Origin of the sequence: Bacillus sp. FSL K6-6038, assembly GCF_038050455.1 — a bacterium.
GTDB lineage: Bacteria > Bacillota > Bacilli > Bacillales > Bacillaceae_G > Bacillus_A > Bacillus_A pseudomycoides.
Genome location: NZ_JBBOUH010000001.1, coordinates 4,383,988 through 4,845,360 on the forward strand (window position 1 = coordinate 4,383,988; position 461,373 = coordinate 4,845,360).

The 461,373-nt window shown below is 37.1% G+C and carries 477 protein-coding genes, 22 tRNA genes, 3 rRNA genes, 17 pseudogenes, 3 riboswitches and 8 other annotated features (2 of these 530 cut by a window edge); of the genes and pseudogenes, 171 read left to right on the forward strand and 348 right to left on the reverse strand.

The annotated features are described in order from the left end of the window. The 4 genes in view from NSQ40_RS23055 to zapA are tightly spaced (at most 55 nt apart) and all read right to left on the reverse strand, a layout consistent with a single transcriptional unit that may run on beyond the window. Positions 1-1,276: the 5' portion of an endonuclease MutS2 gene (locus NSQ40_RS23055; RefSeq protein WP_341286150.1), read on the reverse strand. The gene continues 1,085 nt to the left of window position 1, outside the view; only the first 1,276 of its 2,361 coding nucleotides appear in the window; its start codon is at positions 1,274-1,276; its stop codon lies off the left edge, out of view. A gap of 21 nt (positions 1,277-1,297) precedes the next feature. Next, positions 1,298-3,016: a DNA polymerase/3'-5' exonuclease PolX gene (gene polX / locus NSQ40_RS23060; protein ID WP_098158900.1), complete on the reverse strand. Its 1,719-nt coding sequence runs from the start codon at positions 3,014-3,016 to the stop codon at positions 1,298-1,300. Between the two features lie 55 nt (positions 3,017-3,071). Continuing rightward, a complete protein-coding gene (locus tag NSQ40_RS23065; RefSeq protein WP_003200894.1) occupies positions 3,072-3,611 on the reverse strand; it encodes a CvpA family protein in 540 nt (179 codons plus the stop codon). 1 nt (position 3,612) lies between these two features. Continuing rightward, a complete protein-coding gene (gene zapA / locus NSQ40_RS23070; RefSeq protein ID WP_000082702.1) occupies positions 3,613-3,882 on the reverse strand; it encodes a cell division protein ZapA in 270 nt (89 codons plus the stop codon). Between the two features lie 124 nt (positions 3,883-4,006). Between zapA and rnhC the strand changes: the two genes are divergently transcribed. Next, entirely contained in the window at positions 4,007-4,945 is a 939-nt protein-coding gene (rnhC, locus tag NSQ40_RS23075; protein ID WP_018764440.1) for a ribonuclease HIII, read from the forward strand. A gap of 92 nt (positions 4,946-5,037) precedes the next feature. Here rnhC and NSQ40_RS23080 read toward each other — a convergent pair whose 3' ends face one another. From NSQ40_RS23080 to NSQ40_RS23100, 5 genes are all read right to left on the reverse strand, one after another. After that, complete coding sequence (locus NSQ40_RS23080) at positions 5,038-5,172, reverse strand: YuzL family protein (RefSeq protein WP_003200889.1); 135 nt, start codon at positions 5,170-5,172, stop codon at positions 5,038-5,040. 122 nt (positions 5,173-5,294) lie between these two features. Beyond that, complete coding sequence (locus tag NSQ40_RS23085) at positions 5,295-6,212, reverse strand: SDR family oxidoreductase (protein ID WP_341286151.1); 918 nt, start codon at positions 6,210-6,212, stop codon at positions 5,295-5,297. A 179-nt stretch (positions 6,213-6,391) separates the two neighbouring features. Further along, on the reverse strand, positions 6,392-7,783 hold the full coding sequence (asnS, locus tag NSQ40_RS23090; RefSeq protein WP_003200885.1) for an asparagine--tRNA ligase: 1,392 nt from the start codon (positions 7,781-7,783) through the stop codon (positions 6,392-6,394). Positions 7,784-7,835: 52 nt separating this feature from the next. Then, positions 7,836-8,088, reverse strand: a binding site (T-box leader). Between the two features lie 5 nt (positions 8,089-8,093). Beyond that, the gene (locus tag NSQ40_RS23095) at positions 8,094-9,179 is read right to left on the reverse strand and encodes a DUF4179 domain-containing protein (RefSeq protein WP_224795950.1); all 1,086 of its coding nucleotides are present in this window, start codon (positions 9,177-9,179) and stop codon (positions 8,094-8,096) included. After that, entirely contained in the window at positions 9,169-9,699 is a 531-nt protein-coding gene (locus NSQ40_RS23100; RefSeq protein ID WP_003200881.1) for a sigma-70 family RNA polymerase sigma factor, read from the reverse strand. Before NSQ40_RS23100 ends, NSQ40_RS23095 begins: the two co-directional genes overlap by 11 nt. Positions 9,700-10,009: 310 nt before the next feature. Between NSQ40_RS23100 and NSQ40_RS23105 the strand changes: the two genes are divergently transcribed. Further along, positions 10,010-10,573, forward strand: coding sequence for a hypothetical protein (locus NSQ40_RS23105; protein WP_033796450.1), 564 nt, complete (start codon positions 10,010-10,012; stop codon positions 10,571-10,573). A gap of 252 nt (positions 10,574-10,825) precedes the next feature. Further along, on the forward strand, positions 10,826-11,545 hold the full coding sequence (locus NSQ40_RS23110) for a hypothetical protein (RefSeq protein ID WP_341286152.1): 720 nt from the start codon (positions 10,826-10,828) through the stop codon (positions 11,543-11,545). An 86-nt stretch (positions 11,546-11,631) separates the two neighbouring features. Here NSQ40_RS23110 and pheT read toward each other — a convergent pair whose 3' ends face one another. The 3 genes from pheT to NSQ40_RS23125 all read right to left on the reverse strand — a co-directional run bounded on the left by pheT (position 11,632) and on the right by NSQ40_RS23125 (position 16,205). Then, positions 11,632-14,052, reverse strand: coding sequence for a phenylalanine--tRNA ligase subunit beta (gene pheT, locus NSQ40_RS23115; protein ID WP_097786647.1), 2,421 nt, complete (start codon positions 14,050-14,052; stop codon positions 11,632-11,634). 18 nt (positions 14,053-14,070) lie between these two features. Beyond that, positions 14,071-15,105 carry a phenylalanine--tRNA ligase subunit alpha gene (gene pheS / locus NSQ40_RS23120; protein WP_003200942.1) on the reverse strand — a complete coding sequence of 345 codons (1,035 nt, stop codon included), beginning with the start codon at positions 15,103-15,105 and terminating at the stop codon, positions 14,071-14,073. 43 nt (positions 15,106-15,148) lie between these two features. Beyond that, positions 15,149-15,377: a binding site (T-box leader), on the reverse strand. A 63-nt stretch (positions 15,378-15,440) separates the two neighbouring features. After that, the gene (locus NSQ40_RS23125; protein ID WP_341286153.1) at positions 15,441-16,205 is read right to left on the reverse strand and encodes a TrmH family RNA methyltransferase; all 765 of its coding nucleotides are present in this window, start codon (positions 16,203-16,205) and stop codon (positions 15,441-15,443) included. Between the two features lie 114 nt (positions 16,206-16,319). On the opposite strand from NSQ40_RS23125, the gene sspI reads away from it, so the two are divergent. Next, positions 16,320-16,529 carry a small acid-soluble spore protein SspI gene (sspI, locus tag NSQ40_RS23130; RefSeq protein ID WP_017153966.1) on the forward strand — a complete coding sequence of 70 codons (210 nt, stop codon included), beginning with the start codon at positions 16,320-16,322 and terminating at the stop codon, positions 16,527-16,529. A gap of 228 nt (positions 16,530-16,757) precedes the next feature. Beyond that, positions 16,758-17,342: an HD domain-containing protein gene (locus NSQ40_RS23135; RefSeq protein ID WP_003200938.1), complete on the forward strand. Its 585-nt coding sequence runs from the start codon at positions 16,758-16,760 to the stop codon at positions 17,340-17,342. Between the two features lie 122 nt (positions 17,343-17,464). Here NSQ40_RS23135 and NSQ40_RS29540 read toward each other — a convergent pair. Beyond that, a pseudogene (locus NSQ40_RS29540) lies at positions 17,465-17,569 on the reverse strand (sigma-70 family RNA polymerase sigma factor); the annotation flags it as partial. Positions 17,570-17,856: 287 nt separating this feature from the next. Here NSQ40_RS29540 and NSQ40_RS23140 point away from each other — a divergent pair. From NSQ40_RS23140 to NSQ40_RS23150, 3 genes and pseudogenes are all read left to right on the forward strand, one after another. Then, positions 17,857-18,570, forward strand: a complete 714-nt coding sequence (locus NSQ40_RS23140) for a CPBP family intramembrane glutamic endopeptidase (RefSeq protein ID WP_003200937.1) — start codon at positions 17,857-17,859, stop codon at positions 18,568-18,570. A 168-nt stretch (positions 18,571-18,738) separates the two neighbouring features. Continuing rightward, positions 18,739-18,993 (forward strand): annotated as a pseudogene (locus NSQ40_RS23145) (lysostaphin resistance A-like protein); the annotation flags it as partial. Between the two features lie 51 nt (positions 18,994-19,044). Further along, complete coding sequence (locus tag NSQ40_RS23150) at positions 19,045-19,410, forward strand: ammonia permease (RefSeq protein ID WP_033796473.1); 366 nt, start codon at positions 19,045-19,047, stop codon at positions 19,408-19,410. A 37-nt stretch (positions 19,411-19,447) separates the two neighbouring features. Here NSQ40_RS23150 and NSQ40_RS23155 read toward each other — a convergent pair whose 3' ends face one another. Together NSQ40_RS23155 and NSQ40_RS23160 are read right to left on the reverse strand one after the other, a co-directional pair. Next, positions 19,448-21,232 carry a DHA2 family efflux MFS transporter permease subunit gene (locus NSQ40_RS23155; RefSeq protein WP_003200932.1) on the reverse strand — a complete coding sequence of 595 codons (1,785 nt, stop codon included), beginning with the start codon at positions 21,230-21,232 and terminating at the stop codon, positions 19,448-19,450. A 14-nt stretch (positions 21,233-21,246) separates the two neighbouring features. After that, positions 21,247-21,900: an HlyD family secretion protein gene (locus NSQ40_RS23160; protein WP_018764448.1), complete on the reverse strand. Its 654-nt coding sequence runs from the start codon at positions 21,898-21,900 to the stop codon at positions 21,247-21,249. 295 nt (positions 21,901-22,195) lie between these two features. Here NSQ40_RS23160 and NSQ40_RS23165 point away from each other — a divergent pair, with 295 nt between their 5' ends. Both NSQ40_RS23165 and NSQ40_RS23170 read left to right on the forward strand, forming a co-directional pair. Further along, positions 22,196-22,813: a TetR/AcrR family transcriptional regulator gene (locus NSQ40_RS23165; protein WP_003200928.1), complete on the forward strand. Its 618-nt coding sequence runs from the start codon at positions 22,196-22,198 to the stop codon at positions 22,811-22,813. 82 nt (positions 22,814-22,895) lie between these two features. After that, positions 22,896-23,368: pseudogene (locus tag NSQ40_RS23170) on the forward strand (DUF2691 family protein). Between the two features lie 41 nt (positions 23,369-23,409). Here NSQ40_RS23170 and NSQ40_RS23175 read toward each other — a convergent pair. The 19 genes from NSQ40_RS23175 to NSQ40_RS23265 all read right to left on the reverse strand — a co-directional run bounded on the left by NSQ40_RS23175 (position 23,410) and on the right by NSQ40_RS23265 (position 44,828). Then, entirely contained in the window at positions 23,410-24,495 is a 1,086-nt protein-coding gene (locus NSQ40_RS23175) for a M42 family metallopeptidase (protein WP_341286154.1), read from the reverse strand. 69 nt (positions 24,496-24,564) lie between these two features. Next, positions 24,565-25,056: a dUTP diphosphatase gene (locus NSQ40_RS23180; protein WP_003200923.1), complete on the reverse strand. Its 492-nt coding sequence runs from the start codon at positions 25,054-25,056 to the stop codon at positions 24,565-24,567. A 300-nt stretch (positions 25,057-25,356) separates the two neighbouring features. Continuing rightward, positions 25,357-26,373, reverse strand: coding sequence for an alcohol dehydrogenase AdhP (gene adhP / locus NSQ40_RS23185; RefSeq protein WP_003201014.1), 1,017 nt, complete (start codon positions 26,371-26,373; stop codon positions 25,357-25,359). A 197-nt stretch (positions 26,374-26,570) separates the two neighbouring features. Beyond that, positions 26,571-26,927 (reverse strand): 50S ribosomal protein L20, encoded by a 357-nt coding sequence (gene rplT, locus NSQ40_RS23190; protein WP_003201011.1) that lies wholly within the window; start codon positions 26,925-26,927, stop codon positions 26,571-26,573. A 37-nt stretch (positions 26,928-26,964) separates the two neighbouring features. Further along, the gene (rpmI, locus tag NSQ40_RS23195; protein ID WP_001125945.1) at positions 26,965-27,165 is read right to left on the reverse strand and encodes a 50S ribosomal protein L35; all 201 of its coding nucleotides are present in this window, start codon (positions 27,163-27,165) and stop codon (positions 26,965-26,967) included. Positions 27,166-27,186: 21 nt separating this feature from the next. After that, positions 27,187-27,690: a translation initiation factor IF-3 gene (infC, locus tag NSQ40_RS23200; RefSeq protein ID WP_000973214.1), complete on the reverse strand. Its 504-nt coding sequence runs from the start codon at positions 27,688-27,690 to the stop codon at positions 27,187-27,189. Positions 27,691-27,751: 61 nt separating this feature from the next. Further along, positions 27,752-27,873 (reverse strand) — a sequence feature (ribosomal protein L20 leader region). 206 nt (positions 27,874-28,079) lie between these two features. After that, on the reverse strand, positions 28,080-30,011 hold the full coding sequence (gene thrS / locus NSQ40_RS23205; RefSeq protein ID WP_003201009.1) for a threonine--tRNA ligase: 1,932 nt from the start codon (positions 30,009-30,011) through the stop codon (positions 28,080-28,082). 47 nt (positions 30,012-30,058) lie between these two features. Continuing rightward, positions 30,059-30,287 (reverse strand) — a binding site (T-box leader). 31 nt (positions 30,288-30,318) lie between these two features. After that, entirely contained in the window at positions 30,319-31,200 is an 882-nt protein-coding gene (gene ytxC / locus NSQ40_RS23210) for a putative sporulation protein YtxC (protein WP_003201007.1), read from the reverse strand. Positions 31,201-31,433: 233 nt separating this feature from the next. Continuing rightward, positions 31,434-32,372 (reverse strand): primosomal protein DnaI, encoded by a 939-nt coding sequence (gene dnaI, locus NSQ40_RS23215; RefSeq protein ID WP_003201005.1) that lies wholly within the window; start codon positions 32,370-32,372, stop codon positions 31,434-31,436. A 33-nt stretch (positions 32,373-32,405) separates the two neighbouring features. Then, a complete protein-coding gene (locus tag NSQ40_RS23220) occupies positions 32,406-33,812 on the reverse strand; it encodes a replication initiation and membrane attachment family protein (RefSeq protein ID WP_003201003.1) in 1,407 nt (468 codons plus the stop codon). Positions 33,813-33,927: 115 nt separating this feature from the next. Continuing rightward, complete coding sequence (nrdR, locus tag NSQ40_RS23225) at positions 33,928-34,389, reverse strand: transcriptional regulator NrdR (RefSeq protein ID WP_016116577.1); 462 nt, start codon at positions 34,387-34,389, stop codon at positions 33,928-33,930. A 264-nt stretch (positions 34,390-34,653) separates the two neighbouring features. Further along, a complete protein-coding gene (gene speD, locus NSQ40_RS23230) occupies positions 34,654-35,037 on the reverse strand; it encodes an adenosylmethionine decarboxylase (protein WP_006096185.1) in 384 nt (127 codons plus the stop codon). Between the two features lie 388 nt (positions 35,038-35,425). Continuing rightward, positions 35,426-36,454, reverse strand: coding sequence for a glyceraldehyde-3-phosphate dehydrogenase (locus tag NSQ40_RS23235; RefSeq protein ID WP_018764454.1), 1,029 nt, complete (start codon positions 36,452-36,454; stop codon positions 35,426-35,428). A gap of 109 nt (positions 36,455-36,563) precedes the next feature. After that, positions 36,564-37,166: a dephospho-CoA kinase gene (gene coaE, locus NSQ40_RS23240; protein WP_003200993.1), complete on the reverse strand. Its 603-nt coding sequence runs from the start codon at positions 37,164-37,166 to the stop codon at positions 36,564-36,566. A 52-nt stretch (positions 37,167-37,218) separates the two neighbouring features. Beyond that, the gene (gene ytaF / locus NSQ40_RS23245) at positions 37,219-37,851 is read right to left on the reverse strand and encodes a sporulation membrane protein YtaF (protein ID WP_003200991.1); all 633 of its coding nucleotides are present in this window, start codon (positions 37,849-37,851) and stop codon (positions 37,219-37,221) included. Between the two features lie 83 nt (positions 37,852-37,934). Continuing rightward, the gene (mutM, locus tag NSQ40_RS23250; protein WP_003200990.1) at positions 37,935-38,765 is read right to left on the reverse strand and encodes a DNA-formamidopyrimidine glycosylase; all 831 of its coding nucleotides are present in this window, start codon (positions 38,763-38,765) and stop codon (positions 37,935-37,937) included. Between the two features lie 12 nt (positions 38,766-38,777). Continuing rightward, entirely contained in the window at positions 38,778-41,411 is a 2,634-nt protein-coding gene (polA, locus tag NSQ40_RS23255; protein ID WP_003208732.1) for a DNA polymerase I, read from the reverse strand. A 944-nt stretch (positions 41,412-42,355) separates the two neighbouring features. Then, the gene (pnpS, locus tag NSQ40_RS23260) at positions 42,356-44,119 is read right to left on the reverse strand and encodes a two-component system histidine kinase PnpS (RefSeq protein ID WP_033796471.1); all 1,764 of its coding nucleotides are present in this window, start codon (positions 44,117-44,119) and stop codon (positions 42,356-42,358) included. Beyond that, positions 44,112-44,828 (reverse strand): response regulator transcription factor, encoded by a 717-nt coding sequence (locus NSQ40_RS23265; protein WP_003200984.1) that lies wholly within the window; start codon positions 44,826-44,828, stop codon positions 44,112-44,114. Before NSQ40_RS23265 ends, pnpS begins: the two co-directional genes overlap by 8 nt. 171 nt (positions 44,829-44,999) lie before the next feature. Between NSQ40_RS23265 and NSQ40_RS23270 the strand changes: the two genes are divergently transcribed. Both NSQ40_RS23270 and NSQ40_RS23275 read left to right on the forward strand, forming a co-directional pair. After that, a complete protein-coding gene (locus NSQ40_RS23270) occupies positions 45,000-45,323 on the forward strand; it encodes a YnfA family protein (protein WP_003200983.1) in 324 nt (107 codons plus the stop codon). 97 nt (positions 45,324-45,420) lie between these two features. Further along, entirely contained in the window at positions 45,421-45,561 is a 141-nt protein-coding gene (locus tag NSQ40_RS23275) for a hypothetical protein (RefSeq protein WP_003200980.1), read from the forward strand. Between the two features lie 245 nt (positions 45,562-45,806). Here the strand turns inward: NSQ40_RS23275 and NSQ40_RS23280 are convergent, their stop codons facing one another. From NSQ40_RS23280 to NSQ40_RS23300, 5 genes are all read right to left on the reverse strand, one after another. Next, positions 45,807-46,280: a MaoC/PaaZ C-terminal domain-containing protein gene (locus NSQ40_RS23280; RefSeq protein ID WP_003200977.1), complete on the reverse strand. Its 474-nt coding sequence runs from the start codon at positions 46,278-46,280 to the stop codon at positions 45,807-45,809. A gap of 216 nt (positions 46,281-46,496) precedes the next feature. After that, a complete protein-coding gene (gene mdh / locus NSQ40_RS23285) occupies positions 46,497-47,435 on the reverse strand; it encodes a malate dehydrogenase (RefSeq protein WP_003200975.1) in 939 nt (312 codons plus the stop codon). Positions 47,436-47,455: 20 nt separating this feature from the next. After that, positions 47,456-48,748: an NADP-dependent isocitrate dehydrogenase gene (icd, locus tag NSQ40_RS23290; protein ID WP_018764461.1), complete on the reverse strand. Its 1,293-nt coding sequence runs from the start codon at positions 48,746-48,748 to the stop codon at positions 47,456-47,458. Positions 48,749-48,909: 161 nt separating this feature from the next. Next, on the reverse strand, positions 48,910-50,058 hold the full coding sequence (gene citZ / locus NSQ40_RS23295; RefSeq protein WP_003200970.1) for a citrate synthase: 1,149 nt from the start codon (positions 50,056-50,058) through the stop codon (positions 48,910-48,912). Positions 50,059-50,442: 384 nt separating this feature from the next. Continuing rightward, complete coding sequence (locus NSQ40_RS23300) at positions 50,443-50,904, reverse strand: DUF441 domain-containing protein (protein ID WP_003200968.1); 462 nt, start codon at positions 50,902-50,904, stop codon at positions 50,443-50,445. Between the two features lie 407 nt (positions 50,905-51,311). On the opposite strand from NSQ40_RS23300, the gene ytvI reads away from it, so the two are divergent. After that, a complete protein-coding gene (gene ytvI / locus NSQ40_RS23305; protein WP_018764463.1) occupies positions 51,312-52,430 on the forward strand; it encodes a sporulation integral membrane protein YtvI in 1,119 nt (372 codons plus the stop codon). Between the two features lie 231 nt (positions 52,431-52,661). Here the strand turns inward: ytvI and NSQ40_RS23310 are convergent, their stop codons facing one another. The 8 genes from NSQ40_RS23310 to dnaE form a co-directional block, all read right to left on the reverse strand. Then, complete coding sequence (locus NSQ40_RS23310) at positions 52,662-53,051, reverse strand: FxsA family protein (RefSeq protein ID WP_018764464.1); 390 nt, start codon at positions 53,049-53,051, stop codon at positions 52,662-52,664. Positions 53,052-53,280: 229 nt separating this feature from the next. Then, a complete protein-coding gene (gene pyk, locus NSQ40_RS23315; RefSeq protein WP_003200962.1) occupies positions 53,281-55,038 on the reverse strand; it encodes a pyruvate kinase in 1,758 nt (585 codons plus the stop codon). Between the two features lie 53 nt (positions 55,039-55,091). Beyond that, positions 55,092-56,051 (reverse strand): 6-phosphofructokinase, encoded by a 960-nt coding sequence (gene pfkA / locus NSQ40_RS23320; protein WP_003200961.1) that lies wholly within the window; start codon positions 56,049-56,051, stop codon positions 55,092-55,094. 128 nt (positions 56,052-56,179) lie between these two features. Then, complete coding sequence (accA, locus tag NSQ40_RS23325) at positions 56,180-57,154, reverse strand: acetyl-CoA carboxylase carboxyl transferase subunit alpha (RefSeq protein ID WP_018764465.1); 975 nt, start codon at positions 57,152-57,154, stop codon at positions 56,180-56,182. Continuing rightward, positions 57,142-58,011 (reverse strand): acetyl-CoA carboxylase, carboxyltransferase subunit beta, encoded by an 870-nt coding sequence (gene accD / locus NSQ40_RS23330; protein ID WP_003200958.1) that lies wholly within the window; start codon positions 58,009-58,011, stop codon positions 57,142-57,144. Before accD ends, accA begins: the two co-directional genes overlap by 13 nt. A 254-nt stretch (positions 58,012-58,265) precedes the next feature. After that, a complete protein-coding gene (locus NSQ40_RS23335; RefSeq protein WP_003200956.1) occupies positions 58,266-58,910 on the reverse strand; it encodes a FadR/GntR family transcriptional regulator in 645 nt (214 codons plus the stop codon). Positions 58,911-58,924: 14 nt separating this feature from the next. Continuing rightward, the gene (locus tag NSQ40_RS23340; RefSeq protein ID WP_162473037.1) at positions 58,925-60,133 is read right to left on the reverse strand and encodes an NAD(P)-dependent malic enzyme; all 1,209 of its coding nucleotides are present in this window, start codon (positions 60,131-60,133) and stop codon (positions 58,925-58,927) included. Between the two features lie 133 nt (positions 60,134-60,266). Next, on the reverse strand, positions 60,267-63,596 hold the full coding sequence (gene dnaE, locus NSQ40_RS23345) for a DNA polymerase III subunit alpha (RefSeq protein WP_098158896.1): 3,330 nt from the start codon (positions 63,594-63,596) through the stop codon (positions 60,267-60,269). Positions 63,597-63,713: 117 nt separating this feature from the next. On the opposite strand from dnaE, the gene NSQ40_RS23350 reads away from it, so the two are divergent. Together NSQ40_RS23350 and ytrI are read left to right on the forward strand one after the other, a co-directional pair. After that, complete coding sequence (locus NSQ40_RS23350; protein WP_026008455.1) at positions 63,714-64,049, forward strand: YtrH family sporulation protein; 336 nt, start codon at positions 63,714-63,716, stop codon at positions 64,047-64,049. Further along, positions 64,046-64,549 carry a sporulation membrane protein YtrI gene (ytrI, locus tag NSQ40_RS23355; RefSeq protein ID WP_018764469.1) on the forward strand — a complete coding sequence of 168 codons (504 nt, stop codon included), beginning with the start codon at positions 64,046-64,048 and terminating at the stop codon, positions 64,547-64,549. Before NSQ40_RS23350 ends, ytrI begins: the two co-directional genes overlap by 4 nt. A gap of 48 nt (positions 64,550-64,597) precedes the next feature. On the opposite strand, the gene NSQ40_RS23360 is transcribed toward ytrI, so the two are convergent. After that, a complete protein-coding gene (locus NSQ40_RS23360; protein ID WP_033796469.1) occupies positions 64,598-65,530 on the reverse strand; it encodes a DHH family phosphoesterase in 933 nt (310 codons plus the stop codon). A 439-nt stretch (positions 65,531-65,969) separates the two neighbouring features. Here NSQ40_RS23360 and NSQ40_RS23365 point away from each other — a divergent pair, with 439 nt between their 5' ends. After that, positions 65,970-66,275 (forward strand): YtpI family protein, encoded by a 306-nt coding sequence (locus NSQ40_RS23365; RefSeq protein WP_006096165.1) that lies wholly within the window; start codon positions 65,970-65,972, stop codon positions 66,273-66,275. 6 nt (positions 66,276-66,281) lie between these two features. On the opposite strand, the gene NSQ40_RS23370 is transcribed toward NSQ40_RS23365, so the two are convergent. Together NSQ40_RS23370 and NSQ40_RS23375 are read right to left on the reverse strand one after the other, a co-directional pair. Further along, positions 66,282-66,548 carry a DUF3949 domain-containing protein gene (locus NSQ40_RS23370; protein WP_258248311.1) on the reverse strand — a complete coding sequence of 89 codons (267 nt, stop codon included), beginning with the start codon at positions 66,546-66,548 and terminating at the stop codon, positions 66,282-66,284. Positions 66,549-66,953: 405 nt separating this feature from the next. After that, the gene (locus NSQ40_RS23375; protein WP_033796468.1) at positions 66,954-68,267 is read right to left on the reverse strand and encodes a DRTGG domain-containing protein; all 1,314 of its coding nucleotides are present in this window, start codon (positions 68,265-68,267) and stop codon (positions 66,954-66,956) included. Positions 68,268-68,514: 247 nt separating this feature from the next. Between NSQ40_RS23375 and NSQ40_RS23380 the strand changes: the two genes are divergently transcribed. Beyond that, positions 68,515-68,673, forward strand: a complete 159-nt coding sequence (locus NSQ40_RS23380; RefSeq protein WP_018764474.1) for a hypothetical protein — start codon at positions 68,515-68,517, stop codon at positions 68,671-68,673. 41 nt (positions 68,674-68,714) lie between these two features. Here the strand turns inward: NSQ40_RS23380 and NSQ40_RS23385 are convergent, their stop codons facing one another. Next, positions 68,715-69,398, reverse strand: a complete 684-nt coding sequence (locus tag NSQ40_RS23385; RefSeq protein WP_003201090.1) for a metal-dependent hydrolase — start codon at positions 69,396-69,398, stop codon at positions 68,715-68,717. Positions 69,399-69,545: 147 nt separating this feature from the next. On the opposite strand from NSQ40_RS23385, the gene pepQ reads away from it, so the two are divergent. Then, positions 69,546-70,643, forward strand: a complete 1,098-nt coding sequence (pepQ, locus tag NSQ40_RS23390) for a Xaa-Pro dipeptidase (RefSeq protein ID WP_003201087.1) — start codon at positions 69,546-69,548, stop codon at positions 70,641-70,643. A 29-nt stretch (positions 70,644-70,672) separates the two neighbouring features. Here pepQ and NSQ40_RS23395 read toward each other — a convergent pair whose 3' ends face one another. Beyond that, positions 70,673-71,077 carry a DUF3221 domain-containing protein gene (locus NSQ40_RS23395; protein WP_033796467.1) on the reverse strand — a complete coding sequence of 135 codons (405 nt, stop codon included), beginning with the start codon at positions 71,075-71,077 and terminating at the stop codon, positions 70,673-70,675. Between the two features lie 190 nt (positions 71,078-71,267). On the opposite strand from NSQ40_RS23395, the gene NSQ40_RS23400 reads away from it, so the two are divergent. After that, a complete protein-coding gene (locus tag NSQ40_RS23400; protein WP_003201085.1) occupies positions 71,268-72,101 on the forward strand; it encodes a DUF2785 domain-containing protein in 834 nt (277 codons plus the stop codon). 13 nt (positions 72,102-72,114) lie between these two features. Here NSQ40_RS23400 and NSQ40_RS23405 read toward each other — a convergent pair whose 3' ends face one another. The 10 genes and pseudogenes from NSQ40_RS23405 to NSQ40_RS23450 form a co-directional block, all read right to left on the reverse strand. Beyond that, positions 72,115-72,321 carry a hypothetical protein gene (locus tag NSQ40_RS23405; protein ID WP_033796466.1) on the reverse strand — a complete coding sequence of 69 codons (207 nt, stop codon included), beginning with the start codon at positions 72,319-72,321 and terminating at the stop codon, positions 72,115-72,117. Between the two features lie 63 nt (positions 72,322-72,384). Then, positions 72,385-72,528, reverse strand: a pseudogene (locus NSQ40_RS23410) (hypothetical protein); the annotation flags it as partial. A 176-nt stretch (positions 72,529-72,704) separates the two neighbouring features. Then, a complete protein-coding gene (locus NSQ40_RS23415; protein ID WP_033797308.1) occupies positions 72,705-73,049 on the reverse strand; it encodes a DUF6176 family protein in 345 nt (114 codons plus the stop codon). A 3-nt stretch (positions 73,050-73,052) separates the two neighbouring features. Continuing rightward, positions 73,053-73,847: a GNAT family N-acetyltransferase gene (locus NSQ40_RS23420; RefSeq protein WP_033796464.1), complete on the reverse strand. Its 795-nt coding sequence runs from the start codon at positions 73,845-73,847 to the stop codon at positions 73,053-73,055. Continuing rightward, on the reverse strand, positions 73,844-74,176 hold the full coding sequence (locus NSQ40_RS23425; protein ID WP_003201081.1) for a cupin domain-containing protein: 333 nt from the start codon (positions 74,174-74,176) through the stop codon (positions 73,844-73,846). The genes NSQ40_RS23420 and NSQ40_RS23425 overlap by 4 nt, the downstream gene beginning before the upstream one ends. A gap of 26 nt (positions 74,177-74,202) precedes the next feature. Next, positions 74,203-74,421 carry a hypothetical protein gene (locus tag NSQ40_RS23430; RefSeq protein ID WP_003201080.1) on the reverse strand — a complete coding sequence of 73 codons (219 nt, stop codon included), beginning with the start codon at positions 74,419-74,421 and terminating at the stop codon, positions 74,203-74,205. 119 nt (positions 74,422-74,540) lie between these two features. Continuing rightward, a complete protein-coding gene (locus tag NSQ40_RS23435; RefSeq protein WP_018764485.1) occupies positions 74,541-74,975 on the reverse strand; it encodes a hypothetical protein in 435 nt (144 codons plus the stop codon). A 384-nt stretch (positions 74,976-75,359) separates the two neighbouring features. Continuing rightward, positions 75,360-75,782, reverse strand: coding sequence for a hypothetical protein (locus NSQ40_RS23440; protein WP_018764486.1), 423 nt, complete (start codon positions 75,780-75,782; stop codon positions 75,360-75,362). 246 nt (positions 75,783-76,028) lie between these two features. Further along, the gene (gene ald, locus NSQ40_RS23445) at positions 76,029-77,162 is read right to left on the reverse strand and encodes an alanine dehydrogenase (protein ID WP_003201075.1); all 1,134 of its coding nucleotides are present in this window, start codon (positions 77,160-77,162) and stop codon (positions 76,029-76,031) included. Positions 77,163-77,438: 276 nt separating this feature from the next. Beyond that, on the reverse strand, positions 77,439-78,236 hold the full coding sequence (locus NSQ40_RS23450; protein WP_003208709.1) for an SDR family oxidoreductase: 798 nt from the start codon (positions 78,234-78,236) through the stop codon (positions 77,439-77,441). Positions 78,237-78,384: 148 nt separating this feature from the next. Between NSQ40_RS23450 and NSQ40_RS23455 the strand changes: the two genes are divergently transcribed. Continuing rightward, positions 78,385-78,843, forward strand: a complete 459-nt coding sequence (locus tag NSQ40_RS23455) for a universal stress protein (RefSeq protein WP_003201067.1) — start codon at positions 78,385-78,387, stop codon at positions 78,841-78,843. A 43-nt stretch (positions 78,844-78,886) separates the two neighbouring features. Here NSQ40_RS23455 and NSQ40_RS23460 read toward each other — a convergent pair whose 3' ends face one another. Next, on the reverse strand, positions 78,887-79,582 hold the full coding sequence (locus NSQ40_RS23460; RefSeq protein WP_003201066.1) for a hypothetical protein: 696 nt from the start codon (positions 79,580-79,582) through the stop codon (positions 78,887-78,889). Positions 79,583-79,697: 115 nt separating this feature from the next. On the opposite strand from NSQ40_RS23460, the gene NSQ40_RS23465 reads away from it, so the two are divergent. After that, the gene (locus tag NSQ40_RS23465) at positions 79,698-79,877 is read left to right on the forward strand and encodes a hypothetical protein (protein ID WP_000502255.1); all 180 of its coding nucleotides are present in this window, start codon (positions 79,698-79,700) and stop codon (positions 79,875-79,877) included. 135 nt (positions 79,878-80,012) lie between these two features. Here NSQ40_RS23465 and NSQ40_RS23470 read toward each other — a convergent pair whose 3' ends face one another. Further along, positions 80,013-80,354: a zinc ribbon domain-containing protein YjdM gene (locus NSQ40_RS23470; RefSeq protein ID WP_003201064.1), complete on the reverse strand. Its 342-nt coding sequence runs from the start codon at positions 80,352-80,354 to the stop codon at positions 80,013-80,015. A 432-nt stretch (positions 80,355-80,786) separates the two neighbouring features. Here NSQ40_RS23470 and NSQ40_RS23475 point away from each other — a divergent pair, with 432 nt between their 5' ends. Beyond that, positions 80,787-81,356 (forward strand): DinB family protein, encoded by a 570-nt coding sequence (locus NSQ40_RS23475; protein ID WP_003201062.1) that lies wholly within the window; start codon positions 80,787-80,789, stop codon positions 81,354-81,356. A gap of 50 nt (positions 81,357-81,406) precedes the next feature. Here the strand turns inward: NSQ40_RS23475 and NSQ40_RS23480 are convergent, their stop codons facing one another. From NSQ40_RS23480 to NSQ40_RS23490, 3 genes are all read right to left on the reverse strand, one after another. Next, on the reverse strand, positions 81,407-81,637 hold the full coding sequence (locus NSQ40_RS23480) for a hypothetical protein (RefSeq protein ID WP_003201060.1): 231 nt from the start codon (positions 81,635-81,637) through the stop codon (positions 81,407-81,409). 225 nt (positions 81,638-81,862) lie between these two features. Continuing rightward, a complete protein-coding gene (argH, locus tag NSQ40_RS23485) occupies positions 81,863-83,251 on the reverse strand; it encodes an argininosuccinate lyase (RefSeq protein ID WP_033796462.1) in 1,389 nt (462 codons plus the stop codon). Continuing rightward, positions 83,248-84,453 (reverse strand): argininosuccinate synthase, encoded by a 1,206-nt coding sequence (locus NSQ40_RS23490; RefSeq protein WP_033796461.1) that lies wholly within the window; start codon positions 84,451-84,453, stop codon positions 83,248-83,250. The genes argH and NSQ40_RS23490 overlap by 4 nt, the downstream gene beginning before the upstream one ends. A 167-nt stretch (positions 84,454-84,620) precedes the next feature. Here NSQ40_RS23490 and NSQ40_RS23495 point away from each other — a divergent pair, with 167 nt between their 5' ends. Further along, complete coding sequence (locus NSQ40_RS23495; RefSeq protein ID WP_033796460.1) at positions 84,621-84,938, forward strand: hypothetical protein; 318 nt, start codon at positions 84,621-84,623, stop codon at positions 84,936-84,938. Between the two features lie 38 nt (positions 84,939-84,976). Here NSQ40_RS23495 and NSQ40_RS23500 read toward each other — a convergent pair whose 3' ends face one another. The 4 genes from NSQ40_RS23500 to NSQ40_RS23515 form a co-directional block, all read right to left on the reverse strand. Further along, the gene (locus NSQ40_RS23500; RefSeq protein ID WP_003201050.1) at positions 84,977-86,524 is read right to left on the reverse strand and encodes a polyamine aminopropyltransferase; all 1,548 of its coding nucleotides are present in this window, start codon (positions 86,522-86,524) and stop codon (positions 84,977-84,979) included. Positions 86,525-86,759: 235 nt separating this feature from the next. Next, the gene (locus NSQ40_RS23505; RefSeq protein ID WP_003201048.1) at positions 86,760-87,173 is read right to left on the reverse strand and encodes a DUF350 domain-containing protein; all 414 of its coding nucleotides are present in this window, start codon (positions 87,171-87,173) and stop codon (positions 86,760-86,762) included. A 13-nt stretch (positions 87,174-87,186) separates the two neighbouring features. Further along, positions 87,187-87,813, reverse strand: coding sequence for a DUF4247 domain-containing protein (locus tag NSQ40_RS23510; RefSeq protein ID WP_003208702.1), 627 nt, complete (start codon positions 87,811-87,813; stop codon positions 87,187-87,189). A gap of 126 nt (positions 87,814-87,939) precedes the next feature. Further along, complete coding sequence (locus NSQ40_RS23515) at positions 87,940-88,128, reverse strand: hypothetical protein (protein WP_003201044.1); 189 nt, start codon at positions 88,126-88,128, stop codon at positions 87,940-87,942. A gap of 905 nt (positions 88,129-89,033) precedes the next feature. On the opposite strand from NSQ40_RS23515, the gene NSQ40_RS23520 reads away from it, so the two are divergent. Continuing rightward, on the forward strand, positions 89,034-89,684 hold the full coding sequence (locus NSQ40_RS23520) for a YitT family protein (protein WP_003201042.1): 651 nt from the start codon (positions 89,034-89,036) through the stop codon (positions 89,682-89,684). A gap of 29 nt (positions 89,685-89,713) precedes the next feature. Here NSQ40_RS23520 and NSQ40_RS23525 read toward each other — a convergent pair whose 3' ends face one another. Continuing rightward, positions 89,714-90,547 carry an EcsC family protein gene (locus NSQ40_RS23525; RefSeq protein ID WP_098158894.1) on the reverse strand — a complete coding sequence of 278 codons (834 nt, stop codon included), beginning with the start codon at positions 90,545-90,547 and terminating at the stop codon, positions 89,714-89,716. A gap of 109 nt (positions 90,548-90,656) precedes the next feature. Here NSQ40_RS23525 and NSQ40_RS23530 point away from each other — a divergent pair, with 109 nt between their 5' ends. Then, positions 90,657-91,094, forward strand: coding sequence for an NUDIX hydrolase (locus NSQ40_RS23530; protein ID WP_098158893.1), 438 nt, complete (start codon positions 90,657-90,659; stop codon positions 91,092-91,094). Between the two features lie 22 nt (positions 91,095-91,116). On the opposite strand, the gene NSQ40_RS23535 is transcribed toward NSQ40_RS23530, so the two are convergent. From NSQ40_RS23535 to NSQ40_RS23555, 5 genes are all read right to left on the reverse strand, one after another. Then, a complete protein-coding gene (locus tag NSQ40_RS23535; RefSeq protein ID WP_003201037.1) occupies positions 91,117-92,310 on the reverse strand; it encodes an acetate kinase in 1,194 nt (397 codons plus the stop codon). Between the two features lie 293 nt (positions 92,311-92,603). After that, positions 92,604-93,593 carry a class I SAM-dependent methyltransferase gene (locus tag NSQ40_RS23540; protein ID WP_018781599.1) on the reverse strand — a complete coding sequence of 330 codons (990 nt, stop codon included), beginning with the start codon at positions 93,591-93,593 and terminating at the stop codon, positions 92,604-92,606. 343 nt (positions 93,594-93,936) lie between these two features. Then, positions 93,937-94,437: a thiol peroxidase gene (gene tpx, locus NSQ40_RS23545; protein ID WP_003201032.1), complete on the reverse strand. Its 501-nt coding sequence runs from the start codon at positions 94,435-94,437 to the stop codon at positions 93,937-93,939. 135 nt (positions 94,438-94,572) lie between these two features. Further along, the gene (gene ytfJ / locus NSQ40_RS23550; protein WP_003201031.1) at positions 94,573-94,968 is read right to left on the reverse strand and encodes a GerW family sporulation protein; all 396 of its coding nucleotides are present in this window, start codon (positions 94,966-94,968) and stop codon (positions 94,573-94,575) included. 9 nt (positions 94,969-94,977) lie between these two features. Beyond that, positions 94,978-95,616, reverse strand: coding sequence for a DUF2953 domain-containing protein (locus NSQ40_RS23555; RefSeq protein ID WP_003201028.1), 639 nt, complete (start codon positions 95,614-95,616; stop codon positions 94,978-94,980). A gap of 194 nt (positions 95,617-95,810) precedes the next feature. Here NSQ40_RS23555 and NSQ40_RS23560 point away from each other — a divergent pair, with 194 nt between their 5' ends. Then, positions 95,811-96,614, forward strand: a complete 804-nt coding sequence (locus tag NSQ40_RS23560; RefSeq protein ID WP_018781597.1) for an NAD kinase — start codon at positions 95,811-95,813, stop codon at positions 96,612-96,614. A gap of 97 nt (positions 96,615-96,711) precedes the next feature. Here NSQ40_RS23560 and NSQ40_RS23565 read toward each other — a convergent pair whose 3' ends face one another. The 8 genes from NSQ40_RS23565 to NSQ40_RS23600 all read right to left on the reverse strand — a co-directional run bounded on the left by NSQ40_RS23565 (position 96,712) and on the right by NSQ40_RS23600 (position 106,279). Beyond that, entirely contained in the window at positions 96,712-98,274 is a 1,563-nt protein-coding gene (locus NSQ40_RS23565; RefSeq protein ID WP_003201024.1) for an amidohydrolase, read from the reverse strand. An 86-nt stretch (positions 98,275-98,360) separates the two neighbouring features. Then, positions 98,361-98,792 carry a VOC family protein gene (locus NSQ40_RS23570; protein ID WP_018781595.1) on the reverse strand — a complete coding sequence of 144 codons (432 nt, stop codon included), beginning with the start codon at positions 98,790-98,792 and terminating at the stop codon, positions 98,361-98,363. Positions 98,793-98,911: 119 nt separating this feature from the next. Continuing rightward, positions 98,912-100,498, reverse strand: coding sequence for an acyl-CoA synthetase MbcS (mbcS, locus tag NSQ40_RS23575; RefSeq protein WP_003201019.1), 1,587 nt, complete (start codon positions 100,496-100,498; stop codon positions 98,912-98,914). Positions 100,499-100,650: 152 nt separating this feature from the next. After that, positions 100,651-100,845 (reverse strand): small, acid-soluble spore protein, alpha/beta type, encoded by a 195-nt coding sequence (locus tag NSQ40_RS23580; RefSeq protein WP_000168892.1) that lies wholly within the window; start codon positions 100,843-100,845, stop codon positions 100,651-100,653. A gap of 79 nt (positions 100,846-100,924) precedes the next feature. Further along, the gene (gene thiI / locus NSQ40_RS23585) at positions 100,925-102,136 is read right to left on the reverse strand and encodes a tRNA uracil 4-sulfurtransferase ThiI (protein ID WP_003208697.1); all 1,212 of its coding nucleotides are present in this window, start codon (positions 102,134-102,136) and stop codon (positions 100,925-100,927) included. 6 nt (positions 102,137-102,142) lie between these two features. Then, complete coding sequence (locus NSQ40_RS23590) at positions 102,143-103,285, reverse strand: cysteine desulfurase family protein (protein ID WP_098158892.1); 1,143 nt, start codon at positions 103,283-103,285, stop codon at positions 102,143-102,145. A gap of 211 nt (positions 103,286-103,496) precedes the next feature. Then, positions 103,497-105,206, reverse strand: coding sequence for a septation ring formation regulator EzrA (gene ezrA / locus NSQ40_RS23595; RefSeq protein ID WP_018764505.1), 1,710 nt, complete (start codon positions 105,204-105,206; stop codon positions 103,497-103,499). A 242-nt stretch (positions 105,207-105,448) separates the two neighbouring features. Next, positions 105,449-106,279, reverse strand: coding sequence for a LysR family transcriptional regulator (locus tag NSQ40_RS23600; RefSeq protein ID WP_003201160.1), 831 nt, complete (start codon positions 106,277-106,279; stop codon positions 105,449-105,451). A gap of 141 nt (positions 106,280-106,420) precedes the next feature. Between NSQ40_RS23600 and NSQ40_RS23605 the strand changes: the two genes are divergently transcribed. After that, positions 106,421-107,365 carry a DMT family transporter gene (locus tag NSQ40_RS23605; protein ID WP_098158891.1) on the forward strand — a complete coding sequence of 315 codons (945 nt, stop codon included), beginning with the start codon at positions 106,421-106,423 and terminating at the stop codon, positions 107,363-107,365. Between the two features lie 46 nt (positions 107,366-107,411). Here the strand turns inward: NSQ40_RS23605 and refZ are convergent, their stop codons facing one another. Then, positions 107,412-108,050, reverse strand: coding sequence for a forespore capture DNA-binding protein RefZ (refZ, locus tag NSQ40_RS23610; protein WP_018764506.1), 639 nt, complete (start codon positions 108,048-108,050; stop codon positions 107,412-107,414). A 149-nt stretch (positions 108,051-108,199) separates the two neighbouring features. Between refZ and NSQ40_RS23615 the strand changes: the two genes are divergently transcribed. Next, positions 108,200-108,679 (forward strand): GAF domain-containing protein, encoded by a 480-nt coding sequence (locus NSQ40_RS23615; RefSeq protein WP_003208691.1) that lies wholly within the window; start codon positions 108,200-108,202, stop codon positions 108,677-108,679. Positions 108,680-108,721: 42 nt separating this feature from the next. On the opposite strand, the gene megL is transcribed toward NSQ40_RS23615, so the two are convergent. After that, positions 108,722-109,912, reverse strand: coding sequence for a methionine gamma-lyase (gene megL, locus NSQ40_RS23620; RefSeq protein WP_098158890.1), 1,191 nt, complete (start codon positions 109,910-109,912; stop codon positions 108,722-108,724). Between the two features lie 352 nt (positions 109,913-110,264). Here megL and rpsD point away from each other — a divergent pair, with 352 nt between their 5' ends. Next, the gene (gene rpsD / locus NSQ40_RS23625) at positions 110,265-110,867 is read left to right on the forward strand and encodes a 30S ribosomal protein S4 (protein ID WP_003201150.1); all 603 of its coding nucleotides are present in this window, start codon (positions 110,265-110,267) and stop codon (positions 110,865-110,867) included. 128 nt (positions 110,868-110,995) lie between these two features. Here the strand turns inward: rpsD and NSQ40_RS23630 are convergent, their stop codons facing one another. From NSQ40_RS23630 to acsA, 7 genes are all read right to left on the reverse strand, one after another. Then, positions 110,996-111,124 (reverse strand): hypothetical protein, encoded by a 129-nt coding sequence (locus tag NSQ40_RS23630; RefSeq protein ID WP_003201148.1) that lies wholly within the window; start codon positions 111,122-111,124, stop codon positions 110,996-110,998. A 144-nt stretch (positions 111,125-111,268) separates the two neighbouring features. Continuing rightward, positions 111,269-112,525, reverse strand: a complete 1,257-nt coding sequence (tyrS, locus tag NSQ40_RS23635) for a tyrosine--tRNA ligase (RefSeq protein ID WP_098158889.1) — start codon at positions 112,523-112,525, stop codon at positions 111,269-111,271. A gap of 67 nt (positions 112,526-112,592) precedes the next feature. Beyond that, positions 112,593-112,818: a binding site (T-box leader), on the reverse strand. A 77-nt stretch (positions 112,819-112,895) separates the two neighbouring features. Further along, a complete protein-coding gene (locus tag NSQ40_RS23640; protein WP_098158888.1) occupies positions 112,896-113,141 on the reverse strand; it encodes a hypothetical protein in 246 nt (81 codons plus the stop codon). Then, complete coding sequence (locus NSQ40_RS23645) at positions 113,122-113,667, reverse strand: RNA polymerase sigma factor (protein ID WP_098158887.1); 546 nt, start codon at positions 113,665-113,667, stop codon at positions 113,122-113,124. Before NSQ40_RS23645 ends, NSQ40_RS23640 begins: the two co-directional genes overlap by 20 nt. Further along, positions 113,648-114,103, reverse strand: a complete 456-nt coding sequence (locus tag NSQ40_RS23650) for a hypothetical protein (protein WP_098158886.1) — start codon at positions 114,101-114,103, stop codon at positions 113,648-113,650. The genes NSQ40_RS23645 and NSQ40_RS23650 overlap by 20 nt, the downstream gene beginning before the upstream one ends. A gap of 66 nt (positions 114,104-114,169) precedes the next feature. Then, positions 114,170-114,727 carry a maltose acetyltransferase domain-containing protein gene (locus tag NSQ40_RS23655; protein WP_098158885.1) on the reverse strand — a complete coding sequence of 186 codons (558 nt, stop codon included), beginning with the start codon at positions 114,725-114,727 and terminating at the stop codon, positions 114,170-114,172. Between the two features lie 100 nt (positions 114,728-114,827). Beyond that, the gene (gene acsA / locus NSQ40_RS23660) at positions 114,828-116,546 is read right to left on the reverse strand and encodes an acetate--CoA ligase (RefSeq protein ID WP_003201133.1); all 1,719 of its coding nucleotides are present in this window, start codon (positions 116,544-116,546) and stop codon (positions 114,828-114,830) included. A gap of 180 nt (positions 116,547-116,726) precedes the next feature. Between acsA and NSQ40_RS23665 the strand changes: the two genes are divergently transcribed. From NSQ40_RS23665 to NSQ40_RS23680, 4 genes are read left to right on the forward strand one after another with little or no spacing between them, the layout of a single operon-like run. Beyond that, positions 116,727-117,359, forward strand: a complete 633-nt coding sequence (locus NSQ40_RS23665; RefSeq protein WP_018764512.1) for a GNAT family N-acetyltransferase — start codon at positions 116,727-116,729, stop codon at positions 117,357-117,359. 17 nt (positions 117,360-117,376) lie between these two features. Next, entirely contained in the window at positions 117,377-118,021 is a 645-nt protein-coding gene (locus tag NSQ40_RS23670) for an acetoin utilization AcuB family protein (RefSeq protein WP_003201129.1), read from the forward strand. Further along, positions 118,018-119,184 carry an acetoin utilization protein AcuC gene (locus NSQ40_RS23675; protein WP_080547253.1) on the forward strand — a complete coding sequence of 389 codons (1,167 nt, stop codon included), beginning with the start codon at positions 118,018-118,020 and terminating at the stop codon, positions 119,182-119,184. Before NSQ40_RS23670 ends, NSQ40_RS23675 begins: the two co-directional genes overlap by 4 nt. 52 nt (positions 119,185-119,236) lie before the next feature. Next, positions 119,237-120,094 (forward strand): alpha/beta fold hydrolase, encoded by an 858-nt coding sequence (locus NSQ40_RS23680; protein ID WP_003201125.1) that lies wholly within the window; start codon positions 119,237-119,239, stop codon positions 120,092-120,094. A gap of 5 nt (positions 120,095-120,099) precedes the next feature. On the opposite strand, the pseudogene NSQ40_RS29545 reads toward NSQ40_RS23680, so the two are convergent. After that, positions 120,100-120,207: pseudogene (locus NSQ40_RS29545) on the reverse strand (DNA-binding response regulator); the annotation flags it as partial. A gap of 132 nt (positions 120,208-120,339) precedes the next feature. On the opposite strand from NSQ40_RS29545, the gene NSQ40_RS23685 reads away from it, so the two are divergent. Further along, complete coding sequence (locus NSQ40_RS23685; protein WP_018782789.1) at positions 120,340-121,266, forward strand: Gfo/Idh/MocA family protein; 927 nt, start codon at positions 120,340-120,342, stop codon at positions 121,264-121,266. Positions 121,267-121,422: 156 nt separating this feature from the next. Further along, positions 121,423-121,821 carry a large conductance mechanosensitive channel protein MscL gene (gene mscL, locus NSQ40_RS23690; protein WP_003201122.1) on the forward strand — a complete coding sequence of 133 codons (399 nt, stop codon included), beginning with the start codon at positions 121,423-121,425 and terminating at the stop codon, positions 121,819-121,821. Positions 121,822-121,868: 47 nt separating this feature from the next. Here the strand turns inward: mscL and NSQ40_RS23695 are convergent, their stop codons facing one another. The 5 genes from NSQ40_RS23695 to NSQ40_RS23715 form a co-directional block, all read right to left on the reverse strand. Further along, positions 121,869-122,141: a DUF3917 domain-containing protein gene (locus NSQ40_RS23695; RefSeq protein WP_016116657.1), complete on the reverse strand. Its 273-nt coding sequence runs from the start codon at positions 122,139-122,141 to the stop codon at positions 121,869-121,871. A 676-nt stretch (positions 122,142-122,817) separates the two neighbouring features. Further along, entirely contained in the window at positions 122,818-123,816 is a 999-nt protein-coding gene (gene ccpA / locus NSQ40_RS23700; RefSeq protein ID WP_003201117.1) for a catabolite control protein A, read from the reverse strand. Positions 123,817-124,089: 273 nt separating this feature from the next. Continuing rightward, positions 124,090-125,160, reverse strand: a complete 1,071-nt coding sequence (locus NSQ40_RS23705) for a bifunctional 3-deoxy-7-phosphoheptulonate synthase/chorismate mutase (RefSeq protein ID WP_003201115.1) — start codon at positions 125,158-125,160, stop codon at positions 124,090-124,092. Between the two features lie 355 nt (positions 125,161-125,515). Beyond that, positions 125,516-125,842, reverse strand: coding sequence for a bacillithiol system redox-active protein YtxJ (gene ytxJ / locus NSQ40_RS23710; protein WP_026008457.1), 327 nt, complete (start codon positions 125,840-125,842; stop codon positions 125,516-125,518). Between the two features lies 1 nt (position 125,843). Next, positions 125,844-126,401, reverse strand: coding sequence for a DUF948 domain-containing protein (locus NSQ40_RS23715; protein WP_003201109.1), 558 nt, complete (start codon positions 126,399-126,401; stop codon positions 125,844-125,846). 142 nt (positions 126,402-126,543) lie between these two features. Between NSQ40_RS23715 and NSQ40_RS23720 the strand changes: the two genes are divergently transcribed. After that, complete coding sequence (locus tag NSQ40_RS23720) at positions 126,544-127,659, forward strand: aminopeptidase (RefSeq protein WP_097786652.1); 1,116 nt, start codon at positions 126,544-126,546, stop codon at positions 127,657-127,659. 69 nt (positions 127,660-127,728) lie between these two features. Here NSQ40_RS23720 and NSQ40_RS23725 read toward each other — a convergent pair whose 3' ends face one another. From NSQ40_RS23725 to NSQ40_RS23795, 15 genes are all read right to left on the reverse strand, one after another. Beyond that, entirely contained in the window at positions 127,729-127,914 is a 186-nt protein-coding gene (locus tag NSQ40_RS23725; RefSeq protein ID WP_018764520.1) for a hypothetical protein, read from the reverse strand. Between the two features lie 13 nt (positions 127,915-127,927). Next, entirely contained in the window at positions 127,928-128,326 is a 399-nt protein-coding gene (locus NSQ40_RS23730) for a PH domain-containing protein (RefSeq protein WP_033796451.1), read from the reverse strand. 90 nt (positions 128,327-128,416) lie between these two features. Continuing rightward, the gene (locus NSQ40_RS23735; protein WP_097786653.1) at positions 128,417-128,908 is read right to left on the reverse strand and encodes a GNAT family N-acetyltransferase; all 492 of its coding nucleotides are present in this window, start codon (positions 128,906-128,908) and stop codon (positions 128,417-128,419) included. Then, on the reverse strand, positions 128,905-129,453 hold the full coding sequence (locus tag NSQ40_RS23740) for a GNAT family N-acetyltransferase (RefSeq protein WP_097786654.1): 549 nt from the start codon (positions 129,451-129,453) through the stop codon (positions 128,905-128,907). Before NSQ40_RS23740 ends, NSQ40_RS23735 begins: the two co-directional genes overlap by 4 nt. Before the next feature lie 63 nt (positions 129,454-129,516). Then, entirely contained in the window at positions 129,517-129,951 is a 435-nt protein-coding gene (locus NSQ40_RS23745; protein ID WP_097786655.1) for a DMT family transporter, read from the reverse strand. Between the two features lie 39 nt (positions 129,952-129,990). Next, positions 129,991-131,301 carry a UDP-N-acetylmuramate--L-alanine ligase gene (gene murC / locus NSQ40_RS23750; protein ID WP_003201097.1) on the reverse strand — a complete coding sequence of 437 codons (1,311 nt, stop codon included), beginning with the start codon at positions 131,299-131,301 and terminating at the stop codon, positions 129,991-129,993. Between the two features lie 251 nt (positions 131,302-131,552). Next, positions 131,553-132,671 carry a nicotinate phosphoribosyltransferase gene (locus NSQ40_RS23755; RefSeq protein ID WP_016116674.1) on the reverse strand — a complete coding sequence of 373 codons (1,119 nt, stop codon included), beginning with the start codon at positions 132,669-132,671 and terminating at the stop codon, positions 131,553-131,555. A 60-nt stretch (positions 132,672-132,731) separates the two neighbouring features. Continuing rightward, complete coding sequence (locus NSQ40_RS23760; protein WP_341286155.1) at positions 132,732-136,106, reverse strand: DNA translocase FtsK; 3,375 nt, start codon at positions 136,104-136,106, stop codon at positions 132,732-132,734. A gap of 322 nt (positions 136,107-136,428) precedes the next feature. Beyond that, the gene (locus NSQ40_RS23765; protein ID WP_098158882.1) at positions 136,429-137,403 is read right to left on the reverse strand and encodes an N-acetylmuramoyl-L-alanine amidase; all 975 of its coding nucleotides are present in this window, start codon (positions 137,401-137,403) and stop codon (positions 136,429-136,431) included. Positions 137,404-137,642: 239 nt separating this feature from the next. Continuing rightward, the gene (locus NSQ40_RS23770) at positions 137,643-137,999 is read right to left on the reverse strand and encodes a hypothetical protein (RefSeq protein WP_003201263.1); all 357 of its coding nucleotides are present in this window, start codon (positions 137,997-137,999) and stop codon (positions 137,643-137,645) included. A gap of 532 nt (positions 138,000-138,531) precedes the next feature. After that, positions 138,532-139,146 carry a YtpR family tRNA-binding protein gene (ytpR, locus tag NSQ40_RS23775; protein WP_018764527.1) on the reverse strand — a complete coding sequence of 205 codons (615 nt, stop codon included), beginning with the start codon at positions 139,144-139,146 and terminating at the stop codon, positions 138,532-138,534. After that, complete coding sequence (locus NSQ40_RS23780) at positions 139,143-139,955, reverse strand: DUF1444 domain-containing protein (RefSeq protein ID WP_018764528.1); 813 nt, start codon at positions 139,953-139,955, stop codon at positions 139,143-139,145. Before NSQ40_RS23780 ends, ytpR begins: the two co-directional genes overlap by 4 nt. An 80-nt stretch (positions 139,956-140,035) precedes the next feature. Further along, positions 140,036-140,350 carry a thioredoxin family protein gene (locus NSQ40_RS23785; protein ID WP_003201257.1) on the reverse strand — a complete coding sequence of 105 codons (315 nt, stop codon included), beginning with the start codon at positions 140,348-140,350 and terminating at the stop codon, positions 140,036-140,038. An 82-nt stretch (positions 140,351-140,432) separates the two neighbouring features. After that, complete coding sequence (locus tag NSQ40_RS23790; protein ID WP_098158881.1) at positions 140,433-140,942, reverse strand: DUF84 family protein; 510 nt, start codon at positions 140,940-140,942, stop codon at positions 140,433-140,435. Between the two features lie 380 nt (positions 140,943-141,322). Then, complete coding sequence (locus NSQ40_RS23795; protein WP_258248309.1) at positions 141,323-142,396, reverse strand: M42 family metallopeptidase; 1,074 nt, start codon at positions 142,394-142,396, stop codon at positions 141,323-141,325. 142 nt (positions 142,397-142,538) lie between these two features. Here NSQ40_RS23795 and NSQ40_RS23800 point away from each other — a divergent pair, with 142 nt between their 5' ends. Further along, a complete protein-coding gene (locus NSQ40_RS23800; RefSeq protein ID WP_003201250.1) occupies positions 142,539-142,850 on the forward strand; it encodes a PepSY domain-containing protein in 312 nt (103 codons plus the stop codon). A gap of 192 nt (positions 142,851-143,042) precedes the next feature. Here the strand turns inward: NSQ40_RS23800 and NSQ40_RS23805 are convergent, their stop codons facing one another. From NSQ40_RS23805 to trmB, 7 genes are all read right to left on the reverse strand, one after another. Then, on the reverse strand, positions 143,043-144,194 hold the full coding sequence (locus NSQ40_RS23805) for a thiolase family protein (protein ID WP_018764532.1): 1,152 nt from the start codon (positions 144,192-144,194) through the stop codon (positions 143,043-143,045). Then, positions 144,191-145,063: a 3-hydroxyacyl-CoA dehydrogenase family protein gene (locus NSQ40_RS23810; protein WP_097786682.1), complete on the reverse strand. Its 873-nt coding sequence runs from the start codon at positions 145,061-145,063 to the stop codon at positions 144,191-144,193. Before NSQ40_RS23810 ends, NSQ40_RS23805 begins: the two co-directional genes overlap by 4 nt. 135 nt (positions 145,064-145,198) lie before the next feature. Continuing rightward, positions 145,199-146,314, reverse strand: coding sequence for a CaiB/BaiF CoA transferase family protein (locus tag NSQ40_RS23815; protein WP_097786685.1), 1,116 nt, complete (start codon positions 146,312-146,314; stop codon positions 145,199-145,201). Then, entirely contained in the window at positions 146,314-147,459 is a 1,146-nt protein-coding gene (locus tag NSQ40_RS23820) for an acyl-CoA dehydrogenase family protein (RefSeq protein WP_098100806.1), read from the reverse strand. The genes NSQ40_RS23815 and NSQ40_RS23820 overlap by 1 nt, the downstream gene beginning before the upstream one ends. Further along, the gene (locus tag NSQ40_RS23825) at positions 147,459-149,021 is read right to left on the reverse strand and encodes a fatty acid--CoA ligase (protein WP_098100807.1); all 1,563 of its coding nucleotides are present in this window, start codon (positions 149,019-149,021) and stop codon (positions 147,459-147,461) included. Before NSQ40_RS23825 ends, NSQ40_RS23820 begins: the two co-directional genes overlap by 1 nt. A gap of 203 nt (positions 149,022-149,224) precedes the next feature. After that, positions 149,225-150,088 (reverse strand): YtnP family quorum-quenching lactonase, encoded by an 864-nt coding sequence (locus tag NSQ40_RS23830; protein ID WP_018782809.1) that lies wholly within the window; start codon positions 150,086-150,088, stop codon positions 149,225-149,227. Positions 150,089-150,316: 228 nt separating this feature from the next. Then, positions 150,317-150,970 (reverse strand): tRNA (guanosine(46)-N7)-methyltransferase TrmB, encoded by a 654-nt coding sequence (gene trmB / locus NSQ40_RS23835; RefSeq protein ID WP_003201235.1) that lies wholly within the window; start codon positions 150,968-150,970, stop codon positions 150,317-150,319. A 273-nt stretch (positions 150,971-151,243) separates the two neighbouring features. Between trmB and NSQ40_RS23840 the strand changes: the two genes are divergently transcribed. After that, positions 151,244-151,522 (forward strand): YtzH-like family protein, encoded by a 279-nt coding sequence (locus NSQ40_RS23840; protein WP_003201233.1) that lies wholly within the window; start codon positions 151,244-151,246, stop codon positions 151,520-151,522. An 8-nt stretch (positions 151,523-151,530) separates the two neighbouring features. Here the strand turns inward: NSQ40_RS23840 and NSQ40_RS23845 are convergent, their stop codons facing one another. From NSQ40_RS23845 to pepV, 4 genes are all read right to left on the reverse strand, one after another. Continuing rightward, complete coding sequence (locus NSQ40_RS23845; RefSeq protein WP_003201231.1) at positions 151,531-152,328, reverse strand: phosphotransferase family protein; 798 nt, start codon at positions 152,326-152,328, stop codon at positions 151,531-151,533. Positions 152,329-152,814: 486 nt separating this feature from the next. Next, positions 152,815-154,956, reverse strand: a complete 2,142-nt coding sequence (pulA, locus tag NSQ40_RS23850) for a type I pullulanase (RefSeq protein ID WP_098100808.1) — start codon at positions 154,954-154,956, stop codon at positions 152,815-152,817. Between the two features lie 428 nt (positions 154,957-155,384). Then, a complete protein-coding gene (gene thpR / locus NSQ40_RS23855; protein WP_033796476.1) occupies positions 155,385-155,939 on the reverse strand; it encodes an RNA 2',3'-cyclic phosphodiesterase in 555 nt (184 codons plus the stop codon). Between the two features lie 113 nt (positions 155,940-156,052). Next, positions 156,053-157,459 carry a dipeptidase PepV gene (gene pepV / locus NSQ40_RS23860; RefSeq protein ID WP_098100809.1) on the reverse strand — a complete coding sequence of 469 codons (1,407 nt, stop codon included), beginning with the start codon at positions 157,457-157,459 and terminating at the stop codon, positions 156,053-156,055. A 362-nt stretch (positions 157,460-157,821) separates the two neighbouring features. On the opposite strand from pepV, the gene NSQ40_RS23865 reads away from it, so the two are divergent. Further along, a complete protein-coding gene (locus NSQ40_RS23865) occupies positions 157,822-158,043 on the forward strand; it encodes a DeoR family transcriptional regulator (protein WP_000805512.1) in 222 nt (73 codons plus the stop codon). 82 nt (positions 158,044-158,125) lie between these two features. On the opposite strand, the gene NSQ40_RS23870 is transcribed toward NSQ40_RS23865, so the two are convergent. Together NSQ40_RS23870 and NSQ40_RS23875 are read right to left on the reverse strand one after the other, a co-directional pair. Beyond that, positions 158,126-158,860: a pseudouridine synthase gene (locus NSQ40_RS23870; protein WP_003201223.1), complete on the reverse strand. Its 735-nt coding sequence runs from the start codon at positions 158,858-158,860 to the stop codon at positions 158,126-158,128. A gap of 42 nt (positions 158,861-158,902) precedes the next feature. Next, positions 158,903-160,555, reverse strand: a complete 1,653-nt coding sequence (locus NSQ40_RS23875) for a putative polysaccharide biosynthesis protein (RefSeq protein ID WP_003201221.1) — start codon at positions 160,553-160,555, stop codon at positions 158,903-158,905. Positions 160,556-160,705: 150 nt separating this feature from the next. Between NSQ40_RS23875 and NSQ40_RS23880 the strand changes: the two genes are divergently transcribed. Then, the gene (locus NSQ40_RS23880; protein WP_003201220.1) at positions 160,706-161,977 is read left to right on the forward strand and encodes a BaiN/RdsA family NAD(P)/FAD-dependent oxidoreductase; all 1,272 of its coding nucleotides are present in this window, start codon (positions 160,706-160,708) and stop codon (positions 161,975-161,977) included. A gap of 107 nt (positions 161,978-162,084) precedes the next feature. Further along, the gene (locus NSQ40_RS23885) at positions 162,085-163,518 is read left to right on the forward strand and encodes an MDR family MFS transporter (protein WP_018782815.1); all 1,434 of its coding nucleotides are present in this window, start codon (positions 162,085-162,087) and stop codon (positions 163,516-163,518) included. 112 nt (positions 163,519-163,630) lie between these two features. Here NSQ40_RS23885 and NSQ40_RS23890 read toward each other — a convergent pair whose 3' ends face one another. Next, the gene (locus NSQ40_RS23890) at positions 163,631-163,954 is read right to left on the reverse strand and encodes an ArsR/SmtB family transcription factor (protein ID WP_003208744.1); all 324 of its coding nucleotides are present in this window, start codon (positions 163,952-163,954) and stop codon (positions 163,631-163,633) included. Next, positions 163,955-164,383: an SRPBCC family protein gene (locus NSQ40_RS23895; RefSeq protein WP_003201214.1), complete on the reverse strand. Its 429-nt coding sequence runs from the start codon at positions 164,381-164,383 to the stop codon at positions 163,955-163,957. A 359-nt stretch (positions 164,384-164,742) separates the two neighbouring features. Between NSQ40_RS23895 and NSQ40_RS23900 the strand changes: the two genes are divergently transcribed. After that, positions 164,743-164,961 (forward strand): DUF3973 domain-containing protein, encoded by a 219-nt coding sequence (locus NSQ40_RS23900; RefSeq protein ID WP_018764542.1) that lies wholly within the window; start codon positions 164,743-164,745, stop codon positions 164,959-164,961. A 34-nt stretch (positions 164,962-164,995) separates the two neighbouring features. On the opposite strand, the gene NSQ40_RS23905 is transcribed toward NSQ40_RS23900, so the two are convergent. Then, positions 164,996-165,178, reverse strand: coding sequence for a sporulation protein Cse60 (locus tag NSQ40_RS23905; RefSeq protein WP_003201211.1), 183 nt, complete (start codon positions 165,176-165,178; stop codon positions 164,996-164,998). A gap of 1 nt (position 165,179) precedes the next feature. Further along, the gene (locus tag NSQ40_RS23910) at positions 165,180-165,416 is read right to left on the reverse strand and encodes a DUF2553 family protein (RefSeq protein ID WP_029427646.1); all 237 of its coding nucleotides are present in this window, start codon (positions 165,414-165,416) and stop codon (positions 165,180-165,182) included. A gap of 285 nt (positions 165,417-165,701) precedes the next feature. On the opposite strand from NSQ40_RS23910, the gene NSQ40_RS23915 reads away from it, so the two are divergent. Then, entirely contained in the window at positions 165,702-166,196 is a 495-nt protein-coding gene (locus tag NSQ40_RS23915; protein ID WP_003201207.1) for a CarD family transcriptional regulator, read from the forward strand. A gap of 304 nt (positions 166,197-166,500) precedes the next feature. On the opposite strand, the gene NSQ40_RS23920 is transcribed toward NSQ40_RS23915, so the two are convergent. From NSQ40_RS23920 to NSQ40_RS23940, 5 genes are all read right to left on the reverse strand, one after another. Beyond that, positions 166,501-167,670, reverse strand: coding sequence for a nitrate/nitrite transporter (locus NSQ40_RS23920; protein WP_003201204.1), 1,170 nt, complete (start codon positions 167,668-167,670; stop codon positions 166,501-166,503). 91 nt (positions 167,671-167,761) lie between these two features. Beyond that, positions 167,762-167,995 carry a molybdopterin converting factor subunit 1 gene (moaD, locus tag NSQ40_RS23925; RefSeq protein ID WP_018782818.1) on the reverse strand — a complete coding sequence of 78 codons (234 nt, stop codon included), beginning with the start codon at positions 167,993-167,995 and terminating at the stop codon, positions 167,762-167,764. After that, on the reverse strand, positions 167,992-168,462 hold the full coding sequence (locus NSQ40_RS23930) for a molybdenum cofactor biosynthesis protein MoaE (RefSeq protein WP_033796478.1): 471 nt from the start codon (positions 168,460-168,462) through the stop codon (positions 167,992-167,994). Before NSQ40_RS23930 ends, moaD begins: the two co-directional genes overlap by 4 nt. Beyond that, entirely contained in the window at positions 168,459-168,980 is a 522-nt protein-coding gene (gene mobB, locus NSQ40_RS23935) for a molybdopterin-guanine dinucleotide biosynthesis protein B (protein ID WP_016116706.1), read from the reverse strand. Before mobB ends, NSQ40_RS23930 begins: the two co-directional genes overlap by 4 nt. Beyond that, the gene (locus NSQ40_RS23940) at positions 168,944-170,233 is read right to left on the reverse strand and encodes a molybdopterin molybdotransferase MoeA (protein WP_097786676.1); all 1,290 of its coding nucleotides are present in this window, start codon (positions 170,231-170,233) and stop codon (positions 168,944-168,946) included. The genes mobB and NSQ40_RS23940 overlap by 37 nt, the downstream gene beginning before the upstream one ends. A 95-nt stretch (positions 170,234-170,328) precedes the next feature. On the opposite strand from NSQ40_RS23940, the gene moaC reads away from it, so the two are divergent. Then, positions 170,329-170,820: a cyclic pyranopterin monophosphate synthase MoaC gene (gene moaC / locus NSQ40_RS23945; protein ID WP_098158880.1), complete on the forward strand. Its 492-nt coding sequence runs from the start codon at positions 170,329-170,331 to the stop codon at positions 170,818-170,820. A 35-nt stretch (positions 170,821-170,855) separates the two neighbouring features. Here the strand turns inward: moaC and NSQ40_RS23950 are convergent, their stop codons facing one another. The 3 genes from NSQ40_RS23950 to NSQ40_RS23960 all read right to left on the reverse strand — a co-directional run bounded on the left by NSQ40_RS23950 (position 170,856) and on the right by NSQ40_RS23960 (position 173,451). After that, complete coding sequence (locus NSQ40_RS23950; RefSeq protein WP_033796480.1) at positions 170,856-171,869, reverse strand: molybdopterin-synthase adenylyltransferase MoeB; 1,014 nt, start codon at positions 171,867-171,869, stop codon at positions 170,856-170,858. 16 nt (positions 171,870-171,885) lie between these two features. After that, positions 171,886-172,899, reverse strand: a complete 1,014-nt coding sequence (gene moaA, locus NSQ40_RS23955) for a GTP 3',8-cyclase MoaA (RefSeq protein ID WP_033796481.1) — start codon at positions 172,897-172,899, stop codon at positions 171,886-171,888. Between the two features lie 225 nt (positions 172,900-173,124). Continuing rightward, on the reverse strand, positions 173,125-173,451 hold the full coding sequence (locus tag NSQ40_RS23960; protein WP_018764554.1) for a winged helix-turn-helix transcriptional regulator: 327 nt from the start codon (positions 173,449-173,451) through the stop codon (positions 173,125-173,127). Positions 173,452-173,591: 140 nt separating this feature from the next. Here NSQ40_RS23960 and NSQ40_RS23965 point away from each other — a divergent pair, with 140 nt between their 5' ends. From NSQ40_RS23965 to narI, 6 genes are all read left to right on the forward strand, one after another. Continuing rightward, positions 173,592-174,263: an NAD(P)H-dependent oxidoreductase gene (locus tag NSQ40_RS23965; protein WP_003201188.1), complete on the forward strand. Its 672-nt coding sequence runs from the start codon at positions 173,592-173,594 to the stop codon at positions 174,261-174,263. A gap of 172 nt (positions 174,264-174,435) precedes the next feature. Then, positions 174,436-175,128, forward strand: coding sequence for a Crp/Fnr family transcriptional regulator (locus tag NSQ40_RS23970; protein ID WP_016116713.1), 693 nt, complete (start codon positions 174,436-174,438; stop codon positions 175,126-175,128). 217 nt (positions 175,129-175,345) lie between these two features. After that, entirely contained in the window at positions 175,346-179,029 is a 3,684-nt protein-coding gene (locus NSQ40_RS23975) for a nitrate reductase subunit alpha (RefSeq protein WP_097786675.1), read from the forward strand. Then, a complete protein-coding gene (gene narH, locus NSQ40_RS23980) occupies positions 179,019-180,494 on the forward strand; it encodes a nitrate reductase subunit beta (RefSeq protein WP_097786674.1) in 1,476 nt (491 codons plus the stop codon). Before NSQ40_RS23975 ends, narH begins: the two co-directional genes overlap by 11 nt. A gap of 18 nt (positions 180,495-180,512) precedes the next feature. Then, entirely contained in the window at positions 180,513-181,043 is a 531-nt protein-coding gene (gene narJ / locus NSQ40_RS23985; protein WP_003201180.1) for a nitrate reductase molybdenum cofactor assembly chaperone, read from the forward strand. Between the two features lie 17 nt (positions 181,044-181,060). After that, positions 181,061-181,762: a respiratory nitrate reductase subunit gamma gene (gene narI, locus NSQ40_RS23990; RefSeq protein WP_003201178.1), complete on the forward strand. Its 702-nt coding sequence runs from the start codon at positions 181,061-181,063 to the stop codon at positions 181,760-181,762. Positions 181,763-181,835: 73 nt separating this feature from the next. On the opposite strand, the gene NSQ40_RS23995 is transcribed toward narI, so the two are convergent. The 5 genes from NSQ40_RS23995 to NSQ40_RS24020 all read right to left on the reverse strand — a co-directional run bounded on the left by NSQ40_RS23995 (position 181,836) and on the right by NSQ40_RS24020 (position 185,665). Then, positions 181,836-182,432, reverse strand: coding sequence for a YHYH domain-containing protein (locus NSQ40_RS23995; protein ID WP_003201176.1), 597 nt, complete (start codon positions 182,430-182,432; stop codon positions 181,836-181,838). Between the two features lie 404 nt (positions 182,433-182,836). Next, positions 182,837-183,157, reverse strand: coding sequence for a hypothetical protein (locus NSQ40_RS24000; protein WP_003201175.1), 321 nt, complete (start codon positions 183,155-183,157; stop codon positions 182,837-182,839). Positions 183,158-183,175: 18 nt separating this feature from the next. Further along, positions 183,176-183,403, reverse strand: coding sequence for a spore germination protein (locus tag NSQ40_RS24005; RefSeq protein WP_003201173.1), 228 nt, complete (start codon positions 183,401-183,403; stop codon positions 183,176-183,178). Between the two features lie 135 nt (positions 183,404-183,538). Next, a complete protein-coding gene (locus tag NSQ40_RS24010; protein ID WP_003201171.1) occupies positions 183,539-183,844 on the reverse strand; it encodes a rhodanese-like domain-containing protein in 306 nt (101 codons plus the stop codon). A gap of 702 nt (positions 183,845-184,546) precedes the next feature. After that, positions 184,547-185,665, reverse strand: a complete 1,119-nt coding sequence (locus tag NSQ40_RS24020; RefSeq protein ID WP_097786672.1) for an alpha/beta fold hydrolase — start codon at positions 185,663-185,665, stop codon at positions 184,547-184,549. Positions 185,666-185,867: 202 nt separating this feature from the next. On the opposite strand from NSQ40_RS24020, the gene NSQ40_RS24025 reads away from it, so the two are divergent. The 5 genes from NSQ40_RS24025 (at position 185,868) to NSQ40_RS24045 (ending at position 190,729) form a co-directional block, all read left to right on the forward strand. Continuing rightward, the gene (locus NSQ40_RS24025) at positions 185,868-187,727 is read left to right on the forward strand and encodes a spore germination protein (RefSeq protein ID WP_341286156.1); all 1,860 of its coding nucleotides are present in this window, start codon (positions 185,868-185,870) and stop codon (positions 187,725-187,727) included. 16 nt (positions 187,728-187,743) lie between these two features. Beyond that, positions 187,744-188,838, forward strand: coding sequence for a spore germination protein (locus tag NSQ40_RS24030; RefSeq protein ID WP_003208763.1), 1,095 nt, complete (start codon positions 187,744-187,746; stop codon positions 188,836-188,838). Next, positions 188,814-189,893, forward strand: a complete 1,080-nt coding sequence (locus NSQ40_RS24035) for a Ger(x)C family spore germination protein (protein ID WP_018764564.1) — start codon at positions 188,814-188,816, stop codon at positions 189,891-189,893. The genes NSQ40_RS24030 and NSQ40_RS24035 overlap by 25 nt, the downstream gene beginning before the upstream one ends. A 125-nt stretch (positions 189,894-190,018) precedes the next feature. Further along, positions 190,019-190,204 (forward strand): hypothetical protein, encoded by a 186-nt coding sequence (locus NSQ40_RS24040; RefSeq protein WP_003201353.1) that lies wholly within the window; start codon positions 190,019-190,021, stop codon positions 190,202-190,204. A 96-nt stretch (positions 190,205-190,300) separates the two neighbouring features. After that, positions 190,301-190,729 (forward strand): haloacid dehalogenase, encoded by a 429-nt coding sequence (locus NSQ40_RS24045; protein ID WP_003208766.1) that lies wholly within the window; start codon positions 190,301-190,303, stop codon positions 190,727-190,729. A 483-nt stretch (positions 190,730-191,212) separates the two neighbouring features. Here NSQ40_RS24045 and NSQ40_RS24050 read toward each other — a convergent pair whose 3' ends face one another. From NSQ40_RS24050 to NSQ40_RS24090, 9 genes and pseudogenes are all read right to left on the reverse strand, one after another. Beyond that, on the reverse strand, positions 191,213-192,115 hold the full coding sequence (locus NSQ40_RS24050) for a hypothetical protein (RefSeq protein ID WP_258248306.1): 903 nt from the start codon (positions 192,113-192,115) through the stop codon (positions 191,213-191,215). 146 nt (positions 192,116-192,261) lie between these two features. Further along, positions 192,262-194,670: a leucine--tRNA ligase gene (gene leuS, locus NSQ40_RS24055; RefSeq protein WP_003208770.1), complete on the reverse strand. Its 2,409-nt coding sequence runs from the start codon at positions 194,668-194,670 to the stop codon at positions 192,262-192,264. 66 nt (positions 194,671-194,736) lie between these two features. After that, positions 194,737-195,024 (reverse strand) — a binding site (T-box leader). 52 nt (positions 195,025-195,076) lie between these two features. Continuing rightward, positions 195,077-196,270, reverse strand: coding sequence for an MDR family MFS transporter (locus NSQ40_RS24060; protein ID WP_003201342.1), 1,194 nt, complete (start codon positions 196,268-196,270; stop codon positions 195,077-195,079). A 164-nt stretch (positions 196,271-196,434) separates the two neighbouring features. Continuing rightward, positions 196,435-198,288, reverse strand: coding sequence for an ABC transporter permease (locus NSQ40_RS24065; RefSeq protein WP_258248305.1), 1,854 nt, complete (start codon positions 198,286-198,288; stop codon positions 196,435-196,437). Positions 198,289-198,304: 16 nt separating this feature from the next. Further along, on the reverse strand, positions 198,305-199,066 hold the full coding sequence (locus tag NSQ40_RS24070; protein ID WP_018782089.1) for an ABC transporter ATP-binding protein: 762 nt from the start codon (positions 199,064-199,066) through the stop codon (positions 198,305-198,307). Between the two features lie 449 nt (positions 199,067-199,515). Then, a complete protein-coding gene (locus NSQ40_RS24075; RefSeq protein ID WP_003201337.1) occupies positions 199,516-199,878 on the reverse strand; it encodes a VOC family protein in 363 nt (120 codons plus the stop codon). Positions 199,879-200,029: 151 nt separating this feature from the next. Next, positions 200,030-200,161: pseudogene (locus NSQ40_RS24080) on the reverse strand (DUF418 domain-containing protein); the annotation flags it as partial. A 4-nt stretch (positions 200,162-200,165) separates the two neighbouring features. Further along, a complete protein-coding gene (locus tag NSQ40_RS24085; RefSeq protein WP_003208774.1) occupies positions 200,166-200,315 on the reverse strand; it encodes a hypothetical protein in 150 nt (49 codons plus the stop codon). A 15-nt stretch (positions 200,316-200,330) separates the two neighbouring features. Further along, positions 200,331-200,594, reverse strand: coding sequence for a YtzC family protein (locus tag NSQ40_RS24090; RefSeq protein WP_003208776.1), 264 nt, complete (start codon positions 200,592-200,594; stop codon positions 200,331-200,333). A gap of 110 nt (positions 200,595-200,704) precedes the next feature. Here NSQ40_RS24090 and NSQ40_RS24095 point away from each other — a divergent pair, with 110 nt between their 5' ends. The 6 genes and pseudogenes from NSQ40_RS24095 (at position 200,705) to NSQ40_RS24125 (ending at position 205,476) form a co-directional block, all read left to right on the forward strand. Next, positions 200,705-201,664, forward strand: a complete 960-nt coding sequence (locus NSQ40_RS24095) for a TIGR01212 family radical SAM protein (protein ID WP_003201331.1) — start codon at positions 200,705-200,707, stop codon at positions 201,662-201,664. Next, positions 201,661-202,233: a class I SAM-dependent methyltransferase gene (locus NSQ40_RS24100; RefSeq protein WP_018782087.1), complete on the forward strand. Its 573-nt coding sequence runs from the start codon at positions 201,661-201,663 to the stop codon at positions 202,231-202,233. The genes NSQ40_RS24095 and NSQ40_RS24100 overlap by 4 nt, the downstream gene beginning before the upstream one ends. Positions 202,234-202,360: 127 nt before the next feature. Further along, positions 202,361-202,507: pseudogene (locus NSQ40_RS24105) on the forward strand (ATP-binding cassette domain-containing protein); the annotation flags it as partial. 245 nt (positions 202,508-202,752) lie between these two features. Further along, a complete protein-coding gene (locus tag NSQ40_RS24115) occupies positions 202,753-203,436 on the forward strand; it encodes an aspartate/glutamate racemase family protein (RefSeq protein WP_033796485.1) in 684 nt (227 codons plus the stop codon). Between the two features lie 12 nt (positions 203,437-203,448). Next, entirely contained in the window at positions 203,449-203,991 is a 543-nt protein-coding gene (locus tag NSQ40_RS24120) for a hypothetical protein (protein WP_003208780.1), read from the forward strand. Positions 203,992-204,165: 174 nt separating this feature from the next. Further along, positions 204,166-205,476 (forward strand): PepSY-associated TM helix domain-containing protein, encoded by a 1,311-nt coding sequence (locus NSQ40_RS24125; protein ID WP_003208782.1) that lies wholly within the window; start codon positions 204,166-204,168, stop codon positions 205,474-205,476. Positions 205,477-205,622: 146 nt separating this feature from the next. Here NSQ40_RS24125 and NSQ40_RS24130 read toward each other — a convergent pair whose 3' ends face one another. Beyond that, positions 205,623-206,684 carry a tetraprenyl-beta-curcumene synthase family protein gene (locus tag NSQ40_RS24130; RefSeq protein ID WP_018764576.1) on the reverse strand — a complete coding sequence of 354 codons (1,062 nt, stop codon included), beginning with the start codon at positions 206,682-206,684 and terminating at the stop codon, positions 205,623-205,625. 36 nt (positions 206,685-206,720) lie between these two features. Further along, positions 206,721-207,524 carry an alpha/beta hydrolase gene (locus NSQ40_RS24135; protein WP_018764577.1) on the reverse strand — a complete coding sequence of 268 codons (804 nt, stop codon included), beginning with the start codon at positions 207,522-207,524 and terminating at the stop codon, positions 206,721-206,723. A 74-nt stretch (positions 207,525-207,598) separates the two neighbouring features. On the opposite strand from NSQ40_RS24135, the gene NSQ40_RS24140 reads away from it, so the two are divergent. The 3 genes from NSQ40_RS24140 to NSQ40_RS24150 all read left to right on the forward strand — a co-directional run bounded on the left by NSQ40_RS24140 (position 207,599) and on the right by NSQ40_RS24150 (position 209,954). After that, the gene (locus NSQ40_RS24140; RefSeq protein WP_003201317.1) at positions 207,599-208,111 is read left to right on the forward strand and encodes a gamma carbonic anhydrase; all 513 of its coding nucleotides are present in this window, start codon (positions 207,599-207,601) and stop codon (positions 208,109-208,111) included. A gap of 145 nt (positions 208,112-208,256) precedes the next feature. Continuing rightward, a complete protein-coding gene (locus NSQ40_RS24145) occupies positions 208,257-208,799 on the forward strand; it encodes a phosphatase PAP2 family protein (RefSeq protein ID WP_258248304.1) in 543 nt (180 codons plus the stop codon). A gap of 12 nt (positions 208,800-208,811) precedes the next feature. Then, positions 208,812-209,954: a glycosyltransferase family 4 protein gene (locus NSQ40_RS24150; protein ID WP_003208784.1), complete on the forward strand. Its 1,143-nt coding sequence runs from the start codon at positions 208,812-208,814 to the stop codon at positions 209,952-209,954. An 81-nt stretch (positions 209,955-210,035) separates the two neighbouring features. Here NSQ40_RS24150 and NSQ40_RS24155 read toward each other — a convergent pair whose 3' ends face one another. Together NSQ40_RS24155 and NSQ40_RS24160 are read right to left on the reverse strand one after the other, a co-directional pair. Beyond that, positions 210,036-210,644 (reverse strand): molybdenum cofactor guanylyltransferase, encoded by a 609-nt coding sequence (locus tag NSQ40_RS24155; RefSeq protein WP_033796486.1) that lies wholly within the window; start codon positions 210,642-210,644, stop codon positions 210,036-210,038. Next, a complete protein-coding gene (locus NSQ40_RS24160; protein WP_003201309.1) occupies positions 210,641-211,150 on the reverse strand; it encodes a MogA/MoaB family molybdenum cofactor biosynthesis protein in 510 nt (169 codons plus the stop codon). The genes NSQ40_RS24155 and NSQ40_RS24160 overlap by 4 nt, the downstream gene beginning before the upstream one ends. Before the next feature lie 408 nt (positions 211,151-211,558). Between NSQ40_RS24160 and NSQ40_RS24165 the strand changes: the two genes are divergently transcribed. Genes NSQ40_RS24165 through NSQ40_RS24175 form a run of 3 tightly spaced genes read left to right on the forward strand, consistent with a single transcriptional unit; the run spans position 211,559 to position 212,474 of the window. Beyond that, entirely contained in the window at positions 211,559-211,738 is a 180-nt protein-coding gene (locus tag NSQ40_RS24165) for a hypothetical protein (protein ID WP_003208786.1), read from the forward strand. Between the two features lie 6 nt (positions 211,739-211,744). Beyond that, the gene (locus NSQ40_RS24170; protein WP_003208788.1) at positions 211,745-211,936 is read left to right on the forward strand and encodes a hypothetical protein; all 192 of its coding nucleotides are present in this window, start codon (positions 211,745-211,747) and stop codon (positions 211,934-211,936) included. Between the two features lie 13 nt (positions 211,937-211,949). After that, entirely contained in the window at positions 211,950-212,474 is a 525-nt protein-coding gene (locus tag NSQ40_RS24175) for a GNAT family N-acetyltransferase (protein ID WP_097786666.1), read from the forward strand. A 496-nt stretch (positions 212,475-212,970) separates the two neighbouring features. Here NSQ40_RS24175 and metK read toward each other — a convergent pair whose 3' ends face one another. Next, positions 212,971-214,170 (reverse strand): methionine adenosyltransferase, encoded by a 1,200-nt coding sequence (gene metK / locus NSQ40_RS24180; RefSeq protein ID WP_003208790.1) that lies wholly within the window; start codon positions 214,168-214,170, stop codon positions 212,971-212,973. 164 nt (positions 214,171-214,334) lie between these two features. Beyond that, positions 214,335-214,457: riboswitch (SAM riboswitch) on the reverse strand. Positions 214,458-214,686: 229 nt separating this feature from the next. Here metK and pckA point away from each other — a divergent pair. Further along, positions 214,687-216,273 (forward strand): phosphoenolpyruvate carboxykinase (ATP), encoded by a 1,587-nt coding sequence (gene pckA / locus NSQ40_RS24185; protein ID WP_003208793.1) that lies wholly within the window; start codon positions 214,687-214,689, stop codon positions 216,271-216,273. Positions 216,274-216,598: 325 nt separating this feature from the next. Here the strand turns inward: pckA and NSQ40_RS24190 are convergent, their stop codons facing one another. After that, positions 216,599-216,970 (reverse strand): ATP synthase subunit I, encoded by a 372-nt coding sequence (locus NSQ40_RS24190; RefSeq protein ID WP_017153754.1) that lies wholly within the window; start codon positions 216,968-216,970, stop codon positions 216,599-216,601. 502 nt (positions 216,971-217,472) lie between these two features. Here NSQ40_RS24190 and NSQ40_RS24195 point away from each other — a divergent pair. Then, the gene (locus NSQ40_RS24195; protein ID WP_033796487.1) at positions 217,473-217,694 is read left to right on the forward strand and encodes a hypothetical protein; all 222 of its coding nucleotides are present in this window, start codon (positions 217,473-217,475) and stop codon (positions 217,692-217,694) included. Between the two features lie 28 nt (positions 217,695-217,722). On the opposite strand, the gene NSQ40_RS24200 is transcribed toward NSQ40_RS24195, so the two are convergent. Continuing rightward, complete coding sequence (locus NSQ40_RS24200; protein ID WP_003208795.1) at positions 217,723-218,628, reverse strand: DMT family transporter; 906 nt, start codon at positions 218,626-218,628, stop codon at positions 217,723-217,725. 114 nt (positions 218,629-218,742) lie between these two features. Continuing rightward, the gene (locus NSQ40_RS24205; RefSeq protein WP_003208797.1) at positions 218,743-219,066 is read right to left on the reverse strand and encodes an iron-sulfur cluster biosynthesis family protein; all 324 of its coding nucleotides are present in this window, start codon (positions 219,064-219,066) and stop codon (positions 218,743-218,745) included. A 126-nt stretch (positions 219,067-219,192) separates the two neighbouring features. On the opposite strand from NSQ40_RS24205, the pseudogene NSQ40_RS24210 reads away from it, so the two are divergent. Together NSQ40_RS24210 and NSQ40_RS24215 are read left to right on the forward strand one after the other, a co-directional pair. Beyond that, positions 219,193-220,103: pseudogene (locus NSQ40_RS24210) on the forward strand (Nif3-like dinuclear metal center hexameric protein). Beyond that, complete coding sequence (locus NSQ40_RS24215) at positions 220,104-220,436, forward strand: hypothetical protein (protein WP_006096286.1); 333 nt, start codon at positions 220,104-220,106, stop codon at positions 220,434-220,436. It abuts the pseudogene before it with no gap. A gap of 122 nt (positions 220,437-220,558) precedes the next feature. Here NSQ40_RS24215 and NSQ40_RS24220 read toward each other — a convergent pair whose 3' ends face one another. From NSQ40_RS24220 to NSQ40_RS24240, 5 genes and pseudogenes are all read right to left on the reverse strand, one after another. After that, positions 220,559-221,779 (reverse strand): ATP-binding protein, encoded by a 1,221-nt coding sequence (locus tag NSQ40_RS24220; RefSeq protein WP_003201289.1) that lies wholly within the window; start codon positions 221,777-221,779, stop codon positions 220,559-220,561. 337 nt (positions 221,780-222,116) lie between these two features. After that, positions 222,117-223,316 carry an ATP-binding protein gene (locus NSQ40_RS24225; protein ID WP_003208804.1) on the reverse strand — a complete coding sequence of 400 codons (1,200 nt, stop codon included), beginning with the start codon at positions 223,314-223,316 and terminating at the stop codon, positions 222,117-222,119. Positions 223,317-223,679: 363 nt separating this feature from the next. Next, positions 223,680-225,497, reverse strand: coding sequence for an acyltransferase family protein (locus NSQ40_RS24230; RefSeq protein WP_003201285.1), 1,818 nt, complete (start codon positions 225,495-225,497; stop codon positions 223,680-223,682). A 266-nt stretch (positions 225,498-225,763) separates the two neighbouring features. Continuing rightward, a pseudogene (locus tag NSQ40_RS24235) lies at positions 225,764-225,850 on the reverse strand (DUF2196 domain-containing protein); the annotation flags it as partial. Positions 225,851-225,966: 116 nt separating this feature from the next. Then, the gene (locus tag NSQ40_RS24240; RefSeq protein ID WP_003208806.1) at positions 225,967-226,929 is read right to left on the reverse strand and encodes a metallophosphoesterase; all 963 of its coding nucleotides are present in this window, start codon (positions 226,927-226,929) and stop codon (positions 225,967-225,969) included. A gap of 100 nt (positions 226,930-227,029) precedes the next feature. On the opposite strand from NSQ40_RS24240, the gene NSQ40_RS24245 reads away from it, so the two are divergent. Next, complete coding sequence (locus NSQ40_RS24245) at positions 227,030-227,215, forward strand: hypothetical protein (RefSeq protein ID WP_157837853.1); 186 nt, start codon at positions 227,030-227,032, stop codon at positions 227,213-227,215. On the opposite strand, the gene NSQ40_RS24250 is transcribed toward NSQ40_RS24245, so the two are convergent. Beyond that, positions 227,152-227,385 carry a hypothetical protein gene (locus NSQ40_RS24250; RefSeq protein ID WP_003201281.1) on the reverse strand — a complete coding sequence of 78 codons (234 nt, stop codon included), beginning with the start codon at positions 227,383-227,385 and terminating at the stop codon, positions 227,152-227,154. The genes NSQ40_RS24245 and NSQ40_RS24250 overlap by 64 nt on opposite strands. A 1-nt stretch (position 227,386) precedes the next feature. Next, the gene (locus NSQ40_RS24255; protein WP_003201279.1) at positions 227,387-227,683 is read right to left on the reverse strand and encodes a DUF3986 family protein; all 297 of its coding nucleotides are present in this window, start codon (positions 227,681-227,683) and stop codon (positions 227,387-227,389) included. 120 nt (positions 227,684-227,803) lie between these two features. On the opposite strand from NSQ40_RS24255, the gene NSQ40_RS24260 reads away from it, so the two are divergent. Genes NSQ40_RS24260 through NSQ40_RS24270 form a run of 3 tightly spaced genes read left to right on the forward strand, consistent with a single transcriptional unit; the run spans position 227,804 to position 230,383 of the window. Further along, entirely contained in the window at positions 227,804-228,808 is a 1,005-nt protein-coding gene (locus NSQ40_RS24260) for an ABC transporter substrate-binding protein (protein ID WP_033796488.1), read from the forward strand. Positions 228,809-228,819: 11 nt separating this feature from the next. Continuing rightward, positions 228,820-229,584, forward strand: coding sequence for an ABC transporter ATP-binding protein (locus NSQ40_RS24265; RefSeq protein ID WP_003201276.1), 765 nt, complete (start codon positions 228,820-228,822; stop codon positions 229,582-229,584). Then, positions 229,577-230,383 carry an ABC transporter permease gene (locus tag NSQ40_RS24270; protein WP_033796489.1) on the forward strand — a complete coding sequence of 269 codons (807 nt, stop codon included), beginning with the start codon at positions 229,577-229,579 and terminating at the stop codon, positions 230,381-230,383. Before NSQ40_RS24265 ends, NSQ40_RS24270 begins: the two co-directional genes overlap by 8 nt. 68 nt (positions 230,384-230,451) lie before the next feature. Here the strand turns inward: NSQ40_RS24270 and NSQ40_RS24275 are convergent, their stop codons facing one another. Next, positions 230,452-230,679: a hypothetical protein gene (locus NSQ40_RS24275; protein WP_003201273.1), complete on the reverse strand. Its 228-nt coding sequence runs from the start codon at positions 230,677-230,679 to the stop codon at positions 230,452-230,454. Between the two features lie 207 nt (positions 230,680-230,886). Here NSQ40_RS24275 and NSQ40_RS24280 point away from each other — a divergent pair, with 207 nt between their 5' ends. Continuing rightward, on the forward strand, positions 230,887-231,546 hold the full coding sequence (locus NSQ40_RS24280) for an HAD family hydrolase (protein ID WP_003208807.1): 660 nt from the start codon (positions 230,887-230,889) through the stop codon (positions 231,544-231,546). A gap of 171 nt (positions 231,547-231,717) precedes the next feature. Here NSQ40_RS24280 and NSQ40_RS24285 read toward each other — a convergent pair whose 3' ends face one another. The 3 genes from NSQ40_RS24285 to NSQ40_RS24295 form a co-directional block, all read right to left on the reverse strand. Next, positions 231,718-233,763, reverse strand: coding sequence for an N-acetylmuramoyl-L-alanine amidase (locus NSQ40_RS24285; protein WP_309439986.1), 2,046 nt, complete (start codon positions 233,761-233,763; stop codon positions 231,718-231,720). A 749-nt stretch (positions 233,764-234,512) separates the two neighbouring features. After that, the gene (gene mutTA, locus NSQ40_RS24290; protein ID WP_003202680.1) at positions 234,513-234,992 is read right to left on the reverse strand and encodes an antimutator 8-oxo-(dGTP/GTP)ase; all 480 of its coding nucleotides are present in this window, start codon (positions 234,990-234,992) and stop codon (positions 234,513-234,515) included. An 85-nt stretch (positions 234,993-235,077) separates the two neighbouring features. Further along, entirely contained in the window at positions 235,078-235,395 is a 318-nt protein-coding gene (locus tag NSQ40_RS24295; protein WP_018764600.1) for a hypothetical protein, read from the reverse strand. A gap of 108 nt (positions 235,396-235,503) precedes the next feature. Between NSQ40_RS24295 and ytzI the strand changes: the two genes are divergently transcribed. From ytzI to NSQ40_RS24315, 4 genes are read left to right on the forward strand one after another with little or no spacing between them, the layout of a single operon-like run. Further along, positions 235,504-235,653: a YtzI protein gene (gene ytzI / locus NSQ40_RS24300; RefSeq protein WP_018782064.1), complete on the forward strand. Its 150-nt coding sequence runs from the start codon at positions 235,504-235,506 to the stop codon at positions 235,651-235,653. Position 235,654: 1 nt separating this feature from the next. Continuing rightward, on the forward strand, positions 235,655-235,885 hold the full coding sequence (locus NSQ40_RS24305; RefSeq protein WP_033796510.1) for a DUF3953 domain-containing protein: 231 nt from the start codon (positions 235,655-235,657) through the stop codon (positions 235,883-235,885). Positions 235,886-235,912: 27 nt separating this feature from the next. Next, positions 235,913-236,143, forward strand: a complete 231-nt coding sequence (locus tag NSQ40_RS24310; RefSeq protein ID WP_003203079.1) for a DUF3953 domain-containing protein — start codon at positions 235,913-235,915, stop codon at positions 236,141-236,143. Positions 236,144-236,169: 26 nt separating this feature from the next. After that, positions 236,170-236,397, forward strand: coding sequence for a DUF3953 domain-containing protein (locus tag NSQ40_RS24315; protein WP_033796509.1), 228 nt, complete (start codon positions 236,170-236,172; stop codon positions 236,395-236,397). 91 nt (positions 236,398-236,488) lie between these two features. On the opposite strand, the gene NSQ40_RS24320 is transcribed toward NSQ40_RS24315, so the two are convergent. From NSQ40_RS24320 to NSQ40_RS24340, 5 genes are all read right to left on the reverse strand, one after another. Continuing rightward, on the reverse strand, positions 236,489-236,911 hold the full coding sequence (locus tag NSQ40_RS24320) for a DUF5412 domain-containing protein (RefSeq protein WP_003208871.1): 423 nt from the start codon (positions 236,909-236,911) through the stop codon (positions 236,489-236,491). Positions 236,912-237,044: 133 nt separating this feature from the next. Next, on the reverse strand, positions 237,045-238,034 hold the full coding sequence (locus NSQ40_RS24325; RefSeq protein ID WP_003208869.1) for a LacI family DNA-binding transcriptional regulator: 990 nt from the start codon (positions 238,032-238,034) through the stop codon (positions 237,045-237,047). A 24-nt stretch (positions 238,035-238,058) separates the two neighbouring features. After that, a complete protein-coding gene (locus NSQ40_RS24330; protein ID WP_033796508.1) occupies positions 238,059-239,105 on the reverse strand; it encodes an aldose epimerase family protein in 1,047 nt (348 codons plus the stop codon). Beyond that, positions 239,102-240,607 (reverse strand): UDP-glucose--hexose-1-phosphate uridylyltransferase, encoded by a 1,506-nt coding sequence (gene galT / locus NSQ40_RS24335; RefSeq protein ID WP_170958712.1) that lies wholly within the window; start codon positions 240,605-240,607, stop codon positions 239,102-239,104. Before galT ends, NSQ40_RS24330 begins: the two co-directional genes overlap by 4 nt. 165 nt (positions 240,608-240,772) lie before the next feature. Next, entirely contained in the window at positions 240,773-241,954 is a 1,182-nt protein-coding gene (locus tag NSQ40_RS24340) for a galactokinase (RefSeq protein WP_033796506.1), read from the reverse strand. Positions 241,955-242,453: 499 nt separating this feature from the next. Between NSQ40_RS24340 and NSQ40_RS24345 the strand changes: the two genes are divergently transcribed. Next, positions 242,454-242,588: a hypothetical protein gene (locus NSQ40_RS24345; RefSeq protein WP_003201395.1), complete on the forward strand. Its 135-nt coding sequence runs from the start codon at positions 242,454-242,456 to the stop codon at positions 242,586-242,588. Positions 242,589-242,736: 148 nt separating this feature from the next. Here NSQ40_RS24345 and luxS read toward each other — a convergent pair whose 3' ends face one another. Further along, positions 242,737-243,210 carry an S-ribosylhomocysteine lyase LuxS gene (gene luxS, locus NSQ40_RS24350; RefSeq protein ID WP_003201393.1) on the reverse strand — a complete coding sequence of 158 codons (474 nt, stop codon included), beginning with the start codon at positions 243,208-243,210 and terminating at the stop codon, positions 242,737-242,739. A 129-nt stretch (positions 243,211-243,339) separates the two neighbouring features. Here luxS and yidD point away from each other — a divergent pair, with 129 nt between their 5' ends. Then, positions 243,340-243,570 (forward strand): membrane protein insertion efficiency factor YidD, encoded by a 231-nt coding sequence (yidD, locus tag NSQ40_RS24355; RefSeq protein ID WP_018764610.1) that lies wholly within the window; start codon positions 243,340-243,342, stop codon positions 243,568-243,570. On the opposite strand, the gene NSQ40_RS24360 is transcribed toward yidD, so the two are convergent. Then, the gene (locus NSQ40_RS24360; RefSeq protein WP_003201390.1) at positions 243,567-244,130 is read right to left on the reverse strand and encodes a beta-class carbonic anhydrase; all 564 of its coding nucleotides are present in this window, start codon (positions 244,128-244,130) and stop codon (positions 243,567-243,569) included. The two genes, yidD and NSQ40_RS24360, sit on opposite strands and share 4 nt — an antisense overlap. A gap of 224 nt (positions 244,131-244,354) precedes the next feature. Between NSQ40_RS24360 and cydA the strand changes: the two genes are divergently transcribed. Both cydA and cydB read left to right on the forward strand, forming a co-directional pair. After that, positions 244,355-245,701 carry a cytochrome ubiquinol oxidase subunit I gene (gene cydA, locus NSQ40_RS24365; RefSeq protein ID WP_033796505.1) on the forward strand — a complete coding sequence of 449 codons (1,347 nt, stop codon included), beginning with the start codon at positions 244,355-244,357 and terminating at the stop codon, positions 245,699-245,701. Next, positions 245,691-246,719, forward strand: a complete 1,029-nt coding sequence (cydB, locus tag NSQ40_RS24370) for a cytochrome d ubiquinol oxidase subunit II (RefSeq protein ID WP_018764612.1) — start codon at positions 245,691-245,693, stop codon at positions 246,717-246,719. Before cydA ends, cydB begins: the two co-directional genes overlap by 11 nt. Before the next feature lie 46 nt (positions 246,720-246,765). On the opposite strand, the gene NSQ40_RS24375 is transcribed toward cydB, so the two are convergent. Further along, a complete protein-coding gene (locus NSQ40_RS24375; RefSeq protein ID WP_003201384.1) occupies positions 246,766-246,999 on the reverse strand; it encodes a spore germination protein in 234 nt (77 codons plus the stop codon). 181 nt (positions 247,000-247,180) lie between these two features. On the opposite strand from NSQ40_RS24375, the gene NSQ40_RS24380 reads away from it, so the two are divergent. Next, on the forward strand, positions 247,181-248,209 hold the full coding sequence (locus NSQ40_RS24380; RefSeq protein ID WP_003201382.1) for a YdcF family protein: 1,029 nt from the start codon (positions 247,181-247,183) through the stop codon (positions 248,207-248,209). A 164-nt stretch (positions 248,210-248,373) separates the two neighbouring features. Here the strand turns inward: NSQ40_RS24380 and NSQ40_RS24385 are convergent, their stop codons facing one another. Further along, positions 248,374-249,237 (reverse strand): LysR family transcriptional regulator, encoded by an 864-nt coding sequence (locus NSQ40_RS24385; protein WP_003201380.1) that lies wholly within the window; start codon positions 249,235-249,237, stop codon positions 248,374-248,376. 99 nt (positions 249,238-249,336) lie between these two features. Between NSQ40_RS24385 and NSQ40_RS24390 the strand changes: the two genes are divergently transcribed. Beyond that, a complete protein-coding gene (locus NSQ40_RS24390; protein ID WP_033796504.1) occupies positions 249,337-250,491 on the forward strand; it encodes an MFS transporter in 1,155 nt (384 codons plus the stop codon). A gap of 210 nt (positions 250,492-250,701) precedes the next feature. Here the strand turns inward: NSQ40_RS24390 and NSQ40_RS24395 are convergent, their stop codons facing one another. The 4 genes from NSQ40_RS24395 to NSQ40_RS24410 all read right to left on the reverse strand — a co-directional run bounded on the left by NSQ40_RS24395 (position 250,702) and on the right by NSQ40_RS24410 (position 253,364). Further along, a complete protein-coding gene (locus NSQ40_RS24395; protein ID WP_018764615.1) occupies positions 250,702-251,511 on the reverse strand; it encodes a DUF4247 domain-containing protein in 810 nt (269 codons plus the stop codon). A gap of 13 nt (positions 251,512-251,524) precedes the next feature. Beyond that, positions 251,525-252,031 (reverse strand): DUF4178 domain-containing protein, encoded by a 507-nt coding sequence (locus NSQ40_RS24400; protein ID WP_003201369.1) that lies wholly within the window; start codon positions 252,029-252,031, stop codon positions 251,525-251,527. A 22-nt stretch (positions 252,032-252,053) separates the two neighbouring features. Beyond that, entirely contained in the window at positions 252,054-252,458 is a 405-nt protein-coding gene (locus tag NSQ40_RS24405) for a DUF350 domain-containing protein (RefSeq protein ID WP_003201367.1), read from the reverse strand. A gap of 240 nt (positions 252,459-252,698) precedes the next feature. Continuing rightward, complete coding sequence (locus tag NSQ40_RS24410) at positions 252,699-253,364, reverse strand: PspA/IM30 family protein (RefSeq protein WP_003201365.1); 666 nt, start codon at positions 253,362-253,364, stop codon at positions 252,699-252,701. Between the two features lie 367 nt (positions 253,365-253,731). Between NSQ40_RS24410 and NSQ40_RS24415 the strand changes: the two genes are divergently transcribed. Together NSQ40_RS24415 and NSQ40_RS24420 are read left to right on the forward strand one after the other, a co-directional pair. Next, positions 253,732-254,052: a hypothetical protein gene (locus NSQ40_RS24415; protein WP_003208856.1), complete on the forward strand. Its 321-nt coding sequence runs from the start codon at positions 253,732-253,734 to the stop codon at positions 254,050-254,052. Positions 254,053-254,307: 255 nt separating this feature from the next. Beyond that, positions 254,308-254,879 (forward strand): annotated as a pseudogene (locus NSQ40_RS24420) (lipoprotein BA_5634 family protein). A gap of 195 nt (positions 254,880-255,074) precedes the next feature. On the opposite strand, the gene NSQ40_RS24425 reads toward NSQ40_RS24420, so the two are convergent. From NSQ40_RS24425 to NSQ40_RS24435, 3 genes are read right to left on the reverse strand one after another with little or no spacing between them, the layout of a single operon-like run. Continuing rightward, positions 255,075-255,242: a FeoB-associated Cys-rich membrane protein gene (locus NSQ40_RS24425; RefSeq protein ID WP_003201403.1), complete on the reverse strand. Its 168-nt coding sequence runs from the start codon at positions 255,240-255,242 to the stop codon at positions 255,075-255,077. Positions 255,243-255,258: 16 nt separating this feature from the next. Next, on the reverse strand, positions 255,259-257,247 hold the full coding sequence (gene feoB / locus NSQ40_RS24430) for a ferrous iron transport protein B (protein ID WP_033796502.1): 1,989 nt from the start codon (positions 257,245-257,247) through the stop codon (positions 255,259-255,261). Next, positions 257,244-257,471, reverse strand: a complete 228-nt coding sequence (locus NSQ40_RS24435; protein WP_003208854.1) for a FeoA family protein — start codon at positions 257,469-257,471, stop codon at positions 257,244-257,246. The genes feoB and NSQ40_RS24435 overlap by 4 nt, the downstream gene beginning before the upstream one ends. Before the next feature lie 360 nt (positions 257,472-257,831). After that, a riboswitch (TPP riboswitch) is annotated at positions 257,832-257,933 on the forward strand. A gap of 94 nt (positions 257,934-258,027) precedes the next feature. Between NSQ40_RS24435 and thiT the strand changes: the two genes are divergently transcribed. Beyond that, entirely contained in the window at positions 258,028-258,696 is a 669-nt protein-coding gene (gene thiT / locus NSQ40_RS24440) for an energy-coupled thiamine transporter ThiT (protein WP_018764620.1), read from the forward strand. A 157-nt stretch (positions 258,697-258,853) separates the two neighbouring features. On the opposite strand, the gene NSQ40_RS24445 is transcribed toward thiT, so the two are convergent. From NSQ40_RS24445 to NSQ40_RS24485, 9 genes are all read right to left on the reverse strand, one after another. After that, positions 258,854-260,656: a sensor histidine kinase gene (locus NSQ40_RS24445; protein WP_033796501.1), complete on the reverse strand. Its 1,803-nt coding sequence runs from the start codon at positions 260,654-260,656 to the stop codon at positions 258,854-258,856. Next, positions 260,653-261,342: a response regulator transcription factor gene (locus tag NSQ40_RS24450; RefSeq protein ID WP_003201411.1), complete on the reverse strand. Its 690-nt coding sequence runs from the start codon at positions 261,340-261,342 to the stop codon at positions 260,653-260,655. The genes NSQ40_RS24445 and NSQ40_RS24450 overlap by 4 nt, the downstream gene beginning before the upstream one ends. A gap of 53 nt (positions 261,343-261,395) precedes the next feature. Then, positions 261,396-262,016, reverse strand: a complete 621-nt coding sequence (locus NSQ40_RS24455) for a class D sortase (RefSeq protein ID WP_018764622.1) — start codon at positions 262,014-262,016, stop codon at positions 261,396-261,398. 93 nt (positions 262,017-262,109) lie between these two features. Next, complete coding sequence (locus NSQ40_RS24460) at positions 262,110-262,514, reverse strand: LPXTG cell wall anchor domain-containing protein (protein WP_003201407.1); 405 nt, start codon at positions 262,512-262,514, stop codon at positions 262,110-262,112. A 224-nt stretch (positions 262,515-262,738) separates the two neighbouring features. After that, positions 262,739-263,344, reverse strand: a complete 606-nt coding sequence (locus tag NSQ40_RS24465; protein WP_033797774.1) for an N-acetylmuramoyl-L-alanine amidase family protein — start codon at positions 263,342-263,344, stop codon at positions 262,739-262,741. Between the two features lie 288 nt (positions 263,345-263,632). Further along, a complete protein-coding gene (locus NSQ40_RS24470) occupies positions 263,633-263,965 on the reverse strand; it encodes a hypothetical protein (protein WP_033796500.1) in 333 nt (110 codons plus the stop codon). Between the two features lie 187 nt (positions 263,966-264,152). After that, positions 264,153-264,365: a hypothetical protein gene (locus tag NSQ40_RS24475; RefSeq protein WP_003201418.1), complete on the reverse strand. Its 213-nt coding sequence runs from the start codon at positions 264,363-264,365 to the stop codon at positions 264,153-264,155. A 202-nt stretch (positions 264,366-264,567) separates the two neighbouring features. After that, positions 264,568-265,473 carry an ABC transporter permease subunit gene (locus tag NSQ40_RS24480; protein ID WP_018764626.1) on the reverse strand — a complete coding sequence of 302 codons (906 nt, stop codon included), beginning with the start codon at positions 265,471-265,473 and terminating at the stop codon, positions 264,568-264,570. Next, positions 265,466-266,371 carry an ABC transporter permease subunit gene (locus tag NSQ40_RS24485; RefSeq protein WP_098114067.1) on the reverse strand — a complete coding sequence of 302 codons (906 nt, stop codon included), beginning with the start codon at positions 266,369-266,371 and terminating at the stop codon, positions 265,466-265,468. The genes NSQ40_RS24480 and NSQ40_RS24485 overlap by 8 nt, the downstream gene beginning before the upstream one ends. Before the next feature lie 187 nt (positions 266,372-266,558). Here NSQ40_RS24485 and hpt point away from each other — a divergent pair, with 187 nt between their 5' ends. The 3 genes and pseudogenes from hpt to NSQ40_RS24500 all read left to right on the forward strand — a co-directional run bounded on the left by hpt (position 266,559) and on the right by NSQ40_RS24500 (position 267,778). Next, on the forward strand, positions 266,559-267,089 hold the full coding sequence (hpt, locus tag NSQ40_RS24490) for a hypoxanthine phosphoribosyltransferase (protein ID WP_003201413.1): 531 nt from the start codon (positions 266,559-266,561) through the stop codon (positions 267,087-267,089). Between the two features lie 83 nt (positions 267,090-267,172). Further along, positions 267,173-267,414: pseudogene (locus NSQ40_RS24495) on the forward strand (diacylglycerol kinase family protein); the annotation flags it as partial. A gap of 184 nt (positions 267,415-267,598) precedes the next feature. Next, a complete protein-coding gene (locus tag NSQ40_RS24500; RefSeq protein WP_003208850.1) occupies positions 267,599-267,778 on the forward strand; it encodes a cold-inducible protein YdjO-related protein in 180 nt (59 codons plus the stop codon). Positions 267,779-267,915: 137 nt separating this feature from the next. Here the strand turns inward: NSQ40_RS24500 and NSQ40_RS24505 are convergent, their stop codons facing one another. The 3 genes from NSQ40_RS24505 to NSQ40_RS24515 all read right to left on the reverse strand — a co-directional run bounded on the left by NSQ40_RS24505 (position 267,916) and on the right by NSQ40_RS24515 (position 271,337). Then, the gene (locus tag NSQ40_RS24505; RefSeq protein WP_003208849.1) at positions 267,916-268,485 is read right to left on the reverse strand and encodes a class I SAM-dependent methyltransferase; all 570 of its coding nucleotides are present in this window, start codon (positions 268,483-268,485) and stop codon (positions 267,916-267,918) included. Between the two features lie 145 nt (positions 268,486-268,630). Next, on the reverse strand, positions 268,631-270,580 hold the full coding sequence (locus NSQ40_RS24510; protein WP_098158874.1) for an ABC transporter permease: 1,950 nt from the start codon (positions 270,578-270,580) through the stop codon (positions 268,631-268,633). Further along, the gene (locus tag NSQ40_RS24515) at positions 270,567-271,337 is read right to left on the reverse strand and encodes an ABC transporter ATP-binding protein (protein WP_003201420.1); all 771 of its coding nucleotides are present in this window, start codon (positions 271,335-271,337) and stop codon (positions 270,567-270,569) included. The genes NSQ40_RS24510 and NSQ40_RS24515 overlap by 14 nt, the downstream gene beginning before the upstream one ends. Positions 271,338-271,633: 296 nt before the next feature. On the opposite strand from NSQ40_RS24515, the pseudogene NSQ40_RS24520 reads away from it, so the two are divergent. Next, a pseudogene (locus NSQ40_RS24520) lies at positions 271,634-272,526 on the forward strand (AraC family transcriptional regulator). Positions 272,527-272,616: 90 nt separating this feature from the next. Here NSQ40_RS24520 and NSQ40_RS24525 read toward each other — a convergent pair. The 4 genes from NSQ40_RS24525 to NSQ40_RS24540 form a co-directional block, all read right to left on the reverse strand. Next, positions 272,617-274,191 carry a putative ABC transporter permease subunit gene (locus NSQ40_RS24525; protein ID WP_033796497.1) on the reverse strand — a complete coding sequence of 525 codons (1,575 nt, stop codon included), beginning with the start codon at positions 274,189-274,191 and terminating at the stop codon, positions 272,617-272,619. Further along, positions 274,181-274,897, reverse strand: coding sequence for an ABC transporter ATP-binding protein (locus tag NSQ40_RS24530; protein ID WP_003204770.1), 717 nt, complete (start codon positions 274,895-274,897; stop codon positions 274,181-274,183). Before NSQ40_RS24530 ends, NSQ40_RS24525 begins: the two co-directional genes overlap by 11 nt. A 141-nt stretch (positions 274,898-275,038) precedes the next feature. Continuing rightward, positions 275,039-275,671, reverse strand: a complete 633-nt coding sequence (locus tag NSQ40_RS24535) for an SdpI family protein (RefSeq protein WP_033796496.1) — start codon at positions 275,669-275,671, stop codon at positions 275,039-275,041. After that, positions 275,668-275,940 carry an autorepressor SdpR family transcription factor gene (locus NSQ40_RS24540; RefSeq protein ID WP_018764634.1) on the reverse strand — a complete coding sequence of 91 codons (273 nt, stop codon included), beginning with the start codon at positions 275,938-275,940 and terminating at the stop codon, positions 275,668-275,670. Before NSQ40_RS24540 ends, NSQ40_RS24535 begins: the two co-directional genes overlap by 4 nt. Positions 275,941-276,145: 205 nt before the next feature. On the opposite strand from NSQ40_RS24540, the gene NSQ40_RS24545 reads away from it, so the two are divergent. From NSQ40_RS24545 to NSQ40_RS24565, 5 genes are all read left to right on the forward strand, one after another. Next, the gene (locus NSQ40_RS24545; protein WP_003201435.1) at positions 276,146-276,841 is read left to right on the forward strand and encodes a response regulator transcription factor; all 696 of its coding nucleotides are present in this window, start codon (positions 276,146-276,148) and stop codon (positions 276,839-276,841) included. Positions 276,842-276,843: 2 nt separating this feature from the next. Then, the gene (locus tag NSQ40_RS24550) at positions 276,844-277,866 is read left to right on the forward strand and encodes a sensor histidine kinase (RefSeq protein WP_003201433.1); all 1,023 of its coding nucleotides are present in this window, start codon (positions 276,844-276,846) and stop codon (positions 277,864-277,866) included. Positions 277,867-277,960: 94 nt separating this feature from the next. After that, positions 277,961-279,931: an FtsX-like permease family protein gene (locus tag NSQ40_RS24555; protein WP_003208842.1), complete on the forward strand. Its 1,971-nt coding sequence runs from the start codon at positions 277,961-277,963 to the stop codon at positions 279,929-279,931. A gap of 21 nt (positions 279,932-279,952) precedes the next feature. Continuing rightward, positions 279,953-280,705, forward strand: a complete 753-nt coding sequence (locus tag NSQ40_RS24560; RefSeq protein WP_003208840.1) for an ABC transporter ATP-binding protein — start codon at positions 279,953-279,955, stop codon at positions 280,703-280,705. Beyond that, positions 280,702-282,675, forward strand: coding sequence for an FtsX-like permease family protein (locus tag NSQ40_RS24565; protein ID WP_033796495.1), 1,974 nt, complete (start codon positions 280,702-280,704; stop codon positions 282,673-282,675). The genes NSQ40_RS24560 and NSQ40_RS24565 overlap by 4 nt, the downstream gene beginning before the upstream one ends. Before the next feature lie 48 nt (positions 282,676-282,723). Here the strand turns inward: NSQ40_RS24565 and NSQ40_RS24570 are convergent, their stop codons facing one another. From NSQ40_RS24570 to NSQ40_RS24605, 8 genes are all read right to left on the reverse strand, one after another. Continuing rightward, the gene (locus tag NSQ40_RS24570) at positions 282,724-282,936 is read right to left on the reverse strand and encodes a YjcZ family sporulation protein (RefSeq protein WP_018764638.1); all 213 of its coding nucleotides are present in this window, start codon (positions 282,934-282,936) and stop codon (positions 282,724-282,726) included. A 387-nt stretch (positions 282,937-283,323) separates the two neighbouring features. Continuing rightward, positions 283,324-283,626, reverse strand: coding sequence for a hypothetical protein (locus NSQ40_RS24575; protein WP_018764639.1), 303 nt, complete (start codon positions 283,624-283,626; stop codon positions 283,324-283,326). Between the two features lie 4 nt (positions 283,627-283,630). Next, a complete protein-coding gene (gene menC, locus NSQ40_RS24580; RefSeq protein WP_003201447.1) occupies positions 283,631-284,737 on the reverse strand; it encodes an o-succinylbenzoate synthase in 1,107 nt (368 codons plus the stop codon). Next, a complete protein-coding gene (locus tag NSQ40_RS24585; protein WP_033796494.1) occupies positions 284,738-286,183 on the reverse strand; it encodes an o-succinylbenzoate--CoA ligase in 1,446 nt (481 codons plus the stop codon). Between the two features lie 317 nt (positions 286,184-286,500). Continuing rightward, positions 286,501-287,319, reverse strand: a complete 819-nt coding sequence (gene menB / locus NSQ40_RS24590) for a 1,4-dihydroxy-2-naphthoyl-CoA synthase (RefSeq protein WP_003201443.1) — start codon at positions 287,317-287,319, stop codon at positions 286,501-286,503. Positions 287,320-287,398: 79 nt separating this feature from the next. Further along, on the reverse strand, positions 287,399-288,211 hold the full coding sequence (menH, locus tag NSQ40_RS24595; protein ID WP_033796493.1) for a 2-succinyl-6-hydroxy-2,4-cyclohexadiene-1-carboxylate synthase: 813 nt from the start codon (positions 288,209-288,211) through the stop codon (positions 287,399-287,401). Then, positions 288,208-289,962, reverse strand: coding sequence for a 2-succinyl-5-enolpyruvyl-6-hydroxy-3-cyclohexene-1-carboxylic-acid synthase (gene menD, locus NSQ40_RS24600; protein WP_033796492.1), 1,755 nt, complete (start codon positions 289,960-289,962; stop codon positions 288,208-288,210). Before menD ends, menH begins: the two co-directional genes overlap by 4 nt. After that, positions 289,959-291,353 (reverse strand): isochorismate synthase, encoded by a 1,395-nt coding sequence (locus NSQ40_RS24605; protein WP_003208827.1) that lies wholly within the window; start codon positions 291,351-291,353, stop codon positions 289,959-289,961. Before NSQ40_RS24605 ends, menD begins: the two co-directional genes overlap by 4 nt. A 191-nt stretch (positions 291,354-291,544) precedes the next feature. Between NSQ40_RS24605 and NSQ40_RS24610 the strand changes: the two genes are divergently transcribed. After that, on the forward strand, positions 291,545-292,498 hold the full coding sequence (locus tag NSQ40_RS24610; protein WP_003208825.1) for a 1,4-dihydroxy-2-naphthoate polyprenyltransferase: 954 nt from the start codon (positions 291,545-291,547) through the stop codon (positions 292,496-292,498). A gap of 216 nt (positions 292,499-292,714) precedes the next feature. Further along, the gene (locus tag NSQ40_RS24615; protein WP_003201460.1) at positions 292,715-293,446 is read left to right on the forward strand and encodes a yteA family sporulation protein; all 732 of its coding nucleotides are present in this window, start codon (positions 292,715-292,717) and stop codon (positions 293,444-293,446) included. Between the two features lie 43 nt (positions 293,447-293,489). Here NSQ40_RS24615 and cspD read toward each other — a convergent pair whose 3' ends face one another. Then, positions 293,490-293,690 (reverse strand): cold-shock protein CspD, encoded by a 201-nt coding sequence (gene cspD / locus NSQ40_RS24620; RefSeq protein ID WP_001193049.1) that lies wholly within the window; start codon positions 293,688-293,690, stop codon positions 293,490-293,492. A gap of 517 nt (positions 293,691-294,207) precedes the next feature. On the opposite strand from cspD, the gene NSQ40_RS24625 reads away from it, so the two are divergent. Further along, positions 294,208-294,990 carry a TIGR00266 family protein gene (locus tag NSQ40_RS24625; protein WP_003208823.1) on the forward strand — a complete coding sequence of 261 codons (783 nt, stop codon included), beginning with the start codon at positions 294,208-294,210 and terminating at the stop codon, positions 294,988-294,990. 38 nt (positions 294,991-295,028) lie between these two features. Here NSQ40_RS24625 and NSQ40_RS24630 read toward each other — a convergent pair whose 3' ends face one another. After that, positions 295,029-295,811 carry a MerR family transcriptional regulator gene (locus tag NSQ40_RS24630; RefSeq protein ID WP_033796491.1) on the reverse strand — a complete coding sequence of 261 codons (783 nt, stop codon included), beginning with the start codon at positions 295,809-295,811 and terminating at the stop codon, positions 295,029-295,031. A gap of 195 nt (positions 295,812-296,006) precedes the next feature. Between NSQ40_RS24630 and NSQ40_RS24635 the strand changes: the two genes are divergently transcribed. Further along, a complete protein-coding gene (locus NSQ40_RS24635) occupies positions 296,007-296,729 on the forward strand; it encodes a lipase family protein (RefSeq protein WP_003201474.1) in 723 nt (240 codons plus the stop codon). Between the two features lie 478 nt (positions 296,730-297,207). Here the strand turns inward: NSQ40_RS24635 and NSQ40_RS24640 are convergent, their stop codons facing one another. The 5 genes from NSQ40_RS24640 to glgB all read right to left on the reverse strand — a co-directional run bounded on the left by NSQ40_RS24640 (position 297,208) and on the right by glgB (position 305,471). Then, positions 297,208-299,616, reverse strand: coding sequence for a glycogen/starch/alpha-glucan phosphorylase (locus NSQ40_RS24640; RefSeq protein WP_098114076.1), 2,409 nt, complete (start codon positions 299,614-299,616; stop codon positions 297,208-297,210). 11 nt (positions 299,617-299,627) lie between these two features. Continuing rightward, a complete protein-coding gene (glgA, locus tag NSQ40_RS24645) occupies positions 299,628-301,064 on the reverse strand; it encodes a glycogen synthase GlgA (RefSeq protein WP_033797079.1) in 1,437 nt (478 codons plus the stop codon). Positions 301,065-301,402: 338 nt separating this feature from the next. Beyond that, entirely contained in the window at positions 301,403-302,437 is a 1,035-nt protein-coding gene (locus NSQ40_RS24650) for a sugar phosphate nucleotidyltransferase (RefSeq protein ID WP_003201466.1), read from the reverse strand. A gap of 18 nt (positions 302,438-302,455) precedes the next feature. Further along, a complete protein-coding gene (locus NSQ40_RS24655; protein ID WP_018764651.1) occupies positions 302,456-303,586 on the reverse strand; it encodes a glucose-1-phosphate adenylyltransferase in 1,131 nt (376 codons plus the stop codon). Continuing rightward, positions 303,534-305,471 (reverse strand): 1,4-alpha-glucan branching protein GlgB, encoded by a 1,938-nt coding sequence (glgB, locus tag NSQ40_RS24660; RefSeq protein WP_018764652.1) that lies wholly within the window; start codon positions 305,469-305,471, stop codon positions 303,534-303,536. Before glgB ends, NSQ40_RS24655 begins: the two co-directional genes overlap by 53 nt. Before the next feature lie 550 nt (positions 305,472-306,021). On the opposite strand from glgB, the gene NSQ40_RS24665 reads away from it, so the two are divergent. After that, positions 306,022-306,210 (forward strand): CalY family protein, encoded by a 189-nt coding sequence (locus NSQ40_RS24665; protein WP_224796217.1) that lies wholly within the window; start codon positions 306,022-306,024, stop codon positions 306,208-306,210. On the opposite strand, the pseudogene NSQ40_RS24670 reads toward NSQ40_RS24665, so the two are convergent. The 30 genes and pseudogenes from NSQ40_RS24670 to NSQ40_RS24815 form a co-directional block, all read right to left on the reverse strand. After that, a pseudogene (locus NSQ40_RS24670) lies at positions 306,194-306,605 on the reverse strand (GNAT family N-acetyltransferase). The gene NSQ40_RS24665 and the pseudogene NSQ40_RS24670 sit on opposite strands and share 17 nt — an antisense overlap. 271 nt (positions 306,606-306,876) lie before the next feature. Further along, on the reverse strand, positions 306,877-307,821 hold the full coding sequence (locus NSQ40_RS24675; RefSeq protein ID WP_003201481.1) for an L-lactate dehydrogenase: 945 nt from the start codon (positions 307,819-307,821) through the stop codon (positions 306,877-306,879). A 466-nt stretch (positions 307,822-308,287) separates the two neighbouring features. After that, positions 308,288-308,731 (reverse strand): carboxymuconolactone decarboxylase family protein, encoded by a 444-nt coding sequence (locus NSQ40_RS24680; RefSeq protein ID WP_003208811.1) that lies wholly within the window; start codon positions 308,729-308,731, stop codon positions 308,288-308,290. Positions 308,732-308,969: 238 nt separating this feature from the next. Beyond that, complete coding sequence (locus tag NSQ40_RS24685) at positions 308,970-309,842, reverse strand: RNA polymerase sigma-70 factor (RefSeq protein ID WP_097786914.1); 873 nt, start codon at positions 309,840-309,842, stop codon at positions 308,970-308,972. A 128-nt stretch (positions 309,843-309,970) separates the two neighbouring features. Further along, positions 309,971-310,126 carry a hypothetical protein gene (locus NSQ40_RS24690; RefSeq protein WP_003204251.1) on the reverse strand — a complete coding sequence of 52 codons (156 nt, stop codon included), beginning with the start codon at positions 310,124-310,126 and terminating at the stop codon, positions 309,971-309,973. A 160-nt stretch (positions 310,127-310,286) separates the two neighbouring features. Then, a tRNA-Glu gene (locus NSQ40_RS24695) sits at positions 310,287-310,358 on the reverse strand. Between the two features lie 6 nt (positions 310,359-310,364). Next, a tRNA-Ser gene (locus NSQ40_RS24700) sits at positions 310,365-310,455 on the reverse strand. 8 nt (positions 310,456-310,463) lie between these two features. Beyond that, positions 310,464-310,538 (reverse strand) — tRNA-Asn (locus NSQ40_RS24705). Between the two features lie 4 nt (positions 310,539-310,542). Continuing rightward, positions 310,543-310,619, reverse strand: a tRNA-Ile gene (locus tag NSQ40_RS24710). Between the two features lie 11 nt (positions 310,620-310,630). Next, a tRNA-Gly gene (locus NSQ40_RS24715) sits at positions 310,631-310,701 on the reverse strand. Positions 310,702-310,713: 12 nt separating this feature from the next. Next, positions 310,714-310,789 (reverse strand) — tRNA-Lys (locus NSQ40_RS24720). A gap of 10 nt (positions 310,790-310,799) precedes the next feature. Further along, positions 310,800-310,875, reverse strand: a tRNA-Thr gene (locus NSQ40_RS24725). Positions 310,876-310,889: 14 nt separating this feature from the next. Beyond that, positions 310,890-310,965 (reverse strand) — tRNA-Phe (locus tag NSQ40_RS24730). 11 nt (positions 310,966-310,976) lie between these two features. Continuing rightward, positions 310,977-311,052, reverse strand: a tRNA-Asp gene (locus tag NSQ40_RS24735). Positions 311,053-311,054: 2 nt separating this feature from the next. After that, positions 311,055-311,131: transfer RNA gene (locus NSQ40_RS24740), tRNA-Met, on the reverse strand. A gap of 25 nt (positions 311,132-311,156) precedes the next feature. Beyond that, positions 311,157-311,249: transfer RNA gene (locus NSQ40_RS24745), tRNA-Ser, on the reverse strand. Positions 311,250-311,266: 17 nt separating this feature from the next. Further along, positions 311,267-311,343, reverse strand: a tRNA-Ile gene (locus NSQ40_RS24750). Between the two features lie 4 nt (positions 311,344-311,347). Next, positions 311,348-311,424 (reverse strand) — tRNA-Met (locus tag NSQ40_RS24755). Between the two features lie 16 nt (positions 311,425-311,440). Beyond that, positions 311,441-311,513 (reverse strand) — tRNA-Ala (locus tag NSQ40_RS24760). Positions 311,514-311,527: 14 nt separating this feature from the next. Next, a tRNA-Pro gene (locus NSQ40_RS24765) sits at positions 311,528-311,601 on the reverse strand. Positions 311,602-311,611: 10 nt separating this feature from the next. Then, positions 311,612-311,685 (reverse strand) — tRNA-Arg (locus tag NSQ40_RS24770). 3 nt (positions 311,686-311,688) lie between these two features. Further along, positions 311,689-311,777 (reverse strand) — tRNA-Leu (locus NSQ40_RS24775). 16 nt (positions 311,778-311,793) lie between these two features. Continuing rightward, positions 311,794-311,868 (reverse strand) — tRNA-Gly (locus NSQ40_RS24780). Between the two features lie 29 nt (positions 311,869-311,897). Next, positions 311,898-311,978 (reverse strand) — tRNA-Leu (locus tag NSQ40_RS24785). Between the two features lie 24 nt (positions 311,979-312,002). Continuing rightward, a tRNA-His gene (locus NSQ40_RS24790) sits at positions 312,003-312,078 on the reverse strand. A 9-nt stretch (positions 312,079-312,087) separates the two neighbouring features. Beyond that, positions 312,088-312,163: transfer RNA gene (locus NSQ40_RS24795), tRNA-Thr, on the reverse strand. A gap of 6 nt (positions 312,164-312,169) precedes the next feature. Then, positions 312,170-312,245: transfer RNA gene (locus NSQ40_RS24800), tRNA-Val, on the reverse strand. Between the two features lie 4 nt (positions 312,246-312,249). Next, positions 312,250-312,365: ribosomal RNA gene (rrf, locus tag NSQ40_RS24805) — 5S ribosomal RNA — on the reverse strand. Between the two features lie 102 nt (positions 312,366-312,467). After that, positions 312,468-315,389, reverse strand: a 23S ribosomal RNA gene (locus NSQ40_RS24810). 146 nt (positions 315,390-315,535) lie between these two features. After that, positions 315,536-317,087 (reverse strand): 16S ribosomal RNA (locus NSQ40_RS24815). The 16S, 23S and 5S rRNA genes sit together here with 22 tRNA genes alongside, the layout of an rRNA operon. 668 nt (positions 317,088-317,755) lie before the next feature. On the opposite strand from NSQ40_RS24815, the gene NSQ40_RS24820 reads away from it, so the two are divergent. Further along, positions 317,756-318,436 (forward strand): MgtC/SapB family protein, encoded by a 681-nt coding sequence (locus NSQ40_RS24820; protein ID WP_003201638.1) that lies wholly within the window; start codon positions 317,756-317,758, stop codon positions 318,434-318,436. Positions 318,437-318,540: 104 nt separating this feature from the next. Then, positions 318,541-319,536 (forward strand): potassium channel family protein, encoded by a 996-nt coding sequence (locus tag NSQ40_RS24825; RefSeq protein ID WP_033796522.1) that lies wholly within the window; start codon positions 318,541-318,543, stop codon positions 319,534-319,536. On the opposite strand, the gene NSQ40_RS24830 is transcribed toward NSQ40_RS24825, so the two are convergent. Beyond that, positions 319,526-319,936, reverse strand: coding sequence for a YugN-like family protein (locus tag NSQ40_RS24830; RefSeq protein ID WP_018782835.1), 411 nt, complete (start codon positions 319,934-319,936; stop codon positions 319,526-319,528). The genes NSQ40_RS24825 and NSQ40_RS24830 overlap by 11 nt on opposite strands. Positions 319,937-320,234: 298 nt before the next feature. Then, entirely contained in the window at positions 320,235-321,587 is a 1,353-nt protein-coding gene (locus tag NSQ40_RS24835; RefSeq protein ID WP_003201635.1) for a glucose-6-phosphate isomerase, read from the reverse strand. 355 nt (positions 321,588-321,942) lie between these two features. Here NSQ40_RS24835 and NSQ40_RS24840 point away from each other — a divergent pair, with 355 nt between their 5' ends. Then, positions 321,943-322,176, forward strand: coding sequence for a DUF378 domain-containing protein (locus NSQ40_RS24840; RefSeq protein ID WP_003201633.1), 234 nt, complete (start codon positions 321,943-321,945; stop codon positions 322,174-322,176). 119 nt (positions 322,177-322,295) lie between these two features. Here NSQ40_RS24840 and yugI read toward each other — a convergent pair whose 3' ends face one another. The 3 genes from yugI to NSQ40_RS24855 form a co-directional block, all read right to left on the reverse strand. Further along, complete coding sequence (gene yugI / locus NSQ40_RS24845; protein ID WP_018767503.1) at positions 322,296-322,640, reverse strand: S1 domain-containing post-transcriptional regulator GSP13; 345 nt, start codon at positions 322,638-322,640, stop codon at positions 322,296-322,298. A gap of 305 nt (positions 322,641-322,945) precedes the next feature. Beyond that, a complete protein-coding gene (locus tag NSQ40_RS24850) occupies positions 322,946-324,136 on the reverse strand; it encodes an aminotransferase (protein ID WP_041488601.1) in 1,191 nt (396 codons plus the stop codon). Further along, positions 324,133-324,630, reverse strand: coding sequence for an Lrp/AsnC family transcriptional regulator (locus tag NSQ40_RS24855; RefSeq protein ID WP_003201624.1), 498 nt, complete (start codon positions 324,628-324,630; stop codon positions 324,133-324,135). Before NSQ40_RS24855 ends, NSQ40_RS24850 begins: the two co-directional genes overlap by 4 nt. A gap of 83 nt (positions 324,631-324,713) precedes the next feature. Between NSQ40_RS24855 and NSQ40_RS24860 the strand changes: the two genes are divergently transcribed. Next, the gene (locus NSQ40_RS24860) at positions 324,714-325,706 is read left to right on the forward strand and encodes a 2-hydroxyacid dehydrogenase (protein WP_033797081.1); all 993 of its coding nucleotides are present in this window, start codon (positions 324,714-324,716) and stop codon (positions 325,704-325,706) included. A gap of 109 nt (positions 325,707-325,815) precedes the next feature. Further along, entirely contained in the window at positions 325,816-326,655 is an 840-nt protein-coding gene (locus NSQ40_RS24865; protein WP_003201620.1) for an alpha/beta fold hydrolase, read from the forward strand. Between the two features lie 220 nt (positions 326,656-326,875). Here the strand turns inward: NSQ40_RS24865 and NSQ40_RS24870 are convergent, their stop codons facing one another. Further along, positions 326,876-327,127, reverse strand: coding sequence for a DUF1871 family protein (locus NSQ40_RS24870; RefSeq protein ID WP_003201618.1), 252 nt, complete (start codon positions 327,125-327,127; stop codon positions 326,876-326,878). Positions 327,128-327,244: 117 nt separating this feature from the next. On the opposite strand from NSQ40_RS24870, the gene NSQ40_RS24875 reads away from it, so the two are divergent. Next, positions 327,245-328,396: a MalY/PatB family protein gene (locus tag NSQ40_RS24875; RefSeq protein WP_003201616.1), complete on the forward strand. Its 1,152-nt coding sequence runs from the start codon at positions 327,245-327,247 to the stop codon at positions 328,394-328,396. Positions 328,397-328,431: 35 nt separating this feature from the next. On the opposite strand, the gene NSQ40_RS24880 is transcribed toward NSQ40_RS24875, so the two are convergent. From NSQ40_RS24880 to NSQ40_RS24890, 3 genes and pseudogenes are all read right to left on the reverse strand, one after another. Continuing rightward, complete coding sequence (locus NSQ40_RS24880) at positions 328,432-328,971, reverse strand: superoxide dismutase family protein (protein ID WP_018767499.1); 540 nt, start codon at positions 328,969-328,971, stop codon at positions 328,432-328,434. 69 nt (positions 328,972-329,040) lie between these two features. Beyond that, positions 329,041-329,217 carry a hypothetical protein gene (locus NSQ40_RS24885; protein ID WP_003201612.1) on the reverse strand — a complete coding sequence of 59 codons (177 nt, stop codon included), beginning with the start codon at positions 329,215-329,217 and terminating at the stop codon, positions 329,041-329,043. Further along, positions 329,216-329,353, reverse strand: a pseudogene (locus tag NSQ40_RS24890) (ThiJ/PfpI family protein); the annotation flags it as partial. The gene NSQ40_RS24885 and the pseudogene NSQ40_RS24890, both read right to left, overlap by 2 nt. Positions 329,354-329,506: 153 nt before the next feature. On the opposite strand from NSQ40_RS24890, the gene NSQ40_RS24895 reads away from it, so the two are divergent. Further along, a complete protein-coding gene (locus tag NSQ40_RS24895) occupies positions 329,507-329,890 on the forward strand; it encodes a kinase-associated lipoprotein B (protein ID WP_033796520.1) in 384 nt (127 codons plus the stop codon). Between the two features lie 41 nt (positions 329,891-329,931). Here NSQ40_RS24895 and kapD read toward each other — a convergent pair whose 3' ends face one another. Beyond that, positions 329,932-330,555 carry a 3'-5' exonuclease KapD gene (gene kapD / locus NSQ40_RS24900; RefSeq protein ID WP_003201608.1) on the reverse strand — a complete coding sequence of 208 codons (624 nt, stop codon included), beginning with the start codon at positions 330,553-330,555 and terminating at the stop codon, positions 329,932-329,934. A gap of 277 nt (positions 330,556-330,832) precedes the next feature. Here kapD and NSQ40_RS24905 point away from each other — a divergent pair, with 277 nt between their 5' ends. Then, positions 330,833-332,158, forward strand: coding sequence for an ArsB/NhaD family transporter (locus tag NSQ40_RS24905; protein WP_033796519.1), 1,326 nt, complete (start codon positions 330,833-330,835; stop codon positions 332,156-332,158). A 15-nt stretch (positions 332,159-332,173) separates the two neighbouring features. After that, a complete protein-coding gene (locus NSQ40_RS24910) occupies positions 332,174-332,308 on the forward strand; it encodes a hypothetical protein (RefSeq protein WP_258248532.1) in 135 nt (44 codons plus the stop codon). A 131-nt stretch (positions 332,309-332,439) separates the two neighbouring features. Here NSQ40_RS24910 and NSQ40_RS24915 read toward each other — a convergent pair whose 3' ends face one another. After that, positions 332,440-332,901, reverse strand: a complete 462-nt coding sequence (locus NSQ40_RS24915) for a hypothetical protein (protein WP_003208937.1) — start codon at positions 332,899-332,901, stop codon at positions 332,440-332,442. Positions 332,902-332,999: 98 nt separating this feature from the next. Here NSQ40_RS24915 and NSQ40_RS24920 point away from each other — a divergent pair, with 98 nt between their 5' ends. Both NSQ40_RS24920 and NSQ40_RS24925 read left to right on the forward strand, forming a co-directional pair. Further along, positions 333,000-333,692, forward strand: coding sequence for a DNA alkylation repair protein (locus tag NSQ40_RS24920; RefSeq protein ID WP_003201602.1), 693 nt, complete (start codon positions 333,000-333,002; stop codon positions 333,690-333,692). A 640-nt stretch (positions 333,693-334,332) separates the two neighbouring features. Then, the gene (locus NSQ40_RS24925; RefSeq protein ID WP_003208934.1) at positions 334,333-335,709 is read left to right on the forward strand and encodes a glycine--tRNA ligase; all 1,377 of its coding nucleotides are present in this window, start codon (positions 334,333-334,335) and stop codon (positions 335,707-335,709) included. 31 nt (positions 335,710-335,740) lie between these two features. On the opposite strand, the gene NSQ40_RS24930 is transcribed toward NSQ40_RS24925, so the two are convergent. Further along, positions 335,741-336,124: a hotdog fold thioesterase gene (locus NSQ40_RS24930; protein ID WP_003201597.1), complete on the reverse strand. Its 384-nt coding sequence runs from the start codon at positions 336,122-336,124 to the stop codon at positions 335,741-335,743. A 93-nt stretch (positions 336,125-336,217) separates the two neighbouring features. On the opposite strand from NSQ40_RS24930, the gene NSQ40_RS24935 reads away from it, so the two are divergent. Together NSQ40_RS24935 and NSQ40_RS24940 are read left to right on the forward strand one after the other, a co-directional pair. Then, the gene (locus NSQ40_RS24935) at positions 336,218-336,961 is read left to right on the forward strand and encodes a DUF3298 and DUF4163 domain-containing protein (RefSeq protein WP_258248533.1); all 744 of its coding nucleotides are present in this window, start codon (positions 336,218-336,220) and stop codon (positions 336,959-336,961) included. Between the two features lie 50 nt (positions 336,962-337,011). Beyond that, complete coding sequence (locus tag NSQ40_RS24940; RefSeq protein WP_003201591.1) at positions 337,012-337,602, forward strand: biotin transporter BioY; 591 nt, start codon at positions 337,012-337,014, stop codon at positions 337,600-337,602. 39 nt (positions 337,603-337,641) lie between these two features. Here the strand turns inward: NSQ40_RS24940 and galU are convergent, their stop codons facing one another. After that, a complete protein-coding gene (galU, locus tag NSQ40_RS24945; RefSeq protein WP_003201589.1) occupies positions 337,642-338,529 on the reverse strand; it encodes a UTP--glucose-1-phosphate uridylyltransferase GalU in 888 nt (295 codons plus the stop codon). Between the two features lie 191 nt (positions 338,530-338,720). Next, complete coding sequence (locus NSQ40_RS24950; RefSeq protein WP_003208930.1) at positions 338,721-340,445, reverse strand: phospho-sugar mutase; 1,725 nt, start codon at positions 340,443-340,445, stop codon at positions 338,721-338,723. A 143-nt stretch (positions 340,446-340,588) separates the two neighbouring features. On the opposite strand from NSQ40_RS24950, the gene cdaS reads away from it, so the two are divergent. Beyond that, entirely contained in the window at positions 340,589-341,194 is a 606-nt protein-coding gene (gene cdaS, locus NSQ40_RS24955; RefSeq protein ID WP_018782846.1) for a sporulation-specific diadenylate cyclase CdaS, read from the forward strand. Positions 341,195-341,232: 38 nt separating this feature from the next. Here cdaS and NSQ40_RS24960 read toward each other — a convergent pair whose 3' ends face one another. From NSQ40_RS24960 to NSQ40_RS24980, 5 genes are all read right to left on the reverse strand, one after another. Continuing rightward, the gene (locus tag NSQ40_RS24960; protein ID WP_003201583.1) at positions 341,233-342,717 is read right to left on the reverse strand and encodes a leucyl aminopeptidase; all 1,485 of its coding nucleotides are present in this window, start codon (positions 342,715-342,717) and stop codon (positions 341,233-341,235) included. Positions 342,718-342,792: 75 nt separating this feature from the next. Next, a complete protein-coding gene (locus NSQ40_RS24965) occupies positions 342,793-343,167 on the reverse strand; it encodes a DUF309 domain-containing protein (protein WP_003208927.1) in 375 nt (124 codons plus the stop codon). A 69-nt stretch (positions 343,168-343,236) separates the two neighbouring features. Beyond that, positions 343,237-343,863 carry a 3D domain-containing protein gene (locus tag NSQ40_RS24970; protein ID WP_018767486.1) on the reverse strand — a complete coding sequence of 209 codons (627 nt, stop codon included), beginning with the start codon at positions 343,861-343,863 and terminating at the stop codon, positions 343,237-343,239. An 85-nt stretch (positions 343,864-343,948) separates the two neighbouring features. After that, on the reverse strand, positions 343,949-344,266 hold the full coding sequence (locus NSQ40_RS24975; protein WP_003201577.1) for a YuiB family protein: 318 nt from the start codon (positions 344,264-344,266) through the stop codon (positions 343,949-343,951). Positions 344,267-344,281: 15 nt separating this feature from the next. Next, complete coding sequence (locus NSQ40_RS24980; protein WP_003201575.1) at positions 344,282-344,776, reverse strand: NUDIX domain-containing protein; 495 nt, start codon at positions 344,774-344,776, stop codon at positions 344,282-344,284. Positions 344,777-345,019: 243 nt separating this feature from the next. Between NSQ40_RS24980 and NSQ40_RS24985 the strand changes: the two genes are divergently transcribed. After that, on the forward strand, positions 345,020-345,454 hold the full coding sequence (locus NSQ40_RS24985; protein ID WP_033796518.1) for a DUF5391 family protein: 435 nt from the start codon (positions 345,020-345,022) through the stop codon (positions 345,452-345,454). Positions 345,455-345,545: 91 nt separating this feature from the next. Here NSQ40_RS24985 and NSQ40_RS24990 read toward each other — a convergent pair whose 3' ends face one another. Then, entirely contained in the window at positions 345,546-346,754 is a 1,209-nt protein-coding gene (locus NSQ40_RS24990; protein WP_016132155.1) for an NAD(P)/FAD-dependent oxidoreductase, read from the reverse strand. 468 nt (positions 346,755-347,222) lie between these two features. Between NSQ40_RS24990 and NSQ40_RS24995 the strand changes: the two genes are divergently transcribed. Continuing rightward, positions 347,223-348,212: an NAD(P)/FAD-dependent oxidoreductase gene (locus tag NSQ40_RS24995; protein ID WP_003201572.1), complete on the forward strand. Its 990-nt coding sequence runs from the start codon at positions 347,223-347,225 to the stop codon at positions 348,210-348,212. 113 nt (positions 348,213-348,325) lie between these two features. Here NSQ40_RS24995 and NSQ40_RS25000 read toward each other — a convergent pair. Further along, positions 348,326-348,592 (reverse strand): annotated as a pseudogene (locus NSQ40_RS25000) (SDR family NAD(P)-dependent oxidoreductase); the annotation flags it as partial. A 192-nt stretch (positions 348,593-348,784) separates the two neighbouring features. Here NSQ40_RS25000 and NSQ40_RS25005 point away from each other — a divergent pair. Both NSQ40_RS25005 and NSQ40_RS25010 read left to right on the forward strand, forming a co-directional pair. Further along, a complete protein-coding gene (locus NSQ40_RS25005) occupies positions 348,785-349,264 on the forward strand; it encodes a GyrI-like domain-containing protein (protein ID WP_003201568.1) in 480 nt (159 codons plus the stop codon). A 182-nt stretch (positions 349,265-349,446) separates the two neighbouring features. Beyond that, on the forward strand, positions 349,447-350,694 hold the full coding sequence (locus tag NSQ40_RS25010) for an MFS transporter (protein ID WP_098159239.1): 1,248 nt from the start codon (positions 349,447-349,449) through the stop codon (positions 350,692-350,694). A 17-nt stretch (positions 350,695-350,711) separates the two neighbouring features. Here the strand turns inward: NSQ40_RS25010 and NSQ40_RS25015 are convergent, their stop codons facing one another. From NSQ40_RS25015 to NSQ40_RS25030, 4 genes are all read right to left on the reverse strand, one after another. Next, positions 350,712-351,590: a helix-turn-helix domain-containing protein gene (locus NSQ40_RS25015; RefSeq protein WP_003201563.1), complete on the reverse strand. Its 879-nt coding sequence runs from the start codon at positions 351,588-351,590 to the stop codon at positions 350,712-350,714. Positions 351,591-351,735: 145 nt separating this feature from the next. Next, a complete protein-coding gene (locus tag NSQ40_RS25020) occupies positions 351,736-352,458 on the reverse strand; it encodes an N-acetylmuramoyl-L-alanine amidase family protein (RefSeq protein ID WP_026008721.1) in 723 nt (240 codons plus the stop codon). A gap of 342 nt (positions 352,459-352,800) precedes the next feature. Continuing rightward, positions 352,801-353,727 carry an N-acetylmuramoyl-L-alanine amidase family protein gene (locus NSQ40_RS25025; RefSeq protein WP_098114392.1) on the reverse strand — a complete coding sequence of 309 codons (927 nt, stop codon included), beginning with the start codon at positions 353,725-353,727 and terminating at the stop codon, positions 352,801-352,803. A gap of 310 nt (positions 353,728-354,037) precedes the next feature. Further along, positions 354,038-354,223 carry a glucan-binding protein gene (locus NSQ40_RS25030; protein WP_098114391.1) on the reverse strand — a complete coding sequence of 62 codons (186 nt, stop codon included), beginning with the start codon at positions 354,221-354,223 and terminating at the stop codon, positions 354,038-354,040. A gap of 117 nt (positions 354,224-354,340) precedes the next feature. On the opposite strand from NSQ40_RS25030, the gene NSQ40_RS25035 reads away from it, so the two are divergent. Beyond that, entirely contained in the window at positions 354,341-354,793 is a 453-nt protein-coding gene (locus NSQ40_RS25035; protein ID WP_003201554.1) for a DUF523 domain-containing protein, read from the forward strand. A 32-nt stretch (positions 354,794-354,825) separates the two neighbouring features. Here the strand turns inward: NSQ40_RS25035 and NSQ40_RS25040 are convergent, their stop codons facing one another. The 4 genes from NSQ40_RS25040 to NSQ40_RS25055 form a co-directional block, all read right to left on the reverse strand. Beyond that, complete coding sequence (locus tag NSQ40_RS25040; RefSeq protein ID WP_018767390.1) at positions 354,826-355,179, reverse strand: YxeA family protein; 354 nt, start codon at positions 355,177-355,179, stop codon at positions 354,826-354,828. 191 nt (positions 355,180-355,370) lie between these two features. Then, positions 355,371-355,538: an FbpB family small basic protein gene (locus NSQ40_RS25045; RefSeq protein ID WP_080740762.1), complete on the reverse strand. Its 168-nt coding sequence runs from the start codon at positions 355,536-355,538 to the stop codon at positions 355,371-355,373. Between the two features lie 447 nt (positions 355,539-355,985). After that, positions 355,986-356,234 carry a hypothetical protein gene (locus tag NSQ40_RS25050; RefSeq protein ID WP_142329726.1) on the reverse strand — a complete coding sequence of 83 codons (249 nt, stop codon included), beginning with the start codon at positions 356,232-356,234 and terminating at the stop codon, positions 355,986-355,988. Then, on the reverse strand, positions 356,131-356,442 hold the full coding sequence (locus NSQ40_RS25055) for a HesB/IscA family protein (RefSeq protein WP_141521879.1): 312 nt from the start codon (positions 356,440-356,442) through the stop codon (positions 356,131-356,133). The genes NSQ40_RS25050 and NSQ40_RS25055 overlap by 104 nt, the downstream gene beginning before the upstream one ends. Positions 356,443-356,527: 85 nt before the next feature. On the opposite strand from NSQ40_RS25055, the gene NSQ40_RS25060 reads away from it, so the two are divergent. After that, positions 356,528-357,511 (forward strand): LVIVD repeat-containing protein, encoded by a 984-nt coding sequence (locus NSQ40_RS25060; RefSeq protein WP_224796109.1) that lies wholly within the window; start codon positions 356,528-356,530, stop codon positions 357,509-357,511. A 451-nt stretch (positions 357,512-357,962) separates the two neighbouring features. On the opposite strand, the gene NSQ40_RS25065 is transcribed toward NSQ40_RS25060, so the two are convergent. From NSQ40_RS25065 to NSQ40_RS25080, 4 genes and pseudogenes are all read right to left on the reverse strand, one after another. Further along, the gene (locus NSQ40_RS25065) at positions 357,963-358,316 is read right to left on the reverse strand and encodes a HesB/IscA family protein (protein ID WP_003201551.1); all 354 of its coding nucleotides are present in this window, start codon (positions 358,314-358,316) and stop codon (positions 357,963-357,965) included. A 41-nt stretch (positions 358,317-358,357) separates the two neighbouring features. Next, positions 358,358-359,224, reverse strand: coding sequence for a diaminopimelate epimerase (dapF, locus tag NSQ40_RS25070; protein WP_003208906.1), 867 nt, complete (start codon positions 359,222-359,224; stop codon positions 358,358-358,360). Positions 359,225-359,402: 178 nt separating this feature from the next. Beyond that, positions 359,403-360,603 (reverse strand): annotated as a pseudogene (locus NSQ40_RS25075) (NupC/NupG family nucleoside CNT transporter). Positions 360,604-360,709: 106 nt separating this feature from the next. After that, a complete protein-coding gene (locus tag NSQ40_RS25080; protein WP_000595023.1) occupies positions 360,710-360,949 on the reverse strand; it encodes a YuzB family protein in 240 nt (79 codons plus the stop codon). A gap of 332 nt (positions 360,950-361,281) precedes the next feature. Here NSQ40_RS25080 and NSQ40_RS25085 point away from each other — a divergent pair, with 332 nt between their 5' ends. Both NSQ40_RS25085 and NSQ40_RS25090 read left to right on the forward strand, forming a co-directional pair. Further along, positions 361,282-362,352 carry an NAD(P)/FAD-dependent oxidoreductase gene (locus NSQ40_RS25085; protein ID WP_003201542.1) on the forward strand — a complete coding sequence of 357 codons (1,071 nt, stop codon included), beginning with the start codon at positions 361,282-361,284 and terminating at the stop codon, positions 362,350-362,352. Between the two features lie 354 nt (positions 362,353-362,706). Then, a complete protein-coding gene (locus tag NSQ40_RS25090; protein WP_016112359.1) occupies positions 362,707-362,865 on the forward strand; it encodes a YqbF domain-containing protein in 159 nt (52 codons plus the stop codon). A gap of 93 nt (positions 362,866-362,958) precedes the next feature. Here the strand turns inward: NSQ40_RS25090 and NSQ40_RS25095 are convergent, their stop codons facing one another. After that, positions 362,959-363,765, reverse strand: a complete 807-nt coding sequence (locus NSQ40_RS25095) for a nucleotidyltransferase domain-containing protein (RefSeq protein WP_003201539.1) — start codon at positions 363,763-363,765, stop codon at positions 362,959-362,961. A gap of 86 nt (positions 363,766-363,851) precedes the next feature. Continuing rightward, the gene (locus tag NSQ40_RS25100) at positions 363,852-364,160 is read right to left on the reverse strand and encodes a YuzD family protein (protein ID WP_003201537.1); all 309 of its coding nucleotides are present in this window, start codon (positions 364,158-364,160) and stop codon (positions 363,852-363,854) included. A 208-nt stretch (positions 364,161-364,368) separates the two neighbouring features. Between NSQ40_RS25100 and NSQ40_RS25105 the strand changes: the two genes are divergently transcribed. After that, positions 364,369-364,605: a NifU family protein gene (locus tag NSQ40_RS25105; protein WP_000431179.1), complete on the forward strand. Its 237-nt coding sequence runs from the start codon at positions 364,369-364,371 to the stop codon at positions 364,603-364,605. 213 nt (positions 364,606-364,818) lie between these two features. On the opposite strand, the gene yutH is transcribed toward NSQ40_RS25105, so the two are convergent. Beyond that, entirely contained in the window at positions 364,819-365,820 is a 1,002-nt protein-coding gene (yutH, locus tag NSQ40_RS25110) for a spore coat putative kinase YutH (protein ID WP_018767383.1), read from the reverse strand. A gap of 119 nt (positions 365,821-365,939) precedes the next feature. Here yutH and NSQ40_RS25115 point away from each other — a divergent pair, with 119 nt between their 5' ends. Beyond that, positions 365,940-366,431, forward strand: coding sequence for a phosphatidylglycerophosphatase A family protein (locus NSQ40_RS25115; protein ID WP_018767382.1), 492 nt, complete (start codon positions 365,940-365,942; stop codon positions 366,429-366,431). Between the two features lie 297 nt (positions 366,432-366,728). Then, a complete protein-coding gene (locus tag NSQ40_RS25120) occupies positions 366,729-367,004 on the forward strand; it encodes a stage V sporulation protein S (protein WP_003201532.1) in 276 nt (91 codons plus the stop codon). Positions 367,005-367,161: 157 nt separating this feature from the next. On the opposite strand, the gene NSQ40_RS25125 is transcribed toward NSQ40_RS25120, so the two are convergent. Beyond that, positions 367,162-367,647 carry a GNAT family N-acetyltransferase gene (locus NSQ40_RS25125; RefSeq protein ID WP_016112364.1) on the reverse strand — a complete coding sequence of 162 codons (486 nt, stop codon included), beginning with the start codon at positions 367,645-367,647 and terminating at the stop codon, positions 367,162-367,164. A gap of 165 nt (positions 367,648-367,812) precedes the next feature. On the opposite strand from NSQ40_RS25125, the gene NSQ40_RS25130 reads away from it, so the two are divergent. From NSQ40_RS25130 to NSQ40_RS25160, 7 genes are read left to right on the forward strand one after another with little or no spacing between them, the layout of a single operon-like run. Continuing rightward, complete coding sequence (locus NSQ40_RS25130; protein WP_003208896.1) at positions 367,813-369,069, forward strand: TerD family protein; 1,257 nt, start codon at positions 367,813-367,815, stop codon at positions 369,067-369,069. A gap of 12 nt (positions 369,070-369,081) precedes the next feature. After that, on the forward strand, positions 369,082-370,296 hold the full coding sequence (locus NSQ40_RS25135; protein WP_003201524.1) for an HpcH/HpaI aldolase/citrate lyase family protein: 1,215 nt from the start codon (positions 369,082-369,084) through the stop codon (positions 370,294-370,296). Then, positions 370,223-371,611 carry a phosphoribosyltransferase family protein gene (locus tag NSQ40_RS25140; protein ID WP_041488597.1) on the forward strand — a complete coding sequence of 463 codons (1,389 nt, stop codon included), beginning with the start codon at positions 370,223-370,225 and terminating at the stop codon, positions 371,609-371,611. Before NSQ40_RS25135 ends, NSQ40_RS25140 begins: the two co-directional genes overlap by 74 nt. Next, on the forward strand, positions 371,608-372,726 hold the full coding sequence (locus NSQ40_RS25145) for a cysteine protease StiP family protein (RefSeq protein ID WP_033796514.1): 1,119 nt from the start codon (positions 371,608-371,610) through the stop codon (positions 372,724-372,726). Before NSQ40_RS25140 ends, NSQ40_RS25145 begins: the two co-directional genes overlap by 4 nt. Next, complete coding sequence (locus tag NSQ40_RS25150) at positions 372,723-373,535, forward strand: HAD family hydrolase (RefSeq protein ID WP_018782862.1); 813 nt, start codon at positions 372,723-372,725, stop codon at positions 373,533-373,535. Before NSQ40_RS25145 ends, NSQ40_RS25150 begins: the two co-directional genes overlap by 4 nt. Positions 373,536-373,595: 60 nt before the next feature. After that, positions 373,596-374,264, forward strand: coding sequence for a vWA domain-containing protein (locus NSQ40_RS25155; RefSeq protein ID WP_003201514.1), 669 nt, complete (start codon positions 373,596-373,598; stop codon positions 374,262-374,264). Further along, the gene (locus NSQ40_RS25160; RefSeq protein WP_033797877.1) at positions 374,261-375,556 is read left to right on the forward strand and encodes a helix-turn-helix transcriptional regulator; all 1,296 of its coding nucleotides are present in this window, start codon (positions 374,261-374,263) and stop codon (positions 375,554-375,556) included. Before NSQ40_RS25155 ends, NSQ40_RS25160 begins: the two co-directional genes overlap by 4 nt. 49 nt (positions 375,557-375,605) lie before the next feature. Here the strand turns inward: NSQ40_RS25160 and NSQ40_RS25165 are convergent, their stop codons facing one another. From NSQ40_RS25165 to NSQ40_RS25180, 4 genes are all read right to left on the reverse strand, one after another. Beyond that, positions 375,606-375,869 carry a response regulator transcription factor gene (locus tag NSQ40_RS25165; protein WP_003208890.1) on the reverse strand — a complete coding sequence of 88 codons (264 nt, stop codon included), beginning with the start codon at positions 375,867-375,869 and terminating at the stop codon, positions 375,606-375,608. 24 nt (positions 375,870-375,893) lie between these two features. Further along, a complete protein-coding gene (locus tag NSQ40_RS25170; RefSeq protein ID WP_003208889.1) occupies positions 375,894-376,433 on the reverse strand; it encodes a hypothetical protein in 540 nt (179 codons plus the stop codon). Positions 376,434-376,596: 163 nt separating this feature from the next. Next, positions 376,597-379,170 carry an FtsX-like permease family protein gene (locus NSQ40_RS25175; protein ID WP_098159240.1) on the reverse strand — a complete coding sequence of 858 codons (2,574 nt, stop codon included), beginning with the start codon at positions 379,168-379,170 and terminating at the stop codon, positions 376,597-376,599. Next, positions 379,154-379,942: an ABC transporter ATP-binding protein gene (locus tag NSQ40_RS25180; RefSeq protein WP_003201505.1), complete on the reverse strand. Its 789-nt coding sequence runs from the start codon at positions 379,940-379,942 to the stop codon at positions 379,154-379,156. Before NSQ40_RS25180 ends, NSQ40_RS25175 begins: the two co-directional genes overlap by 17 nt. A 264-nt stretch (positions 379,943-380,206) precedes the next feature. On the opposite strand from NSQ40_RS25180, the gene NSQ40_RS25185 reads away from it, so the two are divergent. Further along, positions 380,207-380,791, forward strand: coding sequence for an NAD(P)H-dependent oxidoreductase (locus NSQ40_RS25185; protein WP_098159241.1), 585 nt, complete (start codon positions 380,207-380,209; stop codon positions 380,789-380,791). A 569-nt stretch (positions 380,792-381,360) separates the two neighbouring features. Here NSQ40_RS25185 and NSQ40_RS25190 read toward each other — a convergent pair. From NSQ40_RS25190 to NSQ40_RS25200, 3 genes are all read right to left on the reverse strand, one after another. Further along, a complete protein-coding gene (locus NSQ40_RS25190; protein ID WP_098114382.1) occupies positions 381,361-382,125 on the reverse strand; it encodes a TIGR01457 family HAD-type hydrolase in 765 nt (254 codons plus the stop codon). Between the two features lie 98 nt (positions 382,126-382,223). Then, positions 382,224-382,856 carry a helix-turn-helix transcriptional regulator gene (locus NSQ40_RS25195; protein WP_003208884.1) on the reverse strand — a complete coding sequence of 211 codons (633 nt, stop codon included), beginning with the start codon at positions 382,854-382,856 and terminating at the stop codon, positions 382,224-382,226. An 81-nt stretch (positions 382,857-382,937) separates the two neighbouring features. Then, positions 382,938-383,378, reverse strand: coding sequence for a DUF86 domain-containing protein (locus NSQ40_RS25200; RefSeq protein ID WP_003201498.1), 441 nt, complete (start codon positions 383,376-383,378; stop codon positions 382,938-382,940). A 147-nt stretch (positions 383,379-383,525) separates the two neighbouring features. On the opposite strand from NSQ40_RS25200, the gene glpX reads away from it, so the two are divergent. The 4 genes from glpX (at position 383,526) to NSQ40_RS25220 (ending at position 386,185) form a co-directional block, all read left to right on the forward strand. Next, a complete protein-coding gene (gene glpX / locus NSQ40_RS25205; RefSeq protein ID WP_003201496.1) occupies positions 383,526-384,497 on the forward strand; it encodes a class II fructose-bisphosphatase in 972 nt (323 codons plus the stop codon). A gap of 18 nt (positions 384,498-384,515) precedes the next feature. Beyond that, positions 384,516-384,782: a DUF3055 domain-containing protein gene (locus NSQ40_RS25210; protein ID WP_003208880.1), complete on the forward strand. Its 267-nt coding sequence runs from the start codon at positions 384,516-384,518 to the stop codon at positions 384,780-384,782. A 375-nt stretch (positions 384,783-385,157) separates the two neighbouring features. After that, positions 385,158-385,658 (forward strand): S4 domain-containing protein, encoded by a 501-nt coding sequence (locus NSQ40_RS25215; RefSeq protein WP_098159243.1) that lies wholly within the window; start codon positions 385,158-385,160, stop codon positions 385,656-385,658. Positions 385,659-385,669: 11 nt separating this feature from the next. Then, positions 385,670-386,185 carry a GNAT family N-acetyltransferase gene (locus NSQ40_RS25220; RefSeq protein WP_018767370.1) on the forward strand — a complete coding sequence of 172 codons (516 nt, stop codon included), beginning with the start codon at positions 385,670-385,672 and terminating at the stop codon, positions 386,183-386,185. Between the two features lie 42 nt (positions 386,186-386,227). Here NSQ40_RS25220 and NSQ40_RS25225 read toward each other — a convergent pair whose 3' ends face one another. Beyond that, the gene (locus tag NSQ40_RS25225) at positions 386,228-386,500 is read right to left on the reverse strand and encodes a YutD family protein (protein ID WP_371393953.1); all 273 of its coding nucleotides are present in this window, start codon (positions 386,498-386,500) and stop codon (positions 386,228-386,230) included. Positions 386,501-386,648: 148 nt separating this feature from the next. Here NSQ40_RS25225 and NSQ40_RS25230 point away from each other — a divergent pair, with 148 nt between their 5' ends. After that, positions 386,649-387,227, forward strand: a complete 579-nt coding sequence (locus NSQ40_RS25230) for a YhcN/YlaJ family sporulation lipoprotein (RefSeq protein WP_016112382.1) — start codon at positions 386,649-386,651, stop codon at positions 387,225-387,227. A gap of 40 nt (positions 387,228-387,267) precedes the next feature. On the opposite strand, the gene NSQ40_RS25235 is transcribed toward NSQ40_RS25230, so the two are convergent. After that, entirely contained in the window at positions 387,268-388,002 is a 735-nt protein-coding gene (locus tag NSQ40_RS25235; protein ID WP_098159244.1) for a MerR family transcriptional regulator, read from the reverse strand. 167 nt (positions 388,003-388,169) lie between these two features. Here NSQ40_RS25235 and NSQ40_RS25240 point away from each other — a divergent pair, with 167 nt between their 5' ends. From NSQ40_RS25240 to NSQ40_RS25255, 4 genes are all read left to right on the forward strand, one after another. Further along, a complete protein-coding gene (locus NSQ40_RS25240) occupies positions 388,170-388,949 on the forward strand; it encodes a YhfC family intramembrane metalloprotease (protein ID WP_098114379.1) in 780 nt (259 codons plus the stop codon). A gap of 89 nt (positions 388,950-389,038) precedes the next feature. Beyond that, complete coding sequence (locus tag NSQ40_RS25245; RefSeq protein WP_033797082.1) at positions 389,039-389,608, forward strand: histidine phosphatase family protein; 570 nt, start codon at positions 389,039-389,041, stop codon at positions 389,606-389,608. 28 nt (positions 389,609-389,636) lie between these two features. Next, positions 389,637-390,347, forward strand: a complete 711-nt coding sequence (locus NSQ40_RS25250) for an N-acetyltransferase (RefSeq protein ID WP_003201663.1) — start codon at positions 389,637-389,639, stop codon at positions 390,345-390,347. Between the two features lie 19 nt (positions 390,348-390,366). Further along, positions 390,367-390,843: a YbaK/EbsC family protein gene (locus NSQ40_RS25255; RefSeq protein WP_003201661.1), complete on the forward strand. Its 477-nt coding sequence runs from the start codon at positions 390,367-390,369 to the stop codon at positions 390,841-390,843. A 97-nt stretch (positions 390,844-390,940) separates the two neighbouring features. Here the strand turns inward: NSQ40_RS25255 and lipA are convergent, their stop codons facing one another. Beyond that, complete coding sequence (gene lipA, locus NSQ40_RS25260) at positions 390,941-391,837, reverse strand: lipoyl synthase (protein WP_003201659.1); 897 nt, start codon at positions 391,835-391,837, stop codon at positions 390,941-390,943. A gap of 190 nt (positions 391,838-392,027) precedes the next feature. Between lipA and NSQ40_RS25265 the strand changes: the two genes are divergently transcribed. Next, on the forward strand, positions 392,028-393,026 hold the full coding sequence (locus tag NSQ40_RS25265) for a M23 family metallopeptidase (protein WP_003208964.1): 999 nt from the start codon (positions 392,028-392,030) through the stop codon (positions 393,024-393,026). A 73-nt stretch (positions 393,027-393,099) separates the two neighbouring features. Here NSQ40_RS25265 and NSQ40_RS25270 read toward each other — a convergent pair whose 3' ends face one another. The 4 genes from NSQ40_RS25270 to NSQ40_RS25285 all read right to left on the reverse strand — a co-directional run bounded on the left by NSQ40_RS25270 (position 393,100) and on the right by NSQ40_RS25285 (position 396,131). Continuing rightward, complete coding sequence (locus tag NSQ40_RS25270; protein ID WP_026008713.1) at positions 393,100-393,423, reverse strand: hypothetical protein; 324 nt, start codon at positions 393,421-393,423, stop codon at positions 393,100-393,102. Between the two features lie 129 nt (positions 393,424-393,552). Then, the gene (gene yunB, locus NSQ40_RS25275) at positions 393,553-394,290 is read right to left on the reverse strand and encodes a sporulation protein YunB (protein ID WP_003201655.1); all 738 of its coding nucleotides are present in this window, start codon (positions 394,288-394,290) and stop codon (positions 393,553-393,555) included. A gap of 55 nt (positions 394,291-394,345) precedes the next feature. Continuing rightward, complete coding sequence (locus NSQ40_RS25280; protein ID WP_003201652.1) at positions 394,346-394,648, reverse strand: YunC family protein; 303 nt, start codon at positions 394,646-394,648, stop codon at positions 394,346-394,348. A gap of 67 nt (positions 394,649-394,715) precedes the next feature. Next, positions 394,716-396,131 (reverse strand): bifunctional metallophosphatase/5'-nucleotidase, encoded by a 1,416-nt coding sequence (locus NSQ40_RS25285; RefSeq protein WP_224796111.1) that lies wholly within the window; start codon positions 396,129-396,131, stop codon positions 394,716-394,718. Between the two features lie 170 nt (positions 396,132-396,301). On the opposite strand from NSQ40_RS25285, the gene NSQ40_RS25290 reads away from it, so the two are divergent. Continuing rightward, positions 396,302-396,595 carry a hypothetical protein gene (locus NSQ40_RS25290; protein ID WP_141522328.1) on the forward strand — a complete coding sequence of 98 codons (294 nt, stop codon included), beginning with the start codon at positions 396,302-396,304 and terminating at the stop codon, positions 396,593-396,595. A gap of 126 nt (positions 396,596-396,721) precedes the next feature. Here the strand turns inward: NSQ40_RS25290 and NSQ40_RS25295 are convergent, their stop codons facing one another. After that, a complete protein-coding gene (locus tag NSQ40_RS25295) occupies positions 396,722-396,856 on the reverse strand; it encodes a hypothetical protein (RefSeq protein WP_003201647.1) in 135 nt (44 codons plus the stop codon). Positions 396,857-397,127: 271 nt separating this feature from the next. On the opposite strand from NSQ40_RS25295, the gene NSQ40_RS25300 reads away from it, so the two are divergent. Genes NSQ40_RS25300 through NSQ40_RS25310 form a run of 3 tightly spaced genes read left to right on the forward strand, consistent with a single transcriptional unit; the run spans position 397,128 to position 398,969 of the window. Next, a complete protein-coding gene (locus tag NSQ40_RS25300; RefSeq protein WP_003208951.1) occupies positions 397,128-397,499 on the forward strand; it encodes a GntR family transcriptional regulator in 372 nt (123 codons plus the stop codon). A gap of 5 nt (positions 397,500-397,504) precedes the next feature. Next, the gene (locus NSQ40_RS25305) at positions 397,505-398,371 is read left to right on the forward strand and encodes an ABC transporter ATP-binding protein (protein WP_003201643.1); all 867 of its coding nucleotides are present in this window, start codon (positions 397,505-397,507) and stop codon (positions 398,369-398,371) included. Beyond that, positions 398,364-398,969 (forward strand): ABC-2 transporter permease, encoded by a 606-nt coding sequence (locus NSQ40_RS25310; protein WP_033796523.1) that lies wholly within the window; start codon positions 398,364-398,366, stop codon positions 398,967-398,969. The genes NSQ40_RS25305 and NSQ40_RS25310 overlap by 8 nt, the downstream gene beginning before the upstream one ends. A 339-nt stretch (positions 398,970-399,308) precedes the next feature. On the opposite strand, the gene NSQ40_RS25315 is transcribed toward NSQ40_RS25310, so the two are convergent. The 12 genes from NSQ40_RS25315 to NSQ40_RS25370 form a co-directional block, all read right to left on the reverse strand. After that, positions 399,309-400,847, reverse strand: a complete 1,539-nt coding sequence (locus NSQ40_RS25315) for a thiol-activated cytolysin family protein (RefSeq protein WP_341286157.1) — start codon at positions 400,845-400,847, stop codon at positions 399,309-399,311. Positions 400,848-401,244: 397 nt separating this feature from the next. Next, positions 401,245-402,642, reverse strand: a complete 1,398-nt coding sequence (sufB, locus tag NSQ40_RS25320) for a Fe-S cluster assembly protein SufB (RefSeq protein ID WP_003201740.1) — start codon at positions 402,640-402,642, stop codon at positions 401,245-401,247. Positions 402,643-402,690: 48 nt separating this feature from the next. Beyond that, entirely contained in the window at positions 402,691-403,122 is a 432-nt protein-coding gene (gene sufU, locus NSQ40_RS25325) for a Fe-S cluster assembly sulfur transfer protein SufU (RefSeq protein WP_018782777.1), read from the reverse strand. Continuing rightward, positions 403,112-404,332 (reverse strand): cysteine desulfurase SufS, encoded by a 1,221-nt coding sequence (gene sufS, locus NSQ40_RS25330; protein ID WP_003201736.1) that lies wholly within the window; start codon positions 404,330-404,332, stop codon positions 403,112-403,114. Before sufS ends, sufU begins: the two co-directional genes overlap by 11 nt. Then, positions 404,332-405,624: a Fe-S cluster assembly protein SufD gene (gene sufD / locus NSQ40_RS25335; RefSeq protein ID WP_003201733.1), complete on the reverse strand. Its 1,293-nt coding sequence runs from the start codon at positions 405,622-405,624 to the stop codon at positions 404,332-404,334. The genes sufS and sufD overlap by 1 nt, the downstream gene beginning before the upstream one ends. Before the next feature lie 15 nt (positions 405,625-405,639). Beyond that, positions 405,640-406,425: a Fe-S cluster assembly ATPase SufC gene (gene sufC / locus NSQ40_RS25340; RefSeq protein WP_000929159.1), complete on the reverse strand. Its 786-nt coding sequence runs from the start codon at positions 406,423-406,425 to the stop codon at positions 405,640-405,642. 235 nt (positions 406,426-406,660) lie between these two features. Then, a complete protein-coding gene (metQ, locus tag NSQ40_RS25345) occupies positions 406,661-407,470 on the reverse strand; it encodes a methionine ABC transporter substrate-binding lipoprotein MetQ (RefSeq protein ID WP_041488603.1) in 810 nt (269 codons plus the stop codon). A 79-nt stretch (positions 407,471-407,549) separates the two neighbouring features. Further along, positions 407,550-408,215, reverse strand: a complete 666-nt coding sequence (locus tag NSQ40_RS25350) for a methionine ABC transporter permease (protein WP_018765001.1) — start codon at positions 408,213-408,215, stop codon at positions 407,550-407,552. Then, positions 408,208-409,233, reverse strand: coding sequence for a methionine ABC transporter ATP-binding protein (locus NSQ40_RS25355; protein WP_003201726.1), 1,026 nt, complete (start codon positions 409,231-409,233; stop codon positions 408,208-408,210). The genes NSQ40_RS25350 and NSQ40_RS25355 overlap by 8 nt, the downstream gene beginning before the upstream one ends. A gap of 265 nt (positions 409,234-409,498) precedes the next feature. Beyond that, a riboswitch (SAM riboswitch) is annotated at positions 409,499-409,608 on the reverse strand. Positions 409,609-409,733: 125 nt separating this feature from the next. After that, on the reverse strand, positions 409,734-410,078 hold the full coding sequence (locus NSQ40_RS25360) for a hypothetical protein (RefSeq protein WP_018782774.1): 345 nt from the start codon (positions 410,076-410,078) through the stop codon (positions 409,734-409,736). Positions 410,079-410,230: 152 nt separating this feature from the next. Next, the gene (locus NSQ40_RS25365; RefSeq protein ID WP_003201723.1) at positions 410,231-410,539 is read right to left on the reverse strand and encodes a thioredoxin family protein; all 309 of its coding nucleotides are present in this window, start codon (positions 410,537-410,539) and stop codon (positions 410,231-410,233) included. A gap of 3 nt (positions 410,540-410,542) precedes the next feature. Next, complete coding sequence (locus NSQ40_RS25370; protein WP_000263236.1) at positions 410,543-410,887, reverse strand: toprim domain-containing protein; 345 nt, start codon at positions 410,885-410,887, stop codon at positions 410,543-410,545. 153 nt (positions 410,888-411,040) lie between these two features. On the opposite strand from NSQ40_RS25370, the gene NSQ40_RS25375 reads away from it, so the two are divergent. Then, positions 411,041-411,295, forward strand: a complete 255-nt coding sequence (locus NSQ40_RS25375) for a hypothetical protein (protein WP_003201718.1) — start codon at positions 411,041-411,043, stop codon at positions 411,293-411,295. A gap of 41 nt (positions 411,296-411,336) precedes the next feature. Here the strand turns inward: NSQ40_RS25375 and gcvH are convergent, their stop codons facing one another. The 3 genes from gcvH to NSQ40_RS25390 form a co-directional block, all read right to left on the reverse strand. After that, positions 411,337-411,720: a glycine cleavage system protein GcvH gene (gene gcvH, locus NSQ40_RS25380; RefSeq protein WP_003201716.1), complete on the reverse strand. Its 384-nt coding sequence runs from the start codon at positions 411,718-411,720 to the stop codon at positions 411,337-411,339. Positions 411,721-411,761: 41 nt separating this feature from the next. Next, positions 411,762-412,127, reverse strand: a complete 366-nt coding sequence (locus tag NSQ40_RS25385) for an arsenate reductase family protein (RefSeq protein WP_003201715.1) — start codon at positions 412,125-412,127, stop codon at positions 411,762-411,764. A 279-nt stretch (positions 412,128-412,406) separates the two neighbouring features. Then, positions 412,407-412,940, reverse strand: coding sequence for a hypothetical protein (locus NSQ40_RS25390; protein WP_018782772.1), 534 nt, complete (start codon positions 412,938-412,940; stop codon positions 412,407-412,409). 141 nt (positions 412,941-413,081) lie between these two features. Here NSQ40_RS25390 and NSQ40_RS25395 point away from each other — a divergent pair, with 141 nt between their 5' ends. Continuing rightward, positions 413,082-413,735, forward strand: a complete 654-nt coding sequence (locus NSQ40_RS25395) for a phosphatase PAP2 family protein (RefSeq protein WP_003201709.1) — start codon at positions 413,082-413,084, stop codon at positions 413,733-413,735. Between the two features lie 67 nt (positions 413,736-413,802). Here the strand turns inward: NSQ40_RS25395 and NSQ40_RS25400 are convergent, their stop codons facing one another. The 7 genes from NSQ40_RS25400 to NSQ40_RS25430 form a co-directional block, all read right to left on the reverse strand. After that, positions 413,803-414,816 carry a PTS transporter subunit IIC gene (locus NSQ40_RS25400; RefSeq protein ID WP_018765007.1) on the reverse strand — a complete coding sequence of 338 codons (1,014 nt, stop codon included), beginning with the start codon at positions 414,814-414,816 and terminating at the stop codon, positions 413,803-413,805. Between the two features lie 20 nt (positions 414,817-414,836). Then, positions 414,837-415,787: an L-lactate dehydrogenase gene (locus NSQ40_RS25405; protein ID WP_003201704.1), complete on the reverse strand. Its 951-nt coding sequence runs from the start codon at positions 415,785-415,787 to the stop codon at positions 414,837-414,839. Between the two features lie 256 nt (positions 415,788-416,043). Then, positions 416,044-416,292 (reverse strand): spore coat protein, encoded by a 249-nt coding sequence (locus tag NSQ40_RS25410; RefSeq protein ID WP_003201703.1) that lies wholly within the window; start codon positions 416,290-416,292, stop codon positions 416,044-416,046. A gap of 13 nt (positions 416,293-416,305) precedes the next feature. Beyond that, entirely contained in the window at positions 416,306-416,491 is a 186-nt protein-coding gene (locus NSQ40_RS25415; protein ID WP_006096499.1) for a hypothetical protein, read from the reverse strand. 195 nt (positions 416,492-416,686) lie between these two features. After that, positions 416,687-417,403: an MBL fold metallo-hydrolase gene (locus tag NSQ40_RS25420; RefSeq protein WP_003201700.1), complete on the reverse strand. Its 717-nt coding sequence runs from the start codon at positions 417,401-417,403 to the stop codon at positions 416,687-416,689. Positions 417,404-417,478: 75 nt separating this feature from the next. Further along, complete coding sequence (locus NSQ40_RS25425; RefSeq protein WP_018765009.1) at positions 417,479-417,766, reverse strand: hypothetical protein; 288 nt, start codon at positions 417,764-417,766, stop codon at positions 417,479-417,481. Beyond that, positions 417,763-417,990, reverse strand: coding sequence for a helix-turn-helix transcriptional regulator (locus NSQ40_RS25430; RefSeq protein ID WP_018765010.1), 228 nt, complete (start codon positions 417,988-417,990; stop codon positions 417,763-417,765). The genes NSQ40_RS25425 and NSQ40_RS25430 overlap by 4 nt, the downstream gene beginning before the upstream one ends. Before the next feature lie 173 nt (positions 417,991-418,163). On the opposite strand from NSQ40_RS25430, the gene NSQ40_RS25435 reads away from it, so the two are divergent. Then, entirely contained in the window at positions 418,164-418,610 is a 447-nt protein-coding gene (locus NSQ40_RS25435; RefSeq protein ID WP_003201694.1) for a hypothetical protein, read from the forward strand. A 92-nt stretch (positions 418,611-418,702) separates the two neighbouring features. On the opposite strand, the gene NSQ40_RS25440 is transcribed toward NSQ40_RS25435, so the two are convergent. The 4 genes from NSQ40_RS25440 to NSQ40_RS25455 form a co-directional block, all read right to left on the reverse strand. Continuing rightward, complete coding sequence (locus NSQ40_RS25440; protein ID WP_018765011.1) at positions 418,703-420,487, reverse strand: acyl-CoA dehydrogenase family protein; 1,785 nt, start codon at positions 420,485-420,487, stop codon at positions 418,703-418,705. A 22-nt stretch (positions 420,488-420,509) separates the two neighbouring features. Then, positions 420,510-420,749 (reverse strand): hypothetical protein, encoded by a 240-nt coding sequence (locus NSQ40_RS25445; RefSeq protein WP_003201688.1) that lies wholly within the window; start codon positions 420,747-420,749, stop codon positions 420,510-420,512. An 84-nt stretch (positions 420,750-420,833) separates the two neighbouring features. Then, on the reverse strand, positions 420,834-422,009 hold the full coding sequence (locus NSQ40_RS25450; RefSeq protein ID WP_003201686.1) for an acetyl-CoA C-acetyltransferase: 1,176 nt from the start codon (positions 422,007-422,009) through the stop codon (positions 420,834-420,836). A gap of 21 nt (positions 422,010-422,030) precedes the next feature. Beyond that, positions 422,031-424,412, reverse strand: a complete 2,382-nt coding sequence (locus NSQ40_RS25455) for a 3-hydroxyacyl-CoA dehydrogenase/enoyl-CoA hydratase family protein (protein WP_098159427.1) — start codon at positions 424,410-424,412, stop codon at positions 422,031-422,033. Between the two features lie 237 nt (positions 424,413-424,649). Here NSQ40_RS25455 and NSQ40_RS25460 point away from each other — a divergent pair, with 237 nt between their 5' ends. Further along, entirely contained in the window at positions 424,650-424,796 is a 147-nt protein-coding gene (locus tag NSQ40_RS25460) for a YuzL family protein (RefSeq protein ID WP_003201682.1), read from the forward strand. A 258-nt stretch (positions 424,797-425,054) separates the two neighbouring features. Further along, entirely contained in the window at positions 425,055-425,894 is an 840-nt protein-coding gene (locus NSQ40_RS25465) for a D-alanyl-D-alanine carboxypeptidase family protein (protein ID WP_006096493.1), read from the forward strand. Positions 425,895-425,917: 23 nt separating this feature from the next. Here NSQ40_RS25465 and NSQ40_RS25470 read toward each other — a convergent pair whose 3' ends face one another. After that, a complete protein-coding gene (locus NSQ40_RS25470; protein ID WP_003201679.1) occupies positions 425,918-426,835 on the reverse strand; it encodes a proline dehydrogenase family protein in 918 nt (305 codons plus the stop codon). 482 nt (positions 426,836-427,317) lie between these two features. Between NSQ40_RS25470 and NSQ40_RS25475 the strand changes: the two genes are divergently transcribed. Further along, on the forward strand, positions 427,318-427,863 hold the full coding sequence (locus NSQ40_RS25475; protein WP_003201677.1) for a GNAT family N-acetyltransferase: 546 nt from the start codon (positions 427,318-427,320) through the stop codon (positions 427,861-427,863). 68 nt (positions 427,864-427,931) lie between these two features. Here NSQ40_RS25475 and NSQ40_RS25480 read toward each other — a convergent pair whose 3' ends face one another. After that, the gene (locus NSQ40_RS25480; protein WP_003201675.1) at positions 427,932-428,177 is read right to left on the reverse strand and encodes a YusU family protein; all 246 of its coding nucleotides are present in this window, start codon (positions 428,175-428,177) and stop codon (positions 427,932-427,934) included. A gap of 114 nt (positions 428,178-428,291) precedes the next feature. Then, the gene (locus NSQ40_RS25485; RefSeq protein WP_003201674.1) at positions 428,292-428,594 is read right to left on the reverse strand and encodes an MTH1187 family thiamine-binding protein; all 303 of its coding nucleotides are present in this window, start codon (positions 428,592-428,594) and stop codon (positions 428,292-428,294) included. A gap of 197 nt (positions 428,595-428,791) precedes the next feature. Here NSQ40_RS25485 and NSQ40_RS25490 point away from each other — a divergent pair, with 197 nt between their 5' ends. The 3 genes and pseudogenes from NSQ40_RS25490 to NSQ40_RS25500 all read left to right on the forward strand — a co-directional run bounded on the left by NSQ40_RS25490 (position 428,792) and on the right by NSQ40_RS25500 (position 432,413). Next, entirely contained in the window at positions 428,792-429,409 is a 618-nt protein-coding gene (locus NSQ40_RS25490; RefSeq protein ID WP_018765014.1) for a hypothetical protein, read from the forward strand. Positions 429,410-429,658: 249 nt separating this feature from the next. Continuing rightward, positions 429,659-431,331 (forward strand): annotated as a pseudogene (locus NSQ40_RS25495) (IS200/IS605 family accessory protein TnpB-related protein). Positions 431,332-431,654: 323 nt separating this feature from the next. Beyond that, positions 431,655-432,413: a TrmB family transcriptional regulator gene (locus NSQ40_RS25500; RefSeq protein WP_098159428.1), complete on the forward strand. Its 759-nt coding sequence runs from the start codon at positions 431,655-431,657 to the stop codon at positions 432,411-432,413. Between the two features lie 23 nt (positions 432,414-432,436). Here NSQ40_RS25500 and NSQ40_RS25505 read toward each other — a convergent pair whose 3' ends face one another. The 6 genes from NSQ40_RS25505 to NSQ40_RS25530 form a co-directional block, all read right to left on the reverse strand. Then, a complete protein-coding gene (locus NSQ40_RS25505) occupies positions 432,437-432,607 on the reverse strand; it encodes a hypothetical protein (protein ID WP_003209008.1) in 171 nt (56 codons plus the stop codon). A 79-nt stretch (positions 432,608-432,686) separates the two neighbouring features. After that, positions 432,687-433,859: an MFS transporter gene (locus NSQ40_RS25510; protein ID WP_026008503.1), complete on the reverse strand. Its 1,173-nt coding sequence runs from the start codon at positions 433,857-433,859 to the stop codon at positions 432,687-432,689. 163 nt (positions 433,860-434,022) lie between these two features. Then, positions 434,023-435,336 (reverse strand): APC family permease, encoded by a 1,314-nt coding sequence (locus tag NSQ40_RS25515; RefSeq protein ID WP_003209004.1) that lies wholly within the window; start codon positions 435,334-435,336, stop codon positions 434,023-434,025. 65 nt (positions 435,337-435,401) lie between these two features. After that, positions 435,402-435,637 (reverse strand) — a binding site (T-box leader). Positions 435,638-436,026: 389 nt separating this feature from the next. Next, a complete protein-coding gene (locus NSQ40_RS25520; RefSeq protein ID WP_098159429.1) occupies positions 436,027-436,833 on the reverse strand; it encodes a hypothetical protein in 807 nt (268 codons plus the stop codon). A gap of 156 nt (positions 436,834-436,989) precedes the next feature. After that, positions 436,990-437,772, reverse strand: coding sequence for a membrane protein insertase YidC (locus tag NSQ40_RS25525; protein WP_003209000.1), 783 nt, complete (start codon positions 437,770-437,772; stop codon positions 436,990-436,992). Positions 437,773-437,800: 28 nt separating this feature from the next. Continuing rightward, positions 437,801-438,085 (reverse strand): hypothetical protein, encoded by a 285-nt coding sequence (locus NSQ40_RS25530; RefSeq protein WP_003201798.1) that lies wholly within the window; start codon positions 438,083-438,085, stop codon positions 437,801-437,803. A gap of 276 nt (positions 438,086-438,361) precedes the next feature. On the opposite strand from NSQ40_RS25530, the gene NSQ40_RS25535 reads away from it, so the two are divergent. Both NSQ40_RS25535 and NSQ40_RS25540 read left to right on the forward strand, forming a co-directional pair. Beyond that, entirely contained in the window at positions 438,362-439,255 is an 894-nt protein-coding gene (locus NSQ40_RS25535; protein ID WP_033796533.1) for a YitT family protein, read from the forward strand. A gap of 367 nt (positions 439,256-439,622) precedes the next feature. Further along, on the forward strand, positions 439,623-440,009 hold the full coding sequence (locus NSQ40_RS25540; protein ID WP_258248346.1) for a DUF3938 domain-containing protein: 387 nt from the start codon (positions 439,623-439,625) through the stop codon (positions 440,007-440,009). A 157-nt stretch (positions 440,010-440,166) separates the two neighbouring features. Here the strand turns inward: NSQ40_RS25540 and NSQ40_RS25545 are convergent, their stop codons facing one another. The 4 genes from NSQ40_RS25545 to NSQ40_RS25560 all read right to left on the reverse strand — a co-directional run bounded on the left by NSQ40_RS25545 (position 440,167) and on the right by NSQ40_RS25560 (position 443,013). After that, a complete protein-coding gene (locus NSQ40_RS25545) occupies positions 440,167-441,273 on the reverse strand; it encodes a M50 family metallopeptidase (RefSeq protein WP_080740799.1) in 1,107 nt (368 codons plus the stop codon). Continuing rightward, on the reverse strand, positions 441,273-441,986 hold the full coding sequence (locus NSQ40_RS25550) for a DUF3169 family protein (RefSeq protein WP_018765051.1): 714 nt from the start codon (positions 441,984-441,986) through the stop codon (positions 441,273-441,275). Before NSQ40_RS25550 ends, NSQ40_RS25545 begins: the two co-directional genes overlap by 1 nt. After that, entirely contained in the window at positions 441,976-442,197 is a 222-nt protein-coding gene (locus NSQ40_RS25555; RefSeq protein WP_003201788.1) for a helix-turn-helix transcriptional regulator, read from the reverse strand. The genes NSQ40_RS25550 and NSQ40_RS25555 overlap by 11 nt, the downstream gene beginning before the upstream one ends. Positions 442,198-442,398: 201 nt before the next feature. Continuing rightward, positions 442,399-443,013: a DedA family protein gene (locus NSQ40_RS25560; protein ID WP_003201786.1), complete on the reverse strand. Its 615-nt coding sequence runs from the start codon at positions 443,011-443,013 to the stop codon at positions 442,399-442,401. A 538-nt stretch (positions 443,014-443,551) separates the two neighbouring features. Between NSQ40_RS25560 and NSQ40_RS25565 the strand changes: the two genes are divergently transcribed. Further along, complete coding sequence (locus tag NSQ40_RS25565) at positions 443,552-444,454, forward strand: EamA family transporter (protein WP_033796532.1); 903 nt, start codon at positions 443,552-443,554, stop codon at positions 444,452-444,454. Positions 444,455-444,485: 31 nt separating this feature from the next. Here the strand turns inward: NSQ40_RS25565 and metG are convergent, their stop codons facing one another. After that, positions 444,486-446,114, reverse strand: a complete 1,629-nt coding sequence (gene metG, locus NSQ40_RS25570) for a methionine--tRNA ligase (RefSeq protein WP_258248347.1) — start codon at positions 446,112-446,114, stop codon at positions 444,486-444,488. A gap of 51 nt (positions 446,115-446,165) precedes the next feature. Beyond that, positions 446,166-446,439: a binding site (T-box leader), on the reverse strand. A 116-nt stretch (positions 446,440-446,555) separates the two neighbouring features. On the opposite strand from metG, the gene NSQ40_RS25575 reads away from it, so the two are divergent. The 3 genes from NSQ40_RS25575 (at position 446,556) to NSQ40_RS25585 (ending at position 451,170) form a co-directional block, all read left to right on the forward strand. Further along, on the forward strand, positions 446,556-447,350 hold the full coding sequence (locus NSQ40_RS25575; RefSeq protein WP_258248348.1) for a class I SAM-dependent methyltransferase: 795 nt from the start codon (positions 446,556-446,558) through the stop codon (positions 447,348-447,350). 315 nt (positions 447,351-447,665) lie between these two features. Continuing rightward, positions 447,666-448,238: a TetR/AcrR family transcriptional regulator gene (locus tag NSQ40_RS25580; RefSeq protein WP_003201776.1), complete on the forward strand. Its 573-nt coding sequence runs from the start codon at positions 447,666-447,668 to the stop codon at positions 448,236-448,238. A 184-nt stretch (positions 448,239-448,422) separates the two neighbouring features. Further along, positions 448,423-451,170 (forward strand): YhgE/Pip domain-containing protein, encoded by a 2,748-nt coding sequence (locus NSQ40_RS25585; RefSeq protein ID WP_341286158.1) that lies wholly within the window; start codon positions 448,423-448,425, stop codon positions 451,168-451,170. Positions 451,171-451,596: 426 nt separating this feature from the next. Here the strand turns inward: NSQ40_RS25585 and NSQ40_RS25590 are convergent, their stop codons facing one another. After that, positions 451,597-452,691: a TIGR04053 family radical SAM/SPASM domain-containing protein gene (locus tag NSQ40_RS25590; protein WP_033797895.1), complete on the reverse strand. Its 1,095-nt coding sequence runs from the start codon at positions 452,689-452,691 to the stop codon at positions 451,597-451,599. A gap of 140 nt (positions 452,692-452,831) precedes the next feature. Between NSQ40_RS25590 and NSQ40_RS25595 the strand changes: the two genes are divergently transcribed. After that, positions 452,832-453,146: a metal-sulfur cluster assembly factor gene (locus NSQ40_RS25595; RefSeq protein WP_003201771.1), complete on the forward strand. Its 315-nt coding sequence runs from the start codon at positions 452,832-452,834 to the stop codon at positions 453,144-453,146. A gap of 44 nt (positions 453,147-453,190) precedes the next feature. Here the strand turns inward: NSQ40_RS25595 and NSQ40_RS25600 are convergent, their stop codons facing one another. The 4 genes from NSQ40_RS25600 to NSQ40_RS25615 form a co-directional block, all read right to left on the reverse strand. Continuing rightward, positions 453,191-454,840, reverse strand: coding sequence for a M4 family metallopeptidase (locus tag NSQ40_RS25600; protein WP_131202326.1), 1,650 nt, complete (start codon positions 454,838-454,840; stop codon positions 453,191-453,193). A 579-nt stretch (positions 454,841-455,419) separates the two neighbouring features. Further along, a complete protein-coding gene (locus NSQ40_RS25605; protein ID WP_016131087.1) occupies positions 455,420-456,118 on the reverse strand; it encodes a pirin family protein in 699 nt (232 codons plus the stop codon). A 49-nt stretch (positions 456,119-456,167) separates the two neighbouring features. After that, complete coding sequence (locus NSQ40_RS25610; RefSeq protein WP_258248353.1) at positions 456,168-456,578, reverse strand: MarR family winged helix-turn-helix transcriptional regulator; 411 nt, start codon at positions 456,576-456,578, stop codon at positions 456,168-456,170. A gap of 113 nt (positions 456,579-456,691) precedes the next feature. Beyond that, the gene (locus NSQ40_RS25615) at positions 456,692-457,126 is read right to left on the reverse strand and encodes a DUF3920 family protein (RefSeq protein ID WP_003201762.1); all 435 of its coding nucleotides are present in this window, start codon (positions 457,124-457,126) and stop codon (positions 456,692-456,694) included. A gap of 389 nt (positions 457,127-457,515) precedes the next feature. Here NSQ40_RS25615 and NSQ40_RS25620 point away from each other — a divergent pair, with 389 nt between their 5' ends. Then, a complete protein-coding gene (locus tag NSQ40_RS25620; protein ID WP_018765061.1) occupies positions 457,516-457,956 on the forward strand; it encodes a Dps family protein in 441 nt (146 codons plus the stop codon). A gap of 317 nt (positions 457,957-458,273) precedes the next feature. After that, a complete protein-coding gene (locus NSQ40_RS25625) occupies positions 458,274-458,471 on the forward strand; it encodes a hypothetical protein (RefSeq protein WP_018765062.1) in 198 nt (65 codons plus the stop codon). Positions 458,472-458,498: 27 nt separating this feature from the next. On the opposite strand, the gene NSQ40_RS25630 is transcribed toward NSQ40_RS25625, so the two are convergent. Then, positions 458,499-459,077 (reverse strand): LOG family protein, encoded by a 579-nt coding sequence (locus tag NSQ40_RS25630; RefSeq protein ID WP_258248354.1) that lies wholly within the window; start codon positions 459,075-459,077, stop codon positions 458,499-458,501. 73 nt (positions 459,078-459,150) lie between these two features. Here NSQ40_RS25630 and NSQ40_RS25635 point away from each other — a divergent pair, with 73 nt between their 5' ends. From NSQ40_RS25635 to NSQ40_RS25645, 3 genes are all read left to right on the forward strand, one after another. Continuing rightward, entirely contained in the window at positions 459,151-459,471 is a 321-nt protein-coding gene (locus tag NSQ40_RS25635) for a MazG nucleotide pyrophosphohydrolase domain-containing protein (RefSeq protein ID WP_016112448.1), read from the forward strand. Positions 459,472-459,526: 55 nt separating this feature from the next. After that, a complete protein-coding gene (locus NSQ40_RS25640) occupies positions 459,527-460,033 on the forward strand; it encodes a ferritin (protein WP_016112449.1) in 507 nt (168 codons plus the stop codon). Positions 460,034-460,205: 172 nt separating this feature from the next. Further along, positions 460,206-461,373, forward strand: partial view of a DUF418 domain-containing protein gene (locus NSQ40_RS25645; RefSeq protein WP_258248355.1) — the 5' portion only. 5 nt of this gene lie beyond the right edge of the window; only the first 1,168 of its 1,173 coding nucleotides appear in the window; its start codon is at positions 460,206-460,208; its stop codon lies off the right edge, out of view.

Below are 461,373 nucleotides of genomic sequence, written 5' to 3' on the forward strand. Positions count from 1 at the left end.
CTTCTTGTGGGTCTGTTCCGGCACCTAATTCATCGAATAATACTAAGCTTTCAAAGTCAGCTTTTTCTAAAATATCTACAATGTTCACCATATGTGAGGAGAACGTACTTAAGCTTTGTTCAATCGATTGTTCATCACCGATATCAGCAAAAATGTTTTTAAACACACAAATCTCAGATTCGTCTAATACTGGAATATGAAGGCCAGATTGCGCCATTAATACACAGATACCGACTGTTTTTAATGTAACTGTCTTACCACCTGTATTCGGACCTGTAATAACGATTGTTGTGAAGTCTTTACCAAGCATAATATCGTTTGGCACAATGATTTCCGGGTCGATAAGCGGATGACGTGCTTGTCTTAAATTCATATAGCGTTCATTATTTACAATTGGTTTTGTAGCTTTGATTCGCTTTGCATAAAATGCTTTCGCAAAAATGAAATCAAGATTCGCAATAACCTCTACGTTTGCTAATACAGTATCTGCTTCTAGTGCTACTTCTTCTGTTAACATCATTAAGATGCGCTCTACTTCTTGTTTTTCTTTCACGCGTGCTTCTTGCAATGCGTTATTTAGTTCCACAATGACTTGTGGCTCAATAAATAACGTTTGTCCAGACGCCGATTGGTCATGAACAATACCACCATATACACCGCGGTATTCTTGCTTCACAGGAATTACATAGCGATCATTACGAATTGTTACGATTGCATCTGATAGCATCTTCTGTGCATTAGAAGATCGCGTCATATTTTCAAGTTTCTCACGAATGCGGCTTTCCGCAGTACGGATTTGGTTACGAATACCGCGCAGTTTATCACTGGCACTATCAACTACTTCGCCACCATCACCAATGCAGTTTGTAATTTTCTTTTCTAAATCATATAGAGACACAATTTGCGCCACATAGGTTTCTAAGATTGGAAGCTCTACGCCATTATCAACCATATCTTCAATAAATCGCTTCATTTGGCGGCTACCATACATCGTACTTGCAATATCAAGAAGTTCATGTGGACTTAACATACTTCCAATTTTCGCACGTTTTACATTTGGACGAATATCAAAAATCCCACCGAGCGGCACATGTCCTTTTAAGCGAATGACTTTTGCTGCTTCATCCGTTGTCTCTTGCATTTCTACAATTTCTTCAAAATCTGTACTTGGCACAAGGCTCTTCACTTTATCACGACCAAGTGAAGAAGCAACATGCTCAAGTAATTGTTCTTTTACTTTGTTATATTCTAATACACGCAACGTTCGTTCTAACATAAGTTGCCTGTCCCCCTTGTGTTACTTATTCCGTTTAATAAAATCTAATAAACGTTTAATATCCCATGTGTTAATCACAGTATCTTTTTGAATCCAGCCTTTACGTGCTGCCGCTACACCTGTTTCCATATCTTCTAACATTTCAAGTGTATGAGCATCGGTATTAATTGCTACTTTCACACCAGCATCTTGCGCTTGCTTTAGTAATTTTGCGCTTAAATCTAATCGGTTCGGATTCGCATTTAACTCTAAAACTGTATCTGTTTCTTTCGCAAGTTCAATGAGTAAATCTGTATCTACATCATACCCTTCGCGTCGTCCAAGGAGACGACCTGTTGGGTGGGCAATCATTGTAACATGCTTATTTTCAATTGCTGTGCGCAAACGTTTCATAATCGTTTCACGGTCTTGTGAGAAACTAGAGTGGATTGCACCAATTACATAATCAAGTTCTGCTAATACTTCATCATCAAAATCTAGCGTTGCATCTGGTAAAATGTCCATTTCGATTCCGCGTAAAATTGTGATATCCGGGTATTTTTCGTTAATGCGCTCAATCTCTTTTCCTTGTTCACGAAGACGCTCTTTCGTTAAACCATTTGCTACTTTCAAATATTGCGAGTGATCAGTAATTGCCATAAATTTATACCCACGCCCTCGGCACGCTTGTACCATTTCTTCAATGGAAAAAGCACCGTCGCTCCATGTTGTATGCATATGTAAATCACCTTGTATGTCAGAGAACTGAATTAAATTCGGATATTCTTTAATTAATTCGACCTCTTTTCCATCTTCACGTACTTCTGGTGGAATGAACGGCAATCCAAAATGAGCAAAAAATGCTTCTTCTGTTTCAAACGTCTTCACTTCACCCGTTTCTAAGTTTTCCACACCGTACTCACTAATCTTTTCACCTTTATCTTTCGCAATTTGGCGCATTCTTACGTTATGATCTTTTGAACCTGTGAAATGATGAAGAGTTGTAATAAATTCCTCAGGTTTTACAAGACGGAAATCAATCGAAATATCATATTCATATTGAAGTCGAACGGATACTTTTGTATCACCGCTTGCAATGACTTCAATCATATTATCAAACTGTAATAAATGTTCACGTACCGCTGCTGGCTCTGTCGTTGCGATGATGAAATCTAAATCTTTCACTGTTTCGCGAACGCGTCGTAAACTACCAGCGCGAGAGAATCGAACAATTCCCTGGATATTCGACAATTTCTCTTCTATTTCCCCGGCAATAGGTAGGACCATTGCAATCGGTAAACGCTCTGGACGAGATCCAACTTGAGCAATCGCTTCTAATATTTTCTCTTCCGTTTTCTTACCGAACCCTGCTAATACCTGTACTTTATTTTCTTCACAAGCCCTTTGCAATGTTTCCATATCAATAATGCCAAGCTCTTTGTACAACTTTGCTACTTTCTTGCCACCAAGCCCCGGTAATTTTAATAATGGTAATAGGCTGCTCGGCACTTCTTTTTCAAGTTCCTGCAATACTTCTGAAGTTCCCGCTTCAATATATTCTTGAATAACTGCCGCTGTTCCTTTTCCAATGCCCGGAATCTTTGTGAAATCTTCAATTTCAGAAAGACTACGATCATCGCTTTCTAATGCTGCTGCCGCTTTACGAAATGCGGATATTTTAAATGGATTTGCGCCCTTAAGTTCCATAAAAAGGCCGATTGTCTCCAGTAATTTAATCACTTGTTTTTTATTTACTTTCATTCTTGCCCCGCCTTTCTTTCATAGAAAAAAACTTCTCTTTCAGAGAAAAGAGAAGTTATACTTTGCTACCTGTCTGCCATAGTTCCTTCACCTTTTCAGAAAGAATCGGTGTATCGTCTACAATTATTTTGCTGATTGATGATTTTTGCAGTGGCGTTTGTACTTGTTCAATCGGAAGAATTGTTCCAATAATAATTAAGACAAACAAAATAATGTACACTTCTAAAAAGCCAAGAAGTGCCCCAGCAAACGCATTCACCTGTTTTATAACTGGGATTTCTGTAAACATATTCAGCAAATTCCCAAGCAATGAAAGTGCGATTCTTGTAATAATAAATAATACAATGAACGCAATTGCTTGATAGAATACTGCTTCGATATTATTCGCATCAATCCATTCTGGAACAGATACATTCTTATCAAATGGATATGGAATAAATTTCTCAAACGTTGGTGCTAAATCTTTGCAGTACCAGTATGCAACAAGGTATGCGATAATAAAGCTTGTTAACTTTACAAGTTGCAGGACAAATCCTCTTTTTAAACCAAGGAAAAATCCCATAACAAGCAGTAAAATGATAATAATATCAATCATGTTATTCCATTCCTTTTTTTGTCATACTTTCTTTCAATTTTTCATGTTCATCTTTTAATTTTATGTAATCGTGTATGACGTTTACCGCCGTCAATACCGCTAGTCTACTCGTATCAAGCGAAGGATTCTTGGCATTGAGTTCGCGCATTTTATCATCCACAATCGCTGCTACCATGCGGATATGACTTGTACTTTCATCGCCAACAACTGAATATTGTTGACCATAGATTTCTACATTAATTCGACTTTTATTTCCCTTTTGTTGTGACAACTCACCGGCCTCCAATCACGTACAGAATCCTAAAGTTTATCATACCATGAACCATCATAATATGGAAACAGAAAGAACAATCCGATATGATAAAAATAACAATATAAAAAAAGGAGCGACTACTTTGTCAAATTCTATCGTAATCCAAACAAGTTCTAGAGCAATTGAAGACATGAAACAGCAGTATAAACAAGCTATTAGCCCAAAAGTTCCGCAAGGCGGTGTCTTTATGGCAAAAGTCCCATCTTGTACAATTACAGCCTATAAATCAGGTAAAGTAATGTTTCAAGGTATTCGTGCTCAGGAAGAAGCTGCACGTTGGCAAAATGTTTCTCAAGCACCTAAATCTTCTGTTAAGAAAACAGCAAATTCACACCGCTATGCTCCGCCTTCTTCCATTGGAACAATGTCTATAGCAGGATCCGATGAAGTAGGTACTGGAGATTACTTCGGACCGATGACAGTTGTTGCTGTATATGTAGATGCAAAGCAAATTCCATTGTTAAAAGAACTTGGTGTAAAAGACTCTAAAAATTTAAACGATGCGCAAATCGCTGAAATTGCAAAGCAACTACTTAGCGTTGTTCCTTACAGCTCTCTCGTTTTGCATAATGAAAAATATAACGAACTGTTCGAAAAAGGGAACAATCAAGGTAAACTAAAAGCGCTCTTACACAATAAAGCTCTTACAAATTTACTAAAAAAGATTGCGCCGACAAAGCCAGAAGGCATCCTAATTGACCAATTTACACAACCTGATACATATTATAAATACTTAACAAAACAAAAAGAAGTACAGCGTGAAAACGTGTATTTTGCAACCAAAGGCGAAAGTGTCCATTTAGCAGTTGCCGCAGCTTCCATTTTAGCTCGTTACTCATTCGTAAAACAGTTTGATGAACTAAGTAAAAAAGCAGGTATGCCACTTCCGAAAGGAGCGGGCAAGCAAGTTGATATTGCCGCAGCTAAATTGATTCAAAAACTAGGAAAAGAACGCCTTCCTGAGTTTGTAAAGCTTCACTTTGCAAATACGGAAAAGGCATTTCGTTTATTGAAAAAATAGCTATTTTTTAGTATCGACAATATATAAATGAACTAAACAAAATAAAAACATATAAATAAGAGTAGTCGACATGACTACTCTTATTTACATGTTTAGCTTCGTTTTTGCCTCTTATTTGATGAAGGTACTTTAAAGGAACCCGTTTCGTGTGTTGTAGTTCCTTGACCTTCAACTTGCGGAGAACCAAGACCTGCTCTAGAAGGATCTTTTTTTACTTTTTTACCCATTTTGTTCACCCCCAACGTTACTTTTTGCTTAGAGGTGAGAAACTATGCAGCCTAACAATCAGAATATACACTGCTTACTCAAGCAATAGAAAATCGCTCTTCCACTTTCATTTCTATTAACGCTAAGTGTACTTTCCTGAGGAACGTGTCTGTTCTTCACTAATATCCCATAGACGCTTTGCGGCATCCATATCCAATGCAACCTCAGATGGTGTTTTCACTTGCCTATCGGCATAGTAACCGCCACTATGTTTGGTAACCTCGATTGCTTCTGCCAGCCACACTAAAGTTTCAGCGCCCTCTTCAGGAGTACGAGAGAAAGGTTTCATTGCTACCATAGTTAAGCGAGCTACAAAACCATTATCCTGATTGAAATTCGTGGCCACCAGTCCCGGGTCGAAGCAGTAAGCTGTGACACCTGTCCCCTCTAGCCGCCGTGCCAACTCAGAAGTGAATAAAATGTTAGCCAGTTTTGTTTGCCCATAACGCATCGTAGGACCACCCATTAATTTCTTAACACCACGATAAAGTTGTTCTGCATCTAAATCACTGAAATCAATTCCCTTTTTAGCCATTTTATGACCATGAGATGCGGTAGTAATGACGCGAGCAGGGGCACTTTCCTTTAAACGATCAAGCAGCAAATTAGTAAGTAGAAATGGACCTAAATGGTTAACCGCCCAGGTCATCTCCAAACCGTCCTCCGTAAGTTGCCGTGTTTGAAATAAAGCACCCGCATTATTAACTAATATATCTATTCTAGGGCACTTTTCTAAAATATCAGTAGCTACTTGGCGTATAGACCGCTGGGAAGCCATATCAGCTAGAAATACATCTACCACTGTATTCCCATCCGCTAAACCCTTAATTTGAGTCACAATATCATTTGCTTTTGCTTCATTACGTGCAATGATTCCTAGCTTGGCACCACGCTCCGCAAGTACCTTAGCTGCCGCTAGCCCAATACCACTTGTCGCACCAGTGATTACTACATACTTGTCACGCACCGTCCACTCTAAACGACTGGTAATTCCCCCCATCACCACAAAACCCCTCTCACGATTTTCATAATTGTTTCATTCGTTTTACTATATATGAAATGAAAAGGGAACTATGAACAATATTTTTTATCCTATCTCAAAATACTTTATAGATTTGAGCTCTGGTTACATCCTCTTCTAAATAAAAAAGCGAGAGCAATTGCTCTCGCTTTTTTATCTTAAAACTCCGAAGAACCTGGAGTTCTTGGGAATGGAATTACGTCACGGATGTTCGCCATACCAGTGATGTACATTAGGAAACGTTCGAAACCTAGACCGAATCCAGCGTGTTTTGTACCGCCATATTTCCTAAGTTCTAAGTACCACCAATAGTCTTCTTCATTCATGCCTAATTCTTTAATTCTATCTACTAAAACGTCCATTCTTTCTTCACGTTGGCTACCGCCGATTAATTCGCCGATGCCAGGAACTAGAAGGTCAGTAGCAGCTACTGTTTTACCGTCATCATTCATACGCATGTAGAATGCTTTAATGTCTTTCGGATAGTCAGTTACGAATACAGGGCGTTTGAAGATTTCTTCTGATAAGTATCTTTCGTGCTCTGTTTGTAAATCAATACCCCATTCTACTGGATATTTGAAGTCTGCACCTGACTCTTGAAGCACTTTAATGGCTTCTGTATATGTGATACGGCCGAAGTCAGAGTTAATTACGTTGTTCATGCGCTCTAGAACTGTTTTATCGACAAAGCTGTTGAAGAATTCCATTTCTTCTGGTGCATGCTCTAATACATGTTTCATTGCATATTTCAGCATATCTTCTGTAAGATCCATTACATCTTCAAGTTCAGCGAATGCAATCTCAGGCTCCACCATCCAGAACTCAGCTGCGTGACGAGTTGTGTTTGAGTTTTCTGCGCGGAATGTAGGTCCGAATGTGTATACATCACGGAACGCTAATGCATAAGCTTCCGCATTAAGCTGTCCACTTACTGTTAAGTTTGTTTCTTTGCCGAAGAAGTCTTTTGATTCATCAACTTTTCCGTCTTCACCTTTTGGCAAGTTGTTCATATCTTGCGTTGTTACGCGGAACATTTCGCCCGCACCTTCTGTATCACTACCAGTAATAATTGGTGTGTGAACATGTACGAATCCACGCTCTTGGAAGAATTGGTGGATTGCAAATGCTGCGATAGAACGTACGCGGAATGTTGCAGAGAACGCGTTTGTTCTTGGGCGTAAATGAGCGATTGTACGTAAGTATTCAAACGTATGACGTTTCTTTTGAAGTGGGTAATCAGAATCTGATAAGCCCTCGATATCGATTTTTTCTGCTTTAATTTCAAATGGTTGTTTTGCCCCTGGTGTTGCAACTAGCTTACCTTCTACTTTAACTGAAGAGCTAAGTGGAAGTTTTGCAATTTCTTTGAAGTTATCTAATTCTGTATCGAAAACGATTTGAACGCTTTTGAAGAAGCTACCATCGTTTAATTCGATGAAACCAAATGCTTTTGAATCACGTAAGTTACGAATCCAACCTGATACTTGTACTGTTTGATCTGCGTATTTATCTGTATCTCTATACAGACTTTTTACTAATGTGTTTTCCATAGTGAAATTCTCCTTTGCTGATATATTTGAATACAAAAAAACCTTTCATCCATAAAGGGACGAAAGGTTAAACTTCGCGGTACCACCCAATTTGTCATAAAGACCAACTTTAACTCGTATGTATGTACATACTTCCCGGTTTGTAACAGGCCGGCTTCCCGTCTAAGTCTACTCTTGAATATAAGCTTCAATTTCGGTTAGCAACTCCAAGGTGTTCTTCATATATACCGCCTCATCAGGCTCTCACCGTCCCTGACTCGCTATGGATTATAGTATATACTACTTTTCCTTATCATCGTCTTTCATTTTGTTAAACTAAAATTAATGTACTACATTCGAGGGAAAGATGCAAGTTGTCCTTTGATTTCCTAACTAGCTCTATTTCTCCAAACTTCTTCATTTGGAGCTTCAATGTATTCGCTTTGTCATAAGAAGTAATCGGAAAATTAACATAGACAGTCGTTTTACCATTCTCAACATCCTGACTATATCCTTTTGATTTATATTCTTTTCCTGTTTCGTCTACCATCTTCATATCCATAAAAGTATTTTCATCTTCTACTACTTCATCCACTGAAAATGTTAGATTCAGAGATGTTGGATTTGCCTTTGCGGATACAATTTGGATATTAGATCTTGTTTCTGCTAATCTATACTCAACCGTTGACGTTGCTTCTTCTTTCGTTTTGTCGCTAATCGGTAAATTCCATATGCCATCAATTTCTTTCCGTTCATCATTCTCATAAAAAACCTTAACGCTCTCTATTTCTAACACAGCATCTTTCAATTTAGGAATAGAACCTTGGTTCGATTCAAATACTACATCATATTGCACTTTCCCGGTCTTTCCATCTATTGATGGATTTTTATCTTCCGCTTTAGACATATACACTTTTTTGCCTTTCAATGGCTTTGTATCTGGAATAGACTCCATAATATATTTGCCATCTCCATTTTTTAATCGATAATCAAAAGACACTTCACTCACTTGTTTCTTTAGTATACTTGTATCCTCAAATACCAATTGAAAACTAAATCCTAGTTTATTCGCGTCAGCAAAATAACGGTCAAGTGCCACCGTAATCCCTTTGTCAGTAGCTATACTATTGCTTTTTTGTGGAAACTCTTCATCCACTGCTCGCTCAATTCCTTTATCATTAAAATGAAATAATTTGTTTATATTAGCTTGCACATGCTTATTTGTAAAAACACTACCAGCTATCACAAAACAACAAGCCGCCACCGCCAATTTTCTCCACATCACATTTCTTTTCTTTTTCTTTGCTTTCATACGTATCACATCATAGGAATGATCTAAAGACTTTCTAACAATACTAGGCATTTCTTTTTCCTCATGTAGCAACTGCTGAAATTCTTTTTCAAAGTTATTTTTCATTTACACTCACTCCTTCACCACTGTAATAATGATTACGTAATATCGATTTAGCTCTGGAAAGTCTTGATTTAATCGTTCCTTCTGGTTCTTTTAAAAACACGCTCATTTCTTTTATACTAAGTCCAACAATATAATATAAAACAATCGCCATTTTATAATCCTTATTTAAGCTATTTAACGCGTCTTCTAGTTCTATCTTCAAAAATTCATTTTTGTTTTGTTTTTGCTCAATGAGCTGATCTACTAACGTAATTTTTTGTCTTTTGTTTAATATACCGTTGCATGTATTGATTAATATTTTACAAATCCATGTGTTAAAGTACTCTTCATTTTTGAGTGTATGTATTTTCTCATAAGCCACTGTGATTGCTTCTTGCATCGCATCTGCTACATCCTCATCTTTCTGTAACAATCTACTTGCGACTTTGTATAATACATCTTCATACCGCTGTACAAGAGAAACAAAAGCTTCTCCATCCCCTTTTTTCGCCTTTTTCACCAAGGCTTCTAGCTTTCCCATTTAAGAACCCCCTTGCTAACTCATTTCAATATACGCTTGTTTTCCTGTTCTTTACATCCTATTAGATACAGAAAAACAATATTTGGTTGCATTCATTTTTTCTTTTTATAAAAAAAGAGAATTATCACTCTTATCACGAATGACAATCCTCTCAAATTATTTACGCAACTCCGTACTAAATTTCTCTTCTAACGCTGCTAATCCACCTATGACAATAGTTCGTTTTTTGTAATTCATTTTTAAAAACAAACATCTACAATTTAGAAAACATATTCTACACTATATATTAATGAAAAGTGAGGAAACGCAAATGAATCTGTACCATCAAAAAGGATTCCCTTCCACAAGTACACCTTTTTTTCCTTATATCGATCTACCAAAACTTCCTAAGGTCCGAAAAACAATAAATGTATCAAAATCCCCCAAAATTCAACTTCCCATAAAATCATCAAAATCTCCTGAGCTAAAAACCATGTGCTGCAGACAAATTGTAGAACATAAAATTCAGTTAGTTCCCCCTGCCAAAAAAGGAACCACTAAAGTTAAGAAAAAGATATTTACTACGATTGAAAAGGTGTGTTCAGAAGTAGTTGTCATCCTTGGGTTTATCCGGAAAACCATTACCTATACAGCAGTAATCCATAACAAAGAGATTCCAAACCATATCATCCAAGACGATGTTCCCTTTCAGTGTCTTATAGAATCAACGGATATTAAAGAAGACCATCAATTTCGCATCATCGAGCAAAAAATACTCAGCGAAGTTTTCGCCCATGAAACGAACTTTGGAAAATCAAATGATTCTCGATTGTATAGGCAAGCCCTTGCTTTCAATTTTATAGAAAAAGATATTATAAAAATTTCCATAAAATGATTACTGAGCAACTCAATATTCTTTCACCACAAATATGAAATTAGATTATTTTTGCTACTAGATTTACAGTTACAGGCCTTTTTAATATGAAATAACCTATTTATTTGATCAAAAATAGAAACCTTGTCCAAGATATCCCCCTATACAAGCTCCGGATATGCCTCATAATCTATAACAGAGAACATAGTATCTCATTTAAAGTTCCAAGATATACGAAGCGAATATAACTATAGAACTAAGGAGGAATACTCAATGGTTTGTCCCCTCATTAATCCAACAACTTGTTGCCAAGTTGTTGTTGAGCGCACCACACAGCTTGTCCCCCCAGCACTTGCAAATACCGTTACCTTCACACAAACGGTTGAAGCGGATATTGAAAGCGTAATCCCAGAAAAAGTTGTAATCTGTGGGGTAGTTCATAAAACTTTAACTTACACTGCTGTTTTAGAAAATGGCACTCTAGTACCGGGTTTTCAAGTTTTCGACGATATCCCTTTTCAATGTGTTATTGACCGCGAAGATGCCAATGAAGGAGACCTTTTCGAAGTCACGGGTGTAGCAATTCTTGGACAAGTTTCTGCCCAAGAACAAAATTTTGGATTTATAAACGACTTGCGAGTTGCTTTTAAATTCCAAGAAAAAGAGATCGTCAAAGTCTGCATTAGAAGACTAGGAGTAACTGGTACTGAAGTAGCTATTGGACTAGGATTTACAAGTGCAGATTGTAACGTTCCCGTTGTTGCACCAGGTCGTTTGTTAGTGAATGGCATTGGATTTGCAGGAATACCAGTTTCTTTCACAATACAAGGTGCAGCAACTGTCTCTCCAACTACAGTTTTTACAGAAGCAGATGGATTCTTCCACACTACCGTCACTGCTTTTGGACCTGGAGATATAACCCTTATAGCTTCAGGTACAGTAAACGGGGTTCCTTTCTTCGGAGAAGTAATCACCCCTTCACCTTGCGTGTGATGAAATGAAGATTCCATCAGCGGAATTTGAACAAGTTGCGCAAGTGAAAAAAATAATAAAAAAGCAGCCAAATGGCTGCTTTTTTATTATTTACGTAACTCCGCACCAAATTTCTCTTCTACCACCGCTAATACACGGCTATGCGCTTCTGTCACTTCTTCATCTGTTAATGTACGCTCTGGGTCGAAGTAGTTCATAGAGAATGCAAGTGATTTCTTGCCTTCTTCCATTTTTTCACCTTCGTATAAGTCGAATAGTGTTACTTCTTTTAGAAGTTCTCCACCTGCTTCTGCAATTACTTGCTTCATTTCGCCAGCTTTTACTTCCGTATTTACTACAACTGCCATATCACGTGTCATAGATGGGAAACGTGGAATTGCTGAGTAGTAAGTTTCTTCTGTATCAGCAGCAAATACTTTTACTAGAGACAATTCGAATACGAACGTATCTTTCACATCTAATTGTTTTTGTGCTTCTGGGTGTAACTGACCGATGAAACCTATCACTTCTTCGTCTAGTAAGATATCAGCTGTACGGCCTGGGTGCATACCTTCACGTTTTGTTGGTAGGTATGTGATATTGTTTGAAACGCCAAGTACGTCGAACAATCCTTCTAATACACCTTTTGCAACGAAGAAATCAACAACTTTCTTCTCACCTTGCCATGCATGATGAAGTGCAAGACCTGTCATAACACCAGCAAGATGTTGTTCTTCTTTCGGAAGCTCGCCTTCTGCTGTTGGTAGGAAGATAGAACCTACTTCATATAATGCAACACTGTCGTTTTTACGAGCGTTGTTATATGAAACTGCTTCTAACAATTGTGGTACTAAGCTTAAACGAAGTTGGCTGCGCTCTTCACTCATTGGAAGTGCAAGATTAACAGGAGCTTTTTCGTTCGGCTCAACCATATATTGTTTTGCTTTATCAGCGCTTGTTAATGAATACGTAATCGCTTCATATAAGCCAGCACCTTCTAAGTAACGACGTACTTTACGACGTTTTGCTTGCGCTACTGTTAATTTACCACGTGTCATTGTACCAGTTGGTAGTGTAACTGGAATATGATCGTAGCCGTACAGACGACCTACTTCTTCTACTAAGTCTTCTGCAATTGTAATATCAGGACGACGTACTGGTACGTTTACATGGAATGTTCCTTCTACTTCTGTAAATGGGAATTTCAAGTTTGTAAAGATTGTACCCATTTCACTTGCAGAGATGTCTGTACCTAATACACGGTTTACTTTTTCAGCTGTAACAGATACTGTACGCTCTTGTACTTGTAAGTTATCAACTTCTACTACACCTTCAAGTGCTTCACCACCAGCATATTTCGCCATTAAAGCTGCTGCATGTTGAATTGCTTCAAATGTACGTGTTGGATCAATTCCTTTTTCAAAACGTGCACTTGATTCACTGCGAAGACCTAAATCTTTTGATGTGCGGCGCACTGTTTGCCCTGCAAAGTATGCAGACTCGATCAGAACGTTTACTGTATCGTTGTCAACTTCAGATTCAGCCCCACCCATTACACCAGCAACAGCCAATGCTTTTGTACCGTTTGTAATAACAAGGTGATGCTCTTGTAGTGTACGCTCTTGATCGTCTAATGTTTGAATCTTTTCGCCTTCTTTTGCAAGACGAACAATGATTTCTTTTGAACCTAATTTATCATAGTCAAATGCATGTAATGGTTGACCATATTCAATTAAAATGTAGTTTGTAATATCAACTACGTTGCTAATTGGACGAATACCCGCTGCCATAAGGCGCGTTTGCATCCACATTGGTGATGGACCTACCTTTACGTTTTTCACCATTTTTGCGATATATAATGGATTTTGCTCTGTTGCTTCTACACTCACAGAAATATAGTCAGAAGTTTTTTCTTCTACCTCTTGTAAGTCAGCGGCTGGTAGTTTCACTTCGCGGCCATAAATAGCAGCTACTTCATATGCAACACCTAACATGTTTAAGCAATCAGCACGATTTGGTGTTAAACCAAGCTCGAGTACTTCATCATGTAAGTTTAAGATTTCAAGTGCATCTGCACCAACTTCAGCGTCACTTGGGAAGATGAAGATACCATCTGCATAATCTTTCGCAACTAACTTACCATCAATACCAAGCTCTTGTAGGGCACAAACCATACCGTGAGAAGCTTCGCCACGTAGTTTTGCTTTTTTAATTTTGAAGTTACCAGGAAGAACCGCGCCAACTTTCGCAACTGGTACTTTTAAACCTTTTGCAATGTTAGGAGCACCGCAAATGATTTGTACTGGTTCTTCTTCACCGATGTCGATTAGACATTTGCTTAATTTATCAGCTTCTGGGTGTTTTTCACATTCTAATACGTGACCAACCACAACACCTTTTACACCTTTATTTAATACTTCAACGCCTTCTACTTCGATACCACTTTTCGTGATTTTATCTGCTAGTTCTTGTGCCGTTACATCTTTAATATCTACATATTCTTGTAACCAACGATATGATACGAACATATTTATCCTCTCCTTCCCTTACGCTCGTTTGAATTGTTGTAAGAAACGTACATCATTTGTATAGAAATGGCGAATGTCATCAACGCCGTATTTTAACATTGCGATACGCTCTGCACCCATACCGAATGCGAAACCTTGATATTCTTTTGAATCATAGCCAGCCATTTCAAGTACGTTTGGATGAACCATACCTGCACCTAAAATTTCAATCCATCCTGTTCCTTTACAAGTGCCGCAACCTTTTCCGTGACACATCATACAAGAAATATCCATCTCAACAGATGGTTCTGTGAATGGGAAGAAACTTGGACGAAGACGAATTTCACGGTCTTCACCGAACATCTTTTTCACGAATACTTGCAATGTACCTTTTAAATCACTCATACGAATATTCTTGTCAATTACAAGACCTTCAATTTGCATGAACTGATGTGAATGCGTCGCATCGTCATCATCACGGCGATACACTTTACCAGGACAAATAATTTTAATTGGACCTTTTTCTTTATTATTTTCCATTGTTCTTGCTTGCACAGAAGATGTATGTGTGCGTAGCAATGTTTCTTCTGTAATGTAAAATGTATCTTGCATATCACGCGCTGGGTGATCTTTTGGTAAGTTTAATGCTTCGAAATTGTAGTAGTCTTTCTCTACTTCTGTTCCTTCAGCTACTTCATACCCCATACCGATAAATACATCTTCAATTTGTTCAACAACCGCTGTTAACGGATGATGACAACCTGTTTCTACAGGACGGCCTGGTAATGTAACATCAATTGTTTCAGATGCTAATTTCGCTTCAATTACTGCTTTTTCGATATTGTTAATTTTGTCTTCTAAACGCGTTTGAATTGCTTCACGTACTTCATTTACTAATGCTCCCATACGTGGACGCTCTTCTGGAGATAATTTCCCCATGCCGCGTAATACTTCTGTAATCGGACCTTTTTTTCCTAAATACGCTACGCGTACATCGTTTAAGCCCTTTAGCTCTTTCGCTTCTTCAATCAGCTCTAACGCTTTTTGCTTTAGCTCTTTTAAACGTGCTTCCATTTGGAACCCTCCTAATTTTAAAAATAAAAAAACCTCGCTCCCAAAAAGGGACGAGGTAAATTCGCGGTACCACCCTAAATTGACAGAACAAGTCTGCCCACTCAATTAGTTATAACGGCTTGTTAGACCGGAACGCCTTTACATATCAATGGTCCTGGCGTCAACTCCAGAGGTGAATTCACTTCCGTCTACCATAAGAATGCTTTCAGTCTACGGCACTCTCTCCCTATATGGCGATTTTGCAAGCTACTCTTCTCTATCAACGTCTTTTCATTATTTCACTTTTATTATATGTTCATCATGAACATGTACTTCAATTTATTATAAGAAGTTTTTTATCGATTCGCAACTGGGCTTTGTAAATAATACGTTAAAATTCCAGCAGCAACCGCAACATTTAATGATTCTGCCCCGCCATAAATCGGAATATACAAGTTTTGATTACATTTTGTAAGAATTTCTAGGCGTACACCATTTCCTTCGTTTCCTACAATTAATGCAAAACTTCCTGTCGGCGTTACTTCACCATATGGAATTCCGTTTTCAAGAGATGTTCCGTATACAGGAACGTTCTTTTCTTTTAACTTATCTACCCATTCTTCTAAGTTTCCTTTCACAATCGGTAAATGGAAGATTGAACCTTGTGTAGAGCGGAGCACTTTACTATTATAAGCATCCACGCATCCTTCTCCAAGCACAACGGCATGAATACCAGCTGCATCTGCTGTACGAATAATTGTTCCTAAATTACCTGGGTCTTGTAGGCCATCTAATAATAGAAATTTCCCATCTGTAAGAGCGATTTCTTTCTCATGCTTCTCACAAACAGCAAATACACCTTGCGTCGTTTCTGTTTCACGAAGTACCTTTACAATTACTTCCGGCACAATATACATTTCAACATCAGTAACCGTCCAATCTTTCGGAAGATCTGTCTGATCTGAGACGATAAGTTCTGTTATAACTCCTGCTTTTAAAGCTTCCTCTACTAAATGAAATCCTTCTACAAAGAATAAACCTTTTTTATCGCGCTCTTTTTTCGTCTGCAGCTTTTTCCACTGCTTTACGCGCGGATTTTGTACTGAATCAATGTTTTTCATTCTATGCATTCCCTCTCTTCTTGTCTTCTCATTATAGCCTATTTTTTATACATATTTACATAAAAAAGAACAAAAACTAACGTCAGTTTCAATTCAGAAGAAGAGGTGAAAGTGATGAACTTTAATTTACGCGGCGCTGTATTAGCAAACGTTGCAGGAAATACACAAGGCGAATTACAAGAAACAATTGTAGAAGCAATTCAAAGTGGTGAAGAAAAAATGCTTCCAGGTCTTGGTGTTTTATTTGAAGTGATTTGGCAAAATGCCGACGAAAATGGAAAGCATGAGATGTTAGAGACACTTGAGCAAGGGTTAAAAAAATAAGGAATAGGAAGTCACCTTAGCTTGAGCTAGGGTGATTTTTATTTTCATGATGAATCCCCCCTCTCAATTCTTCTATTCTTAGAAACTGTTCCTTTCTCAAATTCCTCTTCTCCTAAACATTTCTACTTTACTAACACAGGCATGATGGAGTAAAATATCCAAAATATATTTATGTCTATCTTTTTGTTTCCATCATACACATCAACGAATAAAAGGAGTGAATGTTTTATGCGCCGTATCACGCTTGAACAAATTTTCCAACATCACATCGCACAAAAATATATAAACCGGTCCGGAATGGTCCACGCGATCGCCGTCGCTTACCATGCGTTTCACTTAGCAAAAAAGCATCACGCCTCAGTCGATGCTGCAACAAAGGCTGGTTTTCTTCATGATATAGGACATCATACATGGTATCGTAACGGAGAATGGGACTATGAATTGTATAAAAAGAATGATATACATGCGATTAAAGGAGCGGAACGAGCTCATAAATTACTAATTCGATTAGGAGAACATCCAAAACAAGCAAAGGAAATTTCTGTTGCGATTCTCTTGCACACAGATTCCTTTTTACTAGCACAAACGCTTGAAAGAACACCGTTACAAAATATTATTAAGTGGGCGGACGAAGCCGATGAAGAACCAGGTGGAGCACATCACTATCGAACAATCTCTTATGGAAAAGCATTGAAAGCAATTCAGCGATTAGATCGAATGGTAGAGCGTGAATTACAAAAACAACAACCAGCGTCCCTTGCTCGTATTTCTGTAAATAAAAGAAAAGAACAGAGCGAATTTGTTAAACAGTAATATATTTTTAATATACCGGATTGGCAATCCATACAACATCCATCACACATATAAGTGAATGGAATTAGGATAATCATAAATTGAATTATAAAAAGAGGCACCGCTACATAGCGATACCTCTTTTATGATTTTACAACAACTTCAAACACTTTCTTATTTAACACTTTTCGGTAACCTATTTTCTTCTCTCCCTCTTCACCTGATGTGACTGTGGGTGTAAAAACAATTTATATCAGACTATATTCTATTTTTCAATGTTCCCCCGAATAACTAACTGTATATCATCCATACATTCTTCATGTGCGTCGTCTAAAGAAATTAAATGCTTTTGAATAAATACCTTTGATGAGTCCACCCTATCAATCAATAACGAAATATCGTACTTTTCTATTTTGTTTCTTAATCATTCATTTCCAACTTTAAATATCTGATTATTATGCAATATTAGACAATGACATACTGAAACTAAATGTGTATAATTTTTATATATAAATATAAAGAGGAGATTCGATATATGCAATCGATTACACAACTTACATACGGTCCAAAACAATCTATGTCCTGGTTACAATTTTTGGGTTCTTCCTTATTTGCCTTTTTTGGAACAGGACTACTAAGCGGCTTATTTATATTACTCCCGCTTACGATTTATAGTGAAGGCATTACAAATAAAAAGACAATTGCTCTATATGAGTCACTTGGAAATACTGCGAGCACTTTATTACAACTGCTCGTTTTATTGTTATTCATTTATAAGTATGAACCGGTGAAAAAGCTATTATCATCTGCTTTCAATTTCAGGGCACTCAAAAAGGTAAGTACTTACGTATACCTAACTCTTTTCTTCGCCTTAAATATCGTCTTGAATTCACTAATCTCAACACATCTATTTCCCGATGCAACAACGCAACAAGCATCCGCTTTAAACTTGGATGTTCTAAAGCAATATCGAATTTTATTAATTATTGGATCTGCAATTTTCATTCCTATTTTTGAAGAAATTATTTTCCGAGGTATCATCCTTCGTTTCTTCTCAGAACGTTTTCCATTTTGGATTGCTGCAATTGGGACGAGCTTAATTTTCGGAGTCGCTCATACATACTCACTTGGTGTAATGCTTATTACTTTCCTTATGGGGCTATTGATGGCGATTTTATGCAAACGAACAAATTCCATCCTTCCAGCCATGCTATTTCATATTATGAATAATACGCTTGCGTTTTTATAAAGTGAAACTTTAATCAGTGGGGGTTTTCCTCATCCCCCACCTATCTCCCTTGTTTCTCTCTGAATCTTGAGGCGGGAAGTCTTACTGCCCACAAATAACGTGATAAATTGAAACTTTAATCTATTAAATGAAAAAGGAGTATAACTTTGCAAATACGTACACAGTTAGATCATTGGACCTATTTATGAGGAACTTGTATGCAGGGGATTGCTTTTACGTTTCTTTGAAGAGAAGTTTACATTTTGGCCAGCTGCGCTTTTATCCAGTCTATTATTTGGCATCGCTCATACATATTTAGTTGGTGTGATGGTGAGTGCATTTATTACTGGACTATTTGCCGCATTGTTATATAAACAAACAAAATCTATCATTCCAGCTATGCTACTTCATATCATTATCAATACTTCTTCTTTCTTTTATTAAATAAACCTTTAATTGTAAAATATAACTTACAAATTAGGAGGAATTTATAATATGCAAATGTTAAGCTTTCTGTGGGTTTTCTTTATGCCCGTACTTGTATCATGTGGAATAGTTGGTGGAATTTATTTAGTTATAGCAGGAGTCAGGTATCGAAAGCTACTTGTTATTACAATGGGGATTATTTGTTTCTCATTCGTCGCTATGCCTTTTATTTTCTGGGGAATGGGGATTGATGGCGATAAGATCTTACCAATTCCAACTGTCCTGTACTGGATTCTTTTCGCTTTAGCTGGCTTATTGGCAGGTATAAGCGGGATACGTAATCAAATTAAGAGCATTTGCAATATGGGGATTATCATTTGTTCGGCAGGAGTACTGGGAGCTATCTTCTATCAATTGATGTCTCTGCCGATGTAGTTTTTTAAAATATAAGAACACAGAAAAAACAGAGAAATTAATTCCCTGCTTTTCGGTTCGGCTTATTACCTGATGGCAAGAATAATGATAATACCCAGGCAATACCCGCTAATATTGTTGCAATTAAGAAAGCATCATTAATACCATTAATCGCAGACAGCTTCGAAATTTGTCCGAATAATAGTTGTGAGCTCATCGCATCTCCAGCTTGTGCTGATCCGGCAACCGCTGCTAAACTTTGTCCCATTCCGTGTACTTTATCCACTAAAATTGGGTTTGTTTTTGTTAGCATATTTCCGTAATCCGCTACGTGAGCTGTTGTTTGCTGCGTCATAATTGTAATTAAGATTGCTGTACCAATTGAACCTGCTACTTGTCTAGATGTATTTTGTGTTGCTGTACCGTGAGAAATTAATTTCATCGGCAGTGCGTTCATACCTGCTGTCATAATTGGCATCATAATGAATGACATACCAAATGAACGTATAATATAATCCGTCATAATGACGCTATATGGTGTATCCATCGTTAACTGCGTAAACTCATACGTTGCATATGTCGTAATCGCTAATCCAACTACTGCTAATGGGCGAATGCCATACTTATCAAATAGTTTCCCTGCGATCGGTCCCATAATCCCCATAATTAATGATCCTGGAAGAAGCAGGAGACCTGATTCAATTGGCGTAAAGCCACGAATGTTTTGCAGGTATACAGGAAGTAATAACATACCTCCGAATAATGCCATTGTTACAATCGCGTTAATTAATAATGTAAAAGTAAACGTTGGATATTTAAACACTTGTAAATCCAGCATTTTGTTATCCGTCGTCATCTCTCTCCAAATGAACACCGCTAAACCAATTACACCAATAATAAGTGAAATAACAACTTCGGCACTGCTCCAGCTGTTGTTTCCAGCTTCACTAAATCCATACAGTAAGCTACCAAGTCCAATACTTGAACTAATAACACCAAACATATCTAACTTTGTTTTAGAAACTGGCTGAGCTAGTGTAAAGAATTTTAAAGATAATAATATGATGATTAAACCAATGGCAAACATCGCATAGAACATTAAGTTCCAGCTATAATTTTCAATCACCCATCCTGTTACAGTTGGTCCGATAGCCGGCGCTAAAATCATCGCTACCCCAAGTAATCCCATTGCAGCTCCGCGCTTATGCGGCGGGAACAAAGTCATGAAAATATTCATACCAACTGGCATTAAAATACCAGCGCCTACCGCTTGAATTACACGCCCTGTCATCATCATTGTGAAGTTTCCAGATAACGCACAAATAATAGAGCCGGCTGTAAAGAATAACATAGCTGCTACAAACAATTTTCGATACGTAAACCGAGAAACTAAGAAGGCGCTAATTGGTACTAAAATCCCGTTCACGAGCATAAATCCTGTAATTAACCATTGCGCTGTTGAAGTTGATACATTGAACTCATTCATTAATGGAGGCAATGCGACATTAATGATTGTTTGGTTTAAAATGGAAACGAACATACCGAGAATTAATACCGCTACAACTGCTTTTACATTGACATTCTCTACCGGCAATTGCTTTTTCGGTACTTCTTTTGTCATTTTCTGTATTTCTTGTTCTACTACTTCTTTTTTTGTCGTTTCTAGTTCTACTACATTGGAAGGTTCTGGTTCTGGTTGCTCTGATTGCGTTGTTTCTATCTTACTTACGGCTGGGACTTGTTCTTCTCCCGCGTTCGTTTTTTTCTTTCTTAAAAGACGATTTACAAGGAAGAAGACGATGATACAAAATAATGCATATCCTACAATTAAACCTGAGGACATTTTATCTTCCCCCCTTACTTATGAATACGAACTGTCACATTCATTCCAGGAACAATATTTACTGATTTGCTATGATCTAAAGAAACTTTAACTGGTACAACTTGTGTTACTTTCGTATAATTTGCTGTTGCATTGCTTGATGGTAACATAGAGAACGTATTTGCTGTTGTTAATCCAACTTGTTCTACTTTTCCTGTTAACGTTGTATCAGGATATGCATCTACATATACGTCTACTTCTTGACCTTTTTGTACACTATCAATGTCTGTTTCTTCAATGTTTGCTGTTACCCATAAATCGTTCATATCGTATGCATATGCAATTGGACTACCTGCTCCGACAAACGCATTTGTTGTTGCATTGGATTGAACAACTGTTGCATTTTTAGGAATTGTTACGTCGATTGTTTGCTCACCATTTTGTCCTGATACAGTAACAGCACCTAATTTATCGTTTTCATTGTAGCTCTTACCTACTTCGGCTTTCCATTCTGCTAATTTCCCTGCTACTGGTGATGCGATTGGGATCACTTTCCCATCGATTTTCGCATTATCTGTTTTTAAATAGTTTTCAGCTTGATTATAGTAGTAATAACCGCCAATACCGCCGCCAACTAATACAATTAATGTGATAATATTAATAATCACCATTCTTCGAAACTGATTCATTGCTTTCCTCTCCTTATATCGCATATAATTTTTTTCTAAACTATTTCTACCCCTTTTGTTTATACTGTTTAATGGTTAATTATATTAACCATTAAACAAAAAAAGCACACCCTTTGCTATGCAACACAATCTTTACCTGCATGCTCGCGGTGCTGTTTTCTAAAGGAATATCGTTTATAATTATAAATAATTTTTTTGAATCTACAACCGACAATGTGAGCATATGTGTTGGTTATCCAACACTTTGCTATCTATTTGTTGTTTAAGTGATTAAAATTCAGCAAGGAGAAATAAAATGTCTATTAAAAATACAAACGATCCGCGTGTGAAACGAACGAGACAATTAATACAGGATGCTTTTGTCGCTTTAGTAGGCGAAAAAGGATTTGAAAATGTCACAGTGCAACATATCGCTGAACGTGCTCCTGTCAATCGTGCTACCTTTTATAGCCATTATCATGATAAATACGATTTATTGGATAAGAGTATAGAGGAGATGTTAGCATCTTTATCAGAAGTGATTAAGCCAAAAAAGCAAACAAAAGAAGATTTTCAGCTTACATTCAATTCACCTAATCCAATTTTTCTAGCCTTATTTGAACACATCGCTGAGAATGCAACCTTTTATAACGTAATGCTCGGAGACAAAGCAGCTGGAAACTATTCTTATAAAATGATGAAAACCATTCAAACACATTTAACATTAAGTCTTTCTATTTCACAGCCAGATGATGACGAACTTATGGTTCCTCGTGATATTCTCATTAGCTATGTAACAGGTGCGCATATCGGTATGATTATGTCGTGGTTAAAAAGAGGGATGATTTATACGCCGCACTTTATGGCGATGCAGCTTACAAGGTTGATTATTTTAGGAGCGCATACTGCTGCTGGACTAGAGAGACCTTTTTAACAAGATATATTTATAACGCATTAAAGATCTTTCATATAGTATTTAGTAATATTTACAAAATCATCAGAGGGAGTATTATTTTATGAAGAGAGGAATAAGTTTTCAACTACCTAATACTGATAAATATGACTCTTGTCGGATGTATTAAAACCAATAGACATTTCTACTTTCAGTTGGAGAGTTACCCCCGTAGAGTCTTATTTAGTAGTTAATGATGAGTTAGATATAGATAAAGACCTTTTTGAAACAGATAATGAAATAATGGAAGGTGCTGATCTTAAAAATCTATTAGAAAACAATGTCTATTATATTATTTTCGCTGATTTACAAGCATATCCGAAAGGCAAAGTTTCAGAAATTGAAACTTATGAAGAATTCGTTGAAAGTGAGTGTGAACTCGTTCTTTTCGTAGTAGACAGCTGTTATACCGTTATTTACTGCAAAGATAAAGAAAAACTCGAATTACTTTATAAGAACGCAGCAGTCTTCGGATTTGAAAATATACAATTTATTACTGATGAAAATGATACAAGAACAAGAATAACTGCATGGTAAAAACATAAAAAAAGCGAAGGAACCCCCTTCGCTTTTTCTTATTAATTAAATGTGATATTATGTACAGCCTCTTTATCAAGACGTTTGATAACTTCTACAATTAACTTCACTGCATTCTCATAATCATCACGATGTAACATTGCTGCATGAGAGTGAATATAACGAGTTGCAATCGTAATCGCCATAGATGGAATACCCTTGACAGAAATATGAATTGCACCTGCGTCAGTCCCTCCACCAGCTACAGAATCATATTGATAAGGGATATCTAATTCATCCGCCACATCAACTACGAAATTGCGAAGCCCAGTATGTCCAATGACTGATGCATCATATAAAATGATTTGTGGTCCATCACCCATTTTACTTTGCGCTTCTTTTTCTGTTACTCCTGGTGTGTCGCCGGCAATACCAACATCTACAGCAAATGCGATATCTGGTTTAATATAATGTGCAGATGTTTTCGCACCGCGAAGACCTACTTCTTCTTGAACAGTTCCAACGCCGTATACAACGTTTGGATGCTTTTCATCTTTTAATTGTTTTAACACGTCAATTGCAATAGCACAGCCAATACGATTATCCCATGCTTTTGCAAGTAGCATCTTTTCATTTTTCATCACTTGGAATTCAAAGTATGGTACAACTTGATCCCCTGGTCGTACGCCCCATTCCATTGCTTCTTCTTTGCTAGAAGCACCGATATCAATGAACATGTCCTTAATTTCAACCGGTTTTTTACGAGCTTCTGCTGGTAAAATGTGTGGTGGTTTTGAACCAATTACACCTGTTACATCACCTTTACGTGTTACAATTGTTACGCGCTGCGCAAGCATAACTTGTGACCACCAGCCACCAACTGTTTGAAAACGAAGGAAACCTTTGTCATCAATTTGCGTAATCATAAAGCCAACTTCATCTAAGTGGCCAGCTACCATAATTTTCGGACCGTTTTCTTCCCCAACTTTTTTCGCAACTAAACTTCCTAAATTATCTGTAGAAAGTTCATCTGCAAATGGTTCGATATATTTTTTCATAACTTCACGTGGTTCGCGCTCATTACCTGCAATCCCGCGTGCATCTGTTAATTCTTTTAGCATTGTCAATGTCGAATCTAATTTTGTCATTGCCAACACCCTCCTTTTTCTTCATTCACTTCATTATACAAAAGTAAATTGAAATATTCAAAAAACAAATCAATACCCTTGTGTTTGACGCTGATGATTGACTTCGTTTTTATCTAAATATGCTTTTTCAATTTCTTCTTGACCAAACTCAAGAGCTTGTCCTAAACGAAGGTAGCTTGTAAATAGTTCAATATAATTTGTAATAGACGGTTGGTCCGTAAAACGAATTACTTTCGCATACGTGTCTAAGAAAATTTCAACTTGTGTTTTGTTCGTTTGAGCACATTTATAAAATAGGAAGTTTTTATCGATTCCTAGGTCAATTCCAATCGATAAAATAAAGTGCAGGCCATCTACATATTCTTCAAGTATAACTTCACGTTCAGCTGCTGGTTTTTTGCTCCAATATTTAAAACAACGTGTTTCATTTGCAAGTTCTCCAATTTCAACAAGGAGTGCTAGCATTTTTTCTTTTAATAATTTCTTCGGTTGTAAATCATGTTCTTTCACAATACGATCATCTAACTCTTTTTGTAATTTAAATAGCTGTAGTAAATCCATTCTATTCCTCCTCCAACATCGCATAAAAACAATGTTGTTTCATCTCATATTTATTGTAAGCTTTAAAAATCCTACCCTTTATTATCTAGTTAGCTTCCTAACCCCTTATAAAATAGCTTGTCCCTAAATCATCAATACGTTTCAGACATCATCTACATATGATGAAACTTCCATATCATCTTTCCATTATAGCAGTGTCGTTTCTACTAGGAAAGATGCCTTTAAACGACAGTAAAAAAGCCAGAGGAAACCTCCGACTTTTTTACTGCATATTCTTCTATATTGTTATAGCTTTTATACTTATTTTGTCATATCAAGTACAACACGTCCATTAATCTTTCCTTCTTCCATTTCACTAAAAATCTCATTAATTTCATCAAGATGACGTGTTTCTATAATTGCTTTTACTTTTCCTTCTGCGGCAAATTGCAATGTTTCTTGTAAGTCTTTTCTTGTCCCTACGATAGAGCCAATAATTTTCACACCATTTAAGACGGTATCAAAGATTGGTACTTCCATCATTTCTGGTGGTAACCCTACTGCTACACACGCGCCACCTCGTCTAACAGAACGGTACGCTTGATCAAATGCCGGCTTTGATACAGCTGTACAAATAGATGCATGCACACCTTTTACTTTCTCGAATATCCACGCTGCCGCATCTTCTTTAAGTGGATTCACAGCTAAATCTGCACCAAGTTCTTTGGCGAGCTCTAATTTATCATCTACGGTATCAACAGCAACAACATGTAACCCCATTGCTTTTGCATATTGAACGGCTAAATGCCCAAGGCCACCGATACCAAAAATCGCAACCCAATCGCCAGGTTTTGCTTCTGATACTTTTAATGCTTTATATGTTGTAACACCGGCACAAAATAGCGGTGCTGCATCAACGAACTCTAAGTTATCCGGTACTTTCACAACATAATCAGCTGCTGCAACGCAATACTCTGCATAACCACCATCAACTGAGTAACCTGCATTATGTTGATCTAAGCAAAGCGTTTCACGGCCAGATAAACAATATTCACAATGACCACACGCTGAATATAGCCATGGTACTCCAACCCGGTCACCAACTTTTACGTGAGTAACACCTTCCCCTACTTCTTCAATAACTCCAACACCTTCATGTCCTGGAATTAATGGGAGTTTCGGTTTTACCGGCCAATCACCGTGCGCCGCATGTAAATCTGTATGGCAAACGCCGCATGCTTCAATATGTACAAGAACTTCACCAAGTTCAGCTTTTGGTTTTGGAACTTCTTTCACTTCTAACTTCTCTTTGAACTCATTTACAACTGCTGCTTTCATGTAAACGCCTCCTAGTTATAGATACAAAAAGTTCTTACAAGTTCATCTTAATATAATAGAAGAAACGAGAGGCAGTTGAATTATGACAATAATTTGCGAAATATATCACAAATTATTGAACAATTATATTAATTATAAAAGTAGCTCCAAACAATAAAAAAACCTCAGAAGAAAATTCTTCTAAGGTTTTTGAACAATTAGTTTAAGTTGTTTTTTGCAACTGTTGCTAATTCAGCGAAAGCTTTTTCGTCATGAACAGCTAAGTCAGCAAGCATCTTGCGGTTAACTTCGATACCAGCAACTTTTAAACCGTGCATTAAACGGCTGTAAGAAAGACCGTTAATACGAGCAGCTGCGTTGATACGAGTGATCCATAATTTACGGAAGTCACGTTTCTTTTGACGACGGTCACGGAATGCATATAGTAAAGATTTCATAACCTGTTGGTTAGCAACCTTAAATAATGTATTTTTAGAACCGTAGTAACCTTTTGCTAATTTTATAACTTTTTTACGACGTTGACGAGTAACTGTACCACCTTTTACTCTTGGCATAATATTACCTCCTATTTGTTCTATATATCAGCCGAACTTATTTTAAGTTGTCAAGCATTTGACGAATGCGTTTGAAGTCACCAGCGCTTACTACACCAGCTTTACGTAGTTTACGTTTAGCTTTCGTAGATTTGTTAGCGAATAAATGGCTTGTGTAAGCGTGTGAACGCTTAAGTTTACCAGATCCAGTCTTTTTGAAACGCTTTGCAGCGCCGCGATGAGTTTTTTGTTTAGGCATAGGTATTTCCTCCTCTATCTATTACTTATCGTTTTTCGGTGCTAAAACTAAGAACATACTACGTCCTTCCATTTTAGGCTTAGATTCGATTGTACTAACTTCAGCACAAGCTTCTGAGAAGCGATCTAAAACACGTTGACCGATTTCTTTATGAGTAATGGCACGTCCTTTAAAGCGAATTGACGCTTTAACCTTGTCGCCTTTCTCTAAAAACTTGATAGCATTACGAAGTTTTGTGTTAAAGTCGTGTTCATCAATTGTTGGACTTAAACGAACTTCTTTCATGCTAATTACTTTTTGATTTTTGCGCTGTTCTTTTTCTTTCTTTTGTTGCTCAAAGCGGAATTTACCGTAGTCCATAATGCGGCATACTGGCGGTTTCGCATTTGGAGCAACCAATACTAAATCAAGATTAAGATTTGCAGCTAAGTCTAAAGCGTCATTACGAGACTTGATGCCAAGTTGATCACCATTCGCACCAACTAAACGTACTTCACGTGCACGAATTTGCTCGTTAATCATCATATCCTTGCTAATAGTAAGCCACCTCCAAGGTTTTCTTAGAATACGTTTGTAGTCATAGAACCCAAACAAAAAAGTGTGGGCATACGGACACCCACACTTGTACAATCTTAAGTAAGAAAGACATTTACCTGCTAACTGCGTATGCGTCAATCAGGTGAGAAGCGGGTGCTTCTACTTGTTCTACAAAACAATATTCTATTATCCTTGATGAGTTTACCATAGGATATAACGTCTGTCAAGAAGACGCGTTTTACTAACAACAAGAAACATTGTAACAAACAACACGAATACATGCAATACTTTTTTATGATAAGTCTTGTTTGGTTATTATTTCTAATTTTTGTTCCCCTTACCCATAAAACAAAGGCGCGGCATGCCGCGCCTTTTCCTTAGCGTTTTCCTTCAACTTTAATCATATCAACAAACGCATCTAATGCGATTGTTTCTGATTTTTGTTCACCGTATTTACGTACGTTTACACCGTTTTCAGCAACTTCATTGTCACCTACTACAAGCATATACGGAATTTTTTGCATTTGTGCTTCACGGATTTTATAACCGATTTTCTCTTCACGAGTATCCACTTCCACACGGATACCAGCACGTTGCAAGTCTTCCTGTACTTTCTTCGCGTAGTCTAAATGTACTTGCGGAGAAACTGGGATTACTTGTACTTGAACTGGCGCTAACCATGTTGGGAATGCACCTTTGTACTCTTCGATTAAGAAAGCAACGAAACGTTCCATAGTTGATACAACACCGCGGTGAATAACAACTGGACGATGAGGTTTACCATCTTCCCCAACGTAAGTTAATTCAAAGCGCTCCGGAAGTAAGAAGTCTAATTGTACAGTTGAAAGTGTTTCGTCTTTTCCAAGTGCAGTACGAACTTGAACGTCAAGTTTTGGACCGTAGAATGCAGCTTCACCTTCAGCTTCATAGTACTCAAGACCCATTTCATCCATAGCTTCTTTTAACATAGATTGTGCTTTTTCCCACATTTCATCGTCAGCATAATACTTTTTAGTATCTTCTGGATCACGATAAGATAAGCGGAATGAATAATTTTCTAAACCGAAGTCTTTATATACTTCTAAAGTTAAGTTTACAACGCGTTTTAATTCTTCTTTAATTTGATCTGGACGAACGAAAATGTGCGCATCATTTAAAGTCATTCCACGTACACGTTGTAACCCAGATAGTGCACCCGACATTTCATAGCGGTGCATTGTTCCAAGCTCTGCAATACGAATTGGTAATTCACGATAGCTGTGGATATCGTTTTTATACACCATCATATGGTGAGGGCAGTTCATTGGACGAAGTACTAATTCCTCATTATCCATTTCCATTGATGGGAACATGCCATCTCGGTAGTGATTCCAGTGACCAGAAGTTTCATAAAGCTCTCTGCTTCCTAATACTGGAGTATATACGTGGTCATATCCTAAGCTCGCTTCTTTATCAACAATGTAACGCTCAATAATACGACGGATTGTTGCACCTTTTGGTAACCAAAGCGGTAAACCTTGTCCTACTTTTTGGCTATTTGTAAATAACTTCAACTCTTTACCTAATTTACGGTGGTCACGCTCTTTCGCTTCTTCAAGCATACGTAAATGCTCATCTAATTCTGCTTTCTTCACGAATGCAGTACCGTAAATACGCTGTAGCATTTTATTATTGCTATCGCCACGCCAGTAAGCACCTGCAACACTTAACAATTTAAACATTTTAATTTTCCCTGTAGATGGAAGGTGAACCCCACGGCAAAGGTCGTAGAATTCGCCTTGTTCATAAATTGAAATAACCGCATCTTCTGGAAGATCGTTAATCAATTCTAATTTTAGTTCATCGCCAATTTCTTCATAACGGCGAAGTGCTTCCGCACGTGGCACTTCATGACGAACGATTTCTAAATTCTCGTTCACAATCTTTTGCATCTCTTTTTCGATTTTTGGGAAGTCCTCAACTGTAATTGCTTCTTCCATATCGATATCGTAGTAGAAACCATTTTCGATTACTGGACCAATACCAAGTTTTACATCTTTATATAAACGTTTTAACGCTTGTGCTAAAAGATGGGCTGTTGAGTGGCGTAAAATGTATAAGCCATCTTCAGAATCTAATGTAATGATTGAAACTGCACCATCTTCTTCAATTGGTGTACGAAGATCGATCATCTCATCATTTAATTTTCCAGCCACAGCTTTTTTCTTTAAGCCTGGGCTAATAGAAGCTGCGATTTCTTCAGTTGTTGTTCCTTTTGGAAACTCCTTCACAGCTCCATCAGGGAAAGTAATTTTAACTACATCTGCCATCACTGGTCACTCCTTTTTTTCTCAAAATAAAAAACACTCATCCCGTAAAAAGGGACGAGTGTTGAATTCGTGGTTCCACCCTTGTTCCAATTAACTAAACTGTCAATTGCTCAAGTTCAACATAACGGTGTTGGCCGTTAGCAATTACTAGAAAAAGTGTTCACTGCTAAAGTTTAGAGGTGGTAAGTAATAAACCCGTACTAGGAAGCTCACACCCTAAGGCTTCCCTCTCTGAAAATCGTAGTAAATCACTCATGTCCTCATCGTAACATTTCAATATATTTCATTTATGTAGGTAATTATATGCTCAAAAACTTAGAAAATCAAGGGTGTTCCCTTTATTTTTTAAATTTTTTACGTTGTGTTCAAATTCATGCAGTGCACATAACTGAACTCGTTCTTGAAATACATTTTGAAGGGTAACAATCATATTGTGATCTTGCTCTTTCGTGTACAAATAAATCATTCTCGGCGCAATAGAAAGAAGCGGTGCAATTACCTTCGTGTCAATATATACGCCCTGCTTATTTAGTAAATCCTCTTCTATATATTGAACTAATTTTTCTTGTTTTAAACGTATTCCTTTTTCATCATAAAAAATAAAACTTTCATCAAATACAAGATGTAGACACGGTAAACGTGATTTTCGGCTGCTCACTTGTTGCCTTAGCATTTCTACAAACATTTGATATTCTTGCTCCATTTTATATTCATCGATCGCCACTTCCGCAAGTCGGTGTACCATCTCCCTATATGCGCGGAGGCGAAAACGAATATAAGATGAAAAAGAAAAAGAAAGTGGGTCACAGAGCCATCCTTTTAAAGAAGACATAATACGGACTTCAATCTTATTACGTGTTAGATCACGGGCAATCCCTTTTCGCTTTCCATTTAAGATAGCATGTGCCATATGTAAAATTTGATGGCACTCTTCTTGTTCTTCATAAAAAAATTTCTCTTTTAAAATAGTACGAAGCCATTCGTTTTGTTTTATATTAACAATAAAATAAAGAAGTACTGGTATTAAAACTTTCTCAATATAATTCGATTCGCATATTGGTATATGAATCGTTACCTTTTGTTCATATAAATAAACACTTGTTTCTTTATATAGCTTTTCCGTTCTCCTTATCAGTTGTTGATATACGTGCGCAGCATCATTTTTTTCTTCGAAGCAGATTTCAATCACTCTTGTCCCCCCTTTTATCCCGCTCTACGGAGTTACTTTCTCTCAAGCCCCCATAAGAGTCCAGTTCACGAAAGCTAGGCGCTAAGTAGCAATACCTTCTTCCGCTTCACTCTACAATCCTTGCTAATTTTATATATATTAAGGGACTAGAAAAAAAATGATACAAGCTCGTATGAAATTTCAAACATATACTGAAGAAACATAAAAAAAAGAGCAAGCAGTATGCTCACTCTTTACGTATGACGACGATTTTTCCCACCAATTGGAACTGGCTTCGCCAAATACTTAATACGCTCCATAATACGCGCCGCTTTCATTTCTTCTGCTTCTCCACGCTGTGTGTAGGTTAAATGATGTTCTAGCTGTTTAAAGTCAAAATTAGACGTAAAGAACGTCGGTAAGTTTTCAAGCATACGGAACTGCAGTATAGCACCAAGCACATCATCACGCACAAAGCTTGACATTGCTTCCGCCCCAATATCATCTAACATTAATACTTGTACACGCTTCACCGCATCAATTTTTTCACCTATCGTATTATTTTGCAGTGAACTTTTAATTTCTCGTAAAAATTCTGGTAAGTATACGATCATTGAACTTATTTTTTTTAAGGCTAATTCATTCGCAATCGCTCCTAAGAGATACGTTTTCCCTACACCAAATTTACCGTAGAAATATAACGCTTGTACTTTTTTTCCAGGTTCGTATGCACTTAAAAATTCATTTGCTGCACGAATCGCCTCAATTCGCGGTTCTAAATCTGATGGATCTAAATTTTCCATAGAAGCCTGTAAAATATCACTTGGCATATAGACACTTTGAACTAATTTTTCATATTTCTTCCGCTCATCATAAGCCACTTTTCTTACGCAGCGATCATATTGAATATCAATCATCTTACCTTGAATAATCAGTTTCGGCTCATATCCTTGAATCATATTTTTACATGATTCTAAGTTCGGACAATCTGCACATCCAACACTTTGCCCAATGTATTCATACAGTTTCACAAGACTTCGCTCTATCATGGAAGTCGTCACTTCACCTTTATGTTCTTCAATAAACTCTTTCACACGCGGATGCGCCATCACTTCCGCCTTTAACACTTCGTATCTATTTTTAAAATTCTCATTTTGCATCAACTTTGCAAATGAATTTTGAATATGCTCCATTCTCTCACCTCAAAGAGCGTTCATTCTCTTCTATTAATCACGCTTATATTTTTTCAACTCTTCTTCCAATCTCTTTCGTTCTTCTTCTAACTTGCTCGATTTTTTCGCCACATTCGTAAGTTCCTTAGGCTGTTCTTCTGGTTGTTCCTTGGATTGTTCTTTCAACCAATCGGGCACCATTTCTTTCCGCACTGTTTTCTTCGAAGTATGACCCTTTTTCTTCGTTTCAGCCCATTCTTGATATTGACGATTCTCTTCTTTCGCCAATGCCATCGCTTCTGATACCGTACCTACTTTTTTTCGTGCCCAGTGCCCCGCAATTTTCTCAACATATGTTTTGGCAAGCTTCATATCCGAACGCAGCATTACATAATAAATAAGTACATTGACCACACCTGGCGTTAGTTTTTGATTCATCATTACTTCTTCTACAATTTGCAAATCTGCTTTCGTTGCTTCTGCCCCGCCTGAAATTTCTTTTAACAATTGTTTTGGAGAAATTTCTTCTAGCTGTTTAATGAGCATCTCTTCTTGCGTAGACGGCTCTTTCTCTTTCATCGTACGTGCAGCATGAGGCTGTACTCGTTCACTTAACACTGGAAGCGCTTGACCATTTTCAAATTGATACCAATCACGCGCTCCTTTCCGAAGCCTTTCCATATCAATCGTTTGCAATTCTGTCATTGCACCAAGCACAATATTTTGCATCGACAGCACATCCACACCATACACGTAAGAGAGTGTAACAACACATTCACGCACTTGGTCCGTAATCGCTTTTCGCGGCACAAGAGTCGATAACCCTTCTACAAATAAAGAAAAATCAAAGAAATCGTTCCAAAGTTGTGGGGCAGTTCCTTTTTCATTGCCCGGCATAACTGCGCTACTTGGAATTCGAAGTTCCTCTTGCGCATGTTCAAATTGCCCTGGATTAAAAGACCCAAATACATCATTAAAGGAATGTGTAACATTTTCATAAGAAGCAAAATCAAACTCTTCTTCTAAAAAATATTGTTTAACTTGATTATATTTCGCACGGCTTAATCGATTATACAAAAAGATGCTCAGGACAATATCATCAAAAAATTGTTTTGGTGATAACGGCGGCTGCAATTCGTATATAAACATTCGAATATCTTTTTCTTTTTTTATATATACGTTTAAAAGCCCAATTGCTTCTAATTTCATCCGTTCTTCATATACTTCAGGAAGCTGCATTTGCATTGTCACCATAAGAGAGTGGTGTGTATTCTCTTTTCCAAATACACGATCCTGCTCTAGCTCTCCCCACAGCGTCATGTATAAGCTAAAAGCCTTGCTACCCACTAATGGTTGATATAACATCGTTAATACCTTCCGATCGTAACTATGCAGCAACCCCTTTGCACTTACTTTATAACGATCAATTGGCAATAGCTCCATCCATGACTGTTTTTCCATCCTTGCAATTCCTTTCTTTCTTCCATTCTACGTATATAATTCCTTAGTGAAAAAGAGCTAATAGCTTTCGCTTCTAGCTCTTTTTCACCACTATTTGCGGGCTCAAAGTTTCACTTTATTCTCGTTCTTTTTGCAGTATATCTTTTAATTCTTCAATAAATACATTTAAATCTTTAAATTGACGATATACGGAGGCAAATCGTACATAAGCAACATCATCAATATCTCGAAGTGCTTCCATTACGATTTCACCGATCATATCACTTTTCACTTCTGATATTCCTAAATTACGAAGTTCACGCTCCACATTTTGTGTTACTTCTTCTAATTGTTTTAACGATACAGGTCTTTTTTCACACGCTTTAATTAATCCACGCAAAATCTTTTCTTTATTAAACTCTTCTCGTGTTCCCTCTTTTTTTACAACAATAAGAGGTGGTTCTTCTACTCGTTCAAATGTCGTAAATCGATTTAAACAACTTTCACACTCTCTTCTTCTTCGAATGGAGCGTCCCTCATCTACCGGACGTGAATCCAATACTCTTGTACCATTATGAAAACAGGCTGGACAACGCAACTCATTCACTCCCTTGCAATTTAATCTTCATTCTTTTTACTTCATCTACATGTGAAAATATATATACAATATTATATAACCTATTTGTATTTGCTCACTACCTTATCCTACTATTCACGTTCAATAATACGTTACTTTTTAAAAATTTACTTTATAGCAAGCATTCGTCAAAAACAGTCTACCATTTTACAATTTCAAATTTATATAAACTAAAAAGAGGTGCATTATACACCTCTTTACATTTTAAATCAATTATGTTCTTTTTTAAAGAGCTTTTGTTTCTCTATGCTTAATTTCGAAGCTACCTGTGCCTCGAGGAAGCTCGATGCTCTCTCGCGTTTTCGCATTTAAACCTTCTGCAATATACTCTGCAGCAACATTTGGATCAATACGATCCCCGCAAGTATAAACATCAATACTTGCATAGCCGTGCTCTGGAAAGCTATGAATTGTTAAATGTGACTCCGAAATGATTACAACTCCACTTACACCCTGTGGCGCAAATTTATGAAAAGCAACCTCACGTACTTCAGCACCAGCTCTTAGTGCTGCATCCACAAATAATTGTTCAATAAACGGCATATCATTAAGCTTGTCGAAATCGCAATCCCAAAGTTCAGCGATTACGTGACGACCCATCGTGTCCATAGTATCCATTCTACAGTTCCCCCTCATAAAAATTTAATCTAACTGTTCGAATTGAAAACTAATTTGCAATTTGGCTTGCTCTACTACCACGGGGGAAAGTTAGTCCAGAGAGGTCCTAACCCTTTAAGTAGTAACTACGTACCTCAGCTCTTAAGTTTACGAGTGTTAGTATACTTTGTTTATTTTCATTTTGCAACAACAGTTTTTTCGATTTTTTGTCATATTCTCTTCTTTACTTTTCCCCAAAAAAAATAATTGATTCACAAATGCAGTAATCACAATGTTTTTTTATATGTACCATTTATAAAAATATACTCATATAATTTTTTTCCTTTTCAGAAAAAAGCATAAAAAAGAAGACAAGCAATCGCTTGCCTTCCTTGTATCATTAAATGTGTTGCACACTTTCTTGTTTTGTTAATTCAGCGCCAACTAACTTCACAAGATCTACAACGCGGCGAGAGTAACCCCACTCGTTATCATACCAAGCAAGTACTTTCACTTTACGTTCGCCCATTACCATTGTAGATAAACTATCAATGATAGCTGAGTGTGTATTTGTATTAAAGTCAATCGAAACTAAAGGTTCCTCACTGAACTCAATAATCCCTTTCAATGGACCGTTTGCAACAGTTTTAAACGCTTCATTAATTTCCTCAACTGTTACATCACGTTTTACATCTACTACTAAGTCAACAAGAGACACGTTTGGTGTCGGAACACGAAGTGCCATCCCATGAAGTTTTCCGTTTAAATGTGGAAGAACTTTCGCTAGAGCTTTCGCAGCGCCTGTTGTTGTAGGAATAATAGACTGTCCACAAGCACGCGCTCTTCGTAAATCTTTATGTGGGTTATCAATATTTTTTTGGTCATTTGTATAAGCATGAACAGTTGTCATTAAACCGTTTTCAATTCCAAATTGCTCATCTAACACCTTAACAACAGGCGCTAAACAGTTTGTTGTACAAGATGCATTTGAAATCACAGTATGGTTTGTAATATCTAATTGTTCTTCGTTTACACCAACTACAATTGTTACATCTTCATTTTTACCAGGTGCTGTTAAAATAACCTTTTTCGCCCCAGCTTCTACGTGAAGAATTGCTTTTTCTTTCGCATTAAATTTACCAGTTGCTTCAATTACAATTTCAACATCCAGTTCTTTCCAAGGCAATTCTTTTGGATCGCGGTTGTTTAGAAGGCGAATCATTTTCCCATCCACTAATAAATGATCTTCAAATGCTTCCACTGTTCCGTCAAACTTGCCATGAACTGTATCATACTTGATTAAATGTGCTAATGTTTCTGGTGGATAGCTTGCGTTAATCGCTACAATTTCGAATGCGCTTTCTTTTATCGCTTGACGAAATACCATTCTCCCAATACGTCCAAATCCATTAATTGCCACACGAGTCATAATATGTTATCCCCCTTGAATGCGTTATACTATTTATCTCCAATCCCAATAATAGTATAACACAAAAAGAAGATATGTCACTAAGCATTTTCACTAATTTCACAATTTTTTAGTTAATAATGTTCCATTCTTTTAAAATGAGCTGTAATTGCGCTTTTGTCTCAGCAATTGTGCCATCATTATAAATAACTTTATTAGCTAATGTTGCTTTCTCCGCTAAAGGCATTTGCGAATCAATACGTGCTTTCGCATCCTCTTCTGTAAAGCCATTTCGCTTCATTAAACGTTCTAATTGCATACTAGGTGATACAGCTACAACTACAATCCGATCAACAAGTGCTGTTAACTTACTCTCAAATAGAAGCGGAATATCTAACACAACCGCTTGCACTCCTTCCTTTATGTACATGTCCTTCTGCACATTCATTTCTTTGCGGACAGCTGGATGAACAATTTTATTTAAGCGCAATCGTTTTTCTTCATTATGAAATACAATACTCCCAAGCTTCGGACGATCAAGTTCGCCATCTGCTTGTAATATTTCTTCACCGAATACGTCTACAATTTCTTTATATGCTTCTTTACCTTGTTCTACAACTTCTCTTGCAATAATATCCGCGTCAATTACAGGTATTTGCAGTTCACGAAACATTTGTGAAACAGTACTTTTTCCACTTGCAATACCTCCTGTTAAACCTATAACAATTGTCATTCTATTTCCTCCTCACAAATAGAAGCGTGAAACTTATGTTTCACGCTCCCACTTACATTTTCCAAATTCCAATAATAATAAGTAAAATCCCAGGTAGGAACGTAAATTTTTGTAACCATCGCATATTCGATAAAACCGTTCCTAGCCTCATTCCGATAAATAAAAACAGAGAACTCATAACGGCAACTAACACTGCCATCATGGCGGGTGTATATCCTAGTAAGGATGCACCAATCCCTGCTCCAAACGAGTCTACTGAAAGAGCGATACCTAAAAGCAAGGCTTCCCCACCGGAAATCGTGCCTGATTTATCAAAATCGGCAACAGTCGGTTTCCGTAAAATTTGAATGACTAACCCAAGCGAAGCAATTTCTAACTTCCAAACTTTCTCTTCTTGCTGCGGTTCGTCTTTTTTATCACTCCGAAAAAACTGATACAACACCCACGCTCCAATAGCCACTAAAACGATTCCGCCAATGCGCGTTGCAATCACCGGAGAAAACACCTTAGCAATCATATGTCCAATTCCCATCGACACAAGCATAACAGCCGCTGAACACATTCCAATGATGAGTATCGATTTTAACGGAATCCGTACGCTCCGCAAACCATAAGTAAGCCCTACACTACAGCTATCCAAACTTAATGTAAAAGCTAATAAAATAAGAGAGAAATAATGATACATCGGTAAGCTCCTTCCCTATACATAGCTTTGCTGTATGTATATGACAAATGCCTATCCGATGTTATTAGAAAACGATATCTTTCTTAGCTTTTTGGCTGGCACATAGGACAATAATGCGTTCCTCGTCCACCAACAACTGTCTTTTCAATCACGTTCCCACAAGTTACGCATGGTTCACCTTTTCTTCCATACACATTTAGAAGCTCTTGGAACGAGCCGATTTGTCCTTGCGAATTGATATACGTTCTGATTGTACTTCCACCGCGCTCAACAGCCTCCGCTAATGTTGCAACGGTCGCCGCATGAATCTTTTCTATTTCAGCTTTCGTTAAAGATGAAGCTTCTCGTTCCGGGTGAATCCCGGAACGGAATAAAACTTCATCTACATATATATTACCAAGCCCGACTAAAAGACGTTGATCGAGCAATACAACTTTTATTTTACGGTTTGTCTTTTGCAATCTTTCTTGCAAATACCCTACTGTCAGTTCAGCGTCAAATGGCTCAGGCCCTAAATCAGCAAGTGGCATTTGGTCAAATTCTTCACCTTTTTTAAAGAGATGCATCGTGCCGAACTTTCTTACATCTTTATAGTGTAACTCTGTACCATCTGTAAACTGGAAACGCACATGCGTATGTTTATCTACCGGCTCATCATCTTTATGAAGCAAATATTTCCCTTCCATACGCAAATGTGAAACAATAACATACTTTGTTACATATAGAAGTAAAAACTTACCTCTTCGCTCAATCCGTTCAATCTTTTCACCTCGTAACATTTCTTTAAAGAGCTCTGCGTCATCTGGTCGCTTTACTAATTTTGGATATGTTACGATCACATCTTGAATTGTTTTTCCCGTTACAAGGTTTTCAAGTGTCCTTCTAACATTTTCAACCTCTGGTAGTTCAGGCATTCAATCACTTCCTTATTTTGCGTCATACCAAGTTGGACCAGAAGAATAATCAACTTTTAGAGGAACAGCAAGTTCAATCGCATGCTCCATCACTTCAGGTACAAGCTTTTCTAATTTTTCTACTTCTTCTTTTGGCACTTCAAAGATCAATTCATCGTGTACTTGCAGAAGAAGACGCGCTTGTAAACCTTCTTCTTCTAAGCGATCCGCCATAATAATCATCGCTTTTTTAATAATATCTGCCGCACTACCTTGAATTGGTGTATTCATCGCAGTACGCTCCGCAAAGCTGCGCAAATTAAAATTACGACTCGTAATTTCCGGAATATAACGGCGGCGATTTAATAATGTAGAAACGTATCCTTTTTGCTTCGCTTCTTGTACAATCTCATCCATATATTCTTTTACACCAGGGAAGCTTGCGAAATACTTTTCAATAAATTCCCCTGCTGCTTTTCGTGTGATTCCTAAGTTTTGTGAAAGCCCATAGTCACTAATACCATACACAATTCCGAAGTTAACCGCTTTTGCTTGACGTCTCATATTCGATGTTACTTCATCTTTTCCAACGCCAAACACGTCCATTGCAGTTTTCGTATGAATATCCATATCATGCTGGAACGCTTCTACTAACCCTTTGTCTTTTGCAATATGCGCCAAGACACGCAGTTCAATTTGTGAATAATCGGCTGCATACATAACCCAGCCTTCTTTCGAAGGAATGAACGCCTGACGAATCTTTCTTCCTTCTTCTAAACGGATCGGGATATTTTGCAAGTTTGGGTCTGTAGAACTTAATCGGCCCGTTTGCGTTAACACTTGATTAAAACGAGTATGAATTTTAGATGAATCTTCATGAACAACTTTTAATAATCCTTCAATATATGTCGAATTTAATTTTCCTAATTGACGATAGTGTAAAATTTTAGGAATAATTTCATGATGCTCCATTAACTTGTCCAGCACGTCAGCTGACGTAGAATATCCTGTTTTCGTCTTTTTAATAACCGGTAGGTTTAAATTCTCAAATAGAATCACGCCAAGCTGCTTTGGAGAATTAATATTAAATTCCGTTCCTGCAAGCTCATAAATTTCTTGTTCCATTTCCTTAAGCCTTCCAGCAAGCTCATCTCCCATACTACGTAAGCGCTCTGTATCAACCGTAACACCTTTCACTTCCATTTCAGCTAACACACGAGCAAGCGGCATTTCAAGCTCAGTAAATAGTTCATATTGTTCATTTTTTTGTAGTTCTTCTACAAATGTTTTTTGCACATCGTATAATACATGTACTTTTCGAGCTACGTGCTCCGCGACTATATCTTGCGCAGGAACCGCACGTTTTGCACCTTTTCCATACACTTCTTCATCAGATTTAACAGCATGCGTTTCTTTCATTTTCGCTACGGCACGGAAATCTTTATCTGTATCTGCTGGATCAAGTAAATAAGCGGCAATTAGTAAATCAAAGTAAATCCCTTGAATCTCTATACCTTTCCACTTAAGTGCAACAATGGCACGTTTCGCATCAAACGTATACTTTCTCATTTCATCATCTGCAAGCCACTTCTTAAAAGCTTCAGATTTTAGCGCAACATCGCTCGGAATGAAATAACAGCCATTTTCATTTTGAATACCGAACCCTTGAATGTCAGCTTTATGATAATTGTCTTCTTGTACTTCCACAATAATTGCACTATCTTGCTGCAGCATTTCTTCTGTTACTTCTTCTGCAATATCAAATGAAATATCATCTAATTCAGCTGGAGCTGTTTCTTCAGGAGTCGCACCGAGCTTATTTAATAGCGAAGTAAATCCTAAATTCTCGAACATTGGAATGACGTCACTTGCTTCATATCCTTTGTATTCGATATCATCTACATGCACTGTAATTGGTGCATCGGTAATAATTGTGGCAAGCTCTTTACTCATAAACGCTTGCTCTTTATTCATTTCTAGATTTTCTTTTAATTTTTTTCCGCTCACCTTGTCTAAGTTCTCATATACTGCTTCTACTGTTTCAAATTGCGTTAACAATTTGATTGCTGTCTTCTCACCAACTCCCGGTACACCTGGGATGTTATCCGATTGATCTCCCATTAAACCTTTCATATCAATAATTTGCTTTGGTGATAAACTATATTTTTCGAATAACGCTTCTTTCGTATATTCATCTACTTCTGTAATCCCTTTACGCGGAATACATACAAGCGTAGTATCAGAAACAAGCTGCAGTAAATCTTTATCTCCAGAAATAACTTTTACGTGAGCACCTTGTTCGTTCGCTTCTTTCGCTAGTGTGCCCATAATGTCATCTGCTTCATAGTTCTCTAACTCATAGCGTGGTACGTGAAACGCATCTAACAGTTCACGAATAAATGGGAATTGCTCTGATAGCTCAGGTGGCGTTTTTTGACGACCTCCTTTATATTCGCTAAATGTTTTGTGACGAAATGTTGTTTTACCCGCATCAAACGCAACAAGCATATGTGTTGGTTTTTCTTCTTCTAATATTCTCATTAACATCATCGTAAAACCATAAATTGCGTTCGTATGTATACCTTTGTCGTTATTTAAAAGCGGCAGTGCAAAGAAAGCACGATACGCGATATTATTTCCATCGACTAATACGACCTTTTTTTCCAAATTAGAAACCTCCCCATACAAATTTAAAACGATTTATATATAAATCCAAATTAAAAAACCGACATAACCCCTTTTTTTAGGAGGGAGAGAGCATCCAGCCATGCATAGAAGCGGTCACCCCATGCCAAGTTAAAACAAAAAGAGAAAACGAGCGCAGGTCACCTTTTTCATATCAACGACTTATATATCGAAAAATCAAAATGGATTTATATAGAAAGAAAAAACCGTCTTTTCCTTCTCTCTATATTAACACGACTAAGAGAGAGAAGAAAAATAACGGTTCTTCCTACTACATATATTTAATGTAAAATGGAGATGCTGTCACAATATCTCATGAATTAAAATAACCTTATCGTATTGATATAACACTTTGATATAAGTTACATAGAGATATTTCAAAAACAAAGATATTATAGTTTCACAAAAAGGGAAGTGACGAGAATAGAGCACCTATTCTCGTCCAAAATTACTCCTTGGATGAAGGGGTTTTCATGTATTATATTAACAGGACTTTATTAATATTTAATGAAGCTATTGTTAATATAATGTAAATATATCCCGTTCAAACGTTTACTATATAAATCCAAATTAAGAAACCGACATAAACCCTTTCTTTTTAGGCGAGAGAGTATCCGGCCATGCATAGAAGCGGTCAGACCCTCTTCCTGCTCCATGCCAAGTTAAAGCAGAGAGAAAAAACGAGTGTAGGTCACCTTTTTCATATCAACGACTTATATATCGAAAAATCAAAATGGATTTATATAGCTCTCATCCAATAAAGTGAAACTTTAATCAGTGGTTTTTCCATCCCCCACTGATTATTAGCCCTCACCAATCGGGCTTTTACGGGCAGCCCGACTCCACCTACCTTCTTTGCTTTTGCTGAACTTTGGGGTGGGGGTCTTACTGCCCGCGAATAGCGGGATAAAGGTTGCACATTATCATTACTTCTCCAAATCCGATTTCGGTAAAGCAACTGTAAATGTTGTTCCTTCCCCTACTTCACTCTCTACAGTAACTGTCCCATGATGGGCTTCTACTAAATGTTTTACAATCGATAACCCAAGGCCTGTACCGCCTGTATTTCTGCTTCTCGCTTTATCTACACGATAAAAACGTTCAAAAATACGCGGGATTTCTTCTTTACTAATCCCAATTCCTGTATCAGATACCTTTATATAAGCGTTATGTTCATCCTCTAACAACTCTACAGAAACCGTCCCGCCGGCTGGTGTGTATACAATTGCATTATTAACTAAATTGATAAAGATTTGTTTTAATCGGCTCGGATCTCCTATCACTGAAACGTGTCTCAACACATCAACTTGTAAGGAAATTTCTTTATCTTGTGATTTATTCTCTAGCACCATTTTAATTTCTCCAAGCAATTCCTTCATCTCAACAGTACCCATATTTAACTTAAATCCTTGTTGTTCAATCTTTGATAGATCCAATAAGTCTTCGATTAAGCCTTGCATACGCTCGCTTTCCTTTAAAATAATGTTCAGGAAATGCTCGCAAAACTGCTGATTTTCCATCGCACCATCAAGTAACGTTTCAGAAAATCCTTTAATAGAAGTAATTGGCGTCTTTAATTCATGTGAAACATTTGCTAAAAAGTCTTTTCGCATTTGCTCTAGTTTCTTTAGCTCTGTTATATCGTGGAATACGAGAACAATCCCTTTCCATTCATGATTTGTCCCAATAATTGGTGCGCCATATACTTCAAAGTGCTTTCTTTCAATACCAAGTGGCAGTAGCATTTGCTTGCGCACTTTCACTTCTGTCATAAAAATTTCTTCCACAAGTTCAATGATTTCTGCATGAAGAAACGCTTCATAATACAAACGATCTAAATACTCTTCATCCGTTACATGAAATATTTCTTTATACGAACGGTTTACAAGACTTATATAACCACGGCTATCAATTAAAATCATACCGCTTCCCATATTTTCAATCAGTGTATGTAAACGATCTTGTTGCATTTCTTGCTCTAGCGTCATTTCTTGTAAATTACGTGCTAAAATATTGATTGCCTTACTTAACATCCCCGTTTCATCTGAATGACTTTCATAAGCACGCGCTTTATAATTCCCCTTCGCCAATTCAATCGCTACTTTCGTAACAGACTCTATCGGACGAATATATTGACCTGTAATTTTCACACCAAGAAAAACAACAACAAGACAAGCAATCACAAACCCTACAATGAGTAATCCCCACGTTTTTTGATGAACATCTTTCAAAGGAGCAATTGTACTTTTTAGAATGATGTACCCTTGCTTCCCCTCTGCATCTTGAACAAACACCGCATGATGGAATACATTTTTATCATCTGTTTCCTTCGTAATCACTCTATTTTTTTGTTTTGCTGTTTCAGAGGAAAGTTCCTCAATTGTCGCTTGGTCGAATATAGGTTGCTTACCTTTACTATATTTGACTTTCTTCGCTTCATCAGTAAATATAACCGAAACCGGCACTTGTTCTTCTAATTTCTCAAATACGTTTGGCGCTTTTAGAACATGATCAATACCTTCTGCCTCTACTAATGAAGCAACATATCTTGCCTCTTTTACCGTTCTGTCTTTCGCATGATCGATGTAGTAATTCTCAAACACCGTTTCCAAAAGTACTCCTAGTCCAACTAAAATAAGAATAATAAGAGAAACAAATGTAAAGAGAAGCCTCGAGCGAAATTTATTCATCCCCCTTTGGCTCCTCTAATTTATAACCTAATCCACGAATTGTTTTAATGTACGCTGGTTTTTTCGTATTCTTTTCAATTTTATCCCGCAAATGACTAATATGAACATCGACGATTCTTGTATCGCCGGCAAAATCATAATTCCATACAGCACTTAGTAACTGATCACGTGTTAATACACGACCCTTATTCCTTGCTAAATATACAAGTAACTCAAATTCTTTTGGCGTTAGTTCTAGCTTTTCTCCTTGGAAATACGCCTCATAAAATTCAGGTAAAATTCTTAAATCATAGATATTGATACTATTTTCATCCTGCACTTCTGAAACTGGTTCATCTTGCAATTTCGTACGACGTAAAATCGCCTTCACACGTGCAACAACTTCCCTTGGGCTAAATGGCTTTGTCATATAATCATCTGCCCCAAGCTCAAGACCTAACACTTTATCAAACTCATCATCTTTCGCTGTTAGCATTAAAATAGGTGTCATAATACGCTGCAAACGTAATTCTTTACACACTTCCATACCATCCATTTTTGGAAGCATTAAATCTAATATAATCAGATCTGGACGTTCCGTTGTTGCTTTATGAAGCGCAACTTCACCATCCATCGCTGTTATCACTTCAAATCCTGCTTGCTGCAAATTGAATTCAATTAAAGTTAAAATAAACTCCTCATCATCAACAACTAAAATTCGATTGCTCATTCTCTTCCTCCAAGTTATAGACTTGAAACCTTCTTCATCCTAGTATTTCCCCACTATTTCCATCATACTAGAAAACAATCCCCCTCTCAATAGAATTGTCCATTCACTAAGTTTGATTGTGCTATAGTTATATAGGAAAATATATCTAATAGAAAGCGATGATACATATTCATGTTTAAAGCAGCTGTTATTTTCATTCTTGCCGGACTAGCTGAAATTGGTGGTGGATATCTCATCTGGAAATGGATACGAGAAGGTGGTTCCATCTGGTTCGGTCTAATGGGAGGAATCATTTTATGTTTATATGGTGTAATTGCCACATTCCAAGTATTTTCTAGTTTCGGACGTGTATACGCAGCTTATGGCGGTGTATTTATTCTCATGAGTTTATTATGGGGATGGATGGTTGATAAGAAAACACCTGATTTGTTCGATTGGGCTGGTGCAGCTGTTTGCCTTGTCGGTGTGTTTATTATTCTTTGGCCACGTGGCTAAAAACAGGTATCCATTTGACTTATATCTCCTTAAAATGTAATAATCAATATAATTAAATTTTAATATAAAGATTAAACTATTAAGGAGCGAATTCAAAATGAATCGTAAAAATTGGGTATTATCTGGCTTCGCTTTATTATTTGTAGTTGGTTTTACTGCCGGCTTTTCAAACTGGGAAACATTACAAACTGGTATCTCTGATTTCTCAGAAGGGTTTGCAGAAGGGTTTTTCAGTTAAGTTATACTTACATTCGATCCTATAAAGTAAAACTTTAACCAGTGGGGGTTTTCTTCGTCCCCCACTGATTATTAGTTGAACGAATCGGGCTTTTACAGACAGTTCATCTTCCACCTAACTTCTTTGCTTTCGCTGAATTTTGAGGTGGGAGTGTTACTGTCCGTTAATGCGGGATAAAAAAATAGTGCTAACCTAGCATATAATAGGTTAGCACTATTTTTCATTACACTCTTACTAACTCATTATTAAAAATTATCCAATGCTTTTTCTAAAATAGAAGCTGATTTGTAAGGCGGCGCTACTGTTAGTACACCTTTCACAACCACTTCTTCTTTTTCATCATAAGCGAATACACGCATATCAATCGTATGCTCTTCCCCCGCAACTGCTACAACTTCAAAATGAATTTGCAAAGTTTCATAATGATGTACAGGCTTCACAAAAGTCAGGTCCTTCCTAACAACATGACTGCCTGGACCTGGTAAATATTTCGTAACTGCCGTTGTAATCATACCCGTTAACATAATGCTTGGTACAATTGGTTTTTCATACGGAGTTTGGGATGCGTAATCATGCTGAATATATAATGGATTTGAATCATTTGTTAATCCTAAATACAATAACAGATCTTTATCCTCAATTTTTTCAGTGATAGATAACTTTTCTCCTACTGTAATCTCATCCATTCGACGACCAATTTGATTTTTTTTCTTTAACATGCTACAATCCCCCTCCAATTTTTATTTTATTATCCTACCAAAAGCAATATATTATCCGAAGCGCTACTATAATGAGGGCAATGTATATTATAAGTCTATGTTCCCATTGTAGGACACAATTAATGATAGCGTTTTCATATTATTTTAAAAAAATAATCCTCTAAATAGTAGAAAAAGATTCGGGGCCCCGAATCTTTTTCTAACATATATTTTGTATTAAATAAGAACTTTCATAACGTTACGTACAGATTCTACCGAACGATCTAACGCTTCTTTTTCTTCTTCACGAAGTTCTAATTCAATAATTTTTTCAATTCCGTTACCACCTAGAATTACTGGTACACCTAGGTAAAGGTCGCTATAGCCATATTCACCTTCAAGGTATGCGATAGCTGGTAATACGCGGCGTTGATCTTTTAAAATCGCTTCAGTCATTTCAACTAAAGAAGCAGCTGGCGCGTAGTATGCACTACCGTTTCCTAGTAAACTTACAATTTCGCCGCCGCCTTTACGCGTACGTTCTACGATTTCTTCTAAGCGTTCTGCAGGAATTAATGTTTCTAATGGAATACCGCCTGCATAAGAATAACGTACAAGAGGCACCATGTCATCACCGTGGCCACCAAGAACGAATCCTGTAATGTCTTTAACAGAAAGATTTAATTCTTGTGCGATGAATGTACGGAAACGAGCTGTATCTAATACACCAGATTGACCGATAACACGCTCTTTCGGGAATCCAGCTTCTTTAAATACAGAATATGTCATTGCATCAACTGGATTTGTTAACACAACAATAATTGCGTTTGGTGAATGTTTTGCGATATCTTTCGTAATACTTTTCATAATTTTAGAGTTTGTTGCTACTAAATCATCACGGCTCATACCTGGTTTACGTGCAATTCCTGCTGTAATAACAACAACGTCAGAATCAGCAGTATCTACGTAATCAGATGTGCCGATAATGTTAGCATCAAAACCTTGTACAGGGCTTGCTTCTAACATATCTAACGCTTTCCCTTTTGTTGGATTCTCCAGTTGTGGAATGTCCACTAATACAACATCTGCAAGCTCTTTTTGAGCTAATAAAAACGCTGTTGTTGCTCCGGTAAATCCTGCACCGATGACTGATACTTTTTTGCGTTTGATTGTCATAATTTCTCCCCCACTTTGAATTATGCGTTTTTGATTACCGCTAAGTCCATATTGTTAATAAGGGCATCAGCAAATTCGGAACATTTCACTTCAGTTGCGCCATCCATAAGACGTGCGAAGTCATATGTTACCACTTTTGAAGCAATTGTTTTTTCTACTGAAGCAGTTACTAATTTCGCAGCTTCATTCCATCCTAAATGCTCTAATAATAATACTCCTGAAAGAAGAACAGAAGATGGATTTACTTTATCTAAACCTGCATATTTTGGAGCTGTACCATGTGTCGCTTCAAAAATAGCATGTCCAGTAACATAGTTAATGTTTGCACCAGGTGCAATACCAATGCCACCTACTTGTGCTGCAAGTGCATCAGAAATATAATCACCATTTAAGTTCATTGTTGCAACAACATCAAACTCACGTGGACGTGTTAAAATTTGTTGTAAGAAGATATCTGCAATAGAATCTTTAACAATGATTTTACCAGCTGCTTCAGCCTCTGTCATCGCTTTATTCGCTGCATCTTTACCATCTTTTTCAACAATACGGTCATATTCAGACCAAGTGAATACTTTATCGCCGAATTCTTGTTCCGCAACTTCATAACCCCAGTTTTTGAAAGCACCTTCTGTAAATTTCATAATGTTTCCTTTATGAACTAATGTAACAGAAGAGCGTTTTTCGTTAATTGCATATTGAATTGCAGCACGAACAAGACGCTTTGTTCCTTCTTCTGAAATTGGTTTAATACCAATCCCTGATGTTTCTGGGAAGCGAATTTTGTTTACACCCATTGTTTCTTTTAAGAACTCAAGCACTTTTTGTGCTTCTGGAGATCCTTGTGCATATTCAATACCAGCATAAATGTCTTCTGTATTTTCACGGAAAATCACCATATCAGTATCTTCCGGACGTTTTACAGGTGAAGGAACACCTTCAAAATAACGAACTGGACGTAAACATACGTATAAGTCTAACTCTTGACGAAGCGCTACGTTTAGAGAACGAATGCCGCCACCAACAGGCGTTGTAAGTGGGCCTTTAATCGCGATTAAATATTCGCGAATTTCATTTAACGTCTCTTCTGGTAACCATTCACCTGTTTGGTTGAATGCTTTTTCCCCTGCAAGCACTTCTTTCCAAACGATTTTCTTCTCACCATCATAAGCTTTTTCAACAGCTGCTTCTAATACACGAGATGCTGCCGCCCAAATATCTGGTCCAATTCCATCACCTTCAATAAAAGGAATAATCGGATTGTTTGGTACATTCATAACACCATTCGTTACAGTAATTTTTTCTCCTGTCGTCACTGTGATAACCCCCATGTTTGAAATTTCATATGTGTGAAACTGAGGGAATAAAACCCTCAGTTCAAACCGTTAGTCAAATTAAAATATTCCAATCATTATATCTTTGCGAAAAAATCAGATTTTTGAAAGCGTATTTCCACTATCTAAATAGTGTTTTTAACTTATCGTTGTGCTAATGGAACATAGCGTTGGTGCGTTGGTCCATTATAATCAGCACGCGGACGAATTAAGCGGTTATTTTCATATTGTTCTAGAATATGAGCTAACCAACCTGACATACGACTGATTGCAAAGATTGGTGTAAATAAATCATGATCAATTCCTAAACAATGGTAAACAGAAGCAGAATAGAAATCGACATTTGGTGGAAGACCTTTTTCTTTTGTGACAATGTCTTCGATTTTGATAGACATATTATACCATTTTTCTTCCCCTAAAAGCACGCATAATTTCTTAGACATTTCACGTAAATGTTTCGCGCGAGGATCACCGTGCTCATATACGCGATGGCCAAATCCCATAATTTTCACCTTATTTTGAAGTGCGTTATGAATATAGGATTCTACATTTTCTTCTTCGCCAATTTCTTTTAACATCTTCATTACATTTTCATTCGCTCCGCCGTGAAGAGGTCCTTTTAAAGCACCAATCGCTGCTGTAATACCAGAATATACATCTGAAAGTGTCGCAACGCAAACGCGAGCTGTAAATGTAGAAGCATTTAATTCATGATCCGCATGAAGTACAAGAGCTTTATCAAAAGCTTCAATTTCCACTTCATTTGGTTCGCGGTTATTTAACATATAAATAAAGTTTGCAGCTAATGATAAATCTTTTCGTGGCTCAACCACTTCTAAACCTTTACGAATTCTTGCATACGCTGCAACAAGAGTCCCTACTTGAGCCTGTAATTTAACCGCTTTCAAATAATTGGACTTCTCATCCATTAATTCAGCGCTCTCATCGTATAATGATAACATGGAAATCGCAGTTCGTAAAACAGACATCGGATGTGCAATCTTTAAATCTACTTGTTTTAAATATGATAAAATCTCACTTGGAACTTTAGAATATTCAGATAGAGTTTCTTTTAACTCATTTAATTCCTCTTCATTAGGAAGTTTACGGTGCCATAATAAATATACCACTTCTTCAAACGTAGCATTTTCCGCTAAATCATCAATATTATACCCAACATACGTTAATGTATCATCAATAATAGAACTCACAGATGATGTTGTTGCTACTACCCCTTCTAATCCTCGAATAACAGTCATGACATTCTCTCCTTTTCCTGAAAATTCTCCCAACCTTGCTCCCTTATATCTGTTTGCTTCCCTCCTAAATTATGAACGCCCGTTCACTCTTTAGGCAAGCAAAATGCACGATCATGCAAATTTGTTGTGGTGTTCCCATCTCGTTGTTCCATTGCTTTATCAAAGCATGAGCGTGAGTTTCTCTCCGAATCCTCACGCTTAGAACAATAGATGGTGAGGAAAACTAGTTTCGAAGAGTTTATGATAAAAACAACATAAAACAATGTCAGCAGAAAATTATTTTATGTTGTTTTTATTTTATCTGGTGTAAGTCTTCGTTGCTATGTAGCCTTTACATGTTTCTAATTCTATTATAAACAATTATCTGACTTTTGTGAATGGAAAGAATTCAAAAATTTTATATTACTATAAAATTTTTCACTTAAACATCTGTATAATGTTCATCACAGCATAGGCAATTCCAGCTCCAATTAATGGTCCTACAGCAACTCCATTAAATAATGCAACTGCAATAATTGTTCCAAATACAAGCGCAGTTGTAATATGAGGATCGTTCGTTAATAACTGCACACCACCCTTTGCTAACAAAGCAACCGCTATCCCTGAAGCGAGCGCAATCCATGCATAATACGATTTAGCTGCTTCACCAAGCTGCTTAAATCCAATTTCACCCGTAGCGATCGGAACAAGAACCGCAATCGTAATAACCGTTACACCAAGATTAATTCCTTTCGTTTGTAAATATGGAAGAATTTTTTCTCCTAGAAACGTCCACTTTAATAAAAATAAAACGCCAACCGCTACAGTGAGCGATTGATTTTTAGCAATAAGTCCAATAATAAGTAGTATGAATAAAAATAACGTTGATTGACTAATCATGATTACACTTCCTTTCTGAAAATAATGAACCTGTTTACAAAGTAAATCGCTGTTAAACATATCGTTATACACGATATAGGCAAGAGTATTCATCAATCAATATAGATGATACAGCAGACCTTAAACGCTCTAAACGAGACCAAAATAAGTTGTTTTTATATTTACCGAGAAAGAAAAGCACACTTCTTTCTTTTCTTATAAGAAACCGGTAAAATAAAAAGTAGGTAAAGTGAAGCTCTCGTCAATCAGTACAGAGAAAGCATTTACTATTGATTAGCCTTCACCGTCAAGCTTTTACGCGCCGATTACTTCGCACCTTGAAGTAATTCATACTGCCCGTGAATAGCAGGATAAATCCATCATTCCACTATAACATAAATACAATTTGGAATGGGAGGTAAGCACCTTTGAATCGAAACTCACTGTATATCGTATTGCGACTTATATTTGTCATTTTAGCAACAACAATTGGGTTTTATGCGCTTTTGTATGTTTCAGGTCTTATATACCCTTTTATCATCGCATTAGCTTTTGCTTATTTGATTAATCCAGTCGTAAATTTTCTCAATCAAAAACTACAATTCCCTCGTGCCCTAGCGGTACTCGTCAGCTTAATTCTCGTGTTCGGTGCCATCGTCGGACTTGTTACATATCTTGTGACAGAAGCGATTTCCGCCACAACTTACTTACTACAAATCGTCACAGAAAAGTTTCCAGCAATTGTACAGTATGCACAGCAATTTGCACTCAATAATATTATGCCTTTATATGATGATTTAATTTCTAAATTTAATCATCTTGGTGAATCACAACAATATACAATTACACAAAACATTCAAAATCTAGGAACGGAAGCAACAAAGCAAATGAAAGAGCTGTTAACCGCCATTATAAGTGGATTAACAAATTTCATCAGTGCACTCCCAACAACTTTAACAGTCCTCGTCTTCATCCTATTAGCGACTTTCTTTATTAGTTTTGATTGGCATACACTCGCTCATAAAGTAAAGCGATTGCTTCCAAATCGCATACACGGATACGGAAAGACTATTTTTGTTGATTTACGAAAAGCATTATTTGGATTTGTAAAAGCACAACTCACACTTGTATCTATGACCACCGTCATCGTACTAATTGGACTATTAATTTTGCGCGTACCATACGCCATCACAATCGCAATCATTACAGGAATTGTAGACTTACTTCCTTATTTAGGAACGGGAGCAGTCTTTGTTCCTTGGATTATATATGTATTTTTCACAGGGGACACAGCTTTCACAATTGGTCTACTTATTTTATATATTGTTGTCATTGTTCAAAGACAAATTATGGAACCGAAAGTGTTATCCTCCAACATCGGACTCGATCCATTACCAACACTTATTGCGTTATTCGTTGGGTTTAAGCTATATGGTTTCTTAGGATTAATTATTGGCCCAGTTACATTAGTATTATTAAACACATTGCACAAAGCTCATGTATTTCATGATTTATGGAAGTTTATTAAAGGCACACCATTAAAATAAATTTCCCACAATAGTCGTTGTTCGCAATAAAATAAGCAAGGGAATTCCCTATAATAAATGGGGGATTCCCTTGCTTTTTGCATAAAATAATACAACCGAGAATTCCTTTGTATTTTTATTCTATTTTCAACATAAATATCAATCCCTTTTCTTCCTTTTTCTACAAATGAATAAATATACACTTTATATTTCGACAAAAAAATAACACTTAAAACATTTCTGTTTCAAGTGTTATTTTTGTACAATAATTGTCGTGTTTCTTCTTATTTTCCGCTCTAACCATTTAATCATCATGAACTTAAACGGCTGTCGTGTTACCGAAAATATAAAAATAAACCCGATTACATCCGTCACATATCCTGGTGTCAAAAGAAGAAGTCCACCTATAAAAACAAAAATACCATCTAATACAGCATCTCCTGGCATTTCACCTCTATTTAACCGAAATTGAATCTCCTTTAATACTATAAGCCCTTGTCGTTTTGCTAAATAAGCGCCAAGTACACCTGTAAACACGATCATAGCAAACGTCGGCCACATACCAATTAAATGACTAGATCCAATTAATACCGTTATTTCAACAGCAGGGATTAAAATTAAAAGAAAAAGAAGCCACTTCATTCCCTCATCCTCCTTCATCATACTATTTACAGGAAGTAAAATACTCATGCTACCCAACAGCCTAATTAGACTCTCTCGATTTCCTCACACCCTCAAAACAACCCACAAAACATCCAACAAAAAATGAAATCCCTTTCCCACTACCGAAGATTTCTTTTTTCAGAATGGTTTTTGTATTTAAATTGCAAAAAAAAGAGAAGGACTCCGATCCTTCTCTCCATATTACTTCTTATAGCACTTCCGCATGTCCATTATAAACAATTCCGCGCGCTGCATCAACTGTTACTTCTTGGCCATTTTTTAAAGTCGTTGTTACACCGTTTACACCAACGATAACCGGGATACCGATTGATACACCTACAACAGCCGCATGGCTTGTTAAGCCACCTTCTTCTACAACTAGAGCTGCAGCTTTTTCAATTGCAGGAATCATATCTTTATCAGTGCTTGTTGTAACAAGTATGTCACCTTCTGTTACGTTCGCTACAGCTTCTGCAGCTGTTTTCGCTACAACTACTTTACCTTTTGCAGCTTTGCGACCAATCCCTTGTCCTTTAGCGATTTCTTCACCAACAACATGGATTTTCATTAAGTTTGTTGTGCCAGTTTCAGCAACTGGTACACCAGCAGTAATTACAACTGTATCTCCAAGTCCGATTAGACCTGCATTCATACCTGTTTGAATTGCAGTATCTAACATTTCATCAGTAGATGCTGCACGTTTTTCAGCCATAAACGCTTGTACACCCCAAACAAGTGCAAGACGACGGCCCACTTGCTCGTCAGTTGTTACAGCTACGATTGGAGATTTTGGACGATATTTAGAGATCATTTTTGCAGTATATCCACTTTCTGTTGGAGCTACGATTGCAGCTACATCAAGAGCAAGCGCTGTGTGTGCAACAGATTGACTAATTGCATCTGTAATTGTTGGAGTGAACTCTTTAATACGCTTTTTGAACATATCTTCGTATTGCAATGATTTTTCAACACGTACTGCGATGTTCGCCATCATTGTTACTGCTTCTACTGGGTATTGTCCCGCTGCAGTTTCACCAGAAAGCATGATTGCATCTGTACCATCAAAGATTGCGTTCGCTACGTCACTTGCTTCCGCACGAGTTGGACGTGGGTTACGTTGCATAGAATCTAACATTTGTGTTGCAGTAATAACCGGTTTACCTAATACGTTACATTTTTTGATTAGACGTTTTTGTACTAGCGGCACTTCTTCTGGTGGAATTTCTACACCCATGTCACCACGAGCTACCATTAAACCGTCAGAAACTTCTAAGATAGAATCGATGTTATCGATACCTTCTTGGTTTTCAATTTTTGGTACGATTTGAATGAATTGTGCATTATGCGCTTCTAACAATTCACGGATTTCTAACACGTCAGCTGCTTTACGAACGAAAGATGCCGCGATGAAATCAACTTTTTGCTCGATACCGAAGACGATATCTTTTACGTCTTTTTCAGTGATACCAGGAAGCTTAATGCTTACGTTTGGTACGTTAACACCTTTTTTATTTTTCACAGTTCCGCTGTTCAATACTTTTGTACGGATGTTTCCGTCAGCTTTCTCGATTACTTCTAGTTCGATAAGGCCGTCATCGATTAGAATACGAGAACCTGGGTCTACATCCTCATAAAGACCAGCATAAGATACAGAGAACTTTTCTGCAGTTCCTAATACTTGCTCAGTAGAGAGAACTACTTCTGCACCTGTTACAAGCTCAGCTTGTCCGTCTACGAAGTCATGTGTACGGATTTCTGGACCTTTTGTATCAAGTAAGATCGCAACTGTTTTACCAGTTTTCTTTGAAGCTTCACGAATGTTTTTGATACGTGCTCCGTGCTCTTCATGGCTACCATGAGAGAAGTTTAAACGAGCAACATTCATACCCGCTTCGATTAATTGCTCTAATTTCTCAATACTTTCACTAGCAGGACCTATAGTACATACAATTTTAGTTTTACGCATATTGCACCTCCGAAAATTATGAAACCGTTCCCAAATATTCGATATTACGCCGATTAGATGGATAATTCTTTAGATAATTGATACATATCTTTATCAATCGTATGCTTTTGATCTAACGCTTCGATAATGTCATGATCAACAAGTTTGTTATTTTGGATACCAACGCAGCGTCCACCTCTACCTTCAATCAACAGTTCAACTGCTCTAGCGCCAAGACGGCTTGCTAATACACGATCTTGTGCACTTGGTGATCCACCACGTTGTACGTGACCTAATACAGTTACACGAGTATCAAAGTTTGTTGCTTCTTCAATGTGTTTACCGATGTCAATCGCGCTTCCAACACCTTCTGCTACAACGATAATACTATGTTTCTTTCCACGCTCACTACCACGTTTTAAACGAGCAATAACATCTTCCATGTCATACTCTTCTTCTGGAATTAAGATTGTTTCTGCGCCATCTGCTAAACCAGCCCATAATGCGATATCACCAGCGTGACGCCCCATTACTTCGATAACATATGTACGTTCATGAGATGTAGCTGTATCACGAATTTTATCAATTGCATCAATAACAGTGTTTAATGCTGTATCGAAACCAATTGTGAAGTCTGTCCCAGGAATATCATTATCAATTGTACCTGGTACACCGACACATGGGAATCCTTGCTCTGTTAATTTTTTAGCACCTTGGTAAGAACCGTCTCCACCAATAACAACAAGTCCTTCAATGCCAAATTTCTTTAATTGCTCGATACCTTTTAGTCGTACTTCTGGGTCTTTAAACTCAGGACATCTTGCTGTATATAATTTTGTACCACCGCGGTGGATAATATCGCCAACAGAACCAAGTTCTAATTTTTCAATGTGACCAGAAATTAATCCAGCGTATCCATGATAGATACCATATACTTCTATATCATGGAAAATCGCTTTACGAACAACTGCACGAATGGCAGCATTCATACCAGGTGAATCTCCACCACTTGTTAATACACCAATACGTTTCATTTGTACTCACCTCATAAAGATTATTTACCTTATAATAAAATAACATGAAGAAATATAAAAATACAATGGAGAAGATGTGTCTTTTCACAATAAAAGCGTGCATTCGCGAAATGGAACGCACGCTTTTCTTATTTTATCCAAATGGAAGCGTTTGAAAACGAAACTTGCCCAATTTTCATATATTTTTCATAACGTTTTTCGATTAATTCATCTTTCGAAATACCGTTTAATTGCCCAAATGTTTTTTTCAACATTAAGTCAATGTTTTCTGATTGCTTTAAAATATTACGATGCGCACCGCCGCGTGCTTCTGGAATAATTTCGTCAATTACACCTAATTCTTTCAAATCCACCGCCGTGATTTTCATCGCTTCTGCAGCTTCTTTCGCTTTTCCTGCATCTTTCCAAAGAATCGCTGCCGCTCCCTCTGGTGTAATAACAGAATAAGTGGAATTTTCTAGCATATGAATGTAATCTCCTACTCCAAGACCTAACGCACCACCACTGCCACCTTCACCGATAACAATGCAAATCACAGGTACAGTAAGCCCTGCCATTTCGAATAAATTACGTGCAATTGCTTCACTTTGCCCACGTTCTTCAGCAGCCTTCCCAGGATAAGCACCTTTCGTATCAATGAAGCAGATGATTGGACGATTAAATTTCTCCGCTTGCTTCATTAAACGTAGCGCCTTTCGATATCCTTCTGGATGAGGCATTCCAAAATTACGACGAATATTTTCTTTCGTATCTTTCCCGCGCTGGTGCCCAATTACTGTTACAGGCATGCCATCATATTTCGCTATGCCGCCGACAATCGCTGCATCATCGCCATATAGACGATCTCCATGACATTCAAAAAAATCAGTAAATAAGTGCTCAATATAATCGAGCGTTGTCGGTCGTTCTGCATGACGAGCAATTTGAACGCGGTCCCATACTTTCATATTGCCGTATATTTCTTCCTCTAAATTTTCTAGCTTGTCTTCCAAAATACGAATCTCCTCGCTGAAGTCCATCTGGGTGTTTTTCGTATAGTCTTTCAGTTCACGAATCTTATTTCTTAGCTCAACAACTGGTTTTTCAAATTCTAGCTCTGCCATACAGCCGTTTCCCCTCCTTGATGAACTTCTAAAATCTTACGGAGCGACTCTCTCATATCATCGCGATGCACAACCGCATCCAATTGACCGTGCTCTAGTAAAAATTCTGCCGTTTGAAAGTCTTCTGGCAACTTCTCACGCACTGTTTGTTCAATTACACGTCTACCAGCAAAGCCGATAAGTGCACCTGGCTCTGCAAGATTATAGTCACCAAGTGAAGCGAAACTCGCTGAAACACCGCCTGTCGTCGGATGAGTCATAACAGAAATAAATAATCCTCCAGCATTGCTATGCTTTTTCAAAGCTACGCTCGTTTTTGCCATTTGCATTAAGCTTAAAATACCTTCTTGCATACGCGCACCGCCCGATGCAGTAAAGATAATAAATGGAACTTGTAATTCGTACGCTTTTTCAACTGCACGTGCAATTTTTTCTCCTACAACAGAGCCCATGCTGCCCATTCGAAAGCGAGAATCCATTACTGCAATCACAACAAGCATTTCATCAATTGTTCCTTCACCTGTCACAACTGCTTCATTTAATTCTGTTTTCTTGCGATCACTCTCTAATTTTTCTTCATAATTTGGGAACCCAAGTGGATTTAACGAAACCATCTCTTTGTCATACTCACGAAATGAACCTTCGTCCAATACACTATCAAGGCGTTCCCATGCATTCATAGGATGATGATAGCCACAGTTTACACATACTTTTAAATTTTTAAGAAGCTCTTTTGTATACATGATTTTCTTACATTTCGGACATTTTGTCATAACACCGTCCGGTACATCTCTTCGTACTTGTTCTGAAGGAATTGCAGCGTACTTTTTCTTTTTTACGAATAAATCTCTTAGCACAATTTGACCCCCTTTGTTGAGAGCTAAGGTTAGGAAGAAAATGTGGCTAACACCAAAGATCGATGTTAGCCTTGTCTTCTCAATCTGTCTAATAGAGGATGTTCAAACAGTCCAGTCAAGATAGCTACTCAGCTCTCTTTATCCTCTTTTTTTGAACACGCACTCATAACCTCTCTCTTTACGTTTAACTTTAACCGCTATGCGATAGATTGTTTGTCATAACGTGTCATGGTCATTTCGACAAATTTTATACATTACGAGTGAAACTGTATGTTTTCCATTAGTTCATCATAAATTTTTAGCGCCTCTTCTTCTTTTTTCGCGTATAACACTTCATAAAGCTTTCTATAGATTTCTATAGATTCTAGTGAAATTTCATAAGAAAGAGTCGCAACGTAATCATTTACAATTCTCCAAATTCGATATAGTAAATAATTGTCCACTCGTTCAATAAGTGTTTTGAAAAACATTTGATGAAACTCCTGAATTGAACTTTCGTCCTTTTTAAGAACTTGTTTCAACATACCTAATACACTAGAAAACGTTTCTTTCGGTAAATCACATACGATTCGAATAACATCTTTTTCAAGCAAGCGTTTCGTCTGTAACAAATCACGAATTGTTTTCTCATCTTGTAATAAAAATGGTGCGATTAATTGAACAAGACCATTGTCATAGAAGTTTCGAATAAACGTTCCTTCACCGCGTCTTGTTTCAATTAATCCTACGAGTTCTAAAGCTCGCAATGCTTCCCGTACAGATGAACGCCCAACGTTTAAACGCGCACTTAACTCGCGCTCAGATGGTAAACGATCACCTGCGACTAAACCATCCTCTTCCATAATGGAACGGATTTTCTTTACAATTTCGAGATATACTTTTGTATTTGATGATGTCAATAGAAATTCCTCGCTTACTCTTTACCAATCAACGCTAAATTTTTTGTTTTCTCAGCGATTTCATTTGGATCTACTTGACGGCGAGCTACTCCTGTCTCCATCGCAGCTTTTGCAACATAAGCCGCTACCTGAGGCGCTACACGCGCGTCAAACGGAGCTGGAATGATATAGTCTGCATTTAGCTCATCTGCCGCTACAAGCTCTGCAATGGCTTGTACAGCTGCCATTTTCATTTCTTCATTGATTTGCGTAGCATGTACATCAAGTGCACCACGGAAAATACCAGGGAACGCTAGTACATTATTTACTTGGTTCGGGAAGTCAGAACGACCAGTTCCAACAACAGCTGCTCCTGCTGCTTTTGCCAGTTCCGGCATAATTTCTGGAACTGGGTTTGCCATTGCAAAAATAATTGCATCGTCATTCATTGTACGAACCATTTCCTCAGTCAATGCACCCGCTACAGATACACCGATAAATACATCCGCGCCTTGCAGAACATCCGCTAATGAACCTTCTACACGATTTTTATTCGTATATTTTGCAACTTCATCTTTCACCGGATTCATACCAACAGGGCGACCTTCATAAATCGCACCTTTTCGGTCACACATAATAATGTCGCGTACACCATAGCGATATAAAAGTTTAATGATTGCAATACCTGCTGCACCTGCACCATTTGCTACAACTTTAATGTCAGACATTTTCTTTCCAACTAGCTTAAGTGCGTTTACAAGACCTGCTACTGTTACGATAGCTGTTCCGTGTTGATCATCATGGAATACAGGAATATTTGTTTCTTTTTTCAAACGTTCTTCAATGATAAAGCAGTTGGGTGCTGCAATATCCTCTAAGTTTACACCGCCAAATGTCGGCTCCATTAATTTTACAGTTTCAACAATTTTATCTACATCGTTTGTATTTAAAGCAATAGGGAATGCATCTACGCCAGCAAAGCTTTTGAATAATACAGCTTTACCTTCCATTACTGGAAGAGATGCTTCTGGTCCGATATTACCAAGACCAAGTACAGCTGTTCCGTCCGTCACAACTGCTACCATGTTTCCCTTCATTGTATATTCATATACCTTACTTTTATCGTCATAAATTTCTTTACAAGGTTCTGCAACCCCTGGAGAATACGCAAGACTTAAGTCTTTAGCATTTTCTACTTTTACTTTTGATACAGTTTCTAATTTTCCTTGATGCACTTTATGCATGTGAAGTGCTTCTTCACGAAGTGTTGACAAACTATCCACTCTCCTCAAATTATTCTTGCTGATATCATTCTCTCCAAGTGGTCTGACCACGAACACTATTACTATAATAATCGAACTATAGGGAAATTGTCCATTATATTTTCACTACGACATTTTCCTCACCGACTATTTCGCGAAGTGCTCCTAAACATTCTTCACTTGGATGAATTGACAAACTACGAGATAATTGTACCATTTTATGTTCCTTTTCATAATAAATTAGTACTTTCGCAAAACCTGAATAGTGAAACAATATTTTTGTAACTTGATTTAACAACTTCTTTTCATACTGCGACGGTAGTTTTACATAGATCGATGCTTCTTTCATTTCATTGTAAACATCCATTTGTTCTAATGGATAAAGACCGTTCACAATCCATTGCAATTTATGATTTCGTTGTTCAGTCGTCCCTTCCACTAAAACAATTTCACCTTCTTTTAACCTCTCCGAAAAATGAATATACGTCTCCGGAAAGACAACCGCTTCCATTTCATCATTTTGATCACAAAAAGTGACGAACGCCATTTTTTGCAATTTTTTCGTCCGAATGACTTTTACACCTGTTACATAAACAATCGCACGCTGTACGTTTCGCTTTTGCCTCATCGCTTGCGCAAGAGACGGAATTTCTAGTTCTTTTACAAGCTTTGCATACTGCGCCGTTGGATAACTGGATAAATAAAAGCCAAGCGCTTCTTTCTCATTATTTAATTGTTCAATAAAAGATAGCTCTTCTCCTTGTACGTATACTGATTTTGGGACACTTTCTTCCCCCAATTCACGCGCAAGGCTTGCATACTCTAAAGCACCCTTAATACTGTTAAACAAAGTTGTTCTCGAAACTTGAAAATCATCGAAACAGCCAGCCCAAACAAATGCCTCTAAATTACGCTCCGTAACAAACTTTGCTGGCATACGAAGACAGAACTCAAATAAATCTTGAAATGGATTTCTTTCTCTTTCCTCGATCACCGCATTCACTGTAGCCATCCCGATATTTCGAATCGAAAGCAAACTATAGCGAATTGCATTCCCTTCTATTTGGAAATTATAACTACTTCTATGAAGAGACGGCGGTAAAACATGAAAACCTTTGCGCTTCGTTTCACGTATATATTGCACAATCTTATCTTCGTTACCTATCGCACTGGATAAGAGTGCCGTCATAAACTCTAAAGGATAATTCGCTTTTAAATAAGCGAGCTGATATCCAATCATACTGTACGCTACAGCATGGCTTCGGTTAAAACCGTAATTTGCAAATCTAACAATTAAATCATAAATTTGTTCTGCAGATGTTTCATCGTATCCATTTCGTAAACACCCTTGTACAAAATGCTTTCGTTCTTGATCTAAAATCTCACGGTTTTTCTTACTCACTGCACGGCGGAGCAAATCGGCTTCTCCGAGTGAAAATCCCGCTAACTGCGAAGCAATTTGCATAATCTGTTCTTGGTATACAATAACGCCATATGTGCTTTTTAAAATTGGCTTTAAATCTGAATGTAAATAATGAATTTGACACTTCCCGTGCTTTGACTCAATAAAGGTTGGGATTTGTTCCATTGGCCCTGGACGATATAAAGCGTTGACGGCAACAATATCTTCAAACTCATTTGGTTTTAAACTGCGGAGTACATTCCGCATTCCCCCAGATTCGAGCTGGAATACACCTGTTGTATCTCCTCTTCCCAGTAATTGGAATGTCTTTTCATCTTGAAGAGGTAAATTCCGTATATCAATTTGTTTACCTGTTTTGTTCACAATAAATGTAAGAATATTTTCAAGTAACGTTAAATTACGTAAGCCTAAGAAGTCCATTTTTAACAGACCAAGTTCTTCTAACACTTCTGCTGGATATTGCGTTACATATACATCGTTATGCCCTTCTTGAATCGCAACACTTCCCGTTAATGGCTCCTGACTCATAATGACTCCTGCTGCATGAATAGACGTATGACGTGGTAAACCTTCTACACGCTTCGCAATTTCAAAAACACGCTCATGCAAGAGATTTCCTTGTACAAATTCACGAAGGGACCCGGATTCTTCATATGCTTCTTTTAATGTAATCCCAACCCTTGATGGAATCAGTTTCGAAAATATGTCAATATCTCTCGGCGGAAGCCCCATTACGCGGGCGATATCCCGAATCGCTGCTTTTGCAGCAAGCGTTCCGAACGTAACAATTTGGGCAACGCGAAGTTGACCATACTTATCTTTTACATAACGAATCATCTCATCACGTCTAATGTCCGGAAAATCAATATCAATATCTGGAAGCGTAACACGTTCAGGATTTAGAAATCGTTCAAAAAGCAAGTTGTACTCAATTGGATCGATATCTGTAATTTCTAACACATAAGAAACAAGAGAACCTGCTGCTGAGCCACGGCCCGGTCCTGTTAAAATACCATGTTCATGTCCGTATTTCATAAAGTCCCAAACAATGAGAAAATAATCACTAAATCCCATGCGAGAGATAACTTCAAGTTCATGATTCAAACGTTTCCTATGTACATCTTGAACCGCCCCATATCGCTTATTTAGCCCATCTTCACAAATGCGGCGCAAATAAGCATCTGATGTTTCGTTAGATGGAACAGGAAACTTTGGCAATTGATTGACGTGGAAAGGAATTTCTACGTGGCAACGTTCAGCTATACAAACTGTATTTTGAAGGGCTTCTTCTGCATGAGAAAATAAAGCTTCCATTTCAGCCGATGATTTTAAATAATACTGGTCTGTTTTGAGCCTTGGTCTGTCTGGATCAGTCATCTTTGTTCCGCTCTGAACAGATAGCAAGCATTCCTGCACAAGCGCATCGCTTTGGTTCACATAGCGAACATCATTTGTCGCAACAACTGGAATGTTTATTTCGTTTGCAAATTGTGGTAATTTTTCTTGCAAGAATAGTTCATCCTGAATTGCGTGATGCTGCAAACTCATATAAAAACTTCCAAACATATTTTGATACGCACGAGCTACTTCTTCAGCAATCTCGTCTCTTCCTTGTAACAATAACTGTTCAATTTCCCCATCTTTTCCTGGAGAAATCGCAATCAACCCTTTTGCATAATGAGAAAGCCACTTTTTCGGAATCCCGTCTTTAGACTTAGTCATGATGGTGCTAGAAATTTTCAATAAGTTTTGGTATCCCATCTCATTTTCTGCTAACAGTACAAGCGGATAGGATTGCTCTTCTTCCTCACTAAAAACAGAGGCTGTTAATCCGATAATTGGCCGCACGCCATTCTTCTTACATGCTTTATAAAATGGAATCACTCCGTACATCACATTTTCATCTGTAATTGAAAGTGATGAAAATCCAAGCTCTTTCGCACGGCTTACAAGTTCATCAATTTTACAAGCACTTTTTAACAAACTATAAACGGTTTGACATTGTAAATGCACAAACTTCACTGTTGTACCCTCTCTTTATCTATTTGACTACTTTCATTATAGGTGATGAAGAAAGCGGAAATCAAAACATACTTCTTATACTTTGTCCATATATATGGAGGAGAAAGGGGAATGACGATGGATGTAAGACAAACTTTTTTCTCTCTTCTCATTACAACTTACTTTATTGCATTTGGAGTAATGCTTGGTGGTTCTTTAATCGGAGGAATTGGAGCATTTCTTGTTGGAAAACCAGCTCTTACTGCCATAAAACAATTCGCAGAAAACTTACGTATTTGGGCACTCGTTGCAGCAATTGGCGGAACTTTTGATACATTTTATAGCTTTGAACGAACCTTTTTCGAAGGTGCCACAAAAGATATTGTGAAACAAATTTTACTTATTTTTTTTGCAACAGGCGGCATGCAAACCGGCCTTATTATTATTAAATGGATTACGCAGGATCATGTATGAGGGTTCCAAGCGCTACAATAGCTAAAAAGTGGTATTTATTTTTAGGTGGCGCTGCCGTTGGAGGGATTTTGAGTTGGTTTATTTTTTTGTACATATACGGCGTTTTTCAAGAAGATTATGCAAAAAAAATTGTGTTTCAGGAAACGGAAATTACAAGGCTAAAAAAGAATCTTCATGTTCTTACGGAAGATCGTACTAAATTAAATGAGGAAAATAAAAGCCTTTTAACGATCCAAGAAATTAAAATTGAGATTCCGAATCATGATAAATACGATTTAGACCGTGTTACTCTTGAAAATATGATTACTTCTCTTCAAGAAGACCTCCAGCACCTCGTAACAAAAAACGTTCAAAGCGTAGCAAAAAACAAAGAATTGTTAATAAAAACAATTGAAAATAAAGTATACAAACATTATGACCGAAGCTACCGCTTTAAAATCGAAACAATTTCCTTTGATACTGTGCTCGAAATTAGCATCAATATAAAACAAGAAAAGTAGAGCTTCTGAGCCCTACTTTTCTTGTTTTTAACACATGAAGTACTTGTTTTATTTACAGATCTCACACAAGTCCGCGAAAAGACGATCTGCCTCTTCCCAAGAAGATGCTTTCGCACCAGAAGCCATCGGATGACCTCCGCCGTTATACTGCATCGCTAATTTATTAATTACCGGTCCCTTTGAACGAAGACGAACGCGAATCACATCTTCCTCCTCTAGAAATAGAACCCAAGCTTTTAATCCATCAATATTGCCAAGCGCTCCAACAACACCAGATGCCTCTGAAGGAAGTACATCAAATTCTTCTAGTACTTCTTTTGTCAGCTTAATATAAGCTGCACCTTCCTCTGTCATCGTAAAGTTTTGTAAAATGAATCCATTTAAACGAGCGATTTTCTCTTTCGTTTTATACATTTCGTTATATAACTCTGGAAAGTCCACTCCCATTTCTACAAGCTCGCCTGCATAGCGAAGTGTTCTTGCTGATGTATTTGGGAATAAGAAGCGACCTGTATCTCCAACAATCCCAGCTAAAATAAGACGAGCCGCTTCTTTTGAGATTGTTAAACCTTTATCTTCTCCGTAAGAGTAAAACTCATAAATAAGCTCACTTGTAGAACTTGATGTCGTATCAACCCACGTAATGTCCCCGTATGAATCTTCATTTGGGTGATGATCAATTTTAATAAGCTTCTTTCCTTTTGTATAACGCTGATCACAAACACGCTCTTGGTTCGCTGTATCACAAACGATAACAAGCGCATTTTCATAAGTCTCATCATCAATTTCATCCATTACTCGTAAATACGATAAAGAAGGTTCATTGTATCCAACCATATAAATCTTTTTCTCTGGGAACGATTCTTGAAGAACGGTTCCTAACCCACATTGTGAACCTAATGCATCTGGATCTGGGCGCACATGACGGTGAATAATAATCGTATCAAACTCTTTAATCGCTGTTAAAATTTGTTTGTGCATATGTATAGTCTCCTTTTTATTGATTTCTACCTCTGTAATCAATTTTCTCACTTTATCCTTCATTATAACTGAAAATAATTTATCCATGTGGACAATTGCTTTATAATAATAGTTAGAAAGTTTCGATAATGTTTTTTGTTTTCACTTAGCATGGGGCTGAAACAGAATCTGACCGCCTCTATGCATGAACGGATCCTCTCTCCCAACTAAAACGATGGGGTTTCAGTTCAGTTTTATCCAGTTTATTTTCCCACCATATCAGTCTCGGCTATGGAAACAAAAGGGATTCTCCACTCATTCCCTCCCTTTATTTTCACTCGGCATGGGGCTAAAACAGGCACTAACCGCTTCTATGCTCGGGCGGACACTCTCTCCCAACTAAAACGATGGGGTTTTATTTTTAAATTTACCTAAATACAAACTAACGGAGGATCATATCATGCCAGTATTAGTCTTTTGTATTATCATCTCATTTATGTTGTATCTCTTCTATAAAACAAAATATTTTCGTACAAATCGTCCGATGGAAAAAGGATGGCTTGCTGGAAAATCCGCAATGGCGCTCGGTGTATTCGTTGCGCTATTTGGTGCAAACCAATTTTTCTTAGAACTCTCTACCGCACGTATTATCGTTGGCGTGTTATTTATCTTATTTGGTGGTGCGAGTATTTTTAATGGATTCCGTCAGTATAAACATTTCTCACCTCTTGCAGTCGAAGAAGCAGAAGCGTATAAAACAATGTAAAAAGCATCAGCATAAATGCTGATGCTTTTTACATTGTTTTATTTTTAAAATCATATATGCAACAAATGCAGGTGGAATATTAAAAGGATTTCCTTGCACGTGAAAATGTAATTGTTCTTCTTCAAAAGACATATTTTTATACAACTCTTGTTGTGAAAGTTTTGTTTGTTGTTTTTGCTCATTTAGTCCTTCAATGTAAAGATACTGAATAGGTATCATGGCAAGAAAATAAAACAATGCAACACCACCAAAAAAGAGCAACTCTGATGACATAGTGAACACCATCCTTTTTTCTTTATATATATCAATTATCTGATAATTCAATTATACTACAACTGAACTACCAAATAAAGGGAGTTGTTAGCGTTTGGATTAACAAAATTAACCCGTTTCTTATGTAATTGTGCATTGTTCCTTTTATCGTCATTGGTTTAGGTTTATGCGTTAATCATGAAGAAAATTTTCTTAGCTCCTATCATCACGCTCATTCTAAACGCTCTATACGAAATTTGGCATACGAAACATTACTATCCCGATTCTCCTATCACCTTTACTTCATGGAATATAATCTTCCCCACCATTTCATTACTATTAGCTGTATTCATACACTTTTATAAAAAAATGGCTGAATGAACATCTCACCATAAAAGGGATTCTTCATTCAGCTTTTTTCCATACTTATCGATCAATCAGCTGCACCATTAATAGCGCTTTCCCAACAACCTCTCCTCCGTGACGCACTTCTACATCTACCTTTCCAAATTTACGACCGATTTCTAATACCTTTGGATGTACAGAAACAACATTATCAATCTGCACCGGCTTTACAAAATAAATTGTTAAATTCTCAACAATTGAATCGCTTTTTTTCTGCGCACGGATGGCGCGATTTGTTGCTTCTGTGACAACGGTTGTAAATACACCATATGATAATGTTCCAAATGAACTCGTCATTTGTGGTGTCACAGAAAATTGATAACTGTGTTCATTCTTTGCTTCTTTCGGAGTCACAAATTGATTTGTGACGATATCCTCAATCGTTTCTCCAACTTGCGGTTGACGTTGAATCATTTGCAACGCTTGAAGTACATCTTGACGGCTAATAATCCCTTGCAATCGGTTGCTTTCATCGACAACAGGAAGAAGTTCAATCCCTTCCCATACCATCATGCGCGCTGCCGCTGCAACAGACATTTTCCCATTCACTGTAATCGGTTGCTTTGTCATCACTTTTTCAATTGGTGTTTCTTTTGCGATGCCAATCATATCTTTTGAAGTAACAATTCCTAATACCTTTTTATTTTCATCTACAATTGGATAACGCCCATGCATTGTTTCTTTATTATACGCATGCCATTGCGCTACTTTATCACTAGGTTTTAAATATAACGTTTCTTCAATTGGCGTTAAAATATCTTCAACGAGTACAATTTCCTTTTTGATAAGCTGATCATAAATGGCACGGTTAATAAGCGTTGCCACAGTAAACGTATCATAGCTGCTTGAAATAATCGGCAACTTTAATTCATCCGCTAATTTTTTCACATGATCTTCTGTATCAAATCCACCTGTAATTAATACTGCAGCTCCTGCTTCTAATGCTAGTTGATGTGCATTCGTACGGTTACCGATAATTAGCAAGTTCCCTGCTTCTGTATAGCGCATCATCGCTTCTAATTTCATGGCCCCAATCACGAATTTATTTAATGTTTTATGTAACCCTTCTCTTCCGCCAAGCACTTGGCCATCGACTATATTGACCACTTCGGCATATGTTAGTTTTTCAATATTTTCCTTTTTCTTTTGTTCAATTCGGATTGTTCCGACACGTTCAATTGTACTAACATACCCTTTATTCTCTGCATCTTTAATCGCACGATAGGCCGTTCCTTCACTTACACTCAAATCTTTTGCAATTTGGCGCACAGAAATTTTATGCCCTACCTGCAGGCTATTAATATGTTCTAAAATTTGATTATGTTTGGTAGCCAAATGGTTTCACCATACTTTCTTTTCCCTAAATTCTTCATGTGTTGTATTTTTAGTATACTATATTTTCGAAACTGTTACACTGTACTTTTATGTATCTGTACTATTTTTTTTATAACAAAAATGACCCTTACATTCTATCAGTCACATTCTTACACCAGTGTAAGACTATTGTCATCTCATTCGATGGTTTGTTTTCTAGTTCCAAGATACAATAAAGACAAGAAATCAAACGAAGGAGCGAATGAAAATGAAAAAATTTTTAGAAGTTGTAGGTGCTGTATTTTTAGCTTTCGTTGATGGCAAAAAAATTGCAATGGAATTAAATGAAACACCGGAACAAACATTACTGGAAATAAAAGAAACACCAAAACAAGCACAGACTTTCAAACCTATTTTACACACATAAAAAACCCTTCACTTGTCTTTTCAAATGAAGGGTTGCTTTTTTTATAGTGTAATACTTTCTCCAGCTTCTAATACCTTACCTGTACTACTTGTTAGTTTTTGGACAAAAAGATGCGGGTCTTGCTGGATAATTGGGAACGTATTATAGTGCATTGGCACAACTGTTTTAGCACCAATCCATTCCGCAGCTAACACTGCATCCTCTGGTCCCATTGTAAAATTATCACCAATTGGTAAAAATGCTACATCAATGTTATTAAGAGCACCAATTAACTTCATATCGGAAAATAAAGCAGTATCTCCTGCATGGTACACTGTTTTCTCTTCTGCCGTAAATAAAATTCCAGCTGGCATTCCTGTATATGTAATCGTCTTGTTTTCTTCATCAATATAACTAGACCCATGGAATGCTTGTGTAAATTTCACTTTCCCAAAATTAAACACATGTGAACCGCCGATATGCATCGGATGTGTATTTACACCTTGCCACCCTAAAAATGTTGCGAGTTCAAACGGTGCTACAACAACTGCATTATTTTTCTTCGCAAGTGCTACTGTATCACCGACATGATCACCATGACCGTGCGATAAAATAATCGCGTCTACCTTAACATCTTCAGTCTTTAAATCTGTTTTCGGATTACCTGTTAAAAACGGATCAATTAAGATAACCTTTCCATTCGTTTCAATCTTTACAACTGAATGCCCGTGATAAGATACTTTCATTGTTACATTCCTCCTTATTCACATTCACACCTTCTATTCTACATGATTTCACAATTTCCTGTCTTTTCAAACAGCGATTTGCTTGTCATAACACTTTCATCCGATGTAAAGTTATATATGTAATTAAAATCTCGGAGGTGCGAATTTATGAATACTAGATTAGAAAACTTAATGCAATGGCTACAAGAACAGAACGTGGAAGCTGCATTTTTAACTTCTACACCAAACGTCTTCTATATGACAAACTTCCATTGCGAACCACACGAAAGACTACTCGGTCTATTTGTATTCCAAGAAAAAGAACCAATTTTAATTTGTCCTAAAATGGAAGAAGGTCAAGCTAGAAACGCTGGCTGGGCACATGAAATTATCGGATTTACTGATACAGACAAACCATGGGATATGATTGCAAAAGCAATCGCAGATCGCGGCATTGATGTAAATGCAGTGGCAATTGAAAAAGAACATTTAAATGTAGAGCGCTATGAAGAATTAACAAAATTATTCCCGAAAGCATCTTTCAAATCCGCTGAAGAAAAAGTACGCGAACTTCGTTTAATTAAAGACGAAAAAGAACTTTCTATTTTGCGTCAAGCAGCCCACATGGCAGACTATGCTGTTGAAATCGGTGTAAATGCAATTGAAGAAAATCGCAGCGAATTAGAAGTGTTAGCAATCATCGAACATGAAATGAAGAAAAAAGGTATACATAAAATGTCCTTTGACACAATGGTATTAGCAGGTGCAAACTCTGCCTTGCCACACGGTATCCCAGGTGGAAACAAAATGAAGCGCGGTGACTTCGTACTATTTGACTTAGGTGTAATCATTGACGGTTATTGCTCTGACATTACACGTACAGTCGCATTTGGCGATCTTTCAGAAGAACAAACACGTATTTACAACACTGTACTAGCAGGACAATTACAAGCGGTTGAAGCTTGTAAACCAGGCGTTACACTTGGCGAAATTGACAATGCTGCTCGCTCTGTCATCGCAGATGCAGGTTACGGAGAATTCTTCCCACACCGCCTTGGTCATGGACTTGGCATTAGCGTACACGAATATCCAGATGTAAAAGAAGGCAACGAGTCTCTATTAAAAGAAGGCATGGTCTTCACAATCGAACCAGGTATTTACGTACCAAACGTAGGTGGCGTTCGTATTGAAGATGATATCTACATCACGAAAGACGGATCAGAAATTTTAACGAAATTCCCAAAAGAATTACAGTTTGTAAAATAAGAAAAAAGGTAGCGAATACGCTACCTTTTTTAAATACCATTTTTCTCTACGATTTCAAACTGATTAACAGTCATTTTCCCTGGGTAACTTTCAAGTATCTTAGAAAACCATACTTTTATTTTATATCCTGATTTCAACTGTTTATATGCATTTTTATCACCAAAATGTAGAATCGTGTCCGCTGGGGTATCCAAATGTTGTTGTAGCTCCACATACTCCTGCAACCCTTTTTTCGTTTTGAACTTTTTGTTACTAATGAAATATACAGTTGTATTTTTCACTATAACGTATCCTTCCATAACACCTTTTTCTGTTTGTTGTTGTATATTCACCGGCTCATTCTCAGTTTGCTCATTACGTGTACATGCTGTTAATATCACGAAAGAAACGGTAAATAAAACATACACACACAACATCCATGTGTTTCTCTTCATTTCATGCCTCCATTATAGAAACTTCATTAATCAATCCTATTTCTAACATTTTTTGTTCGTCTCTAATCGTTTTTTTGAAATCCTCAATACATGATTGATTTGTTGAAGAAAGGCATTTATTTCTTGTATATTCTCCGTTTCTATCATAATATTAAAATACAGAATTTTCTAAATAAAGAGGAGGGATTACATGCAACAACTTCAAAAACAATTAGAAGAAATAAAAGCTAATCATTACGCTATAGATTCCACTGTAAATATTCATAATTTAAGTTCGAAAATGCTTCAATATATCGGTGTACCAGATGGCTATTTACGAGATAAATTAATCTATACGGCCTTTTACCATCTCATCACAAACGATCATATTACAAACAGGCATTTACAGAAATTATTGTCCCAAAGTATAAGCGAGCAATATTTATTTTACAAAATTAACACTGACGATACAGACGCTGTATTTACGAGATCATTTACAACACTATTAATCGCTTTAATCATAAACGCCGATACAAAACATAACTTTTTATCACAGTCTGACATATTAGATGTGAAAGACAAATTAATGTTATATATGGACCAAGAACATGATTTCAGAGGTTATGTTAACGATCAAGGCTGGGCTCATAGCATCGCTCATGTTTCCGATACATTCGATGAACTCGTTCAAAATCCAAAACTTGAGGCCTCCTATTACCCTGAAATACTACAAACCTTGTTAGAAAAAATAAATGTACATACAATGTATTACAAGTATGAAGAAGATGAGCGAATTATCACTCCTATCATTGCCATGCTGAAAAATGGTTTAGATGAAAAAAAACTCATCTCAGCTCTGCATTCTTTAGTAAATCAATTACAAGTTCAAAAACCTGAATTACCTATCGAACCTTATGAAGCGTTATATGGAAATATAAAATCGTTCTTGCGTAGCTTGTTTTTTAGATTACGAACACTTTCTATATGCAAAGAAGCCGAAAACGAGGTTGAAAATTTATTAAAGGAATTACGCCAATACTACTAAAAAAGAAGGCCACTCAAAAAGTGCCTTCTTCCATTTCACTAATATTTAATTGAAATTTAACAATCCAAACGGAGAAAAGGTGTACACAAATCGCAATGGTCATACATGTCCCGCTCAAAAAACTTAGAATTGGATGCGAATAGGCATGCCCTAAACCATAAGACGCTCCAACAAAAAACATTGTTATGTAGATATAGATCGCTCCATGTATTTGCTTCATATAAACCCCCTTTTCCCATATTATAACATTAATTTTCTAACTATTCACATCAATCTGTATAAGTTAATGTTTCTCAACAGTTACTCCTCTTACAGCCACTTTTATATAGGGTACCCCGTATAACGGTTGTAATTCCTCTGTCTTTCCTGTTACGACTACGCCGTAGATCGGTAAGTCTCGAGGTGAGATATTCTTTATTTCTTTATATTGACTTTTCTATTAATAATGATTCAAACGTTTCATGACTCATTCTGCTCTCCTTCCTATATACTCAACGTTTGAAAGCTTGAAATGTATACAAGTTTCTGCTGAAAATTTTTCACAAATAAAAAAGCCCATCTATTCTGATGTGCTTTTTCGTATATACAAAGAATACTATTTTATTATTTCATCGCCTCTTTGACCACATCTTGAATCATGACAACCTCTGTTTCCATATTGGCAGCAGGCGCTTCCTCATCAATACATTCATACCAAAATTCCAAATGCTTTTTATCAACTTCGTGCCGAGAAGCTTCGACATCTATCCCGCCTTCTCCTTGGACAGAATACCAATACAAATATTCTTCTCCATCTCTTATTTCCCGGAAAATTGTCTCTACATACATTTTCTCGTCGTTTAATGTCAATAACACTTCTTTCATATGATCATTTAGCATCTTCATCCATTCATCAACACGGTGACTTTTCCCTGGCTTCACTTTGAATCTTGTTAATTCGACGTTCATCGTTTATCCCTCTACCTTCTTACGTACATATAAAACATATTCCACTGGATGATCAAAACCTAGTTTACTAGCAAGTCTTTGTGAGGGTATATTATCCACATTACAATCCCAGCACGGCGTAATACTATTTTGTATACAATGTTCTATGAAATAAGTTGCGACTAATCGAGCGAGCCCTTTTCCCTGATAGTCTGGATCTGTTGCGATATCAATTTCTGCAAAACCATTACTTCTAAAAATTGAGACACATTCAGCCACTATCTTTTGATCTTGTACAATACAAAATCCAAAACCATGGTTAAAAAATTCTTCTTTTGATCCCCAATACTCTTTATAATATTGCTCCGTAAATTCGGTACTTTTTTCGATTATGTTTTTATCAATCCGCTTTACTTTGTATGTAGAATCTTCTAATTCTCTTTTTCTATCTTCAAAGATATCTCTCTGAAATAGAAATTTTTTTCGAGGGATTTTTCTAAAAGAACCCTTGAAATGATTTTCAATAATGCTTTCCCACTCTATGCTAGAAACAAATAATGTGAATCGCTTCTCCGTTGTTAAAACATCATTTTCAATATAAGAAAACAAAGTATGTTGAAATTCCTGATCATGTGTATCTCCAAACAGATAGTAAATGCCATTAGCAGTCGCAATCATTCCTGTTGTTAATCTCTCATTTACAAAAATCTCACCATCTATTATTCGATCACATACTGCATAGGCAAAAGTAGATGTCTGTTTGTTATCTTCTAAAACTGGAAGAATCGTATGATATTCTGCTAACACTAACTTTTTCATACATTCTCCACAATAACGGTATCCGCATCTAAGTTTTCGAAGCAAAGATTAACAGTGCGCTGTAGTGCCCTTGTTCTGTGAACGGTACCGGCTGGAATTAAAATCGAATCATTTGGTTTTAATACAGCTGTATCCTTATCTTGAAAATCGATAAGTAATTCTCCCTCGAGTACTATAAATAATTCATCCGAATTCGAGTGAAGATGCCAATCATATTCCCCCGTAAACACAGCAATTCGTAAACAATGACTATTCACATTCGATACAACAAAATTTTTGTGCCTTTCTGTAATATCTTTTGTGAGTTCTAAAAGATTCACTTTCTCCATTGTTCTCCTCATCCCCTAGTGATTTATTATTTTCCCCAAAACCATCCAAGTGCAATAATCATCATACAAACCCAAAAGCCGATTGTTCCAAAATCAATATCTTTTTCCTGTTTTTTCTTCCTTACCTTTTTTACTTCTTCTTTTAACTCTTGTACACTTTGTTCTAATTTAACAATTGCTTCTTTCATTTCATTCAGTTCACTTTTCTCTTGTACTTTTTCTTCTGACTCTTTTGCTAGATTCATTGCTATGCACCCTTTTCGCGACGCTCTATTCCATTCTAATGATCTCGTTTTTTCCAAATCTATTTTTGCCTTTCATCATTCTGAAAAATAAAACATTTCAAACTAAATTACTTTCAGTTTTAATCTCCACCGCCTCCGCAATCTCCACCCCCACTATCGCTCGCACTACTACAATCATTATCGCTATAGTTTGCAAATCCACTAGATGAATTGGAGGAATAAGAAGATCGTTTCCTTTTCTGCTTTCTTTTCTCATCTTTTTTACTTTCACGGCTTGGCCATACTTTATCAAACACTACAAAAAACATACCGAATGGTACCAAAAAAGCAATGCCCTGTAAGATGTCTTCCAAAAATTCAGGTCTTATCTCTATCTGATAAAATACACCTAACACAAAAAAGCATACGATTACATAAATGACCATACTAATATATCTGGCTATTTTCTCTATACTAAGGGCCAACTTCTTTTGAAATGGTATATTATGTTCCTGTTTTTTCTTTATATATTTCTGTCTTCTTATTTGTTTTTTCTTGCTACTTTTTCTCCCCATTTTATCCCCTCTGTGAATGACTTCTTTACTTCTATAATTCCAAATTATCATAAGAAGAATTGCATTAACAAGAATAAAATTCCATTTTTTGATTTTTAAAACAAAAAGATGCTCTCTAACTTCTCGTATTACGAGTATAATTAAAAAACATCTCTTTTGCCCCGCTATTTGCGGGCAGTAATATCTTCGTCTCAAAGCTCGGCGAAAGCAATAAAACTAGTAAGAGATAGACCGCCCGTCAAAGCCCGATTAGTGAAGGCTAATAATCAGCGGAGGATGAAGAAAATCCCCACTGATTAAAGTTTTACTTTATTAGAGACTTTTTTTCAAAATCGCCTCGCATCATTATGAATAATGAAACATTTAAAAGTAGATTATTTTTCTCTAATCTCCACCCCCTCCGCAATCTCCTCCTCCATCACTTGAACTACTACAGTCGCTATCACTGTAGTTTACAAATCCACTCGATGAACCTTTTCTCCTCTTCTCTTTCCTCTTATCCTGTTCACCTTTATCACTTGGCGGCCATATATACAGAAATAAAAATGCATATAATGCCATCTCTACTATTCCTACAAATAACTTTAATAAACTCTCCAAAAATCCAATAGTCAGATGCGACTGGCTCATTTTAAAATAGATGTAAACACATAATCCTAAATACAGAAAAATAGAAATAACTCTAAGTACTTTAAATATAATAGTAACTGGTTTTTCTTGTTGCTCTATGATTACTTCCTTCTGTTGCAATACATGCTGTTGTTTAGGTTGTCGCTTCTGTTTTTTCTTATTACTCTTTCGGTCCATTTGATCCTCTCCCCAGACCACTTTACTTTATTCTATAGTTCTTGTTACTTATAAAAATCATATAAAATAAACATAAATTCCCAATTCTCATAATATCATTTTTACAATTTTTTTGTCTACCATACGTTATAGACATATAACCTTGAATATTATGTTAAACCCGGGCCTAACTTCTTATAGAAGACATTTGAATTACTACATACAAAAAGACCTTCCTTATCCAAGGAAGGCCTCACAACTTTTCTATTATGATAAAGCAGGAGCTTTTTCAAGAAGCTCTTTCGCATCAGCATATTGTAAACCATGTGCTTCTGCAACTGCTTCGAATGTTACATAACCATCTAATGTATTAATACCTTTTAATAATGCAGAATTGCCTAGGCAAGCTTGTTTGTAGCCTTTGTTTGCAATTTGTACTGCATATGGTACTGTTACGTTTGTTAATGCAAGTGTAGATGTACGTGGAACCGCACCTGGCATGTTTGCAACTGCATAATGAACAACGCCGTGTTTTTCATAAGTTGGGTTATCATGAGTTGTAATGCGGTCAGTTGTTTCGAAAATACCACCTTGGTCAATCGCGATATCTACTACAACAGAACCTGGCTCCATTGATTTAATCATTTCTTCTGTTACAAGTTTTGGAGCTTTTGCACCTGGAATTAATACTGCACCGATTACAAGATCAGATTCTTTTACAGCTTCTGCAATGTTATATGGATTAGACATTAATGTTTTGACTTGATTGCCAAAAATATCATCTAATTGGCGAAGACGTTCTGCACTTAAGTCGATAATTGTTACGTCAGCACCTAAGCCTACTGCGATTTTCGCTGCGTTTGTACCAGCTTGGCCACCGCCGATAATTGTTACTTTACCGCGTTTTACCCCTGGAACGCCTGCAAGTAAGATACCTTTGCCGCCTTTATTTTTTTCAAGGAATTGCGCACCGATTTGTGCAGACATACGACCAGCTACTTCACTCATCGGTGCAAGTAGTGGTAAAGAACGATTGTCTAATTGTACTGTTTCATAAGCGATTGATACTACTTTGTTGTCAATTAATGCTTTTGTTAATTCTGGTTCTGGAGCTAAGTGTAAGTATGTGAATAAAATTAAACCTTCGCGGAAATAACCATATTCGCTTTCTACTGGCTCTTTTACCTTCATAACCATCTCTTGATTCCATGCTTCCTCAGCAGTTTCAACAAGTTTTGCTCCAGCTTGTACGTACTCTTCATCTGTAAAGCCAGATCCTAAACCTGCACCCTTTTGAACAAAAATTTCATGACCATTGTGTACTAAATGTACAGCACCAGCTGGCGTCATTGCCACGCGGTTTTCGTTGTTTTTAATTTCTGTTGGAATACCGATACGCATTATTAATTCCCCCTTGAGTTATGAAATGACCCCTGAATCATTTTTTAAAGCGCTTTCTACGCTCTTATATTCTAACATAATATCTCAATATTTGACAAAAAATAATGCGAGTTTTCCGATAGATTTTGCCCCGCATTAACGGACAGTAATATCCCCCTCTCAAGATGAAAAAGCCCCAAAATCAGGTGGGGGATACACTATCCATAAATGCCCGATTGGTGAGGGCTAACCATCATTGAGGGATAAAGCTCCCCAATGATGGAAGTTTCACTTTATCTATTTTTGTCGATATCGGTGAATAACATCAACTGCCCCTGTTACTTCTATAATTGTGCCTGTAATCATATCGGAATCTTCTTCACATAGAAACGAAATTGTTCGAGCAATATCTTCACCTGTTCCAGATCTACCAATTGGTGTTCTAATGTCTTTCATCGTACGCGCCTGCTGAATTGTCGCCTCTTTCATTTCACCAATAATATCTCCTGGACAAACCATATTCGCTGTAATGCCATATTCCGCTTCTTCATAGGCAATTGTTTTCGTTAACGAAACAAGTCCTACCTTTGCAGCCGCAAATGCAGAACGGTACATCCAGCCAGGTGCACTATCTGCCCCTTGAAATCCGTAATTGATAATGCGACCAAAATGCTGCTTCCTCATAATGGGAACGACAAGTTTTAATAAACGGAACACTGCTGTTAAATTCCCTTGTATCATTTCATTCCATTCATCTTCTTCGTAATCAATTAACTTTTTACGTTCAAACACATAAGGACCTGCATTATTAATCAAAAAATCAATTTTGCCAAAACGGCTAATTGCTTCTTCTACTATTTTATGTAAATCTTCTTTTTTCGTGACATCTGCTTGCACAAACTGTAGACGTTCTTCTATATTTTTATACTTTTCTTTCATTGTTTCTACAGCACTCATATCGCTATGATATGTTACAGTTACTGAATATCCTTTAGCTAATAAATTCTCTGTTACTTGCTTTCCTAAACCTTTCGTACCGGCCGTAATGAGCGCGTGTCTCACAAACATGCCTCCTTTTAAATTGCTATACTTCATATGTAACAAGTTCTCCCTACAATTACAACTAAAAAGAATTAGAACAGAGTTTTCAAAATTCTGTAACGTTTCTGGCAAGCACGTTACCATATTTTGTTTTATAATTAAGTTGTAAAAGCTTATAAAAACGAATTGGGAGGAATCTACTATGAATAATACATATACAAATATTTTAATTGCAGTGGACGGTTCCAAAGAAGCAGAAAAAGCCTTTAAAAAAGCAATTCAAGTCGCAAAGCGCAACAACGCAATATTAACAATCGCTCATATCGTTGATGTAAAAGCATACTCTGCTGTAGAGGCATATAGCCGCGCAATCGCTGAGCGTGCAAATCTCTTTGCAGAAGATTTATTAGAAGACTACAAAAAGACTGCAACTGAAGCTGGCCTTGAAAAAGTAGAAACTGTATTAGAATTCGGTAATCCAAAATCTAAAATCTCAAAAGAAATTGCTCCAAAACAAAAAGTAGATTTAATTATGTGTGGTGCAACTGGTTTAAACGCTGTAGAACGATTCTTAATCGGTAGCGTCTCTGAACATATTATTCGCTATGCAAAATGCGATGTCCTTGTTGTTCGTGGTGAAGAAGAGCAAGGTGACATTTAATAAATAACGAAAACACCAAGTCTTATGCAGACTTGGTGTTTTTTTATTTTATGTATTTTCCAATAAATATAAAACATGCTATACAGACTATGACAATTGCATATAAGGATGACGGTAAAAACTTCATTGCCCATAATCCCATTGTAATGGTTGCAAGTGTCAAATAACTCATTTTCGCATAGTATGTCATTTTTTTTCGTAAAAGAACTACATATAAATAACCAATTGGTGGTGTAACCAAACAAAGAATGAAGATAAGTGTTGAATTGAAATACCATTTTTGTTTAGCAAGTTGCTCCATTTCTTCTTCTATTATTCTATCCTCTTGTTCCTTTATATCTTTTTCAAAAGGATCCTCATCTTCCCCATTCTTTTCACTCATATAAGGAATAAAGTGAAAAAAGAAATAATAGAAAAACATTGTTGCTCCAAGCTTTAAATCGAATCCCTTTTCCGCTATACGTTCACTTACAAAACTCAGAACTATTGGAAAAACAAAAACATATGTCATCATCCAAAACGTTTTTTTTCGCTTTGTCCGTTGCCTCTCTTGTTCATTTTGTTTCTGCTTTTTTCTATATATCCAGAGTGAAATACAACAATCCATTACAAGTATACAAAAAATAAATAGGGCGATATACGTAGGTTTTATATATTGTAAAGTAACAATGGCAGGAAAAGCATATTTAAGTATAATAGCCGTATATAAAATAATAACAAACCTATAAAACAACTTCATCTTCCCTTCTTTTTTAATGTCCTAATAACGAAATGTTAACATATAAAATACAGGTATTGTTATACAATAAGGAAATTTCGGTTACGCTAAGAAAAAACGAAACGAGGGCTACTACATGGGAGATCACGAACGAATTATTTTAGATGTAAATGATGAAGAGCTGGAAATGCTCGATACGATCTGTTCGCATTTTAAAGAAAAACATGGCGTTGAGCTGAGCCATGGTGCACTCCTCCGTGATTTGATGGATATTGAGTATATTCGTATTACAGAAAACAGACATAAATATGAATAAGGAAAAATGACATAACATTACACTTATTAGAGGATATACAAACGTATATCCTCTTTTTTCATAATAAAAAAACGCTCATTACGTGACAAAATCACCTTACTGAACGTCTTTTCAATCACTTTTATATGATTATCTTTATGCCTTTTTAACAAATTCAGATTTTAATTTCATTGCTCCAAAACCGTCAATTTTACAATCAATATCATGATCTCCATCAACTAAACGGATACTCTTTACTTTTGTACCTATTTTTATAACTGATGAAGTTCCTTTTACTTTCAGGTCTTTGATTACTGTTACAGCATCACCATCATTTAAAATATTTCCATTTGCATCTTTAACAACCTTTTTACCTTCACTGTTTTCAGTTTCTGATTCTAAAGCCCACTCATGAGCACACTCTGGACAAACAAAAAGACTTCCATCTTCATAAGTATATTCTGAATTACATTTCGGGCAGTTTGGTAAGTTTTGCATACTTTTTTATTTCCTCCATTATAAAAATTACTTTCAATTCCCTTTCTTATATCCTCGTAAACATAACAATTACGAACTTGAAATTCACAAGAAATAGGGATGTTCCTTATATACTGCCATAGTATTTCCAGATTGACAAGCAAGCTTTATATGAACATGTTTTCTAAAAAATAAAAGGAGAGTACATCGTATCATGCGCTCTCCTTTTTCTTACGTTGATGGCGATGCGGTAAACTTAGATTTTCAAACATACTATTCCAGATGAAGAGTTGTTTTAGCATAGATTCCCCTTCTGAAACACAAAACAGCCACACTAATGGTATAATTAGGAAAATCAGAATGAATACATAAATTCATCTCACTGTATCGCTGAAGCATCACCTTTCATACGCTTGAAGATTTGGCGTGTAATAGAATGGAGGAGTCTAATAAATGAAATCTGAAAGTATCGCAAAACATTTCCATACATTACATCAGCAAAGATCTCAATTTCTCCCTAAACTACAATCACTTCCGCAAGAAGAACTATGGCATCGAAATGAAAATGGGAAATGGTCGATTGGGGAACATCTCTACCACCTATACTTAATTACAAAAATGCTAAAAACTTCCATTAAGTTTTCTTTCACACTTCTTCCCTATGCCAAGATAAGAAGAAATGCCCCGTTTGCAACTGAAATACATGACATCTATGCAGAATACAAAGAAAAAAACGGTAAAGGAATGAAAGCTCCTTGGATTTTAGTACCATCAAAAAAAATCTATTATTCTATGGATGGTAAAGAACTAGAACGATTGCTAGTGAACGAAACAAATGCAATCAAAGTATGCGTTCAGAATATAGAAGAAAATATCGCGGGGCACATTGTATTTTTGGATCCAATCGCTAAGTATCCAAACCTAATTCAAGCCATTCAACTTTTAGCGATACATGAGAACCATCATTTTTTAATCATTGAAAATATCTATAAAACGATGCATGCACGTAGTATTGAAGTATAAAAGCACTAAATCAGTGAGGGCTGAATCCCCCACTGATTTAAGTTTAAGTTTCACTTTATCTTTACTTCTTCTCCTACATATTCCAAATGCCAGGCATCTTGAATAGATAAGACTGAAGTTTCATCTAAATTCTTTGTAAACCGAAGAAGTCCGTATTCTCCTGCATAAAATATGGAAGAGGTGATAGGAAAACAAGGATAGTACTGATCTTCATCTACAAACACTGCTTTATTCTGCACTTGTTCTTCTATCTGTAATTCAATATCTTTTATAGATAACATAGAGTATTACCTCTCTATTCTTTTTGAATTTCCTTTGAAGTAAACTCTTTAATAAGTTGGCATAATGGACGCTCCTTGCATTACTAAATTTTTCATCTATCCAAATTTCAACCTAAGATTACGAAACTCCTTTTTTCCGTTAGCATACTTATATCTTTTGCTAGTGGAAATATAATAAAAAAGAGGATACTTGGTTCCTGTATGGAACTTAGTATCCTCTCATCCTTATAAATTTACGGTCTCTCCCACTAGCAACTTCGCTTTTTCCAGCGCTTTTTGAATTTGTTCGAACCCTGTTCCACCTGCACTATTACGACGTTTCACTGCTGCATAAGGAGAAAGAACTTCATATAAATCCTCTTCAAATAACGGACTCATCTCTTGATATGTTTCTAGCGGTACATCTAATAAATAAATTCCTTTTTGTGTGCAATGAAGAACAAGCTTTCCGACAATTTCATGTGCCTGACGGAATGGAAGCCCTTTGCTTGCTAAGTAATCAGCAATTTCTGTTGCATTAGAGAAGTCTTGTTTTACGGCTTGCCCCATTTTTTCTTTATTTACAGTCATCGTTTCGAGCATGCCAGCCATAATATGCAGGCAGCCTTCTACTGTTTTAACTGTATCAAACATACCTTCTTTGTCTTCTTGCAAATCTTTATTATAAGCAAGCGGTAACCCTTTCATTACCGTTAATAAACTAAATAGGTTGCCGTATACTCTTCCTGTTTTACCACGGATGAGCTCGGCCATATCAGGATTTTTCTTTTGCGGCATAATGCTGCTTCCTGTTGCATATTGATCGCTCATTTCAATAAATTGAAACTCCTGACTGCTCCATAAAATGAGCTCTTCACAAAAGCGAGATAAATGCATCATTAATATGGATGAATTGCTAAGAAACTCTAATATGAAATCACGGTCACTTACCGCATCTAAGCTATTTTCATAGATTCCTTCAAAACCGAGAATCTCTGCGCTATACGCACGGTCAATCGAAAATGTCGTCCCTGCAAGAGCACCTGCGCCAAGCGGAGAAATATTAATGCGTCCCAGTGAATCTTCATAACGATTTACATCGCGCTCTAGCATCCAAAAGTATGCAAGCACATGATGAGCGAATGAAATTGGCTGTGCACGTTGTAAATGTGTATATCCCGGCATAATCGTTTCAATATTCTCTTCTGCTTGATGAACAAGAACCTTCTGCAACTTCTTCGCAGCCTTTATGATGGCCTGCACTTTTTCCTTTAAATATAAGTGCATATCTGTAGCAACTTGATCGTTACGACTTCGGCCTGTATGAAGCTTGCCTCCTACTTCACCGATTTTTTCAATTAACATCTTTTCAATATTTAAATGAATATCCTCAGCTTGGACAGAAAACGCAAGCTTATTTTCTTTTGCTTCATCTAGTAAATGTTGTAAACCTTCTTTTATTTTCTCTGCTTCTTCTTTTGTTACAATTCCCTGTTTCGCCAGCATCGTAACATGCGCAATACTACCTTCAATATCTTGATTCGCTAATTGCTGGTCAAAGGAGATGGAAGCTCCAAACTCCTCGACCCATTCTTCTGCTTCTGCTGTAAAACGACCACCCCAAAGTTTGCTCACGCTTCCACCTTCTTCTGATTCACTTGGCTGTATACTTTTGTTGGAAGACCAAATAAAGAAATAAAGCCAACTGCTGCATCATGGTTAAATTCATCATCCACTGTATATGTCGCTAATTTTTCATCATATAGAGAGTATTCTGATTTACGTCCTTCTACAATTGCATGACCTTTAAACAATTTCACACGTACTGTGCCTGTTACGGATTTTTGTGTTTCTTGTAAGAAAGCAGCAAGTGCTTGTTTTAAAGGTGAGAACCATAAACCGTTATAAATTAATTCTGTTAATTTTTGTTCAATCATCGGCTTAAAATGAGCGACTTCTTTTACAAGTGTTAAATCTTCTAATTCTTTATGCGCTGTAAGTAATGTCATTGCCGCTGGGCATTCATACACTTCACGTGATTTAATCCCAACAAGACGATTTTCTACATGGTCGATACGTCCAACCCCATGCTTTCCAGCGAGGGAGTTTAATGTTTTAATCAGTTCTGAAAGTGAATAAGCCGTACCATTCAACGTCGTTGGTACACCTGCTTCAAAACCAATTTCTACAAACTCTGGTTTATTCGGTGTATCTTCTAGTGCTAATGTCATTTCATATGCATCTTCTGGGGGTGCTGCCCATGGATCTTCTAAAATTCCACATTCATTACTACGTCCCCATAAGTTTTGGTCAATGGAAAACGGACTATCTAAATTGATTGGAATCGGTACATCATTTTCTTTTGCATACGCAATTTCTTCTTCACGTGACCATTTCCATTCACGTACCGGCGCAATCACTTCTAAATATGGATTTAATGCTTGAATAGAAACTTCAAAACGAACTTGGTCGTTCCCTTTTCCTGTACATCCATGTGCAACAGCACTTGCTCCTTCTTGCTCCGCAATTTCTACTAGTTTTTTTGCAATTAATGGACGCGATAGTGCCGAAACAAGTGGATATTTTCCTTCGTATAACGTATGACCTTGCAGAGCCATCAATGCATATTCATTCGCAAATTCTTCTTGCACATCAATCATATAAGATTTAATTGCACCTACTGAAAGTGCTTTTTCTTTTACAAACTCTAAATCTTTACCTTCCCCTAAATCTAAACAAAGTGCAATGATATCATAATTTTTCTCTTGTAACCATTTAATTGCAACGGAAGTATCAAGACCTCCGGAATATGCTAGAACAACTTTTTTCTTCTCCATTTTCATATCCCCCTAAAGAATAAATATTCATTATTATTAATATTAATTCAAACTTTAACACCTTTCACAAAATGAATCAAGGGATATTAGCAAAAAAAATTCTAACAATTCCATCGAACTTCTTTCTTTTTTTCGATACAATGGAAACAGAAAATGGGGGTGTCTATATGGAACAATATTTTATATACGATGAACACCTAGGAATAGAAGTACCTGACTTACAAGTAGAATGGGAAGATATCCCTGAAAAAATGCAGCATGCTATTTTATTAAAGTGGGAACAAATTCGCGGAAAAATACCTGATCGTATAAAAGAACTTGAATATCATATTAATCAAAAACAACATCGTTTAAATAACGAAGAAAACTTTCAAATTTCCTGTAGCCTCAATTCTGAAATCGCTGATCTTGCCTCCATCATTAACGATTTATGGCTTTGGTATCGCCTTACTCAAAATGTATCTGAGGGGAAAGCGCATCAATAATAAGCCAAATAAAAAAGCATCTACAAATAGATGCTTTTTTAATAGTAATTCCATCCCTTTTCATATAGGTCTAATAAATTGGGCTCATTCAAACGGTTAACCGGTAATTCAATTACCTCCCCATTCTTTGTGATTATCTCATCTTCATCTTTCCCAAATTGAAATAGAGATGGAATCATTTCTTCTGCCAAATATTCCGTATCTACAGTAAGCTTCATACTATTTATTTTAAATTGTTCTCTAGACGCAATTGTAAATCCCCAATTTCCAAATGAAGGGATATCTAAATGATAATTTTTTGCATATAGTCCTGTAGATTTTACTGTCTTACTAATTGTCCAAAAAGCTTCTGTTGCAAATACTGGTGACGTAGATTGGATGGAAACAAATCCTTCCTGAGATAAATGATTTCTAACAAGACTGTAAAATTCCCATGTGTAAAGTTTATTCAGTGCCTCATTATTGGGATCGGGTAAATCAATGATGATTACATCATAAAAATCATTCGTTTGTTTTAAAAAGTTGAATGCATCATCATTAACAAAATTCATTTTACTAGAACGAAATGAATTTTGATTTAATCGTAGTAAATGAGGATTTTCTTTAGCTAGCTTAATCATCTCTGGATCTAAATCAACTAAAGTAATTCTTTTTACCTCTTTGTATTTTAAAATCTCTCTCGTCGCTAAACCATCTCCCCCGCCTAATACTAAAACATTTTGTTTTTTAGGAGCGAGAGACATCGGAATATGTACTAAAGCTTCATGGTATCTATGTTCATCAGCCTCTGAGAATTGCAGCTGTCCGTTTTGATATAACCGTACATCTCCAGGGCCTTTCGTCATAATAATTTTTTGGTATTTTGTTTGCTTTTTTAATACAACCGGATCTCGATATAACTTATTTTCTAATGTATACGCATATCTTTCTCCAAACAGAAAACCAAGTGCTATTATAATCGTTAAAATCATGCCAGTAACTCGTAAGTAAACATGATTCATTTCTTTTTTAAAAACAAAGCTTAACCATACCGCAACAAGGATATTGATGAGCGCAATGAAAAAGGCTGTCTTAATAAGACCTAACATTGGTCTCAATAATAAAGCAAACGTCACGGTTCCGATTAAACTGCCCGCATAATCAAAGAAAAGCACTTTTGCAGTAGATTCCTTTAAATCAGCATTAATTTCTTCTGATTTCCGAATTAAAAGCGGTAATTCTAAACCAGTTAAATAACCTGTGACAACAATAATGGAATATAAGATAATTTTAGCTGTCCCGTCACCAAAGTGAGCTTGCATAAAGAAAACCATAAAAATAGAAAATCCACCAATAATGGCAATAAGGTATTCTGTTACAATAAACGTCGATAATAAGTGACGATGAAATTTTTCACTATGCATTGCTCCAATACCCATGCCACTTAAAAAGAGCCCTATCGTTAAACAATAAAAAAGCGTAGAATCCCCAAACAAATATCCACCTGCCGCTCCATATAAAACCTGATATACAATGCCACAAATTGATACAATCCCTGATGAAGTGAAGATTCTTCTTTTCTGAATCGATTTTTCCTTTTCTGTCATACCTGCACTCCTTTAATAAAGTAGAACTTCCACCAGTGAAGGCCCTGCTGATGGAGAGTCCGCTCTAATCAGGCTTTAACGGGCAGTTGTCTTCCACCTATATTCCTCGCTCTCTCTGAATATTGAGGTGAGACACTTACCGTCCGATAAAACGAGATAAACTCTTTTCATTTAATCAGAATAAAATATATTTTCATTGTTTCATAGAAAAAAGAACCTGCGCTGGCAAGTTCTTCTACGAAATAGCTCCCGATGTTATTAATGCTATTGCTAAGGAAATACTTGCAGCGATAATTCCTACCGCAACATTTCCACTTTCAATTTCTTTATCAACACGAAAGCGCGGAGTGAGAAACTCAAAGATAAAATAACCAATTAGCATAAGTACAAAACCAATAACACCCCAAATTGCCGCACCAAGAAGAGAATCATTCGTAGCAATAGCTGATTTCATAATTAACGTAATCCCTATTATTTTTCCGAAAAACTGAATGGCAACAGCTTTATTTCCTTTTAGTAACTGCTCTCGATCATTATACGGTGTAATCATTTCAAAAATAAACATACAAATGATTGTTACACCGAATAAAACAACAAAATAAAGAAGCGTATGTAATACTTCTTGTACATCTAAAATTTCATTAAACATAAACCATATCCCCCTATTTCCCTGTTCCTGGGCCACCGCCACGAACTGTACTCCCGCTTCGTATGGAGCCGCTCTCTGATGATTTTTTTTCAATGTTCACTGAAAAGCCTCTACCGCCAGATCCTGAAGAACTCGAGCCTTCTTCCTCTTGGAAATTAGCAGGATTATTGCTAAAAGCACTTACGTATCCTCTGTAACCACTTCTTTTTTTCTTATTATCAAAATCTGCTTTATTCCAACCATAAAGCGTAGCAGCAACACCTAATACACCCATTGTTTCAAGTAAAGAGAAATCATAACTATTTTCAGCAAAATCTTCATTTGCTACCTCAACAACTGTATGATTTGAATTTATTGGATCCTGAGTGATTTGGATAAATTCTTCATTGGAACTTTCAGGATACAGAATAAACATTTCTGTATCACTTTCTTTCGAAACATACTTTGGCTTTTCATTAGCAATAATTTCTTGCGCCACTTCTTTTACAGTTTTGTTTTCCACTGTGTAGACCTGAGCACTATCACCTAAATCATTTTCCATTGTTTCAATGTGCTCATAGTTAGATGAGACAAACCCATCTGTACTACAAGCTGTTAAAATTAATAGTAACGATGAGATAATCAAAAAAATCTTTTTCATTGTGAACGATATTACCCCCTGTAGTAAATTACATTTCTAATTATAATTGGGGTATATAGGAAAAACTACTAAAATATGATATCGCTACAAAAAATCCTTCCTGCTTACGCAGAAATACGTTTCATTTCATTTTTTATAACAAGCTTTGCAATATACTTCTTGTGCTGATTTAGCCAAGCATACATCAAACGGTCCAACTAACAAGTTCCGTTCTTTCGGTAACTTTATAAAAGCAACAAGTTCTTCTTCATATTGAATCTTTCTCTGGCAAGCAGAACACTTCAATTCTTTTCTTTTAAACGTATCTTTGAACATGCTATATTCTCCCCCTCCATCAACCTATATTAATATCATCTCATAAAGATTTACTTTTGTGAAAAATTCACATTTCATGTCCTCTTTTTCATATACTAATGAAAAAAGTTTGTAAGAAAAACACTACTCTAACGGAGGTAGAATCTTATGAAGGCTTTATTTATTATCATTTTAACTCTTCTTAGTGTCATTAGTTGGGATGCTTTCTTCAAAGAGAAAGATGATACCCTAAAAATGGACGATTAAACTTCAATGATTCTTTCCATCACTTATTGGACAAACCCTTAGAACCATTTTCCAATTTCTAAACAACTAGGACTATCCTACAAAAACATTTAAGAATAACAGCATGCTTCTTGTAAACCGACAAATTCTGTAGTTTTTCTCCGGTTATTGTCGGTTTCCATCCGCATACATTTTTTGAAAGTATGATATAATAATATAAAATCTTTTACAGAAAGGATTTAGATATCATGATCGCTCGAAGGAGCATGTGGCATCGAATTGACGAATCTTACACGTAGCGTACTTTTTCAGCTCAGATCCTTTAGTCTAGCGAAAAAAATACGAGAGTGGGGAAATTATGATTGCCCGAAGGATAATTTGGCAACGAAAAGACTCTTCTTACACATAGCGTTTTGTTTAAGTCGCATTGATCATTGCTAAACAAAACAAAGAAGAGGGCAGGATTGCTAAATAACAAATCCTACTCCACGTTTTGTTTAGTCGTTTTTAGGCTTAAACTAAAACGAAAGTAGGGAGAATTGATGGACGAGAGGATTATTCGTTATTTCTTCAGCGATATATAGCGTAGTTAGTTTGATGTAAACTAACTGAAAGCTATAAGGCTCGTAGTTAGTTTACAAGACGAAAAGAACTACTAACTACGGAAAGAAGGAATAACGATGAGGAACATCCAAAGTCGACAAATTATTAAAGAAATTTTTATGGTTTTAATCGGTTCATTTATCCTATCTGCAGCACTATATCACATTCATTTTCAAAACCACTTAACAGAAGGTGGCTTTGTAGGAATCGCGCTATTTATACAAAACTTTTTTGATATTTCACCGTCAATTTCAACTGTATTGATGGATATCCCGATCATTTTACTATGCGCTACATTTTTAGGTAAAAAGATGGTTGGTTATTCATTTATGGGTTCAATTTCATTCGGAGTGTTTTATTCTTTAATGGAAAACTATTCTCCATTCACGGTAGATTTATCAAATCATTTATGGATAGCCGCAGTATTGGGCGGTGTGCTAGCTGGTATTGGACTCGGTTTTATATTGCGATTTGGTGGTGCAACCGGCGGCGACGATATTTTAACAATTGTACTAAGTAAAAGAACTCGCTTTACAATTGGTCAGATTTTCTTCGTCTTTGATGCGATCGTGCTTGCACTTTCATTATATTATTTAACTTGGACAGAAATTGCTTTTACTATTCTTTCAATTGCCCTACAGGCAAAGACGCTCGATTTAATTTATTATCCAGCAAAAGAAAAGAAAACAGTATCTATTCCAATGTCAAAACAACATGCAACAAACTAAAAAGCGAAAGGCTCCGGCCTCTCGCTTTTTTATGCTCTTTTTTCTTTTTCTACTATGTAACGCACTTGATAAAACCTGTTTGCAAACTCTGTTACATTCCGTGTTAAACGATAATTCACCGTAGAACCAATTGCAATTCCTAACACAGGAATGCCTTGAAATAGTTTATGGCGAAGCGCATAAATAGAAAAAGTCTTCAAAATTTGTTTTAACACAACTTCTGTAGAAGCTGGTTTTAATACTTCTTCTTCTCCTTCATAAAAGAACGAATCTTCTTGTTCTAGTTCTTGAAGTAAGTTATACCAAGCATATTGCTGGAGCCTTGTTGGTAACAATGCCGCATGGAATACCTTTAATGCGAGCATCATTTCATAAGGCTTGTTCACATCATGACCAAACGATGTTGCAATAAGCTGAACCGCCTTTACATTTAATGCAATCATGACAGGAAAGTCAGCTGTTAATAATAACAAACCACCTACTCCGGTTGTACCTCCCTGTACGAAAGAATATAAACGATGACGCGCCGTCTGCTGCTCTGCTATGTATGTTAATTGATCAATGGATAATGCTTTCAATTCTTCCAGCTGCTCAACCGATTCATCAAACAACCGTGCTGTTCCTAAAATACGATTTCTTGCATCAAGCTGTGATTGTAAACTTTGAATCAATGCATGGAGATGGAATAACCATCCGTCTACTTTCGCAAAAAACTCTTTTCGCTTTTTCTCAGGAAACTTTGCAACAGTACTATGCAACCACTTATCAAATACCTTTTGAAAATCGGTAGGCTCCTGTTCTAATAATTTAATTTCCCAATTTTTAACATCTTGTAAAATGGCTTGTTCTCGCTTTGATCGCATCGTAACAACCACCTCGCTCAATTTTTTTCTATTGTAACATATTTCCGGTTTTTCTTTGTAAATCTGATAAGCTAAACATATATTTATCCAGTACATGGGAGGTTACTATATGTACCCACGCGCAAAGGCATTTGGAATTGTACTTCACAACGAACCAATTCTCGTTCAAGAGTATCTTACGGAAAGTGAAGCGTATTACAGACCACTCGGCGGTTCTATTGAATTTGGAGAGAAATCAGATGAAACAGTGATTCGTGAATTTAAGGAAGAACTTAATGAACAAGTAGAAATTACAACTTACTTAGGATGTCTTGAAAATATCTTTTACGCAAACGAAGAAATCGGCCATGAGATCATTCAATTGTATTCTCTTCATTTTGTAGATACATCGCTTTATGAGATCAAAACAATTCCTATTATAGACGGAGAACCCAATACATATGCGACGTGGATTCCGATTACAGCATTTCTGAATCAAGAAAAAGTATTGTATCCAAATGGACTAACGAAATTTGTTGCCACAAAAAGAAAAGACGGAATCCTATAGGATCCCGTCTTTTTTACATATATTAACCAAGGTTTCCAAGACGTAATACGTCACGAGCAATCATAACTTCTTCGTCAGTTGGAATTACGATAATTTTTACTGGAGAGTGTGGGAAGCTGATGAATGCTTCTTCGCCATGAATGTTGTTACGTTTTGGATCGAAGTATACTCCCATAAACTCAAGGCCTTCTAATACACGCTCACGAATTAGAGCACTGTTTTCTCCAATACCAGCTGTAAAGATGATTGCGTCTACACCTTTCATACGAGCTGCATAAGAACCGATATATTTATGAATACGCTCTACGAATACATCTAACGCTACTTCTGCACGGTGGTTTCCTTCTTTTTCCGCTTGTTCGATGTCACGTAAGTCACTAGAGAATCCAGAAAGGCCTAGCATACCACTTTTCTTGTTTAATACGTTCAGAACTTCTTCTACAGATTGTCCTGTTTTTTGCATGATGTATGGAATTAACGCAGGGTCAAGGTTACCAGAACGTGTACCCATTGTTACACCAGCAAGTGGAGTGAAGCCCATAGAAGTATCAATAGATTTTCCACCTTCTACAGCTGCAATACTTGCACCGTTACCTAAGTGGCAAGAAAGTAAACGTAAGCTTTCAAGTGGACGACCTAATAATTCAGCTGCACGCTGTGTTACATATTTATGAGAAGTTCCGTGGAAACCGTATTTACGGATGCCGTATTTCTCATAGTATTCATATGGTAAGCTGTATAAGAAAGATTCTTCCGGCATTGTTTGATGGAATGCTGTATCGAATACTGCAACTGCTGGTACGTTCGGAAGTACTGCTTGGAACGCTTTAATACCAACAACGTGTGCTGGATTATGAAGTGGTGCTAATTCGCTTAAATTTTCAATTTCCGCTAATACTTCGTCAGTAATTAAAGCAGAATCATCAAATTTTTCACCGCCGTGTACAACGCGGTGACCGATACCGCTAATCTCATCAAGAGATTTTACGATTCCGTTTTCAGTTAATTTGTTAAGTAATATATTAACTGCTACTCCATGATCTGGTATACTTGTTACTTCTGTTTGTTTTTCACCGTTCACAGTAATTGTGAAGATACTATCTTCTAAACCGATACGTTCTACTAAACCTTTTGTTAGTACTGTTTCACTTGGCATTTCAAATAATTGGAATTTCAAGGAAGAGCTTCCTGCATTAATCGCGATGATTTTTGACATCTAGTCTTTCGCCCCTTTTTTCTCTTGGTAGTTGTGTGGATAAGACCACAAACCGCTCGATTTTATCTGATTAAATGTACCAAAGATGAAAACGTTTCATCCCCAGTAAATTTTATACTCACGAATTTAATTTAAACATCGTACGACATATATTTCAAGTGAAAAAATTGTAACACCAAGAAAAAATATATATTACAGATTTCAAAAAAATTCAGTTTTATCTTGTATATATTTAAAATTATTACGCACAATACAAAACTGTACTATATCTAAGAATAATTCTGTTACACACATTACGATTTATGAGTTGCAAACCAACTGTTCAATTGAGCCATCATATTCTCCATTGCTTTCATATTGGAAAACTTAGGTAATTCCACTAATAACGCTTGTTTTGGCATCACTACATTTGGACCTTTCTTTTGGAGAACAAATATACTTTTTGCATTTTTCTCGTTTTTAAACATGGAAACAGGAAGCTGTAATAATCCTTGAATATAGCTTGTTTCTTTAATAAAAGCATGTAGTTTTGGTGCTTGATCACTTTCAAAGATGAAGTTTGGTACTAAGAAGAATAAATAGCCACCTTCTTTTGTATGTTTTACACTTTGTTCAATAAAAAGATGGTGTGCATAAGACATTCCTTCATCTGCTTTTAAAGTATATTCACTTGCACCGATTTCGTTTGGATAAAACCCGATTGGTAAATCACAAACAACCACATCAACTGGATCAATATATAGCGGCGCTAACCCATCTTGATTAAAGAACTCAATTGCTTGCTTTTGTAAATTTGCATTCACTAAAGCAAGTCTAACGAGTAAGTCATCCACTTCTACACCAAATCCACTTATCGTTGTCCCTTCTTGAGCACCATTAAAGATTGTTGTCATTAAGTTTCCTGTTCCAATAGCAGGATCTAACACCGTGATTTCTTTTTGACCCTTCATAAATTTCTGGAACAAGTAGTTCATAAACATCCCAACTGCATCAGGCGTCATTTCATGATTGGCTTGTATGCCATCTTTCATTCCTTTTAAAATGGCAAGCTGAAATGCTTTGCGAAGTTCCTCGCTTTTATATTTTTCTTCATTAAACTTACTATATTCACGATTCAACCGTTCAATTGTTGATTCAGATAATCCCTCTTGCAGAACCGCTCCTTCAAACAGGTTATCCCCTGTTTCCACAAGCGCTTCTAAATATGTTACATCTAATTCTTTACGTAAAATTACGGTAGAAGAATCAAAAATAGAAAATAATGTTTCTACTGTCTGACTCACATACACTCCTCCTTCTGTCAATTACACATAACTTATATCATACCATAAAGTGAAACTTTAATCAGTGGGGAGGTTTCTTCATCCCCACTGATTATTAGCCCTCACCAATCGGGCATTTACGGGCAGTTTATCTCCCAACTAGCTTCTTTGTGTTACTGCACCTTAAGGTAGGAGATTTACTGCCCGTTAATGCGGGGTAATCTAATTTTTTCCCAAAAGAAAAAGCAGCCTCTATGTCATGAGACCGCTAAATTATATCGACGCTTTTTCAAATATATCGACCGTTCGACAATATACAACACGCCTGACAAGAAAAAACGACCTCTATAAGAGATCGTCTTCATTACTTCGCAGCTTTTGCTGCTTCTAATGCTGCTTCATAATTTGGATGGCTCGTACCTTCACTTACGTATTCTACGTAAACTACTTTGTCGTTGCTGTCTACTACGAATACTGCACGAGCAAGTAAACGAAGCTCTTTCATTACTACGCCGTAAGCTTCACCGAATGAAAGGTCACGGTGATCAGAAAGTGTTGCTACGTTTTCTAAGCCGTTTGCTGCACACCAGCGTTTTTGAGCGAATGGTAAGTCCACACTAATTGTTAGTACTTTTGCGTTCTCAATACCAGCTGCATCTTGGTTAAAACGACGAGTTTGTGCATCGCATACACCTGTATCGATAGATGGTACAACACTAATTAATTTTACTTCACCTTTGTATGTTTCTAAACTTACTGGAGATAAGTCATTTGCTAACACTTGGAAGTTTGGCGCTTGATCGCCAACTTTAACTTCTGTTCCAACTAAAGTGATTGGGTTACCTTTAAAAGTTACGTTTGCCACTTGAAAATCCTCCCTTATTTAAACAAAATATGTACACTGTAAATGATAGTTTGTCCCTATACAGAATGCAAACAAAATCGCTTTATTTACAAAAAAAATAAAGAAGCTAATCAATCGATTAGCTTCTTTTCGCTGTTAGATTTCAAATTCTGGTTCATCGCCTTTTCGCTTCTCCATCATTTCCTTCACTTTATCAACAGCTTGTGGTGCTAACTCAATGATCTTATCAATCACATGTGTCTGTTGATCTAAATGTAACACTTTTACGCCTTGTCCATTTATAACGAGAAAAGCGACAGGGTTAATTGAAATACCGCCACCACTCCCGCCTCCAAATGGATGACGACCAGAGCTCTCTACTTTTCCAAATTCGCTCCCACCAGCAGCAAACCCAAAACTTACTTTAGAAACTGTTAAAATGACGCTTCCGTCAGCTGCTTTAATTGGGTCGCCAATAATTGTATTTACATCAGTCATTTGTTTTAAATGCTGCATTGCAGTTGTCATTAAACCTTGAATTGGATGGTCCATTTTATCCCCCTATGCTTGTACAGATTTTTCTGTTATACCAGATCTTTGTTTTCTCATAAACAAAAGTAATTTCACTCCTGTTGTTACGGCACGATATATACGAAAGGAGGCTGTTAATTCACCTTTCGATGCAAATCCCTTCCCTTGAAACACAGGTGTAATCTCAAATTCCGGTATATCAATAACATGCGTATATTGTCCCAAGACCCCGGCTGCCATTCCTTTTATCCCCCATGCATATCCAGTGACAATTCCGGTACTAGCTGCATCACCCGTTCCAATTTGCGAATGCCATTTCCAGCTATTGATTTTCACTTTTTTAAGAAAACCTTTAATAATAGTATGGATCTCTTGAAGCTTTTTTATCAGTTCCCCGATGCTATCAAGCTGCGCCATGATTTTATTTTCCATACCGCCATCTTTCTCTGCCTTTTCGATTTTTTGTCCAGTCTTTTTTTGCTGTTTTTCAATTCTTTCCAGCACATCAAATGTATATCCAATCATCCATATTTTCACTTGAAATAAACATTGTTTCTCCATTTCTGAATATAAAAACGTCACTTTAAGCGATAGTTTCGACAATAGTATAAATAAAATGAGCAAGAGAAAAATGCCAATTCCAATTACAAGCCATTTCATACGTACCATCCTTTCACTCCATATCCATTATCGACAGGTTCAAACAGGATTAAACAATCCGCAATGAAATTGAATATAGGAATTTTTCTAAAAATAAAGAGGGATTTTGACATTTTATATCGAAATATATTATTTGAGCATACCATCAGAATTTTTTCTAATGGAGCACAACGCTAAATTTGACTGCAATGGAGGGATACACAATGGCAGATCGTCGCAATTTATTTTTCTTTTATGGTGATGACAAAGCTACGCTTGTCGAAAAAATGAAGCCAATATATCGTATTTTAGAGGACAATGGATTTACCATATTAGATCATCCAAAAAATGCAAACGCTATCGTCAGTGTTGGAGATGACGGCACCTTCTTACAAGCCGTTCGTAAAACAGGCTTCAGGGAAGATTGCTTATATGCAGGAGTTTCTACGAAAGATGAAATTTCTTTCTACTGCGATTTCCATATTGACCATGTCGATACAGCCCTTCAAGAAATTACACAAAATGAAATTGAAGTGCGAAAATATCCAACAATCCAAATAGATGTTGATCAAGATACATCTTTCCATTGTTTAAATGAGTTTTCTTTACGCTCTAGTATCATTAAAACATTTGTAGTGGATGTGCATGTTGATGATTTATATTTCGAGACATTTAGAGGAGACGGTCTAGTTATTTCTACACCGACAGGAAGTACAGCTTATAATAAGTCATTGCATGGTGCAGTTGTTGACCCATTAATTCCATGCTTCCAAATAAGCGAACTTGCTTCTTTAAATAACAACACATACCGTACACTTGGATCACCGTTCATCTTAAATCATGAACGAACATTAACATTAAAGCTTACTCCGGACGGTAATGATTATCCTGTTATGGGAATGGATAACGAAGCACTTAGCATTAAACAAGTTGAAAAAGCAGTTGTTCGCTTAAGTGATAAACAAATTAAAACAGTAAAACTAAAAAATAATTCGTTCTGGGAAAAAGTACAGAGAACATTTTTATAGAAAAAAGAGTGCTGAGGGGGTTCCCAGCACTCTTTTTTCATGATTTACATGTCGTTTTTTTGCAGAAACATTCATATCTTGTGTCGAAACACCAATATTATTTCTGATATACAATTCGACCATCTATTATAGTTACAGTAACTTGAATATCCTTTATTTCCTCTGCTTCAACTTCAAATATGTCACGGTCCATGATAGTAAAATCAGCTTCATATCCTTTAACAATTTTACCACGCTTATTTTCCTTACCAATCGCATAAGCACTTCCAGTCGTAAATAAGGAAACTGCTTCATATACCGTTAATCTCTCTTCAGGTATGTAACATGTTCCATCAATAAAACTTCGCCGCGTGACTGCACTATAGATTCCTAAAAACGGATTTACTTGTTCAATTGGCGCGTCTGATCCACCGCAACAATGTAATCCCACGCCGAGTAATGTTTTCCATGCATAGGCATACTGAAGACGATGCTCCCCTAACTTTTCAATGACTGAGGGAAAATCAGATGAGACAAATACTGGTTGAATATCAATGATCACTTGTAAGTTCTTCATACGTTCAATTAAATCTTCACGAGCAAGCTGACAATGAATAATACGATCACGCAGTCCCTCTGCCGGAGGATATAACTCCAGTGCATCAATTACATATTCAAGGGATAAATCACCGATTGTATGAATCGCAACTGGCATCCGTAAATTACGTGCTTTCTTCACTAATCCCGCGAGCTCTTCACGAGAAAAAATAGCTACTCCATTTGTTCCCTTCGCATCTTCATATGGCTCGCTTAATAGTGCTGTTCGTCCGCCAAAAGAACCATCAGAAAAAATCTTCATCGCTCCAAATTCAATATAATGCTCATTTTCATATTCTTTTCGTTCATCAGCCACTTCATGATGAACGAGTAAATGTGCTTTAAAAGGCATTTCCTTTATTACGTGTAAAAATGCATTATACGTTTTTTGAAAACCACCGTAATAATTTAAGTCTTCTGTATGCCCACCTACTAATCCATATTTCCAGCAATCTTGAATGGCTGTTTGTAGCGCTCTTTGCAAATAAGCTTCATCAATTTCCGGCTGGACATGCTTAATTAATTCTTGCGCTTGTTCATACAACAGGCCTGTTAGTTCTCCGGATACTCCACGCCCAATCTTTCCACCTTTTGGGTCTGACGTTTCCGCTGTTATATTTACTTTTTCGAGTATGTAAGAATTCACCCATGTCACATGACGACAAACACGCTTTAATAAAATGGGATGCTCCTTAGAAATGGCATCTAAATCACGAACGTGGACGCTTTTGGTATCTGTGAAATTATTTTCATTCCAGCCTTCGCCAATAATCCATGTACCTAATCTTGTTTCTTTCACTCGTTCAGCTACAAGCTCAATCATTTCCTTATAAGACGTACAAGCGGATAAGTCTAAACGGAGCAGTCGTTCTCCATGCCCAATAAGATGCATATGGCTATCAACAAGACCTGGTATCATCGTTCTTCCTTCTAAATTGTGTATCTTCTCAGGCTGATAACGACTCTCTAAGCCCTTTTTATCCCCTACACCTATAATCATCCCATCTTCTATATAAACAGCTTCTACTTTCTCATTCTCTTCCTTCATCGTGTAAATATTTCCGCCGTGCCAAATCTCTCCCATCTTCTCATCCCCTTTTCTTTTTAGTCTACGAAATTAAAACGTAGAAAAAAAGCACCACTTTACGTAACATGGTGCTTTTCCAAAAATTAATTATGATCAGCTGGAACTGTTGAAACTTGCCATTCTACATTAAATTTATCTTTTACTTGCCCATACGCCGGGCTCCAGAAAGTTTCTTGGATTGGCATGATTACTTGACCGCCATCTTGTAATTTCTCAAATACTTCTTTTGCTTTTTCTGCATCACTTATTCTAATAGCTACAGTTACTTGTGATCCAATTTGGTACGGTTGTCCTGGGAATGTATCAGAAATCATAAGGTCCGTATTACCGACTTTTAAATGTGCATGTAAAACGCGGTCTTTCACTTCATCTGGAACAGTGAATTCTGGATTTTCAGGCATTTCTCCAAAAGTCTGAATGACTTCAACTTTTGCATCCAATGCATGTTCATAAAACTTCACTGCTTCTTGTCCATTACCATCCAAAACTAAATACGGATTAATACCTAAAATCATAAAAGGCACCTCTTTTTCCAATTTTTTAGTAGTCATTTCACACTACAAACAGAACATACGTTCCTGTTAATAATATCATAATCTTACATGTACTTGCAACAATCTAATTCTATTCTTTCTTACTTTAGCCCTAATCCCATTTCTTGTTTTCTAAGTTCGACGCGTCTAATTTTTCCGGAAATTGTTTTTGGTAGTTCGTCTACAAATTCAATTTTGCGAGGGTATTTATATGGTGCTGTTAATTCTTTAACATGTTCTTGAAGTAAAGGAATCAGTGTGTCTTCTTTTTCTTGTACATTTTCTCTTAAAACGATAAATGCCTTTACGACACTTCCGCGAATTTCATCTGGACTTGCCACAACAGCACACTCTCTTACATACGGATGTTTCACAAGTGCATCTTCAACTTCAAATGGTCCAATTGTATAGCCAGAGCTAATGATAATATCATCCCCGCGCCCCTCGAACCAAAAATAGCCTTCTTCGTCTTTTTTCGCTTTATCACCTGTAATATAATAATCACCGCGAAATTGCATTGCTGTCCGCTCATCATCTTTATAGTATTGTTTAAAAAGTGCTGGCGTTTCAATATGAACAGCAATATCACCGACTTCTCCTACAGATACAGGTTGTCCTTCTTCATTTACAATATCTACATGATTACCTGGCGTCGGTTTTCCCATTGATCCTGGCTTAATTTCCATTCCTTTCATAACGCCAACGAGCAACGTATTTTCTGTTTGTCCATACCCATCCCTGACTGTAACGTTAAAATGATTTTGAAATGTTTCTATTACCTCTCGGTTCAGTGGCTCTCCTGCAGATACAGCACTATGTAAAGCTGTTAAATTATATTGCTGTAAGTTCTCTACTTTTGCCATTAAACGATATTCTGTCGGCGTACAGCAAAGCACATTCACTTTATTATCATCTAATAATTGCAAATATGTTTCCGGTTCGAATTTACCGTGATATACAAATCCTGTTGCGCCTGAACCGAGTGTTGCTAAAAACGGGCTCCAAATCCATTTTTGCCATCCTGGACTTGCCGTTGCCCATACAACATCATTCTCCTCTATTCCAAGCCAATTCGGAGCGCTTGTACGCAAATGTGCATATGCCCAAGCGTGTGTATGTACAACGCCCTTTGGATTCCCTGTCGTCCCTGATGTATAGGATAAAAAGACCATATCTTCTCGGTCTGTCTTTGCGATTTCTAATTCATCACTTTCTGTTTCTAACGCATCTTTTAAATTAATCCAACCATCTACTGACTGCTCGCTCAGTACAAATTTTCGAAGGGACTCCATCATCTCTACATCTTCAAATTGTTCGATATACGGTTCATAACTGACAATTGCCTTTACTTCTCCATGCCGTAAACGATATTCAATATCTTTTTTCCGAAGCATTTCTGAACTTGGAATGACCACAAACCCTGCTTTAATTGCCGCAATGTACGTCATATACGCCTCAATTAAGCGTGGCATCATAATGAGAAGCTTATCCCCTTTTTGCAAACCACTCTTTATAAAAGCGTTTCCAATTTTATTCGCACCTTGTATTAATTCAAGGTATGTAACCTCTCGCCTATTCCCTTCGTCATCTTGCCAAATTAAAGCCAGCTTCTCTTTTTCATTTGTATATTTTTCTATCTCCGCAACTAAGTTATAAGACATTGGTGCTAACAATTCTTCTCTATTCATAATCTCATCCTCCTTTATCTATGCCTCCCTTATATAATAAAGAATTTTCAGTAAATTTTAAACCTACTTCTTTTGACAAATTTTTTAGTGATCTGTCGACATAAAAAAGAAGGAGCGAGAAACCCGCTCCTTCTAAGCCATCATATATGGAATTATTTATGGAAACCGCCTAATTGTTGTTCAGCTAGTGAAACTAGACGTTTTGTAATTTCGCCACCAACAGATCCGTTAGCGCGAGATGTTGAATCAGCTCCAAGTTGAACACCAAACTCTTGAGCGATTTCGTATTTCATTTGATCTAATGCTGCTTGAGCACCAGACACTGCTAATTTGTTTGTGCTTGCCATATGGTATCACCTCCTTGTGAGTATAGAGTGTGATAAACCATAGGACTTCATACATATCTAATGATGGTAATTTATGGTTTTAGAAAAGATCTTCAAATTGTTCTTCTTCGCTCACTTCTACTGTTTGTAATACCATCTTTTCTGTATTAGCAACAGCTTCTTCAATAAGTGATGTAAAGTCATATTTTGATTCAAAGCGATTTGCTTTTTCACGCTTCGGTTTTGTCGATGGACTTGCTGGTGTGAATACTGTACAGCAGTCTTCATACGGACGAATCGAAATATCATATGTTCCAATTGCATTTGCAACTTTAATAATTTCTAGTTTATCCATCGTAATAAGCGGACGAATTACTGGATAGTTTGTAACCTCATTAATCGTATGCATACTATCTAACGTTTGGCTCGCTACTTGTCCAAGACTTTCACCCGTTGTTATCGCAAGTGCATTACGCTCCTCTGCAATACGTTCTGTAATACGCATCATCATACGGCGCATAACTGTCATAGAATAACTAGATGGAATTTCCTTATTAATTGTTTTTTGCACTTCAGTAAACGGAACAAGGTGAAGCGTCACACGTTTACAATACTTTGTTAACTCTTGTGCTAAATCAATTACTTTTTGCTTCGCACGCTCACTTGTGAATGGCGGACTATGGAAGTGAACTGCCTCCACTGATACACCGCGCTTCATTGTTAAGAAAGCAGCTACTGGGCTATCGATCCCACCAGAAAGAAGTACCATTACTTTTCCGCCAACGCCAACTGGTAATCCGCCAGCTCCCATGCGCTCATCACACATAATATAGCTATAACCGCTGCGAATTTCTACACGAACATTTACATCTGGATTATGAACATCTACTGTAATGTCTTCTGTATTATCTAAAATATAGCCGCCAATCTCCGGAAGCAACTCCATCGTCTGCATCGGGAAGTGTTTATAAGAACGGTGTACTGTAATTTTAAATGTTTTAACATCGCCTTTTACTTGTAAGAAAGCAGCAAGCGCTCCTTTTTTAATGTCTTCTAATTCTGACGGTACTTTCATTGCTAAGTTAAACTTATGAATACCAAATACATCTTTCAATCTCTCTGCAATCGCCTCATGATCTTCACCATTTAACTGAATGTACATGCGGTCGTGTGTTGCATCGATTTTGATATTTGGGAATTTCTTTAATTTAAATTTAACGTTATCTTTTAACGTGTTTACAAACTTAGAACGGTTTTTTCCTTTTGTCGTCATTTCTCCATAACGAACTAAAATATATTCATATGTCATCATATTTCTTTACCTCATCACTTCATATAATTTTTGCAATGTTTCTTTTATAATTTCTTCAAATTGTGTTACTTCTTCCATCGTATTTTCAGGTGCTAAACTAATGCGAATCGCACTCGCTGCTGCAGCATGCGGTATTCCCATTGATACTAACACACGACTCACTTCATTTGCTTTTGAGGAACAAGCTGATTTGGTTGATACATATACGTCACGTTCTTCTAGAGCATGAACCACTACTTCTGGTTTCAACCCAACGAATGATACATTTAAAATATGCGGCGCAGCATACGCAAGCGATGTATTAATTGTTACATCTTCCATTCCCTCTAAGAAACGTACGAGTTCTGCTTGCAATTTCTGTAAGTGGTCACTCTTTTCTCTCATATGTTCCATTGTCATACGTAGTGCCTTTACCATCGCAACAATACCAGGTAGGTTCTCTGTACCCGAGCGATAACGCAGCTCCTGCTGACCACCTGATAAAATCGGATCTAATCTTACACCATCGCGTACATATAAAAGTCCTGTTCCCTTTACGCTATGAAATTTATGTCCAGATATCGAACAAAGATCAATATGAGAAGCATATAAATCAAGTGGTACTTTTCCAATTCCTTGTACATGATCCACATGGAATCTTATTTTTGGATAGTTCGCTAGCAATTCACCAACTTCAGAAACAGGTTGAATCGCCCCTGTTTCATTATTCACATGGATCATTGAAACAAGGATTGTATCCTCACGAAGCGCTCGTTTTACATTTTCTACTGATACAATACCATGTTCGTTTACAGGTAAATAGGTAACATCAAAGCCGAGCCCTTCTAATTGTTTATATGCTTCAAACACAGACGCGTGTTCAATATTTGTTGTAATAATATGCTTACCACGAGAGCGGTTCTTCATCGCTATTCCTTTAATCGCAAGGTTATTCCCTTCCGTTCCACCCGATGTGAAAATAATCTCGGAAGGCTTAACATGAAGAAGCCCTGCTGCAATCGTTCTCGATTGTATTAATAAACGCTCCGCTTCTCCCCCGAGCGAATGAATAGAAGAAGGATTCCCAAAATATTTTCCTGCAACCGTTACGTAAGATTGAAGGACTTCTGGATATGGTTTCGTCGTCGCACTATTATCAAAATAGATCATCGTTCTTCCCCTTTCAGCGCTGTCACATCATATAATCATATCACAAATACGTGCAATTACGCTAAACATACTCAAAGGTTCCATTTTTCAATACAGAAGTATACTTCTATATTTTGAAACGAAAAACACTGCTGTATTCCGCTATTCATTATAGCAATATCGCTCTAGAATTTACACAGATCCAGTGCAAAAAAAACAAACCCCTTTTTCATCAAGGGGTTTGTTCATTATCAACAAATTCAGCAATTTTTTGTACAACACCAGGTTCAAGTTGTTCCAAAACAGAAGCTGCTTGTTCTAAAGCTGCATCATATTCATATTCGCGGAACAATCTCTCTGCATTCTCTAAGCTTTGCGCCAAATCCACATCATGACTACGGTAGCGATTACCATATTGGATTAGCTTTTCTACTAAGTACGCTTGTCCAATTAACTCCTGCGTCTTTTCATATACACCGTTTACCATTGTATATGTTTCTTCTAACATACTATTTACAACATTCATATTTAGTGGTTTTAATTCTAACTGCTCATATACACCTTGCATTGCCTCTTGTCCTCTTTGTAAATCTTCCATAATGCTTTCTGGAAGACCTGGTAAGTTAGACTTTTGCATAAAGCGTTTAGCTTCTATGATCATATTACGCATTTCATTTAATTTCTCACGCGCTTCAAATTCTTCTTTACGCATCATTTGCAACATATCTTTATACTCTACATGAAGTACCTTCAATGTTTCACATTGCTCATAAATCTCTTCCAGTTCTTCCCGAATAACAGAGAATGCAATATCTTGCTCTGCAACACGTAATTGCAATACTTCAAAGCGTTTCATTAAAATATGCATTTGTTTTTCAATCAACTTTTGTGATTCAATGTCTTTGTCTTGCAGCTGATAGCTTTGTTTCACAAATTGCGTTTCGGATTTTGTCTCAATTGCTTTTTCATGAATTTCCTCTAAATCTTCGTAAATACTAACTGACTTTTTCTCTACATAATGCTTCGCATGTACTTCTTGTTCTAATTGATCATACAACATATCCAAACGCTTTTTTAAGCCTTCTATTTTCTCGTTTACTTCTGTTATATGAAGCTCTTCTAAATCAATCAGACATGTTTGTAGTTGTTTGTTCATATCCCGTACTTCTTTAGGGATTTCTAAATGATTTAATACATACCCTTGTTTTTTCATATCATCGTGACCTTGTAATAAATCATCCAATTGTACCAGTAATGTTGCTTGACACTCCACTAATAAATCAGGAATTTCATGAACGATAATTTCTAAGTTCGCCAATCCATCTTCCAAACTTTTTACAATATCACGTGCCTTTAAATAATCACCGTTTGCCGTTGTCTCGTCAAACTCTTGAAACTTCGCTGATTCTATATCAAGTAACTCTTCAATTTTCTGTTCGGATTGTCCAAACATATGACGATGAGCCAATACATTCTTTTTCATACTACGATATGTATCACGTAAACCTTCAATTTCCGAACTATTTTTCTCATAGCTCTCTAATAATTGCTGTAGCTCATTTAAAATCTCCGTAATGCGGTTATCCGCTTCATCTAAATCACGAATGGATTCACTCATCAAACGCTTTGCTTTTCGGAAGGAAAATTGTGAGGCTGACTTTTGGGCATTTTCTAATGTTTTATCAGCTTTTGGCAGAAGGTTTGCAACAATTTCATCCCATTCTTCACGCCACTTTCCAAACAGTTCCTCTGTTTGTCCAGTCATATTTAAATCCTTAACCCGTTTCAATTCATCTGCAACAGGTTTATCTTTGACTTCTTGTTTCCACTGCTCAAGTGCTTCAATATCTTTATATAAACGATTTCTTATCACGAGCTCTATCATGAGCAGCACTAGAATAGAGCTTACTACGATGATAACGATCGTCAGAATAGAATCCATGTAAAATAGCCTCCTATTATATCTCTTTTTTTGTCCGTTCCGTTTATGAAATGGAAGGCATTATGTATAAAAAGGGAAATCCCCTATATTTAACAACTAACAATGTACTAATCATACCATGTAATGACGTGTTTTTGACCTAGTTTTTTTTAAAATTTCTTGTTTCTTTTGTTGCGTTTGTAATATTCCTTCTAAAAATTTCTCGATTTTCTTTTTCCATACTCCGCTGCATTTATAAACATTTACTGGAAAGACTGTAATAAAGATACACCTTCTCTATGGGATATAAAATAAACCACTCTCGTTAACGTTGGCTCCACATGTATAATACGAATCCCATCTTGCACTGCCTGCTCCACTGCAATTTTTGGCAACAACGTAATACCCAGGCCAGCCCGAACCATCGCAAGCATCGGCTCAGCGTAGGATGTTTCTACGGCGATAGTAGGCGTAACACCTATCCCTTTGAACATTGTCATAATCATTTTTCTAATATCGCAAATTTCCGGATAAATAATAAGTTTTTCATGCTGCAAATCTTTTATTTGAATCGTATGTTCATCTTTATAGGCATGTTCATCCGAAACAACACAAACAATATTTTCTCTTCTTACTTCTTTTACAAGCTTTGCTCCTTCCACGATTGAATCAACTAACATTGCGTCAATCTTTCGCTCCCGAAATAATTCCATTAGCACTTTCGTATGTTCAATTTGCCATTCTACTTCATATATTTGTTCTAATGTACCTCTGCATTTTGATATGTAATGAGCAGCTAAACTCGGCAATACCCCAATTGAAATCTTTTTCTTCTCTTGATACTCTTTCAACTCTCCTTTCACATCATTTATTTGTTCTATAATTGGCTCAATCCGTTTTATAAATAGCTCCCCAGCCTCTGTTAATTCCACTCCTTGTGCAGACCGTTTTAATAACTTGACTCCTAAGTCCGCCTCTAATCTTTGAATTTGTTTACTGAGGGCTGGCTGCGAAATATGCAGAAGTTTACTCGCTTTCGATAAACTTCTTGTATGTTTCACCTCAATAAACGATTGTACTGCTTCAAAATCCATATGATACACACCTCTAACCAAAAGTTATAACCGCTATAAAAAATCAATATTTCCTATCCATAGAAAGCGAGCGCTATACTCATCTCATGCTTATTTTTATGAACTTACTATAATATCGGAATAAAAAGGAGAAAGATACTCGTGAGTAAAAAACAAATGCTACTTGGGTCCCTTTTATGCTTACTTGCCGTAACAGCTTGGGGATTTATGTTTCCTGTTATGGCCAGCGCTCTGCAGTTTATAGATCCATTCTTTTTCACAACAATCCGCTATGGATCCGCAGCTATTACTTTTACTGTTCTTCTCTTCATGATTGAAGGAAAAGTCGCTTTTCACTTAGAAAAACAAGCTCTCCATTTGTTATTTTATGGTACAGTCGGTTTTGCCGGATACGGATTTCTTGTTTTCTATGGACAGCAATTAGCAGGACCTTCAGGGGCTATTCATGCAGCCATGATTCAATCTCTTATGCCGCTGCTTGCTTTACTATTACAATGGATCTTAAAAAATAAAAAACCACAAAACTATACATTTCTTTGTATGCTTTGTGCACTTATCGGTGTTATGCTTGTCATTTCAAAAGGTAATATTCACCTATTATTTGGAGCCGCTAGTCATGTCTCCACAAATCTATTTATGTTATGCGGCGTGATGTGTTGGGTCATTTATACAAATGGTGGTTCCCGTTTTCAAAATTGGTCACCGCTTCGATATACAGCACTTACTTGCTTATTCGGATCCATTTCACTCGTCCTTATTGTGGCTTTGCTAACGTATACAAACTTGATTTCTGTACCGCCTCTCCATACAATCGTCACAGTTCGCTTTGAGCTATTTTATATGTCGATTATCGCAGGAGTTATCGCCGTCTTTTGTTGGAATATGGGCAATCGATATATTTCATCCATTAACGGTATTTTATTTATGAATTTAGTTCCTGTACTGGCACTTATCGGATCGATTTTTCGAGGCTATAAAATTGAAGAAATTGAAGTAATTGGAGCGATGATTACCATTATCGCTTTACTATGCAACAACTTATGGCAACGAAAGCAAGAGCGTATCCAAGAAGAAATCACTTCTTGAAAAACACGCCAAAAAATATCCCCACCTAAAATATGGCGGGGGTATTTTACATATGGACTGCTCTCGGTAACGGATAATACATATGCGTTAAACATAATATTTGTTCCATCCATTGCTCTACTTCTTTCGTATACATTTCCAAAAAGAATGTTTCTGATGGAAACGAATGCAGTACCTCCGATATATATTGTGGATATAAATACGGCATGTTTATCATGCCCTTTAATTGCGTCATAAACATTGTAAAAGACACCTTTTGAAACTCTTGCTGCACTTGCCCCTGCTTAATGATTTGCTCTATATAATATCTTTCTTTAGAAAAATAAACAGTCATCACTTCCCGGATCAACGTTGTATCAATTGAAAGCTCTCGGTAAAAAAAACGAGTAAGTTCCCTATGCTCAAACTGATAGCGTAAAATTCCTCGTACAATTTGATTCATCACTTCTTTAGCTGGCAAATACTCTCTTTGTTCAAATGACCTTTCAATTACCTCCACATATCCTTCTAAAAAATCAGTTATAAGCTGTTCTAATAAACCTTGCTTTCCAGCAAAATAATATGAAATATTAGCCACATTCACATCCGCCCGCTTTGCAATATCTCGCACCGATGTTCCATCGTACCCTTTCGTATAAAACAATGAAATTGCCGCATCAATTACCTTTTGTTTCGTCTGCTTCATGCGCTCACTTCCTCTCACCCTGAACAGCTATAATGTAAATTTCTTGACTTTTAAGACAAATTCCTTTAATTTTCTATCGACAAAGTCATATGAAATACAGCGTATTTTGCTATGATTTTACATTTCTCGATAGAAAGGGTGCCGTTTCCATGTTTACAAAAGAAGGTTATGCAGGATCACGTGAGCAGCAATATGAAACAGTAATCAAACAACTTAATGCATTGTTAACAGGTGAATCAAATGTGGTCGCAAATTTAGCAAATGCTTCTGCTCTTTTAAACCAATTTTTAGAGCGTATTAACTGGGTTGGCTTTTATGTGACAGAAGGAAATCAACTTGTACTCGGGCCATTTCAAGGAATGCCTGCGTGCGTTCGTATTCCATTTGGACGCGGTGTTTGCGGCGTAGCAGCTGAAACAAAAACAACGCAACTTGTTGCAGATGTTCATCAATTTCCAGGGCATATCGCTTGTGACAGCGCTTCTAATTCCGAAATTGTTGTACCGATTATAAAAGAAGGCACCGTCATCGGTGTACTCGATATTGATAGTCCTGAAAAAAATCGTTTCGATGAAGTGGATCAGCACTACTTAGAGAAGTTTGTGGAAACGCTCCTAAAACATATGTAAAAGATGCGAGCCATCTATTTAGTAAATCGATGGCTCATTTTTTCATTCCCCATTCACATGAGAAAATGCATTCGATTGCTTCTGGAACGCGTACGCTAAATCCGAGACAATATCCTCCCATGATTCTAATCCAACAGATAAGCGTATTAAATTATCAGAAATGCCCATTTCATGGCGTACTGCCGCTGGAATGACAGCGTGCGTCATCGTTGCTGGATGTTGCACTAACGTCTCTGTGTCACCAAGACTCACCGCAATTGTAATAAATTGCAATTCATTCATGAATGCCTGTGCTTCTTCTTTTCCACCTTTAATCGTAAATGAAATCACACCGCCTCCGCGCTTCATTTGAGACAATGCTATTTCTCCTTCTGGATACCAAACTGCCTCAACACTTTCGTGATTTTTCAAAAAGGCCACGACTTTTTCCGCATTATCACAGTGCCGGTCCATTCGTACAGCTAACGTCTTTAAACCACGCAGCAAAAGCCATGCATCAAAAGGCGCCATAATTCCGCCAATATCTTTTCGAATCGGCCGAATTTGTTCAGTTAGCTCCTTCGTTTTACAAACCGTCACACCAGCAACAACATCACCGTGACCGCCAATATATTTTGTAGCACTATGAAGAACAACATCACAGCCGAGTGTAAGAGGCGTTTGTAAATAAGGCGAGCAAAATGTATTATCGACAATGACAAGCAGTTCATTTTGTTTTGCCACTTTAATAACCTTTTCTAAATCGATGAGCTTCATTGTCGGATTAATGGGCGTTTCAACAAATATCAACTTTGTATTTGGACGCATACTTGCCTGAATCTCTTCTTCCGTTTCCATATCACATAATGAATGTGTAATCATAAACTTCTCTTCTAACACTTCTAAAAAACCGTACGTACATCCATACAAACCGTTTGAGCAAATGATATGATCTCCAGCACGTAAAAATGCGAGAAGTGTCGCCGAAATTGCGGCCATTCCAGAACCGAACGCTAACGCCGATTCTCCTCCTTCTAAAACAGCCATACGCTCCTCAAACAATTCCACAGTCGGATTTCCAAGTCTTGAATAAATGTAAGATGGGTCCTGCCCAGCGAAACTTGCTTCTCCTTGCTGCGCTGTTTCAAATGTATACGTTGAAGTTTGAAATAGCGGTGGCGTTAAACTCCCTTTATGCATCTTGGAATCATACCCGTGATGAATCAGCGCTGTTTCTACCTGTTTCTTTTTCATACAAACATCCCCCTTATGTTTCTATTTTATGTAAGCGTTTTCTATCTGTTGCTATCCTTTCTTTCATGTTGTTTTAAATTCCTTCTTGTAATTTCCAAACTTTACATGTATAAAACAAAATACGAACTCACTTGACGAAATAAGATTCAAAAGATATAATAGCGTTTGTGTAAAATAAAAAGGCAGCCTTGTGATGTGAGTTTATCGTTTGTATTTTGTTCCTCACGTTTGAGGTGTATCTCGTAACTCCCTGCTGCTGGAGCGAAGGTACATGAAAACAAAATGCGCATAAATGTCGATTACGTCTGTTTTTATTTTACGAAAATAAAAACACTTAAAGGAGGAGTCAACTATGGCTCGTTATACAGGTCCAGCTTGGAAACTGTCTCGTCGTCTTGGAATCTCTCTAAGCGGCACAGGTAAAGAATTAGAAAAACGCCCTTACGCACCAGGTCCTCACGGTCCAAACCAACGTAAGAAACTTTCAGAATACGGTTTACAATTACAAGAGAAACAAAAACTTCGTCACATGTACGGCATGACTGAGCGTCAATTCCGTCGCACATTTGATCAAGCAGGTAAAATGCCAGGTAAACACGGCGAAAACTTCATGATCCTTCTTGAAGCTCGTCTTGACAACCTAGTTTACCGCATGGGCTTAGCTCGCACTCGTCGTGCAGCTCGCCAATTAGTAAACCACGGTCACATCATGGTTGATGGTGCTCGCGTAGACATCCCATCTTACCGTGTAAAACCTGGTCAAACTATCAGCGTTCGCGAAAAATCTAACAACCTTGTTGTTGTTAAAGAAGCGATCGAAGTTAACAACTTCGTACCAGAATACTTAACTTTCGATGCTGATAAATTAGAAGCTACTTTCACTCGCTTACCAGAGCGCGCTGAATTAGCTGCTGAAATCAACGAAGCGTTAATCGTAGAGTTCTACTCTCGTTAATGACGAAAAGCCGATCCTTTGGATCGGCTTTTTTCGTTCTTATAGCACTTATTAAAAAAGGATGATAACGAAAGCGAACGCTATCTTTATCATCCTTTTTTAACTTACCCTTATATATAAAATAAAGTTTATTTATCTTCTTGTTTCTCCACATACACATAAGCATCTTTAGGATTTTTATGTACATCACTTTGTGTATTCTCCGCAAGCTGACCAGCATTTAGCAAAGAAAAGATGATGAGCGCTTCTAGTGACATTTTCTTTTACCACTCCTTTCTTTTATCTTATACATATATCATACTCCTCACTTGTGATTTCCGTATGAACATAGAAAGAAGATTAAAACAAAAAGGCTTTGAGGAGTATGTCTCCCCAAAGCCTTTTTTATAAACCTGTATTGATTAGTAACGAATTAAGAAATATTTCTTTTTACCGCGGCGGATAATTGTAAATTCACCTTCAATGCGGTCTTTTTCTGTTACAACATAATCTAATGCTTGTGTACGCTCACCGTTTACGTAAATTGCACCATTTGTTACATCTTCACGCGCTTGGCGTTTTGATGGTGAAATTTTGCTTTCAACAAGCAAGTCGATTAATACTGTATCTTCTGCACTGCGTTCTACAGATGGTACATCTTTGAAACCTTGCTCAATTTCGTTTGCAGTTAGTTCAGCTACAGAACCGCTAAATAATGCTGCAGAAATTTTAATTGCTTGCTCTAATGCTTCAGCGCCATGAACAAGTTTTGTCATTTCAGAAGCTAGTGCTTTTTGTGCTGCACGTTTTTCTGGCGCTTCAGATACTTGTTTTTCTAACTCAAGAATTTCTTCATGAGATAAGAATGTGAAGTATTTTAAGTATTTTACAACATCGCGGTCGTCTGTATTGATCCAGAATTGGTAGAACTCGTAAGGAGTTGTTTTCTCTGGATCTAACCAAATTGCGCCGCCTTCTGTTTTACCAAACTTCGTACCATCAGATTTCGTAACAAGCGGAATTGTTAAACCGAATGCTTTCGCATCTTCTTCTGATTTACGAATTAATTCAAGACCAGCTGTAATGTTACCCCATTGGTCACTACCACCAATTTGCAGGCGGCAACCTTGTTGTTGGTATAGATTTAAGAAGTCGTATGATTGTAAAATCATGTAACTAAATTCAGTAAATGAAATACCAGTCTCTAAACGAGATGCTACTGTATCTTTTGCTAACATATAGTTTAAACCGAAGTTTTTACCGATGTCGCGTAAGAATGTAATTACATCTAAGTTACCAAGCCAATCATAGTTATTAGCCATCGTTGCTGGATTTTCTACATTTTCAAACTCTAAGAAGTTTGAAAGCTGATTTTTAATACTTTCCGTGTAGTAAGCAACTGTATCTTTCGTATTTAATGTACGCTCTGCTTTTTTACCACTTGGGTCACCGATCATACCAGTACCGCCACCTACAAGTGCGATTGGTTGATGACCAGCTAGTTGGAAACGACGTAACATTAATACTGGTAACATATGACCAATGTGCAAGCTATCTGCTGTCGGATCAAAACCACAGTATAATTTAACGCTTTCTTTTTCTAATAATTGTTGTAAACCTTCAGCATCTGTTTGCTGATTAATTAGTCCGCGAAATTCAAGATCTTGTAAAATACCCATATCCTACATACTCTCCTTTAAATTAATCGAGCGCGAAATTTGAAAACATAAAAAAATCGCCCCTCAAATAAGGGACGATTTTGATTATCGCGTTACCACCCTAGTTGCAGGCAAAAGCCTACCACCTCATTCACATAACGGCTCAGCACCGTCTTTTCCCTTTTGAATACGATTCAATCGAAAAAAGATGCTCTAGGGGCGTAATTCGCGATCATCTATGTGCTGATTTTCACCGACCATCAGCTCTCTAAAACAGGGAAATGATCACTACTTCTCCCTTTCCACGCTCAATTATTTATATACTTTTCTTTATACCATCATTTATATAGGCATGTCAAATAGAGCTGGAAGTTTCTCGATATTCCATTCCTTACAGACTCGCGATGAATATCGTAATCAAAGAAAGAATCGGAACACTAGCTAATAACGATACATGAAACACAATTGATAAATCATTTCCAATCGTTGCTTCCACAGGATCTTTTGCTGGAGAAGCCAGAAAACGTAAAAAACGATCTCCCATATTAACTTTTTGCAGAAAATCAGGAATTTCCACATGATCGCTATCTAAATGCTGTTTCAATCTATATTCCTTATCAAAGGGATTTTCGTTCAATTTCATCCACCTCCAGCAATTGTTTCAATTTCTTAATGCCGTTATGAAGCCTAGATTTCACCGTTCCTACAGGAATATTAAGCACCTCTGCAATTTCCTTTTGCGGCATATCATGATAATAAGAAAGAATAAGGACAGCCCGCTGATCTCGAGGAACTTTCAAAATTGCCTCTCTTACGGTGAGCCGGTCTTCTTGTGAAAACTCCTTCTCCTGAATCGGTACTAAAAACGGTAAAAGAGAGCGCCACTTTTTTCTTCGATTCAATTTATTAATCATAAGGCGATAACCGATTTGAAACAAATACGTTTTAATTTTCCCCTTTTCAATCTCATACATATGCTTCTTACGTTCTAACATTAAAAAAGTATCTTGAACGAGATCTATACTCAATTGCTCATCACGGTTAAATCGATACAAAAATTTATATAGCGCTGGTTTGATCAAAACATATAGTTTTTCTCCAGCCTGCTTATCTCCATTTTGATACGCAAGCATGAGCTCTTCCTCAATCCCAATCTGCGCCATGTTTTTTAATCTCCTTTATTCCTTTTAGCGTTAAAGAGATTCGGCTAACTAAATAAATACTTGCGACTAATGTCCAAACCTGCGCTTGATTCGTAAAAAACTGTACATATGGATTTTGAATTGTTAATCTGCTTAAAACTAAAAAATTAAGCACCTGTACACATAGACAAGCATATGCCGCAATACAGGCAGAGATTGTATCAAATACATTCCAGCGAAAGTAAACTTTTGTTTTTGTAAAATCAATTTTATTCCCCTTTTTTCTCACAATATATTTCTTATCAAAAGGAATAATGATAGAAAACATAACAATCATAATAATTCCGGCTGTAATCATTGAAACCTTAAATCCAATCGCCATAGGCAATAACATACCACAAGAAAATACGACTATAATTCCTATTAAGGCAAAAATAAGCATCCATTTATTAAACATATAAAGGCCTCCCTCGTCTATTGTTTCATAAATGTATACAGATGAGGGAGGCACTTGGTTCAAGGCTTAATTTATTTTTTTTATTATTTTCGCAGGATTTCCACCAACCACAACGTTATCAGGTACATCCTTCGTTACAACTGCACCCGAAGCAATAACAGCATTATCACCAATCGTCACACCCGGATTAATAATGGCTCTCCCGCCAATCCAAACGTTATCCCCAATTGTTACTGACTTCCCAAACTCGGCACCACTTATGCGCTCGACCCAGTCAAGTGGATGTGTTGCTGTATAAATGTGGACACCTGGAGCGAGCATACAGTTCTCACCAATTGTGACAGGACATACATCTAAAATGATGCAATCAAAGTTCGCGTAAAAGTTTTCTCCAACATGAATGTTGTAGCCATAATCACATTTAAAAGAAGATTCAATATGAATGTTGTCACCTGTTGATCCAAATAATTCTTTTACAATTAAACTACGCTCTTCATATTTTGTTTCCGGTGTTTCATTTAATTTTCTTGTTAATATACGAGCATGCTCCCTACCTTCTACTAACACTGGATCAGCAGGTACATACATTTCCCCTTGTATCATTTTTTCTTTTTCTGTTTTCATGATAGCATCCCCTTCAACACGTATATATAAGTTGTTCATCCTTTATGATAGCACAAAAAAAGAAAAGCCTGAACGAAATATACGTTCAGACCTTTCTTTCTTAATCTTCCATTGTTGATAAGTCACCTGTTGGTAAGTTTAGCTCCCACGCTTTTAACACGCGTCGCATAATTTTACCACTTCTCGTTTTCGGTAGTTTATCTCGGAACTCAATTTGTCTTGGCGCTGCATGAGCTGCAAGTCCTTTTTTCACAAATTGACGAATCTCTTCTTTTAATTCATCAGATGCTTCATAACCTGCGCGCAGTGCGATAAACGCTTTAATAATCTCACCGCGCACTGGATCTGGAATACCGATTACACCAGCTTCTGCTACCGCAGAGTGTTCAATTAATTTACTTTCTACTTCAAATGGACCAACGCGCTCACCAGAAGTCATAATGACATCATCAATACGCCCTTGGAACCAGAAATATCCATCTTCATCCATATAAGCAGAGTCACCTGATACATACCAATCTCCCGGCATAAAGTAAGACTCATATTTTTGCGGATTGTTCCAAACTGCGCGCATCATCGATGGCCAGCCCTTAGCAATCGCTAAGTTCCCCATTGTATATGGCGGTACTTCATTCCCTTCATTATCAACAATCGCTGCTTTCACACCTGGAATCGGTTTCCCCATTGATCCTGGGCGAATTTCCATACAAGGATAATTACAAATCACTTGCGCACCTGTTTCTGTCATCCACCATGTATCATGAATTCGAAGACCAAATGCGTTCATTCCCCAGCGAATTACTTCTGGGTTTAATGGTTCACCAACACTTAGTACGTGACGGAGTGCTGATAAATCGTATTTCTTAATCGCTTCTTCGCCAGCTCCCATTAACATGCGGAATGCTGTTGGCGCACTATACCAAACTGTTACACCGTAATCTTGCAACGCTTCGTACCATGCCTCTGGACTAAAACGTCCCCCTAAAACGACATTTGATCCACCTACTAACCACGGCGCAAAAATCCCGTAAGCAGTTCCTGTTACCCAGCCTGGGTCAGCTGTGCACCAGTATACATCGTCTTCTTTTAAATCAAGCACCCATTTTGCCGTTTGATAATGCTGCACCATTGCATTCTGTGCGTGAAGAACACCTTTTGGCTTCCCTGTAGAACCGGATGTATAATGAAGAATTAATCCATCCTCACGGTCTAACCATTCGATTTGAAGTTTGTTAGAAGCTTGTTCAAATAATGGATTAAACGCAACAAGTTTTCCGCCTTCTTCTGCATTCTCTCCAACAAGAAAGACTGTTTTTAACGCTGGTAAATCATTAAGCGGGACACGCTCTAACAATTCAGGCGTTGTAATTAACACTTTCGCTTCGCTATCTTCTAAACGATCGCGCACCGCTCCTTCCATAAATGCTTCAAATAACGGACCAACAATTGCTCCTAATTTCACTGCACCAAGAAGTGCGAAATATAATTCTGGTGAACGCGGCATGAAAATAAAAACGCGATCTCCTTTTTCTACATCACCATAGTTTTTCAGGACATTTCCCGCTTTGTTGGAGAACTCCTTCATTTCTTTAAATGTATATTTCTCTTTGCGTGATCCATTTTGATAATAAAGTGCCACTTTATTTTTCCGATCAGATTTCGCATGTTTATCAATTGCCTCATATGCCATATTTACTCGCCCTGTTTCATACCAAGAAAAGTTTTTATTAACCTCTTCCCAGTTGAAACCTGCATATGTTTCTTCATAATTCAACAAATTATTTTCTCCTTTAATAACTGGAAGCGTTTCTACTTTCATACTTTACATCTCCCTCCTATGTATTCTATTATCTATTATAATAACATTATTTAAAATTTTCAGTATTTTTGTTGATTTTTAGACAAATTTTTACTGACAAAATTCGATTCACATCGCATATATTATAAAGTACGATAATATATAGTAGATTCACAAACCCTCAAGGTGGTGAGCAAAACATTGATTCATAAAAAAATATATAATGCAAGAAACTTAAAAACAACGCGAGGAACCTTAATCATTGAAGGTCCTGTATCTACCCATAATCTTGAAATGTATGAATTTCATCCAGACTTAGTTGCCTTTCGTCCCGCTGATCAACAATATAAAGCGATTGTCGAAATTTCTAAATTACCAGAAGCTCGTCTCATTATCGCAAGACATGACCAAACAATTGTCGGATATGTTACATATTTATATCCTGATCCGCTAGAACGATGGTCAGAAGGAAACATGGAAAACTTAATTGAACTCGGAGCAATTGAAGTCATTCCCGCATTTCGCGGATGCTCGGTTGGAAAAAATCTATTAGAGGTTTCGATGATGGATGATCATATGGAAGATTATATTATATTAACGACTGAATATTATTGGCACTGGGATTTAAAACAAACTGGTTTAAATGTTTGGGAATACCGTAAAGTAATGGAAAAGATGATGAATGCCGGCGGACTAGAATGGATGGCAACAGATGATCCAGAAATTTGTTCCCACCCAGCTAACTGTTTAATGGTTCGTATCGGCAACCGCGTCGATACAAATTCCATCCAAGATTTTGACCGTTTACGCTTTAAAAATCGTTTTATGTATTAAGAAAGGGGACATATGGAATGATTGTAGAAGAAATTATGAATCATGATGTAATCGCACTGCACCCAGATGACACAATCGAAACCGCAATTCGAACAATACGTACAAAGGGCATTCGTCACATTCCAATTGTTGGTCATAACAACAACGTAGTCGGTATCATTTCTGACCGCGATGTACGTGATGCAAGTCCTTCAATTCTCGATGAACAAGTTTCAATGGATATGCTTAAACAACCGATTCAGTTAATTATGAAACAGCCAGTAATGACGTGTCATCCTCTCGATTTTGTTGAGGAAATTGCGACGTTATTTTTTGAAAATAAAATTGGCTGTCTTCCTGTTACAAAGGGCGGAAAGCTTGTTGGAATCATATCAGAATCCACAGTATTACATACACTCGTCAAACTTACAGGTGCCCATCAGCCAAGTTCACAAATTGAAATTCAAGTAAAAAATGAACCTGGTATTCTCGGAAAGGTAGTTGCTATTTTTAGTGATTTACATATTAATATTGTGAGCGTTCTCGTCTATCCAGCAAGAGATGAGAATGATAAAGTACTCGTTTTCCGCATTCAAACGATGAATCCTCTAAGAGTGATCGAAACATTAGAGCAAAAAGGTTATCATGTCTTATGGCCAAACATAATGGGGATGCAGGCATGAAGAGTGCCTTCATTTATTCAGATGATTTTCGGGGCTATTCCTTTAGCCCTGAACATCCCTTTAATCAGCTTCGTGTTACACTCACCTACGATTTACTAGAAAAGAGTGGGCTGATTCACCCTTCTCAAGTCATTCCACCGCGAATGGCAACAGATGAGGAGATTGCTTTCATTCATACAGAGGAATACATAAATGCGGTAAAACGTGCTGGAGAAGGAAAATTAGAAAGATCAATCGCCATGTCATACGGTCTTGGAACAGAAGATACACCGATGTTTCCAAATATGCATGAAGCGAGCGCATTACTTGTTGGCGGTACATTAACAGCTGTAGATGCCGTTCTTTCAGGTCAAGTAAAGCATGCATTAAATTTAGGTGGTGGCCTGCACCACGGATTTCGCGGCAAAGCATCTGGTTTTTGCATTTATAACGATAGCTCGATTGCTATAAAATATATGCAAAAAAAATATGGATTGCGTGTTTTATACATTGACACAGATGCCCATCATGGTGATGGTGTACAATGGTCCTTTTATGATGACCCTAACGTCTGCACCATCTCACTACATGAAACTGGGCGCTATTTATTTCCTGGAACCGGCGCTGTAAACGAGCGCGGTCAAGGTATTGGCTATAGTTATTCTTTTAACGTTCCACTCGATGCCTTTACAGAAGACGAATCTTTTTTACAATCTTATCGTACCGTGGTAAAAGAAGTCGCAGCTTACTTTAAACCGGATATCATTTTAACGCAAAACGGAGCCGATGCACATTATTACGATCCTCTTACTCACCTTTGTGCAACGATGCAAATTTATCGTGAAATTCCAAAGCTTGCTCATGAAATCGCCAATGAATACTGCGACGGACGCTGGATCGCCGTTGGTGGTGGCGGCTATGATATATGGCGCGTCGTTCCAAGAGCATGGGCACTCATTTGGCTCGAAATGAACAATATCCAAAACATCTCAGGTTATCTCCCCCCAGAATGGATTGAAGCTTGGAAAGGACAAGCACCTATTGAACTTCCCATCACATGGGAAGACCCTAACAACATGTATAGCCCTATCCCTCGAAAGCCAGAAATTGAAGAAAAAAATGCATTAACAGTGGCAAAATCCCTTGAAATTATTCGGAATAATACGAAAAAGGCTTTATATTAAATGATAAGAATAGGGGACTTTCTCCTATTCTTTTTTATGAAAGGTGATATTTATGTGGGAACAAAAACTCTTACATACAAAGCGTGGTACTTTTGAAGTATTTATAAAAGGCAGCGGTGACCCACTATGCGTTACACATCATTACTCCGAGTTTAACGAATCTGGTGATTATTTTGCTGAAATCTTTACTTCTACTCACCAAGTATTTCTTATTAATTTAAGAAATGCTGGTCATTCTGCGAAAGCTACAACGGAACATGAATTAAGTATGAGCGAAACAATTGAAGATTTAGAAGCAATAAAAGAATCACTGCACCTTTCAGCGTGGCATTTCGCTGGTCATTCTACAGGTGGTATGCTTGGTCTTCTGTATGCAATTACCTATCCTATCTCCTTGCAATCCTTAGTTGTTGTCGGTGCCGCTGCTAGTAACTATACAGAAACAACAGATTGTATTTATCATCCAAGCCATCCACAATTTCAATATATGCAAGATGTCATCGAAGAATTGAAACTCCCTAATCTTACTCCAAAAGAGCGAAGTGTATTATCATCTGAACGAACAAAATTATCTTTATATGAGCCAGAACGCTATAAAACATACTTCTCGAAACCGATTTATAAAACAATGGCTGTAAGTCGGATGAACGCTTTCGCTAACGAATACCCACAATTCGACTTAAGAGATCAGCTTTCATCTATTACAGCAAAAACATTAATCATTTGTGGAAATCATGACGTTCAGTGTCCAGTGCAATATTCTATCGAGATGCACAAAGGTATACCTGGTTCTATCTTTATTCCGTTTGAACATAGCAACCATTATCCTTTTTTAGAAGAAAGCGATCATTTTTCGTCTATTATTAAAACTTTCTATAAACCATTACAGCATGAAAGCAGCAAGTACTAAATCACTTGCTTCTTGATCATATTTCCAGATAATCGTTCATAACGAGCGATATGTGCTTTTACTCTTGCAACTCATTCACTTGAACTGAACGGCTTTGTAATATAATCATCCGAAGTGCTTGCAGTAAAAGAGTACTTCGGGTATATCAAAACTTTAATCTTTGTTTCCTTCTAATACATATGCTACAGTATAGTTGCTATACAACTATACAACTTATAAAAATCCATAGCAGGGTGGGAAAACATATGAATAAACCTCGGATTGGTATGATAGGACTAGGCAACATTGCTCAAAAAGCTTATCTTCCAACACTTACAAAGGAAATAGATTGGACATTTGTGGGAGCGTTTACACCAAACGCTGAAAAACGCAAACAAATCTGTAAGCAATATCGTATTCAAGACTTCTCTAATTTACAAACTCTCGCTTCAGAATGTGACGCAATATTTGTCCATAGTTCCACTGCAACACATTATGAAATCGTTTCCGAACTTCTTCAAAAAGGAATCGATGTTTACGTTGATAAACCATTAGCTGCCACTGTCGAACAGGCTGAAAAATTAGTAGAGCTAAGCGAAAAACATAACCGAAAACTTATGGTTGGCTTCAATCGTCGCTTCGTTCCAATGTACGTTGCTGCAAAAGAACAAGCAAATGATATTTCATGGATTCGTATTGAAAAACATCGCACAAACAAAGTTGGTCCATATACATATGACTTCACAATGCTTGATGATTATTTACACATCGTCGATACAGCACGCTGGTTAGCTGATGATGATCTTCGTGTTGTTCATAATATGATACAAACTAACGAAAAAAACGAACTCTTTTATGGTCATCATACGTATACAAGCACAAATGGCACATTACTCTCTACTGCTATGCATCGCCATGCCGGAACAAATTTAGAACAAATCGAACTTGTGACAACAGGGAAAATCATTCGTGTAAAAAACATGAACCTACTAGAGATTGAACAAGATAATCGCATTACACAAAGCGGTTCCCCTTCATGGGAAACAACATTAAAACAACGCGGATTTGAGGATGCTGTGCAGCATTTCATCGATTGTGTACAAGGGGATACAAAGCCACTAGTTGATGGAGTAGAAGGATTAAAATCCCAACAAATGCTAGAATCATTATTACAATCTATCGAAAAAAAATAAATCACATAATTTGGATTTTATAGAAGGAAACGGATACACTTTTCAGAATTTACTTTCACTCCCATTTTCCCTTTATTTCTATCACAAACTTCTATAGAATATGTTGATAGGAATTATAAATTTCATACTGAGTCGTGGAAAGGATGGGAATTATAAATGTGGAACGAGTTTAAAAAGTTCGCCCTAAAAGGGAATGTTATTGATTTAGCTATCGGGGTTGTAATCGGAGCTGCTTTCGGAAAAATTGTAAGTTCTTTAGTAAAAGATATTATCACACCATTAATCGGTATGTTAATGGGTGGTATCGACTTTACAGGTTTGAAAATTACATTTGGTAAAACAGCTATTATGTATGGTAACTTCATCCAAACTATCTTTGACTTCTTAATCATCGCAGGTGCTATCTTTGCATTTATTAAAGTTTTCAACAAACTAACATTCAAAAAAGAAGAAGAAAAAGTAGAAGAAATTCCAGAACCAACAAAAGAAGAAGTACTTCTTGGCGAAATTCGCGACTTATTGAAACAACAAAATACTTCAAAAGACAACGCATAATTGAACGGATAAAAAGCATGCCCATATAGGACATGCTTTTTTATATCTTATAGCGTTTCCGAATTCATATGAATGAACAAAATAATACCGGCAACCACTAATATCATAATAGAACCTGCAAATAATGTAATTGCAACAAATACGAAGCTTGTGCTCAAATTCACTGAAATACTTTCAATAAAAATAGAAGTTACATACGTGATAAGGGCAATTCCTGCAAGAATACTTCCTGGAACAAAGCGCTTTAGACCATTTTGTTTTAACGTCATATATGCAAAAACAGTAGTCATACAAAGCGTAATCATCCAAAGAACGATCATCTTTTCTTCCCCCCTCACAAACCTTTTCTTTCTATTATACATGACATTTCGTAATTGTAGGAAATTTTACCGGTGAATGCCCCCTCCCTACCACACGGACTATGTCCTGCAAGTGCTTGAGGTAGGGGATGAATGTTGGAGTACTGTTAAACAGAGTATGCTAGAGGGAAGGAGATATAGAGAATTATCATACTTTACAAATTGATGATTTGTTAACAGGATTCAAAATAACTGCGCAAATGTGTATAGATAATAATCTGCGTAATACAGATGAACTATGGGCGTTTATTGAAAATAATTAAGATCATAATCCATGTTATTCTTTTTTATTCGTACAACTAAGAAGAATCAGTTGCTTTGAGAAATAGAAAAGTGCAGAATTATGAAAATTCCTTCTCATAACTCTGCACTCTCCTCTATCTTTAAAACAATTCATGTAAACGAATGACACGCGAAAAATAAGGCAATATATCTTGATTATGTGTAACAACTACTATTGTTTTTCCTTTTTCATTCAATTGTTTCAAATACTCTAGTATTACTTTTTCATTTTCAACATCTAAGCTAGCCGTAGGTTCATCTGCTAGTATTAAATCCCTTTCTTAATGAAAGAAATTACATCTTATATCATTAGAACAAAAAAAACTCACAGGATTCCCTGTGAGTTTTCCTATTCTTACTTCGTTGAATCTCTAAATTGAATACGGTGAGGTAAGATAACTGTATGATCTTCTACGTTTTCTTTGTTCATGTATTTTGTAAGTAGACGCATTGCTACTGCACCGATGTCATACATTGGTTGTACAACTGTTGAAAGCTGCGGGCGTACCATTAATGCAAGGCGTGTGTTGTCAAAACCAAGTACTTCTACGTTTTCTGGTACATTTAATCCTGCATCTTGTGCTGCATGAATTACACCTAGTGCCATTTCATCTGAAGATACAAAGATTGCTGTTGGTTTTTGATCAAGTTCCCAAAGCTTTTCAAATGCTTCTAGACCTGAGTCGTATGTGTAATCTCCGTCGATTACAAGATTTTCATCATAAGCGATACCAGCTTCTTCTAAAGCTTTTTTATAACCTTGTAATTTCTTTGCGCTTCCCGCTTTATCAATGTAAGGGCCTGATACAAAACCAATACGTTTATGCCCCTGTGCTAAGAAATGCTTCATTGCATCATAAGCTGCTTGTGTATAATCGATATTTACTGATGATGTTTCATTGTTCTCATCAAATGATGCTGCTAAAACGATTGGTACTGGAGACTTTTTAAACTCTTCTACATGAGCATCTGTAATATCTTCACCCATGAATACAATACCGTCCACTTGTTTACCAAGCATTGTATTTAATAAATGGAACTCTTTTTCTTTATTTTGGTCAGAGTTACTTAAAATGATGTTATATTTGTACATTGTTGCGATATCTTCGATTCCACGTGCAAGTTCTGCATAAAACGTATTAGAGATATCTGGAATAATAACACCTACTGTTGTTGTTTTCTTACTTGCTAGTCCACGTGCTACCGCATTTGGGCGATATCCTAAACGATCAATTGCTTCTAATACTTTCTTTCTTGTTGTAGGCTTTACATTTGGATTACCGTTTACAACACGTGATACGGTTGCCATCGAAACATTCGCTTCGCGCGCTACATCATAGATTGTTACGTTCATCTCTTCGCACACTCCTTCTATATTATGTTATCTATCTTTATGTATCGGTTCACTAAAATGAAAAAAAGACATCAACTCTACTTGAAGATGTCACTCCCGAGTCCTTTTACTAATGATACGATAAAAATGCAGGCTCATACAATATTTTCCCGCAAAAGTTTCGAAAAAATTCGCTTCTTTTCTCCTATTTTCGTATTTTTTATGTAAAAAAGGACATTTTCTGCAAAAAAGTCTATGCAACAAGTGTCACATAGACCCTACAGCCCCTTCTGACTATCTACCGCGGAATGCTTTTAATTCTTTCATAAACTCATTGAATTCTGGAATATCCATTTGTTGCGCTGAATCTGATAACGCAACAGCCGGGTCCGGATGTACTTCAGCCATAACCGCATCAGCACCGATTGCCATCGCTGCTTTTGCAGCTGGTAATAAGAGATCACGTCGTCCTGTAGAGTGCGTTACATCCACTACGACAGGTAAATGTGTTTCTTTCTTCAAAATTGGCACAGCAGAAATATCAAGCGTATTACGCGTTGCCTTTTCATACGTCCTGATGCCGCGCTCACATAAAATAATATCTCCGTTACCTTGTGCAATAATATATTCTGCCGCATACATAAATTCTTCAATCGTTGCTGATAAACCACGTTTTAACAATACTGGCTTTTTCACCGATCCAGCAGCCTTGAGTAGATCGAAGTTTTGCATATTACGAGCACCAATTTGAATGACATCAACATAATCTAATGCCCTTTCAATATCATTCGGATTTAAAATTTCACTAATGACCGCTAAATCATATTCATCCGCCACTTGTCGTAAAATTTGCAAGCCTTCTAAGCCAAGCCCTTGGAAATCATACGGCGATGTACGAGGTTTGAATGCACCGCCGCGCATTAGCTTTAACCCTTGTTCCTTCATTGCTTCCGCAACTTGGCGCACTTGCTCATAACTTTCAACCGCACATGGTCCCATAATAAAGTGAGGATTGCCATCACCAATTTTTTCACCTTTTATATCAACAATCGTATCCTCTGGCTTTGTCTTACGTGAAACAAGGAGTGCTTTACGGTGATCATCTTCTTGTAATTCTAGGCTTGTTTGAAAAATTTGTTTAAAAATATGTTGAAGAGTTGATGTTTCAAACGGTCCATCATTCTTCTCAGCAATTAAATCAAGCATATTACGCTCACGTACAGGATCAAATCGTTTCACACCTTGTGCTTCTTTCAACTTACCAACCTCTTGAACAAGACGACCTCTTTCATTTAATAATTCTAAAATTTGTAGGTTCATTTGATCAATTTGAGAGCGTAAACGATCTAATTCTTGTGATGCCATAAGAAAACCACCTCTTTCAAGTTATATATAAAGATTACCTTATTATCATGGTTAAGATAATTTATTATATCCGATAGATATCAGGTTGTCACATGATATACATTGTAAATGGAATCGTTCTCTTATTTGAAATATATATTGTTGCCTTTCACTTACACAAAGCATACTCAACCTTCACTCGTTTTCTCTCTTTGTTTTCACTTGGCATGGGAGCAGAAGAGGCTCTGACCACTTCTATGCATGAGTAGATCCTCTCTTCCACCTAAAAAGAACAGTTTTCTATCAGTTTTTCAATCTGTATTTACATAGTTCATGAATCCTAAAAAAAGAAGCAAGCGTCTCCGCTTACTTCTCCCTACTTCACATTCTCTTCTAAAGTTTGCTTCTTAATATTCCAATGGGATGTATGCCATACCGCTACCCCATCTTTTATATATAGCACTTGCGGCGACTCATGTTTAATACCAAAGTGCTCTGCAATACGATTCGAAACATCTCTTGCATCTTGTACGTATAAATAATAAGTAGGTGTTTCTTTTGCATCTTGACAATATGCCTCAAATTCTGCGTAGGCTCCTTGGCTAATTGGACATGTTGTACTATGTTTAAAAAGAATATATGGTTCCGCTGTTTCTAATAATGCTTCAAACTCTTCCATTGTTTCGATTTTTGTCATGCTCACTTTATTCACCTCTCATACGAATTGGAAGTCTAGAGCGCTTCTCTTTTTTCTCTTTTTTCTCTTCCTTCTCTAGCTTCTTCTCAGCTTTTTCTAATTTCTTCTCTTGTCTAGTAGCACGAAAATGATTATACACTTCAATCGCTGCACTACTCCATTGTACAACTTGTGCAACTTTGTCTGCATTATTTTCAATTTCATTTGTTACAGAATCTGATACATTGCGAAGTTTCGTATTTAAAGAATGAATTGTTGTTCCAATTCCATCTACGCCTTCTACTACTTTATTTAATGACTGAGATTTCTGCTGAATATCATCAGCTAATGCATTCGTCTTATGTAATAATTGTTCTGTCTCTACGCTTATCCCTTGCATTTGCTTCTCTAAGCCTTCTAATGTACTTGCAACATTTTCTAACGTCTTCTGCAATGATAATAATGTTCTACATGTATATATCACTAAAATTGCAAAAGCAACGGCAGCTATAGCTGCACTTACGTATAAAAGAACTTGCATTTCATCACTTCCTTTATCTTTTTCATACTTTCTCCTATTATACAATCATTTTCCGTTTCGTTCTAATCCTTGTGATTTCATTAGAATTTTCACACTTGTTCGTCAAATGTACCATAAATCATTAAACAAATTCCAGCAAGTAGGGTACAATAAGGAAGGATACATAATTAGTAGGGAGGCTTTACATATGAAAGATCCACGTATTGAAACTTTAGCACACAATTTAATTAACTACTCAATCCGCTTACAAAAAGGCGAAAAAGTATTGATTGAAAACTTTGGCTTGCAAAAAGAACTTGTAACTGCACTTGTAAAAGAAGCCTATGCAGCTGGTGGTTTCCCATTTGTTTCATTGAAAGATCATCAAGTCGATCGCTCATTATTAATGGGCGCTACTGAAGAACACTTCGAGCAAATCGCTGCATATGAAGCAAGCGTAATGAAAGATATGGACGCTTACATCGGTCTTCGCTCTGGCGATAACATTAACGAACAAGCCGACGTTCCAAGTGAACGCATGAAGATCCAGGGTCAAACAGTTGGTAAAAAAGTTCATAGAGACATTCGTGTTCCAAAAACACGCTGGGTTGTTCTTCGCTACCCAAATGCATCTATGGCACAACTTGCAAAAATGAGCACAGAAGCATTCGAAGACTTCTACTTCGAAGTATGTAACTTGGATTATGGCAAAATGGATAAAGCAATGGATAACCTTGTTGAATTAATGAACAAAACAGATAAAGTTCGCCTTGCTGGTCCTGGAACTGACTTAACATTCTCCATTAAAGATATTCCAGCTATTAAATGCTCTGGTCATTTGAACATTCCAGACGGTGAAGTATACTCTGCACCAGTTCGCGATTCTGTTAACGGTACAGTTTCTTATAACACGCCATCACCTTACAACGGCTATACATTCGAAAACGTACAGCTTACATTTAAAAACGGTCAAATCGTTGAAGCAACTGCAAACGATACAGAACGCATTAACAAAATCTTCGATACAGATGAAGGTGCACGCTACGTTGGTGAATTTGCAATCGGCGTAAACCCATACATCTTACATCCAATGGGTGATATCCTATTTGATGAAAAAATCGACGGTAGCTTCCACTTTACACCTGGACAAGCTTATGACGATGCATGGAATGGCAACAACTCTAACATCCACTGGGATTTAGTATGCATCCAGCGCCCTGAATACGGCGGCGGTGAAATTTACTTCGACGACGTATTAATCCGTAAAGACGGTCGCTTCGTTGTACCTGAATTAGAAGCTTTAAATCCTGAGAACTTAAAATAAAATGTGAAGGAGCTCTCCTTTTGATGGGAGAGCTCTTTTGGTACGTCTCGTTTTGTCGGACGGTCAATATTATTTCTCCACTTCCTGTCCTTTGTTTCTGATTTGACGAGAATGGTAATAAAACAAAAGTACAACTGCTAAAATGCCTACACCTATCGACAAATACAACGGCCACTCCCAACGAACATACCCTCTAACGCAAACGACCAGTACCATCAATAATTCAAAACAAAATAACAGCCGAAAATGTTTCATTCCTCGTCCTCCATTATGCTTTTAGATCTATTTTCACATGTGGGTTCGCTTCTTGAATGAGTGACAACAACTTTTCTTTATCTGTTGGCATAGCAATCATATGGACTTTGTATCGGTTCGTTGTAATTTCGAGTGATTTTCCAACTTGACGCACCATTCTTATATCAGATAGTGTAACGTCTTCGTTCAATATGCCATATTTCAATACACCATTTTCGACTGTATGTTTCTTAATAAATACATCCCAAACAAGAGGGACATTTACAATGAGGCAAATTGCCATCCCAATCAGTACTGATCCCCAGTTTCCATTGTCTATAATCAGCATTCCGCTTGGCCAAACAACCATAAGGATCAACATTGCACTTACAAAAATCATACTTGGTGTGCTTCTTTGGATAGGAAATTTCATACCATCACCTCTCACCTAAATTATACCATAATTTCCATTTTCATTAACAAAAAAATAGAGATCACTCTCGATTTGAATGATCTCTATTCTTCACAAACCATACCTATAAAATTTCTTATCTACCTGCAGCACCGGAAAACTCCCTGGTAACTCTTCCATCCTAATACTCTGAAATCCATTTTTCTCATAAAAGCGATGTGCCGCTAAAAACTGTACTGTTGTTCCTAAATAAATTCCTTCTAATTCTCTTTCTTTTGCCCAAGAGATAGCTGTTTGGAGTAACATGCTCGCGGTATTCCACACCTTGCCCCGAAATTCTTTTTTCACAAACATTTTCCTCAAGGCCACTTGTTGATTCCCAATATCTAATAAGGCTACAGTTCCAACTACTTTCCCATCATGTATTGCTACCCAGAAACTTCCGTTATCTCTTTGGTAAAACTGCTCAATTTCTTGTAAATCTGGCTGTTCTTCCTTTGTAATTGGTACGTTATATTCTTTTTGCTGAATGTGAATAATTAAATCGACTACTTCAGATTGGTACTTACTTTCATATGACTGAATGCAAATCGTATCGCTCATCGAATCTCCTTCCATTCTGAAGCTAGTAAACTATACACAGTAAGATCATGAAAATGGTCATAAAGCCACTCTTCATCACGCATAACTCCATCTAACTTAAAGCCAAGTCGCTCCGGAATCGCACGGCTTTTCTGATTCTCTACCCCACAACGGATTTCTATCTTATTCAATTTTAGTTCTTCAAACGCATAGCGAAGCACCGCTTTTACACTCCTTGTCATAATTCCTTTTCCACCTGCTTCTTCTGCAAGGTAGTATCCAAGACTTGTTGCTTTCTTAGCCCAGTTCACCTCGTGAATACCGACCATTCCAACGAGCTTTCCTTTATAACGTATACCTGTTTCAAAACCGTTTCCATCCGCATATTTCTTTAGCCACATCGGAAGAATTTCGTCATATGCATCAGCAGATTTTGTCCCATCTACCCATGGAAGCCATTTTCTTAAATGCTCCCTGTTTTGATCTACTAATTGATACAATTCTTCTTTATGATGTTTTTCTAACAATTGAAGTTTGATTTCATCATCGACTCGAAGTGTAAACATTGCTCTATCCCCTCTAATACTTTTCTTATTATTCTAACATTTCTAATTATAAAATGTTAAGGGTTATATATTCACACTTTCTTTTTGGGATTTTATAGCAAGAAAACCGGAGGAATATAGAACACCTGTAATGACTAAAATCATCCCTAAACATTGCGAGATTGTGATACTCACTCCTTCTACAAAAGAAACAAACATTGTAACAACGGGAACTAAGTTAAAGAACAAAGAGGTTTTTGCTGCCCCAATTTGCGCGATTCCTTTATTCCACCAAAGATAACCAAGCACGCTCATTCCAATTGCCATAAATAAAATAGATAACCATGCTAATAGAGGAATTTCTGAAATCGCTACTACACTCTGTTGCATAAAGGACACAATGATGAAAGCAAGCGCTCCAACAGTCATTGTATATGTCGTTGTTTGTCTTGGACTACCAACTTTAATAAATTTTCTACCTAGTACACCATATAGCGACCATTCTACAACAATTGACATAAAAAAGACGTGCAGCCACCGCTGCACGTCTTCGCTTTATTACTTCTCCGCAACTTGCACTTCTTTCACGTAAGCCGCTTCGAATTTTTGAATATCACCTGCGCCCATGAAAATAAGAACGCCGTTTTTATGTTTCTTTAATACATTCGTTGTTGTATCGGTAATCAATTCTGCACCATCAATACGCTTTTGCAGATCTTGAATTGTTAAGTCACCTTTGTTTTCACGTGCTGATCCGAAAATATCACATAGGTATACTTGATCAGCCTTGCTTAGGCTTTCCGCGAACTCATCTAAGAACTTTTCAGTACGTGAGAATGTGTGTGGCTGGAATACAGCGACAATTTCACGCTCTGGATGCTTTTGACGAGCAGCTTCAATCGTTGCGTTAATTTCTGTCGGATGGTGTGCATAATCATCGATGATGACCTGTTCTCCCATCGGTTTTTCATTAAAGCGACGTTTTACGCCTCCAAACGTTGTTAATTGATGTTTTACTGCTTCTACATCAACATTTTCATAGTGACAAAGCGCGATAACTGCTAATGCATTTAATACGCTGTGATTGCCGTAACCTGTAATTTTGAATGTTTCATAATACGTATTACGAACGAACACATCAAATACAGTACCATCTGTTCTCTTTTGGATGTTACGTGCTTGGAAATCATTATCTTCACCAAATCCATAGAAAATAACAGGTACTTTCGCTTGAATTTTTTGCAGTTCTTCATCATCACCACATGCAATAATTCCTTTTTTCACTTGAAGTGCCATCTCTTGGAATGCACTAAATACATCATTAATGTCTGTAAAGTAATCCGGATGGTCAAAATCAATATTTGTCATAATTGCATAGTCTGGATAGTAAGACAAGAAATGACGACGGTACTCACATGCCTCAAACACAAAATACTTACTATTTTCTACCCCATGCCCTGTTCCATCTCCAATAAGGTAAGACGTTGGGTGTGCACCTTGCATTACATGGGCTAACAAGCCGGTTGTTGATGTTTTTCCATGTGCACCTGTTACAGCAACACTTGTATACTTACTCATAAGATTCCCTAAAAAATGATGGTAACGGTGTACTGGGATATTTAACTCTTTCGCTGCTACAATCTCTTCATGCGTATCAGGGAACGCATTTCCTGCGATAATCACTTGTCCTTCTTTTACATTATTTTTATCAAAAGGAAGGATGGAGATACCACGCTTTTCCAAAGCTACTTGTGTAAAGAAACGTTTTTCAAAATCAGAACCTTGAACAGTATGCTTCATGTCATGAAGAATTTGTGCTAATGAACTCATTCCTGTTCCTTTAATTCCTACAAAATGGTAAACTGTCATCTTAAAGAACCTCCAACATTTCGAACTAATACAACGGCCTATCTATAAGACAGTATATGAATCTTTTCTTATTTTGGTAATCATCATACATTCTCGATACAGCGGAACTTTCATTAGCTCTCACCAATCGGGATAAACACGTACGTACCTCTTATATGTCCATAACAAACTTATTATAGCAAAAAACAATCCGTTATACTATGATAACAGAAAAACTGATAGGGTCAATTCCCTATCAGTTTTTCCTCTTCTTACATATCTTCTCTTTTTTCTAATTGAACGCGCTCTAAACGTGGGTTTGGACGATATTTACGTCCAGCTTTCGCTTCTGGTTTTCCATTTAATTCTACATTATCACCTGTAAAACCAATGTTCATTTTTAATAAACTGCTGCCCACTCCGTATAGATCTACAGGAACATTTTGCGCTTCAAATTCATGAATACGTTTTTCATCAAATCCACCAGTTACAACAATATTTACATGCTGGAACCCTTCTTCATCAAGCGCTTTACGGAGCGCGAAAACAAGGGATGGATTTACACCACGAGGGTCAAATGTGCCAAGTACTTCTGGATGACGAATGAAATACTGATCAATCATTGTACGTGATGTATCAATGCGTACACCTTTTAATTCTGAGCCGAATTCACGTGCAACACGAAGACCATCTGTAATCACATCATTATTGTAGTCAATCAGTACAACTAAATCATCCTCTGGAAACTTTTTATAGTACGCTTTTGCAGCTTCTACAACATCTCCATTAAACATTTGAATCAATGCGTGAGGCATTGTCCCCATTCCACTCTTGCCCCACCATTCATTCATTGCATGCGTTGCTTGTGCACTCATACCACCAATATACGCCGCATATCCATCACCAGCTTGCTGTGTATAATGATCATCACGGTCTCCCATGAAAATAACCGGTTTTTCTTTTTCACCGCTGCGAGCAGCTTGTACAACATTATATACATTTGTTGCAACAGATGTACGACGAGCTAAAATCCCATCGATTACACCTTCTAAAAACCCGAAATATTCATAAGGTCCAGAGATTGTTAAAACTGTTTCAAATGGATTAATATTGTCCCCATCTTTTAAAGAATGGATTTCAAGCTCTTCCGGATGTTCAGCAAATGTTTGTAACAATGCTAATACTTCATCTGTTCCGCAAAGTACCGCATGTTCCTTTTGGAAAAATTGCATTGTCACAACACTTTTCGGGCGAAATTCTTGAATAATGTCACGAGTTTTTAAAAAGTAAACGGCAGAGAACCAACCTTCCCCAACTCGTTCATCAAATTTAAATGTTTTATTTGTTAGTCGATTGATTTCACCTTTTAATTTTAATTCAATTTCTTTCATGTCGTTTACTCCCTACTTTACTATCCAACATTTTCTCTTAGTATACAGCAAAACCGCTTCCTATACATTCGTTTCCTGCATAGCAGCAAATTCATCCTCTGAAATAAGGACATCTCTCGGTTTTGTTCCCCGTGCTTCAGATATAATTCCTTGTGCTTCCATCTCTTCAATAAGACGTGCCGCACGATTATAACCGATGCGGAATTTTCTCTGTACAGAAGATGTGGACGCTCCCCCTTGTTCTACAACAAATTGACATGCATCAAAAAACAGTTCATCTTCGGCTTCATGTTGTTCTGTTTTCGCCAATAAATCCTCTTGCTTAAATAAATAGTTCGACTTCATTTGCTTTTTCACATGTTCAACTGTTTTTTCAATTTCATCATCCGATACGTATACCCCTTGTACACGGACTGGTTTTGACGTACCGTTTCCTAAAAATAGCATATCACCGCGACCAAGTAATTTCTCCGCTCCTCCAATATCAATGATTGTACGTGAATCTACTTGAGATGATACTGTAAACGCAATACGCGTTGGAATGTTTGATTTAATCAATCCTGTAATAACATCCACAGACGGACGCTGCGTTGCAACTAATAAGTGAATACCACAAGCACGTGCTTTTTGTGCAATACGGCAAATTGCTTCCTCTACATCACCAGGAGCAACCATCATTAAATCGGCTAACTCATCAATTACAATAACAATGTACGGCAATGCTTCACCTGGGATTTCTCGGCTACTTACGATGGTATTATAACGAGTTAAATCACGTGCACCAACATGCGCAAACAATTCATAACGGCGTTCCATCTCTTCTACAGCCCATTTTAACGCTGCTGTAGCTGCTTTCACATCTGTAATAACAGGTGCTACAAGATGGGGAATAGAATTATATGGTGCAAGCTCAACCATTTTTGGATCAATCAACATCAGCTTCACTTCATGTGGTTTCGCTTTATATAAAATACTTGTTAAAATCGCGTTAATACAGACACTTTTCCCTGAACCAGTCGCACCAGCGATCAGTCCATGCGGCATCTTCCTTATATCCGTTACAATTGGAGCACCAGAAATATCAAGTCCAAGCGCAACTGTAAGCGGTGATTCACTTTTCGTGAACACAGGACTTCTCAAAATTTCTCGCAGGAATACAGGCTTACTTTCTTTATTCGGAACCTCAATTCCGATGGCACTTTTCCCTGGAATCGGTGCTTCAATTCGAATATCTTTTGCAGCTAAACTCAGCTTAATATCATCACTTAAATTTGTGATTTTATTTACTTTCACACCCGGATCAGGTTGTACTTCGAAGCGCGTTACAGCTGGTCCTTGTGAAACATTGATAACATGAGCCCCAACATGAAAATTATTAAACGTCGTATCTAATAATTCTTTCTGTTCTTCTAACCATTCCGTATTATCTAATGTCGACTGACTTGGAATCGTCAATAGTGTTAATGGTGGCATAGCATATTCAGGCGGTGTTTGCAGTACATTACGCATATCATTCTCTCTTCGCGCTATAACGTATGCTTTCTCTTGTACTCCTGCACTTGCAACAGGTGCCTTCATTTCCGTTTGTTGAACTGGCTCCTCTGTTACTTGATTTTCCACTGCCACTCGTTCTACTGGTTTCTCTTCTTCTTGAGTTCCCACCACTACTTGCTGTGCTGGTCTCTCTTCTTCTCGAGTTTCCACTATAACTTGTTCTACTGGTTTCTTTTCCACTTGAGTTTCCACTATAATTTGCTGTGCAGTTTGCGCTTTTCCTTGTGGTGCTTCTTCCACTTGTTGTACAGGCTGCTCGTGCACCTTTACTGGTTCTTCAGCTTGTTTTATAGGAGTCTGCGGCGTTTTCATTCCTGCCACATGTCTCTCTATTAACTTTCTTCTATCTTGTTTTAACATCACAACATTAAACGGCACATGACGCTTTTTCTCACGTTTCGGTTCTTCTTTTTGCTTAACAGGCTGTTCCACAGCAACTTCTTGCTTTTCTTCTGCCTCTTCGATTAATACATTTGCAAAGTTTTGAACTGCTTCCTTCGTGTGCTCGTCTACTGCTGAAGATGTTTCTGAAACATTGTTTTCCGCTTTAGAAACCAAATTCTCTTGTTCTGTCGTTTTTTCAACTACTACTTGAGCCGTTTCTTCTGCAGACTCTTTCGCTGTTTCGGCAATTTTTGCTTCTTCAAATGTTTCTGCTACCAGCGTTTCTTCGGGTTCCTCCACTTCTTCCACTTCCCGCGTTGGTTCTTCAGCTTCTTCCACCGCTCCAACTTCCCGCGTTGGTTCTTCAGCTTCTTCCACTTCTTCCACTTCCCGCGTTGGTTCTTCAGCTTCTTCCACTTCTTCAACTTCCCGCGTTGGTTCTTCAGCTTCTTCCACTTCTTCAACAATATTTTCTTCTAAAATAGTTTTCTCCACTAGCTGTTCTTCTTCTATTTCTTTCTTATATTCATTTTCTTCGGTTGACGTTGTATCCATATTCTCTACAGTAGAATCTAGCAACTCATCTTGCAAGATTTCTTCCTTCGCTTCGTTATCATATTGTGATAACGCCACTACATCTGGTTCTTGCTCAAATACCTGTACGATTTCAACAGTATGCTCTTCTTTCTTATTATCCTGTCCAACTGATTTATGTAAAAAGTTATCAGTTGCAAATGGAAGAGAGTCTGAAATGGCATCTACCTTTTCTTGCCCCTCTAACGAAGTTAATGAACGCTCAGAATCGTAACCGTTTTTCTCTAGCCACTGATCAACAACTGATTTTTCCTCTTTGGGGCTTTCTTGTTGTCCAGTATGCTCCAGATTTTTCTCCTGCTTCTTAGAAGGAATAGAGGATTCGTCTGAGAAATTCGAAAGAGAGTATCCTTTTTTCTCCAACCAAGCATCGACGACAGATTTTCCTTCAAAGGATATTTCAAGATCTTCCTGCCCTTTTTCTTCCGTCTTAACTTCTTGTTTCTCTCTCGAAGGACGTTTATATCCAAAGATAGGCGAAATCATTTCTGTCGGGCGAAATGGTCTTCGATGGCTTTCTTGTACTGGCACAGATTTTTTTGGCAAGATAGGCTCTGGCTCAATTTCTTGTTGGGCTTGTGGCGGGGCAAATGTATGAACTGGTTCTTCTACATATCTTGGCCTGCGTCTCTCCATGTTCGTTACCCTTGGCAGAGGTTGCTGCTCAAAATGTGTTGATTCTTCCACATTCTCCTCATCAAATCCATCATCAGGTATTAACGGAAATCGGCATTTCACACCTAAATTCCGACTAGCCATTTGTGCTTCTCTTGCTTCAGTGTAGTGGTTTACACGAGGAGTTTTCGGCTTACTTTCAGTGTTCTTCGGTACTGCTTTATTTATCGCTTCTTTTTCTTCCTGATGTTCCTCTTTGTTAAACAGCTTTTTCATCCAATCTAACATGTTTACCACTCTTTCTACTAAATAGTAACATCCTTTATTGTATCAGCATTCGGCAAAAAGTGCAGGTAAAATTACGCTCTTGTATTTTGTCTACCATATTCAAATTTTCAGTAAGTACAATAGATTCTCAACATACAAGTCGCTGCTATGAACACAAAAGAGGGCCTACTCTCTCCTTCTCCCTTTGTTTTAAACCCGGCACGGGGCTCAAAAAGGACCTGACCGCTTCTATACATGGCCGGTCCCCCCTCTCCCACCCAAAAAGAAAGGTTTTCACTTGTATTTATACATAAAAAAACAGCCTCATATATAAGACTGCCGTTTAAGCTTTACTCTTCCGATATTCTTCTACACTCTCGGTTACACTTTGCAGTAAAGAGTCTAAATATTGTGTGTCTGATAGTTTCTGATCTTCTTCAGGATTCGACATAAATCCAAGCTCAAGTAAAACACCTGGAATTTTTGACCAATTAAATCCAGAAAGATCATCTCGAAACTTGATTCCATTTACTTTTACCTGGCTGTTTTCTTTCATTTTCTTTACGATTATTTGAGAAACTTGTAAACTTTCTGTATAGATTCCTTTTGTATATGTATTCCCTTCCGCTGGCGTCAACACAGCAAACCCTTTTTGTGCTCGATTTTCTGAACCATCCGCATGAAGGCGTAAAAATAAATCTGCTTGATGCTCATTCGCAAATGTCGCTCGCTCCTTATTACTTATATCAACATCATGTGTTGTTCTTGTCATAAGTACTTGCATACCTTTTGCTTCGAGCTTCTCTTTCAATATGACAGCAGCTTCTAATACAAGAACAGATTCTCTTTTTTTCGTCACAACACCTGTCGTTCCATCAGTCACTTTATACTTTTGCTCAGTTGCCCCCGGGCCAATTGGTTCTAAATTTAAATTTGCTTTCTCTTGATGCCCTGGATCAATTACAACAAGAAATTTTGCTTGTTTTTGCTCAGCATTTGCTTTTACCTCAAGGGTTTTGGCCGATTCCTCAGCCTGTGGTACTTGCTCCACCTTTAGCTCTTGTTTTTCATCTTGCTCCACGGATGGTTCTTGTTCAATTTTTTTCTCTTGTTCTCCATTTTGTTCCACTGGTAATTCAGCTTCTATTTTCTTCTCTTTTTCCGCTTGCTTCTCTGGTGGCGTTTCTTTCGTTTGTTCTACAACCTTTTTATTCTCTTCTTGCACAGTAGATGGTATTTTCTTCTCTTGTTCCTTCGAGCACGCTCCCATATATATTCCAAGTAATACAACTGCACACATCATTTTTATATATTTCATAGCTTCCTCCTCCCATCTACTTTGCGCATACTCTATTTATATATCCATTTTGGTTTCCAAGTGTATAAGTCGCTGCTATGAAAAACAAAAGGTGACCTGTACTCGTTCTCTCTTTTTGTTTTCACTTGGCATGGGGCTGAAAGAGGGACTGACCGCTTCTATGCATGGCCAGATGCTCTCTCCCACCTAAAAATTAGGTTTTATGTCGGGTTTTCAATTTGCATTTATATAAAAACACCCTAAATTTCTTTTAACTGTTTCATAATCTCATCTATACTACGTGCTATACAAACTGGTTCCCATATTTCCGATCCTTGTTCAGCTGTGTAGATCGGATGGAGTGGATTATCTATATCAACAAAGATAGGATCACCCATATCTGTATCATATCCAATAACAATCCAACTCTCTTGCCAATCTCCCTTTTTCCCACTCATGAGTGAATTTTTGTTTTTATCATATCGATATCCAATTTGTCCCTTTTCCAATTCATTTTCATGCAATAAATATATTTCAAATGATTGTAATTCAATATCATGTTTCTTCGAAGTTTCGATAAGCCCCAGAAGCTCTTTCACTTTTGGAAATTGTCTCATATGTTCCTATCTCCTTCTATATAACTCCATTTTAATTTTTCAACATATAAGTCGCTGCTATGAAAAAACAAAGGTGACCTGTACTCGTTCTCTCTTTTTGTTTTCACTTGACATGGGACAAGAAAAGGGGCTGCCCACTTCTATGCATGGCTGGATGCTCTTTCCCACCCTAAAAGAAAGGTTTTATGTCGGGTTTTCAATTTGCATTTATATATTTTTCTAAATTTTAACTAATTTGTTTTTGAAATACAATATAGATTTTGAGAAAAGCGTTACAATATAAAGACATGTAAATAAAAAAATAGCCTCATTTTATCATGAGACTATTTTTTCTATATAATTCTATTTTAATTTTCCGGCATATCGTTCGCTGCTACGAAGAACAAAAGATGATCGCTACTTGTTTTTTCCCTTTGTTTTCACTTGCATGGGGCAGGAAAAGGATCTGACCACTTCTATGCATGGCCGGATGCTCTCTCCCACCTAAAGATTGGGTTTTATGTCGGGTTTTCAATTTGTAATTATATATCAATTAAAATTTGAACTCTTGTCCAACCTCATAGCTGTCTTCTAATACAAGAATACCTTTTTCCTGAGGAGCATCCGGAAGCTCTAATTCACGTGCAGAACAAATCATTCCAGAAGATGGAACGCCGCGAAGCTCAGCTGGTTTAATTAACATACCACTTGGCATTACAGCACCGATTTTTGCGACAACAACTTTTTGTCCTGCATCAACGTTTGGTGCACCACATACGATTTGTAGTGTATCTGTACCGATTTCTACTTTACAAATGTTTAGTTTATCTGCATTTGGATGCTTTTCTTTTTCAGCTACGTAGCCAACGACGAATTTCGGCGTGAGGTCTGCTTCTACTTTTTCTTCAAAGCCATTCTTTGCTAAAATGTCATTGATTTTTTCAACAAGCTCTTTTGTTAAAGTAATGTTTCCTGTTTCCTTTACTTCTACATAAGAAGACGCATTAAAGATGTTGAATCCTCCTGTTACGTTGCTTTCACGATCATAAACGCGTGCAACATCTCCTTTGCGGTCAAATGTACGGTTTTCTAATGTGATATCTTGTAAGGCAACGATTAATGTGTCGCCAATTCCTTCAAGGTTGTAAAAAACGTTCACTTTGTTCATCCTTTCTCTTTTCCATTTGTCTTCTTCCGATTCTTCGCTAAAATAAAGATTGGCTCAAAATCCCCATCTTCATATACGAATGAAAGTGATGTAATCGGAACATGACCTTCGGCAAAAAACTTCATTGTCATTTGTGCAATAATATCATAACCGATTTCGTTCACGATATCAGCAATAATTAATACATCTTGGTGCGGAACAGCTACAACCATGTCACCTGAAATCTTTTCACGCATCGATTGTAATAATGATTCATTCAAAATACGACTCGCATCATAGCCATCATTTGTGTTTAAGAAATAAAATGTATTCCCCGCCACTTCATCTTGTTTAAATGAATGACTTAAGGAACGTACATTAAACAATGCCATTTCACGTACTTGCTGCTCTGTAAGTCCTAGTTTTTGTAACAAACGTTCATCAAATAATCGATATGTTTTATTGGAATCTAATGCATAATAAATGCGCGTTTCTGCTGTATGATCTGTCATTACGAAAGGATTTCCTTCTTCAGCTTGCTTTGGAAAAGAAGTGGATCGAATAACCGGTAAAATTTTTGCCGCGCCGCTTTCTTCTTTATGCATCGCAAGTAGCGCCTCTTGTACGTAATACACAACATCTTCAATCGCTGCTTCCTTCTTCACTTCCCATTTCGCTACAACTCCTGGAAGTGAAACATTAATTCCCTTTTTCGTATCTTTTTGTTCAATACGGAGCGTATCCTTCTCGCTATCATAATGAAATTCCCACTCTGGACGAGCTAATCTAGTCATTAACTCATCTTTCATCTTTTTGCTTGTCATTCTCATTTCGTTTGCCTCCCTTCCAAAAAAATAACCTCCCCCGCGAAGGTAGAGGTTGTTTTTACAATTTAATTGGCGAGATCGCCTTATTTTAACCCTTCAATAAACGCTTCGATTTGTTCTTGTGTTTTACGATCTTTGTTTACATAGCGTCCAGTTTCTTCACCTTTATTGTACGCTACAAAGCTCGGAATGCCAAATACGTCTAATTTCACGCAAAGGTCAATAAATTCGTCACGATCTACATAGTAAAATGAGAAATCGCTATATTTTTCTTCTACTTCTGGCATAAATGGGTCAATAAAACGGCAGTCTGGGCACCATTCTGCTGAGAACATAAAAATGACGTTCTCTTCATTTTTTAATTCTTGAAATTGTTCCATGCTTTCTAATGATTTCATCTATATTTCCTCCTCTAACGAAGTGTATCTTTTCATCTCTAATCTTCTTTTATACTACCATACATCACGTATGGTGCAAGGTTTATGCTTGTTTTTCGTTATACTTATATTGCCCAATTAACAGCTTTACAACATGTACAAATAATTGTGTACGATCCACATAATGATCTGTAAAGATTCCGATTGCGCCTTCATGGCTACGAATGTCTTTTCGTTTTACAAATGCCTCCATTACTTCACTTAACTCTTTTCCATCTTCAAGAGGAGAAAGAAAATCATCAGGAAGCATAATCCGTGCCCCACCTGCGACAAATACTTTCCCCGCGCTTGTCGCCAAAGCACCCCAATTGCACATAAACAAACCGTGCTCTGTTTTCATTACACCGCCTTCTAGTCCGATACCGATGTCAGCTTGTTTTTCTTCTAATGCTCGCTTCGCTCTATTGATTGCGCCTTGCATCGTTTCCTCATCAGAAAATGGCTGTGCTGCAACTCCTGAAGGAACAGAAACTGAAGTAATACTTACCTCTTTCCATACTTCTTGTACGGCTCCTACTTTTGTTTGATTTTTTGAGCCAACTGCTACTTTCATATTGTTCACCTCTATATAAGTCATCGCTACAAAGAACAAAAGGTAATTGACACTCTTGTTCTTTCTTTGTTTTTAACTCTATATGGGATAGGAAAAATTCCGAACTTTTCTATACATGATCGGACGCTCTCTCCCATCTAAAAAAGAGTGTTTTGATCAATTCTTCATCATATGTCCTCTTCCATTTCCCAACATATATATTACGGCTATGAAACAAAAAAAAGACCTCCACTCATTGTCTCTTTTTGGTTTCACATGGTATGGGGCTAAAAAGAGCACTGACCGCTTCTATGCATGAGCGGACGCTCTCTCCCATCTAAAAAGAGTGTTTTTATTTCTTTTCATATACGAAAAGAAAAGGCCGAATCCGGCCCTTTCTTTTAAGCATTGTTTTTAATTGTTTCTAATGTTGTTTTATCTGTTTCTTTCACAAGTTTTGTAATCAATTCTTTCGCTGCTGCATAATCATCAACATGTAAAATAGAAGCATGAGTATGAATGTAACGAGCGCAAACACCAATTACTGCTGACGGAATACCAGAGTTACTCGTATGTACACGACCTGCATCTGTACCACCTTGTGAAATAAAGTACTGGTAAGGAATGTTATATGTTTCTGCTGTATCTAAAATAAATTCACGCATTCCTCTATGTGTTACCATTGTACGGTCATAAATGCGAAGAAGTGCTCCTTTTCCTAATTGACCGAACTGCGTTTTATCCCCAGATGCATCATTTGCTGGACTCGCATCAAGCGCATAGAAAATATCTGGCTGAATCATATTAGCTGCTGTTTGTGCGCCGCGAAGACCGACTTCTTCTTGTACAGTCGCACCAGAGTATAACGTGTTTGGTAATGTTTCATCTTTTAATTCTTTTAACAATTCAATCGCAAGACCACAGCCGTAGCGGTTATCCCAAGCTTTCGCCATAATTTTCTTTTCGTTTGCCATTGGTGTAAACGGACAAATCGGAACAATTTGTTGCCCTGGTTTCACACCAATTTCAAGCGCTTGTTCATAACTATCTGCACCTATATCAATTAACATATTTTTTATATCCATTGGTTTCGCACGTTGTGCATCACTTAATAAATGAGGTGGAATCGAACCAACAACCCCAACAACTGGGCCATTTTTCGTCATAATTTGTACACGTTGTGCTAATAGCACTTGACTCCACCAGCCGCCTAGCGTTTGAAAACGAATCATCCCGTTTTTCGTAATTTGCGTAACCATAAAGCCAACTTCATCCATATGACCAGCTACAAGTACGCGTGGGCCATTTTCATCCCCTTTTTTCAGACCGAACACGCTACCTAAACCGTCTTGGACGATTTCATCTGCATATTTACTTAACTCCTCTTTCATAAAACGGCGCACATCATGCTCAAATCCTGATGTACCTTGTAATTCTGTTAACGTGCGAAATAATTCTAATGTCTCTTTATTCACGAAGTTCCCTTCTTTCAAACCTTAGTAGAATACCTCTTTTATTGTAACGAAATTTTCGAAATGTTTCTAGTTTCTTCTTTTTTCGCTAAAATTGCATTATAATTATCATCAATACACTACTTTATAGAATTGAGGTGAATATATGCGCTGGAAAGGTTTACTAGCTGGTGTTGGTGTTGGTTTTGCAGCTGGTTATCTTGTTGCAAACAAAGTTCAAGAACAATCCCATATTTCTTCAGAGAAAGCATTAAAAATGGTGAAACAAGCATTAAGTCATAAAGGCGAAATTACTGGCTCTTGGGTACATATGGTTCCAGAGACGTTTGAAAAATATGATGTCGCGTACGAAGTATACCGCGGCGGTCTTACAACAATTTTAAATGATATACAAGAACGATTTGAATTTTTAGTAGATGCAAAAACAGGTACCGTTTTAGAAGTAACGGCTGCTTAAAACAACTCAGAAAATTAAAAAGCATAAAGTGAAACTTTGATCAGTGGAGGGCTTCATTCCCACATTGATTATTCACTCCCGGCCAATTAGATTGTTACGGACAATAATACTCCGCTTGCTTAACTTTGAGGTGAGGGCTACCACTCATGAGTAGTGAGATTAAAGTGTGCAGATGAATTTCTGCACACTTTTTCACATTCTTTCAATTATCATCGCTGTCGACATCCCATGTCCAATGCAAATTGTCAGTAGGCCGTACCTTCCCTGCCTCCGCTCCAATTCATGAAGAAGAGAAGTCATTAATTTCGCACCAGTTGCCCCAAGTGGATGACCTAGCGCAATCGCACCACCATTAACATTCACCTTTTGTAAATCCGCTTCCATTTCCTTTTGCCATGCTAAAACAACCGATGCAAATGCTTCATTGATTTCTACAACATCCATATCATGAATTGTTAAATTTGATTTTTGTAGCACTTTTTTTGTTGCAGGGATAACGCCATCAAGCATTGTTGTCGGGTCAGAACCAACAACCACTTGATTAACAATACGAGCACGTGCTTTACAACCTAGCTCTTTAGCCTTTTCACTATCCATCAGCAAGATTGCTGCAGCACCATCACTAATTTGACTTGCATTCCCTGCTGTAATCACTCCATTTTCTTTAAACACTGTTTTTAAATTTGATAACGCTTCATAAGAAGTATCCCTTCTCGGACCTTCATCATTTTCAACTAATATTTCATTGCCTTCTTTATCTACACCACGCAGTGGTACAATCTCTCGCTGAAAGTGTCCAGATTCAATAGCTTGAAGTGCGCGTCTATGACTTTCTAGCGCGTAAGCATCTAACTGTTCACGTGTAATACCATATTTTTCTGCAATCATCTCAGCAGATACACCTTGATGCACAATTTGATACTTTTCGTGAAGACTACTCGGGATCGTCTGCTCATTTCCATCACTTAAAATAGGAACTTTTGTCATATGTTCAACACCAGCTGCAATCGTAATGTCCATATCCCCTGATTTAATTTCTTGCGCAGCAAAGTGAATAGCCTGTTGCCCTGAACCACAGAGCCTATTAATCGTTACTGCTGGAACCGTTATAGGAAAATCTGCTTCAAGTGCCGAAAGTCTTCCAATATTAAAACCTTGTTCGTTAATTGGCGTTACACACCCCATAACTATATCTTCTATAAGTCCTTTTTCTATATTCCCCCGTTTTGTTACTTCACTCAGTGCAACTGCCGCAAGTTGTATAGGGTGAAGTAAACGAAATGCCCCATTTCTTTTACCAACTGGCGTACGTACAGCTTCAACAATAACAACGTCCCGCTTCATATTTTCTCGCCTACTTTCCCTTTTGAGTAATCATAAAAACCTTTCCCAGTCTTTCTTCCAAGATGTCCTGCCTCTACAAGTTTCACAAGTGTTTGCGGCGCTCTAAACCTATCGCCAAATGCTTCCATTAGTCCTGTACTCGCAAATAGCATCGTATCTAGCCCTACATAATCCGCTAATTCAAATGGTCCCATTGGATAGTTCAAACCAAGCTTAATTGCCTTATCAATGTCCTCTTTACTTGTAATTCCTTCTTCATACATACGCATGCACTCTAACATATGAATAGCAATTGCCCGCGACGTCACAAATCCTTGCATATCTTTCACAACAACCGTTTCTTTCCCAATTCCTTCTGAAACTGTTCTTACTGCTTGTATCGTACTTTCTGCCGTAACCACTCCTCGTACAATTTCAATGAGCTTCATAACAGGAGCGGGATTAAACCAATGCATCCCCACTACTTTTTCTGGACGACTTGTTACACTTGCAATTGCAGTTACACTTAATTCAGACGTATTCGTGGCTAGAATAGTAGATTGCGATGTATACAAATCTAGCTTTTGAAAAATCTCCTTCTTTAACTGTAATATTTCTGGTACTGCTTCAATAACAAGCTCTACATTTTGGCAAGCTTCTTCCAATATAACTGTAGAAGTAATATGAGCTAGAATTCCATTTTTTTCTTCCTCTGTCATACGTCCTGCGTTCACGAAACGACCCAAGCTTTTGGTGATAGTTCCATAAGCTTTTTGTAAACTTTCTTCTGATATATCATACATTTTCACATGTTTATCGCCCATCGCTAACGCTTGGACAATTCCACTTCCCATAATTCCTGCACCAATTACTGCGATATTTTGAATCATTATTTTCCTCCTTTAATTATTTTCTTTTCATTTCCACAACATACATTTCAACAACGAATCAATACTTTCCGAAATAGTCTTGCATATTTACGAGAAATAAATCTCCTCTTGATTCTCTATCTTCTCTCTAATTATTCATACACGAACTCGCTCAATTACATCTAATTGTTCCAATCTCTCAATCTCTAACTTCGATAATCCAAGCTTTTGCAACACTTCTTCGGTATGCTCACCAAGCTTCGGTGGATTCGCAAATGTATGACTCGTATGTGTAAATACATATCCTTTCTCATTTACTAGATGCCTTGTAAATGGTGACGACGATAATTCATTTGTCTCCAAAACAGGCGCCAAACAACAATCCACTTCCATCGCAAATTTCGTCCAATACGCCAATGGCTTACTAGCAAAGAGTGCTTTCATTTGCTCATAAATGATTTGACCATCTTGAGTTAGTTCATATTGCTTATCCCCCCATTCTACTCTTCCTACCGCTTCACAAAAGGAATGCCAAAATTTCTGTTCAACTGCTCCGAGCGCAACAAACCTTTCATCGCTCGTTTCGTAGAGGGAATAACATACAATCTTACCGCTAAGCAAATCTAGCCCATGACGTTTGTTATACATTTTTTCAAGCATGATATGATTGTTCATTAACATCATTAAGCTATCTGTGAGGGAAATATCGAGATAACTCCCTTCCCCAGTTCGCTCTCTTTGAAACAATGCTGCCATAATTTTTTCTGAAGTCATCATTCCGCCTATCTCATCCCCAAGGGTAATTTTGGGATGAATCGGAATTCCTTCTTGATCTTTCAACTGTGCTAATACGCCGCTTACTGCCATAAAATTTATATCGTGGCTTGCAAGATCCGAATGTTCTTTATTTTGTCCATATCCAGTTAATGAAGTATAAATGATACTTTTATTTATCCGTTTAACTTCTTCATATCCAAGACCAAGACGGTTCATTACGTTAGGCCGAAAGCTTTCTATTAAAACATCAGATTTTTGAAGAAGTTTTTTCACTACCGCTACTCCTTCTGGATGCTTTACGTTTATTGCAATACTTTTCTTGTTACGATTATTCGCATAAAAAAATGCCTGATTACCAGATTCCAACCCTCTTGCTAAATCACCATAAAGCGGTTCTACCTTTATCACTTCTGCACCTAAATCAGCAAGGCGAAGTGCTGCATACGGACCTGGTAAGTAATGAGAAAAATCAACAACTGTTATTCCTTTCAACATCATAAGCCCATACCCTTTGCAATTATATTTTTCATAATCTCATTCGCACCAGCATAAATCGCGCTTACTGGGATATCACGATAACGCCGCGCAATCTCGTATTCTTCCATATATCCATATCCACCGTGCAGTTGTATGCACTCTGCTGACACTTTTTTTGCAAGATCTGTCAGCCACCACTTCGCCATCGATACTTTCGTTACGATGTTCTCACCATTCATGTGATTGGCAATACAGTCATCGACAAATGTTCTACCAATTTCAATTTCCGTATACATCTCTGCTAATCGAAACTGTACTGTTTGAAAATCGCTTATACTTTTCCCAAATGCTTTTCGCTCTTGGACATAGTTTTTCGTTATATGTAGCATCACTTCCGCGGCTGTTTTAGCTGCAATTGCAACAATGAGACGTTCTTGCTGCAACTTTTCCATGAGATAATAAAAACCTTTTCCTTCTTCCCCTAGCAAATTCGAAGCAGGCACTTTTACATCTTCAAAAATAAGTTCTGCTGTATCTTGACTATGTAAGCCGATTTTTTTTAGTTTTTTTCCTCTTTTAAATCCCTCCATTCCTCTTTCTAAAACAAGTAGACTCATGCCTTTATGAGCCGGTTTAATATTTGTGTCTGTCTTACAAACAACGATAACTAAATCTGCATGAATACCATTTGTAATAAATGTTTTTTCTCCATTCACGACATAATAATCACCTTCTTTTCTTGCAGTTGTTCGAATACTCGCCAAGTCCGAACCTGCTCCTGGCTCCGTCATCGCAATTGCAGTTATACATTCACCGCTTACACATTTTGGTAACCAACGTTTCTTTTGTTCTTCTGTTCCATACTGCGTGAAGTATGGAACGACAATGTCATTGTGCAAACCAATTCCGATTAAACTTGATCCAACCTTTTCAAGTTCCTCGTTAATGACAACCGAATATCCAAAATCAGCACCTGCTCCACCATACCGCTCACCTACCATTGGACAAAGAAAACCTTTACTCCCCATACTTGTCCAAAAAGCACGAGGAATTATTCCTTCTTTTTCCCATTCGTTATAGTATGGATATGCTTCCTTTTCTAAAAATTTATGAAAAGCATCACGGAAAATGTGATGCTCCTCCTGTAAATATTTATGCCTCATCATATCCTCCCCTTAGCTTCCGTTTCTGCATTACGCAAAATAAACTTTTGAATTTTACCGCTTGCATTTCTTGGCAGTTGTTCAACAAACACATAGCGACGTGGACGTTTATAATCAGCAAGCTTATCACTTACTTTGCAATACTCATCTAATATCTCTTCGGTAAGAGACTGATCTTTTGAAACGATGTATGCTAGAACACTTTCTCCCCAAAGCTCATCTTTCTCTCCAAGCACCGCAACATCTAAAACACTTTCATGTGTATACAAAAAATCCTCGACCTCACGTGGGTAAATGTTTTCTCCACCACTAACAACCATATCGTCAACGCGATCCGCAACGTATACATAACCATCTGTATCTACATACCCCAAATCTCCTGAATGGTACCATCCTTTATATAATGCTTTTGCTGTTGCCTCTTCATTGTTGTAATACCCTTTCATCAAACAGGAACCTCGCATAATAATTTCTCCGATTTCATACGGTCGTAATATATCATTCGGCTCAGATGGCCCTTCTTCATTTGGACGGACAACACGAATTTCATGATTATAGGCAGCTTTTCCTGCAGAACCTACTTTAGTAAGTTGCTCATTCTCTCGTAAAAAAGTAACTGCCGGTCCCATTTCCGTCATACCATAGGCTTGTACTAATGAAACATTCAATTTTTCATCACAAGCTTTTACAAGTGCCGGTGCCATTGAAGCTGCTCCATATAAACCGTACCTAAGAGAAGATAGATCATACTGCATTAAGTCTTCCTGCAACATCATATTCCACATTGTAGGTGCCGCGAACATAACAGTAACCTTCTCTTTTTCAATCGTTTCGAGCACATTCTTTGCATCGAAATGGTGCAGAATAATATTCGCCCCGCCGCTATGTACCCTTGGAACGAAGCAACAGTGCAGCTCAGCACAATGAAACATCGGTGCTGTTACAAGACCACGACTATTCTCGGTATAATGTAAATATGCGATTCCCATCAAGCTTTGATCGATAATTTCTCGGTGACGGTGAAGTACTCCCTTCGGATAACCGGTTGTTCCACTTGTATACATAATGGAACAAATATCATCTTCTTTTACTTCTACTGTTTCAAAATCCGGTAATGCATTTGATAGTTTTTCTTCATATGAAATAGAAAACGGTGGATGATTTTGGTCAATGTACCAGAACTGGATATGAGGAAATTGTTTATGAATACTTTGTATTTGGGAGGATAATTGCTTTTCAAAAAGTACGATTTTTGGAGAAGCATCTTCTAATATATAACTGAGTTCTTGTGGTTTTAATCTAAAATTAATCGGATTAAATATGGCGCCAATTTTTGCACAAGCGAAACATGTAGTTGCTAGTTCACTACTATTAAAGAGAAAAGTCGAGACGCGATCACCTTTTTGTATACCACTTTTTTGGAGCGCATGAGCTAGCTTATTCACCTGTTCATTCCATTCTGTATACGTCCAGCGAATATTTTTTTTCGGTTCAACAATCGCTTCTTTATTTGGATAATTTCCAGTAGTCAGTTCAAGTAAATTTCCAATCGTTATATGCAATATATTTCCCCCTTTCGAATAAAAAGCTTCTCATATAGAGCATGTCATAATGCAGTAACTCAGAGATATTATAACAATTTTCAGAATATTTTAACAGTATTTCTTTCGACAAATCCTTGCAATGTGTTTGTAGTTGAACAAGAACATAACAAATTTACTTTTTAGTGGAGGGGGTGACCCTCCACTCCATACTTCTATCTTTCTTACACTTCACTTGATACATTTTCCTCTTTTCGTTCTACCTTCTCAACCATATTCCCTTCCTCATCCCACTTCACAGCGCGATAATAGGCATCATGATAAAAGGTGAACCATGCTTTCTTTTCTGTGCCATACTTCATCCATTTTTGCTTATGTTCAATTGAAGTCATTGGATAATCATCATATGCCATCACCCATAATACGTTTTGATGAGCATGCGTTGGCAAGAGATCCGCTAAATGAAGCATCGTTTCTCCTTTACTTTCAAGAACAATTACAGCATGACCATCACTATGCCCTCCTGTATGTACCATTCTGACTTCATCTGAAATTTGTATTTCGTCTTTGAAAGTGACAATTTGCTCTACAATTGGCTCCCAATTTTCTTTCCAATATGTATTACGAGAGCGGATATTAGGGTTTCTCATTTCATTCCATTCTATTTCTGATACATACACTTTTGCATTTGGAAACGTCGGAACAAGCTCACCATCTTCCGATTTTGTTAATCCTGATGCATGATCAAAATGAAGATGTGTCATTAATACATAATGAATATCTTCAGCTGTTAGACCGTGTTCCGCTAGAGAATGTTCAACTGACGATTCTTCTGTTATCCCTTGATTCCGCTTCATTTTTTCATTCATTTTATTATTTCCAATTCCTGAGTCAATGAGCATATTTCCTTCTTTCGTTTGTACAAGCAACGGATCTGTTCTTAAATAAATATGATTTGTATCATTATGTTTATATTTGCGTGACCATAAGATTTTTGGTACGACACCAAACATCGCTCCCCCATCTAAATGAGTGTTCCCTCCGCGGAGCCATGTCACTTTTATTTCTCCGATTTTTAAAGATTCCATTCCACATTCCCCCTTTTCCATTTTCCCCCGCTATTCGTGTGCAGTAAGACTCCCACCTCAAAATGCAGTAAAAGCAAAGAAGTTAGTCGGGGAATCAACTGCCCGTAAAAGCCCGATTGGTGCGGGCTGATAATCAGTGGGGGATGAAAAAGCCCCCCACTGATTACAGTTTCTCTTTATTCTAACACAAAATTCAGAATGTTTTTTTACAACAAAAAAACCTGCGCATTACTGCGCAGGTTCTGTTCGATATTTCGCTTCAACACGATAAATACGATGTCCTTTACTAGAAAACTTCTCTTCGTATTCCGTCATAATGTTACCTTCGAAATCACTGTTATGAAGATCTAAGCTAAGGAATGTGAGTAGCATGCCATATTCAGCCATACTCATAAGAGAGTATTCAAATAAACTTTGGTTATCCGTTTTAAAATGAATCTCTCCGCCTGTTACTAACACTTCTTCATAATTGCGTAAAAATGTTTTATAAGTTAAACGACGCTTCTCGTGACGATTTTTTGGCCATGGATCTGAGAAGTTTAAATACACACGGTCAATTTCGCCTTCCGCAAAAAAAACTGTTAAATCTTCAGCATCTTTATTAATTAATTTTAAGTTTGGTACTTCTTCTTCAATTAACCTATCAAGCGCATCTACGATAACACTTGTGAATTTTTCAATTCCGATATAGTTAATATGCGGATTCGCTTTTGCCATCTCATAAACGAAACGACCACGACCTGTTCCTACTTCAATATGGATCGGATGGTCATTTCCAAACACTTCTTTCCAATTGCCACAACGCTCCTCTGGGTTTCCAATTACAAACTGTGAATACTCATTAATTCGATCCATTGCATATGGTTTATGTCTTAAACGCATAGATGTCTTCCTCTCTTTACCAGACTATTTTTAGAAGGTTTATTCCTTCTTTCTTTTTCAATCAATCTATCAAACAAAAAACCAAGTACGTACGAGCACTCGGTCCGTTTCTTTCAAGTATAAGGTGTTCCATTTTGATACAAACTACAAAGAGCATAGAACGAAACTCTCCTGTAGAAACGTTTCGTTAGCCAATGATTAGTACTCCATGACGAAATAGAAAATTTCTCTTACTTGTTCAAATTGAACAACAATCGAAAGGATGATCCAATCATGCCGATTAATCAACAACATCAATTAGAAATTTTAAAAGATATTCTAGTCAATCACCAAAGCGATTGCTGTGGAACGGTTTCTGAGTGCGAACAATTAGAACGGCTCATTCAATCATTGCTTGCAAACGATAGTGTGAACAGCGATGTAAAAACAATGCTAAACGATGTATATTACTATAGTCAATCGGGTAAATATTCTCCTGATTTAGACAATCATATTTCCAATAATCAAGAGCAACTCACGCAATGGATTTCTGGAATGGACAATTTCTCTTAAATTATTTATTACTCTGAAGCAAGTAGTTGCTGTAAATATTGATGCCAATATTCAGCTTCTGCTTGCTGTTTTTTTGTTGTATGCCATTGAACAGATAAAATAGTTTGTGCCACTACATACCACTTCATACGATGAACCAATGATTCATTCATTTCAATTCCATAATACGCTAACCATTCGTCCCATTCGTGACGCGGAACATACCAATATAATAACATGCCAAGATCAAGAGCAGGATCCGCAATAAGCGCTCCATCCCAATCAATTAAAAATAATTCATCTTCGTCCGATAATAACCAATTGTTATGATTGACGTCACAGTGGCACACGACAAACTCATCATATTCAACATCTTTCAGTGTGGCTTTTAAATATCGTAGCCCTGTCTGAATCGTTTCATCCGTTCTTAAATCTCCTCTTAAAACAAAATACAATTGTTGCAATAACTCCTGCGCATAGAGCGGCTGTTTTCCAAGCCTTTGTATCATCTGCACAAGCGCTTTAGATGAATGTATTTTTTTTAAAAGCTTCGCAACACACTCAAGTTTCATATCCTCTGGCTCTAGCTTTTGTCCTGGAAGCCACTTTTGAGCTGAAATCACATCACCGTTCGTCACTCTTCTTGTCCAAAGTAATTTTGGAACAATTCCTTCTGCCGACAATACCGCTAAAAAAGGCGATGTATTCCGCTTTAAAAATAGCTTTTGTTGTCCATTTTGCGCAATATATGCATCGCCTGTTGCCCCACCAGCTGGTATAAGACTCCACTCTTCTCCTAATAATTGTTCCAACCATTCCATATTCATTACCCGTTAACAAATCCTTATCTTTTATAGTTATGAAAAGAAAAACCGCAACACCTTTTGAAGATGTTGTGGATTCATATGAAAACTCCCGCTACTTAGCTCCTTTGGCTCTTGAAGTAGGGGTTTCTCGTGTATATCTTCTCTAACAGATGATTAACACGAGTGAAGTTGACACAGCTGCCTGATGCACAACCCCTCTATTCCATTGGCAAACGCCCCTGGAACTACTGTTTTAATATATTGTATAAAGACAGTTACTAGCAATTCATCTTCAACCTCAAAGACTATACTGGGCATATTCCTTGAAGGTGGAGTTTTCTTGCTTTTTTTTGATAAAAGAAAACTTGGCATGGGCCAAGAAATCAAGACAAACTAACCGTCTATTCTTTATATTTTACAAAACCAATAATACAATGACAACTTATCGAAATCGTCACCTTTGTCAATTCTACATTTATTATATTCTCATCGTCAAGTAGCGATTTGTCACATTATCGCCAATATATACGAGCTAATCGGAACCATTTGAAGTTCACTTCCTTGAAATGAAGAAATCGGATGTACTTTCGCTTTTGCACTGTCTGCTAATACGTACCACATTTCGTGTTTCGGCAGTGAAATCGTTTCTAATTGCACACCATTATGAAACAACACCACAATTTCCTTCCAAGGACCGAACTTTCCTATATTTTGCAAATGATAAGCAACAACAGTAGGAGATGTTTGTAAAAATGTCATATGCTCCTTTATAAGATTCGCTGACTGTAAGCGAAACGCTCTATGTGCCTTACGAATCGCAATCAAGCCTTGTATATAAGCAATTGTTTCTATTTCTTTCTCTTTTTGATCCCAATCGAGTTGATTAATTTCGTCAAGCGCATTATAACTATTTTCATTTCCTTTCTTAGAACGATAAAACTCTTGTCCTGCATGTAAAAATGGAATTCCTTGTGAGAGTAATGTCATCGCTGTCGCTAAACGATGACGCCTTTTTTGCACTTCTTCCGTTTCCTGATTGCTACGCACGAGTTTATCCCACATCGTCATATTGTCATGACATTCCACATAGTTAATACTTTGAATGGGTTCTAAAAATAACCCGTCTCCTTTTTCATTTACAAGACTTCCTGATAACACATATTGCAAATGCGCGGGGTCTACACTTCCTCCAAATGCAAAACCACGTTTACTTACATCAAACGTGCTACCTTTTATCCCATCACGAAATTGATCGTTGAACTGCGCGATTTGTGGCATTTTGTTTGCATTGTTAAGCGTTGCCTTCTCTTCTGCCGGAAGCGGTGTTTGTAAATCCCAGCCTTCCCCTAATAACAGTGCATCCTTTTTTCTTTTCCTTATTTCCTTTTCTAATTCATTCATCGTTTCTACATCTAAAATTCCCATTAAATCAAATCGAAAACCATCCACGTTATATTCAGTAAGCCAATATAAAACAGAATCAATAATAAATTTCCGCATCATTTTTCGCTCTGATGCTAGATCATTCCCAACTCCAGTTCCATTTGATGGCATGCCATTTTCATCATGTCTGAAATAGTATCCTGGTACAAGCTTTTCAAAAGATGACGTTTCTCTTTCATATACATGGTTGTATACAACATCCAAAATAACGCGGAGTCCATGCTCATGAAACTTTTCAATAAGTTGTTTACATTCCTTGATTCGGTTATAAGGGTCGGTAGGATTACTTGCATACACTCCCGTTGGAACGTTGTAATATAATGGATTATAGCCCCAGTTATACGTTACAAAAGGGGTCGTTTCATCTACTCCAGCAAAGTGATGAAGAGGTAAAAGCTCAACATGTGTAACTCCTAATCCTTTTATATAAGAAAAGGCCGTCTCTGTCCCAAGTCTCCCTTTCGTATTCTCTTCTGTTAATCCAGTATATGTCCCCTTTTTTTCCACACCACTATTTGGATGCATAGTGGCATCACGAATATGCAATTCATAAAGGATTGCATCCGTAAAAGATTCAAGTTTAGGTAATGAAGTTTGTGCTTTTACATATGTCTTTGCAAGATCAATTACAATTCCATACTTACCATTCACCGATACCGATTTTGCATATGGATCTACAGCTTCATTCCATATTAAATTAATACAAACGAGAAATGCATACCTTGCTAATTCAAAGTCTCCTTGTAAAATACGAGACCAAACACCATTCTCTTCTCTTTGCATCTCATAATCCGTATACTCTTTATCATTTTTATAAATTCTTACTTTCGCAAGTCTTGCAGTTGGTGCCCACATTTTAAAAGTTGTTTTTTCCTTTCTATAACAAGCCCCTAAATCGCTACCATCATAATAATATTTTTCATCAAATACAGCCGTTCGAATAACCGCTCCAATTTGTAAATCTGTTTCTTCATTCCGCTCATCCCGCACTGAATAATACTTCCCCACATCAAGTGGATATTCTATATAACATTCATACTTTGTTACATCTGCAAGGGAAATAATTTGAGCAACCTTAAGCTCCCATACATGATTTCCTTCCTGCATAAAAAATGTCCGGCTTGTTCCATACGTATGCGGGAGCAAAATTGTAATTTTATTCATTTCATCTAAATAGGCTTCAAATGGACGCTTTACTTTCAGCATAAAAAATCACCATCATTCTCGAAATTAAAATGAAACTATATGAATACAATTTGAAAAACCGACATAAAACCCAATCTTTAGGTGGGAGAGAATAACTGGCCATTCATAAAAGCGGTCAGAACCTCTTCCTGCCCCGTGCAACGTTAAAACAAAGAGAGAAAACAAGTAGCGATCACTTTTTGCTTTACATAACAGGGGATTTTATGTTGAAAAATCAAAATGGTTTTATATATCTGTAAGAAATAGGTATCCCCTAAAGATAAAGTGAAACTTCCATCAGTGGGGTTTTCTTCATCTTCCACCCATCTCCCTTGTTTCTCTCTGAATATTGAGGTGGGGGGGCTTACTGCCCGAAAATAACAGGATAAATGGGATGTTACACAAACTTACTATTTTCTATAGTATATTCACATTCATAAGAAACGTTTTCACACTTTAAGATTCTGTAACTTTATTTCATAAACTGACTTATACTTTGGAGTTTGATGGACGTGAGACTCATACAATGTAATCGTATCAGCCTGAAACACTATCGCATCTAATTGCTTCAGATCTTTAAGATTAAATGTTTCTTCTCCCATCCACTTACGAGCAACAGTAATATGCGGATGATAGGGACGTGTTTCAAGCGAAAAACCGTTTCTTTCACAAATAGCATGCACCTGTTTTTGCATATCAAATAACGCTTGATTTTCTTTTAATCCAGCCCAAAATATACGTGGGCTCTCTACTAGGCCAAATATAGAAAAATTTTGCAGCGTGAGATCTAATTCCGTTTTATTTGTAAGAAGTTGTAATCCTTTCTCTATTCCTTGCAATTGTTCCTGCGTCGCACTCCCTAAAAAAGCAAGTGTAATATGATAGTCTTCCTTATATACCCATGAGCGAAATGGCAACCTGTCCTTCATTTCTTCTTTGTAATTTTCAAGTATTTCTTTTATATGATCCGGCAGGGTAACTGCTAAAAAATAATGTGGTACCATTTGTATCTTCTCCTTTCTTGTTATTGTTGCTTTTCTTTTGTATCTCATTCAATTGGATAAAAAGAATCCGCTCCCTAAGATAGAGAGCGGTCATATATCACAGTAAAATCAACCTATTTCGCTAATTCATAAATTGCCTGTGCATAAATTGCTGTTGCTTTTAGTAAATCTTCTATTTCAATATACTCATCTTTTTGATGAGCAAGTTCTTCTTTTCCAGGGAAAAGCGGACCGAATGCTACACCAGCTTTTAATGAACGAGCATATGTACCGCCACCAATTGCTAATAGCTCCGCTTTCTCTCCTGTTTGTTCTTCATACACACGCTGTAATGTACGAATTAAAACATGATCTTTATCAACGTGATGCGGACGTGAGTTAGAATAATCAGCTACTTGGAAGCCTTTGTTGCCGACATAGTCTTTTAATTTCTGCACTGTCTCTTCAAAATTCGTTGTTACTGGATAGCGCACATTTAAACCTAAGTTTCCGCCTTCTTCTTTCGTATAAGAAAAGCGACCTACATTGACTGTTAACGGTCCGCTAATTTCATCTTTATAAGCGATTCCTGCTTTTTCTCCAAGCGTATCATTCGTAAATGTTTCTGTAACAAATGCCGCAAATGAAGCGCCTTTACCGTCAAGAGCAATCGTTGTTAAAAAGTTCGTTAATAAGAGTCCTGCATTTTCACCTTTTTCAGGAGTAGAACCGTGAGCTGAAACTCCTTCTAATTGTAGTGTCACGGTATTTCCTGCTACATTTGCTTTACCTGTCTTCTTCACAGTTTGTAAGTATTGTTCATAAGCATTTCTGAGTTCCTCTGCTTTTTCAGTCGTAATCACTGCTTCCGCAAAATCAGGAACCATATTTAAACGGCGACCTGAAGCAAATGAAACAAGCTCATATTCCCCGCCTTCTGTTTCGCTATTCTTTTGCACAACTTGTATATCAGAAATCCCTTTTTCCGCATTAATAATAGGAAAATCTGCATCTGGTGCGAACCCCATCGTAGGCATTTCTTCATTTTTGAAATAATGATCGACACATTTCCAGTTGCTTTCTTCATCCGTTCCTAAAATCATGCGTACGCGTTTTGAAAGCGGCAATCCTAATTCTTTTACAATTTTCATTGCATAGTAAGCAGCCATTGTCGGCCCTTTATCATCAATTGCACCGCGTGCAAAAATCTTTCCGTCACGAATATCAGCGCTATATGCAGGTGTTGTCCATCCATCTCCTTCTGGCACAACATCAACGTGACAAAGAATACCCACCAATTCTTCTCCTTGTCCCATTTCAAGGTGTCCTGCATACCCTTCTAAATTTTTAGAAGTAAATCCTTCAACTTCTCCTCTATGTAACATGAAGGATAGTGCTTTCGCTACACCTTCTCCAAACGGTGCACCTTCTTTTGCTGTTTCTTCTTCCCATACACTTTTAATTTGCAGGAATTGCTGCGTGTCATGAATTAATTCATCTTTTCTTTTCTCAACTTCTTCTGTCCAATTAATTGCTGACATAACTCATTCACCTCTTCTATATTCTCTCTTTCATCATAGCAAACGAAAATCCGATATGCCAATAAGAGAAGATAAGATAAAATAACGAACGATTATAATATTTCAGATATTTCACATTAATTTTTCTTTTATTTTTCTAAAAAAATTTGCAGGAATTTGACGGTTTACGTAGAAATTTATGTGGTAGTTGATAGAAGAGACATAGAATGTCAACTACCAATATTTTTATATTTTATTATTTGTTAAACTTTTGTAAAATTTAACTAGGTTAAAGCATGAAATTTGTCAAGTGGAGTACAATGGAAGTAAGGACCTTCTTTCCTGAATGGGGTCAAAAAAACTAGTAGAGGAGTGGTTTTCTCTTGAAACCTACGACTACTCGTATGCTAACACGCATTAAATCAATTTATATGTACATCAATGAGAATGGTACGGTAACGACGAAAGACCTTGTAGATGAGTTCGGGATCACACCGCGAACGATACAACGTGATCTGAATGTGTTGCAATTTAATGAACTCGTGTATAGCCCTTGCCGCGGTAAGTGGACAACAACAGGAAAGAAAGTGAGAATGACCTCATAACGAAAACAATTGTATCTAAAATATAATACATACCCCTTTCTGATTTCACAGAAAGGGGTTCTTTCTATTTTTAGAATCGGTCTCAATCTTGACTCTCTGTTTGAACTTGATACGTTTTTAACATTTCCACTTCTTCATCTGTTAATTCACGGTATTGACCAAGTTCTAATTCTTCATCTAACACTAAAGGTCCCATCTCCGTTCTCTTTAAGTAGACAACCTTTTTCCCTACCGCTTCAAACATGCGCTTTACTTGATGGAATTTCCCTTCTGTAATGACAAGCTCGATTTCAGACACATCATCGCTTTTCAAAATTGTAAGTTCACCTGGCTTCGTTTCATAGCCATCATCTAAAATAACACCTTTTGCAAATTCTTCTACATCTTTTTCTGTTACAACTCCAGCTACGTGTGCATAATATTTTTTCGGAACGTGCTTTTTCGGAGATAATAACTGATGCGTAAGCTTCCCGTCATTTGTTAATAATAGGAAGCCTTCTGTATCAATATCAAGTCTTCCAACTGGAAACGGATCAAAGATTGCATCTTCTAATTCCAATAAATCAACAACTGTTTCATGATTATCATCTTCTGTTGCTGAAATGACCCCTTGTGGTTTATGCATCATTAAATATACAAATTCCTTATATTCAACAATCTCACCGTGAATCGTAACCTCTTGTTCTTCTACATTCACATGAAACTTCGCATCTTTTACTGAAATTCCATCAATTTTTACAACGCCATCCTTTAATAACTTCTTTACTTCTTTTCTACTTCCGTATCCCATATTTGCTAATAATTTATCTAATCTCATTCTTTCACCTTCTTGTATTTATCATAGAAAAGGGGACGTGTATTACGCCCCTTTTGATTTCATCTTTATTTTCAGCTTACCGCCAAGCTTACGCTGAATCTTTTCTAAAGCTTCTCCGCCAAATACTCTTACAAGTACACCTGTGCGAATCGCTAACAATCCGTAAGTAAGGCCACCAATACCTGCACAAACCGCAACTGTAATCAGTGCACCAAATCGGCCCTCGGGCGAAATCACAAAGGATAAAATTCCTTGTGATAGTTTTACGACAATGACCATCACAATTGTTAATATTGCAATTTGGAATGTTCGTTTATATACAACACCGAATGAATAGTGTGCATGTTTTCGAATTTGTTTATTCGTATACCAAATGGAAGCTAGGAATCCAATACCTGTTGCTAAAACAGCTCCAACTGTACCGAAGTAACGAATTAAAATCACATTACATAAAAACTTCAAAATAACGCCCATGCCAAGCGCAATAATCGCATGCTTCTGCTGATTAATCCCTTGCAATATCGCTGCAGTCACTGTAAATAACGCGAATAATAACGCAACTGGCGCATACCACATCAATACTTGTCCACCTAATGGATCCTTTTCATAAAACGCTGTATAAATCGGATACGCAAGTGTCGAAATACCAACTACCGCTGGTAATGTCAAGAACATATTTGCCTGGAATGTTTGTGTAATTTGTAGTTTTAAATAACGAAATTGTTTTTCTGTAAATGATTTTGTAATTGCTGGAACAAGAGTTAAACTAAACGCCGTCGCAAGTGACACAGGAATCATAATTAATTTATGCGTCCACATCGTAAAAATGCCGAGTGCTCGCTCTGCAATATCGCCTTGTCCAATCGCTTGCATAATAGAGTTGAATGTTAATGTATCAATTTGTTGATATAAAGGAATTGTTAATCCAATAACAACATAAGGAATTGCATATGCAAATAATTCTTTAAATAATTGAGCTGTACTTACTGTTGATTCTGGTACAGTTTGTTCAATTAAATATTGATCGAGATGCTTTTTGCGTTTTAACCAGTACCATATTAACACACCAAGCGCTCCCACAGCTGAAACAAACGCTGCGAAAGTTGCCACTCCAACTGCTGCTGCTACTGATCCACCTATTACTTTAATGACAATAAAACTACCCGCTAATAAAAAGACAATGCGAATAATTTGTTCAATAATTTGCGATACCGTAGTCGGTCCCATCGATTGATGACCTTGGAAATAACCACGAATTAAACTTGCTGCTGGTACAACAATAAGCGCAAAACTTACGAGGCGAATAATCATCGTAACATCTTCTATACTATTGCGTACACTTTGTTTACCAAGCATTGCCTCAGCAAATAATGGCGCAGACATGTAAAGAACTAAGAAGGAAAGGATTCCTGTTGCAATCATCATAACCATTCCCGATCGGAACATTCTCCGGCTCGTCTTATAATCTCCAAGCGCATTATATTTAGAAACAAACTTTGAAACAGCAAGCGGCACTCCCGCCGTTGCAATACTTAAAAAGATCGTATATGGAATATATCCATACGTATAGAGCGTTCCGCCTTCTGTGCCAACTAAGGCATGAAATGGAAAGACATAAATCATGCCTAGAAACTTAACTAAAAAAGTTCCTAACGTCACAATAAGCGTTCCGCGCAGAAATTTTGAATCGGACATAGATGATCCTCCTACATATATAACGCTGAACTCTAACCTTTGTATTGTACCACAATTCTTCAGCGAAACAGTATATCACTGAATTTTTCTTTTCTATGAAAACATGCTATTCTTTTAGGCAGGAAATGTAGAAAATGAGGTCGATATACTATGCATTATGATGTGATTGTCATCGGAGGAGGCCCTTCAGGATTAATGGCCGCAATCGGTGCTGCTGAAGAAGGCGCACGCGTCTTGCTTCTTGATAAAGGAAATAAACTAGGACGTAAGCTTGCCATTTCTGGCGGTGGACGTTGCAACGTAACAAACCGCTTACCGCTTGATGAAATTGTGAAACATATACCAGGAAACGGTCGCTTTTTATACAGTGCTTTTTCCATCTTTAATAATGAAGATATTATTACATTCTTCGAAAAGCTTGGTGTAAAGCTAAAAGAAGAGGATCATGGGCGCATGTTCCCTGTATCAAATAAAGCGCAATCTGTTGTCGATGCTTTATTAACACGATTAAAAGAACTAGGCGTTAAAATGCGTACGAACACACCAGTTGAAACGGTAGAATATGAAAACGGGCAAACAAAAGCCGTTATTCTTAAAACAGGTGAAGTTTTGGAAACAAATCATGTTGTAATTGCTGTTGGCGGAAAATCTGTCCCTCACACTGGTTCAACTGGGGATGGCTACGCTTGGGCTGAAAAAGCGGGACATACAATTACAGAACTTTTCCCAACGGAAGTCCCAATTACTTCAAACGAACCATTTATTCGTGACCGTACATTGCAAGGTCTTGCTTTACGCGATGTAAACTTAAGCGTATTAAATCCAAAAGGAAAAGCTGTCATTTCTCATAAAATGGACATGCTCTTTACCCACTTTGGTATTTCTGGCCCAGCCGCTCTTCGCTGTAGCCAATTCGTTGTAAAAACGATGAAAAAATTTAAAATGCGCGCAGTAGAAATGAGCATCGATGCACTGCCAGAAGAAAATAGCGAACAGCTCTTTCAACGCATGATGAAACAAATGAAAGAAGAACCCAAAAAAGGAATCAAAAATGTGTTAAAAGGATATGTTCCTGAACGTTATTTCCTATTTTTATTAGAAAGAAATGGAATTGACGGTAGCGAACAAGCTGGGCAAGTTTCACACGAAAAAATCCGTGCACTTGTGAAAGACTTCAAAGAGTTTAAAGTAACAGTAAACGGCACACAGCCACTTGAAAAAGCATTCGTTACAGGCGGGGGCGTTTCTGTTAAAGAAATTCATCCGAAAGAAATGGCTTCTAAATTAATGAATGGTCTATACTTCTGCGGAGAAGTTCTTGATATTCATGGCTATACAGGCGGCTACAATATCACTTCCGCTCTTGTCACAGGGCGAATCGCCGGAACAACTGCAGGACAAAACGCAAAAGTGCAGTACTAAAAAAGAAACACGGGTGGATTCTTTCCCCTCCTGTTTCTTTTTTGTTGCCTTATATAGCTTAGTAGCTTTATATTTTATATTGTTGAATATTATAAAGGGGAAAACATATGAGAAAAAAAGTCATGATATCTTTAATGTTAATGACGTTTCTTTCCGCTGTGGAAGGAACGATTGTTAGTACGGCAATCCCTCGTATAACGAGTGATTTATCTGGCGTTGAACTTGTTAGTTGGGTGTATGCAATTTATATGCTCGCAACTGCTGTCTCGACTCCAATTTACGGAAAACTAGCAGATTTATTCGGACGTAAAAAAGTACTGCTCATCGGCGCAGCCATCTTTTTAATCGGTTCTGCATTATGCGGAGTCGTGACATCGATGGAACAATTAATCGTCTTTCGCGCTCTTCAAGGTATAGGTGCCGGCGCTGTTATGCCAATTACAATGACGATTATCGGAGACTTATATAGTGAAGCGAAAGATCGCGCAAAAGCACAAGGCTGGATGAGTGCTGTTTGGGGCGTTTCTGGTGTTGTTGGGCCGCTAGTAGGTGGATTTTTAGTCGATTCTCTTTCTTGGCGCTACATCTTCTTCTTAAATGTTCCATTTGGAATTCTTGCTTGTGCGATGATTGCAATTTCTTATAAAGAGTCAATCAAACCAGCAAAACACCATATCGATTATCCTGGTGCAATTATCTTCTCATTAAGTACAATTGCGTTACTATATGCACTCTTAACAGGAAGCAGCAAGCAAAACTGGGGCGACATTACAATTATCGGCCTCTTAATCTTTGCAGCTGTTTCATTCATTATTTTCTTATTCTTTGAGAAAAAATCTCCGGAGCCATTAATTCCGTTAGCACTTTTCTCTAACCGTACATTATCAACTGTAAACGTCCTAACACTTATTGCTGGCGCCATGATTATTAGTATTACAATGTACCTTCCAATTTGGAGCCAAGGGGTATTAGGCAAAAATGCTACAGAAGCTGGACTTATTCTGATGCCAATTCCTGTTATGTGGACATTTGGTGCGATTCTTTCTGGGAATTTAGTTGGTAAGTTACAAACGAAACAAATCATTTTACTTGGAGCTAGCATTTTATCAGTCGCTACCTTCTTATTATTCATATTATCAACTCATTCACCAGCATTTCTAATTTATGTTGCGGTCGGACTATTCGGCTTAGGAATGGGACTTATTACACCAATTTATATGGTAACCATCCAAGCAGCTGTCCCTGCACATACACGCGGAACAGCAATTGGTTTAAACACATTTGTTAATACATTTAGCCAAACATTAGGTGCCGCTATCTTCGGAACAATCTTTAATACGATGATTCATGCACAAGGCATGCAAAATGTTGATCTTGTCTCAGGTGGACATGGCGGTACAACAAATGTAGTAACAAAATCACAAGAAGTATTAGCTTCGAGCGTACACATCATTTATATGAGTACATTTGCACTCGCACTACTTACACTATTTATCGGGTGGCTTCTATTAAAGCCAGCTACGCAAACAACTGAACAGTAAAAACGAGGATGATCGTTCATAGCGATCATCCTCTTTCTATATATCGGCGACTTTTTAAATATATCGACCATTTCTCACGATATATCGGCGCTTCGACAATACGTGACAACACTTACTCTTCATGTTCCACCACATATTTGAGCATAGACAATTTATTATTCCAAAACTGTTCATAATAGGAAAGCCACTGCTGTAATTCGGCCAACGGCTCAGGCTGCAACCGATATATCTTTTCTCTCCCAACTTTTCTTCCGCTTACTAATTTCGCTTCTGAAAGAATGTGAAGATGTTTCGCTACAGCTGTACGACTCATTGGAAAATGATCTGTTATTTTAGAAATCGGCAATTCTTTTTCAGTTAATAACCGGAGTACTTCGCGGCGTGTTGGATCAGCAATTGCTTGAAAGACATCGTATTTCGCTGCTGATGAGGACACTTATCCTTCAACAACCTTTTTCAGTTTTTCATTTACAATTGCTACCCAGCCACCTGCCATTCTCTCGCGAATAACAGAACTTTTCTCGTTTGCTTTCGGAAGAATTGTATCAGCCTGCTTCCATCCACCATGAATAAGAGTAAACTCCGTTTTATCTCCCAAATCTTTCAAAATAAATGAAACGACCCAACCATCTGTATCCCATGAAAAAGATAAACGATGAGGCTCATCAATTTCTAACACTTTACACGGAGATGGTCCAAAAGGTGATTGCACATGAAACTCATGCCCTACCTTAGGTTCAAAGTCATTTGGCATAAACCAAGATGCAATCCCTTCTGAAGTCGATACTGCATTCCATACTTTTTGAATAGGCGCTTCAAAAATAACTGTTTGTTTAATATCTTGTAATGTATTTTGCTGATCCATACTATTTCTCCTTTATATAGGCCGTTACAATGTAACACCTTTTGGTTTTGTTTTATAATATAACACCTTTTGGTTTCACGTCAATAAATCTCCATTTGCCTGTTGAGAAATTCTCAACATTTTTTCAACAGGACAAACACCAGTGCAACATTTCGTCATAATATACTCACAAAAGCAAACACATCTCAATCCTTAGCCTCCCTCCTTCCCTTGGGATTTATTTAGAAAACACATTGATATAAACGAGATATGTATACGCAATGTAATTTGAGCAGGTGGCGATTTTCAAAAACAATAAACTGACTACCTACTCACTCTTTTTCTTTAAAAATTTTTAACAATAAAAGGAGATGAAAGATATGTATTACTGCATTCATTGCTCTGAAATTCATCATGAAAGAGGTTTGACTGATCGAGTCTTCAAAAATGGTTTTTATATTGATCCATTCCTAGGTGAACGCTACCATCTCGGTATGTGTAAAGATGCTACCACTGGTGAAAAAGTTCTATCTACAAAAGAAAACCTGGCACCACAATCCATTATGAATGCTTTACCAACCCATATAATTTCTACTTAAAAACATAAAAAAGAGCTGGTTCCCCAGCTCTTTTTTATGTTTTATAGATAACCATCGCCGAAAAACAATAAATTTGATTTTCATCGTCATTAATGGATACACCAACTTGATATTTAATATCTACAAGCTGTTCGTCATTCAGCTTCTTTAGAAACACATTTACGGAGTCTTCCAAGTCCTTTTCATGACTTTCATCAAACACCTTAACACGAATCATGTTAACACCATCCTAGATCACAGCTCTCCGCCGCTCGATTATTGCCACGGTGCGTATCTATGATGCGATAAAACTTACCATCTTCATATACATATCCGTCTTCTAACACATATTGCTTATCTTCAGTATAGACATAAAACTTACCTATCATAAATTTACTTGTATATAATTCTAAATAATTCGATTTAAATCTTGCTACTACCTTATTCGTAATATCAATTTTAATTGTGCGTCCCACCATCTCTCCCTCCTTTAAAAAGAACGGATTTAGGTATATTGTATTAACGATTTTGTATTTTATGATTAAAAAAGAGTGGATATGCCTTGTATTTTGCTGTGAGAGTTCCTCAGAATATCATCCCTTTTCACTTGCAGTTCTTTCAAAAAAATGTTGTGATTTTTCAACTAAAAACAAGATTTAAAAAACGAACTAAAATCATTGACACAGATAGATAACATATGGTAATATAATAAATTTGATATTTTTATCCATATGTGTTATCATTACATATAGTTACCACATATGGAGGTGGATGATTTGTTTCAAATTGGTGATAAAATTGTTTACCCTATGCACGGAGCAGGAATAATCGAAGCGATTGAGGATAAAGAAGTGTTAGGAAAAATACGTCAGTATTGTGTAATACACATGGTTATTAGCGATATGCAAGTGATGATTCCTATGGATAAAGTAGAAAATTCAGGCATACGTTATGTTGTTGACAAAAATACATTAAACGATGTATTAGTTGACATTCATAATGGTGAAGCTGACCACTCACTCTCATGGAAACAAAGATATACCATGAACATGGAGAAAATGAAAAACGGGAATCTTCTAGACGGCGCTGAAGTTGTTCGCGATTTAATTCGCCGCAATAAAGAAAGAGCATTAAATGCGAGTGAAAAACAGATGCTAGACAACGCGCGCAGAATTTTAATTAGTGAAGTTGCACTTGTGCAAAATGTTTCAGAAAATCAAGCAACTTATATCCTACAAGATACCATCAATCATTAATCTAAAAATATATATTCAAATTGAAAATAGCTGACCGCTATTTTTTTTTTGCATAAATACAAATTGAAAAACTGACATACAACCTTTCTTTTTTGGTGAGAGAATGCATCCGGAGCCATGCATAGAAGCGGTCAGACCCTCTGCCTGCCCCATGCCAAGTAAAAACAAAAGGAGAAAACAAGTAACGGTCACCTTGTACTCTTCCCTTCAAACCAATACAAATAGCAACATGACTCCAGTACAAGAACTAGAATCATGCTGCTTTATTTTTCGATTGTTTTAAGAAACAGTGTAATTGTTCCCTCTATTTGTTATTTAACATCACTAACAACTTTTCTTGACTATACATCCACACTGTAATAATTAAACAAGCAAGCGCTACTTCTGAAAGTGCCATAAATCCAATTGCATAATGACCAGTTAGTTGGAATAGTAACGTTAAAATTAACGGTGGGAAAAAGCCCCCTAAGCCGCCTAAAGCTGCAACAAGTCCGTTTACAATCCCTGCTTGCTCAGAAAAGTACATCGGTACAAGTTTGAAGATTGTTCCATTTCCAATTCCAGCGCAAAATGCGACTAGTAAGCAACCAAATGTATACACGTTCATACTTGGCATAAACGATAAAATAATACCAGATAGTGTTAAACCGATGAATACAAAGATTAAAATTTTAAATGGATTAAATTTATCACCAAGCCACCCACCAATTGGGCGCATAACTGTTGCTAAGACGATAAATCCAGCTGTTCGCATACCTGCATCTACTTTTTCTAATCCAAAGTGAGATACTAAGAAGTTTGGTAAGTATACTGTAAATGCAACAAACGATCCAAAAGTTAAGAAATAGAAAATACATAAGAACCAAAGTTTTTCATTTTTGTATACACCTTTTAACTGTTCCATTAATGGTGTATTCACTTTTCGCTCATTACGATCACCTAGTAAAAAGTTTAGAAGTGCGAAAATAGCAAGTAAGATTAAAAAGGATTGCACAGTTGCTCTCCAGCCAAATGAAGTCGCGATCACAGGTGCTAAGAAAGATGTAACTGCTGTTCCTGCATTACCTACACCGTAAATACCATTTACAAAACCGTGACGCTCTTTCGGATAATATTTCGGCAGAGACGTTACACCTACAGAGAATACAGCTCCGCCAATCCCTGCAAATAAACCGCCGATAATTAAATCCATCATAGAATTCGCAATACTAATATAAAAGACAGGGAATAATAACATAATAAAGCTTATAAAGAATAATTTTCTCGCTCCGTAACGATTGGTCCAATAACCAATTGGTATTCGAAGCACCGACCCTAAAATAACAGGTACTGCTGTGACAAGGGAAATTTGTCCTGCTGTTAACGCAATGTCTACTTTAATAAATGGCATTAGTGAAGATAAAATCACCCACACCATAAAACCAATAATAAGATTAGAAGTTTGTAAACCTAACTGAAAATTCGGACTTTTCATCCTTTTCGCCTCCTATTTTGTTCATTTTTTCACAATGTATATTAATTCCCTCCAGTCTAATCACGTACTTCCGTGATTAGACTGGAAAAAATCAACCACCGCTCACTGGGGGAATCAATGCCACAATATCACCAGATTTTATTTTGTCATCTTCATTTGCATATTCTTCATTGATAGCGACCATAATCTGCTCTGAAACTGCGATATGATGTTCTTTCGTAATAATATTTTTTAATTCTGCAACAGTAATATTTTCACAATCTACTTTTAACTCATTTGTCCCGGCATCTTCTTGTAAATGCGCAAATAATAACACCCGAATCATTTTTTCATCTCCCTTCCAGGCTCCCCGTCTGGATACGGTATTTTTTCTAATTGATCACCAATCCATGAGTCACCATCTTCCCAAAACTCTTTTTTCCAAATCGGAACAATTTGTTTGATGCGCTCCATAATATATTCATTTGCTTCATATGCCGATTTTCGGTGTGGTGTTGATACAGCAACAACAACGGCAATATCAGAAATTTGAAGTGTACCGATGCGATGTGTAATCGCAACGTGTGTCCCAGGCCACTTCTCTTTCACTTCATCTCCAATTTTCGCAAGCATTTTTTCAGCCATTGTCTTATAGGCTGCGTACTCTAAATATAACGTGCGACGCCCTTTCGTAAATTCTCTTACAGTACCAGTGAAAGTTGTCACAGCACCACATTCACGGCGAATCACTTTATTTGTAACCTCTTCAATCGAAATTGGTGTATCTACTACTTCATAATGTGAAATTGTCATCGTGCACCTCTCATCGTTTGTGTAAACCAATCCATGTATGCGTCTTCCTCTGTTATATGAAATGTTTTATACGCTTTTGGTAAACTTTGTGTAACCTCTTTCCATATAATAACCGCTATTACATTCTCCATTTTATCTAGTAAAGCAATATCTTCATTCCTCCGAAGCAAAACCACTTTTGGATAGTTTTCTTTTTTATATCCTTCAATCAAAATGAGATCTACTTCAAAAAATTCATATAGTCGAATGATTTCCTGTAAAGACCATTCATCCCGAAGAGAAGAAAGTGATAATAATCCTGCTCCTTCTACAGCACTTACGGCAGCGCCTGCTCGCCTATGACGTTCACTATCCTTTTGAGGTACTTCCGGATAGCCACCATGTCCGTGATGCTTAATTGTGGCAACTTTCATACCTTCATCCGAAAAAGCTTGAATCATCTTCTCCGTGAGCGTCGTTTTTCCGCTATTTTGATAGCCAACTATTTGTAAGATTGGAGCGGTTCTGCCCACGGCCACTCACTTCCTTGGCTTGATTCTAGTAATAACACCGAAACTGTCATTCCTGCTTCAAATCCTCTTGTTCCTCCTGGCAATACAATCAAAGCATTGCTATCTGCAAGAGAAGAAATCGCACTTGATTTATCGAGCCCTACTGGTATAACTTGCAGCTGACCATTGATAAACGTTGCTTTCCCCCTTACAAATCGTGTAAATGGGTTTGCCTTTGGAAAATCTTTCTGCAATATAGCATCTGTACGATATGCATGTGGTTCTTTCGCATGAAGGAATGCTTGAATAACTGGATAAACGAGTAATTCAAATCCGACATAACAAGCAGACGGGTTACCAGATAACCCAAACAACAGCTTCCCGTTTACTTCAGCTACAGTTGTGACACTACCTGGTCGCATCGCTATTTTATTAAAAAGAACATTGGCATTTAATTTTTTATAAATAGCAGGCAAATAATCGTAATCACCTACCGAAACACCACCAGTTGTGATTAAAATGTCTACTTCATCCACCGCGGCTTTCACTGCTTCATAGCAAGCTTCTAAATCGTCAGCAAGTTGTCCATAATATCGTACTTTCCCGCCAGCTCTAACAATTTGAGCTGCGATCATATAGGAATTACTATTTCTAATTTTTCCTGGTTCAAGTGGTTCATGTACTTCTAACAACTCACTTCCCGTCGTTACAATCCCGACAATAGGCTGTTTCATAACGTTTACTGAACTGTAGCCAAATGTCGCCAGAAGTGCTGCTACACCTGGATTAATCTTCGTACCTTTTTTCACAAGTATTTGATTTTGTTTTACATCTTCACCTTTGAATGAAACATTATCACCTACTTGAAAAGAACGCTTTAGCTTCATATACGTTCTTCCGTTTCTTTCAAATCCTTCCGTAAGCTCTAACATAACTACCGCATCACAATCTTTTGGAATCGCTGCTCCTGTCATAATTCGAACCGCTTCGAAGGCCTTTACCTCGTCTGTAAAAACAGAACCAGCTCCTATTTCTCCTATCACTTCAAACTCAATTGGATGCTCGTTCCCCGCCTCTTTCGTATCTTCTGCCCGAATCGCAAATCCGTCATATGGAGAGCGGTCAAAATGCGGAACATCGTGATCTGCCACAACATCTTCTCCAAGAATTCTTCCGTAGCTTTCGGTAATAGAAACTTTTTCCATTCCACCTTGGTGTGCATATGTCATAACTCGCGCCACTGCTTCAGCAACTGGAATTGGTACTCGTTTTTCTAACATTGTTTTCACCTCATATTTGCAAAATATCACATCTTGATTACACTTTATATTGTACAATGCTAATTATAATAGCAATTACTTCAAGGAGGAATTCCATGTCTTCATTCACTCACTTTAACGACCAAGGCCGTGCCAAAATGGTCGACATTAGCGATAAAAAAGTGACAGTGCGAACAGCAATTGCTTGCTCTAGCATCCTTGTTACGAAAGAAATTTATGATAAAATCTCTCATAATGAAATTGGGAAAGGCGATGTATTAGCCGTCGCACAAATCGCCGGTATTATGGCTGCTAAACGCACTTCTGATATTATTCCGATGTGCCACCCTTTACTTCTAAAAGGAGTAGATGTTTCATTCGATTGGGAAACGGCGAAAGGGCAATACCGTTTACGAATTGAAGTAAAAGTAAAAACAGAAGGTAGCACTGGCGTTGAAATGGAAGCCTTAACAGCAGCTTCTGCGACCGCTCTTACCGTGTATGATATGTGTAAAGCTGTTGACAAAGGTATGATTATCTGCGAAACATATTTACTTGAAAAAACAGGCGGAAAAAGTGGAGATTATATTAGAAATTCACAATCCTAATTTAGTCCCCTGAACCTAAAGGACAACCTTTAGGTTCAGCCTATATATCTTGCATATAATCGCTTCGCCACTTTCATATCATTTGTCCCATGAATAAATGCCCTGCCATCTGTAAATAACACGAAACGATATTCATCAACACGAAACGATAGTAAATATGGTGTCGTTTGCACATCCACACTTTTTTGTAAGCGCTTTTTAATTTCTTCTAAATTAAGAAGTTGCGGCGCCCCTGGACGGATTTGAACTGTATTTCGCCCACATAGAACCTCTGTTTTCATCTGTGATTCAAACGCTAAACTTGGGTACGTGCGCAGTTTTCCGCAAGATGGACATTTGTCTTTTTTCTGCCTATTCACTTTAAACGCCATGTGCTGATTGTTCCAAAGATCAAATGACAACATCGTTTCACGAAGCGCTCCAAAATCTTCTACCAATATTTTAAGTGCTTCTGTCACTTGATGCGCAACGACCAATTGTACGGCTGGCTGTATAATTCCTGCCGTATCACACGTTGCACCACTAGATGGATGCTCCATCAAACAGCGAAAACATGGTGTTTTTCCCGGAAGAATTGTATATGTGACGCCATAGCTTCCAACGCATCCTCCATATATCCAAGGAATATTGTATTTTTGCGAAATGTCATTAATAAGAAGACGCGCTTCAAAATTGTCAGTCGCATCTAATATTAAATCCACATTCTTAATTAACTCTTCCATTTCTTGCACCGCTACATCTGTTACAACTGGTACAATTTCTACTTCAGAATTAATCTGCCTTAAACGCTCGAATGCTGCGACTGCTTTCGGCTTATACTGCTTTGCATCTTCTTCTGTATATAACTGCTGCCGCTGTAAGTTACTCCACTCGACATAATCACGGTCAGCAATCGTCAGTTTTCCAATTCCCGCTCTGACAATCGCCTCTGCACTTGCTGCTCCTAGTGCACCGGCACCTATAATGAGTACATGCTTTTCTCTTATTTTCCTTTGGCCTGCTTCGCTAACCCCGGAAAATAACATTTGTCTTGAATAACGCTCCTGCACGCGACATCCCCCCTTCTTACCCTCCGATATAAGACATTTCAATTTTCGGACGGTTATTTGCACTTTCTTCAGTCCGCTCATCAGAATACCGGTCTTCTCGATATTCCCATACATCTTGCACTACCTTTAATAAATCGGGATCAGAAATACCTTCTCGAAGGAGCTTCCGTAAATCCGTTCCTTTCGTTGCAAACAAACACGTATAAAATTTACCATCTGCCGAAATCCGTGCTCTTGTACAAGAAGAACAGAAAGATTCAGAAACTGAAGTGATAAATCCAACTTCCGCATCACTGTCCACGTAACGATAACGCTTAGCAACCTCTCCAAAATAATGAGGATCTACAGGCTCAATCGAATATACTTCGCTAATCTTCTCAATCAATTCTTGTTTCGTAATTACTTGTTCAAAATTCCATCCGTTCGTACTGCCGACGTCCATAAACTCGATAAAGCGAAGCGGAATTTCCTGTTCTTTGAAATAAGCAACCATTGGAAGAATTTGACTATCATTCATCCCTTTTTTCACAACCATATTCACTTTCACATCAAGTCCAGCTTCTTTTGCTGCCGTAATCCCTTTTAGCACAGGTTTTGTACTAATATTCCGGCCATTAATTTTGCGAAACACATCGTCCTCTATCGCATCTAAACTAACATTCACTCGGTGTAACCCTGCTTCTTTTAACGCCTTTGCTTGCTTTGTTAAGTGAATGCCATTTGTCGTTAGTCCAATATCTGTTAAGCCATCCAGCTTCGCGAGCCGTTCAATAAGCTTTGGCAACTCTTTACGTAGTAATGGTTCACCACCTGTAAGCCTAATTTTTTTTACACCCATACCTACAAACAATTTTGCTAATCTTTCAATTTCATCAAATGTAAGCAAAAATTCTTCTTGTAAAAATGCATAATCAGGCCCGAATACTTCTGCCGGCATACAATATGTGCACCGAAAGTTACAACGATCAATGACAGAGATGCGTAAATCTTGAAGCGGACGCCCTAAAGAATCTCTAATCTTCTCGCGCATCGTCACCCCTCCTTTTCTGCTAAATTCTATCTGTCTTCATTCTATTATAATATATTTTTAAACTGCGATGTTTTTGCTCGGGCTCTTTATTGATTTTCCATGTTTTTTATTTGCCTCCATCATAAAAAAGAAGCAGGATATACGTTGTGATATTTCTCACATCGTACCTGCCATTCAAAAATTCTTCACAAATCCGTTCGAATTTTGTTCACATTTCAGTTAAAATTACTTTATTTGTGTCCGATATTCCTCTCCCCACTCACGCATAAGTGTAATAATTGGTGTAAGAGATTTTCCGAATTTCGTTAAAGAATACTCCACTTTTGGCGGAACTTCTTTATATACTTCCCGGTGGATTACTCCAGCGGCCTCAAGTTCTCTTAACTGCCTTGTTAACATACGCTGCGTAATGCCAGGCATCAATCGCAAAAATTGATTAAAGCGAATCTCTTTGGTATTCATTAAATGAAATAAGATAACTCCTTTCCATTTTCCACCGATTACATCTAACGTTACTTCCACTGAACAACGATTTATATCTTTCTGTTCCATTTTATCACTCTCCATTAGTATACAAATTGATACTATATGCTAAAAATGTGCGTACTTATATCATTCATTGTACTATTGTAGAATCGATTTTGTAATCAACTTACTATAAAAAAGTAAATAATTAAAAGGTGGTTATTTAAATGGAACATACAAAAGAAGAAATTTTAAAAGCTTATCAATTTAGACATGCATGTAAAGAATTTGATGTAAATAAAAAAGTCTCTGATGAAGATTTTCATTTTATTTTAGAAACTGGTCGACTTTCTCCAAGTTCATTTGGTTTTGAACCTTGGAAATTTGTTGTGATTCAAAATCAAGATATTCGCAACAAACTTCTCCCTGTGGCTTGGGGAGCTCAAAAACAATTACCAACAGCGAGCCATTTTGTCGTTATATTAGTTCGTAAAAAAGAAGATATGATTTATGACTCTTCCTATATTTCTAACTTCATGAAAAATATTCAGCAGCTTCCCGAGGAAGTCGTAACGATGAAGCGTGGTTTTTATAAGGCGTTTCAAGAAACTGATTTTCAATTATTAGAAAGCGACCGTGCCATGTTTGATTGGGCTTCTAAACAAACATACATCGCTCTTGGTAATATGATGACTGCAGCTGCCCAAATCGGCATTGATTCTTGCCCAATTGAAGGATTCCATCAAGAAAAAGTAGAAGCGATTTTAAAAGAAGAGGGAATTGTTTCAGGTGATACATTTGGTGTGTCTGTTTTAGTTGCTTTTGGTTATCGAGCGGAAGAACCAAAACGTGATAAAACTCGTCAAACAATGGATATGGTTGTTGAATGGATTAAGTAATGTAAAAGAAAAGAGTGTCTACAAAGGACACTCTTTTTTTCATTGTGAAAAGTGCGCTTGTTCACAGCTAAAAATAAACTTATTACTTATAATAAAAAGATATTTCTTGCATTTTCACCATATTTACATCCAAAATAAGAAATAGACTGCTTTAAAAAGAAAGGTGATTGCTGTGACAAACCGTACGGCATTATCGGAAGACTTAAAGGAATTACTTGCATCTGTTGAATATAAAATGCAGATTAATAAAGGAAGTTATATTTTCCAAGAAGGTGTGGAGGCAAAAGAACTCTATATCGTCCGCTCTGGAAAAGTACAGATTAGTAAAATTAGTGCTGACGGACAAGAGTTAACACTTCGCATTTGTTCAAAACACGATATTATCGGGGAGTTGACATTATTTACGGACAATGCAAAATATTTATTAAATTCGAAATGCCTGGAAGATGTTGAAGTTGGAGTCATTAAACGAGATGCTTTAGAAAAGGCATTGCTTGAAAAACCTGCTCTTGCATTTGAATTTATGAAATGGATTAGTGAACATTTACGAAGAATGCAAACAAAATTCCGTGATTTAGTGTTACATGGAAAAAAAGGAGCTCTTTATTCCACGCTCATTCGCATGACAAACAGTTATGGCATATTAAAAGAGAATGGTATTCTTATCGATCTACCTTTAACAAATCAAGAGCTTGCGAATTTCTGTGCAACCTCACGTGAAAGTGTAAACCGTATGTTAAACGATTTAAAAAAACAAGGAATTATTTCTATCCATAAAGGAAAGATTACCATTCATAATTTACAATTTTTAAAATGTGAAATTGCTTGTGAAGATTGCCCTACCTCTATTTGTAGCATTGAGTAGCCTCTCTATTTGAGATGCTACTCTTTTTTCTTTCTCCTTTACTCTACATAAAAAACTCTCTCTGTACTGTGCAAAATGTCACAACTTTTCGGAATTTTTTTTAATATCAATCTGATTTTTGACAATCTGTTGAACTGTGATAGATATCACATCTCTATTTTGCATGCTCTCTTATAGTGAAAATAAGCAAGAGAGACGCAATAAAGGAGTGAACAGTATGAAAAAGAAACCTTCAGCATTAATGAAACGTTTAAAATATTTTTCTCCGATAGATCGCTATAACGACAATCATACACAAGAAACATATGAAGACCGTGAATGGGAAAACGTGTATAGAAAACGATGGCAACACGATAAAGTAATCCGCTCTACACACGGCGTTAACTGCACTGGTTCTTGCAGCTGGAATATTTATGTGAAAGATGGAATTGTAACTTGGGAAGGTCAAGAACTGAACTATCCTTCTACCGGCCCTGATATGCCAGATTTTGAACCGCGTGGATGTCCGCGTGGGGCAAGTTTTTCTTGGTACATTTATAGTCCACTTCGCGTGAAATATCCATATGTACGTGGTGTCCTTTGGAATATGTGGCAAGAGGAACTTCAAAATCACAAATCACCGCTAGACGCTTGGAAAAGCATTGTGGAAAACCCTGAAAAAGCACGTACTTATAAAGAGGCGCGTGGTAAAGGCGGATTCATTCGTGCTAGTTGGGATGAAGTATTACAACTAGTCGCTGCTTCCTTACTATACACAGTGATCAAATATGGTCCAGACCGAAATGTTGGTTTCTCACCAATTCCAGCTATGTCGATGTTAAGTCACGCTGCTGGTAGCCGCTTTATGCAGCTCATGGGTGGACCTATGCTCAGCTTCTACGATTGGTACGCTGACTTACCACCAGCTTCTCCGCAAATTTGGGGTGATCAAACAGATGTACCTGAAAGTAGTGATTGGTACAACTCTGGTTACATTATGACATGGGGTTCAAACGTACCAATGACAAGAACACCAGATGCCCATTTCTTAGCGGAGGTACGTTATAAAGGAACGAAAGTCGTTTCCGTAAGTCCTGACTTTGCTGAATCCACAAAATTTGCTGATGATTGGATTAGCGTAAAACAAGGTACAGACGGTGCGCTTGCGATGGCAATGGGACACGTCATCTTACAAGAGTTTTACGTAGACAACCAAGTGGAATACTTCACAAATTATGCAAAACAATATACTGATTTTCCGTTCTTTGTCACATTAAAACAACAAGGAGACCAATTTGTTGCAGATCGTTTCTTAAACGCGAATGATATTGGTCGTGAAACAAAGCTTGGCGAATGGAAACCTGTTCTTTGGAACGAAAACACCAATAATTTTGCAACGCCTCATGGCACAATGGGGTCACGCTGGGATAACGAAAAGAAATGGAACTTACGTTTAGAAGACGAGCAAACAGGCGAAAAAATTGATCCACGCCTTTCTTTACTTGGCATGGAAGATGCAGTTGAAACTGTACAAATTCCATACTTCTCCGATGACGGAAACAAAATATTAGAGCGAACAATTCCAGTGAAAAAAATTGCAACAAAAAAAGGCGACATTTTCGTTACAACTGTGTACGACTTAACGTTAGCAAACTACGGTGTCAACCGCGGACTTGGCGGGCAAGAACCGAAAGACTTCAATGATGATGTTCCATTTACACCAGCATGGCAAGAAAAAGTAACCGGAGTAAAACGAGAACTGATTATTCAAATCGCTCGTGAGTTTGCTCAAAATGCTGTTGATACAAATGGACGCTCGATGATTATTGTCGGCGCTGGTATTAACCATTGGTTTAACTCTGATACGATTTATCGCGCGGTTCTAAATCTTGTTCTTCTCGTTGGTGCACAAGGTGTAAACGGTGGCGGTTGGGCGCATTATGTTGGGCAAGAAAAATTACGTCCGGCAGAAGGCTGGCAAACAATTGCAATGGCAAAAGACTGGCAAGGTCCGCCGAAATTACAAAACGGTACATCCTTCTTCTATTTTGTAACAGATCAGTGGCGCTATGAAGATACACCAGTTGGCCATTTAGCATCGCCAGTTGTCGGCAACTCACGCTATCAACATCACGGTGATTACAATGTGTTAGCTGCTCGTCTTGGTTGGTTACCTTCTTATCCAACATTCGAGAAGAATGGAATTGAACTATATAAAGAAGCTGTCGCTAGTGGCGCAACAACGGGGGAAGAAATCGGAAAATATGTTGCGCAAAAGCTAAAAGAAAAAGAACTTAAATTTGCAATTGAAGACCCAGATAACAAAAATAACTTCCCGCGCAATTTATTCGTATGGCGCGCAAACTTAATCTCAAGTTCTGGTAAAGGGCACGAGTATTTCTTAAAACATTTATTAGGTACAACAAACGGATTAATGAATGACGATAGCGATTCATTACGACCAGAAGAAATAAAGTGGCATGAAGAAGCACCTGAAGGAAAGCTTGATCTACTGATTAACTTAGATTTCCGTATGGCTGGAACAGCACTTTATTCTGATATCGTCCTTCCTGCCTCAACTTGGTATGAAAAACACGATTTAAGTAGTACAGATATGCATCCGTTCGTACATCCATTTAATCCGGCAATCGGTTCACCGTGGGAAGCACGCTCTGACTGGGATATTTTCTGTTCCCTTTCTAAAGCAGTCTCTGATTTAGCAACAGAACTTGATCTTGATCCGATGAAAGAAGTTGTGGCAACACCACTTCTTCATGATACACCGCAAGAATTGGCACAGCCGCTTGGCAAGATTAAAGATTGGAGCAAAGGTGAGTGTGAACCAATACCAGGAAAGACAATGCCGCAAATTCATGTTGTAGAACGAGATTATAAAACAATTTATGACAAGATGACAGCGCTTGGACCAAACACTGGGAAGCAGCCAATTGGTACGAAAGGGATTTCTTGGTCTGCAGAAAAAGAATATGAACAATTAAAGAGTCGATTAGGCGTTATTCGCACTGACTCTATCGCCAAAGGATGCCCTGATATAACAGAAGCAATCAATGCTGCTGAAGCGGTGTTAACCCTTTCTTCTACAACGAACGGTCATATGGCTGTAAAAGCATGGGAAGCTCTTGAAAAACAAACAGATTTACATCTGCGCGATTTAGCAGAAGAACGCGAAGAAGAATGCTTTACATTCGAACAAATTACTGCGCAGCCAAAAACGGTGATTACTTCCCCTGCCTTTACTGGTTCTGAAAAAGGGGGACGCCGTTACTCACCATTTACAACAAATGTTGAGCGCCTTATCCCTTGGAGAACGATAACTGGACGACAATCGTTCTACTTAGATCACGATATGATGAAGGAATTCGGTGAAACAATGGCAACATTCAAGCCAATCTTGCAACATAAACCGTTCCGTAAATCACGCCCTGAGGTAGAAGGAAAAGAAATTACACTAAACTATTTAACACCGCATAATAAGTGGTCGATTCATAGTATGTACTTCGATTCCTTACCGATGTTAACGCTGTTCCGTGGTGGTCCAACTGTTTGGATGAACAAAGATGACGCCGCCGAAGCTGGTGTTAGTGATAATGACTGGATCGAATGCTTTAACCGTAACGGCGTTGTCGTAGCACGTGCCGTTGTAACGCACCGCATACCAAGAGGAATGGCCTTTATGCACCACGCACAAGACCGTCATATTAACGTGCCTGGTACAAAATTAACGAGCAACCGCGGAGGAACGCATAATAGCCCAACCCGCATTCATGTAAAACCAACACATATGATTGGTGGATACGGTCAATTAAGCTATGGATTTAACTACTACGGTCCAACTGGTAACCAGCGTGACTTAAACGTCGTGATCCGCAAACTGAAGGAGGTAGATTGGCTTGAAGATTAAAGCGCAAGTCGGAATGGTAATGAACCTAGATAAATGCATCGGCTGCCATACTTGTAGCGTAACGTGCAAAAACACCTGGACGAATCGTCCAGGTGCTGAATATATGTATTTCAACAACGTGGAAACAAAACCTGGGATTGGTTATCCAAAACAGTGGGAAGATCAAGAAAAATATAAAGGCGGCTGGGAATTAAAAAACGGTGAAATCCAGCTAAAATCCGGTTCGAAAATGAAACGTCTCATGAACATTTTTCATAATCCAGATCAACCTACAATCGATGATTACTTTGAACCTTGGAACTATGATTATGAAACATTAACAAATAGTCCGCAGCGAAAACATCAACCGGTAGCTCGCCCAAAATCAGCAATTACTGGAGAGTTTATCGACAAAATTGAATGGGGCCCAAACTGGGAAGACGATTTAGCAGGCGGACATATAACAGGCTTGCAAGATCCGAACGTCAAGAAAATGGAAGAAGATATTAAAACAGATTTTGAGAATGTCTTTATGATGTATCTGCCTCGCATTTGCGAACATTGTATGAATCCATCTTGCGTTTCTTCTTGCCCATCTGGAGCGATGTATAAACGTGAAGAAGACGGGATTGTCCTTGTTGATCAAAATGCATGCCGCGCTTGGCGATTCTGCGTTTCTTCTTGTCCATATAAAAAAGTATATTTTAACTGGCAAACAAACAAGGCAGAAAAATGTACAATGTGCTTCCCGCGTATCGAAGCTGGTATGCCAACGATTTGCTCTGAAACATGCGTAGGACGTATTCGTTATATTGGGGTAATGCTATATGACGCTGACAAAGTAAAGGAAGTCGCTTCTGCACCAAACGAAAAAGATTTATATGAATCTCAGCTTACTGTCTTCTTAGATCCAAATGATCCAGAAGTAGCTGCGGAAGCAAAAAAACAAGGTATTCCTGAAGAATGGATTAAAGCGGCTCAAGAATCACCAATTTATAAAATGATTATTGATTGGAAAATCGCCCTTCCTCTTCACCCAGAGTACCGGACAATGCCGATGGTTTGGTATATTCCACCGCTTAGCCCGATTATGAATATGGTGGAAGGGAAAGGAAGCAACTGGCAAGCAGAAGAAATTTTCCCTGCTATTGATAATATGCGTATTCCAATTCAATATTTAGCTAACTTACTTACTGCAGGAGATGAATCACATATTCGTCTTACATTGAAAAAAATGGCTGTTATGCGAACTCATATGAGAGCACTGCAAATTAATAAAGAACCAGATGAAGCTGTATTAAAAGAACTCGGTTTAACGAAAGAAGATGTAGAAGATATGTATCGCCTTCTTGCGATTGCAAAATATAAAGACCGTTTCGTTATCCCTACATCTCACCGTGAACAAGTTGCAGATTTATATAGTGAACAAGGAAGCTGCGGCCTTTCCTTCACAGGCGGCCCAGGTTCTTGTATGACACTCTCTTAAACTAAGGAGGTAATAGCTATGAAACAAGGTTTACAAACTGCTTTTTCTTGTGCTTCCTTCCTTCTCTCCTATCCTGAAACAGGATGGAGAGAAGCTTTACCAGAACTACAAGAAACAATTGATACGATTACACATGAAGAAATTCACACGTTGCTTACAGCTTTCATCAAACAAGCTCAAGAAAAAACAAACGATCAACTCATTGATTCTTACGTATATACATTCGACTTTGGAAAGAAAACAAATATGTATCTCACTTACATGAACACAGGTGAACAAAGAGAGCGTGGAATTGAATTATTAGAGCTAAAACAACACTATCAAAAAGCTGGCTTTGCGGTAACAGATAAAGAACTACCTGATTATCTACCGCTTCTACTTGAGTTTCTCGCAAACGCAAATGAAGAAGATAGCGAACCAATTATGAGTAGATACACGAAAGATATACAAGCATTACACGGACAGTTAAAAGAAGCAAATTGTATGTACGAACCAATTCTTGCTGCCATTCTCCTCGCCATCGATGCCTGGGGAGTACAAGCGAATTAGAAAGGAGTGTCGTCAAAATGATGGATCAATTTTTATGGGTGCTGTTCCCCTATATCATTTTCGCAATCTTTATCGGTGGACACATTTTCAGATACAACTATGATCAATTTGGCTGGACATCAAAATCTAGCGAACTATTAGAGAAGAAAATGCTCCGAATCGGAAGTTTACTCTTTCACTTTGGCATTATGTTCGTAATCGGTGGACACATCATGGGAATATTAATACCAGAATCTGTATATACCTCTTTCGGTATTTCTGAGCATATGTATCATATGGTCGCTATCGGCTTCGGTCTTCCTGCAGGAATTGCTTCAATTGTTGGTTTAGTGATTTTAATGTATCGTCGCTTTACAGTAAAACGCATTATCGCAACAAGTACAAAAGGAGATTATGTCGCCCTCGTCCTCTTGTTCATTGTAATGTTAGCAGGTCTATCCTCTACATTTTTCAATATTGATGCAAAAGGATTTGATTATCGAATAACAATTGGCCCATGGTTCCGCAGCCTCTTTGTTTTCCAGCCGAAAGCAGAATATATGGCAGAAGTACCTATTTGGTTTAAAATCCATATCATTGCAGCGATGGGGCTCTTTGCAACATGGCCATTTACAAGACTTGTACATGTCTTTAGCGTTCCAGTGAAATATTTACGCCGTAGCTATGTTATTTATCGAAAAAGACAACCTATTGAATCTGAAAAAGCAAAAATCCAATAAAAAATAGCACCTATCTTATAAAAATAAGATAGGTGCTATTTTATTTTTCCGTTAATCTTCCATATTCATTTTACTATTTATTCGGATTCCAAGCACCATTACTTTCGAAATAGTACTTTACTCCTTTAATGAGTTGCCAACCTGTTTGCATTGCCCCACTTCCGTTGAAGTAGTACCATTTTCCATCAATTGCTTGCCAACCTGTTTGCATTGCTCCGCTTCCGTTGAAGTAGTACCATGTGCCGCTAATTGCTTGCCAGCCTGTTTGCATTGCCCCGCTTCCGTTGAAGTAGTACCAAGCACCGTTAATTGACTGCCAGCCTGTTTGCATTGCTCCGCTTCCGTTGAAGTAATACCATGTGCCGCTAATTGCTTGCCAGCCTGTTTGCATTGCTCCATTTCCGTTAAAGTAATACCATATCGTACCTACTTGTTGCCAACCTTTCGCTTTCGTTCCATTTTGATCATAGAAATACCACTTTCCATTATCTTGTTTCCAATTGTTATGATAATGGTATTCTCCTGTTTCAAGCCCATATTTCCCACAGTTTGTTCGGCAAGTATGTCCACCATTTTTGTCCAATCCACCAGGGCTTGCATAAGCAGCTGTCGTTGATCCCATAATTGTTAGACCAACTGCCATCGCTAAAACTTTCATATTCTTTTTCATAGATTCACTTTCCCCTTCTCTTTATCTATTTATCTATCAAGCATTATTATATGATAACCGAATGATATTAATAAAGAATTGTGTTTTTTACATATTATAAAAATATAAATTCCCAGACTTCTAATATTCTCTATCTACTAAAATAATACGTTTCCTTTTATAAATCGTTTTACTACGGCAGTATCTGGCACTAACCCAAATAAATAGTGATTTTATATTATTACTAGGTGAACCTCTTGTTTCTATTACAACAAAGGTATTGAACATCCAATTTATCCCGCTATCTGCAGGCAGCAGGCCCCCACCTTTTCCCTCTCCTTGTTCTCCTTGACAACCATATGTACGAAAAAGACGTAAACAATGAAAAAATAAGAAAATCCCCTACTTTTAGTAGAGGACTCTTTCTATAAACCTGGTACAGAATCCAAGCTATCCGCATTCGGAACAGCTTGCATAGTACCTGACGTGTTGGCACTTGGAGCGGTATTCGTGCTCATACTTGTTCCAATCGCTGAACCTTTCGTATACGTCGTTGTCACTACATCCCCTGGGTTCAAGCAAAGATTTGTTGCCGTTCCTATTACAGTCACAACATCAATACAAGTTGGCCCTGTTGCTCCACTATATGTCTTTGATGCAACAAATGAAGTATCCCGCAAGTTATCCCCCGTAAATAAATTCCCATAGTTATTTACAATCACAAACTCTTTAATATTTGCCGGCATGACCAGTCAACCTTTCTGTTATGAACCTAATGTTAATTCACTTGTTTCTAGTGGTGGAAGGAATTCTGGCGTCCTAGGAGTAACTGACGGCATCCGTTTTCCATTCAAAAAAGTAGCGATGCTCGATCCACCAGAACCAGCATATATTTTCAAAGCAGCAAATGGTTCAATAGTATAACAATCACCTACATTAACAGCTCCTGTGTTATTAACAATCTTTATTTTACGAATTCGCGCACTCACCATCCTCCCTCCTTTCTATATAAATCGATTATAATCGCAGGAATTGTTGCTCACTCATATGCGAAAAACAATTCTTGTATACACTGTATGCAAAAGAAAAAAACTTGAAACAGACGCGTTTCAAGTTTTAAAAATGAATTATTGAATTTCACCTTCATATTGCAGCATACCGCCGACCATATTCACTGTTTTAAACCCTTGTTCATTTAAATAATGACATACATTTTCACTGCGCATTCCTGATCGACAAATAAAAATATACTCATTTTCTTTATCAAAGAATTCTACTTTATTTGGAATATCACCCATTTTAATATGTACAGCTTCTGGAATTTTCCCTTGTGCTACTTCCTCATCTTCACGTACATCTACTAAAAATAACGTTTCCCCGTTTTCTAAGCGCTCTTGCACTTCTTCTGTTGTAATTGTTTTTACTTCTGTCATATGTCGTTCCTCCTTAATATAATTAAAACTTTAACGTATTTCCGAAAGAAGTCCCCACTTCAAAACGCGTTCGTATTTAAGTGAAGGGTAGTTGACGTAGTAAATTTTTTCTCTACTCATCTATTCATCACCAATTTTAGCATGGAAAATTACGAACGCAAAGAAGTGAAACTTCCCTCATTTGCATTATTCCTCAACTCATTTGTAAATTTATTACATTTACAAATCTACCTCTCACATTGTATCCTCAATATACTTGTTTTACGAAAGGAGTCGATCGACATGACACTTTTTCTTTTCATTATAGGTCTCATTTTTTTAATTCTCGCTATCATTTCACTCGGTATATTTAACAAAAGAAGACCCACACGATCCTCTCAAGAACGAGCATTCTTTTATTTATTACTTAGTATCGCTTGCCTTGGATTATGCATTGCTACATACGTCTTCCGTTTAAAAATCATCTAAAAAGAAGGTGCTCGCTTAACGGCTCGCACCTTTTTTCACACATTGCTATATATTCATTTCAATTTTTCAAGCGTATAAGTCGCGGCTCCGAAGAACCAAAAGTGACCGCTACTTGTTTTCTCTCTTTGTTTTCACTTGGCACGGGGCAGAAAAAGGGGCTGATCGCTTCTATGCATGGCCAGATGCTCTCTTCCACCTAAAGATTAGGTTTTATGTGTTTTTTTCAATTTGCACTTATACAAACACTCTTCTCTTTAAAAACTCATCCACTTTCTTTTCAAATAAATGAACATCAAATACACCAGCCATATGGCCATTAATACTTTCAATCTCATAAACCTCTGCGTATTTCCCTTGTTTCTGGAGCAGCTCTACCATTTCATAATTATAACGAGAAGGTTGCAGTAAATCTTGTTTACACGGAATCATAAGCACATCTGCCTCTATTTGAGAAAGTGCCCCTTCTAAAGAGGAAAAACCGTGTGCAAGATCATGTAATAACGTTGCTTTCGCTGTATACATCCATGAATTCGCATCCACAAAAGTAATATTTTGAAGTGTCAATGCATTTATATTTTGTTCAAATGAAGTCCGTGCTGAGAAATTCTCATAAGGTAGCGTTTCCGTACTATTACGCGGAAATGTCGTTTCATAATAGTGAGCATCAAACCCATTTATAAACATCATTTTCCCTGCTAAATGCAGCCCTTTCGTCGGCTGTTCATCCCCATAATTTCCATCATTCCATTTTGGATCTAACTGAATAGCTTCAATTGCATTTTGCAGAACATTAACCGATGTCACAACCAGATTTTGCGGATTCGTAATTACACCAATCATTCGCTCTACCATATGGGGATAACGAACAGCCCATTGCTGCGCAATCATTCCACCAGCTGATGGTCCGATTACCGCATGTAACCTTGTAATTCCCATTGCATTCACTAATTCATATTGCACACGTGCTATATCTAAAAATGTAAATACCGGAAACCCCATCCCATATTCAGATCCCGTTATTGGATTAACTGACTTTGGTCCCGTTGTAATCACGTAAGGATTTTTCACTTGTACATTACAAAGATTATCGGTACATATCACAAAATAGCGATCGGTATCAATTGCTTTACCCGGTCCAATCAGTCCGTCCCACCAACCAGGAATGAGATCTTGCTCCGTATATTTTCCTGCCGCATGGCTTGTTGCACTAAAATAATGACAGACTAAAATCGCATTTGATTTTTCCCGGTTTAATTTACCGTACGTCTCATATCCAATCTGAACAGGGATCTTTATGCCATTTTCAAATGTAAACTTTTTTAAATGAAAGCTTTCTTTTTTTACATACATCATAAATTTCTACTCCATTGTAAATACGTCATTATATATCAATCCTCCATAACAAATCTATCCCGTTTACCAAAACACTTTTACGTTTCCAAAAGAAACCCTTCTTTTAACAAAAAGGATTTTTGATTCCCCATAAACATGTGCATAATATACAAAATACGCCATAAACTAACATTATCTTACATGAGTTAAAGAGGGAATACGTATGATATGGAAATGGTTTCGAAAGAAAAAAAAATCAAGTAAAACAGATTCAAAAGAGCAAAATCAAACTACTAAACAAGAGGAACAAACACAAAACAAACAACATCAATCTGCTCAAGGTACTAAACAAGACGCGCAAACACAAAACAAACAACATCAATCTGCTCAAGGTACTAAACAAGACGCGCAAACACAAAACAAACAACATCAATCTGCTCAAGGTACTAAACAAGACGCGCAGACACAAAACAAACAAGATCAATTTGCCCAAGCTACTAAACAAGACCAGCAAACACAAAACAAACAAGATCAATTTGCCCAAGCTACTAAACAAGACCAGCAAACACAAGGCAAGCAGCAAAATAATAGTAGCAATAGCATTTATGATTTCAGTAAACCCGAGAAAGAAAAGGTTCACTCTCTTCAAGATTTATTAGAAAACCTAAAAACATCTAGTGATTTTGTAAGTTATCACACATCAGATGATGAAACAATGCCGTATTGGATTTCTTATTACCGGCCATCGCTTGATGGTGAAAAATTACAAAAGTATTTAATGCCAGCTTTATTAGAGCATAGATGTTCTACATTAGAAGAATTAAAAGAACATATTCCAATGAGCGGGATTACAATTACAAATGATCTTCAAAAAATTGAAGATATGGTTTTAAAAGGTCACGCTATCGTACAGTTACATGAACAAGATCAAAAATGTATCTTAGCAAATATCACAATTGATAATTATCGGGCGCCATCTATTCCATTAAATGAATCTACAGTTATTGGTCCACAAGAGGGATTTGTAGAGGATATTGATACGAATCTTAACTTAGTACGTAAACGCCTTCCAGTGTTAGCACTACAAACAAAAGAGGTTATCATTGGGACATTCTCTAAAACAAAAGTTGTCATGATGTATTTAGAGAACCTTGCTGAAAAAGACAGTGTTGATTATTTAGAAGAGTCACTTCGTACAATTGAATACGATCAAATCAACGACAGTTCCTATATTCAAGAATTGATGGGAGAAAAATCAATCTTCCCACTATTTATTAATACAGAACGTACAGACCGAGTAACGACCGCATTAATTGATGGAAAAATCGCTATTTTTGTAGATGGTTCACCGAGCGTCTTACTCACTCCTGTTTCATACTTTGATTTTTTTGTTTCACCAGAGGATTACAACGTATCTTGGCTTTACGCTACGTTTTCAAGATTTTTACGACTCATTGCTGTTCTGTTTTCCATCTGCGCAGCACCATTATATGTTGCCATTTTAAGTTATCATTACGAATTAATTCCAAGCGATTTACTCGAAACATTAATTTTATCAAGAGCACAAGTTCCTTTCCCACCTTTAATAGAAGCACTCTTTCTAGAACTGGTTATTGATTTACTTAGAGAGGCTGGGGCTAGACTACCAATGAAAGTAGGCCAAACACTCGGTATTGTAGGCGGTATCGTAATCGGACAAGCATCTGTACAAGCAGGACTAACAAGTAATATTTTGTTAATCATTGTCGCCTTATCCGCGTTAGCTTCCTTTATCACACCGATTTATAAGATGGGGAACGCAGTTCGCTTACTACGATTCCCATTCCTTTTATTTGCAGAATTAGGTGGACTATTCGGAATTTCACTAGGTTTTATCTTTTTATTTACTCATCTATTCAGGCTTTCTTCTTTACAGAAACCATTCGCGCTCTTTTATCCAGCAAGGCGACAATCACTAAAAGACTCTTGGATTCGGTTTCCATTATCTATGATTGATACACGAGATATTCAAGCAAGGCCGCAACACGTAAAAAAATCAGCACATGGGATTTCAACAAAACATACATCTGATTTTGATGAATAAGAAACGAGGTGCACATATGAGTAAAGTCAAAACAAAATATCAAATATCTCCTATCTTTGTTTTCTTCTTGATTCATAGTGCACAGTTCGGCGCTGGAGTTCTCGGATTTGCACGCATTATCGCAAAAGCGGCTGGATATGATGCCTGGATAGGAGTTGTTATAACCGGAATCATCATTCACCTTCTCGTTTGGATGATGTATTACTTATTAAAAAATACAGAAGGCAACCTAATAGATCTTCATCACCAAACCTTTGGAAAGTGGCTCGGTAATGGCATTAATATTGTATTCATGCTGTATTTTTTGGTTGCGAGTATATCCGTTGTTCGAACGTATGTCGAGATTGTTCAAGTATGGATGTTTCCTACCGGGTCCACTTGGATGTTCACCGCCTTTTTATGTTTATTAAGTTACTACATCATCTCATCAGGATTCCGCATCATCACTGGTATCTGTGTCGTTTCAATTAGTGGGACACTAGGTTATATTTTTCTTAGCCTGTTTATGTTAAAGTACGCGCATTGGGAAAATTTACTTCCTGTTTTTACGCATTCTTTGGGAAGTATTTTAAAAGCATCTCAATTGTCAATTTATACTATGACGGGCTTTGAAATTTTTCTTATGGCATACCCATTTGTGAAGAATCCCGAGAAATCTCATAAATTTGCACAATATGGTGTATTATTCTCTAACATTTTATATTTATTTAGCACGATTTTGGCATTCGCTTTTTTTAGCGAAAAACAGTTATCAAAAATGATTTGGTCTCAGCTTTCCATGACACAAGTTATTCAATTACCCTTTATCGAACGACTAGAATACATTGCCATCTCCGGCTATGCACTTGTAATTCTTACAAGTTTTATTCTTCCATTATGGGCTGCTACAAGAGGAACGCATGAAATCTTTCATGTAAAGCAAAAATACATTTTACTTTCTTTCATGTTCATTACAATTATTGTGTCACAACTTTTAACAAACAGGCATGATATCAACGATTTTATTAGTTATACTTCCAAAGTTAGTCTTTGGCTTATATATGTTTACATCCCAATCTTATTTCTTATCGTGTGGGTGAAAAGAAAATGGAAAAAATCAAGAGAAAACTAATTCTTCTTTCATGTATTTGTTTATTCACCATAACAGGCTGTTTGCAAAAAAATATTGTTGATGATGTTCAGTTAATTCAAGGGATTGTTTTTGATGCAGCAAAAAATAATAAAATAAAGGTGACATCAGTTTGTCCGGTGCAGCGAAAAGGAAATAAAGTACAGGTCTATGAAGGAATAGCAAATGCCGTTAAACAAGTAAAAGCTGATACTTCTTTGGAATCATCTCAACCATTTGCAAGCGGACAAATGCGCGTTGCTTTATTTACTACAAGAATTGCTAAAAAAGGATTGTCGACCTCCTTTGATACACTGATTCGCGATGTCAGCATCGGAAACTCAGTGTATGTTGGATTATTAGAAGGAAACGGACTTGAGCTGTTAAAAGGAAAATATTCAACTTCATCTAATGTGGCTATCTATATAAAAAAAATGCTAGAGCATAACATGCAAACAGGCCCCTTACCAACTGATAATTTATATTTAGGTGCATTTCGTTATTATCGTGAAGGCCAAGATTCTTATATGCCTATCCTAAAAAAGAGTAAAGACAAAATCAAAATCACTGGCATTGGACTTTTAAAAAAGGATAAGTATGTTGGAAAAATTGATCAACAAGATATGTTCGTATTTAAGGGGTTATTGGAAAAACATCGGTTAGATTCACACGAGTTTAAAATTAATAATGGATATGTAATGATTAATAATATTCGTTCCAAACCAACATATATTGTAAATGTAAAAACTGGAAAGCCTTCCTTTTTAATTAAAGTGAAAATAGATGCACGCATTCTAGAACTTTCGAAACAAGTAAACCTAGAAAATAAAAAGAACACAAAGAAAATATCACGAGAAGTTGAAAAACGCTTAAATACTAAAGCCACAAAACTCATCAAAAAATTCAAATCTCTAGATGTTGATCCTCTTGGGCTTGGAGCTAAATTTAGACAAAGGTATCGACCATTTAAATTAGATGAATGGAAAAAAATGTATAAAGATGTTCCTATCACAGTAAAGTATGAGGTTGATATTACAAATTCAGGTGTAATCGAATAATATGAAATATAGTTTCCTCAAAATGTCAGATAATGATTGAACTCCTCTTCCGGGCATGATACAACGGAGAGAGGAGTTTGTTGATAATACTTACATAAAGAAAAAAGATATTTACGGGGGAGCTTATGTCTAAAAAGTTAGTAAAACCTATTTTAAATGGTATTCTGTTTCTCGGCGTCTTTTTATTTGCTCATACATACTTAAAAAATGTTTCATTTACACGTTATTTACTTGTTGTCGTACCGACGCTACTTGTTGGGATGTTCGGAATTGATCTCGCTTTATCATTTTTAATAAAGAAAGAAGAGTAGGGAAAGAACATCTTATTTTATAAGGTGTTTTTTTTATTAAACAATCTCCTTATGTTACAATGAAACTCGGCACAAAACGAGAAAGGATGAAACAACATGGCTAACGAAAAAGGTTTAGATAAAGGATATGAACTTGTTGCAAAAATGCACGAGGTATTTGGACACCCTGTTACAGATGTACCAACAAAATTAACAGAAGAACGCGCAAAAATTCGTGCAAGCTTTATGCAAGAAGAGTTAGAGGAATTTTTAGAAGCTAATACTGTAGAAGATCAATATGATGCGTTAATTGACCTTATCTATTTCGCATTTGGAACATTTGCAGAAATGGGAGTTCGTCCCGATAAAGGCTTTGAAATTGTAAACAATGCAAATATGGCAAAACTATTCCCTGACGGAAAACCACGTTTCCGCGAAGGCGATGGCAAAATTTTAAAACCAGAAGGCTGGCAAGCACCAGAACCACAGTTACGTGCTGAAATTGAGCGTCAACGCCAAGAAGCATTAGTAAAAGCAGGGAAATAAGATTGAATAGGCTACCATTCGCGGGAAGTTAAGCCCCGCACTTATGTCTTATTTTTTCGAGCGAACGATATGTCGTGTCGAAACGCCGATATATCTGAAAAAGGAGCTCTCTTTATGAAGAGAGCTCCTTTTTGTTTATCCCGCATTAACGGGCAGTAATACCCCCACCTCAAAATTCGGTGAAAGCAAAGAAGTTAGGTGAGAGATAAACTGCCCGTAAAAGCCCGATTGGTGAGGGCTAATAATCAGGGGGGATGAAGAGAACCCCCACTGATTAAAGTTTCACTTTATTTTTTCTTCTTTTCTGTCGGTTGACTTTGTTTAGCGAAATTAGATGAATCATCGAAATTCGGTTGCTTTTTACCAGCATTATTACTTCTACCTTTTCCCATATGTAATGCACCTCCTCTCCTCCTTACTATTCCCAAAATAAAAAATCCCCTTGCGCACAAGAGAATTTTTTTATGTTTTTTATTTACTCTATTAGTGTCCGTGTCCAGCATGCCCTGCCGCGCCCGCTGTTCCTGCAGTACTTCCTGCACTTCCCGCTCCACCATACCATATTTGATGTTGTTGACCATGGTGTTGATGCTGACCATGGTGTTGATGCTGACCATGGTGTTGATGCTGACCATGGTGTTGATGCTGACCATGGTGTTGATGCTGGCCATGGTGTTGATGCTGGCCATGGTGTTGTGTTTGATATAAAACAGCCTGTGGATGAATTTGATGGTGACCATGATGATGTACTTGTTGCTGATGATGACCGTGTTGCTGGTGGTGACCGTGTTGCTGGTGGTGACCGTGTTGCTGGTGGTGACCATGATGTTGGTGATGACCGTGATGTTGGTGGTGACCATGATGTTGGTGGTGACCGTGATGTTGGTGGTAACCGTGATGTTGGTGATGACCGTGATGGACGTGATGACCATGAATCATTTGTGGACCTACTCCTCCTACTAGAATAGGAGCAACACCACCAAATCCTGGTTGCGGACCAACTGATGCAGGGAAGCCAGATTGTGCCCCGCCTACAAATGTTGGAAATGTAGTTGGTGCCCCTACAGGAACTCCACCTTGCGTTCCTCCTACAAATGCCGGAAATGTAGTTGGCGCTCCTACAGGAACTCCACCTTGCGCTCCTCCTACAAATGCCGGAAATGTAGTTGGTACTCCTATAGGAACTCCACCCTGCGCTCCTCCCACGAATGTTGGCATTCCTGTTTGCGCTCCAGCTACAGATGTAGGAACTCCTTCTGATGATCCGCCCATCCATGTTGGGTTCCCGCCATATCCTTGTTGTCCGGCTCCTCCCATTAGCATTTGTGCATAGCCATCCTCACCTACCATAAAGCCGTGCGATGCGTTATTATCCATCCCTTTCATTTCTTTCACCTCTTTCTCTCAATTTAACCTGCCTTTGTTATCATATTTCTCATACAAGAATAGGTGTTTGTCTATAAGGGAATTCCACTCATTTTTCAGTTGTCTCAAAAAAAGAGCAGCCCTCTCATAAGGACTGCTCTTTCCTATTAATTTGCAACGATATTAACAAGTTTTCCAGGAACAACAATTACTTTACGAACTGTTTTCCCTTCAATTTGTTCTTTCACTGCTTCGATAGCAAGTTGTTCCATTTCTTCTTTTGATGCGTCTTTTTTCGTTTTCAGTTTCGCACGAACTTTACCCATAACTTGAACAACGATTTCAACTTCATCTTCTACAAGTTTAGACTCATCAAATGTTGGCCAGCTTGCATATGTGATTGTTTCACTGTGTCCAAGCTTGCTCCAAAGTTCTTCCGCAACGTGCGGTGCAACTGGTGCAATCATTTTCACGAAACCTTCTACATATTCTTTCGGAAGTACTTCTGTTTTATATGCATCGTTAATGAACATCATCATTTGAGAAATTGCAGTGTTAAAGCGAAGCTCTGCATAGTCTTCTGTAACTTTCTTCACTGTTTGATGGTATGCTTTCTCAAGTTCTTGATTAGAGGCATCTGTGATTTTCTCACTTAGTTCACCATTATCTTGAACAAATAGACGCCATACACGATCTAAGAAACGACGAGCTCCGTCAAGACCATTTTCAGACCAAGCAATTGAAGCATCTAATGGTCCCATGAACATTTCGTAAAGACGAAGTGTATCTGCACCATGGCTTGCTACGATATCATCAGGGTTTACAACATTCCCTTTTGATTTACTCATTTTCTCGTTATTTTCACCTAGAATCATACCTTGGTTAAATAATTGTTGGAATGGCTCTTTCGTTGGAACCACACCGATATCATATAATACTTTATGCCAGAAACGAGCATATAGTAAGTGAAGTACAGCGTGCTCTGCACCGCCGATATAAATATCAACTGGAAGCCATTGTTTTACTTTTTCAGGATCTACAGGTGCTTCGCTGTTGTTTGGATCAATGTAACGTAGGTAGTACCAGCAGCTACCAGCCCATTGCGGCATTGTATTTGTTTCACGACGACCTTTTTTACCAGTCTCAGGATCGACAACATTTACCCACTCTTCGATGTTTGCAAGTGGTGATTCACCTGTACCAGATGGACGAATGTTTTCTGTTTTTGGAAGAACTAATGGTAATTCTTCTTCTTTCACAGCTGTCATTGTGCCATCTTCCCAATGGATAACTGGAATTGGCTCACCCCAGTAACGTTGACGACTGAATAACCAGTCACGAAGACGGTATGTTACTTTTTGATTTCCTGCACTTGTTACTTCAAGCCATTCAATCATTTTTGCAATTGCTTCTTCTTTATTTAGACCATCAAGAAATGCTGAGTTTACGTGTGGACCATCACCTGTATATACTTCTTTCGTGATGTCTCCGCCTTTTACAACTTCTTTCATTGGAAGGCTAAATACTTGTGCAAACTCATAATCACGCTCATCGTGAGCTGGAACTGCCATTACAGCACCTGTTCCGTAAGTTGCAAGTACATAGTCAGCAATCCATATTGGTAATTTCTCACCGTTTACTGGGTTAATTGCATAAGCACCAGTGAATACGCCTGTTTTTTCTTTCGCAAGTTCTGTACGCTCTAAATCACTTTTCGCTTTTACAGAATCAATGTACGCTTCTACTGCTTCTTTTTGATCCGCAGTTGTAATTTCTGTAACAAGCGCATGCTCTGGAGCAAGTACACAGTAAGTTGCACCAAATAGTGTATCAGGACGCGTTGTGAAGACTGTAAACTTCTCATCTGTACCATCGATGTTAAAGTGTACTTCTGCACCTTCAGAACGACCGATCCAGTTACGTTGCATATCTTTTAAGCTTTCCGGCCAATCAAGATCATCTAAATCTTCAAGTAGACGATCTGCATATGCAGTGATTTTTAACATCCATTGTTTCATCGGACGACGCTCAACAGGATGTCCACCGCGCTCACTCTTACCGTCGATAACTTCTTCGTTCGCAAGTACTGTACCAAGTGCTGGGCACCAGTTTACAGGTATTTCATCTACGTAAGCTAATCCTTTTTCAAATAGCTGTAAGAAGATCCATTGTGTCCATTTGTAGTAGTTTGGATCTGTTGTATTTACTTCACGGTCCCAATCATAAGAGAAGCCAAGTGCTTTAATTTGGTTACGGAACGTGTTAATGTTTTTCTCTGTAAATTCTGCTGGGCTATTTCCAGTATCAAGTGCATATTGCTCTGCTGGAAGACCAAATGCATCCCATCCCATTGGATGAAGAACGTTATATCCTTGCATACGTTTCATACGAGATAAAATATCCGTTGCTGTATATCCTTCTGGATGTCCTACGTGTAGCCCAGCTCCTGATGGATATGGGAACATATCTAGTGCATAAAATTTTGGTTTTTCTGTCTCATCTGGCGTGCGGAATGTTTTATTCCCTTCCCAATACGCTTGCCACTTCTTCTCAATTTCTTGATGATTAAAGCTCATGAGATATCCTCCATTCAAATTGTATTTATTTTCACCGCCTAAAATACAAAAAACCTCTCATCCCTAGAAAGGGACGAGAGGTTATAGATTCCCGCGGTACCACCCTAAATTAATGTAATAAAGGATGTTCAAAACGTTCGGTAAAGATAGCTGTCGCATTTCTTTATCTTCCTTTTGAACAAGCACTAATATATACATTCGCTTAGATCCGTAACGTGGATAGACGGCAATTGCTACTTTGGTTCACAACTGCAACTCAAAGGCGAGTTCATAACGAAACGTGGATTGACTTGCACCAACCGTCAACTCTCTAAACCAGCTTCTATTACTACTACTCCTTCTCACTGTTATTACAAGTATGAGTTAATTTAAATATATTCTAAAACATGTTACATGTTCCGTCAAACTAAACTGCAATTTTTTCTTCTACTGTTTCTTCCACTTTCACTCGTTTATCATAAATGCTCGTTGCGATAAGCGCTACTACAAGCATTACCATGATTGCTATAAACAATACTTCCATATTGTATAAGTCAACAATTGCTCCGCCAACAACTGGGCCAAACATTTTCCCAACAGTCGCTGCGCTATTTACAACACCTTGATAAAAACCGAGCTTATCATTTGGTGCAAGGATATTCGCAATCGTTGGAACAGCTGGCCAAACAAATAATTCACCAATTGTTAATGTCACCATCGCGACAAGGAACATGGTAAATTGCTGTGCTTGACTAAGTACAATAAATGACACTGCAAAAATGCCGATTCCGATCATAATTTGTTGTTTCAAAGAACGCTTCATCGCACGAATAATCGTACTTACTAATGGCTGCGCACAAACAATCATCGCCCCGTTTATCGTCCATAACAGGCTGTAATGACGAAGGCTAATATTTAATTCCTGCATATGTGTCGCAATCGCACCTTGCCATTGTACATATGTAACCCAGCATAAAGCATATGCTACACATACGATAAGAAGTGCCTTGAATCCTGGTGTAAGTGACCAACCTTTTTTCTTTCCTTCTTTTACTTCTACACTCTTATCTTTCTGATCTTCCATACCACGGAATCCGATAAAAGCAATTAAGAAGAAAATAAAGTATAAAATAAAGTTCGCTAAGAAAATATAATCAAAACGATAAGAAGCAACTAAACCACCGCACGCTGTACCAACAGCGATTCCAACGTTTTGTCCAACATACATCGCATTAAATGCTCTCCGTCCGCCTTCTGGCCAAACCGTACCAACCATCGCATACATCGATGGAAAGACCATACCAGAACCGAATCCAATTAACGCAAGCCACACAACATATAATGGCCAACCATGGAAGAATACAAGACCTAAAATCGCTAATAGTGTAATCACAATTCCTACTAAAATCGACTTATATCCGCCCCATTTATCAAATAAAACACCGCCGAGTAAGTTACCAATTACTCCTGTTAACGAGTTAATCATTAATACCATTCCGGCCACAGATAACGATTTTCCTAAATGATCATGTAAATAAATTGTATTAAATGGCCATAAAAAAGAAGCACCCGTGACATTAATAATCATCCCAGCTACTAATAGCCATACTTTCCTTGGCATAGTTTCCCCTCCTATTCTGTTTTTTTCGTTCTATACATAACAGTAAAATTGTAGTCGTTTTTAAATAGGAAGGCAACTGATTAATAGTTGGTGAAATTCAGATAATGATATTTAAATGAAAAAGAAAAAATACCGAGCACCCTCTGCTCGGTATTTTCTAACTCTTAGTCCTCTTTCGGAAGAACAATTCCTTTATACAATTGAACTGTAATGAAGTAGTAAATTGTGTAAATGACCACGAAAATTACAATTGGTAACCAAATACGGAAATACGGGTCAATTAAGATAAATCCGAAAATATTCATACCAACTAACACGTGAGCAATACCGACAATCGCTGGGAATAAGAATACTAAGAATAATTCTTTATAGATAGACTTCGTTAATAATTCACGGCGAACACCGATTTTACGAAGCATTTGGTAACGTGTAATATCGCTTGATGCACCCGATAGAATTTTAAACATTAAACAACTTGCCATCATTGCTAAGAAAGCAATTCCTAGGAAGAGCCCCATAAATACTGTTCCACTAGCGATGCCGTAAAATCCAGTATAAAACTGGTTCTTACTTTGCAAGGAATTTTCTTTTACATTTTTATATTTAACTAGCTGCAACTCGTCAATTTTTTTCCACTCTTTTTTATATGTTAAGAAATCATCTACTTTTCCAAGTAATGCAACGCCCTCTTTACCTTGCAAACCATCATACATTTTTTGGTCTACAATTTTAATTGTTTGATTAGGGGATACATAAATTGGATGAATCGTGCTTAATGCCTGATCCCACTCCTTTGGAATCACATTATCAGATTTTTCTTGACCGGAACTCGAAATCGCACCTACTGGCAGTTCTTCAGAAACTCGTTTCACTTTACCAATATCTTTCATTCCTTTAAAATCTTTTAAATCTTGTATTAAAGGACGATTTTTCTCTAAATCTTCTTTTAAATAATAGACATATTTATCGTCTGTTTTGTAACGATATTCACTTTTCTCTTTAAATGTAATACCATCTAAAATTTTCTTCTCTTCGGCTATTGGATTATGAATCGCAACATCATAAATTGCCAAACCATCGACAGTAAGCATAACGTTATTTTTGAACGCCATACCGCCTGAAATCGCACCCGCTCCAAGCGCCACTAACATCGCTACTGTAGCTAGTACTTTTGTTAAGCTATTGATGCGGAAATTTAACTGTGCAAATGTAAAAGCATTAAGTCCTTTTTCAGTACGCTTTTTATTACTCTTTAGCTTTTTAATAATAAGCGGAAGGAATGTTCCAAATAACATGTAAGTTCCGGACGTTACAGTGATTAATGCAATAATAACCCCCATTTGCGCCAACTTACCCATGTAAATCATAGAAGCATAGCCGATTGCTAATAGAATAATTCCAACGAATGCAGCTATAACAGTCTTTACTCCTGCTTTAGAAACACGATCCGTTTTAGAATCAGCATGAACCAGTTGTAGAACCGTAATACGTGATAATTTGATACTATTCATAATTGCTGATAAAACAAATAGTACTAAGAAGAAAATACATGTAACAAGCATAGATGGAATATAAAATGCATGATAGCCACCTGCAGTAAATTCAAGCTGTTGCATAAGTAGTTTACCAATTCCTTGCGCGAGCCCTACACCGACTGCAATACCAACTATAAGGGATGCTGCTCCTAATACAATTGTTTCAATAAACATAAGCAGTGTCACCTTATGCTTTTTGGCTCCCAACATCATATACATACCAAATTCTTTTTGACGAAGTGATAGCAAGAAAGAATTAGCATATAAAATATAGAAGAATGTAATGATAGCTAATAGTACCGCACCAGCATGGAAGACGAATTGAATACTACTGATTACAGAATTCGCCTCAATAAACGCTTTATTCAATGCTAACGTTTGGAACATGTAAAAGATCGAAATTGACATTACAAGACCAACAAGTAAGACAATGTAATCTTTCAGCTTACTTTTCAGTCCTGACATAGAAAGCTTAAATAACATGTCTGAACCTCCTTTCTTATGCTTTTTGTGTGCCTAAGTCTGCAAGCACATCTAAAATTTCTTTATAGAACGCTTCGCGCGTACCACCGCGGTGAATTTCTTTGTATAACTCGCCGTCTTGAATGAATAAAATACGCTGACAGTAACTTGCGCTATATGGATCGTGGGTAACCATCATAATCGATACACCTTGTTCTTCATTTAAGTTTGTCATTGCATCTAAAAGGCTCGTTGCATTTTTAGAATCAAGCGCTCCTGTTGGCTCGTCTCCTAAAATGATCGCTGGCTCATGTACAAGCGCACGCGCTGCTGCTGAACGCTGTTTTTGTCCACCAGATACTTCAGATGGGTACTTTTGAAGTATTTCTGAAATTCCTAACATTTCAGCTACCTTTTCTACTTTCGGTCCAATCTTACGTGATGGAACGCCTTGCAAAGAAAGTGGCAGAGCAATATTTTCATAGATTGATAAGTTTTCTAATAAGTTAAAGTCTTGGAAGATGAATCCTAACTTTTGTGAGCGGAAATCAGATAGTTCTCCTTGCTTCATTTTTGTAATATCTGTACCTGCAATTTCAACAACGCCGCCCGTTGCTTTATCCAGTGTTGAAATTACATTTAATAACGTTGTTTTCCCTGAACCAGATGGCCCCATAATTCCAACAAATTCACCCTCTTGAATAGAGAATGATACACCTTTTAACGCATGTGATTGGCTCTCGCCTTTTTTACCGTATACTTTTTGGACGTTTTTTACGTCTACAACTGGTTTGCTCATCCTATATCCTCCTACAATTGTTTTTCCACTTCCTAGTTTGTACCATTTCTGCATCATCTACCATTGTTTAACATTACATTTACCTTACACTTTTGTAATATAAATGCTTATTTTTCATTTTTTTAGAACCATATCAATAGATTCATTCCATTCAGTTTCATAGAAAAAATCACATTAAAAACGTGTTACCTTGCTAACATTTACATTCGGATATACATCGACATTCTTTATTTTCATAGTATTGTTCATCTATATCCCTTCCCCTTCACATTTTCCTTATCATGCTTTTTATAAACAAACCAATACATTCAAAAACTTAAATGTCCATCTATTAACATACCATATATTACCACAAATAACGATAAAAAATTCGTAATATTCAACAATTCGGATTATAATGTCACACAAAAAGCTGAGCCCATGTAAGCTCAGCTTTTCCTTTTATTGTTTTAACCTTTTAAAACGAATTCATTCCCTTCATTATCGTTAAAGATAGAGAATGTACCCCAAGGCATTTTATTTGGCTCTTGTGTAAATTCTACCCCGTTCTTCTTCATTGTTTCATACGTTTCTGTCATATTTTCTGTTACGAACACGATTGATGCTTTTAGCTCATTTGCATTTGGCATCATTGTTTTGGGATAAATGACTAAGTGCGAACGTGTGCCCTTTGGTCCTACTTCAATCCAGCTTGCGTTTGGTCCCATTGGATCGTTACGATATACTTCAAATCCCGCTTTCTCTGTCCAAAACTCGAGCGCCTTTTGTTGATCATCTACGTAAACTGCTACTGTACCGATATGTGCAATCATTGTTTATTCCTCCGTTACTCTGCTTACTTGAATCTTAATTATAACGGAGAGATTCAAAAATACAAAAAGCTGCTCCATTTCTGAAGCAGTTTTTTCTCCAACATTATTTTTTTAAAGGCGTAACTGTCCAATACGTAATCACACGCCAAATTTATTCGAATGGCCCCATCTTGAAAAACTTCATCTAGATGACACTGAAAATAATTTAGATTGTATAAATTGCGATACATACATATAGAGTCTGCATATACATCAGGTTTCCTGTAAAATTAAACAAGCGACCTGGCTTACTCTGATTGCTTTGATTTTTGTGGTTGTCCTTTTTTACGATTACGCTGTTTTGCTTGTACCACTGGATCGAGTTCATTTGAGAACTCAGCGTTATGTCCATTTTGCGTTTTTTGCTCTGGGTTATTTTGATCTGAGCGCTTTGCCATTACATTCACTCCTTATTAGTGCGGTGTAATAATCATTTGGTGCTGTAATTGACGAACTGCCATACGTGCACGATTTAATTGCTCACGTTGTTCATCATTCGCATGTTGCTGCATAATTTGTAAATCGTTATAAGCTTGTTCTAATTGTAATTGTGCATCAGAATACTCCATTGTATTGTAATGCTCTTGTCTACTTCCGATATCTAATTGCTCTTTTGCATATTCTATAGCTTGCTCTGCTTGCGTAATGTATTCTTCAAGTGATTGACGCTCTGCCATGATGTAGCCTCCTTGCCTTTAGTTCTCCCTTAGTGTGTCCCTTCCATATCGACCTTATGAGTATGTTATAATGGATTTTGTTTCATTTTAGGCTTTAGGAGGGATATGTAATGAAGGTTCAAAACCCTTTTCCATATACAAATGACAATAAACGTTACCATACGTGGAATTATCACTTACGAAAAGAGTTCGGCGAAAAAATCTTTAAAGTTTCATTAGACGCTGGATTTGATTGCCCAAACCGTGATGGCACAGTCGCATACGGCGGATGCACATTTTGCAGCGCTGCTGGTTCTGGTGACTTTGCTGGCGATCGCCGCGATGATGTTGTAACTCAGTATCATGAAATGAAAGAAAAAATGCACTCGAAGTGGAAAGATGGAAAGTGTATCGCTTATTTCCAAGCATATACCAATACGCATGCTCCATTAGAAATGCTAAAAGAAAAATTCGAACCGCTGTTGGCAGAAAAAGATGTTGTTGGTCTTTCAATCGCAACTCGTCCCGACTGTTTACCTGACGATGTCGTTGAATATTTAGCTGATTTAAATAAACGCACGTATCTTTGGATTGAACTTGGACTGCAAACCGTTCATGAGCGCACTGCGAACCTCATTAACCGTGCTCATGATTATCCATCATATGTAGAAGGTGTAAACAAACTTCGTAAGCATGGCATTAAAGTATGCTCCCATATTATTAATGGGCTTCCGCTTGAAGACTACGACATGATGATGGAAACTGCACGTGAAGTCGCAAAACTTGATGTACAAGGTATTAAAATTCACTTACTTCATTTATTAAAAGGAACACCAATGGTGAAGCAATATGAAAAAGGACAGTTAGAATTCCTTTCTCTCGAAGATTATGTCAGTCTTGTTGTAGACCAACTTGAAATCATTCCAGCAGATGTCATTGTGCACCGCATCACAGGTGACGGTCCACCTGACTTAATGATTGGTCCAATGTGGAGCTTAAATAAATGGGAAGTATTAAATTCCATCGATGCGGAATTTATACGCCGCGGAAGCTGGCAAGGAAAATATGCAAATGAGGTGAAACCCGTATGAAATTAGAACGTGTATTACCGTTTGCACGCACGCTTTTGCAAACAGCTGTCAAAGAAGGGGATTATGCTGTAGACGCAACACTTGGCAACGGTCACGATACTTGTTTTTTAGCGGAGATTGTTGGAGAACACGGGAAAGTATTCGGATTTGATATTCAGCGTAAAGCAATTGAAAGTTCGGCTACTCACCTAAAAGAAAGAGGACTTGAAGAACGAACTGTTCTCGTTCATGATAGCCACGATACTTTGTTATCTGTATTACCAGAAGAAGCAAAAGGCAAAGTGACCGGAGCCATTTTCAACTTAGGTTACCTTCCTGGCGGTGACAAGCATATCGTTACAAAACCAAATTCAACGATAGCTGCTATCGAACAATTATTAGAAGTCATGGCACCAGAAGGCATCATCGTCCTAGTCATTTATCATGGACATCCAGAAGGACAAGTCGAGCGCGATGCTGTCCTGCAATTCGCCGAAGAGCTGGATCAAAAACAAGCTCACGTACTTCGTTACGGCTTCATCAACCAACAAAATAACCCGCCATTTATTGTGGCGATTGAGAAACGCTAAATATATCGGCGATTCAACAAGAATCGTTATAAAAAACGTGCATGTGCTGCACGTTTTTTTATTGTTCCGAGAATAAAATATACCATAAAATGGATGTTCGAAATCTATAAAGAAGGAGGCAATCATTTTGTTATTAGAACGAAAGGAAATACAAAAGACCTATGGCAAACAACTGCTACTAAAAGACATTCATTTATCTATTCCAAAAGGACAAGCGGTTGCCATTATCGGTGGCAATGGTACTGGAAAAAGTACTTTACTCAAAATGATTGCTTCCATTCGTCTCAAAAAAGAAATGCCGGAACTATTATGGGTTTTTCCGCCTATCAATAGTTTTCTGATGTTTGGACAATATGAACATCATTTGCTTGTCCACGTGCTTTTGCTTACTGCATGGGCACTTGCATATTCATTTGTTTTAATGAGTTTGTTTCTTTATCTTGTACGAAAAAGAAGGAACATGTAGACGAAAACAAGAATTTCTAAATTTAGATTATGAAATCAGGAGGATATACAACAATGATTGGAATACTAGCAGGAATGGGGCCGAAATCCACAGGCCCCTTCGTTGATACAGTAGTTGAGCAATGCCAAAAAATATACGGTGCGAAACATGATATGGATTTTCCTCATATGATGATTTATTCCTGTCCAACACCTTTTTATATGGATAAACCGATTGATCATAAAGCTATGGAAAATGCTATTATAAATGGCGCACAAAAACTTGAAAACACAGGTGTCGATTTTATTGCCATGCCTTGTAATACAGCGCACTTATATTTTTATGAATTACAAAATTTAATTTCAGTTCCCATTTTAAATATGGTGGATGAGACGATAAAAGAAATACCCGATCACGTAAGGAAAGTAGCTCTCTTAGCAACCGATGCGACTGTTCAATCTGGTATATATCAAGATGGGATTGCAAAACGTGGTATGGACTATATACATAAAAATAGCTGGCAAACGGCTATCACTCAAATTATCTCAAACATAAAAATAGGAGACTTGCCTGACGCAACTAAATCATGGCGTACACTTTGCATAGAATTAGCTGAAACGGTAGATGGAGTTATTATAGCTTGCACAGATTTAAACGTTGTATTAAACACCGGAGCACACAGCCTTTATTTAGTGGATTCATCAGCTTGCCTTGCGAAGGCAGTGGTGAATGAATACTTGTCCAACAAAAAAGTATAGAAGGAGAATTCCATGCAAATAGAAAACATCCCTTTTGAAATGGGCTATACATTCGATGAAAATCTCCGCGAAAAACCACTATCCCTTGCTGAAATGAAGCAAGGGATTACATTTTTAAAAACAAATTTAGCTCATTCAGATATATCATATGCGAAGCAATGCGGTTTAATCGGTGTTTACGACCGAATCGTAGAAAACCTTTCTGAGAGCAAATACTACTTACAAAAGGCCATAGAAAGATATGAAGCCTTACAACATACGCAAGGAATTTTTATTAACAAACTTCGCCTTGCTCATGTATATCATTGGGAAAGTGACTTTGAAAAAGCAAATGAAATCTTTGCTGAACTCTTTCATATGTTGCACCAAAATGATTTAACAAATTACGAAGATTTTCTCTATCAACATTACGGAAAAAGTAAACTAGATGAAGGAGATCTGAATGTAACTTTACCTTACTTTCAAAAAGCACTCCAAATTCGAATGAAAAAAGGAAATGAAGAACTTATTCGCTCGACAGAACTATGTATCCAACATTGTTCTTCGCGCCTATAAATATATCAACCCCTCGACAGAAATCGCTAAAAAGACGTGCGCATGCTGCACATCTTTTTTATATGCCCCTAAAACTTTTAACATTTTTCACAATTCTTTCAAAGTAATCACACTTTATCCCGATATATTAAATGAGCATTCATTTTATAAAAGGTTGGACGGGGGATTTAAAATATGAAAAAGAATCGATCGCTTCATTATATTTTCTGGAGGTGGCATTTTTACGCCGGTCTCTTCATAGCACCACTACTCATTACTTTATCACTCAGTGGCATTGGTTATTTGTTTCGAGAGGAAGTTGAGAATTTCATCTATAAAGATTTATATTTTGGAAATAGTAGGCAAACAGAATCTCTTTCTATGTCTGAATCCATTTCAACAACAGAAAAGAAATATCCTCACTATAACGTGACGAAAATTAGCTATTTTAAAGATGATCATAATACAAGACTCACAATGGCAAATGAATATACGGGTGATCAGAAGTATGTTTACTTAGATAAACATAACCAAATTGTTGGGGATCAAAATGCTGATGCAACGTTTGCAAATATTATGCGAGAATTACATAGCTCTCTTCTAGTAGGCGGTACCGTTGTAAACTACTTAGTCGAACTAGCCGCTTGCTGGACGATTTTTTTAATTGTTACTGGTTTATATATGAGTATAAAACGCTTCAAGAAACCACCAGTATCAAACGCTAGAGAGAGATCCAAACGACTTCATAGCATAATCGGTATTGTATTTACAATTCCACTCGTTCTCTTAGTACTAACAGGATTACCTTGGTCTGCTTTCATGGGAAAACAAATTTATAACATAGCAACTTCCAATGAATCACTAGGATATCCGAAATTATATATGGCTCCTCCAGAGTCTAAGTTTAAAGAGTTACCGTGGGCGACTAGACAAGAAACACCGCCACAATCAGATTCAAACGAACAGACAGCTCTTTCAATTGATGAGTTAGAGAAATCGATTCAAATTGAAAAACCATATGTCATTTCATTACCAAATGAGCCAAAAGGAGTATTCACTATTTCAAAATCTAGCGGTTCTGGTATTACAGGAATGCACGTATCACCAAATGAAGAGATTACTGCTTATTTTGATCAATATAGCGGCACTCTCATTTCAAAAATTGACTATCGTGATTATGGCTTATTTGCACAGTGGTTTTCTTATGGTATCCCCCTTCATGAAGGACATTTATTTGGATGGCCAAACAAAATACTATGCTTACTTACAACCTTGTCCTTACTATTCCTCATTTATTTCGGTGTTAAAATGTGGCTAGCAAGAAAGCCACAAGGTAAGGTGGGAGCACCATCAAAACAAAAGGATAAAAAAAGCATATTTGCCTTTATACTTATTATGATTTTATTAGGAATTGTCATGCCTTTATTCGGTTTATCTGTTCTTATTATTTTTGTAGTTGAGTTTTTACTATATCTATTCTCTAAAATACGGGTAAAAAAAGTATAAAAAAAAGCATTTGTACAATTCATCTTGTACAAATGCTTTTTATTTATGACCAATTTTTTCTTTCTCTCACGAATTAAAAAAAGAACATCACCAATAATCAACATAGAAAAAGACGTGCACCAAATGCACATCTTTTTCTATTTCTATCACTGCGCCATTTTCTTTCGGTACATCTTCCCGTTCCAATAGAAGAATCGTGAAGTGAATCCACCATATTTCACGATGCGCCGTGCCATTTGCTGCATATTCTTTTGCTCTGATACCTTTTGATCAGATAAATAAATCCCAAGGAGACCGCGGCTAATAAGGCGATGAAACTTCGCATGTGGTAAGCCACCAATATTTCTTTCTGCTTCTTCCACAAAATGCTTCATTCGCTCTAATACGACTTGTTCATTTTCATAATAACTACAGAAATTTAAGTCCCCGCCAAGTCGGTCTTCTTCTTGATCAATAAAGTAATCAAGCAAAATATGGAGCCCTTGTACGTACGGGAAATAACCTTGCTTAATCTTTGCAATATCTTCATCAAGTAATTCATCATGAAACGCATACGCCACGAGACAAAAGATTCCAAGTGTTGATCCTGCACATGCCGAAAATTCAAACCAGCTCATTGGCGGTACATTTTCCTTATGAGCCTCAAACCATGTTTGTAAGCGCGGTTCTCTTTCTTCTAGTTTCACATGCTTATGAATTTGTAAATCACAATAATAACAAGCAAGTTCGTGAAGAATCGGAGCGATTTTATCATAGTGCTTCGTTTTCTTTAAAACATCTTGGCATGTTGCAACAAGCTCATCTAAATAACCACCATCATCTTGATCATCTCGATAACGATAGTAATTGCTTCCTTCACTCTCTGGTGTTAATGCAGTCAGCATTGATTCATGCAGTGCAGCAAAATCATTCGGATCAAGCGATGTACTACGATCACATAAATTATCTAAGTAATCACTAATCGTCTGATACGCCACAATAAAACGAATACATTCCTCGCGTTGTTCATTTGCGAGCAGCGCTAAAATACCACCACCTTCACAATGAAATGTTTTATGCTCAATACTTGCAATCGCTTGACTATGAAGTTCGTCATTTGGAATATGGTAGGCACGCTCTTTCCACATCGCTAGCTCATGGTGTACAACCGGAAACACATCACGGTATACTTTCGCCATGAGCGTTATGGGATTACTCGGTACGTTCACTTCTTCCTTCATCTCCTCTATTAAATGTACAAATAATTATTTATTTGTTTCTATTATGTTATTTACATGTATTTCAGTAAATGACTTGATATAGTTCAAAATCTCATCTTGCTCATATTCATTTAATAGCTCATGGTAACAATTTGACCATTCTTTATATGCCTTATCACTAATATTTAAGTTATCAAACCATTTACGGACACGTGTTTTATCTACAATTTTATCCTCACATGCCTGCATTAGCAAGAGCGGAACGTCTGGAAACTCATCTATTTTGTCATGAGCAATCTCAATAGATTTTATCAATTCACTATACCAACGAACCGATACCTTGCGCAAGAACAATGAATCATTTTCCATCGCATCGCGAACTTCTTTATTTCTCGTTGACATGTTTACTGTAAGTTTGGTGGGAAATTGAAGTTTTGGCGTGAGAATATTTAACACCTTTGAAACAGCTCGAAGCGGAGCAGCAGGTACAGCTAATACACCTAAGCATGGCGAGCTTAATATAATTCCATCTATATCGTCTCTCTTCGTTTCTTCCATCATTCGAATGACAATAAGACCGCCCATACTATGTCCAAATAAAAAAATAGGTAGCCGATACTTTCTTGCTTCTTTCACCCATAATTTTATTTCTTCTATGTATTCATCAAATGAGTCAATATGTCCTCTATTTCTTGAAGTTGTTCCATGAGCTGGAAGGTCTCCCATGACAACATGATACCCGAAATGATTCCACATTTCTGCTAGCGCCTCATAACGTCCGTGATATTCCATCGCACCGTGCACCATCACGATTACCGCTTTGGCTGCTTCCGCTTCATAATTCCACATACGAAACTCCTCCATTTCACTCTTTTCCTTAATTTGATACACTAAAACTAGTTTCTAGGAAAGGAAGGCTTTACATGATATATCCTTATAAAGATAAAAATCCAAAAATTGCGAGTAGTGCTTTTATCGCTGACTATGTTACGATTACAGGCGATGTCACAATTGGTGAAGAATCAAGCATTTGGTTTAATACAGTCATTCGTGGTGATGTGTCTAAGGTAATAATTGGAGACCGCGTAAATGTACAAGATCAATGTACACTTCATCAAAGTCCACAGTACCCTCTTCTTTTAGAAGATGATGTAACAGTTGGACATCAAGTTATTTTACATAGCTGTACCTTAAAAAAAGACTCTTTAATCGGGATGGGATCTATTATTTTAGACGGTGCTGAAATTGGTGAAGGTGCATTCATCGGTGCTGGTAGTTTAGTTTCACAAGGAAAGAAAATTCCACCTAATACACTGGCTTTCGGTCGTCCGGCAAAAGTCATTCGCGAATTAACAGATGAAGATCACAAAGATATGGAACGCATTCGCAAACAATATGTTGAAAAAGGACAGTACTATAAGTCACTGCAAAAATAGTCTCTACTTGCTGCCACCACGATGGCAGCTTTTTTCGTTAAAACTCTAACGTTTTCTTTACAAAATCTTATTATTCCCTCAATAAAGTCTTATTAAAATAGAAGATATAATCTCAATATATATGTAAATGAGGGGGAGAGATTTCATGAAAGCTAAATCCGGCAGCTCCTTATATAAAATAGAATGTTACATTTTCAAAGGAATTAACCGTTACTTTGATCAAAAAACATTAAATATCTTTTTCCGTACCATTACACATATCGGTGGTGCAATCTTTTCCATCTCGCTCACGTTATGCTTTCTTATATTTTCACAGGGTCCTCTGCACGATGCAGCAATTACAGCAGCTATTTCATTAACAATTAGTCATATTCCTGTGCAAATATTAAAAAGGTGGTATCCACGCAAACGGCCTTATTTAACAATTCAAGATGCAAAATATCCATCGCATCCATTAAAAGATCATTCTTTTCCGTCAGGTCATACAACAGCTATTTTTTCGGTAGTTGTTCCATTTATTTGTTATGATCCAAACTTATTAGTCGTTTTACTTCTATTAGCAATTATTGTAGGAATTTCCCGCATCTATCTCGGGCTTCATTATCCATCAGATGTATTTGTAGGTATGTGCCTTGGCACATGTTCTGGCATCATCTCTTTTTATCAATTTATTCCATTTTTCATGTAAAGGAGAGATTGGATGAGAGTCGCCATATTTACTGATACATTTACACCGCAAGTAAATGGCGTGGCAAAAACACTAGATCGTTTGACCCTTTATTTTCAAAAACAAAATATTGCTTACTCCGTATTCGCACCGCAGCATACAGCAGAAGATGATTTCGTAGCCAATGTGAATAAAATGAGAAGTATTCCGCTAAAAATACTGTATCCAGAATGTCGATTCGCTTTTCCAACTCCGCGTATTAAGCGGGAACTTCTTAACTTTCAGCCGGATATCATTCATGTCGCTACTCCTTTTAACATGGGGCTATGCGGCATGTATTACGCGAAAAAATTAAATATCCCTCTTGTCGGTTCTTATCACACTGACTTTGATTCCTACTTGCAATATTATAAAATTGAATTTTTCTCCAATATGTTATGGAATTATTTAAAGTGGTTTCACAGTAGTATGCAAAAAAACTTTGTCCCTTCTCCTGAAACATTACAGCAATTAACTCAAAAGGGATTTCGAAATTTATATATATGGGGGCGCGGCGTAGATTGTTCCCTCTTCCATCAGGCTTACAATAAAGACCTATTCCGAAAAAAATATAATATTACTGCTCCATACATTCTTTCCTATATCGGACGCATTGCCCCTGAAAAAGATATCGAAACACTGCGTACACTGATTCACACAACAATAAAAGAACGAAAAGATAATATTCATTGGCTCATTGCAGGAGATGGTCCCCTTGCTGAAGAATTACGTGAAACTTTACCAGCAAACGTTACGTTTACAGGATATTTACAAGAAGAAAATTTAGCAGAAGCTTATGCATGCTCCGATCTCATGGTATTTCCATCGGCCACAGAAACGTTTGGCAATGTCGTTCTTGAATCGCTCGCATGTGGTACACCAGTCGTTGGTGCGAATTCTGGCGGGGTAAAAAATATTATTACAGATGGAAAAACAGGTTTTCTTTGCGAGCCCAAAAATTCGAACTCATTTTTATCATCTATTTATCAGTTGTTAAATAACGAAGAAATGCGTAAACAGATGGGCATAGCCGCTAGATTCTACGCCACTACACAAAGCTGGGATGAAATTTTTCATGGTTTATACATGCAATATGAAGAGGTGCTTCACCAAAATAATACCGAACTACTTGCGTAATAAAAAAATTGACCTCAAAACATATAACAATGAACTCATCCATCGTATTCATAAAGAGCAAAAAGGTATGACTCTATAACGTCATACCTTTTTGTTCTTTTTCTCATTCAGTAACCGCGCATATTCCTCTTTTGTATTTACATTCACAAATAATTCTTTCGCTACATTCCATTCCTCTTCCATCACATATTTTACGTTGCACTGTGATAAAAGTTGTCCCATACTTCGTTTTTCTTCATTTAGTAATACGCATATTTTTTCTTTTACACGATAATGATACGCTGCTAATAACGGCTGCTTTCTTCCATCAATAACCGGAACAATTGCCTCATATTCACCACTTATTTGTCCTATTAATGCTGTAATCCACTCATTTGAAAGGTTCGGTGCATCACAAGGCGAAACGATATACCACTCCGTCTCTATATGCTCCATCCCCGATACAATTCCAGCAAGCGGTCCATCTCCTTTATAGGGAGGAATATCTTCTATAACAGGAACGTCTACTAAGGTAACAATTCTTTCTTTTATATCAGGATGACTAATCACAACTACATTTTGTATAGTATCCCGCATCATTTGAACAATCTGTTCGATAAAAGTATGTCCTTGCCAGCTTGCCAATGCTTTCGGCTCACCAAATCGTCTCGACATACCACCAGCTAATACAATCCCAGCGAGCTTTTTCATTGACGATGCAGCTCAAATGTAATGTGTCCTAACTCTGGTAAAATTAATTTATTCATCGCAAGGCGAACTGCCCCGCTAGAACCTGGCATCGAAAAGACAACTTTTCTTCCAATTGTTCCGCCAATTGCTCTACTTAGCATTGCAGCGCTGCCGATATCTTCTAAATAACTAATCATCCGAAACAATTCACCAAATCCAACAATTTCTTTATCTAATAATGCCGAAACTGCCTCAATCGTAACATCACGCTTTGTAATACCAGTTCCTCCATTTGTTAAGACAACATCAACATCTTCTTGATGATATCCACTTAATACAGCTTGCCTAATACTTTCTTTATCATCTTTTACAATTTTATAAGCGGTTACTATATGGCCCGCTTCTAATAATAATTCTTTTAACAACTTACCACTCTTATCCGTCTCTTCTGTACGTGTATCAGAGATTGTAATAATTTTACAACGAACCTCTGTGGGTGCTTGTTTTTTATGTTCTATTACGCTCATTTTTATTCGCTCCTTCTTATGAACTACTCATAATTTTATCATATCGTATAGAAACTTTATTACATATGAAATACATCACATATCCACAATTATCTATTACATGACCAAAACATCATGATACAATATAAGTATATATAACCATAAAAAGGGAGTTTATCTATATCTCTTTATAATCTTAAACAACCTGTCCCATGAATTCCTTTTCTTATAATCCTAATTCCCTTCCAATTCATTACCTATAGATTAGATATCAATTTTCTAAAATGATACGTATTCATGCTAGACGACTCTATTCGCTATTATCGAGAACCGTGGTTCCTCTTGCTTTATTTTATTTCAATGGATTAGGAATCGCACGAAATAACCAGATACATACTAAATAAATTTTCATAATTAGGAGGTTCATTCATGGAACTTTATCAAAAACTCACAACGGTATTTATCCTTCTATTTGTCGCTTCCATCAGTGCTGGGATGGCATTAAAGGATGCTGTTCCATATTCAGCAATTGGCGGCTGGGGATTTGCGACACTCTTTTTACTATGCAGTGCATTTTGTGCTGGAAAAGCGCGTCAAAAGAAAGGATGATGACCATTGTTTCGCAAAAAACCTACAATTTGCAGATCATGCGGAAAAGAGATTCAAACATATGAAAAAACATGGATTCATATGCCGTTCCCTCCAAGCGGGATGACGAATATGAAAAAATATATTGAGCTTGATGGAGAAGTATATTGTGGTTCGTGTGTTGGAGTATTCACAAAACAAAATAATGAAGTGAAATAGGAGGTATACCGAATTGTTCGAATCAAATCGAATTCGCTTACGAAAGTTTTCAGAAGACGATATTCCCATCTATCATCTTTGGCGGAACGATATAGAAGTTATGAATACCACTATCCTTAATCTTGATGTCCATTCCGTTCAAGAAACAGAAGCGTTTTGCAAACAAATCATCCACTCTCCCACTTCTAAAAGTTATATCATTGAACAAAGAGATAGTCATCTTCCCATTGGTCTCACTTCTTTAATTAACATCGATCCACACAATCGGAATGCGGAATGTATTATTGATATCGGTAAAAAGAATTGCTGGGGACAAGGATACGGGAAAGAAGCCTTAACAGTGTTATTAAATTATGCCTTTTTAGAATTGAACTTACATCGTGTATCCTTACGTGTATTTTCATTTAATGATAAAGCCATTTCTCTCTATAAAAAGCTCGGCTTTCAACATGAAGGTACCTGTAAAGAAGCCGTATTCCGAAATGGGAAATGGCATGATATTGAAATGTTTGCCTTGCTGCAGAACAACTACAAGTAATGTGAAATTTCCATCAGTGAAGAATGTAAAACAACTACTTTTTAAGGTGGTAAATAAATAAAAAAATAATCCTTACTATACTAATCATCTGTGTATACTGCTTTCCGTTCGTATATTTTTCCATGTATAAAGATTTCACTGATCGTTCTATGATTGGTTATTTCATTATGTTGCTTGTAACTTCACTACTTGCTTTTTGTTGTAAATGCTTGAATACTACAGCCACTTTTATAATAGGCAATATATTATCTGCAATAATCTCATATTATTTTATCCATGTAACAAGTGATGAATATTTTGGGGGATATTTTAAACCATTAACACCCATCCAATTATTGACAGTAGTTAACTTCCTAAATTTGATTCCACAATTATGTGCAATCAAATTAGCCAATATATATTTGAATAAAGTTCAAGATTAACTTTACCCAAATGTGTGTTAACATGCCTAAAAAAAAAGCTTCGCGCCTTCGCGCAAAGCTTTTTTCTTCTTATATTATAGACCAGCTTGCTCTTTTAAAGTTGCTGCTTTGTCTGTACGTTCCCATGAAAGCTCTACATCAGTACGTCCGAAGTGGCCGTAAGCTGCTGTTTGTTTGTAAATCGGGCGACGTAAGTCTAACATTTTGATGATACCAGCTGGGCGAAGATCGAAGTTGTTACGAACTAGTTCTACTAGTACTTCTTCAGATACTTTACCAGTGCCGAATGTATCAACTGAAATTGATACTGGTTGTGCCACGCCGATTGCGTATGCAAGTTGTACTTCTGCTTTTTCAGCAAGACCAGCTGCTACGATGTTTTTCGCAACATAACGAGCTGCGTATGCTGCAGAACGGTCAACTTTTGTTGCATCTTTACCAGAGAATGCACCGCCGCCGTGACGAGCGTATCCGCCGTAAGTATCAACGATAATTTTGCGTCCTGTTAAACCAGCATCCCCTTGTGGTCCACCGATTACGAAGCGGCCTGTTGGGTTAATGAAGAATTTCGTTTCCTCATCCATTAATTCTGCTGGTACTACAGCTTTGATTACGTGCTCTTTTAAGTCGCGATCGATTTGTTCCCATGTAGCTTCTGGATGATGCTGTGTAGAAATTACAATTGTATCGATGCGTACTGGTTTACCATTTCCATCATACTCAACTGTAACTTGCGTTTTACCGTCTGGACGTAAATATTCTAATGTTTCATCTTTACGAACTTCCGTTAAACGACGAGCTAATTTGTGAGCAAGCGAGATTGGAAGTGGCATTAATTCTTTTGTTTCATTACATGCGAAACCAAACATTAAACCTTGGTCCCCTGCACCAATTGCCTCAATCTCAGCGTCAGTCATTTGACCTTCACGTGCTTCTAACGCTTGGTCAACACCCATAGCGATGTCAGCAGATTGCTCATCGATAGATGTTAAAACTGCACAAGTTTCTGCATCGAATCCGTATTTTGCACGAGTGTAACCGATACCTTGAATTGTTTCACGAACGATTTTTGGAATATCTACATAAGTAGAAGTCGTAATTTCGCCCGCTACCAATACTAAACCAGTTGTTACTGTTGTTTCACAAGCTACACGTGCATTTGCGTCTTTTGCTAAGATCGCGTCTAAAATTGAATCAGAAATTTGGTCACAAATTTTATCTGGATGTCCTTCAGTTACAGACTCAGATGTGAACAGATGACGTTGTTTTGTCATGTGGTAAACCTCCCTACAGTAATCGTATATATTGTACGGAACTCATCCTTAATTTGCCACAAACTGCGACATTCATTTATTCTCCCACACAAGTATAAAGAAAAACCTTTCCTATATAGAGGAAAGGTTTGATTTGCTACTTGCATACTGCTTTTTGCCCTTCGCTCTTATCGTTCGAGACCGTTCGCCTCGCACAGGTTTTAGCACCTATTCACTTGTTTATTACCGTTACAAGTGAGGTTGCTGGGCTTCATCGGGCCTGTCCCTCCGCCAGCTCGGGATAAGAGAGTATCCGTCCCAACCTATACTAAAGAAATGATATTCATTTGTCAATTAATATTCACATATTCCTACAAGTTTTTCGCATTATTTGTTGGACGAAATATAAATAGGAAAATAATACATTCGCACAAACAAAAATAAATAAATAGTATACATTATTTATATGATTGTGTTATACTCTTGATGGGGATTACGAGAAATATTTCATTAAAATGAAAAGGATGGTATATAAATATGAGTACTGTGAATGTCCAAATTGGATTACACGAATTACTGAACGGAAGCAATGCACAGGTTCAATTAAGCGTTCCACAATTAGTGGAAAAAGTACTAATGAGAAATGAAGGAAAATTAACTTCTACTGGTGCCGTCTCTGCTTCTACAGGAAAATATACAGGACGTTCTCCTAAAGATAAATTTATTGTGAAAGAAGCGTCGGTTGCCGATAAGATTGCTTGGGGACCTGTAAATCAACCGATTTCTGAAGAACATTTTAATAAATTATATACAAAAGTATTAGAATACTTAAAGGAAAAAGAAGAATTATTCGTATTTAAAGGATTCGCTGGTGCTGATCGTAACTATCGTCTTCCATTACAAGTTGTTAACGAATATGCATGGCACAATTTATTTGTACATCAATTATTTATTCGTCCAACTGAAGAAGAATTAACAAATCATGAAGCTGAGTTCACAATTGTTTCTGCACCAAGCTTTAAAGCAGATCCAGAGATCGACGGTACAAACTCTGAAGCATTCATCATGGTTTCATTTGAAAAACGCATCGTATTAATCGGTGGTACGGAATACGCTGGAGAAATGAAAAAGTCAATCTTCTCTATTATGAACTTCTTACTTCCAGAACAAGATATTTTATCTATGCACTGCTCTGCAAACGTAGGTGAAGAAGGCGATGTCGCTTTATTCTTCGGTTTATCTGGAACAGGTAAAACAACATTATCTGCTGACCCACACCGTAAATTAATTGGTGATGATGAGCACGGTTGGTCTGATAACGGTGTATTCAATATTGAAGGCGGTTGCTACGCAAAATGTATTAACCTTTCTCATGAAAAAGAGCCACAAATTTTTGATGCCATTACATTCGGATCTGTACTTGAGAACGTTGTAATTGATGATCAAACACGCGTTGCAGATTACAATGATACTACATTAACAGAAAATACACGTGCTGCATACCCAATTGATGCGATTGATAATATCGTCGTACCAAGTGTTGCTGGACATCCAAATACAATTATTTTCTTAACTGCTGATGCATCTGGGGTATTACCTCCAATCAGTAAATTAAATAAAGAGCAAGCTATGTACCATTTCTTAAGCGGTTACACTAGCAAACTAGCTGGAACAGAGCGCGGCGTAACATCTCCGCAAGCGACATTCTCAACTTGCTTCGGTTCTCCATTCTTACCACTTGATGCATCTCGCTATGCTGAAATGCTTGGTGAGAAGATCGAGAAACATGATGCAAAAGTATTCCTAGTAAACACTGGCTGGACTGGTGGCGAATACGGCGTTGGAAAACGTATGAACTTAGGTTACACTCGTGCAATGGTGCAAGCCGCATTAAACGGCGAGCTTGATAACGCTGAAACAGTGAAACATGACATCTTCGGTCTTGAAGTACCACTTCATGTACCAGGTGTACCTGATGAAGTATTAATGCCTGAACAAACATGGGCTGATACATCTGCTTACAAAGCAAAAGCAATCGAACTTGCAGGTAAATTCAAAGAAAACTTCAAGAAGTTCGAGAACGTTTCTGAAAACATGATCAAATTAGGCGGTCCAATCGCTTAATTTAACCTTTACTGTTTGAATACCCCTTTACTCATATGAATAAGTATGTTGTAGCCTAAAAAGTGCGTGTACTCACCGACAAAACCCATGCGGCTTAATAGGTTACACATACTTACAATAAAAAAGAAGCTTACGATAAAAACGTAAGCTTCTTTCTATATATATTTTGATTTCCCAACATATAAATCGCGGCTTCGAAAACAAAAACAGATTCCCCACTCACTTTCTCCTTTTGTTTTCACGCGGCATGAGGCGAAAAAAGGCACTGACCGCTTCTATCCATGGACGGGGCCTCTCTTCTACCTAAAAGAAAAGGTTTTTGTATTTATTTCTTCGCATCCTTCATACTGTAATACCCTAAATTAATAACGATTAAAAAATAACCACCCATAATTCCAACAGCAAATGCCCACATGACCATATGGTGTTCAATCTCATACATAATAATCGCACCAAGTATCGCTGCTGCAAAGCGATTAATCATACCAAGTGTTGGTGCCTTACTCTTTTTTACAATACTATCTCCAAGCTTTTCAATACGTCTTCCTAAAATCCAAACACAATACATACTAACGAGTAAACCAATCCCCACACCTAAAAAGTGAGCAGAAAAAGGTGTCATCGCCCAGCCTAATAGCATCGCGCCCAGCAAATAATACATTTGGATTTTAAATGACCTTAGTGACATACTAATCATGCAATTCTCCTTTATCATTATCATCTTATTTACATATCATCAGACTTTATCCCGCCTTAACGGGCAGGAAGTCCCCCACTGATTAAAGTTTCACTTTATCTGTTACATTCAAAGAAAAACAACATAACCACTACACTTATGTTGTTAAAATATTTTTCAGAAATAATATTATACAAGATTTCTAACTTGGAAGTAGGATCATTTTGTGACGTTTTTGCAAACATTTTTTCATAGATTTATAAAAAAGTGATATCAATCTATAAGAATATGGATATGATGTATATATATCCGCTTTCATTTTCCAACATATAAAATCGCTGCCACGAAGCACCAAAAGTTACCTGCACTCTTTTCCTCTCTGTTCTAACTTGACATGGGGCAGGAAAGGACTCTGACCGCTACTACGCATAGCCGGATTCTCTCTCCCACCTAAAAAGAAAGGTTTTACGTCAGTTTTTCAATTTACATGCATGTAGTAAGTACACAAAAAAGGGGGCGTATAATGATTTATTTTTTAATGGCTCTCATTCACCTCATTATCCCTGCACTTATAGGACTCTCATTATATTGGTACACAAAAAAACATAGTATCTTCTATGCTGTCCTCAGTGTTCTTCTCTCCGGAGTTATTCTCATTGCACTGTTCCGCATACCTTTTCTCAACTTAATCCCACTTATTACTGCCATTTTGTTCCTCATATTTCTACCCAAAATAAAAAAATAGGAAAGCAGATCATGACTGATCTGTTTTCCTATTTTGATATATGTTCTGACGCGACAGGCTGCGTCCCAGGTTTTTCGGATTTCACAAACCATAAACCGAGAAAAATAACACACCCGCCAATTATTTGTTGTAATGAAATCTGTTCCTTCGCCCATACCGCTGCAAATACAACCGCAACAAGCGGTGTAATATACATATATACCATCGTATGAGAAGCTCCAATTTTTTGAACACCAATATACCACATAACTAAACCGAATACCGTTACAAAGAAAATAGAATATAATAGTGCAAACCATGTCATTCCTTGTTCAATTTGAAACGGCATCGAAAAAATATGCCAGCCGCTTAGTATAACAAGAGGAATCGCTCCAACAACTGCTGACCATGCAGTCACACGAAGCGCTGAATATTTTTTAATAAGTGGTCCTGCTAACACTGGATATAGCCCCCAGCACATTGATGTAATCAGTCCAATTCCATTTCCGTAAAAAGACCCAACAAGCGAATGTCCAGCTAATAACACAAGCGCTGCACCGCTGCACGCTATGGTAGAACCAACTAATTTTCGCGAAGAAAATTTCTCTTGCCTAAACAAAATGGCAAACATCGTTGTAAAAATAGGTGAAATAGAAATGAGTAAAGAAGCGTTCGTAGCGGATGTATATTTAATAGTTTCCATAAATAACGTTTGATACAATACGATACCGACAATACTCACAACAATGAGCCTTAGTATGTCCCTTCTCTCCATATACAATGACTTTTCAATATAAAATGTAAGTAGTAATAATAACGGTGCTGCTGCTATCATACGGAGCGCAGTAAACTCAACTGCTGAAAACTCCTCAAGTCCGTATTTCCCGATCGTATAATTTATCCCCCAAATGATAACAACATTTAAAAGTAATAATTCAATCCCCCATCTTCTCATGCGTAATCCCCTCCGCACAGATGATTATACAGAAAATTTAATTAAATGTACATTTTATGAACTGAAGAATTTCATAAGAAAAAGGAGCGTACAGTTTGCTCCTTTTTTCATAAGTTATATTCGAATATGGAGTTTCATATTCGGATTATAAAACTGATTCGGACTCTTCAATTGAAAATATCCACCTGATTCATGTAAATCAACAGTCAATTTATCATCCATAAAAACAAGCTTTGTGCGATCCGCAATAAACTGTAGTTTATTTGAATCAATATCTACATCACGTTCATCTTTCTCTGATACAGCCACCAAATCAATAATTCCACTCATCACACAGCCGCATCCTTCATTATCATAAAATAATTTTATAAACTTCGTTTCACTTGGAATCGTATCCATAATCTTTTTATATGCTGCATCTGTTACAGTAACGTACATATATTGTCCCTCCTACCTCAGTACATAATTCTTATATTGTACCATTCTTTTTATGAATTCTATCCATTTATTGTATACAGAAAATTAAGACTAATATAAAATGTATGTGATAAAGGAGGGTGAATTATGCCAGCTTTACAAGAAATACAACAAGCACTTGATCATTTATTTCAAATTAAAAAATATGGAAAAGACGGTGCCTTCAGCCGCTTTATTCCAGCTGTATACGATCCAATTGATTTTCCTTGGCAACATTTTTTTGAAACAGACTTTGTAAATACCTTTAACGGACTTATGATAAAAGGGGCTGCAACTGTAAATAGCGTCTTTTTAGCAGTCTTCCCAACAGATGATGTTCTTGAAAAGTTCATCTTACAATCGAAACCAGGTGATTTACTTTTTATGCATCATCCTCTTGTCATGGAATGCGGTGATCCTCTTGGAAAATGCGGACGAGGCTTTTTACCGATTCCAGCTCACTATTTACAAGGAATCAAAGATAAAGACCTTTCTATTTATACATGCCATGTTCCAATGGATCATCATCAAACATACGGAACAAGCATTGCGATTGCAAAAGCTCTAGAGGCCGATATAGTAGATGGTTTTGCTTATGATGGTAAAGATATACCATCATAAGCAAAATTCCTGAAACAACAACAAGAAAACTCGAAAACCAACTAAAAGAACTCTTTCACATTCCATATATAGACTTTGAAGGCAAACGACATGAATTTATCACAAAAATTGCAATTATCGCTGGATGCGGTGATAAAATAGATCTTCTTAAAGAAGCAGAAGAAAAGGGCGCTGAGGCGTATATTACAGGTGAAATTCATTGCCATATTGATAACGAATACGGCAAACATAAGTATTCATTAATTATGGACTATGTGAAAGAAACGAATATGTCACTTATCGGTGTGTCACACTCTGCTTCTGAATACTTAGTGAAGAAAACATTAATGCGTGATTGGTTTATAGAAAACTTTGATGTGGATGTTGTTTTACTTCCGCAAAAGAAATGGTGGTATTAAATGCGCATTCGAAAAATTTTTTTTATATTTCTCTTTCTTACCTGTTTTTTATTAGGTGCATGTAAAAATAACCCTGAAGACGAATTAAGAAAAACAGTGTGGGATCAATTATCTGAACATACGAAAGAAGAACTAAGTGATGGCTGGAAGCATGCTACAATTACAACTGAAACATTGCAAGCCGGAATATCTTCGGTCAAAGATTCCTCTTATATAGGAAAAGAGGTTTATCGTATTTCATTCCCATCTGATCGTTCTTACAAACTTGGAAATGTAGATGCATTTGTTGATATGAAAACAAAGAAAGTAATTGGATTTGGCCTACGAGATTAAAAAAGATTCGCTAATGCTGCGGATCTTTTAGTTATCAGGAATAGATAATAAATCTAATAAGGTATATGTAACGATCAGTTTAAATAAAAAGAGAGGATCTGCTTCCCTCTCTTTCCCATTCATCAGTGAATTGGCAACGTAATTTCAACTGTAGTCCCTACTCCAACTTCACTCTCAAACTGTATCTTGCCTTGATGTTCTTCAATAATCTTATATGTAACCATTAATCCTAAACCAGTTCCATCATCTTTCGTTGTATAAAAAGCTTCGCTCAGTTTAGGCATTTTGTCTTTCGGTATGCCACATCCCTCATCCTTGATTCGAATTATCATTGCATCTTTTAATGTAACCTCAATGATAATTATTCCACCATCTTGCATAGATTCAATCGCATTTTTTATTAAATTTAAAAACACTTGTTTTAAACGTTTTTCATTACATATTATACTTGGTAACTCACCTTTATAAATGGTATGTATTTTAATTCCTCGTTCCGAAGCAGGCTGTCCCATAATTCTTACCACGTATGAAAGAATGTCTTTTATATTATGATTCCCGCATTCCATTGGCTTAGAATTTCCAAGCTCCACCAGTTCGGTGGCAATTGTATCGATTCTTTCGATTTCTTGCTCCATAATATCACAATAGGCTTTATCCTCAGGATACTTTTCTTTTTGTCCTCTAACAAAACCGTTCAACAGCATCAATGGATTACGCATTTTAAAACCGATAACTGTTGCCACCCTTCCAATTACAGCCATCTTCTCCGATTGTTGCAATTCCTTATGTGTCATTTCAATTGTGTGTATATAAGATTGGAATCTCAATAAAATAATCCATCCTATAATGGAAAACAAGCTACAAAGAACAATAGGAATGAGAACAATAAAAGAATTCACAATGAATCCCATTAAAACATACTTTATTATTGTCCCTCCCGTTACCAACCAAAAATAGCGTTTATTTACAAATAATGGTGCGAAAAGAAAGAAAAACCCTTCCACTATATTCCCTGCATCAAACTCTAAATCTGTTCCATAGTAAATGATAAAATTATGAATGAAATCTAATATATTATATCCTATGAAAATAATATATTTCACAGCATATGGATTCTGTCGCTTCGCCACATATATTCCCACAAACACCAATATAACCATGAGAATATACAACCATATCCCTAAACCCATTTCTAGAATTGGACCCCCATCTCCTCCCCCTTCTAGCTTAGGCATAATATAATAATATGCAACATCATAAATAAAAAAAGTTGTAAAGAATAAACTTAAAAACAGCTTTAACGTTCGAATCTCTTCCCTTGTTAATTTATAAACACTGTCCATGTAGTAACTCCTCTATTCACAATACACATACTTCGCGAATCTTGCCTTCTATATAAACCCATTTTGATTTTTTTAACATAAATTAGGTTTTCTGTCGATTTTTCAATTTGTATTTATATAAAGTGAAACTTCCATCACCCGTCGAGCTTTTGCGGGATAACTCCTTTTTTATTTTTCACATATAAGCTGCTATGAAAAATAAAAGGTGACCTGCACTCGTTTTCTCTCTTTGTTTTCACTTGGCATGGGGCTGGAAAAGGATCTGACCGCTTCTATCCATGGCCGGATGCTCTCTCCCACCTAAAAAGAAAGGTTTTATGTCGGTTTTTCAATTTTCTTATATAGGTAAAATAATGTCTACTTTCGTTCCTACGTTTCTTTTACTCGTAATGTGTATTTTCCCATCATGTTCTTCAATAATCTTGCAAGCAACAGTAAGCCCTAAACCGATGCCATTTTTCTTTGTCGTATAAAAGGCTTCTGTTATACGCTGTAAATTCTCTTCCTGCACACCGCACCCATTATCTACAATACTTACTATTACACCATCTTCATTTCTTTTGTTTATATGTATTTGAAGTGTTCCGCCATGTCCCATCGCTTCAATTGCGTTCTTTATTATGTATAGAAATACTCCTTTTAATTTACGATGATCACAATCTATTTTTATTTGATCAGGTGCAACATCATAAATGAGATACAGCTGTTTCCTGTTGATTTCTGCACTCATTTCTTTCAACGCATTTGATACAATTTCTTCTACTAAATAACTACTGTAGGTAGAAGGTTTACAAGTTGCCATTACCATAAGCTCACTTATCATATTGTTTATATGCTCAATTTCATCAATCATATGTTCATACACTTTATCATCTACATATTTCTCTTTCTGCAATTGTGTAAATCCCCTTAACGATGAAAGTGGATTTTTAATTTCATGTCCAACAGATGCTGCCATTTTTCCAATAACTACGAGCTTTTCAGACTCTCGCTTTTCTATCATCACGTTGTTTACAGTAGAAAGGTACTGTAAAAATCGATTCAATAGGAGATACGTTACAAATAATAAAAGACTATACATAATCAATGGCATAAATGCCTTTTTTTCTCCTAGGACCAAAAGTACACTGTATTTCCCCATAATAACCAAAAATAACCAAAGTAAATATCGTTTACTCATAAAAATTGGTACAAATAAAATAAAAACAAATTCAACTGTATGCCCATCATCAAATGCTACTTTATTGTGAAGTGCATACCAATATAAGTTTAAAATTTCTGAACACATATAAGCTATTAAATATATATACTTAACACGATATGCCTGTTCCCTTTTCATCATATACATACTACATGCTATTAAGCAGGCTCCATACAAAAACGTTGGAACTTGAACCTCTAATCTTATTAGTGTTTCAGAATCTCCTAGCATAACAGAATAAACTGTTTCATATATAACCCATACAATATTCAATACCCATAAAAAGAGTCGAGCATTTTTCTTTTCTTCTTGAAATGAGATAAAGTTTTCTTTCACTTTAACACTTCCTCAAAAGCTATATACTTTCGCTATATTATTACTAACACTCATTATTATAATAAACGACAATAGTGTTTGACCAAAATAATATCAAATAATGTAGAAAAGTTTACCCCGACTTATCAATTTGATAAGTCACATAATTTTCAATAATATGTACTAAAAAACGCTATTATTTGTTATATACTGAACTTGTCAGGTTAACTGTAAAGAGAACTCCCCGTTCTTTGTGTTTGAGCCTACCCCGTTATTAAATATAAGTCAAAAAGAACTTGTAGCGTATCTACAAGTTCTTTTTTGATTTCAATCAATCTATTGCATCACACTTTGAAGTTATGTCAAAGTGTGATGCAAATCAAATTATTGATTCACCGCTTTTGCTACAAGCGCAGCATATGCTTCTGCACCTGTTCTCGTTAAATGTACGCCATCCGGCTCAAAATACGCCTTATTATCAGCACTTGCTGAATACCAATCGACTAACGTCACATTTTTGTACTCAGATGCTACTTCTTTTAATTTCTCATTCACTAATGATTCCCACGGACGTGGTACCCTCGTATTGATGAATATAATTTTACGTTCATTCCCAATCACTTTTATTAATGATACGAGTTGATCCTTTGTAAAGGCACCATTTGTACCTAATCCAATAATGACATGATTCCCTAAATTCCCCTCATTCTTTAGCTGTTCCACCACAGGAATTGCTTTAGACAGTTGACGACCAATTTTTGCATCTATCCTAATATTAGGAAATGAATTTTTCAAATACGGGGCGACGTCAATCATAATAGAATCACCTACAGCTGTAACTGTTTGAGGACCTTTAGGCTGCGCAGCAGCTTCTTGTTTTTCTTTATTTCGAGGTGGCTCATCAGCTGGTTTTTCCCTAACTGCCACTGGATGTTTCGGTTTTTCTTTTTGTTCCGTTTGTACTGCTTCCACCTTATCTTTTTGAGGATTATCCTTCGCTTTACTAGCTGTTGATAATCCAAAAACAGCGATCGTAGAAACGAATAGTGCGCATACTAAGGCTAGCTTACCACTTAATGCTAAGTTTTTTATTCCCCAATTCCTAGAGCGAATATTCTTCAATGCCCCTTGTCGGATTGGATTTTCAATAAACTTCCATGAAATTTGTGCAGCTACTATAATAAGTAAAAATTGAAGAATTGCTCTTGTAAGCGAAAACTCTCCAGCATTTACCTTCGGAGTCGTTAACGTGATAATCGGATAATGCCAAAGATATATCCCATACGATCGTACTCCCATCCAACGCAGTGGTCTAAACCTTAAAAATTGAGCAATTCGGCTAGCTGGGTGAGCAAGGTTCGCCACTAATAAAGCAGTAGCAATTGATAAAATGACCATTCCTCCGCGATATAGAAACGGATCATATTGATTTGTCTTCCAAAACATAACGAGGATAATAATAAGAGCAATTCCTCCAACTACGTCAAGAATGAGACGTGCTTGTGGAATAATTTTATTTGCAAGCCTACTGCTTGGCCAAATTAAGGCAAGTGCCGCTCCAATCAATAAGGAAAAGGCCCTTGTATCAGTACCGTAATAAATTCTGCTTGGATCAGCTCCTGGTTCATACAGAAATGCCATTGCCAATGCAGAAGCAGCTGCCCCTAAAACAATGAATAAAATGATGTGTGATTTCTTTTTTATGTAACGAAACGCGAGGCTAATAATAAATGGCCAAATTACATAGAACTGTTCTTCAACAGCTAACGACCAAAAATGATTCAGTGGAGAAAGTTGGCTAAAACTATCAAAGTACGATAATTTATGATAAATATACCACCAGTTACTGAAATATAATAAAGCTGCTAGCGAATCCCCACGCATCTTTCCTAGCAAAGAACTATGAAAAATTGTAATCCATGCTAAAACAATTACAAGCATGACAAGCATTCCAGGAAGTAATCTCCTTGCCCTACTGAGCCAGAATTTCTTCAAGTCAATCCTCTTATTTCTCTTCCATTCTATAGCTAGAATATCTGTAATTAAATAACCCGAAAGTACAAAAAATACAGTAACACCTAGGAATCCTCCAGGCATCCAATTAAAATTAATATGATATAAAATGACGCCTAGTATAGCTAGGCCCCTTAGACTGTCCAATCCAACCATATAGCGACTACTTTTCTTTAATGGTTCGGGCATCCGCCAGTCACCCCCGTATTTCTCTAAAATTACGTGAATATTTACAATATAAAACTCTATCAATATGTATTACCTCTAAAAAATATGAACCGAATCAAAATATTACAAAACCTATTAACAAACACACTCAATTTTTATGATTGCATGCACAGTAACTAAAATTTTACCATGTTATGTATTAACATGAAATAGTCTCATTTATGAACTTTCATGTAAAAAAGGAGGTTATCCTAAAAATTCTATTTTTAGGATAACCTCCTTTTTTATTAACCGATACTCTGAACTCTACCAACTTTCCCATCTTGTAATCGTACTTTAATACCGTATGTATGCGTCTCCGTGTTTGTTAAAATAACGAACTTATTTAAGATAACAGATACAAGGGTATAGATTTGTTGTGATTTATCGAATTTTCACTCAATTGCATCCGATTGTTTGTTTTTTAATAACTTCGCAAACAATAAACACGCTATCTTTTCTCATAACGGCTTGTTCTCTTTAATGAAAAAACAGAAAGTTCCGGCTTACTTAAAAACCGTACCGGCATTCTAGTAGTACCAATACCACGATTCACATACAACTGTAATGGCTTACTCTTTCCTTCCAATGAATAAAGTCCTTCTACATATTTATTTGCTAGTGAAGTAGTAATGATAGAACCTATGAATGGAAGCTGTACTTGTCCACCATGACTATGACCAGATAGTTGAAGGTCCACTGGATATTCAACTATCTGGTCAACAGCATCTGGTTCATGTACTAACAGGAGATTAAAATCCTCTGTTCGAAGGTGCTGAAGAGTAGGTTTAACTTTTGGTTTTCCAAGTAAAAAATCATCTAGACCAGAAATGGTAATGTAATCACCATTGGCAACTTTAATCCTCTTCATTTCATTATTCAAAACAGTAAAGCCAGCCTTCTCCATATACTGTTCGTATAAGTGTCCCCCGCCACCTCCTCGATCATGATTGCCAAACACAGCATATTTTCCAAGAGGAGCGCGAATTTGTTTCAAAATCGTTTGTGAGTACTCTCTTTCCACAACATATTCTCCAAATTTATCAATTAAATCACCTGTAAAAACCACAATGTCAGGCTTTAGCTTATTGATTTTATCCACTAATATTTGCTGCTGTTTATGAGGAAAATTTGGTCCGAAATGTGTATCTGAAAACTGTAAGATTTTCACACCATGAAAACCTTCTGGAATATTTGGATTTTCAATATCGTTCCATGTAACTGAAAATGATTTTGTTTCTAAATGAAAAGCATATACATAAATTGTTATTGGAAGAATGAATAGTATGAGGGAAATGATACATATTCTTCTAAACCGCAATAAGGAAGTACCTTCTTTGGCTTGTTCCAAAGAAGGTACTTCTTCGTTCAAATTCATTCTATTTGTTTTGACGTGTTCTAAATTCGCTTTCATGTGTCCACCTCTAAATTCATCTTCATAAAAAGATACGATTTAAATAATGTTGTATCATTTCTATGTTACAAACGTATGTCTTTTGAAAATTGAGGTGAACATGAGCAAACTAATTAAACCAAAATTAAGATTTGATGCAGCATGTGGTCCTTCTATTAAGGGGAAAAATGATAGGATATTTACTTCTACTATTAGAAGCAGTTTGGATGATTTTATAAGATTTTACCTTATGAGAGGAAGTAGCCAAATTTCCCATATGATGCATACAATTAATATAAATGTATAATCACCAAAATCTAATTTAGACCCCTCCTTTACATGCATATCCAACCAAATATGCATAAGTTTCATTCCCTTATATTTATAGACATTCTTCTTTGCAAATCGATAAACAAGAAGCTGTAATATCATAAATCCTGCTACAACTATAAGTAACAAAACGAGAAAGTCAATCACTCTATTTCTGCACTGATTTCTCTAATATACGATGTTCCAAAAGCCATTCTTCAAACTTAGCACTTCCAAATTCCCAGCTTAAGTCATTTGCAAGTACAGAAAAAACGCGATACCCGGAATAGTCATCCATAAATTCATCTTCCTGTACCTGTACTAGCGGAATCCCATAAAAAGCAAAGTTAAAAAATACATCCCACACATCTTCATGTTTTCTTTTATAAGCAATCGATTCCACATCAAATTCATCTCCAAAATAATCAAGATGTAAATGCATGCTATCATCATATTCATATTTCATTTTATCACCCCTTATATTTGTACTTCTTTATCATCCAAAAAATTCCTTCTACATCCACTCACATCTAGGCACTTACCTACATATTATGGCAGTAGATTCATTTCTAGGAGGTGTCACATTTTGAAAAAATTTATAGCTGTTTTTTGTATACTTGTACTTACTGTTTTTACGTTTGTGGCTTGTAGTAAAAAAAACGATACGAAGCAACAAGTGCAAAAGATTCGCATTGGTGAAGTTACACATTCCCTCTTCTACGCACCGTTATATGTTGGGATTGAAAAAGGATTCTTTAAAGAAGAAGGATTAGATATCGACCTACAAACGACAGCTGGTGGTGATAAAACAATGACTGCGCTGTTATCTGGTGGAATTGACATTGCACTTGTCGGCTCTGAAACATCCATTTATGTTCACCAGCAAGGAGCAAAAGACCCGGTTATTAACTTTGCTCAGCTCACGCAAACTGATGGTACATTTTTAGTTTCTCGCAAAAAATTAGACTCCTTTAATTGGAACGATGTGAAGGGCGTTACTTTCCTTGGTCAACGTAAAGGTGGTATGCCGCAAATGGTTGGGGAATACGTTTTGAAGAAAAATGGCATTGATCCACACAAAGATACAAATTTAATTCAAAATGTTGAGTTTGCTAATATCGCTAATGCCTTCGCGTCTGGTACAGGCGAATTTGTCCAGTTGTTTGAACCAACAGCGAGTATTTTTGAAAAAGAAGGAAAGGGCTATATCGTTGCTTCTTTTGGTACTGAATCTGGAACTGTTCCATACACAACATTTATGGCAAAAGAAAGCTTTTTAAAGAAAGACAAAGCAGCAGCGGAGAAATTCACACGTGCATTATATAAAGCACAACAATGGGTTGATACGCATAGTCCAGAAGAAATTGCCGAGGCTGTTACACCACTTTTTAAAGATACTTCAAAAGATATTACGGTAAAAGTAATCGAGCGCTACAAAAAGCAACATTCGTATGCGACGAATCCATTATTAGACGTGGAAGAATGGAAACAACTACAAAAAATTATGAAAGAAGCTGGAGAATTACAAAAAGAAGTTCCACATGAGGCGCTCGTCGATACAAAAATTGCCGAAAGCGTTATTAAGAAATAGAGGCGAATACAATGAGTTTCTTACAAATATCTAATGTTTCCCACTGCTTTTTTGCAAAAGAAAATGCCCGGCTCGTCCTCGAAGATATTAACTTACACGTAGAAGAAGGGGAATTTATTTCCTTTCTTGGCCCAAGCGGCTGTGGAAAAACAACGCTTCTTTCTATTATTGCAGGACTATTAAAACCAATTGAAGGTATTGTCTTTGTAGAAGATGAGCCAGTGACAAAATCAACTTCTTCAATGGGATATATGCTCCAACAAGATTACTTGTTTCCCTGGAAAACAATTGAAGAAAATATAATGCTTGGGCTGCACATTACAAAAACATATGGAGAGGAAACGAAAGAACATACCTTACAACTTTTAAAGCAAGTCGGCTTGCAAGGCGTAGAAAAGCAATCCCCTCGGGAACTATCCGGTGGTATGCGCCAACGGGCAGCACTCGTTCGTACACTTGCAACAAATCCAAAAATCCTGTTGCTTGATGAACCATTTTCAGCTCTTGATTATCAAACGAAATTAAAATTAGAGGAGCTCGTATTTTCTTTATTACACAAATATAAGAAAACATCTCTTCTCGTCACGCATGACATTGAAGAAGCAATCGCAATGAGTGATCGTATTTACTTGCTTCAAGCAAACCCTGGGAAAATCGCAAAAATATTTTCAGTACCAAAAAACATTCGCTCCCTACCACCGTTACAAGCAAGGTACCACCCTGATTTTCCAGCCCTCTTTCAAGACATATGGAAGGAGCTGGAGCGCCTTGGATAATATAAAACAATTACACAAACAGTTTCGAAAAAAAGAGCGTCAGCGTACTTGGACAGCTGCCTCTTTACAATTTTCACTTCTCATTCTCTTCTTTACATTATGGGAAATCTCCAGTAAACAGGAGTGGATCGATCCTTTACTCTTTAGCTCACCTTCAAGTATTTGGGAGTTATTTGTAAGTAAATGGGGAGACGGATCACTTTGGATTCACATATGGACGACACTGCTTGAGACAGGTATTGGTTTTATTCTCGGTACAGTTCTCGGAACAATTATCGCAACCGTTCTTTGGTGGATACCGCTTATAGCTCGCGTATTAGACCCATACCTTGTTGTGTTAAATGCAATGCCAAAAGTAGCACTTGGCCCGATTATTATCGTTATTTTCGGCCCAAACATCTCCTCTTCGATCGCAATGGGAGTTATTATTTCCATCATTATCACCATTCTTGTTATTTACAGTGCATTTCAAGAAGTTGATTCTAATTATATAAAAGTAATGGATACATTCGGCGCAAATAAATGGCAATGCTATAAACAAGTTATTTTACCGTCTTCCTTTCCAGCTATCATTTCAACTTTAAAAGTAAACGTTGGATTATCATGGGTTGGTGTTATTTTCGGTGAACTTCTTGTTTCCAAACAAGGACTCGGTTATTTAATTAGCTACGGATTCCAAGTATTTAACTTTACGCTTGTACTGCTGAGTGTATTACTGACATGTGCACTTGCTACTCTTATGTATGTGTTTGTTGAAGGATTCGAGAAACTATTAATAGGTAAGAAAAAAAGAAGCTGACTCAAAACAAAATACTTGGGTCAGCTCTTTCTTTTTTATACCATTATTTTTAAGAAATCATAGCTTTTTTATTTCTGATCACATACTTTTGTATCGTTCATTACAGTGTTTCCTTGAATCATGACCGTATGAAAACAATCCTTCACACGCACTGTTACGATATTATCTTTCCGATCCACAATATGATACTCATCAAAATGTTGATTTAATGCATTACGGATTTGTTCTCCTTCGAAAATCGGAACACCATGAGACATTACCCAGATGAGACCAGCAATAGCAAGAATGGTTTTCATACGCTCTACCTTCTTGAGAATGAATTCATTGCATCTTCAACATGCGCGTTATAATTGTTTTAATTTTGTGACAATATCTCTTTTATACCTATTCTATTTGGAAATTCTGGTCCCTTCTTCCACGTCAAAAAGTTTTATGCCATGCATTTTTTTAGAAATATGCGATAATTATTTCTAGGAAGTTTTTTCATTTTAAGGGGGATTATTATGATTCGTGCTGTGCTATTTGATTTAGATGGAACATTGTTAGATCGGCATCAATCTTTAGAACATTTTATTCATGAACAATATGATCGTTATGCTCATCATTTTACCAGCATTATTAAATCAGAATACTGTTCTCGTTTCATTCAGCTAGACAATAACGGCTATACTTGGAAAGATGAAGTATACGCTACCCTGCTTAAAGAATATGCAATTACAAGTGTGACAGCCGAACAACTCTTGCATGATTACGTAACAGAATTCGCAAACCACTGCATTCCTTTTCCAAATATGCATGAATTACTTCAGCAATTACAAAACAAGAATATTAAAGTGGGGATTATTACAAACGGCATAACCGAATTTCAAATGAACAATATTTGCGCTTTGAACTTACATACTTATACAAATACCATTCTCATTTCGGAAGCAGAAGGTATTAAGAAGCCACATCCAGCTATCTTTGAGCGTGCCCTCAAACAATTAAACGTCCAATCAGAAGAATGTATCTATGTTGGAGATCATCCGGAAAACGATGTAACCGGTGCTGAAAACGCCGGGATTCCTGCAGTTTGGAAGAAAGATTCATTTTGGGGAGAGTTTGAACATTCTCGTGTAGTTGAAAATTTACTTGAGGTACTTTCATTCGTAAAACTTGGATAAATAAGTCGTCACCCTTAAAGAATTCACTTTTCACGTTAGTATAAAGCTAAAGTTGTAATTCATCAGATACAAAAACGCCATCCTTTCCTATAATTCTAGAGAAAGAATGGCGTTTTTTCATTTTAAGAGTGTATTTCTTTTTCCTAGCTTACTAGCAATGTTACGCTACCTCTAATTAGAAAAATATTTTAGAACTCCTTCAAACACAGATTGTGCCAGTACATTTTGATATTTGTCAGAAGTCAATTTTACTCTTTCATTAGGATTTGATAAAAATCCTGTTTCTACTAATATAGGTGGTGCACTATTATCTGCCTTTAACACACGAAGTTCTGGTCGATCTTTTACAAATCTATTTTTAGCACCTGTATTTTTAATTAAAGCATTCTGTACAGCATTTGCTAAAGTAAGTGCTTGTTTACTTTTTGGGTGTTCAGAATTATATAACGTTTCAATTCCTTCTGCTGCAGTCGCATCAGCTGAATTTACATGCACACTAACAAAAATATCTGCTTTGTTTTCATTTGAAATACGAACACGATCTCCTAATGGAATAAAGATATCTGTTGCTCGTGTCATCACAACATTTGAACCACTCTGAGCTAATAAACTCTTTAACTTCAAACCTACTTGCAGGGCAATCGTTTTTTCATATATATTTTCATATAATGTCCCCGAATCATATCCACCATGTCCTGGATCAACTATAATTGTTTTACCAAATATGATTGGATTGTCAATCCAAACACCATTTGTATCAAAATAGTATACTTTACCATTCTCATCTAACCAGCCTATTTTCATTGCCCCATTGCCTTGCAGGTAGTACCAAGTTGTTCCTTCCTGTAGCCAACCTGTTTGCATTGCTCCGTTGCTTTGCAGATAGTACCAAGTTGTTCCTTCCTGCAACCAGCCTGTTTGCATTGCTCCACTATTTTGCAGGTAATACCAGGTTGTTCCTTCCTGCAACCAGCCCATTTGCATTGCTCCGCTTCCGTTGAAGTAGTACCATGCTCCATTAATTGACTGCCAATCTGTTTGCATTGCTCCGCTTCCGTTGAAGTAGTACCATGCTCCATTAATTGACTGCCAATTTGTTTGCATTGCTCCACTTCCGTTGAAGTAGTACCATGCTCCATTAATTGACTGCCAATTTGTTTGCATTGCTCCACTTCCGTTGAAGTAGTACCATGCTCCATTAATTGACTGCCAGCCTGTTTGCATTGCTCCACTTCCGTTGAAGTAGTACCATGCTCCATTAATTGACTGCCAACCTGTTTTCGCTGCTCCGCTGCTTTCTAAATAATATTTTTTATCCCCAAGCTGCAGCCAACCTGTTTTCATTACTCCATCGCTTTCGAAGTAATATTTTTTATCCCCAAGCTGCAACCAGCCCGTTTTCATTGCTCCATTGCTTTCTAAATAATATTTTTTATCTCCAAGCTGTAGCCAGCCTATTTTCATTGCTCCATTGCTTTCTAAATAATACCAAGTTGTTCCTTCCTGCAACCAGCCCGTTTTCATTGCTCCACTACTTTGCAGGTAATACCAGGTTGTCCCTTCCTGTAACCAGCCCGTTTTCATTGCTCCATTGCTTTGCAAGTAATACCAGGTCGTCCCTTCTTTCAACCAGCCTGTTTTCATTGCCCCATCTTGTTGCAAATAGTACCAAGTAGTCCCTTCTTGCAGCCAACCCGTTTTCTGTTTTCCATCTAGCTGAATATAATACCACTTATTATCTCTATTCACCCAACCTACTTGTGTTTTAGGTGCTGCCTGTACTGTTTTAACAGTAGTTTGATTCGTTTCTATTTCACTAGTACCTAGTGGTTGCTCACTTTTTACACCTGCTGTTCCAGGCTGCTTTGTTATATCTTGCTGTATTGCCTTTTGTTCTTGCTGTTTTTGCTCAGGTAATAACTGATCTTGCTGTTTAGATTGTTCTTGTTGCTCAGTACTAATTTCTTGTTCTTGCTTCTTTTGCTCGGGTAGTAATTGATTGCCCTGTTTAGATTGTTCTTGTTGCTCAGTACTAATTTCTTGTTCTTGCTTCTTTTGCTCGGGTAGTAATTGATTACCCTGTTTAGATTGTTTTTGTTGCTCAGTACTAATTTTTTGTTCCAAAGGTAGCTGTTCATTCTCTGTTTCAGCCAAAGTTTGCATTGGGCTAATCACATAGCCTAATGTTAAAACAGCTACTACAGTTTTCTTCAACATGTGTAGTTCACCTTTCCTTATCCACTTGATTTAAAAATATAAAAATCTAATTCTAGCAAGATAATTAAAAACTCAACATTTGATTTCTATAAACATATTAAATCAAAAAAAAGCAGCCCCCAAACGTTTCAAGGCCCTATGTAGCGCGATATGACTACATAGGGCCTTTTAGTTTGGAGATTGCCATAAGTCAAGTTCTCAAAATCCACTAGGATTAGGTGTTACTATACACTAGTTTTCATAATTCAATTTAATTCTAATGTTATAATATCAACATTCTAAATGCAATTAAAAAGATAAATTTTCCTTTTTAAGTTTTTGTTAACTGAATAATATTAAGACAATATATTATTCAGTTAATCCAGTGAGTTTTTGATTGCATGTAATAGTATTAGTTATAACTCTGTGTGTTTTTATTGCATATATGTACGGTGTATACTCATACGCACAAACCTTCTTTTTATGTTAATGTTCCTTAAATCATTTTTTTATTATAGGATTCGAACGAGTGAAGCATTTTACAGGGGAGCCAGAAAAAAATTAATTTATTTTTATGAAATAGCTATTTTGTCTTCCTCTTATATAAATTTACTCTATGATACATATCGTGAGTTCGTTTCTATCTTTTTTAACACTCCATATAAGTTTTTCCATGAATATATATCGGTAGCACTACATTACAAGCACTCTGCCGGAATATATACCGAAGGAACAAATATAATTTTAATAACAAAAAGAACCCGGCCCCTTTACTTCGTAAAACAGCCGAGTTCTTCTATATGTTTCATCGTACGCGCTAATACATCGTCACGCATAATAAAGCTAAATTTCCTATCAGTTTTAATGTTATCCGGGATTTCTTTTAATAGAACAGACCCTTTTGTCTCTTCATAGTGCGTATGTTCTTCTACTGCACTAATTGTTGCGAAATAAATGTTTTTAATGATTATTTTGTCTTTTCCAGATACTTTGTATTGTCCTAAGTAAGTTAAATCAGAAACAATACCACCGGTTTCTTCATGAACCTCTCGAACTGCCGCTTCTTCCGGTGTTTCCCCCAGCTCTACCTTGCCACCTGGAAATTCAAGACCGCGGCGCAAATGATGCGTTAATAACCATTGATCCCCGTACCGGCATACAACCCAAACATGCTTTGGCTCAGGAGAAAATGGGTAACGTTCAAACGATAATTGTACAGTGTTGTGGTAATAATCTTTAAATTTGTACATGCCATTACTCCCCTATAGATGGTTACAAGTTTTTCCTACCACAAATTGTAGCACAATTCTCATTCATATGCATAATGTTATCCAACTACAATCCATTGATTATTCCCATTTGCGCGACTAATTCTTTCGTTTCATGATTCCCTAAATCATAAATCATCTTATAGGCTTTCTGCAGTTGTTCATCATACCGGTCATTATTCGAATCATGATGATACTCAACATACGGAACGTGCGAACGTACAAAAGAGCCAAGATCTTCACGATACGCTTGATCGAAGTATTCCCGAAGCTGGGTAATTTCCTCATCATTCGCCTGGATTTCAAAGCTATATGTATCTGCCGTTTTCACCTGCGAAATCTGACCATTTCCTACTGATATATAGTAAGTTTTCTTATTATCCATATAACACCCTTCTTTCACCCTTTTACTTTCTATTGTTTTCAACAATTACAAAATTATGTAAAACGAAGTTTCATTTAATGGTAAAATTAAGAAAAGGAGGGGAACTGGATGTTAAAAATACTAATCATCGGCGTCATTATTGTGATTCTCGTGTTGGTTCTCTCTGTGCTGACAATTAATAAAGGTTATTCATATAAACATTCGGTTGATAAACCAGAGGATAATCCTTATCTAACAAATAAAAAGGAGAATCAATAATATGCTTCGTATACTCCGCCTCTTAACTGCTTTCATTGTCATTATCGTATCCTTATACAGTCTATTTACACAGAATGATTCATTTCTTACTCTTTCACAATTTTTCTTAGGAGCCTTAATGTTTATAATCGCGATTGAACAAATACAAAAGAAAGACCCAAGCACAGGTTTGACCTGTATGGTAGCAGGAATTTTCGTGTGGGCTGTTCTCGCAGTAAAGTATATTATGTAACGACTATTTTCTTACGGAGGGATTAATATGCTAAAAATCGCTCGAATTACATTTGCACTCATTGCACTCGCTTTGTCTATCTATAGTTTTATCACAGATAACAGAGGCATTATGCTTTATATGTTCATTACTTTAGGTTTAATGTCTTTCACTATGAGCATCGAGGAATTACGTGAACAAAAGAAAGTAAGCGGAACAATGTGTTTTCTAGTTGGAGCTATCGTTTTATTCATCGCTATATCAGAATTACTCCGCTAATATAAATTTTCAAAGGAGAGAATGAAATGCTAACTGGATTACGTATTTTCTTCGTACTACTGACACTTGTTCTTTTAGGCTATTACTATTTTACCAAAACTGATGTACTCCCTTACATGCAGCTCTCACTCGCATGTATGTTCATTATCATGGGCATTTCTGAAATGAAAGCGCGGAGAAAAACATTAGGGATTGCTTCTTTTTTGGTTTCTGGTTTTATCTTCTTCATTGTAATTTCTATACTTTTACGATAAAAAGATAAAAGCCATCTTCCCACTTAATGTAGAAAAGATAGACCTTTTCGTTACTCTTGTGCTTTATTTGATCAAAGTAGTTCTATCCCATTTATTGAACAAACTGTTTTGGATATTCTTTTATATGCTTATCATCGTCACGCCAATCATAAGTTTCTTTCTTTGAAATATCTAACGCTTGATCTCCAATTCTAACTCTATCTTTATCTATCCATTCAATGTGTGGATCTGTATCTGGATAGTTCCAATATACATTTTTGGCAGAATTGGAACTAAGGTTAACTAATTCTCCTCTAACAGCATCTGCACTTAATGATCCGGCGTTATGAAAATAAGTTTTTATAGCATGTTTTCCATCTGGAGATTTCACAGTTCGAATCAATTCTCCTTTCGGAACGCCTTGCAAACTAAAAAACTTCCAATATCCGAAGCCAATGATCATTACTAGCGCAATAAATAATACCAATGCTACTTTTCTCTTTGTCTTTTTGATTTGAATTTTTGCATCGTCCACTCAATCACCCCCTATAATCTTGAATATAATCCTTTTAAACCCATATTACACCACACACTAACCCATTAATATACCCCCATAAAAAGAAACTCCTGTTTTAATAAGCAGGAGTTTCTTTTTATCTGTTCATTTACTAAAAACTACTTTTCCTAATGTTTAATTTCGTTGACAAAATTACCTTTTTAGCTACATTCCGTCCCGAAAATCTTTCCATTAATAAATCTACTGCTGTTTCTCCCATAAGCCCCGTATATACTTTCACTGTACTGAGCGCAGGAGAAAGATACTGAGAAATACTGAGATCATTTACACCAATTATATTTACTCTTTCTGGAACAGGAATCTCACATTCATGTAATGCCCGCAAACATCCGATTGCCATAGCATCATTTCCAACAAAAAAAGCCGTCGGTAACTGATCCTGCTGCTCTTCTATCGCCTGCTTCATTAATAAATAACCATCGTTTACTGAAAACTGACCCGTGTATATATACTTTTCACAAAATAATTCTTTTTCCTTTATATATTTTATAAAGGCACGTTCCCTTGGATCTTCAATTTCAGAAGTCTGATCTTTAAATGTTTCCCGTCCTCCTATGTATCCAATCTTTTGATGTTCCTTTTCTATTAAATGATCAATCACCTTCATGGTTACCTTTTCAAAATCTACCACAACCGCATCAAAAATATCTTCATTTGGAGAATAATCTACAAATACAATGTTTTTTGTTATCGTTTCAAATAAACCTATTTCTCGTTCACTAAACTTCCCTATTGCAATCATGCCTTGAATGTTTTCTTGCATCAACTCTTCCATTTGGCTATGAAAAAGTTTTACAATTTTCAAACCTTGCTGTTCACATCTTTTTTCTATTCCTAAACGAATGGACATATAATATAAATCGTTAAGCTCTTCTTCTTCTGTATACCAATGAACCAAAGTAATTTTCGGCAATTCTTTTTTACGCTTTGTACGCTTCTTATAAGAAAACTCCTCTGCTGCCTCAAATATCCTCTTCTTCGTTCCATCACTGACAGAAAGCAATGGATCATTATTTAACACCCGAGAAACAGTAGCGATGGATACGCCTGCCTTCTCTGCTATATCTTTAATCGTTGCCATACCTGATTCACCTACTCTTCTCAATTATTCAATCCTAAACGTATATTTCGTTGAGGAGGAGAATAATTGATTTTTATTTAAAATATAAGAAGGGAAATTCGGATGATGAATGGCATCAGGCAAGCCTTGCGTTTCTAGACAAAGCCCTAAATACTTTTTGGATTGTACCCCACATATTTCAAAATCACCTGGTAATTGGTTTCCTGTGTACAAAACTACCCCAACTTCATCTGTTTCCACAACTAATTTGCGACCACTTTCTTCATCCCATAATATGATTTCCTGATCGTAGTTGCTGTTCAAAAGAAAAGGATGATCATATCCTTTTCCTACTAATTCATTTTGATAATAGCGAGAATATACTCCCTCTTTTATTTGCCTTCCTGCTCGGAAATCGAAGGGCGTATCTATTACATCCAATATTTCACCCGTTGGTAATAATTGCTCGTTTAATTCTAGAAATTGATCACTATTCATTTTTAAAGTATGCTGTAAGACATCTCGTTTTAAATTGCCACTTAAGTTAAAATACGTATGATTTGTTACGTTTAATATGGTCGTTTTATCTGACTGCGCTTCATAACGAATCAAAAATTCATTCGCGTTATTTAATGTATAGATCACTTTTACATGTACAGTTCCTGGATATCCTTCTTCTCGGTTAGGGCTAGTATAAGTAAATTCAATTCCAGTTTCCTTCTCATTTCCTATTATTTTAGCATCCCAAACGATATAACTAAATCCTTTTAAACCACCATGAAGATGATTGTCTTGATCGTTTTTTACTAGCGTATATGTGTTGCCATCCAACTCAAATTGAGCACCTTTGATTCTACCAGCCACTCTTCCTACAACTGCTCCAAAGTATGGAGAATATCTCTCATAGTTTTCTAATTCTTCAAAACCTAAAACGATATTTTCATAATTTCCTTTCCTATCAGGAGTAATGATTTTTGTAATCACACAACCGTAATTTAAACACGTAACTTCTATATCATTGTCATTTTTTAATGTATAAGCGTACACATCTTCTCCATTTACTTTACCAAATACATTTTGAAAGGCTTTCATATCCCTATCTTCGGCTCCTCTAAACTTTGTATAAAACGTTTAAATGCAGCTATTCCTTCATCGTTTCGTTTGAAAACCCCAGCATCTTCTAATGCCCTTAAAAATTTAGCCGCTAACTCTTTTTGAACAATATGGTGAATATCCTCTTCATTCGCTTCCTTTTTATACCGCTCTCTCAGTTGTTCTGCCCATTGTTTGTGATATTCCGCTACACAATTGTCTTTATACAATATATATTGTTCTACCTCTTGTAGTTCTAATTTCAGCCTTGCTGGAAGTACAGCTAATCCCATCACTTCAATTAAACCGACGTTTTCCTTCTTAATATGTTGTACATCCTGATGCGGATGAAAGATACCAAAGGGATACTTCGCACTTGTACGATTATTTCGTAATACGAGGTCCAACTCATACTGTTCATTTCGCTTGCGAGCAATAGGCGTAATCGTATTATGTGGCACACCGTCTGTATGTGCGTAAATATGAACAGATGAATCGCTATATTGCTTCCATTTTTCCAAAATGTAATCGGCTACATTTACTAATAAATTAGAATCCTTACCTTTTAAGCGAATAACCGACATGGGCCATTTCACTACCGAACATTGAACCCCCGGAAATCTATCCAATTTAAATGCATAATCATCTGCTGCTTTTGCCATCGCAAATTCATATTTACCACCTTGATAATGATCATGTGATAAAATAGACCCGCCTACAATAGGTAAATCAGCATTGGAGCCAATAAAATAATGAGGGAACCGTTTCACAAAAGAAAGTAATCTTCCGAAAGCTTGGCAATTTATTTCCATATTCCGATGCGTTTCTGCTAGCACAATGCAATGTTCGTTATAGTACACATAAGGAGAATATTGTAAGTACCATCGCTCTCCTAATAATTCCATTCGAATCATTCTATGGTTAGAACGTGCCGGATGGCCAATTCTGCCCACATATCCTTCATTTTCAATACAAAGCAAACATTTCGGATAATCCGTATTTTGTATTACGTTTTCGTTTACAATTTCCTTTGGATCTTTTTCCGGTTTAGATAAATTGATGGTAATGTCCAATTCTCCATACTCTGTATTAGCTTTATAAGTAATATTTTTTTGAACACGCTTCGTTTGAATATAGTTGCTTATTTGACTTAATTCATAAAAATAATTAGTTGCATATTCTGGATGGCACTCATAATGTTGATAGAAACATTGATTAATAGTCGATGGTTTTGACATGAAGCAGTTCATAATTTGATTCGCTAATATTTCTCTATTGTGAGAATGACCATCGATAATTCCTTGTTCACTCGCATACTGAACTAAATCTTCTAGTAAATCTGTTATTTCTTTTTCTTCCGCTTTACTTTTTTGCATTTCAAAACGCTCTAAATGAAGAAGGTGAAGAATTTGATTTCTTATATAAATTCTATCTTCTCTTTCGATAAACCGAAGTGAACATGCCCGTTTTATAAGTTGCTCAATGACTTGATAAACATTCATGATACTTTCCCTCCGCTGAATCGTTATATCCATTCGGATTATTTTCATACCCATCCTAAACATCTATAAAGAGAAATAAAATAGTTATACATTAACTGTAACTACTACATTGAAGTTTGCTCTATTAATTGCTATACAAGCACAGGAACTAATGTAATATGCCATTTATTGCATGGCCTCTGTCTGTAATTCTCTTGCCCCATCCCCAATCTCGGCAACATAAAATGTCGCTTCGTAACCGATGGTGTCTCTATATTTTTGTCCAACGTTACAAATAAATTGATCCGTATATTCTTTCTCAACGATCACAATCGCACAACCACCAAACCCTGCACCTGTCATACGTGCTCCTATAACCCCTTCTTGTTTCCAAGCTGATTCAACCAATGTATCTAGTTCTCGTCCTGTCACTTCATAATCATCACGTAAAGAACAATGAGATTCATTCATCAATCTTCCAAATTCTTTTATATTATTTTCTTTTAACTCTTTTACAGATTGCAATGTTCGACAGTTTTCATACACAACATGTTTAGCACGTTTTCTTAAGCTATCTTCCTTAATTACATGCTTATATTGTTCAAACATTTTTTCAGTTAGTTCTCCTAAGGAGCTTATATCAATTACCTCTTGCAATTTTGCAAGTGCCTGTTCACATTCCATTCTTCTCTCATTATACTTAGAAGCAGTAAGCTCTCGACGCTTGTTCGTATTCATAATAATGATATTGTAGTTATCCAACTGCAATGGCGCATACGTAAAATTCAGTGTTTGACAATTCAACAACATCCCATATCTTGCTTTTCCCATCCCAATAGCAAATTGATCCATAATACCACTATTTACACCGATAAAATAATTCTCCACCTTTTTACCAATTTTAACTAATTCTATACGATCTAATTCAAATTGGAATAATCCTTCCATCGTTACTCCTGTTACAAGCTCAATAGAGGCAGATGATGACAATCCCGCACCGTTTGGAATATTTCCATAAAACATAATGTTAATTCCTGAATCAATGCTATATCCAGCTTCTATGAGATAACGAATCATACCTTTTGGATAATTCGCCCAATCATGTTCTTGCTTATAATCTAATTCGTGTAAAGAAAATGAAATAACACCCTTTTCGGGGAAGTTCAGTGAATAGGCACATATTAACGCATCATCTCGTTTACTTGCTAACGCATAAGTGCCGAAAGTAATGGCACATGGAAACACATTTCCTCCGTTATAATCAGTATGTTCTCCAATCAAATTAATCCGACCAGGTGCAAAGAAAGTACGATACTCCTCTTGGTGAAATATTTTCTTAAAACTCTCCATTAACTGGTTATGTATCATCTAAGATCCTCCTCATGCTATTTATCCCGCATTAACGGGCAGTAAGACCCCCACCTCAAATTTCAGCAAGAGCAAAGAAGTTAAGTCGGGAATCAACTGCCCGTAAAAGCCCGGTTGGTGAGGGCTAATAATCATTGGGGGATGAAGACCCCCACCACTGATTAAAGTTTCACTTTATACTGAATTTCCTTTATCCCATACACAACTCGGCTTCTAAATCTGGTTTACTGCCCATTAAACTATGAAATCTATAATGCCCACTATCTCCCATCTTCGCACGAGTTGTTTTCCTTCCTAACTTCGAGTTCATTCCACTAAAAAATAAATTCATATTATCTTTTTACTAAAAAAATTCAAAAAAGTCAAAATATTTTTAGTAAAAAACATTGTCATATCGTTATATATTTTAGTAAAAAACACTACACCTTTTTACTTTATATTTTAAACTAGACTGAAAAATATACATAGGAGACCACGAAAGAAAATCTAACTAAAAACCATGCTCTCTGTTTTTCAGAAAAACGATCATTTAACTGCTAATCCATTATCTAATTTTATTAATGATGCTGGAGTGATTAAAGAGGCTTATTTTTATTCGATTAAAGTGAAAACAAAGTATATTTTCTTAATTTGACTTGACAGTAAAAGTTAAATATGATGATTCAAGCTCTCATAATTGGTTTAATCGCGCAGAAAACCCTCTAAATTTTTATTTATTAACTCCTCTAAGATGTTCTTTAAACTATAAAAAGCTGCCTTTTCACAGGCAGCTTTTTCATCTATTAACCAAATACTTTCTCAAGATCATCTTTATCTTGGCTTAACCAGAAATTCATTAAGCGTTTTGCTCCTTCTAAATCATGAAGCTTCGCTTGACCACACTGCGTTTCGTTTGCAGCTGGAATTTCTGTAATTTGAACCGCATCTTTTAATGTAAGTTCTAATAAATCAATGACTTCACGAACAGTTGGTGTCCCGCTTACAACAAGATAATATCCTGTTTGGCAACCCATTGGTGAAATATCGATAATGTCAAAATGCGGATAACGATCAATATATTTACGTAAATTAAACGCTAATAAATGTTCTAACGTATGAATAACATCTGGCTTCATCGCTTGTTTATTCGGTTGGCAAAAACGAATATCGAATTTATTAACAATACCGTCACTACCTACTTTATGAACACCACAATGTCTTACATAAGGTGCCTTTACAATCGTATGATCTAATTCAAAGCTTTCTACTGATGGCATAAAACATCTCTCCCGCTTTAATTTTAATTCCGTTATATCCAATATGATATAACGGAAATTCGGATTAGTAAAGTATTATGTATAGCCCGTGCTATAATACTAGAAGAATATGCTGGAAAGGAGACCGTTATGAAACAGATTTTTATCGGAATCATACGCTTTTATCAAAAATTTATTTCTCCGATGACACCACCTACATGCCGCTTTTATCCAACATGCTCCCATTATGGATTAGAGGCGTTTCAAAAACACGGTGCTTTCAAAGGTTTTTGGCTCACACTAAAACGTATTTTAAAATGTCACCCTTTTCATCCAGGAGGATTTGACCCCGTCCCGGACAAAAAAGAAAAAAGAAATTAAGCTTCGTAGCCATTCACAACAAGATCTAATTTTCCTGTATCAGGATGAATAACAAGACCGTGGACAGGCACTTCTGCTGGAAGTAATGGATGGTTACGAAGTACAGAAACGCTATGTTCTACACTTTCTTCTACGCTAGAGAATCCTTGTAAGAATCTCTCTAAATCGATTCCAGAATAACGAAGTGTATCTAATTTCTCTTCTGTCACGCCGCGCTCTCTCATTTTTTCAATTGTGCTGCTCGCCTGTATTTTTGCCATACCACAATCATGGTGACCAACAACACATACTTCATCTGCGCCAAGCTCATATACAGCAACTAAAATACTACGCATAATACTTCCAAATGGATGGGAAATAACAGCGCCCGCTACTTTAATAATTTTCACATCACCATTACGCATATTCATTGCTTTTGGTAATAATTCAACGAGACGTGTATCCATACAAGAAATGATTACCATTTTTTTATTCGGGAATTTTCCTGCCTCATACTCTTCATATTTTTTCTCTTCAACGAATTTTTCATTATACTGCAAAATCTCTTCTAATGACTTCATAGTAAATAGCCCCTCTTTTCTTTCATTTAAACTACATACTAAGTGTACCAAAATCAAAAAAATACCAAAAGGATATTACTTTATTGCAAATATATAATTTTTCAGACAACCGACATAATTTCTTCATAATATACACACAGCTCTGTAACAACTCTCCCATACTTTACTCACGTTTCCACTATAAACTAAATGTAGATAATGTTAAAAAGGAGTGAATCTTTATTATGTCCGACGTTCTGTTACTGAGTCGTTTTCAATTTGCAATTACTATTTTTTATCACTTTTTGTTTGTACCTTTGACAATCGGACTTGTTATTTTAGTAGCGTGTATGGAAACACAATATGCACGTACATTAAATCCCACTTATCGAAAAATGGCGAATTTCTGGGGTAAGCTATTTACGATTAACTTCGTAATGGGGATTATAACCGGTATTACGATGGAGTTCCAATTTGGGACAAACTGGTCTGAGTACTCAAAATATATGGGGGATATTTTCGGATCACCACTCGCAATCGAAGCACTTGTTGCTTTCTTCTTAGAATCTACTTTCATGGGAATTTGGTTATTCGGTAAAGATAAAATCTCACCAAAGTTCCGTGCTTTTTGTATGTGGATGGTTGCACTTGGAACAAATATTTCCGCGCTTTGGATTATTACAGCAAACGGATTTATGCAAAACCCTGTTGGCTACGTGGTGCGTAATGGCCGCGCTGAGTTAAATGATTTCTGGGCACTTGTTACAAATCCATATGCATGGCATATGTTCTTCCATACAGTTGTTGGCTGTTATATTGTTGGTTCTTTCTTCGTTATGGCAATCAGTGCCTATCATTTATTACGTAAAAACGATGTGGAGTTCTTTAAAAAATCATTTAAATTTGGTTTAGTTTTAGGATTATTTGCGGCAACTGCAACACCTTTCATCGGTCACCAATCCGGCGCTTTCGCTGCAAAAATGCAACCTGCAAAAGGGGCTGCAATGGAAGCAGTTTGGGAAACTGGTAAAGGTCAAGGCTTCTCAATCATCCAAATTCCCGATGTGAAGAATGAGAAGAACTTTGAATTATTAACAATTCCAAAACTCGGCAGCTTCTTCTATACAAACTCATTTGATGGAGAAATTGTCGGTTTGAAAGATATCCCGAAAGAAGATCGTCCGAACGTAAACCTTGTTTACTATAGCTTCCGTTTAATGGTTGCACTTGGCGTATTCTTCATGGCATTAACTTGGTTTGGTTTCTATTTAAACCGAAAAGGAAAACTAGAAAACTCAAAACGTTTCTTAAAAATTACAATGTGGTCTGTATTACTTCCATATGTTGCGATTAACGCTGGATGGATTGTTGCTGAAGCAGGTCGTCAGCCATGGACAGTATATAAATTGATGCGCACAGCTGAATCTGTCTCACCAATTTCCGTTCCACAAATTTGGTTCTCGTTAATTAGTTTAGTATTGTTCTACACATTGCTTTTAATTGCGGATGTATATCTCATGCTGAAGTTCGCAAAAAAAGGACCTGCAGCATTAGAAGAGCCTACTCAGGGAGGTGCAACTCATGTCTCATGATATGCTTGCAGTCATTTGGTTCGGTTTATGGGGCGTAATTTGGACAGTTTACTTTATTCTTGATGGTTATGCACTTGGTAACGGAATGATTTTCCCGTTCGTTACCAAGGACCGGAAGGAACGAAATCAAATGCAAGAAGCAATTGGCCCGTTCTGGGGTGGTAACGAAGTATGGTTAATTACAGCGGGCGGTGCAACCTTCGCCGCCTTCCCGATCACATATGCGAATATGTTTAGCTACTTATATACACCACTATTTTTAGTATTACTTGCTCTTTTTGCTCGTGCAGCAGGGCTTGAATTTATGCATAAAGATGACTCACCAATTTGGCAAAGCATTTGTAAATGGGCGTTTGCAATTGGTAGCTTCCTTATCGCCTTCTTATTCGGTGTTACATTTGCTAACCTTTACTACGGTCTGCAAATCGGGAAAGACGGCTACGAAGGAACATTACTCAGCTTATTAAACCATTACGGTATTTTAGGCGGGCTCTTCTTCACCGCAATCTTTGTCGTATCCGGTGCACTTTGGGTTATGATTAAAACAACTGGTGAAGTATCAGATCGTGCTTATAAAATTGCAAAACCATTTTCAATGGCAGCTGCGATTATTCTTGCGATTTTCTATGTAGCTACTGCAAACCGTACAAACTTATTCCAAAACTTTACGGAATATCCTGTACTGTTCATTCTTCCGCTACTAGCAATGTTAATGAGTGTCTTAGCAATCATTATGGTTTACAAACATAAAATTGGTTTTGCATTTACATTTGTATGCTTAACAATTGCTATGTTTATGACAACCGGCTTTGCAGGTATGTTCCCAAGAATGTTACCATCACGTATTAACGATGCATATAGTACAACACTATACCAAGCAGCAGGCAGTGAACTAAACTTAAAAATCATGTTCTTCGTCGCAATGGTAATGGTACCAATCGTTATCGGATATCAATTATGGAGCTACACGATTTTCAAAGAAAAAATTCATAAAGACTCTGCAAAAGGATATCACTAGAATGAAAAAAGACGCTCGCTTAGGAGCGTCTTTTTTCATTTAAGGCTTATAGCGTAAATTGTATCCCTTGATCATTCACATCGTTATCATACACATCTGTAGCACTAATTCCATTAAAAGCTCTCACACTAAATCCTACATTAGACGATCCAGAACCGTTATATGCTTTCGTTTGTTCGATTGGATGTACATTATATTTATCACCTAAATTAATTGAACCATTACAGTTTTCAATAACTACACCATCAATAACAGCAGGCATCGTATCACTCACCTTCATTATGTTATTTTCAGTTTATGAAAAGAGCCTAAAAAAATAGCATGTTTACAGTAAAAAAGAAAAAGATATTCTACAACAATGTTTATAATGAATTATTTTTCAACTACGTTATTTACGAAATGTAATATATAATAAATGAGAAAATTATTCATATAAAAAAAATGAGGTGTTTACAAAATTGATGTTTTTTGGAAGTATTACGCTTATTTTACTCGTTATTTTTCTATTCTTTTATTTAAGAGATCCTCGAAGTTTATTAATCGGATTTCTATTTAATTTATTCTTTTGTTCATCCCTTATCCTTTTCCTCTATTTAGGTTTCAGCTCGAATTATGCGATATTTAGATTTATTGCAATTATACCATTTATAATCATTTTCTTAATGCTAACCTTTGGCGTATTTGCTTTAATGATTGGACTATTTCTCAATGCGAGAATTTTAATGAGAAAAGAAGGACGTCGTTTATCTAACTGCTTAACTTTAATTGCTGGAATGGGCATGTTGCTTATTATGCTGTCCTTAATAGTTGATCCAACTCGATTTTTCTCTCCTCACTTCCAGCCCATTTTTACAGGAATATTTTTCATTATGGTCTATTTCTTTTTCCATATATCGACTTTCTTAACCGCTTATTTCCTGTATCAATTTAATAGACCAAGATGTAATCAAGATTTCATTATTGTTCTTGGCAGTGGGTTAATCAATGATAAAGTGCCACCACTTTTAGCAAGCCGAATTAATAAGGCGATTGATTTTTACCATAAGCAAGCTGCGGTCGCTTCTCCGCCTACAATCATTTTTTCTGGTGGACAAGGTCCAGATGAAAATCTTCCTGAAGCTGAGGCTATGCAAAAATACGCTATTGAAAAAGGCATTCCTATCGAACATACAGTGCAAGAAAATCGTTCCGTCAATACGTATCAAAACATGCTTTTCTCAAAACAAATTATGGATTCTTTAAAAGATAGGTATAAGAGCATCTTTACAACGAACAATTTTCATCTTTTCCGTGCTGGACTATATGCAAAGCAAGCTGGATTAAACAGCCAAGGAATCGGCTCAAAAACTGCTTTCTATTACTGGCCAAATGCGATGATTCGGGAGTACATTGCGATCGTTGTAATGAGTCGTAAGCGTCATACTAAGGTCGTAGGAGTTATTTTAGGATTCTCTGTTTTCTTATCAGCCCTTAGCTTTTTATTTAGTTAATTTATGTCGGAAAAGCCATCCTTATGAAAGGATGGCTTTTTTTGAAACTGATATTTTTATTACACTGTGTCGAATGGTCAATATATTGTAAAAATCGCCGATATGTGGACATGTTATACTTTCATTTCGTTTCCTCTTCTAGCCTTTTTAATTTCCATACAGTCCTAGGAACTGGTCGATAATTGATTACATGCTAAAAAAGCATCAATTATCGGTGAACTTTCTTTACATGCTAAATGAATATGACGATATTGTTTCTGTTTTAATTTTTTCATTTCAATGTTTTTATGTGATTTAAAAAACAGCTCAGGCCCCATTGTAATTCCAATATTTTGCGAGACCATATTCACAATCGTTTCGCAATTTAGTACTTCTAATATAATGTTTGGACTTACTTGATAATCAGCTAAATTTTTTATCACTAATGGCTGATACGGACCTTTTGGCATAATAAAATCCATTCCATCAATTTGCTGAACATCCACTACTTTTTGATTCATCAACGAATGATTTTTCGGTAACCCTAATACAATTTCATCTTTGCTAACTGGGATTGATTTTATTTGATTCTTTGTATTTGATTCTAATACAAATCCAATATCCACTGTACCATTCTCAATCCATTCTGCTACTTCTCCATATGTACCTTCAAATAATAAAACTTTAACACCTGAGTAACTCTTTTTAAGCTGCAATAACATAGACGGTAATATTTGTGATGCTGCACTTGTAAACGCCCCGATTTTAAGCGTACCTTCCAATCTCTTATTTTGCATAGATACTTCTTGTTTAATCGCTGCTTCACTCTTTAACACATTTTGAATATGTGGAAAAATACGATTTGCAAACTCAGTTCTTCTAATTTCAGCCTGCTTATTTCTATGTAACAAAGAATGACCAAATTCTTTTTCTAAACTAGCAATCGCATGACTCACGGCTGATTGTGTCATGTTCAATTGTTCTGCCGCTCTAGTAAAATTACCTAATTCTACTACCTTTTGAAAAATTTCATATCTAGCTATCGTCATGAATTTTACTCATACCTCTCATTCAAAATATGAATTTCATTAATTTCATTATACCCGTTACGATAAAAATAGAACAATTCATCCAAGGGAGGATTCACATTGAATAAAATATTTTTATTAACATTCGGGATGTTCGCATTAGGAGTAGATGCTTATATAATGGCAGGAATATTACCTCAAATCGCTGATGATTTTCATGTTTCGATTGGGACTGCTGGGCAAACCGTAAGTATCTTCACAATCTGTTATGCCATTGCGGCACCTTTGTTTGCTACATGTATGAGAAAGACGAATACAAAACATACATTATTAGCAGCATTATTCCTTTTCACAGTCTCTAACTTCCTGACTGCTGTGACTCATCATTTTATTATTCTATTAATTTCTAGAGGCCTAGCTGGCATAGGTGCTGGTCTTTATTCACCATTGGCGTCATCTGCTGCTGTTACATTAGTTTCTGAAAAAAGAAGGGGGAGAGCTTTAAGCACTGTTTTACTCGGAATGAGTGCTGGAACCGTAATTGGCGTTCCATTTGGTATATATATCGCTTCCATTTATGAATGGCGCATGGCGATGTGGTTTATCGTCACAATTGGGGCAATCGGGATATTTGCTCTCTTTACTAAATTTCCTATAATAGAATCTAGTCCTTTGCCAACATTAAAAGAACGGCTAAGTATGTTCAAAAACAAAAAGATTTCACTCGTTATGGTTATCACAATGGTATTAAGTTTTTGCAGTTTAGGTTTGTATACATACTTAGATACCATCATTACTGCATATGGATTCCAAAAATCTATCCTATTTATTTGGATGTGGGGAATTGGTGGAATTGCGGGAAGTTTTATAATCGGGTTTATAATGGATTTTTATAAAAAGCCAAAGATCATATTACTGTACTTAATGGGAATCATGTTTTTCTCATTTATATGTATGGGAGTTTTCCACGAAACTGCGTTATTGTTAGCCATCTGTTTAATTCTTTGGGGAAGTACAGGGTGGGCGGCACTGGCCACCCTGCAAAAAACACTCTTAGAAATTAGTCCAGATCACGCTACCATTTCAATTGCCTTACTTAGCTCTATTAATTATTTTTCCGGTTCCATCGGGACAATGACAAACGGAATATTTTTAGAAAAAGGAATGGAACCTATCACTTTGCCTTATATAATAGCCAGTATATTACTTTTAGCCATAGGAGGACAAATCCTTTTTATCGATAAAAAAATTGTAAAAGTACGTAAATCTCACTAAATCATTATTTAAAACAATAAGCCTCTATCTCCTTCTTTTAACACTCTATCCGAAAGAATTCTCCTTCCTCAAGCGTGTGTAGGGCGATAGCCCGACGCTAGGTGGGAGTATTACTGCCTGCGAATAGTGGGATAAATAATTATATTTGTATCATAGTGCTCGAAAAAAAGCCCAAGAAGCATTTCCTTCACTTCTTGAGCTTTTTTATGTTTATCTTCTCTTCGTAATCTTCCCAGATCCGCCAACCCTTGTTTTAGGGGGAGACGTATTCTTCGGCGGGCTTTTAATCGAAGATTTCGGCTTCACATCTGAACCACTAGAACCGCCCGGTGATTTAATAATCTTTCCTTTATTCTCAGTAGACGGTGGTACAGTTTTCGTCTCTTTTTCTGTAATACTTCCTTTATCGCCTACGGATGTCTTTGGATCTACTTTATCACTTCTCTTAATAATAGAACCCTTACCTTGCTTTGTAATAGGCGGTGGTGTCTTCTTCTCTTCTTTTGTAGGCGGTCTTTCTGGAATAACCGGTTTATGATTTTTCCGATCTGTATATCCACGGTAATCGCCATGATACGATTTACGCGAATCAAATATATCGTCTAATATACTTGCTAAAATATAACCTTGTAAGAAAGATGGCTGATAATTTTGACGGACAAACTCTTTGTTACTTATCTCAATTAATGTATCCGATGGTTTCTCTTTGTCTTTCTGAATGTTGTATATTTTATCAGAATACACAAGGAACATCTGATTTTCATCTTCTTTAGACGCTTGTTTTGGTTCCTTTTCATCAATCAGCTCCTTTGCCACCTCTGGAACTGATCGATTGGCGGCCCTATACACATATGATTCTTGCTTGCCGTCTTTTGCAACTGATTCTAATGGGTAACGATCTTGAATCGATTTTTCATTTTGACACCCCGATAAAGCAAAACCAGCAATTACAAGTAACGTAACAATGGCAAAGATAGGGATTATGAATGATTTAATCATGGTAAACAATCGGTTTGACATGATTACCTCCCCCTTACGTTGCCCTTATAATTTGTACATCAGCAGAAAGAATCGATTCTCCCTCATACATCATTGTACGGCCATCTTGCCACTCAATGCGAAGTAGCTTCCGGTTGTCAGATTGGAACTCCCATACGTGTTGTTCATCAGATATTGCAAATGGCGTTTTCCCCATCACAACGGCACGTCCGTTATATTGCTCTTCCATATGATACTCGATATCATCCATTTCAATCGTTGTTGGAATCTCATTTATAGAATCTAAACGACCATCAATTGGTGCATATAGTTTATAATAGGTGCTTTCACGATTTTCAATTTTTAAATAGCGAATGGTCTTCCCGTCCTGCAATGTTAAAATAATTTCATTCCGAGAATGCATACTTGTTTTTCCAATCATTTCGTACATCACTAATGAAACTTCGATCATATCACCAGGCGTTAACGTTAATAGGCTTTTTTCTGGCTTAACGGGCTCCGGACTTTTCATTATATTTTTAATTCGTTTGAATAAACTCATAATCTATCCCCTCCTTTTCTCGTTATAGACAAGCTGCTAAAATGAGGGCCCCGACAACATGTAACGAACCAGCTAATAAAGCGTGTGCAACATTCCCTTGTTTCGTTCCCCCTTCTAAATCTAAACCAGCCACTTTTTTCAAAATGAGTTCAATAAACATTTCTACAACTAACAAAATAACGAATGAAACTGCCGATGCAAGCAGCGCTTGCCATAAATCATTTGCTTTCGTAATCGACTGTGACAAAATATATCCTTGCGCAAATAACTTCATAATAAAGCGCGTTGTCACAGCAATATTCCCTTTTTTAATTTCTGCCAAATCATTATATTTTGTAAAGATAGAATCAACCCACATAAGTACAAATAAAAGAACAGCGCTTGCTCCTGTCCATACAAGCATGGCTAACACATTCATCCATGTCATGGTGAAACCTCCTCTAGAGAATAATAGAAAACCGACATGATTGATTTTCATGACATGTCGGTTCCTTTATCTTCTATATATCCATTTTGATTTTCCAACACATAAACCGCAGCTATGAAAACAAAAACAGGTCTCCTCTTTTTGTTTTCACGCGGCATGGGGCGAAAAAGGGCACTGACCGCTCCTATGCACAGACGGATCCTCTCTCCAACCTAAAAAGAAAAGTTTTTCATTTTTATATTATTTCTCATACTGTTTCATAATACGTGCTAGTTCATCATCCACAGCTGAGTTTTTATTTAAAGCCGCAAATTCATCATCTAACGACTTTTCTTTTTTATAAATTTCACCGCTTGCTTCTGCTTCAGCCTCTAATTGAAGAGCTTTTTCTTCCATACGGCTTAAACCAGCTTTTGCTGTATTTGCATCAAATCCAGACATTGCTTGATTAATATTCTTTTGTGCTTTCGCTGCGTTCACACGCGCCACAAGTGTTTCACGTTTATTTCTCAGTTCAGTTAATTGTTTGCGCATTTCTTCCAATTTCGCACGAAGATTATCAGCTGCTGCTTTATTTTGCTCATAGCTCGCTTTGTATTCATTCATCTTTTGCTCTGCATTTTGTTTTTCTTCTAAAGCACGGCGCGCAAGATCAATATTATTTGCTTGAACAGCCATATGTGCTTGTTCTTCACGTTTCTTTACAAGTGCTTCTTGTTCTTCAAACAATAATTTAAACTTTTTCTCAAGCGCAATTTGAGCTGCTACACTCTTCTCAGCTTCTTGTACATCCTCTTGCATATCGCGTAAATATTGATCCGTCATCTTAACTGGATCTTCTGCCTTTTCAATTAATGCATACACATTTGACATCGTTAAATCTCTTAATCGTTTAAAAACAGACATTTAAACTCCTCCTATAAACTGCTTCATATTTCAAATTCAATACCTGGAAAACTAAAAATTCTTCCTCTACAGTAAGAATATTCATTTTTAAAGCCTATGTGTACATTATATCAAAACTAAGATGTCCTTACATGTTATTTCTTGAATATGCAAACTATAATATGACATTCCCTTCTCAACATTGACCTCATGTCAAATCCTTTGATATCCTCAAAATCAATTATTCAAACCACTATAAATAAAGAAGTCAGAACAAAAAGGCACATCTGATTGATATACAATCAATTCGAAGCAATTCCCAACACCCTGAGGACTATCTAAAATAATAATGACTCATACTAAAAATAGATATAGATGCTTAGATGAAATGAGTGATATGTATATGCCGATGGAACAAGGGGTTAGAGAGTATTTAGTTACAGGTTCCTATCTTGTAGTTATTGTTTCTTTAATACTTCTAATATATTGGTTCATTAAGTACAAAGAAAAACATATCATCTGGTTTATTGCACACTTCTTAACCCTTTCTTTAAGTTTATTCCTCCTGATAACCCTCCTAATTGGACCTAACTTTTCTAACTACAATATGGCATCAGAAGAAAAGTCACTTCAATTAGCCTTATCAGGAATCACTTGGGTAGTAAGTATTCTTTTCCTGTTAAAAGGAATTTCGGAGTTTATTAAATAAAACGTTCGTAATACAAATAACATCTAATCAAAAAAGGTTATGTGCTGTTTTTAGTTGCCATTTCTCACATTTTTAACTCTTTTCACTAAATTACATCATTGTAATGTTACTGTAAGCTAACTCGATAGGTAGAAGGGCGTTATTCTTATAAAATGAAATCAGAAGTCGAGGTTAAAACCAAAAACACTTTTGCTTCTCTAAATTTTAAAAACAATACATTTGTATTTACTATTATATAAAAAGGAGACAGGAAAAATGAAAAAATTAGTAGGAATCGGGTTAGCAGCGGCAATTTCATTCGGAGCATTATCAGGTTGTTCTTTACTTGGAGAAAAAGCAAATGCTTAGTATTATACGGAACAGAACAACAAGTTCAACAAATAGCAGATAAGAACAAAACAGAGGTAAAAGAAAAAGATGTATATAAAATGAAGCTTGCAACATTAGAAGGTAAGAAAGTGCTTGTAATGGATAAGAAAACTGGTGAAGAACTAGTGAAAAAAGAGCTACTCAAGAAAGTAGAAAACGAAGATACAAAAGCAATCAATAAATTACCAGCTGTAACAGCTGACCAAGGTATATTATTTGCGAAAGAAAAAGTAGGGAATGCTACAATTGATGGAGCTAAATTAAAATACGAAGGTAACACAATTATCGGTGATGGTCGTCAATATGTGGATATGTTTGCAATCGTTGATGATGCCGCATATGGTAATGTGAAGGGCGAAGAAAAATCTGTAGGTGTACTAAAATTTGATAAGGACCCAAGTAAAGAATTACCTAAAAAAAATGGGGTAGACGCATCACAACTTGTGAAAATTAAATAGCAAGTCATAAAGTGAAACTTTAATCAGTGGGGGTTTTCTCCATCCCCCACTGATTATTAGCCCTCACCAATCGGGCTTTTACGGACAGTTCATCTCCCACCTAACTTCTTTGCTTTCGCTGAATTTTGAGGTGGGGGTGTTACTGTCCGTTAATGCGGGATAAAAAAAGCTTTGCGAAATCCGCAAAGCTTTTTTCTACTTATTAACGACTTGCTCCATATCAGGACTACAACTATTTGACTGACATGATTTATTTAAGGAACATGCTGCGCATTTCCCTTTTTTACTTCTCTTCACAAAATTGAATAATGTATATCCTGCATAACCAAAAATGATAGCTCCAATTACAATATTGACCATCATTATGATACATCTCCTTCTAGAATCCGAGTAAGGATCCGACTTGGTATATAACGAACGTTAATACATAAGCAACTATAAGTGGATAAACAACAGAGAAAATTGTCCACTTGACAGATCCTGTTTCACGACGAATAACAGCTACTGTCGCCAAACATGGAACATATAACAAAATGAAGAACATAAACGCATATGCTGATAATGCAGTATAGTGTGCTCCCATTACATTTCCTAATACATCTTCTTTCACCGCATAAATAATAGCCATTGTAGAAACAACAACTTCTTTTGCTAAAAATCCTGTTAATAATGATGCCGCTGCTTGCCACGTTCCAAAACCGAGCGGTGCTAAAATTGGTGCCACGAACCCACCAATCATTGCTAAGAAACTATCTCCCATATCTACGCCAAATCCAGATGGACCAGCATAGTTGAGTAACCAGATAACAACAGATCCACCAAAGATAAATGTACCAGCTTTACGTACGAAACCTTTTCCTTTTTCCCACGTACTAAGCCACAATGTTTTTGCTTGTGGTACACGATAAGGCGGAAGCTCAATAACGAAAATAGATTTTTCTTCTTTTAAAACAGTAAGAGACATTACTTTTGTAACGAGTAAAGCAAGTACAATACCTGCAATGTATAAAGAGAACACAACAGTCGCTTGACTATTCGGGAAAAAGACTCCCGCAAATAATGCATATACAGGTAAACGCGCTGAACAAGACATAAATGGTGTTACTAAAACGGTAAGTAATCTTTCTTTTTCCTGCTCAATCGTTCTCGCTGCCATAATCCCGGGAACGTTACAACCAAAACCGATAATCATAGGAATAAATGCTTTTCCATTTAAACCAAAGAATTCCATAATACGGTCCATTACAACTGCAATGCGGGCCATATACCCTGAGTCTTCTAATAACGAAATAAAGAAGAACAATGCAAAAATTTGTGGAACGAATACTAATACCGCACCAACGCCGGCAATAATTCCCTCTGTAACGAGCGCTTGAATAAACTCAGAGGCACCAATGTTTGTTAAACCTGCCGTTACCCAATCCGTAAACTGCCCACCAAGAAATTCATCAAGCATATCTGATAACGGCGTACCAATCCACGTAAACGTAACCTGAAAAATAAAAAACATAACTGCTAAAAAGATTGGAAGTCCTAAAATTTTATGTGTAATTAACTTATCAATTTTTTCTGAAAAGGGAATCTTTCCTTCCTTTTCATGCTGAATGACATTTGTTTTTAACTTTTCAATATACGCTGCACGTGTCCGGTAAATATGCTGTTCTAGCGTACCATCAAGTTTCGCTTCTAATTTAGAACGAATTGCTACAAGCTTTTCATAAACAGGCAATCTTCTAACTTCTTGTTCTACTACTTCGTTATTACTTAAAAATTGAAGTGTAAGCCATCTAGGATGCTCATAATTTGCTTGAGTTAAAAGATCCATGATTTCTTCAATACCTGCATCTACTTCTTTACCATAAGAAAGAATGAAAGGCTTTTTCTCTTTCTTCTCGTTCTCATGAAGAGTAGCCAGTAATTCTTCACAACCTTTACCACTTCTCGCAACAACAGGAACGACCGTTACTCCTAATATTTCTGACAATCTGTTCGCATTAATAACAATTCCGCGTTGCTTCGCAACATCAATCATATTTAAACCGATAGAAACTGGTTTACCAAACTCTAGTAGTTGCAATGTTAAATGCATATTGCGCTCAAATTGAGAAGAGTCAACAATATTTAGCATATGATGAAATTCTTCTGTTAGTAGAAACTTTGTAACGACACCTTCATCACGAGAAACAGGATTTAAATCATATATACCTGGTAAATCAATTAATGTCCCTTGCTTCCCCTTTAACTTACCAACCTTCTTTTCTACTGTTACTCCGCTCCAGTTTCCTACATATTCATAAGAACCCGTCAGCGCATTAAATAATGATGTTTTCCCTGTATTCGGGTTCCCTAGCAATGCAACCTTATTCACGCTAATTCCACCTTTATCATTTTCGCGTCACAATGACGAATACTAATTAATTGTCCACGGCACTCTAATGTACACGGCCCTTTAAACATCGCTTTTTGTTTCATACGAAGTTCACTTCCTTCTGAAAGACCAAAAGCAGCTAATCTCCGCTTTAATAATTTATCTAACGTTTGTAAATTTTTAACTAATACTTTTTCACCTATTTTAATATCAACTAAGCTCATAATCTTCCCCCTCGAAAGAGAATGATAATTATTTTCAAGAAAATTATATCACATTCTATGAATCAAGTACTATATATTTTTTCTTCCTATTTATTAACATTTTGGGAGAATTATATATATCCATGTTGATTTGCTGGCATATAAGTCGCTGCTATGAAAACAAAAGGAGATCTCCACTCGTTTTCTCCTTTTGCTTTCACTTGGCGTGGAGCAGGAAGAGGGTCTGACCGCTTCTATCCATGGCCGAATCCTCTCTTCCACCTAGAAAGAAGGTTTTTATGCCGTTTCAATTTGTATTTATATATTCATTTGCCATTCTCATCCATTTCAATTACAATAAACCTAACAAATAAAGAATCTCGTTATCACAGGGGGAGCTTTGCTGCTGAGAGGGAACACTTCGTTCCGACCCTTAGAACCTGTTAGTTAATGCTAACGTAGGAATTGTGCAAACGTTGAACTTGAAATACCTCATTCTTTTTCTACTTACGTATTTCATATCTCCCTATGATAAGTATTCTTTTTTGTGCAACTTGGATTTAGGGGGATTAACAACATGCGTAACACCAATTTACAAGCGATGATTGAATCTGCAATCCTTGCAGCCTTCGCCTTGATCATCGACATTTTACCACTATCAATTAAACTTCCAACAGGCGGTTCTGTTTCATTTGCAATGATTCCTATTTTTATTATCGCTTACCGCTGGGGCTTTAAAACTGCTTTCTTAGGAGGACTCATTTGGGGTCTACTACAAATTGTAGTCGGCGATGCTTACATTTTAACGCCAGTTCAAGCGTTTATTGAGTACTTCGTTGCATTTGCTTTTATCGGTTTTGCTGGTTTATTCTATCGTCCAATTCAAAAGGCACTTGCGAACAACCAACATACATCTAACGTACAATCCGACATTGGTAGCCGCAAAGATAAACCTTCATCAAAAAGCGGGCAAGGGAAAAAGGCGCTTTTTTATATTATCCTTGCTACATTTGTTGGTAGCTTTGCCCGTTATTTCTGTCACTTTATTGCTGGTGTTATCTTCTTTGGGAAGTACGCACCACCAGGACAGTCAGCTGTTCTTTATTCATTGATCGTGAATGGTAGTACAATGCTCGGTTCATTTGCATTATGCACAGTATTACTACTACTCCTGTTTTCAACTTCACCACGCTTATTTAAAAGTATTGGTGCGCATAATATGAATTTTAAAAATAAGAGTGCCTAAATGGCAGTCTTATTTTTTATCATTTTAACCGAGAAGATCCCCCCTCTAAACGAAGTGAAGGTGGGGGTCTTACTGCCCGTTAATACGGGATAAAAACCAAAAGGCCTTTCTCTACTGAGAAAGACCTTTTTCATTCTGTGTATTTAGACAAACCCTACTACACTTTTTTATTTAAATAGAAGTAAAACAACACACCATCTGCTGTATTATTTACACCATACTCTACGCCATGAAGTTCCAAAATATTTTTGGAAATAGCAAGTCCGAGTCCCGTTCCACCGTTTGAACGTTGACGAGCTGTATCTATACGGTAAAAACGGTCCCATATTTTATCTAATTGTTCTTCTTCAATATGAGTGCCTTTATTTTCTATACAAATCTTTATTTGATTTAGCTCATCTATTGTAGAAATAATAATATCCTCTTTTTCAGGTGTATAACGGATTGCATTCGTAATGAAATTGACAATTACTTGCTCAATACGATGTTGATTTGCAACAACTTGAGCTGGAGATATGTGTTTGTGAATATGAAGTTGTTTCTTCTCTATTTCTAATGATAGTTGTCCACATATATGCTCAATGACCTCATCAATATGAAAAGTATCCATCTGCATTTTATACGTGCCAGATTCAAATTTAGCTAACTCCAGCATGTCCAAAATTAACATATCCATCTTATCCACTTCTTTTTCCATTGCCTGAAAATAATATTCTTTCTTATGTTCGGCTACCCCATCTTTTAGAATCGAAATACAGCTTTTCATAATACTTAGCGGTGTTTTCAATTCATGTGAGACACCTGAAATAAATTCTTTTCTCGTATTTTCTAGCTTTCTTTCTTTTTCAATATCTTGTTCTAATTGTTCAATATGTGTGTGCAATGTATTTGATAATATATTAATGTTGTTAGATAAATCGCCAATCTCATCTTTTGAAGTAATTGGGATTCTTTCCGAAAAATCTAAATGTGCAATTTTTTTCGTTGTATCATTAATTCGTAATAGCGGTTTTGCAATTTGTTTTGAGTAATAAAAAGATGCCAACAAGGTAAGTACTAGCACAAATGCAATAATATATACATAATAATCCTTTACCATTTGTACTGCTTCATCTACGGGCTGCAAGGACGCCATCGCGAATATATATGTTAAAGAGCCATCCTTTTCCTTTATCGGTTTGATTAATAATTTATATTTTATATCATTTTTTTCATAGTCATTTATTCTTAAGGCATCATTGTTATCTTTATTTTCATTTAACAGTAAGTCCGCTTGAAATTCTTTTATACTCTCCAAGAACAAAGTGTTTTTATAAAGTGGATTCACTATCCCTTTACTATCAGGTAGTTGCACTTTTGTAACGGTTCCCCCAAAACCAGTACTAGGAACTTGAGCAGCACTTTTCTTTTCCTCTTTCACCTTAGGAGCTATTTCATTTATTTTCTTATCTAATGGCTTGTTGGACCAATTTATACTACCCTTACTTAAATTTAATACAGCAGGAACAAATGTAGAATCTCTAACCATTCCATAAACTGAAATTTGCACCCCTGAAAAATACGGCATTTTTTCATTTTCAACCTCTTCTATCCCCATAAGATAATAGAGAGGGATTGTAAGGTTTGTTTTTCCAAGTTCCTTCTGCGATAGCCGATCCAGCTTTACTTCTAAATAAAAATCAGTCGCATGTTTTAAATTCCCATCACTATCTAATGCTGTAATCCATGTATTATTTTCTCTATAAAAATCTTGTTCCAGTTTCTGAATTGCTTCTGTGTTACCATCACTATTCAAATACTCTCTCTCAAAGGAGCTTATATTTGTTTTAATATCACTAACTTTTCTGTTGGCATAATATTGTTTAAAAAATATCGTTTGTCCAATAAAAATCGTCGCTAAAATCAACATGCATAGTGCTGTTGTAAGAATAAATAATTTGAGTACAATCCCTTTGCTCATACATTCCCCTCAAATTTATACCCCATCCGAACAACAGTCGTAATGTACTTTGCTTTATCTCCTAATTTATTTCGTAAATTACGGATATGACTATTCACTGTCCGGTCATCACCAGCAAATTCATATCCCCAAATTCTTGAAATCAATTGCTCTCTTGTCAAAACAATCCCTTGATTCTGCATAAAATAGGTCAATATCTCAAACTCTGTATGTGTTAAATTAATGTCCACTCCTTCTATCGTAACGATACGTGATGGGAAATGAACACAAATTCCATGAATAGATAGCGTATCATCTTCATTACTTGGAGATTTACTTGTAAGTATTCGACTTTCAAGTAATCGCTTTGCCCTCGCTAGTAAAATAGGCGGACTATATGGCTTCGTTACATAATCATCCGCTCCTAACTCAAATCCAAGTAACGTATCATCTTCATCCACACGTGCCGTGAGCATAATAATCGGCACTTGAGACGTTTTACGGATTCTTCGGCAAACAGACCAACCATCCAATTCCGGTAACATGATATCAAGAATAACTAAATGAACCTCTTCTTCTTCAAACAAGGATAAAGCTTCTTTCCCATCTCTTGCCTCAAGTACTTTATATTGTTCATTTAGAAAATAATCTTTCAATATTTCGCGTAAAATATCTTCATCCTCAACAATTAAAATTGTTTTTGTCATATTCCCTTCCCCCTTCTCTCATTCTAAATAGCTAAAGACAGAGTACTATACTCTCATTTTGAATCAGTAGCAATCAATTTCGCTTCAATAATATATCGATCTGGTGCATCACCTATATAATCAAATGGATAGCACGTCGTCAGCGTTAATGTTGGTTCTTCTTTCTTTACTATGACTGTGCGATCATCCGCATGTGTAATCCACATTTTTTGAATTTCATAAGTATAAATCTTATTATCGTATTCCACAATGAGGTTATCTTTTTCTTTAAGCTCTCCTAGCTCTGTAAATACAGTATCGCGATGTCCACTCAGTACAGTGTGTCCTCCTTCAGATGGAGCTGTTGTCATATCACTAACAAACATACCTACCCCTTTTTTCAATGTGGTATCACTTGCCCCCCAATATATAGAGAACTTCTTCTTTATTTTTGGGATATTTAACATCGCTACTTTCTCTCCTTCTTTATATTGCATTTGAGAAGAAGGTACTTGAGAATTCACAGATGTTTCAGTGGAATGCCCTTTTAATTCTATTTTTTCAAAATGCTTTATCTCTTCTGTCGTTAAATCTTGTGCGGAACTTTTTCCTTTATACCATTCAAAAAAATAATACGTCCCCATAAGAATACCGACTATCATGAAAGCAAGTCCAATACGATTTATAAGTCTCACTTTAATCCCTCCATGCAAAAAATGGTAGGGATATCCTACCATTTTTAATATATGAAATTATCCCATTCTTTATAGACTAATTTATATTTTGTTTTACGCTTTAATTTTACGGCGCGTAAATCCAAACAATGATCCTAATGCTACAAGGCACGCGCTTAACGTCATCATTGTTATGCTATTTGATGCTGTATTTGGTAGTTTTTCACCTTTTGTAGCTTGCACTGCTGCTTCTTTTTTCATTTGATCTTGTTTTTGTTGCTCTTGCACTACCGCTTCTTTTTTCATCTTATCTTGTTTTTGTTGCTCTTGCACTGCCGCTTCTTTTTTCATCTTATCTTGTTTTTGTTGTTCCTGCATTGCTGCTTCTTTTTTCGTTGTATCTTGCTGTACTTGTGCTACTTCTTCCTTTGTCATTGTCCCAGTAGACGCACTTGCTACCGAAGAATATCCTACTGATAAAAGTGCCATCGCACAGATTGGTAAAAGTTTCTTTTTCATTTTATATCTCTCCTTAGTATACTTTTTTCACATCGCATCGGATGTATTTATAGAATATATCTGTTATGTAAATATGAGATGCAGATGAAATGGATTTTTCTTAAAGATTCAATTACCTTCAAGAAAGCAAAATTCCCTATGCACACCTCTCTATTTACGGAATAAAAAGAGGCTGCCGAAAGTAGCTAATTCAACTACTTTCGACAGCCTCTTTTTTTAAATATCTAGAGCATAACACCGTTATCTTTAAATGAATACCAAGTACCATTAATTAAGTGTTTGCCTGTTGCCATTGCACCGTCAGATTTTAAATAATACCAGTTCCCAGATTCTTGCAACCAACCTGTTTTCATCGTACCATTCGGATTCATATAATACCAACCTGTATCATTTCTTATCCATCCAGTTGCCATTAATCCACGATGAATATAATACCACTTATTCCCTTCTTTTACCCAACCTGTTTTGAATGATCCATCTTGGTTTGCATATAACCAGCGATTTCCACCATCATGTATCCAACCAGTCTGCATAACACCATCATTACCTAAATAATAATCTCTTCCATTTACCCTAACATAATCTTTTTGCACCATGATTCCATCTATAAAGTAATACCAATTTCCGTTATAACTTACCCATCCTTCATGAGCTTTTCCATCTTTATCAAAGTAATACCATGAATCTCCAGCTTTTACCCATCTCATTTTTTGTATAGCTTGTTCTTCTTTCGGGACAGCCTGATTCACATTTCCACTTGTTTCTGCATGAGAAACGGCAGGTACTAAAAACATTACAGACATTAAAACTAGCAAAATAATTTTTTTCATTTTTCCCAGTCTCCCAAATAATAAATTATTTTTTAGTTTCTATACCCTACAAGTAAATTATATTACTAATTATAGGTGTAAACAACACTTTTGTAATATAATTGTAATATTTTTATCACTTTTGTTACTTTTATATTTTTATGGTAACATTTTACCGTTACATTCTTACAATTAGTATAGATATTTCTCTTTCACTAAATTCCTTTTTATCCCGCATGAATGGAAATTCATGCGGGATAAAAAAGCATTGTAGAGGGAATCTACAATGCTTTTTCTGTGTCTCAGTGTCTAATTGTTACTTTCGCGTGAATTTAGAGTAAAAGGGGCTGGAGTGATAACTAATTGTCTCGGCTCAGTTTTCTTTAAGTGATTTTTGACGTTACACTTACGACGTTGGAAGGCCCATGCCTCTATCGGGTTTGTGAGAATGATCCTTTGCTCTTCATTAGGGGTCTCTTCTTCAAACTTACAACTTTCGCTCCATTTACACCACTTCATTGTAAACTGTGAAGAAGAATGATCGTTTTCCCGATCAAACAAGTGCAAAAGGCACATCTCTTCATCTAGTACCATCTTATTACTAGTTGATAACAAAGCAAGGGTCGTCCAACGTTTCTCCATTCCCTCCTACTCCTTTTCACATATAGTGCCTAAAGCTTATTTTACCTAAAATGTGCTTCCCTTTTACCTTACATCTATAAGTTTATCCAAAAGATGACTACTCAACTATCGATTTTTCTTACAAATCACCTTACATTTTTGTAAGAAATGAAAAAACCCTTCATCTAAACGAATGGAGGGTTTTTAATCATTTTTCATCTATATATTTTTTCATATCATCTAATCCAGCTTCATACAGTTGCAACATCATTCCATGAGAAATTGCTCCAAGAACTAAAGTCATCCCAATGAGTGAAATGCGAATAGCAGGAACATCAATTAAGTAAGCCAACATACCAAGAACAATTGTTAAAAGTGATGCTTTTATAAATGTAACACTTGTGTACTGTTTCTTTTTCATGGTTATCACCCTTCATGGAAGCGTTTTCTCAATATGGTCAGTATATCATATCATCAGATTATTTTGTGGGGATTTTTGTAAAAAGAATGCTATTATACAAATAAAGGAATTCCTCTAAGATAAATCCAATTCTTTTTTATTTCCTCACCTCTACTCTCTAACCACGTTGGACGAAAAATAATACTCTAGATAAATCTTCTGCTTACTCTATTCTATTATGTTTATATCCGTTCACTACTTTCGTCATACAATATAAAAGAATCATATAAAACATAACTGGGATTATAATAATTCTTGGCTCTAGCATTAATTCTCCATAGTAATAACTAATTAAATTTGCCCAGTCATTTAGGTATGGAAAATATATACTAAATTGATCATGAGCTTGCCCGGAAACAATTTTCGTTCCCCCTAAAAATAATTTAAACAGGGCAAGATGTAACATAATTAATAATACTTGCACCATTTGCTCTCCAATTTGAAATATAATTTGTGGTTGCAATACTTTCATAATATGAGTTCGAAACACATGCCATCTGCTTCCTCCTAATAAGAAAGAACTCTTTACATATTCCTTGTTCCAAAGTTGCTGAACTTCTTTATGAAAAAATCGTGTCATTCCTGGCACTGCTACAAAAACGAATACAAGAAATTGTATACATAGTACTTCTATATTTGTGACAATAGGTTTCGTTCGTAGCTCATAAATGATAAATGGTGTAAGAAATAAGATACAAAATAACGTTTGCGGAAAAAATTGCAAACTAACAGTAACACGTTGTAAGAAAGAAAGTCCCCACTTATCATTATGAATGAACAGGCTCATCAATAAAGAAATGATTACTCTAGCAACTGCCACAAAAAATGAAATTAAAATTGTGTACTTAGCCCCATCTATTACTTTATAAAATAAATCTTCTCCTTCTCGATCCGTTCCAAACCAATGTGCACGGGAAATTGAAAAAGGAGCCGCTTCAACAATTTCTCCTTTTTCATTGTATCGATATTCCACTACCTTAGACTCCTCTTGAAAATATGGGAGTGTAATACTTATTATTAATAATAAAATAATCGGGAATAAGAAGTACTTATAACGCTGGCTATGCATACAACTTCCTCCTTAACCAATTCAATCCTACTATTACTCCATACATAGGCACTATAAATAACAGCAGCAAATAAACGATAATCACCGGATCTTGACCGCTAATCAAAATCGAAAATAAACCTCTTATGTTAAACATATACTCAAAAACGAATAAACTCGTTATCAAGGCTAGTAATATTGATTCAATATGATTCACAACTGAAACAACCATATTGCGAAAAATATGCCTGCACAAAATATACATGTTACCAAACCCTTTCGCTCTCGCAAACATAACATAATCTTGCTTCTGCTCCTCATTTATAAGTAGCATTTGAAATTGGAATAAAGAGATGGTAGGTATAATAGCTAAAATGAGAAGTGGTAATACAATAGATGTATTTTGCATCGTAGAAAATGGATGTAATGGTAAAAATCCGGTATACCTATATATACTTACCATGAAAAGTTGAAGAAAAAAAATTAGGAAGACATCTGGAATTGTTTTAAGAAAAAATACAGCTTCTTCTATCACTCTCTGTACACGCCTCGGTGAAACCGCCGCAATGATACTACATAAAAAAGACGAACAGATAGAAACTATAAGCGCTCCAAGTATAAGCACGAGTGAATATGTATATGGCTTAAATATAAGTGGAAATAAGGGAAATTCCCTTTCTTGTATCTTAAATATTTGTACATTGTTTGAAACAGTCGCTACTTGTGTAGCCATTTTCAGCTTTAACTCTTCTGGATGTATAAGTGCAGAGATAACATGTATACATTGTGTAAAAAAATGCTCTACATGTATTCCAACTTTCTTCCCATTTATAAATAACATCGGAAGACTTACAATCACTACAAATAGCATAATCATAATAAATAGTTGAAGAATTATTGAGATTATTTTTTTAAACATTCCATTCTCCTCTCAATTTCTCTAGCATGAACGGATCATGAAAACTTCAAATCGAACTTTCATTTTATTTTATTCTGGCTTTCCTAATATAAACCTTTAGCCAATATGTATTTCTCTTTTTTGACTTTTCCCCTTCAATCCTTTACAGTCAAAATGTTCACAAGTTTTACAACGCAGGAGGATCCTAATGAAAATTGAAATAAAAGATACTTTAATCTCTGAAGAAGCATTACAAACAAAGGTAAAAGAACTAGCACTGCAAATTGAACGCGATTTTGAAGGAGAAGAAATCGTTGTGATCGCAGTACTAAAAGGTTCTTTCGTCTTTGCTGCTGATTTAATTCGTCACATTAAAAATGAAGTAACAATCGACTTTATCTCTGCATCTAGTTACGGCAACCAAACGGAAACAACAGGAAAAGTTAAATTGTTAAAAGATATCGATGTCAACATTACAGGCAAAAATGTAATTGTTGTAGAAGACATTATCGATTCTGGCTTAACACTTCACTTCTTAAAAGACCACTTCTTTATGCATAAACCAAAAGCATTAAAGTTCTGTACATTACTTGATAAACCAGAGCGTCGTAAAGTTGATTTGACAGCCGAGTATGTAGGCTTCCAAATTCCAGATGAATTTATCGTCGGCTATGGCATTGACTGTGCAGAAAAATATCGTAACTTACCATTTATCGCTTCAGTAGTAACAGAGAAATAAAATCGTATATAACTTCCATCGCTTTCTGATGGAAGTTTATTTATATAAAGTTCTACTAGTAAAAAGCAAAGGGAGCGATTAGAATAGCAAAAAAAGCTTTCGAAAAAGTTCTTCTCATCGTAAACCCAAAAGCAGGACACGGCGATTTACATACTAATCTATCCAAAATCGTTCCACCGCTAGCTGCAGCTTTTTCTGATTTACGTATTCTCCATACAAAAAACAAGACGATGCAACAAAGTATTGCAGGGAGTTTGCAAACGAAGTGGATACAGATGGAGAAAGTTCCCTTTATACACCGTGTCATATCGAATTATTGCCAGGTCATCTTACGATGATTTATAATCCAGCACTAGTATAATAGATTCTTTGTTATACTTTGGTAAATAGTAAAGTTCGCATTTTTATAAAATAAACATTATAATTAAAAGTATAAAAGGTTGTTAACAAAAAACGTTAACAACCTTTTTATTTTTTAGAAAAATTTTTCACTTTAGAGGAGTGATTGTATGTACTGGAAAAGAAATAATAAACCTGTCGAAGATCCAGAAGAAATCGCTGTATGGGAATGCCAAGCAGAAGACTGTTTAGGATGGATGCGTAAAAACTTTTCTTTAGAAGAAGAACCAAAATGTCCCTTATGTAAAGGAGATATGGGGAGCGGAACACGACTACTACAAAAATTGTAAAGATTAGGTTCCATTTCCCCTACATTCCCCAATTAAGAAATCAAATAAAGAGAAGATCCTCTTTCTCCTTATCTACAGTGCAAGTTTACTTCCTAATTATAAATTTGAAATAAATGATTGAAAAAGGCAGCTATTACTTAAAATAGCTGCCTTTTTCTACAACTAAGAACATGTGCTGGAGGAAGATTCAACCAAACCTTTTTTAGTGAAATTTCCTGAAAAAAGGTTTGGATAAATGCTTTCCTTGCAAGCGAATATTGAAACGTAATAAACTCGCCATCCTCACTTAATGACTCCATTACACTGGATAAAATACGAGATGATACTTCCGTTGGTAAGGATGTAAAAGGTAACCCTGATAATACATAATCAACCTTCTCTATTTGTAACTCCTTTATATATTTCTTTATGTTCTCAGCTGATCCATGTATAACCAAAACGTTTGGATCGTCCTTAAACTGCTTCTGTAACTTTTTGAAAAAAACTTCATTAATTTCAATCAAGATAAATATTGTATGTTCTTTTTTTCTCTTTATAATCTCTCTCGTGAATGATCCTGTTCCAGGTCCCAATTCTAGAATATACTTTGCTTCTTCGAAATTAATCGCGCCTACCATCTTTTTGGCTAATATGTTAGAACTAGGTGCAATTGCTCCAGTATTCTTTGGATGTTTCACAAATTCGGTTAAGAATGTAATAAGTTGCATCTCTAACCTCTCCCGTTCATTCAATATCGTCTAATATAGCTCCCAGTATAACTATCATTTTTTAAAAAATAGCATGGGAATTTCTTAAGATTTTATGAAGATGTAAAAAAGCAGCTATCGCTTCTAGCGATAGCTGCTCCTTTCATTACTTCGAGCTCACGATCTTGTAATAAGAACGAACTGTTAAGAAGTAATATCCAATATAAATGACGCTATACACACCAATACTCATTAATAATGGAATCAAAATTTCATATGGCATTAACGTTGATAATCCTTTTAATGCAAATAAGCTGTGGCAAATCCCTACTACTAATGGAATTGCAAAGATAAAGCTTACTTGTTTCGCAATTGCCTTTTTCATTTCTTGTTTTGTAACCCCGACTTTACGTAGTACAACGTAACGATCGCGGTCTGCACTTGCTTCTGTTAGCTGTTTGAAGTAAATGATAGAGCCTGTTGCTAGTAAGAAGACAAGTCCTAAGAATAGACCGATAAACATCATTAATCCTGTTGCTTCCAGCATACCATGGAAACCCGTGTAGAAATCATTGAAAGGTCGCGCAACTTCTGATTCTCCAGCTGGCATCACTTTCTTTAATTTCTCTGTTAGCACTTTACTATTCCTCTCATCTTTTACATCGATATTTTTAACGATACGTGTGTCAGCTACTGCCTTCGCACTCTTATATACTTCATCTGGTACAACAACGAATAGTTCTCCTAAGTTCGTTATATTACGTCCTTCAGCACCTTTAATCGTTAATGTTTTCGCTTCATTACCAATCGGGAATACCGCTTTATTCCCTTTATATACAGTGCTGAACTCATGCCCTTCAATATACATACCATCAAATACGAATGCCTCGTTAGCCGCCAAACTTACAGCCTCTATATCCATATTCTTTGCTATGTTATTAAATGCTGATTGCGATACAAGCTGATATTTCTCGGTAACTAAATAATTTGTATTAATACCCATATCTGCTTTTTCGCCTTCAAACTTTCCTTTAACAGGAACCATTTCTATTTCGAATTGGTTCGTTACAGGATGCTTCTGTTTCTCTTCACCCAAAATCGCATTTACTTTATTATCAAGTGCCGCATCCTTTTTCTCGTAAGAATAACTGTGCGGCGCATAATCTTTCGTTTGTTTAAACGTGTTGTAATACATCGTAACAGACGTACCAACTGCCGTTAATGTTACCGCACTTAATATTGCAATAGTTGCTAGAGATTTTGCATTTCCTTTAATGCGGTACAGTAACTGTGACGTCGTTACCATGTTCATACCGTTATAGAAAGATGATTTCTTATGTCTTGCTCGTTTTAATACAAATACTGTAAAGAACATGAATAGTAAGTACGTACCAAGTACTGTTGCAAGTAAAATATAAAGCGCAACTGTCATAAAGTCTATATATTTAATTGCTTTAATATACATCAGTGATAAGAAATAGCCAGAACCGATTAAGAACACTGAAATCAATGCCATAATCATTGATCCTTTTGGCATCGTTTCTCCTTCACGTTCTGCACGGAAAAGTTCAATTAATTTAAAGCGATAGATTAAACGATATCCTTGAAGTGATGTATAAAGGATAATCACAAAAAAGATAATTGCCGTATCAATAATTGCAGACATTGGTACTTCAAAATGAACATTTAAATTCAGTCCCATCATACTTACTAACAATTCAAGGAACAACTTCGACAGTACACTACCAATCGCAATCCCGATTACTAATGACATTAAGCCCATCAACATATTTTCATAAAATAACATTTTACCGATTTGTCTTTTTCGAATACCAAGCAGTGAATATAATCCAACTTCTTTTTTACGTTTCCGTGTAAAGAACCCGTTAGAGTATATAATAAATACCGCTACGAAAATAATCAGCATCACACTGGAAACTTGGAATGCTCCGCTAATTTTCTTAGATCCTTCCGCTGCTTTTTCCATTTGTGAATTATATTGCAGCGCTTTAAATGTAAAATAAATGACGATGCTAAAGATCATAGATGCAAAATATAAAAAATAATCCTTAAAGTTCCGCTGTATATTGCGGAGGGCAATGCTAGATAACGTCATCCATGGCACCTCCGGAAATTGCGGACATTACGTCTACTACTTGTTGGAAGAATTGTTTACGAGTTAATTCCCCGCGGTGCAATTCTTTATATAACTCACCGTCTTTAATGAAGATAACACGTTTACAATAACTTGCCGCAAACGCATCATGCGTTACCATTAAAATTGTTGAATTATCATATTCATTTAATGACTTCATACTTTCTAATAAGTCTGTTGCTGATTTGGAATCAAGTGCTCCTGTTGGCTCATCCCCAAAAATCATACTTGGATTTGTAACGATTGCACGTGATGCTGCGCAGCGCTGCTTCTGTCCACCAGATACTTGGTATGGAAATTGACTTAAAATATGATCGATGCCGAACTTCTTCGCAATCTCAAGAACGCGGCGATCAATTTCATTCGCTTTCACTTTTGATAACGCAAGTGGCAATGCAATGTTCTCTTTCACCGTTAGCGTATCTAATAAGTTATAATCTTGGAAAATGAATCCTAAATGATCACGGCGGAACAATGCTAATTTATCATCATTCATTTTCACAATGTCTTTCCCATCAATTAAAATCTCACCGCTCGTTGCATTATCAATTGTAGAAAGAACATTTAAAAGAGTCGTTTTACCAGATCCAGAAGGTCCCATAATTCCAACGAATTCACCTTCTTGCACTTGTAAGTTAATACCTTTTAACGCTTCAAATTTATTTCCACCTGTATCATATACTTTTTTAATATTTTTCGCTTCTAACACTGTTTTCATCTCTATATCCCTCACTTCTTCTATTCTCTATTTTCACTATATCTAACTCCTACTCTTGCCACTATCGATGTTTCTTACACAAACATGACAGTTATGTAAGGCTACTTAGCAGAAGACATGGACATTTAACTTCATGAAATAACTACTTTGCTACTATAGCATTGGGATAAATAGCCATCCATTCATTCTCCTTACAGAAACATTACATTTCTGTAAGGTACCCTATATAATTGTGCACGAAATGTCGGATGAGGTTATTTCATTCCTGCTATTCTATTAACAAAGGAGGTCATATGATGGATTCGCTTAAAAATATGAATGCAGCAATACAGTATATTGAAGACAATCTTACGAATGACATTGACTTTAAAGAAGTGGCTAGGCTAGCTTTCTGCTCGGAATACCATTTTAAAAGAATGTTTTCCTTCCTTTCAGGCACGTCGCTTTCAGAATATATTCGTTGTAGACGCCTTACTCTTGCAGCATTTGAGCTAAATGCTAGCAATGTAAAAGTCATTGATATCGCTATAAAATATGGATACAACTCGCCAGATTCCTTTTCACGTGCATTTCAAAATCTGCATGGGATAACACCGTCAGAGGCTAAAAATAGCAGCCATACCCTTAAGGCTTACTCACGAATGACCTTCCAGTTATCCATTAAAGGAGGAAATGAAATGAACTATCGAATCGAAAAAAAAGAGACGTTTCGCATCGTTGGTATAAAGAAACGAGTACCGGTTATTTTTAGTGGTGTAAATCAAGAAATTGCTTCTATGTGGAAAAGCTTAGACAGTCAATCGATTCACACATTAAAGACCCTTTCGAATGTGGATCCTACAGGACTCATCAGTGCTTCTACCAATTTTTCTGAAGGGAGAATGGAGGAAAAAGGAGAACTTGATCACTATATTGGCGTCGCAACAACGAAAACTTGTCCAGAGCAGTTCAAGCAACTTGAAGTTCCTGCCTCAACATGGGCTATATTTGAAGCAATTGGGCTATATTTGAAGCAATTGGGCCATTTCCTAATGCATTGCAAAATATATGGGGACGTATTTATTCCGAGTGGTTTCCATCTTCGAATTATGAACAAATGGAAGGACCGGAAATCCTATGGAATGAAAATAAAGATGTGACTTCATCTACTTTTAAAAGTGAAATATGGATACCAGTTGTGAAAAGGTAATATATTCCTAGTTGATTATTAAAGTAAAGAAGCTGTCCCAAAAGGTCATTTTTAACACCCTTTTGGAGACAGCTTTTTTAGACTAATGCTTCACTTTATCCTTCTTTTAGACTCATTGCTATACAACACTGCAGTCATAATCGAAATCATTACAACAACTACAAAAGTAAACATTCTATAGTTTGATATCACAGCAGTACCTATAAGAAAGGCAGGAATGACTGCCAGAATCATGCCTCCAAGCATACCAAGAACAGCTCCCATACTCTGTTTCACTACTTGGGTTTCTGATACCCAATCATAATAAGCAAATCGGTTATTAATAAAAACACCCCATACTGCTGAAAAAAAAGAATATGTGATTGGGGTAATTACGATTAAAATTGAAGTCCAAATACCTGGCTTTAAACCTATAATCATAAGGATAGCGCTAATAATTGATGTAGGTATGCTGAGTGAAAGATTCATGAGAATCTTACTGTCATAGATCATTTTCGGTGTAAGAGGCAATGACTTGATAATCCATACGTTTTTCCCCTCGAGCGACAATGACACACACGTTGTACACGTCATTGCAATCATTGCTGAAATAACAAATGGAGCAACCTTTTGTAAAAGCGTTTCGATTCCAGGATATCCAATAAATTGACTTGGCCCTACTATAACGACTGCAAGTGAGAATATGACTGCCATGACAACTCCCATACCGATATTAATTACATATACTGTAGAAGAAAAGAAACGCTTCCGTTCTTTTTTATATAATGCAATCAACACTTTTTCTTTCTTCATATGATCAATCTTGTAATCGGAACGCGTATGGTACGTAGAAACTCCTGTATTGATTTGCTTATATTTGAAAGAGAGTATTTTTACAAAAAGATAATACCAAATAACTGATATGCTGACAAAAAGAATAAAAGCTCCTATATTCGCATCGACAATTGCTTTTTGAAAAATGTTAGCTAGCGGATACACTTTAGTCAATTGCTCTGAAACGATTGCTCCAATCCCTTCTAAGTCAGTAAAACTATATTTCGCATTTCCCTGCTTGAACATAAAGTAGCCAAATATAATAATTGCCATAAAACTTAAAACAGTAGTGACTCGATTCGCATGTCTAAACTTAGATGCTATCGCCGTAATGCATGCACCAAAAACAGCCGCAATTGTTGTTGGAATTAAAGATACTGTAAACAGAGTTATGATCCACATTACATAGAAAGATATTGATGGATTCTCATATATACAATAAATAATCCCCATCGGCAGCATGATGATCATTGAAAAGACAGTATTTAATACGTACAAATACAAAAATCTACTAGCGATAATCGTATCTACACGAATCGGTAAAGACATGACAAAATCATAATCCTTAAAGGCAAAAATTTCACCATTCGCCTTAAACATAGTGAAAAACAAAACTAATATACTGCTAATAACGAATGCATAAACTGGAATGACTTCCCCTATCCCCAGTTTGATTAATCCATATGCCGCGCCTCCACAATATAGCATCAAAAGGGCAGCAACCAAGGCGATTGATACTGAAATTAAAATTTTACTCTGCTTCTTTTTCTTATCTTTTTCATACTTGAAAGTATTTAGACCAAGCTGCGTTATCAGACGGATTTTTAAAAGCGCTAGCGTATTATTCTTCATCAGCAAGCACCTTCATAAAGAGCTCTTCTAATGAATTCCCCTTGATTAAAGACTTTACTTCCCCCGAGATTGCTAGTTTCCCTTTATGAATCATCGCTATCTTATTGCATAACTTCTCTGCTACATCTAATACATGAGTAGAAAAGAAAATCGCACTGCCTGATTCACAAAGTTCCTTCATCATCCCCTTAAGTACAAGAGCCGCCTTTGGATCGAGACCAACAAAAGGCTCATCTAAAACTAATAATTTGGGATGATGCACAACTGCTGATATAATCGCTACTTTTTGTTTCATACCGTGTGAGTAGGAGGATATTAAATCCCCCAAATATGGTGTAATCTCAAAAGCATCTCCATATGTTTGTATCCGTTCTTCTCTGTCCTTTACAGACACCCCAAAAACATCCGCCACAAAGTTCAAATATTGAATCCCTGTTAGTTGTTCATATAAATCTGGATTATCAGGAATGTATGCCATGACCTTCTTACACGTAATCGGGTCCTTTTTTACTGAATGTCCATCAACAAAAATTTCGCCCTCCTCAAAGTCTATAACACCTACTAGCGACTTAATCGTCGTACTTTTCCCAGCGCCGTTATGTCCGATAAATCCAAAAATATCTCCCGCTTGAACAGTTAAACTCAAATCATCTACTGCTTTTTTGCCACCTTTGTAGGTTTTGCTAAAATTTATGATTTCTAACATGCCCTCTCCCCCAAACGATTTAAACTCGCGTATACCAAGACTGAATATTCAGACCTAAATAACTAAAATGATACGCAATAAGACTTCATCCTTACCACATATCATTACTTGCAAACGTCCTTACAGAATCGTATCTACTATTTATAATTGTTCCTTTTTATATAAAATATAAGAATATCCATTCGTCAACACCACAGCAATTAATATCATTGTAAGCATCATATAAGATCTCCATTCAGCTGGCACAACAATACTTACCATCATCATAAGTCCTAAAGCTACAAATACTTTTCCGCTAAAGCGATGTGTTTTGCGCCATACTTCTTCATTGCTTAGCGTCCATGGGTTACGCATACCCACAAAGAAATTCGGTTTACACTGCGGTAAATAATTACCAATAATTAAAAATAAAATTCCAACAAGTAATTCGGGGACCCGATTAATAAATAATTTATAACCTAAGCCATTTGTAATGATATCTATGTTTCCGATAAATAAGACAACTAGCAGGCTATTATTTATCATCATCAAAGCTTTAGAAAACTTTTCATAGTTTTCTTTCTTTGGATCAATTTTTTGTAAAACATTTAGAAATACATAACAACCAATCATGATACCAACCATAGACATCATTCCAGTTAATTTCGATGAAAATCCATCAGCAGTCCCGCCGCTCCAATGGATTGCGATTGTATCTGGCAAGTATGGCCAAGAAATTGCCCATATTAAGCAAGTTGTAAGAATTAATATAATTGCAAAAAGATGCTTTTTCATTTCCCCTCTCCCCCTTTATTCGTAAACGTAAACACCCAAGTTAATAAATCTTGAAAAACGGTTGTGTTTAAGGAATACACAACAAATTGCCCTCTTTTTTCATCTTGAATGAGTTCCGCGTTTTTAAGTGCATTTAAATGATGCGAAATACTCGGCTTTGTCATATTGAAGTGCTCGGCGATTTCTCCAGCTGTTAAATCGCCTTCTTTTAATAAATCTAATATTTTTCGTCTTGTTGGATCTGCTAATGCTTTAAATGCTTGGTTCAATGCCTTTCTTCCTTTCAATAATTAGACATTTAGATATTTATCTAAATGTTAAAATAAAAACTATAAATTGTCAATTATATCCACATTTCTTTTTGCTTTTTCCACTTTTGCCCTATACTGTTTACTAGCGCTCGTTTCAACATAATGAAAAGACAAGAAACACATGGTACACTATAGCTACAATTGTTTTTTAGGAGGAATAACTATGTATAAAATTTTAATCGTTGAAGACGATCCAAATATCTCATCTTTACTTCAGTCTCACATTCAAAAATACGGTTATGAAGCTGTTGTTGCTGATAACTTTGATGATATTATGGATTCTTTTAATAGAGTGAAACCACATCTTGTATTGCTTGATGTAAACTTACCAAAATTCGATGGTTTCTACTGGTGCCGTCAAATTCGTCACGAATCTACTTGTCCGATTATTTTTATTTCTGCACGCGCTGGTGAGATGGAACAAATTATGGCAATTGAAAGCGGTGCAGATGATTATATTACAAAACCATTCCACTACGATGTTGTTATGGCGAAAATTAAAGGACAATTACGTCGCATTTATGGTGACTATGCACCAAATATTTCGGAGCGTATTGTTGAAGTGGAAGGTTTAAAATTATTCCCTGAACGACCAGAAATCCATTTTGGAAGTGAGCAAGTTCTTCTTACAAAGAAAGAAGCTATCTTAGCTGAAATGTTATTATCGAAACACCCTCGTACAGCAAACCGCGAAGATCTATTAGCTGCGCTTTGGGATGATGAAAGCTTCGTTGAAGAAAACACGTTAAACGTAAACATTACACGTCTTCGTAAGAAATTTAATGAGCTTGGTATTGAAAACGCAATTGAAACAGTACGCGGATTAGGATATCGTTTTAACGCAACTTGGAGTGAATAAGCATGAAGTTATTTTTGCGTGATCATTTTGTATTTTTTCTATTATATGCATTAAATTTCGGTATCATTTTTATTCTCTATGATGCAGTTGATGGATTTCAAAACAATAAATTTTATTTCATCGTATTAAGTTTATATTTATTTATTTGCTTCCTTGCTTATCGTTATGTTCGCAACCGCAGAATGTATCACAGATTAAGTGAGCCACCGGAAAAAATGGAAGATGCGTTTATTGAAAGAGCGACCGCACCTATGCCACACGGCGTAAATGAGCTTGTTCGGACTCAATATCGTCTATTCCAAAAAGAACTGCAATCATATGAAGTCAAACAACAAGAACACCAATTGTTTATTAATCACTGGGTACATCAAATGAAAACGCCAGTTTCTATTATGCAGCTGATGGTACTAGAAATGGAAGATGAACATCTCATTCCCAAGTTTAAGAAAGAACTAGAAAGATTAAATCAAGGACTTGATATGGCGTTATATATGGCGAGACTCAATAACTTCCACGAAGACTTCCATGTAGAAACGATTTCACTAAAGGATGCCGTAACAAAAAATATTAACGGCTTAAAAGAACTCTTTATTCGTAACGGTGTATTCCCTGTTCTAGAAGTTCATTCTGATCTTATGGTTGCTTCTGATGCAAAGTGGCTGAAATTCATTATTTATCAGTTAATGACGAATGCGGTTCGCTATTCTGGCGAGCGAGGCAAGAAAGTCTTCTTATCTGGCTATCGAAATGGGAAAGATATTATTTTAGAAATTCGTGATGAAGGGGTTGGTATCCCGCAGGAAGATATCCGAAGAGTATTTGAACCATTTTATACAGGGAAAAATGGACGTACTTTCGGAGAATCAACTGGTATGGGGCTTTATATTGTCAGTAAAATTTGCTCTTATTTAGGTCATTCCGTGAAGTTAGACTCTGAAGTAGGTAAAGGGACTAGCATTAAGATCATCTTCCATAATGCTTTAAATCATCAAGCAGACGGCTCGGGGAAGGTGATTGAAGAATGAACATACACAATTTCAGCGAAATGTATGAGAACTCACTCTCATACATTTTTTGCAACATGACTACATCTATATCTTCGATTTGGAGGTATACAGCATGACTTTTTGGCAGTTTGCATTTAAAAACGTAACGCGAAATTCCCGTGCTTATTTTGCCTATTTTTTAAGCAGTGCGTTTTCCATTGCGATTTTCTTCTCATTTGCGGTGTATTTATTTCATCCTCGGCTACAAAATTTTAGTACAGTTGATGGAATTACAGGGTTAATGATATTTTCAGAAGTGGTCATTGTGTGCTTTTCCTTTTTCTTTCTGCTTTATTCCATCGGTACTTTCTTAAAAGTTCGTAAAAAACAATTTGGAGTTTTAACCGTTTTAGGAATATCGAGAAGGCAATTAAAACGTCTTGTTTTTATGGAAAATATGTTGATTGGGATATTGTCCATCTTTGTTGGCATTCAACTTGGACTCGTATTCTCACAATTTTTCTTGTTAGTAACAGGAAAAATCACACACGTCCCAGGATTGTATTTATATTGGCCTTCAGGGGCCATCCTTTTAACTGCAACAATCTTCCTTGGACTCTTTATCGTTGTTTCTGCTTTTACTCCTATGCTCATCCGAACAAGAAAAGCAGTACGCCTTTTAAAAGAAGGAAAAGTAAAGCAAAAAGAGCAAAAACCTTCTATCCTTATTTCTTTATTTGGTGCTCTATGTTTGCTGTCGGGATATATACTAGCCGGAAATCCAATGTTCTTTCTATCTTTAGATCCAAAGATAGGATCGATTTACATGTTTTCTAGCATTTTCGTCATTCCGTCACTTGTGGCAATTGGAACATACTTTTTCTTTTCACAAATTTGCTTCCTGCTCATTCGGATTTTGAAAACAAGACGAAAATTTTACATGAAGCGAATTAATATGCTGTGGATTTCAGATTTGGCAAGCCGTATTCGAACAAATATTAATATGCTTTTTATTGTAGCTATGCTATCTACTCTCGCATTTACAATGATTACATTCATATATGGGTTTGGGAAATTCATAAAGTTGGATGTTGCCAAAAATAATCCATTCCCGTTCACCTATATTTCATACGATGCCAATCCACTTGCTTCACAGCATATGGACTGGTTAGAAAAACGACTTAGCGAAGAACAATTTACCTATAAAAAGTTCAAAACAGACTTATATGCAGTTTCATTACAAAAGGACAAAACCACTCCTTATGAAAGAGAAGCATATGTATTAAAAGAAAGTGACTATAATAAACTTGCGACTGCTTTACACCTCAAGCACCTTTTTGTAAAAGAGAATGAAACATATATCCTACCTGGATATGGATATCAAAACATATTGAGTCCACTGCAAGAAGATTTCAAACAAAAAAACGTTACACTTTCGCAAAATTCACTTACATTACATGTAAAAGATTATGAGAATTTTAGCGTAACACCAGCTGGTCTGACACCACAATTACTAATTTTATCTGATGATACAGTACATGCTTTATCGAATAACATGAGACATATGACACTGTATAACTTTCAAGTACAAGACTGGGAAAAGACATATATAATCGCTGAAGAATATATTAATAAATTGGAAAAAGATCGAAAAAGTATCGCATCTAAAGAACCTTTATATATCATGTGGGAAGCGAGTGATACGCTATACCAAATTAAACTAGGCGCCGCTTCATTCTTCTTTATTGGTACTTTCCTTGGCGTCATTTTCTTCATTGGTGCCGGGAGTGTCCTTTACTTCCGTATGTATACGGACTTAACAAGTGAACAAGAAAAATATATTACGATTACAAAAATCGGGTTAACAGAATCTGAAATGAAGCGTTCCGCTACCATTCAGCTAGCGATCTTATTCTTCGTTCCGTACATCATGGCTTCCATTCATACAATGTTTGCTACAAAAATGCTACAAGAAGTCATAAATCTATCATTATTTGCTGAAATTACAGTTGTTCTTACGATATTTGGAACGGTTGAAATTATCTTTTTCTTGTTAATTCGTTCCTTATATATGCAAAAACTATCTCGGCATATTAGTCTTTAAAAAATAGAAAGGTGATTCTTTATGGAAGAAGTCTTACACATTAAAAATGTCTCTAAAGTGTATGAGGGCAAAGTCCCTTATACCGCTTTAAAAAATATTAACTTACATGTAGATAAAGGAGAATTTGTCGCAATTATGGGGCCTTCAGGAAGCGGTAAATCTACTTTCTTAAATGTAATTTCAACAATCGATTCTCCTACTGCAGGCGAAGTTTTTATTAATGGGAAACAGCCGCACACATTCCGCAGGGAAAAACTAGCTGTTTTCCGCCGCCAAGAACTAGGGTTTGTTTTTCAAAACTTTAACTTATTAGATACGTTAACAATTGGTGAAAATATCGTATTACCATTAACGTTAGACAATGTTCCGCTAAAAGAAATGGATAAGAGATTAGATATTGTTTCAAAGAAACTTGGGATTGACCACATTTTAGACAAGCGGATTTTTGAAGTTTCTGGTGGACAAGCTCAGCGCACTGCAGTAGCTCGCGCTGTTATTCATAATCCATCACTCTTGCTTGCTGATGAGCCTACAGGAAATTTAGATTCAAAAGCAGCAATCGACGTAATGGAACTTTTTACAAAGTTAAATAAAGAAGAACAAGCAACGATTTTAATGGTGACACATGATCCATTCGCTGCTAGTTACTGCAACCGTGTAATTTTTATTAAAGACGGTGAACTTTACAACGAATTACACCGAGGGCTTTATAGAGAGAAGTTCTATCAAGAAATATTAGATGTATTAGCGTTACTAGGCGGACGACGCGGATGACATTTTGGCAGTTTGCATTTAAAAATGTCTCTCGTAATTCAAAAGCATACTTTGCCTATTTTGTAAGCAGTGTATTTTCAATTATGGTTTTCTTTTCATTTACTGTGTATTCGTATCACCCACGTTTACAAGACTTACAAGAGCGAGGACCACTGATGAATTTAATTGGGATGGCCCAATTTGTCATCATCATGTTTTCGTTCTTTTTTCTCCTTTATTCTATAGGAGCATTTTTAAAAGTACGTAAAAAGCAATTCGGTATTTTGACCATTCTTGGCATTTCAAAGAAACAATTAAAGCGGCTTGTATTTATGGAAAATATGATGATTGGAATATTAGCAATTTTTTCCGGCATTCAAGTTGGCCTTGTGTTTTCTAACTTTTTTCTACTAGTTACTTCTAAATTAACGGGTGTAAAAGGGCTTTATTTATATTGGCCAACAAAAGCGATTATCATAACGACCATAACATTTATCATTTTATTTTTGATTGTTTCTACTTTCACACCTATATTAATTCGCACGCGCAAAACAATGCGTTTAATAAAAGATGACGGTCCACAAAAAAAAGAGAGACGCCCTTCTATTCTTATTTCTCTTTTTGGAGTGGCTTGTTTAATAGGGTGCTATTATATCGCTGGTGTTCCAGAAAGTTATGTATCAGAGAAAACGGTTCGAAGCGGATTTGCCATTGTTCCACCATTATCTATCATTCCACTTGTAACAATTGGAACCTATTTACTGTTTTCACAAACACTTTTTCTTTTCATTTGGTTGTTAAAAAAGAGACGCCGTTTTTATATGAAAAAAATTAATATGCTTTGGATCTCGGATTTAGCAACACGTACACGTGGTAATATTAATATGCTTTTTATCGTTACTATGCTATCTGCGCTTACATTCACGATTATCACATCACTTTTTGCAATGAATAATTACACAAAAGCAGTAATTCTAGCAGATTATCCGTTTCCTTTCACGTATATATCTGATGATAAAAATTCTTTTGAAAAAAAGCATACGGATACAATCGAAAGAGAGTTAACAAATCACGAATTTCAGTATAAAAAACACAAATTCACCGTGTTAAAGGATCAGGTTTTGGATATTGATATTGTCATTATGAAAGAAAGTGATTATAACCAGCTTTCTACACTATTAAACAGATCCACGATTCAGCTGAATGAATCCGAAACCTATATTGTTTCCGAGTATTCAAAAGCTACAGGAAGTTTAATCATGCATCCTTTTGGAAAGCGAGAAAATATTACGATCGAATCTAATAAAAAAACATTTCGTATAAAGGGCTTTTCTGAACAAGCAATTGAGCCAAGGTTTGCTCTTCCCTATATTATTGTTATGCAAGATTATGTAGTGGAAACTATGATTCCTCATATCGAAACGATGACAATTTATAATTATATAGTAAAAAACTGGGAACAGGCCCTTTTACCAACAACAAATATTTTAAAAGTAACGAACGAGGATAGAGACAATATTATTAAACCAGAAGAACAAAAAAATGGCATCGAAAAGGTCGCTCCATTCCAAATAGTTACAGCTAGTGATGAGTTGCAATATAGTAAACAAAATAATGTTTCTGGTTTCTTTATCGGTGCATTTCTCGGCGTCATCTTCTTTATGGGTGCAGCTAGCGTTTTATACTTTCGAATGTATAACGACCTAACAAGAGAAGAACAGAAGTATATTACCATTACGAAAATTGGATTAACAGAAAACGAAATGGCTCGTTCGGCAACAATTCAACTGGCAATCCTATTCTTCGTACCTTATATTGTTGCTGTTATCCATACGATATTCGCTATTAAATTTTTACAATTTATATACTCATTTTCATTATTAAAAGAATTATTATTCGTATTAGTCCTATTTGGGATGATCGAGATTATTTTCTTCTTTTTAATCCGTTCCCTTTACATGAATAAATTATCACAACGCCTTAAATTGTGAATAAAATAGCCTTGTGCATGCGCACAAGGCTATTCTCAATAGTTTTTGTTAGCAGTATCCGTAACCACCACCAAAGCCACCATAGCCGCCGCCATATCCACAACCGCCACCGTAGCCACCACCGAAGCAGCTAGCACCGATGATAATCAATAAAATAAACAATACGATTAGAAGCGCAAAACCGCCTCCACAGCCGTGTCTTATGTGTCTATGGTGATGTTCATGTCTGTCATCGCATCTGTCATCGCACTTATCACTCATTACTCTATTCCTCCTTTAGTATCATTCGTAACAACAAGGGGATCCTATCATGTTCTAAATGAGCGGATTCAATTTATATTATGTTTACATGGGAAATCGGGAGCTTGTTTTTCCCAAAAACAGGCTTGTTTTACGAAAAGATACAACGAGACCTTGGATTTACTGATAAACCATCAATAAAGAATGCAATGCCTGCGAATCACAAAAGAACCTACGATAATTGAATCATCGTAGGCTCTTTATCCCGCTATTTGTGGGCAGTAACACTCCCACCTCATTCAGTGAAAGCAAAGAAGTTAAGCAGGTGATGAACTGCCCGTAAAAGCCCGATTGGTGAGGGCTAATAATCAGTGAGGGATGAAGCTCCCCACTGATTAAAGTTTCACTTTATATACGCTGTACAAACAACTTTCCTTCTTGCAATATACGCTTTTGTAGTTGTTGATTAGAGAGTGTATTTAAATGTACCACATCAAATTTCACTCTTCCCTCCAGCTCTTCTGTCAACTCAAAACATAACCATTGAAATTGTTTGTGCGAAGCATTCTTCGTTTCAATCGCAATGTGATGACTACATTGATCTGTTACTTCTTTCCTTACGTGAGGCCCAAAAATATATGCAACTTTTACAAATGACACCTTTAACAAATATGCTTGTATAACCCGCAATATATCTTCCTGCTGCCTCATACATTCACCTCTCACATACAATCCGTTTTCTCGTAATCTCTTCTAATCTTTCCCGGTTTACGCCATATCCAAACCCAAGCTCTTTTGGAACAATTACTTTCCCGCCTTGCAATGTTACTTCTGGTGAAATAATATCTCGCTCCCAGTGTCTACTTGAAGCTGAAATATCACCCGGAATCGTAAAGTTTGGGAGTGATGCTAACGCAATATTTTGCGCACGTGAAATCCCCATTTCAACCATACCGCCGCACCAAACAGGAATACCATGTTCCTTGCAATAATCATGAATTTGGATTGATTCTGTTAAACCGCCAACTCGTCCCGGTTTAATATTTATAATGCGGCAGCTTCCAAGTGTAATCGCTACTCTTGCATCTTCTAAGCTATGAATACTCTCGTCCAAACAAATAGGTGTCTCTATTTGTTTTTGGAGCTTAGCGTGATCGAGAAAATCGTTATCCGCTAAAGGCTGTTCAATCATCATTAACTGAAATTCATCCAATCGTTTTAATCGCTCAATATCCCCTAACGTATACGCTGAATTTGCATCGACCATTAATGGAACCTTTGGAAAGACTCTTCGTATTTCCTTTATTAGCTCATAATCAAATTCCGGTTTGATTTTCACCTTAAAACGTTGATATCCTTCTTCTGCATACATTTCAATTCGTTTTAACATATTAGAAATCGTATCTAACCCAATCACAACACCGACTTCAATTTCTGACTGTGTTCCTCCAAGTAAAATCGCTAATGACCTGTTTTCGTGTTTCGCATACAAATCCCATACAGCGCCTTCTATTCCCGCTTTTGCCATACGGTTACGCTTTATATGCTGAAAGAGACTCGGAATTTCATTTGGATGTGTAATTTCAGCTTTCAATACATCTGGTATTAAAAAATCTTGAAGCATATGAAGTGCCGTTGTTACAGTTTCTTCTGTATACCATGGTTCTGAGAACGCAACAACTTCCCCAAACCCGATATATCCGTCCGTATCCTCAAGTTCAATGACAATACTTTCCCGCGTTTCATACGTTCCGTAACTTGCTGCAAAAGGAATCACAAGAGGCATTTCTGTTACATAAAGCGTCGCCTTTTTAATTCTCATTTACATCTCCTCCAGCAGGTGCCTTAGTTCCCGTCTTAACAATTTTTTCGAAGCATTACGTGGTAATTCAAGTAAGAAATGCACTTCTCTCGGTACTTTATATCGCGCTAATTTTTCTTCACAAAATTTAATCAGTTCTTCTTCTGTTATATCGGCAGCCTTAACAATAAACGCAGCAGGCACTTGTCCCCACTGTTCGTCTGCTTTCCCAACAACTCCAGCTTCCACCACTTTAGGATTTGCAAGTAGTACTTCTTCAATTTGCGCTGGATAAATATTTTCTCCGCCTGAAATAATGAGATCACTACGACGATCTAATACATATAAAAATCCTTCTTCATCTAAATACCCAAGATCTCCAGTATGAAGCCAACCGTCTATTATTGTTTCACGCGTTGCGTCTTCACGTTTAAAATAGCCATGTGTCACATTCGGTCCTTTTACAACAATCTCTCCTTCAACATTCGGTGGCACTACTTCTCCATCCTTCTCAATTCGAAGCTGGCATGAGAAAAGCGGTTTTCCTGCTGAACCAACTTTCGTTAACATGTAATCAGCTGAAAGTGTGCAAATTTGCGAGGATGTTTCTGTCATACCATATGTTTGGTACACAGGGATTCCTTTTGTTACACATGTTTCTAAAAGTGGCTTTGGTGCTGGTCCTCCGCCTAATAACATGCAACGTAAAGAGCTCGGATATGTTTCCTTCCCAAGTCTTTCTAATAAGTCCATTAACATCTTAGAAACGACAGATATGATTGTTATTCCCCGAGTTTTTATTGCCTCATGAATGAAATCAGGATCATATTTCGGAACGAGTAAAATCCGCATACCGTACATAATATTTTTCATTAACAGAGATAATCCGCCTACATGAAACATTGGCATGCACGCTAACCAACAATCATCATCGCGAAGCCCTAAGTTAAGTGATGATCCAACAGCACTCGCCCAGTGATTACCGTATGTTAAGATAACCCCTTTCGGTTTTCCTGTTGTTCCTGACGTATAAATAATTGTCATCGATTCTTCTAAGGAAAACTCCTCTTGAACGACTGCAGTTTTCTTCGGTCCGTTCACTACCTCTTCAAATGCATATACTAGTACCTGTTCTGTTTCAAATTCTTGGTCCGTTACTAAGCAAACAACTTCAGCATCATCCATTTGCCAAAGTAGCTCTTCTCTTGAAAGACGTGTATTTAGAAGTACAGCTACTGCCCCAATATAAGATAAGGCGTGAATTACTGTAATCATCTGGGTACCATTTTTCATCAGAACAGCCACTTTTTGACCTTTTTCTATCTGTAAGTATGAAAGGTGTTCACAAATAGATCCTACTTTTTCATGCAGTTCTAAAAATGTAATCTTCTCCTCTTTTGTCTCAATCGCAGTGCGCTCTGGTGTTAAAAAAGAACGTTGCATTAACCAATTGGGCATTGTCTCCATTACATATTCTCCTTCCATTAAAGAAAGAGACTTGATGTACAATCAAGTCTCTTGTTTTTGTTTCCGCTTTTAATCTTATCCAGCTACAGCAGCTAGAATAGTCGGTGGCTTCGCTGCTTCCTGCGAGGCAAACTACGCCTCTTCGTCAGAAGCTCCATCCCTCTCCTATTCTGAACGAGCTGCTTCCGCCTTTAATTTCATCCAGCTACAGCAGCTAGAATAGTCGGTGGCTTCGCTGCTTCCTACGAGGCAAACTGTGCCTCTTCGTCAGAAGCTCCATCCCCCTCACATTCTGAACGAGCCGCTTCCGCTTTTAATCACGGAAAACGAGGGAATTGTCCGAAGTCTGGACGGCGTTTTTCTTTGAACGCGTCGCGGCCTTCTTTTGCTTCGTCAGTTGTGTAGTACAATAACGTTGCGTCTCCCGCTAGTTGCTGGATACCAGCTAAACCGTCTGTATCTGCATTGAATGCAGCTTTTAAGAAACGAAGTGCCATTGGGCTGTTTGCTAAGATTTCTTCTGCCCATTGGACTGTTTCTGCTTCTAGCTCTTCTAATGGTACAACTGTGTTTACTAAGCCCATATCAAGTGCTTCTTGTGCACTGTATTGACGGCATAGGTACCAAATTTCACGAGCTTTCTTATGACCTACCATGCGAGCTAAATAACCAGCTCCGTATCCGCCATCAAAGCTACCTACTTTAGGACCAGTTTGTCCGAATACAGCGTTGTCTGCTGCGATTGTTAAATCACATACGATATGAAGTACGTGTCCACCGCCAATTGCATAACCTGCTACCATTGCGATAACTGGTTTAGGGATTGCGCGAATTAAACGTTGTAAGTCTAATACGTTTAAGCGTGGGATTTGGTCTTCACCTACATATCCACCATGACCGCGAACTTTTTGGTCGCCGCCAGAACAGAATGCACGTCCACCTTCACCTGTTAAAATGATAACGCCAACATTTGCATCATCACGTGCTTGTGCAAATGCATCGATTAACTCCATTACCGTTTTAGGACGGAATGCATTATGTACTTCAGGACGGTTAATCGAAATCTTTGCGATACCATTGTATGTAGAATAAATAATATCTTCATAATTGCCTTCTTTTACCCATTCAATAGCCATTATTCTTACCTCCTTTTTATTGTGCTAATGGTTGTCCACTAGCCTCTATAAGTTCTACTTTCCTCAAAAGAAAAAAGTGTCACTGTATGGTTTTGAGAAATCCCTCTACTATTGTACCAAACTTTTGCGGTTGTTCCACATGAATTGCATGGCCAGCCCCATCAATTTTGACAAATTTCGCGTGAGGGATGCGTTTTTGTATATTTTGTAAGATGTGAAAGAACTTCTGATCGCTCTCTCCATTCATTAACAAGACAGGCATTTTGAGCTCTTCAAGCTGACTCCACCAAGAAGGCTGGGCTCCTGTTCCCATGCCCCGAAGGCTATTTGCGAGTCCTTTCGGGTTATTAGCAAGTCGCTCTTTCCTTACTTGTTCTTGCACACCTTGTGATAACTTTTTTTGCGTTGCAAACAACGGGATATTTTCCCATCTATTTACGAAAGCTTCTATTCTTTCTAATTCAATTCGATCTGCAAGCTGTTCATCGCGCGCGCGGCGCTCTTTCCGGTCCGATTCCATCTCAAGTCCAGCTGTGCAGTTCTCTAATAAAAGAGATTTCACGCGGTTTGGATATAAGCATGCCATCGTAATCGCCAGTCTTCCGCCCATTGAATAGCCGAGTATATGTGCTTTTTCAATATTCAAATGATCGAGTAGTGTCGTCATTTGAAGTGCTACATTTTGAATATCATAATGCATAAGTTCCTCGGGACTTTCCGTTTTTCCATGTCCCACAAGATCAACTGTGATGACTTGGAACTGTTTACTCCATGCAGGAATAAACGAATGCCACGTTTCCATGCTCCCCGTAAAACCATGAAGAAGTAGAAGTGGCTCTCCACTACCGACCACTTCATATTCATACGTTATACCTTGCAGCGCTACTTTCATTCCGATTCACCTTGCAAAATTTCCGTAGCAACCTTCGATGTACTTGCCCATAAATCACGGTGCAATTGTAAATTCTCTTCTCGGTTTGTACAAATTTCCACAACGTGTAACCCTTTTTCCGTTGTTCCTTTTTTTACTTCATGACGAAATGCTTCCCAGTCATTTACACGCGAGAATGAACCACCGTACATTTTGACAACATGTTCATAATCAAGCCCAAGCGGCGTTCCGAATAATGATTCAAAATGTTCTTTTGACTTGTATTGTGGTAGGAATGAGAAGATGCCACCACCATCGTTATTAACAACGACAATTGTTACGTTTAAATCATGTAATTTTGCTGCTAAGAGTCCATTTAGGTCATGATAAAATGATAAATCACCAATGACTAATACGAGTGGTTCACAAACAGTGCTCGTTCCTAAGGCTGTTGAAATAATCCCATCAATCCCATTCACACCACGATTTGCCATGACATGAATTTTTTTATCTATGTTAAAGAAAAATGTATCTGTGTCACGAATTGGCATGCTATTGCTGACAAATAACGTCGCTTCCTCTTGTAACACATGCACAATGTCTGTAATCACTTTTCCTTCAAACGCTGTTTCATATGTTTCGATTTCACGAAGCTTTTTCTTCGTTGCATCGTTTATATGTTTCCACATCTCGCACCAATCATTCTGTTCTCGCTTTTGCATATTATCTGTCATTGCTTTACAAAACGAGACGTCGCTTGCACATACCACTTCCGTTGCTACAAGAGCTGGATCTCTCCATTTTCCTGATTCATCTACAACAATATGGACAGCAGCCGTTTGTTTCTTTATATATTGCGTTAATGCCTTAGATACTGGCATACCACCGAAACGAATAACGACATCTGGCTTCCATGTATCCTTCAACCATTCATTTCGTAAAAATGTATCATAGCAATCGATTACCAATGATTTATCGTGATTACCGCTCCGAAGACCTGAAAGCGGATCTGCCAAAATTGGATATCCAGTTTTCTCAGCAAGCTGCGTGATAACTTCAGCAATCTCTGGATGACTATCGTCTCCACAAATAATAAGCCCCTTTTCCATACTCAAAAGGCGCTCTGTAAGAGAACTTACATATTCACTCGTCATCGCCATATTCCCTTGATGAACTGCCCCTGTATATTCACCTCGTCCTTTTTCCCATAATTCCTCTAAAGAAAAGTCAGGGATCAACGGCTCCCGAAGTGGAAAATTAATATGGACAGGTCCCCTTGGCGCAAGAGATGCACTTGCAACAGCACGCCCGGCTGTCATACGGGCATAATGATACATCGGCTCTCTAGCTTCTGGCAGTGCCATCTCCATAAACTGTTTCACAAAGGAGCCATATAAGTTCAGCTGATTCATTGCCTGCGGGGCACCAACATCTCTTAGTTCATGTGGTCTATCTGCTGTTAAGACAAGCATTGGCACACGCGAATGAAAGGCTTCACAAATTGCTGGATAATAGTTCGCTGCCGCTGTTCCTGATGTACATAAAATCGCTACAGGACGCTTCTTCGCTTTCGCAATACCGAGCGCGAAAAAAGCAGCTGATCGTTCATCTACATGCAAATATGTTTTTATCTGTTCATGTTGCTCCATTAGCAAGGCTAGCGGCGTTGACCGCGAACCTGGACTAATGACAACATCATATACATTTAGACGCGCCAGTTCGTCCACAAATGCGCCTAAATAATATGATAATGCTTCTATATGATTATTCATTTCATTAATTCCTCCAAAGCACCAAGCATCGGTCTAAACTTCAAACTTGTTTCTTCATATTCAAGCTGTGGTACTGAATCAATCACAATACCGCAGCCGGCAAATAAGGATGCCTTGTCACCATTTAATAGCCCGCAGCGCAGGGCTACCGCAAATTCGCCGTTCCCTTTGTCATCTATCCAGCCGATTGGTGCTCCGTACAATCCACGGTCTAATAACTCTACATCACGGATGAGCTTCATCGCAGCGTGGTGTGGCGTACCACCAAGTGCTGGCGTTGGATGCAGTTCTTCCACCATTGAAAGAAGTGATGCTTCACCTTTCGCTTCAACCGGTGTATATAAATGTAGTAAATTTTTTGTTGTTAATAAACCTGGACGCTGCGGAATAGTAACGGATTCACAATGCTCTGTTAATACGCTACGAATCATATTGACTACATAACCATGCTCTGCTAAATTCTTTTCATCATGAAGAAGCGCATCACCATTTTGCTTACTTTCTTCTATAGAATTACCATGACCAATCGAACCAGCAAGGCACATCGATGTAAATTTTCCGCCTTCTTTTCGAATTAATCTCTCAGGCGTTGCTCCTAAAAAGCATGCTCCTTTATAATCGAAGGAAAACACGTAACAATCCGGTTGCCCAATACGGAGCGCCTCTAAAACACGATCAGAATCAATATTCTGATCCATCGTTAGTTTTAATTCTCTTGCCAATACAACCTTTTGTACAATTCCTTTTTTCATTTCATCCTGCACTTTTACAATTGCATTCATCCAGCTCTTTGGATCAACTTCTACTTTAGAAGTTACTGTTAATTTCGCTTCTGTAAGCGGACAGTTGCATTCTTCTAAAATTCTTTTTTCCAAAGAAACAATTTCTTCATACACTCCCTGTGCAGAGTCTTCAGCTGAAATAAATGTATTCATTGTTAACCATGCTTTTTCATTTTTTACCGTTAAAAGAAAAGCCGGTAACGATAATGTTGTATCTTTAAACTCTTCCCAAAGATCCGTTTGTTCTTTTTCTGGATCAAATGAAAAGCTACCAAATAAAAGTGGACCCGTTCCAAATTCATACTCTTCTCTGTGAACAATTGCTTTCTCTTGCACTTTACTCCACTTTTCGTGGGCATTTTGAAAGCGTTTGTCAGAAGAATTTGCTATAGTGAAAACAGAGCCAATTCCAGCAAATATGACATGCTGAGATGGGTCTGCAAAATAACATCTATTTTCGGATGCAATCCTTTTTCCTGCTGCATAAAAAAGAAGCGGATCCATCCAATCTATTTGTTTTACAAAACTGACCAATGTTTTTTCATTCGTCGCATGTTTAATAGCTGCCAAAATCACTTCTTGTAAATCTTTTTGTTTCGTCTGAATCACAAAGTCTCCCCCCTATGGGCGAAAAATAGTCATAAATACGCTTGATTTTAAGATACACCTCAAACGAAAGCCCTGTCAACGTTTAGCATTTCTGAGAAATTCCCCTTCTCTTCCTAGAAAATAAACGTTGACACTAAATGATGCTTTTCCTACACTTAATTGTGTATATTATGTGACAAGGAGGATTCAACATGGAAATGAAAGTCGAAACGAATTCCTCTCCTATGTCGCCAAAGCCAAGTAAACAAACAGGCTGGCGCATTTGGTGGAGTTTATTACGTCCTCATACATTAACAGCAGCTTTTGTTCCTGTTTTTATTGGAACAGCTTATGCAATGCAAGTAGGGGGTATCAATCAAATACATCTCCCTCTTTTCTTTATCATGCTTCTTGCTTGTCTTCTCATTCAAGCAGCAACAAACATGTTTAATGAATACTTTGATTATAAAAGAGGATTAGATCACGAAGGTTCAGTTGGTATCGGTGGTGCCATTGTCCGTGACGGAATTCAACCAAAAACAGTCCTTAATTTAGCATTTGGATTTTTCGGTATCGCAATGCTTTTAGGCGTTTATATTTGTATGAACTCTAGCTGGTGGCTTGCTGCAATCGGTCTTGTTTGTATGGCTGTTGCTTACCTTTATACAGGCGGCCCACTTCCGATTGCCTATACGCCTTTTGGAGAATTAACAGCAGGATTATTTATGGGTGTTATTATTATTGGTATTTCATTTTTCATTCAGACAGGAACTGTAACATCAGAAATTATTTTAGTATCTATTCCAAATGCGATTTTAATTGGAGCGATTTTACTTTCCAACAACATTCGTGATTTAGATGGAGATAAAGAAAATGGCCGTAATACATTAGCGATTATTGTTGGACGTGAGAACGCAATTGGTGTTCTTGCTTCCATGTTTATTGTTTCCTACATTTGGACAATTGCCCTAATCATTGTCGGAATCGTGTCCCCATGGATGCTGATTGTTTTCCTAAGTGCCCCGAAAGCATTTAAAGCGACAAAAGGATTTATTGGCAAAAGTATTCCAATGGAAATGGCACCTGCGATGATCGCGACGGCAAAAACAAATACAATCTTTGGTTTCTTAATGGGAATCGGACTATTACTTGGTTATTTCCTATAAAAGAGGAGCTGCTAGAGCAGCTCCTTTTTCCATTTTCAAAATATATCGGCGATTTTTTAAATATATCGACCGTTTCTCCTCATATATCGGCACTTCGACACAACATATCGATCGCTCGACATTTTACAACACGATCGACTCACTCAAATACCGGGATATTTCCCGCAATCAAGCTCATACTACATAAAGAAACCGAATTGTAGGAAGGTGGATACTATGTTAACTCCACAACAAATCAATCATTTTAAATCCATTTTAGAAAAGCAACTGCACGAAATTGAACAAACGCTGCAAAGTCATGAAGGCGAAGACCGCGCCTCTGAACGGGAATCTGTTGGAGAATTATCCGCTTATGACAATCATCCCGGCGATATGGCTACCGAATTATATGAACGCGAAAAAGACTTCGGGCTTATTGAATTTTGGCATAAGCAACTGCAAGATACAAAGCATGCCTTACAAAAAATCGAAGCTGGCACATATGGGGTTTGCGAAGTTTCTGGTGAAGAAATTCCACTAGAAAGATTAGAAGCGATGCCAACTGCTACGACCTGTATAGAACATACAACGAATAAATTAAACTTAAGCGCACGTCCCGTTGAAGAAGAATTAGTAGAGCCACCGTTTGGCAAATACGATATGGACAGTGCCGTAGGATACGATGCAGAGGATGCTTGGCAAGATGTTGCTTTATACGGAACATCAGAAACACCATCTGATTTAGAACGCCGCGACTCGAAAAACTTTGATGAGATGTATGTAGATGCTGAAGAACCACGCGGTTACGTAGAAGACTTTGAAAACTTCATCGGAACAGATATGTATGGAAAGAATCCACAGGTGTATGCAACAGAAGAGCATGAAGAATATGAACAGATGCTGGATGATTTTGAAGAACGAACTTATAAAGGTGAGTTATCTCCGAATGAGTCTAGTTCAAAAGAATAAAAAAGCATTCCGAAATTCGGAATGCTTTTTTCTCGCTAGCTAATTAGTTTTTTGTAACGTTAGCAGCTTGTGGTCCACGGTTACCTTCAACGATTTCGAAAGAAACTTCTTGACCTTCTTCTAAAGTTTTGAAGCCGTCGCCTTGGATAGCTGAGAAATGTACGAATACATCGTCTCCACCTTCAACTTCGATGAAACCGAAACCTTTTTCGCCGTTAAACCATTTAACTTTACCTGTTTGCATGTCATGTACCTCCTAAATAAAAATGAAACTATGAATCCACATGAAAAGGTGGATATAAAGGACATGAATGTATCTCAGACCTGATGCCTTGAATTAAACACGCTTTATTTCCGTACCACATTATGTAGCTCAATAGTGATTTTACTATATCACGCTCTATCAAAAACGTCAAATGAGAACACTTTCATTTCAGCATTTTTCTCATATTTTTTTAAAAGGTTCACAAAATATGTAAACTATATGTAAAGTGAAACTTTAATCAGTGGGGGTTTTCTTCATCCCCCACTGATTAGTAGTTAAACGAATCGGACTTTTACGGTCAAATCCTTTTTCAGCCCCATGCCAAGTGAAAACAAAGAGAGCAAACGCGAGCAGGTCACCTGTTGTTTTTCGTAGCAGTGACTTATATGTTGAACAATCAAAACAGATTTTTGTTTAAAAATTAACAAAACGATAGTTTTCTAATCTCATTAATTTCTGTACAATATTAGTATCCACTACATATGAGGTGAAAATAATGAAAGCACATGAAATTGAGTATAAATTATATGGCGATGATATGCAGTTTGTTGAAATTGAATTAGATCCAGAAGAAAGCGTAATTGCAGAAGCTGGAGCAATGATGATGATGGAAGACCATATTGAAATGGAAACAATCTTCGGTGACGGTGCTGGAAAGTCTAGCGGCCTATTCGGTAAATTAATGGGTGCCGGAAAACGACTCGTTACAGGTGAGAGTATGTTTATGACCGTATTTACAAATACAGGTCATGGCAAACGTCACGTATCATTTGCTGCACCTTACCCTGGAAAAATCGTTCCAGTTGATTTAACAGAATATCAAGGCAAAGTAGTTTGTCAAAAAGATGCATTCCTTTGCGCCGCAAAAGGTGTTTCTATCGGAATTGAATTCACGAAAAAAATTGGTAGCGGCTTCTTCGGCGGTGAAGGCTTCATTATGCAGAAGCTTGAAGGTGATGGCCTTGCTTTCATGCACGCAGGTGGCACAGTATACAAACGTGAGCTTAAGCCCGGTGAAAGACTCCGCATTGATACAGGGTGTCTCGTTGCAATGACAAGAGATGTTAACTACGACATTCAATTCGTAGGAAACGTAAAAACTGCGTTATTTGGCGGAGAAGGTTTATTCTTCGCTACATTAGAAGGACCAGGAACAGTTTGGATTCAATCCTTAACATTAAGCCGTTTAGCAGCGCGTCTTACAAGCCCTGCAGCTCAAAGTAGCGGGGAAGGTAGCGTTTTAGGTGGACTTGGTCGCCTTCTTGATGGAAAAGAATAAGGTCCAAATCGCTATGTCATAAGACGTAGCGATTTTTTTCACTTATCTTTTTCTCCTGTAGGACTGTACATACCATGTTGAATCATATAATACTCCATTGCCGCATTTAACCATTCCTCTTCTTCCTTTGTATATGGTGATGGAATCATATTTTCATACTCATCTTCCATATTTTCTAATCCATTCAAAGAGCATATCGTTTCTTCTCCCACATATGTAAGAGTTGCCTTCATATGTTGATCGACAAGCTTTTGTACTTCTGGATCATGGATTGGTTTTCCAAATAATCTCTTTACCTCCTTCGACAACTGAATAAATTCTTTATCCAATGCCACCATCTCTTCTTCAGATTTATCGTATAATCGATCAACGACTTCCTTATCCATATATTCCTCAAGCCATAGGCGTTGTTCACTTTCTTTTTGTATATTACAAATTAAACTCATTAAAATGTCACTATCTACTTGCCCTTCATCTTCTAATAAAGTAATTGTTCGATTAATTGCTTTCAAAGAAATTTTGATATGCTCCTTTTTCTCTTCAAAAGCTTGTTTCTGACTTTGTAATGTTTCTTTTAAACTTACATTAAAGCTAGACATATTTATCATTACAGATATTTCGTCTAGACTATATCCTAAAAATTTTAGACTTACTATTTTTTGCAACGTTAAGATGTCTTGCTTTTTATATATTCGACGTCCGGAACTAGGATGTTTTTCGGGTTTAAGTAATCCAATTTCATCGTAATAATGTAGCGTCCGTATTGATATGCCTGTTCTTTTCGAAAACTCTCCAATTGAATAGTTTTCACGTTTACTCATCTAAAATCCCCCCTACATTCTTTTTACCGATGTGGTTACTCAAATCATACTACCTCACGTAACTGAAGGTTCAAGTGTTAATTTGTAAAAAACATTCATTTTTCATTGCACTTTGTTTTCAAGCCACTCAAAGAATGATTCCCCATCCCCACTCATATATTGAACTATTACTTCTTCTTTAGGAGGGCTTCTCTGATGCGTGCTCCTTTATCCTTTGATAAAGATACTGCCATATTGCTAGCTTCTTGCTGCGAGTTAACATATGATCAATATAAACAAAATGGGATTTTTCAAATACCTGAAGGATTTCAATATGTACAAGGTTTTCAGGCTAAGGTTATGCAAACAACAGAGTGGTTTGGATTCATATTAGAATCTGAAGATACAGTCATCGTAGCGTTTCGAGGGACCCAATCCGATCCAGAGTGGGTCATTGATTCACTTGTGAACCAAAAACCTTATCCATACGCCTTAAATAGCGGAAACGTCCATAACGGCTTTCTCTCTGTTTATGAATCGTGCCGTGATACGATTATGGATATGCTCGTATCTTTACCATCACATAAAAAACTACTCGCCACAGGGCATAGCCTAGGCGGAGCACTTGCCACACTACACATATTAGATGCACGCGTTAATACTGCGTTTGCACAATACGGTCTCTATAACTTCGCCTCTCCAAAAGTCGGTGATATCACTTTTCGCAACTACTATAAAATGCAAGTAGCAAGCAGCTTTCGCTTCGTTAATTTATTCGATGTGGTCCCGCTTCTTCCACCGCGCAAAGTACATTTTAATGACCAAGACTGGGAGTATACACATGTTCATCACAACTTGACATTTACGAAAAATACAAAATCTATCGTCAACAACCACGCCATGACAACATACAAAACATGTCTGACTTCTCATTTTTGATACGGAAACATTTGGAAAAAATACACTATTATATTATAATAATCTATGTAATTATTTTTGGATGAGAGGACCTTACATGCTAAAATATTTCTTTGCAATTTTTCTCGTTATACTTTTTACGGTCACAGGTTTCTGTACATTCTCATACTTTGCTACAGAGGAATATGGTGGGACTGGTGTTTTGTATTCAGTAAATCCTTGTATCTCAGTAGCAAACTAAGTAAAAACAGCTTGGAAAATTTCCAAGCTATTTTTACTTTACGAATTCCACTCATTCTTCTTTCATGTTTTTTCATCAATATTTTCCAATAAATAAAAGCCCCTCAAAATCTTCACAAGGGACTCTATCTTATTCCTATATATCCATTTTGATTTTCCAACATATAAGTCACCTCTATGCATGGCCGGATGCTTTATCCCACCTAAAAAGAATGGTGGGTTATGTCGGTTTTTTAATTTGTATTTATATATATTCCATTCACGAAAGCTTAACCCTATCACCAATACCCCAAATCTCATTACTATACTGCAGAATCGTTCGATCACTAGCAAAGTGTCCTGATTGTGCAATATTGATGATAGACATTTCTAGCCACTTTCTTCGGTTTTCATATGCTCTTCCTACATCTTCTTGACGCTCTGCATATGGACTAAAATCACGAAGGACAAAGTACTCGTCATTTTGAATAACAAGAGAATCATAAATTGCTTCAAATTCGGCTCCAACATTTGTGAAAAAGCCATTTATTAACTGATCGACTACTTTTTTTATGTGCATATTATGATGATAGTAATCATTTGCACGATATCCACCATTTTGATAATAATGAAGCACCTCTTCCGCTGTTAAACCAAAGATAAAACAGGCTTCATCTCCTACTTTTTCTCTTATTTCAATATTGGCCCCATCCAGCGTTCCGAGCGTAATTGCACCATTCATCATAAACTTCATATTCCCTGTTCCTGATGCCTCTTTACTTGCTGTAGAGATTTGCTCACTTACATCTGCTGCCGGGAAAATATATTCAGCTAAAGAAACTCGATAGTTTTCTAGAAAGATAACTTTCATATATTGACTCACATATGGATCTTGATTTACCTTTCTAGCAAGTTCATTTATTAATTTAATAATTTTTTTTGCATAATAATAGCCTGGCGATGCCTTCGCTCCAAAAATAAATGTACGCGGATAAAACGAAAAGCTTAAGTCTTCTTTTAAACGATTGTACAAATACAAAATATGTAACACATTTAATAGTTGCCTTTTATAAGCGTGCAATCGTTTTACTTGTACATCAAAAATGGAACTCGGGTCAACGATAATCCCCATCTTGCTTTGAATTTGCTCTGCTAAAATATATTTACGCTCTTGCTTTACATCATGCAACTTGTCTTGAAAAGCAGTGTCATGTTGAAAGCTTTGCAGTGATTGCAACTGAATCGGTTGCTTCTTCCATTCCGTTCCAATTGCTTCTGAAATGAGATTTGCAAGCTGCGGGTTCGCCTTCATAAGCCAGCGCCGATGCGCGATTCCATTTGTCTTATTGTTAAATTTCTCCGGATAAAAATCATAAAACAATCGCATTTCACGTTGCTTTAAAATTTCCGTATGAATTTTTGCCACGCCATTTACACTATAGCTTCCCACAATTGCTAAATGTGCCATTTTGACAAGATCATGTGCGATAATTGCCATATCTTCAATCCGCTTCCAATCATATGGATGTCGCTCCCATAGTTCATGACAAAAGCGTTCATTGATTTCTTCAATAATCATATAAATTCGTGGTAATAACGGTTTAAAAATATGGATTGGCCACTTCTCAAGTGCTTCTGATAATGTCGTATGATTCGTATAAGAAATTGTCTGAGTCGTAATATCCCATGCTTCTTCCCAAGCAAGCTTTTCTTCATCTAGTAAAATACGCATAAGTTCTGGAATTGCTAAAACGGGATGCGTATCGTTAATGTGAATCGCGATTTTCTCATGTAAATTACGAAGCGTTCCATTTCGCTCTCTATGCATGCGAACAATGTTTTGTAAGCTTGCTGATACAAGGAAATACTGCTGCTTTAAACGTAGTATTTTCCCTTCATCATGCGTATCATCCGGGTATAAAAATTCTGATACCACTTCTGTTTCACGTTTATATTTCAAAATATCTTTATAATTTTGTGGAAAAGGAACCGGCTCTGCATTCCAAAGGCGAAGTGTATTCACAGTATCTGTTTCATATCCAACAACCGGAACGTCATATGGAACTGCCATAATCACTTCCGCATTCGTATGACGAAATTCGAGGCGACCATTCATTTCTATCGGTTCTACATTTCCAAAGTAGCTCACTTCTACCGCTTGATCGTGTCGTCTTACTTCCCAAACATTTTCATGAAGGAGCCACTGTTCTGGTAATTCTACTTGATATCCATCCACAATTTTTTGATCAAACAAGCCATGCTTATAACGAATACCACATCCGTGCCCTGGAAGATTTAAAGATGCAAGTGAATCGAGAAAACAGGCTGCAAGGCGGCCAAGTCCTCCATTGCCAAGCCCTGCATCCGCTTCACTTTCTTCCAATTCCTTTAATGAAATTCCAAGCTCTGAAAGGCCTTGTTCACATACATCACGGATACCTAGATTTAGTAAGTTACTACCGAGCAAACGACCAAGTAAAAACTCAATAGACAAGTAATACATTTGCTTTTGATTCCCTGTCCGGTACCTTTCATTTGTTGCAATCCAATGCTGATTCATATACTCACGTACCATACGACCAAGTGTATTATACTGGTCACGACTGGTAGAATCTTTGAAACTTTTTCCATACATCGTTTCTAGTTTTTCTAAAAAGGCTACTTTAAAGCTTTCAACATGAGTAAACATTTTTTCACCACCTAAGAGTGTTTCAGCAAACTTTTATATAGTTCCTTATATTCAAGAGCTGACTTTTTCCAGCTATAATCCTCTGTCATCGCTTGTTTTACAAGCTGATTCCATACCGGTTGATTATGATAATACTTCAGTGCACGACGAATCGTATGTAACATGTCATGAGCGTTAAAATTTCTAAAGCTGAAGCCATTTCCATTCTCTGTTTTCTCATTATAAGACTGAACTGTATCGTTCAATCCTCCCGTCTCTCTTACAATTGGGATCACACCATATGCCAGTGCAATGAGCTGTCCGAGTCCACATGGTTCAAATAATGATGGCATTAAAAATAAATCGCTCCCTGCATATACTTGATGCGCTAGCTCTTCATTAAACCCGATATACACTTTCACTTTTTCTGGATACTCATATGCCATCCATTCGAAAAACTGCTCATATTCAGAATCCCCTGATCCTAAAATGATACATTGTACATCGTCTTCCATCATTTCATGAAAGACAGTACGTACTAAATCAAGGCCTTTTTGCTTTGTTAATCGCGTTACCATCGAAATAATTGGCGTATCTTCTTTTTCTGGCAAACCAAAGTAGCGCTGTAATGCGCGTTTATTTTCTTGTTTTTCATACAATGATTTTGCATCATACTGCGCAGTAATATAAGGATCCGTTTTCGGATTATATACGCTCGTATCAATACCATTTACAATCCCGCTCAGCTTATCATTATATTTCCGTAACAAACCATCTAATTTTTCACCAAAAAATCCATATTGGATCTCTTCTTTATACGTCGGGCTAACCGCTGTAATGCGATCTGAAGCGATGATACCGCCTTTCATAAAGTTAACGTTCCCATAAAACTCAAGCTGTTCACTATCAAAATATTCATCACCAAGTTCCAGTAAATCATGCATAACTTCACGAGGAAACACACCCTGGAACTGCAAATTATGAATCGTATAAACAGTTTTAATATGCTCATACAATGGATGATCCCCATACTTTTCACGCAGTAAAAAATTCGCCATCGCTGTATGCCAATCATGACTGTGAAGGATGTCCACTTCAAAATCTAGGTGCGGCATACACTCTAACACCGCCTTAGAAAAGAAAGAAAAACGTTCTCCATCATCATAATGTCCATAAAGAGAATCCCTTTTAAAATAATATTCATTGTCGATTAAATAATACGTAATCCCGCCTTGCTCCCCTTTTAAAATCCCGCAATATTGATTTCGCCAACCGAGCTGCACATTGATTACCTTATGAAGCGTACATGCTTCTCGCAAGTGCTTGGGAATAAGGCTGTAGTTTGGTAGGATAATACGGACGTTTACTCCTAATTTTTTCAATTCTTTTGGAAGTGCACCCACCACATCTGCTAAGCCACCTGATTTAATAAACGGTACGCATTCTGATACTGCAAATAAAATATTCACGTGTTGTTCCACTGTCTGAAAAGCGTGTACACCATGATCCGCCCTTCTTACAGCTTCCTCCCTTCGGATTTTAAATTCATATCATGATGAGCCAGTGAATCCCTATTGGATAGAATTTCACTGGCTATATATATCCATTTTGATTTTTCGACATATAAGTCGCTGCTACGAAGAACAAAAGATGATTGCTACTTGTTTTGTTTTCTCTCTTTGTTTTCACTTGGTATGGGGCAGGAAAAGGCACTGACCGCCTCTATGCATGGGCGGATGCTCTCTTCCACCTTAAAAAGAATGTTTTTTATCAGTTTTCCAATTTGTATTTAACTTACATAAAGCTTTTAAGAATAACTAGTAATATTTTGACTTTGAACACTGCTCTTTTCCAAAACGTATGGATTATCAGGCGTTCCTGTTAAAACCACACCATCCTCAATTTTAACATCCTTATCAATAATAACGCCGTCTAATATACAGTTATCTCCAATTTGGCTCTTTTGCATAATGATGCTATTTCGAATAACCGAACCTTTCCCAACCTTAACAGAACGAAATACAACACTATTCTCAACTTTTCCTGCAATAACACTGCCGTTTGCAATCATTGTGTTTTGCACCTGTGCTCCTTTTATATAACGTGTTGGTGGTTCATCCTTTACTTTTGTAAAAATCGGAGCTTCTTTCGTAAACAACTGCTTCCAAATAGAAGGCTGCAAAATTTCTAAACTATGTTTATAATAATTTTCAATCGAATCGATTACTGCTACATACCCTGTATGCTCATATGTAGTAATGTACAACGACTCTCCTCGTTTCTCTTTGACTACATCAAACAAACTATAGTGTTCCATGTCTTTATATGTTTCAAATAAATCTAATAATAACTGTTTCTTCAGCACATAAGTTTGCAGTGATACGCCTTCATGGCATACTTCTGTAACATCCGCGCCCGTATGTATATGTCTTTCTAATATCTTTTGAAAATTTAATGCTGTAACAAGATGACTATTTGTAATAACAACATACTCTTGTCTGCTGCGCAGAAAATAGTCAATATGTCTTCTAAAATGAGCGAAGGAACCAAACTCATCTTGATTACATTGGCAATTCGGAGGAAATAAAAATAAGCCGTCGCGTTTTCTATCTAAATCCCATTGTTTTCCTGATCCGAGATGATCCATCAAGGAACGATTTTTATGACTCGTAAAAATCGCTACACTATGAATATGGGAATTAACCATATTTGAAAGCATAAAATCAATGAGACGATAACGTCCTCCAAATGGTAATGCTGCCAGTGAACGGTGCCCTGTTACTTTCTTTAAGGAAGAAAAACTCCCTGTTGCATTAATAATTCCTAACATTGATTCTCCCATTCATCTTATCCTCCTTCACTATTTCCCCTCAGCTATTAGTACGACATCATCGATATTTTTTTCTGGACGAATAATTGTCCCATCTTCAATGACCATACCCGATCCGACAATCGCTCTTTCAATGACAACATTTTTACCGATGCATGCATCTGGCATAATTACCGAATCGATTACCATACTCCCTTCTCCAACCGTCACTCCTTGGAATAAAACAGAGTGTTTTACATCTCCTTCAACAACGCATCCTTCATTAATTAATGATTCTTCTACCTTTGCGCCTTCAGCAATATACTGCGGTGGCTCATTTGGATTCACCGAATAAATGCGCCAGCTATGATCATTTAACTGTAAGGTCGATTCTTCTCGAAGCAAGTCCATATTTGCTTCCCATAAACTTTTTACAGTTCCAACATCTTTCCAATACCCTTCAAATGGGTAAGCAATGAGCTTTTTCTCTTCGTCTAATAAAAGCGGGATGACATCTTTTCCAAAATCATTACTAGATTCTGGATTTCTTGCATCCATCTCTAAATATTCTTTTAAAACAGCCCAATTAAAGATATAAATTCCCATCGAAGCAAGATTGCTTTTTGGAAGTTGTGGTTTTTCCTCAAATTCAACAATTTCCATATCCTCATTCGTATGCATAATGCCGAATCGACTTGCCTCATCCCAAGGTACTTCAATAACTGAAATCGAAACATCTGCTTCTTTTTCAATATGGTAATCTAACATTTTACTGTAATCCATTTTATAAATATGATCTCCTGACAAAATCAGAACATATTCCGGATCGTACTGATGCAAATAGTTTAAGTTTTGATAAATAGCACTCGCTGTTCCTGTATACCATTTCACTCCTGAAGATTCCGAGTACGGAGGCAATACGGTCACGCCGCCATTCACACGATCTAAATCCCAAGCATTACCGATTCCAATATAACTATGAAGCTCAAGTGGCTGATACTGCGTTAAAATTCCAACTGTTTCAATACCAGAGTTTGCACAATTACTTAATGTGAAATCAATAATTCGGTACTTACCGCCAAACGGAACAGCTGGCTTTGCTAAATTTTTTGTTAAAGCACTTAAACGACTACCCTTTCCTCCTGCTAGTAACATCGCTACGCACGTCTGCTTTTGAACCATCTTGTTTTTTGCTCCCCTTTCTCGTTTTCACTGGTCTTAAAATGGATACACCAAATGGTGGAATTGTTATTTCTACATGAGCAGACTGATTATGATACGGCTCTAGAATTGTCTTTAGGCGCTTTTTATTTACCTGCCCTGAGCCGCCATATATTGCTGCGTCACTATTTAAAATCTCGTTATAATACTTGAACTCTGGTACACCTACTTTATAATTTTCATACACAATATTAGTAAAATTACATATCACAACAAAGATATCGTCTTCCTTATCCCCTTTACGAATAAACGAGAAAATACTTTGTTCTTTGTTATCGGCATCAATCCACTGAAATCCTTCCTGCGAATGATCCAACTGCCAAAGTGGTTTAGAGCGCTTATACAATGCTATGAGCTCTTTAAAGTAATCATGCATATAACGATGCATTTCAAAATCATGCAAATTCCAATCTAAATCCTCGAGATCTTTCCATTCGTCAAACTGACCAAATTCCCCACCCATAAAGAGTAATTTCTTTCCAGGATGCGTAAAGAAATACCCGTATAATAAACGCAGTTGTGCAAACTTTTCCCAGTAGTCTCCTGGCATTTTATTTAACAATGATTTTTTTCCGTGAACGACTTCATCGTGAGAGAGCGGTAATATAAAGTTTTCGGAGTAAGCATATAGCAAAGAAAATGTCATTTTCTCATGAATATATTTCCGATATTCCGGTGCACACTCCATGTATTTTAGAACATCATTCATCCAGCCCATATTCCACTTATAATTAAACCCTAGTCCGCCTTCATACACTGGCGCAGTCACAAGTGGCCAAGCTGTCGAATCTTCTGCGGTCATCAAAAATTCTTCGTCCTCTGCAAATACTGCCTCATTTAACTCACGCAAGAAGGAAACGGCGTATTCATTACTTTGCTGCTTCCCTTCTTTTTCCCAGTACAACATATTCGCAACCGCATCGACACGAAAGCCGTCAATATGGTAATACTTCATCCAAAACAGTGCATTTGAAATTAAAAAATTACGCACTTCCTGTTTTCCCAAATCAAAATTTACTGTGCCCCAAACGTGATTTTCCTGTACATCCAAATCTTTATATTCATAGGTCGGCGCTCCATCAAATAAATACAACCCATGAGCATCTTTACAAAAATGACCCGGCACCCAATCTAAAATGACACCGATTCCATATTTATGACATTCATCGACAAAATACATGAAATCATGCGGTGTACCAAACCGGCTTGTCACCGCATAATATCCGGTTCCCTGATATCCCCAGGAACGGTCATATGGATGTTCCACAAGCGGCATAATTTCAATGTGGGTAAATTGATGTTCCGCCACATAAGGAATGAGCTCCTCTGCCATCTCTCGATACGAGTACAGAGAGCCATCTTCTTTCTTTTTCCATGAACCAAAATGCAACTCATAAATTGCCATTGCTTCCTTATAAATTAATTTTCGTTTCTTCTTTCGAAACCAATTTTTATCATTCCATTTATATCCCTTTATATCAAAAATAACAGATGCCGTATTTGGTCTTACTTCTGCATATGTTGCATAGGGATCTGCTTTTAAAATTGTTTCACCATCTGGAGTTTCAATCGCATACTTATATATTTCATTTTCCCCCAAATGTGGTATAAACAATGACCAAATACCCTCTTCTGCCATTTTTCGCATCTTATGCCCTTCAATATCCCACTCATTAAAATCGCCAACTACACTCAGAGCTTTCGCATGAGGAGCCCATACTGTAAATCGTACGCCTTGTATTTCATCTTCCGTTACAAGATGCGCGCCAAATATGTTATAGCTCTCATAACACTGCTTTGTATGAAATTCATACACACTCTCTTCTATACAATTTGTTACACTCAATATGTTCACCTCACTAAGATGACAGAATTTTTATTACTTTGTAAACATTCGATAGGAAACTGAAATATCCTTGTGTATTTTTAAATAAATATACGTTTTTCCGCGAAAATTAAAGGTAACACTTTAATTTTCCGTCAAATTTATCGAATTTTGACGAATATTAATTGAAAGCGTTTTATTTTTTGTTCGTCCTTTTTTATTTTCCACAAAAATATACAATAGTAAGAAGGTCTCTATTTTTCTAGTTTCTTCCCTTCTTTATTATCTTGAAACAAATGTTTTCTCATAAAGTGAAACTTTAATCAGCTCTCACCAATTGGGTTTTTACGGGCAGTTTATCTCCCACCTAACTTCTTTGTTTCCATTGAATTTTGAGGTGAGATTATTACTGCCCACGAATAACGGAGTAAAACATTTACTGGAAATCATGCTTTCTAACTATCCCCTCACTTAAATACTATATTTTATCTAATTGTTAGTAAGGCGATATATATTTTACTCTAAACATGGGGGCTTATTATAGCATAGCGCTTCTCCTATTTTAACAACCCTGAAACATCAAAATAACGCATTACAAGCTGGTATAATATATTTATCTAATCCTACTGTTACCGTCAATATGAAAGATTTAAAGCCAGGTAATTCGTTCAAGAAGAACTTCAAAACTGAAAACAAAGAAAAGTACCGACTCTCGGTACTTTTCTTATTTTTTCATTTCTTATTTACTTGTAAACCATAACTGTTTGTAACGGAGTAAAACTTATCTTTTCATAAATCTCTTGAGCAAAGTTTGTGGAAAATACATTAAGACGTACTTCCTCATATCCATTTCTTTTCAACTCTTCAATCCCAGCCTGAACTGGCTTTTTGGAAATCCCTTTACCCCGAAATTCAGATAAAACCAATTTCCCTTTCTGTAAAATAATCCGTATTTGTCCCTACTAATATCCATCCAGCTATTGAATCATTCTCTTTGTATACAAGATAATACGCCCCTTTTTCAATAAGACCTGTCATCATCTGTATCGCCTTTTCTCCGGAAATTGTTCCATGATTTTGAATACCTTCATTAGCAGATAATGCTGCATTAGATAGTATGTATGTTGTTTCTTCAGCATTAGCTCTTTCTATCATAACTTTATTCCCCTCATTTTTATTACGCTCTCATGAAATAATTCTTTACGATCGCTATCCCCCCCATTTCATGGATTTAATTTCCATATAAAAAAAATAAAAGCACTCTATACAAAATAGGGTGCTTTTCCTATAAATGATCCTTTTCCAGCAAAAGGGGGTGTATATTTGGGGATATACAGGGAAACTGGAAAAGGAATTTATATAAAGTTATATAAAAATTCAGAAGCCGGAAGCAATTTCCCGCTTCTGAATTATTTATCAATTATCCTTATAGTACTGGTGCCATTGTTTCTTTTAATACTTTTACAGAGTGAGTAAATTTCGCTTTTTCTTCTTCATTTAACTCAAGCTCCACGATTTCACGTACACCTTCGCGGTTAATGACAGCTGGAACACCTACATAAGCGTCTTTCTCGCCGTATTGACCTTCAAGGTATGCAGATACAGTTAGTACACTGTTCTCGTTGTTTAAGATCGCTTTAGTTACACGAAGTAGTGACATACCAATTCCGTAGTAAGTTGCACCTTTACGCTCGATGATGTGGTAAGCAGCATCGCGTACATTTGCAAAGATTTTATCTAAATCATCTTGGTTATACTGTTCGTTGTTCGCTAAGATTGTTTCTAGCTTTTGTACACCTACAGTAGCGTGGCTCCATACTGGAAGTTCAGTGTCACCGTGCTCACCAATGATATATGCATGAACGTTACGTGGATCTACATCTAAATAGTCACCTAACATGTAGCGGAAACGAGCAGAGTCTAAAGTTGTACCAGAACCGATTACGCGTTCTTTTGGTAATCCAGATTCTTTCCAAGTTACATAAGTTAAAATATCAACTGGGTTAGTTGCGATTAGGAAAATACCATCAAATCCGTTATCCATAATGCCGCGAACGATTTGCTTAAAGATTTTTGTATTTTTCTCAACTAAGTCTAAACGAGTTTCACCTGGCTTTTGTGGTAATCCAGCAGTGATAACAACTAAATCTGCATCTTTGCAATCTGCATAACTACCGCTCCAAACTTTTGTTGGTGATGGAGAGAATGGTACCGCATGGCTTAAGTCCATTGCTTCCCCTTCCGCTTTAGCCTCATTTACATCCACAAGTACAAATTCTTCAGCTACACCTTGGTTAATCATTGAGTAAGCATAACTACAACCTACTGCACCTGTTCCTACTAATACTACACGATTGATACCTTTTTTCATGGTAAATTCCCCTCTCTATTGTTCACATTTATTTTTTTTATTATTGTTTAAGTAATTAATTAAAATACTAATTTAATGTTGTTTAACTTCTTTACATTCATATTGTAGCACGATTCATTGTGAATAAATTCACAAATTATGACCTATTTGTGAACTTTCTCACACACAGTAGAAAGTTATGATATTAGGTGTGGAATCAATTTTAATGGAAGCCTTTTCTTTAGATTGTGAAAAGCTTATTTCCTTATATTTTATCGTTTACCTATTAAAGATTAGATCATACATAATTTGCAAAAGCTCTATATCCTTCCCATTACACTTTCTTTATACTCAAAAACGAAAAAGCTATCCTTTCAGCAGTATTTCCAGAAAGAATAACTTATTTTTTCGTTTTTGGAACCATCCTTTTTCTTAGTTTGTTGACAGTATGAGGGTGCCTCTACAAACTATTAGTAACATCTCCATATTATCTTTTTTCCGGCATTAAACGGGTAGATACCCCAATTCGATTCCATGCATTAATAGTAACAATCTGCATAATGATTTCAGCAATTTGTTCTTCTTCAAAGAAATTTCTTACCTCTTCATATACCTCATCAGGAACGTGCGTTTCCGCTACTAGTGTAATTGCCTCTGTCAAAGCAAGCACGGCACGTTCTTCCTGCGTAAAAAATGGTGTCTCACGCCAAGCATTAAGAGCATAAATACGTTGCTCTGTTTCCCCTAGTTTTCGTGCATCTTTCGTATGAATATCAATGCAATACGCACATCCATTGATTTGAGAAGCCCGGATTTTAATTAGCTCTTTCAATATTTCATCAATACTTGTAGTCATCAAGTATTTTTCTAAACCTACCATTGCCTTATAACCTTCCGGATTTACCTTTCCCATTAAAAATCTTGTTTCCATCTTATATTCCCTCCATAAAATTAGTTTGTACTTTGGTACCAGGATATTTAATAAGGTCTTTCATGAATTATTTCAAATCACTATCTGCCGTAAAATATTTTCATTCACGACAGAAGCTCTAATAGAAAACATACAAGCATCCCTTTTATATCCTGTCACTTATAAGACAAATTAGCTTTTCAATTTGTGACAAAATAAAAAAGAGATCTAAAAAAAAGATCTCTTTTTCAATTACATGCTATAGAACTGGAATATGCTTTAGTTTATCAGGATTGACTACAATGTAAATTCTTCTAATGGATTCTCCTCTTTCATCCCACTCAAAGCATATGGCCTTCTCTGCACGGCCCTTATTCCTTGCTAAAATACCAAATTGACCATTTATGATAGTTGGGAGAAGCTCCAATTGGAAGAATCCTCGTGAAACAATAGACTCCAAAAATATCTGGATACGCTGTTTGCCCATAATCGGAAATATAGCGGCACGTACTTTACCGCCTCCGTCAGTGACAAGTGTTGCATCTACTGTCAGTAAATTAATAAATCCCTCAAAATTTCCTGTTTCTGAGCCTTTGATAAAGGTATGTATCATCTTTTCTGTATGCTCCAATTGTTGCGGATGTATGGGTACTTCATGCCTTATCTTCTCTTTACAACGACTAAAAATCTTTCGGCAATTTGCCTCTGATTTGTTTAAAAGCTCCGCTATTTCACGATACTCGTACTTAAACACTTCTCTTAAAACAAATATAGCTCTTTCAACAGGTGTTAACTTCTCTAACAGTACAAGGAATGCATAGGATACTCTTTCGGTTTGCAGTAGTGTTTCCATTGGATTTAATTTCTCCGTATCTATCTCTGGCTCAGGAAGCCATTCTCCAGTATACATTTCTCTCTGTTTCCGCGCAGACTGTAGTACATTCAAACAATGGTTTGTTGTCACCTTAATTAAATATGCTTTCATATTTCTAATTTGTTCTTGCTCCATATGCTGACTTTTAATGAGTATATCCTGTGCAACATCCTCTGCATCACTAACAGAGCCAAGCAGGCGGTATGCAACAGAGTAAACTAAGGGTTGATACGTTCGATACAAAGTTTCAAAATCCATACTATCACTCCATTCTATAGCGTGTTCCAATATAAAAATATATGATTTGTTATAATTCTTTCTGTTACGAAAGGAACGATTCTTCATTTTATACAAACTCTTATATATTGCTGACATGATAATATTGGTTAATTTTTATTCATTGGTATAGATAAAAATGCTTTATAGATTGTATCTTGAACAATATCTTCGGCTTCCACTGCATTTACACCGATTTTAAGAAGATATCTATAAATATTCTTAGACGTTTGTATAATTATTTCTTCAACTTTTTCATATGCCATTGCTCGCTCCTTTCTATTAGTTAGACGCCTCAAAAAGAAAAAAGTATACAAAAATTATCAATTTTAATAAAAAAAGCAGACTTATCAAAGTCTGCTTTTTCTTGAAGAAAATATCATTATAAACAAAAAGAGATAGCAGATTATGCTATCTCTTTAAGTATGACCCGTACGGGATTCGAACCCGTGTTACCGCCGTGAAAGGGCGGTGTCTTAACCACTTGACCAACGGGCCAGTTTCTGGCAGAGAAGAAGGGATTCGAACCCTCGCACCGCGTTAGCGATCTACTCCCTTAGCAGGGGAGCCCCTTGAGCCACTTGGGTACTTCTCTATATAATATGGCTCCGCAGGTAGGACTCGAACCTACGACCGATCGGTTAACAGCCGATAGCTCTACCACTGAGCTACTGCGGAATAATGGTGGGCCTAAATGGACTCGAACCATCGACCTCACGCTTATCAGGCGTGCGCTCTAACCAGCTGAGCTATAGGCCCCCAATGGAAAAAGCGGGTGAAGAGAATCGAACTCTCGACCAGAGCTTGGAAGGCTCTTGTTTTACCACTAAACTACACCCGCATGAAACTAAAATGGTGAGCCATGAAGGACTCGAACCTTCGACCCTCTGATTAAAAGTCAGATGCTCTACCAACTGAGCTAATGGCTCATTTTGAAAGTGGTGCCGGCTAGAGGACTTGAACCCCCAACCTACTGATTACAAGTCAGTTGCTCTACCAATTGAGCTAAGCCGGCTTGCTATTTCAAAATGGTGGCTCGGGACGGAATCGAACCGCCGACACGAGGATTTTCAGTCCTCTGCTCTACCGACTGAGCTACCGAGCCTTTATGTAAAATGGCGGTCCCGACCGGGGTCGAACCGGCGATCTCCTGCGTGACAGGCAGGCATGTTAACCACTACACCACGGGACCATTGGTTGCGGGGACAGGATTTGAACCTGCGACCTTCGGGTTATGAGCCCGACGAGCTACCAGACTGCTCCACCCCGCGACGATACAATATTCTTTTAAAAAAATGGAGGAGGTAGAGGGATTCGAACCCCCGCGCGACTCTCGCCGCCTGTCGGTTTTCAAGACCGATCCCTTCAGCCAGACTTGGGTATACCTCCAGGGAATTTACTTTAAATGGTGGACCTTGTAGGACTCGAACCTACGACCGGACGGTTATGAGCCGTCTGCTCTAACCAGCTGAGCTAAAGGTCCTTTATGGTAGCGGCGGAGGGGATCGAACCCCCGACCTCACGGGTATGAACCGTACGCTCTAGCCAGCTGAGCTACACCGCCATAATAAAGTTATAAGTGGAGCCTAGCGGGATCGAACCGCTGACCTCCTGCGTGCAAGGCAGGCGCTCTCCCAGCTGAGCTAAGGCCCCATGTTTTAAAAATATCGGGAAGACAGGATTTGAACCTGCGACCCCCTGGTCCCAAACCAGGTGCTCTACCAAGCTGAGCCACTTCCCGTTAATAAAAGCGCGCCCGAGAGGACTCGAACCCCTAACCTTTTGATCCGTAGTCAAACGCTCTATCCAATTGAGCTACGGGCGCATATGGTGCCGAGGGCGGGGGTCGAACCCGCACGGTGGTCACCCACCGCAGGATTTTAAGTCCTGTGCGTCTGCCTGTTCCGCCACCCCGGCATGTCATATTGAAAATTGGAGCGGAAGACGGGATTCGAACCCGCGACCCCAACCTTGGCAAGGTTGTATTCTACCACTGAACTACTTCCGCAAGACATGTATGAGATATTTTATTAAAAGTGCGGGTGAAGGGAGTCGAACCCCCACGCCAAAGGCGCCAGATCCTAAGTCTGGTGCGTCTGCCAATTCCGCCACACCCGCATAATATAATTTTTTAAGAAAAAATGGGGCGACTGATGGGAATCGAACCCACGAATGCCGGAGCCACAATCCGGTGCGTTAACCACTTCGCCACAACCGCCATAGTTGCTGGTGCCGGCTAGAGGACTTGAACCCCCAACCTACTGATTACAAGTCAGTTGCTCTACCAATTGAGCTAAGCCGGCAATATATGGTGGAGGATGACGGGATCGAACCGCCGACCCCCTGCTTGTAAGGCAGGTGCTCTCCCAGCTGAGCTAATCCTCCATTTGCCTGGCAACGTCCTACTCTCACAGGGACAAGGTCCCAACTACCATCGGCGCTAGAGAGCTTAACTTCCGTGTTCGGTATGGGAACGGGTGTGACCTCTCTGCCATCATTACCAGACATTATTCATTTGAGACAATGATTATTATAACTTATTCACTTGAAAAGTCAACAAGTTTTTTTATATTCTCTCAAAACTAGATAACATTTGCTTCATATTATATGGTTAAGTCCTCGATCTATTAGTATTCGTCAGCTCCACATGTCACCATGCTTCCACCTCGAACCTATCAACCTGATCATCTTTCAGGGATCTTACTAGCTTACGCTATGGGAAATCTCATCTTGAGGGGGGCTTCATGCTTAGATGCTTTCAGCACTTATCCCTTCCGCACATAGCTACCCAGCTATGCCCTTGGCAGAACAACTGGTACACCAGCGGTGCGTCCATCCCGGTCCTCTCGTACTAAGGACAGCTCCTCTCAAATTTCCTACGCCCACGACGGATAGGGACCGAACTGTCTCACGACGTTCTGAACCCAGCTCGCGTACCGCTTTAATGGGCGAACAGCCCAACCCTTGGGACCGACTACAGCCCCAGGATGCGATGAGCCGACATCGAGGTGCCAAACCTCCCCGTCGATGTGGACTCTTGGGGGAGATAAGCCTGTTATCCCCGGGGTAGCTTTTATCCGTTGAGCGATGGCCCTTCCATGCGGAACCACCGGATCACTAAGCCCGACTTTCGTCCCTGCTCGACTTGTAGGTCTCGCAGTCAAGCTCCCTTATGCCTTTGCACTCTACGAATGATTTCCAACCATTCTGAGGGAACCTTTGGGCGCCTCCGTTACACTTTAGGAGGCGACCGCCCCAGTCAAACTGCCCACCTGACACTGTCTCCCGGGTCGATAAGACCCGTAGGTTAGAATTTCAATACAGTCAGGGCGGTATCCCACCAGCGCCTCCACCGAAGCTAGCGCTCCGGCTTCAAAGGCTCCCGCCTATCCTGTACAAACTGTACCAAAATTCAATATCAGGCTACAGTAAAGCTCCACGGGGTCTTTCCGTCCTGTCGCGGGTAACCTGCATCTTCACAGGTACTATAATTTCACCGAGTCTCTGGTTGAGACAGTGCCCAAATCGTTACACCTTTCGTGCGGGTCGGAACTTACCCGACAAGGAATTTCGCTACCTTAGGACCGTTATAGTTACGGCCGCCGTTTACTGGGGCTTCAGTTCAGAGCTTCGCTTACGCTAACCCCTCTCCTTAACCTTCCAGCACCGGGCAGGTGTCAGCCCCTATACTTCGCCTTACGGCTTCGCAGAGACCTGTGTTTTTGCTAAACAGTCGCTTGGGCCTATTCACTGCGGCTTTCCGTTAAGAAAGCACCCCTTCTCCCGAAGTTACGGGGTCATTTTGCCGAGTTCCTTAACCAGAGTTCTCTCGCACACCTTAGGATTCTCTCCTCGCCTACCTGTGTCGGTTTGCGGTACAGGCACCTTTTATCTCGCTAGAAGCTTTTCTTGGCAGCGGGGAATCAAAGACTTCGCTCCATAAGGAGCTTCCCCATCACAGCTCAGCCTTCACGATAAGCGGATTTGCCTACTTATCAGCCTAACTGCTTGGACGTGCACAACCAATCGCACGCTTCTTCTATCCTTCTGCGTCCCTCCATTGCTCAAACGATAAAGAGGTGGTACAGGAATATCAACCTGTTGTCCATCGCCTACGCCTGTCGGCCTCGGCTTAGGTCCTGACTAACCCTGAGCGGACGAGCCTTCCTCAGGAAACCTTAGGCATTCGGTGGACGGGATTCTCACCCGTCTTTCGCTACTCATACCGGCATTCTCACTTCTAAGCGCTCCACCAGTCCTTACGGTCTGACTTCACTGCCCTTAGAACGCTCCCCTACCACTGATACCATAGGTATCAATTCGCAGCTTCGGTGGTGTATTTAGCCCCGGTACATTTTCGGCGCAGAGTCACTCGACTAGTGAGCTATTACGCACTCTTTAAATGGTGGCTGCTTCTAAGCCAACATCCTAGTTGTCTAAGCAACTCCACATCCTTTTCCACTTAATACACACTTTGGGACCTTAGCTGGCGATCTGGGCTGTTTCCCTCTTGACTACGGATCTTATCACTCGCAGTCTGACTCCTAAGGATAAGTCATTGGCATTCGGAGTTTGACTGAATTCGGTAATCCGATGAGGACCCCTAGTTCAATCAGTGCTCTACCTCCAAGACTCTTACACTTAAGGCTAGCCCTAAAGCTATTTCGGGGAGAACCAGCTATCTCCAGGTTCGATTGGAATTTCTCCGCTACCCACACCTCATCCCCGCACTTTTCAACGTGCGTGGGTTCGGGCCTCCATTCAGTGTTACCTGAACTTCACCCTGGACATGGGTAGATCACCTGGTTTCGGGTCTACGACCACGTACTAAACGCCCTATTCAGACTCGCTTTCGCTACGGCTCCGCCTCTTCAGCTTAACCTCGCACGGGATCGTAACTCGCCGGTTCATTCTACAAAAGGCACGCCATCACCCATTAACGGGCTCTGACTATTTGTAGGCACACGGTTTCAGGATCTCTTTCACTCCCCTTCCGGGGTGCTTTTCACCTTTCCCTCACGGTACTGGTTCACTATCGATCACTAGGTAGTATTTAGCCTTGGGAGATGGTCCTCCCAGATTCCGACGGAATTTCACGTGTTCCGCCGTACTCAGGATACATTCAAGAGAGAACGAAGTTTCGACTACGGGGTTGTTACCCTCTGTGACGAGCCTTTCCAGGCTGCTTCGTCTACCTCGTTCCTTTGTAACTCCGTATAGAATGTCCTACAACCCCAAGAGGCAAGCCTCTTGGTTTGGGCTAGATTCCGTTTCGCTCGCCGCTACTCAGGAAATCGCATTTGCTTTCTCTTCCTCCAGGTACTTAGATGTTTCAGTTCCCTGGGTCTGTCTTCCTTACCCTATGTATTCAGGTAAGGATACCATACCATTACGTATGGTGGGTTTCCCCATTCGGAAATCTTCGGATCAAAGCTTACTTACAGCTCCCCGAAGCATATCGGCGTTAGTCCCGTCCTTCATCGACTCCTAGTGTCAAGGCATCCACCGTGCGCCCTTTCTAACTTAACCAAACTAAAATTAAAAAAATATGAGCTACACTGTTATCTAGTTTTCAAAGAACATACATTTATTTCTGAGAGATAGTTCTCTCAAAACTGAACAAAACGAAACACGGAAACTTATATTGATGAACAGCGTTCATCAATTCTCCATAGAAAGGAGGTGATCCAGCCGCACCTTCCGATACGGCTACCTTGTTACGACTTCACCCCAATCATCTGTCCCACCTTAGGCGGCTGGCTCCAAAAAGGTTACCCCACCGACTTCGGGTGTTACAAACTCTCGTGGTGTGACGGGCGGTGTGTACAAGGCCCGGGAACGTATTCACCGCGGCATGCTGATCCGCGATTACTAGCGATTCCAGCTTCATGTAGGCGAGTTGCAGCCTACAATCCGAACTGAGAACGGTTTTATGAGATTAGCTCCACCTCGCGGTCTTGCAGCTCTTTGTACCGTCCATTGTAGCACGTGTGTAGCCCAGGTCATAAGGGGCATGATGATTTGACGTCATCCCCACCTTCCTCCGGTTTGTCACCGGCAGTCACCTTAGAGTGCCCAACTTAATGATGGCAACTAAGATCAAGGGTTGCGCTCGTTGCGGGACTTAACCCAACATCTCACGACACGAGCTGACGACAACCATGCACCACCTGTCACTCTGCCCCCGAAGGGGAAGCCCTATCTCTAGGGTTGTCAGAGGATGTCAAGACCTGGTAAGGTTCTTCGCGTTGCTTCGAATTAAACCACATGCTCCACCGCTTGTGCGGGCCCCCGTCAATTCCTTTGAGTTTCAGCCTTGCGGCCGTACTCCCCAGGCGGAGTGCTTAATGCGTTAACTTCAGCACTAAAGGGCGGAAACCCTCTAACACTTAGCACTCATCGTTTACGGCGTGGACTACCAGGGTATCTAATCCTGTTTGCTCCCCACGCTTTCGCGCCTCAGTGTCAGTTACAGACCAGAAAGTCGCCTTCGCCACTGGTGTTCCTCCATATCTCTACGCATTTCACCGCTACACATGGAATTCCACTTTCCTCTTCTGCACTCAAGTCTCCCAGTTTCCAATGACCCTCCACGGTTGAGCCGTGGGCTTTCACATCAGACTTAAGAAACCACCTGCGCGCGCTTTACGCCCAATAATTCCGGATAACGCTTGCCACCTACGTATTACCGCGGCTGCTGGCACGTAGTTAGCCGTGGCTTTCTGGTTAGGTACCGTCAAGGTGCCAGCTTATTCAACTAGCACTTGTTCTTCCCTAACAACAGAGTTTTACGACCCGAAAGCCTTCATCACTCACGCGGCGTTGCTCCGTCAGACTTTCGTCCATTGCGGAAGATTCCCTACTGCTGCCTCCCGTAGGAGTCTGGGCCGTGTCTCAGTCCCAGTGTGGCCGATCACCCTCTCAGGTCGGCTACGCATCGTTGCCTTGGTGAGCCGTTACCTCACCAACTAGCTAATGCGACGCGGGTCCATCCATAAGTGACAGCCGAAGCCGCCTTTGAATTTCGCACCATGCGGTGCAAAATGTTATCCGGTATTAGCCCCGGTTTCCCGGAGTTATCCCAGTCTTATGGGCAGGTTACCCACGTGTTACTCACCCGTCCGCCGCTAACTTCATAAGAGCAAGCTCTTAATCCATTCGCTCGACTTGCATGTATTAGGCACGCCGCCAGCGTTCATCCTGAGCCAGGATCAAACTCTCCAATAAAGTTAGTTTGTCTAGCATCTAAAATAAAAATTGACGTTTCACGTTGTTTGTTTCGTTCAGTTTTCAAAGAACTTGTTTGTCGCTCATTTGCGACTTCCTTATGTTAACATCTTCGTTTTTCGATGTCAACTAAGTTTTTTAATTTCTTTTTTCGCTTTCTGCTGTTTCGTATCAGCGACGGTTATTAATATAGCATGTAGAAAAATGAAATGCAACACCCTTTTAAAACTTTTTATAAAAAATAGCCAAGTTTCTCTATTTACGTCATATAATTAATATAATATATATCCATTTTGATTTTCTAACATATAAATCATTGCTATTACAGAACAAGAAGTGACCTGCATTCGGTTCCTCTCTTTACTTTCACTTGGCATGGGGTTGGAAGAGAGGCTGACCGCTTCTATGCATGGATGGATTCTCTCTCCCGCCTAAAAAAGGTTTGTGTAAGTTTTTCAATTTGTATTTATATAGAATATTCTTCTTTACATACAGCCTATCTTCCATCAACACAGTTTTTCTCTACATTTCAATTCGTCTCAACGCGTTTATAACTTCTTATCCATATTCTTTACAAAGATACAATTCACAACTTTATAAGATGAACTTTCTATTGATAGATTGTCATCACCACTACATCGAACAAACTTACAAGGAGGAATATACATATGGACTATACCGATTTACTAATCAAGTTAGGTCTCTCTGCTATTTTAGGATTTGCTATCGGTTTAGAACGTGAATTGAAAAGAAAACCACTTGGTTTAAAAACGTGCTTAGTCATTTCAATTATTAGCTGTCTCCTCACGATTGTTTCTATTAAATCAGCTTATAACTTACCTCATACAGATCATATCAACATGGATCCCCTTCGCCTTGCAGCTCAAATTGTATCTGGAATTGGTTTTTTAGGTGCCGGTGTTATTTTAAGAAGAGGAAATGACAGTATCGCAGGCTTAACTACCGCCGCTATGATTTGGGGAGCTTCCGGTATTGGAATCGCTGTGGGGGCTGGTTTTTATCTTGAAGCAATTTTCGGCATGTGTTTTCTTATGATTAGCGTCGAACTCATTCCATTAACAATGAAAGTTTTAGGTCCTAGGTCACTCCGGCAACGAGATATCGCTGTCAAACTTGTTGTAAGCAATATGAACAATATCCCTATTGTTATTGAAGAAATAAAAGCAATGGACATAAAAGTAAAAAACATGAAACTCAAAACATTAGAAAATGGTTCACACTTTTTACAACTTAAATTGTCTGTCGATCAAAAAAGACATACAGCTGACGTCTATTATGCGCTGCAACATTTAGAAAGTGTACAGCAAACGGAAGTTGAAAGTATGTAGTATTCCTTATGAACTACTGAAAAAACTCTCTTACAAAACAGAGAGTTTTTCTTTTTTTCATAATGGTAACAATGTAGCTATACAAAATGAGGAGGAATATAAGTTTGAAATCACGAGCTAACCTAGTAGATGTATTTCGCGACTCCATTATTTTCCGCTTAATTAGCTTCATTGTTGTACTTATTACTGTTTTTGGTTTTCTAATATATAAATTAGAACCCACTTACTTTTCTACATGGTTTGATGGAATCTGGTGGGCGCTTGTTACAACCTTTACTGTCGGTTACGGTGATTACGTTCCACATACACCTGCAGGAAAACTTACAGGCATGATTCTCATTTTATTAGGCACAGGTTTCTGCTCCTATTATATGGTATTATTCGCTACCGAAATGATTAGTAAGCAATATATGAAAATTAAAGGCGAAGAAGCTGCTTCTTGTCATGGTCATATGATTATTGTCGGCTGGAATGAGCGTGCAAAACAAGTCGTGAGCCAAATGCATGTGTTACAACCAGACCTTGATATCGTACTCATCGACGAAACCCTTTCCTTGCTTCCAAAACCTTTCCATCACTTAGAGTTTATTAAAGGATGTCCACACCATGATCAAACTTTATTAAAAGCAAATATTAAAACAGCCCATACGATTTTAATAACGGCAGATAAAGAAAAAAATGAAAGCTTAGCTGACACACAATCAATTTTAAACATTTTAACTGCTAAAGGACTGAATCCAAATATTCACTGTATCGCTGAACTACTCACTTCTGAACAAGTTCAAAATGCAACTAGAGCGGGAGCGACAGAAATTATAGAAGGAAATAAATTAACAAGCTACGTCTTTACTGCATCTCTTTTATTCCCTTCTATTTCAGGTGTATTATTTACACTTTATAATGAAATCTCGGAAAGTAAATTGCAGCTGATGACTGTTCCTACATCTTATAGCGGAAAAACTTTCGAATCTTGCAGTAGCCTCCTTTTAAAACAAGGCACCCTACTGCTAGGTGTACAGCGGAATGAACAATATCACATCAATCCCATTCATTCCTTCGTTACTATTGAAAGCGACGTATTTATCGTAATTAAACATTAATGAGATGCTTTTCCAACTCTTTTACTAATGCCTTTCCAATATCAATATATTTTCTTTTTATATTCCCATCTGCATCTTGTGGCTCTGCAAATTGATCTAACCCACTTGCTCCAGCTGCTAATGTATTTACCTGATCATCCAGTTCGTCTTGGTATACATGTGAAAGAAGATACGGTGTATCAAGGCGAACAACTACTCCTGGTACATCCAGCTCTCCTTCAACTGCTGTAAATGGTACTCTTAAAAATTGATACCCATCTTCCTCATCTACTTTATAATCGAAGCATCCTTTGTCGTAATCCCAATTGCCGCCGATACTATAACCAAGTGGTTTTAATACTTCTTCTAATTTAAAAAGGGCATATGTATGGCCTTCTAAATTTGATTGAATTGGAATCAAGCTATTCATCCTTCCTAGACTTTTTCCTTAGCATGCCCGATTCGTATTTGTTCTAATATCGATATATCGGCGATTCGACACAACTTATCGACTATTCAGTAACATTTGACAAGTCTCATCCCAATCTTTCCAATAAAAAAAGCTATCGGGACTATCCCGATAGCTTTTTCCTCTTTTCTTTATCCAGCTACAGCGGCTAGGGCCTCCGGTCATTTCGCTCTCTCGGTCGAAGTAAAAAACACTTCTTCGTCGAGAACTCCAATACCTTGCGGTTCTGAGCAAGCCGCTTCCGCTTTTCTTACTTCAAACGTTCTTCTAATTCTGCTTTTAATTCTTCGAATCCTGGTTTTCCAAGAAGAGCAAACATGTTTTTCTTGTATGCTTCTACACCTGGTTGGTCAAATGGATTTACACCTAATAGGTAACCGCTCATCGCACATGCCTTTTCAAAGAAGTATACAAGGTAACCGAATGTGTATTCATTTAATTCTGGAATGTTTACGATTAAGTTTGGTACCCCGCCATCACTATGAGCTAGTAATGTACCTTCGTATGCTTTTGTGTTTACGAAGTCTACTGTTTCACCAGCAAGGTAGTTCAGACCATCTAAATCGTTCTCATCTAATTCAATTTTTAGTTCATGTGTAGATTTTCCTACTTTAAGAACTGTTTCAAATAAGTCACGACGTCCTTCTTGAATGTATTGACCTAATGAATGTAAATCAGTAGAGAAGTTTGCTGAAGATGGGAAAATTCCTTTTTGATCTTTCCCTTCACTTTCGCCAAATAGTTGTTTCCACCACTCAGCAAAATATTGAAGTGCTGGCTCATAGTTAACAAGCATTTCAATCGTTTTTCCTTTATTATATAGAGCATTACGTACAACTGCATATTGGTAAGCAGGGTTTTCTTCCAGCTCAGATTTTGCAAAGTCATCATGTCCGGCAGCTGCACCTTGCATCATCTCTTCAATATTTAAACCACTCACTGCAATTGGTAATAAACCAACTGGTGTTAATACAGAGAAACGACCGCCAACATCATCTGGAATTACGAATGTTTCGTATCCTTCTTCGTCAGCTAATGTTTTTAAAGCACCACGCGCTTTATCAGTTGTTGCATAAATACGTCTACGCGCTTCTTCTTTTCCATATTTCTCTTCTAACAATTTACGGAAAATACGGAATGCAATTGCAGGTTCTGTTGTTGTACCTGATTTGGAAATAACGTTAATGGAGAAATCTTTACCTTCTAATACATCCATTAAATCTTTCATATAAGTGGAGCTAATATTTTGTCCAACAAATAGCACTTGTGGAGTTTTGCGTTGTTCTTTAGAAAGCGTATTGTAGAAAGAATGGTTTAACATTTCAATTGCTGCACGTGCTCCTAAGTAAGAACCACCAATACCTATAACAAGTAAAATGTCAGAGTCATTTTTAATTTTCTCTGCACTTTTTTGAATGCGAGCAAATTCTTCTTTATCATATTGAAGCGGAAGCTCTACCCACCCAAGGAAATCGTTCCCAGCTCCAGTTTTTTCATGGATTGCATGGTGTGATACTTTTACTGCATCACGTAAATAAGTTAGTTCTTGTTCACTGATGAACGATAACGCTTTAGAATAATCGAACGTCACATGTGTGCTCATTTTTTTCCCTCCAATTATGTATATGTATTTCTGTATTCACTTTAGCGAAACTGGGATTGTAAATCAAGCAATTGGAGAATTGTAAACGTAACCAATATGTATTTTTTAAAAAAAGTTCATTTTTCGCATAAAAATTCGCATTTTAAAGTATAGATGTATATACATCCTGTAATGAATATTTTTTGTGTATAAAAACAACAAAGGAGAGTCATTCTATAAGAGAGTTAAGTTGTATAAAGCGCACTTCCATTTTCGGATTTCGCTTTATACCCACCAACCCAATATAGGTGGATTCTTACTACTCACGAAAACTAAAGGCTTGCTTATGCTTCAAATTTAAGGAGGATTACTCAAGATGAGTACTTTACAACGTATTGCTTTAGTATTCACTGTAATTGGTGCCGTCAACTGGGGACTAATTGGATTCTTTCAATTTGATTTAGTAGCAGCTATCTTCGGTGGGCAAAGTTCAGCACTTGCACGAATCATTTACGGTATCGTTGGTATTTCTGGGCTGATTAACCTTGGTTTATTATTTAAACCATCCGAAAATCTCGGAACACACCCAGAAACACGCGAAGTTCGATAATAAGCGAAGCACGGACTTCGCACTTCCCATCCGACATACGAATATGATTGCATGCAATCATATTTGCTAATATATATCATAATAAAATAAAAGAGAATCGCTAATTTAGCGACTCTCTTTTATTTTGTTAACTGTGATTCTTCAATCCACTCTGTTAACTTCTCGCGAAGCGTATTGAATCCTTTATCAGATGGATTTGGTACGATAATTCTTCCTTGCTTACGCTTTGCTGCTTTTAACGATAAACTCATTTTTCTGTGTTCTTCATCAATTGAAAGTACCTTTACTTCTACTATATCTCCAACCTTTAAAAAATCATGAATATCTTTTACATACCCATTTGTAATTTCAGATATATGCACAAGTCCTTGTGTTTCTTGATCCAATGCTACAAATGCACCGTAATCTTGAATTCCAGTTACTTTCCCTTTTACAACCACTCCTGTTGTGTATTGTTCTGACATATGAAACACTCCCATACGTTTACCAGTTTCCCTGCTATTTGCAGGTTGCAGTAAAAGTACCCACCTCAACATTTAAACGCATGTATACGCAAAGTGAGTAACTGCTCATAAATATCCAATTGGTGAAGACTCATTCCCAAGCGGAAAGAAATATCCCACTTGAGAAAAACTTCACTCTATATTAGTAAATTATACCACCAGCTCCCATTTCATTCAAAATTCATGAAAAAGTTTCCTTTAGTAAGTATAATTTTCAAATATTGGGATAGAATACTAACACATGGCTTTCTAGTATTCCCCCCCTTTTATGGACAAAACGTATTCTGTTTTGTCCTTTTTTTATTTTCTACAAATCGTTTCATTCGCTTCATGGCTTCCATTAATTGTTCAAGCGAAGTTGCATATGAACATCGAATAAACCCTTCACCGCTCTCACCAAACACACTTCCAGGTACAACTGCAACTTTTTCTTCTAGCAATAATTGTTCCGCAAATTCTGCTGAGGATAATCCTGTTGAAGAAATCGAAGGAAACACATAGAATGCTCCGCCTGGCACATGACACGTTAAGCCCATTTCATTAAACGATGTCGTCATAAAATTACGGCGCTTTTTATAACTTTCTCTCATTCGAATGACTTCATCATTTCCAAAACGAAGCGCTTCTAATGCTGCAAATTGTGACATCGTTGGTGCGCACATCATTGAATATTGATGAATTTTCAGCATCAACTCTGAAAAGTGGACAGGAGCCGCAATCATTCCAAGGCGCCATCCAGTCATCGCAAATCCTTTTGAAAATCCTGAAATTAAAATCGTATGATCACGCATATTTTTAATGCTCGCAAAACTCGTATAAGCCTCGTCATATACAAGCTCCGCATAAATTTCATCAGATAGTACAATGAGATTATACTTTTCAACGATTACTGCTAACTTTTCTAATTCAGACTTGTTTAAAAGTGCTCCTGTTGGATTATTTGGAGAACAAAGTAAAATTGCTTTTGTTTTTGTTGTAATCGCTGCTTCAATTTGCTCCGACTGTACTTTAAATGCATCCTCTAATGAAGTTGCTACCGGAACTGGCACTCCTCCAGCTAATGTAACAAGTGGGCCATATGATACAAAGCTCGGTTCAATGATGATCACTTCGTCGCCAGGATTTACAATAGCGCGCATCGCAACATCTAACGCTTGGCTCGCTCCAACTGTAACAATAATTTCTTCATCTGCATTATAGGAAACATGAAATTGCTTTTGAAGATACTTTGCTATTTCTTGACGTAACTCTAATAATCCTGCATTCGCAGTATATGCTGTGTATCCTTCTTCTAACGAACGAATACATGCCTGTCTCACATGCCATGGTGTAACAAAATCCGGCTCTCCCACCCCTAGTGAAATAACACCTTTCATACCTGCCGCTAAGTCAAAAAACTTACGGATACCGGATGATTGTAAAGATTCTGCTGCTCTTGATAGTTCAAACTGCTTCATGGTGCCACCACAATCCGTTTATCATCATCAGTTTTGTCATAAATAAGTCCCTCATGTTTATATTTTTTCAAAATAAAATGTGTTGTTGTTGACACAACTGATTCAATTGTTGCTAACTTTTCAGAAACAAAACTTGCCACTTCACTCATACTTTTTCCTTCCAACGTAATAGAAAGGTCATATGTCCCTGACATTAAATAAACCGATTTCACTTCTGAATAACGGTAAATTTGTTCTGCAACAGAATCAAAGCCAACACCGTGCTTCGGTGTAACTTTCACATCAATCATAGCTGTTAAACCGCTATGTTCTTTTACTTTTGTCCAATCTATATGTGTAACATAATCAACAATGATTTTTTCTCTTTCTAATTTCTCAACCATTTCTTTTACTGCTTCTACTTTTATATTTAACATTTTTGCTAAAGTTTCTACGGATAAACGACTACTTTTTTCAAGACAAGCTAATAATTCTAATTCTTTTTCAGTCACCATATTCTTCATCCTTCCTTTTGTTTGTTTTTAAATTATACAGACACCTTTTTATGTTTGAAAAGAAGATTTTTTTAGAGAATTATGTGAAAATGAAAAAGAAAGGGGCGGAAACCGTGAAACCAAAAGTATATATCGCTGAACGCGTTCCAAAATTTGTAGAAACATATCTCTCCGAGCATTGTGAATATGAAAAATGGGATAGTAGTGAAAAGATTCCTCGTGAAGTTCTATTAGAAAAAATAAAAGATAAACATGGCTTGCTTAACTTTGGGACAAAAATCGACGAAGAGTTATTGCGAGCAGCTCCTCACTTAAAAGTTGTGAGCAACATTTCTGTTGGCTATGATAACTTTGATTTAGAAGCGATGCAGGGCAGAAACGTGATTGGAACGAATACTCCATATGTATTAGATGATACAGTGGCCGATCTTGTTTTCGCTCTTATGCTATCAGCTGGACGACGCGTATGTGAGCTTGATTCTTATGTGAAAGACGGTAATTGGAATGCCGAAATTACAAAAAAGCACTTCGGACTGGATGTACATCATAGTACAATTGGGATTATTGGAATGGGGCGAATTGGAGAAGCTGTTGCCAAGCGCGCAAAATTGGGATTTGATATGAATGTCCTTTATTATAATCGGCGTCGTAAGGAAGAGGCCGAACAAAAATTTGATGCCGCGTACTGTGATTTACACACACTACTAAAGCAATCTGATTTCATTGTTCTTTTAACGCCATTAACAGAAGAAACATATCAGCTCATTGGAGAAAAGGAATTTTCATTAATGAAAGAAACAGCTATTTTCATTAATGCTTCCCGCGGGAAAACAGTTGATGAACCTGCATTAATCGACGCACTGAAACAAAAGAAAATCTTTGCAGCAGGTATCGATACATTTACACAGGAACCGGTCGAAAAAGATAATCCGTTATTATCTTTAACAAACGTCGTTACGCTGCCGCACATCGGATCTGCGACATTAAAGACAAGACACCAAATGGCAATGACCGCTGCAGAAAATTTAGTTGCAGGGTTACAAGGAAAAACACCGCCTAATATTGTACGAGGATAACACTTAGCACTGAAAAAGGTAGGATGGACCCCCATCTTGCCTTTTTTTGTTAACATAAATCTTTTTCTACTAGGAGATGATATGAAAAAAATCAATGGAGTGAAAGAAAATGAAACATGAGCTAGAGCATCCCTACTTCACTTTTTCCACTCGCGGCACTACTGTTCATTACGAATTGTATGAACACCAGAGTAATGAGGAAAAACCAACTTTTGTACTCATTCACGGTTTTCTCTCATCCTCATTTAGTTACCGACGACTTATCCCACTGCTTGCAAAAGAAGGAACGGTTGTCGCACTTGATTTACCACCGTTCGGAAAAAGTGATAAGTCCAACCAATTTATATATTCCTATCATAATTTAGCAACTATAATTATCGATTTAATGGAACACTTAGCACTCCAAAACATTGTGCTAGTCGGTCATTCAATGGGCGGACAAATCTCACTCTATGTCAATCGCATACGTCCTGATTTAATTACAAAAACAATCTTACTATGTAGCTCAAGCTACTTAACACGAGCAAAGTTTCCGCTCATCTACTCTTCCTATTTACCGTTCTTTCATTTATACGTAAAAAATTGGATTATAAGAAGAGGCATCGTTCATAATTTAATGAATGTCGTTCATGACCACTCTTTAATTGATGATGAAATGATGGAAGGGTACGCTGCTCCCTTTTATGATAACCGCATTTTCCCTGCTTTAACGCGAATGATCCGGGACCGAGAAGGAGATTTATCATCAGCTGAATTACGAAAGATCGAGACCCCAACCTTACTCATTTGGGGTGAAAAAGACCGCGTTGTTCCCGTTCATGTCGGGCACCGGCTACACAAAGACTTGCCAAACTCTACATTTATTTCATACGAAAATACAGGACACTTGCTACCAGAGGAAAAGCCAGAGCATGTATATGAAGAAATCATAGCATTTTCAGCACAATAGTATTCATATACACATCAGCGCTTTTTAAAATATATCGGCGCTTCGACACAACATATCAACCATTCTACAAGGTACGATATAAAGTGAAACTTTATTCAGTGGGAGGTCTTCATCCCCGATCTAATTTCTTTGCTTTCGCTGAATTTTGAGGTGGGAGTGCTACTGCCAGTTAATGCGGGATAAACTTCCTACTAAAAAAGCTGTCGGAACTTCCGACAGCCTACAATGAACAACTTCCGCCTTCTTTTAATACGAGTAATTCCTGTGCTAATTTCTCGCATTTTTCAATAGCTGGTACTTCTTCAAACGACATAAAATAAATATGCTGTATTTTTTTTGCAATATATTTCGGATCGTCAAACGCACTTACCACGTACACAACATCGCTTGCTTCTGTTTCATAAAATTCCGGTCCCATTTGAAAAGGATCCCAATTCTTCACCATTTCCACCATCTTTTCATATGCGCCCATCTACTTCCCGCCTTTTCCTATTTTTCACTCTTTTCTTTATCGTATCACATCAGCTATTCTAGAAGAAGGGAGGAACTTTCACAAAATTATAGATTCAAGTAGAAGGGAGCAAAAAAGATGCAGCAATTTCATAAAACTGTAAACCGCCGGGGAACACATAGTGTAAAGTGGGATACATATAAGAATGAAGAATTGTTACACGCATGGATTGCAGATATGGATTTCCCTATTCCAGAGCCAATTCAATCTGCACTGCAAAAACGCCTTGGGCATCCTATTTTCGGATATACAATGCCACCTGAAGAAATAACAGATATTATTTGTCGTTGGACAAAAAGTGCATACAATTGGGATATAAAAGAAGAATGGATTGTATTTAGTTCAGGTATCGTTCCTGCTCTTAGCACTAGTGTACAGGCTTTCACAACTGAAAATGATGCCGTACTTGTACAACCACCTATTTATCCCCCATTCTTTGACATGGTAACAAAAAATAACCGTCATGTATGGGAAAGTCCATTACTTTTACAGGGCGGCACATACACAATGGATTTTGAACATTTGGAAACACAGTTTCAGCAAGGTGTAAAACTTATGTTTCTTTGTAGTCCACACAACCCGGTTGGTCGCGTTTGGACAAAAGACGAGCTTACAAAACTCGGCACGCTATGTGAACAATATAATGTAACCGTTATCTCAGATGAAATTCATGCAGACCTTATTTTCTCAGGTCATACACACACGCCATTTGCTTCATTGTCAAAACAATTAGCAGCGCGTACAATCACTTGCATGGCGCCAAGTAAAACATTTAATATCGCAGGCTTACAGGCATCTATTATTATTATTCCTGACAAAAAACTTCGAAATGCCTTTACAGCTGTGCAACACCGTCAAGGCTTTCATGGGTTAAATACATTTGCTTATGTAGCAATGCAAAGCGCCTATACAGAGTGTAACGATTGGCTAGCAGAAATGCGTTTATATATAGAAGAAAATGCCCGATTTGCTTGTGAATTTATCAAGCAGCATATCCCTACCCTTTCCGTTATTCAATCAGAAGGTACTTTTTTACTATGGGTCGACTGTTCTCGCCTTGACCTATCTCAAAAAGAACGAACAAAACAGCTTGAAGAAAACGGGAAAATTATCGTTGAACCAGGTGAAAAATACGGAGCAGGTGGAGAACAACATATTCGGATTAACATCGGCTGTTCAAGAAGACAACTTGAAGAAATACTACATAGACTTAAGTGTGCATTTTCATAATTAACTGAAAAAAGCTACCCTTTCAAAGGTAGCTTCTACTTTTTCTTAGCGGCTGCCTTTTCTACAATGACGCCACAAGCAATTCGATTCCCTGAATTTCCAGCAGGTTGCGTCATACCATCATCAGGCTTTTCCGTAATAATGATAGACGCACCATCTTTTCGATGCAGCGTCGTTTTCCCTTCTTGAAGTGATACATTAGGCGCTTCAATCTCCGCCTTAATCTTTCCTGTATCATCCGCAATAACATTCGGCAAATCACCATTCTCTGCACCTTTTGGATTCATAAGTCCATGTTTCTTTTTCTTCTCTAAATTAAAATGATTACCAGCTGATATAAAACGTGGTGCTTTACACTCTCCAATTTCATGAATATGTAATCCATGTACACCTGGCGAAAATCCTTCTGCCTTAATGGATATTTTCACACCACTTGTTTGCTGCTTCACTTTTGCTGTTCCAACTTTATCACCAGAAGCATTATATAATTTCACATCGATTTCTTTCGGATTTCCTTTATCACAACCTGCCATAAGAAACAGCAAACAACACCCGAATAAAAGCTGCTTTTTCATCACAATTCCCTCCAGAATACATTCTGCCCTTAGATTGTCCGAGCATAGAGGGAAACATACAAAAACGAATTAGTGTTTCTTTTCCGCTAACAGCTTTCGCTCCACTTTCTCCAAACGTTCCGCCTCTCTCTTTGATACGCGAATAAACATGCGCCATGTTGCAATCGCACCGATTATAAATAAAACACAAACAATCCCTGGAATAATATATTCTGTTTTATCTTCTGGAAAATATAAAGGCATCATGAAGATCACTCCCCCCTACAAGTTTAACGTCCCAATTTTTTATTCTTCCAATCGAGTTTACTCTATTCAGTAAATCCCACGGCAAAAATACATCTATACCTGTGAATTCATCGAAGCAAACGATACATACCTTCATCCTTTCGATTCCTCAGAATTTTCTGTTATATTATTTCGAATTATAACATTTCTCTGATCACAAGCACACCTAACTTCTCAAAATCATTCTCCAGCAAATGATTTCTTTGACTCTATTCCCCACTTTCCTTACTATAAAATTGAGGTGAAAAATATGAACGAAACATTCCAAATTGGTGATATCGTTACTGGTATCTATAAAACAGGAAAGTATATCGGTGAAATTACAAACAGCCGTCCTGGAAGTTACGTTGTGAAAGTGTTAGCTGTTTTAAAACATCCGACGCAAGGTGATTTACATAATGTAAAACAAGCGGATGTTCCATTTTTCCATGAAAGACGCGCTTTAGCATTCAGGGAGCAAACAAATATCCCGCAGCAAATGGTGAAAAAATACGAGGGCGATATTCCGGATTATAAAGAATCCTTACAATCCGCACTAGAAGCACAAATGAATGAATTCTCAGCAGATGATGGTCCGTTTGCGAGGCGTAGTTTGCAGACACTCCAGCAGTTAAAACAAGATTACAAGCTGTAAAAAAACAAAACGACCAAATTACACAGTTTGTAATTTGGTCGCTATTGTGTACTCACTTTCTTTAACACCTTTGAAAAATCGATGAGTTCACCTAAAGTCGGGGGAGATGGTTTTACTAAATATTCTTTATCCTTTTCAACCAGTTTAAAAATATTATAGGTCGTTATCGCATCATCAAGCGCGCAATGATGCTTTCCTGTTCCTACTTTCCCGTACGCTTCAATCGCTTTCCATAATCCAGTTTGATTCCGTTCGCCAAAGAAACGTTTATACTCCAGTGATAAATCTCGGCATTGCCCCGAAAAAGGAAACTCGGCACCTATGGCCTCACAATTATGCTTCAATACTTTCATATCCATATTACCCCACGTTACAATTGTTGTTTGACAACGTTTTTCATATTGTACAAGTTTCTCGACAAGTTCCAAAAAAGAAATTCCTCCGTCTACCGCTTCCTGATTAATTCCTAAAAATTTTTTACACCGCTCTGTTAAGCATGAAAAAGTTTCCGGTCGTACATACGATGAATACGTATCTTCCACTACACAATCAACAACTGATACGAGTCCTACCTCAATAATTTCTGGAAAAAAACCCTTTGGTTTCTTCCTATTTTGAGGCATCGTGAACTCAAAATCCAAAAATAAAAATTGTTGTCCATCCATACGATCCCTTCCTTATCATTCTGTCTACTTTGTACTCCTACACGAACAGGCTCGAATGCTATTACATAAGATACATTCAGATTGATGTATCTTATGTATATGTCAAATAACCACAAATATTTTTAAAAAGAAGAAAAATTCATTTGTACAGAAAATATGACAAAACAAACCCTTTCATTTACATCCGACATTTTTCTACTTTATAATGGCTTTAAGTGTGTTTCTTCCAGAAATTTATGACACACTAAGAAAAGTTACCCGAAAGGAGATGGAATTTTTGCACGAAACAACGCAAGAAATCGCTAACTGGCAATATTACTTTGCAATCGCAGTCTTTCTAATTACATATGCCATTATCATTTCAGAAAAAATTAACCGTGCTGTTATCGCACTTCTCGGTGCAGCACTTATGGTCATCTTTGGTGTCGTCGACTTGCACAACGCTTTTACAAAACATATTGAATGGGGAACCATCACGCTACTGATCGGTATGATGATATTAGTAAACATCACAAGTAAATCAGGCGTATTCCAATATGTTGCAATTAAAGCCGCTAAACAAGCACAAGGAAATCCAATTAAAATCTTAATTTCTCTTTCTTTGCTTACCGCGCTCGGTTCCGCATTTCTAGATAACGTAACAACTGTACTTCTTGTTGTTCCGGTTACTTTATCTATTACGCGCATTTTACAAGTAAATCCTGTTCCATATTTACTTTCCGAAATTATTTTTTCAAATATTGGGGGAACTGCAACATTAATTGGTGACCCACCAAACATTATGATTGGTTCTGCAAACAAGCATTTAGATTTTAATGCTTTCTTATTCAACTTAGCCCCAATCGTACTAATTATTATCGCTGTTACCGCGATAATGATTTACTTTATGTACCGCAAGCAATTAATTGCTGACCCTATACAAATTAAAAAACTAATGAGCTTAGACGAAAAACAATACATTAAAGATGCTGTACTAATGAAAAAATCTTTAACTGTACTTGGACTTACAATCCTCGGTTTTATGACTCATTCTATTTTCCACATTGACGCCGCAGTAATCGCATTAACAGGTGCTACTGTACTTATGCTAATCGGTGTAAAAGAGCATGAAATTGAAGAAGTATTCGCTCACGTAGAGTGGATTACAATTTTCTTCTTTGCTGGTCTATTCGTACTCGTTGGTGGACTTATTGATATCGGACTTATCAAAATGTTAGCCCAAAAAGTAATCGGTTTAACAGGCGGAGATATTTCTTACGCATCCATCCTTATTTTATGGGTATCCGGCATTGCTTCAGCAACAATCGATAACATTCCGTTCGTTGCAACAATGATTCCACTTATTAACGATATGGCAGTCGGTCTTGGTCTATCACCTTCTGATGCACAAATCGATGTATTATGGTGGTCATTAGCATTAGGAGCCTGTCTAGGTGGAAACGGAACATTAATCGGTGCTTCCGCTAACGTAATCGTTGCTGGAATCGCAAGCCGTGAAGGACATCGATTTAGCTACGTGGACTTCCTAAAAGTCGGTTTCCCAATTATGATTGTTTCATTAATTGTTTCTCACATTTATATTTATCTGCGTTACTTAATGTAGGTATAAAAAGCGGGAGTGGTTCGCTTAGAATGTGAAGGGGATGGAGCTTCTGACATAGAGGCGCTCTTTACCTCGGCGGAAGAAGCGAAGCCACCGAACATTCTAGCCACTGGAGCTGGATTTCATAAAAAGCGGAAGTGGCTCGCTTAGAATCACTATCCAAAAAAGGCTATCGCTAGATGCGATAGCCTTTTCCCTTTCTATTTTCCATCATATATCGGCGGTTCGAAACAACATATCGACCGTTCGACAATATGCAACATTATTATTCATAATAAATCCTAATATTTCGTTGGCTCATTTCGAATCAAAAACAAGTGAATCGGAAGAAAAATAGAACATGTTATCACATGGATGACTGTAAATAATATTGCGTTCGTACCATAACGCTCCAAAATGGCGTATACTAAGTAAATCGACAGAACAAGTACTACAACACTTGCTAAAAGGCTTATGATTGGAATGAAGTTCAAAATAAAACAAGCAACGTATATACCGAATACTTTCCATCCAGCCCCTTCTTTCAAAAAGTCAGGTAACTTCTCCCTTGCCAAATCCCCCCATACTTTACTATTTAAAAATGGAATAAAAGCAAGAATGCCATCTTCAGCACCATCATTTTTTGCCATTGTATAGAGTGCAAATGCAGTTAACAAATACGCAATAAATGCCCAGATTAAAATAATAACAATAGCAACAAAACTAAGAGCAAAAAAACCCGCTAATATACTTTGATCTTCCATCGCTCCCTCTCCTTTCTACTCTCATCGGATTTCTTATATCCATTTCATATCACTTCTTTATATAATATGAACAAAGACCATGAAAGGAGAACAATTTTATGCACCCATTTGTAAAAGCCTTACAGCAACAGTTTATCGCACATCAAAATCCTGAAAAAGCAGAACCAATGGATCGTTATATGAAAAATCATTTCCCATTTCTCGGTATTCAAACACCAGAAAGAAGAAAGCTATTACGTGAAGTCATACAAGTACATAAACTTCCAGACAAAGAGGACTTTCAAACCGTCATCCTTGGACTTTGGGATTTACCAGAACGCGAATTCCAAGCCGCCGCTCTCGATCTATTACAGAAATATAAAAAGCATCTCGATAAAACTCACATCCCGTTCTTAGAAGAACTCATTATAACGAAATCATGGTGGGATTCCGTTGATGGCATTGTTCCTACCTCCCTAGGAAGCATTTTTTTGAAACATCCAGAAGCCATTCAAACATACATCCCGAAATGGATTGCTTCAGAAAATATATGGTTACAGCGCTCCGCAATCTTATTTCAACTAAAATATAAAGAACAAATGGATGAAAAACTTCTCTTCTCAATCATTGGACAACTCAAATCTTCAAAAGAATTTTTCATCCAAAAAGCAATCGGCTGGGTACTTCGTGAATACGCAAAAACAAGCCCAGATGTTGTATGGGAATATGTTCAAAATCATGAACTTGCTCCTCTAAGCAAACGTGAAGCAATTAAACATATTCGCTCTACTATGAGCACCTCTTCAGATTGAACTACCCCCACCTTCACTTCATTTAGAGGAGGGGGTCTTCTCGGTTAAAATGATAAAGAATAGTAAAATAGGCGAAACTCTATCATATATATCCATCTTGATTTTCCAACATATCAGTCCCTGCCATGAAAACAAAAGAAGATATCCACTTATTTTCTCCTTTTGTTTTCACTTGGCATGGGGCTAAAAAAGTCACTGTCCGCTTCTAGCCATGGGCGGACGCTCTCTCCCATCTAAAAAAGAAAGGTTTTCTATCCTTTCTTCAATTTGTATTTATACAGATACAATCGTTCCTCTATTGTGATTTAAAAAGGAACATGATAGAATATGGTCATTATTATAAAATATAGTAGCGATGACAGACTTATAAGTACTTGCACAAAAAGCGATTCAGGGATAGTGAAAGCCTGAAAAAGCAAGGAAACGGCAGTCTCGAGCAATACGTGATAAAGTGGATGTGTGTTTACGCACACATCAACTAGGGTGGAACCGCGGGTATACAAGCTCGTCCCTAGGCAAAAATGCCTAGAGACGAGCTTTTTTGTATTTCAAGGCGCAAGCGGCTTGCTCGAGAAATTGCCATTCAACAAGTACATCCAGTCATCGCCAATACGTTAACTTTTAAAAGGAGGATTTTATTATGTATTCAATGGAACAAGTTGTAAACTTAGCGAAGCATCGCGGTTTTGTTTTCCCTGGTTCTGAAATTTATGGTGGTCTTGCAAACACTTGGGATTACGGTCCACTTGGTATCGAATTAAAAAATAACGTTAAAAAAGCTTGGTGGAAAAAATTCATTCAAGAATCTCCATACAACGTTGGTTTAGACGCAGCGATTTTAATGAACCCAAAAACTTGGGTAGCTTCTGGTCATGTTGGTAACTTTAACGATCCAATGATTGACTGTAAAAAATGTAAAGCGCGTCACCGTGCTGATAAATTAATTGAAGATGCTTTAGATGCAAAAGGCATCGAAATGATCGTTGATGGTCTTACTTTCGATCAAATGGCTGGATTAATGAAAGAACATGAAGTAAAATGCCCAGATTGCGGTAGCGAAGACTTCACTGAAATCCGTCAGTTCAACTTAATGTTTAAAACATTCCAAGGTGTTACAGAATCTAGCACAAATGAAATCTTCCTTCGCCCTGAAACAGCACAAGGTATTTTCGTAAACTTCAAAAACGTACAACGCTCTATGCGTAAAAAACTTCCATTTGGTATTGGCCAAATCGGTAAAAGTTTCCGTAACGAAATTACACCTGGTAACTTCACATTCCGTACACGTGAATTCGAACAAATGGAGCTTGAATTCTTCTGTAAACCTGGTGAAGATTTAGAGTGGTTCACATTCTGGCGTAACACTTGTAAAAACTGGTTACTATCACTTGGTATGCACGAAGAAAGCATGCGTCTTCGTGACCACGGTGAGGATGAGTTATCTCACTACAGTAACGCAACAACAGATATCGAATTTAAATTCCCATTCGGCTGGGGCGAACTTTGGGGCGTTGCATCTCGTACAGACTTCGACTTAAAACGTCACATGGAACATTCTAACGAGGACTTTAACTATATCGATCCACAAACGAACGAACGTTACGTACCATACTGCATCGAGCCATCTCTTGGCGCAGACCGCGTAACATTAGCATTCTTATGTGATGCATACGAAGAGGAACAATTAGAAAACGACTCTCGTACAGTTCTTCGTTTCCACCCTGCTTTAGCACCATACAAAGCAGCAATCTTACCACTATCTAAAAAGCTATCTGAAGGCGCTGGGGAAGTGTTCGCAGAACTAGCAAAAGACTTCGTGGTAGACTTTGACGAAACTGGTTCTATCGGTAAACGTTACCGTCGTCAAGACGAAATCGGTACACCATTCTGTATCACTTATGACTTCGACTCAGTTGAAGACAAAGCTGTTACAGTACGTGACCGTGACACAATGGAGCAAGTTCGTATGCCAATTAGCGAACTAAAAGGCTTCTTAGAGAAGAAAATCCAGTTCTAATGATAGAAAGGCTGCCTCTGGGCAGCCTCTTTTATTGCTCACGCTTCTCTTTAATTGCAACTGTACATCTTGAAATGCAAAGTAAATCATCATTTTCATCAATGATGCGCACATCCCAAACCATTGTTGTTTGTCCTTTATGAATCGGCGTACCGATTGCTGTTACGATTCCATCGCGTTTCGAGCGAATATGATTCGCATTTATTTCAAGACCAAAACAAATACACTTTTCTTGATCAATTAAATTATAGGAGCCTACGCTCGCTACAGTTTCTGCTAATGCAACTGATGCGCCACCATGTAAAAAACCAAATGGTTGATGTGTGCGTCCATCTACTGGCATAGTTGCTACTACTTTTTCTTCTGTCATTTCTAACAGCTCAATCCCAAGTGCATCCATTAATGTTTTCGACATACTACTTCCTCCTTTTTCTTGTTTAAAAATGTATAATTTTCCCTATTTATTTTCAAACTACCTATAGCACTTATATAAGGAGGTTCTATCTACATGAAAAACAAATTCTATATTCTATTACTCTTAGTCTCCTTGCTCATTATTGTACCAAATTATACGAATGCAGCCCACCCTTCTAACCTGACAATCGATATTAAGCCTGTCACACAAAAAGGTAAGAAACCTTATCTTGAATATCAAATTAGCAGACCTTATTTTAGTAATTTTTACGATACAAAATTTCAAAAAAAGTTGAATACATACTATAAAACAACTACTGATCGTTTTAAAACAACATTAGCGAAAGAAGCAAAAAAATATTATACAGAGGCTCAGGAATCAAATGCTTCTTTTCATCCATATGTTGCAAATATTGACTATAAAGTAACATTGCAAAAATCTCCCTTACTCAGTCTCTATGTAAATTATTATCAGTATACAGGCGGAGCACACGGACTATATACATGGAAGGCGAATACATTTGATTTAAATGAAAAAAGATTACTTAATTTGGACGACTTATTTCAAAAAGACAGTACGTATCAAGATATCATCCGCACAGAAATCGTTAGACAAATTAAGCAAAATGAAAGTATCTATTTTCCAGATGCAACTGAAAAAGTCATGAGTACAAAGAAATTTAACTATTATTTGGAACCCGATCATCTTGTCATCTATTTCTCATTATATGAAATAGCTCCTTACTCAAGCGGTATTCCACAATTTCGCATTCCATACACTTTACTTAGAGAAGCACTAAAGCCTAACTACCAAAACATTTTAATTGACAACGGATAAATGGATTCGCTACTATATTGTTAACCAAATAACAACTGGAGGTTAACAATATGAACCAATTACGTGCTTTAGATTTAGCACTAGCTGCCATGTTTGTTGCGCTCATGGCGATTGGTGCGAATATCGTATCCTGGGCACCGTTTTTACAAGTGGCTGGTATTCCACTTTCCATGCAACCATTTTTCGCAATTTTAGCAGGTCTTCTTCTTGGAAGTAGACTTGGGGCCTTATCTATGACTGTTTATATGCTTGTTGGTATTGCAGGAGCACCAATTTTCGCGCAGTTCAAAGCTGGATTTGGCGCACTTTTAGATCCTACTGGTGGTTTTATTATCGCATTCATTATCGTTGCTTACGTATCAGGAAAACTAGTAGAACAAAGAGAAAAACCACAATTCAGTACCTTTGCAATCGCGTCTTTTACAGGAATTATTTTAACCTATATCATTGGTACTACTTATATGTATGCAGCTGTAAACTTCTGGATGGGCGGAAATATGAGTTACAAAGCGGCTTGGACAATTATGATGTGGTTCGCGGTTAAAGATATGATCTTTACAATTATCGGTGCTATCATCTCACCTCGCATATATTACGCTGTACGTCGTTCTGCTTATCAGCATTCTCATTCGAGACTATAATAACGAAAAAGGAGCTACTTGAAGTAGCTCCTTTTTGTATTAAGACTCTTGTTTCATTTGTTCTTCTAAAATTTCCTTCATCATAACAAGCATGTCATCTCTTAATTCTTCATGCTGAAGTGCCATTTCAATTGTCGTTTGAACAAAGCCTAATTTTTCTCCAACATCGTAACGCTTTCCTTCAAAGTCATAAGCAAATACACGTTGAATTTCATTTAAACTTTGGATTGCATCTGTTAATTGAATTTCACCACCTGCACCAACATTCTGGTTTTCTAAGAACATAAAGATTTCAGGTGTTAAGATGTAGCGTCCCATAATCGCTAAGTTTGAAGGCGCTGTACCTTGCGCTGGCTTCTCAACAAACTTTCGAACTTGATAACGACGACCTTCTTGTTCTAGTGGATCAATAATTCCATAACGATGTGTTTCTGCTTCTGGAACTGTTTGCACACCAATAACAGAAGAAAGTGTTTTATCATATTCGTCAATTAATTGACGTAAACATGGTTTTTCAGCTTGAACAATATCATCACCTAATAAAACAGCAAATGGTTCATCACCAATAAACTTACGTGCACACCAAACCGCATGCCCTAATCCTTTTGGCTCTTTTTGACGGATATAATGAATATCAACCATTTTAGAAGAAGCTTGTACTTTTTCAAGTAACTCATATTTTTTCTTCTCTAATAAGTTTTGTTCTAATTCGAACGCATTATCGAAATGATCTTCAATAGAGCGTTTTCCTTTACCAGTAACGATAATAATATCTTCAATTCCAGATGCCACAGCTTCTTCTACAATGTATTGAATCGTTGGCTTATCTACAATTGGAAGCATTTCTTTCGGCATCGCTTTTGTTGCCGGTAAAAAACGCGTTCCTAATCCCGCAGCGGGAATAATCGCTTTTCTCACTTTTTTCATAACAAATACCCTCTTTTCTGTTCTAATCGTCCAGTACCTTTTCTTATTGTATGGTGTAATTCTCTATTTTCTATAAAGTGAACCTTTCATCCACCTTCAGCAAGCGAATTTTTTCCATATGCAAGAAAAGAGGAGGCCGTTCTACGTTCTCCTCTTTCTTCCTCCATTAATGGAAGTAACACTCTATCTCATTATAAACGATTCATGATATCTTCTTTAATAGCAAGTAACTTTTGTTCACTATTTTGTAAGGAATCATCTTTCACACCAAAATAAAACTTGATTTTTGGCTCTGTTCCAGATGGACGTAGGCAGAACCAAGAACCATCCGCTAATTGATATTTTAACACATTTGATTTCGGCAAGTGAATTTCTTCCTTATTTCCATCTATTAGTGATGTAATGATGCTTGCTTTATAATCTTCTACAGAATTCACTGTTAAGCCAGCCACTTCTTTTGGTGGATTTTCACGGAATGATGCCATCATCTCTTGAATTTTCTCTGCACCATCTTTTCCTTTTAGCGTTAACGATACAAGGTCTTCACGGAAGAAACCGTATTTCGCAAACACTTCTAATAAACCATTGTATAACGTTTTGCCTTGTGATTTATAATATGCTGCAACTTCACATGCAAATAAAACAGATTGTACTGCATCTTTATCACGGCAGAATGGACGAATTAAATAACCATAACTTTCTTCATAGCCAAATTGAAATTCATATTGTCCACTTTCTTCATACTGCTTAATCTTCTCACCGATAAATTTAAATCCAGTTAATGTATCTACTGTATCTAAGCCATACGCTTTCGCAATTGTACGACCAATTTCAGAAGTTACGATTGTTTTTAACACAACACCGTTTTCTGGAAGTGTACCGTTTTGTTTCTTTTGTGATAATAAGTAATCAAGCATTAACGCACCCGTTTGGTTTCCTGTTAACACTTGATACTCACCAGCGTGATTACGAACAGCTACGCCAAGACGATCTGCATCTGGATCTGTTGCGATTAGCACATCCGCTCCCACTTTTTCTCCGTCACGAATCGCAAGTTCAAACGCTGCGTGCTCTTCTGGGTTTGGTGATTTTACTGTTGAAAAGTTTGGATCTGGTAACTCCTGTTCTTTTACAACTGTTACGTCTGTAAATCCAACTGCTTCTAAACCACGACGCGCTGGAATATTGGATGTTCCATGTAGTGGTGTAAAGACGATTTTTAAATCTTTTCCAACTTCTTGTACCATTTCTTTATTGATGATGACTGTTTTTAACTGTTCTAAATATGCATCATCTACTTCTTGTCCAATGATATGTAATAAGCCATCCGCTTTCAATTGTTCCACATCAGCAACTTCTACTGTTAATTCATCTTCTACTTCATTTACGTAGCTAATTAATTCGTCTGCTTCTTTCGGAGGCAATTGTCCACCATCTTCTCCATATACTTTATAACCGTTATATTCAGGTGGATTATGACTTGCCGTAAGAACGATTCCACTTACTGTATGTAAATAACGCACTGCGAAAGAAAGTACTGGCGTTGGGCGTAAACTTTCAAATACATATGTTGTAATGCCATGCGCACCAAGGGTAGCTGCTACTTCCATTGCAAATTCAGGTGATTTATGACGAGAATCATACGCGACAACAACGCCACGTTTCTTCGCTTCTTCACCTAATTTTTCAATAAAGTGCGCCAATCCTTTTGTTGCTTTTCGAACTGTATATACGTTTAAACGGTTCGTACCAGCACCAAGTTCTCCGCGCATACCACCTGTACCGAATTCTAAGTTTTTATAGAAGCTATCTTCTATTTTCTTTTCATCCTGCTTCATATTTTCTAGCTGTTCTTTTAGTTCTGTATCTAAGTTTACATAGGAAAGCCAGCGACTATATTCTTGTTTCCAATCCATTTTCTTATCTCCTCTCGCATGTCATAACTACATTATATGAAAAAAACGACAAGTATCTCAATATATTTTAAAGTATAGCAGGATTTTACTATTGTGATTTGCACACACTAATGCTATATAATTCAAACAAAAAGGTGAGAAAAATGGAAGAATGGGGATTATCAGACGAGTTAAAAATAAAAACGAAACAAATGATTGAGGTTGTAGAAGCGGAATTACGGAGCATGAAACAAACGGTTGAACAAGACGGTGAGTGCATTTTATGTAAAATGGAAGAAATTCATCATCTACTAAGCAATGTTCAAACCCTAGCAGCTTCTTATTATTTAAAGGCATATTTATCACCATTTACATCAGGTTATGCTCCCCTTACAACAGCAATTCATCATTTAGGTGATAGGAAACATGGTGCGTTAATTGTTGTAGAAAGAAATGATTCACTTGATTCCCTTATTCAAACTGGAACAAGACTTGAAGCTTATTTAACCGTTCCACTACTGGAATCTATCTTTTATCCAGGAAATCCTCTTCATGACGGAGCTATTCTCATTAGAAGTAATCATATTGTTTCAGCAGCGAACATTCTCCCTCTAACAAAAAATATAGAGATTGATTCAAAACTTGGAACACGCCACCGAGCTGCAATAGGTTTATCCGAAAAAAGCGATGCACTCATATTAGTTGTCTCTGAAGAAACAGGCCGCACATCTTTTGCGTTAAACGGAACGTTATATACCATTTCTTTATAAGAAAAGGCAGCGTAATCCGCTGCCTTTTCAAAAACCTCTTATTCTTCTCCAAAACGGTCAACCAGTGTTGCAAGTGTACGAACCATTGCACCTGTTGCTCCTGCTGGCCCCAAATCATGTGCACTCGTTGTATCAGAAGTTCCAGCGATATCTAAATGTACCCATGGCGTTTCTTCTGCAAACTCACCAAGGAATGTTCCCGCCATTACCGCATGACCTTCACGGCCTGGTGAGTTATTTAAATCTGCGAATTTACTGTTACGAACACGCTCTTTATCGCGCTCGAAAATCGGTAATTGCCAAATCGGCTCATCTGTTTCCATCGATGCTTCTAGCACTTGTTCAAACAATGTTTCATTGTTTGTCATTGCACCCGTTGTATGGTTTCCAAGCGCTACAATGACACCGCCTGTTAACGTTGCAATATCAACAAGATAGTTTGCACCAAGTTTCTTCGCATACGTAATACCATCAGCTAATGCTAGACGGCCTTCTGCATCTGTATTTAATACTTCAATTGTTTTACCGCTCATAGATGTAATCACATCATCTGGCTTAAATGCTGTACCGCTCACAACATTATCTGTTGATGGGATAACAGCAACTACGTTTTGTTCTGGGCGAAGTTCTCCGATAATTTCCATTGCCCCAAGAACAGCTGCAGCGCCGCCCATATCACCTTTCATGCCAACCATACCTTCACGTGGTTTTAAAGAGTAGCCCCCTGTATCATATGTAATACCTTTTCCTACAAATCCGATAACATCCGTCCACTCTTCTTTTCCTTTATAAATAAGAGCGATCATTTTTGGTGGCTCTGTAGAACCTTGGTTTACTGCAAGTAATGCACCCATACCAAGCTCTTCCATCTCTTCTTTCTCAAGTACTTTATAATCCATATCGTATTTCTCAGCTAATTCAACTGCATACTCTGCAAGTTTTGTTGCTGTTAATACGTTTGGTGGCATATTTACAAGTGTACGAGCTGAATTTGTCGCACGTCCATGCACATACCCTACTGTTAATGCAGCTTCGATTTCTTTTGCATCTTCTGCTGTAATAACCGAAAAGTTTTCTAACTCTACACTTTCTTTTTTGTCCGTTTTATATGTTTGTAAATCATATGTACCAAGGCAAGATACTTCATTGGCAATATGCGCAACATCAATTGCGTCTAACTTATCAGTTACGAAAGAATCAAGTAAAATTGCTGCATCTTTTACTTTGTCAGCTTTTAATGTTTTAAATGCTTTACTAAGTGAAGTACGTAATGTTTCTGTTGAGTATGCTTCTTTTTTGCCAAGACCGACAAAATAGTAGCGTTTTACATTTGTTTTTCCTAAGCTATGTAGTTTGGAAATGGATTTTTTCTTTGCACTAAGCTCTTTCTCTTCTAATAAAACTTGTAATTGTCCTTCAAATGCTTTGTCCAATTCTTGTACAAAGCTGCTCGTTTTCTCTTCTTCAAATAAAGCAACGATTACTGCTTCATGGCTTGCTAATTCTTTTTGTACTTGAAACATGTTCAGCCCCCCTAGATTTCTCTATTGTCATTATAACTGCATTTTCCCTAAAATGCGATAATTCTAACTTCTCTTTCACTTCATATATAGAATGTGCTCCGGTAATGACGGCAAATTATGTATTTGTTCATATGGGACTTTCTCTACCTTTTCAGGTATGATTTTCCGGCAACTTTGAATAAATACCACGACTTCGTTCACATCTAAATTCCAATACAAAGGGCAGTACGGCCTCAAATATTGCTCCGCCACTTCCAACATAAGCCGCGCTCCTTTTACATTTCCATAGCTGTAATGATACTGAGCAACTACCATCTGTAATAAGCCTTTTAAAAATAAATTACTCCGCTCTTCTAGCCACATTCCTTCGAGTAAATCATGGCACGTATAATAATCTTCTTCATTATATTTCACGAAAAACTCATAATACGCCAAAGGATAGTCTTCCACTTCCGCACCTCGTTTTTCTTATATTGTGAATGAAGACAAATAAAAAAGTCTAGTGTCAATCTCACTAGACTATTTCTGTTTCAAATATTGACCGCGGAATACTTGCAGCGTTTCATCTTGATTGAGCATCGTTAACTGTTCTTCTGTTAACTTACCGTTCCCCATTTTCACTACATATACATTTACTTTTTTCTTGCCCCACTCACTATATACATCCTGAACAGTTTCATAATATAAATCGAGTCTATTTCCTTTTATGGCTCCGCCTTTATCTGCTACCACACCATATCCATAGCCTGGTACAAAAAGAATGGTCCCAATCGGAAACACACGTAAGTCAGCTGCGATTGTAGAATATATATCCCTTTTTGCCTTCACACCTGAGTATGTAATGCCATACTCAGGATGCCCAGGTCTTTTACCGGTTGATTCTATCCCTGACGTATAACCAGTTGCTGTCATTTCCATTACACGATATTTAGACCAGTCTTTCCCCTGTTCTAAAGCATTTATCACTTCTTTACTCGGAACAACTTGTTGCCCTCTTTCTGCTGCATGTACTTCTTTTACATTGCCTTCTTGATATGTTTTTACAACCTCTAGTAGAGAGACTCCTGTGAACGCTTGCCATGTCACACATAATGCTGCTACAAGTAAACAAGTCATCATAATGCGAATACCATATCGTTTTAACATTTTAATATTCCACACTCCTTCATCGTTAGTCATTCCCCATATGATGTAGAAATATGCAAAAAAATAATCCCCAGAAAACTGGAGATTAAAACATTTGATACCCGCTTTGACGTAGTTTCTTTATCACAACACCAGACAAAATTGCCCCGATTAATCCAGTTGATAAAATAAAAAGATCGGCTTGTCCAAGATGCGAGACACTTGTTCCAAATGAAGAAAATGTTTCTTTCGGTTTTGAAAAGTAATCCCAGACACCTGCTTTATTAATGATCAGCATACAAACAATCGGATAAATGATAACCATCACCCAAGTAGCACGTAAAATCATATTGAGTAAAAATCCAATTCCAAAAAATAAAATAAAAAACAGCATCATTGAAATTAGTAATACTGGAATACTCATGTTTCCCCACTCCTTCTATTTCTTATCCCCTGCCGTAAATACATGATAAGATGTATATCCAAATTGATCTCCTGGATTTAATGTTGCATCCATCTCAAGAAGCTGTGCCGTATTCCCTTCTAATAAATATCGAACTAATATAGAAGTATTTTGATCGTCTGCAATATCGTTAGGATTTAAAAACGCTACTTCAAACAGCTCATCCTCTTGAACAATAACTTTTTCTCCTTCTGGTTCCAGTAGGAAAATAATCATATTATCACTAATCTCATCACGTATGACACCAGAACGAATACCAATCACTCCTTTTACATGTGCAACAATACCTGTCTCTTCTAAAATTTCACGCTTAACAGCTTGGTCAATTGTTTCGCCCTCATTTACGAAACCAGCGGGCAATGACCATTTCCCCTTTAAGCCTCCGTATTTTTTCTTAACGAAGAGCCAGCGACCATCTTTTGTGGCTACAAGTCCACTTACAGCTAGCCAAACATTCCCACGCTTCCCCATGATGTAAAACTCCTTTCAGCTGAAACAACAGAATATTCATTCTTTTCTATGTATTATACTATATTTTTCAGTAAGAATAATATAATCTTCCTTATTCCTTATGGAGTTAACTCATTTTCCATATATTTGATATAATGAGAATATAGGGTAGGGATTCTTTGTAAAAAACACCTTGAATTTCTTCAAAGTTCTTCTTTGGATGCTGCTCCGCAAATAATCATTGAGAAAGGAGTGTGAAAAATTATGAGAAATCAATCAAAGAAATCTGGTATTGTATTCGTAACCTTAGTTTCTGCATTACTCTTCTGCTCTGTATTGGTCTCAGCTTCCCTTTCTCCACTCTCAGATTTAGGATCTAATGCAAATAAATTTAACTCTTTAGGGATGTGGACATCAATCGGCGAAATTTTAGTATTTTATGTCGTACCTCTACTTCTTTATATAGCAGGAATAAAGGCAATGAGATTCATCATGGCAGTTCTTTGCGGTATGGGACTATTAATAAATCTTGTGATACTTGCATCCGTATTTATTATAATGCGCGTAAATGACTATAGCCTTTCTTCCGTCTTAGGAGTCATCATTTTTTGCTCGGCGGTATCACTCACAAATATAATTTGGTTTTTTGTTGCTTTTCGATCAAACAAAATGTCCACTTATACACTGAATGTTCGTTGAAACAGAACTTTAAGAAAAACTTGTATTACATGAAAAAAGCAGAAACGACTCATAGCCGTTTCTGCTTTTTTCTACTATTTGTATTTATATATTAAAAGAACTTCAATTTACCTTTTTTAAGAACTAATAAAGGTCCACCAAGTAAGAATAAGTAACGGTTATCGATTACTTTCTTCATGAAGGAAGCTTTCCATCCCGTTAACTTTTTACCCATAACAACGCCCATTGCATCGTCATGTCCTAATGAACATACAGATCCTTTGTTATCGAACACGAATTTTTTCATTTCGCCTTTACCGCGAATTAACACGGATAAGTTATGTGCGATGTTGTAACCTTGTTGAATTGCAATTTGTGCTGTTGGAGGATATGGACGGTTAATCTCTTCATTAATAATTAACGCTGCGTCACCAACCATGAATACATCTTCATGGCCTGGAGCGTGCATATACTCATCAACTTTAATACGTCCGCGCATTGCTTCAAAACCAGACTCTTCCACAATACCATTACCACGAACACCCGCAGCCCAAACAACCGTTTCAGATTTAAGTAATTCTACGTCGTCACCGTTCGCAACTAGAATACCTTCTTCAGTTGCTTCTTTAATTGCCGTGCCGATACGGAATTCTACACCTTTTTTCTCTAACTGTTTTACAGCGTACTCAACTAATTCTGGATCGAAGCCAGGAAGTGCCGACGGAGCAGCTTCCACACAGATAATACGTGCTTTTTCACGTGGAACATCATACTCTTTGCAAAGTTCAGGAATACGGTTTGCAAGCTCACCTACATACTCGATACCTGTAAATCCTGCACCACCAACAACGATTGTCACTAACTCATCGCGCTTTTCAGTCGCATATTGAGAGAACTTGTATTCCATATGATCACGAATTTGGCGAGTGGCATTAATGTTAGTAATAGAGAATGCATGCTCTTTCAGTCCTTTAATGCCAAATGTTTCAGACTCGAATCCAAGACCAATTACTAAGTAATCATACTCTAACTCAGCATTTTTTAAGATAACGCGTTTTTCAGCTGCTTTAATTTCTACAACTGTATCTTGTACAAAGTTTACTTTATTTGTATCAATAACGTCTTGAATGTCGAGACGGATTTTATCATGATGTAATGTGCCAGCTGCACTTTCATGTAACCAAGTTGCTTGGTAGTGATAGCTGTTGTTGTTTACTAACGTAATTTCAGCTTCACTTACAGATAATGTTTTTTGTAGACGAACAGTCGTAATCATCCCACCATAACCTGCACCCAAAACTACGATTTTTGGAGTTTTCACTAAATCACAACCCTTTTCTTTATATAATAGTAAATAAGCATAAGACCAAAGTATTAAACACTTATTTTGTCAAGAATGTGGAATTCCTCACATTCTTAACCATAACAAAACGTGTTCAAAAAATCTTACGAAATTTGTCATAAAAAATTAACATAATACTTTCCTATATTAGTCGGTTTTATTTCAGAATTCAAGCACCTAGAGAATTATCAATATTTTAAAATAACATAGCGTTTTCAAGGGTTTTTCAGCCTTTTTTTCATGTATTTTCCTACTTGGTATATTTTATACATTTTCATCCTATCTATGCACAAGCTTACATATAACTCAGTCATTTCTTGCAGTATTCTAAACTGAAATATGGTATCATTTTTATTGTAAAGTGCAATCTTATTTGCAGGATTTCCGTATACATATGAACAATATATGGAATCAATATCGAAATTCCATCTATAGGGGGAATAAATAGTGACAGAAATTCAAAAAGTTTACGACATAACGATTATCGGTGGAGGTCCAACAGGATTATTCACAGCGTTTTATGGCGGAATGAGACAGGCAAGTGTAAAAATTATTGAAAGCTTACCGCAGCTTGGAGGACAATTATCCGCACTATACCCTGAAAAATATATTTATGACGTAGCGGGATTCCCGAAAGTACGTGCGCAAGAACTTGTTGATAATTTAAAAGAACAAATGAAAAAGTTTGAACCGACTGTTTGCTTAGAAGAAGCAGTTGATACACTTGAAAAGCAAGCTGATGGCGTATTTAAGCTTGTAACAAATAAAGGAACACACTATTCTAAATCTGTCATTATTACAGCTGGTAATGGTGCCTTCCAACCACGCCGATTAGAACTAGATAGTGTAGAGAAATTTGAAAAGAAAAACTTACACTACTTTGTTGATGATATGAATAAATTCACTGGAAAACGCGTCGTTGTATTTGGCGGCGGTGACTCTGCAGTGGACTGGACAATGATGCTAGAACCAATCGCTGAACAAGTAACAATCGTTCATCGCCGTGATAAATTCCGTGCTCATGAGCACAGCGTAGAAAACTTAACGAACTCTCGTGCAGACGTAAAAACACCTTACGTTCCAGTTGAATTAATTGGTGAAGACAAGATTGAACAAGTTGTTCTGCAACATGTGAAAACAGAAGAAAAAGTTGTTATTGACGTTGATGATGTCATCGTAAACTACGGCTTCGTCTCTTCTCTTGGTCCGATTAAAAACTGGGGCTTAGACATTCAAAAGAACAGCATCGTTGTAAACTCTAAAATGGAAACGAACATCCCTGGTATTTACGCAGCTGGTGACATTTGTACATATGAAGGAAAAGTAAAGCTGATTGCATGTGGCTTCGGTGAAGCACCAACAGCAGTAAACAATGCAAAAGCTTACTTCGATCCAAATGCAAAACTACAACCAATGCATAGCTCTAGTATGTTTTAATTCATAAGTATGATAGCAAAGCCGCAATTTCTAAAGCAGAAATTGCGGCTTCTTTATTCTATAGATAAAAACCTCATTAGGTGAATTTTATTACGCTAAGATACTTTATAATTTTAAAGCGTCTGTCTATTATCAATTGTATATATTTGTCCTGTAATAGATTCTTGAGTCAATTGAAACAAGACTGCTTCTGTACTATCTTCTGGTGTTGAAATTCTGTTAAGCGGCAAGGTTCCCGCAAGTTGGTACATCTTATCTTCATTACCTGACCACCATCTCGTATGAACTGCACCAGGAGCAATACTGTTTACTCTAATGTCAGGTGCCAATGCAATAGCGAGCGATTTTGTCATCGTATGAATGGCGGACTTTGTTGCTGCAACATTTCTTCCAAATTATTGAACTACCCCCACCTCCCTCTACACGAGCTTGAGGTGGGGGATTCTCCTGTTTCTGCCCTAGCAAAAAAAGTTCCCCTCGATAAACAAATCTCCCTCTTCCCTTCATCTGTATAATTATGGTACAATCAAATAAGAACATTTGTTCTCATTCAAAAAGGGGGAGTATAAAACATGAGTCAACCAAAGATTATTAAAAAAGAAGCTTTCCAAGCGATTGGCATCTCCGCTACAACAAAAAATGAAATTGAAATGTCCACTGAAGGAAAGATCCCCAAGCTATGGACCGACTACTGCCAAGGTCAAATAACAGATCAAATTCCTAACAAAAGGAAGCAAAGCGAAACACTAGCATTGTATTCAAACTATGAATCCGATGAAACTGGAGCCTATACATATACAATCGGTATGCCAGTCTCTTCATTAGACACAATCCCTGAAAATATGACATCTCTCACAATACCTGCTCAGACATATGCGGTATTTACGACTCGCAAAGGCCCAGTATCAGAGGTCATCGTAGAAACATGGCAAGACATTTGGAAGTGGTCGAAAGAAAATAAACGTGCTTTCACAACAGACTTTGAATTGTATGATGAACGAGCGATGGATCCAAATAATGTGCAAGTTGATATCTATATTGCATTAGCCTAAACCATATAATAAGAAGGTGCTTTCGCATCTTCTTATTTTTTTTCCTTAAAAAATCCACTGGGCAAATGTGCTATTATTGTCTACAATGAAAAAGTGCAGTATAGAAATATTAGAAACTGTATAAAACGAGTGTTAACAGGATTTTATATCCACTCAAAATTGTTACATAGAAAGGAAGCAATATGGAGGAACTACAACAAAACAAATCTGCTCCAACAGAAAGCGGGACACCTTTACTACAAAATACAAACTTCCTATTTCTCTGGGCAGCTACTCTATTTTCAAGCTTTGCTTTAGCTTTTTTTACCTTTTCCCAAACATGGTACATAGCGAAAACATTAAATCTCGAAGCTTCACTAGGTGTTGTCTTTGTTGCACTTAGCGTCCCAAGACTTATCTTTATGATTGTCGGCGGAGCTGTCGCAGATAAATTTCCGAAAAAAAATATTATGTTTTACTCAAATATCATTCGTGCACTTCTTGTCGCAACAATTCTAATCTGGTTTATCGTTGGTCATGTAACGTTATATACGTTTGCTTTGTTTGCTTTGTTTTTCGGATTAGCGGACGCCTTCTTTTGGTCAGCAGACGGTTCCATTCTCCCTGAACTTGTAGAAAAACATCGTTTAACACAGGCGAACTCACTTACCCAAATGACGAACCAAGCATCCGTAATTTTAGGACCTGTACTCGGTGGCATTCTCATCAAGTTTAGTAACTATGAGACCATTTTTACTATTACTATTCTGCTTCTCATTATTGCTGCTATACTCGTCCAAAAAATCCAATTTACATTGCAAGAAAAAACGGATACAGACAAAGGAATGTTTACCTCTATTAAAGAAGGCATTTTGTACGTAAAGGAATCGCCTTTTCTTTCAACATTTCTTATCTGTAGCGCCTTTCTAAATCTATTTTTAATCGGACCAATGCAAGTTGGCTTCCCGTTATTTATCAAAAATGTACTGCATGGTGACTCGCTTCAATTTAGTTATTTAGAAGCAGCTGTTGGAGGCGGAATGGCAATTGGTGCTGTCATTGTTGGCCTTAAAAACATTAATCGTAGACGCGGCTTGTTTTGCATCATTATGATGCTGTTATCTGGCGTTTTCTTCTTATCCATTAACTTCAGCACAGCACTTTGGCAAGCATTATTAGCAGGCGCATTTTACGGCATTACAATTGCCATGGCTATCGTTCCGTTAATGGCGATGATTCAATCTACTGTCAAAGAAGAAATGATGGGGCGCGTCATGAGCTTGCTGATGTTATCATCTATGGGCTTCATCCCGCTTTCCTATGCATTCACATCACTCGCACTTGCAGCTGGTATTCCGATTGTGACGATTATGAAAAGCGGCGCAATCGCAGTGATTGTCTTTGTATTATTTGTTGCGATTCGCGTTCCTGTTGTACGAAAATTCGATTAATCAAGGGGAGTCATGTATCATACGCATGACTCTTTTTTGAATGGATCAAATAAGGTTACCTTCCTGCTCCTTCTTATAGCCGCCCCCCATTCTAATCCAACATCTAAAAATAGAGCTCGCATCGTACTATACAAGAGTGCTCTAACATCTTTACGAATCTCCCCACATTTATACGCTCTTACCACACTTTTCGTACGACAGATAAGTTGCGTACAAGTCTCCTCATCCGTAATCAATTGCTCAAAAAATACCCCTTGTTCTAATAAACCACTCTTTTTATAAGCAAGTTCCACCTTACTCCAAAGCACATTAATCGTTTGTGGATTTCTCGACATTGGAACAATTGCATCTACAAATGCAATTGGAATATCATGACGACAATATGTTTCATCAAGTTCATACGTTTCTCTTTTCTTTTGTACTTGAGAAAAGTTTTTAAAAAGAATAGTTTCCTCCTTTTCTGACACCTCTTCCTTCTTACGCCCCTCTACATGTACGCTCTTTTCACATGCGGTCATTTTCATACGGTCATCCATACGGTCAACAGCTGCTTTACGAAATACATATAAGTTCGCACTATATCCCCCGCGCTTATATCTTTCTTTCGTAGGAATCCGCTCAATAATCTCGAGTTCCTCCAGTTTGGCAACAGAGCGACGCACCGTACGAATACTTTTTCCTATTTTGGTCGCAATTGTTGCCATTAACGGACAAGCAACTCCAACTGTTTTTTGCTTTTCATTAATCGCATATCTCCCTAAAAAACGAATCACTAAAAAGTCCGTTTTATTTATGTTTGCTTGATAACAGATTAAAATTTGCTGCTGGTATGTATTAAACTCTTCTTTACTTTGAAATTCGCTATATGTTTTCATTAAATGATAGAAAGTTCCCATTTTTATCACCCCATATATAAATAGGTGCGATAAAGCAGAATGGGCGATTTTTTTAATTTAATGATTTAAAAGCGTAAAACATAAAAACAGGTCGCATTACATCATGCGACCTGTCTTCCTTATCAATCCCGCTTACTATTTATCATTAACCAATCCAAACACCATTATTATTAAATTTGTAATATTTACCATCAATCCATCTTGTTCCCGTTACCATCGTACCAAAAGAATCAAGGTAGTACCAGCTTCCGCCAAGCTTTAACCAGCCTTTGTGTTCAGATCCATTGCTGTTAAAGTAGTGCCAGTAATTACTGATTTTTTGCCATCCTGTTTGCATTGCCCCACCGTTATCAAAGTAGTAATACGTATTGTTTATAAAACGTTTTCCTGTTTCCATTATTCCGTATGGTCCAAGGTAATACCATTTCTCTCCAGTTAATAACCAATCTGTTTGTCTTGCTCCATTATTATTAAAGAAATACCAAGATCCTTTAATTTGCACCCAACCTGTGTGCATTGCTCCCGTGCTTTCATTGAGATAGTAATATGTATATTTCTTGGTTTTTTTATCTTGTATTGGCATCCACCCGGTTTGCATAATTCCAAAAGGGCTAAAGTAGTACCATTTTCCTCCAGTTGATAACCAACCTGTTACCTTCCTACCATTTTTATCATAGTAATACCAGTTTCCATTTTGTTTTACCCATCCTTTAGCTTGGCTAGCCTTACTTACACTTGCAACTTTAGGAGTAGCAGTAGAATTTTGAATCGTCTTGTTTTCTTCTGCATGAGCAATAGCTGGAATTAATAGTGCAGTAGAAAGTACAGAAGTAGCAATCATCTTTTTCATTTTATTTCCCTTTTTCATTCTCTTTCCCCTTTTCAAAAAATAGATAATTTATACTATTTTATCAATTTTATCAAACAAATTAAATGTTTTTTTACAATATATATACAAATAAATTTTACGATAACTATAGAATTAGTAGCAGCGACGCCATGATAGCATGATAGAAAATATAAAAGCATACAAGTTTATATTTACAATGATTGCACGACATAGATTGTTATAAGATGAAACTTCCATATCATATAAATGTCATCCTTAAGGTGACATTTTCATTGACAGAATCTTTTTTTAACAAAATAAAACAGGTCGCATTACATCATGCGACCTGTCTTGCTTATCAATAAGGACTATTTCTTACAATTAACCAACCCAAACACCGTTATTATTGAAATGGTACCATTTGTTATTAATAAATACCCAGCCTGTTCTCATATCACCAAAAGAAGCATCGAGGTAGTACCAGCTTCCACCAAGTTTTAACCAACCTCTGTATTCTGATCCATTTTGGTTAAAGTAGTACCAGTAATTGCCCCATTTTTGCCAACCGGTTTGCATAGCACCAGATTTATCGAAGTGGTAATATACGTTGTTTATAGAAACTCTTCCAGTTTTCATTTCTCCAAAGGATGAGTCAAGGTAATACCATTTTCCACCAGTAGATAGCCAGCCTGTTTGTTTTACTCCATTATTATTGAAGAAATACCAAGACCCATTAATTTGCGCCCAACCTGTTTTCATAGCACCAGTGTTTGTATCAAGATAGTAATACGTATATTTTCCTGTTTTGTTATCTTTGAATGAAGTCCAGCCTGTCTCCATAATTCCGTAACTGCCAAGATAATACCATTTTCCGCCAGTGGATAGCCAGCCTGTTTGTTTTACTCCATTATTATTGAAGAAATACCAAGATCCATTAACTTTCGTCCAACCTGTGTGCATTGCTCCCGTACTTTCATTGAGATAGTAATATGTATATTTCCCTGTTTTTTTATCTTGAATGGAAACCCAGCCTGTTTGCATAATTCCATAAGAGCTAAAGTAGTACCATTTACCACCAATAGATGACCAACCTGTTACCTTTTTTCCATTTTTATAGTAGTACCATTTCCCCTGTTGTTTTACCCATCCTTTTGCTTGAGTAGCCTTACTTACACTTGCAACTTTAGGAGTAGCAGTAGAATTTTGAATCGTCTTGTTTTCTTCTGCATGAGCAATAGCTGGAATTAATAGTGCAGTAGAAAGTACAGAAGTAGCAATCATCTTTTTCATTTTATTTCCCTTTTTCATTCTCTTTCCCCTTTTCAAAAAATAGATAGTTTATACTATTTTACCAATTTTATCAAACGAATTAAATGTTTTTTTGTAATATTTGTACAAACAAATTACTAGATGGTTATGAGCTATAGATTGTTATAAACAAATTACTAGAGAATTTTTTTAAATTATGCAAGTTTGATAACGCTCTAAAATTCGCTATATGTTGTCATGAAATAATAGAAATCTCTCCTTTTTGATGACTTGAAAGCATAAAAAATAAAGCAGGTCGTATTTAATCCCACGACCTGCTTTACTTATCGATAAAGACTATTACTTATAATTAACCAATCCAAACACCGTTATCATTAAAATAGTACCAGTTGTTATCAATAAATTTTTGACCTGTTTCCATTTCTCCATAAGAATCGAGGTAATACCATTTACCACCATTGGATAGCCAACCTGTTTGTTTTACCCCGTTATTATTTAAGAAATATATTACATTCTTCTTTACTTTGAAATTCACTATATGTTTTCATTAAATGATATAAAGTTTTTATTCTTATCATCCCGCATATCAACAAGAGAACAACAGTAAAATTAGAAATTATTTCATAATCTTTAATGAACTGAGGTAAAAAACATGATTGTAATTAGTGCTTGCTTAGCTGGTATTGCTTGTCGTTACGATGGAAATGACAATCTCATTTCAAAAATTGAAGAGCTATTACAAAAAGAAGAAGCTGTTCTTGTTTGTCCAGAGGTATTAGGAGGCTTACCTACACCTCGTCCATCAGCAGAAATTATCGGAGGCAATGGTGATGATGTACTAGATGGTAAAGCAAAGGTAATGGACAACGAAGGTAATGATGTAACAACAGCTTTCGTACACGGAGCTTATAAAGCTTTGAAAGAAATACAAGATTTAAATCCAGAATACATCATTTTAAAAGAACGAAGTCCTTCTTGCGGAAGTTCTACCATTTATACAGGAGAATTCAACGGAAAAAAACGAGATGGATATGGTGTAACAACTGCTTTATTTCGCAGACATGGATTTACAGTAATTTCAGAAGAAGACTTTGCAAGCAAATAAAAGAGTTGACCATTTGGCCAACTCTTTCTTCATTATTTCACGCCTAATTTTTCTTTCACTTTTGCAGGAAGCTCGTCCTTCTTCACTTCTTCCCAAGCTGCTACACCTTTTTTATCGGAGTAGAATACACGTAGAAATGCTTCCTTACGAAGATTCTTCACAGCTGTAAATTCCATTTCTTTTTCTTTACCATCTTTATCAAATGCAGGTAACTTATACTCAAATGATTTGTGAGGCTGACCATTATCAGCTTTTTCATTTTTTTCCGTTCCATCAACTGTAATTTGAACATAGTACTCATCTTTTCCCATACGGTTTAAATCACAGCCAACTAACAAGCTAGCAAATACAATTAAAATACTAAAAAGTGCAATATATCTTTTCACGTTATTCACCTCATGTGTTTTTTATTATGTTGTTATCATAATCTCTTTTCTTCAGAGGAGAAATTCAAAAACGTGACATGAACATTACACTTTTGTAAGATTAAACACTGAAAAAACAAAAAAGATAACCAACTACTGCACCTAGTCGATTATCTTCTTTTTTGTATATCAACAAAGTTTTCGTATCTTAATTAGGAAGCCGATTTATTAATTGTATAACGTTGTTCAATACGTTGTTCAATACGTTGTTCAATTTTTTCCATCTCTTGTTTATCATTCAATATCTTTTGTTTATTTTCTTGTACCAATTCTTTAAACGATTTATGAAGTAATTTACAACGTTTGTTCGCCATAATCATTTCTCCTTATTGTCTGTGTAATCACAGATATAAAATAAAATTTTCCAATCACCATAAATTTTTTGTCTTTATTTGTCGAAAAATTATTCTTAATTCAAGAATACTATAACTTCCGAGTTTTTAGACCTATTTGTTTGAACATTATGTGAATTTAATAAAAAAAATTATATACAAATACAAATTGTAAAACGAACATAAAAATCCTTTTTTAAGGAGAATCGAGAGGATTTCGAAGAGGCCAGATCCTTTTTCTGCCACATGCGGCGGTAAAGTAAATAGAACAAACGAGTGCATATCATCTTTTGTTTCACATAACCGTAACGTCCATGTTCAATAAACAAAATGAATTTATATATAAAGAGTGGTCATACTTGCCTTTCTGTACCTAAATTAACCATGCTAAAAACAAAATAATAAACCTTCTTTATGCTGTGTATTTGTTACACATCATGAAGAGGGTTTTGTAATATTTAATCCTATTTCATAATCCATTAGCTTGCGGTTCCGCATAGCAATAATTGTGTACACACGAAGATCATTTGCACTCCGTAACCATCGCCAATGAAATAGTACTTTAGTAATTAGCAAAAAACTAGCACTCTTCCGGCGTACCAGCATTCGAAGTTGTACAGAAAGATGATCCGCAGCCGCATGATACGATTGCGTTCGGATTATCGATTGTGAATCCACCGCCATGCATCGATTGCTTATAGTCAATTTTTACTCCTTTAACAATCGGAGCACTTTCTTTATCAATAACAAATTCAACACCGAAAAACTCAAGAACTGTGTCGTCTCCATTTGATTCTCTTTCAAATCCTAAGACGTATGAAAGACCACTACATCCACCACCGTATATAGCAAGGTGAACGTACTTCTCTCCACCTTCAGCATCTTTATATATATTTTGCTATACAGCTTGTTCCATTCTTTTTTACACATGCATATTATGTAATAGCACAAAACTAAAAATAAAGGATGAAAAATACATGAGTCAAAACAAAATAAATAAATATAATGGTTGTTCGAAACCTCAAATTTCTTGTCCTATACCTACCGCAATTTTCATACCACTCACGCCGATATCTAGCTTTCTTTATGTATCTAGTTTTTTCGATAGCACAGTACAAATCTACAACATTACTAACCCCATAGCTCCTATACACGTAGGAGAATTTAATGGAGCAAATTTAAACTTCCCTTCTGGATTACTTATCAAAGATAATATTCTTTATGTTGCAAATCCAGCTCCAGGTAATAACGCAGTAGAAATTTATAATATTTCTAATCCTACAGCCCCTATACATGTAGGACATTTTAATTCAGGTAACTTACACTTCCCAGATCAATTAGCTATTACAGGTACAATCCTTTATGTATCAAATGGTAGCGATAACAATATAGAAATTTACAATATCACAAATCCTATAGTCCCTGTACGTATCGGAGAATTTAATGGAGCAAATTTAAATATTCCTTCTGGATTAGCTATTACAGGTGCCACTCTTTATGTAGCAAATTCAGGAAATAACTCAGTGGAAATGTATAACATTTCTAACCCTATTAACCCTATACATGTAGGACATTTTAATTCAGGTAATTTAAATGAGCCTGTCCAATTTGCTATTACAGGTAACATTCTTTATGTCGTAAACTTTGGCGATAACACCGTCGAAATATATAACATTTCCAATCCTATTAACCCTATACATGTGGGACAATTTAATTCAGGTAATTTAAATGAGCCTAATATATTAGCTATTGCAGATACAACCCTTTATGTATCAAACATTGGTGATAATACTATAGAAATTTATAATATTTCCAACCCTACAGCCCCTGTACATGTAGGACAGTTTGGTGCAGAAGATTTAGATGTACCTAATGGATTGGCTGTCCTTACTTTATTAGGGGATTCAACAAAACTGCAGGTAATTTCGTGTTGTAGGGCGCATTTTATTTCTACTTTTTAAACTTGACTGTAACATAGCAAGTATCGGATTTTTCTCTGATGTTGTCACAACTTATACTGTAAGGATATTTATCTCAATCAACAGGAATGCTGTAGTTGCTGATAACGATTTTTTAGGTGAAGAATTAGATATTGTTAATCTAGTAAGCATTTCTGCTATCTTAAAATTATCGGCGGGAGATACAATACGAGTTATTGCCCAAGCTACTACAGATGGTAATACTGTTCCCGAACCACTTGAAAATACAGTACACCTCATGCACTTCGAAGCAGCTAGATTCCCCTCTCCAACATCATAAAATAGGTTTATTCTCTTAACAATCAATAACACTAATTATATGAATAAAAAAAGAGCGTCCGTCTTCGGACACTCTTTTCCTTTATAGCGAATTAAATAAGCGCTTGATTAAGTCTGCAAAACTCAAGCATATCTCGATACGAAAAGCATTACATTAGCACTCTTCCGGCTTACCAGCATTCGACGCCGTACGGAAAGATGATCCACATCCGCATGATGCGATTGCATTCGGGTTATCGATTGTGAACCCGCCGCCAAGCATAGATTGCTTGTAATCAACTTTTACTCCTTTTACAATCGGAGCACTTTCTTTATCAATAACAAATTCAACACCGAAAAACTCAAGCACTGTGTCGTCTTCATTTGGTTCTCTTTCAAATCCTAGACCGTAAGAAAGACCGCTACATCCACCGCCATGCACAGCAAGGCGAACGTACTTCTCTCCATCTTCAGCATCTTTTAACATATCTTTGATTTGATATGCTGCTTGTTCTGTTACATCAATCATGAAATCCACCTTCCTTTCTTCTCTCGTTCTATTATACATCTTTACACCTCTATCTTGTACTCATACACTCCGCGGCAAATTACTTCCGCTGGACCTTTCATCAAAACGTTCCCTTCTTCTGTCCAGGCAATCATTAAATCTCCGCCTGCTAAATGAACCGTAATTTCTTCACCGCGTTTCATTTTTTCATTCAACACTGCTGCAACAACAGCTGCGCATGCGCCTGTTCCACAAGCCTGTGTCACGCCTGTTCCACGTTCCCAAACGCGGAAGTTCATTTCATTGTCATTCACAATTTCAATAAATTCAACATTCACTCGTTCTGGAAACATTTCATGTGTTTCAAGCACAGGTCCTAATGTTGTAAGCGGCGCTTCTTCTACATCATCAACAAAAATAACTGCATGTGGATTTCCCATTGAAACACCTGTAAAGACATAGCGATGATTACTGTATAAGAAGTCTTCACGAATGAATGGTGTTTCTCCCTCGCCAAGCATCGGTAACTCTGCACGAGTTAAACGAGGTGCTCCCATGTCAATTTTAGCTAATGTAACGATACCGTCTTCTACTGTCACTTCAGCCGTTACAATTCCAGCCAATGTTTCTATTGTAAAAACAGTCTCTTCTACTAGTTTATGCTCATACGCATATTTCGCTACGCAACGCAGTCCATTCCCACAGCTTTTTCCCTCTGACCCATCATTATTAAACATGCGCATTTTCACTGGTGCTACTTCAGACGGACAAATTAAAATCATTCCATCTGCGCCAATTCCAGTGTTGATATTCGACACTTTTTCCGCTACAAGAGATAGTTCCTCTTCTGGAATTTGCTCTTCAAACATATTTACATATATATAGCTATTCCCAAGACCATGCATTTTTGTAAAAGAAAATTTATTCATCCTCATTCACTCCAAAAAAAATTTGTTGTTTTAAGTATAAAATGCATGCTTTTGGAACACAATAAGAACGTCCCCCGTTTCTCATATTTGACAACGTTTTGATGGCTTTTATATAAGAGCCGTTCTTACACAAATTGTGTAAGAAAAAAGCCCTTCTCGGAAAGGGCCTTTTTTTATTTCACACAAACATTCCTGCAATTGCAGCACTCAATAAGTTAGCAAGTGTTCCAGCTACAATTGACTTTATTCCAAATTTCGCAATATCACTACGACGGGTTGGCGCCATTCCCCCAAGTCCCCCAAGTAAAATGGCAACAGAAGATAGATTCGCAAATCCGCAAAGTGAAAAGGTAATCATTGCCATTGTTTTCTCTGAAAGTTTCCCCATATGAGGAGCAAAATCAGTAAACGCTACAAACTCATTTAAAATTAACTTCTCCCCAATAAAACTTCCCGCTGTAATTGCTTCTGTCCACGGTACACCAATGACAAACGCAAGCGGTGAAAAAATATATCCTAATATAATCTGGATAACCGAAAAGACCAACAATTCCATTCAAAAGAGCGATGATGGCAATAAAAGCAATTAACATTGCTCCAACATTTAAAGCAAGTGATAATCCATCAGCTGCTCCGCGCGCTGCGGCATCGATGACGTTTGCTGGTTTTTTTGTCACCATCTTTATCATCGTCTTCATGCTTATTATGTACTTCTGGCTTATCTGTTTCTGGAAACAATAATTTTGCCATAACAAGTCCAGCAGGTGCCGCCATAACGCTTGCCGCTAATAAAAACTTAAGCGGCACGCCAAGCGCAGCATATCCAAAAAGCGTTGGGCCTGATACAGATGCTAATCCTCCCACCATCACCGCAAACAGCTCTGACTTTGTCAGGCGTGGCATGTATGGTCGAATCACAAGCGGCGCTTCTGTCTGTCCTAAAAAGATATTCGCTGTTGCAGATAACGATTCGGATTGACTAGTCCCTAATAGCTTTGCTAGTGCACCACCGATAATTCGAACAATCCATTGCATAATTCCTAAATAATATAAAACAGCAATAACCGATGATAAGAAAATTAAAATTGGCAGCACCCGAAACGCAAATACGAATCCAGTTGTTTTCGTTGGTCCCCTAAACTACCGAATAAAAATAAAATACCAACATTCGCAAAATCCATAATCTTTTGCACAAACTGCGTTATCTTCTCTAAAACCATTCGTCCTACATCCCACTCTAATACGATAAAGCCAAATAATAACTGAATTGCGAGTCCACCAAATACAGTACGCGGCGAGATTGCTCTTTTATTATTTGAAAGTAAATAACCAATTAAAAGAATAACGATAATTCCACCGAATTCCCAAATAATATTCATTCTGTCACCTCTAAAGTTCAAATTCTTTGTTAGCATTTCCTTCGAAAGAATTTTTACTCTAATAGAATAGATGACAATAAAAAAGACGTCGCTCATTTGCAACGCCTTAAAACATTGGATTTTCATCTAAGTAATCATATACATTTTTCACAAGTTCTTCTACCGTTGCACCTTGTACGACTTCCCCGTTTACAAGTGCAAAAGGCCCTTCAAAACAAATGCCACAATATCCTAGACAACCGTACTCCATAACATCTAAATTTGGATCTTTTTCAAATTTTTCTAGCGCTGCTTGTGAGCCACTCGCAAGATTACCTACACAAAATTCGATTAATGGCTTAATCAAAACAATCCCCCCCTGTATCTCCAAAAAATAAATCTATAATAAGAAAACGAAGCTGTTTCTTGTTGTTTTAATTACACCTAATAAAATATTTAGCTACTTTACTGTTTCATTTCGAATCAAAAGATCTTCTCTATATAAATCCATGTTGCTTTCCCAACATACAAATTAAAACAGTTTGCCCACTTTTCTTCTTATTGTACAACAGAGTACACATTCATGCATTGTTATTTGTTCACAAATTCGATATAATTTGAGTGAGTAAAGTCAAAATATTTTTTCAATATATAATTGTATGATTAGGGGATATTTCAACAGAAAAGGGGTAATCCATCATGAAACACCTCGTATTACTGGGTGGCGGCTACGGTGGAATGAGAATTCTACAACGGCTTCTTCCAAACAATCAACTCCCAGATGATGTCCAAGTGACATTAATCGACAAAGTACCATACCACTGTTTTAAAACAGAATATTACGCATTAGTAGCGGGTACAATTTCAGAAACACATATTCGCATTCCGTTTCCAGAACACCCGCGTCTCAACATTCAATATGGCACTGTAACGAATGTTGACCTTGAAAACAAAGCCGTTCATCTCGATGGCGGTGAAGTTGTCGAATATGATGACTTAATTATCGGCCTTGGCTGCGAAGACAAATATCATAACGTTCCGGGGGCGAAGGAATATACACATAGCCTTCAATCAATTGAACAAACTCGTAAAACGTATGAACAATTAAATAGTTTAGAACCAAACGCAACGGTCGCTGTTGTCGGTGCTGGTTTAAGCGGTGTTGAAGTTGCAAGTGAACTTCGTGAAAGCCGTTCTGATTTAAAGATCTACTTATTTGATCGAAAAGATCGCATTTTATTCCCGTTCCCAGAAAAATTAAGTAGATACGTAGAAGAGTGGTTCGTAAAGCATAATGTTACAATTATACGAAACTCTAACATTACGAAAGTAGAACCAAACGTTGTGTACAACCATGACGAACCACTTCAATGTGATGCAATCGTATGGACAGCTGGTATTCAAGCAAACGAAGTTGTTCGAAACCTTTCAGTCGAACAAGATAGTAGTGGTCGGGTTGCATTAACAAAATATCATAATATTCCGAATAACGACCACGTTTATGTTGTAGGGGATTGTGCTGCCCTTCCGCACGCACCTTCCGCACAGCTTGCGGAAGGCCAAGGTGAACAAATTGTCCAAATATTATTAAAACGTTGGAACAATGAACCCCTTCCTGATGAACTACCTGTTATTAAATTAAAAGGTGTTCTCGGTTCTCTCGGTAAGAAACACGGATTCGGATTATTAGCAAATCAACCATTAATGGGACGAGTTCCTAGACTTCTTAAGTCGGGTATCCTTTGGATGTATAAATATCATAATGGTTAAAAAACAAGAGCTTATCGCTCTTGTTTTTTTTCTATTTTTCTCCTTTTTGATACGATATGAATATGTAAGTACAAATTGAAAAACCGGAATAAAACCTAATCTTTAGATAGGAGAGAGCATCTAGCCATGCATAGAAGCGGTTAGGGCCTTTTCCTGCCCCATGTCATGTTAAAACAAAGGGAGTAAACGAGTGGAGATCCGCTTTTGTTTCCATAGCCGCGTTTTATATGTTGGAAAATCAAGATGGGTTTATATAGAATCCCTGATTAACACAACTGGTATATTAATCCAATTTACGGATATTATAGTAATAAATCTTTAGATTTGTATCGTTCTATAATGGAGGTATCGGGTATGTATTATGTTAAATTAATTCAGGGACAATCCTTCTATGCTTTTGATCATCGCTTCTTGCTAGATCAAGAAGAACAAGTTACACAAAGAATTTTTAAATACCTGTGCAAAAATGAGTTTTTCGAAGTACGTAAAGACGAGAATACTTCCACAGCATAATAACGAGTAGCTTAGTAGTGTGTACGTTAAGCACTAACAAATCCCTTTATCTACAAACTGAGCAGCCATACTATTTGTAGTATGGCTGCTTTTTTATCCTTCCCATTTCCTCCGGCACTCCTCTATCCCACTAAGCACATACTTCTTCGTCATATGTGCCCGCTTCCAAATGGAAATCATTCGTTTCGCTTTCTTATTATGACGCACCCGCTCTACCTCTTGTAACAAAGGTATCCATTTTTCACTAGACGCCCTCATCATATATTGTAATCCCTCATCTTTTGAAACAATTGTTTTATGCTCTAATGTATACAAAATGCGTCCCATCGTTACAACAGCTGATTCTACCCATTCTTCAATTAAAAATAAATATGGCCGTGATGCTTTTTCACTCCAGTACTGTTCTACATTATATTTCATTGTTTCTACCACATCACTCCATGGCGTCTGAAACGGAAGCTTACTTGCTTCCTCCCCAATTACAGTAATCCCTTGATTTTTTAACGTCCACCACGTTACAGCATTCACATCCCAATGTCCTGTGTGAGCTTTTCCATCTGCACAATAGACATACTGCGGCATTTCCTCATTGTATTTCCCTAAATCAGCAAGTGGAATATACATACCGTCCATTCGTCTTCCTAACATGCTTTTACTCATTTTTTTGTGTAACTCAATTATTTGTATGTTCTGGGTTTCACTGACCGGCTCTCTCGTTACTGTAACAAAATCAACGTCACTCGTTTCTAAATGAAATGCTCCTAATGCAATTGAACCATATACATATACTCCAATTAATTGTTCGTTAAAAAAAATATCTTTTAATCCAATCACATATTGCTCCATTAAGACCTTTACTTCTTCTGGAAGTCTATGTTTCACTACCCCTTTCACACGCATACCTCCTTGATAAGATTACCTATAACGGTTATTTTTTCCATATAAACATGTAAGAAAAGCCTTTGCTACGCAAAGACTTTTTTGTATTATAAATATTTCTCAATTTCTTCGTATACGTCCTTTAAACGAGGATTTCCTTCTCCAACGATTTCTCCGTTTACAAGAACAACTGGATAAAATAAATCCTCTTCAATTACGTGCTCTGCAAAAGCTTGTTTCTCAGCATCTTCTTGCTCTTCCTGAATATCAATGTATTCAAACTTGAATTTATCATCTTGTCCTTCATATTTGCGACCAATTGCCGCTTGTAGCCATTCAAATGTTTCAGCCGAAGACGGCATTCCAACGCAGCTTGCACAAATTACTTTTGCACCATATACTTGAACATTTACCATTACTTCTCCCCCACTTCTCTGTTCTAACAGTATGCCTAGATGACTTACCTTATAAGCACATCTCTTTACAAGTTTAATTCTTGTCCTCTATACTGAAAAAACACATTGTAAACATGATACAATATTTCGACAATAAAACAAGAACAGAAAAAATAGATTTTCCCCTGTATCTTGATTATAATAAAATGGATGAAAGGAGTCGATAAAAATGGAAAACCCAAATATGCAAGAACAAGTACTAGAAGTATTAGATAAATTACGTCCGTTCTTACTTCGTGATGGCGGTGACGTTGAATTAGTAGATATTGAAGAAGGTATTGTAAAACTACGCCTTATGGGTGCATGCGGTAGCTGCCCAAGTTCTACAATCACATTAAAAGCTGGTATCGAACGCGCACTACTTGAAGAAGTACCAGGCGTTATCGAAGTAGAACAAGTATTTTAAATTTAAAGCGGCAGCGGCTCACTTAGAATGTGAGGAGGATGGAGCTTCTGACATAGAGGCGTTTTTTGCCTCGGCGGAAGAAGCGAAGCCACCGAACATTCTAGCCGCTGGAGCTGGATATCTTTTAAAGCGGCAGCGGCTCGCTTAGAATTGCTTCCACTGGATAATTTACAAAAAAAGAGACCACTATGGTCTCTTTTTTGTAAATTCGTATTAAGATAACCAATCCAACTTTCGAATTCCGAGCTTATCAACAGGCAAGCGAAGAAATTCATAAAAATGCTTCATAAATTGCTCTGAACGGTTCACATCGTGTAAAATGTCTTCTAAGCGATCTCGATACATACTTTTTTGTTCTTCATTTCCCGTCAGATAGTACTGTTCTACCGTTTCAAAGTAGCGAAGTGGAAAGAGAAGACGCGCAAATAGTAGACGCCAGCCAAAAGAAGAAAGTGCATAATTTTTCTCATAATCCGTTACAAACTGAAAAATTGTTTGTTCCCAATCTTTCTTCTTTTCCATCGATACATATCGAATCCATTCCGCCAAATCTCTACTTGGATGATCATATACCCAATCGATGGGGATTTTTAATTTATTAGTTTGCTGCCATAATAAAGGGGTAAAGCGTTCTTGACAGATTGTTGCTGCATCGGCAAGCTGAGGTGTATCATCTATTTCTGTATCAACAACATATTGAATGGCATTTTCAGCAATGCCTAAATAGTATGGGAAAGACTCAATAAATAGTTGATCAAATACATCTGATGGCTGATTCATAAGTTGTGATTGCCAAAATCGCTCTAATTGATCGAGCCTTTTTTCCCACAATGACTTCCATTCACCAATGCGACTTAATTGTTCTATTTCTTCTGGAAAAAAAGCGCCTCGTTTATGGAATAAGGAAAGCTCACTACCTAACGAAGTAGCATGTCGTTCAAGCAAACGCATACCTTTTAATAAACAGTAATTTTTTTCTTCTATCTCACTTACATAGTAACCGTGCACCGTCGGAACGAAAGTCGCAACAGTAATATCCCCTTGCTGGTTCATATAATCGCTTAATTTTTTCATTTCAACAAGTACATCTTCCTCCATATTTCCAATCGGAAGAAGTACATAAATTTTATTGCGAATCCAAAAGCTTTTATAGGGGCCAAGGGGGATTAATTCTTTGACATGCATTTGATAATGCTCATAAATATGCTGAATCATCATAGTCGCCACCTATGGTTTTTCTTTATATATATGAGCTTGTGCTCGCCTTTCATTCCTATGCACATGATAAAGCAGTAAAACGTATACAAATAATAAAAAGAAAAAAAGGTGATAACATGAAAGAATCAAATCAACTACAAGAAAGAGCATTACAACTTCTACAAGAACGTGGTGTAACAATCGATGATATTGCGGAGCTTGTTCATTTTCTTCAAAAGAAATACCATCCAAATTTAGAGATGTCAGAATGTCGTTACAACGTAGAACGTGTATTATCCAAACGCGAAGTACAAAATGCACTCATTACAGGAATTGAATTAGATGTCCTTGCCGAAAAAGGAATGTTAAGCGAACCATTACAAGATATCGTAAAACGGGATGAAGGATTGTACGGAATTGATGAAGTCATCGCACTTTCTATCGTAAACGTGTATGGCTCTATCGGCTTCACAAACTTTGGATATATCGATAAATTAAAACCAGGTATTTTAGAATACTTAAATGATAAATCAACTGGGAAAGTCCATACATTCCTTGATGACATCGTTGGCGGTATTGCCGCTGCCGCTTCTAGTCGTTTGGCACATCGCGCGGAGCATGGGGAATAAAGTAAAACAATAGTCAGCATAATTTTACGTAATACTTTCAGTTGAAAATGTTATAGAAAACATAACGGACCATGTGAAAAAATCATGGTCCGTTATGTTTTTCTTTCTTTTCAAGATTTTTTCCATACACCTATCATTTTTTTATTTACACGAATAAACAGGAATAGCCTAAAAAGTAGCGAATGAATAAGCTTAATGGTTCTGTTTGATTGGGATCTGAATATTAGTTAAAGATATGCGAATTACATTCCTTTCAGTAATAAAAAAAATGATTCAATAACAGGAGGAGCAATTTATATGGATAATATTTTAAAAGTATCATCAAAATCCAATCCCAATTCAGTTGCAGGTGCCATTGCCGGTGTATTAAGAGAAAAAGGTAGTACAGAAATTCAAGTAGTTGGAGCTGGTGCTTTAAATCAAGCAGTTAAAGCCGTTGCTATTGCAAGAGGATTCGTAGCTCCTAGCGGCATTGACCTTGTTCTCATTCCAGCATTTACAGACATCACAATCAATAACGAGAAAAGTACAGCAATCAAATTAATTGTAGGCCCTAGAAAAATTAGATCGTAGAAAAAATGATAGCTTATCATTCAAACCATCCATACAAAAATTATGAAAGAACATCCCCGCTCAACTGCATTCTTTTATTAGATTCATAAATACCAATTGTTAAATGATATATGAAAAGACTGATAACAATCAGTCTTTTCCCTATTGTATCAATTCTTCAGTTTCTCTTCTTCCTACAGGAATATGTCATCAAAATAAACTCTCTTCCTCTATCATCAAAAGTTTTTTCTGCTACAAAACCTACCTGTTGATATAACCTTATTGCACGTTTATTAAAACCTGCAACACTTAAACGAAGTCTATCCGGTTGGATTTGCTCTTCCGCCAAATTTATTCCAGCTTGCAAAAAGGCTTTCCCCAGCCCCCGCCCCGTTAGCTCTGGCTTCATTCCAAGCCCAATATCTACAGTATCTTCTCCCACGTATAACTCCGCATCTCTTCCCCCTGGCACTTGTGCGTTTTCACCAAAACAAAAATAACCTATTAATTCTCCATGTTCATTACAACAGCCATAATATGTACCATCTAATAGTTCTTCTATTGTCTCTTCACTGCCTGAAAAGCTGTATAACGAATATAGTTCCTCATACTGCCATGTATTGATTTCTTTTGCTTCTGCCTCTGTTAGTTTGTGTATATTCATTTTTCTTCTTCCTTTCAAAAAAACAATTCCCTAACAAATTTCTACATTTATCTTATTATCTCACTTTGTTTTTGAAAAGTTTGTAAATTTTTAAAATACTAAATTGGAAAACTTTTCTTAGCATGTTACGATTGGATTAACTATTCTAAAAGAGGTGAAATCAAAATGCCCCTACAGTTATGTAAAGGACAAAAGGTAGATTTAACAAAAACAAATCCTACATTAACTCATATAAAAATAGGTCTCGGCTGGGATCTTCCTACAAATTCAAATTCACATGCATTCGATTTAGATGCTGCTGCTTTTTTATTAGATGCAAATGGACGCTTAACAACAACAGACCATATTATATTTTATAAACAGCAATCTGCTTTACAAGATGCGATTACACTTTCATCAGACAATCGTACAGGAGCAGGATCTGGCGATGACGAGGAAATTTCCATCTCCCTTTCCAAACTCCCATCTCATATTGAACGTATTATTTTCACTATTACGATTCACGAAGCACAAACTCGTCTGCAAACATTTGGACAAATAGCTCACTCTTACGTCCGCATTCTAAACTCCGCAAACAATGACGAAATGTTCCGCTATAATCTGGAAGAACAATTCTCATCCGAAACTGCACTAATCGCCTGTGAAGTCTATCGTTACAAAGGAGAATGGAAATTTGGTGCCATCGGTCGCGGTGTGCAAGGCGGACTTATCGAACTTTCTAAACAATTTGGTTTATCCCATACACCACCTGATTTTTTTGCAAAGACAACCGCTGCACCTTCTCCTATTTCAAAAAGTATTAACCTTACTAAAATTGAATTAAAGAAATCTGGAGATACGATCAACTTACAAAAAACGGACAAGCCTCTTGGCGAAATTGCAGTGAACTTAAACTGGGGTAAACAAAGTACACCAAAACAAAAAGGATTTTTTTCATCCTTAACTGCAAATAGCTCCCCTCAAATAGATTTAGATTTAGGCTGTTTGTTTGAATTTAAAGATGGTTGGAAAGGTATTGTACAACCACTTGGAAATATATTTGGTTCATTTTATAACGAGCCTTACATTCATTTAGATCAAGACGATCGCACAGGTGCTTCAAATAAAGGAGAAAATTTACGTATTAACGGAGACATGATTCATGAAATAAAAAGAATATTAATTTTCTCTTATATTTATGAAGGTGTAGCTAACTGGTCACAGGTTGATGGTATTGTCACATTAAAACAGGAAAATGGCCCAGATATTATTGTAAAAATGGATGAGCACCGTAACGGTTTCAACACATGTGCAATTGCAATGCTCGAAAATGTAAATGATGAGACATTCAAAGTACAAAGGCTTGTGAAATATTTTAGAGGGCACCTAGAAATGGATCGGCATTACAAATGGAACATGAACTGGGTCGCAGGTTCAAAATAAGGTGGTGACAACTTGAAGCATTTTTCCTATCTGTCTTCTGAAGAAAAGAAAAAACTTTTCTATCAAGAGCCAATAACCTTTTCCAAAGATATCACAAAAGAACAATTGGCTTACGCATTAGGTGCTACTCTATACACACCTGGTACAAAGGATACAATCGCAGTGGATATTGCCGCGAAAAAGCACGAAGGTGCTACATCAATCGTACTTTGTTTAGAAGATTCCATTAGTGATGGAGATGTGAAACTTGCCGAGCAAAATGTCGTCATACAAATGCAACTACTGGCTCATATGATTGATGCAAACAGGCTTCTTCCATCAGACGTGCCACTTCTCTTTATCCGGATTCGTGAACCGAAACAGATGCGTTCACTCATTCATGAACTAGGTAGCGCCGTTCATTGTATGAGCGGTTTTGTCTTTCCTAAATTCACACCTGCGAACGGAATGTCTTACATTCATGAACTACAGGATATAAACGAAACATATTCACTTTCACTTTACGGGATGCCTATTTTAGAGTCTCCTGAAATTATTTATAAAGAAACTCGTATTGATACGTTACTAGCAATTAAAGCAATCCTAGATTCTTATCGCGCTTTCATTTTGAACGTACGAATTGGTGCCACCGACTTTTCTGGCATATTTGGCATTCGCCGAAATAAAGATACGACAATCTATGATATTGCTGTTATTCGTGATTGTATTTCTGATATTATTAATATTTTTTCTAGAAAGGCAGATGAATACGTTATATCTGGTCCTGTGTGGGAGTACTTCGGAAACAGGCAGCGCGTACTAAAACCACAGCTTCGGCAAACACCGTTCCGTAAATCATTCGGAAGCGCTGGAGTAACAATGCGTGAGGAAATGCTTCATCGTTATGAGGACGGGCTCATTCATGAAGTATTGCTCGATCAAGCAAATGGATTAATTGGAAAAACGGTCATTCATCCTTCTCACATTAAACTCGTACAAGCCTTGCACGTTGTAACACTAGAAGATTATTTAGATGCAAAAGCTGTTTTTGAAGCTGCTCAGACGTATAACGGCGTTATGAAAAGCAGCTTTTCTAACAAAATGAATGAAGTGAAGCCACATTATAATTGGGCGCGTAAAACACTTCTGAAATCTAATATTTATGGGGTGCTACATGAACAACAAACTTTCTTCGATCTCCTTACCGAAAAGTCAAAACAAAACGTACACGTACCACATTTTAAATAAAATAACAGTTCATATAGATGTGCTACATAATCCATATTTGTTATTACCAGATCAACTATTTCAAATGGCCGCAAGAATGAATAAGAGGCGCGGCTTTTTATTTGTGAGTACCATTTTAGGAAAACATCTTCCTGTTCTACCTGCAATCTCTTTAGCTGGAGGCTGTGCTCTTGCTGCAAGATATATGGAAGTGCTACATCGTACAAATCATCCATATCAAAAAGAAATTCTTAACCTGATTTCTTCTAAAGACAGTACCAATAATGAGCTAGAGGCAATTCTCCAGTATCAATTCCCTCTAGAAAAAGAAGTATTATTTATCGGATTTGCAGAAACAGCTACCGCATTAGGCCACTCGATGTTTCAATGTTTTCAAAATGCAAAATATGTTCATACAACAAGGGAGATGATCTCACAAATCGATCCTATCATTACATTCGAAGAGGAACATTCTCACGCGACATCACATCGTTGCTATGTGGACAAAAGCTATTTTCAAAATGAACAGCCCATCGTCCTTGTGGATGATGAAATGACAACAGGAAAAACCGCACTTAATATCATTCGATCTATTCAAGAAAAGTTTCCAAGAAAAGAATATATTATTGCTTCTTTATTAGATTGGCGCTCAGATGCGCATCAAAAACAATTTACAGAACTCGAGCAAGAACTTGATATTACGATTCATGTGATTTCTCTATTAAGCGGTTCAATCGACGTAATTGGTAGTCCTGTTACTACTTCTTCTTCACATGATGAGACAGTTTATAAATCAATAGAGTCTAAGATAGAAAAACATATGATTTCATGTCCTATTTTACCTTATACATCTATAAACCATGATGTCAGTTACATAAACTACACAGGACGTTTTGGCATTTCATCCGATGATCAAAAGTGTATCCACTCTTTTGCTAAAAAGATTGGTCATGATTTAAGGAAAAATCGAAAAGGTCAACAGACACTCTGCTTAGGAACTGGCGAGTTTATGTATCTTCCAATGCGAATCGCAGCTGAAATGGGAGAAAACATTTCCTATCAATCAACAACACGAAGTCCTATTCATCCTTACGCGGGTGATGTACAATACGCTATTCATAGTCGTTTTTCCTATGAAAGCCCTGAAGATAAAGTAGTTACAAGTTATTTTTATAATATCCAGCCTGGGGACTACGATGAAGTCTTTCTTTTTATAGAGCGTGATTTACAGGAAGATGCTTTCCATCCCCTTCTTACACAATTACAAACAGTTATTCCACTCATTCATATCGTTTCATTTAAAGGTTTAGTAGAAAGTGAGGGTGAAGAAATATGACCGAGCCCAAAACATTACAGCTTATCGGTAGTTATGCGAAAGAGGATGCTATTTTTCTATTAAAAGATATTAGTGATGTCATAGAAGAAAGCGTAACAGAAGAAAGAGAACGAGCAATTCAATCGGGCACACATTACTCTGAAATGCTTCCAATTGAATATAAACCATCTAAACCTTATATGGATTTATTTTTTGCTTCACTCGAGCAATACAAACGTAAACTAGCCATTGCAGCCGGTGTAGTAGCCGAGCAAATTATAAAAACGAAAGGAAAGAAGCTTATTCTTGTTTCACTAGCGAGGGCCGGTACACCAATAGGTGTTTTAATAAAACGATACATTCGCTATCAATATAATCTTGACTTGCCGCATTATTGTATTTCCATTATTCGTGGCCGCGGCATCGATGAAAATGCCCTTCATTATATTTTGAAGCACCATCCAAATCAAACCATTCAGTTCATTGATGGCTGGACTGGAAAAGGTGCGATAAAAAAAGAACTACGCCAATCTGTGTATACATTTAACGAAAAGAATCATGAATATATTTCAGACTGCATGGCAGTTCTTGCTGATCCGGGCCATTGTACTTCTATATATGGAACACGAGAAGATTTTCTCATTCCAAGCGCTTGTTTAAACGCGACCGTATCAGGGTTAATCAGCCGCACTGTTTTAAATGAAACTTATATTGGTCCAAATGATTTCCACGGCGCCAAATATTATCGAGAACTAGAAACAGAAGATTTATCTAACTTCTTTATTGAAAAAATCACAGCGTTATTCCCTTCCATTAGCGCTGACGTAACAACGCAACTAGAACACATTATTGCTACCTATACAGAACCATCTTGGCAAGGTATGCAAGACATCGCCTCTATTCAAAAGCATTTTGGAATAGAAAATATAAACTTAATTAAACCAGGAGTTGGAGAAACAACGCGTGTTTTACTAAGACGAGTACCATGGAAAATTTTAATCCAGGGCGAAAACAATCCAGATTTAAAGCACATTTTACTTTTAGCAAAAGAAAAAAATGTGCCAGTAGAAATCTATAAAGATATGACGTATTCGTGCTGCGGCATAATTAAACCTCTAAGGAGGACGTCTTCATGATTTTTGCAAGCGATCTTGATCAAACGCTCATTTATTCTCGGAAATCATTTCGAGCTAACATAGAAGACGAACATATTAAGCTCATCGAGACTTTAGATGGGAAAGAGATTTCTTTTATCACACACAAAACGATTTCTTTATTAAAACAACTACAATTACAAGCACAATTCATCCCAGTTACAACTCGAACGATTGAACAGTTTCAACGTATTACACTATTTCAAACAGAAGTCATTCCGGAATATGCGATTACAAGCAATGGCGGTAATATCCTTCATAACGGTAAGCTAGATGACACTTGGGAAAACATACAAACGGAGCGATTAGTAGCATGCATGGAAAAAGAAGATGTTCTAACAGAATTTCAAAATATTTCTCATGAAGAATGGGTCATTTCACAAAAAACAGCTGATGATTTATTTCACTACTGCATCATTAAGCGTGACAATATTCCATACGACGAATTACAATCATTCACCACTTGGCTCGATAAACAAGGATGGACTCATTCATTGCAAGGCAGAAAATTATATTTTGTGCCAAAGCCTGTGAACAAATGGGATGCCGTTCAGTATGTACAAGAAAAACTTCAGGAAAAAACCGTAATTACTGCTGGAGATTCCTTACTTGATCTATGCATGTTAGAAAGGGCGAATCATGCAATCGCACCTCTTCATGGTGAACTTGAAACAAAACAGGGGAGTTTATTACCCCATATTGTAAGAACAAATGAAATTGGTATATATGCAGCGGAGGAAATTGTAAGTAAAGCACTTCAAATGGTCCATAGTTCTCTTCCTACTGCGTAATCTATACATACTTCAAGAACCGGCATCTTTGTTACATGATAAAAAAAGGAGCGATTATACTTGAGTACAATTACTTTAAGAAAAGAAGCAGTACGCGTTGTATTAGAGAAAAAGAAATTAACAGGCGTTGTCGCAAAAGTTGCGCTCGTATTAGACATTTCTGGGTCTATGCGAACACTTTATAAAAACGGTACTGTCCAAGAAGTTGTTGAACGTGTTCTTGCTGTAGCAAGTCAATTCGATGATGATGGTTCATTAGATATTTGGGTGTACGATAATGAGTTTTCAAGATTACCAGCCGTTACCGAAAAAGATTTTGCTGGTTATGTTGAAAAACATATTTTAAATAACACTTCCATTCATAAATTTGGCCGAAATGATGAGCCACAAGTAATGGAAGATATCATAAAAAAATATACGATTGAAGAAAAAAGCACAGAGCCTGCCTTTGTTATTTTTATTAACGATGGAGGCTGTAAAAAAGGAATTCAAAAACCGGTTGTATTCTCTTCTAACCAACCGATTTTTTGGCAGTTTGTTGGAATTGGAAACGGCAAATTCGACGTTCTTAGAAAGCTTGACGAAATGGAAGGGCGTTTCATTGATAACGCAAACTTCTTCTACATTCGCGATATCGAAAAAACAACAGATGAAACGTTGTATAACAATTTGTTGAATGAACTTCCGATGTGGATAAAAGAAGCGAAGGAGAAAAAGGTGATACTTTGAAAATAGGAGAAAAGATACGCCAAATCCGGATACATCGCGAAATGACACAAGGGGAATTAGTAAATGAAATTTGTTCTATTCCATATTTAAGTCGAGTTGAAAATGGAACGGCAAAACCTTCTCATTCTTTTTTAGAGAAGGTTTCAGCCAAACTGGATATTAGTGTGGATTATCTCACAGAGCAAAGTAAAACTGACTTTGAGGCAGATATAATAGCGATTACGATAAACTATAAAGAGAATAACAAATTGACTGAAAGTGAAATTTCTTTTTTAGAGTTACATACTCGGGAAATGCATCCACTCCCAATTCTTTTACATATTTTTGGTGTACTACTCCATTATTACGCTCGTACTAGTTCACCCAAAAAAGGTGATTCCATTTATCAACAAGCAATAAATTTAATACCTAATCAGCCTAATCAAATGTTTGCTGAAGACTTTTCCTATTATTACATAGCATGTGGTAATTATTTTTATATGAAACAAGATTTTATTAAAACAAATGAATACTACGAGCAGGCAAATCAATTATTAACTACGGAAGAAAACTTACAAAGAGCTAATTTATACTATAATATGAGCCTAGTTAAACAACGTCTCATTAAAAACCAAAGTGTGAGCCGGAAATATTCAAAAAAAGCATATGAAATATATAGCAAGTTAAATAACAAAGTTTTCATATCAGATACGCTTATTACAATTGCTGTACAATATCATCTCGATGAAAGATACGAAGAATCCTTACAATACTTAAAAGAAGCTGAACAATATGTAAAAGAACTTCACGATCCTGCTATGTATTTTGCAATGATTTATTACAATTACGGAAGAGTATATCAAGGGTTAGAAGAATTCGATACAGCAATTCAACACTTCAAGCATTCCTTGAAAATAAATATAGCAATTAATCAGCAAGAGTCAAATATTTACGCATTGCGAAGCCTTATTGAAATTTACTTACATTTAAAAGAATGGGAGCAAATCAATAAAGTCATGCCGGAAGCCATCAAAATCTTAGAAACTTACGATATGCCTTCTGTTTATATCGAAATTTATACATATAAAGCGCATCTCTATAAGCTTCAAGGTGACCATCAGGGCTACGAGAAAGAAATGCAGAGAATTATTGATTTTGGAATGGGTAACAGACAATATATACAGGTTAAAAAGCTAGCTACTGAATTAGGAGATCATTTTTATGAATTACGTGCTTATAAATTAGGAGCAAAATATTTTAAAATCGCCTTACAATGCGACCTTGATATAGAAGATTTTCAAACTAATTTCTAAAATGACATTTCCCCTCTTTGCACACAATCAAAGAGGGCGAAAATTGTAATTAAAAAACAAAACTCTTCTGTTTTATCCTCTGTGAACAATTCTCTTCTCTAGGAGCGATTTCTATCGTAATTAGCCCATAATAGTAGGCCCGAATTCCAATTTCTACACGATGATGAATGTTCCATTTTTCTTTAATAGAAGCTATTATCTCCCCTACCCTTCTCCGGCTAATATACAACGTTTGAGCAATTTCTTTATCCTTCATTCCGTTTGAGACGAGAATGGCTACTTCTTTTTCTTTTGCACTTAATCTGACACTCATTTTTTCATTCTCCTTCCTCTACTCCTATCGATTTACAATCCATTGACATAAAAAAACGGGAGATAGATTGTTCTCATATAATAAAACATCTTCCTTAACAGCAATTTCAAAAGAACATGTTAACTCACCATGGATATCCAAAAATTTCTTTATTCTCTTAATCATATACAGAAGCATTTTTTCTACCTCTTTATCTAATAATCGCTCAAGTCTACTATGCTGGATTGTATAGCCGATTGCTAATGTTGCAACCTCATTTTGAAGACGATCAACATCACAAATATACATGAACTCATCACAAACAAAATTCATTGTATATATCCCTGGAACATAAATACTTTGAACTGCTACAGGGTTAGAAATAATAAGAACGGGAACAACAGGAGAATTGGTTAAATCGATTTCTTTAAATGCTTCATACAACAACTGAGCCAAAATATTAATATGGACATTCAATACCTTTCCATCACCTTTATCATGCAATGAAAAAAGTTTGTCCGAAATAATACGCTGATACAATCTAACCGTCTGTTCGTTTCTAATGAATAATTCGTTATGAATCATGAATGGATCACCTCCACTTTCAAGTCCTTACTATTACTTTATAACGTGGAGTTAGTTAATTTATAGTAGTTAAAAATACTGAAAAAACAGAAGTAATTTTTATTATTTCATAGAACGATTTAACCAAACTCACAAAAAAAAACCGCTATAAAAGCGGTCTTTCTTACGCTGATAATTCCTTGAGCGTATCACTTAGTTTAAATTTTCTTAACTGGGATGAAGCAATCATTGCTGCACTTGTTCCGAGTATAACGCTCGCTGCAGCCAGTAATAAAACTTGATTGTATGGAATCGTAATAACGGTTAGTTCTAAACTCGTTAAGACAATATAGCTAAAAATCACACCGCCTCCAATTCCTATACATCCAGCTATTGCACCGAGTAATGTACCTTCTAGCCATACAATTCTTCGCATTTGCCCAGGAATTGCTCCTACTGCACGAATCATACTTATTTCAGCGCGTCTTTCATGTAAACTTGCCACAATCGCATTCATTAAGCCAATACCCGAAATAACAAAAATAATTACAACCAATAAACGAATGAGCATAACCATTTGAGATAACAATTGTTCTTGCTCTTTTAATAAATCGGTACTATTTATAACCTCTATATTATCTTTACCATTTGTTATCTTTGTTACTTTCTTCTTAATTGTTTCAAAAGGTACCTTAGAGTCTGTCATAATTTGAATCGATTCATATCCTTTTACATGAAACATATTTCGCGCCCATTGTTCATTTACGAAGACATAAGTACTTTGCATTCTCAAGTTTTTCTCGATAATAGAAACGACTTTAATAGACTGTTTTTGCTTCCCTTTCCCTTGCACTTCAAGCGTATCATGTAGCTTAATCCCTAAATTTTTTGCTGTTTCTTTTGTAATTACTCCTTCTCCATCTTTTAATGGAGTACTCAAGTTTTGACCAGAAATAACTTTCATCTTGGTCACCTTTTGAAACGCTGTAATATCAGTACCCACAACTTCCATCGCATCATAATTATATTTATTTTTCTTCATAAATTCGTACCATTCTTGATTTGCTTCTTTAAAGTCATAATTTACAAGTTTAGATGTGGAATCAGAGGCTGCTCCGACAATTTCTTTTACCCCTTCAACGTCTTGTATCTTTCCTAGCCAATTAAATGGGATATTTTCAATTCCTTGTGACTCCATTGGAACACGAATGACTAAATCTGCTGGTAAATTCTTTTGTAATCCTTGCTTCATTCCTTCGTACATCGCATTCACATACATCGTTCCAACTAGCGATAACATAAATCCAAATGCTAGAATTGCGACTGAAACAGCTGCCTTTTTACGATAACGAATGACATTTCGGCTACTAATTGTTGTCTCAATGCGAAATATCGTTTGAAATGGTTTAGCGATAACTGACGTAATCACACGAATCAACAATGGGATTGTAAACAATAAACCAATTGCAAATAAAATTGCTCCAATCGCACTTAGATTAAAGCCAGTATATTTTTCAACAACTGTTCCACTTAAACCAATTACGATACCTGCCATTAAAACAATAAGACTAAAGATACTCCATTTCCGTTCTTTCTTTTGATTGCTCGGAAGTCCTGGTCTTAAAGCTTGAACTGGTGGTATTTTTCTTACCATAAATGCCGGTATGGCTGCACCTATTACAGACATGATAATCCCTAGTAAAAATGTAATGAATAAAATCTCAAATGAAATAGAAAATGATTCTTGCCCTGTACTTTCTACATTCACCCACTTGTTAATAAAAGAAGCTGCGAGCTGATGTGTGCTAGCACCAAGTACAACTCCTACTAACGAACCAATCGTTCCAATACATAATGCTTCTAATAAAACAATGAAAATGACTTGATTTGGATTACTACCAATCGCACGTAATAAAGCCCATTGTTTAAAGCGACTTCTTACAGATAAGAAGAAGCTTCCCATAATCAAAAGCGCTACAACAAATAAAGCAATTCCGCCTAAACTAAAGACTAATGGCTTCATCACATTTAATCTTTCTAATGCTTTATCTACATATGTACGCTGATCTATTTTAATATTTTCAAGTTTCTCATTCGCATCACTAGCGATCATTCTTTTTATATTCGCATCAGATGTTTTCACTTGAACAAGGTTAAATTGACCTTGTAAGTTTAATTCCTTTTGCATCCAAGCAATCGGAAAATATGCGCTATGTCCCATTGCTGCCATCAATGGTGGATTCAAAATCCCTACAACTCTCACATTTTTTTCACCATGCGGTGGAAAAGGCAGACGAATCATATCTCCTACTTTTATATTTTCTCGATCTGTATACCCTTTCGTAAGTGCTACTTCCGCCCCTTCTTTCGGATATCGCCCTTCTGTAATTTTATAAGAACGCATATCGGGAGAATCTTGTTCCACGCCCCAATACGATGGTTTGCCAGAAAGCTCTTTATAATTTGGTAACGGATAAGGGATAAGTACTTTTGATATTTTTTCCGCACTTTCAAGACCGTTCAGTTCTTTTAATTTTTTATCTTTTAAATACACATCATTTTTAATATAACCAAGTTGCAAATCATAATCACCATAACGACTCACAACCTGCTCTTTAACACTTTGTTCTACAGACTGATTTCCTAGTAGTAACATTGTTGCTAACATAACGCCTAAAGCAGCCCCAAGAGCGATTAACATGTTCCTTAGCCAATTCTGCCTAATAGACTTGGCCGCATATTTAATTATCCAAGACATCGCTCTTATCACCTACCTTAAAGTGCCGATTCATAATCTCTTGAATGTGCGTAACTTGCTGCGGAATATGCCGGAATTTCCATCCTTTACTTTCGGCATGTTCATGAATTACTTCACCATCTAGTAAGAAAACAACTTTATCTGCATGAGCGGCTACAAACGGGTCATGCGTGACAACAACTGCCGTTTGCCCCAATTCATCACAAGCATTACGAAGAGCCGCAATGATATTTTTGCTATTTTCAGAATCCAACGCTCCTGTCGGTTCATCTGCTAATATAATAGCTGGTTCATTGGCAAATGCTCTCGCAATGGCAACCCTTTGCTGCTGGCCACCTGATAATTGCGATGGTAAGTACTGTTCTTTCCCTTTTAAACCAACAAGCTCTAATAAACGCTTTGCCGCTGTTGTCGCCTTCTTCTGCGGGACATTATCTAACAGTAACGGTAATCCCACATTTTCTTCCGCATTAAATACTGGTATTAAATTAAACTGCTGAAAAATAAAACCTATTTTATGCCTCCGAAACAACGCGAGTTCTTTTTCTTTTAATGATGAAATTTCAGTACCATCTACTCGAATGCTTCCCGTCGTCGGAATATCTAATCCTCCAAGCAACTGTAAAAGAGTGGTTTTCCCCGACCCACTCGCTCCCATAATACAAACGAAATCACCTTTTTGGATTTGGAGATTAATCCTCTTTAATATCTTTACCTTACTATCACCAATATCAAATGATTTTTCTACCCCTTCAATTTCAATGATATTCATTTTTTATACCCCTTTTTTTCATTTAATTATCTTTATATTAAATATATATTCTGCTGCGAAACCAATCTTCCTATCACACTTTACTTGTATTGTAATATAAATATATTTTGAAACACACTTCGCAAAATAGCACATCTCACATTTTCTAATAAGAATTTGAATTTCTTGACTTTACCCACAATCTGTAACAACAATAATTACAAAAGGATTTTATTTTAAAATCAACAAAAACTATCAACATATCCACAAATAAGAGGAATAAACATGAAACATCTAATCGTTTATGCACACCCAAATCCACAAAGCTTCAATCATGCGATTTTAGAGACTGTAAAAGATGAACTTGAAGAAAAAGGTCATGAAGTACGTGTTCGCGATTTATATGAACTAAATTTCAATCCAGTATTAGCAGCTTCTGATTTTGTTTCCTTTTCTCAAGGAAATACACCAGCTGATATTAAAGAAGAACAAGAACATATCACTTGGGCTGATAACATCACATTTATTTATCCAGTGTCGTGGGCAGGTCTTCCAGCAATCTTAAAAGGATATGTTGATCGTGTATTTAGCCACGGCTTTGCGTACGCTTATGGTGAAAATGGAATTGAAACGTTACTAAGCAGTAAAAAAAGATTGCTACTATCCACAATGGGAAATACAAAAGAAGCTTATACAGCAAGCGGTATGTTTGATGCAATGAAGAAAACAACTGATGCTGGAATCTTTGAATTTACAGGAATTGAAACGTTAGAGCACACATTCTATACGAGTGTCCCTTCTGTGGATGACGGCGCGAGAAAACAATATCTTGAAGAAGTAGAAGAAGTAGTGAATCGTTTATTAGGGTAAGATGAAACTTCCATCAGTGAGGTTAACGCAGAGTGACATGCTGATTTAATTTTCTCAATAACGGATATGACTGAACATGGTAAAATAGCAAATAGGATGAGAGTCCTAATACATATGTGGTTTTCAAGTCAAAAAAAGACACTCGAAAGGGTGTCTTTTTAACATCCGCATATAGCTAGTACAAACAAAACGAATAGAATAATTACTATGGATATTCCAAAATTGAATGTAATCGTATGATCCATATCCCTTCCCCTTCTCGCAAATCCATTTATAAAAAATATTATTAAAGTAAAAAAGACACTCAAGTGAGTGTTTTTCAGCAGCTAAATCCACCTTCCCAACAGCTGTATAATCCCTACTTTAGTAAGTGCTCAAAACAGTAAGCTGTGGATATTTTGACGGATTTACATTACTGTATGTTGATTAACGATGAGTGAGCAGGTCTTTTTCTATAATTTAAACAATGAATGTAATTTTAATATACACTTACGCCCATCCCTACTTAAATCGAATTACAGCCTTCATTCAGAAAAAAACAAGCAATCTAAAAGATTGCCTGTTCACTATTACATCTTCTCAATCCACTCTGTCAAGTTATGCACAACTTGTGTTGGCTGCACGTCATACTCTGTTAACTTCTCCACAGTTGTGACTCCAGTGTGGACAAGAAGTGTATGCATACCAGCATTTATCCCCGCTAAAATGTCAGTATCATAGTTATCCCCAACCATTAGCGCTTCTTCTTTCGCCATGCCAAGTACTTTTAGTGCTTGTTCCATAATAATGGATTCTGGTTTTCCGATAAAGATTGGCTCTACACCTGTTGATACTGTAACAACAGATGTTAAGGAACCGTTTCCAGGTAATAAACCACGCTCAGTTGGAATGGCAATATCTCCATTTGTTGAAATAAATGTCGCACCATTACGTACTGCAAGACATGCTTTCGCTAGCTTTTCATATGTAATTTCGCGATCTAATCCAACAACGACGAAGTCAGGGTTTTCATCCACAAGCTTGAATCCTTTTTCTACAAGTGCGTCATGTAATCCTTCTTCACCAATCATATACACAGACGCATCTTGTTTACGCTCATAAATAAAGTTTGCTGTTGCCATGCTTGTTGTAAATACTTTCTCTGGTTTAGCTGGAATATCGAAACGAACAAGCTTTTCTGCCACTTGCTCTGGTTTACGCGTTGAGTTATTCGTTACAAACAAATAGGGAATGCCGCGCTCCTGTAGTGCTTTTACAAAGTCGCTTGCTTCTTCAATTTGTTCTTCACCGCGATACATTGTACCATCTAAGTCGATTAAATAGCCTTTATACATCCATCTGTCTCTCCTTTTTGTCTAGCGTTCATACCCTTCTTATATTAACCGCTTTTTCCAAAGAAAAAAACGCTTTGTCTAAAAGCGTCCCATAACGTTCATTTTTTCTCTTGTATGTGATACGAACAGTGACAGTCACCATTGCACATATTTGATAACACTTTCACATTTTCATCAGAAAACAACCGCTTATACATGTTTTCTTCCTCCAAACAAAGCTGTGGATATTTTTCAGCAACAGCCTTTAATGGACAATTTTGTTTTTGTAATATGTACGAGTTTTCTCCCTCTTGCTTCACTTGTACCATATATCCCTTTTTCTCTTGGATAACAGCAACTTCCCGAAGCTTCTGCCATACATTATCTTGTCTGCTGATTCGCTTTTGTAATTGCTCCTCCATCCGATTCGTTCTCGCTTTTAAAATAGCATTAACAAGTGTTTCATCACCGATTGACTCTAAATCCTCTAACACTTCTAAAGCAAATTGCTTATAATCTTTCGGAAACGAATCTTCTCCTTTTTGACTTAGGTCGTATACATATGTTGGCCTTCCCACATGTTGACGCACCATTTTCGACTGAATAATTTTTTCTTTCTCAAGCTTACTTAAATGACGACGTACTGCCATCTCCGTAATCTCTAAAGATTCAGCTAACGATGCAACTGTTTGTTCACCATTTATTTTTAAAAGCTGTACAATTTCTTCCTTCGTTGTACGTGCTTCCTCCATTTCTCATCCTTCTCCCTTTTGAGCCGTTCCCCTAGACAAAAAAGACCCCCAAAAAGGTTAATGGGGATCTTATCCATGCGCTTATTCTGCTACAAATGCAGATACAGGCCCTAATTCCTTTTCTAAGTAACGGCGAATATTCGCAGGGTATTTTTGTACCACGGCAATTTGTTTTTGAATCGTTGTATATAATTCTTCATGGTTCATTTGAATATAATCTTGCATAAGCATTTTCCGAAGAACAATCACTTCTTTTATCCCTTTTCCTTCTTCCTCACTTATGACTTTTTCGTCCATTAAAATATCAATAATATCTTCATAACTCCCTGGATCACGCATAATAAATCCATCAATCATTGCATTTCCAACATCTAGTATGCAATCAATGATGAGATGCGACATACGCTCTAATGCGTAATATTCAAAATCCGTTTCATATTCTTGCTTCTCTTGAAATGTATCTACTACTTGTTCTAAACATGCTAACATTTGCTCTATTTTTTTTCTGTCTACAAAGTACATGAATGTCACCTACCTGGAAATTAAAGCATTTACATTTTAATTGTAACCGTTTCTTCTGAAAAAATCGACAATTTTTCGAATTCACCTTTCACGCGTTATTTGTTATAGTTATAACTGTATGATTTTTGAAATTGGAGGAATGTCACCTTGGAACGTGAACTCGCATTAGAAATTGTCCGTGTAACAGAAGCAGCAGCCTTAGCATCCGCACAATGGATGGGCCGCGGAAAGAAAAACGAAGCAGATGATGCAGCAACTACCGCTATGCGTGATATGTTTGATTCAGTAAACATGGCAGGTACTGTTGTAATTGGTGAAGGAGAACTTGATGAAGCACCAATGTTATATATTGGTGAAGAACTAGGAACAGGTAACGGTCCAGAAGTAGATATCGCCGTTGATCCATTAGAAGGGACAAACATCGTTGCAAAAGGTCTTGCAAATGCAATGGCAGTTATTGCAGTCGCAGATAAAGGAAACCTTCTTCATGCTCCGGATATGTACATGGAAAAAATCGCGGTTGGTCCAAAAGCAGCTGGTAAGATTAGCTTAGATGATCCAATTGAAAAAACAATTGAAATTGTAGCAGAAGCAAACAATAAGAAAATTCGTGACCTAACGGTTATCATCCAAGAACGTGAACGTCATCAAGATATTATTGACCGTATTCGCGCAAAAGGTGCACGTGTAAAACTATTCGGTGATGGAGATGTTGGTGCGTCAATCGCAACAGCTCTTCCAGGAACAGGTATTGACTTATTCGTTGGTATTGGCGGCGCTCCAGAAGGCGTTATCTCTGCAGCGGCACTAAAATGTCTTGAAGGCGAAATGCAAGCACGCTTAGTTCCAATGAACGAAGAAGAAGAAGCACGTTGCCGTAAAATGGGATTAGAAGACCCTCGTCAACTTCTTATGTTAGATGACTTAGTATCTGGTGACGACGCAATCTTCTCAGCAACAGGCGTATCTGCTGGCGAGTTATTAGATGGTGTGAAATTCCTTGGCGGAGATTTAGCAGAAACATATTCTATCGTTATGCGCTACAAAACAAGAACAGTACGCTTTATTAAAACACATCACCATTTAGATCATAAGCCTCACTTAAACTTAGATATTTAAAAAAGGAGCCTGTGTAGTATGGAAGAACGTTTCTTTCTTTACGACGATACAGTCGATACAAAAACGCGTTTCGTTAGCTTTATGGGAGAAAATGAGCGCCACGATTTAGCGCTTTTATATTCCGATCGCCATTACGGTAAAACAATTGTCCTTGATATGCAGCGTAATAAATTTGCAATCATCGGCACTGACGATTTAAACGAACCTGGCTACTTAGAGCACGCTTTTTCTGTCTCTGAAGAGATTGCAGAAGAACTTCGCTCATTCTTATTTGAACTTATATAATATTATGGCACCAGCTACCTTGATAGCTGGTGTTTTTTATACATAACGACGTTTTGAATTTTCAATCTTTTATGTTATACTTATGAACAAATCTATTTGGAAGAAAGGACGTCTACTACGTATGCCAACATTTACTTTGTAATGGATCAGCAATTGAATAGCATTACTCTCAAAAAAGCTATGTGCTTTGTCAAGGGAGTAGTCTGTTCATTTCCCATTACAAAGGAACGTAGCACATCTGTAGTATGATGTTTTACGGAGGTTCCTCTTAAGGGAGAACCTCCTTTTATTTTTGCCTATTTCTTTCCCATTCATACTGCAAGACATCCAAATAGCTGTCTTACGTTCCTTTACCATCAAACGAGGTGAAGGAAAATGCAGAAAGTACAACTTTCTTGGAATTTATATGAAAATGAATTTGAAACGATAGTCGAAAAGCATTGTAAAAATTGCGGGCATACCACCCTTTTTATTGATACGAACATTCGTAGGCATAACGCAAACGGAAAAAATATTTACCGCTTTGCCATTTATAAATGCCCGAAAGGACATACGTGGAACAAGAAACTTCACATTTATAAGTCTTTTTCTGATCATGTCGAAACGATCGATGTGTTTCAAAAAGAACAAGGTGAGATGATCACTACTATCTCGATTATGCAATATAAAGAAGCTGGCACTACAGAATTAGCCATTGTATTAGAAACAGTTTTTGGCTCTCATCGCATGGATAAAGCACTCGCTACGTATATTTCAGATTGGAGCCGCACCGCGATTGTAGACAGAATAAAAAACGGACACATTCAGTTGAATGGACAGAAGATGAAACCACATACAACGCTTTCTGAAGGTGATCTTATTTCAATTTGCTTGTAAAGGGGACACATATGCTAAAAATAACAAAAGGTACACTTAACCTATTAGATGAGTTAGATGATATGTATGAGCAGTGTAAAACGGACCTACTCCAAAAACAAATTTACCAATGGGATGACTCTTATCCGACGCGAGAAACAATTTCCTACCACTTAGAAAATAATGAACTCTATTGTCTATGTAAAGATGATTCAATCGTTGGTGCCGTCATTTTGAATGAATGGCAGTCCCCAGAGTATACGCTTATTGACTGGTCAAAAACGGAAGGACGTTTTCTCATTGTCCACTCTTTTGTCATCCATCCAGTCGCACAAGGAAAAGGATATAGTAAAGAACTATTATCCTTTTGGGAAAATGAAGCACAGCAAAAGAACTATACCGGGATACGCTTAGATGCTTTCACAGGTAATCCTGTTTCCTTACGTTTATACGAAACAAATAATTATATATGCCGGGGCGCTGTTTATTTTCCAAGTAAACCAAAGCCCTATAATTGGTATAACTGCTATGAAAAAATACTTGATTAAAAAAAAGAATTCCTCTTACGCCTATCGTAAGAGGAATTCTTTTTACTTCTTCACTTTTCGTAATACAAAGTGTGCACAACCAAAATTACAGTACTCGTATAAGTACTCCGATAATGTACTAATTTTCGTATCATATGTCGCACGTTGGTTACTATCATCAAAAAAACCGCGCAATCTGAGTTGTTCGTATCCCCAGTCACCAACGATATAATCATATTTATTTAAAATTTCTGCATAGCGCTCTTTAAATGCTTCTTCACGAAAACCGTTACGATAGTCTTTAATTACTTCGTATTGAACATTATTAATGCTCATTGTAGCATGTATCTCCTGCTTTTGCTCCATCATTAACTTCCTTTCTAAGCATTCTTCTTTTTATCGTATCACAAAGCCTAACAACCAACAATTTCAAATACAAAAAATTGAAAAGTAGTAAATGCTATGGAGAAGGAGGTGATACATCTTGAAAAAACAAATGATACTCTCTCTTCTCACGCTCTCTTTATTTGTAGGTTGCTACTCGACAAATAAAGCTGAAATGGAACATGAAAAAGGCAGCCGCGTTCTTGTCTCCAATAAAAACGACATGTATCATACAGAAAATACAAATACAAAGCTTACAAGAGTCGGATACTCCTCTAAACAAAAACATGAAGTATCTAACAAACAAGTGGGTGCCATTAACCGCGAGAAGGTGGCTGAAATGATTACAAGTATGACAGTAAATCTTCCAGATGTCACAAATGCTGCTACACTTGTGACCGATGACGAAGTATTTGTTGTATACAAAGCAAAAACAAACGATCCTGCTCTTGTAACAGATCAAGTATATAAAACGGCTTTATCCATCGTTCCTCGCTATTATAAAGCATATGTATCAACAGACCAAAAATTGATCACGCAAATTCAAGGTCTGCAATCTGGTACATTAAACAATAAAGAATATGAACAAAGCCTTGATATGCTAAAACGTGAAATGGGGAAAAATCCGCATTTGAATAATACGCAGAATCAAACATTAAATGACATGCTTAAAAAATAAAAAAGATGGCGGCTGCCCACTTGAGACAGCCCCATCTTTTTTATTTTTTACGGTTATCTGCGTATACCGCCATTGCATCGCACATAAACTGTGCTAAACCTTCTCCAAATTGGTCAATATTTTTTGTAAAACGTTCATCATCTACATACATTTGACCTAATCCTTTGAATGTCTCTAATGAATATTGACCGAAGTTTTGCAAGTAATCGTACCATTCTTGGATTGCTTCTTGTGCTTCTTTAGAATCAGGCGCGCCATTTCGAAGTGTAGCCAGCTTTCTATAAATGCCATTAAACTCTTCTTGCTTTTCTTTAGGCATGCCAGCTGCTGTCTTATTCGCTTTATCCATAGCTTCGTCTCCCCATCTCTCACGTGCTTCTTGCTCATATGGGTTTTGACTGAAATCAAATCCTTCAAATTTTTCTTTATTCGTCATTTGAATCTCTCCTTTTGTATGCTTAATTGTCTTATCAATTGTCGCAATCACCTTATCCAGTCTAGCTCGCTTCTCGAGCAGCATTTTCTTATGCAATTGAAGCGCTTCTTCCCGGTCAAATGAAGGACTCATGATAATTTCCTTAATCTTCTTTAAAGGGAAGCCAAGCTCTTTAAAAAATAAAATTTGCTGCAATGTCTCTAGATTTTCATTGGAATACAGACGATACCCTGACTCTGTCGTCTCGTCTGGGGTTAACAACCCAATTTCATCATAATGATGCAGTGTGCGCACACTAATACCAACTAAATCAGCTACTTCTTTTACCCTCATTGTCATTGTTTCGCCTCCCTTCATACATACAATAAAGTATTACGTAACGTGAGAGTCAATAAAAAATGATTATTAAATTATGTGTTTTTTATGACTAAAAACTCCTCCACTCCACATTCCCTTAAAATTCAGGCATAATATATATGTACATATATTAGAAAGCGGTGAAAAATATGGTTTCAAATGCTGTAATTACCAGTATGATTATGCAACTAGCGATTTCGGTTCTAGTTCCAATTATCGTACTTGTTTATTTTCGAAAAAAATATCATATAAACTGGAAAGTTGTTGGTGTTGGGGTTCTTATCTTTATTGGATTTTCACAAATTCTCGAAACACCTTTTCACGTATTTATGCTGGGCAATCCTACAACATCGGAAATATTGAAAAACCCATTTCTTTATGCCATCTATGGTGGACTTACTGCCGCTATCTTTGAAGAAGCAGGTCGATTCATAGCCTTCTTCTATTTACTTAAGAAATATCAAGAATATAAAGATGGTTTAGCATATGGAATTGGACACGGAGGGATTGAATCTATTTCAATTGGGGCTCTAGCTAGTCTTCAAACTCTATACTTTGCTATTTCAATCAATAATGGAAGTTTTTCAAAACTTATTGAAAAGGCCCCTCAGCTCAGTCAAGTACAAGATTTATTACTTAGCACTCCTTCCTATCTCTACCTACTTGGTAGCTTAGAAAGAATCTTAGCTTTGGTCTTACAAATCGCCTTCTCAATGCTTGTATTATACGGCGTAAAACATAAGAAATATATTTTTGTTATATATGCCGGCTTGTTCCATGCATTTATAGACTTCTTTGCAGCTCTTTATCAAAAGCAAGTTATCAACATATTTGTTGCAGAAGGAATCACGCTTATTTTTACAATTTGCGCTTTCATTCTTATTCGTAAAATGAAAGACAAATTAACAATTGAATCCGAAAAAAGCTAAGTCCATGCGGCTTAGCTTTTTTTGTATAGAGGATTTTTTTCCTATTTGTCGAAGTATGTATGGTCAACTTAAAAAATGAGGGATGGATTTTGAAAAAACTTATCGTAGTACGTCACTGCTCAGCAACTGGACAAGAACGAGATGCAGCACTAACAATTGCAGGAGAAAAGCAAGCACACTTTCTTGCTGATTTTCTCATACAAAATAACCTGCAAATAGAGTCCATTATTTCAAGTCCTTTTACTCGAGCCATTCAATCCATTGCACCATTTGCATTACGAACCAATCTACCCGTAGGCGAAGATGAGCGCCTAGAGGAACGCATATTAAGCAATAATCCAATGGAAGATTGGCTACAAAAACTAGAATATACTTTTACAAATATAGATATTGCCTTTTTAGGCGGAGAGTCAACAAAACAAGCGATGGACCGCGTTGCATCGCTTATTCAAGATATTTTACAACAAGAACACCAAGTAACATTACTTGTTACACATGGAAATTTATTAACGCTCATTTTAAAGTACTTTGATAATCGGATTGGTTTTTTAGAATGGAAAAACTTAAGCAATCCTGATATTTACGAAATTACAATTGATGAACAAACGACAATCCACAGATTGTGGGGGAAGACCGTTGAAAATTGTTACACGAGATAATATTGAACAAGAACATATCTGCTGTGCAATGTCAGACAAAAAAGTGAAACGTGGTGTCGAGCTAAAAAAAGAGTGGCTAAAGGATCGATTTGAAGAAGGACTTATGTTTAAAAAGCTAGATGTAAAAGGAAAGGTGTTCATTGAACACCTTCCAGCTGAGTATGCATGGGTGCCTATCTCTGCACCAGGATACACATTCATCAATTGCTTTTGGGTATCGGGGCGTTTTAAAGGGCAAGGCTATGGTGCACAGCTCTTAGAAGAATGTATGCAAGATTCTAAAGCGAAAGGAAAGCATGGAATCGTTGTTATTTCAAGCAAGAAAAAACGCCCCTATTTATCAGATGGCGGCTACTTAAAGAAAAAAGGGTTTCAAGTATGTGATACAGCACCGCCTTATTTTGAATTACTTGTATACAAACTTGATCCAAATGCTCCTTCACCACATTTCACAGCAAGCGCCAAGGACATGAAGATTCCAAATCAAAACGGCTTGGTTGTCTATTATACAAATCAGTGTCCTTATACTGATTATTACATTCATCAAGAATTAGCCAATATCACTCAGCAATATCACATCCCTTTCAAATGCATTCAGTTGACATCGCGAGAAGATGCGCAGCATGCTCCTTGTGCCTTCACGACATACGGAGCTTTTTATAACGGAGAATTTTTAACACATGAAATTTTAAGTGCAAAAAAATTTGAAAAAGTCATGATGAACATGCAGCAAATATAGAAAGGAGCATTACAAAAATATGTACGAAGAAGTAATCTCTTTATTACATAAGACAAATGTTTCTTATGAAAAATTTGAACATGAACCAGTTCTCGATTATGAGACAGATCGTGTTGTTCGTGAACGCCTTGGCTTGCAGGGTGCTCCAAGTAAAAGCTTATTTTTAAAATCAAAATCTGGATCCTATTACGTTTTCTTCACATTGGAAGGAACTCGTCTCGAGAGAAACGAAATGAAGGAAATCACGGGGCAGCGCTTATCAATTTGTTCACCTGATGAACTAAGAGAACAAACAGGATGTATTCCGGGATGCGTCGCTCCTTTTGGCTATTCACAGAATGTAACAATTATTGTGGATAGTTCCGTCTATGCCTATGACAAAATTTTAATTACACCGGGTGTTCCGGAATTTACAATTGAATTATCCACAGAAGAATTGAAAAAGATTTTATCCACATGTCAAAATACCGTTTTAGAATATAGAAAAACAAATTGAAAAACTGCGGTAAAACTTCCTTTATTGTTTCCTATTTAGTTGTGTTTGAAGTAAAAAAATCCTTCTTAGTTTTCACGCTAAGAAGGATTTTTTACTATTATTTTGCTTGTGCTGTATTTTCTTTTGCAGAACGTACTTGCTCATCTGCATGGTAAGAAGAACGAACAAGCGGGCCAGCTTCACAGTGGCTAAATCCTTTGCTAAGAGCAATTTCTTTTAACTCTGCAAATTCAGCTGGTGTGTAGTATTTAATAACTGGTAAATGCTTTTTAGATGGTTGTAGGTATTGTCCAAGTGTTAAAATATCCACATTGTTCGCACGTAAGTCGTCCATTGCTTCAATTAAATCTTCTCTTGTTTCACCCAGTCCCACCATAATGCTAGATTTAGTTGGAATATCAGGTTGCATTTCTTTTGCACGACGTAAAAACTCTAATGAACGATCATATTTTGCTCTAGCGCGAACTCGGTCAGATAATCGACGTACTGTTTCAATGTTATGGTTTAAAATATCCGGTTTTGCATCCATTAACATTTTTAAATTTTCTTCTACCCCGCCCATATCAGATGGCAGTACTTCAATAGACGTGAATGGATTTTTGCGACGAACAGCGCGCACTGTTTCAGCAAAAACAGCAGCTCCGCCATCTTTCAAATCATCACGTGCAACCGCTGTTATAACAACGTGTTTTAAGCCCATGTGTACTACAGAATCTGCTACGCGTTCTGGCTCTTGTAAATCAAGCTCCGTTGGTAAGCCTGTTTTAACCGCACAAAAACGACAAGCGCGTGTACAAACCGCACCTAAAATCATAAACGTTGCTGTTTTTCTTACAGCCCAGCATTCGTGAATATTCGGACATTTCGCCTCTTCACAAACGGTATGTAACTGCTTAGAACGCATCATTTTCTTTAAGCCTGTATAGTTTTCATTTGTATTTAACTTAATTTTCAACCATTCGGGCTTGCGCTTATATTCTGTTTGTTTTGTCATGTTATCAACTCCGCACAATATGAAATAGTTTACCGTGTTCGCTTCTTTCAATGTAACATATCTATTCTAACGTATGAAAGCGATTTGCTCAAATGAAGATTCCAAGAATTTTTACCAATGATTTACTATAATGAAATATCTCGTATATCCCACACTAAAAAGAGTGATGTTGTGAAAGGAGTTTATTTTTATGCTTCGAAAGATTGCCTTATTGCTTTCTATTTGTTTTCTTCTTGGGCAAGGCATTGCCTATGGTGAAGTGAATCAAAATCAAATATACGAAAAGCGCATGACACTATATAAAGAAACTGAAAAAGATGCTAATATTCCATGGTATTACTTAGCCGCAATTGATCAATATGAACGCAATATACGGAGCGTAAGAAAAGATATTCCGAAAAAGCCCGATGCTATCATATCAATTTACTTTAAACCGGAAATGTGGGCTGGACCTGCCAATGGTTCTACTAACGATACTCTTCCCCACACGATTTCTCTGTTTGGGGGGATTGGTTTAGATGGCGATAAAGATGGAATTGCAAATGCAAATAACGACCGAGACCTTTTGCATACAATGGCAACTATTATAAAAAAGCAAGGGACTTCAGAAGACCGTATTAAAATTATGCTCTGGGAATATTATAGACGTGCAAAAACGGTTGAATTAATTACCGAATATGCTCGAATCTATAAGCACTATGGTCGTATTAACTTAGAAGGGAATGCTTTCCCTCTTCCTGTCCATAGCGACAATAGCTACCGTAGTACATTTGGCGCTGGGCGGAGTTTTGGAGGAAGACGTATTCATGAAGGCACCGATATTTTCGCAAGGCACGGTGTACCAGTAAGATCTACCTGCTACGGCGTTATTGAAACAAAAGGTTGGAATCGCCTTGGTGGTTGGCGCATCGGCATTCGTGATTTATATAACAATTATCATTATTACGCACATTTAGGTGGCTTTTCTAAAGAAATACAGCTAGGACAAATTGTAGAGCCAGGAACCGTTCTTGGCTTCGTTGGTAACACAGGTTATGGACCTCCTGGTACAGCTGGAAAGTTCCCACCACACTTGCACTTTGGATTATATAAAGACAACGGGTATACAGAATGGGCTTTTGATCCGTATATGCATTTAAGTTTGTGGGAGCGGAAAGAACGTGCGAATTTAAAAAATAACCGTAGCTAATTGCTACGGTTGTTTCCTTTTAAGTACTATAATGTCTTTTCAAACTTACTCATCCGTTATAATACATATTTTATTAATCCTCTGCTTTATTTGATAAAAATTTCCATATTTTTAGTATTAGCTTAAAAAAACAATAAAACACAAAAAAGTTAAAGATAAACCCCAATGGATTAAAACCAAGCATCCCCCTACCAAAATAAGTGAAATTTTCTGCAGGTATACCAAAGTGAAGAAATTCCCCATTACTTAGTCCTGTTGTAGGAATAAAGGCAAAAACAATAACAAAAATCAGACTTATAAAATACAACTTCTTTTTGGTTGAATCCATTTTTCTGTGGCTTAACAAATGATAAGTTATTAAGGATACTATCCCTAAAAAGAAAAGTATTTCTCCCATTTGACACCCCACACTTATTTTAATATCTTCAACTTCTCGAGTCACCTTCTATTATAAATATGGAATGATATGTAATTTTATTTATCTTTCCATTTTACAAAAATAAGTAAAAACAAAAAAGCGAATGATTTAATCATCCGCTTTCTTCCCTTTACTATCTGGCATAACAACTCCGCCGCTTCCATAATAAGATGGTACCTCTCCTTGTACAATTCGCGTTGCAATTGGGATATTTTGTTTTACTGTAATTTCTTTTGTACGAAATGGAATAATTACCTGTAGCGTAACCTGTACTTCCATAACAACTTCAATCGCTGTATTGTTAATTCCATGCGGTTTTACATTTTGCTTAATATCCGTATTCACATGACCAATTGTTGTAAAATCAATCGGAATATTCGGCCCTAAATTACCAAGGAGTGCATTATCCGTTATGCGTCCAAGAGGAACAGACATTGACACTCCGCTCTCTTCTGGAAGACCGAGTGCCTTCATATCCCCCTTCTCCACTTGATGCAAATATTTCTCTATGTATGCAGTAGTCGATGTCAAAATCTCATTTACTTGCTTTGTATTTAAATCGATTGTGGATACTCTTCCATTCTTATCGTTTTGTACTTTCATTAATGAATCCACATCAAACCCTTCCTTAATTCGATCCTTTACCGCTTTCGTCATCACAACCGTTGCCATTTTATGTGTCTGCGTTTCTCCATATTTTATTAATGTAGGTTGAATACTTTTATTCACAATCCAGAATCCTTGTAAAGTTAACAATAAAAAAATGATAAACGAAATGAGTAGTACATGCCGAAAGGGGAGTGGTCCTTTTCGGAAACGCGAAGCTTTTGGACGAAATGTACGCATAAAAAAACCCTCCTTCTTATATCATTTCTATGCAAGAAAGAGGGACGATATATACTTATATCATTTTTAATAAAGCATCTTTTCCAATTGTTCCTGCTGGAATGCCTAGAGCCTCGGCTTCAGTCGTTACCGATTCAAGCGGCGCTTCAAGAAGCTGCTCAATCGTTCTCACACCAACTGCGCGGCCAGCAATAATACCTCGGTCCCCTAACTTCTCGTTTAATAGACCGACATCTAAAGCTCCACACATAATATATCCCTTATCGCTCATAACAGCCAGCAAATTTGTTTTCGGAAGCTTTACGCTAACCGCTATAAACGTATAGTTATCAATGATAATTGGTTCCACATTAACCATAGTTCACACACTCCTCTCTTTCTTATCTTTATGAAAAGAGAAAAATGAGTGTTACAGGTTAACTAGCCTATAGTTTGATGGAAGATGTATAAGTTATCAACATCTCTGTTAACACATCTCGCAATAACTCTGGCATATAATATTGTTTTTCAGAAAGTGTGGATAGTTCTGGGTATAAGTACCCGAATGTAAACATATCAATCGTTCCGACAGTATATATACGTTCTAACTCTAATGATTCTCCATTAATCAATACATCTTCGAGTAAAATTTTATTTCCAGGAATCGTATCTAATGTAACTTCCAGGCCATCATAAATCATTTTCCCCATAACTTTCCCACGAAAACCAAGGCCTTTTACCTCAAGTTGTTCCATATTTGGACGACGTGCTTTTAAAATAACATCTCGTAATGTTTTTCCTTTTACTTTTAGTGCACATGGATTAATAGGATGTGGACAAATGCGGTGGATATCTCCGCGCGTTACAATTCCTTCTTCTAATCCTTCTAATAACACACCCGCATTGACCATCCCAATTTCCGCATTACACCATTTTTTTAATGCACTTGCTAACATACGGGAAATTTGTGTCTCCTGGAACCAATCAATCGGCAATGGTTCTTTTAACTCAACAATCGGATCTGCCATAATGAGTTCGCTTTCTTTCTCTAACGCTTCAATCGTCGGCAATGACTCTCCGTAAGCTGACAGACGATTTGTACGAATCGCTCTCCCATCCTTTTCTGTCACTCTTTTTGTCTCTAGATCCACCGTTAGCTGAACATGTCCGACATAATGCCCCCACTTTTCTCCGCAGCAAAGCAAAGTCCCCTTCACAAGAACACCACGCTCAAACAAATGATGTGTATGTGCCCCTAAAATAACATCAATATCATAATGCTCTGCCATATACTCATCTGCATTCTTTCCAAGATGAGAAAGAACGACAGTAACATCAGCTTTTTCTTTCACTTCTTCTAAAATCACTTCCAAATGTGCAATCGGATCTTCAATATGCCAATCCAGCATTTCATAGAACTCTGGATAAGCTACCGTTAAGCCGATAAAAGCAATCGTAACTCCATCTGCAGTTGTATGCAGCTTGTACGGTTTTGCCCAATTAGGACGCGTTCCATTTCTTTCAAATAAATTAGCTACAAGCACCTCAAAATTCGCTTCATCATATAAATGTTCAAGATGCTCCTTCGCTAATGTAATTCCTTCGTTATTTCCAATCGTTACATAATCATATAACGCTTCGTTTAATAATTTCGTATTGCCCTTTCCATTCGTTGCTTCCGTTATACGATGAAAACGATCCACATGATCGCCAATATCTAATGTGAAAACAGATTCTCCTGCTTTCTGTCTGCGCTTTTTCTCTTCTTGTACAAAACGAGAAATTTGCGGCCAGTTTTCAAAATGACTATGTATATCGTTTGTATGATAAAGGTGAATGATTGTTTCTTTATTTATATCCAGAGAAAAAACCTCCTCTCAATTCCTTACTGCCTTTTACGCTATCTACTTGCAATAATCCTGTAAATACTTTTCGCCTTTTCTTGCTATTTTACATTGTACTCTGATTGGGGAAAAAAGCAAAAAGATACCTTTTAATTAGAAAATTTCCACACTAAAATGGATGTATGGAGGTGATTCCTTTGTTTAACAAATATAGCTTTCTCTCTCTGTGGGTTACATTAGCTGGAGTTGTTTCATTTTCACTCAGTTATGCCCTTGCAGCAAATTTAAGTTTTTTACCAATCATTTTCTTTTTTATTAGCACCGCTTGCATCATCCTCGGCCTCATATTCAGCATGATAGCTATAAACAAGAACGAACCAAGCAAATGGAAGTTTGTCGGTATTTTTGTTCCACTTCTAGCTGTTATTTTCATATTACTCATCCCTGTTCTTATTGGAGCATTTGGATTTAGAGAACCGTAAAAGCGCCCATCGTACGACTTTAACACTTTGGAATTTTTACGGTACAGCTAACAAAACTCTTTATCTTTTTTGAATACTTAGACCGTTTAAACAGAAGCTATCCCATATACTGGGATAGCTTCTGTTTTAGAAAATAAAGAAAAGATAAGTTGTAATAAATGTTGCTGCAATATAAATGCTTTCTTTTACAATTCCCCATACTTTTTTCTCCATGCTCCTTTCGCAAATTGCTTCATATGTTCCACCTCCCGTTATTCCCATTTATCTATTTTTTAGAAATTCCTTAAAAATTTTTAAGAGGATTTCTAAATGTTTTAACTACACATAATAGACTTTTGCATTCACACTTATAACGTTCTTGATACGCTATCTAAAATAAATTTGAATATACTCACTCCATGATTAAACCTACTATTCATTTACATGAGTACCCTTTACAAAAAAAAATCTGGAAAATCATTGCATTTTTGATATAAAATTTATATATTGTATATAGAGTATATATACAATATAAAGACTAAGAGGGATTTGCATGCAAATAATTATTTCAAACAGTTCTAAGGAGCCGATTTACGAACAAATTACCAATCAAATAAAATCACTAATTTTGAGTGGTGATTTAAAAGAGGGAACGACACTCCCATCAATGCGCCAGCTCGCCAAGGATTTGCAAGTCAGTATTATTACGACAAAGCGCGCGTATGAGGAGCTAGAAAGAACAGGATTTATTTATTCGATTGTAGGTAAGGGCTCTTTTGTTGCTGAACAAAATTTAGATGTAGTACGTGAGAAAAAATTAAAAGTTATTGAAGAACAGTTATTGTCTGTCATTACGAATAGTAAGGAAATTGGGCTACCCTTAACGGAACTGCGAGAATTATTAACTATTTTATATGAGGAGTAAAATGTATGGAGAATATAGTAGAGCTACACAATGTTAGTAAAACATTTCAAGGTTTTTCGATAGAGCAATTAAATTTACAAATCAAAAAAGGATTTGTAACAGGCTTCATTGGCGCAAATGGTGCTGGGAAGTCGACAGCCATTAAAATGATGATGAACTTATTAAAGCCAGATGCAGGTGAGATTAAAATTTTCGGCTTAGACTACGCATCACACGAAAAGGAAATTAAGGAGCGCATCGGTTTTGTTTTTGATAGTAACGTATTTTATGAGGGCTTAAATCTAAAGGATATTAAGCGAATGGTCGCACCAGCTTACAAAAATTGGGACGAGATGATATTTAAGCAGTATGTAGAGCAGTTTGAACTGCCGATGAATAAAGCGATTAAAACTTTTTCAAAAGGTATGCAGATGAAGGCTTCATTAGCACTTGCTCTATCACATCATGCTGAGTTGATTATTATGGATGAGCCAACAGCAGGTTTAGACCCAATATTTAGACGTGAGTTACTCAATTTACTGCATGAATTAATGCTTGATGGCAATCGCACAATTTTCTTCTCTACACATATTACGACGGATTTAGATCGCATCGCTGATTTTATTGCCTTTTTAAAAAAGGGACAATTAATGTTTAATCAGTCAATTCATGAGGTGGAAGAAAACTATGCATTAGTAAAAGGCAGTACGGATTTATTAGATCGCGATACAGAAAAAGCCTTTATGCATATTCATCGTGCACCGACTGGCTTTGAGGCATTAACAAATAATGTAGCTGAAGTTGAACAAATTTTTGGTAATGAGGTTATGATTGAACGCGCCTCATTAGAAGATATTATGTATTACTCGAAAGGAGTAGGGCACCATGCTTAATTTAATCAAGCGCGATTTAATTTTACAGAAGAAACAATTACTAGTTTATTTAGGCTTCATTATCTTTTTTATTGTGATGAACAAGCACCCTATTTTAATATTTACGATTGCAAGTATTTTGATTCCATTTAATACGCATGCCTATGATGCAAAGGCAGAAACAAATATTTTATTAAATTCTTTGCCATATACACGTAAGGAAATTGTCGCTTCACGTTATATTGGAGCAATTGTCTACATGTTTTTGGCAATTGCTGTAACAAGCGCAATGCTTATCATCTTCCAAAAGTCATTTACTGTAGAGCATATTGTAATGGGCAATGCATTATTTTTGCTATTTGCAGCCATTACATTTCCACTATTTTATCAATTTAAACAAGATCATATGCTTTTGATTATTATGGCTTTATTTTTAGTATTAACTGCTTTTGGTCCAGGTGCTGTACAATTTCTTGCAACAGAGTTTAGTACCGTTACTGATACTATTTTCAGCTTATCTATACCTACTTTGTATGCCATAGCTACGATGATTATCGTATGTGCTTATATCATTTCATGTGGGGTATCATTAATCATTTATCAACGTAAAGCATTTTAATTCAGAATTTTCCGCATTGTACAATAAAATAAAAATTGAATATGTTACCTTTTTGAAGGAGCAAAATCCGGTGAGATTTCATCGGATTTTATTTATGTACGAAAATTAATTTCAAAATATTTTTTGTATAACATATCTAATATCATCGTAAGTGATTTGTTAAATTTAAAATTAAACTAATTTTATTTTCAGTATAGGTGGGATACAAATATTGATGTGACGAGATTTTTAAAATATTATCCTTTACATTGTACTCTCATTGAATGAAAAGATAACTAAGGCGTATATATCACCTTAGTTATCTGTCGTTACATCATAATCATATAGTACCTCTATTAACTAATGACTAATATTAGCACTTGGGTATAATGTCGTTCCTCCAACTGAAACTTTAATTTCATTTGTTAATGGAACATTTTGTTCATTAATAATTGTTCTCCACCATTCCCATGCAAGACCTGTACATTCTCTTGCTACAACTTTTACATTTTTTGAATTCGGTGAAAGTGGTATAACTGTATTGAAATGAGCAGTTCTGTCTCTGTTGTTTCCTTCCCAAGTTTTATGGGTTAGTACTTCTTTTCCATTTTGATCATATGAGAATTCATCCCAAGATACATCAAATTGAGCAACATATCCACCAGTATGATCAAGCGTCATTTTAGCACTAGAATATTCTGTAGTTGTAGTCTCAATATAATCTGTATTGTTATGAACAGCAGCCGTTGCGTTATCTTTTAAGAAAGTGCTTGTATATGAAATTGGGTATGCTGGATTTTTAGAACTTAATTCCGCATTATCTTTAATGATATTTCGGATTTCATTAAAATCTTTTGTAACAACCTTGTTATGCTCTTTTGCATCTCCGCCTAATACTACAGCAGTAAAGGTACTGTCTTCAAAAATATCTTTGTACTGTCCACTCGCTTCAACGCCTTGACCCTTAATTAAGGCTTTAAAAGCAGTTTGTACATCTTTGCTCTTAGATGATGTTTCTAATTTCACATAAACTGTTCTACCATAAGCTACATTTGACACCATAACAGGCGGAGCCGCATTACTTACCCCTTTACGAGTTAACTCACCAAAAGTAACACTATTATCAAAAAGATCTGATGGATTGTTAGGTAGTTCTGCACTTACGGTATAAAAGATTTGTTTATATGCCGCAACCATCACTTTTTTCTCTCCATCTGCAATCGCTTTAAAATCAATGTTCAGTGCATTGTCAAGATATTTAGCGTTAACATTAAGAGCACTTGCGATTTGAGATTTACTATACACCATAGATTCTGTATACTGCATTCTTGCAGGTAACGTATGTGTTTTTGAATACTTTTCATTCCAAGTAGATACTAATTCATCTACTGCTCCAGACACATTACCATATGTAGGATTTTGGACAGTAATTGTATTGTCTTTTCTCATGCCAGGTAAGTCTATACTAATATTCAAAGGTTTTCTCTTAGCTACTAACAAACTAGGTTGATTATCTGCAAAAGCTTTATTTGCAAGTTGTACTGCTCCTGGATAAGTACGATTAGCCACAGAATCAATAATCGAAATATCGACTGGTGAAGTTGTAAGTGATTTTTTCTCACGTTCAACTACTACAAATTTACCATTTGAATTTGTACTTTCTTTCGGAACAAAACTCTCTACTTTATCACCATTTACTGCTAAAACCTCTTGATTATTATACTTAAGATTTGCTATGCCAGTATCAATGCCACTAGCATTTTTTGTTACATCCGCTGAATTACCTGTTTTTGTTTCCGCGAAGGAAATAGAAGAATAATTAATAGTGCATAAGCCAATTGATAAACATGCTAGTAATTTTATTCCTTTAATACTTTTTTTAATTTTCAAAAAACTCAACTCCTTTTTTAGAATAATTTTATTGCATCAGCTAAATTACTTGTTTATGTTTCAGCGAAGGAAATAAACGAATAATTAATAGTACATAAACCAACTAATAAACACACTAGTAATTTTATTCCTTCAACATGGTTTAGAACTCTTAAAATACTCACCTCCTTTTTTTAAAAATTATATCATAAAATCTTAATTTTTGTATATTGATAAAATTTTTTCACTTACTCAAACTAGATAGTTTTTCAGCGACTTTTCACATGTCCAACATCATCGCAAGGTCTTTATATCGTGTCAAAGCACCGTTATTTCAAAAATAACACCGATATATCGGGAGAAACGATTGATATATTTTCATCCAATTAAAAAAGCGCCCTGTAAACAGGGCGCTTCTACTTTTAAATTAACCGATACTACCTTCCATCTCAAACTTGATTAGACGGTTCATTTCAACTGCGTATTCCATTGGAAGTTCGCGAGTGAATGGCTCAATGAAGCCCATTACGATCATTTCTGTAGCTTCTTGCTCAGAGATACCGCGGCTCATTAGGTAGAATAATTGTTCTTCTGATACTTTTGATACTTTCGCTTCGTGCTCAAGTGAAACGTGATCGTTTTTGATCTCGTTGTAAGGAATTGTATCAGATGTTGATTGGTTATCCATGATTAACGTATCACATTCGATGTTAGAGCGAGAGTTTGTCGCTTTTGGTCCGAAGTGTACGATACCACGGTACGTTACTTTACCACCATGTTTCGCAATCGATTTAGAAACGATTGTTGAAGATGTGTTTGGTGCTAAGTGAATCATTTTCGCACCAGCATCTTGGTGTTGGCCTTTACCAGCAATCGCGATAGATAATGTTAAACCACGAGCGCCTTCGCCTTTTAAGATAACTGCTGGGTATTTCATCGTTAATTTAGATCCGATGTTACCGTCAATCCATTCCATCGTTGCGTTCGCTTCACAAACAGCACGTTTTGTAACTAGGTTGTATACGTTGTTTGCCCAGTTTTGGATTGTAGTGTAACGGCAATATGCATCTTTCTTAATGATGATTTCTACTACCGCACTGTGCAGTGAATTTGTTGTGTAAACAGGAGCTGTACAACCTTCTACGTAGTGTACATGTGCGCCTTCGTCTACGATAATAAGCGTACGCTCGAATTGTCCCATATTTTCAGAGTTAATACGGAAATACGCTTGAAGTGGTGTATCAACTTTGATACCTTTTGGAACGTAGATGAACGATCCACCAGACCAAACTGCAGAGTTTAATGCTGCGAATTTGTTGTCAGTTGGTGGGATTACTTTTCCGAAATGCTCACGGAAAATATCTTCGTTCTCTTTTAATGCGCTATCTGTATCTTTGAAGACGATTCCTAGAGCTTCTAGGTCCTCTTTCATGTTGTGGTATACAACTTCAGATTCGTACTGTGCAGATACACCAGCTAAATATTTTTGCTCAGCTTCTGGAATACCTAATTTATCAAATGTCGCTTTAATTTCGTCAGGTACTTCATCCCAAGACTTCTCAGATTTCTCAGATGGTTTTACGTAGTACGTAATTTCATCAAAATCTAAGTCATTTAAGTCGCCGCCCCATTGTGGCATTGGCATTTCATAGAACTTATCCAGTGATTTTAAACGGAAGTCTAACATCCACTGTGGTTCTTCTTTCATACGTGAAATCTCTTCAACGATTTCTTTTGTTAAACCGCGTCCAGCACGGAAAATCGAAACATCTTTATCCTTGAAACCATATTTATAATCGCCGATATCTGGCAGTTTCTTCGCCATGTTGGTATGTCCCTCCTTAGATAACCTCGTGTTTAGGAACCTGTAACATTACTTATCTTCGTTTAAGCCTTTTTCTAACGCTTTCCAAGCTAATGTTGCACATTTAATACGTGCTGGAAACTTGCATACGCCTTGTAATGCTTCAATATCTCCTAAATCTACGCTGTCATCATACTCTTTTCCTAGCATCATATCAGAGAAAATTTTAGAAAGCTGAAGTGCTTCTTCAATTTTCTTTCCTTTTACTGCTTGCGTCATCATCGAAGCCGAAGACATAGAAATCGAACAACCTTCTCCTTCAAACTTCGCCTCTTTAACAATTCCCTCTTCTACTTTCATCGTAAGTTGAATACGATCGCCGCAAGTTGGATTGTTCAAATTAACTGTAACACTATCATCTAACACGCCATGGTTACGAGGATTTTTATAATGATCCATAATAACTTGACGATATAACGTATCTAAATTATTAAAAGACATTTGTGAAATACTCCTTTGTTTTCGTTAGCGCTTCAACAAATGTATCAATTTCTTCTTTTGTATTATATAAATAGAAGCTTGCACGTGCTGTAGAAGAAGCTTTTAGCCACTTCATAAGCGGTTGTGCACAGTGATGTCCTGCGCGAACCGCAATGCCTTCTACATCTAATACTGTTGCTACATCATGCGGATGTACTTCATCAATATTAAATGTAACAAGACCAGCGCGATGCTTTGGTCCATAAATTGTAACGCCATCTACTTCTGATAGTCTTTCTAAAGCGTACTGCGCTAATTCATGTTCATGCTTTTCAATATTATCAAGACCGATTTCTTCTAGGAAATCAATTGCCGCTCCAAGTCCGATCGCATTACCGATAATCGGTGTACCTGCTTCAAACTTCCACGGAAGCTCTTTCCACGTAGAATCTTGTAAGTCTACGAAATCAATCATTTCGCCGCCAAATTCAATTGGCTCCATATTGTCTAGCAATTCTTTCTTACCATATAATACGCCGACACCTGTAGGCCCGCACATTTTATGAGCGGATAATGCGTAGAAATCACAGTTTAAATCTTGTACATCCACTTTCATATGAGGTGTACTTTGTGCACCGTCAACGACCATAATTGCACCATTTTGATGAGCGATTTCTGCGATTTCTTTTACAGGGTTAATCGTTCCAAGTACGTTAGACACATACATAATAGAAACGATTTTTGTATTCTGTGTAATTGTTTGACGTGCATCTTCTAATGAGATTGTTCCGTCTGGCTGAAGCGGAAGATATTTTAAAGTTGCGCCTGTTTTCTTCGCAACTTGTTGCCACGGAATAATATTACTATGATGCTCCATGTAAGAGATGACGATTTCATCGCCCTCTTTTACATTTTCACGGCCATAGCTTGCTGCTACTGTATTTAATGCAGTTGTTGTTCCGCGCGTGAAAATAACTTCTTCCATTGATTTCGCGTTAATAAACTTGCGAACCTTCTCACGTGCACCTTCATACGCATCGGTAGCTTTCGTACCGAGCGTATGAACACCGCGATGCACGTTAGAATTGTATTCTTTATAGTAACGTTCTAACGTTTCAATGACTTGAATTGGCTTTTGAGAAGTTGCTGCACTATCGAAATAAACAAGTTGTTTGCCGTTCACTTTTTGATCAAGAATTGGAAACTGTTTGCGTATTTCATGAATATCCATTAGCGAACTTTCCTTTCAATTACCTCAACAAGCTGTGCTTTTACTCCTTCAATTGGAAGCTCATTCACTACAGGTGCTAAGAATCCATGGATGACTAAACGTTCTGCTTCTTTCTTCGGAATACCACGACTCATTAAGTAGTATAGTTGTACTGGATCTACGCGGCCTACAGAAGCTGCGTGACCTGCCATTACATCGTCTTCGTCAATTAGAAGAATTGGGTTTGCATCGCCGCGAGCTTTCTCATTTAACATAAGAACGCGAGAAGATTGTTGTGCATTTGATTTAGATGCACCGTGTTCAATTTTACCAATTCCGTTAAAGATAGATGTTGCGCTATCTGTTTGTACACCGTGTTTTAAAATGAATCCTTCAGAGTGTTTACCGAAGTGAACAACTTTAGTTGTAAAGTTTTGTGTTTGGTTACCACGGCCAATTGTTACTGTTTTTGTATCAGCAAATGATCCGTCGCCCATTAAGTTCGTTACATTCTCTGAAATTGTATTTCCGTCATTCATAAGACCTAATGCCCACTCAATACGGCCGTCACGTCCTACAACGCCGCGGCGGTTTACGTAAGTTGTTACATCTTTCGCTAATAGATCAACTGCACCAAATTTCACTTGTGCACCTTGTTCTACGATTACTTCTGCCACGATGTTTGCAATACCTGTAACAGTTTCATTTGCTACGTAGTTTTCTACATATGTTGCAGAACTGTTCGCGTCAGCTACAAATAATACATGGTTATATACATTTGCTTCTTCGCCGTCTACTAAGAATACAGCTTGAAGTGGTGTTTCAAGAACAACGTTTTTCGGAACATATACAAATGCACCGCCGTTGATTAATGCTGCATGAAGTGCTGTTAAACGATGCTCATCCACTTTCACGCCGTCTTTCATTAAATACTTTTGTACTAATTCAGCATGCTCAGTTGCAGCTGTTACGATATCTGTGAAAATAACACCTTTTTCTTTTGCTTCATCAGCTAAAGAAACAAATGCAGTTGTACCTGTACGTTGTACTAGTACGCTGTTATTTTCATCGATTAAATTTTTCACTGCTTCTGGAAGTTCCGTTAAAGAACTTACAGGCTCTTGCTTAGCAGTGTGGCCTTTTCCGATAAAGTCCCATTTATCGATTTTTGTTTTATCAGGCGTTGGCATTGGAAGTTCAGTTGCTTGTGCAAGAGCTTGTAAGCGGAACTCAGTCAACCAAGCAGCTTCGTTTACTTCGCTTGCGCGCTGACGGATTGTTTCTTGATCGAAAGGTAATGTACCGATTGTCATATTTATGCTCCTCTCTTACGCTTCTTGCTCTGCTGTTTCGTCTTCAATACCTAATTCTTTTTTGATCCAGTCGTAACCTTCAGCTTCTAGACGTTGTGCAAGCTCAGGGCCACCAGATTTAACGATGCGACCGTTCATCATAACGTGAACGAAGTCTGGAGTAATGTAGTTTAATAAACGTTGGTAATGCGTAATCATTAGGCAGCCGAACTCTTCGCCGCGCATTTCGTTAATACCTTTAGATACAACTTTTAATGCATCGATATCAAGACCAGAGTCGATTTCGTCTAAGATTGCGATTTTTGGCTCAATCATCATTAATTGAAGAATTTCGTTACGTTTTTTCTCACCGCCAGAGAAACCTTCGTTTAAGTAACGTTGTGCCATTTCTGGATCCATTTCTAGGAATTCCATGTTTTTATCTAATGTACGGATAAATTTCATAAGAGAAATTTCATCGCCTTCCTCGCGTCGTGCATTAATTGCAGAACGTAAGAAGTCAGCGTTTGTTACTCCGCTAATTTCACTTGGATATTGCATTGCTAGGAATAGACCTGCTTGTGCGCGCTCATCTACTTCCATTTCTAATACATCTTCACCGTCGATGATGATGCTTCCTTCTGTTACTTCATATTTTGGGTGACCCATAATTGCAGAAGATAAAGTTGATTTACCTGTTCCATTAGGTCCCATAATTGCGTGGATTTCTCCACCTTTTACTTCAAGGTTTACACCTTTTAAAATTTCTTTACCATCGATTGATACATGTAAGTCTTTAACCGTTAATGTAGAACCAGCCATCTCAATACCTCCATTAATCCTCTATATACATTTTAAAAATTCCTAAAACATTCACATTCTCATTTTATTCTCATTCTCATTTTATATCAAATAAAATGTTATCGCAAACGCTGAGAAAATGTAACAATTTTTTCACAAATGTATATAAGTACTTCCCTCACATCCTCTTATGATACACTTTTCTTCTTATATATAAAGAAAAAAGGGCTAGAAATTTCCTAGCCCTTTCCTACGCCTATTCACTTACTGGAAGTACAGCGCCCTTATATTCTTTCTTAATAAAATCTTGAATTTCTTTTGAGTGTAACACTTCTACAAGCTCTTTAATTTCTTTTCTATTTTCGTCACCTTTACGAACCGCAATAATATTTGCATAAGGAGACTCTGATCCTTCAAGAGCAATTGCATCTTTTGTTGGGTATAATTTTGCATCAATTGCATAGTTTGAGTTAATGAATAATGCGTCACCTTCGTTGTTCTCATATAATTTTGGTGTAAGACCTGGCTCCACATCTGTTTTAAACTTCAAGTTTTTCGGATTTTCCACAATATCTTTTTCTGTCGCTTTGACGATATCTACGCCATCTTTCAGTTTAATAACGCCGCCTTTTTGCAGAAGTCCTAACATACGTCCACGCTCTGATACGTTATTACTCATAATCACTGTTCCGCCGTTTGGAAGATCTTTTAAGTTTTTATATTTCTTTGAGTAAATCCCCATCGGCTCTAAATGAATTTTCCCTGCGTTTACAAATTTGTATCCTTTTTCTTGAATCTCTTTATCTAAATACGGAATATGTTGGAAATAGTTTGCATCAAGATCTTTATCAGCTAGTGCTTTATTTGGCAATACGTAATCTTGGAATGGCTTAATATCTAATTTAATCCCTTTTTTCTCTAAGATTGGTTTCGCTTTTTCTAGAATAACTGCATGCGGTACGTTAGAAGCACCAACTACAAGTTTCTTTTCGTCTTTTCCGCCGCTACAAGCAGCTAATGCAAACACAAATACAGCAAGAAGTGCTGAAAGTAATACCTTTTTCATGTTATGACACCCTTTCTTTTTTTCAATATTCAAAATTAAAAAGCTGTAGGAAGTCTTCGTCTTACACGAAGACTTCTCTTTATCTTTTATCAAGACGCTTCGTGAGCAAGTCACCAAGCATTTGAATGATAAATACAATCACAAGTACAAGAATTGTTGCCATAAGCGTTACATCACTATTATTGCGCTGAAACCCTTCTAAATAAGCAAGTGTACCAAGTCCACCTGCTCCGACCACTCCAGCCATTGCTGTGTAACCGACAAGCGCAATAGCTGTTACCGTAATCCCGGAAACAAGCGCTGGCAAAGATTCTGGTATAAGTACTTTTAAAATAATTGTACTTGTCTTTGCTCCCATCGCCTTTGATGCTTCAATGACACCTTTATCAATTTCACGAAGTGCGATTTCGACCATTCTCGCATAGAACGGTGCTGCCCCAACAATTAATGCTGGTAATGCGGCACTTGCACCTAGAATCGTGTTTAGAAGAAGCTTCGTAAATGGAATAAGTAAAATGATTAAAATAATAAACGGGATCGAACGAAAAATATTTACAAACGCACCAATTACAATATTAACTGGCTTGTTTTCCCAGAGATTATCTTTTCCTGTCAGAAACAGTAGCAATCCCAAAATAAGACCTAAGACAAACGTTGCAAGCGCGGCAACTGCCGTCATGTATAACGTTTCTCCCGTAGCCTCTAGCATTTTGTCCCAATCGACATTTTGAAACAAATTATCCATGTGCAATCACCTCCAGCTCGACTTGCTCTTGTTGAATCGTCGCAATTGCTTTTGCAACCACATCTTCAGCACCATTTAAGTGGACAATTAAACTTCCATACGCCCCGTTTGCCGTTTGTGCAATGTTCCCTTGCAGAATGCTTACTTCCACGCCATCTTGCTTCATGAGTTCCTGCAAGACAGGTCTTTCTACTACTTCACCAATAAATTGCAGCTTTACAACCTTGCCTTCCGGATACTTCTCTGCTAAATGTTCAATTGCTTCATCCGCATCTTCAGAATCTGTTATTTGCTTAACAAAACGCTTTGTAATCTCCTGCTGTGGATTACGGAATACATCTAGTACAGGACCAGTCTCCACAATTTTTCCTTTTTCCATTACCGCAACACGATTACAAATTTTTTGAATCACATGCATTTCATGTGTAATCAGTACAATTGTTAATCCAAGACGTTTATTAATATCTAATAGTAAATCTAAAATTTGATCTGTGGTTTCTGGATCAAGTGCTGATGTCGCTTCATCACACAAGAGCACCTTTGGATTATTCGCTAATGCTCTTGCAATCCCAACGCGTTGCTTTTGCCCGCCGCTCAATTGAGATGGATACGCATCACCTCTACCTTCCAATCCAACAAGATGAATCAACTCATCCACACGCTTTCTTCGCTGCACTTTATCTACACCTGCAATTTCAAGTGGAAAAGCGATATTTTCACGTACAGTTCGTGACCACAGTAAGTTAAAATGCTGAAAAATCATTCCAATTTCTTGTCTTGCCTTTCGAAGTTCACTCCCTGTAATTGTGGAAATAACTCGATTAGCTATCGTAATCTGTCCGGAAGTTGGTTTCTCTAATTGATTAAACAATCGAATTAAAGAACTTTTCCCAGCACCACTATATCCGATAACACCAAATATCTCACCTTTCTCTATTTTTAAATTGGCGTTATCCACAGCAGTGACATCACCGCTTTTTGACTTATATATTTTCTTTACGTTCTCTAATAGAATCATGGTGTATCACCCCTTTTTGATTTAAAAAGCGCAAGCGGCTTGCTCAGAACAAGAGGGCGTTGGAACCCCTGACATAGAGGCGCTTTTCACCTCGCAGGAAGGGGTGAAACGACCGAATGTTCTAGCCGCTGGAGCTAGATTTCTTAAAACGCATAAGCGGCTCTTTTTATTATTCGAACGTCCTCCTCATTCAAACAACAAAAAAACCTTTCTGCCTCTAGAATGAGCAGAAAGGTTTATATGCGTATATCAACATTATCCCTTCCTCTCATCTCTCAAAGCATTTGCTTTGCAGGAATTGGCACCATTTCAACATAAAAGTTGACGGTTGCCGGGTTTCATAGGGCTCAGTCCCTCCACCTCTCTTGATAAGAGAAATCAGATTCAATTTTCGTCTGATTTGAATTTTATGAAATTGTCTATATTTTATGAATTGAATTCTATCAATATACACCCACTATGTCAACAGGAATTTTCACAAAAAACGAAACTTCGGAATATTAAGCACCTACCGGCATTGGTTTACATATATGAAACACTGATTCAAATAATAGCATCGTGCGATACGTTCCAGAATAGTGTACACGCCCATTATTAATTAAAGTTTGTAACCGAATATTCCCAGTAACTAATCGCTGTAGGTCTTCCTCCCCAAAACAAACAATTTGTTCTGTTCCCTCGGTTCCTTTCAAAATTTGTATATACTCTCTTGAGATTTGAAGTGAATAACACTCAGCTCCCAAACGGATATTAATTATTTTTTCTCCTTGCCGTAGAAGTGGCTCTAAATGATATTGGCTATTGGCATACGTTACAAATGATTGAAGCAACGAATATAATCCCATTCTAATCACATCCTTCATATCACTTTCTACTAAATACCATTCCATCTTCTTAAAGGGCAATCCTGTTACTTTCTCTCGACAAATAACGTATCACTTCTATCTTTCAGGCATATTTCCCAAGAAATATGTCGAGGCGGCAAAAACATTGCCGCCTACTGTAATTCCGTATATAAATATTCAACTGAATGAAATGCATATATTTTCTTCATAAGTGTTCCCCGCTCAAATACGAGTAAACAAGGTACACTTTCTACCTCATATTCTCGCGCTAAATGCGGAGCGTAATTTAAATCTAGCATTCCTATTTCCAAATTAGATATAGTAGCTTCTACAACTGTTAACATCTTCTTTGCTAATTGGCATGTTCCACACATCGGTGTATATACATATAACACTGTTTTTTCTTGGTCTGCTATTAAAGCTGTAGCTTCAGCACCTGTCCAGTCAATCACTTCTATCATTCCTTACCGTAAATATTCTGTATAAACGTCAATGTCAGCTCCCCATAATACGTTCGCTAAATGATTAGAAGGAGCAGTTGCCACTTCACGATACGAACGATCAATGTAAATATGCTCAGCTTGCGGAAATTCTTTACGAAATTGTTTTCTGAGCTTTTCACCTGCAGCATCAGCATCCACTAGCACATATACTTCTTTATCAAAAAACTGATCAATGAGTTCATCCATTTTCGACAAACCAATTGTACCATTTGTACAAACAATTTCCACTGGTTCGCGAATAATAGATTCAATCTTTCTTCTATCTGATTTTCCTTCGACAATAATGACTTTCTCTACATAGACCATATGTCATCACCCGATCACCATATACTATAAAACAACCTTACTTTAGTATATAGTATATTCGTTCTTTTCATGTTGTTTCCTGTTTATTTTTGTGAAACTGTTTAGCCCTGTTGGCTAAGGCTCTTTCGCACAGAAGGCGTTTTTTGTCTTCTTGTGCGGAAGGTTCTTAGACATGAAGGGCTAGGAGGCGGAGCTGGACAAAGAAAAGTGGAAGCGGCTCGCTCAGAACAGAAGGACGTTGGAATTCCTGACGTAAAGACGCTTTTTTGCCTCGCAGGAAGAAGGGAATCCACCGAGCATCCTTACCGCTGGAGCTGGATTAAAAGAAAAGCGCAGGTGGCTCGCTCAGAATGTGAGGGGGATGGAGCTTCTAGCACAGAAGGTGTCCTTTTACGCAATGAAAAATAAAAAGGACAGCACATAGGCTGTCCTTTTTATCTCAACTAAAATTAGTCTTGGTTTGTCATTTCTGCGTATTGTTCTGCAGATAATAACTTCTCTACTTCACTTGCATCAGAAAGTTCAATCTTAACCATCCATGCACCTTCGTACGGAGATTCGTTAACAAGTTCTGGTTGGTCGCTTAATTCTTCGTTTACTGCCACAACTTTACCACTTACAGGTGCGTATAATTCAGAAACTGTTTTAACAGATTCTACGCTTCCGAATGGCTCGTCAGCTTCAAGTGTCGCACCTACTTCAGGAAGTTCAACGAATACGATATCGCCTAACTCACTTTGTGCAAAATGAGTAATACCGATAACAACTTCGTTGCCTTCAGTTTTTACCCATTCGTGTTCTTCAGAGTAACGTAAATGATTTGGAATGCTCATGACTGTACCTCCAGTGAATGTATTAATTATGTAAAAATACCTTATTGGTACTTTTTCCACACACTTTCAAACTGCTCTTCGTTAAAACCAAGTGTTACATTCGTGCCATCTGTTACGATTGGACGTTTAATCAACATGCCATCAGATGCTAATAGCTCAAACATTTCGTCTTCACTTGCATCTTTTAACTTATCTTTTAAGCCAAGTTCACGGTAACGCATTCCACTTGTATTAAAGAATTTTTTTAATGGCAATTCACTTTTCGCATGTAAATTACGCAAATCTTCTTTTGATGGTGGATTTTCAACAATATGAATCATTTCATATGCTACATCGTTTGCCTCAAACCATTTTTTTGCTTTTTGACATGTGCCACACTTTGGATATGAATAAAATGTTACTGCCATAAATTCACCTACTTTTTACTAACCTTTACCTTTATCATATAGAAAACGTTTTATTATTTCAAACGATTCTTCTCCAAACTTTAACTTATTTCGCGACAATTTTCTTTTATCCTGCAAATTTTCCTTATTTTCCGCCATTTAAAGAAAAATAATATATAAAAAAATAAATATAAAAATTTCCCCTCTTCATTCATTATGTATCATTTAGACCGAACATACATCTTAAACAAACGTTTATTTAAATAACTAAAAAATAAAAAGCCCCTAGTCCGGAGCTTCTCAATGCCTGCTCAAATAATCTGCAATCGTTTGAAATACGTATATATACATATTATGAATACTTTGCTCCGAAATCGTATCATTGTATAAACCAGTGCCCCAATACTGCCCTTCACTACTTCCTAGATTTACAAATCCTTGTGTATACATCATTGCTTTATCTGTTGGTGCATTGTTATAATCCAAATCTTTTTCTATAAAAATCAAATATGGCTTATCCTTTAAACCGATAAAAAACACTGGCTTTTTTAACCCTAAAAATAGCTCTGTATATTTTTCTTCTGATGCTTCTTGAAAATATTCTTTCATAACGAGAAATCCGTCGACTTTCTCTGATTTCTCTTTTATCTGATCTAAATTCACCTTCACAAACTTTATGTTTCTAAATGTATCCTTTGGCGCCTCACCGATAACTCCAATTACAAGCGCTCTCCCGCTATACTCTAAAGCAGATGGCACATCCTTATTCTTTGCACATCCAGCTCCCACGAGACATAACAATATAAGAACCAACAAAATAAGCAAACGTTTCATATCTCATCCTCCCATTAAAAGTCAAGTGACAAAAATGTAAGGTTAATGCAAAAAAATGTAAGTAAAATCAATAGCCCATTTTGATTTTCTATATTATAATCAACTGGATTTACTTACATTACTAAACACTAGGAGATAGTCATGAAAAAATATAAACTTTCATCTTTTCTTCCATTAAGTTATATACTTCTACTCGTACTCGTAAGTCCCCTTTACGATGTACTGAATAAATCTGGTGTTCATGCTGTTGATGTTACAACAGTAGTTGATGATTGGATTCCATTTGTGAAGGCATTTATTATTCCGTATTTAATTTGGTTCCCATACTTATACGGCGCACTCATTTATTATTGCTTTAAAGATCGAAAACAATATTATGTAACATTAAGCAGCGTTATCCTAGGAAAGCTTACGTGCTTTTCGATTTACTACTTTTGGCAAACAACCGTACCACGTCCAACAGTAGTAGGGACAGATGTATTTTCTGACTTAGTTCGCTATATTTATAGCATTGATCAACCTGTAAACTGTTTTCCTAGCATCCACGTTCTCACAACATTTGTAATTATGTTAGCTGCTTATAAGCGAAGAGAGCAGCATAGATGGGAATATTTGATCCTTACTTTCTTTGGTACACTCATTGTTTTATCAACGCTATTTACAAAGCAGCATGCCTTCTTAGATGCCGTTTCCGGTATGGCAGTTGCGAGTACACTATACTTCGGTGTGCAGCTTTTACTAGTAAACCGAAAAGACACGATTACAATTCCTGCGAGACAAACCTATAAAATGTAAACAAAAAAGCAGACTGTGGCTTCTTCAGTCTGCTTTTATCTATATAAAGGAGATTTTCAATTGTAACTTAAGATTGTGGCACAGTCATATCGCCAGAATGAATACGGCCGGCTTTTTTTAACGCGCTGTAAAGTATATAAGAAACAGCTACTGGGATTACGATATAAGTGATGACCATTGCTGGTACAACACCGAATCCTTGGCTGGAAATTAAGTTAATTGGTGCAATAAGAGAGCTTAATCCAAGACCTGCAATTTCTTTACCTGCTTCCAAGTGGAAAATCAGTGCAGAAACAGGACCCACAATGGCGCTAGCAACGACAGTTGGGACGAGAATCATTGGATTTTTAGTAATGTTTGGCAACTGTACTTTCGGAGTACAAAGTGCTTGTGCTAAAATACCACCTAAATTGTTTTCTTTTGCGGAGATAACAGCGAATCCGATAAATTGAGCGACACATCCTGCAAGTGCTGCGCCGCCTGCAACACCGTCTAGGCTAAGTGCAATTGCTAGAGCTGCTGATGAAGCTGGAGAGATAAGTAATAGCCCCCAAACAACCGCAAGCACGATCGAAGCAATAAATGGGCTACCAGCTGAGCTGTCTTTAATAAATGCGCCAACTGTATTTAATACAGGACTAATATTTTGAGATAACCAAATACCAACTATACCAGACCCTAATATTGCTGCAAATGGAACGAGCATCATATCTAAAGCAGTTTTTCCGCTTAATCTTTTACCGATATAAACCGCTAGAGTTGCTGTTAATAACGCACCAATTGGTTCACCAGTTTTAATAATTAAGCCGGCTTCAGTCATCGAAATCGACCCTGCTCCAATCGCTCCGGCAACCATCGCTGAGAAAATGACAAGTCCGTTTGCCCCAAGCATGAAAGCAATCCCTGCTCCAATTGCTGGTGCCATCAGTGATTTCGCAACAACTCCAATTGTAATTAACATCGGAATATCAACAATTCTTCCTATGTTTTCGATAAGTAAACCAATTCCAAGGGATACGAAAATACCTTGTGCAATTCCGGCAGAACCTTTAAATACACGAGACATTATATATTCCTTCATCTATTTCACCTTCTCCTAGTTTAGTAACCAATTGTTTTCATATAGTCACGTAAAACATCATTTGATTGTGCAAATCGGTCTTCTTCAGCTTCTGTTAAGTTTAGTTCTACAACTTCTTTTACACCATCTCTTGTAATAATTGCTGGTACACCTGTACAAATATTATATTCGCCATATTCACCATCTAAAATTGCTGAAACAGCAATCACGCGGTGATCATCATTAAAGATAGAACTTGCAATATAAGCGAGTGAGTTACCAATTCCATAATAAGTAGTACCCTTACGTTTATAAATTTCCCAACCAGCTTTAGCAGTTTTCTCAACAATTTCATCTAAATCGATTTCACCGAAACGTTCTTTTTGCTCTTCTAAAATTTGCAAAATTGGTTTTCCACCAACTGTTACGTGAGACCAAGCAACCATTTGTGAATCACCATGCTCACCTAATGAGTAACCATGGATGCTACGAGGGTCTACTTCAAGCATTTCAGATAAAATTGTTCTTAAGCGTGAAGAGTCTAATGATGTACCTGTACCAAGCACACGATTTCTTGGTAAACCAGATAATTTCCAAACTTGATAAGTAATAATATCAACTGGATTCGATGCAATTAAGAAGATACCGTCAAATCCGCTTTCCATTACACCTGCTACAACACTTTCCATAACTTTCGCGCTTGCTCCTAAAGTATCCAAACGACTTTGTCCTGGTTTTGGAGCTGGACCCGCTGTAATAATAACAATGTCCATATCCTTGCAGTCCTCATAATCGCCTGCATACACTTTTGTTCTTGTATTTGTAAAGTTAATGCAGTGTGATAAATCCATCGCTTCTCCAACTGCACGTTCATGATTTATATCAATTAATGCCAACTCTTCACAGATACCTTGATTCACAATTGAATACGCACAGCTTGATCCAACTAATCCAGTACCAATAATTGCGATTTTTCTTGTGTTTCTATTCATAAGAACCTCTCCTAAGTAATCATGTAATGTTTTTGTTTGTTCTTTACACTTTTTATTATAGAGATTCTCACTGTAGAAACCATGGATACTTTGTGAAACACTGAGCAATATTTTGTACTTTTTGTGACATACCTTACAAACTTTTCGTCATATTTGTTACAACTAAAAAAATATTTTATACATGTTTATTGACATATATATATAAATTAAAAAGCGAGTGAATTATCATCTGATATTCACTCGCTTTTTTTATTCATTACTGTGCGCTTAATTGACTTTTCAGCTGCTGAACAACCGTTGGATTTGCAGGAGCAGCTGGCTTATAATGTCCTTTTTGTAATGCATATTTATATACATTACGTTGTCTCATTTCATCCTGATTTCGAATGTGAATCAGCGTTTGATGTAACTGTTCGTTATTTGACTCTGCTATGTAATTCGCATAACTAGTCAAACTAGCATTTAATTCCGATAAATAATCGTTAACCATATCTTTTTCATTCATAATCGATACCCTCCTAGCCTAAAAAGGACATTAATTGTTGTTTTGTATTTCTTGCAGCTTGTGCATCTTGTTGTAGCATTTGTTTCAATTGAGGATCTGTACACTGCTGCGCATACTGATCTAGTTTATTTGCAACTGTCGCATGCCCTCCAATAAGATGACGTAAATTTTCAAGCTCAAGCTCTGTTAAGTTTGGCATAATAAAAACCTTCCTTTCTTTAGTCATTCAACATTTAGTATTTATTCTTTTTCGGATTGTATGCATGTAAAGTGAGGGTATAAGATGATGATTCACTAAAAAATAAAAGGTTCATTCTTAGTAAAGAATCCTCTAAATTATTGAGGGACCTTTTCAATTAAAACTCCCCCCACATCACTTCATCTCCCCATTTCTTTACACCTTTCTCGCTAAATTTCGCTCAGCTTCTTCAATCGCTCGTTGCATACGTAACATCGGATCCTCAATCATCTTTCCGTGCCCTGTCGCCAATACAGACGGTTTATATCGTAGCAGTTTCTGAGCGCTCTTTAATGCTGTTTCTGCATGCCACGTTCCAAACACAGGAAACGGAAAGAGCCACTTAATCTGGCCTGCCACCGCAACCCCTCCCCTGGTTTGAAATGCGTCTCCAGCAATCAGTGCATCATTTCTTGTATCCAAAAAGGCCATCGAACCCGGTGTATGTCCTGGTGCCATAATTGCTAAAAGAGAACCAACTTGATTTCCCTCCTGCAGAAGCACATCTGGGATCGTCTGTATTTTTTTAGATACTCCAACTTTTATTGGAACGTTCGCTTCCCCTTGCTGCAATGACATATCTCCTTCAAGCAAGCGGGAATCTCTTTTTGAAATATGAACAGGAACATCAGGAAGTACCTGCTTCAACGCATCAATTGCACCTACATGATCATCATGTACATGTGTTATAACAATGTTCGTAATTGGTTTTCCGATTGTTCGAGCTGATTCTAAAATCTTCTTTGCACTAAACGACAATGCTGCATCAATTAAAGTTAATCCTTTTTCTTCTTCAACGAAATAGCAATTGATTGGAAATAGATTTGGAAAAAATGCTAATTGATAAATTGTACTTTTATGTACGATTCGCATCTCATTCATCCTTTCTAATCAAACATAACAAAAAGAGCTGTTTACAAATTAATATGTAAAACAGCTCTTTCTCATCTAATATCTTTTTCTCAAAACTAAAATAGATAATGAATAGGAGCATAATACTCCTGCCAATAAACATGCATTTGCTAATTTATACTGTTCATTCGTTAATGAATATAGGTTACCGATTAGAAAAATAATTAAATACGAAAGTAAGAATACAAATAACGAGATTTTTGCAGCATTTCCTGTAATTTGATCCCCTCTCTCATCATTTCCCTCTTTCTTTTCAAAACGTGTTGAATATAACACCCCAATTAACCCTGCGATTGATGCGACCATTCCTATTGCTATTATCATTCCATTTCCCCCTCTATCGTATATTGAAAGACTTCATGAAACTCCTTACCAAGAACATGAGCAATTTCAAAAGCTAAAATAAGAGATGGATTGTATCGATTTGCTTCAATAGAAGCTATTGTTTGCCTACTAACGCCCACGCGATTTGCTAATTCCGTTTGTGACCATCGCTTCTCTGCTCGAAGTGCAATCAGGTTGTTTTGTAACATTCCTCTCTGATTCATAAGCCCTCCATTTCACATTATTTTCTATATATTGATTGTAATTTATTTTTAACATTTTGTAAATTATTTTTAACATTTTCATAATACAAAAATTCGTCAGTTAAAGTAATAGCAATTTAGTACAATAGAAATAAAGTAAAACCGAACTAAAATATCTGTAAAGTAGGTGCTATATGAGTTGGAATACAATCAAAACAAAAGAAAATATTGAAAACCTCCTTCATTTATTTGGAGGCTTTCACGATAGTTGTTTGAAAGAATTATATTTGTGGACAGATAGCTGTGTAGATGAGAATCTTGCTATGGGCATGTCATCTGGTACAAATGTAAGGATACTTTTTCAAAGACAGTATGAAAACCCCTCCGCAATAGAGTTACTCTTTGAAGGTGTTACACAATTTCATTTAACTCCGCCACCTGAAAATCATGATTCAATCATTTTCGGCGCATCTCTTCTATTACAAAACAATTTATTTTATTGGGCAGATGATATCGGCTGGCAACCTAACGAGGTCACACCATATGAAGTAAGCTGGATTTCTGCGAAAAGTGTAAAATGGAGAGATGTCAGTTCGTGGATGGGAGATAAAATGAGATACGGAGTAATTAGTGAAGATTAATTTAAACTGTTATTTTTACTATGCTCGCCGTTCTTTTAACAAAACTAAGAAAAACAGTAGCCACAAACGTGACTACTGTTTTTAATTACTCATTAAACTGTATAACGCTCATCCTCTAACACTTTCGCAGCAATTTCACGTTTCTTCGGAATTACGTTAAGCGGCGTGTGACGTGTGAATTTGCGAAGCGCTGATAACATCATGCGCAGCATATCACCATTTTCAACTGCGATAATTGTTTCTTTCGCATCTGCTTCGATTTGGTTGAACGCTTCTTGGCAGAATACTTCAGTGTACAATACTTTTTGTTTATTCTTTTCAAGACCAGTTGCTTTGATTGCTTTTTCTGTACGAAGAACAGCTGATTCCATTGCGTATAAGTTGCTTACGATATCTGCAATGTTAACAAGAACTTCTTGCTCTTTATCTAATGCTTTACCGTATTTTTGAACAGCTAATCCAGCTACCATTAAGCCGATTTTCTTCGCGTTATTTACTAAATATTTTTGAAGCGCTAATGGCTCATCGCCTACTTCTTCAGGCATCATCATCATTAACTCTTCTTGTAATTTTTGCGCTTTTTGAAGAAGTGGTAATTCACCTTTCATCGCTTTACGTAAGAACGTACCTGGTACGATTAAGCGGTTGATTTCGTTCGTGCCTTCGAAAATACGGTTAATACGAGAATCGCGGTACATTCTTTCAATCTCATACTCTGCCATAAATCCGTAACCACCATGAATTTGCACGCCTTCATCTACTACATAGTCTAATACTTCAGAACCGAATACTTTATTCAACGAGCACTCAATTGCATATTCAGCAATAGAAGCTGCTACAGCCTTACCATCTTTTACTTGCTCTTCTGTTAATGTGCTCATATGGCTTTCAAATAAACCAACTGTACGATATACAGAGCTTTCTGCTGCATAAATTTTCGCTGCCATATTTGCAAGTTTTTCTTGAATTAATGGGAAGCGAGCGATTGGTTGTTTGAACTGTTGACGCTGATTTGCATATTGTGCTGAAATTTCTAACGCACGTTTTGAAGAACCAACTGTACCAACACCTAATTTGTAGCGGCCAATATTTAAAATGTTGAAAGCGATAATATGACCTTTACCAATTTCACCAAGTACATTTTCTTTTGGTACTAATGCATCTTCTAAAATTAATGTACGAGTAGAAGAACATTTGATACCCATTTTCTTTTCTTCAGGGCTTGTAGATACGCCTGGATATTCTTTCTCTACGATAAACGCTGTGAAGTGCTCACCATCAACTTTTGCGTATACAACGAATACATCAGCGAAAGCAGAGTTTGTAATCCATTGTTTTTCACCATTTAACACGTAATGCGTTCCTTCTGCATTTAAGCGTGCTGTTGTTTTCGCACCTAATGCATCAGATCCGGATCCTGGCTCAGTTAATGCGTATGCAGCTAATTTTTCACCTGTTGCAAGTGGCGGTAAATATTGTTTCTTTTGCTCTTCATTACCGAATAAAACGATTGGTAAAGATCCGATACCAACGTGGGCACCGTGTGTAATTGCAAAGCCGCCAGCGCGAGAAAATTTTTCTGCAATTAATGCTGAGCTGATTTTATCAAGACCGATTCCGCCATATTCTTCTGGTACGTCAGCGCCTAATAATCCAAGCTCGCCAGCCTCTTTTAATAAACGAACAGAGCGATCAAACTCATGTTGCTCTAAATATTCAAGCTCTGGTAGAACTTCATTTACGATAAAGTCCTCTGTCGTTTTCGCTATCATTTTATGCTCATCGCTATAATCTTCCGGTGTAAATACTTGATCAATCGTAATCTCATCAACTAAAAAGCTACCGCCTTTAACTGCATTTCCCACTGTTTTTTCCATGAAAATTTCCTCCTTCATATTTTCATAAGCCACTTCTCTCACTTTGAGAGAAGCTGGCTCTTCCTTTATTTTTTATACCCTTTAGTCGTTTCCACTCTTCGTTATATAATCCAGTTCCAGCGGCTAAAACAATCGGCCATTTCACCCCTTCCTGTGAGGCAAAAAACGCCTCTTCGTCAGGGCCTCCAACGTCCTCTTGTTCTAAGCGAGCCGCTTCTACTTTTTGGTTAATCCAGTTCCAGCGGCTGGAACAATCGGCCATTTCACCCCTTCCTGTGAGGCAAAAAACGCCTCTTCGTCAGGGCCTCCAACGTCCTCTTGTTCTGAGCGAGCCGCCTGCACTTTTTTATAGTAGTTCAAACACCCCAGCAGCTCCCATACCGCCACCGATACACATTGTTACAATACCGAATTGCTCATTGCGGCGTTTCATTTCATGAATAAGAGATAATGTTAATTTTGCTCCTGTACAGCCAAGCGGATGACCAAGTGCGATTGCACCGCCGTTGACATTGACTTTTTCTTCATCTAGACCAAGCTCACGAATAACTTGGATCGATTGAGAAGCAAATGCTTCATTTAGTTCAAATAAGCCGATATCAGATAGCTCTAATCCTGCTAATTTTAACGCTTTCGGAATCGCTGCGATTGGTCCAATTCCCATTACTTCTGGTGGTACACCAGCTACTGCAAAGGAACGGAATTTCGCAAGTGGCTTCATGCCATCGCTCACTGCTTTTTCACGATCCATCAGAAGTACTGACGCTGCTCCATCACTCATTTGTGAAGAATTACCAGCAGTGACAGAACCGCGAACGTTAAATGCTGGACGCAATTTTCCTAAGATATCTAATGTTGTGTCCGCTCTTACGCCTTCATCTTGTGAGAAGATAATTTTTTCTTCTTGAATTTTGTTATTCGCTGCAATAGTGCGTAGCATTACATCCACAGCTACTGTTTCGTCAGCAAACTTCCCATCAGCTAACGCTTTCGCTGCACGCTGATGACTTCTTACTGCGAATGCATCTTGCTCTTCACGGGAAATTCCATATTTTACAGCAACTTGCTCCGCTGTGTGTCCCATGCCCATATAATATTCTGGAGCCGCTTCTACAAGTCGGCTATTTGGGCGAACAACATGCCCCATCATTGGAACTAAGCTCATAGACTCTGCTCCGCCAGATAATACTGCTTCTGAATGTCCTAACATAATGCGCTCTGCACCGTAAGCAATACTTTGCAGTCCTGAAGAACAGTAACGGTTAATTGTAATAGCTGGAACATCATAAGAAAGTCCTGCTAATCCGCCGATATTACGAGCCATATTTAAGCCTTGCTCTGCTTCTGGCATCGCACAACCGAAAATTAAATCATCAATTGGCCCTTCATAATTATTCGCACGTTTTAACGTTTCTTTTACTACTAATGCCCCTAAATCATCAGGTCGAACTGTTTTTAATGAACCTCTCTTTGCCTTACCAATTGGTGTTCTTGCTCCCGCAACAATGACAGCTTCTCTCATGAACGATATCTCCCCTCGTTATTAGTTACGTAATGGCTTTCCTTTTACAAGCATGTGCTGCATTCTTGCTTGTGATTTCATCTCACTTACTAAACTGATAAATGCTTCACGTTCCACATCTAATAAATACTGCTCATCAACTTCTGTTCCATACGGTACTTTTCCGCCGGCAATGACATATGCGAGCTTTTTCGCAATGTGTAAATCATACTCGGAAATATAACCAGATAAATGCATTGCTTCAGCTCCAAGTAAAAGCGTTGCATATCCTGTCTCACCAACAACCGGTATCTTTTTACGAATCGGTGCTTTGTAACCCGCTTCATATAAAGCCAGTGCTTTTTGTTTTGCATCATATAGTAAGTGATCACCATTCACACTAATACCATCTTTATCGCCTAAGAAGTTGCGAGAAACAGCCTCTTGCGCTGATGTAGATACTTTTGCCATCGCAACTGATTCGAACACTTTATTCGCAACCTTTTGCAGGTCAAACTCCACACCGTTTGCCATTTTGTTTAAATGTTTAATATATAGTTCTTTGTTACCGCCACCGCCAGGGATTAAACCAACGCCGACTTCTACTAATCCCATGTACGTTTCGCTAGAAGCTTGAATGCTAGCTGCTGGTAAGCAAACTTCTGTACCGCCACCAAGCGTCATACCATATGGCGCTGCAACGACTGGCTTAGAGCTGTACTTAATTTTCATCATTGCGTCTTGGAAGTTTTTCACGACCCACTCAATTTCAAAGTAGTTGTCATCTTGCGCTTCCATTAAGATCATCGCAAGGTTTGCACCAACGCAGAAGTTCTTCGATTGGTTTCCGATAACAAGTCCTTTATAATTCTTTTCCACTTCGTCAACAGCGTAATTAATCATTTGCGTAATATCCATACCAATCGCATTGCTCTTCGAATGGAATTCTAAGCAAAGGATGCCATCGCCTAAATCAATTAAGCTCGCTCCGCTGTTTTTCTTTAACACGCCATTTTTCTCTTTTAATTGCTTAAGAGAAATTGCTTTTTTATTACGTCGGATAAGCTTATATTCACCGTTATCGTAGTAATAGCTTTCACCATTATCATGTTTATAGAAAGAACCAAAGCCTTTCTCTAACATGTCTTTTACCCACACAGGAACAACTTGCCCGTTCTCTTCCATCTTTTGAATGGATTTTTCTACGCCAATTGCATCCCAAACTTCAAATGGACCTTGCTCCCAGCCAAATCCCCATTTCATCGCTTGATCAATTGCGACAATATCATCTGCGATTTCTTTATAAAGCTTCGCAGAATATAAAAGAGTTGGCGTGATAATATTCCATAATAGCTCTCCTGCACGATCCTTCGCATATACAAGCGCTTTCAATTTGTTCGTTAATCCTTTTTCTTGTTTACTTAACTCTACGGATGCGGCTTTTAATTTCTTACGCGCTTCATATTCCATCGTCTCAGGATTTAACTCTAAAATTTCTTTTCCTTGTTTTAAGAAGAAACCTTGACCTGTTTTACTTCCAAGCCATTTTTTATCTAGCATGTCATGCATGAAAGCTGGTACTTTAAATACATCTCTTTCTTCTTCCTGCACGTTTTCATATACATTGTTCGCAACATGAACAAATGTATCTAACCCAACAACATCTAACGTACGGAACGTTGCACTCTTTGGACGACCGATTAATGGGCCTGTTACAGAATCAACTTCCCCAACGCTATAGCCGCGCTTGATCATTTCTTGCAACGTTACAAGTAAACCGTACGTACCGATGCGGTTCCCAATAAAGTTTGGTGTATCTTTCGCAATAACAACGCCTTTTCCAAGAACGTCTTCGCCAAATAATTTCATGAAGTTTAACACTTGTGGATCTGTTTCTTTTGTCGGTATAATCTCTAGAAGTTTTAAATATCGTGGTGGGTTAAAGAAATGCGTTCCTAGGAAATGTTTTTGAAAGTCATCTGAACGCCCTTCTGCCATTTTCTCAACGGAAATACCTGATGTATTTGAGCTCACAATAGAGCCAGCTTTACGAACAGCATCTACTTTTTCAAATAGTTTCTTTTTAACATCTAAGTTTTCAACAACAACTTCGATAATCCAATCTACATCAGCAAGGCGCTCAATGTCATCCTCTAAGTTTCCTGCCTCAATCAATGCCAGATTGCCTTTCACTGTAAGAGGAGCTGGCTTTTGCTTTACTAATTTTTGCAGTGCCCCGTTACTAAAACGATTTCTCACACTTTTATGTTCTAATGTAAGCCCCTTCGCTTCCTCTTCTTTCGTAAGCGCCTGTGGTACAATATCAAGCAATAATGTTGGTATACCGATATTGGCTAAATGTGCAGCAATCCCTGAACCCATTACGCCAGAACCGAGAACAGCAGCCTTTTTAATTTGGAACATCCATTTCTCCCCCTATTCTTGAATGAATGCTCATTCAATTTTTCGACATGCGTCGCAATCAATGAGTGAGCCTCTACTAATAAATATATGATACTGTTTAAATTTTCGCAATATATTTATTGATAAAATTTTCTGAAATAAATACTTTTCTTTTGTTTGGGTACTCTATAATTGTGTATTTTCTTGATAAAATACACTTTTCCCTTTTTAGAATTTGACAAAAATGGAGGAATATATATGGCTAGACTTAAGAAAGACCCTTCAAAAGCAGGTGTTAGTGCAGCGAGTGTAACAGGAAATGCAGGTCCAGTTGATCGCGGCATCGAAAAAGGACGCCAAGGTAATAACCAGCAATACAAAAAGCACAACATGGGCGAAAAATAACGCTATATGTGCTTGTTCAAAAAGGAGGATAAAGAGAGCCGAGCAGTTCGAGGCGCGGAAGCCGGGAGGATACGGAGTGTAGGTGGAACTACATGAGTACCGGACTGGCGACGTAACGAAGAAATGCGACAGCTATCTTTACCGGACTTTTTGAACTTCCTCTATATTTTTGGGCAGAAAACGTGGCATAATGAGTATTGGGCTGCTTTTCTGCCCAATTTATTTGTACATAAGGAAAGACAAAAGAGGGACTACATAATGAAACGAACAATAATCATGATTGTGATGATTGCTACACTATTTACAAGTATGATTTTCTTTTCTTACACAAAAAGACAAAAAGACGTAAGAAGTAATCAGCCTGATATCACAGGAAAATATGGTGTTACAATCGATGCAAATACGGGGGAAGTTTTGTACGGAAAACGGGAAGAAGAACGTTCTTATCCAGCAAGTGTAGCCAAAATGATGACAACCATTCTGTTACTAGAGAATGTAAAAGAAGATGAGGAAATTACTATCACAGAAAATGCGATAAAAACGGAAAGTCAGAGTGCGAAAATTAAGCTTCGTGCTGGTGAAAAATTAAAAAGAGACGAGGCATTAAAACTGATGCTTATCATCAGCGCCGATCCAATTGCTGAGTCTATCGCAGAGCATATTGCAGGATCAAAAGAGAAGTTTGTAAAAATGATGAATGCAAGAGCGAAAGAACTCGGAACAAAACATGCGACTTTCAAAAATGCGAGCGGGGCTGACGCACTCGGCAATAAGGTTTCTCCGTATGACATCGCAATCATTACAAAAGAAGCATTAAAATATCCGATTGTGCTAGAATATATGAACACAACGCGTACAACATTGCATACTTCGCAGCGCGCTCCCAAAATTGCAAACTATGGTCGTGAAGAACTTTACAATGATCCATATGCAATTGGAAGTAAAAGTGGTTTATCCGCTTTAGGACAATATACTGTCGTAACAGTCGATGAAAAAGATGGAAAGCGTGTTATTAACGTTGTACTTTCTTCTACTCGCACTCAGTTATATCCAGACACAAAAAAAATGGCACATTACGCATTTAAACAATTAAAATAACCAAGGAGTATTTAGCTCCTTGGTTATTTTTTTACCATTCCTTTTAAAACGAACGCAACGTTTGCTGGACGTTCAGCTAAGCGGCGCATGAAATAACCATACCAGTCATTTCCATATGGTACATAAACACGCATTTTGTAGCCTTCTTTAACAAGTTCAAGTTGACGTTCCGTACGAATACCATATAACATTTGGAATTCAAATTGATCACGTGAAATATTATATTCTTCGGCAAGTTTCTTCGTATATTCAATAATTGCCTCATCGTGTGAAGCAATAGCAGTATAATTTCCATTTAATAAGTGCATTTTAATAATTTTTTTATAATTTTCATCTACATCTTTTTTGTCCGGGAACGCCACTTCTTCTGGTTCTTTATAAGCCCCTTTTACAAGACGTAAATTAGGACTATATGCATTTAAATCTTCGATGTCTTTTTCTGTACGATATAGGTAAGCTTGAATAACAGTACCGATATTATCGTATTCAGATTTTAATTGCTTAAAGATCTCAATTGTTTTTCCACAGCGTGTATAGTCTTCCATATCAATCGTAACAAACACACCGTTTTCTTTTGCAGCCTCTAAAATGCGGCGCATATTATTCATTACGATTTCATCTGAGATGTCTAACCCCATAGAAGTCATTTTTAAAGAAAGCTGTGAATCAAGTTTTTCGCGTCCAATTGCACGGATTGCTTCAATCGATTGGCTTGCCATTTCATTTGCTTCTGCTTCATTATCAACGAACTCACCTAAATAATCGATTGTCACACAAAGTCCTTGCTGATTTAATTGTTTAATAGCTGCAGCAGCTAAATCAATTGTCTCCCCTGCGACAAAGCGCCCTGCACCAAAGCGTAAACCGTACTTCTTAGCCAGTTTTGTTAGCGCTTTATTTTTTGACAAGAAAAGAAACGAATTTCGCATTAATTGTTCCATGTAATTCACCCCTATGACTGTACTTTGTCTGTTTTTTGCCCCTCTTCAAAATTATATCATTCTTTAAAATTATTTGATACAAATAATTATTTAGATAATTTATAAAATACTATAAAAATATTCAAAAGCCCATATTCTCGCTTTTAAATATCCATAAAAATTTTTCGACATTTAAAATAAAACTAGAAAAACAGGTGAACAACTAGCCTAAAATAAAAATTCGACAATACTCGTCATACCTCTTACTTCTCTTTATAAGTTATACAAAGATATTAATACGACTAAAAATGAATACAAATATAAAATACTGAGGTACTTAGTTCTCTCCCATAGAAAATCAAGTGCAAAAGGTAGGGGGGATTTCTGTTGAAATAAGTATAGAAAGTGTAAAAACATAGAATCCCGATTTCATTGAAAGGTACTATCCCTACATAGTATATAAAACTTCACTCGGGTGGAAAACACGTATTGGAGTGTGGAAAATGCCAGAAAGAATGAATGTACAACAAATTCGAATTGAACCTTGGAACAATGCTAATCTTACTTTACTTCGTCTTATGAATGTACCTGAGATGCTAGAATACTTAGGAGGGCCTGAGACTGAAGAACAACTCCTTGCTCGTCACGAGCGGTACCTTAAGATTAGTGAGTTAGGAACTGGACGTATGTTTAGCATCGTCCTTCTTCCGCAACTCGAAATTATTGGTAGTGTAGGATATTGGGACAGCTACTGGAAAGAAGAGAACGTTTACGAAATTGGCTGGAGCGTCCTACCACCATTTCAAGGAAGAGGAATAGCAACAAAGGCCGTCGAAAAAGCTATCGCTCATGCTAAAACGGAACAAAGGTACAGATTCATTCATGCTTTTCCCGCCATCAATAATCCTGCTTCAAACGCTATTTGCCAAAAGCTCGACTTCTTATTTATTAGTGAGTGTGACTTCGAATATCCGCCAGGGAGTGTCATACGATGCAATAATTGGTGTTTAGAGATAACTACGAAACCATCAAACAATTCCTCTATATGACTTAAAAGCTTGGGGCCTATTGATCCCCAAGCTTTTTTTGTAAAAAATCACAAAATGGTTTCTTATTCTTATTTCTGATTACGATGTTCCTCATTTAACCTTTTAATATCAGAGATTAACTTTACCATCTCTTCTTTTGCCTCTGGATATGTCTCATTCCAATGCTTGACTAAAGCTGGCATTGTTTTAGCAATGTAAGAGTACAGTGCCCACTTTTGCACTTGTTCTTTTCTCTCTTCACTGCCTTCCCCTAGTAACAATTCTGTATACTTTTCAAGTAAGCCATCAAACTGCTCATTAAATTCGTCACTCATTTCCCTTTCCTCCTTCCCTAGGTACTACAATCAATAATAAAAAAGTGTACCATGGATACACTTTTCTTACCTAATTTACCCATACAAAAAAGCAGCAAAAATCGCTGCTTTCTCCTATAATTTCGAACGAACAGAATTTAATTTTTTCTCCATTGTGCTTTCTTTATCTCGGCGATCATCAATACGAATTGTTGTCGCTACACGCTTTGCACCTTTTGCATATGGCACTTCATGCATTTGTTGAATTACTTCAAGTAATACAGGGAGATCTCCTTCAATTACTGTATTCATCGGTGTTAATTGGTACTTCACGCGATCCGCGTTTTTCTCTAACACTTTTTGTACTTCTGCTACATATTCACTTACGCTTGGATTACCTGTTCCAACTGGAATAATCGATACATCAACAATTGCCATGGTAGTTCCCTCCTATGTTTGTTTCATTTCTATTGTACAAAACTCTCCCCTACTTTACTAACCATAACTATACTTTTAATTTATTTTTCATAATATACTTATCCTCTGTAATCCTTTTCCACTGGTTGTGCATATATTGGTGTTATCCTTTTAAGAACCACCATAATCAACTTATCCTTTTGAAAGGAAGTGGACAATTGAAAAAGTTACTTCTCACTTTATTAGCCATTCCCCTCTTATTTGGAACAACAGCTTGTGACTTATGGCAGAAGGATCCAAAACCAGTAGAAAAGCCTGATCCAAAGCCGAAACCCGATCCAGCACCGACTCCAACTCCGACTCCACCACCTAATCCAACTCCAACTCCAATTCCGCCTCCAGCTTCAGTAGATACGGCTCAAGTCATGCAAAAACTGGTAAATTCAATTAACTCAGTTGGAAATTCAAATGGCATTAACGTAAGCAGCATTAAACTCTTTACTGAAACAGCACAAATCGCAACATATAACGGAATCTTTAATACTAAATTTGGATTAGGCGTTTCCATTTATAAAGCAACTGGCGGTATCGCTGCTGTTGCTATCGCTGGATCCGGTACATCTAAAGAACAAATTGACGCCTTTTATTCCACAATAAAGACTGTCATTCGTTCTATTGACTCAGCTCTAAGTGAGCAAGACATGAACACTATTCTAGAACAACTCGGTTCGAAAGATTATTTTCAAACAAAACAATTCTCAACTCGAGCAATTAACGGTACATTAACTGTTACTGAAAACAATGGCGCACTTATGTTCAAGGCGGTTCATAATTAAACATACAACAAAGAATAGAGTCTATGTATGATGACTCTATTTTTTCTTTTTCCTGATTAAAAAGTGAAGTACTTGTGTAAATGCTTATACTTCTTTATCATTTTAACTGAGAAGACCCCCCTCCTCTAAACGAGGTGAAGGTGGGGGATGAATCGTTTTTTTCTTTTTTAAAGAAAACGTCTCTTTTTGCAGAACGTACGTTTGTTTCGGTGTATAATGATCTTATCAAATAAAACGAGGTGAGAACAGGTGAAGAAAGCGTATTTTTCGAAACGGATCTATAAGATAGATTTACCGCATGAAATGGTAGATGCACTGACAGAGACAATCGAAACATTTAATCAGGTGAACGCTTTGCGTTTCAAACGATCGTCCGAGAAAAACGTTGGAACCGTAAGAGGCATACAGACAGTCTTCATCTGGTTCTCAAGCGGAACTATCAATTAAATGATTACTATGCAAACAGTGCGGTACAAGAAGCAAAGGCGTTGTTTACAGGTTTAATGGAGTTACAAAAAACATATGAGAAACAAACACAAGAGAAAATCAAGAAACTCAAGAAAAAGTTGAAACAAGAACGGACAAAACTGACAAACTTTCGTAAAATCAAACAAAGTTGTGTGAAAGGAAAGTTAACGTTTCCGAAAAACACCCGCTTTGCGAAGCACAACAATATTATCTTTTTGTCTCGTAAAGAAGACACATTGATTTGGCTGAATGAATATCTGTTTGAGCACCAGTACTTAGATGTTCAAATCAAAAGAATCCAGGCGAAAATCGGCCTTTTAACCCACAGACAATTCCGTTTAACACAGAAACTTGCATCATATAAAACGCATATTCCAAGCGCAGTATTTGGAAGTAAAAAACTGTTTCGCTCTCAATTTACCATCGATGGGTTTGTACGTAACCATGACAAATGGAAAATATTATTTTCTCGTGCTCGAAATAAACAACTTATTCTATCTGGTCGTAAAGATGCCAAACATGGAAATTTTGTGTTTCATTATGTGCTTGCGAAGCAGGAATTATGGATGACGACAAGTACAGGGAAACCGATTATGTTTCCAGTTGTTACATTCCCATATGGACAAAAAATTATTGAGAAAATCATTACAACCCAATTACAGTGTAAGAATAAGAAAAAACATGGCAAACCGATTGCGTGGTCTGTGGAAGACTATGGGGCGTATTATATTGTGAAATGCTTAGTCGATGTACCGGAAAATCCCCACATAAATTATAGTAAATCGGATGGTGTAATTGGTGTGGATTGCAATCTCGAGCATTTTGCTTGGGTAAATGTAACGAAGGATGGGAATTACAAAGGAAGTGGTTCCCTTCGCTTTTCTATCATGGGTAAATCTACCGGACAAATCACAAAGATAATCGAAGCGGAAGCCGTTCGCTTAGTGGACTTAGCCGGGCGGTATAACAAGCCGATCGTAATAGAGAAGTTAGATACGACTCAATCGAAAACAGGGGATCGATACGGAAATAAGCGGGTGAATCGAATGAAAAGTATGTTCGCTTACGAGAAGATGACAAGTGCGCTCCTCAGTCGCGCGGATAAAAGGGGCGTGGCTGTCTTTCAAGTCAATCCCGCTTACACTTCGATTGCAGGAAAGATGAAATATATGCGGAAATTCGGTATCTCTATTCATCAATCTGCGGCTTTTACGATCGGTCGCCGGGGGTTAGGATATAAAGAAAAAGTGCCCCAGGTACTGCATTCTTATATTCCAAAGAAAGACGCACATCACTGGAGTCCTTGGCATCAACTAAATAATCGATTGGATATTCGCACGCATCATTTCTATCAGCTATACGATGTGGATTTGCCGAAAGAAGCATTACAAACCGAACGATTACACTTATTTGAAAATGAAAAGAAAAAACTAGCAAAACTATTTGCATCATAAAAAAGAACGCCTTGTCCCAGTCTCTTACGCTTATTACCAGAGCAGATAACAAGTCTAGGAACTGGATGCATGACAAGGTGTTCTACTCTCGATATAAGAAGAAGGTAGCTGTACCTGTTTTGTTTTCCTTTCCTTGGAAGATAGAATGGGTTGTCTTACATAAGGACACTACTGAACTTCTATATCGTTGTATCCTCTTTGTTGAACGAGGGGAACTGTTTTTGCTAGGGCAGAAACAGGAGAATCCTCCACCTCAAGCTCGTGTAGAGGTAGATGGGAGTAGTTCAATCTTAGTATAGAATCTAACTTGTTCGGAGGGCATTATGTTACAAAAATTCGGTTTCTCACAATACGAAAGCCAGGCATATGAAGTCGTAGTTTCAAGCGTTGAACCACTAGATGCAACAACGATTGTAAAACATTCGGGTGTTCCAAAAGCAAAAATATATGAAGTATTAGCGCGCCTCATCGATAAAGGAATGGTTATGGATTCCGTCTCAGAAAAGAAAAAGCTATATACCGCCCTGCCACTGGATCTTGCCATTCAAAAATTAACGACAGAATTTCAATCGAATATTAAAGAACTTCAAACAAATATTTCAAAACGATCCTTTACAGATGACCGCGTTTGGAGCTTAAAAATGCAGTCTTCTATTCAAGTACAAAGTAAGCAGTTAGTAGAAGAAGCGAAACAATCTATCCGTATTTCCGCTTGGAATGATACCTTTTTAGAATATCTTCCCTTACTTGAGAAACAAGCAAAGCAAGGCATTGATATTGAAGCACTTGTAGTTGGAGATGTGAAAACAGAACTGTCAAATGTTCATTTTCTCATTCCAACTGAAGAACCTAACGCATTAGAACGTTACTTACTTCTTATTGTTGATGATCGTGAAATTTTATTTGCTGGGGTAGAGCAAGAATCGTGGCAAGCGATGAAAACAATGTCTCCGCCATTCGTAAAATTCTTTACGGAGTTCTTCTATCATGATGTTGCACTTGCAAAAATTACACAGAAACATCACGATCTCTTTATGAATGATGAGGAAATACGCAGCATTTTAATAAAGTTACGATATTAAAAATAGCAAAGGAGCTCTCTTTGCTATTTTTCATTTTGCTTTTTTATTTCAGTTAATAACTCAATAATCTTCTCATTTTGCTGAACCTGTTTCTCAGAATTATGGTAGAGGAAGCGAATCCATCGTAGTACAAAAGCAATCAGAAAAACTGGTAACACCATCGCAAAAAAGCCAATCGCCGATTCCAAATCCATATACCATCACTCCTCTCCCTGTACTCTTCTATATCATAATGGTAAATCCTTCAATTCACTTCAAACAAAAAAGAATCTATCAAACGATAGATTCCTTCTTTGCCACATGAGTAGATTGCCCTCTCGTAATCGAGAAGACCGCGCAAAGCAGTGCTAAAATCACAAAGCCTCCGCCTACCCATGCATTATATATAACCGACGATTGTTCAATAACAGCTCCGCCTACCGTTGAACCAAGTGCAATTCCTAAATGAAGCGCTGAGTTGTTTAAGCTTTGCTGAATACCAGCTGATTCCGGTGCAATTTCAATTAAATAATTTTGCTGCGCTGGTGAAATTGCCCAGCTTAACATACTCCAAAGCCCCATCATGATAATAAATAGCGGAAATGAAAATGTCATCATCGGTAAGATAAAGATGGCACATGCAAAGATGATAATAATGGAGATAATACTTTTCTTCGAGCCCCACTTATCTGCAAGCCAACCACCAAATCCGCCGCCGATTACTGCTGCAATGCCGAAAATAAAGTAAAATACGCTAATCCAGTTTGCTTCCACATGCATCACATCTTTTAAAAAGGGTGTTAAATATGCGTACAGTGTTAAATGTCCTGTTAAAAATAAGAATGATGTTAACTGCGCACTAACGATCTTTTTATCTTTCAAAGTAGCAACTTGTTCTCTTATCGACAATACAGCTACTGGTGGAACTTTTGTTAAGAATAAAGAAATACTCGCAATTGCTATAACCGTTAATACTGAAATTAAAACAAATGGAGCACGCCATCCGTATGCATTCCCAAGGACAAGACCGAGTGGTACACCAAGTACAAGCGACCCGCTAATCCCCATAAAAATAATTCCGATTGCACGCGCACGAAAATGCGGTGCCACCACACTAGAAGCTAACGTTACTGACAATGCGATAATCAACGACCCACTTGCTGCACAAATGACCCTTGAGAACATGAGCATCCCGTAATTCAAACTAAATGCTGAAATGATATTACCAATTAAAAAAATAGATAATGCCCTGATATATAATGTTTTACGCTCAATTTTCCCTGTCATCGCTAATAAAATTGGCCCTGAAAGAGCAAATACAACAGAGAATATTGTAATTAATTGCCCAGCTACACTAATAGATACGCCTAAATCATTTGCTACTAAATCCAGCGTACCCCCAATAATTAATTCAACCGTCCCGACTACGAATGCCGCAATAGCTAAAATATATACACGAAAATTCAAGTTTTTCCCCACACTTTCTCTCGTTCACTTTTGGTTACTACAATCATAGTAACCAAAATGACATTTGCAATCAAGTGTAAATTCTCCTGCACACACCCGGAAATTTTTTACAAACAAAAGAGCAGACATATCATATGCCCGCTCTTTTCACTATCCCTATTCTTTAAGACTGCGTTTCTTTTTTCTTATTTAAATACCAATAAACCGGAAGACCTGTAAATACCATTCCAATCGATAAGAAACAGCTTTTCCAATCATTAATAATCGCACTTCCAATTACGAATAGTGATCCTAAAATCGCCACGATTGGTACGATCGGGAATAGTGGTACACTGTATGCACGTTCTTTCCCTTCATTACGTTTTCGTAAAATAAAGACGCCGATAAATGTCATCACATAGAAAATATAAATAATAAATACGGAAATCTCGGAAAGCTTATTTGGATCACTCATAATCATTAAAATAATCCCTAATATAATTTCAAAAGTAATCGCATTTGCTGGTGTTTTAAATTTTTCATGTGCCTTTGCAATAAACTTAGAAAATGGAAGTTGTCCACGTTCCGCCATTGACATTGGAATACGCGGGAATGTTAAAATCTTTCCGTTTAAGCATCCAAAAATAGAAATGATAATACCGATACTAATGATTTTCCCGCCATATTCTCCAAGCAACATACTTGCTGCTGTCGCTGTCGCATTTTCACCAAGATCCACGATTTTCGCAGCTGGTAATACTTTCAGTAGAGCTAAGTTAATTAATACGTAAGCAACTGTTACAATTAAAATCCCCACTGTCATTGCCTTTGGTAATAACTTTGTTGGATTCTTCATTTCACCGCCAATAGAAGCAAGTAAAATCCAGCCATCGTAAGCAAATAACGTTGCTAAAATTGCCATTCCAATACTTTGGTTTTCTGATAATGGTACAACTACATTAAAGATATCGCTATTCCCTTTCCAAAAACCTAACACAACAATTAATACAATTGGAATCATCTTTCCGAATGTCGTAATTGTTTGGACAATCCCCCCATACTTCGTTCCCATACTATTAACAACACCAAGGAACACAACTGTTCCAATTGCAATTGGTAAATTCCATACTTTATCTAAATAGAAAAAGTTAATCATTAAAGAGCTAAAATATAAACCTAATGTTCCAATAATAGCTGGGCCGTATACAATTGTTTGCATCCAGCCGGATAAATATCCCCAAAAGCTCCCATAAATCTCCTCTAAATACGTGTACAATCCACCATTTTTCGGAATTTGCGCTCCAATTTCAGCTACAGTTAAACCGCTAGCTAGCGTTAACAAGCCACCTACTACCCAAGCGAGAATTGCCATATTCGAACTCCCCGAGTAATCTAATACGCTTCCTGGCTTCATAAATACACCAGACCCAATAATAGTCCCCACAACGATAGATAGTGCTACAGTTAAACCAATTTTGTTTTTCTCATCATGATGCATGCTGCGTATCCTCCTTCCAATTCTAGTGTGATGCAAAAATAAAATAAAAAAACACTCCTCCCTAAAAAAGGGACGAGTGTTGTATTCGTGGTTCCACCCTTGTTTCATCAGTAAAATAACATACTTCACCAATTCCTCAAGTCTAGATAACGGTGTTTGCCGGCAAGCAATTACTGATTGTTCGTTCACTGCTGCAGTTCAGAGGTGGTAATCTATTTTTCCGTATTAGGAAGCTCACAGCCAAAGACTTCCCTCTCTGAGAATCGTAAAAAATCGATCGTGTCCTCATCATCACTTCTTGATGTCGAATTTTGTAGTTAATGTTCATTATATTGAATTTTTCAAAAAAATCAATAGTGTTTATATATATATCATATGAACAATTTTTTTCTTAAAATTTTCTACAAGCTTCATAAACGCTCATTTCATAATTATTTTAACACTTTTTTAATCCTAATATAATAATCCCCATCTATCTTCCTCGTATGGTGCCCTACTGCCCAATGCCGAATAAATTCTTTCTGGTATAGAAATCATTTGCATAATGAAAAAGGCCAAACTTCTCCAGTGGGAGAAGTTTGGCCTCAAATAGATCCTATACACAGTCTCTTTCATTTCACCATCCGAAAGACCGTTCTATTAAAAGTCTTCGTATCTTCTGTATTTTAATCAATTATTCGCTTGCTCCCATTAATCCTTGATTGGAGATTTAACGTTAAGCTCCGCTAATTGCTCTTTTGTCTTTTTCATGATAGCTTTCGCTTTTTCCTTTGTCGCATCATCAAGGTTTGCAAACATTTCTTCTCGTTTCCCTTTTTCAGGAAGCTTCACACCTAGTTCTGCCAATTTCTCTTTTGCTTGTTCATGAGTTAATGTTCCTGCTTTTTTCTGCTCTATAATCGCTTTCGCTTTTTCTTTCGTCGCCTCATCAAGGTTAGCGAACATTTCTCCTCGTTTCCCTTTTTCAGGAAGTTTCACACCTAGTTCTGCTAATTGCTCTTTTGCTTGTTCATGAGTTAATGTTCCTGCTTTTTCTTTCTTCATGATCGCTTTCGCTTTTTCTTTCACCTGATCATCCAGGTTAGCAAACATCTCTTCTCGTTTCCCTTTTTCAGGAAGCTTCACACCTAGCTCAGCCAATTTCTCTTTTACTTGTTCATGTGTTAATGTACCAGACTTTTTCTGCTCCATGATTGCTTTTACCTTTTCTTTTGCCTGATCATCCAGGTTAGCAAACATTTCTCCTCGTTTCCCTTTTTCAGGAAGTTTCACACCTAGTTCTGCTAATTGCTTTTTCGCTTCCTGCATGATCGTTTCCACTTTTTGTTTCGTTGCTTCATCCAAGTTTTGATACGAAGTCCCTTTCTTAGTTTGTTCTGTAGCTTGTGTAGAATTGTCTGTGCTAGCTGCAGCAAAAGCAGGGATACCTGTCCCTCCCATAATTCCTAGTGATAAAGCTCCTGCAGCTACTACATACCCAATTGTTTTCTTCTTCATATGAAAATTCCTCCTTCATTTCATATCAAATAACTTTCTAAAACTTGTACACCTTCGTATACAATTCACATAGTAAATTGGTTTTCTTAATTTTTCCTTAACCATTAGATAAACTTCAACAAATCAATAAAAGCCGCTCAATTGAGCGGCTTTCTTCTATGCATTTTGTAATTGTCCTTCTTCACGATCCATTACTTTTCTAAGCACAATTGTTTGTAGCATTGTAAATATGTTACCTGTAATCCAGTACAATACAAGTCCTGATGGCGCCGCAAATCCCATAAATAAAATCATTGCTGGCATCATGAACTGTTGCACTTTCAGCATTTGAACTTGCTCTCCAGGTGTCACATTTGACTGCATAACCTTCATTTGAATAAATGTTGCTAGCGCTGCAAGAATCGGTAAAATATGATACGGATCTGCATGTCCTAAGTTTACCCATAAAAATGAAGATGTACGAATCTCTTCAGTCCTGCTAATCGCATAATACAATGCTGAAAAAATCGGCATTTGTATTAGAAGTGGCAAGCAACCAGCCAAAGGATTCCACCCGCCTGTTTTCATTAGTTCTGACATTTCTTTTTGATATTGTTTTTGTTTTTCAATATCTTTGCTTACATCACCATGTTTTTCTTTCAACTTTTGCATCTGTGGCTGCATTTTTTTCATTTTCATTTGACTACGATATTGCGAAACAGCTAATGGGATCATTGCTGAGCGAACCAAAAGCGTAATAATAATAATCGCAATCCCAAAGCTTCCACCAGGTACATGATGAGCAACAAATTGAAGCATAAGCGAGATTGGATAAACAAAATAGTGATCCCAAACCCCCGTACTATGTGCATCAATTGGTGCCGTACTGCTACAACCAGATAAAACAAAAACAAGTAATAATGATAAACTAACGAGCACAGCTCGGTATGATTTTAACATGCTTATTCCTCCAATGTTTCGTAATTAGTTAGCGAAACATTGGTGTATACGGACCGACCTCGTCACTCTCTCCGCTCGATTCTTGTCTGCGAACCGAACGAACCATTCCATATTTATAGAAGATAGAGAAAAGCGGGATATTCCCTATACGCTCTTCACACGTATCAACTATCGCGAAAGCTTTTTGTCTACCGCTTGATGTTTGTTGGCGTACAAAGCGAGAAACATTAGCGAGAAAAAAGACTTCTAATAAACAAAGCGCTGTCGTTACAAAAGTTATATATAGAATTGCATCTTGCAATAAAAATTCCATTGCTTCACATCCTTAATGAGCTCATTGTAGCACATTCAACAAACATTCTCTATTTCCTTTTATTTTCAAAAAATGAATTTTGCATATTCTCTCACAAAAACAATATAGAAAATCATTGTATTCGCTTTCTTTAGTATATTCACACATATAACTGAATAGGCTTGATTTGTTAGAAATTTATAAAATTTTCGTATTATAATAAAACTATTGCCAGTTTTTGAAAAAAGCATTATTCTCTTCTTGTAATCAAAAATGAATATGGAGATGAAACATACTATGGGTCAATTAGGAGACGCCGATTACGTTCCCGACACCGCCTTTTTATCCTTCCCAGCAGCTAGAACATTTCATTTAGAATTTGTAATACAGTTGATTGTTATTTTTGTAGCTTCCATTTTGTATGCTATTTCAATGAATATGTTTTTTATCCCGCATAATATGATTAGCGGTGGTTTCGCTGGAGTTGGGATGATTATCGGTTATTTAATGCATTATAATATCGGTGCACTTATCTTTTTACTAAATATCCCTCTTCTCATTTTAAGTCACTTTTACTTAGGAAAGAAGACAACCTTTTTAACAGCGTATTTCGTGGCTGTATCATCACTTGCCATGAACATTATCCCAGTACATCAAGTATCAGATGATATTTTACTTTCTTCTGTATTTGGTGGGGTCATCTGTGGTGCAGCCTCAGGGATTATATTCCGATTTGCTTCTTCAACAGGTGGTTTTGATGTTGTTGGATTGATTGTAGCGAAATATAAAGACATTTCGATTGGTGCTATTATTTTTGGCTTCAACTTAATCTTACTTGTTGTCGCTGGCTTTATTTTCGGATGGGATATTACACTGTACACATTAATTAGTCGTTTTGTTGTCAGCAAAGTAATTGATGCCGTACATACAAAACACATTAAATTAACGATAATGACAATTACAGAAAAAGGCGAGGAAATTAAAAGCGCACTACTGCATCACGGCATACGTGGTGTAACGATGGTAGACGCTGTCGGCGGCTATACCAACCATAAGAAAAAAATGATTTACACTGTCGTAACCCGTTACGAATTAGGAGAAATAAAGCGTATCATTCGTCATGTAGACAATCATGCGTTTATGAATATTACAGAAACCGTTGAAATCGTTGGACGTTTCAAACGTATATAAGAAGGCGCAAGGAATTCGAATTCCTTGCGCTTTTATTTTTACACTCATTTTAAAATCAGATAATTCTATTATTATTATTAAACTAAATATGTTATAATACAATAAGACTCACAAAAAAGAATGTATAGACTTGGGAGTTTCTCTTACTTGTATAAGCAAAAAGAAACGAGAAGTCGGGTATATCTCAAGTGCAAGTTTACGTAATAACGAATCATTTTCGCATCATACAAGAAACGGTTCAAAGTGACCAATTATCTTAATTATTCTTCATTACTCTAAAAAAGATACGTACAACTAAAATTTACTTCTATTACTATACCTACCTTTTTGACTTCCAAATCATCTTATTACATAAGGAGATGAACATATGAATCACCATATACGGTACATGGTAGCTGTCCTGTTTGCTCTTATCGGTGGCATGATTTGCTTCTGGACAAACATTCAGCTTGGAGAACATATCATTTTTAATGGAATCGAATCACTTGTAAGCGCTTCAATATTAGGCGGATACATTTTCTTCCTCTTTAATCCAGAAGAAAATGCTCAAAAAACAATGTTATTAACAATGATCGGAATCGTTGGAGGATGTATTTCCTTCTCAATGACGAATTACACATTACCATTACAATTAAGCTCAGCTTTCTTCCACGGTCTTTGGACTTGGTTTATCGCATTTTGCTTAGCAGATGTGTTTAACCTATTACAAGACCCTGAAGAAGAAAATGGTCGAGGGATCGAGAGCAACTCTTAATACAAAAGAGGCTGGAAGATGAATCTTCCAGCCTCTTTTTGCAATATATCGACCGGTCCACAAAATACGACACGCCTTGATCCTCACCATTCACTATATCAAGCTATATAAAATTATATATAGAAAAGAGGATATCTTACTCAGTGTAAGATATCCTCTAGATTACGAGTTTCTTTTGCAAAAGCTGGAACCATTCTCGTTCTAATTGTAAATAACCGACTCCACTCTTTTCAGCATTCTTTAACTCACTTTCTGCCTTCTTCATATATGTATGAAAGGATTCCGCATCCTTCTCTAAATATTTTAAGATTGCATGTGTACGGTAATACCCATGCGGGTCCAATTTTGTTATAGCCTTCGCGTGCTGCTTCATATCTTGTAAAGAAATATCGTCCATATCATATAGCACTTTATATAACAAATACCAGCTATGAAAACCACCAACAAAATATTTATTTTCTTTTGTAACAGGTATTTGTAAAACCTGTTCTAGGCAAACGATCCCTGTTTCCATTCCTTCTCTATCACATCGCGAATAAAACGTGAGCATAAGATCACTCAGTACTTCTCTTACCTCTTCATCGTCCTTTATTTTTTCTTCACTTATTTCTACTAACTTTTCGTCCCAATCTTTTGGCCGCTTGAAGCTCCACAACTCGCTAGATACTTGAATACTATGTAAATGCTGCTGCGCCTTTTCATCACCTTTAATTAAGATTAAAAATTGTTTGCCATCACTAAGCATAATTCCCTTCATTGGAATCACTGTAGCTAAAAAGATTGCTAAATGTAATACAGAAAAATATAAAAGAAATTGGTAGTAGCTCACCATGTATACATAACCAGCTAACAAACCGCACACCAAACTTGTTATCGGTCCACCTAGCGTCATCCATGCCCATTTCTTTGAAAGATTTGGTGTATGTATAGACGGAGGTAACAACATAGCTACGCCTCCAAAATACAACCACAATTTATTTTCTCTTATCCGTATTTTCTCTCCCTCTTTTTGGATAGTAATAGGGCCTGCTACCATAAATTTAAACTTCAAACCATTTAGCAAACCAAAAATAACATGCCCAAGTTCATGAATTGCAAGAACAAGTACTCCAATAAGCAGTACTCCCCATATTTCCATAAATCCTTGCATTTTTTCTGGTCTGATCCATCCATATATAACTGAACAAACAAAAGCAATAACTATAGAAAAAACTGGCCTTTTCAAAATATCCACCTTGTTTCTCCCCTCAGTAATCTTTAACATTAATAAATCATTTTCTTATGCATTTCATACATGTATTTCCCAATATGCAATACCCATACAAATGAAATCATACCAATAAAGAAGAAACCTTCTCCCGTCCAAAGTGTATAAATAATCGCAGCCAACCATACGCATACAAGAACAATATTTGTAGATTGATAAGCTCGATACCCTGCTTCATGAACGATGTGAGTTTGTCCTTCATCTGCATTTTTTGCCCACATCTCAAGTGATTGTGAATATGTTACGCTCTGTTCTGGATACAGTGCGTTGTATCGATTTTTCATAATAACGCCTAATAAGATAACGACAATGATTCCTACTGAAGATGCAATTACATTTCCAACTTCAAATAATGACATTGTATTTGTTATATAAGAGTGATAGCAAGATATGTATGCATAAACTCCCCAAGACGGTATAATGATTTCACTTGCACGTAAATAAATTAATTGTGCTCCTAACCGTCTACCTAGAATGCTTTCCTCTTCATCACGTAATTTATTTAAGAAACGTGTCGTTTTCCAAATTCGATACATAATCCCTACGGCAAATAAAATAAGCGCAATGATTACTAAATAACTAGGCGCAGGTACTATTCTTCGTCCTGGTACAAAAGCATCCGCTAATATAAAACCAACACCAAAACCACCCATCATAGCCATTAAAATCTTCAAAATCGTAAACAAATTCCCTTTCTTTTTACTTCTCATCGTCCTTTTCCCCCTCTACTAATGTAAATATCTCCTCCACCGGTACTCCAAAAACATGCGCAATCTTCAGCGACAAAACAATTGAAGGCGCATAATCTCCGCGCTCAATTAAGCTAATCGTCTGCCGCGATGAATCAATTACTTTCCCTAAATCACCCTGTGACATTCGATGCTTTGCTCGAAATTCTCTCACTCGATTTTGAAGCTTCATATTCGACCTCTTTTTCGTTTATTTAATTAAAATTGTAAATAATATCCTCATAGTTGTCAATTATCATTGTCATTTTGACATTAATGTATGTCAAAATGACTCTATAAAACAAACTTTCACATGAAACTTAAAAGGAAAATAAAAAAGGCAGTGCCTATCAGCACTACCTCTTCCAATTTCCGACATAGAATGGATTCCATATTAATTTGCACTTTGTACAAATACGCGTTTTAATTGTTTGCGGAAACGAACTCCTAACGTAATTGCTACAATAACAATCACTCCAAAGATAATTTTCCCAATGTGTTGTCCAAGTACTCCAAATATATCATGTAAGTTTCCACCTAACCAATAGCCACCGATTAAGAAAAAAGATACCCAGAATAGAGCACCAGAGTAAATCGTTATAGCAAAGCGACGGAATGGTAAATTAATAATGCCTGCAAAGTATCCAGTAAAATGGCGTACACCTGGAATAAAGAATCCGATAAAAATAAGGAAGTATCCATATTTATCAAACCACATTCTCGTTAAATCAATTTTTCTTTGCGTTAAAAACACATACTTCCCATACTTCTGTACGAACGGCATACCAAGTTTATTACCTAAAAAGTACTGAATTGTCATCCCAACACTCGTTCCAATACATGATAAGATAATTAAAAGTGGTAATTGTAAATCCCCTTGATGCGCCAAAAAACCCGCGTATGCTAGTGTTGGCTCTCCCGGAAACGGAAGCGCAATATACTCTAACAGCAACCCTACAAGTACTACATAGTAACCGTATTGCTGAAATAATTCATGAATCCATTCCATGTCGATCTCTCCTTTTCTCTCTTATCTACAGCATCTATCACGTTCAAACTGTTACTATTATTGTATAAAAAAATTGTCGAAATAACTATCACAATAGCTTACATTTAGATTACATTTTTGTAAGGGAAATACTAAAATACCCCATATTCATGCAAATTCTCCTAATATCTATTATATATTTTCAATTTTTTTCATTTCTCCTTTATTATATACAAAAAAATTGCCTTTTTCTCTCATTTTCGCATAGTTAACTTTTAGAAATTCACTTATCCTTATTTTAGAAGATACGCGCAACTCTTCTCACATGTGATTTCTAAAAAAACACACAAAACTTGCGAAAAGAATTACATCTACTTTATATTGAAAATGTAAAAGAGATTGCTATAAACTAGAGTCATAGTCATTATCAAATGTTTTATATCCAAACTCACACACGATTGTGAGTGGCGGAATTTTGTAGAGTTTTCACTCTGTTTCGTTCGCCCGCTGTCCTGAATTGGACAGCGGGCGTTTTTTATTTGTCGAAGGAGGATTTTTTATGGAGAAATTTAAGTTTTCATTATTAGTTTTATTTGGCGCCTGCAGCTACGGCGTACTTTCTACAATTTTCAAACTTGGCTTTATGAACGGGTTTTCTGCACATGAGTTACTAGGTGGACAATATGTATTTGGTTGGGTGGGACTTTTATTGCTCGTTCTTTTCTTCTCGCGTCATAAAGTCTCGAAAAAACAAGCATTGACCTTATTAGCTGTCGGAACAACAATGAGCATGACCGGGATTTTCTACGCGATTTCTGTAGAAGAATTACCTGCTTCCATCGCTGTTGTTCTACTCTTTCAATTTACCTGGATTGGAGTAGTCATTGAAGCAGTCGCTAACAAGACATTACCAAGCCGCGAAAAGGTAATATCTATTATTATTTTATTTGCCGGAACATTATTTGCAGGCGGTGTGTTTGAAGGGCTTGGTCAAAACTTCTCTACAAAGGGTATTATCTTTGGACTATTAGCCGCTGTCTCTTTTTCCTTTTATGTCTTTGCAAGTGGCCGCGTTGCTACAAATGTACCACCCTATACAAAAAGCTTCCTTATGACAACAAGTGCTACACTTATTGTGTGTTTATTCTTTCCACCAACCTTTTTAATGGATGGTGCCTTGCAAGCTGGATTATGGAAGTACGCTATCTTCCTTGGATTCTTCGGTGTTGTTGTACCGGTAATTTGCTTCTCCATCGGTGTAGCAAAAGTCGGCATAGGATTGGGAACCATTTTAGGTGCTGCAGAACTACCAACAGCAATCATTGCTTCTATCACTCTTGTTCATGAAGTCGTATCACCGATGCAATGGCTCGGCATTGTTTGCATATTGCTTGGTATTTTCACACCACAAATTTTGACTGCACGGAAGGAGAAGAAAAAGAGCATAGAGCATAGCGCCTAAAAAAAGAGCACATCATGTGCTCTTTTTACTTTCATGCTCTATATAACCTTTCTACCTCTTTTTCAATTTGTTTTATATCAATTCTTTCAAATAAAGGCTGTACATGACTTATCCGCTCTGGCAATATATTTTCACATTTCCAGCCCGTATTCGTAATCGCTAGCATATTCCGCACCCTTTCACTTGAAAACGGTAAAAACGGCTCCAGTAACTGCGCAAAATTCACAATAAAATATACACAGGTGTAAATCGTCTCTTCGCAAGCAACAGGCTCTTCCTCCCTTTGCTTCCAAGGCGCCTGCTCATCAAAATATTTATTCGCAAAGCGTACCGTTTCAAAGATTGTTTCTACTGCTACTTTAAAATGAGCCTGCTCAATTGCATTTCCTACACTACGATATAATTCCTCTATTCTTTCTTTTAGCTCTAGATTTATATGCCCTTTTGGTACCGCACCGTCATAATATTTCTCAATAAACTTTAATGTACGATTTACAAAGTTCCCATATGCGCCTAGTAACTCACTGTTATGGCTATAAATAAATTCGCGCCAAGAAAAATCGGTATCGCGATTTTCTGGTGCATTAATCGTTAAGAAATAACGAATCGAATCTGGATCATACCGCTCTAATATATCCGGTACCCATACTGCCCAGTTTTTGCTTGTCGATAACTTTCGTTTCTCAACAGTTAAATATTCATTGGAAACGATATGACGCGGAATTGCCTTTTCTCCTATCCCAAGTAATACAGCTGGCCAAATAATAGAATGGAACGGAATATTATCCTTCCCATGAACATAGTATGTCCTCGCGCTGCTATTCCAGAACTCCCCATCATCTTGCCTTGTTTCCTCAGCCCATCGTTTACTCGCTGAATAATAACCAGCAACAGCTTCAATCCACACATAAATTTTCTTATCCTCATATCCCTTAACTGGAATTGGCACTCCAATTGGTAAATCACGTGATACAGCCCGGTCCTGTAATCCTTCTTCTAAGTAACGCTCTGTTAATTGGATTGCATTATCACGCCATGCTCCTTCTCGTTTTGCAACTGCTACGGCATCTTTAATCTGCGGCTGAAATTTATGCAAGGCAAAATAGAAATGCTCCGTTTCCTTAACTGCTGGCGTATTTCCACACAGCTTACATTTCTTTTCTAATAAATCGAGTGGATCTAAAATAGCTGAGCATGCATCACATTGATCCCCACGTGCTGGTTCATGGCAATGTGGACAACCCCCCTCCACATAGCGATCCGGTAAAAATTGTGTACACGTTTCACAATATGCTTGCTCAACTGTCTTTTTATAAATAAATCCTTCTTCTAACAAACGTAAGAAAATCTTCTGTACCGTTTCATGATGATGCTGTGCATCTGTACGTGTATAACAATCATACGTAAAACCAAGCTCCTTAAAACATCGCTCAAATTCCTCATGATAATAGTCTGCAATTTCTTTTGCAGTAACCCCTTCTTGTTTTGCCCGAATAGCAATCGGAGTTCCATTACAATCGCTTCCTGATACGTAAAGAACATTTTCACCTTTCGTTCTATAATAGCGAGCTAAAATATCCCCAGGTAATAAACCCGCAACATGCCCAAGATGTAAAGAGCCATTCGCATATGGCCAAGCTCCTCCAATAAAAGTACTCATCATCTATTCCTCCTTTTAAATATAAAAAGCCCCACCCCTATCTTCTAAAAAGATAAGGGCGGGGCTGTATAAACAGTCGCGGTACCACCTTATTTCGTCAGCTATTCACACAACTGACCTCGTCAAGTACGGAGCAATATTACGCTCTTATACTGTGGTTTTGATAACGAGAACCAACTCTCGTCGCCGCCTACTATTATCATCTGATAAGTTCAGGACGCAGCTCAAAGGCCATTGTTCAAATGAACATTCTTGCTTCTTCTCAGCTCCCGAAGCTCTCTGGAAAGAATGGTTTCATTCTACTTTTCCTTTTCAATGCTTTTCATATATAACACGTATTTTACGGATAAAGTACAGAAAAATCAAACTTTTTATAAAAGAAAACAGGAAATAAATAATCCCTTCCGAATATATACATGTTTAAAGAAAGGAGCGATCTCATTGAATCAAAAACAATTAAGCACAATTAATAAGCAAAGTTGGAACGCTGCTGCCTATGAGGCGTGGACCAATCGGCACGGTACACCCAAGGAATATGCAAAGAAATTATTACAAGATCCAGCCCATGAAGTATCCTATTACTTACCTTACATAGAGAATATACAGGAAAAACGCATCATAAATTTACTTGGTTCGAAAGGAAATAAAGCTGTGGCATTCGCATTATTAGGTGCTGACGTAACAGTTGTAGATATTTCTGAAAGCAATGCCAAATATGCAAATGAGCTAACGGATGCTGCAGGAACCTCTATTACATATATTGTTTCTGATGTACTAGACATTTCTCCTTCCAAAACATTCGATGTTGTTTTATTGGAGCTAGGTGTACTCCACTATTTTTTAGATCTTAAGCCACTCTTTAAATTAATCGCTGGGCTGCTAAAAGACGGTGGCACTTTCATACTTCGGGATTATCATCCTCTCTATACAAAGTTAGTAGCGATAGATCATGAAATGTTCCAGGCAAACGGGAATTATTTTTATGAAGAGATTATTGAAGATAACGTTGCTTATAGCAGTCTACTGGATAAAATGCAGCGAGACCTACTACCAAAAACGAAGATTCGTCGCTGGACGTTAGGAGAAATTATTACAGAGATTGCTAAAGCAAACTTACGCATTGAAGAACTTATTGAGGAACGTGGTCCACATCAGCGCTGGGTCTTCCCCGCTTCTGCACCAGAAGAAATAGAAGAACGCATCCCAGGGCTATACACATTAATCGCTACAACATAAAGTGAAACTTTTCATCAGTCCTCACTAATCGGGCTTTTATGGAAAAGAATGGCCAAATGAGTGATCATGATCCGGTGCTTGCACAGATTTATTTAAAGAAAGCTTCATAAGAAGAAAATAAAATGCACCTGCCATTATACAGAAGGGTGCATTTGTTTATTTTCATGTTCGTTTGATACAATAAATTTTATTTGTGACGGAGTAAAGATGTACGTTTGTAAAAATAAAACTTGAGAACATTAGGAATCTATGGTATTATCACAAACGTACCATTTGACCAAAATATCCATTTAGTCATTTTCAGGAGGTGAAAACGTGGCAATTGATCGAAAACGAGCAATTATTGAAGCGGCAACAAAGTCTTTTTCTGCATTTGGTTATAAAGCAACAACAATGGATCAAGTTGCAAAGCTTGCCAATGTTGGAAAAGGGACAATTTATACGTTTTTCAAAAATAAGGAAGAACTGTTTGGTGAAATCATTTCCGATCTAATTGCAGAAATGAAGCAAGTAGCAGAAATGGCAATTGATTCAAATGTACCATTTTTTGAAAACGTACATCGTTCTTTATATCGTATTTTAGAGTTTCGAAAAGATCATCAACTCATGATTAAGCTTATTCAAGAAGAGCGAGATATGGGGACAAAAGAAGTGCAAGATGTGATGAGAAAATTGGATTCCACAATTATTACGTTTATTAAATCGCGTCTTGAAGTTGCAATTGCAAAAGGTGAGATTACAGAATGTGATCCAGAAATTACAGCATTTATTATGCTTCGTTTATATGTATCGCTCATTTTTGATTGGGAAAAACATCATGAACCGTTAGAAAAAGAGCATATCGCTGAACTTTTTGAATTATATTTATTAAAAGGATTGTCGAAATGAGATAATCCTCTTATTATTATAAAATGTGACCGAATGAACAAAATAGTCATCAGTTAGTAAAGGAGGAATTGTAAGAAGATAGCAACACATACGAGAGGATGAATTGGTCGTTATTTTCTTCTTTTTTTTACAAAAACTGACTAAATGAACAAAATAGTCAATATTTTAGAGGGAGGGTCAAACAATGCGAGGATTGAAACTGCTTGGAAAAGAGTTTGCTACGATTATGACAAGCAAAAAAATCTTAATTCCAATTATTGCAGTCTTATTTATTCCAGTATTGTACGCTGGTATGTTCTTATGGGCGTTTTGGGATCCATATGACCAATTAGATGATTTACCAGTTGCAGTTGTAAACCTTGATAAAGGTGTAGTGTATAACGGAAAACCGGTTGAAGCCGGTAAGGAACTTGTTGATAATTTGAAAGAAAATACAGGCTTCAAATGGGAGTTTGTCAGCGAGAAAACAGCAAAAAAAGGAATGGACGATCGTAAATACTACATGACGATCCGCATTCCAAAAGACTTCTCTGAAAATACAACAACATTGTTGGATGCAAACCCTAAAAAATCAAAACTAGAGTTCATTCCAAATGAAAGCTTAAACTTCTTATCTTCACAAATTGGTGGATCAGCTATTGAAAAAATCAAAGGTGAAGTATCAGCTTCAGTAACAAAAACATATGCTGAGACAATGTTTGATTCATTAAAAGATGTTTCTAAAGGTTTTGCTGATGGAAGTGAGGGCGCTGGTAAGATTCATGATGGAACAGGTGAGTTAAAGGATGGGTCTGGAAAAGTAACAGATGGATTAAATACTTTAAATAGTAAGACTGGTGAAATGCAAACTGGAGTTGGAAAATTATTAGATGGTTCCCAGAAAATTGCAGGAGGATTAGGTCAATTTGTAGATCCAAAAGGAGACTTCCAAGGCGGTCTAGGAAGATTAACAAACGGTTCTCAGCAAATTGCAGGAGGATTAGGTCAATTTGTAGATCCAAAAGGAGACTTCCAAGGCGGTCTAGGAAGATTGACAAACGGTTCTCAGCAAATTGCAGGAGGATTAGGTCAATTTGTAGATCCAAAAGGAGACTTCCAAGGCGGTCTAGGAAGATTGACAAACGGTTCTCAGCAAATTGCAGATGGGCTTGTTCAATTTCAAGAAGGACAAGGAAAGTTAGCTGGTGGAGCAAAAGAAATTCAAAAAGGTATTAATGATTTACATGGTGGTTTAGAAAAATCATCAGCTGGCGTTCAAGAAATGCAAAAGAAATTGCCAGAGTTAACAAAAGGAACTGAAGATCTTAGCGCAGGTGCTTCTGAGTTAGCGCAGGGTGCAACAAAGTGGCAGCAAAAAGCAAATGAGTTAAGTGGTGGCGCTGAGAAAACAGCAAAAGGCGCTCAAGGCGTTGCGGACGGTTTAGTTGCTTTAAATGAACAAATCAAAAATCTACCTGATGGTGAAGCGAAACAAAAATTAAAAGCAACTGTTCAACAATTAGAAGCAGGTAGCAAAGATGTGGCAGCAGGTACAAAACAAGTTTCACAAGGTGTGAAAGGACTTGCTGGAAAAACAGATGAAATTCAAGGCGGTGCTACAAAACTTGCCGGTGGCGCAAATGCTATTCATGCTGGTCAGGTAGCGCTTCAAAACGGTGTCGATCAATTACAAAATGGTCAACAGCAACTTGTTGCCGGTGCCGGTAAATTAGCAGAAGGTCAACAGTCATTTGTAACGAATTTCCAAGTATTTGGTGAGAAATTAGGAGAAGCATCAAAAGGTGTAAGTGATTTAAATAGCGGTTTAAATCAACTGTCTAGTAAAGCAACAGCAGGCCTAGGTCAATTATCTACAGGAGCAAACCAATTGTCAGATGGCTTAGGTGAATTATCAAGAAAAGCAACAGCAGGCCTAGGTCAATTATCTACAGGAGCAAATCAAGTAGCAGGTGGCTTAGGTGAATTATCAGGAAAAGCAACAGCAGGCTTAGGTCAATTATCTACAGGAGCAAACCAATTGTCAGATGGCTTAGGTGAATTATCAGGAAAAGCAACAGCAGGCTTAGGTCAATTATCTACAGGAGCAAACCAATTGTCAGGTGGCTTAGGTGAATTATCTTCTGGTTCGAAACAAATGGCAGATGGTGTTAACCAACTAGCAGATGGCTCTGGTAAGGTGACAGAGGGTCTTGGTAAGGTAAATGACGGTTCAAAAGAACTCGCAACAAAACTTGGCGAAGGCGCTGAGAAAACAAGTGAAACAAAAGGTGACGAGAACAAATATGACATGTTCGCGAGTCCTGTGAAAGTGGAAACTGAGAAAGTGACAGAGGTTCCAAACTACGGAACAGGATTTACGCCGTACTTCTTATCTCTTGGTTTATTCGTTGGGGCACTCTTATTATCTATCGTGTTCCCATTACGCGAAACAGTTGGTATACCGAAATCAGGATTTAGCTGGTTTGTTAGTAAGTTTGGTGTACTACTTACCGTTGGTGTGATTCAAGCACTTGTGGCAGACGCAGTGTTACTGCTTGGGTTAGGTGTTGAAGTACAAAGTGTTCCATACTTCATATTGTTTAGTATTATTACAAGCTTAGCGTTTATTGCGTTAGTTCAATTTTTAGTAACGACTTTCAGCGATGCAGGACGTTTTATTGCGATCTTGACATTGATTTTACAATTAACAACAAGTGCGGGTACATTCCCACTTGAGTTAATTCCAAAACCGCTGCAAATCTTTAACGCATGGTTCCCGATGACATATTCTGTATCAGGATATAAAGCGGTTATTTCAAGTGGAGACTACAGCTTTATGTGGCAAAACGCAGGCATTTTAATGATGTTCATCGTTCTGTTATCACTTGGAACAATTGGTACATTAACTTGGATGCATAAGCGTCAATATGGGAAATTTACGGAAGCAGATTAAATGAAAGAAGCTGTCCCAAAAGGTCGTTGAATAACGACCTTTTGGAGACAGCTTTTCTTACTTTTATATGGATATTAACTATCTAATTTGAGAGTTATTATGGTGATTTTGGTCTATCGTAGCGGCTCTTTGATTACTTATTGTTGCCCATTTCCGTTAGCGGGATCATGCAAAAAAGGATCCCTTCACGGATAGGATCCTTTTTGCATACTTAACGCATATAAGTTGAGGTTGGAGATTACCATAATTCTGTAGAATAGGACACAAGGTATTTCAACATTTTGTCTCTGACTTACGCAGTCAAAAGGGGTATGACCAACATAACGAAGAGCAATGTTCAGTTGATACTGATAATCGTTATCAACTAATTAGAAGTATACATGATGTATCCTAAAAAGACAATAGGAATCTCACATTTTTTATTAGCTAGCTTCTTAAAGCTTTCGGTACATATACACAATATGGCTCGCTCTCTAAATAATCACCGGTTATCGCATATGCTCTTGAGCGAGAACCACCACACACATAACGGTATTCACACTTCCCACATTTTCCTTTATAGCTATCTGGATTACGTAATGCTTGAAAAATTGGTGAGTGACGGTAAATATCTCGTAAACGTGTTTCTCTCACGTTTCCAGCTTGAATAGGTAATAATCCGCTTGGATATACATCACCAATATGCGAAATGAAAACAAAGCCGTTACCGTCATTGACTCCTTTTGGCGCTCGTCCTAAACCATCAATTTTTCCAGTTAACCCATTTTGCAGCGCATCTTCATAACACATTCTTTGCTTGCTTTTACCTTCCTTATTCTTTTGCTGCATCACAACGCGGCGATAATGCTGAGCAGCTGTCGTCTTTATATCAAATGAAGCCCTTTTTCCTATTTCATATAATTTACGAAATACAAGTTCATGTTCTACTGGTGAAATCATATCCTCTACACTTCCCCTTCCAGTTGGAACAAGGAAAAACACGCTCCATAGTACACCACCTAACTTTTCAACAAGCGCCGCCATCTCCTCTACTTCATGAACATTGTACTTAGAAATAGTTGTATTGATTTGGACAGGAATCTGTAACTCATTTAAATACTGAATCGCATCCATCGTAAGCTGAAAAGACCCCGCCACTCCGCGAAAACGATCATGTGTCTCAGCTGTAGCACCATCGATACTAAAGGCCCAGCGTGCAAGTCCAACCCCTTTTGCTTTTTGTATTGCCTCTTTCGTCACATTTGGAGTCGCACTAGGCGTCATCGAAACGCGTAGTCCTTTTTGCACTGCATAATTTGCTAGCTCATAAATATCTTCTCTCATAAGCGGGTCCCCGCCTGAAAAAACTAGCATCGGCTGATTCATTTCATATATTTCATCAATTAATCTCTTCCCCTCAAGAAAAGTTAATTCTCTCGGATCTCTCCTATACTGCGCTTCAGCCCGGCAATGCAGACATTTTAATTCACAAGCTCGTGTAACTTCCCATATCACGATAAAAGGATTTTCATCATAGTTCATTTTCAATCTTGCTCCTTCCTACATACTTATAATCAGTATAGGAAAGATTCTAAAAAAACACTGTGAGCTATTTCACTGCATCTTTATCTTATTTCCTTTATAATGAGAATGGATATCATTAATATTAGGGGGTGTTGTGCATGTCGCAAGAATTCGAAGAGAAATTATATGCCAATTTAGAGGCTGTTATCGATCCTGAATTAGGCGTTGATATTATCAATCTTGGATTAGTATATGACGTAACAGCAGATGAAAATAATAATGCTGTTGTAACAATGACGATGACTTCGATCGGTTGTCCAATGGCTGGGCAGATCGTATCAGATGTCAAAAAAGTATTATCGACAAATGTACCGGAAGTAAATGAAATAGAGGTCAATGTGGTTTGGAATCCACCTTGGTCAAAAGAGCGTATGTCACGTATGGCAAAAATCGCTCTCGGTATTCGCGATTAAATAACAAAGAAAGACCTGACAACCAAGTCAGGTCTTTTTTCACCTTATTTCACACCAACTGCGTCATAAGCTTTCGTTACAGCTTGTACTTCTTTAGAGTTTTGACCATATAAGTCTGTCGCAGCTTGAAGTGCCGCTTGGCGCATCATTTTAAAGTTAGAGTTTGCAGTTAAATATTTTGTAAGAGCGCGGTAGTAAATTTTTTCTGTTGCTTCACGGCCTACGCCATTTACTTTCACACCATAATGCGTGCCACCTTCAGACACTAAATATGCGGCTTTATTATTAATACTACTGTTAATATGCACGCCGCCATTATCAGCTTTTCCAGTGTAGCGTTTACTGTAATGATCTGGGTAACCTTCACCAGGTTTTAATGGGTTCGGAATAGATGCTGGATCTTTCAGAGAACGAAGCGCATCCCCTTCAACACCAGGTGTATAAATATCAGCACCTAAATCCCAGCTTTTCTTCTCAACCATTACACCCATAATATCAGATAATGATTCATTTAATGCTCCTGACTCATCTTTGTAAACAAGATTCGCCGTATGCTCTGTTACAGCATGTGTTAGCTCATGTCCAATAACGTCTAAACCTGCAGATAATGGAATGAATGTTTTTCCATCCCCATCTCCATACATCATTTGTACACCGTTCCAAGCTGCGTTATTCCACCCTTCACCTACGTGAACAGTAGAAATCAGCCTCGCACCTTTATTATCGAAAGAATTACGGTTAAATGTCTTTTTATAATAATCGTATACTTTTCCTGCATTTACATGTGCGTCAACAGCCGCTTTATCTTCAAAGAATTTTGATTTACTTTCTACTTCTTCACCTGTATATCCAAGCCATTGTGAGAAGAGATTAAACCAGTTCTCATCCATATTTTGTGCATCAAACGTATGAACACCATTTCCACGTTTTCCATCAAACAAGTTAAATGCTCCTGTTTTTTCATCTTGAGCAATTTCAAATGATTGCTTGTTTCCTAGAACGCCATAGCCAAAACCAGTAATATGGTCGATTGCATTATATTTCTCAATCACATTTCCATTTGTTGCATCAACAAAGTAATGCCAGTATCCTGGTGCTGGTTTTGAAATAGACGCTTTAACAAGGTATGCAAGATAGTATTGTCCATCTTTTTCATACACATATAAATCTTTTTTCACACCATCATATTTATCTACTTTGCCAATTTCTTTCTCAATATCAGCCTTTGCAACTTCTACCGCCTTCTCATCAGTAATGCTAGCTGCAGCTGGGATGTTTTTATCTTCTAAATTCGGGATAACTTGCCCGAAGAACGCCTTTACATTATTGTCTTTATCAAGTGTAACTGTTTGATCTGATCCATACACAGGAATATTATTATGCTTCTCAACTAACTTCACATGTGTTGTACCCGATTCAGCGTCCTTTTCTTCCCCTACAATATTAAAATGTTTGTCAATATTTCCTGCTAATTTAAACATATCCTTCTTGCTCTCTAAATACTGAAATACTGTTTCCTTTTTATCTAATCCTTGCGGTGCTTTCCATTCCTCACCTATGTAAGCCGGTGTTTTAAATTCTTGGTGATACTGAATTTGCTGCTCTGCCGCTTGTGTTTTTGTTGCTCCGAATGCCCCAAAACCCCCAACGATAACGGATAAAGCTAATGCTGATGAAACGACTTGCTTTTTCAATCTAACACTCCCCATTCCCCAAAAATTTTTTGACACTCTTATACATTTCGAGAAAAGGAAAATATATCCTACCAAAAAATATTGAGAAACTTTTTTACAATTCCATCCAAAAATCCCTATTTTAAATTCACAAAACATTCCCATTATATTACACTTAAAAATATCTACATATAAAAAATAAAGATAAAATTGCATAGCCTTCTTAACTAGAATCATACTTTATCTTTGAAAGGTGGTGATATAATGTTACCGCAAATTATTATGTATTCCTTCTGTCCGATAACATTAGTAGCGACTTTCCTCCTTTTCATAAAACTACAGCAAAAAGCAATCTTATATTTTCTACCTACTATCGTTTCAGCAATATTAGGCGTTCTCTGCTATGCTCAGTTTTTATTCACTAACGGGTTAAATGAATTTGTTCTCGCCATTTTCTTTATAGTTACAGCATTAACAAATCTATTTTTCATTCTAATCTTAAAAGTATTCAAGATGTTTCGTATGAGGAATTAAGAAAAGCACAAAAAGAAATAGCGCATTATTTTCACTGCGCTATTTCTTTTTTATTCATAGTGTCTCTTATTGCTTTTTCATCTCAATCGCTAAATAATGTGAGTGCTCTTTTGCTTGAATACGAATATCTTCTTCAACTACTTCTGCTGCATCGCGCATTACAAGTGTCTCACCATTTACAACACCGCTTCCTTCAATTTGCACAAGATAAACTTGACGATCTTCGCTAACAGGGAAAGTAATTTCTTTTCCTGCTTCTAAAGATAGTGAATATAAATTTGCGTCTTGATGAATTTCAATTGGTGCACCACCATCAATTGGAGATACCATATGGAACCAATTGTTTTCACGTTTATTCCAATCAAACTTGAACTCACCGTAGTTTGGTGTGTGCCCTGCGCGGTCTGGTAAAATCCAAATTTGTAATAGGCGTAATGTCTCATTCCCTAAATTATGTTCACTATGAAAAACACCTGTACCAGCGCTCATATATTGTACATGTCCACGCTCAATTGTACCGCGGTTCCCCATGCTATCTTGATGTGTTAATGCACCATCTACAACGTAAGAAATAATCTCCATATCACGGTGCGGATGCATATCAAATCCTGTTTGCGCTGCTACTAAATCATCATTAATAACGCGAAGCGCCCCAAATCTCATATTATCTGGATTATAATAATCTGCGAATGAAAAATGAAAATGTGTATTTAACCAACCGTGATTTGCTCTTCCCATATTTTTATGATCAACTTTTTTAAACATATCCTTCACCTCATATTATCTCGAATTCGAGATATTTATTTAAAATTTTTTATTGTAACTTTCGAAGTAATTCTAGTAGTTGTTTTTGTTCATTACGATTTAACTTATCAAATTGTTCTGCTTGAAACGTCTCTTGCGGTGGAACAACATCTTCATACAAAACTCTGCCCTTTTCAGTTAACGAAAGGTATTTCGTAGTACCTTCCTGTTCTCGCTTAATCCAATCAAGCTGCTCCATTTTACTTAAAAGCTGCGTGATGTTCCCTTTTGTAACAAATAGCTTTCGCCCGAGTTCTTGCTGTGTTAATCGATCGTGCCCACCAATTTGGGCTAGAACATCAAACTGGGCAGCAGATAAACTCCATTCTTTCAAATGTTGATTTGTCTCACGAATGCTTCTGTTATAAAAGCGTGATAAACGAAACCATAACAATAATCCTAATCTTTCTTCTGTTTTCATTCCATCACCTCGCTTACTTGATGTCTTTAGTTTAGAACTAAACTTTAAAAATGTCAATTACTTTATTTTAGTAAGTAATAAACAAAAACATAGTAAATTTCTCTCACTATGCCTTAGTTTAAGTTTCTTCTTATATATTCATTCATTTTACGTTCTGCAAATGCTCGGGCATCCTTTTCAATCCCACGTGCTTCATACGCTTCTTTTCCAATGTATAATACATTTTTCTCATGTTGCATTGAATGCCTGAATTCATGTAGTAATGTTTTGAGCACTTGCTCATACTGTTCCCACATACAAACAAAAATCATTTGTCTTTCTTTATGATAAAAACCGCTTAAAGGAAATAAAAATTCTTCTTCCTCTTCTCCTAAGTTTACAAGCACATTATTTGTATCACACGTATCGCAAAAAATAACTGGAATTTCGCGTTTCTCAATAAGTGAAAATATATCATTTTTCACCCGCTGAATATCCCACGGAAACTCTGAGTCCAGCACATACCAATTTCCAGCTTGCTGATATACGTTTTGAAACTGGAGTTCCATTGCCCTCCATTCTCCTTTCTATATTCCCTTTTTCTATATGTATGCCACCATATAGGAAAAATAAACACATATTGCAATACAACATTACATCTATATAAATCCATTTTGATTTTTCAACATATAAGTCGCTGCTTTGAAGAACAAAAGGTGACCCCTACTTGTTTTCTCTCTTTGTTTTTACTTGGCATGGGGCAGGAAAAGGATCTGACCGCTTCTATGCATGGCTAGATGCTCTCTCCCACCTAAAAAGAAGGGTTTTATCTCGTTTTTCAATTTGTATTTATATAGTTCAAAAATAATGTTTGTAAATGGTTGATTTATATCAATTACTAGATTATAATAATTATAAATTAATAAAAGGTATAATAACTCAAAAGGAGATTGATCATATGAACACACAAGTAATCGAAGTATTAAACAAACAGGTAGCAGACTGGAACGTATTATTTACAAAACTACACAATTTCCATTGGTATGTAAAAGGACCTCAATTCTTTACACTACATGAGAAATTCGAACAATTTTACACAGAAGCAGCTGGACACATCGATGAAATTGCAGAACGCATTTTAGCAATTGGTGGCAAACCAGTAGCGACAATGAAAGAATACTTAGAACGATCTTCTGTTCAAGAAGCGGCTTACGGAGAGACTGCAGAAGGGATGGTCGAAGCAATTATGAAAGACTACCAAATGATGCTAGGCGAACTGAAAAAAGGTATGGAAATCGCGCAGGGTGCTGACGACGAAACGACATCTGACTTACTACTTGGCATCTACACAGAACTAGAAAAACACGCTTGGATGCTACGTGCGTTCTTGAATCAATAATACTATTAAAAGCGCAAGCGGCTCGCTCAGAACAGGAGGGCGTTGGAACTCCTGATTCAGAGGCGCTTTTTGCCTCAGATAAAGGAGTGAAACGACCGACTGTTCTAGCCGCTGGAGCTGGATACTATTAAAAGCGCAAGCGGCTCGGTCAATAAATCCCCTCAATTCACTTGAGGGGATTTATTATTATATCGATATATCTCAACCGTTTTTATGTTAAAATATAGAAAATAGCCTTCTAATAGTTACGTCTAGACAATACTTTTCCAAATTCATCATTTAGGTACTATCACTATCAAATGACGGGAGTGGTTCAGTTGAAAGACTATTTGATTCGAGTATTTTTCGCTTCATTAGCTGTTGGAATTACTTTCATGATAGCCAATATTTTAGGCATAAACGTAGATGTAGGAAGCTATCCTTTCCTTATCTGTATCGCGATACTTGGTGGTTGGGGTGGCTGGCATTTATATAAGAAATCTATGAAAGACAAATCTAAAGGCATTCCAAAATGAACGGAATGCCTCTTTTTATTCATCTTATTATGATAACTGCTTCCACTTATTCCCCATAACAGGTCTCTTATAGTTTTTCATGTGGAGCAATAATTCTTCTGCATTATCCGCCGAAACAATTAACTCTTTATTCGATGGATTCATAAACCCTTCTTCTGCCGCGCGTTCGATCATTTGCAAAATTGGACTATAAAAATTTTTAATATTTAATAATCCAACTGGCTTGTCATGAATTCCAATTTGTGACCAACATACAACCTCAAATAACTCTTCAAATGTTCCGTAGCCACCTGGTAACGCAATAAATGCATCCGCAAGCTCTCCCATTTTTGCTTTGCGCTCATGCATTGTTTCTACTTCAATTAGTTCTGTTAATCCTTTATGAACAATCTCTCCGCGAAATAAACCACGAGGCATAACACCAGTGACACGTCCGCCTAAGCGCAACACTTCATTGGCTACTTCCCCCATTAAACCAACACATGAACCGCCGTATACTAGTTCACAATTATTTTGGACAAGCACTTCTCCAAGCTTAATTGCTTGCTCTTTAAATTCAGGTCTTTCTCCTAAATTAGAACCTGCAAACACACAAATCTTTCTCATACCTACACCCCAAAACTATATATTGTTATGATACAATGAATATTGTACAACATATTGAGGGGATGGGAAAGAATTGAATATTGCCGAATTTCAGAGATGGGTTGAGGAATTTTACGAAAAACGAAGCTGGTCACAATATAACTCTTTTATTCGCTTGAATTTCTTAACAGAAGAAGTAGGAGAAGTTTCACGAGTTGTACGCGCCATTGAAATTGGACGCGATCGCCCAGATGAACAAGTAAAACAAGTGGAAGAATTGAAAATTGAATTAAAAGAAGAACTTGGAGATGTACTTGCAAACCTCATTATCCTTTCTCAAAAATATGATTTAGACTTACAAGATATTATGGAGGCACATGTCGAGAAGCTTTCTAATCGTTTCGAAAACAAATGAGAATATTTACCAATTATGATATAATGGTTCCGACAACATACAAAGGAGAGAATTTATGTTATCTACTAAATTACACGATGCGCTTAACGACCAAATGAATTTTGAATTTTACTCTGCCCATGTTTACATGGCAATGGCTGCTTACTGCACAGCAGAAAGCTATGATGGATTTGCAAACTTTTTCCTTGTACAAGCAGAAGAAGAGCGTTTCCACGCAATGAAACTTTACAATTACATTAATGACCGCGGAGAGCGCGCCATTATTACTGGATTCGAAAACCCTAACAATGAATATGAATCGGTTTTAAGCGCATTTGAGATCGCACTTGAGCATGAGCGTGAAGTAACAAAGCGTATTTACAACTTATCCGATATCGCTTGGGATGAGCGTGAGCACGCGACAATTACATTCTTAAAATGGTTCGTTGACGAACAGGTTGAAGAAGAAGCTTCTTTCGACAGCATCATCCAAAAACTAAAACGTATTACAAGCGACTCTAACGCTCTATTTATGTTAGATGCGGAATTGGAAAAACGTACGTTTACTCCTCCTGCTGAGTAATATCCTTATCACCTTAATGAATTCGTTAAGGTGATTTTTTTCTCCTTTAAATCACTTTTCACCTTAACATCGGATTAAAATCAGCTTAAATCTTCGCTCATTCTACATAGGACTACTATTATAAATGGTATTATTTTCAATATAGAGTACAAACGGGAAGGAGAACATCTCTATGAAACAACGTGTAGAAGCAATCGATGCCGTTCGTGGTTTTGCTTTATTCGGTATTTTACTTGTTAACATGACATTAATTCAATTTGGAATGTTTAGCGGTGAACAGCCTACTTATGTATTCCGAAAAGTTGATGAAGGTGCCAATTGGTTTATTCAATTTTTTGGCACCCACAATTTCATTTCCCTATTTTCTTTTCTATTTGGGATTAGTATTACTTTGCTGCAAAACAGTATCATAAAAAAAGAAAAACGTTTCTTTCCGGTTTATATCCGCCGCCTTAGTATTTTACTCATCCTCGGATATCTCCATGGTACTTTTATTTGGGATGGAGATATTTTATTCGGTTATGGAATTATAGGAATCTTATTAATGATGTTTATCAATCGAAAGCCCAAAACATTGATCATTTGGGCATCCATCATACTAGTACTAACTATGCTGATGTCTTATCCCTTTGAACCAAGTACCAATATGTCCGATGACTTTGCACCTTATATCGCAAAAGAACAACAGGTTCATGAAACTGGTAGCTATATAGAACATGTAAGCTTCCGCCTTAATGAAGATCCTTTTAAGTATATTGGGATCACTGGCTTTTTCGGAACATTTTTCATAACACTTTTCGCACTGATTTTCATGACTCCACTATTCCTACTAGGAATGTATGTTGGAAAAAAAGGCTGGCTTTTTGAAATAGATAAACATTTACCTTCCCTCAAAAAAATCTGGCTTATCAGCGGTATTTTTTCTTTCACAGTAAAAATCTTAGAACTATTAACAAAACAACCTCTTCTCATTATGTTAAAAGACAGTGTTACACCGCTTAGCATGGCCATTTTTTACGGAAGCTCTATCATTTTATTATTTCATTACAAAAAAGCATCACGCTTATTAGAATATATGGCTAACATGGGAAAAATGTCAGTTAGTAACTATTTAGCGCAATCCATCATTGCTACCACCATTTTTTATGCGTATGGACTTGGTTTATATGGGAAAATCGGCTACTTCTTTGGCATTGTATTAACAATTGTAATTTATGTCATCCAATTATATGCTAGCACCTGTTGGTTAAAAAGGTATCGCATAGGGCCAGTTGAATACGTATGGCGTCTTGGCACATATTTAAAAAGGCCTGCTTTTAAACGTAAGTTAAACAAAGTAA

Excerpts from the sequence above, each read along its gene's own strand:
- NSQ40_RS23450 (WP_003208709.1), bottom strand. The coding sequence starts at position 78,236 with ATGAAGTATAGCAATTTAAAAGGAGGCATGTTTGTGAGACACGCGCTC.
- NSQ40_RS25185 (WP_098159241.1), top strand. The coding sequence starts at position 380,207 with ATGAAACATCTAATCGTTTATGCACACCCAAATCCACAAAGCTTCAAT.
- NSQ40_RS24340 (WP_033796506.1), bottom strand. The coding sequence starts at position 241,954 with ATGATACATAACCAGTTAATGGAGAGTTTTAAGAAAATATTTCACCAA.
- menD (WP_033796492.1), bottom strand. The coding sequence starts at position 289,962 with ATGAATAATCATATAGAAGCATTATCATATTATTTAGGCGCATTTGTG.
- NSQ40_RS25190 (WP_098114382.1), bottom strand. The coding sequence starts at position 382,125 with ATGTATAAAGGCTATTTAATCGACTTAGATGGTACAATGTATCGCGGT.
- NSQ40_RS25640 (WP_016112449.1), top strand. The coding sequence starts at position 459,527 with ATGTTATCTACTAAATTACACGATGCGCTTAACGACCAAATGAATTTT.
- narJ (WP_003201180.1), top strand. The coding sequence starts at position 180,513 with ATGAAACAAGGTTTACAAACTGCTTTTTCTTGTGCTTCCTTCCTTCTC.
- mscL (WP_003201122.1), top strand. The coding sequence starts at position 121,423 with ATGTGGAACGAGTTTAAAAAGTTCGCCCTAAAAGGGAATGTTATTGAT.
- NSQ40_RS25395 (WP_003201709.1), top strand. The coding sequence starts at position 413,082 with ATGAAAAAATATAAACTTTCATCTTTTCTTCCATTAAGTTATATACTT.
- NSQ40_RS24060 (WP_003201342.1), bottom strand. The coding sequence starts at position 196,270 with ATGCCAAGGAAAGTATGGCTATTAGTAGCTGGGATGATTATTAATGTC.
- NSQ40_RS24265 (WP_003201276.1), top strand. The coding sequence starts at position 228,820 with ATGAGTTTCTTACAAATATCTAATGTTTCCCACTGCTTTTTTGCAAAA.
- NSQ40_RS24840 (WP_003201633.1), top strand. The coding sequence starts at position 321,943 with ATGAGTACTTTACAACGTATTGCTTTAGTATTCACTGTAATTGGTGCC.
- NSQ40_RS25485 (WP_003201674.1), bottom strand. The coding sequence starts at position 428,594 with ATGGCAATTGTTGATGTATCGATTATTCCAGTTGGAACAGGTAATCCA.
- NSQ40_RS25545 (WP_080740799.1), bottom strand. The coding sequence starts at position 441,273 with ATGTTAAAGATTACTGAGGGGAGAAACAAGGTGGATATTTTGAAAAGG.
- narI (WP_003201178.1), top strand. The coding sequence starts at position 181,061 with ATGATGGATCAATTTTTATGGGTGCTGTTCCCCTATATCATTTTCGCA.
- NSQ40_RS25045 (WP_080740762.1), bottom strand. The coding sequence starts at position 355,538 with ATGATTATGGCGAACAAACGTTGTAAATTACTTCATAAATCGTTTAAA.
- dnaI (WP_003201005.1), bottom strand. The coding sequence starts at position 32,372 with ATGGAGCATATTCAAAATTCATTTGCAAAGTTGATGCAAAATGAGAAT.
- kapD (WP_003201608.1), bottom strand. The coding sequence starts at position 330,555 with ATGGATGGACAACAATTTTTATTTTTGGATTTTGAGTTCACGATGCCT.
- NSQ40_RS25225 (WP_371393953.1), bottom strand. The coding sequence starts at position 386,500 with ATGAGCATTAATAATGTTCAATACGAAGTAATTAAAGACTATCGTAAC.
- NSQ40_RS23570 (WP_018781595.1), bottom strand. The coding sequence starts at position 98,792 with ATGATTTTAGGTATTAATCCGTATTTAGTTTTGGATGGTAATGGACAA.
- mutM (WP_003200990.1), bottom strand. The coding sequence starts at position 38,765 with ATGCCTGAACTACCAGAGGTTGAAAATGTTAGAAGGACACTTGAAAAC.
- yutH (WP_018767383.1), bottom strand. The coding sequence starts at position 365,820 with ATGATTCAGCATATTTATGAGCATTATCAAATGCATGTCAAAGAATTA.
- NSQ40_RS25210 (WP_003208880.1), top strand. The coding sequence starts at position 384,516 with ATGGAAGAACGTTTCTTTCTTTACGACGATACAGTCGATACAAAAACG.
- ald (WP_003201075.1), bottom strand. The coding sequence starts at position 77,162 with ATGCGTATCGGTATTCCAACAGAAATTAAAAACAACGAAAACCGCGTG.
- NSQ40_RS23840 (WP_003201233.1), top strand. The coding sequence starts at position 151,244 with ATGCCGATTAATCAACAACATCAATTAGAAATTTTAAAAGATATTCTA.
- NSQ40_RS23770 (WP_003201263.1), bottom strand. The coding sequence starts at position 137,999 with ATGAGACAATTTCCAAAAGTGAAAGAGCTTCTGGGGCTTATCGAAACT.
- NSQ40_RS23300 (WP_003200968.1), bottom strand. The coding sequence starts at position 50,904 with ATGATTAGTCAATCAACGTTATTTTTATTCATACTACTTATTATTGGA.
- pckA (WP_003208793.1), top strand. The coding sequence starts at position 214,687 with ATGAGTACTGTGAATGTCCAAATTGGATTACACGAATTACTGAACGGA.
- NSQ40_RS24470 (WP_033796500.1), bottom strand. The coding sequence starts at position 263,965 with ATGGAGAAACGTTGGACGACCCTTGCTTTGTTATCAACTAGTAATAAG.
- NSQ40_RS23870 (WP_003201223.1), bottom strand. The coding sequence starts at position 158,860 with ATGAGATTAGATAAATTATTAGCAAATATGGGATACGGAAGTAGAAAA.
- NSQ40_RS24005 (WP_003201173.1), bottom strand. The coding sequence starts at position 183,403 with ATGGTGAGTGCGCGAATTCGTAAAATAAAGATTGTTAATAACACAGGA.
- NSQ40_RS23960 (WP_018764554.1), bottom strand. The coding sequence starts at position 173,451 with ATGGAACAGAAAGATATAAATCGTTGTTCAGTGGAAGTAACGTTAGAT.
- NSQ40_RS24575 (WP_018764639.1), bottom strand. The coding sequence starts at position 283,626 with ATGAGGCAGCAGGAAGATATATTGCGGGTTATACAAGCATATTTGTTA.
- NSQ40_RS23510 (WP_003208702.1), bottom strand. The coding sequence starts at position 87,813 with ATGAAAAAGATTTTTTTGATTATCTCATCGTTACTATTAATTTTAACA.
- moaA (WP_033796481.1), bottom strand. The coding sequence starts at position 172,899 with ATGCGCGAGAAGATTAGAGATTCTTTAGGGCGTCCGCTTCAAGATTTA.
- ccpA (WP_003201117.1), bottom strand. The coding sequence starts at position 123,816 with ATGAACGTAACAATCTATGATGTAGCGCGCGAAGCGAATGTTTCGATG.
- NSQ40_RS25565 (WP_033796532.1), top strand. The coding sequence starts at position 443,552 with ATGGAGAAATTTAAGTTTTCATTATTAGTTTTATTTGGCGCCTGCAGC.
- NSQ40_RS25560 (WP_003201786.1), bottom strand. The coding sequence starts at position 443,013 with ATGGAATGGATTCATGAATTATTTCAGCAATACGGTTACTATGTAGTA.
- NSQ40_RS24460 (WP_003201407.1), bottom strand. The coding sequence starts at position 262,514 with ATGAAAAAGAAACTTTTACCAATCTGTGCGATGGCACTTTTATCAGTA.
- galU (WP_003201589.1), bottom strand. The coding sequence starts at position 338,529 with ATGAAAAAAGTGAGAAAAGCGATTATTCCCGCTGCGGGATTAGGAACG.
- NSQ40_RS24875 (WP_003201616.1), top strand. The coding sequence starts at position 327,245 with ATGCAGCAATTTCATAAAACTGTAAACCGCCGGGGAACACATAGTGTA.
- dapF (WP_003208906.1), bottom strand. The coding sequence starts at position 359,224 with ATGAATAAATTTTCTTTTACAAAAATGCATGGTCTTGGGAATAGCTAT.
- NSQ40_RS25015 (WP_003201563.1), bottom strand. The coding sequence starts at position 351,590 with ATGGGAACTTTCTATCATTTAATGAAAACATATAGCGAATTTCAAAGT.
- NSQ40_RS24485 (WP_098114067.1), bottom strand. The coding sequence starts at position 266,371 with ATGTTTAAAAAAATAATCTCAATAATTCTTCAACTATTTATTATGATT.
- NSQ40_RS25265 (WP_003208964.1), top strand. The coding sequence starts at position 392,028 with ATGCTTCGAAAGATTGCCTTATTGCTTTCTATTTGTTTTCTTCTTGGG.
- NSQ40_RS25360 (WP_018782774.1), bottom strand. The coding sequence starts at position 410,078 with ATGGGATTATATTCGTTGCTTCAATCATTTGTAACGTATGCCAATAGC.
- NSQ40_RS24650 (WP_003201466.1), bottom strand. The coding sequence starts at position 302,437 with ATGGGAGAATCAATGTTAGGAATTATTAATGCAACAGGGAGTTTTTCT.
- NSQ40_RS24465 (WP_033797774.1), bottom strand. The coding sequence starts at position 263,344 with ATGAAAAAAATTATTTTGCTAGTTTTAATGTCTGTAATGTTTTTAGTA.
- NSQ40_RS24550 (WP_003201433.1), top strand. The coding sequence starts at position 276,844 with ATGAAGTTATTTTTGCGTGATCATTTTGTATTTTTTCTATTATATGCA.
- NSQ40_RS23520 (WP_003201042.1), top strand. The coding sequence starts at position 89,034 with ATGAGGAACATCCAAAGTCGACAAATTATTAAAGAAATTTTTATGGTT.
- NSQ40_RS23480 (WP_003201060.1), bottom strand. The coding sequence starts at position 81,637 with ATGTTATCTATAAAAGATATTGAATTACAGATAGAAGAACAAGTGCAG.
- NSQ40_RS23515 (WP_003201044.1), bottom strand. The coding sequence starts at position 88,128 with ATGTTCAAAGATACGTTTAAAAGAAAAGAATTGAAGTGTTCTGCTTGC.
- murC (WP_003201097.1), bottom strand. The coding sequence starts at position 131,301 with ATGACAGTTTACCATTTTGTAGGAATTAAAGGAACAGGAATGAGTTCA.
- NSQ40_RS25165 (WP_003208890.1), bottom strand. The coding sequence starts at position 375,869 with ATGAGTGTCAGATTAAGTGCAAAAGAAAAAGAAGTAGCCATTCTCGTC.
- NSQ40_RS25550 (WP_018765051.1), bottom strand. The coding sequence starts at position 441,986 with ATGAGAAGTAAAAAGAAAGGGAATTTGTTTACGATTTTGAAGATTTTA.
- NSQ40_RS24850 (WP_041488601.1), bottom strand. The coding sequence starts at position 324,136 with ATGAAGCAGTTTGAACTATCAAGAGCAGCAGAATCTTTACAATCATCC.
- refZ (WP_018764506.1), bottom strand. The coding sequence starts at position 108,050 with ATGAAGCAGACGAAACAAAAGGTAATTGATGCGGCAATTTCATTGTTT.
- NSQ40_RS23705 (WP_003201115.1), bottom strand. The coding sequence starts at position 125,160 with ATGGCATCACAAGAATTAGATCGTTTACGCTCTCAAATTGATCAAATG.
- NSQ40_RS23645 (WP_098158887.1), bottom strand. The coding sequence starts at position 113,667 with ATGGCGCAGATTGGGATTGAGGAAGAGCTCATGCTTGCGTATCAAAAT.
- sspI (WP_017153966.1), top strand. The coding sequence starts at position 16,320 with ATGAACTTTAATTTACGCGGCGCTGTATTAGCAAACGTTGCAGGAAAT.
- NSQ40_RS23940 (WP_097786676.1), bottom strand. The coding sequence starts at position 170,233 with ATGTTAGAAAAACGAGTACCAATTCCAGTTGCTGAAGCAGTGGCGCGA.
- NSQ40_RS23420 (WP_033796464.1), bottom strand. The coding sequence starts at position 73,847 with ATGAAAAAGTTAGTGTTAGCAGAATATCATACGATTCTTCCAGTTTTA.
- NSQ40_RS24395 (WP_018764615.1), bottom strand. The coding sequence starts at position 251,511 with ATGTCAAACCGATTGTTTACCATGATTAAATCATTCATAATCCCTATC.
- NSQ40_RS23905 (WP_003201211.1), bottom strand. The coding sequence starts at position 165,178 with ATGATTCGTGTTAAGGTGTTTGATGAAAGTCATGAAAAGGACTTGGAA.
- NSQ40_RS23475 (WP_003201062.1), top strand. The coding sequence starts at position 80,787 with ATGAAATCTGAAAGTATCGCAAAACATTTCCATACATTACATCAGCAA.
- NSQ40_RS24380 (WP_003201382.1), top strand. The coding sequence starts at position 247,181 with ATGTTTTTTGGAAGTATTACGCTTATTTTACTCGTTATTTTTCTATTC.
- NSQ40_RS24310 (WP_003203079.1), top strand. The coding sequence starts at position 235,913 with ATGCTAAAAATCGCTCGAATTACATTTGCACTCATTGCACTCGCTTTG.
- NSQ40_RS23885 (WP_018782815.1), top strand. The coding sequence starts at position 162,085 with ATGAGAAAAAAAGTCATGATATCTTTAATGTTAATGACGTTTCTTTCC.
- NSQ40_RS24425 (WP_003201403.1), bottom strand. The coding sequence starts at position 255,242 with ATGATGGTCAATATTGTAATTGGAGCTATCATTTTTGGTTATGCAGGA.
- NSQ40_RS24400 (WP_003201369.1), bottom strand. The coding sequence starts at position 252,031 with ATGAGTTTATTCAAACGAATTAAAAATATAATGAAAAGTCCGGAGCCC.
- NSQ40_RS23680 (WP_003201125.1), top strand. The coding sequence starts at position 119,237 with ATGTGGGAACAAAAACTCTTACATACAAAGCGTGGTACTTTTGAAGTA.
- NSQ40_RS25130 (WP_003208896.1), top strand. The coding sequence starts at position 367,813 with ATGCCCCTACAGTTATGTAAAGGACAAAAGGTAGATTTAACAAAAACA.
- ytaF (WP_003200991.1), bottom strand. The coding sequence starts at position 37,851 with ATGTATCATTATTTCTCTCTTATTTTATTAGCTTTTACATTAAGTTTG.
- cspD (WP_001193049.1), bottom strand. The coding sequence starts at position 293,690 with ATGCAAACAGGTAAAGTTAAATGGTTTAACGGCGAAAAAGGTTTCGGT.
- ytzI (WP_018782064.1), top strand. The coding sequence starts at position 235,504 with ATGTTAAAAATACTAATCATCGGCGTCATTATTGTGATTCTCGTGTTG.
- NSQ40_RS23530 (WP_098158893.1), top strand. The coding sequence starts at position 90,657 with ATGTACCCACGCGCAAAGGCATTTGGAATTGTACTTCACAACGAACCA.
- ezrA (WP_018764505.1), bottom strand. The coding sequence starts at position 105,206 with ATGGATTCTATTCTGACGATCGTTATCATCGTAGTAAGCTCTATTCTA.
- NSQ40_RS23135 (WP_003200938.1), top strand. The coding sequence starts at position 16,758 with ATGCGCCGTATCACGCTTGAACAAATTTTCCAACATCACATCGCACAA.
- menC (WP_003201447.1), bottom strand. The coding sequence starts at position 284,737 with ATGAGAATTAAAAAGGCGACGCTTTATGTAACAGAAATGCCTCTTGTG.
- speD (WP_006096185.1), bottom strand. The coding sequence starts at position 35,037 with ATGGACACGATGGGTCGTCACGTAATCGCTGAACTTTGGGATTGCGAT.
- NSQ40_RS23975 (WP_097786675.1), top strand. The coding sequence starts at position 175,346 with ATGAAAAAGAAACCTTCAGCATTAATGAAACGTTTAAAATATTTTTCT.
- NSQ40_RS23310 (WP_018764464.1), bottom strand. The coding sequence starts at position 53,051 with ATGAAGTGGCTTCTTTTTCTTTTAATTTTAATCCCTGCTGTTGAAATA.
- NSQ40_RS24195 (WP_033796487.1), top strand. The coding sequence starts at position 217,473 with ATGATTTATTTTTTAATGGCTCTCATTCACCTCATTATCCCTGCACTT.
- NSQ40_RS23830 (WP_018782809.1), bottom strand. The coding sequence starts at position 150,088 with ATGGAATCTTTAAAAATCGGAGAAATAAAAGTGACATGGCTCCGCGGA.
- NSQ40_RS25050 (WP_142329726.1), bottom strand. The coding sequence starts at position 356,234 with ATGGCGGTGGATTCACAATCGATAATCCGAACGCAATCGTATCATGCG.
- NSQ40_RS24985 (WP_033796518.1), top strand. The coding sequence starts at position 345,020 with ATGAGAAATCAATCAAAGAAATCTGGTATTGTATTCGTAACCTTAGTT.
- NSQ40_RS24690 (WP_003204251.1), bottom strand. The coding sequence starts at position 310,126 with ATGGCATATGAAAAAGTTGAAGAAATAATTATACAAACGTCTAAGAAT.
- NSQ40_RS24035 (WP_018764564.1), top strand. The coding sequence starts at position 188,814 with ATGGAAAAAATCAAGAGAAAACTAATTCTTCTTTCATGTATTTGTTTA.
- NSQ40_RS23590 (WP_098158892.1), bottom strand. The coding sequence starts at position 103,285 with ATGATCTATTTTGATAATAGTGCGACGACGAAACCATATCCAGAAGTC.
- NSQ40_RS23790 (WP_098158881.1), bottom strand. The coding sequence starts at position 140,942 with ATGAAAGTAGCAGTTGGCTCAAAAAATCAAACAAAAGTAGGAGCCGTA.
- NSQ40_RS25025 (WP_098114392.1), bottom strand. The coding sequence starts at position 353,727 with ATGAAAAAGGGAAATAAAATGAAAAAGATGATTGCTACTTCTGTACTT.
- NSQ40_RS24075 (WP_003201337.1), bottom strand. The coding sequence starts at position 199,878 with ATGATTGCACATATCGGTACAGTAGCAGTTTACGTAGATGATCAACAA.
- NSQ40_RS25405 (WP_003201704.1), bottom strand. The coding sequence starts at position 415,787 with ATGAATAGAAACACAAGAAAAATCGCAATTATTGGTACTGGATTAGTT.
- leuS (WP_003208770.1), bottom strand. The coding sequence starts at position 194,670 with ATGAGCTTTAATCATCAAGAAATTGAGAAGAAGTGGCAAGCGTATTGG.
- NSQ40_RS24140 (WP_003201317.1), top strand. The coding sequence starts at position 207,599 with ATGATATATCCTTATAAAGATAAAAATCCAAAAATTGCGAGTAGTGCT.
- NSQ40_RS24435 (WP_003208854.1), bottom strand. The coding sequence starts at position 257,471 with ATGAGCTTAGTTGATATTAAAATAGGTGAAAAAGTATTAGTTAAAAAT.
- NSQ40_RS24025 (WP_341286156.1), top strand. The coding sequence starts at position 185,868 with ATGATATGGAAATGGTTTCGAAAGAAAAAAAAATCAAGTAAAACAGAT.
- NSQ40_RS23525 (WP_098158894.1), bottom strand. The coding sequence starts at position 90,547 with ATGCGATCAAAGCGAGAACAAGCCATTTTACAAGATGTTAAAAATTGG.
- NSQ40_RS25605 (WP_016131087.1), bottom strand. The coding sequence starts at position 456,118 with ATGTTTAAAAAAGTTGATCATAAAAATATGGGAAGAGCAAATCACGGT.
- NSQ40_RS24560 (WP_003208840.1), top strand. The coding sequence starts at position 279,953 with ATGGAAGAAGTCTTACACATTAAAAATGTCTCTAAAGTGTATGAGGGC.
- yidD (WP_018764610.1), top strand. The coding sequence starts at position 243,340 with ATGAAACAGATTTTTATCGGAATCATACGCTTTTATCAAAAATTTATT.
- NSQ40_RS24925 (WP_003208934.1), top strand. The coding sequence starts at position 334,333 with ATGTATTCAATGGAACAAGTTGTAAACTTAGCGAAGCATCGCGGTTTT.
- cydA (WP_033796505.1), top strand. The coding sequence starts at position 244,355 with ATGTCCGACGTTCTGTTACTGAGTCGTTTTCAATTTGCAATTACTATT.
- NSQ40_RS24555 (WP_003208842.1), top strand. The coding sequence starts at position 277,961 with ATGACTTTTTGGCAGTTTGCATTTAAAAACGTAACGCGAAATTCCCGT.
- acsA (WP_003201133.1), bottom strand. The coding sequence starts at position 116,546 with ATGAAAGTAGAAACGCTTCCAGTTATTAAAGGAGAAAATAATTTGTTG.
- NSQ40_RS23180 (WP_003200923.1), bottom strand. The coding sequence starts at position 25,056 with ATGGATTTACTACAGCTATTTAAATTACAAAAAGAGTTAGATGATCGT.
- NSQ40_RS23350 (WP_026008455.1), top strand. The coding sequence starts at position 63,714 with ATGGATGTAAGACAAACTTTTTTCTCTCTTCTCATTACAACTTACTTT.
- NSQ40_RS24285 (WP_309439986.1), bottom strand. The coding sequence starts at position 233,763 with ATGTTGAAGAAAACTGTAGTAGCTGTTTTAACATTAGGCTATGTGATT.
- NSQ40_RS25250 (WP_003201663.1), top strand. The coding sequence starts at position 389,637 with ATGTCAGACAAAAAAGTGAAACGTGGTGTCGAGCTAAAAAAAGAGTGG.
- NSQ40_RS23490 (WP_033796461.1), bottom strand. The coding sequence starts at position 84,453 with ATGGAGAAGAAAAAAGTTGTTCTAGCATATTCCGGAGGTCTTGATACT.
- NSQ40_RS23930 (WP_033796478.1), bottom strand. The coding sequence starts at position 168,462 with ATGACAATTTCACATTATGAAGTAGTAGATACACCAATTTCGATTGAA.
- NSQ40_RS25530 (WP_003201798.1), bottom strand. The coding sequence starts at position 438,085 with ATGGAATTTTTATTGCAAGATGCAATTCTATATATAACTTTTGTAACG.
- cydB (WP_018764612.1), top strand. The coding sequence starts at position 245,691 with ATGTCTCATGATATGCTTGCAGTCATTTGGTTCGGTTTATGGGGCGTA.
- thiI (WP_003208697.1), bottom strand. The coding sequence starts at position 102,136 with ATGATGACATATGAATATATTTTAGTTCGTTATGGAGAAATGACGACA.
- NSQ40_RS24475 (WP_003201418.1), bottom strand. The coding sequence starts at position 264,365 with ATGAAAAAGAAACAGTACACAAGTGTTACATTTATAAAAGCATCACTT.
- NSQ40_RS25300 (WP_003208951.1), top strand. The coding sequence starts at position 397,128 with ATGCAAATAATTATTTCAAACAGTTCTAAGGAGCCGATTTACGAACAA.
- NSQ40_RS23695 (WP_016116657.1), bottom strand. The coding sequence starts at position 122,141 with ATGATCGTTCTTTGGATGATTACGCTTTGTATGACTACTGTTTTTGCA.
- NSQ40_RS23465 (WP_000502255.1), top strand. The coding sequence starts at position 79,698 with ATGGGAGATCACGAACGAATTATTTTAGATGTAAATGATGAAGAGCTG.
- pheT (WP_097786647.1), bottom strand. The coding sequence starts at position 14,052 with ATGTTCGTATCATATCGTTGGTTACAAGAATATGTAGATATTAAAGAT.
- NSQ40_RS24680 (WP_003208811.1), bottom strand. The coding sequence starts at position 308,731 with ATGGAAACAAGATTTTTAATGGGAAAGGTAAATCCGGAAGGTTATAAG.
- NSQ40_RS24240 (WP_003208806.1), bottom strand. The coding sequence starts at position 226,929 with ATGAAAGCGAATTTAGAACACGTCAAAACAAATAGAATGAATTTGAAC.
- NSQ40_RS24675 (WP_003201481.1), bottom strand. The coding sequence starts at position 307,821 with ATGAAAAAAGGTATCAATCGTGTAGTATTAGTAGGAACAGGTGCAGTA.
- rplT (WP_003201011.1), bottom strand. The coding sequence starts at position 26,927 with ATGCCAAGAGTAAAAGGTGGTACAGTTACTCGTCAACGTCGTAAAAAA.
- NSQ40_RS24275 (WP_003201273.1), bottom strand. The coding sequence starts at position 230,679 with ATGAAAACCATTCTTGCTATTGCTGGTCTCATCTGGGTAATGTCTCAT.
- NSQ40_RS24535 (WP_033796496.1), bottom strand. The coding sequence starts at position 275,671 with ATGAAAAAGCATCTTTTTGCAATTATATTAATTCTTACAACTTGCTTA.
- NSQ40_RS25400 (WP_018765007.1), bottom strand. The coding sequence starts at position 414,816 with ATGAAGGAATATATAATGTCTCGTGTATTTAAAGGTTCTGCCGGAATT.
- NSQ40_RS23555 (WP_003201028.1), bottom strand. The coding sequence starts at position 95,616 with ATGGTACGTATGAAATGGCTTGTAATTGGAATTGGCATTTTTCTCTTG.
- NSQ40_RS23430 (WP_003201080.1), bottom strand. The coding sequence starts at position 74,421 with ATGAATCTAGCAAAAGAGTCAGAAGAAAAAGTACAAGAGAAAAGTGAA.
- NSQ40_RS24480 (WP_018764626.1), bottom strand. The coding sequence starts at position 265,473 with ATGCATAGCCAGCGTTATAAGTACTTCTTATTCCCGATTATTTTATTA.
- NSQ40_RS24070 (WP_018782089.1), bottom strand. The coding sequence starts at position 199,066 with ATGAGCAAACCAGTTGTAGACGTAAAAAACGTCCAAAAAGTATACGGT.
- NSQ40_RS25350 (WP_018765001.1), bottom strand. The coding sequence starts at position 408,215 with ATGGATAATTTGTTTCAAAATGTCGATTGGGACAAAATGCTAGAGGCT.
- NSQ40_RS24655 (WP_018764651.1), bottom strand. The coding sequence starts at position 303,586 with ATGGTTCAAAAGCAGACGTGCGTAGCGATGTTACTAGCAGGAGGAAAG.
- NSQ40_RS24305 (WP_033796510.1), top strand. The coding sequence starts at position 235,655 with ATGCTTCGTATACTCCGCCTCTTAACTGCTTTCATTGTCATTATCGTA.
- NSQ40_RS24895 (WP_033796520.1), top strand. The coding sequence starts at position 329,507 with ATGAACGAAACATTCCAAATTGGTGATATCGTTACTGGTATCTATAAA.
- moaC (WP_098158880.1), top strand. The coding sequence starts at position 170,329 with ATGTCTTCATTCACTCACTTTAACGACCAAGGCCGTGCCAAAATGGTC.
- cdaS (WP_018782846.1), top strand. The coding sequence starts at position 340,589 with ATGGAAGAATGGGGATTATCAGACGAGTTAAAAATAAAAACGAAACAA.
- NSQ40_RS24510 (WP_098158874.1), bottom strand. The coding sequence starts at position 270,580 with ATGACGTTATCTAGCATTGCCCTCCGCAATATACAGCGGAACTTTAAG.
- NSQ40_RS23165 (WP_003200928.1), top strand. The coding sequence starts at position 22,196 with ATGTCTATTAAAAATACAAACGATCCGCGTGTGAAACGAACGAGACAA.
- NSQ40_RS25200 (WP_003201498.1), bottom strand. The coding sequence starts at position 383,378 with ATGTACTTTGTAGACAGAAAAAAAATAGAGCAAATGTTAGCATGTTTA.
- NSQ40_RS23805 (WP_018764532.1), bottom strand. The coding sequence starts at position 144,194 with ATGAAGCGGGACGTTGTTATTGTTGAAGCTGTACGTACGCCAGTTGGT.
- NSQ40_RS25620 (WP_018765061.1), top strand. The coding sequence starts at position 457,516 with ATGAACACACAAGTAATCGAAGTATTAAACAAACAGGTAGCAGACTGG.
- NSQ40_RS23765 (WP_098158882.1), bottom strand. The coding sequence starts at position 137,403 with ATGAAATATATAAAAATGATGTGTGCAGTTGTATTACTTGGAATATAT.
- NSQ40_RS23815 (WP_097786685.1), bottom strand. The coding sequence starts at position 146,314 with ATGTTGAAAGGAATAACAGTTGTTGATTTTTCTCATTACTTACCAGGT.
- NSQ40_RS24100 (WP_018782087.1), top strand. The coding sequence starts at position 201,661 with ATGAAATTAGAACGTGTATTACCGTTTGCACGCACGCTTTTGCAAACA.
- NSQ40_RS25500 (WP_098159428.1), top strand. The coding sequence starts at position 431,655 with ATGTTACAAAAATTCGGTTTCTCACAATACGAAAGCCAGGCATATGAA.
- NSQ40_RS24160 (WP_003201309.1), bottom strand. The coding sequence starts at position 211,150 with ATGAGCGTAATAGAACATAAAAAACAAGCACCCACAGAGGTTCGTTGT.
- adhP (WP_003201014.1), bottom strand. The coding sequence starts at position 26,373 with ATGAAAGCAGCAGTTGTAAATGAGTTCAAAGAGAAGTTAGAAGTGAAA.
- NSQ40_RS23085 (WP_341286151.1), bottom strand. The coding sequence starts at position 6,212 with ATGGGGGGAATTACCAGTCGTTTAGAGTGGACGGTGCGTGACAAGTAT.
- NSQ40_RS23440 (WP_018764486.1), bottom strand. The coding sequence starts at position 75,782 with ATGGACCGAAAGAGTAATAAGAAAAAACAGAAGCGACAACCTAAACAA.
- coaE (WP_003200993.1), bottom strand. The coding sequence starts at position 37,166 with ATGACAATTGTTATAGGTTTAACAGGAGGTATTGCAAGTGGAAAAAGT.
- NSQ40_RS23385 (WP_003201090.1), bottom strand. The coding sequence starts at position 69,398 with ATGAAAGTATCTTATCACGGGCATTCAGTTGTAAAGATTGAAACGAAT.
- NSQ40_RS25470 (WP_003201679.1), bottom strand. The coding sequence starts at position 426,835 with ATGGAACAATTAATGCGAAATTCGTTTCTTTTCTTGTCAAAAAATAAA.
- pheS (WP_003200942.1), bottom strand. The coding sequence starts at position 15,105 with ATGGAAGCACGTTTAAAAGAGCTAAAGCAAAAAGCGTTAGAGCTGATT.
- NSQ40_RS25410 (WP_003201703.1), bottom strand. The coding sequence starts at position 416,292 with ATGAATGAAAAAGATATGGTTAACGATTATTTATCGGAATTAAATGCT.
- NSQ40_RS24295 (WP_018764600.1), bottom strand. The coding sequence starts at position 235,395 with ATGGATAATAAGAAAACTTACTATATATCAGTAGGAAATGGTCAGATT.
- NSQ40_RS23080 (WP_003200889.1), bottom strand. The coding sequence starts at position 5,172 with ATGGGTAAAAAAGTAAAAAAAGATCCTTCTAGAGCAGGTCTTGGTTCT.
- ytfJ (WP_003201031.1), bottom strand. The coding sequence starts at position 94,968 with ATGGACCATCCAATTCAAGGTTTAATGACAACTGCAATGCAGCATTTA.
- NSQ40_RS24115 (WP_033796485.1), top strand. The coding sequence starts at position 202,753 with ATGATTGGAATACTAGCAGGAATGGGGCCGAAATCCACAGGCCCCTTC.
- NSQ40_RS24385 (WP_003201380.1), bottom strand. The coding sequence starts at position 249,237 with ATGACGATAGCTAGATATGAAATTTTTCAAAAGGTAGTAGAATTAGGT.
- NSQ40_RS23265 (WP_003200984.1), bottom strand. The coding sequence starts at position 44,828 with ATGAGCAATCGAATTTTAGTTGTTGATGATGAGGAGTTTATTTTAACT.
- NSQ40_RS23685 (WP_018782789.1), top strand. The coding sequence starts at position 120,340 with ATGAATAAACCTCGGATTGGTATGATAGGACTAGGCAACATTGCTCAA.
- NSQ40_RS23810 (WP_097786682.1), bottom strand. The coding sequence starts at position 145,063 with ATGATTCAAAATATCGCAGTAATTGGTGCAGGAATTATGGGAAGTGGA.
- NSQ40_RS23460 (WP_003201066.1), bottom strand. The coding sequence starts at position 79,582 with ATGAAGTTGTTTTATAGGTTTGTTATTATTTTATATACGGCTATTATA.
- NSQ40_RS25430 (WP_018765010.1), bottom strand. The coding sequence starts at position 417,990 with ATGAATCAGAGAGGAATGTTACAAAACAACCTGATTGCACTTCGAGCA.
- NSQ40_RS25220 (WP_018767370.1), top strand. The coding sequence starts at position 385,670 with ATGCTAAAAATAACAAAAGGTACACTTAACCTATTAGATGAGTTAGAT.
- menH (WP_033796493.1), bottom strand. The coding sequence starts at position 288,211 with ATGAAAGTAGCGCTGCAAGGTATAACGTATGAATATGAAGTGGTCGGT.
- NSQ40_RS25215 (WP_098159243.1), top strand. The coding sequence starts at position 385,158 with ATGCAGAAAGTACAACTTTCTTGGAATTTATATGAAAATGAATTTGAA.
- NSQ40_RS24835 (WP_003201635.1), bottom strand. The coding sequence starts at position 321,587 with ATGAGCACACATGTGACGTTCGATTATTCTAAAGCGTTATCGTTCATC.
- NSQ40_RS23565 (WP_003201024.1), bottom strand. The coding sequence starts at position 98,274 with ATGGGAGAGATTTGGCACGGCGGAAATATTTACACGATGAAGGAAGAG.
- trmB (WP_003201235.1), bottom strand. The coding sequence starts at position 150,970 with ATGCGTTTAAGACATAAACCATATGCAATGGATCGAATTAATGAGTAT.
- NSQ40_RS25615 (WP_003201762.1), bottom strand. The coding sequence starts at position 457,126 with ATGGAACTCCAGTTTCAAAACGTATATCAGCAAGCTGGAAATTGGTAT.
- NSQ40_RS23965 (WP_003201188.1), top strand. The coding sequence starts at position 173,592 with ATGGAACATACAAAAGAAGAAATTTTAAAAGCTTATCAATTTAGACAT.
- NSQ40_RS23270 (WP_003200983.1), top strand. The coding sequence starts at position 45,000 with ATGTTTAAAGCAGCTGTTATTTTCATTCTTGCCGGACTAGCTGAAATT.
- NSQ40_RS23600 (WP_003201160.1), bottom strand. The coding sequence starts at position 106,279 with ATGGATTTTGAAGCAGTACAATCGTTTATTGAGGTGAAACATACAAGA.
- NSQ40_RS24880 (WP_018767499.1), bottom strand. The coding sequence starts at position 328,971 with ATGAAAAAGCAGCTTTTATTCGGGTGTTGTTTGCTGTTTCTTATGGCA.
- NSQ40_RS23100 (WP_003200881.1), bottom strand. The coding sequence starts at position 9,699 with ATGGGAAAGCTAGAAGCCTTGGTGAAAAAGGCGAAAAAAGGGGATGGA.
- NSQ40_RS23455 (WP_003201067.1), top strand. The coding sequence starts at position 78,385 with ATGAATAATACATATACAAATATTTTAATTGCAGTGGACGGTTCCAAA.
- NSQ40_RS25480 (WP_003201675.1), bottom strand. The coding sequence starts at position 428,177 with ATGAGTGACGAATTTAATGAGCAGTTTGATGGCTTACTTGAAAAGTAT.
- NSQ40_RS24565 (WP_033796495.1), top strand. The coding sequence starts at position 280,702 with ATGACATTTTGGCAGTTTGCATTTAAAAATGTCTCTCGTAATTCAAAA.
- infC (WP_000973214.1), bottom strand. The coding sequence starts at position 27,690 with ATGATGATTAACGAGCAAATTCGTGCACGTGAAGTACGTTTAGTTGGT.
- NSQ40_RS23435 (WP_018764485.1), bottom strand. The coding sequence starts at position 74,975 with ATGGGGAGAAAAAGTAGCAAGAAAAAACAAATAAGAAGACAGAAATAT.
- NSQ40_RS23630 (WP_003201148.1), bottom strand. The coding sequence starts at position 111,124 with ATGTCACTAGAAGCGCTCATCATCTTTTCTTTGCTAAATGCTGGTCAG.
- yunB (WP_003201655.1), bottom strand. The coding sequence starts at position 394,290 with ATGCGTACATTTCGTCCAAAAGCTTCGCGTTTCCGAAAAGGACCACTC.
- NSQ40_RS23105 (WP_033796450.1), top strand. The coding sequence starts at position 10,010 with ATGAATCTGTACCATCAAAAAGGATTCCCTTCCACAAGTACACCTTTT.
- NSQ40_RS23880 (WP_003201220.1), top strand. The coding sequence starts at position 160,706 with ATGCATTATGATGTGATTGTCATCGGAGGAGGCCCTTCAGGATTAATG.
- megL (WP_098158890.1), bottom strand. The coding sequence starts at position 109,912 with ATGAAAAAGAAACAGGTAGAAACAGCGCTGATTCATCACGGGTATGAT.
- NSQ40_RS23580 (WP_000168892.1), bottom strand. The coding sequence starts at position 100,845 with ATGGCAAGCACAAACAAATTAGCAGTGTCTGGTGCTCAAGCAGCATTA.
- NSQ40_RS23400 (WP_003201085.1), top strand. The coding sequence starts at position 71,268 with ATGCAACAACTTCAAAAACAATTAGAAGAAATAAAAGCTAATCATTAC.
- NSQ40_RS24615 (WP_003201460.1), top strand. The coding sequence starts at position 292,715 with ATGTTAACTCCACAACAAATCAATCATTTTAAATCCATTTTAGAAAAG.
- NSQ40_RS25295 (WP_003201647.1), bottom strand. The coding sequence starts at position 396,856 with ATGGGAATAACGGGAGGTGGAACATATGAAGCAATTTGCGAAAGGAGC.
- NSQ40_RS24125 (WP_003208782.1), top strand. The coding sequence starts at position 204,166 with ATGAAAAAGAATCGATCGCTTCATTATATTTTCTGGAGGTGGCATTTT.
- NSQ40_RS25310 (WP_033796523.1), top strand. The coding sequence starts at position 398,364 with ATGCTTAATTTAATCAAGCGCGATTTAATTTTACAGAAGAAACAATTA.
- sufB (WP_003201740.1), bottom strand. The coding sequence starts at position 402,642 with ATGGCGAAGAAACTGCCAGATATCGGCGATTATAAATATGGTTTCAAG.
- NSQ40_RS25450 (WP_003201686.1), bottom strand. The coding sequence starts at position 422,009 with ATGAGAGAAGCTGTCATTGTTGCGGGAGCAAGAACACCAATTGGTAAG.
- NSQ40_RS23740 (WP_097786654.1), bottom strand. The coding sequence starts at position 129,453 with ATGTTTACACTTCGAGTCGATGATGAAATCAAACTTCAATTGTTAGAA.
- NSQ40_RS24030 (WP_003208763.1), top strand. The coding sequence starts at position 187,744 with ATGAGTAAAGTCAAAACAAAATATCAAATATCTCCTATCTTTGTTTTC.
- hpt (WP_003201413.1), top strand. The coding sequence starts at position 266,559 with ATGAAAATTGAAATAAAAGATACTTTAATCTCTGAAGAAGCATTACAA.
- NSQ40_RS25010 (WP_098159239.1), top strand. The coding sequence starts at position 349,447 with ATGGAGGAACTACAACAAAACAAATCTGCTCCAACAGAAAGCGGGACA.
- NSQ40_RS25120 (WP_003201532.1), top strand. The coding sequence starts at position 366,729 with ATGGATAATATTTTAAAAGTATCATCAAAATCCAATCCCAATTCAGTT.
- NSQ40_RS24505 (WP_003208849.1), bottom strand. The coding sequence starts at position 268,485 with ATGCAACTTATTACATTCTTAACCGAATTTGTGAAACATCCAAAGAAT.
- NSQ40_RS24020 (WP_097786672.1), bottom strand. The coding sequence starts at position 185,665 with ATGATGTATGTAAAAAAAGAAAGCTTTCATTTAAAAAAGTTTACATTT.
- NSQ40_RS25440 (WP_018765011.1), bottom strand. The coding sequence starts at position 420,487 with ATGGAAAAAACAGTGGGAAATGCAGTTAAAGGCGGTAGCTTTTTAGTT.
- NSQ40_RS24045 (WP_003208766.1), top strand. The coding sequence starts at position 190,301 with ATGGCTAACGAAAAAGGTTTAGATAAAGGATATGAACTTGTTGCAAAA.
- NSQ40_RS24975 (WP_003201577.1), bottom strand. The coding sequence starts at position 344,266 with ATGAGTATTCCAGTATTACTAATTTCAATGATGCTGTTTTTTATTTTA.
- NSQ40_RS23505 (WP_003201048.1), bottom strand. The coding sequence starts at position 87,173 with ATGTTTAATGAAATTTTAGATGTACAAGAAGTATTACATACGCTTCTT.
- NSQ40_RS23615 (WP_003208691.1), top strand. The coding sequence starts at position 108,200 with ATGTTTACAAAAGAAGGTTATGCAGGATCACGTGAGCAGCAATATGAA.
- NSQ40_RS25060 (WP_224796109.1), top strand. The coding sequence starts at position 356,528 with ATGAGTCAAAACAAAATAAATAAATATAATGGTTGTTCGAAACCTCAA.
- NSQ40_RS24345 (WP_003201395.1), top strand. The coding sequence starts at position 242,454 with ATGCTCTCTGTTTTTCAGAAAAACGATCATTTAACTGCTAATCCATTA.
- NSQ40_RS25460 (WP_003201682.1), top strand. The coding sequence starts at position 424,650 with ATGGCTAGACTTAAGAAAGACCCTTCAAAAGCAGGTGTTAGTGCAGCG.
- NSQ40_RS24870 (WP_003201618.1), bottom strand. The coding sequence starts at position 327,127 with ATGGGCGCATATGAAAAGATGGTGGAAATGGTGAAGAATTGGGATCCT.
- NSQ40_RS23915 (WP_003201207.1), top strand. The coding sequence starts at position 165,702 with ATGGAGGTGGATGATTTGTTTCAAATTGGTGATAAAATTGTTTACCCT.
- NSQ40_RS23500 (WP_003201050.1), bottom strand. The coding sequence starts at position 86,524 with ATGACAGAAAAGGAAAAATCGATTCAGAAAAGAAGAATCTTCACTTCA.
- thiT (WP_018764620.1), top strand. The coding sequence starts at position 258,028 with ATGCGTAACACCAATTTACAAGCGATGATTGAATCTGCAATCCTTGCA.
- NSQ40_RS23280 (WP_003200977.1), bottom strand. The coding sequence starts at position 46,280 with ATGTTAAAGAAAAAAAATCAAATTGGTCGTCGAATGGATGAGATTACA.
- NSQ40_RS24820 (WP_003201638.1), top strand. The coding sequence starts at position 317,756 with ATGGACTATACCGATTTACTAATCAAGTTAGGTCTCTCTGCTATTTTA.
- NSQ40_RS23535 (WP_003201037.1), bottom strand. The coding sequence starts at position 92,310 with ATGTCAAAAATCATCGCGATTAATGCAGGAAGCTCTTCCTTGAAATTC.
- NSQ40_RS25115 (WP_018767382.1), top strand. The coding sequence starts at position 365,940 with ATGAAAGAATCAAATCAACTACAAGAAAGAGCATTACAACTTCTACAA.
- NSQ40_RS24940 (WP_003201591.1), top strand. The coding sequence starts at position 337,012 with ATGAACCAATTACGTGCTTTAGATTTAGCACTAGCTGCCATGTTTGTT.
- NSQ40_RS25145 (WP_033796514.1), top strand. The coding sequence starts at position 371,608 with ATGACCGAGCCCAAAACATTACAGCTTATCGGTAGTTATGCGAAAGAG.
- metG (WP_258248347.1), bottom strand. The coding sequence starts at position 446,114 with ATGAGTACTTTTATTGGAGGAGCTTGGCCATATGCGAATGGCTCTTTA.
- NSQ40_RS25180 (WP_003201505.1), bottom strand. The coding sequence starts at position 379,942 with ATGAATATCATTGAAATTGAAGGGGTAGAAAAATCATTTGATATTGGT.
- NSQ40_RS23730 (WP_033796451.1), bottom strand. The coding sequence starts at position 128,326 with ATGAAATTTCCTATCCAAAGAAGCACACCAAGTATGATTTTTGTAAGT.
- NSQ40_RS23125 (WP_341286153.1), bottom strand. The coding sequence starts at position 16,205 with ATGAAAAACATTGATTCAGTACAAAATCCGCGCGTAAAGCAGTGGAAA.
- NSQ40_RS25525 (WP_003209000.1), bottom strand. The coding sequence starts at position 437,772 with ATGTTAAAATCATACCGAGCTGTGCTCGTTAGTTTATCATTATTACTT.
- NSQ40_RS23220 (WP_003201003.1), bottom strand. The coding sequence starts at position 33,812 with ATGGAAAAACAGTCATGGATGGAGCTATTGCCAATTGATCGTTATAAA.
- NSQ40_RS23725 (WP_018764520.1), bottom strand. The coding sequence starts at position 127,914 with ATGAAACATTTTCGGCTGTTATTTTGTTTTGAATTATTGATGGTACTG.
- gcvH (WP_003201716.1), bottom strand. The coding sequence starts at position 411,720 with ATGAGCATTCCAAATCATTTACGTTACTCTGAAGAACACGAATGGGTA.
- lipA (WP_003201659.1), bottom strand. The coding sequence starts at position 391,837 with ATGACAAAACAAACAGAATATAAGCGCAAGCCCGAATGGTTGAAAATT.
- NSQ40_RS23160 (WP_018764448.1), bottom strand. The coding sequence starts at position 21,900 with ATGAATCAGTTTCGAAGAATGGTGATTATTAATATTATCACATTAATT.
- NSQ40_RS24415 (WP_003208856.1), top strand. The coding sequence starts at position 253,732 with ATGAGTGATATGTATATGCCGATGGAACAAGGGGTTAGAGAGTATTTA.
- NSQ40_RS23360 (WP_033796469.1), bottom strand. The coding sequence starts at position 65,530 with ATGCACAAACAAATTTTAACAGCGATTAAAGAGTTTGATACGATTATT.
- NSQ40_RS23780 (WP_018764528.1), bottom strand. The coding sequence starts at position 139,955 with ATGAGAATGACAAGCAAAAAGATGAAAGATGAGTTAATGACTAGATTA.
- NSQ40_RS24330 (WP_033796508.1), bottom strand. The coding sequence starts at position 239,105 with ATGAAAGCCTTTCAAAATGTATTTGGTAAAGTAAATGGAGAAGATGTG.
- NSQ40_RS23155 (WP_003200932.1), bottom strand. The coding sequence starts at position 21,232 with ATGTCCTCAGGTTTAATTGTAGGATATGCATTATTTTGTATCATCGTC.
- mdh (WP_003200975.1), bottom strand. The coding sequence starts at position 47,435 with ATGACAATCAAACGCAAAAAAGTATCAGTCATCGGTGCAGGATTTACC.
- NSQ40_RS24915 (WP_003208937.1), bottom strand. The coding sequence starts at position 332,901 with ATGGAAGATCAAAGTATATTAGCGGGTTTTTTTGCTCTTAGTTTTGTT.
- NSQ40_RS23895 (WP_003201214.1), bottom strand. The coding sequence starts at position 164,383 with ATGGATCAGCAAAATACATTACAAGATATTAAACAAACAGTTATTTTT.
- NSQ40_RS23995 (WP_003201176.1), bottom strand. The coding sequence starts at position 182,432 with ATGAAAAAGAATATGAAAGTTTTAGCGATGGCAGTTGGTCTAACAATT.
- NSQ40_RS24150 (WP_003208784.1), top strand. The coding sequence starts at position 208,812 with ATGAGAGTCGCCATATTTACTGATACATTTACACCGCAAGTAAATGGC.
- NSQ40_RS23920 (WP_003201204.1), bottom strand. The coding sequence starts at position 167,670 with ATGAAAAGTCCGAATTTTCAGTTAGGTTTACAAACTTCTAATCTTATT.
- NSQ40_RS25585 (WP_341286158.1), top strand. The coding sequence starts at position 448,423 with ATGCGAGGATTGAAACTGCTTGGAAAAGAGTTTGCTACGATTATGACA.
- NSQ40_RS25370 (WP_000263236.1), bottom strand. The coding sequence starts at position 410,887 with ATGGTCTATGTAGAGAAAGTCATTATTGTCGAAGGAAAATCAGATAGA.
- accA (WP_018764465.1), bottom strand. The coding sequence starts at position 57,154 with ATGGCAGAGCTAGAATTTGAAAAACCAGTTGTTGAGCTAAGAAATAAG.
- NSQ40_RS24855 (WP_003201624.1), bottom strand. The coding sequence starts at position 324,630 with ATGGTGACTGAAAAAGAATTAGAATTATTAGCTTGTCTTGAAAAAAGT.
- rpsD (WP_003201150.1), top strand. The coding sequence starts at position 110,265 with ATGGCTCGTTATACAGGTCCAGCTTGGAAACTGTCTCGTCGTCTTGGA.
- NSQ40_RS23425 (WP_003201081.1), bottom strand. The coding sequence starts at position 74,176 with ATGGAGAAAGTGAATCTTTTAGAACTCACAAAAGATATTACAGAAAGG.
- NSQ40_RS25100 (WP_003201537.1), bottom strand. The coding sequence starts at position 364,160 with ATGGTAAATGTTCAAGTATATGGTGCAAAAGTAATTTGTGCAAGCTGC.
- NSQ40_RS25035 (WP_003201554.1), top strand. The coding sequence starts at position 354,341 with ATGATTGTAATTAGTGCTTGCTTAGCTGGTATTGCTTGTCGTTACGAT.
- NSQ40_RS23560 (WP_018781597.1), top strand. The coding sequence starts at position 95,811 with ATGGCAGATCGTCGCAATTTATTTTTCTTTTATGGTGATGACAAAGCT.
- NSQ40_RS24530 (WP_003204770.1), bottom strand. The coding sequence starts at position 274,897 with ATGTTAGAAATCATAAATTTTAGCAAAACCTACAAAGGTGGCAAAAAA.
- sufD (WP_003201733.1), bottom strand. The coding sequence starts at position 405,624 with ATGACAATCGGTACATTACCTTTCGATCAAGAAACAATCCGTCAGCGC.
- NSQ40_RS25255 (WP_003201661.1), top strand. The coding sequence starts at position 390,367 with ATGTACGAAGAAGTAATCTCTTTATTACATAAGACAAATGTTTCTTAT.
- NSQ40_RS23760 (WP_341286155.1), bottom strand. The coding sequence starts at position 136,106 with ATGTTAGATTGGATGAAAAAGCTGTTTAACAAAGAGGAACATCAGGAA.
- NSQ40_RS24245 (WP_157837853.1), top strand. The coding sequence starts at position 227,030 with ATGAGCAAACTAATTAAACCAAAATTAAGATTTGATGCAGCATGTGGT.
- NSQ40_RS24090 (WP_003208776.1), bottom strand. The coding sequence starts at position 200,594 with ATGGCAGAGCGTCAATCACTTGAAGAATACATTACGCAAGCAGAGCAA.
- NSQ40_RS24190 (WP_017153754.1), bottom strand. The coding sequence starts at position 216,970 with ATGATTAGTATGTCACTAAGGTCATTTAAAATCCAAATGTATTATTTG.
- NSQ40_RS24950 (WP_003208930.1), bottom strand. The coding sequence starts at position 340,445 with ATGGATTGGAAACAAGAATATAGTCGCTGGCTTTCCTATGTAAACTTA.
- NSQ40_RS25630 (WP_258248354.1), bottom strand. The coding sequence starts at position 459,077 with ATGAGAAAGATTTGTGTGTTTGCAGGTTCTAATTTAGGAGAAAGACCT.
- NSQ40_RS24970 (WP_018767486.1), bottom strand. The coding sequence starts at position 343,863 with ATGTTAAAACGATATGGTATTCGCATTATGATGACTTGTTTACTTGTA.
- NSQ40_RS23875 (WP_003201221.1), bottom strand. The coding sequence starts at position 160,555 with ATGTCCGATTCAAAATTTCTGCGCGGAACGCTTATTGTGACGTTAGGA.
- NSQ40_RS25385 (WP_003201715.1), bottom strand. The coding sequence starts at position 412,127 with ATGGCAGTAACATTTTATTCATATCCAAAGTGTGGCACATGTCAAAAA.
- yugI (WP_018767503.1), bottom strand. The coding sequence starts at position 322,640 with ATGTCAGAACAATACACAACAGGAGTGGTTGTAAAAGGGAAAGTAACT.
- NSQ40_RS24935 (WP_258248533.1), top strand. The coding sequence starts at position 336,218 with ATGAAAAACAAATTCTATATTCTATTACTCTTAGTCTCCTTGCTCATT.
- NSQ40_RS24980 (WP_003201575.1), bottom strand. The coding sequence starts at position 344,776 with ATGGGGAAGCGTGGGAATGTTTGGCTAGCTGTAAGTGGACTTGTAGCC.
- NSQ40_RS25020 (WP_026008721.1), bottom strand. The coding sequence starts at position 352,458 with ATGAAAAAGGGAAATAAAATGAAAAAGATGATTGCTACTTCTGTACTT.
- NSQ40_RS24515 (WP_003201420.1), bottom strand. The coding sequence starts at position 271,337 with ATGAAAACAGTGTTAGAAGCGAAAAATATTAAAAAAGTATATGATACA.
- NSQ40_RS24000 (WP_003201175.1), bottom strand. The coding sequence starts at position 183,157 with ATGCCGGCAAATATTAAAGAGTTTGTGATTGTAAATAACTATGGGAAT.
- NSQ40_RS24280 (WP_003208807.1), top strand. The coding sequence starts at position 230,887 with ATGATTCGTGCTGTGCTATTTGATTTAGATGGAACATTGTTAGATCGG.
- NSQ40_RS23370 (WP_258248311.1), bottom strand. The coding sequence starts at position 66,548 with ATGTCATCAGAGTTGCTCTTTTTTGGTGGTGTTGCATTGTTTTATTTT.
- moaD (WP_018782818.1), bottom strand. The coding sequence starts at position 167,995 with ATGATTCGGGTGTTATTATTTGCGCATTTACAAGAAGATGCCGGGACA.
- NSQ40_RS24405 (WP_003201367.1), bottom strand. The coding sequence starts at position 252,458 with ATGACATGGATGAATGTGTTAGCCATGCTTGTATGGACAGGAGCAAGC.
- NSQ40_RS25090 (WP_016112359.1), top strand. The coding sequence starts at position 362,707 with ATGTATTATGTTAAATTAATTCAGGGACAATCCTTCTATGCTTTTGAT.
- NSQ40_RS24165 (WP_003208786.1), top strand. The coding sequence starts at position 211,559 with ATGGAACTTTATCAAAAACTCACAACGGTATTTATCCTTCTATTTGTC.
- NSQ40_RS23745 (WP_097786655.1), bottom strand. The coding sequence starts at position 129,951 with ATGTCAATTGTTGTAGAATGGTCGCTATATGGTGTACTAGGTAGAAAA.
- NSQ40_RS24095 (WP_003201331.1), top strand. The coding sequence starts at position 200,705 with ATGAAGGTTCAAAACCCTTTTCCATATACAAATGACAATAAACGTTAC.
- NSQ40_RS25065 (WP_003201551.1), bottom strand. The coding sequence starts at position 358,316 with ATGATTGATGTAACAGAACAAGCAGCATATCAAATCAAAGATATGTTA.
- NSQ40_RS25475 (WP_003201677.1), top strand. The coding sequence starts at position 427,318 with ATGCCAGAAAGAATGAATGTACAACAAATTCGAATTGAACCTTGGAAC.
- NSQ40_RS25105 (WP_000431179.1), top strand. The coding sequence starts at position 364,369 with ATGGAAAACCCAAATATGCAAGAACAAGTACTAGAAGTATTAGATAAA.
- ytpR (WP_018764527.1), bottom strand. The coding sequence starts at position 139,146 with ATGAACAAAGTGAACGTTTTTTACAACCTTGAAGGAATTGGCGACACA.
- NSQ40_RS23470 (WP_003201064.1), bottom strand. The coding sequence starts at position 80,354 with ATGCAAAACTTACCAAACTGCCCGAAATGTAATTCAGAATATACTTAT.
- NSQ40_RS24325 (WP_003208869.1), bottom strand. The coding sequence starts at position 238,034 with ATGGCAACGATTAAAGATATAGCAGAGAAGGCAGGCGTATCCATCGCT.
- NSQ40_RS25520 (WP_098159429.1), bottom strand. The coding sequence starts at position 436,833 with ATGAAGAAGAAAACAATTGGGTATGTAGTAGCTGCAGGAGCTTTATCA.
- NSQ40_RS25125 (WP_016112364.1), bottom strand. The coding sequence starts at position 367,647 with ATGAATATACACAAACTAACAGAGGCAGAAGCAAAAGAAATCAATACA.
- rpmI (WP_001125945.1), bottom strand. The coding sequence starts at position 27,165 with ATGCCTAAACAAAAAACTCATCGCGGCGCTGCAAAGCGTTTCAAAAAG.
- NSQ40_RS23395 (WP_033796467.1), bottom strand. The coding sequence starts at position 71,077 with ATGAAGAGAAACACATGGATGTTGTGTGTGTATGTTTTATTTACCGTT.
- pnpS (WP_033796471.1), bottom strand. The coding sequence starts at position 44,119 with ATGAATAAATTTCGCTCGAGGCTTCTCTTTACATTTGTTTCTCTTATT.
- NSQ40_RS25415 (WP_006096499.1), bottom strand. The coding sequence starts at position 416,491 with ATGCCAAACTTAACAGAGCTTGAGCTTGAAAATTTACGTCATCTTATT.
- NSQ40_RS24410 (WP_003201365.1), bottom strand. The coding sequence starts at position 253,364 with ATGTCTGTTTTTAAACGATTAAGAGATTTAACGATGTCAAATGTGTAT.
- NSQ40_RS23675 (WP_080547253.1), top strand. The coding sequence starts at position 118,018 with ATGAAGAGTGCCTTCATTTATTCAGATGATTTTCGGGGCTATTCCTTT.
- NSQ40_RS24040 (WP_003201353.1), top strand. The coding sequence starts at position 190,019 with ATGTCTAAAAAGTTAGTAAAACCTATTTTAAATGGTATTCTGTTTCTC.
- NSQ40_RS24445 (WP_033796501.1), bottom strand. The coding sequence starts at position 260,656 with ATGAGCAAAGGGATTGTACTCAAATTATTTATTCTTACAACAGCACTA.
- NSQ40_RS24375 (WP_003201384.1), bottom strand. The coding sequence starts at position 246,999 with ATGAAGGTGAGTGATACGATGCCTGCTGTTATTGATGGTGTAGTTATT.
- NSQ40_RS23095 (WP_224795950.1), bottom strand. The coding sequence starts at position 9,179 with ATGAAAAATAACTTTGAAAAAGAATTTCAGCAGTTGCTACATGAGGAA.
- NSQ40_RS25195 (WP_003208884.1), bottom strand. The coding sequence starts at position 382,856 with ATGGAGGAAGCACGTACAACGAAGGAAGAAATTGTACAGCTTTTAAAA.
- asnS (WP_003200885.1), bottom strand. The coding sequence starts at position 7,783 with ATGGAAAACACATTAGTAAAAAGTCTGTATAGAGATACAGATAAATAC.
- sufS (WP_003201736.1), bottom strand. The coding sequence starts at position 404,332 with ATGGATATTCATGAAATACGCAAACAGTTTCCAATTCTTGATCAAAAA.
- NSQ40_RS23110 (WP_341286152.1), top strand. The coding sequence starts at position 10,826 with ATGGTTTGTCCCCTCATTAATCCAACAACTTGTTGCCAAGTTGTTGTT.
- NSQ40_RS24930 (WP_003201597.1), bottom strand. The coding sequence starts at position 336,124 with ATGTCGAAAACATTAATGGATGCACTTGGGATTGAGCTGTTAGAAATG.
- NSQ40_RS24010 (WP_003201171.1), bottom strand. The coding sequence starts at position 183,844 with ATGACAGAAGTAAAAACAATTACAACAGAAGAAGTGCAAGAGCGCTTA.
- NSQ40_RS23415 (WP_033797308.1), bottom strand. The coding sequence starts at position 73,049 with ATGAACGTCGAATTAACAAGATTCAAAGTGAAGCCAGGGAAAAGTCAC.
- NSQ40_RS24315 (WP_033796509.1), top strand. The coding sequence starts at position 236,170 with ATGCTAACTGGATTACGTATTTTCTTCGTACTACTGACACTTGTTCTT.
- NSQ40_RS24635 (WP_003201474.1), top strand. The coding sequence starts at position 296,007 with ATGCGTGCTCCTTTATCCTTTGATAAAGATACTGCCATATTGCTAGCT.
- NSQ40_RS24085 (WP_003208774.1), bottom strand. The coding sequence starts at position 200,315 with ATGGCAAAGCGCTCAGATCAAAATAACCCAGAGCAAAAAACGCAAAAT.
- NSQ40_RS25085 (WP_003201542.1), top strand. The coding sequence starts at position 361,282 with ATGAAACACCTCGTATTACTGGGTGGCGGCTACGGTGGAATGAGAATT.
- NSQ40_RS23380 (WP_018764474.1), top strand. The coding sequence starts at position 68,515 with ATGAAAAAATTTTTAGAAGTTGTAGGTGCTGTATTTTTAGCTTTCGTT.
- NSQ40_RS25590 (WP_033797895.1), bottom strand. The coding sequence starts at position 452,691 with ATGAACTATGATGAAAATCCTTTTATCGTGATATGGGAAGTTACACGA.
- thrS (WP_003201009.1), bottom strand. The coding sequence starts at position 30,011 with ATGGCAGATGTAGTTAAAATTACTTTCCCTGATGGAGCTGTGAAGGAG.
- NSQ40_RS24960 (WP_003201583.1), bottom strand. The coding sequence starts at position 342,717 with ATGTTTCAAGTACAAAAAGAATTAGCAAGCCATGAAGCAGTAATCGTT.
- NSQ40_RS23800 (WP_003201250.1), top strand. The coding sequence starts at position 142,539 with ATGCGCTGGAAAGGTTTACTAGCTGGTGTTGGTGTTGGTTTTGCAGCT.
- NSQ40_RS25140 (WP_041488597.1), top strand. The coding sequence starts at position 370,223 with ATGAACAACAAACTTTCTTCGATCTCCTTACCGAAAAGTCAAAACAAA.
- galT (WP_170958712.1), bottom strand. The coding sequence starts at position 240,607 with ATGAATGTTTATCAAGTCATTGAGCAACTTATAAAACGGGCATGTTCA.
- NSQ40_RS24255 (WP_003201279.1), bottom strand. The coding sequence starts at position 227,683 with ATGAAATATGAATATGATGATAGCATGCATTTACATCTTGATTATTTT.
- NSQ40_RS25455 (WP_098159427.1), bottom strand. The coding sequence starts at position 424,412 with ATGTTCCAAATTAAAAAGGCTGCTGTTCTCGGTTCTGGCGTAATGGGT.
- NSQ40_RS24360 (WP_003201390.1), bottom strand. The coding sequence starts at position 244,130 with ATGAAGTCATTAGAAGAGATTTTGCAGTATAATGAAAAATTCGTTGAA.
- NSQ40_RS24630 (WP_033796491.1), bottom strand. The coding sequence starts at position 295,811 with ATGAGTAAACGTGAAAACTATTCAATTGGAGAGTTTTCGAAAAGAACA.
- NSQ40_RS24155 (WP_033796486.1), bottom strand. The coding sequence starts at position 210,644 with ATGAAAAAGCTCGCTGGGATTGTATTAGCTGGTGGTATGTCGAGACGA.
- mutTA (WP_003202680.1), bottom strand. The coding sequence starts at position 234,992 with ATGTACAAATTTAAAGATTATTACCACAACACTGTACAATTATCGTTT.
- NSQ40_RS24220 (WP_003201289.1), bottom strand. The coding sequence starts at position 221,779 with ATGGACAGTGTTTATAAATTAACAAGGGAAGAGATTCGAACGTTAAAG.
- NSQ40_RS25465 (WP_006096493.1), top strand. The coding sequence starts at position 425,055 with ATGAAACGAACAATAATCATGATTGTGATGATTGCTACACTATTTACA.
- mbcS (WP_003201019.1), bottom strand. The coding sequence starts at position 100,498 with ATGAATAGAGAAGAATTGTTAGCACCAATGTCTTATAACTTAGTTGCG.
- NSQ40_RS25595 (WP_003201771.1), top strand. The coding sequence starts at position 452,832 with ATGTCGCAAGAATTCGAAGAGAAATTATATGCCAATTTAGAGGCTGTT.
- NSQ40_RS23655 (WP_098158885.1), bottom strand. The coding sequence starts at position 114,727 with ATGAAAACAGAAAAAGAAAAAATGATACAAGGGGAAATGTATGTACCT.
- NSQ40_RS25365 (WP_003201723.1), bottom strand. The coding sequence starts at position 410,539 with ATGATAGAAGTGATTGACTGGACAGGTGCTGAAGCTACAGCTTTAATA.
- NSQ40_RS23495 (WP_033796460.1), top strand. The coding sequence starts at position 84,621 with ATGGAACAATATTTTATATACGATGAACACCTAGGAATAGAAGTACCT.
- ytrI (WP_018764469.1), top strand. The coding sequence starts at position 64,046 with ATGAGGGTTCCAAGCGCTACAATAGCTAAAAAGTGGTATTTATTTTTA.
- NSQ40_RS25280 (WP_003201652.1), bottom strand. The coding sequence starts at position 394,648 with ATGGTTAATGTGGAACCAATTATCATTGATAACTATACGTTTATAGCG.
- NSQ40_RS23150 (WP_033796473.1), top strand. The coding sequence starts at position 19,045 with ATGCAAATGTTAAGCTTTCTGTGGGTTTTCTTTATGCCCGTACTTGTA.
- pulA (WP_098100808.1), bottom strand. The coding sequence starts at position 154,956 with ATGCTGAAAGTAAAGCGTCCATTTGAAGCCTATTTAGATGAAATGAAT.
- NSQ40_RS24215 (WP_006096286.1), top strand. The coding sequence starts at position 220,104 with ATGCGCATTCGAAAAATTTTTTTTATATTTCTCTTTCTTACCTGTTTT.
- NSQ40_RS25175 (WP_098159240.1), bottom strand. The coding sequence starts at position 379,170 with ATGTCTTGGATAATTAAATATGCGGCCAAGTCTATTAGGCAGAATTGG.
- NSQ40_RS23405 (WP_033796466.1), bottom strand. The coding sequence starts at position 72,321 with ATGAAGCAAATACATGGAGCGATCTATATCTACATAACAATGTTTTTT.
- NSQ40_RS25235 (WP_098159244.1), bottom strand. The coding sequence starts at position 388,002 with ATGACAATGAGGGTAAAAGAAGTAGCTGATTTAGTTGGTATTAGTGTG.
- NSQ40_RS25535 (WP_033796533.1), top strand. The coding sequence starts at position 438,362 with ATGGGTCAATTAGGAGACGCCGATTACGTTCCCGACACCGCCTTTTTA.
- NSQ40_RS25305 (WP_003201643.1), top strand. The coding sequence starts at position 397,505 with ATGGAGAATATAGTAGAGCTACACAATGTTAGTAAAACATTTCAAGGT.
- polX (WP_098158900.1), bottom strand. The coding sequence starts at position 3,016 with ATGAAAGTAAATAAAAAACAAGTGATTAAATTACTGGAGACAATCGGC.
- metK (WP_003208790.1), bottom strand. The coding sequence starts at position 214,170 with ATGACAAAACAACGTCATCTGTTCACATCTGAGTCTGTAACTGAAGGA.
- NSQ40_RS25150 (WP_018782862.1), top strand. The coding sequence starts at position 372,723 with ATGATTTTTGCAAGCGATCTTGATCAAACGCTCATTTATTCTCGGAAA.
- NSQ40_RS23140 (WP_003200937.1), top strand. The coding sequence starts at position 17,857 with ATGCAATCGATTACACAACTTACATACGGTCCAAAACAATCTATGTCC.
- NSQ40_RS24205 (WP_003208797.1), bottom strand. The coding sequence starts at position 219,066 with ATGTACGTTACTGTAACAGATGCAGCATATAAAAAGATTATGGATACG.
- NSQ40_RS24200 (WP_003208795.1), bottom strand. The coding sequence starts at position 218,628 with ATGAGAAGATGGGGGATTGAATTATTACTTTTAAATGTTGTTATCATT.
- NSQ40_RS25505 (WP_003209008.1), bottom strand. The coding sequence starts at position 432,607 with ATGGATTTGGAATCGGCGATTGGCTTTTTTGCGATGGTGTTACCAGTT.
- NSQ40_RS23670 (WP_003201129.1), top strand. The coding sequence starts at position 117,377 with ATGATTGTAGAAGAAATTATGAATCATGATGTAATCGCACTGCACCCA.
- NSQ40_RS24135 (WP_018764577.1), bottom strand. The coding sequence starts at position 207,524 with ATGTGGAATTATGAAGCGGAAGCAGCCAAAGCGGTAATCGTGATGGTG.
- NSQ40_RS25170 (WP_003208889.1), bottom strand. The coding sequence starts at position 376,433 with ATGATTCATAACGAATTATTCATTAGAAACGAACAGACGGTTAGATTG.
- NSQ40_RS24640 (WP_098114076.1), bottom strand. The coding sequence starts at position 299,616 with ATGTTTACTCATGTTGAAAGCTTTAAAGTAGCCTTTTTAGAAAAACTA.
- NSQ40_RS25540 (WP_258248346.1), top strand. The coding sequence starts at position 439,623 with ATGAATCACCATATACGGTACATGGTAGCTGTCCTGTTTGCTCTTATC.
- NSQ40_RS24230 (WP_003201285.1), bottom strand. The coding sequence starts at position 225,497 with ATGCCCGAACCATTAAAGAAAAGTAGTCGCTATATGGTTGGATTGGAC.
- pepV (WP_098100809.1), bottom strand. The coding sequence starts at position 157,459 with ATGTCAGCAATTAATTGGACAGAAGAAGTTGAGAAAAGAAAAGATGAA.
- NSQ40_RS23845 (WP_003201231.1), bottom strand. The coding sequence starts at position 152,328 with ATGAATATGGAATGGTTGGAACAATTATTAGGAGAAGAGTGGAGTCTT.
- NSQ40_RS24685 (WP_097786914.1), bottom strand. The coding sequence starts at position 309,842 with ATGGATTTTGAAACTTTGTATCGAACGTATCAACCCTTAGTTTACTCT.
- NSQ40_RS23340 (WP_162473037.1), bottom strand. The coding sequence starts at position 60,133 with ATGCATAAAGTGCATCAAGGAAAATTAGAAACTGTATCAAAAGTAAAA.
- NSQ40_RS24050 (WP_258248306.1), bottom strand. The coding sequence starts at position 192,115 with ATGAAAGGGATGGATAATAACGCATCGCACGGCTTTATGGTAGGTGAG.
- NSQ40_RS24865 (WP_003201620.1), top strand. The coding sequence starts at position 325,816 with ATGAAACATGAGCTAGAGCATCCCTACTTCACTTTTTCCACTCGCGGC.
- NSQ40_RS24885 (WP_003201612.1), bottom strand. The coding sequence starts at position 329,217 with ATGATGCCTTTATATTTTCCAGAAGATAAAACAGAATATATTATTCCA.
- NSQ40_RS23785 (WP_003201257.1), bottom strand. The coding sequence starts at position 140,350 with ATGAAATCATTAGAAAGCATGGAACAATTTCAAGAATTAAAAAATGAA.
- NSQ40_RS25355 (WP_003201726.1), bottom strand. The coding sequence starts at position 409,233 with ATGATTCTATTAGAGAACGTAAAGAAAATATATAAGTCAAAAAGCGGT.
- NSQ40_RS23820 (WP_098100806.1), bottom strand. The coding sequence starts at position 147,459 with ATGAGGCATAAATATTTACAGGAGGAGCATCACATTTTCCGTGATGCT.
- NSQ40_RS23650 (WP_098158886.1), bottom strand. The coding sequence starts at position 114,103 with ATGTTTAATAAATGGATGCTTATTTTTGCCTTAATAGGAATTATAGTC.
- NSQ40_RS23275 (WP_003200980.1), top strand. The coding sequence starts at position 45,421 with ATGAATCGTAAAAATTGGGTATTATCTGGCTTCGCTTTATTATTTGTA.
- NSQ40_RS25555 (WP_003201788.1), bottom strand. The coding sequence starts at position 442,197 with ATGAAGCTTCAAAATCGAGTGAGAGAATTTCGAGCAAAGCATCGAATG.
- NSQ40_RS25445 (WP_003201688.1), bottom strand. The coding sequence starts at position 420,749 with ATGGCCGATTGTTCCAGCCGCTGGAACTGGATTAACCAAAAAGTAGAA.
- pepQ (WP_003201087.1), top strand. The coding sequence starts at position 69,546 with ATGAATACTAGATTAGAAAACTTAATGCAATGGCTACAAGAACAGAAC.
- NSQ40_RS25610 (WP_258248353.1), bottom strand. The coding sequence starts at position 456,578 with ATGAAAACAGAAGAAAGATTAGGATTATTGTTATGGTTTCGTTTATCA.
- menB (WP_003201443.1), bottom strand. The coding sequence starts at position 287,319 with ATGGCTATTGAATGGGTAAAAGAAGGCAATTATGAAGATATTATTTAT.
- metQ (WP_041488603.1), bottom strand. The coding sequence starts at position 407,470 with ATGAAAAAGGTATTACTTTCAGCACTTCTTGCTGTATTTGTGTTTGCA.
- NSQ40_RS25435 (WP_003201694.1), top strand. The coding sequence starts at position 418,164 with ATGAGTTGGAATACAATCAAAACAAAAGAAAATATTGAAAACCTCCTT.
- NSQ40_RS23175 (WP_341286154.1), bottom strand. The coding sequence starts at position 24,495 with ATGACAAAATTAGATTCGACATTGACAATGCTAAAAGAATTAACAGAT.
- NSQ40_RS25515 (WP_003209004.1), bottom strand. The coding sequence starts at position 435,336 with ATGCATCATGATGAGAAAAACAAAATTGGTTTAACTGTAGCACTATCT.
- NSQ40_RS23755 (WP_016116674.1), bottom strand. The coding sequence starts at position 132,671 with ATGAAAGAAATTGAATTAAAATTAAAAGGTGAAATCAATCGACTAACA.
- NSQ40_RS24525 (WP_033796497.1), bottom strand. The coding sequence starts at position 274,191 with ATGAAGAATAATACGCTAGCGCTTTTAAAAATCCGTCTGATAACGCAG.
- pyk (WP_003200962.1), bottom strand. The coding sequence starts at position 55,038 with ATGCGTAAAACTAAAATTGTATGTACTATAGGTCCTGCTAGTGAAAGT.
- NSQ40_RS25420 (WP_003201700.1), bottom strand. The coding sequence starts at position 417,403 with ATGCGAATCGTACATAAAAGTACAATTTATCAATTAGCATTTTTTCCA.
- NSQ40_RS24065 (WP_258248305.1), bottom strand. The coding sequence starts at position 198,288 with ATGTTATTTAAGCTTTCTATGTCAGGACTGAAAAGTAAGCTGAAAGAT.
- luxS (WP_003201393.1), bottom strand. The coding sequence starts at position 243,210 with ATGCCATCAGTAGAAAGCTTTGAATTAGATCATACGATTGTAAAGGCA.
- thpR (WP_033796476.1), bottom strand. The coding sequence starts at position 155,939 with ATGGTACCACATTATTTTTTAGCAGTTACCCTGCCGGATCATATAAAA.
- tyrS (WP_098158889.1), bottom strand. The coding sequence starts at position 112,525 with ATGGGTATTTTACAAGATCTTGAATTTCGCGGACTAATTAATCAGCAA.
- sufU (WP_018782777.1), bottom strand. The coding sequence starts at position 403,122 with ATGTCTTTTAATAATTTAGATACGTTATATCGTCAAGTTATTATGGAT.
- NSQ40_RS24450 (WP_003201411.1), bottom strand. The coding sequence starts at position 261,342 with ATGACAAAAACAATTTTAATTGTTGAGGATGAAGATATTTTACGCGAA.
- sufC (WP_000929159.1), bottom strand. The coding sequence starts at position 406,425 with ATGGCTGGTTCTACATTAACGGTTAAAGACTTACATGTATCAATCGAT.
- NSQ40_RS23365 (WP_006096165.1), top strand. The coding sequence starts at position 65,970 with ATGCCAGTATTAGTCTTTTGTATTATCATCTCATTTATGTTGTATCTC.
- NSQ40_RS23235 (WP_018764454.1), bottom strand. The coding sequence starts at position 36,454 with ATGACTCGTGTGGCAATTAATGGATTTGGACGTATTGGGAGAATGGTA.
- NSQ40_RS24145 (WP_258248304.1), top strand. The coding sequence starts at position 208,257 with ATGAAAGCTAAATCCGGCAGCTCCTTATATAAAATAGAATGTTACATT.
- NSQ40_RS23735 (WP_097786653.1), bottom strand. The coding sequence starts at position 128,908 with ATGAGCGATACGATTTGCATTCAGTCATATGAAAGTAAGTACCAATCT.
- NSQ40_RS24120 (WP_003208780.1), top strand. The coding sequence starts at position 203,449 with ATGCAAATAGAAAACATCCCTTTTGAAATGGGCTATACATTCGATGAA.
- NSQ40_RS23720 (WP_097786652.1), top strand. The coding sequence starts at position 126,544 with ATGAAAGATCCACGTATTGAAACTTTAGCACACAATTTAATTAACTAC.
- NSQ40_RS24585 (WP_033796494.1), bottom strand. The coding sequence starts at position 286,183 with ATGGAGACAATGCCCAATTGGTTAATGCAACGTTCTTTTTTAACACCA.
- NSQ40_RS25270 (WP_026008713.1), bottom strand. The coding sequence starts at position 393,423 with ATGGGAGAAATACTTTTCTTTTTAGGGATAGTATCCTTAATAACTTAT.
- NSQ40_RS25390 (WP_018782772.1), bottom strand. The coding sequence starts at position 412,940 with ATGAAACGTTTGCTTATTTTGTTGGTTCTTATATTGTTATGTCTCGTG.
- NSQ40_RS25005 (WP_003201568.1), top strand. The coding sequence starts at position 348,785 with ATGAGTCAACCAAAGATTATTAAAAAAGAAGCTTTCCAAGCGATTGGC.
- NSQ40_RS25240 (WP_098114379.1), top strand. The coding sequence starts at position 388,170 with ATGGTTTCAAATGCTGTAATTACCAGTATGATTATGCAACTAGCGATT.
- NSQ40_RS23065 (WP_003200894.1), bottom strand. The coding sequence starts at position 3,611 with ATGATTGATATTATTATCATTTTACTGCTTGTTATGGGATTTTTCCTT.
- NSQ40_RS24625 (WP_003208823.1), top strand. The coding sequence starts at position 294,208 with ATGAAAGCACATGAAATTGAGTATAAATTATATGGCGATGATATGCAG.
- NSQ40_RS24500 (WP_003208850.1), top strand. The coding sequence starts at position 267,599 with ATGTACTGGAAAAGAAATAATAAACCTGTCGAAGATCCAGAAGAAATC.
- NSQ40_RS24545 (WP_003201435.1), top strand. The coding sequence starts at position 276,146 with ATGTATAAAATTTTAATCGTTGAAGACGATCCAAATATCTCATCTTTA.
- NSQ40_RS24570 (WP_018764638.1), bottom strand. The coding sequence starts at position 282,936 with ATGAGTGATAAGTGCGATGACAGATGCGATGACAGACATGAACATCAC.
- NSQ40_RS25095 (WP_003201539.1), bottom strand. The coding sequence starts at position 363,765 with ATGCGTGTGAAAGGGGTAGTGAAACATAGACTTCCAGAAGAAGTAAAG.
- NSQ40_RS24920 (WP_003201602.1), top strand. The coding sequence starts at position 333,000 with ATGCACCCATTTGTAAAAGCCTTACAGCAACAGTTTATCGCACATCAA.
- NSQ40_RS23900 (WP_018764542.1), top strand. The coding sequence starts at position 164,743 with ATGTATTACTGCATTCATTGCTCTGAAATTCATCATGAAAGAGGTTTG.
- pfkA (WP_003200961.1), bottom strand. The coding sequence starts at position 56,051 with ATGAAACGTATTGGTGTATTAACAAGTGGTGGAGATTCACCTGGTATG.
- NSQ40_RS25425 (WP_018765009.1), bottom strand. The coding sequence starts at position 417,766 with ATGATAATAGCAATAGGAATGGTCGCATCAATCGCAGGGTTAATTGGG.
- NSQ40_RS24610 (WP_003208825.1), top strand. The coding sequence starts at position 291,545 with ATGGAAATGAAAGTCGAAACGAATTCCTCTCCTATGTCGCCAAAGCCA.